Origin of the sequence: Brevundimonas sp. TSRC1-1 (assembly GCF_049898245.1) — a bacterium.
Taxonomy (GTDB): domain Bacteria; phylum Pseudomonadota; class Alphaproteobacteria; order Caulobacterales; family Caulobacteraceae; genus Brevundimonas; species Brevundimonas mediterranea_A.
Window position 1 is genome coordinate 553,249 of the sequence record NZ_JAFCXI010000001.1, and the last position, 449,684, is coordinate 1,002,932.

Consider the following 449,684-nt stretch of genomic DNA (forward strand, 5'->3'; position numbering starts at 1 on the left):
TCTCTCGACGCTGAGACTGCGCTAGGCATTGTCAGGGTGTTTGCCGATGTCATGGATGAGTATTACCGCGCTCGCCCAAAGCGCGAGATGTTCGTCGACACTTGGCAGCAGACGGAACGCATCCTGCGGACCTTCCATACCTCAGTGCCAGACTTCAAGCTAGGCGACGTTGCCTTGGAGATTGCAGCATCGGGCAAAGCTATCGCTTGGATGTGTAGCGCCATTGCTCGCGATGAGATGTGGGGCCACGGCTTTGCAGGTGATCGGCGGCGAGAGGACACACTGCACCTTCTGAACCCCGTGGAAGTCAGAGCCTTCACCAGCGCGCTGGTCGAACGCATATCAGCGATGGCTACCCCCGAGCTTCTTGACCTGCCCCGGTTTGGCACGGTCATGTACACGCTAAGGGACAGTCCGTGGCTGAAGGAGGTAGTGGACAAGGTAATCCAGCGGCTTGCAGGTCCGCGAACCTCGGATGCAACCTTCCTGAGTTTTCTCGAAGCGATGGCAGGCGTGGTCGTCTCGTCAGATCGCGGCGTGTACCGGACCATCTCTCAGAAGGCGATTGCGGGCATCATTGGTGATGAGCAGTTCGACCGCCGCTGGAGTCGTCTGGCGAAGAAGAGCTTGCATGAGGAGCTTGCGACCAAACGAGCGAGGATCATTGCGATGATGGCTGAAGCGAAGAACTGGTAATCCTGAGGCGGCGGCGTCAAGGTCGCCGTCCGATAGCGGGCGTTCTCAAGATCAGGTGTGAGTCAAAGTCGGTCTTACCTATCGCCGGCTCCGATCGCTTTCCCTGGCGTGCAAGCGGTCCGCATGAGGGTGGCGAGGTAGGCCCGGGATCATGTCTCGGGCGCGCTGATACGCGTGCTCTATGAGCCGGCCCTGGGCGGCCGGATCAGTGATCAGCCGACGCACCACGATGGCCGCTTCCTTCAGGTGCCTTTCGGCGGATATGGCGGATGGATCCGCCGAGCGATCGGGCCCCGTCGGCGGTTCTCTCACCTTGTCGCCCGCAGCCTGCCTGTCCCGGTCGCGCGGTTGGTAGCCCTTGACGTCGAGGCCCAAGGCTCGCCCCTGCACCCAGGCCTCCCGGCGAAAGGTCTCGTCGCCAGACACCCGGACCTGCATCCAACCGCGGTGTTGAGCCACCTTGAGCATATCGGCCACCGCGTCGGGATACGCCTGCCGGGTGACGAGTCGCTTGCCCTCGTCCCTGAACATCGGATCGGCGGCGCGATGATCGCGATAGAAGCGTTCAGGACGGCCCTGACGGTCGCGCTCGATCAGATATCGATCCAGGATCGAAGCCGGGATCTCGCCCTTGGTGGTGGAGCGACCATCGGTCCTCTTCTGAGGTGATGGCGAGACGGCGTTATCAGACGTGACCGAGCCGGCGGCTTGGGTGGGCGTCCTCATCGGTCGGCTCCGCGGGCGAGGTCTGGACGGGCGGCCGCGTCGATCATCCGGTCAAGCCAGTTCGCGACCTCCTGCTCGGACGCGCCCAGTTCAGGCGGGGGGCAACCTTCGGCCGCGAACCGGCGAACGATGGCGTCGTAGTCCATGTCGGATGTCTCCATGGCGGGGCGGGGGTCAACTTGGATCGTGCCGGCGCCCACAACGGCGGTTTCGCAGAGGCGTTTCTGGAGGGGCGCGGGTCTCTGTCGACGGGTGAACCGCTTGTCGCGGTAGAAGACGATTTTCTCCGCACGCGTCGGCGGAACGCTGGCCTTGAGAATGATCAAAGTCCCGGCCGGAAGCTGCATGAGTTCTTGCGGGAGCATCAGGGCGCGGCGCTGGTCTGAGGCCGTGGTGCTCCGTCGTCCCGACCCCAGACCTATCGGACGACTGCGACTTTTGGAGGTCACAGTCGTATATCCAAGCCGCTCGCTGAGCTCTTGGGCGACCTTCAGCTCTTTGGGTGCGAAGACGACTTCGACACCGCAGTTGGTCATGATCTCGTCGGCCCCTTCGGGACCGTAGAGCGCCCGGAGCTGAGACGGGCTCTGAATGACAGGGAGCAACCGGAACCCGTAGCCTGCGAGATAGGAGAAGGCGTGGGCCAGAACTGGCGCCCGACCAAGCCGGGCGAACTCGTCCAGAAGGACGAGGACCGGTTGATCACCTGTGGCGAAGAGGCGGCGGGAGTTGAGATCGACCAACAGTTGAAAGAGCAGGCTGTATAGCGGTGCGATCCGTAGCATGTTGTCTGGCGAGGCGCCGAGGTAGAGCGACAGGCGGCCCCGGCGAAGGTCGCGCAGATCGAAATCGCTTGCAGCCGTCGCCGCATCGACCGTCGGATTAAGCCACAGGCCCATTCGGCTGGTGATTGTCTGGCGGATTGAGGCGAAGGTGTTCTCACTCGAGCCGCAGAAGTCTGAGAGGGCGGAGATACAGCCCGCAGACAGGGGCGCGTCGGTCTGGCCCCGCGCCTTGATAATGTCCGGCAAGCGGGTGCGGGCATCGTTACGGGTCAGCTGGCGGAAGATCTCGCCGAGTGAGAACGGCAGATCAGGCGTTTCAGCAACATAGGCGCCGATCCCGATGAAGCCTGTTCGGGCCGCTTCGGACCAGAAGGGATCGGCATGGTCGTGGCCGGGAAAAAGCATCACGCTCATCCGCTGGAGTTCATCCAGGACGGAGATGGTATTCGTGCGGTCGATGTGGCCGAGAGGGTTGAAGCGCGTGGTGCGCCCGTCGAGCGCCAGCGGATCGAACAGCAGGACACGTTGGCCCGCTGCAGCCCTGAACCCCGCTGTCGCCTCATAGTTTTCGCGCTTGATATCCAAGACGACGACCGAACCGGGCCAGGTCAGCAGATTGGGGATGACGACGCCCACGCCCTTGCCCGTTCTGGTCGGTGCGTAGAGCATGACGTGGTCGGCACCGCCCGAGATGAGCAGGCCGGTTGCGGTGCGGCCGAGGAGAATACCCTCGCGGGCCCTTAGACTCGCCGCCGCCTGATCAGCGCTCGAGGCCCAGCGCGCTCCGCCGTGCAGGGGGCGCTTCCGGCTCAGCGCCACCGCGACACCTGTGATCCCGACAAGCAAGGCGCTGATCAGGGACCCGATACCAAGCCAGCGTTGGAGATCAGGGTCGTGGCGGTAGTACCAGAGCCAGGCCGGCACGCGGGTGAGGTCGATATCGGGCGACAGCCGGTTCAATCCAGCCAAGGCGATCAGGACGGCGCCGATCGATCCCAGCGCCGCGAGACAGGCCAGGCCTGCCAGCGCGAGGGCGAGCCTAGCCGCCGGGCTGGCGTTTTCGAACCGGGTCATGCCAGACCTCCGTCACCCCGAACCGGCCATCGGTCTTGCGCATCTGGACGACGATATCGACGAGCAGGAGCAGCAGGGCCCGAATGTCTTCCCGCGGCAGATCGCGGCCCCCCTCGGATTCTCGGACCAGCAGCGTCAGTTGCTCGAAGGCCAGGGACGCGCTGTCGGCGTGGACGGTCGTGATCGAGCCGGGGTGGCCGGAGTTGACGTTGCGAAGATAGAAGAAGGCCGTGCCGTCGCGCAGTTCCTGCAACAGGATGCGGTCGGGCCGCATCCTGAGGGCGCTTTCGAGCAGGGATTTGGCGGTGACCTGCGCGAGGCCCTGGCCTTCCTTGGAATAGGTCAGGTGGACGACGTTGCGGTGGGGCACGACCAGTTCGCGCGTGTCTTCGATCGTCAGCAGCCTCTCATGGTCGGGAATGGCCTCGACCAGACCTTTGGCGAAGGTGGTCTTGCCGGAGCCGGTGGCGCCCGAGACCAGGATGTTGCGCCGTGAGACCACGGCCAGTTTGAAGAAGGCTGACCAGTCTCCCGATCTTTTCAGGGCGAGGAGTTCGGCGTCGATCGGATCGGCAGACGCGTCATCCGCCGCGACGACCGCATCGAACAATCCCCCGGTCGCAAATGCGTCGAGACCGAACTGCCGGCGCGAGGGCTTACGGATGGTGAGGGACACCGTGCCGGCCGGGGCTGCAGGCGGAAGAACGATCTGGCATCGTTCGTCGCCGGGCAGGGTCGTCGAGCAGATCGGCCGGGCGTCGCTGACATCCTGTTTGGTGAAGGCGGCGGCGGCGACGGCAAGCGTCCTGAGCCAGGCCTCGGTGAGCAGCGGCTCTTCATGCCAGCGCCACCGGCCGCCCTGTTCGATCCCGACCTCGCCGGGGCGGTTGATCACCAGTTCGGTCACGTCGTCTGGTGCGAGCAGGGGTCGCAGCGGCGCGAGGTAGTGCTCCAGGACAGCGGTGTCGTCCATCACCTTGCGCTCAGCCGATAGACACCGGCGAAGTTCAGGTCCTGGGCCACGAAAATAGAGACCTCGGCGCCTTGGGGTTTGCGCAGGGTCGCGGGGATGTCGACCGAGTTCTGCAACGCGACGCCGGCCGCGTCCGACGGAAGGCGCGCGGTCTCGCGCACGGCGTCGTCCCGCCCGACGGCGGCGTAGAGACCGTCGTCCACCAGCGACAGCAGGAGGGCGCCGCCGAACCGGTCCCAGAAATGGGTGTCCACGCGGCCGTCGAAACCTGCGCGCCCGAGGGCGTCGGCGGCCGGAGACGCCAGGCCCACGGTGACGCCCGCAGGCGTGACGGCGCGGGTCCACAGGACGAAGAGCCGATTGCGGCCCTGCTGCAGACCGCCCTGGTATTCGCCGAGCACCCGGGTGCCGCGTTCCATCAACACTACGGTTCCGCTCTCGGAGTAGACGTCGCGTGGCAGGATGCAGCTGGCGAACCCCGGGGTCGCGCTGTCCATCGCCGTCTGGAGGATGCAGGGGATGGAGGCTCCCGCCGTCAGCAAGAGGTTGCGATCCCCCAACTGGCGGGCGCGCGCCTCACGGATAGGCGAGGTCTCGCGCAAGCCGTCGAGCGGCGTGACGCGCGCCTGGATCGGCGCAGGGGGCCCAGACGCAACGGCCGCAGCGGTCAGGATGCCGGTCGGTGCGACGCCGGAGCCTTGGCGGCTGTAGGCGAGGACCGGGGAACGCCTCGCCTCGTCGATCAGGGTCTGGCGCCGTTCGGCTGCCGAGGGGCCGTTCGATGCAGGGGAGGGCGAGGTCTCGAGCGCTGGCACCTGTTCGCCAGACGACGTCAGGACCGGTGCGTCGGGATCGAGAGGCTGATCCGTCAGCAGGGGCGGCTCGGTGTCGCGGCGTGCCGGTTCGAACGGAACGACCTGCCGGGCCGGTTCGGTCGCCGCTGCCTTCTGGTTACCCCCCTCGCCACGATCCCAAGTGGCGAAGAGGAAGACCGCGCAGCCGAGCCCCAGTGCGGCCAAGGTGACGACCTTGGACCCGCGGCCGCCGAAACGGCCGGCGATGGGGGATATGCCCCGGTCGGTCGTCGGCGGCAGACCCTGGCCTTCAGGACGGGGTTCCGCCGCGGCGTCGTCTTTCGGTTCAGGCGAGGCGGTCATGGTCGGACTCCTTGCGTCACGCTTCGATCCACCATCGGCGAGGCCGTCCCGGTCCCGGTGGCGACGCCGCGCGGGTCGTAGGCTTCGTTGAAGATGCACAGCACCGAAGCACCGCGGCGCAGCCGCAGGCCCGGGACGACCGCGTGGACGACCACGAACTCGCCGCGTACATCGAAGGGGACCAGGCTTTCCTCGCCCTCGGCGGACACAGCGAAGATCGAAGGAAGGGGCTGGTTAGCCGGGAACCTCAGCACGGTGAAGCGGCCGTTGTCGGTGACCTCGCTGGGCTGCAAGTCCGACGCGCCCTGGACGCTGTAGGCGAGGTTACGGGGGCCGGAGAGGGCCGCCTGATCGAGCGTCAGATCGATCACGCGGTCTTTGATCGCCTCGGCGGCGGCGTCCAGCGACGCCACGGTCGCGGCCTGGAGGTCGGCCGGGTAGCGGAACCGGATCTGGTAGGCGATGGAGGATCGATCGCGGGCGTCTCGCGCCGCCAGTTCGAACGCATAGTGACGCGCCGCGCCTCCACGTTCGGTCACCACAAGCAGATTGGTCGCCTGCAGGCGTTCGCGGGGTTTGAGGAAGAGGACGGAACCCTCGGCCGCGACCTCCCAGCTGACGCTGTCGCCGATCGCGACATGGCGGATGGCTTCGTCCGGACCGAACACGACCTGGGTGGCGGTGCGGAAGGCCCCGGAGATGCGGTAGACGGCGCCCGGGGCGTAGTCGACCTCGACCATCCGGGCGTCGCGCTCTTCGGCCCTGGCCGGTCCCGACGTCATCAGCGCAAGGCCGACGGCCAGGACGATCAACTGACTTCTCATCGGACCACCTCCGGATCGGCGCGGTACGAGGTCACCTGGAACCCGAGCGGATTGCGCAGGCGATCCGGCTCCGACATCGGCGCGCGCGTATAGGTGAAGGCGATGGTGGCGATCCAATCGCTTTCGACAATCTGCTGGGCCTGACGCACCGAGCGGTGGAAGCGCACATTGGCGACGCCTTCGTTGATGAAGCCAATGGCGCGGATCGCGATCACGGCCTCCGCCTCGGGTCCGTAGAGATTCTGGGGACTGGCCGGGTTGGAGCCGCGATAGAGGTCGGCCCAGCGGCGTTGCTCCGTCGCGCCCGACAGGATCGAGACCAGGGCAAAGCTTTCCTCGGCGGCGGGGTCGAGATAGCCCTCTCGGGCGCGGACGTACTGGCCGAGGAAGTACTTGCTGACGGCCTCGTCATAGGTGGCCGGGCCTTCGGCCGAGGACAGACCCCGCACCACATCGACCGCGCCGGTGGTCTGGTCGACCCGCACGACGAAGGGTTCGGTGGTCTTGAGCGGGGTCAGCACCGCCACCGCCGCGACGGCGACGACGGTGAGGCCGGCGGCCACAGCCGCCACGGTCCAGGCCAGCCGGCGCGAGCGTATGGCGGCGCTGAGCCGATCCTGATCCCATCGCCGCGCCTCTGCGAAATAGGCCTTCAGATCGGAGGAGGGGACGCCGGTCATGCGCAGCCTCCCGCGCCAGGATGGATGGACGAAGACGCGTCTGCCGCGGGCGTGAGCACGTTTGGCGCCGCCGGGGAGAGGAACGAGCCGTAAGGATTGGCGGGTCGACGATGGCGGCCGTCGCAGACCGGCGGATCGGCGGTCCGGAAGGTGGCGCAGGCGGACAGGGCCTGGACCGCCAAGGCGATCGACACGACGCGGGACGATGTTCGCAAAGAGGGCATTAGCGGGCTCCTGTGGGACGGATGGATCCGCCGCCGCGCGGCGGTTGACGGCTGGCCTCGAGAGGACCCCGCGCGACGGCGCTGGGGCTGGATCCCAGGGAAGCGGCGTTGGCGAAGTCGGCGAGCCCGGCGCTGGCGCCGCCGGCGATGCCGGCCGCGATCGCGGGCGTCTGCAGGAAGAAGATCGCGCCGAGCAAACAGAGGGCGATGAAGATCAGGCCGCCGACCATCGGGTCGCCGCCCTCGATCGCGCCCCACTGATCCCGGACCAGCGACAGGACGAGCTGGAAGATGGTGATGATCAGGGCGAACAGTACCAGGTAGTTCACCGCCTGGGACAGCCAGCCGAAGAAGAAGCGCCGCGTTGCGTCGAACAGGGCGCAGGCGATGAAGATGGGCCCGAGGGTGACCAGAAGGGCGAGCGCCAGTTTGGCGACGAGAACGACGCCGAAGCCGAGGGCGCAGGCCAGGGCGCCGACGATGAAGACGACCGCGGCGACGATGTAGGGGGACAGGTCGAAGGCCGAACCCTCGCTGCCGATCTTCTCTCCGAGATAGCCGGCGTAGGCGAGGAACTGGTCAAAGGCGGCGCCGACGTTCGGCGTCTCCGCGCCGCTGATGGCACGCGTCAGAAGGTTCGGCAGGTCGCGGAACAGCGGCTCGGTGACGAAGTCCGAATAGGCCGGGGTCGTGGCCAGCACATAGATGAACAGCAGTTTGATCGCGCGGATCGCGAAATCCATGACCGGTTCGCTGATGGCGCCCCGGAAGATCGCGAAGCCATAGAGGACGATGTAGAGAACCAGGGCGATGCGCAGCGGGCCTTCGACCTCGGCGATCACCGCGCCCAGCCGGTCCCCGAGGAAGGCGCTCAGCCTCTCGTCGAGGAAGGTGTAGGCCGGCTCGAAGACCTGAAGCGACATCGCGACCTCCTAAAAGCCTTGCCGGTAGGCGGCCATGCGGTCAGCGCGGCGAGCCTGGGCGAGCCGGGCATGCGCGGCGTCACAGCCTTGCCGGCGGGCGCCGCGTTCGCAGTCCTCGACAGTCGCCTCGAGGGCAGCGCGATCCAGGCGCGGCTCAGCTCTGTGAGCCTCTGGCTCGTTGCAACCCGCGAGCAGGCCCAGCAGGACCAGGGCGCCCTTCATTGAAAGGCCTGACGGTAGGCGTCCATACGGGCCGACCGTTCCGCGGCGATCCGCTCCCGTGCCCGCTGGTCCTCAAGACGGGCTTCGGCGGCCTGGGTCAGGGCCAGGCCCTGCAGCCGGACCTGTTCGTTCTGGATCAGGGCCTGTTCCGCCGCGAGCCGGGCGTTCAGGTCCATAACGGCCCGCGCGTTCGGCGCGGTGTCGAGCGCGCGACGCAGCGTCTCCAGGCCTTCGAGACGATCGGTCGCCGCCCGGTCGACAGTCTCGCCGATCGCCAGGTCACGGGCCGTCCGCGCGCCGGACCGCTCCAGGGCCTCGGCGGCGGCGGACGGCGCGTCAGGCGTATAGACGCGGGTCTCGCGGCGGATCGCGTCGGCCCGCTCCGCCAGTTCGCCGAGCGCCGACAGATTCCCGTCGGCCGCCGACCGGAGCGTCGCCATGTCCGGCAGCGGATTGCGGATCTCCGGCAGACCCAGCCGCTCGGCGATCGCATTGACGTCGGACAGGTCGTTGAGGCTGGCGAAGAGTTCCTCGCCCTGCTGGACCTGGGCCTTCAGGCTGTCGAGCTGTTCGATGGCAGTGCGCGCATCCTTGACCATCTGGGCAAAGGACGTGGGGTCGTAAACAACCTGCTGGGCGTGGGCCGGAACAGCGGTCATCGCGGCCAGCGCGACGGCGATCGAAAGGATGGAGCGTCTCATGTCAGTCTCCTCTGGGAATGGAAGGGGCCCCGCCAGTCGGCGTAGTCGTCCCCGGTCTCGGCTCTCAGCCGGTCAAGAAGGGCGACGGTTTCGGATCGTCCGGACAGGACGGCCAGCGCTTCGTCGAGGCCTTTGAGATCAAGCTCCACGACCACGCTGTCGTGACCCTGTTTGACCAGGAAGCGGTGAGACTCCGGCGTCAGCTCGTCCCGGATCAGCCGGAACTCCTCCTCGCTCAGGCCGAAGCCTTCGACGTAGTCGCGGGCCTGGCCGTGAGCGTTCGGCAGGAAGATCTTGGTCGCGCACTGTTCGAGGATGGTGTGGGCGATCGGCGAGCGCAGCGCGTCGGCCGGGGACTGGGTGCCGAACACCATCAGGGCGTTCTGCTTGCGCCAGGTCTTGAGGCCGTCCTGGGCCAGGTCGGTGAAGGCGGCGTCGCCCAGCACCTTCCAGAACTCGTCGATGTCGAGGACGAGCCGGCGCCCATCCACCCGCTGGGCGATCCGGTGAAAGAGGTAGAGCATCATCGGCGTGCGGACCTCGGGGTGGTCCAGCACATCGGTCATGTCGAAACCGGCGAAGCGGGCGTCGAGCGACAAGGCGTCGTCGTCGCCGTCCAGAGCCCAGCCAAGCGGCCCGCCCCGGACCCAGCGTTCCAGCCGCGCCCCCACGCCGCCCACGTCCGATTGACCGAGCAGGCTGCGCAGCGCTGAAAGGGAGCGTCGCTCGCGCGGGAGGGCCTCAAGCGCGGCGACCGCTTCGTCGATGGCGCGCGCTTCCGGGACCGACAGGGTCTCGTTCGGTCGGGCGACCAGGGTCCGCACGAGCCGGCTGAGGAAGGCGCGATTGGCGGGTGACGGCTCCAACGCCTTGAAGGGCGCGAACCCCGTGGGCACGCCGTTGCGCAGAGCCAGATAGGTGCCGCCGCAGGCCCGAACGAAGATCTCGGCGCCCCGGTCCTTGTCGATGAACAGCTGCTGGGCGTCGAACCGCTCCAGCTGCGCCAGCATGAAGTTCTGGACGACCGTCTTGCCCGACCCGGAGGGGCCGCAGATGAAGGTGTGGCCGAGATCGCCGACGTGGAAGTTGAAGTAGAAAGGGGATCCGGCTGTGGTGCGCAGCGTCGCCACCGCCGATCCCCAGTGATTGCCCTGTGGCTTTCCGACGGGATAGGCGTGGAAAGGCGCGAGAGCGGCGAAGTTGCGGGAGGTGATCGCGGCCGGACGCGTGCGCCGCGCGAAGCCGCCAGGGAACTGGGACCAGAAAGCGGCCTCGAGGCCGAGGTCCTCGCGGGCGACGACCAGGCCGGAGTCAGCCAGATGCGCTCGCGCCTTCGAAAGGTGGTCGGCCAGGGCGGCGGGCGTGTCGCCGTAGACCAGGACGGACGCCTGGTGTTCGCCGAGCACGAACCGGTTGCTGACCAGATCGTCCAGCGCGTCCGAAAGGCCGTCGATCTGGGAAGCGGCGCGGTCACGCGCGGAGACCATCTGGTTCTGCTTGCGCTCCATCACCGATCGCCCGGCCGCCTTGGACAGGAAGGCGAAGGACTGGGTCATGACGAACCCGAAGGGGGCGCTCAGCAGCGGGTTCCACAGTCCGGGCCGGGTTGAGGCCGGATATTCCTTGATGGCGAGAACGCCGGCGTAACGGCCTGCGTCGACGTCCCGAAGCTCCAGGCTTTCGCGTCCGAAGATGACCCTCACCGTATGAACCGCGGATCCGAGATGGCCGTAGACGATGGGGACGCGTCCCGGCCGGCCGGTGAGGACGAGCCGAACCAGCTCCATCGGTTCGGAGCACCAGATGTCTCCGTGTTGGTACAGGCCAAGGCGGCGCGGCGCATAGCGGCCGAGATACTGCTCAAGATCGCGCGCGGCGTCCTCGAGCCGCTTGATCTGTTCGGGGGCGACCTCCGTGTCCTGACGGCGGGCTGTCTGCAGGCGACGCATGAGCGCCGCAGCGCGATCGCCGGGATCACGGCCGGGATGGAGCACCACGCTGACAAAGAGTTCGTTGACGAACAGCCGCCGGCCTCCGAGCCGCGCTTCGTAGGCCTGGCTCAGATCGCGTGCGAAGTCGGAGCGGAACCCGCCCATGACCTCGGGCTGGACCTCGCGCCGGACGATGTGGTGCCAGACCGCCAACCGATCGTCAGCCAGGTTGCGCCAGGTCTGGTTGAGCTTGACGTGCCAGTCGTTCAGATCGCGCGGGTCGGCGGTCTCGAATGCCGCGCCCTGAAGTTGGAAGGCAACCATCAGCGCCCCGCTATCGAGCGTGACGATGTGGTCCGAGGCGTGGCGCGCATAGGGCAGGCCGGCCAGGGCGTCGCCCTCCCTGCGCAGGCGCGACGGCGAGAGACGGAGCTCAGCCACGGAGCAGCTCCCTTGCGCTGTAACGCCGGACCAGGGGGAGGGGTGTCGCCGAGCTGCCGCCCCACAGGGCGCCGTTGCGGGACCGGCCCTTGGTGTCGACGAAGACCAGCAGAAGCCTGAAGGCGTTGTGGTCCACCTTGCAGATCGCGCGAAAGACCAGATGCAGGGCCGGCGCGATCAGCAGATAGAGCAGGCTGCCGCCGACGAGAAAGGCCAGGCCCGAGATCATGACGTTGACGCCCATGGCCTCCATGGGCACGCCCAGGATCATCGCCGGCCGGGTGCAGGCTAGGAACAGGGGCTCTTCGATCAGTCGTTCCTCAGCCATGGTCCGCCCCGCTCAGGGCCAGGGCGGCTTTCGCCACGGCGAGACCGACCAGACCACCGCCCAGAGCCTGGGCGTAGCGTGCCGGCGAGATCAGCCGGACGCCGAGCATCAGCGTCAGCGCAAGCCCGCCGGCGATCCCCGCGACGATCAGACAGGCGTCGGCCCGGGCCATCAGGCGCCGCCCGTGATCAGGCCGACGATCTCGGCGGCGCCGAAGACCACGACGATGCCGAGAATGACGATGGCGGCGCGCCGCAGATCGAACAGGCCGAACATCCACAGGATGCCGACGATGACGACCGCCAGGATGGCCAACAGCCTGGCCGTGTTGCCGGTCAGCATGTCGACGACATTCTGCAGCAGGCCCTCGACATTGGCCTGGGCGAAGGCGGGCTGCACCGACATCAGGGTGGTCGCCAGGGCGATCGCTCCGACCGCGCATTGGCGGCGTCGAATGGGGGACAGGGTCACGGGTTGACGCTCCAGGTCTGGGTCTGTGAGGCGGGGGCGAAGAGGACGACGGCGCTGGCGGTGGCGTGCGCGAACACGTCCCAGGCGGCGGGTGGCGCGACGGGGTCTGGCGCCACCTGATCGGGGAGCGAGCCTGATGCGGCTTCGGTGAGCGGCGGCGCGGAGACGGCCAGGCCCAGGCGCGCCGCGGACGCTTCGACGCGCGCGACATAGCCGTTGCGAAAGCCGCGATCGGGATGACCGGTGTTGTATCGGGACAGGGCCACGCGCAGGGCCTGTTGGCGGTCAAAGGCCGTCGATGCATGATCGAAGCCGGCGCGCAGCACGGTCCCTGCCGCGGTCAGGTTGCGGCAGGGGTCGAAGGCGTCCTCTACACTCAGACGCAGCCATCCGAGATTGCCGGAGTTGATCTGAGCGAGACCGAGATCGATGTTGGCGCCCGAGGCGATCAGGCGGCGCGCGACCCGTGCCGCTTCCTCGCGGGTCCTGGGCTGACGCACGGCGGCGCCGCGATTGACGCCGATCGCCAGGGGATTGAAGCGGCTCTCCGTATGGGCGATCGCGGCCAGGGTCTGCGGCGAGACCCCGGGTGCGCACTGGGCGGAAAGGGCGAGGACGAGGGCGAGATCGAGCAAGGCAGGGCTCCGTTAAGAGCCGTCAGCAGACCCCATCGGCAGCGCCCAATCGATCCGTCAGGGCGCCACCGCAGACCTACGGGGCGAAGGTGCGCGGCTCGCTTTCGCGGCGGTCGTCTCCGACAAGCCGGGCTACGGCCTGGACGCGGGTTCTGACACCCAGCGTCCTGCAGGCGAGCAGGATATGGTCGTCGACCGTGCGGGAGGAGAGGCTGAGGCGACGTCCGATCTCGCGGGACGGTAGGCCTTGGGCGGCGAGGCGCAGACAGTCTGACTGCCGTTCAGACAGGCGGGCGGCGAGCGCGAGACGACCTCCACCGGACGATCTGGAAAGCGACTGGGTCATGGGACTCAAGCCAGACCCGGTTTCGAACTTGCGGCAATACCGCAAGGTTCACGCAGCGAACTTACGGTGTGAGACGAACCCCGGTCACTCGTCCTCGTCCTTCGAGGGCGTGACCAGCCGTCCGATCCGCTCATCGAGCCAGGCCTTGGCCGCGTCATCACGTCTCACGGCCTGCATCCCAAGGTCCTTCAGGGTGCGCGTGAAGGCGTTGATGATCGAGCGCGTGTCGAGTTCCATGATCGCATCGCCCACGTCCTCGTCGAACTCCTGTGTGACAACCCGCAGCGCGAGCATCGCCTTGTTGTCCGCGCAGCGAACGGCGAACTCGGGGGAGCCGAGCGCCATACAGTCGATGATGGCGTAGGGATCACTGTCCGTGGCCTCGGCGAACCGGTGGATCCGCTCGAGATTGATCTTTCCCTTCCCGGCCTCGAAGTGTTCGTAGGACCGCTTGGCCATGCCCATGGCGTCGGCGACCTCGGCCGGTTTCATCCGTCGATGCAGGCGGATCAACCGCAGGGCCGCAGCCAGGATTTCGTTTTGAGAGCGCGGACGATCGCTTTCCATATGCTCGGCTGCCTCGGGTTGTGGAGGTCAACGCGATTCTCGACGCCTTACTCCCGGTGGTTGAAAAATGCGGCAGTTGAGCATCAAATGAAAGACGGGAAGCTCACGGTGTCCCAAGTCTTGCGCAAGGTGCGCAAAGAACAGGCGGTTATCGTATGAAAACTGTTGGCCGGTTCTTGGCTGCTTATAATCTGTCGATGGAGTGGGTGGCGTCGGTGGTGAACGGACGAACCAATGGCCATGCGCCGCGGCTGGGGGGCCTGTGATGCGCGAGCGGGACCAGTTCGCCGTGGCCCGAACCGCCTTGGCAGGGTATGCCGCAGCCGGGCGGTTCGGTTGGGGGCATCCGCTCGTGGCCACCAGCCTGGCCACCGAACTCGGCCTCAGCCCGACGCCCGTCCGCGAGGCCCTCGCCCACCTCGCCGGTGAAGGGATAATCGAGCATCGACCGGGCCGAGGTTATTTCGCGCCTAGCCCAACGGCGGCTGATATTGCTGGGTTATACGAGCTTCACCGTCAGTTCCTTCTGTGGTCCGCGACGACCGATGTTCCGCAAGAGGTGGCGCCCATGGAGTCGCCGGTAGACGAGGTACTGCGGATCGAAGGCGTGTTTGATTGGCTTGCCGATAGAGGCGGTAACAGTGCGGTGCTCGACGCCTACCGCCGGATTCGTCTCCAACTCAGGCCGATCCGCCGGATCGAAGTTCTGCTGCAAGACACCGGTTTGGACAGCGTCCTGCGTCTTGAAAGTCTTCGGCGAGAGGGGCGGTGGGACGCTGTGGCGGAAAATCTCGACGAGTATCACGAACAAAGGATCGCCCTTTCGGCGTCTCTTGAGAAAGTGATGAGACAATCAGCTTGAAGTATATTCCAAATATAGTTTGAAAATACGATGTTTGAGGACCCTCTTGTTGTGACCGGACATTCCGTCTGGATGAAGGAGGTAAGTCATGCTGAAAACGTCAATGTCGAGCCTGTTCGCTCTGGGCTCCGCGCGGCGCGAAACCCGTGCATACGACGAGGGAACCCACATGGAGCTTATCGGCGGCGGGTTCTACACCCCGGCCGGTGTGGGACTGGAGGTCACTCAGTTGGGCTCAGCCCGGGAAGAAACCCGGGCAGTCGAGGACGGCAAGCGGGCCGAGCTCGTTCCTGAGCTTCGCTACACCACGGCGGAAGTCCGCCTCAGCTGAGCAGCCGGCGGAGCCGCCGGCGCCGCCAGTGGCTCCGTTTGCTCATGGAGAGACCCATGAAAACCGCCCTCTACCTCATCGTTTGCGGCTCTGTTCGCCGGATGACTCGCGCCTGTGATTTCGGGGACCGTATCGAACTGATCCCGCCCTATTTCTACACCACGCCGACCGGCTTTCGGGCACGGGTCCAGTGAGTGCGCACGGGCGTGCCTCGACGTTCAGTCGTGAGCGCGCCCAGCCTGCGCAGACAAAATGATCAGGGGAAATATCGCATGGAATCGTTCCTCAAGGACGGAGTGCATGCCGTCGTCGTGGGTGATGACCTCGCCCTAATCGACCTGGATGCGGACGCCTACCTTTGCCTTCCCGGCGGTGCGCTGAGCGTCCATGCCGAAAGCGGCGGCGCCCTGCGACTGAGCGGACCGGGCGAGGCGGCGGTCGCCGAGGCGCGGCTGACTGCGGATCGCGCTGGAGCCCCATCAAGGATTCCGCCGCCGTTGCCCGGCAAGACAGTCATCCACGACGCCCCGCCGAAGGTGTCGCTCGGTCAGATTCTGCAGGGCTGCGGCGCGGTTCTGGATGTTCGCCGCGCCCTGCGCGGAACGGGGCTTCGTCCGATCCTGGCGGTCGCTCCGGACCGTGACGATGCGGTGAGCGCGGAGGCGGTCGCGGACGCAGCCCGGGCCTTCTGGCGGATTGCGCCGTGGCTGCCCCAGGAGGGGGAATGCCTTGTGCGTTCGGCCATGCTGATGAGCTACCTACGTCGCGCCGGCCTTTCGGCGGACTGGGTCTTCGGTGTCCGCCTGTGGCCCTTCTCGGCGCACTGCTGGGTTCAGCTAGACGACTTCTGCCTCAACGACGATGTCGAGCGCCTCGCCGCCTACACCCCGATCTATTGTCGATGAGCGCCTCCACGCCCGATCTGCGAGGCTATGTCGTCATCGACAATGGCGGGGCGTCGACGGGGTGTGCGGCACTGGCTGGCCCGGTACGACAGCTCCTGACGGCCGGTTGGCGCAAGGCCCTCGAGGTCGACGGGTTGAGCGTCTATCTCGGGCCGCAGGCGCCGCTCAAGGTCACCCAGGTCCATCGTCGACATGTCTTGATCGGAGACTGGCGAGGAGACGGGGCGTTTCTTTCGACCTTGGTGGCGCTTCACCGCTCCGACGAAGGCCTGGCGCGCGCCGTGGTTTCGCACGGCTGGGGCCGTTACGTCTTCGTCTGGCGGGACGATGACGGCGATCTGCGACTGCTGCGCGATCCTAGCGGCGCGTTGGACTGTATTTGCTGGCGCTTCGGGTCAGCGCGCATCGCGACCAGCCAACCGCCTGAGGCGCTGAATTCGGTCTTACCTGAGGACCTGGCGATCGATTGGGCTGTGCTCGGCGAGATCGTCGGCGCGGTGAACCTGGCGTCGGATACGCTCGCCCTGACCGGACTCGAAGCCATATCCCCGGGCGGCCTGGCGCGGATCGGTCGGGCGGTTACCCAGACTGCGGTGTGGACGCCGGCTCGCTTCGCTTTAACCGCTGACGCTTGGGACGACCGACCGGAGGCCCTTGTCGAGGTGGTCGATAATTCTATTCAGGCGCTCGTGGCCGGTCACAACCGTATCGTCACCGAAATCTCCGGCGGCCTCGACTCGGCGATCGTCGCCGCCAGCCTCGTTGAATGCGGTGGCGGCCCGAGGTCCAGGTTCGTGAACTATTTCGATGACCAGCCCGAGGGTGATGAAAGGGTGTTCGCCCGCGCGGCCGCCCTTCGGTTGGGCGTGCCTCTGGAGGAAATCCACAAGCCGATCGCTTCCCTTACCCGGCGACAGTTTGATCCGCTGGGGCAGGGCGTCCGGCCGGCGCTCCACGGCATCGACATGGTTTATGACGCCGACATGGCCGGTCGGGCGCGGAAAGTCCGCGCCACGGGCTTGCTCACCGGCCAAGGGGGCGATGCCGTCTTCTTCCAGTCGCCTGACCCCTTGGTGGTGGCGGACCGGATTCGACGGCAGGGGTTGAGGGGAGTGGACCCGGCCTATATCGCGGCGGTGGCGCGCTGGACCCGTCACTCGGTCTGGACCATCGCCCGACACAGCCTGCTGCCCCCACCGCGGCCGCCCTCAAAGACGCGACGACACCGGTGGCTTGCCGAGTCGGAGGCCCTGCCGCCCGCCAAGGCCCGCCAGGTTCTGCAACTCGCCAACTGCCAGACCTACTGGGGCGACTGTCTGCGCGCCCGCTCGGCGACCTTGCTTCACCCCCTTCTGACCCAGCCGGTGATGGAACACTGCCTGGCCATCCCTACCGATCGCCTGACGTTGGGAGCGAGGGATCGCGGCCTCGCGCGGATCGCGTTCAAAGACAGGCTCCCGCCCTTGATCGCCGAACGGCGGGACAAGGGCGATCTCAGCCGCTTCTACGCCTTGGTCGTGCGTCTGAGCGTCAATGTCCTCAAGAATCTCCTCGTAGGCGGCCGGCTTGAGGAGAAGGGCCTGATCGACACCGGGGCGTATGATCAGGCCCTCGCGGACTCCCGCCTAATCTGGGATCCCGCCACCAATCGCTTCCTGATCGTGGCTGCGCTTGAGATCTGGGCGCGCAGCTGGGAAGCTCGGATCGAGCGGGTGAGGCGGGCCAAGATAGCGGTCGAGCCAGCCGAGAATACGTAGGTGAAGGTCGCGGACATTGGCCGGGCTGACGAACTCGTGGCTCTCTCCGAAATAGGTGACGAGCTCCGCCTCGCGGTTCAGCCGATAGAGAGCGCCAAAGATCGAGTCGAAGCGAGAGCCGTCGAAGTCGCTCTGGATGAGCAGGGTCGGGGTGTGGATACGGTCAACGGCGTACAGCGGACTCCGATCGATGTAGCGCTGCGGGTCCGTCCCCAGAGGGACACCGAGACCGCCCTGACCCCCCTCGAGCCAGCCGCTCTGGATGGAAATGCCCGCTTCTCCACTCAGGCTCGAATAGACCCGGGGTTCATAGGCTTCGCTGAGATCGCCGTAGCCGTTCGAAGCGATGATCGCCTTGAAAGCCTCGGTCTGCGTCGCCGCGCGAAGGGCGCCGTAGCCGCCGAAACTGTGCCCGATCAGGGCGGCGCGTTCAGCGTCACATCGGCCTGCCGCGCATGCCGCCTCAACGATCGCTGCGAGCTCCGGACCGAGCGCGCCCAGATCTGAGGATGGTGAGGCTCGCTCGGGCAAACTGGGCATGAGCACCGCGTAGCCTGCAGCGGACAGGATGGCCGGATTGACGTGCAGGTTCAGGGCGCCCGGTAGCAGCCGCGCAGGCGCGGCCGGGAAGACCCGGCCAGGGTAGGCGATCACCGCCACCGGGGGAGGTCTGGAGGTCGGGGCGGTGGGCAGAAGCAACCAACTGCGCAAGGGTTGACCCGTCGGTCCGATATGATCGACCGGGACAACAGTCCCCCAGTCGCGGTGGTCAAGATCGGCGTTCACAGTCGCCAGTTCGATCTCGTCCGCTTGGGTTCGCAGTCGGACTTGGGTCGCGCCGCCCGGGGATCGCCGGCGGGTCACCATGAAGGCGGTATCAGGGCTCGCGGCCGCTACGGTCTCGTCAGCGGGGAGCCGGCCGAAGCAGTGTGCCGAGCCGCTGGCGTGCCGCAGACACCCGTCAGGACCCATCAAGACGCCGCGGCCGAGGCGTTCCGCCGTGGGGTTCTGCGTCGCCCGTGCACCCAGATCGGACGATGTCCCGGCATCGACGAGACTGCCTTGGAGTCCGGCAGGTGTGCGACCGTCCCCGAAAGGGGTCAGACCGCTATTGCGGCTGATGAAGGTGGCGCCGCCGAAGCTCAAAAGGGCTTCTCCATCCTCGACTTGGGCCACGGTCCGGCGGCGTCCGCTACGGTCGGTTATCATCCACGCCTTCGATCCGTCCGCCAAGCGAACCTCGAAGACAGGGCGGTCGCCGTCCCAACTGGCCCGGGCGATCGGAATGGTCTGGCTGTCGCCATTGATCGCGGGCGAGGCGTCGCCCAGATCGACCGGCGTGGCAGGCCCGGCTCGACCCAAGAGCCAGAAACGCCCCGCCTCGAAGCGCCCGCCGACGGGGCGGGAAAAGGCGATCAATCGATCGGAACGCGGCGACCACGAAAGCAGGTGTGACGTGAAATCTTGATCGGGCAGGGGTTCGACCGTCGCCCCGGTTTCGAGATCGGCGAGAAGGATGCGGCGCACGCGTTTGGGCGTGCCGGTGAACAAGATCGTATCGAGGCCATATTGGATGTCGGGCCCGTCGAGCAGCGCGGCGGCCGAGCGGCCGTCGGGCGAGAGCGAGACGTCGATGATCGCGCCCTCGAGGAGGAGGGTCTCGCGGCCGGTCGCGAGATTGACCTGGAGAAGCTGGAGCGGCGTCCCCTTATCGCGGCTATCGCGCGCCGAACCACTCGGCGTGGAGATCGCCGACGGCGAATGTCCGCTTTCGGCGCGTCGCCAAAGGTCGCTCTGTTTTACGACCGATTGAGCATAGACGCCGAGCATATAGGGCAGCGCGCCGTTCCTGCGGGCGGCGACCAAAAGCTCCGTCTCGGAGCGCCAAACGACAGTCTCGCCAAAGCGCGCCAGTTCTGGGGAGAGATCGAGCCATCGCACGGATCCCGTCGCGAGCGTCATGACGCCCATGCTCCATCCCCCCTCCGATAGGCGATAGACGACCATCGAAGCACCGCTCGGCGAGAAGGGGCCCGAGGCGAACCCTGCGGAGTGACCTGGCTCCTCAATGGTGTGGCGACGGCCGCCGTCGGTTGCTGAGAACACCTCCAGCCGGCTCAGCAAGGTCTCGGTATACTGGTCGTATTTATAGGTGCTCGCGGTGTTCCACGGAGCCTGCCGCTCCACGACGACCCATCGGCTGTCCGGAGAAATGCGGATGTTGCCGACGCCCTCTTGGCTCAGCAGGTCGTCGATCGTGAAAGGATCAAGCGCTGGCGCAGACGCCGTCTGGCACAGAATTGGGCTCGCGGGGACCAGAATGGTCGCCGCGGCCATGAGGCCGATAAAGAGCTTCATCACCAGCTCCGGGTCAGCTGGATAGAGACAAGCCGGCCAACCACGCCGGTATTGGCGGCGTCGAAGGCGACGCCTTCAGGCGAGTCATAGAAGGGTGGATCGGTATCCAAGACGTTCTGGACATTCAGCGTCAGGGACGCGCCGTCGAAGATCCCATGCGTAGGTGCATAGCGGAACTGGACGTCCGCCGTCGTCCATGAGCCGATGGGGCGCCCGGTGGCGTCAGGGTAGCCATCCACGTAGTTGATGGCTGCGGAAGCCCCCCAGTCCGAATGGGTCCAGTTGGCGGATGCGCGCCCCCGGAAGTCCACCGGCAAGTTGGGACTATTGATGCCGGACTGAACGGGCGCGGTCGGGGTCGCCTGCGTATCGAACCGGTCCAGATAGGTCAGGTTGGCGTCGAGATCGAACGCGTGGTCGCCGATGTCGAAGGCGTAGCCGAGATTGGCGTCGATCCCTTTGAGCAGCACGCTGGACGTGTTCACAAACCGGGCATCGACGATGGCGCCATAGGCCTCGGCGGGGAACAGATCGGCAAGCGCTGTCGTCGGCAGATCCAGCAACGCCTGCATGTCGGCGCGGTCCTGCGCGTTGTTGATCGGATCGATGATGCGAACGAAGGCCGACAGGGCGGGATTGGCAAGGGCGGTGGTCAGGGCCGTGAAGGCGGGCTGACCGATCTGATTGTCGAAATCGATCCTGAACAAATTTAGGCCCACGCGAAGGCCGGGAAGGGCCGCTGGCCGATAGTCTCCGCCAAGCGTCCAGCTCTTGGCCTGCTCGGGCTCAAGGTCGGGATTGCCGCCGTAGAGAATTTCGGCCAGCACCTGTTGCGATCCGCGCGGGAGGAACGTTGGGCTCTGGTCCGCCGTCTCGTTCAACTCGCGCAGCGCCGGCGCGCGAAAGGACTCGCCGTAGTTGGCGCGCAGCACCAGTTCCGAATAGGGCTGCCACAGAACCCCGACCTTGGGGCTGGTCGTTTGACCGGCGTCGGAATAGTTCTCGAACCGTCCGGCAATCGATAGCTCAAGCCTCTCGAATCCAGCGCGGCGGTAGGCGGCACTGAAGAGGGGGATGCGGACTTCCGCGAAGGCGGATGCCACCTCCCGGTCGAAGGCGACGGGGACGCCGACCGACGGCGCTACGCCTGATGTGAAGCTTGTGTCCTGACGTTCGAAGGTCTCGCGGCGGAAGGCGACGCCCGCTGCCAGTTTGGCGTCCCCGGCAGGAAGGGTGAATAGGGACCCGTCCGCCAAGGCGTTGACGGACGAAACCGTCGTCTCCCCGACCCCGCGCGCCCAGCCGGAGCCGATGAAGGCCAAGGCTGCCGGCGAGCTGTTCGAGCCGTCGGCGAAGGGATTGAAGTAGCCATCGCGCGGTGCGCTGTAGTTGGTCGCCGGATTGTCAGCGATCGCGCCGAGCGCCTCGCGAAGGAAGGTGGAGTTCAGCTGATTGCTGCTCGAGTTTTCACCGTATTCGCGCGCGTAGGCGGCGTAAGTGTCCAGCCGCCAACTTCCTGCCAGATCGATCTTGGCCCCGATCGAACCGCCGAGGCTTTCGGCGCGGCCTTCGATCCTCGGATTGCCGAGATCGCGGCCGAAATTATAGGCGATGATGTGTGATGTCGCGCCTGTCGGAGACACAAAATAGGGGTTAGCTGCGGTCACGGTGAAGGTCGTTGGAAACCCTTGAGACACCGCCTCAAACTCGCGCAGGCCATAGCGAACATCGGCGTTGACCGAGACGCGGTCGCCTAGGTCCTGATTGAGGACCAGATAGGCGCTGTGTCGGTTTTGCTCCGGCAGGACGTTCAGGCCCTCGCGGTGATTGTAGAGATTGCCCTGACCGACGATGAAGTCACTCGGGCTCAGGCCTTCGCCATTCTGCCCACTGGGGATGGCGTAGGTGGGGACATAGCCGCCGGCTGCGGCGTCGAAGACGACGATGTTGCCGGGGTTGCTGAAGATGCGACGCCGGTCGGATCCTCCGAACCGCCGCAAGTCCGCGTCGTTCGCCCGGTCCCGCTCGGATGCCGCCAGGCGGCTGCGGTCATTGTATTCATAGGTGCCCAGGACCGAGCCTGACGACCACCGGCTCCCTACGGTGTGGGCAATCTGGAGCTCATCGCTCGCCCCATCCGAGGTGACGCCGTACCGGACCCGCGTCTCGGCACCGTCATAGTCCTCACGCAGGATGATGTTGACCACGCCGCCCACGGCATCCGCTCCGTACAGCGCTGACGCACCATCGAGCAGCACGTCGATGCGGGCCACGGCGCTGGTCGGTATTGTGGAGACATCGGCGAAGTCGCCCTTGTTTCCTGTGCCCGCCATTCGTCGGCCGTTGACCAGAACGAGAGTCGCATCGCTGCCCAAGCCGCGCAGATTGACGCCCGAGGCGTAAAAGCTGTTCGTACCCGTCCGGTCGCCGCCGTTGCTCATTGCGGCATCGTTACCGGTGCCGCCAAAATTCTGGGGCAGGGCGGCAAGCGCTTGGGCAACTGTTCCATGCCCCTGTCGGTCGATATCGCCCCGGGTCACGGTGATGACTGGCGACGGGCCGTCAGCGACGCCGCGGATCAAACTGCCAGTGACGATCACCTCGTCGATCTCAATCGCCTCATCTGCTGCCTCCGCCCGGACGGAAGGATCAAAGACGACCAGAGTGTTCGGGCTCGTGCGCCGCGCCCTCAGGCCCGTGCCCTGCAGTAGCGCGGTCAGCGCCTGATCGGTCCGCAGCGCGCCGCTGACGCCCGGAGACTGACGGCCGGCTACGAGGTCGGTGGAATAGAGGATTTGCTCGCCGCTCTGCGCCGCGAACAGCGGAAGAGTGGTTTCTAGCGGGCCGGCCGGGACGCGGAACTGGACGGCAGGGGATTGCGCCTGGGCGACGACAGGCATTGCCGCCGCGACAGCGAGTGCTCCGAAAGCAGACGAACAGAGACCGATACGCATAATAATCCCCCGAAATGGATATCCGCACAGACGCGGTTCGGGGAAGAGACGAAGGGGCGCGGCAAAACCCCTCAGCGCGCGCTCATAATTTTCGCGGGGGCGTCACGAATGACGATCTGACCGGAAGCCGTGCGGTCGGCGACGACCGGATAGAGCTCGGTCAGCGCGGACACGAAGCCCTCGACATCGCCCGTGTTGAAAGCGCCGCTGACAGCGATATCGGCGATGGCGGGCGCATCCAGGACGACCTTGGACGCGGTGTAGCGATTGACCTCGGCCACAGCGGCTTCGACGGTGTCGCCGGCGAAGATGAGGCGGCCGGATGTCCAGCTGGTCTCCGACGCCGCATCCACCGACCGGACGGCTGGACGAGGCGAGGCGGTGACAATCTGCTGGCCCGGGGCGAGGGACCACCGCGGCGTGGCTTGCCCCCGGTCTACGACATCGACCTTGCCTTCGACGAGCGTCACCTGCGCGCCGCCGCCCGCGCGGCGGACGTCAAACCGGGTTCCTACGGCGGTGACGTCGGTCGCGCCGGCGCGAACAACGAAGGGGCGGGCGGGATCGCCCTCCACATCGAAGAAGGCCTGGCCGCTCGCCAGCTCTACAGCACGGCGACGGCCGGTGAGCCTGACGGTGATGCGAGACTCGGTGTCCAGGGTAACCTTTGACCCATCGGCCAGGACGACGATCCGCCGTTCGCCCAGCCCGGTTTCATAGGACAGAGGACGGGCAGACCACATTGTCACGCCGACAACCACTGCGGCGACGGCCGCCACGGCGCCGATCGGTATAAGGCCTTTGGCGAGGCGGCCCTGCAGTTTGCGCGAGGCGTCGGCGCGTGCGCGGGCCCCTGCAGTCAAGGCGGCGATATCGGCGTCGCCCTTGAGGCTCCCGGCCGCCTCCCACATCGTTTCGATCCGGGCATAGGCTTCCGCGTTCGCAGGGGTGCGGCGCCATTGACTGAAAGCAGTGATGTCCGAAGCCGCCACCCGCTTCTGGTTGAGGGTGGCGAACCACGACGCGGCCTCGCGTCGTCTTACGTCCAGGTCATTATCGGCAGTCATCGTTCGTGCCTTAGACGTCCAGTTGGGCCATGCAGTGCTCAACAGCCTTGGCCATCCGCCGTTCAACCGTAGCCAGGCTGATCCCGTGGGCCAGAGCAATCTCCGGATATGTCATACCGTCAAACCGGCTCAAGACGAAGACGTCCCGATACAGCGGCGGCATGGTCAGGAGAACCTGCTTGAGGTGCAGCCGGTCGACAGGCGCGTCGACCGCTGTGACCCATATTGGAATCGCCCCCTGCATCGCCCGGTCCCGGAGGGCCATCCGACGCCGTTCATCGCGAACGAGGTTGAGGGCCACGCGAAGGAGCAGAGCCTTGGGGTGACGGATGTCTTCGATGAGATAGGGAGCTAGGCGAAGGTAGGTTTCCTGCACCACATCGGCGGCTTCATCGACGCCCACACGTCCGCGCAGGCGCTTTCCAAGCCACCCCGAATAGCGTCGGTAAAGCCCGTTCAGGCTCGCCGCAGCGTCCGGGTTCATCTCCTTCACATCGCTCACGGCGGCCTCCAGCCGGTTTTCAGGAGGCAGGAATCCGAGAGCGCGCCCGCCACGACCGGGCGCACACAGGGGTGCGCCGCGGTCACCAGCGGACGGACGCCGCGCGTCGAGGCGCGGTCGTAAAGATTGAGCTTCGCACAGGGGATTCCCGGCCCCTGTCGACGCAAGCGCCGACGGCCGACAATGAATCAAAGCGAGTCCCGGTGCAAGGCGGAGGGGTCGGGCGAGGAATCCTCTGCGAAGAGGCCCGCTACTTCAGGGCGAAACGCCGCCTCCGCCACTGACGGACCCCGGCTCAAGTTGCGCCCGTATCTGACGGCGCCCGACGCCGGACTGTGTAAGCGGTCGCCAAAGCAGGGGCAATCAGTCTCTGGCGTTGGCTTTGATCCTAAGGGGCGGCGGGTCCGACGTCGATTCTCCGCAACTTTCTTGCGGAGAATGCGCAACTCCCCTGTGTTGCTCGTGGCTGCTGGTCCGTTCAGCCTTCACCGGTCAATCGCGAGTGAAATCATGGCTCCGAACCTCCAACCGAATGTCGGCTCTCGAGTTTTCGCCTTGAGCCCGCGAGAGCTGGAGTGCCTGTTGTGGGTCAGTCGCGGCAAGAGTTCGGGAGATATCGGCGCCATCCTCGGATTGTCGCCGCGCACGGTCGACAGCTACCTTGAGAAGGTGTGCTCGAAGCTGCGCGTGCGCACCCGGATAGAGGCCGTCGCGGTCGCGGTGGGGGCCGGGGTTATCGAACCGGAGTGACATCGTTGGTCACACGCGATACGCGAGTTTTTCGCTGAGAATCGGATCATGATTGCGCGCCTGAACGGTGATCATGTCGCTTATGCCCGGAGACGTCGTCCAAGCTTTCGCCGGGGAGATCGCATCACGCGATGTGCGTCGCCTCGAATCCTATCTGTCGGAGCAGGTCGCGGCCCAGTTCGACATCGCGGGCGAACTCGTCGGACGTACAGCGCTTCTCGGCTTCTGGCGTCGGCTCTTCCAAAGCTATTCGCTGTTCGAACTTCACATTCTCAAGTCCGTCACCCAGGGCGAGCTGGTCATCGCCGAAAGCCTCTATCTGTTGGCCGCGAACCGTGGCCTCGTCATGAACGTCCGCGCCATCAATGTTTTCGAGGTTGAGAAGGGCGTGATCACTCGGTGGCGCGATCACGCCGATCTGGCCGAGGTGCCTCTGGCGGAGAAGGATCGATGGCGCCGCCTCAGCGTCGCCCGTTGGTGAGGAGGGGAGGGGGCGGGCCGGGAACTTCTGTGTGAAGCTCGACGTCTTCACCCGTGATCGCCGCCGACGCAGAACGTCCCCTGGCTCAAGATCAAAGGCTATCCGGTCAAGGCCCGCCGGGGCCCATCTTAGCCGGAGTAGGAACCAAGCCAAACCCTCAAGTGCGGTGCGCGCGCCAGAGCTTACGGGCGTGCGCCGACGCCGCTCGAACGCCGCCAGTTGTTCGGTCCACCCTCTTGCCGCGGAACGCAGGACGAGGCTTGACAGCCGGGGCGGTCGCGCCCGTTAGGGGTGCAGTGCGAAGTCAGGATCCGGGATGAACACGTCTGAACTTCGCGACGGCCTCGAAGCCCGACAGGTCTGGATCTATTTCGCCGCCGTGATCGTCGCGACGGCCATCGGGTTCCTGATACCGCGCACGGAAGTGCTGGAATCAGCGATCAATCCGGCGCTGGCCTTGATGCTGTTCGTCACCTTCCTGCAGGTGCCGGTCGCCGCCCTCGGCCGGGCGCTTCAGGAGTTGCGGTTCCTGGGCGCCTTGCTGGCGGTGAACTTCATCGCTGTGCCCCTGTTCGTCCTGGGCCTGATGCAGTTCCTGCCGGCCGATCCCCTGATCCGTCTCGGCGTGCTGATGGTGCTGCTCTGTCCCTGCATCGACTATGTCGTGACCTTCGCTCATCTGGGTCGTGCGGACGCCCGGTTGCTCCTAGCCTCGACACCGATGCTGCTGATCGCCCAGATGGTGCTCTTGCCCATCTATCTGCGTCTGTTCCTCGGCGCCGAGGCGGCGGCCTATGTGCAGCCAGGTCCGTTCATCCACGCCTTCGTCTGGCTGATCGCCATCCCGTTCGTTCTGGCGGCGCTGGTCCAGACCTGGGCGGCCCGCAGCAAAATGGGCGAGCGAGTCTCGTCTGGTCTCGGCCTGGCGCCGGTGCCGGCCACGGCCTTGGTGCTCTTCATCGTCGTCGCCGCGGTCATGCCGCAACTCGGACAGACCCTCGACCGGACCCTGAGTGTCGTGCCGGTCTATGTCGCCTTCTCCGTGCTGGCGCCGCTCATCGGATGGGCCGTCTCGAGGCTCGCACGGCTGACGCCGGAAGCCGGCCGCGCCGTCGCCTTTAGCGCTGGGACCCGCAACTCGCTCGTGGTCCTGCCGCTGGCCCTGGTCGTGCCCGGCGCCATCCCCCTGGTCCCGGCCATTATCGTCACCCAGACTCTGATCGAGCTCTTGGCGGAGTTGGTTTACATCCGTGGCATCCACAGGCTGGGACGTCGGTCAGCCTGATCAAAAGAAAGCGAGAGCTTGATCGCTTCCATAGTTCGACTAATTCGGAACTATGGAAACGGAAGCCTCGATTCTCGCTCTCGCCGCCTTGGCGCAGTCTACGCGGCTGGAGGCGTTTCGTCTCCTCGTGCGCCACGAACCCGGCGGTTTGCCGGCCGGTGAGATCTCGAACCATCTGGCCATCCCGGCCAATACACTGTCGTCCCATCTCGGCGTTCTGACCCGCGCGGGGCTGATCAGGTCGGAGCGGCGCAGCCGCTCGATCATTTACCGGGCCGACCTGGACCGGTTCCGCGAGCTGGTCCTGTTCCTGCTTAAGGACTGCTGCGAGGGGAGGGCGGACCTGTGTCAGCCCTTACTGGCCGAACTCGCACCCTGCCGCCCCTGAGGATCCCATGGACGTCGTCATCTATCACAACCCCGCCTGCGGGACGTCGCGCAACGCGCTTGAGCTGATCCGCCATGTCGGCATGGAGCCGCACGTCGTCGAGTATCTGAAGACCCCGCCGTCGCGGGCCATGATCGCCTGGCTGGCCGAACGCACCAGCGCGCCGCTGCGCGACCTGTTACGCGAAAAGGGCACGCCCTTCGCCGAGCTGGGCCTCGGGGACCCGGGCCTGACGGACGATCAACTGCTCGACGCGATCGAGGCCCATCCGATTCTTCTCAACCGCCCGATCGTCGTCAGTCCCATGGGCGTTCGACTCTGCCGGCCATCGGAGGCCGTGCTAGATCTTCTGCCCGCCGATGATCTCAAGCCCTTCACCAAGGAGGACGGCGAGGTCGTCATCGACGCCGCCGGCCAGCGGGTGAAGCGATGATCGATACCCCGGTGGCGGACGCCTCGCCGCGTCGCCTGTCCTTCCTCGACCGCTGGCTGACACTGTGGATCTTCGTGGCCATGGGTCTCGGCGTGGCTCTGGGGACGCTGGCGCCGGACCTGCCCGCCTGGGTCAATAGCTTCTCGATCGGCACGACCAACATCCCAATCGCCATCGGTCTCATCTTGATGATGTACCCGCCGCTGGCCAAGGTTCGGTACGAGGAACTGCCGCGTGTCTTCGCCGACAAGCGGGTGCTGGCCCTGTCCTTGTTCCAGAATTGGGTGTTGGGCCCGGTGCTGATGTTCGCGCTGGCGGTGATCTTCCTGCGCGATCAGCCGGAATACATGACCGGCGTCATCCTGATCGGCCTGGCGCGCTGCATCGCCATGGTGCTGGTGTGGAACCAGCTGGCGCGGGGCGACAACCAGTATGTCGCTGGCCTCGTCGCCTTTAACTCGATCTTCCAGATCCTTTTCTTCAGCCTCTACGCCTGGATCTTCCTCACCGTCCTGCCGCCCCTGTTCGGCCTGCAGGGCAGTGTGGTGGACGTCAGCGTCTGGACCATCGCCGGGGCGGTGCTCGTCTACCTTGGTCTTCCCTTCCTGACCGGCTTCCTGACCCGTCGCAGCCTGATCGCCCGCCGGGGCGCCGATTGGTACGAGCGGCGCTTTCTGCCGCGCATCGGACCGATCACCCTGATCGCCCTGCTGTTCACCATCGTGGTCATGTTCAGCCTCAAGGGCGGGGAGGTGGTGGCCCTGCCGCTGGACGCCCTGCGCATCGCCATTCCGCTGACGATCTACTTCCTTGTGATGTTCGTGGTCAGTTTCCTGATGGGCAAGCTGATCGAGACCGACTATCCGCGCACCACCGCCCTGGCCTTCACCGCGGCCTCGAACAATTTCGAACTGGCCATTGCCGTCGCCATCGCGGCCTTCGGCCTGACCTCGCCGGTCGCCTTCGCGGCCGTCATCGGCCCGTTGGTCGAGGTGCCAGTGCTGATCCTGCTGGTGTCAGTTGCGCTGTGGATGGGCCGACGCTGGTTCCCGGATACGGCTCCGCCGGCGGACGCGGCCTGATGGTCGTCCTGCATCTCTTGGACGCGGATGACGTCGGCCTGATCGCGGCCCTGCGCGGCGCGGGTCTGCCCGAGCCTGGCGCTGGTCGATACTTCGCCGCCCACGAACACGGCGGCATCGCCGGCTATGTCGGCCTAGAAGGGGAAGGGCAGGATCTCCTGCTGCGCTCCCTGGTCGTGCTCGCCGACCTGAAGGCCCAAGGGATCGGGAGCCGCATACTGACCGCCGTCGAGGCCATGGCGAGCGATCTGCGTAGCGAACGGCTTCACCTGCTCACCACGACGGCCGAGCTTTTCTTCGCCCGGCACGGCTTCGTCGTCGCCGATCGGGCGTCTGCACCGCCCGCGATCCGGCGAACCCGCGAGTTCGCGGACGTCTGCCCGGCGTCGGCCGCCTATCTGATCAAGGACCTCTGATGACCCTCGCCCGCTTGCGTTCGCTGCCGGATCCGGATCACCTGCCGGCTCTGGACGCGGCCTATCTGTCCGCCGACCCCGCCCGTGGATTGGGCCCGACCGACCCGGCGCCGCGGATCCTTCTCTTGTACGGCTCGCTGCGCGAGCGGTCGTATTCGCGGCTCTGCGTCGAGGAGGCGGCCCGTCTGCTGCAGCGGATGGGATGCGAGACCCGCATCTTCGACCCCTCCGACCTGCCCCTGCCGGGCGCGCCCGGCGACGACGACCACCCGGCGGTGCGCGAGTTGCGCGAGCACGCCTTCTGGTCGGAGGGCATGGTCTGGTGCAGTCCGGAACGGCATGGCCAGGTCTCCGGCCTGATGAAGCTGCAGATCGACCATCTGCCGCTCAGCCTGGGCGGCCTGCGCCCGACCCAGGGCCGCACCCTGGCGGTGATGCAGGTGTCGGGCGGGTCGCAGAGCTTCAACGCCGTCAACACTCTGCGCCTGCTGGGCCGCTGGATGCGGATGATCACCATCCCCAACCAGTCCAGCGTGGCCAAGGCCTTCCAGGAGTTCGACGAGGCCGGCCGGATGAAGCCCTCGGCCTACTATGAGCGGATTGTTGATGTGATGGAGGAATTGGTGCGTTTCACCATCCTCACCCGGCCGCACGCGGCCCAGCTGGTGGACCGCTATTCCGAGCGCAAGGCGGCCAGGATTCCCCTCGACGCCGCTTCCGATCTGTCGGGGATCGCCATCGCGCGCCAGGCGTGACCTCTCCTCGACAACGCGAACACGCCTCGCATTCCTCCCCCTTAATACGGACCTTGACCCCATGGCCGCGGCGGCCGCCGAGCATCGCGATGGTCGTAACTCGCCAGAAGTGGCGAAAGGCAGTCTCCGGTTGACGTCCTCATCCTAACGAACCTCCAGGCCCTTGCCGCGCTAAGCAAGGGGGACCAGGCGCGGGCCGTCCGGCCGAAAACAGTAATGCCCGAAGCGGAATAGGAGCAGACGTGCCTCGCAACGCAGCCGATTTCCTGTCGATTTACCAGCAAGGCTTCGTGAGGGTCGCTGCGTGCCGTCCCGTCTGCAGGATCGCGGATCCGGCGTTCAACCTGGAGCAGACCCTGAGGCTCGCCCGTGAGGGAGACGAGGCAGGGATCGCGCTGATGGTTTTCCCGGAGCTGGGCCTCTCGGGCTATTCGATCGACGACCTGTTGCTGCAGCGGGCGTTGCTCGACGAGGTCGAGCGGCAACTCGTGAACCTCGTGGCCGAAAGCCGCGATCTCCATCCGGTCGTTCTGGTCGGCGCGCCCCTCCGTCGTGAGGGACGGCTCTATAATTGTGCGGTGGCTATCCACCGGGGGCGGGTCCTTGGCGTGGTGCCAAAGGGCCATCTGCCCAACTACCGCGAGTTCTATGAAAAGCGATGGTTCGCCTCCGGGCGGGATGTGGAAGGCGAGATTACGATCGGGGGCGAGACCGCTCCATTCGGAATGGATCTGCTGTTCCAGGCCGACGATGTCGACGGCCTGATCTTTCATGTCGAAATTTGCGAGGATGTTTGGGCGCCCGCGCCGCCCAGCGACTTCGCCGCGCTCGCCGGCGCGCTGATTCTGACGAACCTGTCCGCAAGCAATATCGTTGTCGGAAAGGCGGACACGCGGCGAAGACTCTGCGAGCTGCAGTCCGGCCGCTGTTGGGCGGCCTACATCTACTCCGCGGCCGGCTATGGAGAATCGACGACCGACCTGGCCTGGGACGGACAGGCCTGCATCTACGAGCTGGGGGCGCAGCTCGCGGAGACGGAGCGCTTCAGCCTGGGGTCCCAGATGGCCGTCGCGGACATAGACGTGGAACGGCTGCAGCTGGAACGTATGCGGACCGGCACCTTTAACGAGGCCGCGATCGCCAACGGGATGCCCGACCGGCGCTTTCGCCGGGTGACCTTCCATCTTGATCCGCCAGTTCGCAACCTCGGCCTGCAACGACGCATCGACCGTTTTCCCTTTGTGCCCAACGATCCCTCCCGTCTCGACCAGGATTGCTACGAGGCGTTCAACATACAGGTGAGCGGGCTGGCCAAGAGGCTTGAGGCGACCGGAACAGCCAAGATCTGCATCGGCGTGTCCGGAGGCCTGGATTCAGCGCACGCCTTGATCGTCGCGGCCAAGGTCTTCGATCTGCTTGGGCGTCCACGCACGGACATTCTCGGGTTCACAATGCCCGGCTTCGGCACGAGCGCGAGGACCAAGTCTAACGCCTACGCCTTGATGAACGGGCTCGGCGTGACCGTCGAGGAAATCGACATCAAGCCGCTCGCCCAGCAGATGCTGCAGGACTTGCGCCATCCGTTCGCGAGGGGCGAACCTGTGTACGACACGACGTTCGAGAATGTGCAGGCCGGGCTCCGGACAGACCTCCTGTTCAGGGCCGCCAATCAGCGGAACGGCATGGTGCTCGGCACCGGCAACATGTCCGAGCTCGCGCTCGGCTGGTGCACCTACGGCGTCGGCGACCAGATGAGCCACTACAACGTCAACGGCTCCCTCCCGAAAACCCTCATTCAACACCTGGTCCGTTGGACAGCGGCGAACCGCCTGTTCGACCCCGCGGTGTCCGACGTCCTGCTCGACATCCTGGCGACAACGATTTCGCCGGAGCTCATCCCGCAGACGGCCGAGGGCGAGTCGCAGAGCACCGAAGGCAAGATCGGCCCCTACGAGCTCCACGACTTCTGGATCTACTATCTCACCCGGTTCGGGCTGCGGCCCTCCAAGATCGCCTTCCTGGCCTTGCACGCCTGGCAGGACGCCGCCGCCGGGAATTGGCCGCCGGGCTTTCCGGACGAGCAAAAGCGGGCCTACCCCATCGGGTCTATTCGCAGCTGGCTGGAGGTGTTCCTGCAGCGCTTTTTCGCCAATCAGTTCAAGCGCTCGGCCCTGCCGAACGGACCCAAGGTCACGACAGGCGGTTCTCTGTCGCCGCGGGGCGACTGGCGCATGCCCTCGGACGCTCATGGCCAGGTCTGGATCGACGAGCTGCATCGCAACGTGCCGGAGGTTCTTGATCCCGCAAGCGACGACATTCCAACGAAAGAGCCCGATGTGCTGCCCGCCGGAGGCAAACCCATCGTCCGATAAGACCGTCTCCCCGGCCTGCGGACTCCGGGGGCGGAGGGCGGTTTCAGAACCGGAAGCCGGCGCCTGCCCATGCGGCCCCCGGCGGGGCGGAAGTTCGCTGAAGGGCTGGCGGCCCTAGCCGATGTCCGCCGGCCGCGCGCCCTTCGGTGCCGCATGCCGGGAGAAGCCGACCACGAGGATAGCGATCGTCAGCAGCTGAACGGCGACGCCTTCGACCGTCGGGTAGAGGCCGAGGATCTCGATACGGGGGATCCAGGCCAGCGGATGGACGTCGAGCCAGCCCGCCTCCTGCAGCGCCGCCACCCCCTTCCCGACGAGGACAACCGACAGGATGGCCATAAGGATCGAGCTCAGGGAGAAGAACCGGCCGATCGGCAGGCGCTTGCTGTAGGCCAGCAGGGCCCAGGCAACCACGGCCAGGATGACCACCGCCGTCAGGGCGCCGGCCAGCATGCCGAGGTGGCCGCCCTGGCTCCAGATCGCCGCATAGAACAGGATGGTCTCGAACACCTCCCGGTAGACCACCACGAAGGACAGCAGGAATAGGAACCAGGCCGACCGTTTCGACAGCGCATGGGAGAGCTTGTCGCGGATATAGGTCTGCCAGGCGTCGGCGTGCGACTTACCGTGCATCCAGATGCCCACCGAGACGAGCACGACGGCGGCCAGAAGCGAACCGAACCCTTCGGTCAGTTCCCGGCTGGCGCCGCTGATGGAGATGAAGAAGGTCGCGGCCGCCCAGGTAGCCCCGCCGGCGACCAGCGCGGCGACCCAGCCGCCGTGGACGTAGCGCAGCACCTCGGGCCGTTCGGCCTTCCTGAGGAAGGCGATCATCGCCACCACGATGAGCAGGGCCTCTAGGCCTTCGCGCAGCAGGATGGTGAAGGCGCCGAGGAAGCTGGCGAGATTGTCCGCCTCCTGGGGCGCGAGGGCCCGCTCGGCCGTGTCCAGCAGGGCGTTCGCACGAGCGACCCGACCGGCGACCTCCTGGGCGGGCGCACCCCGGCTGATAGAGACGCGCAGCTCGGTCATGGCGGTCTCGACCCGGCGCAGCAGGGCGCTGTCCCGGGCGCCGAGGGCCGGCTCGATCGGCTCGACGCCGTCGAGGTAGGCGGACAGCGCCGCGTCGGTGGCGGCCTTGCGATCGCCCCGTCGATAGGCGGCCTCGCTCTCCGCCAGGCGCGTCCGCGCCAGGGTCAGCGTCGATCCGGCCGGGCGCGCCGCGGCCTCGGGATGACGTCGCAGATAGGCGGTCAGGGCCCGCGCCCGGGGTTCGCCGAGGCGGGTGGCCAGCTCGGCCGGCGTGGTCTGGGTGAGGGCGGCCAGGTCGGGAAAGGCCGCGCGGACCGCCGGATCGCCGTCCCACAGGCGCTTGCCCTCGGCGGCTTCGGCGTCGGTGAAGGCGAAGCGGCCGACATAGAAGGCCAGCGCCCAGCGGTCCTCGGCCGGCAGGTGCGAGAAGCTGGCCATCGCCGTGCCCTCCAGCCCCTGGTCGATCACCTGATACAGCCCGAAGACGCTGCGCTGGCGCGCGCGCTCCACGTCGGCGAAGGCGATCGCCGGCGGATCGAGCCCTTCGGCGCCGGGGCCGTCGGCGCGCCCGGTCACGCCGTGGCAGACCGCGCACTGCTCGGCGTAGAGGGCGGCGCCGCGGGCCAGGTCGGGCGGGAACGAGGGCGCCAGCGGGCTCGGATAGGCCGTCAGCACCGCGCCGGCCAGGGCCTTGGCCCGGGCGCCGACGACGGCCGGATCCGCCTTGTCCCGGATGGCCGCCTGCAGGCCCTCTGCGTCGCGCATCAGGGCGGCCTTGGCCGGGTTGGCCGGCAGGGCGTCCAGACGCGTCCGGATCTGGGTGCTGAACTCGATCATCTCGCCGTATTCGGCCGGATTGACGATCTCGCCGTCGGCCACTGCGCCGGCGTAGTCGACCGCCACATAATCCAGCAGCCGCCAGGCGACCTGGGCCTCCGAGGCGGACGGCGCCTGGGCGAGGGCCGGGGCGGCCAACCCTAGGGCGAACAGCAGGGTGAGCAGACGGAGCAGAGGACGCATGGGAGACCTAGTTGTGAGCGGCTCGCAATAGCATTCAAGCGACGCCGCTGTCGCGTCTAAACTGCGGACGCGCCCGGGCCCGCAGAGGCGGCCGCGATCGCGGCTGCCGTCGGGTCAGACTTCGTAACGCGCGGCCGTCAGAGGTGGATCGTGCGCTCGGCTACCGCCAGGCAGGCTTCGCGCAGGGCTTCCGGCAGGGTCGGATGGGCGTGGCTTGTCCGCGCCAGATCCTCGGCCGCCGCGCCGAACTGCATGGCGGCGACCGCTTCATGGATCAACCCGCCGGCCTCAGGGCCCAGGATGTGCACGCCGAGGATCTTGTCCGTCGCGGCGTCGGCCAGAACCTTGACCAGACCGTTCTTCTCCAGACGCGCCTTGGCCATGGCGTTGGCGGAGAAGGGGAAGCGCCCCACGCGGTAGGCCACGCCGGCCGCCTTGAGGTCGTCCTCGGTGCGGCCGACCGAAGCCAGTTCCGGCCAGGTATAGACGACCGCCGGAATCGTTCCGTAGTCCACATGGCCCGCGCCCCCCGCCAGGCGTTCGGCCAGGGCGATCCCTTCCTCCTCCGCCTTGTGGGCCAGCATGGCGCCGCCGATGACGTCGCCGATGGCGTAGACCCCGTCGGCGCTGGTCCGGAACCCTTCGTCCACCGGAATAAAGCCCCTGCGGTCGGGCGCAATGCCGACCGTTTCCAGATCGAGCCTGGCGGTTGCGGGCCGTCGGCCGATGGAGACCAGCACGACATCGGCCTTGATGGTTCCTCGCGCGCCATCGCCCATGGGCTCGACGTCGAGGACGACGTCGTCGCCCTCCATCCGCGATCCGACCACCTTATGCCCAAGGCAGAACTGGAAGCCCTGGGCCTCGAGCACCTTGTGCAGCGCCGCCGACATCTCCGAGTCGACGCCGGAGGCGATCCGGTCGAGCACCTCGATGACCGTGACCTCGCTGCCGAGCCGACGCCAGACCGACCCCAGCTCCAGTCCGACGTAGCCGCCGCCGATCACCGCCAGATGGCGCGGCGCCGCCGTCAGGCTCAGGGCGCCGGCGGAGGTGACGATTCGCCGCTCGTCGATGGGCAGGTCGGGCAAGGTCGCCGCTTCCGATCCGCTGGCGATGACCACCGCCTTGCTGGCCTGCACCTCGAAAGCGCCGTCCGCGGCGCGCACCTCCACCCGGTCGCGCGCCAGCAGCCGCCCGCGGCCCTGGAAGCGGGCGACCTTGTGCTTGCGCAGGAGGTAGGCGACCCCTTCGCCAAGCTCGGTCACCACCTTGCCCTTGTGCCGCATGACACCGTCAAGATCGGCCCGCACATTGTCTACCATGACGCCGAACGCTTCGAGATTGCGCGCCATCTCCAGCCGCTCGGTGGCCTGGAGCAGCGCCTTGGACGGAATGCACCCGATGTTCAGGCAGGTCCCCCCGAGCAGTTCGCGGTCGTCGATGACCGCCACCGACAGGCCGAGCTGGCTCGCCCGGATCGCACACGGGTATCCGCCCGGCCCGCCGCCGATGATCACCAGGTCGTAGGAGGTCGTCGAACGGCTCATGGCGTCAGCCTTTGCTGCGAGTGGATGGGAGAGAAGGGCCCCGGCCAGCCCGAGGAAGCGGCATCAGGCGCCCCCCTCATTGAGGGCCGCGTCGCGCGTCTCCATTCGGAACCCGCTTCCGGGGAGGGCCGGCAGGCGGCGGAAGTCGATCTCCAGATCCTGATCCGGCAGCCGGTAGTTCAGGTCGGCGAGCAGGCCGACGGCGCGCTCCATCAGCTCCACGACGATCCCTTCGCCAGGGCAACGGTGACCGGTCGCCGCATCCCCACCGCCCTGGGGGATGAGACCGAACGGATCTCCGGAGCCGTCGCTGAACCGCTCCGGCCGGAACGCCTCGGGATCAGTCCAGTGTGCGGGATCGTGATTGGAGCCATAGAGGTCGAGGACCACCTGACGGCCCTCCGGGAAGACCAGGTCGCGCCAGCGAAACGGCGCGCGCACACGCCCGATCACTGCCGGGAAGAACGGATAGAAGCGTCGGACTTCCTGGACGAAGGCGCGGCGACGTCCGGCGTCGGCGTCGGCCAGACGGGCCGCATCCGGGTGAGCCTGCATCGCGTGCGCCACAAACACGATGTAGACCGAGGTCGCGACAGTCGGCCGCAATACATTGGCCAGTTCGACCGCCGCCGTGTGGATCGGCAACGGTTCGCCGTCCGCGGCGCGGGTCCAGGCCCAGGCGTGGGCGGCCGTGTCCGGATCCGGCGACAGACGGCCGGCGCGAATGTCTTCAATGATCGAGCCCAGCCAGGCGTCGACGCGGCGACGCGCGTGCCTCGACCACAGATGCCGGGGGCCCCGCGATCCCGCCGCGTCGAACAGCGCCCTCAGGTGACGGACCCGTTTCGCCTCTTCGTGCGGCTCGAGCGGCACGCCGGCCCAGGCGCAGACGGCCCGCGTTAGCACCGGCTGCAAGGCGTCATACAGCACGATGTCGTCCTCGCCGGCCCATTCGACGGCCGCGCGCCGCCACTCCGCTTCGAACAGTTCGCCCAGTCGCGCGACACGGGCTGGCGACATCAGGGACATGAACACGCCCTTGCGGGCGCGGTGGGCCTCGCCGTCCAGCCCCTGGACGCCGCCCTCGCCGAGCAGCGTGCGGCGGACCGGCGCCGGCATGGCGCCCGCCCGCACGATGCGGGTCTCGTCATAGAAGATCCGCGCCGCCTCGCGGCCTCTCAGACAGGTCGTCTCCTTCAGCGCCAGGCGGGTCTCGACGACGTCGGCGCCGGCCTGCTCGAACAGGTGGGAAAGGCGCCGATAAGGGTCTGTCAGCAGGGCCAGGGTCTGGTCGCCGTGTCGCGAGGTCGGCCGATGCGTCATCGAAATCCTCCAGAAGGACGGGCGGTCCGCGACGGGAGCCGCCAATCGCCTCCAAACGTCGCGGTGGGCTAATGGCTCCGGGGTCTTTGCGCCTTCCGGATCTTCCACAGGGTCAAAGCGGCGCGGATGGATCGTGCAACGCCTCGATCACCTTGCAGGCGGAGACCCGGCCCCCGGCGCATTCCGTCGTCATCCGCGACAGTTCGCGCTGGAGGGCGCGGAGCCGGGCGATCTTCTGTTTCACATCGGCGAGATGACGTTCGGCCAGGGTGCTGGCCTCGGCGCAGGGCCGATCGGGGTGATCCGACAGATCAAGCAAGGAGCGGATCGAATCCAGATCGAAGCCCAGCTGGCGGGCATGCCGGATGAATGACAGGCGGCGCTCCGCCGCGTCGTCATACATGCGCCGGTCGCTGGCGGTGCGCGGCGGCGGCGGAAGCAAGCCGATTTCTTCATAGAAGCGGATGGTCGGAACCTTGACGCCCGTGGCGGCGGCCAGTTTGCCGATGGGGCGCAACCCGGACGAGGCGGGAGAGGGGAGGGGCATCGCGTCAGCTCGTAACGGCGGGTGAAAGGCATCTGGGGCGGGGAGGGATCATCGGCCCAGCCCCATCAGGACGACGGCGATGCCGAAGGCGGCAATCGTGGAGGCGCCGGTGAGCGCCATGCCGAAGGCCGGGGCCGCCGCGCCCTGCGCGTAACCCAGGGCGAAGAAACCCCGACCAACCAGATAAAGAGGGACCAACACCGGCAGCAGGATCATCTCCTCGCCGCGCAGCACGGTGGCGAGCACCAGGTGGGCGCTCACCGCCAGAACGGTCTGTTCAAGCGAGTTCTGTAGCACGGCGGCGGGTAGGGCGAGCCTGGCGCCGGGCGCCGCATCGGCGGACCCGGCCGGTCGGCGTCGGACCGGAACCGGATGCTGGCCACCACCCTCAAACACCCCGCGAGCCACAGGAAGACCGGGAGATTCGCCTGCAGGGCATAGGCCAGCCTATCGGCCGTCGCCATGTCGCGCGCCGCGCCGAGAAGGGGCGGGGAAAGCCGCAGCCAGGCGGAGGCCGCCGCTGAGGCGGTGATGAGAATCGCCGGCGCCGAGCGGACGGCGATCGCCCTCTGTTCGGCGGGAAGCCTCATCGCGCCGCCCGTCCCAGGGTCGAGGACGCCGCGCGGCTGTCCGAGCCCCGGACGGTGAGGAGGAGCAGCGCGACGCCGCAGACAATGGCCGCATCGGCGAGGTTGAAGGTCGGCCAGTGCGCCGCCCCCCAATGAAGATCGATAAAATCGGTGACCGCGCCAAAGCGTAGCCGGTCGACGAGGTTCCCGATCGCTCCACCGGCGATGAGGCCTGCGGCGGCCGCCGTCACGGCGCTGCGCGTGCGCCAGATCCACGCCAGCAGGGCGCCGATGATCAGGGAGGCCACGGCGCTCAGCGCCCAGCGGCCGACGGCGCCTGAGCCGGCGAACAGGCCGAAGGTGACGCCGGGGTTGAACCCGAGACGCAGCGCGAGAAACGGCGTGAGGTTGATCGGAGCGTCCAGCTGAGCGCGCGCCGCGGCCTTGGCGGCCTGATCCACGACGGCGATCAGCGCCGCGAGCGCGAAGGCGATCGTCTGCAGGCGGCCGGGAACGCGTCGCGTCGGGTGCATGGTGATCATGAAGCCTCCAATGGATTTCAACTGATTTTGGGCCCTCTAGTTACTAGAGGATCAAGCTGGTTTTATCTGACAGGCGTTTCTTTCATGGAAGCCATGCATTCTCGGCATGATCGTCTAGCCATTGGGAGATGCATGCTTCTCGCGAAAGGGTAATCCGATGACTGAACCCCCTCTCGTCCTGTGCACTTCCTCGCCCGGCTGCAGTTGCGGCGTGGCCTCCAGGTTCGACAGCGCCACCCCGCCTACCGGCGCATCATGATCGCGGTGATCGCCGTCAACTGCGCCGCCTTTATGGCCATAGCCAGCGGCGTGTCCCTGCAAGGCTCGGCGCCCCCTGGGCGCCAATGTGCTCAACTTCCTGGCCGACGCGCCACCTACGGCATCAGCCTGGCCGTGATCGGACGTTCGGTCGCCGTGCAGTCCGGGGCGGCCAATGGCCAAGGCGCCAGCCTCGTTGCGTTGGTGCTGTTATTCCTCAGCTACGCGATCTCGCGAGCCACCTCCGGGGCGCCGTCCCGTGGCATCACCGGACTGGGCCCTCTGGGCTTCTTCGCCAACGCCCTGGCCGGCTTACTGCTGGTAAGCCACTGCGCAGGCGACGCCAACGTCCGCTCGCTCTGGCTATGCGCGCGCAACGACCTTACCCAGAGCCTGGCGTCGCGGCGACCGGCGGAGCGGTCTGGCTGACCGGTTCACGATGGCCCGACCTGATAGCGGGAGCGCTACTCAGGTGAAGATTGCGCATTCTGCAATCTCGATCCACCTGCAGACGCAGCGAAAGAATCGGACGCGATCAGCGTGCGCTCGCTTAAAGATCGCTCGACGTTGCTGAATAGGTCGAGATGGCCGACGACGCGCCACTCTCGGCCTTGCATGTCGACTTTCCCTCTCCCTCACCGCGGATTGGTGGTCACTCGAAACAGTCGCAGCCCCCGAACACTGTAACAGATTGCTTGATCGCCCGAATGAAAGTATCCACCACGCGATGGCGTGGCCAATTGCGACATGGGCAAGACTGATACTGGCGGTGACCCTGGTCTCCGCCGTGTTTTTCGTCGCCCCGATCGCTGACGCCGCGACCTGCGTCCCGGAGACGGCATCGGCTCACGCCATGGTCGTTGAAGATGCGGGCGATGGCGACCAGGTCGACCTTGGCGCTGGGCACGGAGTCTGCACCCACGGCCACTGCCACCACAACGGAACTGCCCGTGCGGATGTCGCCGACCACATCGCGATGCAGATCCACGCGCGGCCTGTTCACGCCTTCCCCTCGAGTGATTTTCCGTCGTCGATCTCTCCCGACGGCCTGAAGCGCCCTCCCAGAGTCTGACCGGACGTCTGCGCCGCCGTGCGCGCGAACTCGTGTCAAATTTCTGGAAGATGAATCATGCCTCCCTCATATCGCAGGCCGCCGCGTTTCGCGGTCGGCTGCGCGTTGGCCGCATTCGCGGCCGTGCTGGCCAGTCCCGCTTGGGCTGACCCCGCGCCGTCCTTCGCCGAGCTGCTCGCCCAGCTGGGTCAAACCCCGGCCACCCTTGAAGCCGGCGCCCTGTCGGACGCCGCCGAAGCACGTGTCCGCCAGGCCCGTGCGAGGCCTAATCCGACGATCGCTCTCGACGCCGAGAACGCTTTCGGCACGGGGCCCTTCTCGGGCTACGCCAATGCCGAAACCACCTTGTCGATCAGCCAGGACCTCGAGCTGTGGGGACGTCGGACCGCGCGGGTCAATGTCGCCCGCGCGGAAGCCGGAACCGCGGCGCTGCAGCGGGATCTCGCCATCATCGACGCCGCCGGAAGGCTCGCTCAGGTCTATGCCGATGCGGAAGCCGCCCAAAGGCGGGCTGCTCTCGCGGAGGAAAGCCTCACCCTGACCATCGCCGATGCGAGGGCCGCCCTTGTTCTTGTCGAGGAAGGCCGTGAGCCGCTGCTGCGCGGCATCCAGGGGGAAAGCGAAGCGGCTGCGGCGCGTGCCTCTCGCGATGAAGCCGTCGCGGAGCGCGACGCGGCCTTCGCGCGGCTGACCGCAGTCGCCATGCTGGCGGCTCCGGTCACGACGATCGACACCAGCCTGCTGGACCTCGCACCTGCCGCGACCTTCGCTCCCCCGGCGGAGGCGCCGGCCGTTCGCGTCGCCGAGGCTCAGCGCGCGGCCGCCGAACGCAGGATCGATGTGGAGCGGATCCGCTCGCGCCCGGACATCAACGCCAGCGTTGGTGTCCGTCGCTACGAGATGGAAGACGCGACGGCGCTGACTTTCGGCGTCAGCATGCCGCTGCCCCTGTTCGACCGCAACCGCGGGAACATCGACGCGGCGCAGGCCGACTTCCGGGCTGCGGATGCGCGGCTCCTGGGCGCCCGCCAGGAGGCCCAGGCCGATCGCGCCGCAGCGCGGGCGCGCCTCGCCGCCTCCGTGAGCCGGGTCTCCGCCGCCGATGCAGGGGTGGCGTCTGCCGAGGAGGCCTACCGTCTGTCGCGGATCGGATCCGAAGCGGGGCGCATCTCTCAACTCGAGCTGCGGGTCACCCGTGCAGCCCTGATCTCTGCCCGAACTTCGGCCGTCGATGCGCGCCTTGCACGCGTCCAGGCCGAGATTGAACTTGCGCGCCAGGACGGCCGCGCCCCCTTCCAAGGAGCCCAATGATGCGCAAGCGCACATCCAACAAGACGTTGCTGATCGGCGGCGCCGCCGCCGTCGTTCTGCTTGGCGGAGGCGGGCTGTTCCTGCTCACGCGCGGGCCGGACGCCGCTCCAGCCGCCGCCGAGGGTGAGGCGGGTCACGCTGAAGAAGAGGGCGCTCATGCCGAGGGCGAAGCCGGCCACGAAGGCGAGGCCGAAGCGCCGGAAGGCTTCGTCGCTCTGAGCGCGGCCCAGGCCCAGGCCGCCAACCTGATCGTGGTCGGCGTCGGTCGGGGAGGGGGCGCCGAAACCCGGCTCTCCGGGCGGGTCGAGCCCATGGTCGACGCGCGCGCCGCTGTGGCGGCGTCCGTCGGCGGGCGGGTCGAGCGGGTTCTCGTAGCTCCGGGCCAGTCGGTCCGGATCGGTCAGCCCCTGGCGAGCGTCGTCAGCGGTGAAGCGGCGACGTTCCGCGCGGACGCAGACGCGGCGGCCGCCGAAACTGAAGTGGCGCGCCAGGCTTATCAACGCAACCGCAATCTGGCGGACCAGGGCGTTGTCGCCCGACAGGAGGTCGAGGCGTCCCGCGCGCAACTGCTCAGCGCCGAAGCCGGCGCCCGCGCGGCTCGCGCGCGGTCCAGCGCGGCGGGCTCGCCCAACGCTTCGGGCCGCCTCAGCGTCACCAGCCCCATCACCGGAGTCGTGACCAGCGTCCAGGTCGGACCGGGCGGCTTCGTCGCCCCTGGCGGCGTTGTCGCCGAGGTCACCAACCCGGCCAGGGTTGAGCTCGTCTTCAACGCGCCGCCTGCTTTGGCCGCCAATGTAAGGGCCGGGGCGCCTCTGCGGGTCAGCAGCCCCAGCGGCGACTTCGACGCCATCGTCACCGGCGTTGCCGCAGGCGCGGGCGGCGAAAGCGGCGCCACGGTCATTCGGGCCCGGCCGACGGGCTCTGTCCTCCCGCCGGCCGGTTCCGCCGTCACGGGGGCGATCGTGACGGGCGAGACGACCGGCGGTCTCACCGTGCCGACCGAGTCCGTCCAGACCGTCGACGGCAACACCGTCGTCTTCGTTCAGGTCCCGAACGGCTTCCAGGCCCGTCCGGTGCTCGCCGGTCGTCAGGCCGGGGGGCGGACTGAAATCCTGCGTGGCCTCACCGGGGCTGAACGGGTCGCCGGCACGAACGCCTTCCTCCTCAAAGCCGAGCTCGCCAAGGGCGAGGCCGAGCACGGTCACTAGGGGCGCACCGCATGTTCAAATTCATCATCGAACTCTCGGTCAAATTCCGATGGTTCGTGGTTCTCGCCACGGCGCTTGTCGCGGCCTACGGACTCCTCGAGCTGACACGGCTTCCCATCGACGCCGTGCCGGATATCACCAATCGCCAGGTCCAGGTGACCACGGTCGCTCCGGCGCTCGCGCCTGAACAGATCGAACGACAGGTCACCTACCCGATTGAAACCGCCATGGCCGGCATTCCCGGCCTGACCACGACCCGATCCCTCAGCCGAAACGGCTTCAGCCAGGTCACGGTCATCTTTACCGACCAGACCGACATCTATTTCGCGCGCCAGCAGGTCGCCGAACGGCTCGCGGGCGCCCGGGAGGCCATGCCTGACGGGGTGGAGCCGACCATGGCCCCGATCACCACGGGCCTCGGTGAAGTGCTGATGTGGACGATCGACTACAAGCCATTCAACAGTCAGAACCTCGCCAAGCCTGGCGAGCCGGGCTGGCAGGCGGGCGGAGCCTATCTGACGCCCGAAGGCGATCTGCTTTCGACCCCGCAGCAGCGCGCCACCTATCTGCGCACCGTGCAGGACTGGATCGTCGCGCCGCAAATGCGGACCGCCCCCGGTCTCGCCGGCGTCGACACCGTCGGCGGCTATGTGAAGGAGTATGCGGTCCGTCCGGACGCGGCGCGCCTTTCCGCCTACGGCCTGGGCATGGGCGACCTTATCCAGGCCCTCGATCGCGCCAACACTCAGGCCGGCGCAGGCTATATCCAGCGCGCTGGCGAAGCTCTGACGGTCCGCACCGACGCCTTGGCCTCCACCGTGGAAGATCTGGCTCAGGCGCCGGTCGTCAACCGGAACGGCCTGATCGTGCGGGTCGCCGATGTCGCCACGGTCGAGATCGGCCAGGCTCCGCGCCTGGGCGGCGCCAGCCGTGACGGCCACGAGGCCGTGCTCGGAACGGCGCTGATGATCGCGGGCGGCAACAGCCGCACCGTGGCCCAGGCGGCCGGGGAGCGACTCGATGAGGTTCGCAAGACTCTGCCCGCAGGGATCGAGGCGGTGACGGTCCTTGACCGTAGCGCCCTGGTCAACTCGACCATCTCGACCGTGGCCCGCAACCTCACCGAGGGCGCCCTTCTGGTCATCGTCGTGCTGTTCCTGCTGCTCGGAAACATTCGTGCGGCCAGCATCACGGCCTTGATGATCCCGATCAGCTTCCTGTTCGCCGTCATCGGCATGAATAGGTTTGGCATCAGTGGAAACCTGATGAGCTTGGGCGCGCTGGACTTCGGCCTTCTGGTCGATGGGGCGGTCATCGTCGTCGAAAGCACCCTGCTGATGCTATCGCAGCGGCGGATCGATCTGGGACGGGCCCTGACCCGTCGGGAACGCCTCGATGTCGCCGTGGCCGCAGCTCGCAAGATGGTCAAGCCGGCCGCCTTCGGTCAGCTGATTATCCTGCTGGTCTTCACGCCCCTGCTGATGCTTGAGGGGGTGGAGGGCAAGACCTTCGTCCCCATGGGGGCGACGGTGATGCTGGCCTTGGTCGGGGCCTTCATCTTCTCCTTCACCTTCGTTCCGGCCATGACGGCCCTGCTGGTGCGGGATCCCAAGAAGGTCGAGACCGACGAACACGGCCACGCCCACGAACACGAAACCTTCCTGCTCCGCCACGCGCGGCGTTGGATCCAGCCGGCCATCCGCGCCGCCGTCGATCGTCCGAAGATCGTCCTGATCTCGGCGCTCGGCGCGGTCGTCGTCGGTGGTCTGGCCTTTTCGTCCCTCGGGCGGGAGTTCATCCCTACCCTGGACGAAGGCGACATCGCCATGCAGGCGCTGCGTGTTCCCTCGGCGTCGCTGGAACAGTCGCTCGCCATGCAGATGGCGTTGGAACGGGTCATCACCGCCCAGCCGGAAGTCGAGACCATGTTCTCCAGGACCGGCACCGCCGAGGCGGCCGTCGACCCGATGCCGCCCAACATTTCGGACAGCGTCATCGTTCTGAAGGACCGCAAGGACTGGCCGGATTCAGGTCTCGAGAAGGAAGCCTTGCTCGAGCGGTTCGAAGAGCTCGCCAACCAACAGATCGGGAATAATTTCGAGTTCAGCCAACCCATCGAGCTCCGCTTCAACGAACTCATTTCCGGGGTCCGGACCGACCTCGCGGTCATGGTCTACGGCGATGACTTCGACACCATGCAGCGGGTCGCTGATGAGGTGGCCGGCGTACTGCGGCAGACCACCGGCTCCGCCGACGTTCGCGTCGAACAAGCGTCGGGCTTGCCGACGCTCACGGTCAGCGTCGATCGGTTCGCGGCGGCCAGCTACGGCCTGTCCGCAGCCGACGTTTCTGAAGCGGTCTCGGCCGCCATCGGCGGCGCGGAGGCCGGCCGGATTTTCGAGGGCGACCGTCGCTTCGACGTCGTCGTCCGTCTTCCGGACGATGCGCGCAACGATCCGGCGGCGCTCGCGGCCCTGCCGATCGTCTCTTCGACAGGCGTAACCGTGCCGCTGTCTTCGGTAGCCCGTATCCAAAGCGCCGAGGGGCCGAACCAGATCAGCCGCAACGACGGTAGCCGACGGATGGTGGTCCAGGCCAACGTTCGCGGCCGGGATCTGGGCGGCTTCGTCACCGACGCACAAACCAAGGTGGACCAAATCCAGCTCCCGCCGGGCGTCCGCCTGACCTGGGGCGGTCAGTTCGAGAACCTCAAACGGGCCGAACAACGGCTGGGCCTGGTTATTCCGATCGTCTTCGTCCTGATCGGTGTGCTGCTGTTTATGGCTCTGGGGTCGTTCTCCGAGGCTGGGCTGGTCTTCGCCTGCGTGCCCTTGGCCTTGATCGGCGGCGCCTTGGCGCTTCTCATGCGAGGGATGCCGTTCTCGGTGTCTGCGGCCGTTGGCTTCATCGCCGTCTCGGGTGTGGCGACCCTGAACGGACTTGTTTTGATGCAGGCCATTCGCGAGCGATTGCAGGCGGGGCTCGCGCCCCGGGACGCGGCGATCGAAGGGGCGTCCAGCCGATTGCGTGCGGTGTTGACGACAGCCTTGGTCGCCATTGTCGGCTTCATCCCGATGGCGCTCGCCCACGGCGCGGGGGCCGAGGTTCAGAAGCCTCTGGCGACGGTCGTCATCGGCGGCCTTCTGACCGCGACGGCCCTGACCCTGCTGGTCCTGCCGACCTTCGCGGCCAAGGCGGTGCGTCATCGCAAGGACGAGGGGGTTGAGGATTGATTGCTCGCACTCAGGATGACCGTCAGCAGCGACGCACGTTGCTGACGGTTCTCGCGCTCAACGCGGGCCTGGCATTAGCGCTCGGGATCGGCGGCTTGTCCGCCGATTCCAGCGCTCTGCTGGCCAATGCAGTGGACAACGCCTCGGACGCTGCTGTCTATCTGATCAGCTTTCTCGCGATCGGTCGGCCTGGTTCGTGGAAGCGGGGGGCGGCGCGCCTCTCGGGCGTCATGCTCCTTATCTTCGGCGCTGGCGTCCTTCTGGACGCGGGTCGTCGATTCCTCATCGGGACCGAACCGATCGGCCCGACCATGATGGGACTCTCGGTCGTCGCAGCGATCATCAACCTGATCTGCCTGCAGTTGATCCGCCGTCAGCACAGCGGCGACGTCAACATGAAGGCTGCCGAGACGTTCAGCTTTAACGACTTCGCCTCCAACGGGGGAATCCTCGTCGCCGGGGCCCTGGTGCTCTGGCTCGGCCAGGCGTGGCCGGACCTCGTCGTCGGCGTCCTCGTGGCCGCCATCGCGTTGAAGGGCGGCCTGGATATCCTGCGCGATGCGGCTAAGGATCGTCCGGCTGAGGGGGAGGGGCAATGATGCCGCTCGAGCCCTCCGACAGCGTCTCCAAGCCCGCAAGCCCCGCTTTGTCCGGCTCCTCGCCCCCTGATGACGCCTGTCGATCAGCGGTCGATATCCAATCCGTTCAACGATGGCGCAAGGCGGGCATTCTCGTCGGGGGCCTGCTTCTTGTCGTCTGCGCGGCGCTCGTCACATCCTGGCCCTTGCTCGAACATCCTGTCGAGCATCTGGGCCTGATCGCCATCATGGTTTGCATCATCGGTCGGGCTTGGTGTTCCCTTTACATCGGTGGCCGCAAGAAACAGGAGATCATATCCGCAGGACCGTATTCGGTCAGCCGCAATCCGCTGTACGTCTTCAGCTTCATCGGCGCGTTTGGCATCGGCGCCCAGTCCGGCAGCCTTAGCGTCGGTTTGGTCTTCGGATTAGCCTGCTGGGTGGTGTTTCGCATCGTGGTCGGCCGCGAAGAACGCTTCCTCTCCGACGCCTTTGGACACGACTACCAAGCTTACCGTGAGCGCACCCCTCGGTTCCTGCCCAAGCTCTCCCTATGGCGCGACGAGGCGGAAATCATGATCCGGCCGGTATTCTTCGTCCGCACGGTGCGCGACGGCTTCGTCTTTCTCCTAGCGCTTCCGCTTTTCGAAGCGATTGAGCAGCTCCAGCGGCTCGGGGGCTTTAATGCCGTCGTGCCCGTGCCCTGAGGTCGGGAGAACCGGGATGACCACCTGCGAGCGGATCGCGCTGGAACCCGCTGGCCCGGCGCGCCTTCGCCCGTGTCGCTATCCCGCCCCCTCGATCGCGGCGGTCGCCGCAAGCAGCCGCGATTCCCAACCCGCAACGGGACCCTATTTATGACCAGCACAACACTGCCGGACCATCTCCACACCAAGTCCGAGGAGCACGATCACGGTGGCGTTCTAGGCTCCAATACGGAGCTGATCTTCGCCCTGACAAGTGGCCTTGCTCTGGGCCTTGGATTCGCCCTCGAGAAACTCGCAACGGGCCTTCCCGCTTGGATTCCCCTCGCCCTCTTCCTGATCGCCTACATCTTCGGCGGCTTTTTTACGGTGCGAGAAGCGTTCGAGAACCTCCGCCAGAAGCGCTTCGAGATCGATACCTTGATGCTCGTCGCAGCCGCAGGTGCGGCGGCGCTCGGGGCCTGGGCCGAAGGCGCTCTCCTGCTGTTTCTGTTCAGCATCGGCCACGCGCTCGAACACTACGCCATGGGCCGCGCCAAACGCGCGATCGAGGCCCTGGCCGAGCTTGCCCCCCGGACAGCCCATGTGCGACGCGACGGGCAGGTCGTCGAATTGCCTGTCGAAGATTTGGTCGTCGGCGACACCGTGGTGGTGCGTCCAAACGAACGACTGCCCGCTGATGGCTTTGTCGTGGTCGGCACCACAAGCATCAACCAAGCCCCCGTGACCGGCGAAAGCATGCCTGTCGACAAGCAGCCCGTCGCGGACCCCGAGGCGGCGCGGGCGAGACCGGCCCAGGTCGGATCGCCGTCTCTCGTCTTCGCGGGCACCATCAATGGCTCAGGCGCCATCGAGATTGAGACGACCCGCACATCGAGCGACACCACCCTGGCCAAGGTGGTTCGGATGGTGAGTGAGGCCGAGACGCAGAAGTCGCCGACCCAGCGCTTCACGGACAGGTTCGAACGCATCTTCGTGCCTGTGGTGCTGGCGCTCGCCTTTGTCCTGCTGTTCGCCTGGGTCGTCGTCGATGAGCCGTTCCGCGACAGCTTCTATCGCGCCATGGCCGTGCTGGTCGCCGCGAGTCCTTGCGCGCTCGCCATCGCCACCCCGAGCGCCGTCCTCTCGGGCGTCGCCCGTGCGGCGCGCGCCGGTGTCCTGATCAAGGGCGGCGCGCCGTTGGAGAACCTCGGCTCGCTCAACGCCATCGCCTTCGACAAGACCGGCACCCTGACCGAGGGACGGCCGCGGATCACCGACGTCATGACGGTGCGCGGGACGAAGGAGGGCGATCTTCTGGCGGTCGCTGTGGCGGTCGAACGGCTCAGCGACCACCCGTTGGCGGAGGCCATCGCGCGCGACGGTGGCGCACGCTTGCGCGATACGATCATCCCGGCCGCGATCGACCTCAAGAGCCTGACGGGCAAGGGCGTGACCGCCCAGCTGCACGGCGAGACGATCTGGATAGGGAAGCCGGAGATGTTCGGCGTCGACGGCGTAGCGCCGCTCGGCGACGAAACAACCTCTGTCGTCGCTCAGTTGCGACTGCAGGGGCGAACCCTGATGGTGGTGCGACGCGGCACGCGCGATCTCGGTGTCATTGGGCTTCTTGATACGCCTCGCCCAGCAGCGCGGCCGACGCTGACCGCTCTTCGCGCCCTCGGCATCGGGCGAATGATCATGATCTCGGGCGATCACCAGAAGGCCGCACAGGCGATCGCCGGACAGGTCGGCCTGACAGAGGCTTGGGGCGACCTCATGCCCGAGGACAAGGTCGACGCCATCAAACGCCTTCGCGCTGACGGCAAGATTGCCATGGTCGGCGACGGGGTGAACGACGCCCCGGCCATGGCCACGGCGACCGTCGGTATCGCGATGGGCGCGGCTGGCTCCGATGTTGCGCTTGAGACCGCCGACGTCGCCTTGATGTCCGACGACCTGTCGCAGCTGCCCTTCACCGTCGGTCTCAGCCGACAGACGCGGCGCATCATTCTCCAGAATCTCTACGTCAGTCTCGGAATCGTCGCCTTCCTTGTGCCGGCGACGATCCTCGGCCTTGGCATCGGCCCTGCCGTGGCGCTCCACGAGGGGTCGACCCTGCTGGTGGTGTTCAACGCTCTGCGCCTGCTCGGCTACCGCGACCGAACGGCGCCCATCCTTCCCAGTGCAATCCCGGCCGCCCCCGTGGCCCCGCCGGCTCTCTCGAGGACATCGTCATGAAGCGTTTCGGATGGATTTCCGTCATCGCCGTCTTTCTCGCCCTGTCGGTCTTCGCCTTCGGGATGATCTCGCGGCAAACCCGCGAGGTCCCTGCGGCGCCGTCGGCGGCTGACTCTCGCCCGAGCGACACCGAGGCAAGCCACGCTGGCGAGACCACGGACAGCCCATCGACTCGCGCCTATCGCGAGGCCAGCGCGAAGATGCACCAGGCCATGAGCATCAACTACACGGGCGACGCCGACATCGACTTCCTGCGCGGAATGATCGCCCACCACGAGGGTGCGCTCGCAATGGCCAAGGTCGCCGTCGAGCATGGCGAAGCCCGCGACGTGCGTAATCTGGCCGATGAGATCATTGCGGCCCAGGAATCCGAAATTGTCCGGATGAGAATCCTTCTTGCGCGCCATGAGGACACGCCCGCGCCCAACGCAAGGCCCTGACGCATGGCCGGCAAACGCTTCACCGTGCGCGGCCGGAGCATTCGTTGGCGGGAAGGCCGCTATCGCCAACGAGGTAGGCGGCGGCTCCAGGCGCGCCCGCTGAAGCCACGGCCCGTGCTCGATACGCTCGTCGCCATCGGGGTCAGCCTGTTCGCAGGAGGCCTGGTCTTCTGCATGGCCCTTCTGCTGCTGGGCGCACACAAGGTGCCGCTGCATTTTGGTTACGGGGCCATTCTGGGCGGCGTGATCGGCTGCTCGTTTGTGTTTGGACCCCGCGATAGGCCCGGACTGATGGTCGTCGGAGGCTTGGTCGTCGTTTGGGTTTTGGGAACGGCCGTCCTCTACGCTTCGCGAGACCAGATCGTCCTGCGTCCACATGAGCACCGCAGCGCCGCCGCCAAGTCTGCGCCACGGAAGGCTGACTGAATGCCCGAAGCCGCGCTGACCGAGCCATCGCCTCGCCCCGTCCGGATCGCGCGCGGCGGCTGGCTGGACGCGCTGCGTTTTATCGTAGGGGCGCTGATCATCCTCTACCATTTCCGCGAGGCCGCGCCTGTGCCTCTCGGACAACTGCATCCAGTCTTCGAGCGCGGCTATCTGCTCACCGACTTCTTCATCATCGACTCCGGCTATGTCCTGGCCCGCATCTACGGTGATCGCCTCGCGTCCGGACAGGCCTCGCTGCGCGCCTATGCGCGCCAGCGCCTGCTGCGGGTCATTCCGGCCCACCTGGCGGTCAGCCTCGTCCTGGTGCTGCTCGTCGGCGGCGCCGCCCTGGCCGGGATCGCGCCCAGCAATCCGCGCTGGTTCGACTGGTCGCAACTGCCCGCGCAGGTGCTACTGGTCCAGGCCTATGGCGTGCCGGGCGGGCAGGGGTGGAACGCCCCGACCTGGACCCTCTCGGCCCTGATCGGCTGCTATCTCCTGCTGCCCTGGATCTGCCGCGCCCTGTGGCGCTGGCCGCCGGTCGCAATGGTGATCGGCGCGACGCTCCTCGTCGTCGCCGCCGATATCGCCGCCTCGCTGTGGCTCGGCGATCCGATCTACCGCCTGCCGATGCGCTACGGCATCCTGCGCGCCCTGCCGCTCTTCCTGCTCGGAGTCGCGGCGGCCTTCTACGGTTCGCGGGTCTGTGTCGCGCCGCACCGGGCCAGGGCGATCGGCCTCGCCGCCGCCTTCGCGCTCGTGGGGCTGCAGGCCTTCGGCGCCTTCAGCCTGGTGTCGCTCGGCCTGATGACCGTGATCATCTGGGCCGCCGGCGCCGTGCCGGTGCGCAGTCCTTCACGGCTGATCGAGCATCTGGCCCTAATGTCGTTCTCGATGTTCCTCACGAATGAGGTGAGCCGCATCGTCTGGTTCGGCCTGCTCGACGCCCTTGGACAGGAGGCGTGGTCGTCCGGCGTTCGCTGGGTCCTGTGGGCGATCGGCTTGGTCGGGGCGTTCGTGGCCGCCGCCGTGTTTCGCTACGGCTTCGACCGACCGGTCCAGACCTGGCTTAGTCCGTCCCGACGGGGGGGGGCGACCCGAATGTCGGCCGCCGCCACCAAACAGGCCATGGAATGGGCCGCGGGCCCCGGCGTCGCCGCGGCCGGGCGCCCGGGCCAGGCCGCCATCGACCCGCCCCGGGCTTGATCAGGGGCGCGGCTCAGTGCTTGTGGGCCCGGACCCCCGCGGCCGCCTCCGGCTCTGTCTGGGGGGCCGGATCCCGGGCCGCGCCGGGGCGCTGCGGGCGGCAGGCCGGACACAGACCCTGGCCTTCGAGCGTGATCCGTTCGATCTCGTAGCCCGCCGCTGTCGCGGCCGCGCCCAGCGACGCCATGCCGGACGAAGGAATCTGGCGACAGAAGCCGCAACAGTCGCACAGAAGAAAAACCGCAGGCGAACCGAGGCGTTTGGGATCGCAGGCCACATAGGCCTTAAGGCTGGAAAGACGATGAACCAGACCGCGGGTCTCGAGGAACTGCAGCGCCCGATAGACGGTCGCCGGCGTCGCGACGCGGGCCTCCCGGTGATACGTCGCCACGAGATCATAGGCCTTGGCCGGAGCGCCCGCGACGTGCAGGAGCTCCAGCACCCTGCGCCGGGGGCGCGTCAGCTTGTCCCCGGCGGCGGCGACGCTGGCGGCGGCTGCGTCCAGGGCGCGTTCCACCTGTGCGGCCGTCGGCGGCGCGGTCTCCCGGTCATGCGGACAAGGCGAGGTCATCAAGGGGCTGGGCTCGCCTCCGGGGTTCGTCGGACGGCGCCCTCCACTCCAACCGAACGGCGCGCTCATTTTTTAGCTTGCATCTACAGTCGCTGGAGGAGGTAGCCTTGCCCAATAGAGATCACAAGGAACAGACATGACGGCGCAAACTCTCGAAAGCCGATACCGGGTCACCGGGATGGATTGCGCCAGCTGCGGCCGCAAGATCGACACGGCGATCCGCAGGCTGCCGGGCGTCGAGGACGTCTCGGTGGCGGTGCAGACCGGCGTGCTCAAGATCCGGCATGGCGGAGACCTCGCCGACGAGGCGGTCCTGCAGCAACTGCGCAACCTCGGCTACAGCGGAGAAGCGGCCGCGCCGACGTCCGGAGCCGTCGCTGCGGCGGCGGGCCCACCTCCGGCGGCCGCCCGGGCCGGGGGCGCCCCGTGGTGGTGGACCGGCAAGGCCCGCCTCACCGCGCTCTGCGGCCTGGCGCTGTTGTCCGCCTATGGACTGGGCACGCTGTTCCCCTCCCTGGAACGATACGCCTTCCTCGCCGCCCTGGCCGTGGGGCTCATTCCGATCGCGTCGCGCGCTTTTTCGGCGGCGCGCCACGGCACGCCCTTCTCCATCGAAATGCTGATGACCATCGCCGCCGTCGGCGCCGTCTTCATCGGGGCCGCGGAAGAGGCCGCCGCCGTCGTTTTGCTGTTCCTCGTCGGCGAGATGCTCGAAGGGGTGGCGGCTGGTCGCGCGCGCAAGAGCATCCAGGGGCTCGCCACCCTCGTGCCCAAGACCGCCTTCGTCGAGGTGGACGGCGTGACCACGGAGGTCGCCGCCGAGACCGTGGCGGTGGGCGCGATCATCCTCGTCCGGCCCGGAGACCGCGTTCCGGCGGACGGCGAGATCATCGAGGGCGCGGGAGACCTCGACGAGGCCCCGGTGACGGGCGAGAGCGTGCCCAAGCGCAAGGTCGAGGGCGATCCTGTGTTCGCCGGCACGATCAACGGCGGCAGCGTCCTGCGAGTGCGCGTGACGGCCTCAGCCTCGGACAACACCATCGCCCGGGTGGTGCGTCTCGTCGAGGAGGCGCAGGAATCGAAATCGCCGACCGAACGGTTCATCGACCGCTTCTCGAAAATCTACACGCCGGGCGTGCTCGTGTTCGCCGCCCTCGTCGCGGTCACGCCGCCGCTGCTGTTCGGCGGGACGTGGAGCGAATGGGTCTACAAGGGCCTCGCCGTGCTGCTGATCGGCTGCCCCTGCGCCCTCGTCATCTCCACGCCGGCCGCCATCGCCGCCGGCCTGTCGGCGGGGGCCCGGCGCGGCCTGCTCATGAAGGGCGGGGCCGTGCTGGAGACGCTGGGCAAGATCACGGCGATCGCCTTCGACAAGACGGGGACCCTGACCGCCGGCAAGCCCGTCGTCACCGACGTCGTCGCCGGAACGCGGGATGCCTCCGCCCTGCTGACCCTAGCGGCCGCGCTGGAAACGGGATCGAGCCATCCGCTCGCCCTCGCCATCCTCGCCCGAGCTGAGGCGGACAAGATCACGGCGCCGCCGGCCTCGGCCACCCAGGCCATTCCGGGGGAGGGCGTGGAAGGCGAGGTCGGCGGCGAACGCATATTCCTCGGCTCGCCGCAGGCCGCGGCCCGACGCGCCCCGATCACGCCGGCCCAGGACGCGGCCATCGCCGCCCTGAACGCCGAGGGCAAGACGGTTTCCGTCCTTGTCGTCGGGGATGGCGTCGCCGGGTTCCTCGCCATGCGCGACGAGGCGCGGCCCGACGCAGTCCAGGGTCTGGCCGACCTGAAGGCGCGGGGCATCCGGACCATCATGCTGACGGGCGACAACCGCCGCACGGCGGAGGCGGTCGCCGCCGGCCTGGGCATCGAGCCCCGGGCCGAACTGCTGCCGCAGGACAAGCTAGTCATCGTCAAGGCGCTGCAGGCCGAGGGGCTGGTGGTCGCCAAGGTCGGGGACGGCATCAACGACGCCCCGGCCCTGGCCCAGGCGGATGTCGGCATCGCCATGGGCGGCGGCACCGACGTGGCCCTGGAGACGGCGGACGCCGCCGTCCTGCACGGCCGGGTCAGGGACATTCCCGACATGATCGCCTTGTCCCGCGGAGTGATGGGCAATATCGGGGAAAACATCACCATCGCCTTGGGCTTGAAGGCGGTGTTCCTGGTCACCACCGTGATCGGGGTGACGGGCCTGTGGCCCGCCATCCTCGCTGACACCGGAGCCACGGTCCTGGTCACCGCCAATGCCATGCGCCTGCTGCGCTGGACGCCGCGTCGTCAACCGTCGTGACTGCCGGCGGTGCGCCTTCTCAGGCCCCGTTGTGGCGACCGAACACGCGGGTCGAACCGTCGTTGAGGATCAGGACGGTCGCATAGGGTTCGCGCCCGGCGGCCTCCATGCCCGGCGAGCCCGCCGGCATGCCGGGCGCGCTTAGTGCGCGGGCGGCGGGGCGTTCGCCGAGCAGCCGCTCGACATCGCTCGACGGAACATGGCCCTCGATGGCGTAGGCGCCGACCACCGCTGTGTGGCACGAGGCGAGGCGGTCCGGAATGCCATGCCGGGCCCGGATCGGGGCGAGATCCTCGCGCTCGACGACCTCGACGATCCAGCCCGCCTGGCGCATGTGGGCGATCCAGCCGCCGCAGCAGCCGCACCATGGCGTCTTGTAGGCGATCATCCGTTTCGGGGGCGCGGCGAGGGCCGGGCCGGGCACGGCGACCAGGGGCAGGCCGAACACGAGGGTCCGGCGGGACAAGCGCGGGCGAGTTTGAACCAAAGTGAGCGCTCCTTGGGAGTCCAAATCCCACCATGGCGGGCGCGGGCCGGTTTGGCGACGGGCGCAGTTGTCGCGCCCTGACCTGACGTCGCCCAGGCGTGGAGCGCCGGCTAAGTCCGCCCATATCGCAGCGGAACCTCTGGTAGAAGGCCCGCACCCGCCCGGGCAGGACACAGCCCCCTGCTCGGCCGGCCCGGCCAAGCGAATCCGTTCGCCTGAGGCGCCCGGGGTCTCGCAACCATGCCTTCGCTGACGTATCGCGACCGTACGAGGCCGGTCACGCAAGCGCTGATCCCCGTGGAATGGTCATGGGCGACGGGATTGAGGAGCCGGCGGAAGCCGGAGGCGAAGCGTCCGCTGCGGCGAACCGTGGCGTCGAGAGCTAGCCCGCCGACGCTTGCGGGGCCCCGAAGGCGCCAAAAACTGCATGTGAGCGGCAACGGCCTCCGCCCGGCCGTATAAGGCGCAACACGGCGCGCGCGACCAACAGGCTGACTTTTCGCGCGGGCCCGCTCGCGAAGACGAGCCTTCGGCCCTCGAGGGCAGCGAGGACGAGGCCGGCCCGGCGCGCCCGGGCCGACGCATTACGTCCCTGGCTCAAGACCAGCGCCTCTCTGTTCCGGAGCCCGCCGACCCCACAATCTCGGTTGCGCCGCCGATTGTAGATGAACTCTCGCGGGCAAGTGCGGAGATCCAAATCGCAAGCGGTTCAGTGATCCGTGGTCGAATGCATGTGAGCTTGAGGTCGCCGGCCGGCCCCTGATGTCTGGTCCACCGCATTTCCACATGATCTCGGCTCGGCGAAGTACGGGTTTGACGAGGTCGGGAGGCGTCGCCGTTCGGAACATCGTCCCGGCGCCGGGGTTGGATCCAGATCACCCGAGGGAGCCTCCGATGCAAATCCAACCAATGATCAGCACCCACCCCGACGTACGCGGCAGCGTGAACGACAGCCTCATTCGCGCGATCGAAGCGGGCTACGGCTGCGCCGCCGTATGCCGCATCTGCGCTGACGCCTGCCTGGCCGAGGAGATGGTCAGGGACCTGACCCAGTGCATCCGGCTCGATCTCGACTGCGCCGATGTCTGTCTGGCTACGGCCGGGCTCGCCGTGCGGCGCGCCGGCAGCAACGAGGCCTTGATAAAGCGCATGCTCGAGACCTGCGCCGAGGCTTGCGCCGACTGCGCCATCGAGTGCGAGAAGCACGCCGAGATGCACGAGCATTGCCGTATCTGCGCCGAAGAATGCCGGCGTTGCGAAGATGCTTGCCGCGAGGCGGCCGCGTCGATCAGGCCTTCACGGCACTGAGGCTGACCGCTGTCATCGGCACAGGGTCGTAGCTTCGACGCTAGCTCGAGCCCAGCTCATCAATCACCGGGCACCTAACCCGCCCGCCTTCACTGCAGTCGGCCACAGCCTGCCTCAGCACTTTCCGTAGCCTCTGCAGATCCTCGATCTTGGCGTCCACGCTGGCGATGTGGTCTTGGGCCATGTCGCGGACTTCGCAGCACGCCTGAACGCCCGGCTCGCTCAGCGCGATCAGGCGCCGAATGGCGTCGATGCCGAAGCCCAGTTCGCGCGACCGGCGGATGAAGCGCAGGCGCTGGGCGTGTTCCGGCTCGTAGCTGCGGTGGCCGCCCTCGGTCCGGGCCGGCGCGGGCATCAACCCGATACGTTCGTAGTAGCGCACCGTTTCCAGGTTCACCCCGGCGCTGTCAGCGAGGCGCCCGATCGTCAAACTTCGTGCGGACATGGCTCTTGATCCTGTAGCGGCTACGGGTTGTAGCCTGTAGCAGAAATCGAACGGGAGGTCCCATGGCCATCGATTACGACCGGCCCCGCATGCCCGAGGTCGCCGTCAGCGCCTCGGCCGCCCTCGGCGGTGTCGCCTCGGTGTTCGCCTGGGCCGCGTGCTGTGTGTTGCCTCTGGCTCTGTCCGTGGCGGGCGTATCCTTCGCCGGCGCCGCGGTCATCGCGGGTGCGCGGAACTGGCTGACGCTTCTGGCCGCCGTCATCCTGGCCGCGGGCTGGCTGCTGCATTGGCGTCGCCTGCGGATGTGTCGGAAAGACGGGGCCTGCCGCCACCCTTCGCGGCTCGCCTTCTGGCTGCTGGTGATCGCCAGTCTGCTGATCGTCCTTTCCATGGCCTGGCAGCCGTACATCGAGCCGTGGGTCATGCCGCGACTGGCGGCCATGCGATGACCCCGGCCATCGTTCTGGATTCGACGCTGACCTGCCCGGATTGCGGTCATGTTGCGACGGAGACCATGCCCACCGACGCCTGCATCTGGTTTTACGATTGTCTCGGCTGCGGCATGAAGCTGAAGCCCCTACCCGGCGACTGCTGCGTGTTCTGCTCCTATGCCGACGTGCCGTGTCCGCCGATCCAGGTAGATGGCAAGGGGTGTTGCGGCTAGGCTACGGCGGCATTGCTGCATTCCCGGAGTTCGCCGTGACCGACCACGCCACGCCCAACCTACCGTCGCGGGATTTCGAAGTTACGTCCCAGTTCTACACTCGACTGGGCTTCGACCAGGACTGGCGCGACAAAGGCTGGATGATCCTGAAAAGGGGCGGTTTGACGCTGGAGTTCTTCCCGCATCCGGACGTGGATCCGCTGACCAGCAACTTCAGCTGCTGCCTGCGGCTGGACGACCTGGACGGGTTTTACGCAGAGTGCGTCGTTTCAGGATTGCCGAAAACCTGCTGGGGCCACCCTCGCCTGCACGCGCCGAAGCTTGAGGAGTCGGGACTGCGGATCGGCGCGCTCATCGACCCGGACGGAAACTTGATCCGCCTTATCCAGAACTGAGGCGTCCGGCGGCTCCCCCACGGGAAACCGCCGGAAACCATCGATGCGACGATCAGTTGTGGTCGGCGTGGCCCTGAGGCGCGGGCGTATCCGACGGCGCCGGGGCGGGCGGCGTCGGCTCGGGCGGGGCGGGCTCGGTCTTCATCTCGTCGCAGCAGCTCATGGCGGCGTCCGCGGCCATGTCCTTGCAGCACTCGCAACCTTCGGCGGCGAGGGCCGCGCCGGCGCTCAGGGTTAGGATCGCGCCGGCGGCGGCCAGCAGGTTGGAAACTTTCATCGTCGTTCTCCTAGTGAACCATAAAGCTGACCGAGCCGGACATCTTGTGGCCGTCCGGGCCCTCGGCGGTCCAGGCGGCAGTGTAGGTTCCTGGGGCCAGACGCGGAAGAGCCACGCCGACGGTCGCGGCGGCGGGCGCTGCGGGGACACTCACTTCGACCGGGGCCTGACCTTCGGCGGTGAGCGTGACCGTCTTGAGGACCATCGTATGCGGGAAGGTGACGCTGAAGCGTTCCGGCGAGCCCTGGGTCATCGCCCCGTTCGCGGGAGCCGTCGTGACTCCCGACTGGGTCGCGGCGGCCTGCGCCGGCATGCTGTGGCCGGCGTGCGGATCCTGGGCGGAGGCGGCGCCGGCGAAAGCCAGGGCCGCCGTGAGGGTGAGAATGCGGATCAAGGGGTGGTCTCCTTCGGTTAGAACCAGGCCTTGAGGCCGACGATGAACCGGATGTCCTCGGCCTCGCCGCCGCGGGCTTCGATGTAGCCGGCGGTGTCTCCGAGCGCGCGGCTCCACTCGACGCCGACATAGGGGGCGAACTCCTTGCGGAACTCGTAGCGCAGTCGCAGGCCCGCCTCGACCGAGGACACGCCCGAGCCAATCTCCAGTTCCGGAATGTCGCTGGCCGAAGCGTCGATTTCGAGGCGGGGCTGAAGGATCAGGCGCTGGGTGATGCGCAGGTCGTATTCGGCCTCGACGCGGGCGGTCAGGTCGCCGTCGGTCGACAGGAAGGCGGCGGCGTCGACTTCCCACCAATGGGGCGCCAGGCCCTGCAGGCCGAGGACCAGATGCGTCGTATCTTCGCCGTCGGGCCGGAAGTCCTGTCGCACGCCGGCCTGGAGGTCCCAGAAGGGCGTCACGGCGCGGCTGTAGAGAGCCTGGACTTCGGCGTCCTCGAGCGCGCCGTTGAAATCGCCTTCGCCCTCGGATTTCCACCAGAAGCGGTTGATGTCGCCGCCCGTCCAGCCCTGGACGTCCCAGAGGTAGGTCTCGCCGCCGTCGCCGAAGCCGGCTTCGAGGCGATCGAGAATGACGGCCGTGGTGCGGACGTCGCCGTTTTCGTGAATCAGGGTCCGGCGAGAGGCGGCCATGGCCTCGGCGCCGAAGACGAGATCGGCAGCGTGGACAGGGCCGGCCAGGGCGGCGGGCGGGAGCGGGTCCTCCGGAGGACGGCCGGGGTTGTCGGCGCTGGTCGCCACATTGGGCGGCCCCATGCTCATGGTCGACATGTCATGCCCGGCGTGAGGGTCGGTCTGCGCGGGTGACATGGCCGACATGTCGTGGCCCGCGTGTGGATCAGCCTGGCCGGGCGTCGCCGCCGGCATCTGGTGTCCCGCCTGCGGGTCTACGGGCGCGGGCTGCGCCGGCATCCGGTGGCCTGCATGCGGATCCGCGGCGGGCGGCGTCTGCGCGGGCGGCATGACGTGACCGGCGTGCGGATCCTGCGCCGGTCGGGCCGGCGCCGCGGTCGCCGGCATAGTGTGGCCCGTGTGAGTGTCCTGGGCCTGGGCGCTGAAGGCGCTGACGGCGAGCACCAGCGGGGCGAGGGCGACGGCGAGGCGGCTCATGACGCGGCTCCGTCCATGGGCCGCACCGTCACAACATTGAACATGCCGGCGTGCATGTGCATCAGCATGTGGCAGTGGAAGGCCCAGTCGCCGGGCGCGTCGGCGGTCAGATCGAAGGTCACCTTGCCGCCGGGCGCGACGTTGACCGTATGCTTGAGGGGCTGGTGACCGGTGGGTCCGCCGGTCACCAGTTCAAAGAAATGACCATGCAGATGGATCGGGTGGGCCATCATGGTGTCGTTGACCAGGGTCACCCGCACCCGCTCGTTGCGCTCGAAGCGGATCGGTTCGACCAGTTCGCTGAACTTTCGGCCGTCGAAGCCCCACATGAACCGCTCCATGTTGCCTGTCAGGTGGATCTCCATCGTCCGAGACGGGGGGCGCGGGTCCTTGTTCGGCTGGAGCGACACCAGGTCGGTGTAGACGAGGACGCGATGATCGACTGTAGTGAGACCGATCGGACGCTCACCCAGACGGTTGGCGGGATCCATGGCGATCGCATCGACGCCGACGCCCACCGCCATGTCGGGCGGAGCGTTCTCGGGATCGCGCATGTTCATGCCCGACATGGACATCCCGGCCATCTCGCCGGCCGCGGGCGCGTTCTGGGCCGGAGCCGCGTGGTCCATGCCGGCCATCGCGCCATGATCCATACCGGACATGTCGGCCATCGCGCCGTGATCCATTCCGCCCATGCCCATGTCGCGCATGGTGAGGTTCGGGACCTCTCGCAGGGGAGGGACCTCGGCGGTCATGCCCAGGCGCGGCGCCAGGGTCGCCCGGCCCATGCCGGACCGGTCGATGGCTTCGGAGACGATGGTGTAGGCGCGGTCCTCGGTCGGCTGGACGATGACGTCGTAGGTCTCGGCGACCGAAATCTGGAACTCGTCCGTCTCGACCGGGCGCACGTTCTCGCCGTCGGCCTGCACCACGGTCATCGGCAAGCCCGGGATGCGAACGTTGAAGATGGACATGGCCGACGCGTTGATGATGCGCAGCCGCACCCGCTCGCCGGGCCGGAACAGGCCGGTCCAGTTCTCCTGCGGTCCATGGCCGTTGATCAGATAGGTGTAGGTCGACCCGCTGACGTCGAGGATGTCGCGCGGGTCCATCCGCATCTGGCCCCACATGCGCCGTTCCTCCAGGCTCATGCGGTCGCTGCCGTCCATGAGCCCCGCCAGCGTGGTGCGCTGCTGGTTGAAGTAACCCGGGCTCTTCTTCAGCTTGGCCAGGATTTCGTGCGGATGCATGAAACTCCAGTCCGACAGGACCAGCACATGCTCGCGGTCGTAGGCGACCGGATCGGCGCCCGCCGGGTCGATCACGATTGGGCCGTAGTGACCCATCGCCTCCTGTAGGCCAGAGTGACTGTGATACCAGAAGGTGCCCGACTGCTTGATCGGGAACTCGTAGACGAAGGTCTCACGGGCCTTGATGCCGGGGAAGCTGATGCCAGGAACACCATCCATCTGGAACGGGACGAGCAGGCCGTGCCAGTGGATTGAGGTGTCCTCGTCCAGCGTATTGGTCACCGCTAGCCGGACGTTCTGGCCTTCTCTAAGGCGTAGCAGCGGCGCCGGCAGAACGCCGTTGATGGTCACCGCATGGCCGGTGCGGCCGCCCACGGTGAAGGGCGTGTGTCCGACGGTCAGGTCGATGTTCGGTCCCGTCAGCGTCGGAAGATCCGCCCGCAGTCCCGCCGATCCTGTTTGCGCCCAGGCGGGGAGCAGACCCTGCAGGCCCAGCAGCCCGCCGCCGGCGGCTGCGCCACGGAGAAGCGTTCGGCGATCGAGGCGGAGCGTGGACATAGGCGAGAAATTCCTTGGTCGGGCTATTCGGCCGTTCGTTCAGATACGCAGCCGGGCGGCGTATCCCTTGCGTCAGGACGCCACAGACGTCGCTATTGCGGCGTGTGCACCTTCCCATCATGGCAGGGTCAAGCGTCTCCGCCGGAAGCCTGGCCCAGAGCCGACGCCAAAGTCTTGCGTGCGCGGGCGACGCGGGTCTCGACCGCCTTGGGCGTGATGCCGAGGATCGAGCCGATCTCGGCGTGAGACCGTCCCTCGAGCGTGGCCAGCAGAAGCGGCCCCTTCAGAGCGTCGGGAAGGTCCCGCAAGGCGCGTTGCAGAGCTTCGGCCCTGCGCTGATCGTCCAGCCGAGTCTCGGGTGAGGGCGCATCGTCGCCGACCGCCGCCGCCTCGGGCGCCTCCAGGCCCATGACGCCGCGCACGACCCTCCGCACCGCGCGCCGCCGGCCCCAGTCTCGACATTTGTTGAGGGCGATGGAGCGAAGCCAGACGTCGAATGGCCGCGCCGGGTCATACCGCCGCAGGGCGAGCCAGGCGGACGCATAGCTTTCCTGAAGCACGTCATGCGCTTCGGACTCGTCGCCAACATAGCGGCGCACGAACCGGTAGAGATCGCCCTTTGTGGCGGCCATCAAGGCGGTGAAGGCGGCCCGGTCTCCGGTCGCCGCACGGGCCTCGATGCTCTGCTCGGCACCCACGCGCGCCGCTTAGCCGGCGTCGTCGTGCAGGGCCTCGACGACCGCGGCGTCGAACACCTCGGCCTGCGCCGGGGTCAGGACGGATCGCATCTCGAACACGTGGGTGATCGTCGCCTTCTGCAGATCGCCCATGGCGGCGTGGAAATGATCGACGGCGGCCTGGACCTGGGGCATGTCGCCGTCACTGGCGGCGATGGCGGCCGCCAGTTCGCGATTGGCCGCGCGGACTTCCGCTTCGAGCGCCGGCCGCTGAGCGGCGAACCGGGCTTCGACCACGTCGAGCCGTCGATCCTGCTCAGGGCTCAGGGTGAGTTTCTCATGGACGACGCTGTGCAGGCTTGGCGGCTGCCGCTCCCGCATGACCCAGATCGCGCTCGCCCAGGTCGCCGCGCCGCTCGCCAGCGCGGCCAGGATGGCCGTGATGACGATCGACTTCCAGGCGGTCCTCATCCCCGAACGTCCAGGCCGGAGAGAGGCGACAAGCCTGCCGAGACTGTGAAAATCCGCATCTCGGACGGCTCCGGCCGTGGAGCCATGAGCATCAGCCCTCCGTTCGCGACCCCGATCACCAGCGCGAGTGCAACGGCCGCGACCCGGACCTGACCCATGCGGGCGCGCTCCCTGTGTTCGCCGATCCGCACCCAGACCGCGTCTTCCATGCCGACCAGCCGGCCGGCGTCGCCCGGCCCGACCGCTGCGATCAGTTCATTCATGTCGTCAGTCATTGCGCACCTGCGTCACACCCCACCTGCCATACGCGCCGGCCTTTCGGTCCCCTCACGAGGGGACGAGCCGTCGCCCGCGTAGATAGCAGAGAACGACCGGGACGCGCCCTGTCGTCCGGGGAAAAGACGTGAGCGACAGAGCAGGGCCCACGCGGGTTCCATTCCCCGACATGCTCGATCCGCTCACGGGCGTGAGGTTCTTTCTCGCCCTCGGCGTCGTGCTGTTCCACTTCCAGCTCTACTGGACGCTCCCGGCGGAGAGCGCGGGCTTGCTGAACCGCGCGCGCCTGGGCGTGGATATCTTCTTCATCCTGTCGGGCTTCATCCTGACCCACGTCTACCTGCAGGGAGACCGGGCCCCGAACTACGGTCGATTCCTGGCGGCGCGCCTCGCCCGGATCTATCCGGCTCACCTGTTCATCCTCCTGGCCATGCTTGGGCTGGTGCTGATCGCGCCTGTGTTCGGCGTCGGGCTCGAGCCTGGCCGGTTCAATCCCGTCGACTTCGCGGGAACCCTTCTGCTGGTCCAGGCGTGGTTCCCGCGCGAGACCATGGCGCTCTGGAACGGACCGGCCTGGTCGCTGTCGGCGGAGTGGTTCGCCTATCTGGCCTTTCCCGCCTATGCCGCCCTTGCGCTCCGGCTGCGAGCCAGGCCGTGGGTCCTTATAGCCCTCGCCATGCTGTTGTTCGTCGCCCTCGACGCCTTCTACCGCACCTGGTTCGGCCGGATGCTGCCTCGGGCCGAGGACAGCCTCGGGATCCTGCGGATCGTTCCCGAATTCCTTTACGGCATTGGCCTCTACTATCTCGGTCAGCGCTGGACGCCTTCGCCGCGAATGTCCCTCATGGGCGCCCTGGTCGCCACGACCCTGCTGCTGACGCTCATGCAGATCGGCGCCGACGACCGAGTCATCGTGGCGGCGGCCGGTCCCTTCATCCTGTCGCTCGCCCTGTTGGCCAAGGCTCCGGTCCGGACCTTTCTGTCTCACCCCGTCCTTCTGTTCGCCGGCGAGGCCTCGTTCGCCCTCTATCTCGTCCACATTCCCATCCTGATGGTGTGGCGCAACGCGGCGCAGGCGTTCGCCGGCTGGGGCGCCGACTATGGAATGGGCCTGGTTGAACTGGCCGCCATGCTTGTGTTGACGCTCGCCGCCGCGGCCGCCATCCATGTCTTCGTCGAGCAGCCTGGCCGACGGTGGCTGCGGGCGCGGCTGGCGCCGCAGCGCGCAGACCCTGTCGAGGCGCAGCGATCCGTCCACAGCGATCAGGGAGAACCCTTTTGAATCCCGCCAATCTGAACCGTCGTCTGCTGATGGGCGCGGCCGTCTTCATCGGCATGGGCGGATCCGCCTGCGCCCAGACCCGTCCGTCCAGAAACCTCACGGTCTTCAAGACGCCGACCTGCGCCTGTTGCGACGCCTGGATCGCGCACATGCGCGAGGCGAGCTTCACCACTACCATCACGGTCCTTCCGAGCCTTCAATCGGTCCGGAGCAGCCGCGGCATGCCGGACGCGCTCGCCTCCTGTCACACCGGTCTGATCGATGGTTATCTGGTCGAGGGTCATGTGCCGGCCCAGGACGTCATTCGACTGCTGACCGAGAGACCGGCGGCGGTGGGTGTGGCGGTCCCGGGCATGCCGCTCGGTTCGCCCGGCATGGAGACGCCGCAGGGGCACAAGGAGCCCTACGACACCCTGCTGGTGCTTCGCTCGGGCGCGACCCGCGTGTTCGCCCGCCACAACCCGCCGGCCTGACGCAGATCGCGCTCAGCCCGTTCAGATCACCCACAATCCGGAGTTCGCCATGTCCCGCACCTCTCTCGCACTCACCTTGTCGCTCGCCGTGCTTTCGGCCACACCCGTCTTCGCTCAGGACCACGCCCACGGGCACGCCCAGGCCGCCGGCTCGGTCGCCGCGGAAGCGGCGGACGCGGCGGCGGCCGTCGACGCCTTTCACGTCGCCCTGAAGGCCGGCGACACGGCCGTCGCCCTGGCCCTGATGGCGCCGGATGTGATGATCTTCGAGGAGGGTGGCGCGGAGCGATCGCGCGACGAGTATGCGTCACATCACCTGGGCTCGGACGCCGCCTTCGCCGCCGCCTCTGAAGCGACGGTGACGCACAGATCGGGATGGGCCGACGGGGACATCGCCTGGATCACCAGCGAAGGCCGCACTACGGGCCAATCCAACGGCCGCGCGGTAGACCGCCTGACGACCGAAACCATGGTCCTCAAACGCCATGCCGACGGCTGGCGCATCCACCACATTCACTGGTCGTCGCGCGCGCACGGCTGACGCTCAGGCCCGCACCAGCGGGTCGCCGACCCTACGACGTCGGTGAGGAACATCGAGAAGACGCCCGCCCTCGCGGGCGGGCGTCCCCGATCAAACGATCAGCAGCAGGTGCAAGCTTCCGCGCAGGCTGCGATAGCGTCGCAGCAAGCGCATACGGCCTGCGCCACGGAGTCCGGCGCGGCCGCGAAGGCGGCTGAACCGGAAGCCAGCAGCACCAGGGCTGCGAGGGTGAGAGTGCGTTTCATGGTTTTGATCTCTGTTTGATTGAATGAGTTCGGTCTTCTTCAACAGGATCAGCGTCGCGGGGGCGGGTCGTCCGCCTCCGCGGTGAAATCGGCATGCCGCGCATCAAGGGATGGATAGAGGACAGACGCATAGACCCGTGCGGGGTGGGTTCACCGCCCTGGGGGACAAGGCCCTGGCAGATGGCCAGACACGTCTTATGGCACGAGATCCTGACGGTCTTCGGCTCGCACGGGACGCCGTCGCCGCTCATCGACATGGACGCCATATCCTGATCGACCGGAGCTTCGCAGGCGATCGAAGCGGTGGACACGAACAGCACGGCAAACGCCGCGAGCAGCGCGGTCGTCAGTCGGAGGAGGTCATGACGCAGGAACGGCATTGTCTGATCAACCTTCAACGGTCGGCGGAGCGACGATCTCATTTTGATCATCGCAATCGAGCCTACAGAGACGCCGGGGGCGGCAGGGTTCCCATGACCGCCACGACGCCAATCAGGGCGAGTCCCAGACCCGTTTCGATCAACAGGCTGCGCCGGAGCGCGCTCATGGCGGCGACGGAGGGTTGGCCCGTCTCCAGCGCATAGCCCAGTGTCGGCGTCAGCCGGAACCGGTTGCTCGCCGCCAGCGCAAGCATCAAACCGAAGAGGACGAGCTTGGCGACCAGAAGCTGGCCGTAGAGGTTGCCCGCGATCGACGCCACGCGCTCGGGACCGATCAGGAACCAGCTGTTCACGAGACCGGTCAGCACCAGCAACAGGACCGCGAGCGTTCCAAGGCCGGCGAAGCCATGCAGGGCGCGATGGATTGCAAAGTCGTCCGGACCGGCTCGGCGCAGAAGCAGGGCCGTCAACGCCGCCAGGGCGCCCAGCCACAAGGCCGCTGCCACCGCGTGAATGATGTTGGCGACAAGATGGATGGGCCCGCCCGGACCCTCGGTGGCCGCGCCGTGACCCGTCCATGCGAAGCTGGCGGCCACGATCAGACCCAAGGCGGCCGTCACGCTCCAGAGCGCGCGACCGGGTTTCAGGGCGACCAAGGCGACAAGCCCAAGCAAGGCGGCGGCGGCCCGCACGACCATCGCCATGCCCAGGGCTGTGCCGGTGACCATAAAGGACAGAGACGCGGGTTTCACGGCTTCGCTCAGCGACCCCGCCATGACGGCAGTCTGGGCCACCAGGGCGGCGAGCGAGCCGAGCGCGACGATGATCGCCGCGAGGCGCAATGTCGGTCGCGACCATTCCAGGTTCGGCGCGTGGGCGTATTTAAAGCTGTAGAGAAGGAACAGCGGCGCGCCGAGAAGGACGACGCCGCCGCCGTATTGAAGCCAACGAAGCGCGATGACCGCGACTTCCAGCACGGCGTCAGCGCACCGTGAAGGTGTAGGATCCCGTCATGCGGTGGCCGTCGCTCGAGGCGATACGCCAGTCGACACGGTAGGCGCCGGCGGCCAGCGGGCGAGCCAGCGCGCCCGTGAGGGTCCTGCCGTCCTCGGCGACCGAGGTGCGGATCGCGATCTTCTCCTCCGCCGCATTGACGACGTCGAAGCCGGAAAAGGCGGGAACGCTGCGTTCGCTGAAGGTCAGGGTCAGCGTCCGGGTCGCGGCCACGGTGGAGTTGGGCGCCGGGGTGGCGCTGACCAGGCGAGCGTGGGCCGCCGCCGGTCCGGCGGCGAAGGCCACGACCGCCGCGACGGCGATGAAGGGTGCGGGGTTGAAGTAACGCATACTCAGTCTCCAGACGTTTGGCCGGTCCCGGCCTTCTGCTTCTCTACGCGCCACACGACCGCGGCCCTCATGAAGAGGAAGCGGGGGGCGGCTGAGGCCTTCCCCCGCACGCCGGGGTCAGCGGCGACGCTTCTCGAGGAGCGCCTGCATCTGGGCGATCTCCTCCTGTTGACCACGCACGATGCCGTCGCACAGGGCGATGATCTCCGGATCGGTCAGGGAGGCTTGCTCGCACATCAACACAGCCCCGGAATGGTGCGGGATCATCGATCGCAGGAATTCGTCGTCGCCAACGAACGCCTGGGTGCGCATGCCGACGAAGCTGCCGACGAAGATCACGACGGCGACCGCTCCAATGACCAGGTTCGTTTTGCGCGACGGGTACATGGACCGCATGAAGACGAGCATGAGGACCGCCATCGGCGCGACCATCATCAGGGTCATGTAGACGTTGTTCAAATTGAGATAGAAGTGACCGAGCGTGGCGATCATCGTGTACATGACCAGGTACATGATGACGAAATCGAGCGCCAACTCGAGGTACAGGCTCCGATAAGGGCCGAGTCCACGAGCGTTGCCTTGCCCGCCGTGGTCCATCTGTTGATGAGACATCGTCCGTATCCTCTTCAGAAATTTCAGTTCGTCTTCGCCTGCCGCTGCGAAAGCCTGGAGACTGCGGACAGCGTCTGAATCAATCCGGCCCGTCACAGCCGGTTCCTCCCTTGGGTGGGTGGGCGGACTGGTGATTGCCTATCCTGGCTAAAGCCTCACCGCGCGCAGTCTCAGCGCATTGCCGATGACGCTGACCGAGGAGAGCGCCATTGCGAGCGCCGCAAGGGCAGGCGAGAGAAGCCAGCCGAAGACGGGATAAAGCAGGCCAGCCGCCACGGGGATGCCAAGGGCGTTGTAGCCGAAGGCGAAAACGAGGTTTTGGCGGATGTTGCCCATCACCGCGCGGGACAGACGCCGTGCGCGCACGATGCCTTGCAGATCTCCGCCCAGCAGGGTGACGCCGGCGCTTTCGATGGCGACGTCCGAACCCGCCCCCATGGCGACGCCGACATCGGCTGCGGCGAGGGCAGGGGCATCGTTGACGCCATCCCCCGCCATGGCGACGATCCGACCCTGCGAACGAAGCTGTTGAACCACAGACGCCTTGTCCTGCGGCAAAACCTCCGCCTGGACTTCGTCGATGCCGAGGCGCCGCGCGACCGCTTCGGCCGTCGTCCGGTTGTCCCCGGTCATCATCACCAGCCGCAGACCGGCCGCTTTCAGCGCGAGGATCGCAGCCGGCGTGGTGGCCTTGATGGGATCGGCGATGCCGATGACCCCGGCCGCCTTTCCGTCGATCGCCACGAATATGGCGGTGGCGCCGTCGTGGCGAAGGGCCTCCGCCTTCGGCTCCAGCGCGGAGACGTCGGTCGAAAGCTCGCCGAGAAAACGGGTGTTGCCCAGGGCGACCTGGCGGCCCTCAATCGTCCCGCGAACGCCGCGACCGACCGGGCTGTCGAAGTCCGCGGCCTCGGTAAGGGGGATGTCCCGGTCCTTGGCTGCCCGGACGATTGCGTCGGCCAACGGATGTTCGCTGCCCCGCTCGAGGCTGGCCGAAAGACGCAGGATGTCCGCTTCCACGAAGCCGAGGGCGGGCAGGATCGCCGTCACCGACGGACGGCCCTCCGTCAGGGTGCCGGTCTTGTCCAGAACGAGAGTGTCGACCTTCTCGAAGCGTTCGAGCGCCTCGGCGTTCTTGATCAGGACGCCGGCGTGGGCGCCACGTCCCACCCCGACCATGATCGAGATCGGCGTCGCCAGACCCAACGCACAGGGACAGGCGATGATGAGCACCGAAACGGCGGCGACCAGGGCGTAGGACAAACGGGGCTCGGGACCGACCAGGCCCCAGACGACGGCGGCGAGCAGGGCGATCGCGATCACCGTGGGAACGAACCATCCGGAGACCGTATCGGCCAGCCGCTGGATCGGGGCGCGACTGCGCTGGGCCTGGGCCACCATCTGGACGATCTGCGCCAGCAGGGTGTCGGCGCCCACCTTGTCGGCGCGCATGATGAAGGATCCGGTCTTGTTGAGCGCGCCGGCCACGACGCGGTCGCCGACATCCTTGGTCACCGGCATGGACTCGCCGGTCACCATGGATTCGTCGACAGCGACCCGACCCTCCAGGAGTTCGCCATCGACCGGGATCTTCTCTCCGGGCCTTACCCGCAGGCGGTCGCTGACGGCGATCTGGTCAAGCGAGACATCTTCATCGATGCCGTCCGCCCGGATTCGGCGCGCGGTCTTGGGCGTGAGGTCCAGCAGGGCGCGGATCGCGCCCGACGTCTGTTCGCGGGCGCGCAGTTCCAGAATCTGCCCGACGAGGACCAGCACGGTGATGACCGCCGCCGCCTCGAAATACACCGGCGCACTGCCGTCGGCCTTCAGGAAGGCGGGCGGGAACAGGGTTGGCGCGACGACGGCCACGACGCTGTAAAGCCATGCCACGCCGACCCCCATGGCGATCAGGGTGAACATATTCAGCCGCCGGGTGCGCAGCGATGTCCAGCCGCGCTCGAAGAAGGGCCAGCCGCACCAGAGAACCACGGGGGTCGCCAAAGCGAACTGGATCCAGTTCGACATCTGGCCCGGGATGAACATGTGGAGATTGGCCAGGTGTCCGCCCATTTCCAGGGCGAAGACCGGCAGGGTCAGGACCAGACCGACCCAAAAGCGTCTGGTGAAGTCGATCAGCTCGTGGTTGGGCGGGGCCTCCGCCGTGACCGTCTCCGGCTCAAGCGCCATGCCGCAGATCGGGCAGGAGCCTGGGCCTTCCTGCCGGATCTCGGGGTGCATCGGGCAGGTGTAGATGGCGCCGGGAACGGCCGGCTCGGCCTCCACGGGAGGGTTCAGGTAACGCATCGGATCGCCGATGAATTTGGTCCGGCACCCCGCCGAGCAGAAGAAATAGTCCTGACCGTCATGACTGGCTCGGTGAGCGGTGGCCGTCGGATCGACCGACATGCCGCAGACGGGATCCTTGACCGTTGCCGCGCCATCCGAGGCCTTCGCCCCGCAGCAGGCGTGACCCGAGGCATGATTGTGAGGATGCGTGGACATGTCGCTCTCTCCGGCTGACCGAAGAGCTAACATATACCCATGGGGGGGTATATCGCAAGATACCCGTCTGGGGTATATGGGGGTGCTCAGGAGGACAGGCCGCATGCAAACCGACACGAAACCCAAAGTCCTCAACAGGCTCAGCCGGATCGAAGGCCAGGTGCGGGGAATCTCCCGCATGGTTGAAGATGACCGGTATTGCGTCGACTTGCTGACCCAACTTCAGGCCGTTCGAGCCGCGCTCCATCGCGTGGAGACCGAAGTGCTACGGGATCACCTCGACCACTGCGTCATGGGCGCTATGACCGGCGACGATCCCGAGGATCGCAAGGCAAAGGCCGGCGAGCTGATCGAGCTCTTGGCGCGGGCCGGACGGTAGAGTTGGCGGAACGAATGGGCCCTCCTGGTCGCTAACGTCGGGATCCCAAGGAGCCGTCATGAAACGCATCAGCCTCGTCCTCGCCGCCTGCGCCTTGGCTACGGCCTGTTCCCCGCAAGCCGAAGAGCCCGCCGTAGCCGCGCCTGAGGCCCCCGCAGCGGCGGACGCCCATGGCGGAATGGAGGGCGGCATGGCTGCGCCTGCGCCCGGCGACTCCGTCGCCACCCAAGGCTACAAGGCCTCGATGAACACGATGATGGAGGCGATGCCCGCCTTCACCGGGGACGCGGACATCGACTTCATGAAGCAGATGCGAGGTCACCACGTCGCCGCCGTCTCGATGGCCCGTGTGGAGCTCGCGCAAGGCAAGGACGCCCAAGCGCGGAACCTGGCCCAGGAGGTGATCACGGCGCAGGAGCGCGAAATCACCCTGATCGACGCCTGGCTCGCCCAGAAGGGAGCGTCGGCGGCTCCCGCCGCCTGATCGCGAGATCAGCGCACCGCGTCCGGACCGACAGACGTGCGAAATCGGCCAACTGTCGACCTCGTGGCCAAAGTCCATGGTCTCGACGGAGAGTATAGCCCAGCGACCCTTAAACTCGGCTGTCGCTACTCTGCGATCTTTTAGGCGGCAGTCGTCAAAGATCAGGTCGTCACCGATGCCTGAACTGCCGCACCCGCAGACGAGCGGGCTTGAACATTTCCATTAGTTTGGAAATATGGAAACCGAAGTTTCGATTCTCGCTCTCGCCGCCTTGGCGCAATCGACGCGGCTGGAGGCGTTTCGCCTCCTCGTGCGTCACGAACCCGATGGTCTGCCGGCCGGTGACATCTCCAACCATCTGGTGATCCCGGCCAACACCCTGTCGTCCCATCTCGGCGTCCTGACGCGCGCGGGGTTGATCAGGTCGGAGCGGCGCAGCCGGTCGATCATCTACCGGGCCGACCTGGATCGGCTTCGCGACCTGGTCCTCTTCCTGCTCAAGGACTGCTGCGGGGGCAGGGCGGACCTGTGCGAACCCCTGCTGGCTGAACTCGCGCCCTGTTGCCCCTAAGGATCCCGTGGACATCGTCATCTATCACAACCCCGCCTGCGGGACGTCGCGCAACGCGCTCGAGCTGATCCGCCACGTCGGCATCGAGCCGCATGTCGTGCAGTATCTGAAGACCCCGCCGTCGCGGACCATGGTCGCTTGGCTGGCCGAACGGGCCGGCAAGCCGCTGCGCAATCTGTTGCGCGAGAAGGGCACGCCCTTCGCCGAACTGGGCCTAGGGGACCCGGGCCTGACGGACGATCAGTTGCTCGATGCGATCGAGGCCCATCCGATCCTGCTCAATCGCCCGATCGTCGTCAGTCCGCTCGGCGTCGGCCTGTGCCGACCGTCCGAGGCCGTTCTGGACCTCCTGCCCGCCGATGATCTCAAGCCCTTCACCAAGGAGGACGGCGAGGTCGTCATCGACGCCGCCGGCCAGCGGGTGAAGCGATGATCGACACCCGCGTGGAGGACGCTGCGCCGCGTCGCCTGTCCTTCCTCGACCGCTGGCTGACGCTGTGGATCTTCGTGGCCATGGGCCTGGGCGTGGCTATGGGGACGCTGGCGCCGGGCCTGCCGACCTGGGTCGACAGCCTCTCAATCGGCACGACCAATATCCCGATCGCCATCGGTCTGATCCTGATGATGTACCCGCCGCTGGCCAAGGTCCGGTACGAGGAACTGCCGCGCGTCTTCGCCGACAAGCGGGTCCTGGCCCTGTCCTTGTTCCAGAACTGGGTGCTGGGCCCGGTGCTGATGTTCGCCCTGGCGGTGATCTTCCTGCGTGATCAGCCGGAATACATGACCGGCGTCATCCTGATCGGGCTGGCGCGCTGTATCGCCATGGTCCTGGTCTGGAACCAGCTGGCGCGGGGCGACAACCAGTATGTCGCCGGCCTCGTAGCCTTCAACTCGATCTTCCAGATCCTGTTCTTCAACCTTTATGCCTGGATCTTCCTCACCGTCCTGCCGCCCTTGTTCGGCCTGCAGGGCAGCGTGGTGGACGTCAGCGTCTGGACCATCGCCGGCGCGGTGCTCGTCTACCTTGGCCTACCGTTCCTAGCCGGCTTCCTGACCCGACGCAGCCTGATCGCTCGCCGCGGCGCCGACTGGTACGAGCGGCGCTTCCTGCCGCGCATCGGGCCGATCACCCTGATCGCTCTGCTGTTCACCATCGTGGTCATGTTCAGCCTCAAGGGCGGGGAGGTGGTGGCTTTGCCGCTGGACGCCCTGCGCATCGCCATTCCCCTGACGATCTACTTCCTCGTCATGTTCGTGGTGAGCTTCCTCATGGGCAAGCTGATCGAAGCCGACTATCCGCGCACCACCGCCCTGGCCTTCACCGCGGCCTCGAACAATTTCGAACTGGCCATAGCGGTGGCCATCGCGGCCTTCGGCCTGACCTCGCCGGTCGCCTTCGCGGCCGTCATCGGCCCCCTTGTCGAGGTGCCGGTGTTGATCCTGCTCGTGTCGGTCGCGCTCTGGATGGGCCGACGCTGGTTCCCGGACACGGCCCCGCCGAAGGACGCCGGCTGATGGTCAGTCTGCATTTGGTCGACTCGACCGATGTCGATCTGATCGCGGCCCTGCGTGGCGAGAACCTGCCTGAGCCGGGCGCCGGGCGATACTTCAGCGCCGACCACTACGGCGCGGTCATCGGCTACGTCGGGCTGGAAGGGGAGCGGCGCGACCTGCTGCTGCGCTCCCTGGTCGTACTTGCCGACCAGAAGGCCCGCGGCCTGGGAAGTCGGGTGCTGGCCGCCGCCGAGACCACCGCCGGCGACCTGGGCGCTGCACGTCTGCACCTGCTCACCACGACGGCCGAGCGCTTCTTCACCGGGCGCGGCTTTGTAGCCGCCGATCGTGAGTCCGCGCCGCCCGCGATCCGGCAAACTCGCGAGTTCGCGGACCTCTGCCCGGCGTCTGCCGTCTATTTGACCAAGGACCTTTGAATGACGTTCACCCGTCTGCGTTCGCTGCCGGATCCGGATAACCTGCCGGCCCTGGACGCGGCCTATCTGTCCGCCGAGCCCGCCCGGGGATTGGGCTCGACCTACCCGGCGCCGCGGATTCTTCTCTTGTACGGATCGCTGCGCGAGCGGTCGTATTCGCGGCTCTGCGTCGAGGAAGCGGCCCGCCTACTGCAGCGCATGGGATGCGAGACCCGCATCTTCGACCCCTCCGACCTCCCCCTGCCGGGCGCGCCCGGCGACGACGACCACCCGGCGGTGCGCGAGTTGCGCGAACACGCCTTCTGGTCGGAGGGCATGGTCTGGTGCAGTCCGGAACGGCACGGCCAGGTCTCCGGGCTGATGAAGCTGCAGATCGATCACCTGCCATTGAGCCAGGGCGGCATGCGCCCGACGCAGGGCCGGACCCTCGCCGTCATGCAGGTGTCGGGCGGGTCGCAGAGCTTCAACGCCGTCAACACCCTGCGCCTTCTGGGCCGCTGGATGCGGATGATCACCATCCCCAACCAGTCGAGCGTGGCCAAGGCCTTCCAGGAGTTCGACGGGGCCGGCCGGATGAAGCCCTCGGCCTACTATGAGCGGATCGTCGACGTGATGGAGGAACTGGTGCGCTTCACCATTCTGGTCCGGCCCCACGCCGTCCAGCTCGTCGATCGGTATTCCGAACGAAAGGCGGAGGGCGTTCCGGTCGACGCCGCGTCCGATTTGTCATCCATCGCCATCGCGGCACAATGAGGTGCCGGGATCGGCGCAGTTAAGCTCGGTCATCGAACCCAAGCTCATGTCTGGTTCTCGGAACTTCGCCAATGACCGCTGTTGGCGCTTCGCCGACATGATTGGTCGATTAGGAGCCGCGAGGGCGACATGGATTCTTTCGAGCTGCTACGAATAGATGAGATGGACTCTGCAGCTCAGATTCGATTTAAATTACGCGTCGACTTGGCTGCCATGCCTCGAATGATCTCGAAAGATAGCGTCATCACTAAAATTTTATGACGCAATATTTCTTAGTGTTTTCAATAGCGTTATTGGGCGACGGTAGCCTAGTCGGCATGGGGTCGTCGTGCCAATAAAAAGAGCTTTGTAAACAACACTGTTGTTGTCATTAAGTAATCGAGTGGGAGTGAGGGGCGGTCATAAGGGGCGTCCCCTGACGAGATGATTGCGGAGTAATGAGCGGAGCATAGCTGCTTGGTTCACATGCCGCGCCCCGTAACCTCACGGTAGTGACGAAGCGACGGGATAGGGAGGCGTCTGTGGGCCGGGCGAAAGGTGATCACGACGTCATCCGCCGGCCTAGCCAGCGGCGCACCCGGCCCACGTACACAGACCACGCCGCGCCGAAGAGGGCCTCCAAGTGTCGTTCCTCGCGCCGGATGGCGAGACGGTCGGTGGCGAAGGCGGCGACGGGGGCGGCCACGAAGAACCAGGCGTTGTCGAACAGGCCCCCGAGGCCGAGCAGAAGCAGCCCGTTAGCGAGATAGATCGGGTTGCGGCTCCAGGCGAACGGTCCGGTCGTGACCAGAGCGGTCGCCGCCCGGTGCGGCAGGATGTTGGCGCGCCGCCGCCGCATCTCCAGCATGGCCCAGAGGTCCAGACCAAGGGCGAGCCCGACCAGGAGGCCGCCGGCGGCGAAGGCGCCGGGGAAGAGTGCGGGCGGAGTCCATAGACGCGCCGTGATGAGCGCGACAAGGACGGCGCCGCCCATGATGAGCGGCGGCCAGGGCCAGCGATTCGGCGCCTGCGGCCTCACCCGCCGGCCAGCTTGAGAACGCCGCGTAGCAGATAGGCGATCACGCCCAGGACACCCACGCCCAGCACCCAGAGGGCGACGAACCAAAGGCACTGCCGGAGCCCGTTTCTGGAGTCGCGACGCATCAGTGGTAACCGTCGTCGCCGACCTTGCCCCGGAACACCCAGTAGGCATAGGCGGTGTAGGCCAGGATGATCGGGATCAGGATCAGGGCGCCGACCAGCATGAACAGCTGGCTGGAGGCGGGGGCCGCGGCCTGCCAGAGGGTGATCTCGTCGGGCACGGCGTAGGGGAAGACGCTGACGCCCAGACCCGCGAAGGTGACGGCGAACAGGCCCAGCGACAGCAGGAAGGGCCAGACCTCGCGCTTCTGACGCATGGTCCAGAAGAAGGCGGCCGCGACGATCAGAACGAGCAACGGCACCTGGGCCGTCAGAAGCACGCCGGGCCAGTCGAACCAGCGCCGGGCGTATTCGCCGTCGAGGAAGGGGGTGGCCAGGCTGACCGCGCCGATCATCAGCAGGGTCGCCGGACCCAGTTTCCAAGCTTGGGCGCGGGCGTGGGTCTGGAGCGCGCCTTCCGTCTTCATGTTCAGCCAGGTGGCCCCCAGAAGGGCGTAGCCGACGACGACGGCGGCGCCGGTCAGCAGGCTGAAGGGGCTGAGCCAGTCCCACCAGCCGCCGCCATAGGCGCGGCCCGACACCTCGACCCCCTGCAGGATGGCCCCCAGGGTGACGCCCTGGGAGAAGGCGGCCAGCAGGGAGCCGCCGAAGAAGGCGACATCCCAGACGGGCTTGGCCCGCACCGTGCGCCAGCGGTATTCGAACGCCACGCCCCGGAAGACCAGGCCCAGCAGCATGGCGATGATCGGCGTATAGACCGCCGGCATCAACACGGCGTAGGCGAGGGGAAAGGCGGCGAACAGGCCGCCGCCGCCCAGGATCAGCCAGGTCTCGTTGCCGTCCCACACCGGGGCGATCGAGTTCATCGCCTTGTCGCGCTGATCGCCGGCCTTGAGCGTCGGGAACAGAATGCCGACGCCCAGGTCGAACCCGTCCATGACGATATAGGCGAAGACGGCGAAGGCCAGCAGGCCGGCCCAGACCAGGGTCAGATCAACGGTCATGATCGGTCTCCTCGCCGGTCGGGATGGGGCGGTCCGGGTCGATGGCGGGGGCGGGGGTGATGCCCGCCGTGCGGATCGGGGTTTCCGCCACGCCCGGCTCGTCCCGGTGCGGCGCATGGCTCATCAGACGCAGGATGTAGAAGACCCCGGCGCCGAAGACGGTGAAATAGACCACAGCGAAGGCGGCCAGGGAGGTTGCGACGGCAGGCGCGGCCAAGGGCGCGGCGCTGTCGGCGGTGCGCAACAGGCCGTAGACGGTCCAGGGCTGGCGGCCGACCTCGGTGGTGATCCAGCCCGCCAGCACGGCGACGAAGCCCATCGGCCCCATGATCAGGGCGAAGCGGTGCAGCCAGGGCGCATCGTAGAGGCGTTTGCGCAGGCGAGCATATAGCCCCCAGAGCCCCAGCAGCAGCATGGCCATGCCCAGGCCGACCATGACGCGGAAGGACCAGAAGACGATCTCCACCGGCGGCCAGTCGACGCGGGCGATGGTGTCAAGACCGGCCAGGGGCGCGTTCGGATCGTGCTTGAGGATCAGGGACGACAGCTTGGGGATCTCGACCGCGCCGTGGACGGTGGCCGCCTCGCGGTCAGGAATGCCGAACAGGATCAGCGGTGCCCCGTCCGGGTGGCTTTCGAAATGGCCTTCCATCGCCATGACCTTGGCGGGCTGATGCTCCAGGGTGTTCAACCCGTGCATGTCGCCGATGAAGATCTGGACCGGGGCGGCGACCAGGATCATGCCCATGGCCATGGCGAACATTTTGCGCGCCCCCTTGTTGGTCCGCTCCTTCATCAGGTGCCAGGCCCCGACCGCGCCGACCACCAGACCGGTGGTCAGATAGGCCGCCAGCAGCATGTGGGCGAGGCGATAGGGGAAGGAGGGATTGAAGACGATCTTGAACCAGTCGGCCGGTACGAACTGGCCGACCTCGTTGATGGCGTAGCCTTGCGGCGTCTGCATCCAGCTGTTGACCGACAGGATCCAGAAGGCCGAGGCGAAGGTGCCGATCGCGACCATCAGGGTGGCCAGGAAGTGCAGCTTCTTGCCGACGCGGTTCAGGCCGAAGAGCATGACGCCCAGGAAACCGGCCTCCAGGAAGAAGGCGCTGAGCACCTCATAGGCCATCAGGGGGCCGATGACCGGCCCGGCCTTGTCGGAGAAGACCGACCAGTTGGTGCCGAACTGGTAGGACATGACCAGACCCGAGACGACGCCCATGCCGAAGGCCACGGCGAAGATCTTCAGCCAGTATTTGAACAGGTTCAGATAGAGGTCTCGCCCCGTCTTCAGCCACAGGGCCTCCAACACGGCCAGATAGCTGGCGAGGCCGATCGAGAAGGCCGGAAAGACGATGTGGAAGGCGACGGTGAAGGCGAACTGCATCCGCGCCAGGATCAGGGCGTCAAGTTCCATGGTGTGGTCTCACCCGATCAGGCCGAGCGCGCCGGCGCTGCGGTAAAGCATATAGAAGGCGACGACGAAGATCAGCCCGGCGAACACCGTATTCAATAGGCCTTTTTGTCCCGACAGCGCTTTTGCGAGGCGCGCCCCCAACAGGCCACCCAGGACTCCGCCGCCAATGAAGACGGCTGCCAGCGGCCAGTCCACCCAGCCGTCCAGGGCGTAGTTGAAGGCCGTCGTCAGGCCGAAGGCCGTCACGCCGACCAGCGACGAGCCGACCGCATAGTAGATGGGCATGCGGGTCGAGACCATCAGGCCAGGGACGATCAGAAACCCGCCGCCGATGCCGAAGAAGCCGGACATGATCCCCGTCAGGGCGCCGGCTCCGACCAGCTTCGGCGCATTGCCCGGCGTCAGGACCACGTCGGGATCTCCGGTGGCCGAGCGGCCTTTCAGCATCAACACCCCGACCACCAACATCAAGACCGCGAACAGAGCCAGCAGCTTCTGACCGTCCACCGCCTTGCCCAGGCTGGAGCCGAGGAAGGCGCCGAAGACCCCGGCCAAGGCGAACAGGCCGGCGATCTTCCATTTCACCGTGCCGTGGCGCGCGTGGTTGAGCAGATTGGCGAAGGCGTTGGCGGCCACGGCGAAGGCGCTGGTGCCGATCGCCAGGTGCGGGTCCTTCACGCCGACCAGATAGACGATCAGCGGCACGGCCAGGATGGACCCGCCGCCGCCGACCAGGCCGAGGGTGAAGCCGACGAGCGAGCCGGCGCCGGCGCCGAGGCCGTATTGCAGCGGAGACAGGTCCATGATCAGGCTCAGGCGACGGCGGGACGAAATTGCGGTGCGGGCTCGACGTGCTCGGGACCCGCCATCCATTCTCGGCCCTTCAGCATGGCGGACCAGTAGATCTCCGGCAGCGCCTCGGACTTCAGCAGCCAGGCCAGGCGGGTCGGCTTGGTGCCGTCCAGAAGCCATTTCGGGAAGCTGGGCAGGAGCTTGCCGCCATAGCCGAACTCGGCCAGAACGATCTTGCCGCGCTCGACCGTGAGCGGACATGAGCCATAGCCGTCATAGACCGCCCGCATCGGCTGGCCGTCCAGCAGCGACAGGATGTTCTCGGCCACCACCGGCGCCTGTTTGCGGGCGGCCGCAGCGGTCTTGGCGTTGGGCGCCGAACAGGCGTCGCCCAGACCGAAGACGTTTTCGAACCGCTTGTGACGCAAGGTGGCGTCATCCACCTCGATCCAGCCGCTTTCGGCGGCCAGCGGACTTTCGCGAATGAAGTCCGGCGCGGTCTGCGGCGGGCAGACGTGCAGGAAGTCGAACTCGCGCCGCGTCTGGCGCACTTCGCCGTCCGCACCCGTCACGGCGAAGGTCGCGATCCGCGCCGGGCCGTCCACCGCGACAAGTTTCGACCCGAAGTTCAGGTCGATGCGATACTTGCGAACATATTCCATCAGCGCCGGGACGTAGTCCTTGACGCCGAACAGCACGGGTCCTGCGTTGTGGAATTCGATCTCGATGTCGTTTCGGCCGTTGTCGCGCCAGTGGTCGGCCGACAGATACATGGCCTTCTGCGGGGCGCCGGCGCATTTGATCGGCATGGGCGGCTGGGTGAAGATCGCCCGGCCGCTGTGCATGGCCTGCACCAGTTTCCAGGTGTAGGGCGCAGTCTCGTAGCCGTAGTTGGAGGTGACGTTGTTGCGCCCCAGGGTTTCGGCCAGGCCAGGGATGGCCGCCCAGTCCAGCTTCAGTCCCGGCGCCGCGACCAGCATCCGGTAGCCGATCCAGCGGCCGTCGGTCAGTTCGACGCGATCGTGGAGGGGGTCGAAGGCCGCGACCGCGCCCCGCACCCACTGGGCGCCTTGGGGGATCAGATCCTCGGTGCGGCGCTGGGTCCGCTCGGGCGTGAAGACGCCGGCGCCGACCATGGTCCAGCCGGGCTGATAGTAGTGATGTTCGGACGGCTCCACGATGCGAACATCGAGGCCTGGGCGGCGGCGCAGGAGGCTGGCGGCCGTGGCGATGCCGGCGGATCCGCCGCCGACGATCAGGACATCGCAGGACTCCAGGGGGGCGTACTGGGCGCTCATGACGCGGCTCCTTCAAGACGGGGACGCAGGGCGCCGAGGTCGTAGCCGGCGCTCTTGGCGCGGGCGATCAGATGATCGGGGCTCTCCGAGCCGGCGTTCGTGAGCGCCCACAGGGTGGTCGTGCGCGTGCCGGTGCGGCAGAAACCGAACACGGGCTGGGGCAGGTCAGCCAGAGCCTCGCGGAAGTCCGCCACGTCCTGGTCGGAGATGGCGCCGCCGACCACGGGAACGTGGGCGAAGGCGAGGCCGGCGGCCTTGGCGGCCTGGCGCAGAGCCTCGGCGCTGGGCTGGCCGGGCTCCTCGCCGTCGGGTCGGTTGGAGATCACCGACCGGAAACCCTGGGCCGCGATGGCGGGCAGGTCTTCCGGGGCGATCTGGGGCGAGGCGGATAGGGCCTCGTCCAAGGGGCGGATATCCATGGCTTTGTCTCCCTAGGGTCTTTTCTGGTTCAGGCGTTTCGGTCGAGCGTCAGGCGGAACAGCGCCATGCCGGCCACGAGGGCGCCGACGAAGACAAAGGCCTGCCAGGCGCCGGTCGTCAGGGCCGCCAGCGCCGGGCCGGGGCACAGGCCGACCAGCCCCCAGCCCAGGCCGAACAGGACGGCCCCGCCGACCAGAGGGGTGTCGATGGTGCGGCTCTCAGGCACATGGAAGGTCTCGGCCGTGACCGGCGTCTCCATGCGACGGCGGATCAGATAGGCGATGGCGGAGGGGATCAGCGCCCCGCCCATGACGAAGGCCAGCGAGGGGTCCCAGGCGCCCGTCACATCCAGGAAGGCCAGGAGGCGGGCCGGATTGATCATGTCGGACACCACCATGCCGGCGCCGAACAGCAGGCCGCACAGGACGGCGACGATCAGCCGGTTCATGCCAGGCCTCCCAACAGGTGGCGGGTGACGAAGACGGTCAGGGCCGCGACGGCCATGAAGACGCCGGTGGCGACGATGGAGCGGGGCGACAGGCGGGCCAGGCCGCAGACGCCGTGGCCGCTGGTGCAGCCCGAGCCCCAGCGGGTGCCGAAACCGACGATCAGGCCGCCGAGCATCAGCAGCCAGATGTCCGAGGTGATCTGCACCTCGGGCCTACGGATCAGCGCCGAGGCCAGGGCCGCGCCGCCCAGCAGGCCGGCGATGAAAAGCAGGCCCAGGGTGCGCGGCGCGCCTTTCGACAGGCCGGTCGCCGCGGCGGTCAGGCCGGAGATCCCGGCCACGCGCCCGTTCAGCAACAGATAGAGACCGGCGGACAGGCCGACCAGCAGGCCGCCGGCCAGCGGCCAGACGAAGGGGATGGGCTCAAGCATGGGGGGCTCGTCTCACAGCGCGTTCAGCGGGACCTTGAGGTAGCGCACCCCATTGTCCTCGGGCTCGGGCGGGCGGCCGCCGTTCATGTTCACCTGGACTGACGGCAGGATCAGTTTGGGCATGGGCAGGGTGGCGTCGCGCTGGGTGCGCATGGCCACGAACTCGTCCTCGCTGACGCCGTCGCGGATATGGATGTTGCCGGTGCGCTGGGCGCCGATGGTGGTCTCCCAGGCGAACTCGGTCCGGCCCGGCGGCGCCTTGTAGTCGTGGCACAGGAAGACCCGCGCCTCGTCCGGCAGGGAGGTCAGGCGATGGATCGAGCGATACAGGGTCCCGGCGTCGCCGCCGGGGAAGTCGCAGCGCGCCGTGCCGTAGTCGGGCATGAACATGGTGTCGCCGGGAAAGACAGCGTCGCCGATGACATAGGCCAGACAGGCCGGGGTATGGCCGGGCACATGCAGGACCGTGGCCTTCAGTCCGCCGATCTCGAACCGGTCGCCGTCGTTGAACAGATGGTCGAACTGGCTGCCGTCGCGGCGGAAGTCGGTCCCTTCGTTGAAGATCTTGCCGAACACCGCCTGGACGGTGAGGATCTCATGGCCGATGGCCAGCTGACCGCCGAGCTTTTCCTGGAGATAGGGGGCCGCCGACAGGTGATCGGCGTGGGCGTGGGTCTCCAACAGCCACTGGACCGTGAGACCTTCGGATTTCACGTAATCAATGAGGGCGTCCGCCGAGGCGTGGGCGGTGCGGCCGGACGCCGGATCGTAGTCGAGCACGCTGTCGATGATGGCGCAGACGTCGGAGCCGGGATCGCGCACGACATGGCTGACGGTGAAGGTGGCCTCGTCGAAGAATGACTTGACGACAGGGCGCTGGCGAGGATCGCCCAGCGCGGCGCGCACGATGTCGGCGGCGTGGTCGCGGGCGGGATCGGGGGTGGGCGAGGACATGGCGTGTCTCCGTTTCGGTGACTCAACACATATACCCATTCATAGTTCGTGCAAGTATGTATTTTAATGTGGCGGAAACGGTGGGAAGCGCTTAGCTTGGGGCCATGGAAACGACCGACGCCGCGCCGACCATCTATCCCGCCGCGATGCGCGCCCTGCGCATCAACGACACAGCGCCGGACTTCACCGCGCGCACGACCCAGGGCGAAAAGCGCCTGAGCGACTACCGTGGACGCTGGCTGGTGCTGTTCTCGCATCCGGCGGACTTCACGCCGGTCTGCACCAGCGAGTTCGTGGCGCTGGCAAGGCAGGCCGACGCCTTCGCGGCGATCGACTGCGATCTGATGGCCCTGTCGGTCGACAGCCTGTATTCGCACCTGGCCTGGCTGAAGGACATTTACCGCCGCTTCGGCGTGAAGGTGCCGTTCCCGATCATCGAGGATCCCTCCATGGCCATCGGCCACGCCTTCGGCATGGTGGACGCCGGCTCGAGCGACAGCGCGACGGTGCGCGCCACCTTCGTGATCGATCCCGAAGGCGTGGTGCGCGCCATCAGCTGGTACCCGATGAACATCGGCCGCTCGGTTGATGAGCTGCTGCGTCTCGTCACCGCCTTGCAGACTTCTGACCGTGAGGCGGCCTCCACGCCGGCGGGCTGGACGCCCGGCGACGCTCTCCTGGAGCCGGCCGCCACCACCCTGGACGCCGCCATCGCCGACGGTGACGGCGATGCGCCCTGGTACTACCGCGAGCGCCGCGCATGACCGACGATCAAGCGGCCGCCATGGAGCGGCTGAAGGAAAAGGCGCCGGAGGCCGCAGAACTGCTGCGCCAGTTGGCCAACGCCAACCGGCTGCTGATCCTGTGCCATATCGCCGAGGAGGAACGTTCGGTTGGCCAGCTCGAGGCGGACCTGGGCATCAAACAGCCGGCCTTGTCCCAGCAACTAGCGGAGCTGCGCCAGTACGGTCTGGTCAAGACGCGCCGTCAGTCGCGCTCAATCTTCTATTCGATCGCCGACGAGCGGGCCCAGGCGGTCATGGGCATGCTCTATGAGATCTTCTGCGGCGATGCGAAGGCGGTCGGCGCGCGCGTCGCCGCCCCGGCGCCCCGCCCATCGACGCCGGCTCGCGGCGACACGGCGCAATTCGCGCGCATCACCGCCGTCGCGCGTCGCTGACGGCCAACCCGCACAGGAGACTCTCGTGAAGGGCTTCATCGACAATATCGAACGTCTGACGGAAGAGAACACAGACTTTCGCCGTGTTCTCTACACCGGCCACAATCTGCAGCTCGTCCTCATGGCCATTCCGCCCGGTCAGGAGATCGGCGAAGAGGTCCACGACGACCGCGACCAGTTCTTCCGCATCGAGGCGGGCGAGGGCGAAATCTGGATCGATGGCGTTCGTCACGCCGTGAAGGCGGACGACGGGGTCATCGTCCCTCAGGGCGCCCGGCACAATGTGGTCAGCACGGGGTCCGAGCCGCTTCGGCTCTACACCCTCTATGGTCCGCCGGAGCATCTCGACGGGACGGTTCACGCCACGGTGGAAGAGGCCTCCGCCGACCACGAGCATTTCGACGGCCGCACGACCGAATAGCCGTCAGGGGCCGACGTCGTCCGCATCGGCGCGCCGGTCGTCGGGCCGCGGCAGGTGCAGGGCGATGCCCAACGCCTCCGCCAGACGGGTGTCGCGACGATAGATGTCATCGCGAAAGGCGACGCGGCCTTGGCCGTCCAGGAAGGCGGTCCAATACAGCAGGCGCACGTCGATCGGCCGACCGGTCGCCACCCGGACGGTCTGGCCGCTGTCCAGCGCGGCGTCGAAGCGGGCCAGCCTTTCGGGGTCGGGCGCCAGCAGAAGTCGGGCGAAGCCGACGGCGTCCTGCACCCGCACGCAGCCGTGGCTGAGATGGCGGAAGCTCTGGTCGAACGCACCCCGCGACGGGGTGTCGTGCAGGAAGATGGCGTAGCTGTCCTGAAGCTCGAACTTGACCTGGCCCAGGGCGGCGTTCGGGCCGGCGCGCTGAACCACCATGCCGTTCTGGATCGTCATGTTGTTCGCCCGCATATAGGCGGCGCCGCGCGGCAGGATCTCGCGCTGGGCGATGGAGGTCGGGACCGTCCAGGGCGGATTAGCGACGACCGAGGCGAAGGGCCGTTCGAGGCTGGGCGTCGCATTGTCCGCGTCTCCCGTCACGACCCGCATCGAATGCACGGGCCGATCATCCTTCCAGTAGACCATGATGGAGGCGGCGGTGTTCACCTCGATCCGTTCCGGGGCCACGTCCCGCTTCAGCCAACGGCGGCGTTCCAGATTGAGCGCGATCTGGCGAGCACGGGCCTCGGCCGAAATCGACAGCGCCCGCTGGGTCGCCGGGCCGATGCGGGCGTCCGCTTCCAGACCGTGGCGCACCTGGAACGCCCGAACGGCCTCTTGCAGAACGGAGCCGTAGTCACCGCCAGACGGGCCGACCATCGCGGCGGCGGCGTCGCTCAGATCGCCTTCCACCCGAAGGCGCGGCAGGAGGGCGGGAAGGCGGGGGTCGGACGCAAACGGTTCGATCGTTGCGCCCAGGGCGAAGGGCGGCCAACCGCCGCGGTCGGCGATGGCGCGATAGCGGAGGAAGCCGTCGCACAGGCCCTGATAGCCGCGGTCCTGGGGCGCGAGGCCCGCCATCGTCTCGGCCAACGTTCCGTCGTCGACCGCCGTCGCCAGCAGCGGCGGCGTAGCGACCTGGTTGCGACCCATCTCCCAAAGCGTCTCCACCGATGCTGGATCGACCCGGCCATGCGCGAGCGCCTCGGCCAGGGTCAGGATGGCCTGTGTCAGCTCGGCTTCGCCTAGGGCGAGGCCGTCGGGCGCTGATAGGCCGTGGCGGTCCGCCAGGGCCAAGGCGTCCATGGCTTGCCGGCGCGCTGGCCCCGCCCAGGCCGGGCGTCCGCCGCGGGCGGCGTAGAAGGCTGCGGTCAGGGCGGTGATGTTCAACGCGGCGGGCGCCGATACGGCTCGCGCGGTCGTCGAGAGCCAGAGCGGCGCCGCGGCCGCCGCGAGCAGGTGTCGGCGGTTCAGGGTGAAGGAGCGACGGTTGGCCATGCCGCCGACACCGCGGGGTTCACCTTAAGGCAGGCTTAAGGTTGGCCGGTCCGCCAACCCCAACGCGCGAAGATGGCGGCCCCCTCATCGGACTTCAGAAATTCAAGGAACGGCTGGGCGTCGGCGTCCTGGCGGCCGGTCTCGGTCACAACGGCGCCGGCGTCGCGGTAGATGCGATAGGGCTCTTCGACCTCGACCACATCAGCGAGGTCCGGATTGGCGACCTGCCAGATGCCCCAGATGATCCAGGCGTCCAGCGTCGGGTCGTCGATCCAGGCCTGTCGGGCCTCGGCGCTGTTGCGGGCGTAGACGACGATGTTGCGACGCAGCGCGCGCACCTTGGCGATGTCGCCGGTGCGACCGGCCATGTCCTCCCACAGGCCGTTCTGGCCCGCGCCGTTGACGACCAAGACACGGCGACCCGGCTGGAAGAGATCCTCCAGGCCGCCGATGCCGTTCGGATTTCCCGGCCGAACGAGGACGGAGGCGGTGCGCAGATAGAGCGGCTCGACCGCCTCGGCGCGGATGCGGCCCTCCAGAGCGCTGACGAAGTCGGTCATCATCGTCTCGGAGCCTGAGAAGATCAGGTCGCCGTCCGCCTTGGCCTGGCCCAGCCATTGGGGCGTGGGTCCGGCGACGACGGCCACGGCGCGACCGGTGCGCGCTTCATAGGCCTTCGCCGCTTCGCGCATGGCGGGGGCGGGGCCGCCCGGACCGTAGACATGAAGAGGATCGGCGGGCGTCTGGGCGTGGGTGGCCAGGGCCGTCGCGCTCAAAAGGGCGGCCAGGGCCAGGGTGGAAAGACGCATCAAGAGTTCTCCTGGGGCGGGGCGAAGTGATTGGCGGGGATCTTGAAATAGACCCGCCCATCTGGCGCGGGCGGCGGCAGCACCCCGCCGCGGATGTTCACCTGAAGCGCGTAGAGCATCAGGTTCGGCAAGGGCAGGGTGGCGTCCCGCCCGTCGCGAAGCCGCACGAAATCCGCCTCTCCGCGTCCGCCGCCGACATGGATGTTGTCCGCCTTCTGCTCTCTCACGGTGCTGAAGCAGGCGGGCTCGCGGCCATCGGGACCGTAGTCGTGGCCGACGAAGACGCCGGTCTCCTCGGGCAGGGCCAGGATGTCCTGGATGCTTCGGTAGAGGGCCTTGGAGTCGCCGCCCGGAAAGTCGGCGCGCGAGGTGCCGGCATAGGGCATCATCAGGGTGTCGTGGACGAAGGCGTTGCCGCCGATCACATAGGTGATGGACGCCAGGGTGTGGCCTGGGGAGAAGATGACCCGCCCCTGCAGGTCGCCGACAGCAAACGTATCACCCGCCTGGAAGAGACGGTCCCACTGGCGACCGTCGGTTGGGAAGTCGTCGTCCAGGCCGTAGATGTCCTTCCACAGCCTCTGGACGCCGATGACTTTTTCGCCGATCGCAGTGGGGGCCTCCAGCTTCTCGTTGAGGTAGGGCGCGGCGGAGAAGTGGTCGGCGTGGGGATGGGTGTCCAGCAGCCATTCGACGGTCAGGCCTTCCGCCTTGACGTAGTCCAGGATGGCGTCGGCGTTGCGGGTCGAGGTCGCCGCCGCCTTCTCGTCGAAATCCCAGACCGGATCGATGATCGCGCATTTGCGGCTGACCGGGTCGGAGACGACATATTGCCAACTGCCGGTCTTCTTGTCGTGGAGCGCCGCGATGCGCGCTCCGCCGTGGTCGATGATCTGCATGAAGGCTCCGTTTGGTTTGCGAAGAAAAGGGCCGGACCGCTTGCGCGGCCCGGCCAGCGTCCGATCAGGCGGCTTTCGGGGCGTCGGGGAGGTCGCGCGTCGAGAAATACCAGTCGGTGTAGACGTAACCCTCGGAGGCGCGGGCCTCAGCCGCCTCGGCGGTCTTGGGTGGGGGGACGATGGCCGGTTGGCCAGGGCGCCAGTTCTCAGGCGTCGCGACCCCGTTGGCGTCGGACGCCTGGAGCGCGGTGAGCAGCCGAACGAACTCTTCGATGCTGCGGCCATTGCTCATGGGATAGTAGACCATGGCGCGCAGCTTGCCTTCCGGATCGATCAGGAAGGTGGCGCGAACAGCCGAAGTGTCAGCCGCCCCGGGGTGGATCATCCCGTAGGCCTGGGCCACCTCCATCTTCAGATCCTCGATGATGGGGAAGGGGATTTCGACGCCGAACTTCTCCTTGATGTTCCGGGTCCAGGCCAGGTGCGAGAAGATGCTGTCGATCGAGAGCCCCAGGAGCTCGCAGTTCATCGCGGCGAATTCATCCGCGTGCTTGGCGAAGCCAATGAACTCGGTCGTGCAGACCGGGGTGAAGTCCGACGGGTGGGAGAAGAGGATCAGCCATTTGCCGCGGTAATCGGCCAGGCTGCGGTCCCCGTGCGTGGTGCGGGCGTGAAAGTCGGGGGCGGGTTCGTTGAGGCGGGGCAGTCCGGTCATGTCGATGTCTCCTTCAGACGCCCCATTGAACACTTACATACACACTTACACAAACTAATAGTTTTTATGGCCAGGGAAGGTTCCGTCTATGCCGAGCCGTCAGTTCACAACCAGGGCATATCCAGCCTGCTGGTGGTGGATGACTGTCATCAGGGCGGCGAGATCGACGCTCACGCCCGGTTCGAGGTCGGCTTGCATTATGCCGTTCCCCGCCATGGCCTGGCCGCACAGCCGAACCTGGACGCCGGCGGCGATGAGGCTGCGGATCAAGGCGCTGTTGGGGTTGGCGTCCCCCTTGCCGCTTGCGGCCCAGGCGGCGTCGGAGAGGACCGCAGGGGTGGCGGCGCCGTGCAGGACGACCACGATCTGACGATGGTCGGCGTCCACGCCGCCCGCCGCCAGCATATTCGCCAGCCGCGCGACGCGATCCAGTCCCTTCAACGGCCTGTCGTCCGGACCGCCCTGGGACACGTCGAAGATGACCCGATAGACGCGCGACGGATCCGGCTGTTCGCCGGCCTCGGGCAGGGGCTTGAAGCCGCCGAAGCCTGAAACAGCCTGAGCGAAGCTCGGGGAGGCCGCCAGGGAGGCGGCCAGGGACAGGGCGAGGAGGAGGGTTTTCATGGCGGGTTCCGGTGTGCGGGCGCTGGGGGTCAGGGACGGCGGGCGACGAGATCGATCAGGGCGGACCGGCCGCTGTGGCCGGCGCCTTCGGAGACGTCGCTGTCGTGACTTTTCAGATGCAGGATGTCGAAGTCGGCGAAGGCGTCGCGGAGCAGCGCCTCGGTGTAGAGGTTCTCGACCTGCCCCGGGCCGCCCGTACCATAGGCGATCTGTTCCGGCCGATAGCCCTGCAGCAGGATCAGGCCGCCGGACTTCACCGCCGCCTTCATACGCTCGAAGATTCGGTCGCGCTGGGGAGGCGGGGCGAACTGAATGAAGACGGCGACCACGACGTCGAACGCATCCTGCGGCCAGGCCCAGGTCTCGAGGTCCGCCAGCTGGGCGTCCAGCGCGACCCCGCGTCGCTCGGCCAGGGCGAGGGCCTTCTCGATCGCGCGTGGGGCGATGTCCGTGGTCGTGACAGTCAGGCCCTGTTCGGCGAGCCAAACGCCGTTTCGCCCCTCGCCGTCGGCGACCGCCAGAGCGGTCATGCCGGGCTGGAGCCGCGCGATCTGAGCGGCCAGGAAGGCGTTGGGCGTCTCGCCGAACAGATAGTCCTGGCGGTCATAGCGGCTATTCCAGAAGTCGCGGGCGGCGACGGAGTCCATAAGGTGTTCCTTCATATGATGAGGACGCTGGCAGGCAGATCGGTCTCGCCAGGCGTATGGTCGGCGAACCAGGATTCAAGCGCGCCCACAGTGTCGATGTCGAGCGTCCGGCGGTCTCGCCCGTAATGTTCGGGCACCCCCTGGGCGGTGACGAAGGCCACCGGATAGTCCGCCTCCGGCTCGACAGCGCGGTCCCCGACCAGCAGGCGATCAAGGCGCTGTCCCTTGGGATTCTCCAGCTTCACGAAGGCCGTCAAGCCCCGGCAGCGTTTGATGTAGCCGCCCATCTGCTCATACGGGTCGGCGGCGAAGGTGCGCTCAAGATTCTCTTCCAGCATCGCCTTCAACTCGGCTCCGGTCAGCGTCGTGCGCGAGATGGGCGGGTTCATCGGCGCCATATTGTAGAGGTCGCCCAGAGTGACCGGACCCGGCGGGACGGGCGCGCCGTAGCGCCAGCCGTTCGAGAAGGCGATGTCCACGCCCGCTCCCTGCGCCGCCGCCGCCAGCAGGACGTCGTCCATCGGCGCGCTGGCCATGGCGTAGCGGTGAAGGGGGATGGCCGTGCGGCCGATGACGCGCGCCAGACGCTCGCGCTCGGGAGCCAGGGCCGTCTCCACCAAGCCGGCGACTTGATCGTCTTCGGGGCCGGCGTCCACGGCTATGAGCCGATGGCGGCGCAGGGACACGCGGCCCTCTGCAATCTCCAGGTCCAGCCGGCCGATATAGGCGCCGTGGCAGCCGGACTGGATGATCAGGGTGTCGCCGATGCGGGCCGGCTCGTGCAGGCGGTTATGGGTATGGCCGCTCAGGATCACGTCGATGCCCGGCGTCGCGGCGGCCAACTTCAGATCCTGCGGAAAGCCCAGGTGCGACAGCAGGACGACCAGATCGACCTTTTCCGCGCGGAGCTGGTGCAACTGCTCGCGGGCTTCGGCCACCCCCATTTCAAACCGCACGCCTTCGGAGAAGTCGGGGGCATGGTTTTGTCGACGATGGGGCAGGCCAGGCCGATCACGCCGATCCTCAGACCGCCGCGCTCGAACACCCATCGCCCGTCGAACACCGGCGTGCCGTCGTCCTTGCGAAAGACATTGGCGGCCAGAACGGGATAATCGAGCCTTGAAGCCAACGCCTTGAACCCCGCGGGGCCATAGGCGAACTCCCAGTGCGCCGTCATGGCGTCGATCTTCAGGGCCTTCATAATCGGAACCAGCGCCTCGCCCCGGCTGGCGACGGCGACCCGCGTGCCATGGAAGGTGTCGCCGTTGTCCAGGGTCAGGCATGGACCTTCGGCGCGCGCCTCTTCGAAGAGGCGCGCGATGCGGGCGACCCCGCCCAGCCGTTCGAACCGCCAGCCGCCTTCGGTGCGCACCAGTTCGGGATGCGGCTCGAGATAGCCGTGCAGGTCGTTCAGCTGGAGCAGGGTCAGGGTGGTCATGGTCGGTCTCAGCGCAGCGGTTGTCCGGAGCGGATACGACCGATCACGGCTTCGAGTTGCGCCTGGGGCATGCCGCCGGGGATCAGATTGCCGTTGATGATAAAGGCGGGCGTGCCCTGGAGGGCCAGGGCCGCCGCTTCTCGGCCGTTTCGGTCGAGCACCGCGTCAATGTCTGCGCGGTGATCGGCCAGGTCCTGATTCAGGCGCGCCATGTCCACGCCGGCCGACTGGACCAGACGCGTGATGTCCGCCTGGTCGCCGATGCGCGACGGCGACAGCATGAAGGCGTTGTGAACGGCCTCGTACTTGCCTTGGTAGGCGGCGGCCAGGGCGGTCCGGGCGGCGGTCTCCGAGACGTCGCCGAAGATCGGCCAGTCCTTGTACAGGACGCGCACCTTGGGGTCCGCCTTCAGCAGGCCGTCGATCTCCGGCTGCATCTTCTTGCAGTAGGGGCAGTTGTAATCGACGAAGCCGATAATGGTCACATCGGCGTTTTCGGCGCCGATGAAGGGCGCGGCGGGATTCCGAAGCAGATCGTTGAAGCCGACCTGGGCGATGGCCGGCATGTCTTGTCCAGAGGCGGCGGAAGGGCTGGCGGGCGCCGCGCCGTTGTCGGCGTCGGCGGGGCCGCAGGCGGCGAGCGCCAGGACGGCGGCGAGGGCAGGGGCGAAGGTGCGGTTCATGGAAGCTCCGTGAGGCGAGGGGTCAGTGCAGACGCGCGATTTCGGTCGCGATCTGTTCGGGGGCGATTTCCCCCATGTGGGCCTTGGCCAGACGGCCGTCGGCGTGGAGGAATAGGGTCACCGGAATGCCGGCCGTGCCGTAGTGGCGCGGCACCGCCATGGCCTCGTCGAACAGCACATGGTCGAGGGCCAGCCCCTGGCTCTTCAGGAAGGCGCGAACGCCGGCCTCGCCCTCGCCCTGGTTGACGAAGAGGAAGCGCACATTCGGATGGGCTTTCTCGGCCTGGGCCAAAGCCGGCATCTCTCGTCGGCACGGCGGGCACCATGTGGCCCAGAGATTGATCACCGTGGGCCGGTCGCCCGGAGCGGAGAGGTTGATGGGCGGGGCGTCCATCGCGGCCAGCGTCAGGGCGGGCGGCGCCATGGGCTGCGTCGCCGAGGCCAACTGATGGGCGGTGGTCCAAACCAGGGCGCTGGCCAGCACAGGCGCAATGGCCCAGGCGCGTTCGCGCGTCGTGCGCAGCAGCAGGATCGTGGTCAGGATCACGACCGGCGCGACCCAGATCCAGCTGAACCCGCCCTGCCAGACCGCGAGCGCCCGCCACGGGTCGGCCCCGAAATACTCCCAGTGCGTCGCCACGTGACCGAGGCGGGCGGCCGTCAGACCGCCGAAGACCAGGACCGTGCTCCACAGATTGAAGCGCGGGCTGACCCGGCTGGCCAGCAGTCCGGCGCCGATCATGAAGACGAACACGCCGGCGATAATGGCGAACCGCTCTCCCGACAGGACGAGCGGGCCCAGGGTGATGGCGTTCATGCGGCGGCTCCGGCGCTCTGCAGGGCGGAGGCGACGTCTTGGGCCGACATCTCTCCGATCAGCCGGCTCCCCGGCGCTTCGGTCGCCGAGGGCGACAGGAAGATCATCGTCGGCGGCCCGACCACCCCGTGCCGCTCAAGAAGCGCGCGAGCCTCGGGGGTGCTGCGCGTGACGTCGACCTTGATCAGGTCGGTGTTCGAAAGGCCGGCGATCACGGCGGGGTCCTCGAACACCGTCCGCTCGATCACCTTGCAGCTGACGCACCAGTCGGCGGTGAAATAGACCAGGGCGGGACGTTCGCGGGCGCCGGCATCGGCGACGGCGCGGTCCAGCGCGGCCTGATCGAGCACGACCGCCGCGGTCTCCACCGGCGCGTCGGCTGTGACTCCGGCGGGACGCGCCAGGGGTTCGAGCGGGCGCCACGGGTCGTCCGCCCCGAGACTAAGTCCGACCAGCAGTAACAGGCCCCAGGTCGCGGCCGCCAGGCCGGCGACGCGGGCGACGCCGCTTCTCAGGTTTGGGCTGAGGGGCTGGAACAGGCCGAGGGCGGCAGCCAGACCGAGCGCCAGCGCCGCGCCGAGAACCAGCGTCGCCGTCGGCGGCAGGATGCGGCCGGCCAGCCACCAGGCCATACCCAGGAAGATGAAGCCGAACAGCATCTTGACCCGGCCCATCCACGGCCCAGCCTTGGGCAGGAAGCGCGCGCCGACCGTGCCGAACACGATCAAGGGCACCCCCTTGCCCAGGCCCAGGAAGAACAGGGCCGCCGCGCCCAGCCCAACGTCGCCGGTCTGGGCGATGTAGAGCAGGGCGCCCGCCAGGGGCGCGGTGACGCAAGGCCCCACGATGAGGGCCGAGACGAAGCCCAGACCTGCGGCTGAGGGCAGGGAGCGCCGCCCATCGCCGCCGTCGCGGGAGAGGCGGCTGGTCCAGGCCGAGGGCAGCTGCAGCTCGAAGCCGCCGAACATGGACGCGGCGAGGATGACGAAGACGACAGCCAGCGCGCCCACGGCCCAAACAGACTGGAGCGCCATCTGCAGGTTCTGTCCGGACCAGGCGGCCGCGACGCCCAGGAGGGCGAAGGCGATGGAAAGGCCCAGCACATAGGCGACCGAGAGCGTCAGGCCCCGGCGCGTACCGCGCCCGTCCACGCCGCGTCCGATGACGCCGGCCAGGATCGGATACATGGGAAAGACGCAGGGCGTGAAGGCCAGCAGCACGCCGAAACCGAAGAAGGCGAGGAGAACCCAGGTCGCCCCGCCCTGCAGCGCCAGACGATCGACGAAGCCCGGGTTGGCGTCCAGAGTGACCGCCGGCGATGATGCGACCGGAGAAGGCGCCGACGCGCCCTCCTCACTCGCAGGCGCGGGTAGAGCGTCCGGCGCCTGGATCGCCAGCATGGCGGCGGCCTGTGCGGTCTGCGCATCGGCCTCCCGCGCGGCCACGTCGGACTGCGGCCGGGTCGGCACGTCGATGGTGCGTGTCATCGGCGGGTAGCAGATCGAGTCCTCTAGGCAGCCCTGATAGGTGATGTTGACCGACGTCGGCTCGCCCGCCTGCGTCAACGTCTGCGCCGACAGGGTCGCGCGACCTGCATCATGCCAGACGTCGACGACGCCGAAGCCCGGATCGTCCTTGGTTTCGCCGGCGGCCAGTTCCAGCGGTAGAGACACCTTCCCGCCCGGCGTGCTGGCGACGGTGTGGTCACGATAGAGATAATGGCCAGGCGCGATGTCCCAGGCGAAGGCCAGATCGCCGTCGGCCTCGCGCGTCACCGTCAGAGCGAAGGCCTTGTCGGGCGAAAGCGGGGCCTGACCCAGAGCCGAACCCGGCAGGGCGAAGGACAGGATTGCGAGAGCGGCGGGCAGCAGTCGGCGGAAAAACCTCATGGCCATCTCGTCGGCAAGCGAGCTTAAGTCAGGCTTAAGCCGGAGCTTGCACGTCACACCGCATGAGATTGCTCGCCATAGAAGACGATCCCGTTCTCGCCGACGGTCTGCAGGTCGGGCTCAGCGCCTGCGGCTGGACGGTCGAAGTCGTCGGGCGGGTCGAGGACGCCCTCGCGGCGCTGGAAAGCTCGGCGTTCGATGCGGTCGTGCTGGACCTGGGTCTTCCTGACGGCGACGGCCTTTCGGTGCTGCGTTTCGTTCGAGAGCGCGACATGGATGTCGGCGTGGTGGTTTTGTCGGCGCGCGATGACAGTCGGGACCGCATTGTGGGTCTGGACGCCGGTGCGGACGATTATGTCGGCAAACCGTTCGATCTCGACGAGCTGGCCGCGCGATTGCGCGCGGTGCGGCGTCGCCTGCTCGGACGTTCGACCCCCGCCTTGCGCCACGGCGGGGTGACCATCGATCCCAAGTCGCGTCTGGCTTGGCGTGAAGAGGGGGACCTGCCCCTTTCAAGACGTGAGTTCGCTATCCTGGAGGCCCTGATGGAACGGCCCGCACAGGTCCTCTCGCGCAGTCAGCTGGAAGAACGCCTGTACGGCTGGCAGGAGGAGATCGGCTCCAACGCCGTGGAAGTGCACATCCACTATCTGCGGGCCAAGTTGGGAGCCGGCTTCATCCGCACCGTCCGCGGCGTGGGATACACCCTGCAATGAGCTCGATCCGCCTGCGTCTGTTCGTCACTCTCGCGCTCGTGACCGCCCTGGTCTGGGGCGGCGCGGTCGTCTGGGTCGAAATCCAGACCCGGGCCGAAGTGCAGCGGGTGCTGGACCGGCGCCTGATGGAGTCGGCCCGCATGGTTTCGTCCCTGATGCAGGCCGGCAGCGTGCGCCCGGCGATCCAGGCTCCGGACACCGGGGCCGCCGATGTCTACGACCGTCAGCTCTCCTGCCAGATCTGGTCGCTGGAAGGCGATCTGATCGGCCGTTCCCAAAGCGCGCCTGCCGAGCGGTTGTCGGAAGGGGGCGACGGATTTTCTGAGCGCACGATCCGGGGCGAGCGCTGGCGTGTCTATACGGTGCATGATCGTGACGCCGGCTTCCGGGTCATGGTTGGGGACAATCTGGCCGTTCGCGAACACCTGGTCGGCAATGTCGTCACCGCCTTGATCGGTCCGGCGGTCCTCGGTCTGCTGGCGCTGGGCGTGCTGATCTGGTGGTCGGTTGGGCGGGGGCTGGCCCCTATTCGACAAATGACCCGCAGCCTTGCGGTACGGGATGCGGAAGACCTGACGGCGTTGGACGTATCGCCGGACGCCCGCGAACTCCGTCCCTTCGCCCTGGCGCTGAACGACCTGATGTCACGCCTTGGCGCAGCGCGGCGTCGCGAGGCCGAGTTCACGGCCGCCGCCGCGCACGAGTTGCGTACGCCTCTGGCAGGCCTGCGTGTCCAGGCGCAGATTGCGGCGTCGTCTTCGGATCCTGCCGTTCGAAGCCGCGCGCTGGAGCAGATCCAGACTTCCGTCGATCGCACCGCCCGCCTCGTCACGGGGCTTCTCGCCCTGGCGCGCGAGGACGAGATGCCGGTTAGCGACGAGGATCGCCGCTGGGTGACGCTCCGAGCGCTGTTTGCAGGAGCGGAAGGCGATGGTCGGGTCTCGTTTGTCGATGGTGACGCCCTGCTCAACGTGGATCCAGATCGCTTCGGGGCAGCGGCCGCCAATCTTCTCGCCAACGCACAGGCGCACGCAGAGTCTTCAATCCTGATCAGCTACGACCCGACTTCCGGACGCTTGATCGTCGAGGACGACGGACCGGGCGTGGCCTTCTCGGATCTGCATCGTTTGGGACGGCGCTTTTTCCGCGCGTCGAATGCCCCTACCGGAGGGAGCGGTCTGGGCCTCTCTATCGTCCTCGCCACTGTGAAGGCCCATGGGGGACAGGTGCAGTTCTTGCGCTCACCAGGAGGCGGTCTTCGTGTTGAGGTGACAATTCCGGAGCAGGCGTCAGAGTCTTTGAACAACTCGGCCAAGCGAGACTGACGGTATCAACCGGCTTCAGTGGCGTCTGTTGTCGGTTTGATGATACGGTATAGTCCAGCTGCCTATTCGCTTGTCATAGCGGTGCTGGTTGGTCTTGAAGCAGAGTTGCCTGCCGATAGATGGCGACATCACTAGAATTTTATTACGTCGAATTTCACCAATGAATTCAAAAGCGCTGTCCAAGTGACGGTAGCTCGCACGGTATGGTGCGCGGATGAGAGAAAAGGCGCCGATAAATCAGCGCCTTCTGGTCTATTGAAGGATCGAGTGGGAGTGATGGGGCAGTCATACGGGGCGGCCTCTGGCGAGATGATTGCGGAGTAGTGATTGAAGCATAGCTGCTTGGTTCACATGCCGCGCCCCGTAGCCTCACGGTAGCGACTGGATAGGGTAGGTGTCTGTGGGGCGCGAAAGGGGCATGACGCGTCTCTTCGCGGGCGCTAGCCAACCTGGACACGCCAACCGTCCTAGACGTTTGTCGTTTGTCCGGTGGTGGCGAGTGCGCCTCTTATGAGGATACCATCCACCAGAAGCGTGTTCCCTTGGCCGAGGGGGGCTCAAAGTTCGCCGAGGTCGATGCCTGTCGCAACAGGACGCGCCAAGCTTAAGCCAGCCTTAGGGTGATCACGACGTCATCCGCCGTCCGAGCCAGCGGCGCACCCGGCCGGCATAGTCGGACCACGCTGCGCCGAAGAGGGCCGCCAGGTGTCGTTCCTCGCGCCGGATGGCGAGGCGGTCGGTGGCGAAGGCGGCGACGGGGGCGGCCACGAAGAACCAGGCGTTGTCGAACAGGCCGCCGAGGCCGAGCAGCAGCAGCCCGTTGGCGAGATAGATCGGGTTGCGGCTCCAGGCGAAAGGACCGGTCGTGACGAGGGCTGTCGCCGCCCGGTGCGGCAGGATGTTGGCGCGCCGCCGCCGCATCTCCAGCATGGCCCAGAGGTCCAGGCCAAGGGCGAGGGCGACCAGGAGGCCGCCGGCTGTAAAGGCGCCGGGAAACAGCGGCGGCGGCGTCCATAGGCGCGCCGCGAGGAACGCGACAAGGACGGCCCCGCCCATGATGAGCGGCGGCCAGGGCCAGCGGTTCGGCGTCTGCGGGCTCATCCGCCGGCCAGCTTCAGGACGCCGCGCAGCAGATAGGCGATCACGCCCAGGACGCCCACGCCCAGCACCCAGAGGGCGACGAACCACAGGCCCTGCCGGAGCCCGCTTGTCGGACCACGGCGCATCAGTGGTAACCGTCGTCGCCGACCTTGCCGCGGAACACCCAGTAGGCATAGGCGGTGTAGGCCAGGATGATCGGGATCAGGATCAGGGCGCCGACCAGCATGAACATCTGGCTGGAGGCCGGGGCGGCGGCCTGCCACAGGGTGATCTCGTCGGGCACCGCATAGGGGAAGATGCTGACGCCCAGGCCCGCAAAGGTGACGGCGAACAGGCCCAGGGACAGCAGGAAGGGCCAGACCTCGCGCTTCTGGCGCATGGTCCAGAAGAATGCGGCCGCCAGAATCACGACCAGCAACGGCACTTGGGCCGTCAGCAGGACGCCGGGCCAGTCGAACCAGCGACGCGCGTATTCGCCGTCGAGGAAGGGCGTGGCCAGGCTGACCGCGCCGATCATCAGCAGGGTCGCCGGACCCAGCTTCCAGGCCTGGGAACGGGCGTGGGACTGGAGCGCGCCTTCCGTCTTCATGTTCAGCCAGGTGGCGCCCAGCAGGGCGTAGCCGACGACGACGGCGGCGCCGGTCAGCAGGCTGAAGGGACTGAGCCAGTCCCACCACCCGCCGCCATAGGCCCGGCCGGAAACCTCGACCCCCTGCAGAATGGCCCCCAGGGTCACGCCCTGGGAGAAGGCGGCCAGCAGCGAGCCGCCGAAGAAGGCCACGTCCCAGACCGGCTTGGCGCGCACCGTGCGCCAGCGGTATTCGAAGGCGACGCCCCGGAAGACCAGGCCCAGCAGCATGGCGATGATCGGCGTATAGACCGCCGGCATCAGCACGGCGTAGGCCAGCGGAAAGGCGGCGAACAGGCCGCCGCCGCCCAGGATCAACCAGGTTTCGTTGCCGTCCCACACCGGGGCGATGGAGTTCATCGCCTTGTCGCGCTGATCGCCCGGCTTCAGCGTCGGGAACAGGATGCCCACGCCCAGGTCGAACCCGTCCATGACGATATAGGCGAAGACGGCGAAGGCCAGCAGACCGGCCCAGATCAGGGTCAGATCAATGTTCATGATCGGTCTCCTCGCCCGTGGGGATGGGACGGTCGGGGTCGATGGCGGGGGCGGGGGTGATGCCCGCCGTGCGGATCGGCGTTTCCGCCACGCCCGGCTCGCCCCGGTGCGGCGCATGGCTCATCAGGCGCAGGATGTAGAAGACCCCGGCGCCGAACACCGTGAAATAGACGACGGCGAAGGCGGCCAGGGAACTGGCGACCGCAGGGGCGTCCAGCGGCGCGGCGCTGTCGGCCGTGCGCAACAGGCCGTAGACCGTCCAGGGCTGACGCCCCACCTCTGTGGTGATCCAGCCCGCCAGCACGGCGACGAATCCCATCGGCCCCATGACCAGGGCGAACCGGTGGAGCCAGGGCGCGTCGTAGAGACGTCTGCGCAGGCGGGCATAAAGGCCCCACAGGCCCAGCAGCAGCATGGCCATGCCCAGGCCCACCATGACGCGGAAGGACCAGAAGACGATCTCCACCGGCGGCCAGTCGGCGCGATCGATGGTGTCCAGGCCGGCCAGGGGCGCGTTCGGGTCGTGCTTCAGGATCAGGGACGACAGCTTGGGAATCTCGACTGCGCCGCGGACGGTGGCGGCCTCGCGGTCAGGCAGACCGAACAGGATCAGGGGGGCGCCGTCCGGGTGGCTTTCGAAATGGCCTTCCATCGCCATGACCTTGGCGGGCTGGTGCTCCAGCGTGTTCAGCCCGTGCATGTCGCCGATGAAGATCTGGACCGGGGCGGCGACCAGGATCATGCCCGTGGCCATGGCGAACATCTTGCGCGCGCCCTTGTTGGTCCGCTCTTTCAGCAGGTGCCAGGCGCCGACCGCGCCGACCACCAGGCCAGTGGTCAGATAGGCCGCCAGCAGCATGTGGGCGAGGCGATAGGGGAAGGAGGGATTGAAGACGATCTTGAACCAGTCGGCCGGCACGAACTGGCCCACGTCGTTGATGGCGTAGCCCTGGGGCGTCTGCATCCAGCTGTTGACCGACAGGATCCAGAAGGCGGAGGCGAAGGTGCCGATGGCGACCATCAGGGTCGCCAGGAAGTGCAGCTTCTTGCCTACCCGCTTCAGGCCGAACAGCATGACGCCCAGGAATCCGGCCTCGAGGAAGAAGGCGCTGAGCACCTCATAGGCCATCAGGGGGCCGATGACGGGACCGGCCTTGTCGGAGAAGACCGACCAGTTGGTGCCGAACTGATAGGACATCACCAGGCCTGACACGACGCCCATGCCGAAGGCGACGGCGAAGATCTTCAGCCAGTAGTTGAACAGGTTCAGGTACAGGTCACGGCCGGTCTTCAACCAGAGCCCTTCCAGCACGGCCAGATAACTGGCCAGGCCGATGGAGAAGGCCGGGAAGACGATGTGGAAGGCGACCGTGAATGCGAACTGCATTCGGGCCAGAATGAGAGCGTCGAACTCCATGATCCTATCCTATAAAACCAGGCCGAGCGCGTCGATGCTTCGGTACAGCATGTATACGGCGACGACGAAGATCAGGATTGCGAACACGGTGTTCAGGACGCCCTTTTGTCCTGACAGACTCTTGGCCAGGCGCGCGCCCAGCAGGCCGCCCAGGACGCCGCCGCCGATGAAGATCGCCGCCAGGGGCCAGTCCACCCAGCCGTCCAGCGCATAGTTGAAGGCCGTGGTCAGGCCAAAGGCCGTCACGCCGACCAGCGAGGAGCCGACGGCGTAATAGATGGGCATACGGGTCGAGACCATCAGGCTGGGCACGATCAGAAACCCGCCGCCGATGCCGAAGAAGCCGGACATCACCCCGGTCAGGACGCCGGTTCCGATCAGCTTCGGCGCATTGCCCGGCGTCAGAACCACATCGGGGTCGCCGGCGGCCGAGCGGCCCCTCAGCATCAGCGCTCCGACTATCAGCATCAGGACGGCGAACAGGGCCAGCAGCTTCTGGCCGTCCACCGCCTTGCCCAGGGTCGAGCCCAGGACGGCGCCGAGGACGCCAGCCAGGGCGAACAGGCCGGCGATCTTCCACTTCACAGTGCCGTGTCGGGCGTGGTTCAGCAGGTTGGCGAAGGCGTTGGCGGCCACGGCGAAGGCGCTGGTGCCGATGGCGAGGTGGGGATCCTTGACCCCGACCAGATAGACGATCAGCGGCACGGCCAGGATGGACCCGCCCCCGCCGACCAGACCCAGGCTGAAACCGACCAGCGAACCCGCGCCGGCGCCGAGGCCGTATTGAAGAGGGGAAAGATCCATGGGGTCAGCGCGCGCTTTCCAGGCGTGGACGAAGCGCCGACAGGTCGTAACCGGCCGCCTGGGCGCGTTGGATCAGGCGGTCGGCTTCGTCGGCCGCGCGGGCGAGCGCCCACAGGGTGGTGGTGCGCGTGCCGGTGCGGCAAAAGCCGAACACAGGCTGGGGCAGGGCGTCGAGGGTCCGGCGGAAGGCCGCCACATCGGCGTCGGATATGGCGCCTCCGACCACGGGCACATGGGCGAACGCCAGGCCGACGGCCTCGGCGGCCTGGCGGAATTCGGCGGCGCTGGGCTGATCGGGGTCTTCGCCGTCGGGCCGGTTCGAGATCACGGATCGAAAGCCCTGGGCCGCGACGGCGGCCAGGTCCTGCAAGGCGATCTGGGGGGAGGCCGAAAGGGCGTCGTCCAGCGGGCGGATATCCATCGCTCGGTCTTCCTGCTTGCGGATCGGGTTCAGGTCTTGCGGCTCAGGCCGGCCGGCGCGCTGAAGGTTCACAGCGCGTTCAGCGGGACCTTGAGGTAGCGAACCCCGTTGGCCTCGGGCTCCGGCGGGCGGCCGCCATTCATATTGACCTGGACCGACGGCAGGATCAGCCGGGGCATGGGCAGGGTGGCGTCGCGTTGGGTGCGCATGGCCACGAACGCGTCCTCGGAGACGCCGTCGCGAATATGGATATTGCCGGTGCGCTGGGCGCCGATGGTGGTCTCCCAGGCGAATTCATCGCGGCCGGGCGGCGCCTTGTAGTCGTGGCATAGATAGACCCGCGCCTCATCCGGCAGGGCGGTCAGGCGATGGATCGAGCGATACAGGGTCCGGGCGTCGCCGCCGGGGAAGTCGCAGCGCGCCGTGCCATAGTCCGGCATGAACATGGTGTCGCCGGGAAAGACCGCATCGCCGATCACATAGGCCAGGCAGGCGGGCGTGTGGCCCGGCACATGCAGCGCCATGGCCTGCAGCCCGCCGATGCGGAACCGGTCGCCGTCATTGAACAACTGGTCGAATTGGCTGCCGTCGCGGCGGAATTCGGTTCCCTCGTTGAAGATCTTGCCGAATACGGCCTGCACAGTGAGAATCTCGTGGCCGATGGCGAGCCGGCCGCCCAGTTTTTCCTGCAGATAGGGTGCGGCCGACAGGTGGTCGGCGTGGGCGTGGGTCTCCAGCAGCCACTGCACCTGGAGATCTTCGGACTTCACGTAGTCAATCACGGCGTCGGCGGAGGCGTTCGAGGTTCGGCCGGAGGCCGGATCGTAGTCGAGCACGCTGTCGATGATGGCGCAGACCTTGGAGCCGGGGTCGCGCACCACATGGCTGACCGTAAAGGTCGCTTCGTCAAAAAAGGACTTCACAACAGGACGTTGCGTGGCGTCCGCCAGGGCGGCGCGCACGATTTCAGCGGCCTGTTCACGGATGGGGTCTTGGGGGTGCGAGGACATGGGGGCGTCTCCGTTGGGTGTTCATATATAGATATATTCATACTTGGCGCAAGTATGTAGTTCGGCATGGCGAAGCGGCCTGAAGGTCGGTAGATTCCGCCTCTTGGATTCGTCTTAGGCCGCCCATGTGAGCTCCTTTCGCGTCCGGGAAAGGGAGGGCCGGACCGCTGCCGCGGTCCGGCCGGCGTCCGATTAGGCGGCTTTCGGGGCGTCGGGGAGCTCGCGCGTCGAGAAGTACCAGTCGGTGTAGGTGTAGCCTTCGGAGGCGCGGGCCTCGGCCGCCGCGGCGGTCTTGGGCGGGGGCACGATGGCCGGCTGGCCCGGGCGCCAGTCTTCCGGGGTCGCCACGCCATTGGCGTCCGACGTCTGGATGGCGGTCAGCAGTCGGACGAACTCGTCGATGCTGCGGCCGTTGCTCATGGGGTAATAGACCATGGCGCGAAGCTTGCCTTCCGGATCGATCAGGAAGGTCGCGCGAACGGCTGAGGTGTCGGCTGCGCCCGGATGGATCATCCCATAGGCCTGGGCCACCTCCATCTTCAGATCCTCGATGATGGGGAAGGGGATTTCGACGCCGAACTTCTCCTTGATGTTCCGGGTCCAGGCCAGGTGCGAGAAGATGCTGTCGATCGAGAGCCCCAGGAGCTCGCAGTTCATCGCGGCGAATTCATCCGCGTGCTTGGCGAAGCCAATGAACTCGGTCGTGCAGACCGGGGTGAAGTCGGAGGGGTGGGAAAAGAGAATGAGCCATTTGCCGCGATAGTCGGCCAGGCAGCGATCCCCGTGGGTCGTGCGGGCGTGGAAGTCGGGGGCGGGTTCGTTGAGGCGGGGAAGTCCGGTCATGTGATGTCTCCTTCAGACATCCTGATCAACACTTATATACATACTTACACAAACTAATAGTTTTTATCCGCCTGAAAGGTTCAGCCTATGACCCCCGTCAATTGACGATCAGCGCATAACCCGCCTGTTGATGGTGAATCACCGTCATCAGGGCGGCGAGATCGACGGTCACGCCCGGCTCGAGTTCGGCTTCCGTGACGCCGTTGCCCGCCATGGCCTGGCCGCACAGGTGCACCTGAACGCCGGCGGCGAGGAGGGCGCGGATCAGGGCGCTGTTGGGATTGGCGGCGCCCTTGCCGCGCGCGGCCCAGGCGGCGTCGGACAGGACCGCAGTCGTGGCGGCGCCGTGCAGGACGACGACGATCTGACGATGGTCGGCGTCGACGCCGCCCGCCGCCAGCATGTTCGTCAGCCGCGCGACGCGATCCAGACCCTTCAGCGGCTTGTCGTCCGGGCCGCCCTGGGAGACGTCGAAGATGACGCGATAGACGCGCGACGGATCCGGCTGTTCGCCCGCCTCCGGCAGGGGCTTGAAGCCGCCGAAGCCTGAGACGGCCTGGGCGAAGCTTGGGGAGGCGGCCAGAGAGGCGGCCAGGGACAGGGCGATGAGGAGGGTTTTCATGGCTGGTTCCGATGCGCGGGCGCCAAGCGAGCCTGACGGTATCGTCCGGCTTCAGTGACGGCTGCCGTCAGTATGATGATACGGTAAGTCCACTTGGGCAGTCGACTGTCATGGCGTGCTGATCGGTCTTGAAGCAAAGCCGCCTGCCGATAGATGGCGACATCACTAGAATTATATTACTTCGAATTTCACAAATGAACTCAAACGCGCTGTTCAAGTGACGGTAACTCACGCGGTATGGTGCGTGGATTAGAGAAAAGGCGCTGATAAATCAGCGCCTTCTTGTCGAGTGAACGATCGAGTGGGAGTGAGGGGAGGAGGGTGTGCGAAGGCCGCCTTGGGCGAGGGGTTGGTTGATGACAGGGCGATTTGCCTGGGTGAACTGGTGCGCTCGACCCTTGGCTTTGCGGTAGAAGAATTGCGGTGCTGACGTTCGCTGTTGACTGAAGCCGTGTAGAAAGGGGCTGCGGCGTCGAGGGGAACTGGTGTCGAGGCGTGAAGCATGATCGCCTCTGGTCCGGATCGCTTCCATCAGCGGCTCAGTCTCCAGCACCGCCGTCACCCGCTGGTCTCGGGGCGACCGCGCCAAGCGAAATAGCCGCTGGCCGACAGGGCCAGGACCGCGCACATCACAAACCGGCCAGACCTGACGATGCCTATCGACCTACCCGAACTTCATAGGAGGTCGCTCCGAAGCCCCGAAAAACTAGCATGGGTGTCGACTGAAACGAGGGAGGATCGTCGTCTCCCTTCATCTCGGACTGAGCCGAGCGCTCTATGGCGCTTGCCCCTTCGCAGGACCGCCCGATTACGCAGCTGTTGCGCCATTCACCCGTCGCGAGGAGATGGCCCCCGTAGCGGCGGCCTTCGCGTCAAAGCGGTACATCGTGGCGGCGCGGCGGCGTGAAGCCATAGGTTCTGAACCGTGTATCAAGACGACCGTTGGCGATGGTGACCTCCAGATAGCCCTCCGGCGTGCCCAGGAAGCTACCGCGCCAGTCCGCCCCGGCGACCGCGCCGCTGGAGATGTAGCGCACCCCGGCGACCTCGACGGTCTCGTGTACGTGACCATGCCCCTGCAAGACCCCCAACACATTGTGGTTCTGGAACAGTCGCATCACCTCACGGCCGTTCATCACCCGAGTCCAGTCATAGGGCGAGGCCGCCCAGTCTTCGGGCTCGTAGCACTCCAGCGCGGTCACCAACGGGATGTGAGTCAGGACCACCACCGGATCCGAGGGCGACAGGATCGCGAACTCGCCGCGCAGCCATGCCAGCTGCTCGGCGTCGATGCGGCCCTCGTAGTTGCGGCCCTTGAAACCGATCGAGTCCAGGACAAGGAACCGCACGCCCTTGTGGCTGAAGCCGTAATAGGTCGGCCCGAACTGGTCGATGAAGTAGCGCTTGCCGTAGCCGGGCTCGGACGGGTCCACTCCGCTCTTCTCAAACAGCCCGAAACAGTCGTGGTTGCCCAGGACGTGACGAACCGGCTTATCCAGCAGACGTTCGGACTGGCGATAGAGCGCCATCTGGACGTCGGCGCGCGCGCGCCCTACTTCCATGGCGTCGAACACGTGGTCGCCGCCATGGACCACGAAATCGGCGTCGCTGGCCGCCACCTGGGCAAAGCAGCGATGCACGCCCTCGACCGCGCCGTCCTCGGGCTGGATGTGCGTGTCGCTGAGGAACACGAATTTGAAATCCACTGTCTTGGGCTGGGCGGAGGCTGCGGTGGCGGCGGTGGCGGCGCCGGCGGAAACGAGCGCTCCACAAATCAGGCTTCGGCGGTTCATGGCGGTCTCGATCATGGCCTTGCGCGAAAAAGCGCCGCCGCCGAGGAGCGTCCTCGGCGGCGGCTTGGTCAGGGATACGGACTAGAAACTGACCCGCACGGTGGCGAACACCTGGCGCGGGGCGCCTTGCTGCAGCGTCGTGTACGAGCCCGTGGGGTCGGCGTTGACGAAACCGCTGGTGCCGACTGAGGAATAGTAGCGCTTGTCAAACAGGTTGGTGACGTTCAGCAGCACTTCCACACTCGTCTGCGGGACGCGGTAGCCGGCCGCCAGATCGAACACGGTCGAACTCTTGACCGGCAAGTCGTTCAGGTAGGTGTAGAAGCGCTCGCCTTGATAGTGGGCCGTGACCTTCGACCAGACCGTACCGTTGTCGTAGGCCAATTCGGCGCCGCCGACGGTCTTCGGAGCGGCCACGACGCGTTTGCCCTTCGTCGCGATCGTCGCGCCGCCGAGCGGCGTGACGTCGTCGTCGTACTTGGCGTCGTTGTAGGCGAAGCTGCCGAACAGCGACCAGGCCGGCGCGAAGCGCCAGCTGATCGCCGTCTCCACGCCACGCGAGGTCACGCCGCCGACATTCTGCAGGACGTTCTGGTTGCCGACGATCGTGGCGCTGATCGAGGTGGCCAGCAGGCGGTTCTCGAAGGCGACGTCATAGGCGGTCACGGAGGCCAGCAGCCCATCCCGGGAATAGCGATAGCCGGCCTCCAGGGTGCGGGTCTTCTCGGGCTTCAGATCCCTGCGGATGTAGTCGAAGCCGGCCTGGGTGGTCGAGAAGGGGCCGCTGGATGCGGAGGCGACGAAAGCGGCCATATTGCGCGTGAAGCTGGCGAACATCTCATTGCGCTCGTCCAGGCGGTAGAGGATCCCGGCCGAGGGCAGGAAGTAGTCCCTGGCCTTGATCACGCCGTTGATCGGCGTGTTGCTGGTGATCGTCTCGGCTTCGTTGGTGACGTTCAGCGCCTTGAAGCCGGCGTTGACCTTCAGATTGTCGGTGACCGACCAGGTGTCGCCGACGTGGAACTGATAGGTCTTGGTGGTGAACTGATAGTCCCAGCGCGTGCGGAAGGGATTGTCGTAGAAGCGCTGGAAATTGGTCGGAGCAACGCCCTTGGTCAGGCCATAGAGATAGGCCGCCTGGTGAAAGTCGTTGTCCTCGTACCAGACGCCGGCATCCAGCTTGTGGTCGCCCAAGGTGTAGCTCAGGCGACTGATCAGGCCGGCGCGGTCGATATCGTACCGCAACGCTGAAACCGAGACCGGCGAGCCGCCATACGCCTCGGGTGTCGCGTCGTAGGGACTCGCATAGGTGCCGATGCCGTGATCGCGGTGGTAGTAGGCGGTCGTCGATCCCGACAGCGACGGCGTCAGGTCGTAGTCGAGCCGTTCATAGACCAGGGTGTCCTGCCGCACACCGCCGCCGTTGTAGTAGACGTCGTCGGCGTTGAGATACGGCGCGGGAACGGCGCCGCCGGTCTGCAGGGCGGTGGCCAGGGCTTCGGCCAGGGGGAAGTTGTCGCTGATGGTATCGACGTTCCAGCCCAGCCGGTTGACCAGGGCAAAGGACAAGTCCGCATAATCGTCCTCGCGGCGGTCGGCGTAGTCGAGGAAGGTGGTCGAGCGCACGGCTTCGCCCAGCGGCTGGACGAACTTCACATTGATCTGCTCGATGTTTTGCTCGCCAGCAGCCTTCCACTTCTTGGTGTCCTGGCGCGCATAGGCGGCGTAGAGGCTGCCGCCTCCAGGTAGTCTGCCGGTGTTGAGCCGCGTGAACCCACGCCAGGTGCCGCCGCTACCGTAGGTGCCGGCCATATCGACGCCGAACTCGCCGGTCGGGTCGATGGAGGTAAAATCGATCGTGCCGCCGATATTGTTGGTCGAGGCCGTTCCCAGGGCGCCGCCGCCCTGGGACAGCGAGGTGGCGCCGTTGTTCTCGGTCAGCAGCGCGCGGCCGATGCTCAGGCCGTTGTTGTTGCGATACTGCATGTTGCCAAGCGGCAGGCCGTCCAGAGTGTAGCCCATCTGGTCGGTGGTGAACGAGCGGATGGTCACCTGTTGGGCCCACTCATAGGCGCCGAACGGGTCGGACGATGTGAAGTTGACGCCCGGGAGCTTGTTCAGCGCCGCAAGAGGTGAAGTGCCCGGGGCCAACTTGTCCAGTTCGGCCTTCGAGAGCGTCTGCATCTGGCGCGTGCGGCCGCGGCCCAGGACCACGACGTCATCGACCACCGCGCTCTCGGTCTGCACGAGTTGGGTGGGAGCCTCGACGAGCAGGTAAGAGCCGCCCGGCGTCGTTCGTACGTCCAGCCCCGACCCGGCCAGCAGACGGCGCAGTGCGGCATCGGCGGTGAAGCGACCCTTGAGGGCCTCGGCGGTTTTGCCGCTGACCTGCTCGGGGCGGAAGACGACATTGACCTGGGTCTGACGGCCGACGGCGGTCAGCGAACGCTCGAGAGACTGGGCGGGCAGGTCGAAGGCGTACTGGGCCTGGGCCTGGGCCGCTCCGGCCACCATCATCACCGAGACGGCCGCGCTGGCGAAAGCGGCGTGTTTGAAAGGCATCTGGATCCCCTGAAAACTGAAGAGGGCCGGCGCGACCCTCACAAGGGAAACGAAGTGTTTGCGGCGATCCGACATAAAGATTTCATGACGTTGGCGTCGGGGGGAGGCGGCGGCCGGACCTATCGCTGCAGGTCCAGACCATCCTCCCGAGGCACGGCCCTGAGCCCGTGGAGCTGGGCCGCGGCGGCGGCGAACTCGGCGGCCTGGTTGGTGGCGAAGACGCCGGAAATCCGCAGGCCCGAGACATCGGCGTCGACCGTGACCTTGATGGGCCCATAGCGATTCATCTCGTTGGCGGCCTCAGCCAGGGTGGCGCTTTCGAAGATCACTTCACCTTGTTCCCAGGCCGTCACCATCTCGATCGAAGGCGTGTCGAGCTGGGGCTGAGCCTGCGGCGCCACCTGCAGTCGTTGGCCCGGGGTCAGGGTCGCCAACACCCGCTTGGCGCCACGTGCGTCCGCGCCAGCGCCAGAGATTTGCACCTTGCCGCGCACAAGGGTCACCGAAACTCGATCGCCCTGCCGCCGCACCACGAAGGCCGTGCCCAGAGCACGGATTTCCGTCGTCCCGGCCACGACGACGAACGGGTGGGCCGGATCGTGAGCGACGTCGAACGCCGCTTCCCCGCGATCCAGGCGGACCCGGCGCTCGGTCGCCGAATAGATCACCTTGGCGCGGCTGTCGGTGTTGAGTGTCAGGCGTGAGCCGTCCGCCAGGGTCATGGCGCGATGCTGCCCCTCTTCGGTGACATAGACCGACCCGCCCTTGATCACCATGATCCCGACCGCCGCCAGCACGCAGGCCGCCAGCCCCAGTCCGACCAGCGCGGGTCGGACCGCCGAGCGGCGAGGGGCGGAGCCTCGACTCGAGCGCGCAGGCGCTGAGTGCTGTGGCGACATCAACGCCGCCGCGCCGGGCAGGAACTCCCAGGTTTCGGTGACCTGCTGGAAGGCAAGCCGGTGCTCGGGATCCAGCGCCAGCCAGTCCTGTAGGGCCTGGCGGCTTTCCTCCACGCCGGTCTCGCGCTGGATGCGTGTCAACCAGACGGCGGCCTCCGCCCGAACGCGGTCGCGGCGCGATGCACTCGGTGTCACCATTGATCCATCCACTTCGTCAGCTCGACGGTCGCGCGCGCGACGTGCTTTTCCACCGCGGCGACGCTCATGCCTTCCTTCTCCGCGATCTGGGCGTAGCTGAGTCCCTCTATCCGGCGCGCCAATAGAAGTCTGCGTGTACGTTCGGGCAAGCGTTCCAATCCCTTGGCCGCGTGACGAAGCTTGGACCGCGCGCGGAGAATCTCGTCGGGAGCCGGCGTTTCATCAGCGATCAGCGGCGCGTCGTCGAGGTCGATGAAGGGTGCGGCCCGCCGGCGCCGCGCCGCGTCAATCGACAAGTTCACCGCAGCCACTACGACGCGACCTTCGGTGACGGGCGCCCCCTCGCGGCGCCCGAACGCCTCGACCCGCAAGAAGGCTTCCTGGACAAGATCGTCGGCGTCCTGCGCCATGACGCCGCGTCGGATGACCGCTCTGCGCGCTTTACGCAAAATTTGCTTCAACCCATTCATGGCCAGCCTGCGAATGCGCCCATCTCTGTAGACGAACGGGCGCGTCGAATCCGACATTTCGGTCCCAGTTTTATGACACTGACGTCCGAGGGTGGTGGCCCCTAGCGTCCATGGGGGCCTGCCGCCGCCACGGCGACCTGAACGTTCAGCCGCCTGGACAGTCGCGCGACGGTACGGGCGGGCCTGAAACGGGTCCCAAGTCGCTGCACATGCTGTGCTTCGGTCGGTTGCCTGGATCGTGCCTGGCGCCAATAGCGCGCGATAGTCGCGAAGAGTTGATTGTCGTAAAAAATTATTAAAATCAAAGGCGTGGGTGTTTGCCCTACGATCGGCGGCAGCATTCACAAATGCGTGAAAAAGACCTGAGATTATCAAATTTCTAGGCTTCACTTCGGTGATCGAGCGGAGTAGGCGATCCCGCAGCCCTACGGAGGGGGTGTCTCCGAACCAGGACGGTCACGGGAGCGAGGGGGGCGCTCATGAACCGCGGGTTGGCCACGCCGATCCCGGCGGCTGCGGCCATGGCGAACATCAGGCCCCGCCCCGGGCCGGCGGAGGCTTCGGGGGCGGCGGTCATCGGAACGTCTTTCTGCACCTCAACGATCCGCCCTTGTCGCCCGGATGGTCCGACCGGGTCTTGTACCGGCGTGTCATCAGACGCCGCCCGGCCTGCTGCGGTCTAGAGGTTGGTCCGGGCCAGTTCGATCACCTCGTCGCCCCGTCCGTTCATGATCGCCTTCAGCATGAACAGGCTGAAGCCCTTGGCCTGTTCCAGCTTAATCTTCGGCGGGATGACCAGTTCCTGGCCGGCTGTGACCACGTCGATCAGCACCGGGCCGGGATGGGCCAGGGCCTGGGCGACGACGTCCTCCAACTGGTCGGAGTCTTCTACGCGGAAGCCCTTGATCCCCATGGCCGTCGCCATGGCGGCGAAGTCGGGGTTCTTCAGATCCGTGCCGGTGTCCAGGAAGCCGCCGGCCTTCATCTCCATGGCCACGAACCCCAGTGAGCCGTTGTTGAAGACGATCACCTTCAGCGGCAGGTCCAGCTGCGACAGGCTGATGAAGTCGCCCATCATCATGGTGAAACCCCCGTCCCCCGACAGTGAGATCACCTGCCGCCCCGGCGCGGCCGCCTGGGCGCCTATGCCCTGAAGCATCGCATTGGCCATGGAGCCGTGGTTGAAGGATCCCAGCAGCCGCCGCCGCCCGTTCATCTTCAGGTACCGCGCCGCCCAGACGGTGGGGGTGCCGACGTCGGCGGTGAAGATCGCATCGTCGGACGCCAGCCGGCTGACGACCTCGGCCAGATATTGGGGATGGATGGGCCGGCCCTTCGCGGACGGCCGCGCCAGATCATCCAGGCCCGCGCGCGCCGACTGATAGTGTTTGCGTGCGGCCTCTAGGAAACGCGGCGACCGATCCGGCTTCAGCTGCGGCAACAGGGCGGCGACGGTTTCGGCGACGTCCCCGACCACGCCCTGGGCCAGATGGGCGCGCTTGCCCAGGCTGGACGGGTCATGGTCGATCTGGATGATCCTGGCGTCCGACGGATAAAAGTTGCGATAGGGGAAGTCGGTGCCCAGCATGACCAGGGCGTCGCAGTTCATCATGGCGTGATAGCCGGACGAGAAGCCGATCAGGCCGGTCATGCCCACGTCGAAGGGATTGTCCCATTCGACGTACTCCTTGCCGCGCAGGGCGTGAACCACCGGCGCCTGAAGCGCCTCGGCCAGGGCCAGCACCTGATCATGGGCGCCGGCGCAGCCGCTGCCCGCCAGGATGGCGACCTTCTCGGCCCCGTTCAGCAGTTCGGCGGCCCGGGCCACATCGGCGACGGCGGGGGTGATGCGCGGCTTGCCGGGCGGGGTCCAGTCGGGCGAGGCGCCTTCCGACGCCGGGGCCAGAGCCACATCGCCGGGCAGGACGATCACCGCTACCCCGCCCTTGCCGACGGCGGTGTTCAGGGCGCGCGCCAGGACGCCCGGCATCTGGGCCGGATTGGACACCAGTTCGCAGAAGTCGCTGCATTCGCGGAACAGCTCCTGCGGATGGGTCTCCTGGAAATAGCCCAGGCCGATTTCCGACGAGGGAATATGGGCGGCGATGGCCAGGACCGGCGTGCGGTTGCGGTGACAGTCGAACAGGCCGTTGATCAGATGCAGGTTTCCTGGCCCGCAACTGCCGGCGCAGACCGCCAGCTTACCGGTGATCGCGGCCTCGGCCCCGGCGGCGAAGGCTGCGGTTTCCTCATGGCGGACATGCATCCATTCGATCTGGTCGAAGCGTCGGAGGCTGTCGTTCAGCCCGTTCAGACTGTCGCCGGTAACACCCCAGATCCGGCTTACGCCGGCTGAAGCCAGGGTCTTGGCCAGCAAGTCGGCAACCGTCATCGACATGAACTTGTCCTTGTGAAGTTTGCGCTCAAGGTGAGGGAACGAACCCACCGCGTCTTGTCTGGAAATGCGTCAAAGCGTGGCCGGTTCGAAAGACGGCGAAGACGTCCGATCACACTTGGCGCCAGTGTCTTTCGGCTGGCCGCATTCTACGATCAGGCCTCAACGCCGTCGGCGTGGGCAAAGGCCGTCCAGTCGTCCCGGCGGCGCAGGTTGAAAAGACGCCCGGCCACGCCGCGACTCCTCGCGCGGCCCGTGACGCAAAGCCCAGGGCCTGAGGCCAGGCTCTCCACCGCGCCGATCCACGGGTTGCCAGCGGCGTCGCCCAATACCTGCGCAAACTGGCCAGCTGTTTCCGCCACCGACGCCAGCTATCGCGCGAGGCGAGAGTGAATCGCAGCGTTCGTTGTTGGCGGCAATCTCTTCGGCGAACCCATTCAACGGATCGGCGCTTCGGCGACATAACTACAGGGGTAAGGTCGACACCGAACGGCGGCGGGCCGGCCCATAGTCTCCGTGTCGCGCTTCCGGTCCGGAACTCCGGATCAAAGGAAGAAGCCCTGCTGCCGGGGGCTTTGGCCTCGATCACCACCGGAAGCGGTCTGGGGCGTTGACGGCGATCGTTCGTTGATCGGGGGGCCATGTTGAGCAATCCTCGGACTGGACGCTTGAAATCGCCGCAGCGCTTGGCGCGCCTCCTGGAGGCGGTGTAGCCGTTGGCGACCCAGCATCGGATACGCCCGTGACCGACCCATCCACGCTCATGAAACACTATGACGACCCCCAGGCGCGGCTGGCCGATCTGGTGGTGCACCTGACGGGTCTGGCGCTCGCTCTCGTCGGGGGCGGGATGCTGCTGGGTCTGGCGATCGGGTTCGGCCATGTGGGCCGCCTGGCGGCTTCGGCCATCTACGCAGGCGGGTTGTTGACGATGCTCGCGCTTTCGACGGCCTATAATTTCGCTCCCGCGCGGTTTCAGCCGGTGCTGCGGCGCTTCGACCATGCGGGGATATTCCTCATGATCGCGGGCTCCTACACGCCGTTCACCACCCAACATCTGACGGGGGCCTGGGCGTGGGGGATGACGGCGGCGGTGTGGGCCACGGCGCTGTTCGGCGCCCTGGCCAAGTTGCTGCTGCCGGGCCTGGGGCGCGGTTTCTGGATCGCGATCTACCTGGCCCTGGGATGGCTGATGGTGATCGCGGTGCAGCCGTTGATGGAGAGCCTCGGGATCGCGCCGCTGATCCTGCTGGCGGTCGGCGGTCTGCTGTATTCGATCGGGGTCGGCTTCTATGCGCGCAAGGCGCTCCGGTTCCGACGGGCCATCTGGCACGGCCACGTGGTGGCCGCCGCCGCCGTTCACTGGGTGGCGGTGCTGCTGGCCGTGATCGCCTGAGCGCAGCCCGGCCGTCGCGCGGGCTTGCATCAGCCCTGAGTTCGGACTGGAACTGGGGCGGGAAGCGTCCCAATCCGTCGTCATGATCTCGGCGACCTCGGCTTGGCCAAGAACGGTCTGGCGATGTTCCGCCGGGACGTGGGCGCCGCGCCGAACGCCCGGCTCGAACGTCTGCTGTGTGACTTTCGGAACAGCGATGACGGCTTCCGGTTACGGGTCCATCACCCCCAGGAGGACCCTCTCAATGTTCATTCACAACAAGCGACTGATGTACACGGTGCGTGTCGCCGAGCCGAACCCCGGCCTGGCGACGCTCATGCTCGAGCAATTCGGCGGTCCGCAGGGCGAGCTGGCGGCGGCGATGCGCTATTTCACGCAGGCGCTGGCTGAAGAGGACGCCGGCCGCAAGGACATGCTGCTCGACATCGCCACCGAGGAGCTTAGCCACCTGGAGGTGATCGGTTCGATCGTCGCCATGCTGAACCGCGGCGCCAAGGGGAAGATGGCCGAGGCGGCGCTGGAGGAGGCGGATCTGTACATGTCCCTGAACGATCGGGGCGAGAGCCACACGACCTCAATCCTGTACGGCGGCGCGCCGGCGCTGGTGAACTCGGCGGGCGTGCCGTGGACGGCGGCCTATATCGACTCGATCGGCGATCCGGCTTGCGACCTGCGGTCGAACATCGCCGCCGAGTCCCGCGCCAAGATCGTCTACGAGCGCCTGATCAACGTCACCGACGATCCGGGCGTCAAGGATGCGCTGATGTTCCTGATGACCCGCGAGGTCGCGCACCAGAAGTCATTCGAAAAGGCGCTCTACGCCATCGATCCCAACTTCCCCGCCGGCAAGATCGGCGGCGTGCCCGAGTTCAGCGACAAATACTATGACCTGTCGCAGGGCGAGGGGAATACACGCGGTCCCTGGAACGAGGGCGAGCAGTGGGAGTATGTCGAGGATCAGGAGAGCCAGATGGCTGTCGACGGCGGCGACGGTTCGGCTTCGGTCGTCCTCGAGTCCGCCGACGAGTCGTCCGTGAACGCCTTCGCGCTGCGAACCGCGTCGGATCCGGACGCGAACCCCGTCACCGGCGCCGACTTGGGCGCAGGACCAGGCGCGGGCAAGACCACCGTCCTCCTCGACTGATCCCCTCGAACCGCCGGGCGTCCATGCCGCATTATCATTTTCACATGTTGAATGGACGCCCATTCCGGGACCTCGACGGCGAGGATCTGGCGGGCGAGGTGCTGCGGGACGGCGAGATCGACGTCCGGGGCGCGGGTCCGTTCCGCATTCTCTGCACGGACACCGCCGGGGCTGTCGTCACCGGGCTGATCGCCGAAGCGATGTCGGCGAAGGCCGTGGCCCATATGCTGGCGAGATTGAACGTCGGGGCCGTGCAAGACCAGCCCTGGAAGGATGTCCAACTCCCAGGCCGGTCCTCCATGGCCGTCGAGGGCACGCCTCGGGAGCGCCGCACCCACACCCGACTGGGTGAAGCAGAAGCAGGTTTGGCGTGCCTCATGGGCCAACCCCGAGCGCGTGTTCTGCGACGCGCATCCCCATGTGAACGTCCCGCCGCCTCGCAACGTTTGGACCCCGGACACGTTACGCGGCGGTGGGGTGATTTTGTACGGTCTGATCGAAAAGCTGAGCCGCAGGGATGCTCTGACGCCTGAAGAAGCGGCGGCGCTTCGTGAGGTGCTGGGGCCATTGCAACGCGTCGCCGCCGGGACCGACATCGTCCGGGAGGGCGCGCGGCCGGAGCACAGCACTCTGCTCACCAGCGGCTTCACGGCTCGCTATTCGACACTCGCGGATGGCGGACGGCAGATCACCGAACTGAATGTCAGCGGCGACTTTGTCGATCTGCATAGCTTCATGATGAAGCAGATGGACCATGGCGTCGTCGCCCTGACGGAGTGCGTGATCGCCCCGGCGCCTCACACCGTTCTGCGTCGGCTTACCGAGGAGCATCCTCACCTTACCCGGCTGCTGTGGCTCGACACCGTGATCGACGCGGCGATCCATCGCCAGTGGATCGCGTCCATGGGCCGGCGGAGCGCCCTTGCGCACCTCGCGCACCTTGTGTGCGAACTCTACAAGCGGCTCGAGGTCGTGCGTCACGCCACCGATTGTAGGTTCGAACTACCCTTGTCGCAGGCCGTCCTGGCCGACGTGCTGGGCCTGTCCACGGTGCACGTGAACCGGCTGGTGGCCGATCTCCGCGCCAGGAACATCCTGACCTGGGGCCAGGGACGGATCGAAATTCTGGATTGGGACAGGCTCGCAGAACTGGCGGAGTTCGACCCCGCCTTCCTGCGGCTTCAGTGCGAGCCTGTCTGAGCGTCAGATCGCCGCGACCACCTCACGGCGTCGCGGCGATCTGACAGAGACTAGAGGTTCCCGGGGCGTCGTTCACCTATGTGAATGCGCCCCCCGAAATGGAGGCGCAGGAAAGAGCATGCCCCAAGAACAATCCTCCGCTTTTGCGCCCGACTGTTTGGCGGATGCGAGCGCGCCTGCGCGTCAACGGCCGGCCTCGGCCGCTTCGGGTCTGACGACCGAAACCCTGCGCCTGTGGCAGGCCTTCTCGCCCTTGCCGCCTGAGCGACGTCGTTGGGCGCTGTCGGTGGGCGTCGTCGAGGCCCGCCGCGCGGGCGACTTCCACCTCGGGGCGGGGGAGGTGGCGGTGATCGTTTCCGGCTGCCTGGCCACCGAGGCGGCGGGCTCGGACCTGTCGGCCGAAATCCTGGGACCGGGTCACGTGGTGGCGACCGGGACCGGCCGCTCCGTCGCCGGTCAGTGGATCACCGACGGGGAAATCTATCGGGTTGCTTTGGTCGATTGGCTCGATCGGGCGGGCGAGGCAGGGATGCTCCACCTGTTGGACGCAGAGGACCGCAGACGCGCCAGGCTGGAACGTCGCCTCGTCTGCGTCGGCCGACATCTCGCCAACGCTCGCGTCGCGGACCTTCTGCTGTCCATTCACCGCGCGGCCCCGCGCCAGGACATCCTGCTGTCGCAGGAGCGTATCGGCGACATGCTCGGGCTCCGTCGCTCCACGGTCAACGGCTCGTGCCGGGCGCTTGAGGGCGCCGGGGGAGCGCGCACCGGGCGGGGGAAGATCCGGATCCTGGATGCCAGCGGCCTGACGAAGACCGCCTGCGGATGTCACGCCGCCCCGTGAGGATCGGCGGGCGATCTCCTGCCTGGCCTCGGCTCAGGCGCGGAGCCAAGCTCCGCCATCCTGCCTGCTCGGCCAGGGCCGGGCGTTTTCGGCGGCGGTCTGGGCGAGGGCGTCTGTCATGGGAACTCCGGGGTTGGGTCCGGCTTCCGACCCCCGGCAGCCGCGCCTGTTCCTTCGCGGACACTGGGAACGAAGCTCCGGCCGGGTGGTTGACCAAACTCAGCTGACCGGAGCTAAACCCATGTCTTATAGTGAAGTTTCGACCGACGCCGATGTCGGGTCGACCGCATTCGTCGACAAGGATCGACGCGAGGGCGAATACGAGGCGTCCAGCCTCAGGGCCGTCCTGATCAATCGGCCTCGCGACGAATTATACGCCTACTGGCGCGATCTCACGAACCTGCCGACCTTCTCGGAGACCGTGAAGTCGGTCGAGGTGCTGGGAGACGGCCGCTCGCGCTGGATCGTCGCCGGCCCAGGCGACAAGGACGTCGAATTGACCAGCGAAATCACCGAGGACGTTCCCGGCGAACGCATCGCCTGGACTTCCAGCGAAGGCTCCGACGTCGACCACGAAGGCTGGGTGGCGTTCAGAGACAACGCCTTCGGGCGGGGCACGGAGGTGCGGGTCTTCATCAGCTACGAGCCGCCTGCGGGGATCGTCGGCAAGGTCGTCGCCAAGGTGATGCAGCGCGAACCCCGCATCCAGGCCCGACGCGAGCTTCGTCGCTTCAAGCAGCTGATGGAGACGGGCGAGATCTCGACCTCCAAGGCGCCTGACGCCGCGCCCCGCGCCTCTCGCCACTTCTGATTTTTCCGTCCCCATTCGATAAGGATACGCCCATGCGCGCGCTCACCTGGCACGGCAAACACAATGTTCAGGTCGACACCGTCCCTGACCCGCAGATCGTCAATCCTCGCGACGCCATCATCAAGATCACCGCCACCGCCATCTGCGGTTCGGACCTGCACCTGTACGACAGCATGATCCCCGGCATGTCCAACGGCGACATCCTGGGCCATGAGTTCATGGGCGAGGTGGTCGAGGTCGGCCGGGGCAACACCAGCCTGAAGAAGGGCGACCGCGTCGTCGTGCCCTTCGTCATCGCCTGCGGCCAGTGCTTCTTCTGCGAGAAGTCGATGCCGGCGGCGTGCGACAACTCCAACCCGGCCGACAAGGCGGACGCTACCGAGATCGCCTATGGGCAGTCGGTCGCCGGCCTGTTCGGCTATTCCCATCTGACCGGCGGCTTTGCGGGAGGGCAGGCGGAATATGCGCGCGTCCCCTATTCCGACTATGGTCCGATCAAGATCCCGGACGGCATCGAGGACGAGAAGGTCCTGTTCCTGTCGGACATCTTTCCGACGGGATGGATGGCCGCGGAGAACGCGCAGATCCAGCCCGGCGACACAGTGGCGATCTGGGGCTGCGGCCCGGTGGGGCTGTTCGCGGTCAAGAGCGCCATCCTGCAGGGCGCAGGTCGGGTCATCGCCATCGACCATCATCCCAACCGTCTGGCGCTGGCCAAGGCTAACGGCGCGGAGGTGCTGAACTATCACGAGGTCAAGGTGCGCGAAGCCCTGCTGGAGATGACTGCGGGTCTGGGGCCCGACAGCTGCATTGATGCGGTGGGCATGGAGAGCCACGGCTTCTCGCCCGACAATATCATCGATGCGGTCAAGCAAGAGACGCGGCTGGGCACGGACCGCCCCCATGTGCTGCGCGAAACCATCATGGCGGTCCGAAAGGGCGGCACCGTCTCGGTGCCGGGCGTCTATGGCGGCTTTGCCGACAAGTTCCCCGTCGGGGCCTTCATGGAGAAGGGGCTGACGCTCAAGACCGGCCAGACCCACGTCCAGCGCTACCTGCCGCAGCTGCTTCAGCTGATCCTGGAGGGGGGGATCGACACCACCGACCTGATCAGCCACCGCCTGCCTCTCGAACAGGCGGCGGAGGGCTACAAGAACTTCAAGGAAAACCAGAATGAATGGACCAAGGTGATCCTGAAGCCGCATTGACGGCTGCACCAGCCGGGCTGGCGAGAAGCGGTCTGATGATCGACCTCGACGGCCAGGTCCTGCCGCGTCACCGGTCGATACGTTCGACCGTGGCCCGGCGCCGGGAGGCGGATGTACGGGGGAAGTGAGCTCGCGGCCCCCGCCGTCTGAACCCGTCCCTTCAAGGGACGGGTTCAGACGGAACGCCCTTAACGCCCAGACTGCGACGCGGTCACAGTGCGCCGGCGTAGCGCTCGAACTCCTCCTTGTAACGGGCGGTCAGGCGGTCCTGATGTTCGCCCTTTTCCTTGAGGTGGATGAACCAGCCGTTCTCCTCCTCGAACATGTGCGTCAGCACCGCGCCCTCGATGTGGCCCCACTTGTCGAGCCAGGCGTCCGAGGAAGGGGCGATGTTCTCCAACTCCGCCATCTGCATCTTGGCGGTCGTCTGTTCGGAATAGGCGACGCCCGCCTGCACCTTGTGATCATTCTGGGCCATAGCCGGATAGAGGACGATCTCTTCGGCCAGGGAATGGCCGTTCAGCACCAGAGCCAGCCGGTCCATGGCGGCGCGGCGGTCAGCCGCAGAACGGACATTGCGGCCTTCGGCGAAGGCGGCGCGGATCTGGTCATGGTGATCCAGGGCCAGCGACAGCCAATCTCCCGGCGCCGCCGCCTCTCTGGCCTTCTGAGTGGCCTCTTGGCGTTTCTCTTCGTTAGGCTGGGGCGTTATGGCGGCCAGCGCCTTGTCGATGACGGACATGGGTCTCTTTCCTTTTCAATGAAACTTGATGACGGCCCGCTCCGCCCCCTGATCCGCCCTCAGGGAGGCCGTTCGTCCGCCGAACCAGAGACGTTCGACGGAGATGGCGCGCCAGCCTTCGGGCAGGACTACAGGGCGATCAGGCCAATGGGCGGGATCGCCCTTCGCATCGAGGCCGGTGAAGCCGAACAGCAGCCCCAGCAACATCCCGCCCAGGTTGGCGAAGAAGGGACCGGCCGCAGTCTCGCTGTCAGGGTGGTCGGGCCGGTATTCCAGGCACTGGTGGAATCGCCCCGCGTCGTAGGCCGCGTACCCCTCCTCGAACAGCTTCAGCGCCAGGGCGCGATCGCCGGTCCGGGCGGCCCAGACGCCATAGAGGGCGGGGAACATCGGCGCGCCGACATAATCGCGCCAGTGCGCCAGGTAGAAGTCGAGCGTCCGGCGTTCGACCGCTTCGTCGGTCCGGTACCCGCCTGGAAAGAGGCCCCCCAGCGGTGAGGGAGTCGCGCCCTTGGGTTCGTCGATGCGGAAGGCGTCATGCGCGGCGATGACCTTGTCGGACCGCACCGGCAGATAGAGGTTGTCCCTGACCTCGGCCCATGAGGCCGGGGGCGTGCGTCCTGTCGCTTCGGCGGCGGCGACGGCGCGACACAGCACGTCGTGCGACAACATCAGGCTGAAAGCGTCGTTGTCGGGCGGATCCGGCACTTCGGCGGGGCCCGTGGCGCGCTTCAGTTCATATCCGCGCGCGGTGCGCGTCAGGCGGCTGACGATCCAGTCGGCCACGCCTTCCAGCACAGGCCAGGCGTCGTCCCTCAAGAAGGCCTCGTCGCCCGTCGCGTCGGCGAACAGGGCGAAGGCCCGCGCCACATGCAGCGATCCGTGGTCTTCGTGCGCCGCCGCCGACCCGGCTCCCGGCGCCGCCTCCTGCCCCGTCAGAGGCGCGGCCTCCCAGGGAAACTGCACGCCCCGCCGGCCCGAGAGCCGCGCATTCGATTTCGCCGCCCTCAGGCCCCGGCTCCGGAAATCCAGCAGCGCCCGCGCCGCGTCCGGCTGAGACAGCATCACGGGCGGCACGCAGAAGGCGTCGATGTCCCACATCACGTGGCCGAAGTAATAATTGTAGTCGTGCCAGGTCGCGAGGCCGAAGATCGAAGTTGCGGACGGCGAGGCTGGATGCACCGAACTGTTCAGGTAGAAATAGGCCGCATCGATCAGCGCCTGGTGGTCTGGCGTCGCCCCATCGACAACAATGCGTCCCCGCCACAGTTCGCGCCACGCGTCTCGGTTTCGGGCTCTCAGGACGTCGAAACCCGTCTGGGCGCCCCGCGCAACCCGGCGGACCGCCTCTTCGTCGGGGCGTGCATGGATCAGCGAGGGGATGAGCGCGGCCATCTGTCTGAGGCTCGCGCCCCGCTTGCCGACCGTGCCGAGGTCGTAGGTGGTCTGCAATGGCCCGGTCGCGTCCCAGGCGGTGACGTCGGGGGAGGCCCCCGGCGTGGTCTCGGTCGCCAGGGCGACACCGCATGTGGACAGGTCCCCCTCGGTCGACCACAGCAGAGACCCGTCACAGGCCGGCTCAGGCTCGCCCGGCGTGTCGGTGCGGCGTCGGGCGACCCGTCCGCGCAGGTCCGTGGTCGCCACAACGGCGCGCAAACGCATGTGGCAGGGCACGTCCGGCCGCACATGGATTTCCTGCATCACCAGGGTCGGCGCGGTACGGCTGGCGAGAGTCAGAATTTCGACGGCCGCATCTACTCCGCCGAGCCGGACACGGCACCGGCTGGTGAGTTCACCCGTGGCGAAATCGTAGGCCTGGCGAAGGTCCGAGACCGCCCAGGGCTGATCGGACATCCAGACGCCATTGACGCAGAGATCGGCGGCGAGCGGGTAGGGGACGGGGGCGGCCGCTTCCACCCGGCGCTCCGGGTTTTCCCCGACCACCCCGTTGACCAGGGTCATGCCTGCCATGAGCGGCATTTCCCTGACCCGAAGCCCGATCAGCCCATTGGCGACGTAGGCCGGGAGGGCGCCGTCGCGGGGGCCGTCCTCGTCGGGCGGACTGATCGGCCGCCAGGCGTCCCTGTCAGCGCCAGGCATCGAGAACCTCCGCACATTCCGCCGCTTCGACCTGCTGGCCGTAGCGTTCGTGATAGAGGGCGATGAGTCGGTCGTGAGAGGCGTCCGAAGAGCTGCATAGGCCGTCCTTGACGACCACGACCCTGTAGCCAAGGTCGACCGCGCCCAACACCGCCGCCAGGACGCATACATCCGTCTCCGCGCCTGTGACGACGAGGGTGTCCACGCCGCTTCGCCGCAGCACCGGGTCGAGATCGGTTCCAAACCACGGCGAGTAGCCGTGTTTGTCGATCAGGCGTCCGGGAGGGACGAAGCGCTGAAGCGGCGTCGCCAGATCCACCAATTCGGGACCCAGGGCGTCGAGAGTCATCGACGACCATTTCTCCCAGTAGCCGCGCCAGGTGCCCCGGCCTTCGCCCGGGCGCGCGGCGGGGATGAAGCGGGTGAAGACGTTGCGTTCCGGCTTCGCTTCGCACAGCCGTTCGATGACGGGCAGCACGCGAGCTGCCCAGGGGGTGCGCCACTCCGTGTCCTCGACGAACATCCGCTGCATGTCGACGCAAAGATGAACCGCCGTGTCCGGGATGGGGTCGCGTAGGCCTTGAACCATGCTCAGGCCGCCGCGCCCCGGGTCTTGTCTTTGGCGCGGGCGTCCGCCGGCGCGGTCAGGCTCTGGTCTGAGTTAGGGGACGAAGGTTCGATCTCGCCCGGATCAGGGGCGGTCTGGGTATTGGCATGGTGTTCGATCCGCCCGCTCTCGATCTCGGCGCGGGAGAAGACTTCTTCCTGTCCGTCTTCCAGCAGCTGATCTTCGGGCCCGCCGAGACCGCCCTGCGCCAGGCCCGACGTCGACCGGGCGTTCATGTGATCGTCTCTGGCTGCGTCCGTGCCCCGGAAGTCGGGTTGGGAAAGTGAGAGATTTTCATGGGCATGGGCGGCTCCTGGAGCGGCGGGCGAACCGCTCATCTCAAGCGCATAGCGCCTCACATCGGCCGACCGTTCCCTATGTGCGGTGTTGGACACCCTCAGCGTCACGCATCGTCGTCGAGCGGGTCATGACCGGCAACGGCTCGGCCTACATCGCCAGGCTGTTCGCTGACGCCCTTGGCAGGTCGGCGCCGGCCACGGCCGAACCCGGCCTGCGCGCTTCCGCCATCAAACCTGGACCGACGACTAGAATCTGCGCCGACCACACCTGGGCGCCAGAGGCGTCCACGCCGTTGACGCGGGTGAATACCTCCCTGGATATGGCGACCTGGTCGCGGGTGGGTTGCGGAGCTCGAGCCGTCCGTGTCCGCGATCGACGTATAAACACCTTCATAGTTCTTGCAGGTATGTATTTCAGTATGGCGAAGCGGCCTGAAAGTCACTAGATTCCGCCCCATGGATTCGACTGAGACCGCCCCGCCACACAGCCCCAGCGCCCTCCGCGCCCTCCGTATCAATGATCCGGCTCCGGACTTCATCGCGCGCACGACCCAGGGCGAGAAACGGCTCAGCGACTATCGCGGGCGGTGGCTGGTGCTGTTCTCGCACCCGGCCGACTTCACGCCGGTCTGCACCAGCGAGTTCATCGCCCTGGCCAGGCGGGCGGACGCTTTCGAGGCTCTGGGCTGTGACCTGATGGCTCTGTCGGTGGACAGCCTCTATTCCCACCTGGCCTGGCTGAAGGACATCTATCGCCGCTTCGGCGTGAAGGTGGCCTTCCCCATCATCGAGGATCCGTCCATGGCCATCGGTCACGCCTTCGGCATGGTCGACGCCGGCTCCAGCGACAGCGCCACGGTGCGGGCGAGCTTCGTCATCGATCCGACCGGGATCGTGCGCGCCATCAGCTGGTATCCGATGAATATCGGCCGATCGGTCGATGAACTGCTGCGGCTGGTGACGGCGCTGCAGACCGCCGACCGTGAGCAGGCGTCGACGCCGGCCGGATGGTCGCCCGGCGAGCCCCTGCTGGAGCCGGCCGCCACCACTCTGGATGCGGCCCTGGCTGACGGCGACGGTGATGCGCCTTGGTATTATCGCGAGCGCCGCGCATGAGCGACGACCAGGCCGCGGCCATGGGGCGGCTGAAGGACAAGGCGCCCCAGGCCGCCGAACTGCTACGTCAGCTGGCCAATACAAATCGGCTGTTGATCCTCTGCCATATTGCTGCGGAGGAGCGATCCGTCGGACAGCTCGAGGCGGATCTGGGCATCAAGCAGCCGGCTCTGTCGCAGCAACTGGCGGAGTTGCGCCAGTACGGCTTGGTCAAGACCCGGCGCCAGTCGCGTTCGATCTACTATTCCATCGCCGACGAACGCGCCCAGGCGGTGATGGGCATGTTGTACGAAATCTTCTGCGGCGACGGACAGGCGGTCGGCGCGCGCCTTCTGCCCTCCGCCGGGGCTTCGGCGCCCTCGACCGAGGCGTCAGCCCCGCCCCGTGGGGACGCCGCCCGGTTCGCCCGCGTCACCCCGGCCCCCCGTCGATAAGGCGCGGGCGGAGGGGACTGGCGTCCTTTCGTCTAGTCGGGTGTCCGAGGGCGGGCGAAGCGGTCGCATACGATGTCGATGAGTTGGCGAACCGTGTCGTCGGCGAGGCTGTAATAGATGGTTGAGCGGTCGCGACGCGTCTTCACCAGCCCGCCCTCGCGCAGCCGTCTCAGATTCTGAGAGACGCCGGACTGGGACGGGCCGCACAGCCCCACAAGCTGCCCCACCGACAGTTCCTCCTGCGTCAGCCGGCAGAGCAGCAACAGGCGATGCTCATTGGCCAGCAGCTTCAACTCCGCAGCGGCCGCATGGGCGTGTCTGGCCAGATCCGCCATGGGGGCTTGGTGCGGCGTCATCGGGTCGCGGGTTTTCCGTCATCCCGCAGCACGACATAGATGGCCGGAATGACCAGGACGGTCAGCAGGGTCGAGGAGGCCAGACCGAACAGGAGCGAGATCGCCAGACCCTGGAAGATCGGATCGGTCAGGATCACCGCCGCCCCGATCATGGCCGCCAGGGCGGTCAGCAGGATCGGCTTGAACCGGATGGCGCCCGCCTCGATCAGGACGTCGCGCAAGGGTTTGTCGGGCGAGGCCGTGTGCCGGATGAAGTCCACAAGCAGGATGGAGTTGCGCACGATGATGCCGGCCAGGGCGATGAAGCCGATCATCGAGGTGGCCGTGAACGGCGCGCCGAACAGCATGTGGCCGATGACGATGCCGATCAGGGTCAGGGGGATGGGAGTCAGGATGACCAGGGGCAGTTTGAAGCTGTGGAACTGGGCCACGACCAGCACATAGATCCCCAGAAGGGCGACCATGAAGGCGGCGCCCATGTCGCGGAAGGTGACCCAGGTGATTTCCCACTCGCCGTCCCACAGCAGGGTGGGAACGGATTCATCCTCCGGCTGGCCATTGAGGCGGACGGCCGGCTTCTGCAGGCCCAGCGCGTCCCAGTCATGGGTCTCGATGGCGCGATTGACCGCCAGCATGCCGTAGATGGGGGCCTCGTATTCGCCGGCCAGTTCGGCGGTCACCATGTCGAGCGGTCGGCCGTCGCGACGGAAGACGGCGTGACTGCCCGCTTCGCGGCGGCCGTCAACGACCTCGCCCAGTTCGATCAGGCGCGGTCCCGTCGGCCCGGTCGTCACCGCCACCGGCGTCGTGGCCAGGGTGCGGCTCCAGCTGCGCGCCGATTGCGGCAGGGCGACGGTGATCGGCAGGGGCGAACGGCCGTCGCCGCGCGGCGCATAGCCGACCGTGGACCCGGCCAGAATCGCGCCGATGGAATCCTGCAGCTCGCGTTCGGACAGGCCGTAGTAGTCCAGACGATCCCGTACCGGGACCAGCCGCAGTCGCGGCCGTTCCTGGCCGAAACTGTTGTCGACATCGACGATATAGGGGACGGAGCGGAACAGTTTTTCGACTTCCAGCGCGGTCTTGCGCCGGGTTTCAGCGTCGGGGCCGTAAATCTCCGCCAGCAGGGTGGCCAGGACGGGCGGGCCGGGCGGCGTCTCGACCACCTTGATCGACGCGCCGGAGGGCAGGGGCAGGGCCTTCAGCTTGTCGCGCAGATCCAGCGCGACGGCGTGGCTGGAGCGGCTGCGCTCGTCCTTGGGCAGAAGGGAGATCATCAGATCGCCCATCTCAGGCCGGTCGCGCAGGAAATAGTGCCGCACCAGACCGTTGAAGTTGAACGGCGCCGAGGCCCCGGCATAGGCTTCCATGGCGTCCGCCTCGGGCAGGGTGCGAATCTGAGCCGCCGCCTCGTCCAGGGTACGGGAGGTGGCTTCCAGGCTGGTCCCTTCGGGCATGTCGACCACCACCTGGATCTCCGACTTGTTGTCGAAGGGCAGCAGTTTCACCGTGACCGCCTTGAAGTAGAACATCGAACAGGCGACCAGGGTGGCGAGGCCGACGCCGATCAGGAAGTTGCGGGCCGAGGACCGCTTGTCGATCACGCGATGCGCCACGCGGGCGTACAGCCGTCCCAGCTTGCCGCCTCCGTCTTCATGGGCGTGATCGTGCTGGCCATGGGCCAGGGTCTTTCGCGCAAACCGGATCATCAGCCACGGCGCGATCACCACCGCGACGAAGAAGGAGAAGATCATCGCCGCCGAGGCGTTGACCGGGATGGGCGCCATATAGGGACCCATCAGACCTGACACGAACAGCATGGGCAGCAGGGCCGCCACGACGGTCAGGGTCGCCACGACGGTGGGATTGCCGACCTCGGCCACCGCCTCGACGGCCGCCTCGGTTCGGCTGCGCCCGTCGCGCATCCCCCAGTGACGGGCGATGTTCTCGATCATGACGATGGCGTCGTCGACCAGGATGCCGATGGAGAAGATGAGGGCGAACAGGCTGACGCGGTTGATCGTGTAGCCCATCACATAGGAGGCGAAGAGGGTCAGCAGGATGGTGGTGGGAATGACCACGGCGGTGACGGCGGCCTCGCGCCAGCCGATGGCGAAGCCGATCAGCACGACGATCGACACCGTGGCCAGGGCCAGGTGGAACAGCAGCTCGTTCGCCTTTTCATTGGCTGTCTCGCCATAGTCGCGGCTGACGGCGACCTCGACGCCCTCAGGGATCAGCTTGCCTTCCAGGTTTTCGACGCGCTGACGCACGGCTTCGGACACCACGACCGCATTGGCGCCGGCGCGCTTGGCGATGGCGATGCTGACGGCGGGCGTGCTGGCCCACTGCCCGTCATGCCGGGCCCAGCGCCACACCCGGGCCTGGTCTTCTCGCGGCCCCTGGGCCACGTCCGCCACATCGCGCAGATAGACCGGCGCGCCGGTGACGGAGCGGACGGTCAGCAGGCCGATCTCCTGGGCCGAGGACAGGGTGCGGCCGGAGGTGACGGCCACGGCCTGGCCGTCCTCGCGGACATTGCCGACCGGGAAGCTGCGGTTGGCCTGAGACGCCGCCTCGATCACACGGCCCAGCGGCACGCCATACTGATTCAGCTTTGCGGGATCAGGAGCGATGCGGATCTCGTCGGGCCGACCGCCGGTGACGAACGTCAGGCCCACATTATCGACCTTGGCGATTTCGGTGCGCAGCTTGTGCGCCAGATCATAGAGGGCCTGATCGGTCCACTGGCCCGCCGCGCCCGGTTTCGGGGTCAGGGTCAGGACGATGGCCGGCACGTCGTCGATGCCGCGCACCGTCACCTTGGGATCGGGGACCCCCACCGGAATCCGGTCCCGGTTGGCGCGCAGCTTTTCCTCGATCCGGATGGCGGCGTCTTCGGGGTTGGACCCCACCAGGAAGCGCGCCGTCACCAGCACCCCATTGTCTTCGGCCTGGGTGTAGACGTGCTCGACCCCGTTCACGCTCTTGACGATGGTCTCGAGGGGAATCCCGATCAGTTCGACCGCATCGGGGGCCGCCAGGCCGGGCGCCGCCACCTGGATGTCGACCATGGGCACGCTGATCTGCGGCTCTTCCTCCCGCGGGATCGAGAACAGGGCCAGCAGGCCGACGGCGATGGCCGCCAGCAGGAACAGCGGCGTCAGCGGAGAGGTGATGGTGAAGCGCGTCAGGCGCCCGGACAGGCCCAGTTTCATCCTTGCGTCCTCGTCGCGACCAGCCTGTCGCCAGCCTTGACGCCGCTCAGGATTTCGACCGTTTCAGGGTCGTTCGTCGGCGCCGTCTGAACCGGGACGGCGCTGGGTTTCCGGTCAGGTGAAATCACTTCCACATAGTCCAGACCATAACGCGTCGTGACGAAACGCCGGGGTACGGTCAGGGCCTGGCGTTGGCCGATCTCGATCGAGGCCGCGACCCTGCGGCCGACCAGTTCGGTGGTCAGGCCCGGTACGGCCGCATCAATCTGAATCCGCCCGCCGACGATGGCGGGATAGACCTGCGTCACCTGTCCCTGGCGCGCTTCGACCGGCAGATCGTCCGCCGTCAGCAGGACGCGGGCGCCGGGCTTGACCCGGCCGGCGAGGGATTCGGGGAGTTCGAGACGAAGCACGGGGGGGCCTGCGGTGATCGTCGCGACCGACATTCCGGGGCTGACCACGGATCCGGCCGTGACCTCGACCTTCAAGACGCGGCCGGCGGCCGGCGCCAGGATCGCCCCCTGGCCGGCCATGCTGGCGCTGGCGCCGCGTTCGGCGCGAGCGGCGGCCGCCTGGGCGTCTGCGGCGCGCGACGCCGCGACGGCCTGATCCAGGCGCGCCTTGGCGTAGACATTGTGGTCATAAAGGTCCTGGATCCGTCCCAGGTCGGCGCGGGCGCGCGTCGCCTCCGCCTCGGCGGCGGCGACCTGGGCGCCATAGGCGCGAGTCTCGAAACCGATCCGGTCATCGACGACCCGTCCGATCTGCTGACCGCGGCTCACCATATCGCCCTCGCGCACCGACAGGACGACCAGGACGCCGGAGATGCGTGCCCGGGCTTGCGACTGGTCGCGGGTGGTGATTTCGCCCGCCACCGTCTTGGTGTCGGCGAGGAGGTTCGAGGCCAGGACGAGCTGTTCGCCGGCGGGCGCCGCCTTGGCGGTCGGCTCGCGCTTTTCATCCGCGCCGCCGCACGCTGACAGCGTCAGCGCGGCCGCAGCCATCAGGGTCCACATCTTCATCGCCGTCGTCCTTCCACCATCCCCGCCGATCAATCGCACGTCAGCCGCGCTCGACCGGAAGGCCCGCCGACTTCCAGGCCCCGAGTCCGCCCGCCAGGTGCGTATCGATCGCAGCCTGGGCCTTGGCGCAGCGTTCCAGCGCCATGCCCGACCGCTTTCCGCCCGCGCATTGAAGGACGACCGTCTTTCCGTCCGCCTGGGGGAGCCGGGCGGGGTCGAAGGACGAGAGCGGCAGGTTCACGGCGCCTGCGATATGCTCGGCGGCGAACTCGCCCGCTTCCCGCACATCGACCAGCAGGACCTGATCCTGGGCGAGCATGGTTTTCAGATCGGCCGGGCCGATCTCCCGATGGGCCTTGGGCTTTCCAAATCCGAACATTTTCGACCTCCATGGACCCGCCGAACGCGGTGTCATACTTTTATTATTGTGTATATCATGTAATCATTATATTCGGTCAAGCACATAAGGGCGATGGAAACGCCTTCTGGAGGGAAACATGGCCAAGCCCAAAATTGTGATCATCGGCGCCGGACTGGGCGGCACAATCGCCGCCTATGAGATAAGAGCGGCCGTCAAGGGGCGCGCCGAGGTGATGATGATCGCCGAGTCGGAGACTTATTCTTTCGTTCCATCAAACCCTTGGGTCGCTGTTCGCTGGCGGGAGCCGGAGGAGATTCAGGTTCATCTGCCGCCGATTTTCGCCCGCAAGAAGATCGGCTTCACGGCGGTGGGGGCGAAACGGCTTCACGCTGCAGAAAAAAGGGTCGAGCTGAACAACGGCGACAGTGTCGATTACGATTATCTCGTAATTGCGACAGGCCCCGATCTGGCCTTCGATGAAATCGAAGGGCTGGGGCCGGATGGCTACACGGTGTCAGTCTGCCAGACGTCGCACGCCTCGCACGCCGCCAACATGTTCGACGCCTATGTGGAGAACCCCGGCCCCATCGTCGTCGGCGCCGTCCAGGGCGCGTCCTGCTACGGCCCGGCCTATGAGTTCGCGCTGATCCTGGATACCGAGCTGCGACGGCGCAAGATCCGGGATCGGGCGCCGATGACCTTCGTCACCGCCGAGCCCTATATCGGCCACCTCGGCCTCGACGGCGTCGGGGACACCAAGTCCCTGATGGAAAGCAAGCTGCGCGAGCGGCACATCAAGTGGATCACCAATGCGCGCGTCGCCAAGGTCGAGCCGGGCCTGATGCACGTCGAGGAGATCGCCGAGGACGGCGCCGTCGCCAAGACCCATCAGCTGCCCTTCGGCTATTCGATGATGCTGCCGGCGTTCCGAGGCGTGCCCGCGATCCGCGACATCCCGGGCCTGACCAATCCGCGCGGCTTCATCCTGATCGACAAGCATCAGCGCAATCCCGCCTTCCCGGAGATTTTCGCTCTGGGCGTCTGTGTCGCCATCGCCCCGACCGGCCCGACACCTGTTCCCGTCGGGGTGCCCAAGACCGGTTTCATGATCGAAAGCATGGTCACCGCCGTCGCCGCCAATCTGGCCGCCCTGATCGCTGGCGAGACGCCCGAGGCCGAGGCGACCTGGAACGCCGTCTGTCTGGCGGACTTCGGGGATGGAGGGGTCGCCTTCGTGGCCCAGCCGCAGATCCCGCCGCGCAACGTCAACTGGGCCGCGAGCGGCAAATGGGTCCACCTGGCCAAGGTCGGCTTCGAGAAATATTTCCTGCGCAAGGTGCGCAGGGGCGAAAGCGAACCCTCCTACGAGCGGCTGGCGATGCACATCATGGGCATCCGCAAGCTTCGCATGTGACCCCCCTCCCTCTAAATCTGGAGCCTACCGATGAACCTTGATCGTGCTGTCGTGATCTTCGCCGGATGCGTCGTGCTGGCGGGCGTGGCCTTGTCCTACGCCGTCCATCCCTGGTGGATCGCCCTGACCGTCTTCGCAGGGCTGAACATGATCCAGTCCGGTTTCACCGGCTTCTGCCCGGCGGCCATGGTGTTCAAGGCGTTGGGTCTGCGTCCGGGGAACGCCTTCCGATGAGCCTGCGCCACGCTGCGCCCTGGGCCTTGGTCCTGTTCCTGGCCGCACCCGGTCTGGCGCAGGCGACGACGCTGGAGGAGGCCATCGCCGCCGCTATCGCCCATGCGCCCGAAATCGCCGAGGCCGACGCCGGCGCCGACGCCGCGAAAGGCCGGTTGCAGCAGGCGCGCTCAGCGCGAGCGCCTTCGCTGAGTCTCAGCGGGACGGTCGGTCAGGGCCGGCTTGATCCGAAGGCGTTCTTCGGTCTGGGCGCGGCGGACGTCACGCCTCGGGCGGCCCAGTTGACGCTCGAACAGCCCCTGTTCACCGGGGGACGCGCGGCGGCGGGGATCGCGCAAGCGCGCGCCGGCATGGCTGCAGCCGAGGCCGGCGGCGACGCCGTTCAGGGGCAGGTCGTCCTGGCGGTGGTTCAGGCCTATGGCGATATGCTCGCCGCCAGCGAAGTGTTGAGGCTGTATCGCGAGCTGGCGGGCCAGACGGTGGAAATCGAGCGACAGGCGCGCGAGCGCTTCCGGACCGGCGAAACCCCCAGCACCGACGTCGCCCAGGCCGCGTCGCGCGCCGCCGAGGCCCGCGCCGACCTGGCCCGCGCGGAGGGAATGCAGGTTTCCGCCCGCGCCCGTTACCGCAATCTGACCGGCCTGGAGCCGGTTGATCTGCAACCGATTCCACCCAATCCGCCTCTGCCCGGCTCACTCGACGATGCGATGGCGATCGCCATGGGCGGCAGCCCCGCCCTGCGTCAGGCGCGGGCCGATCTCGAGGCGGCCGAAGCCGCCGCCCGCGCCGCGCGCGGCGAACGCCTGCCGACCGTCAGCGCCTTCGTCGAGGCGGGTTCGGTTCGTGACCAGTTCTTTCCGGACTATCGCGCCGACAGCGCGACCGTGGGAATCCGCGGCCGCTGGACCCTGTTCAGCGGCGGCCTGACGTCCGGCAAGATCGCCGAGACCAGCGCCGATGTCCGCGCCGCCTCCGCCCGGCTGCGCGCCGCCCGCATGGGCCTGGAGGAACAGGTTCTCGCCGCCTGGCAGGACATTCACACCGCCGAACTGGTGGCCCAGGCGTCCGACGAACAAAGCGCGGCCGCGGTCCAGGCCCTGGCCAGCGTTCGACATGAAGTCCGCGTCGGACTGAAACCCCAGATCGACCTGCTGAACGCCGAGCGCGAAGCCACGGCCGCCGCCGCTGCCGCCACCCAGGCCAGGACCGCCCGGATCGTCGCCGCCTATCGCCTGAAGAGCCTGATCGGATCAGCTTTGGGTTAGGGGGCGACAGGGCTCCGACGAAGGTGGTCGTGGAGGCGTTTCGGCGGGCGGCGCGTCAGATCGCGAAGCCCGAGTTCTGCAAGACGGTTCATGCCAACTGCTTTTCCCGCTTCTGCGAACGTGTCTGCTGGACGAAGGGGGCGAGTGTTCCTATGATCCGCTCCGGCCGCAGGCTCTTTTTCTGCGGGAATTTCGCGTAGGTTTTGACGACGTGCTGAACAAGATTTTCGCCTGGTGGAACGGGGCCACGATCGGCACCCTCTTCACGATCGCCAAGCGCGGCCGTTTCGTCGGGACCGACGAGATCGGCAACAAATATTACGAGGCCAAGGACAACTCGAGCTACGACGGCCGCAAGCGCCGCTGGGTCGTGTACGAAGGCTATGCCGACGCGTCCAAGGTGCCGGCCGATTGGCACGGCTGGCTGCGCTACACCTTCGACCTGCCGCCCACCGAGGCGCCCCTCCCGCGCCGCGCGTGGGAGAAGGATCACCTGCCGAATTTCACCGGCACCCCGATGGCCTGGCGTCCGCAAGGCTCTTTGGCCGCCGAGGCCAAACGCCCCGCCGCGACCGGCGACTATCAGGCCTGGACGCCCGAGTGAGACCGAATCGGCTCCTGCTGGGCGGGGCGGCCGTCGTCGCGGCGCTCAGCGCCGGGGCGGTGACCGCCAGCGTCCTTCAGGACTCGCCGCGCGAGGCCCGTCCGGTCCAGGATCCCATCGGCGACATCCTGCGCACCACGCCGGCCCAACCCGCCAATGCGCCGACCGAGACCGCCCCGGCCGCCGCACCCGCGCCCCGGACGCCGGTGGCGGTGACGCCGCCGCCCTCCGTCGTTCTCGCCGAGGATGAGGCCGTCGCCGAAAAGGCCGAGGAAGAAGCCGCCTCCGAAAAGCCGGTGGTCGAAAAGGCCATCGAACAGCCGGCCACGCCCGCTCGCCGCCAGCGGCGCAAGTTCGCCGTCATCCAGGCTATCGACAAGACCACAGCCGAGACCATGAAGTTCGAGGTCGAAGTCGGCGGCCGTCCGGTCCGCTTCAACCGCAACCTGATCTTCAGCGTCCGCGCCTGCGAGGTCTCGACGCCTGACGAACTGACCGAAGACGCCATCGCCTACGTCGATGTCTCGCTGCAATCGCGCGGCGCCAACCAGCCGGCCGAACCGCGCCAGATCTACCGCGGCTGGATGTTCGCCTCGTCCCCGGCCGTCAGCGGGCTTCAGAACCCCAATTACGACGCCTGGGTGGTGGGCTGTAAGAACTGAGCGCGAGAGGCCGGAATGAACCGCCAGAGACCCCTCAAGAAGAGCGAGACGGTCGAGATCCGGCTGCCGCACGCGACGAAGACCGCCTTCATGGATAAGTGCCGCATTGAGGGCCGCACGGCCAGCGAGGCCATTCGCCGCTTCATCGACAGCGAATTGGACCGGTCGACGACCGCCCGGTCGTCGATCCGCATGGGCTGGCGTCAGTTGCTGGCGGCGGCGTTCGCCGGATTGGCCCTGGGCGCCGTCGCCGCGCCTTCGCTGGCTCAGTCCGTGACCCCGGATCGGGCGGCGTTCAACCGTCTGGATCGCGACCATGACGGGATGGTCAGCTTTGAGGAATTCCGCGCCCGCTAACGGATGGGCGTCAGGAACCGGCCCCATTGCAGGTTCAGCCAGGTCCACGGCTTGAACAGTCCGGCGCCGGGTTTCCATGAGGCCGCGACGATCTCGGCCCGGCCGACGATGTTCTCGGCCGGCAGCAGGCCGACGCCCAGATCAGCGGGCCAGCGGCTGTCCAGCGAGTTGTCGCGATTGTCGCCCATCATGAAATACTGACCCTCAGGCACGTGATAGACCGGGGTGTCGTCGCCCGGCTGGTCCGGGCCGCCGTCGTAGGTGACATAGGTCTTGCCGCTCGCCAGCGCCTCGCGCACCTCGAGTACACGCCGCTGGGGGGCGTCGTGGTCGCTGACCATCTGGAGCGGCGTCTGGCCGATCAGGCGCCCGTTGACGAAGACCTGACCCTTGCGGACCTCAACGGTGTCGCCGGGCAGGCCGATGACGCGCTTGATCCAGACCTGATCCGGGTCGTGCGGGCGCCGGAAGACCACGACGTCGCCCCGCTTCGGCTGGCGTCCCAGCACCCGGCCGTCGGGCAGCGGCGGATTGAACGGCAAGGACGCCCGGCTCCAGCCGTAGGCGTATTTGGACACGACGATATAGTCGCCGGTCACGAGCCCCGGCTCCATCGACGAGGATGGAATGGTGAAGGGCTGGAACAGCAGGATTCGGATCACCATCGCCAGGATCAGGGCGGCGGCGAGGGTGACGCCGATCTCTCTGACTTCGCGCCAGACGGGGGCAGAGGACGGGGCGGGTGCGGTGGTGGCTTGGGTCATGCCCTGTTAGGCCGCGAGCCTGCGGGGCGACGCCAGCTCAGGCTTGTCCGGACAGGACAGCAATCGTGTCCGGACAGGGATCAGGCGGGATGAAGCGCCCAGTCCACCGCTTCGGCTCCGGTCATCGGCACGATCAGAGCCGTCTCGTCCACCGCTACCTTCAGTGCGGGCTTCAGCCGCCTCAGATAGGCGGCCTGCGGCGTCTCCACCGCGCCGAATTGGCTGAGGTGCTCAGTCAGGAACTGGGCGTCCAGCAGGGTCCAGCCGCCTTTTCTCAGGCGCGCGACCAGATGGACCAGCGCCACCTTGGAGGCGTCGCGTTCGCGGCTGAACATGCTCTCGCCGAAGAAGGCGCCGCCCAGGGAGACGCCGTACAGGCCGCCGACCAGCCGCTCGTCCTTCCAGCATTCGACGGAATGGACGAAGCCCTGGGCGAACAGGGCGGCGTACAGCCGGCGGATCGGGGCGTTGATCCAGGTGTCCTCGCGCTCGGGCCCCTGGGCCGCCGCGCAGCCGTCCAGCACGGCCTCGAAGGCGGTGTCGACCCGCACCTCGAACGGTTCGTTGCGCACGGTGCGGCGCAGGCGGGTGGGGATGTGGAAGGCGTCCAGGGGTATGACGCCGCGCTGCTCAGGCTCGATGATGAAGACGCGCGGATCGTCGCGCGTCTCGGCCATCGGGAACACGCCCCGGGCGTAGCACCCCAGCAGGTCCTCGGGGCCGAAGCCGTCGAATGGCCCCTGGGCGCGGTAGTCCGGCTCGGTCATGGGGCGGGGCGGACCTGGTCGGCGGTGACGCGATTGGCGGGGACGCGTCCGGCCTCGATCTCGGCCAGACCCGACAGGGTGGTCACGGCGATGGCCGTCAGCGCTTCTTCGGTCAGGAAGGCCTGGTGGCCGGTGACCAGGACATTGGGGAAGGTCAGCAGGCGCTGGAACACGTCGTCCTGAATGATCTCGTTCGACAGGTCCTCGAAGAACAGATCGCCTTCCTGCTCATAGACGTCCAGGGCGACGCCGCCGACGCGGCGGCTCTTCAGCGCGTCGATCAGGGCCTGGGTGTCGATCAGGGCGCCCCGGCTGGTGTTGACGATCATCACCCGCGGTCGCGCCGCCGCCAGGGTGGGGCCATCGATCAGGTGGCGCGTCTCCGGCGTCAGCGGGCAGTGCAGGCTGATGATGTCGGACTGGCGCAGCAGGGTTTCGCGATCGACGTAGCGGACGCCGATCTGGGTCAGGGCCGGATCCTCGACCACATCGTGGGCCAGCACCTCGCAGCCGAAGCCCAGTTTCAACGCCCGCGCCACCAGGGCGCCGATCCGTCCCGTGCCGACGACCCCGGCCGCCCGCCCCGACAGGTTGCGGCCGATCAGGCCGTCCAGGGCGAAGTTGTTCTCGCGGACGCGGGCCGCGGCGCGGGGGATGTTGCGGTTCATCGCCAGCAACAGACCCAGGGTGAACTCGGCGACCGCCTCGGGCGAATAGGCCGGCACGCGGATGACGGTCAGGCCCAGGGTCTCGGCGGCGCGCAGATCGACGTTGTTGTAGCCGGCGCAGCGCAGGGCCACGGCGCGCACCCCGCCCTGCGCCAGTCGGGTCAGGGCGGCGGCGTCCAGCCGGTCGTTGACGAAGACGCAGACGGCGTCGAAGCCGTCGGCCAGCGGGGCGGTGGTCTCGTCCAGCCGCGCCTCGAACCAGGACAGGTCGTGGCCGAAGTCGGCGTTGGCCAGGTCGAGGAACCGGCGGTCATAGGCCTTGGTCGCAAAGACCGCGATACGCATGGGCCGGTTCCTCTGATTTCGCCGGGCGTCAGGCGTCGCCCTTCTGTCGGGCGGCCCACTTCTCCAGCCAGTGGATGTCGTAGTCGCCGGACAGGATGTCGGGCTCCTGCAACAGCTTCTGGAACAGGGGGATGGTGGTGTCGACGCCGCCGACCACGACCTCGTTCAGCGAGCGCTTCAGGCGCGCGATGGCCTCCTCGCGGTCGCGGCCGTGGACGATCAGCTTGCCGATCAGGCTGTCGTAATAGGGCGGGATCGAATAGCCGGCGTAGATGGCGCTATCCAGCCGCACGCCCAGGCCGCCGGGGGCGTGGAAGTCGGTGATCTTGCCCGGCGAGGGGGTGAAGGTCTCCGGGTTCTCGGCGTTGATCCGCACCTCGATGGCGTGGCCCTGGAACTCGATGTCCTCCTGGGTGAAGGACAGCGGCAGGCCGGCGGCGATGCGGACCTGTTCGCGGACCAGATCGACGCCGGTGATCATTTCCGTAACCGGATGCTCGACTTGCAGGCGGGTGTTCATCTCGATGAAGAAGAACTCGCCGTCCTCCCACAGGAATTCGATCGTGCCGACGCCCAGATAGCCGATGGCGGCGATGGCCTTGTTGACCGTTTCGCCGATCTGCTTGCGACCCTCGGCCGACAGGGCGGGCGAGGGGGCCTCCTCCAGCACCTTCTGGTGACGACGCTGCAGCGAGCAGTCGCGTTCGCCCAGGTGCACGACGTTGCCGTGGCTGTCGGCGATGACCTGGATCTCGATGTGGCGCGGCTTCTGGAGGTAGCGCTCCATATAGACGGCGCCGTTGCCGAAGGCGGCCTTGGCCTCGGACTGAGCGGTCTGAACGGCCTCGACCAGGTCGTCAGGCGTCAGGGCCACCTTCATGCCGCGTCCGCCGCCGCCGGCCGCCGCCTTGACGATCAGGGGGAAGCCGATGGACTTGGACGCCTCGATGGCGGCCTCGACCGTCTCGACCTCGCCCTTGGAGCCGGGGACCACGGGGATGCCGGCGTCCATGACGGTCTGTTTGGCGCTGATCTTGTCGCCCATGACCCGGATATGCTCGGGCTTGGGGCCGATGAAGGTCATGCCGTGAGCCTCGACGATCTCGGCGAAGCGGGCGTTTTCGGACAGGAAGCCGTAGCCGGGGTGGATCGCCTGGGCGCCGGTGATCTCGGCCGCCGCGATGATCGAGGGGATGTTCAGATATGACTTGGCCGCCGAGGCCGGGCCGATGCAGACGCTTTCGTCGGCCAGCCGCACCCACATGGCGCCGCGGTCGGCTTCCGAGTGTACGGCGACGGTGGAGATGCCCATCTCCTTGCACGCGCGGTGGATGCGCAGCGCGATCTCGCCGCGGTTGGCGATCAGGACCTTGGTGAACATCAGCGCGCCTTAGGCTTCCAGCAGGACGAGGGGCTCGCCGAACTCGACCGGCTGGGCGTCGCCGACCAGGATCTCGGCCACGACGCCGTCGCGCGGGGCCTGGATCGGGTTCATGGTCTTCATGGCTTCGACGATCAGCAGGGTCTGGCCCTTCTTGACCTTGTCGCCCGGCTGGACGAAGGGCGGCGCCTCGGGCGAGGCCTGCAGATAGGCGGTGCCGACCATCGGCGACTTCACCTCTTCACCGGCGCGGGCGACGATGGTCGCCGGGTCCGACGGCATGGAGACCGGAGCGGCGGCGGCTGCGGGCGCAGCGGCCGCCGCCGGGGCGGCGGCGTACTGGACCGGGGCGGCGTGCATGGTGATTTCGCGCGCGACGCGGATGCGCAGCTCGCCGCGCTCGACCTCGACCTCGGTCAGGTCGGTTTCGTTCAGGATCTCGGCCAACTGGCGAACCAGGGCGGCGTCGATCTCGGCGTGTTTCTTGTCATCGGCCATTGGGGTGCGCCTTTGTCTTTCGTCTTGGAATGCGAACGGGTCGGCCCTCAGGCGCGTTCCCGAACCTTGGTGAGAGCCGCCTGGACGGCCAGTTCATAGCCGACCGCGCCGAAACCGGCGATGACGCCGGTCGCCGCGGACGACACATAGGAGTGATGACGGAACGCTTCGCGCGCCGCCGGATTGGACAGATGAAGCTCGATCACCGGGATCGACAACGTCTTCAATGCGTCGTGCAGGGCGACCGACGTGTGGCCATAGGCCGCCGGGTTGATGATCAGGGCCTGCGCGCTCTCACGCGCCTCCTGGATCCAGTCGACCAGGACGCCTTCGTGGTTGGTCTGACGGAACACGATCCGGGCGTCGCCCGCGCCCTTCATGCAGCGCTGTTCGATGTCCGCGAGTGTGTCGCGACCATAGATTTCCGGCTCCCTCACCCCGAGAAGGTTGAGATTGGGGCCGTTCAGCACATAGATGACGGACGTGTCGGACATCGGTTCTCGAATCGAGGCTCCGGAATCGGGCGACCTCTGACGGTTCAGGGGCGGCCTTGTAGCTTAGGCGCGGCGCGGGTCAAAGCGCAGCGTGGAAACGGGTTGACCTAACGTCATGCGCGCGGGCGTCAACGGCTTTCCCGTCGCAGGGGGCGTGAAGAGCGGGGAAAAGGGGGAGGGCGGATGGTTTGCGGGGCGTGATTTTAAGCTCCCCCGGCCCAAGCGCCTTGCGACGAGGTTGAGAAGCCTGAGGCAGGTCTAGCCTTCACTTGAGACTTCTATCACGGGAATGCGGCTTCCCGCGTTGTCAGTCGCTTCGATTCTTTCAAACAGAGCCGCGCTCGCTATGAAGGAAAAGGGGAGTAGAATGAGACCGAAGCGGGCCAAGGTGAGCGCACGCTTGAGGCTTCGGCTGTAGTTGTCTGTCTTTTCGCCCACGATGATGCCGAACCATCTATGTGAGGATTGTGGGCTGTAGAGGTCCGGAACGACGCGGTAGTCGCCGTGTTTCAAGCGTTCCTTCGGAAGCAGCCTGGCTGCGACGTGCATTCCTCGCCAGTAGGCGAAGAACGCCAGAAGTGACGGCGATATAGCTAACGTGCTGAGGAGCCAAGACATGGCGGCGATCTGAGCATCGCCTTCCGGAGTCTGCAACACGTCGATTTACGAACCGGACTTCAGGTTCGGCTCCCGACATCACCCAGAGCCCAGGCGGTGTTCAAAAGGGTTTGCTGATCGCGCGCTCACCTTCGATATGCCCAGCCCCTTCTCCGTCACCCTCGGGCTTGACCCGAGGATCGGGTGCGGATCGGGCTTTGCGCCGGGATGGTCGCACAAGCGGCGGGCCGCTCGATCCTCGGGTCAAGCCCGAGGATGACGGGCGTGGTGAGCGAGGATGACTGTGCGTACGGGAATGCCCCATGCCCTTCACGCCAAAACGCGCTATGTCACCACCTCAATCGCCGGCGTGAAAAGCCCAGCCTTTCCACCCCGCGCATTTAAGGCATCGAGGCAGACGGTTTGCTTATTCAAGTCAACGGCGATCCACGCGAGGTCTATGCGACGACCGTGACGGAGCTGGTCGAAGAACTGGCGCTGGACCCTCGCAAGGTGGCGGTCGAGCGTAATCTGGAGATCGTGCCCCGGTCGCTCTACGCCGTCACCGCCCTGGCCGAGAGGGACCGGATCGAACTGGTCCAGTTCGTCGGCGGGGGGTGATCAGACCTTGAGGACGGGGCCGGGGTAGAAGGCGATCTGCCGGTCGGCCGTCAGCAGTCGCATGCCTTCGGCCATGGCCTGGGCGATAAGCAGCCGGTCGAACGGGTCGCGGTGGATCAGCGGCAATCCTGCCAGTTCCAGCGCGTGCAGGCTGGTCACCGGAATTTCCTCATAACCCGCGTCCAGCAACTGGCGGCGGAACACTAGGGCGTCCACGTTGAAGTCAGGTCGCTTCAGGCCATGCTTGACTACGACCTCCCAGATATTGACCGCGCTGAACACCAGTTGATTGTCGGGATCGGCCATCAAGGCTTCCGCCTTGGCGGGAAGTCGTTTGCGATCCTCCGACGCCCAGAGCAGCAGGTGGGTGTCGATCAACAGCCTCATTGGCCGTCGCCGCCCTCGTGAACGCCTTCGCCATAGAACATCGCCTCGATTTCGGCCTGTCCCATGGTGTCGAAGTCGTCGGGAATTTTCGTCTGGCCGCGCATGAAACCGAACCGACGCGAGGTGTCGATCGGCGTCTCTTCGATGGGGACCAGTTTGGCGATGGGCTTGCCCGCCTTGGCGATGGTGATGGTTTCACCCTTGGCCGCACGGTCCAGCAGGCGCGACAGGTGGGTCTTGGCCTCGTGGACGTTGACCGTTTCCATGCGTCGCTCCAGGTGAACTTAGTCCACTTAGTTTAGTCCATCGGGGGCCATCTCGCAACGCGGCGTGATCGATCCGCCCTTTCGCATCGGGCGCGACAGGACTAGGTCACCACCCATGACCGATACAGCTCCCGAAACCTGGTCCGTCGCCGGCCGCACCTTTACCTCGCGCCTGATCGTGGGCACCGGCAAATACGCCGACTACGCCCAGAACGCCGCCGCCGCCGAGGCGGCGGGGGCCGAGATCGTGACCGTGGCCGTGCGCCGGGTGAACCTGACCGATCCGAACCAGCCGATGCTGGTCGACTATGTGAAGCCCGACCGTTTCACCTTCCTGCCCAACACCGCCGGCTGTTTCACCGGCGAGGACGCGGTGCGGACCCTGCGCCTGGCGCGCGAGGCGGGGGGATGGAGCCTGGTCAAGCTGGAGGTGCTGTCCAACACCGCCCACCTGTATCCCGACATGATCGAGACGCTGCGGGCGCTGGACCTGCTGATCAAGGACGGGTTCGACGTCATGGTCTATTGCACCGACGACGTGGTCATGGCCAAGCGGCTGGAAGACGCCGGGGCCGCCGCCATCATGCCGGCCGCCGCCCCGATCGGCTCAGGCCTGGGTATCCAGAATGAGGTCAATGTGCGCCTGATCGTCGAACAGGCCAAGGTGCCGGTGCTGGTGGACGCCGGCGTGGGCACAGCCTCGGACGCGACCCGGGCGATGGAGCTGGGCTGCGACGCCGTGTTGATGAACACGGCCATCGCCGGGGCCAAGGATCCGATCCGCATGGCGCGGGCGATGAAGCATGCCGTGATCGCGGGGCGGGACGCCTATCTGGCGGGGCGGATGCCCAAGCGGATGTATGCGGATCCGTCGTCGCCGCTGGCGGGCCTGATTTAGGGAACTTCATAGACCCTCTCCCGCTTGCGGGAGAGGTGTCGCGTCGATCGGCGAAGCCGATCCAGCGACGGAGAGGGGAGTCTCGTCCAGAAGATGACTTCCCCCATCGTCAGGCGTGTCGCTACGCGCCACGACCTGACACTTCCCCCGCAAGCGGGGGAAAATCGCGGGCGCCAGACCCTACCAATCCAGCGCCGCCTCGCCCCTCAGGATCGCCTCGGCCTCGGGCGTGTGTTTGGCCCCCGAGCGATCATGCAGCACCAGGGGCGGAAGCAGGCGCAGGGGGGCCTTGCCGGTCTTGATCGCCTGGACCAGCACGCGTTTGGCAGGCTCGTCGGCGAAGGGCTGGACCGGGCGGATGGCGAAGGAGCCGGCCTTTTCGCCCAGCAGGGTCAGCAGGTCCGCCAGACGGTCGGCCCGGTGGATGATCACGATCCGGCCGCCCTCGCGCACCGCTTTCAGCAGCAGGCCGGTCCAGGCGGACAGGCCGTCGTCGGCCATCCAGGCGCCCTGTTTGCCGGGCGCCGGGGCGCGCAGGGCGCCGGGGTCGTCGAAGAAGGGCGGGTTCGACACGGCCCAGTCGAACGGGGGCAGGTCCAATGGACGGAACCCGTCGGCCACGTCGCCGTCGAGAATCCTGATTCGATCAGCAGATTGATTCAGGTCGGCGTTCTCGCGCGCGAGGCCAGCGGCGACCGAATCGCGCTCCAGCCCGGTCAGCGAAACTCCGGCATGACGGGCCGCGATCTGCATCAGCACGGCCCCGGCGCCGCAGCCCGCCTCGAACAGGCGGTCGCCAGAACGGGGAGCGACGGCGGCGGCCAACAAGGCTGCATCCATGCCCGCCCGATAGCCGCGTGCGGGCTGACGCAGGCGGACACGCCCGTCCAGAAGAGCGTTCTCGACGACATCCGGGGCGGCGGGAGCCATGTCCAAGCCTCAATCTCCTTGACCCTCCGTGGGCCTATCACCATTGTGCGCCGCATCGCGATCCGGCAAGCGGACGCGGTCGGAATTGCCTGACGCGGCCCAGGTCGCGCGACGTGTGAAAGAATATCCCTTGGACGCAGTCCTCGCCGCCTCTCCCCGTCCGAAGGGGGATGTGAACGCCCTCGTCCGGCTGGCCGGAACCGACATGGCCGAGGTGGATGCATTGATCATTGATCGGATGCAGTCGGATGTGCCGATCATTCCTAAACTGGCGGAACACCTGGTTTCGGCCGGGGGCAAGCGCCTGCGGCCCCTGCTGACCGTCGCCGCCGCCCGCGCCTCTGGCGCCGAGGGCGACATCCTGTCGCCGAAGAAGCTGGCCGCCGCGGTCGAGTTCATCCACACCGCCACCCTGTTGCACGACGACATCGTCGACGCCTCCGAACTACGGCGCGGCAAGGTCGCGGCCCACCTGATCTGGGGCGCGCCCACCAGTGTTCTGGTCGGCGACTTCCTGTTCGCCCGCGCCTTCGAACTGATGGTCGAGACCGATTCGATGCGGGCCCTGGGCATCCTGGCCCAGGCGTCGCGGGTGATCTCGGAAGGCGAGGTGCTGCAACTGACCCGCGCCCACGACCTGAACCTGGACCAGGCCACCTATCTGCAGATCATCTCGGCCAAGACCGCCGAACTGTTCGCCGCCGCCGCCGAGGCGGGGGCCGTGGGCGCCGGCGCCGATGCGGCCGCGACCGCCGCCCTGCGCGACTATGGCATGGCTCTGGGCATCGCCTTCCAGCTGGCCGACGACGCCCTGGACTATGGCGCGACCGCCGAGGCCCTGGGCAAGAACGCCGGCGACGACTTCAACGAGGGCAAGGCCACCCTGCCGCTGCTGCTGGCCGTGGCCCGCACCCGGGGCCGCGAGGACGATTTCTGGGAGCGGACCGTGACCAAGGGCGAGCGCACGCCCGAGGACTTCGCCCGCGCCCGCGAACTGGTGGTCGGTTCCGGCGCCATCGGCGCGACCCTGGATCTGGCCGGCGACTATGCCGATCAGGCCAAGGCCGCCCTGTCGGTCCTGCCGGCCTCGGACTGGCGCGCGGCCCTGGAAGACCTGGCCGATTTCGCCGTTTCGCGTGCCGCCTGAACCTGTGAATGAACCCGATCCGGCGGCGACGGTCGCGGCGAGCCTGGACGCCCAGGTTCGCGCCGCCGATCTGGACCGCTGGCTGTCCAGCCGCCTGGTCGCCGACGACCGCGCCCGCGCCGATCTGATCACGCTGTACGCCTTTGAGGCCGAGCTGATGTCCATCCCGACGCGCGTGACCCAGCCCCTGCTGGCCGAGATGCGCTACACTTGGTGGGCGGAACAGCTGGACGGGGTCTTCGCCGGTATCCCCCGCAAGGGCCATCCGGTGCTGGAGGCCCTGACCGACCTAGTCGCCCGCCACGCCCTGGACCGCGCCCCCTTCGACGCCCTGATCGAGGCCCATATCGGCCGGGTCCACGGCGAACCGCATGACCTGGACGCCTTCTACGTCGGCCCGATGCAGGCGGCGGTCCATGTCCTGGCCGGTCCGGGCCACGCCGACAAGGTGGTCGAGGCAGGGCGGGTGCGGGGGCTGGGGCAGGTCGGGCGGATCGACGAGGCGAAGGCCGCGCGGCCCAAGGCCAACGCCGCCTTGAAGGGCTTGCCGGCCGAGGGGTTCCCGGCCGTGGCCTCGGCCGCCCTGACGACGCCCGACGAGCCGGAACCGGTCAAGCGCCTGCGACTGATCTGGGCGACGGTGCGCGGACGGGTTTAGCCCGCGTCCCGCCAGGCCTTCAGGCTCTCCATCGCCCGGATGCTCTGCAGCCGCTTCTTGGCCCGGCCGCGTTCCTTCGGGTGGATGCGTTTGCCGTCTTCATCGACCTTGGGCGCCTCAAGCGGCGGCAGCAGGCCATAGTTGATGTTCATCGGCTGGAACTTGGACCCTTCCAGGTGCCCGCCGGTGATGTGTTCGACCAGGGCGCCCATGGCGGTCTCGGGCGGGGGCGCCGACAGGTCGCGGCCCAGCGCTTGTGCGGCGGCGAGGCGGCCGGTCAGCAGGCCCATGGCCGCGCTCTCGACATAGCCCTCGACCCCCGTGACCTGGCCGGCGAAGCGCAGACGGGGCATGGCCTTGAGCCGCAACTGCTTGTCCAGCAACTGGGGACTGTTCAGATAGGTGTTGCGGTGCAGGCCGCCCAGACGCGCGAACTGAGCGTTCTGCAGGCCAGGGATCATGCGGAAGACCTCGGCCTGGACGCCGTGCTTCAGCTTGGTCTGGAAGCCCACCATGTTGAACAGGGTGCCCAGGGCGTTGTCCTGGCGCAGCTGGACGATGGCGTAGGCCTTGACCAGCGGGTCGCGCGGGTTGGTCAGGCCTACGGGTTTCATCGGGCCGTGGCGCAGGGTCTCGCGGCCGCGTTCGGCCATGACCTCGATCGGCAGGCAGCCGTCGAAATAGGGGACGTGCTCCCAGTCCTTGAACTCGGCCTTGGGGCCGTTCAGCAGGGCGTCGATGAAGGCCTCGTACTGGGGCTTGTCCATCGGGCAGTTGACGTAGGCGGCGGCGTCGCCGCCCGGGCCTTCCTTGTCATAGCGCGACTGACGCCAGGCGATGTCGAAGTCGATCGAGTCAGCGTGGACGATCGGGGCGATGGCGTCGAAGAAGCTGAGGCTTTCCTCGCCCGTAGCCTTCAGAATGGCCTCGGCCAGGGCGGGCGAGGTCAGGGGGCCGGTGGCGACGATGACATTGTCCCAGTCCTCAGGCGGCAAGCCTGCGATCTCCTCGCGCACGATGGTGATCAGCGGATGGGCCGCCAGTTTCGCCGTCACGGCGGCGGAGAAGGCGTCGCGGTCCACGGCCAGGGCGCCGCCCGCCGGCACCTGGTTGACGTCGCCGCAGGCCATGATGATCGAGTCCAGCGCCCGCATCTCGGCGTGCAGCAGGCCGACGGCGTTGTATTCCCAATCGTCCGACCGGAAGGAGTTGGAGCAGACCAGTTCGGCCAGGCCGTCGGTCTGGTGAGCGTCGGTCTTTACGCCTGGGACGCCGCGCATCTCGTGCAGGATCACAGACACGCCGGCCTGGGCGATCTGCCAGGCGGCCTCCGAGCCGGCGAGGCCGCCGCCGATGACGTGAATAGGGGAGGGAGAGGGAGAAGCAGTCATCGCGGCCTTCTAGCGGTCGTCTGGCGTGATGTCATGATCCCCTGCTATGTCTGAGGCGGGGACATGGGGCGATGATCGTGACGAACGACAGGCGATTGCGGCTGGGCGAGGCGCTGAAGGCGTCGGTCGTCGGCCTGGTCAGGGCGTGGCGTTGGGCCTGGGGCGCCATGGCGGTCTGCGCCCTTGTGTGGGCCGTGCGACCCTTCATGGTCGGCGTCCTGGGCTGGGTTTGGGCGGCGGCGGCGCTGGTCGCCGGCCTCATCCTGATCGGCGCCCTGGCGCGCACGGCGATCAGCGACGACCGAAACGACGCGCGGCGGCTGGGCCTGGGGGCGACGGGTCTGCAACTGGGTTTGCCTGAACTGCGCTTGCTGGGCGCCGCCCTGCTGTGTGCGGTCTTCATGGCCATGATCCTGTCGGTCGTGGCCCTGGTGCTGCTGGCCGTGTTCGGCATGGCCGAGCTGAACGCCGAGGCGATCCGCCTGCGGGACTGGGCCGAGGTGGGTCCGATCTGGAAACTGGTCCTGCTGGCGGTCGTGACCCTGCTGGCCTTCTACGGCGTGCTGGTGATGGTCGTGCGCCTGTCGCTGTTCGTCCCGGCCACCCTGGGGCGCGGACACATGGTGTCCCTGAACAGCATGGGGATCGCCCAGGGCCGTTTCCGGCCTCTGCTGGGCGGACTGATCGTGGTCGGCCAGCCGAAGGTGGCGCTGTTGGTGCTGACGGGCGGGGGACTGCTGTCCGGCCCTATCGGCTGGATCGTGTGGGCGGTGGTTCTGTCCGCCGTAGAGGCACCTCTGACGGTGGCCTTCCTCGGCGCGGCCTATCGCCGGCTGGAATATTGGACGCCGCAAGGAGCGACGCATGACTGAAACCTTTTCCATCGGCGAGGCCATGGCGACGCCGGGTCGGGTCATCCGGCGGCATCCGCTGGCGGTCTTCGTCTGGGGTTTCGTGATGATGGCTTATAGCCTGGGGGGCGCGGCCCTGATGTTCGGCACCCTGGCCAACCTGCCGCTGGGCGAAGGCGCCGAGCCGCCGCCCGAGATGTTAGGGCAGATGATCGCGTTTCAAGGCGTGTCCATGCTGCTGAATGTCGGCCAGATGCTGTTGGCGGTGGTCATCTGGGCCGCGACCATGCGGGCGACGCTGATGATCGGACGGCTGGATCGGTATTTCTTCATGCGGATCGGGATAGATGAACTGCGTCTGGCGGTGGTAGCTTTGGCCTTGTTTCTGGGGCCATATATCGTCGTATTTTTGCTTGTTCTCTTTTGGGGCGGGTTAAGTGCTCTGTTGTTCTTGACGAATTATTTGGATCCCAAACCTCTATTGGAAACAGTTGAGGGGCTTTTGGCTGTTGTTTTGACAATCACCCTGATCGCGGCGGTCGCCGTGGCCATGGCGCGTTTGTCCCTGATCGCCCCGGCGACGATAATGCTGAAGCGGTTCGCCTTCGTCGAAGGCTGGACGCTGGGCAAGCGCCGGACCCTGCCGTTGCTGGGCCTGCTGGTCTGCGCCTGGATGGTCTATCTGGTCGTCTATTTCGTCCTGGCCTTTGTCGTGATCGTCGCCCTGTTCGCCAGCGGTGTTCTCGCGGACATCACGGCCCAGTCGCCTCCCGCCACCCTGGGCGAGCTGTTTCCATCGCCGCCGGTGTTGGCGACGGTGGCCGGGCTGATGCTCGTGCCCGGCGGCTTTGTTTATGGGGCGGTCATGACCCTGCTCAGCGCGCCCTTCGCCTCCGCCTGCCGTCAGCTTCTGGATGGGCCGTCCGGCGCCGTGTTCGCCGCAGCGACGTCGCCCACAGCCACCTCGGCGGGCGACGCGGCCGACACGATGGTCTAGGATCGCGCCAATCTGATCTGGAGTGCAGCATGAGCTTTTCCGCCACCGACGCGGCGTTCGAAGGATTTCGGGTGGTGCGTCGCCATCCGGTGACAGCCCTGATCTGGGGCCTGGCCTATCTGGTCCTGTATGTGGCGACCTTCGGTCTGGGCGCCGGCCAATGGGCCGCGATCATGGCCTCGGCCCAGACGCTGGAACAGTCGTCCAATCCGTCGCCTGAGGAGATGATGGCCCTGGGGCAGGCCTATATGGGCCTGCTCGTCTGGTTGGCGCCCCTGGGCCTGGTGATCGGGGCTGTGCTCAGCGCCGCCGTGGCGCGGTCGGTGCTGCGGCCCGCCGAGAACGCCTGGGGCTATCTGCGGTTGGGCATGGACGAGGTTCGGGTGTTTGCGGTCACGCTGGCGATCGGGGTGATCGTCGGGCTTTTGTGCGGGGTGCTTTCCGCCATTGTCGTGGCCGTGTTCGGACTCGGGGTCGCCTCGGGTCAGGCGGTCATGTATCTGCTCGCCTTGATCCTGGGCCTGGCCGCGGCGGCTCTCGTGATCTGGCTTTCGATCAAGCTCTGCCTGGCCGTGCCGATGACGATCGACCGGCGCAAGTTCACCCTGTTCGAGTCGTTCAAGGCCACCAACGGCCAGTTCTGGCCCCTGCTGGGCATGGCGATCATCGCCGTGATCATGAGCCTGATCGTCAGCATTCTTGGCACGATCATCAGCGCGGGCACGGATCTGGCGACCGGCGGCATCTCTGTTCTGGCGGGCATGGACGGCCTGTCCACCCTGGATGTCCTGGCGCGCGCCTGGCCCGCCATCCTGGTCTGGTCCGTGGTCAACGCCCTGATGTCCGCCCTGCAGCTGGCGGTGCTCTATGCGCCCTTCTCGGCGGCGTGGCAGGGTTTGCGGGACCGCTGACCCGACCCGCAAACCGGCGGTGAAGGCGTCAGGCCGACGCCTTCACCCGCTTCTTCTTCACAGGTTCGCCCACCGACCCGCCAAGCGCCGCGACCCGCGCCTTGCGGCGGGTCTCGTGCCGGTCCAGCACCTCCTTGAGGTATTTGCCGGTCCAGCTGGCGCTGTTGTCGGCCACCTGTTCCGGCGTGCCGACCGCGACGATCTCGCCGCCGCCGTCGCCGCCCTCGGGGCCGAAGTCGAGCAGATAGTCGGCGACCTTGATGACATCCAGATTGTGCTCGATCACCACGATGGTGTTGCCGGCCTCGACCAGTTCCTGAAGCACTTCCAGCAGTTTGCGCGTGTCCTCGAAATGCAGGCCGGTGGTCGGCTCGTCGAGGATGTAGAGGGTGCGGCCGGTGGCCCGTTTCGACAGTTCCTTGGACAGCTTGACCCGCTGGGCCTCGCCGCCGGACAGGGTGGTCGCCGGCTGGCCCACCTTGACATAGCCCAGGCCCACGCGCTCCAGCGTCAGCATCTTGTCGCGGATCGGCGGCACGGCCTTGAAGAAGGTCGCCGCCTCCTCGACCGTCATGTCCAGCACGTCCGAGATCGACTTGCCCTTGAACACGATCTCCAGGGTCTCGCGGTTGTAGCGTTTGCCCTTGCAGACGTCGCAGGTGACATAGACGTCGGGCAGGAAGTGCATCTCGATCTTGATGACGCCGTCGCCCTGGCAGGCCTCGCAGCGGCCGCCCTTGACGTTGAAGCTGAACCGGCCGGGGCCATAGCCGCGCGCCTTGGACTCCGGCAGACCGGCGTACCAGTCGCGGATGGGGCCGAAGGCCCCGGTGTAGGTCGCCGGGTTCGAGCGCGGGGTGCGGCCGATGGGCGACTGGTCGATGTCGATGACCTTGTCGAAATGCTCCAGCCCCTCGATCCGGTCGAAGGGGGCCGGGGCGTCCGACGCATTGTTCAGGCGCCGCGCGGCGGCCTTGTACAGGGTCTCGATGGTGAAGGTGGACTTGCCGCCGCCCGACACGCCCGTGATGCAGGTGAAGACGCCGACGGGGATTTCGCCGGTCACGCTCTTGAGGTTGTTGCCGCTGGCGCCGCTGATCTTCAGCATCCGCTTACGGTCGATGGGACGGCGGCCGTCGACGGGGATCTCGATCTCGCGCTCGCCGGTCAGATATTTGCCGGTCAGGGAGTTGGGATTGGCCATGACCTCGGCGGGCGTGCCCTCGGCGCAGACCGTGCCGCCGTGGACGCCGGCGGCGGGGCCCATGTCGATGACATAGTCGGCGGTCAGTATGGCTTCCTCGTCATGCTCAACGACGAGCACCGAGTTGCCCAGGTCGCGCAGCCCCTTCAGGCTTTCCAGCAGGCGGGTGTTGTCGCGCTGGTGCAGGCCGATGGACGGCTCGTCCAGCACATAGAGCACGCCGGTCAGGCCCGAGCCGATCTGCGACGCCAGACGGATGCGCTGGCTCTCGCCGCCCGACAGGGTGCCGGAGGATCGCGACAGCGACAGATAGTCGAGGCCGACGTTATTCAGGAATCGCAGCCGGTCGCCGATCTCCTTCAGGATGCGGCGGCCGATCTCCATCTGCTTGTCGCTGAGCGCCTCGGGCAGGGCCTGGACCCAGTCGTAGGCCTTCTTGATCGACAGGGTGGAGATGTCGGCGATATCCTCGCCCCCGACCTTGACCGCCAGGGCCTCGGGCTTCAGCCGCTTGCCGTGGCAGGCGTCGCACGGGGTCTCGGATTGATAGCGGGCCAGTTCCTCGCGCACCCAGGCGCTGTCGGTCTCGCGCCAGCGACGCTCCAGGTTCGGCAGCACGCCCTCGAACGGCTTGGAGACCTCATACTTGCGGGCGTTGTCGTCGTAGGTGAATTTGATCTTCTCGGCGCCGGTTCCATAAAGGATCGCCTTGTGCGCCTGGGCGGGAAGCTCGCGCCAGGCCACGTCCATCGAGAAGCCGTAGTGGCGGCTGAGCGACTGAAGCGTCTGGGTGTAGAGGGGCGAGGGGCCGCGCGCCCAGGGGGCGACGGCGCCCTTGTGCAGGCTCTTGTCGCGGTCCGGGATCACCAGATCGGCGTCGAAGGCCAGTTTGACCCCCAGGCCGTCGCAGACCGGGCAGGCGCCGAAGGGATTGTTGAACGAGAACAGCCGCGGCTCGATCTCGCTGATCGTGAAACCGGACACCGGACAGGCGAACCGTTCCGAGAACAGCAGGCTGCGCGGCGCGGTCTCGCCCTCGGCCGTGCTCGCCCATTCGGCGTTGGCGATGCCGTCGGCCAGACCCAGGGCGGTCTGCAGGCTGTCGGCGTAGCGGGCTTCCTGGTCAGGCTTGGTGACGATCCGGTCCACGACGATGTCGATGTCGTGCTTGAACTTCTTGTCCAGGGTGGGGGCTTCGTCGATCGGATAGAATTGGCCGTCGATCTTCAGCCGCTGGAAGCCCTGGCGCTGCCACTCGGCGATTTCCTTCTTGTATTCGCCCTTGCGGCCCCGGACGACGGGGGCCAGCAGCATGATCCGCTCGCCGTCCGGCAGGGCGACCAGCTTGTCGACCATCTGGCTGATGGTCTGGCTCTCGATCGGCAGGCCGGTGGCGGGGGAATAGGGGACGCCGACCCGCGCCCATAGCAGGCGCATATAGTCGTGGATCTCGGTGACCGTGCCGACGGTCGAGCGCGGGTTCTTGGACGTCGTCTTCTGTTCGATGGAGATGGCGGGGGACAGCCCCTCGATCAGGTCCACGTCCGGCTTGCCCATCAGTTCCAGGAACTGGCGCGCATAGGCCGACAGGCTCTCGACATAGCGGCGCTGGCCTTCGGCGTAGATGGTGTCGAACGCCAGGGACGACTTGCCCGAGCCTGACAGGCCGGTCATCACCACCAGCTGTTCGCGGGGAATGTCGAGGTCCACGCCCTTGAGATTATGCTCGCGGGCGCCGCGAACGCGGATGAAGTTGTGCTTTTCGGTCATGCTGTCCGGGAACGCGGGAAGGGCCGGGCGGGTCCGGCGCGACATCGCTATATGGGGATGAATCGCGCGATTGAAGCAAGAACAATGTGGGAACATTGCGGCGCCCTGTGGGCTGAGGTATCGTCGGCGCATGGCCGAGGGTTTCGGCATCCACCTGAATGAGGATCAGGCCCGCCGGCTTAAGGCGGCGGCCGAGGCGGCGGGGCTGGACCCGACGGCCTTTGCGATCCAGACGCTGGAAGGCGTGATTGGGGATATCGGCATCGCAGGCGTGAGCGAATATCCGGCCTCCTGGGTCTCGGAGGACGCGGAACGCTGGGCCGAGTATGAGCGGACGGGCGTGACCGTGCCGCTGGAGGATGCACTTCGCGATTTTCACGACAACTTGGCGCGGCGCCTGGCGGAGAAGCGTTGAAATATCGGGTTCGCTTGCTGCCGCCTGCGCGCAGCGATCTGATCCGCGTCTCCAACTTCCTCGCGGATGTCGCCCCCAGAGCTGCATTGAGGGCGGCTGACGTTTGGATGAAGCGCTTAGAACGCTCGAGCTGTTCCCAGAGCGCGCGCCCAAAACAGGGGCTGCATCAAGAGATCTGGTCGTTCCATTCGGACAGGCAGGCTATATCATCCGTTACCGTATTGAGCTGACGGATGTGGTTGTGCTGCGCATCTTCCACACCCGCGAACATCGCCCTTTCGGACCCTAATCCGGCGTCCACGCCTGCGTAGTCCGCACGAACCGTTCGCCCTTGGCCAGCATCACCCCGCTGGCGGTGGCGACGCCCAGTTCCAGGCTTTCGGCGATGCGGCGGGCGCGTTCGATGAAGTGGTCGGCGGCGACGGGCGGGCAAAGGTCGCGGGCCGTCTCGGCGAAAACCTCCAGCCAGCGATCGAAATGGCGGGCGTCTATGGGCAGGGGCAGGTGTTTCGGCATCGGCCGGCCCTGATAGACGCCGGTCGACAGGGCGACCGACGACCAGAACAACTTCATCTGGCCCAGATGCGGACCCCAGTCCGTGATGCGGTCGGCGAAGATCGGGCCGATCAGAAGATCGTCGCGGACGCGGGCGTAGAAGGTCTCGACCAGGGCGTCGATCATCGCCTCGTCTATGCCGGTCTCGTCGCGCAAACGCTGGACGGCGGCTTCGCGGCGGGCGCCGGCGCCGGCGGGGTCTTCGATGCGGAAACGGCTTTCCATGGAGCCGTCCTAGCGGTCTGGCGAGCAGATCGCCACTGGACCGACGGTCCACCCTGGAAGGGAGGGTTCACGCGGCCGTGTTCGCTTCAGGGGCGACGCGGACTTGCACATCGCACAAATACGACCCATCCTCTTGTCTCTGACGAGTTTTGAGCAGGAGGCTCGAAGATCATGATCATCGCACTGGCAACCGGTTCCGCCCTGTCCGCCATGCTGCTCGTGATCCTCCATGCCAACCAGCCCAAGCCGAAGCGCGTTCCCGTCCGCGCTCGCGACTCTCGACAAGGTCGCCGCTAGAACGCCCGCCGGCGTCACGCTTTTCGACAATCTGAGCCTGACGTTCGGGCCTGAGCGCACCGGCGTCGTCGGTCGCAACGGCGCGGGCAAGAGCACCCTGCTGCGCTTGATCTCGGGCGACCTGTCGCCGGCCGAGGGCGCGGTGACGCGCGTCGGGACGATCGGCGTGCTGGATCAGCGCCATGATCCTGCGCCGGGCGAGACGGTCGCCCAAATGCTGGGCGTCGGCGAAGCCCTGGCGGTGATCGAACGGGCGTTGGCCGGCGAGGGCGACGCAGAAGATCTCGCGAACGCGGACTGGACGCTCGAACTGCGGATCGCCGAGATTCTGGCCGAGGTCGGGCTGGCGGACCTGGCCATGGACCGGGCGACGATCAGTCTGAGCGGCGGCGAACAGACCCGACTGCGGCTCGCCGGCCTGCTGCTGGCGCGGCCGGACCTGATCCTGCTGGACGAGCCGACCAATCATCTGGATGTCGAGGCGCGGCGACTGATCGCCGAGGTGCTGGGCCGCTGGGACGGCGGGGCGGTGGTGGTGAGCCATGACCGCGATCTGCTGCGGCGCATGGACCGGATCGTCGAGGTCTCCGGTCTGGGCGTGACCGTATATGGCGGGAACTACGACCTCTTCGCCGAGCGCAAGGCGACCGAGCGGGCGGCTGCGGAACGCGATCTGGCGGGCGCCGAACGGACGGCCGCCCGGGTGGGGGCGGACGCCCAGCGCCGTGCGGAGATGAAGGCGCGGCGCGACGCAGCCGGACGGCGCAAGGGCGCCAAGGGCGACATGCCGAAGATCCTGATCGGCGCGAGGGCGGAGCGGGCCGAGAACAGCGGCGCCGGCGACCGGCTGCTGGCGGCGCGACAAGCCGCGGAGGCGGAGGCGGCCCTGGCGTCGGCGCGCGAGCGGGTTGAGCGCACCCGCGCCCTGTCGATCCCCATGCCATCGAGCGGCCTGGCGTCTGGCCGGACCTTGCTGGTGCTGGACGATGCGACCTGGGAGACGCCGCAGGGGCGCACTGTGGTGGGGCCGGTCAGCCTGCGGCTGACGGGGCCGGAACGGGTCGCGATCACAGGGCCGAACGGGGCCGGCAAGACGACCCTGCTGCGACTGATCCATGGGGCGCTGGAGCCGACGACCGGACGGGTGGAACGCCCGGGCCGAGCGGTGCTGCTGGACCAAGAGGCTACGATCCTGAAACCGGAGGAAACCCTGGTCGAAGCCTGGCGGCGGCTCAATCCTGAGGGCTCGGTCAACGACGCCCAGGCGGCGCTGGCGCGGTTCCTGTTCCGGAATGTAGCGGCGCATCGCGAAGTCGGCGCGCTGTCGGGCGGCGAGCGGCTACGGGCGGCCCTGGCCTGCGTCATGACAGGGGCCAAGCCGCCGCAACTGCTGATTCTGGACGAGCCGACCAATCACCTGGACCTCGATTCCGTCGCCGCCGTGGAAGTCGCGCTGCGGGCCTATGACGGCGCCCTGATCGTGGTCAGTCATGACGCCGACTTTCTGGACGCCATTGGGATCGAGCGGACGATAGCACTCTAGCCGATCCCGCCCGTCTGGCGCAGCCCCTCCCACAGGGCGATGCCTGCGGTGACCGACAGGTTCAGCGAACGTGCTTCAGGACGCAGCGGAATCACCACGCGGGCGTCGACGGCGGCGTGGACATAGTCGGGCGCGCCGGAGGTTTCCTTGCCGAACACAAGCGTGTCGTCGGGTTGAAAGACGAAATCGGACAGGGGCGTCGCGCCGCGGGTGGTGAACAGAATCAGTCGGCCGGCGGGGCGGTCGCGCTGAAACGCATCCCAGTCGGCGTGCCGGGTCATGTGTGACAAAGGACCATAGTCGAGCGCCGCTCGCTTCATGGCGCGGTCGTCGAAACGAAAGCCCGTAGGCTCCACGACGTGCAGTTCCACCCCGAAACAGGCCGACAGCCGGATGCAGGCGCCGACGTTCTGAGGAATGTCCGGTTGAAAAAGAGCGAGACGCATTCTAATCCCTAGATATACGCGGCCTGGGGGTTTGTCGCGGTCTGTCTGCGAACGTTTCGCAAGAAACGTCAGCGACTTGCGGCCTTAGGCCGCAAATACAGACCGAGGGGAATACTGGGTCTCGCTTTTAGGGTTCGTGCCGCAAAAGAGGAGCGCCAATACAGGCGGTCCCGGCGGTTTTCGAGAGGTGAAACGTGGCCGAGACGGGTGTGATTCCGGAAGGCGAGGGCGATCCGAATCGCCGCGACTTCATCCATATCGCAGCGGGCGCCGCTGCGGTCGGCGCCGGGGCGATGATCGCCTGGCCGCTGATCAACCAGATGAACCCCGCCGCTGACACCCTGGCCCTGGCTTCGATCGAGTTCGATCTGACCAAGGTGCAGGAAGGCCAACAGGTCGTGATCAAATGGCAGGGCAAGCCGGTCTTCGTGCGCTATCGTACTCCGGCCGAACTGCAGCGCGTCATCGCCGATGATCACGCCTCGGACCTGAAACAGCCACAGACGGACGCCGAGCGCACCAAGCCGGGGCATGAGAAATATCTGGTCGTGGTCGGATCCTGCACCCACCTGGGCTGCGTGCCGACCTTTGGCGCCGGCGACTACGGCGGCTGGTTCTGCCCCTGCCACGGTTCGCACTATGATGCGTCCGGGCGGATCAGGAAGGGGCCCGCGCCTCTGAACCTGGTGGTGCCCGACTATGAATTTGCGTCCGACACTCGCGTCAAGATCGGGTGAGGGCCAGGGGGAGGAAATGAGCGAACACGAATCCACCTACGTCCCTAAGACGGGCGTCGAGAAGTGGCTGGACACCCGGCTGCCGATCATCCGCTTCGGCGCAGACTACATGTCGCTGCCGACACCCAGAAACCTGAACTACTGGTGGACCTTCGGCGGCATCCTGGCCCTGTGCCTGATGACGCAGATCGTCACCGGCATTGTTCTGGCCATGCACTATACGCCGCACGTCGACCTGGCCTTCGCCTCGGTCGAGCGGATCATGCGCGACGTCAACGGCGGCTGGCTGATCCGCTATGTGCACGCCAACGGGGCGTCGATGTTCTTCATCGCCGTCTATCTGCACATGCTGCGGGGGCTGTACTACGGCTCGTACAAGGCGCCGCGCGAGATGATCTGGATCATCGGTTGCGTGATCTTCTTCCTGATGATCGCGACGGCCTTCCTGGGTTACGTCCTGCCCTGGGGCCAGATGTCCTTCTGGGGCGCCGAGGTGATCACCAATCTGATCGGGGCTATCCCGGTGATCGGCGAGCCGATCCTGATCTGGCTGCGCGGCGGACCGGCGATCGACAATGCGACGCTGAACCGCTTCTTCTCGCTGCACTATCTGCTGCCCTTCGCCATTCTGGGCTGCGTCGTCCTGCACCTGTGGGCGCTCCACTCGGCGGGTCAGAACAATCCGGTCGGCATCCTGATCCCCAAGGATCGGACGAAGAAGGACATGCTGCCCTTCCACCCCTATTTCACGCTGAAGGACGGGTTCGCGATCATCCTGTTCCTGCTGCTGTTCGCGATCTTCGTCTTCTATCAGCCGAACGCCCTGGGCCACGCCGACAACTATATCCCGGCCAATCCGCTGCAGACGCCGGCGCACATCGTGCCCGAGTGGTACATGCTGCCCTTCTACGCCATCCTGCGCGCCATCCCGGACAAGTTCGGCGGCGTGGTGGCCATGTTCAGCGCCATCGGCGTGCTGTTCGTCTTGCCTTGGCTGGATACGTCCAAGGTGCGGTCGATGCGGTATCGCCCGACCATGCGGACCTTCTTCTTCATCTTCCTGGTGGTCGGCGTGGGTCTGGGCTGGTGCGGCGGACAGCTTCCGGACGCGCCGGTCATTCCGGGGTTCGGCGGCGTGGTTCTGCTGGACGGCAACCTGAACTCCTACCTGTGGCTGACGCGGCTGTTCACGGCCTACTACTTCCTCTTCTTCCTGGTGATCCTGCCGTTCGTGGGCTTGAAGGAGACGCCGCTGCCGATCCCGGCGACCATTTCCGAGCCGGTCCTGACCGGTGCGGACGCGATGCCGGCTTTCGCCCCGGCCTCGCCCGAGAAGAAGGGGTGAGGGCCATGATGACCGTGAAAACCAACGCCTCGATGTCCAGGCTCATCGCCTCGGCGGCTGTAGCTTTCGGCCTGCTGGCCGCGGCCCCGGCCCTGGCTGCTGGCGGGGCCGCTCATCCGCGCTCGGGCGGGTTCAGCTTCGAAGGACCGTTCGGCGTCTATGACCAGGGCCAGCTTCAGCGCGGCTACAAGGTCTATCAGGAGGTTTGCGCCGCCTGCCACAGCATGAACCTGATGCACTATCGCAATCTGGGTGATCGCCACGGGCCGTTCTGGAATCCGAAATATCCGAACCCGAACGACAATCCGGTGGTCAAGGCCCTGGCCAAGGAGGTCCAGGTCCCGGACATCGACAGCGAGACCGGTGAACCGATCCAGCGCGACGCAACCCCGGCCGACAAGTTCCGCAGCCCTTATCCGAACGCCACGGCCGCCGCCGCAGGCAACGGCGGAGCGGCGCCGCCTGATCTGTCGGTGATGGCCAAGGCCCGCCACGACGGCGCCAACTATATCTACTCTCTGCTGTCGGGCTATCGCGCGGCGCCGGCGGGCCTGACCATCCGAGAGGGGCAGCACTACAACCCCTATATGGCCGGCGACCTGACGCCCTTCTGGACGGGGGACAAGCACCATGTGCCGGAGGGGGGCTTCATCGCCATGCCGCCGCCGCTTCGGAACGGCCAGGTGACCTATGACGACGGGTCGCCCCAGACGGTGGACCAGTACGCCAAGGATGTGGCCGCCTTCATTGCCTGGACGTCCGAACCGAAGATGGTCGAACGCAAACAGGCCGGCTTCGGTGTGATCATTTTCCTGCTGATCTTCGCCGGCCTCACCTACGCCAGCTATCGCCGCGTCTGGAAGGGCGTCGCCCACTAGGCGCAGGTTCAAATGACCTGATCATCAGCCCGCCGAAGTCCGCTTCGGCGGGCTTTTGTTTGCGACAAATGGCGCGTGACACGGAATCGACATGATGGATTTCGCCCCCTAGGGTCGGCGACTTCATTTCCGGCTGTGGGGCCTCGTGTTCATGCGTATCGTCTCTTCTTTCGCCGCCGTGCTGATGGCCGGCGTCACCCTGTCCGCCTGCGCCACCGCCGGAGCGGATCAGGCCGCGCCGTCCTTCGACGCCGCGCGGATTTCGGAGGATATCCGCGTCCTGTCGAGCGACGCCTATGAGGGACGCGGCATCGCCACCCCGGCTGAAGAGAAGGTCGTCCAGTATCTGAGCGCTCAATATGCGGCCGCCGGTTTCGAGCCGGGCGGTCCCAACGGCCAGTGGACCCAGGACGTCATCCTGAACCGTTTCGTCCAGTCCAACGTCCATGCCTCGCTGAAGCTGGGGGACTGGAGCCTGCCCATGACCCAGGGCCGCGAGGTGGCCATTTCCACCCGCCGTCCGGCCGAGCATGTCAGCCTCAAGGACGCGCCCCTGGTCTTCGTCGGCTACGGCATCAATGCGCCCGAGCGGAACTGGAACGACTTCAAGGACCAGGACTTGCGCGGCAAGATCCTGGTCGTCCTGGTCAATGACACCGATTTCGAGGAGCCGGCGCTGAACACCTTCGGCGGCAAGGCCATGACCTATTACGGCCGCTGGACCTACAAGTACGAGGAGGCCGCCAAGCACGGGGCGGCGGGCGTGCTGATCGTGCACGAGACGGCGCCGGCCTCTTACGGCTGGGCGACGGTCGCCAACTCCTGGGGCGTGCCGCAGTTCGACATCCTGCGTCCCAATGCGGCGGCCGAGCGGGTGCCGATGGAGGGCTGGATTCAGCGCGATGTGGCGGTGGACCTGTTCCGCCGCGCAGGACTGGATTTTGATGCGCTGAAGGTCCAGGCGCGCAGCCGCGACTTCCAGCCCGTCGCCATGACCGGCGCGTCCTTCTCGACCGAATTCGACGTGGCGACCAACCAGGTCACCAGCCACAATGTCATCGCGCGCCTGCCGGGCACGACCCATCCGGACGAGACGGTGCTGTACACCGCACACTGGGACCATATCGGCATGGGCGAGCCGGACGCGACGGGCGACCGGATCTTCAACGGCGCCGTCGACAACGCCTCGGGCACCGCCGGCCTGCTGGAACTGGCGCGGATGTACGGACGCGCCCCTCGCACCGAACGCTCTGTCGTTATGATCAGCTTCACCGGCGAGGAAAGCGGTCTGCTGGGTTCGGAATACTACGCCGTGAACCCGGTCTATCCGCTGCCCAGGACGGTGGGCGGGTTCAACATGGATTCGATGAACGTCTATGGCCGCGTCACGGGGCTGGGCGTCACCGGATACGGCCAGTCCGATTTCGATGAGCGGTTGGCCGTCGCGATCCAGTCACAGGGCCGTAGTTTGGTCCCGGATTACGAGAACGCGGCCGGCACCTATTATCGCTCGGACCACTTCCCCCTGGCCAAGCGCGGCGTGCCCATGGCCTACGCCGGCAGCCGGGGCGACTTCCGCGATGAACCGATCGCCGAACGCCAGGCCGCACGCGCTGAATATGGCGCCAAACGCTATCACCAGGCGGCGGACGAATGGTCGCCGGACTGGGACTACAGCGGCATGATCGAGGATCTGACGGTCTTCTATGATGTTGGTCGCGCCCTGGCGAACGGCAGGGACTGGCCGGAATGGAAGACCGGGTCCGAGTTCGGCCCCGTGCGGACCACGACGGCGTCCGAGCGTCGCTGATATCCGTGAAAACCGGGGGCCGGGACGCGAGCCCGGCCCCCTATCCATTCGTCTGTTCGAGCCGCCCGCATGATCCTTCGTCGTTCCCCCTTCATCGCCCTGGCGGCGCTGGTCCTGACCGCCTGCGCAGGCGCGTCCGTCAGCCCGCCGCCCGCCCGGCTGGACGCCTTCGCCACGGCCTCGGCGGCGACGCCGCAGTTCAGCGCCCAGCGTCTGTCCGGCCACGTCAAGTACCTGGCCTCCGACGAGTTGGAGGGCCGCTTCCCCGGCCTGATCGGCGAGCAACTGACTCTGGCCTATCTCCAGCGCCAGTATGAGGCCATGGGGCTGGAGCCGGGCGGACGGGGCGGATCCTGGCTGCAACCGGTCGATCTGGTGCGGTTCACGCCAGAGCGCGCGCCGACCGCCGCCTGGATCGGCGCCGACGGTGTGCGCCATGTCCTGACGTCAGGAACGGATATCACCCTGCGCGCCGGACCGGCCGATCCGTTGGTCAAGATCGAGGGCGCGCCCGTGGTCTTCGCCGGCTATGGCATCGTAGCGCCCGAGCGCGGGTGGGACGACTATGGCGACGCCGATCTGACGGGCAAGGTGGTGGTGATCCTGCGCGCTCAGCCCGACGCCCTGGGCGTCGATCCGAACTTCTACGGCTCGGGCACGCACAAGACCCAGGAGGCGCTGAAGCGCGGCGCGGTCGGGGTGATCAGTCTTCAGGACAACGACGGCCGCTGGCGTCGGGCCGTCGGCGGCGCGACCCGGCCGCAGATGACGGTCAAGGGCGCGAAGGATGCGCGGTTCACCGGATCCATCAGTCCGGCGACGGGGACCGCCATCGGTGGAGACGTTCTGACCGAGGCCCTGGCGCGCGCCAAGACCGGCGGCCTGGGCGGAGTTGTAGATTTGGGCGTGCGACTGGACGTCGATATCGCAGAGACGACCGAGGTCATCCATTCGAACAATCTGCTGGCCAGGATTCCCGGGACGACGCGGCCTGACGAATATGTCGTCTATTCCGCCCATTGGGACCACGTCGGCAAGGCCAGGGAACCGAACGCCGAGGGCGACGACATCTTCAACGGCGCCTGGGACAACGCCTCGGGCACGGCGGGCCTGATCGAGATGGCGCGCGCCTTCAAGGCCGGGCCGGCGCCGGAACGGACGGTGGTCTTCCTGCACGTCACGGCCGAGGAACAGGGACTGCTGGGCTCGGAAGCCTATGCCGCCGATCCGGTCTATCCGCTGGCGAAGACGGCGGCGGACATCAATATCGACATGCTGCCCTTCACCCCGGCGACGCGCGACGTCGCGGTGTTCGGCGTCGGCAAGTCGGAGCTGGAAGATATCCTGGGCCGGTTCGCCGCCGTGCAGGGCCGCACGGTGACCGGCGACGGCTATCCGCAGGAAGGTTTCTACTACCGCTCCGACCATTTCAACTTCGCCGCGGGCGGGGTGCCGGCCCTGATGCCGTGGAGCGGTCGTGACTTCGTAGAGGGCGGGCTGGAGGCTGGCACGCCGTACTACGAGGCCCAGATGGCGCGCTATTATCACAAGCTGACCGACGAATGGCGGGCCGACTACGACTTCACCGCGGCCGTCCAGAACCTGGATCTGCTGTACCGGCTGGGGCTGACGGTGGCTGACAGCGAGACCTGGCCGGCATGGAAGCCGAGCGCCGAGTTCAACGCCATCCGCGACGCCAGCGCCGATCAGCGGCGCTAGATACGAAAACGGCGGCCCGGAGGGGAGACCGGGCCGCCGTCGATCATCCGCTGGCTTGTACGTCAGCGTGCGGATGTCGCCTGGGTGATCAGGACGCGGGCCTGGGCGACGGCGTCCGCTTCGGTAGTTTCGCCGTCGGCCAGGGACTGGGCCAGGTCCATCAACGGCGCGCCGGTGACGGAGCCAGTTTGGGCCTCCTGCTGCAGATGGACGCCGTTTCCGGCGGCGATAGCGTCGTCCCAGGCCTGGCGCACGGCGGCCCAGAAGCCCTGGGTCTTGGCCCAATAGGCGTCGCCGGCCGCAGGGGAATAGCCGGTCGACCGGTCATAGGTGTTGATCACATCCTCCTGGACCACGGCGACCGGCTCGCCGCCCACCTTGCCCGACAATTTCACATTGTCCTGGATATGGACCCAGCCGTTCGGCGTCAGGATGTGGCGGTTGGTCCCCAGATAGCGGTCATAGACGGGGTTCCGCACCGCATCGCGCCGCGCCAGCGGCCGCCACGTCGGGTTGGACGTCCAGGCCGACAGGCCGTTGTCATAGGTCCAGCGACCGACGCCGCCGTATCGGGGCGAGTCGTCGGTCTGCCACACGGTCTGGGACCAGGCGCCCTGGCGCTGATCGGCCGGGACGGGCGTCAGCACCCACTGGTTCGGCCCGGCGTAGGTCAGCACCGTTTGAGGCTGATAGACCCAGTCCTGACGCCAGTGTTTGATGACGATGACCTGGCCCTCATGCTCCATGACCAGGATGTGTTGCAGACTGATCCGGTCGCCCTGGTCATAGACGACGCGGACGATCTCGCTGCCGCCCGACAGCTGCTCCTCCAGCGGGTCGTAGTCGGCCTGGAAGCTGACGTTCTCGCGCATGTCGAAATGGACGCGGTACTGGCCGGCCTGGGCCAGGATCGACTGGCGATCCCGTTCGAAGGCGCTGGCGGGGGTGGAAGCCGCAGTCGGGGCGACGGCTCCGGCTTCCAGCGCCTGGGCGGCGGGCGCAGCGGCGGTCAGCAGGGCGGCGGCGATCAGGATGGCGCGCATGGGACGGGGGCTCTTGATGTGGGGGATGTGCATGGTCGCTTACAGACGCAGGGTCAGGGACAGACCGAAGTTGCGGCCCGGCTGGGTGTAGGCGTCCTTGATGGACGAGGCGGCGGACAGGCCGCGCACGTCGCTCCACCAGCCGTATTTCTCGTCGAGAAGGTTGAAGGCGCCGGCCCGCAGTGTGGCGCGCTCGGTGACGTTCCAATAGGCGGTCACGTCGAGAAGGGTGAAGCTGTCGCCGGTGTAGCAGGCCGATCCGCACGACAGTTCATAGGTGGCGGCGTCCTTCCTCTCCGACCGGGTCACGACGGCCGAACCGCCCCAGACGCCCGAAGGCGCGGCATAGTTCAGGCCGCCGACCAGTTTGATCGGATCGACGCTGCTGAGCTGGGTCTTGTCACCGTCCGTTTCCTGCTCGCCGTCCGCAAAGGCGGCGGAGACGATCAGGCTGAGGCCATTGCTCCAGGCGATGTCGCCTCTGGCTTCCAGCCCCCAGATGTCGACATTGGTCAGGTTGACGTACTGATAGATCAGCGGATCGACGCCCGGCACGCCCGTGCCCGACGCCACCACCTGCTCGATGAAGTTGTCATAATGGGTGCTGAAGGCCGTGGTCTGGAGCCGCAGCTCGCCCCCGAAGGCCGCGATGTCGCGGAACCGCAGGCCGCCTTCGATACTGTCGCTGGTTTCGGGCTTGAGGTCCGGGTTGGGGATCGAGGTGTAGCCGTAGACGGGATTTTCGAAATAGTTGTTCACCTGCATCGGCGACGGGGCGCGGAAGCCCTCGGCGTAGTTGGCGAATAGGCCGAAGCGACGGTCGGCCCACCAGACGACGCCCAGCTTGGGCGAGATATGGTCTTCCGACTGGCCCGTGGCCGAGGCCGGAAACAGGGCGTCGACCTCCGGCGACAGGTCGTACCAGTCATAGCGCACGGCGGGGATGATGCTGAGCGCGCCGCCCAGCATCTCGATCTCGTCCTGAACGAACAGACCCGCCAACTGATAGTCGGTCTTGGGGAAGGCGCGGGTCGGGAAGGTTTCGCCGACGGGCGGGGTGATTCCGTCGCGGACGCCTTCCTGCGTGGTCATCGACCAGTCGCCGCCGACGGTGACACGGTGTTCCACCGCCTCGCCCGCGCCGAAGACGCGCGCCCCCTGGGCGGCCAGGCCGTAGACGGTGTTGTCGAAGGTGGTGTCGCGGACCCGGTCCACAGCGGGGCTTCGATCTTCATAGGTATACTGGCGGGTGGTCGCATCCTGCCAGTAGGCGCTGACCGAACCGCTCTCGAAGCCGGCGAAGTCCTGGAAGCGCCACTCGCCCTTCAGGCTGTCGCGCTGGGTTTCGTCGTGACCCGTGACGGCCAGGACCGTGGCCGATCGGGCGGTCAGGGCGTCGCCGTCCATTTCGGAATCGAGATGGTCATAGGTCAAGCGCAGCGAATGGCCGGGCGCCACGTCCCAGACCAGCTTGGCCAGGATGGCGTTGGAGGTGAAGTCCTGCGGATTGGGTTGGGTTCGGGCCGAGCCGACGCCGCCGACCTCGCCCTGGTTCTCCGTCTCCTGGTGATCGCGGCGGGTATAGGCCAGCAGGCCCGAAACCGACCCCGTGCGTCCGGCGACGGCAAGGCTCTCGGTCCAGCCTTCGTCCGCCGAACTATAGGCCGCCCGCGCCCGTGCGCCGAAATCCTGGCTGACCTTCAGGAAATCGGACGGGTCCTTGGTGGTGAAGGCGACGGCGCCGGCGACGCCGTCCGAACCATACAGGGCCGATGCGGGGCCGCGCAGGATCTCGACCGACTTGACCATGTCCAGGTCGTTATAGTCGCCGCGACCGACCGCCTGGGCGCCGAAGCTGAAGCCGCTGGGCAGGCGCACCCCGTCGTTGATGATCAGCACGCGGTCGCCGCCCATGCCGCGAATGGTGAAGCCCGAATTGCTGTCGCGACCGCCGCCTGACAGCGCCAGGTTGAAGCGGGCGGGGGAGGTCGGCACGCTGACGCCCGGTTCGAACCGAATCAGATCCTTGATGTCGGTGGCCAGCATGGTCTCGATCTGGTCGGCGCTGATGACGCTGACCGTGGCGGGCGTGCGTGACGCCAGACGCTCCGACCGCGTGCCGATCACGATGACCGGATCGACCTCGGTCGCCGGCGCGTCGGCCGCTTCGGCGCACGCGGGCTGGGCGATCAGGACCGAACCGAAGGCGGCTGCGGCGGTGGAGAGGAGGAGTAGGTTGCGCATAATGGCCCCGCTTGATGACAGGCGGAGGTGTTACTGCGAACGATTATCAGAATCAACCTCAATGAGGGCGCGGGTTTGAACCCCAGCCTTGGCCGTGGTGTTGTAGGCGGATGAAATATGCGTTGTTCCCGATGGTTGCGGCCATCGCCCTGCTGACCGCCTGTGGCGACAACGGGGTCAATCCTCCGGACGAGCCGGCGCGTCCGCTCAGGACGCCTGAGGCGATGCAACAGGTGGAGCCGCCGGGCCCGTCCTCTCTGGCCGGCCGCGGCCCGCGCAGCTTTGTGGGAATCTGGGCCGCCAACCCCGTCTGGTGCGCCCATCCGCAGGGCGAGCGGGCGCCCATCACCCTGACGCCGATGCGGTTCGAAGCCCCTGGCGTCGCCTGTGACATCGCTCGGATTGAAGAGACTGGTGCGGGCTATGTGGCCACCCTGGCCTGCGCCGCTCAGGGGCAGGCCAAGCGCGAGCGGGTTCATATGGCCGCCACCGGCGACGTGATGAACCTGACCTATGTCGACAGGGACATGAAAACGGTGAAACTGGCGCGCTGCCCCGGCTCGCCGCGCGCGCCGGATCCCGCCAATCCGTTGGAAAGCATGATGAAGAAGGAGCCGGAGACCCCCGCTTCGAAACCTAGTTGAACAGGAAGTTCATCACGTCGCCGTCCTTGACGACATAGGTCTTGCCTTCGGCACGCAGCTTTCCGGCTTCGCGCGCCTTGGCCTCGCCGCGCAGGGCGACGAAGTCGTCGAAGGCGATGGTTTCGGCGCGGATGAAGCCCTTTTCGAAGTCGGTGTGGATGACGCCGGCCGCCTGGGGCGCGGTGTCGCCGACGTTGATCGTCCAGGCGCGGGCTTCCTTGGGGCCGACCGTGAAATAGGTCTGAAGTCCCAGCAGCTTGTAGGCCTCGCGGATCAGGCGGTTCAGGCCGGGTTCTTCCAGACCCAGGGTCTCGAGGAACTCCTTCTGCTCCTCGTCGTCCAAGACGGCGATCTCGGATTCGATCTGGGCCGAGATGACGACCGAGTTGGCGTTGTCGGTGGCGGCGCGGGCGGCGACCTTGTCCGACAGCTCATTGCCCTTGTCGGCCGAGCCTTCCTCGACATTCGAGACATAGAGGGCGGGCAGGGCGGTCAGCAGTTGCAGCATGTGCCAGGCCTTGGCGTCCTCCTTGGACACTTCGGCGGTGCGGGCGGGTTTGCCGGCGTTCAGCTGGGTCAGGGCCAGATCGACCAGTTTCAGCGTCAGGCCGGACTCCTTGTCGCCGCCCTTGGCGCGCTTCTCCAGCTGGGGCCGGCGGCGCTCCAGGCTTTCCATGTCGGCCAGCATCAGCTCGGTCTCGATGATCTCCAGGTCGGCGATCGGATCGATGCGGTTCTCGACGTGGGTGATGTCGTCATCGACGAAGCAGCGGGCCACGAAGGCCACGGCGTCGCAGTCGCGGATATTGGCCAGGAACTGGTTGCCCAGGCCCTCGCCCTTGGACGCGCCGCGCACCAGACCGGCGACATCGACGAAGGTGATGCGGGCGGGGATGATCTCCTTGGATCCCGCGACCTCGGCCAGGGCGTTCAGGCGCGGCTCCGGCACGGCCACGTCGCCGGTGTTCGGCTCGATGGTGCAGAACGGATAGTTGGCCGCCTGGGCCGCCGCCGTCTTGGTCAGGGCGTTGAACAGGGTGGACTTGCCGACATTGGGCAGGCCGACGATCGCGACTTTAAGGGCCATGGGATTCCTCGTGAGGCGCGAGCCTTTAGCCGGTTCAAACCGGTTTGTCAGGCTCGCGCTTCAAAAGGCGTCAGTGCGCGCCGTGATCCATGCCCGCCATGGCCGGCTGGCGCACCGCCGCCTGAACCGTCACCTCGGGCGCCGAGGCGAACTTCAGGGTGATGGGCACGGTCTCGCCGGCGACCAGGGGGGCGGTCAGACCGATCAGCATCAGGTGATTGCCGCCGGGCGCCAGACCGACCGCCTGACCGGCCGGCAGCGGCAGGCCTTCGGTCAGTTGGGCCATCTTCATCATGCCGTTCTCGGTCTTCATCTCGTGGACCTGAAGCTCGCCGGCGCGCGGGCTGGAGCCGCCGGTCAGTCGGTCGTCGGTGGTCGCGGTCAGGGTGACGTAGCAGCCGCCGGCCTTGGCCCCGTTCGGCGACGGGCGGCACCAGGCGTCGGCGGCGGTCACGGCCGCCGTGGCTGTGGGCGCCTCCGGCGCCGTCTTGGCCTCTTGCGGCGGGTTGCAGGCCGCCAGTGCGAGGGCGACGGCGGCGAGGGATAGATAGGTCTTCATGGCGTCGTTCTTTCAGGAAACGGCGGGACGGCGCCGGATCATCGGCCGCACGGCTCGATCGAGCAATACGGCGAAGACCAGGCTCAGGCCCGTCAGGGGATAGAGGAGGGCGAGGGGCAGGACGATGCCCAGCACGGCGGCGCGGACGCGCGGTCCCGGCGGGGCGGGCGGGGCGCCCAGGCGAAGGCGCGACGGGTTCGGCGGACGGCGCTTCCACCACATGACCAGACCGCTGATCGCCAGCAGCCAGACGCCGATACAGCCCAGCAGCATGACGATCCGGTTCAGCTGGCCGAACTGGGTGCCCTGGTGGGTGTAGACGCCCCATTCGATCGCCTTGGCGCCCGCGCCGAACCGGTCGTAGCCGAGGTCGGCCAACAGGCGGCCCGAGGCGGCGTCGATATACAGGGAACGGCTGTCCTGGACCCGGCGGGCCTGGGTCGTGATCGTATAGGCCGTGCCCGAGGCGGCGGGAATGGAGACGGCGTAGGGGCGGGCCAGACCCGCGTCGTCGGCTGTCTTCAGCACCCGGCCCAGGGCGCCGTGGCCCGCATGATCGTGGGCCATGACCATGCCCTCCAGGGTCCAGCCGGCGCCGAGCGGCTGGTCATGATGCTCCGCCCTTTGCCAGGCCCCTGCGACGGGCGCCGGGGGGCGACCCAGGCCGCTGGACTTGACGACGTCCATGACCGTATCGCCCCAGAAGGCCGACCAGGGCATGCCGGTGACCGCCAGGAACAGAACGACCCCCCCGACATAGACGCCGGTCAGGGCGTGCAGGTCGCGCCAGAAGGGGCGTCGTCGTGTGTCGTTCGTCTGGGGCGAGAAGGTCGCAACGGCCCGTCCGCGCGGCCACCACAGATAGAGGCCCGTGGCGAACAGGATGATGGTCCAGCCCGCCACGATCTCCACCAGGATGTTGAACGGCCGACCCAGCAAGGTCAGGCTGTGGGTCTTCTTGACCAGTTCCATGAAGCCGCCGGCGGGTATGACGCCGGTGGCGCGGCCGGTGTGGGGATCGATGAAGACCGTCTTCTGCACCCCGTCGGGCCGATCCACCCGCAGGCGGACGGCCTGGTCCGCCCGGGCGGGCATGACCAGATTGGCGACCCGTCCGCCGCCGGCGGCCTGAGACGCCGACGCCAGCCAGCTTTCCGGGGGCGCTTGGGACTGCACCGCCGGCACGCGGATCATGTCGCGATAGAGGGCGGCGTCGATCTCGTCCTTGAACAGATAAAGGCCGCCGGTCAGGGCCAGCAGCATCAGCACGGGCATGACGAAGACACCGGCGTAGAAATGCCAGCGCCAGACGGCCCGGTAGGCGCCGGACAGATCGTCCGGCGCCGGGGTTGCGGCCTTGCGGGCCATCAGTAGCTCATCCTCACGCCGACATAGGCCGAGCGGCCTTCGCCCGGGAAGAAGACGGCGGTCGAGACGCTGGCCAGGCTGGCGTCGGTCACGGCGCTGAAGTTCGAGACATAGGCCTCGTCGAACAGGTTGCGTACGTCGGCGAAGACGGTCAGTCCGTCCCGCACGGTCCAGCCCATGTTCAGGTTCGCCACCGTATAGGCGGGCGACTTCAGCGTATTGGCGTAATCGACCCAGGAATCGGCCATCGACCATTCCACGCTGGGCGCCACGAACCAGCCGGCCGGGTGATCATACCGCAGCTCGGCCCGATACAGGTGCGGCGGCACGACCGGCAGGTCATTCTCGCCATAAACCTTGTCTCCGTCGAAGAAGAAGTCCGAGAAGGCGTAGGTCTGGCGCAGACGCCATTGGGGCGCGATCCGCCAGTCCAGCCCCGCTTCGATGCCTTGGTGAACCGTCGGGCCGGCATTGAAGGTGGCGGCGGGGATGCCTAGGGCGGCGTTGATGGCGAAGTTCAGCAGTTCGTGGTCCAGGTTGGCGCGGTAGGCGGTGACGTCCCAGGTCACCGGGCCGCGGCGACCGCGCGTGCCGACTTCCCAGGTCACGGCCTCCTGCGGGACCAGGGGCTGATAGCCGCCGGCGGTCGGCGACAGGGCCGAGAAGTTGGGCGGTTCGACCGAGCGGGTGACATTGGCGAAGGCCTGATCGCCTTCCTCGCTTTCCCACAACAGGCCGGCGCGGGGCGCGAACCAGTCGAAGCTCTTGTCGACGCTCAGGTCGATCGTGCCGGCGACGCCGGGGACCACATAGCTTTGATAGTCCCGCTCGGCGCGGCCCCAGGTTCCCCCGGCGACCAGGGCCAGGCGGTCGGTGACGAACAGCCGTCCCTCGCCGAAGACGTCCAGCCCCTTGCCGTTCTGGAAGCTGCGGGCGCGCAGACCGTTCTGCTGTCCGGCCAGGTTGGCCCACTGTTTGGCGTCCAGATCGCCCTGGCGGTACCAGGCGCCGTAGAAGGCGTCGGCGCGCAGGCCGGCGACCTGACCCTGCCAGTCTAACCGACCGAAGGCGCCATAGTTGCGGCTTTCCTGGTCGATGACCTGGAAGATGGGGTGGTCCAGATCCTTCCAGGTTCCATAGACGGCGCCCTCGAACACGGTGGATTGGTCCAGCCGCCAGTGCGTCTGCACCGTCGTGCGGATCGACTGCATATTGCGCTGATAATTCAGGCTGACATTGCCCAGGTTGGCCTTTTCCGGCTGGGTCAGGGCGTCCGACAGGCTGACGCTGCCGGGGATTTCCTGATGGATGTCGCCGCCCGAGACCAGCAGGCGCACCTCGCGGTCCTGGCCGAAGCTGCGGCCGATATTGGCGGACAGGTGCAGCGACTTGCCCTCGCTCTGCTGACGCCAGCCGTCTACGCTCTGGCCGGTGACGGCGGCGAAGCCGTCCCAGTCGCCGCGAACGCCCGCCACCTCGGCATGGGCGCGCACCGTGCCATAGGAGCCGCCGTCCAGACGCAGGCTCAGGTTAGAGGCCGCCGTCCGGCCCGTCGGCGTGACCAGATTGACCGCCCCGCCCAGCAGGGCGCCGCCGAAACGAAGCGCGTTGCCGCCCTTGTAGACCTCGGTATAGCGGGCGATCAGCGGGTCGATCAGCTGGAAGTCGCCGAAGCCGTCCGCCTCGTTGAAGGGGACGCCGTCCTGGGCCAGCAGGGTTCCGCGATTGTGGCTGGAGTTGCCTATGCCCGAGCCGCGGATCGACAGACGGATGTCGCCGCCCCACTTCTTCTGGGCATAGACGCCGGGGGCGTCGCGCAGAACGTCGGCCAGGTTGGGCGCGTAGCGATCAGCGTAGGATTCGGCCGAGACGACGGCGACCGCGCCCGGCGTGCGCGACAGGCGTGCCCGCGCCTCGGCGACAACGGCGGGGTCTTCGACGTTGCGGCGGGCGGTGACGATGACGCTGTCCAGCACGGTCGGCTCTGAAGGCGGCGTGGCGGGCTGCTGAGCGAAGGCTGGGCCGGCCAGGGCGGCGAGCAGCAGGGCGCAGGGCGCCGCAGTGGTCTTGAGAGACATGGTGATCCTGAAGTCAGAACGAGAAGGGCGCGCGGGCGAAGGGCCGGCGCGGGCTTTGGGTCTGGTTCAGGCGTGGGGTGGTGCGGTGGACGGCGGACGCGGCGGCGCGCGCGCCGGGGGCGGCGGGCTGACGCGGGCGGGCGAATAGACGACCGTCTCGACCGTGCGGATGACCGGCGCAGGTTCGGGCGCTGGAGGGGCGGGCAAGGCGGCCGCGAGAGGCACGACGCAGGCGGCGCACTTGGCCCCCAGATGCTTGTTGACCGGGCCGTCCATCCCGCCGGACTGGATGGTCTGGGGCCCTTCTGCAGAACAGATGACCAGAGGCTGTCCGTGTTGCGCCGCCGCCAGGGCCCCGAAGGGCAGCAGGGCGCCGAGCATGAGGGCGAACACCGCCGCCAGGAAGGCGAGCGACTTCGATGTCGACCAATGATCGGCGTCGGAACGGTTCACGCCTCGCCTCTACGGCGTTTCCGCCAGGCCGTACAGGCTACAGTTCGCCGCGCGCCGCCTGGCGGGGACTGAACTTGGGCGCAGGAGCCAGGCGCATGACCTCGCCCTGATAGCGCTCGTCGTCGCCGGCGGCGGCGAAGGGAAGGGCGTCGGCGCAGGCCTGGAGCAGGGCGTCCAGCCAGGGCTGTTCGGCCTTGTGGAAGTCGCCCAGGACATGGGGCATGACCATCTCCTTCTCGCCGGGATGGCCGATCCCCATGCGCGCGCGACGGAACTCGGGCCCCAGATGGCTGATCAGCGAGCGGACGCCGTTCTGGCCTGCGGCGCCGCCGCCGGTCTTCATGCGGAACCGGCCGGGGGCCAGGTCGATCTCGTCGTGGAAGACGATGATCTCGGACGGCTTGATCTTGTAGAAGCGTGCGGCCTCGCCCACGGCTCGCCCGCTCTCGTTCATATAGGTCTGGGGCTTCATCAGCAGGACCTTGACCGGTCCGTCCGCCGTATCGACCAGGCCCTCGCTGACGATCGACTGAAACTTGGCCCGCTCGGGCCCGAAGCGCCAGCGCCGCGCGATCTCATCGGCGGCCATGAAGCCGATGTTGTGGCGGTTCTTCTCGTATTTGGCGCCCGGATTGCCGAGCCCGGCGATGATGATCATGGCGTCCTCATGCCGCGTGCGTCGCCCAAAGAAAAGCCCCGCCGCGGCGAACCGGGCGGGGCCTGATCTTGTCGATGCGACGAAGGCTTAACCTTCGGTCTTCTCGGTCGGAGCGGCTTCGGCCTCGGCGGCTTCATCGGCGGCGGCCGACATGGCGGCGGACGAGACCTTGATGGTGGCGATCACGAAATCGCGGTCGGTGATGGTCGGCTCGACGCCCTTGGGCAGTTCGATGTCCGAGAAGCGGATGGTGTCGCCCATCTGCGACTTAATCAGGTCGACGACCAGTTCTTCCGGAATGCTGTCGGCCTTGACCATGATTTCGACCGCGTGGCGGACGACTTCCAGCGAACCGCCCTGACGGACGAACGGCGCGTCATCGGCGTTCTTGAAGTAAACCGGAACCTCGATCTTGATCGGGGCGTGTTGATCGACGCGCATCAGGTCGAAGTGCATCGGGCGGTCCGACACGGGGTCGAACTGGATGTCCTTGGCGATGACCGGCTGGGTCTCTTCGCCGTACTTCAGCGTGACCAGGTGGCCCAGCAGCTTGCCGGTGTAGAGCGACTTGCGGAAGTCCTTCTCGTTCACCGCCACGGCGACGGGGGCCTTGTCGCCGCCGTACAGGACGCCCGGCACGAAACCGGCGCGACGGGCAGCGCGTGCGCTGCCGGTGCCGACGCCATCGCGGACGTCCACGTTCAGAATGATCTCGGCCATCTGGCTCGCCTCAACAACAACGGAAACACCGCGCCAACCCTGGGCCCGCGCGGCGGGGGTCATGAACCCTCGAATTCAAGAGCGCGGGCTATTACACGCATCATGACGGATGTGCAACCGCCCTGACGGTAAATGGAACGGCAGGACGGTCTTGGCGGCGCTTTCGATCAGGCCGCCTTTGCGGCGTCTTTGAGCAGAGCGTCCGGATCGGCGACGATTGCAAGCAGTTCTGTCGTGTTGAAGGGCTTGGCCAGATGGTGATCGGCCCCGGCGGCCCGTCCGGCGGCGACGTGTTCGGGCATGGCGTTGGCCGTCAGCATGACGATGGGGGTTCGGCGGGCGCCTGCAGTCGCTTCGTGCAGGCGAATCTCCTGAGTCGCCGTCAGCCCGTCCATGATCGGCATCTGCATGTCCATCAGCACCAGATCGAAGTCGCCGGCGCGGAACGCCTCCAGCGCCTCCGCCCCGTTCTCCGCCATGGAGATCACCGAGGAGATCTGGCTCAGTATCAGTTCCAGGACGCGACGGTTTGTCGGGTGGTCGTCGGCCACCAGCACCCGGACGGGACGCCGATCGCCATCTATGGCGGGCGAAGCCTTCGCCTCCAACTGGACCGGCGCTTCGCAGGTGATCAGGGGGAGGGTCAGGATGAAGGCGGATCCGCCACCCGGTTCGCTTTCGCAATCCAGGTCGCCCCCCATCATTTCGGCCAGCTGACGGCAGATCGACAGGCCCAGTCCGGAGCCGCCGAATTGGCGGGTGATGCCGCCGTCGGCCTGTTCGAAACGGCTGAAAAGGCGCTCGCGGGTGGCGGCGTCGAAGCCAATTCCCGTGTCCTCGACCATGAAGCGCAGGGTGGGCGCGCCCTCCTTCTCCGGGCCACGCTGGACGGTCAGGCCGACGAAGCCCTGGCTGGTGAACTTGACCGAGTTCGAGATCAGATTGGTCAGGATCTGCTTCAGCCGCACCACGTCGCCGCGGATCCAGAGACCCGCGTCCACGTCGATATCAATGTGGAAGCCCAGGTGTTTCTCACGCGCGTTTTCGGCATAGAGTTGCGCGGCTTCGCGCACAGCTCTTTCCAGTTCGAAGGCGTCGTTGGTCAGTTCAAGCTTGCCTGATTCGACCCGCGCCAGATCCAGTATGTCGCTGAGCAAGGTCTGAAGCGTGCGTCCCGAGGCCTGCATCAGGTCCAGCATCTCATGCTGCTCCGCCGTGAGGTCGGTCTTGGATAGGGCCTGCGACAGACCGATCACGCCATTCAAAGGCGTGCGGATCTCGTGGCTCATGTTCGCAAGGAACTGGCTCTTGGCGACATTGGCCGCCTCGGCCGCGTCTCTCGCCTCTCTCAGGGCTTGGGCGTCGCGCTTCAGGGCCGTGATGTCGTTACAGACTGTGACCGTACCGCCCTCGGCGGTGCGTCGATCCTGAATTTGCAGCCACCGGTCGCCGGCCACCCGCTGCTCTATTGTCGAGGCGCCCTGGCGGCGCACACGGATGCGTTCGGTGATCCATTCGTCCTCGCGGCCAATGGCTTCGTCATATCGGCCTTCATTGATGCCGATCTGAAGGACTTCGCGAAAAGTAATTCCGACCCTGAGGAAGGGCGCAAGTTCCGGATTCACCTCAGCGTAGCGCGCATTCCACAGCAGCAGGCGGTCATCGGCGTCGTAGAAGCCCAGTCCGTCCGACATGGCCTCGACCGCTTCGCGGATATGACCCAGCGCGTTGGCCCGCGCCATATAGGCCATGAAAACCAGGGCGCTTCCGATACTGAGGATGGACAGGGCGATGAGGAACACCAGGGTTCGCATGGCGTCGGGCGAAAGGCCGGACTGCGAACTCAAGGTTGGGTCCGGCGTCACGGTTATGGCGGCCATGCCGACGAAATGCAGGAACAGGATGCACATAGAGGCGCCGAGGACCGTCGTCGCCAATCGTGTCAGTCCGCCACGCTTGTAGAAGAAGGCGGTGGTTCCACCGATCACCATGCCGCCGATGATGGACACGACCACGAGTTCGGGCCGCCAACTGAGATGCACGGGCGCCTGAAGCGCCGCCATCCCCAGATAATGCATGGCGGCCAAGCCCGAGACGGCGACGAGGGCGCCCATGACGCGGCGCCAGCGGTCGTCGCCGCTCAAGATGGTGAAGATGGCCACGCCTATCGCGGCCAGGATCACCAGCGTGGAGGCCAGGGTCATCGCCACATCGTAGGTTAGGGCGCCCACGCCGACATAGCCCTGCATGGCGATGAAATGGGTGGTCCAGATCGTGATCGAGCCGATCAATCCCGCCGAGATTGCGAGGCGGCGGCGGCGTGCTCCATCGGTGATGCGGGCGCGCTCCATGAAGCGGGAGGCTGAACCCATGCCGACGAGGCAGACGATGACCGCCAGCAGGCTCACCCGCCAGTCGTGATCACGTACGATGCAATAAAGTATCCGGTCCACGGCGTCCCCTTCAGCGCCATGCTGGACCAAACTCCTAAACAAACGGTGCGGCCACGCTTGGAAAAATCAATGTCGTCTGTCGGCGCGCCGTCACAGAATCCGTGCAAGGATTGGATTCCTTAGGCTGCTCACACGAGTCTGGCGCCGCATATGCCTTATGAATCCTCGCCTTCGCCGGTGGCGCCGATCTCGACCTCCCGTTTCTGGACGGTGGGCATCAGCATCGCAATCGCCCTGGTTGTGATGGTGGGGCTCGCCTTCATCCATCCCGAGATCGCGAATTGGCTGATCGGTGGAGCGGTGGTCGTCGCGGCTTCGGCCTGGATTCTGAACGTGCAGCCCCCTTCGGTCGCGACCTTGCCCGAAACATCAGGCGCCCCGATCGAACGGTCGGCGAATCCAAAGACTGCGGAGCTGCTGGACCGGGTGTTCGAAGCCCTGGACGACCCTGTGCTGATCATCAGCGGGGGCGAGCCCGACGACATTGCAGGCCGCCGGGTCGTCATGGCCAACAAGGCGGCGCGAGACCTGCTCCGCATCCAGAGTCAGGGCGCCTTGCTGGTTCAGGTGATCCGGGAGCCCGGCGTGCTGGAAGCCGTGGACGAGGCCCTGTTCGGCGGCGTCTCTCGAACCACGGACTACGCCACCGGAGGGCAGCGCGACCGGCGCTGGCGCGCCTGGACACGCCCCTTGGGCGACGGAGAAGGAAAAGGGCAGGGCTCTCTCGCCCTGGTCATTCTTCGTGACGAAACCGACGCGCGGCGCACCGAGATGATGCGCGTCGATTTTCTGGCCAACGCCAGCCATGAACTGCGCACGCCGCTGGCGTCCCTGAGCGGCTTCATCGAGACGCTCAAGGGACATGCGCGCGACGATGTCGCGGCCCGCGATCGCTTCCTGGACATCATGTCGGCCCAGGCGGATCGGATGGGGCGGCTGGTCGCGGACCTGTTGTCGCTCAGCCGGATCGAGCTGAATGAGCATATTCCGCCGTCCGGGCGAGTCGATCTGGATCGCGCGGCGTCCGACGTCGTCGACGCCGTCAGCGTGTTGACGCAAGAGAAGCAGATCAATGTCGTGGTCGATCAGGGCGAGGCGAGGGCCTCAATCAGCGGCGACAGGGACGAGATATTGCAGGTGGTGCAGAACCTGCTCGACAACGCCGTCAAATATTCGGCCAAGGGCGGAACGGTGGAAATTTCGGTGCGGTCCGATCTGTCGTTCGACGAGGCCTGGGCTTCGCGGATGCCCGGCGCGACGCGACTGCCCCTGGTGACGCCCGATCGGGCGGTCGGCGTCCTCTATGCGGCTGTCACGGTTCGCGATCACGGACCGGGCATGGCGCGGGAACATCTGCCGCGGCTGACGGAACGCTTCTATCGGGTCGAGGGCCAGAAGAGCGGCGAACGTCAGGGGACGGGACTGGGCCTGGCCATCGTCAAGCATATCATAAACCGCCACCAGGGCGGACTGGTGGTGGAGAGCGCCCCCGGGCTCGGGGCCGCGTTCACGGCCTGGTTCCCCATGGTGGTCGAGCGCCGTGACGTCCGGACGGCCGCCTGATGGCGCTGGAGGCCGCCGCTGTTACCGAACTGTCATCAACGTGTCTTATTCCGCTGACCATTCGCAGGCAGTAGTCGCGCCGCGTCGAAGCCGGATTCCCGGTCGCCATTCGATTCGCGCCTGCCCGCTTCGGACCCGGAATGATCTGGATTTATTTGCTGATCCTCACCGCGCTCAGCGCCGCCGCCTTTTTTGGCGGACGCGAGCTGGCGCGTCGTCGCGCCGTTGGCGCGCATCCCCACTCGCGTCCGGGGCAGCACGGCGCCTACGCGCTGATCTGGGTCGCTGCGCCCGCTCTGCTGGTTCTTATCCTTCTCAGCGTCTTCGCGGCGCCGCTGGAGCGTCAGTTGACCGCCGCCGGCACGCCCGATGTGGTGGCCGAGCTTGAGCATTTCCGCCGCGACGCCTTCTTCGCCGACGCCCACCGCGTCGGTCGGGGCGAGCCGGCCCTTCAGATCTGGGAACGGCCGCTGGCCGAACAGCTTCCGGTCGAAGCTCGCCGCATGGTGCGTATCGAACGCACCCTGCAATGGGGCGGCGGGGTCGCCGCTATCCTGGCCGCTATTCTCGGCGGCCTGTTCGCCCTGACCCAGATCAAGCCCCAGACCCGCGCGCGCAACCGGGTCGAAGGCTGGATTTACGGCGCCCTGTTCATCTGTTCCGCCATCGCCGTGCTGACGACCCTGGGCATCATCGCCTCGCTGGCCTTCGACTCCTTCCGCTTCTTCCAGAAGGTGCCGATCTTCGACTTCCTGTTCGGCACCCAATGGAGCCCGCAGATCGCCATCCGGGCCGACCAGGTGGGATCCACCGGCGCCTTCGGGGCCGTGCCCCTGTTCGTCGGCACCATGTTGATCATGTCGATCGCCATGTGTGTGGCGGCGCCGATCGGTCTGCTGTCCGCCATCTATCTTTCGGAATACGCCAGCCGAACCACACGGGCCGTCATCAAGCCGCTGCTCGAGATTCTCGCCGGCGTGCCGACCGTGGTCTATGGCTTCTTCGCCGCCCTGACGGTGGGACCCATCCTGCGGGTCTTCTTCAACGAGATCGGCCTGTTCCTGATGGGCGGACCGCTGGACGGACTGGGCCAGTATCTCGCTCTGGTTCAGAACCAGATGGCCCTGACGGCCGGCGCGGTGATGGGCATCATGTTGATCCCCTTCGTCTCGTCCCTGTCCGACGACATTCTGAACGCGGTGCCGCAGTCCCTGCGCGACGGCTCGTTCGCCATGGGGGCGACCAAGTCCGAGACGGTCAAGCGGGTTCTGTTGCCCGCCGCCCTGCCGGGCATCGCCGGCGCCCTGTTGCTGGCCGTGTCGCGCGCCATCGGCGAGACCATGATCGTCACCATGGCCGCCGGCCTCGCCGCCAACCTGACCTTCAATCCGCTGGATACGGTGACCACCGTCACGGTGCAGATCGTGACCCTGCTGACGGGCGACCAGGAGTTCAACAGCGCCAAGACCCTGTCGGCCTTCGGCCTGGGCCTGACCCTGTTCATGGTCACTCTGGTGCTGAACATCATCGCTCACCGGATCGTCCAGACCTATCGGGAACAATATGACTGACGCGACCCCCGATCAGATCGACGGCGCGGCCGCAAAAGGGCGGCTGGATCGTCTGCGCGCCGGCCTCAAGCGCCGTCACGCGAAAGAGACGCGGTTCAAGTGGTACGGCCGTCTGGCCATCGCGGCCGCCATGATCTTCCTGGCGATCCTGATGGTGCGTATCGTCGCCCAGGGCCACACCGCCTTCTACACCCACACCGTGACCGTGCCGGTCTATATGGACCCTGCGCGTGTGGACCGGGCCTATCCGCAAGGCTCGAACTTCGAACAGATGGCGGCCGAACAGCAGCTGAAGCGCTGGGGCATTCAGGACGACGCGGCGGGCGACGCCTCTCGCCAGATGAAGGCCCTGTTTTCGTCCGAGCTGAAGTTCGTCGCCGCCGACCTGGTCGCCAAGCGGTCGGACGTCATTGGCGAGACCGTGCCCTTGGCCGTGCCTCTGTCGGACGAGGCGGACCTGTATCTGAAGGGCGAAATCTCGAAGGAGACGCCGGAAGACCAGCGCCGTCTGACCGACCAGCAGCTCGCCTGGCTGGACCGGATGCAGGCCGAAGGCGTCGTCGGTTCGCACTTCAACACCGCCCTGTTCACCAACGGCGACTCGACCCAGCCGGAACTGGCGGGCGTGCTGGGCGCCGTGGTCGGTTCCGCGCTGATGCTGATGGTCACGGCCCTGATCGCCATTCCGTTGGGCGTCGGCGCCGCCGTCTGGCTGGAAGAGTTCGCGCCGAAGAACAAGCTGACCGACATCATCGAGGTCAATATCAACAACCTCGCGGCTGTGCCCTCGATCGTCTACGGCCTGCTGGGTCTGGCCCTGTTCATCAACTGGATGCATCTGCCGCGCGCCAGTCCGATCGTCGGTGGCCTGGTCCTGGCCCTGATGGCCCTGCCGACCCTGGTGATCGCCACCCGCTCGGCGCTGAAGGCCGTCCCGCCGTCCATTCGCGAGGCCGCCCTGGCCATGGGCGCCTCCAAGACCCAGACGGTGTTCAGCCACGTCCTGCCTCTGGCCATGCCCGGCGTGATGACCGGCGCCATCATCTCCATGGCGCACGCTCTGGGCGAGACCGCGCCGCTGCTTCTGATCGGCATGGTCAGCTTCGTTCCCGGCGTGCCGCATGCGATCGACCAGCCGGTCGGCGCCCTGCCTTCGCTGATCTACATCTGGGAGAACGCCTCCGAGCGGGCGTTCCACGAACGCACCGCTGCTGCGATCATCGTTCTTCTGGTCTTCATGATCATCATGAACACGGCGGCCATCATCCTGAGGCGGCGCTTCGAGCGTCGGTGGTAAGAGAATGAAATTCCGTATCTTCCGTTCTGCTGAAGACCAGACCGGCGCCGGCGCCGCCGATCCGACCGAGTCCGTTCGCATGGGCGGCCAAGTCTTGCCCGAAGCCACGTCCTCCAAAGCCGCCTCCGCCGTGGAAGCCCGCCTTGAAGACGCCACGCCTGTGAGCGGCCCGACCGTGGTCGCCACTCCGCCGACCGGTCCGATCAAGATCGCGGCGCGTGACGTCTCCGTCTTCTATGACGGCAAGCAGGCGCTTTACGACGTCTCGCTGGATATTCCGGATAAGACGGTCACGGCCCTGATCGGCCCTTCGGGCTGCGGCAAGTCGACCTTCCTGCGGACCATGAACCGCATGAACGACACGATTGCGGGCTGCAAGGTCACCGGCCGCATCGCGATGGACGACGAGGACATCAACGATCGGTCCATCGACCCGGTCCTGTTGCGCGCCCGTGTCGGCATGGTGTTCCAGCGCCCGAACCCCTTCCCGAAATCCATCTACGAAAACGTCGCCTACGGCCCCAAGATCCATGGGCTGGTCAGCGCCAAGTCCGAGATGGACGGCGTGGTCGAAAGCGCCCTGAAACGCGCCGGCCTGTGGGAAGAGGTCGCCGACCGCCTGCAGTCGTCGGCCATGGGGCTGTCGGGGGGGCAGCAGCAGCGTCTGGTCATCGCCCGCGCCATCGCGGTGAACCCCGAAGTCATCCTGATGGACGAGCCCTGCTCGGCCCTGGACCCCATCGCCACCGCGCGGATCGAGGAACTGATCGACGAACTGCGTGAGCGGTTCTGCATCGTCATCGTCACCCACTCGATGGCCCAGGCGGCACGGGTTTCGCAGCGCACCGCCTTCTTCCACATGGGTCGTCTGGTCGAGACCGGCGACACGGAAGACATCTTCCAGAATCCGCGTGAGCGGCGCACCCTGGACTACATCACGGGACGCTTCGGCTGATGAACCAGCACACGGTCAAGGCTTACGGCGACGAGCTGAACCAGATCACGGCCGAGGTCGCCCGCATGGGCGGCCTGGCCGAGGCCCAGGTCTCGGACGCCATCGATTCCGTCGCCCGGCGGGACGTGGCCTTGGCGCGCGCCGTCGTGGATCGCGACCTGAAGCTCGATGCCCTGCAACGGGATATCGAGCGGAAGGCCATCCGTCTGATCGCCCTGCGGCAGCCGGTCGCCAGCGACCTGCGTCGGACCCTGGGCGCCATGAAGATGGCGTCAGACCTGGAACGCACAGGCGACCTGGCCAAGAACATCGCCAAGCGGGCGCTGATCCTGGCGGAAGCCGAGCCGATGCAGCCCCTGACGCGTTCGATCGAGCGGATGGGCCGCCTGGTTTCGACCCGTCTGCGCGACGTTCTGGACGCCTACACCGCTTCCGAGCTCGATCGCGCCGTGGCCGTCTGGCAGACGGACGACGAGGTGGACGAGCATTACAACGCCCTGTTCCGCGAACTGCTGACCTACATGATGGGCGACCCGCGCACGATCGGCGCCTGCACCCATCTGTTGTTCATGGCCAAGAATCTGGAACGGATCGGCGACCACGCGACCAATATCGCCGAGACCGTTCACTACGAGATCACCGGCGACGACATGGTGGGCGAGCGACCGCGCGCCCTGCCGGGAGCGGAAGACGAGACCTCGACCCCCAACCTGACGACCAACTCGCACTAAGCCGAGACCGGAGACCCGAAGTGCAGCCCTATATCCTTGTGATGGAAGACGAGGACGCGCTGGCGACCCTGCTTCAGTACAATCTCGAGAAGGAAGGTTACGACGTCGCCGTCGCTTCCGACGGTGAAGAGGGCATGCTGCAGATCGATGAGCGTCAGCCCGATCTGGTCCTGCTGGACTGGATGCTGCCCAAGCTGTCCGGCATCGAGGTCTGCCGCCGTATTCGGGGCAAGGCCGAGACGCGCAACCTGCCGGTCATCATGCTGACCGCGCGGGGCGAGGAAAGCGATCGGGTTCGCGGCCTGGACACCGGGGCCGACGACTATCTGACCAAACCCTTCTCGATGGTCGAACTGATCGCCCGCATCCGCGCCGTGCTGCGCCGCATCCGGCCGGGCCTGGCCGACGATCGTCTGAACCACGGCGACATCATCATCGACCGCGTCTCGCACCGGGTGAAGCGCTCGGGCCAGGAAGTGCATCTGGGCCCGACCGAGTTCCGACTGCTGGATCATTTCATGCAGCACCCGGGCCGGGTGTTCAGCCGTGAGCAACTGCTGGACGCCGTCTGGGGCTCAGACGTCTATGTCGAGGCCCGCACGGTGGACGTCCATGTCGGCCGGCTGCGCAAGGCCCTGTCCATCGGCGATGACAGCGCGAACCCGATCCGCACCGTGCGCTCGGCGGGCTATTCGCTGGATCTGGAAGGCTAGATAAAAAAAGGGGCGGCCGGATCGGCCGCCCCTTTTCCATTCAGATCTGTTCGGCGACGATCTCGTCCGGCTCCAGGGCGTAGACGGTGGCGCAGTATTCGCAGGTGACGCGGATCTTGCCGTCGTCCTCGATCATGTCGGCGCGTTCGGCGGGGTCGAAAGAGGCCAGAACCGAGGCGATACGGTCCCTGGAGCAACGACAGACGGCCGTCAGCGCCCGTGCGCCCTCCAGCCGCACGCCGTCTTCGTGGAACAGGCGGAACAGCAGGGTCTCAGGCGAGATGGTCGGGTCGATCAGTTCGTCGTCGCCCAGGGTGCCGAACAGGGCGCGGGTGCGGTCCCAGACCTCTTCGGTGGAGCCTCGCGCCTCGTCGCCGGCGATGATCTGGATCATCGCCCCGCCGGCGCGCCACTGCGAACCCGCCTCGGTCAGGACCTCGCCGACGGCCAGGCGCACCTTGGTCGGAACCTGTTCGGACTGCTGGAAATAGTGTTCGGCGCAAAGCGACAGGCTTTCGCCCTCTATGGGCGTGATCCCCTGGGTGCGTTCGAAATCGGGGCCGCGATCCAGGGTCATGACGAAGACGCCCTGGCCCAGCAGGGTCTGGGCGCCGGGACGAGCGAAGCCCTGGGACGCCTCGGCCACCTCGGCCTCGTCATAGCGGCAGTAGCCGCGCAGCGTGCCGTCGGTGCCATAGTCGGCGACGACATAGCGCACCGGGCCGTCGCCCTGGGCCTGGACCATCAGGCGGCCGTCGAACTTCAGGCTGGAGCCGATCAGGGCGGCAAGCGCGCAGGCCTCGCCCAGCAGGGCGGCGACAGGCTCGGGATAGGCGTGGGCGGCCAGGATCTTGTCGATGGTCGCGCCCAGCCGGACCAGACGGCCGCGCACAGGCCAGCCCTCGATCTGGAAGGCGGCGGCCAGATCGTCGGAAACGGCGGATTGAGGCGCGTGATCGGTCACGGCAAGGTCCTTGAACGGCGTCATTTCGGGATCGCGGCTATTTAGGCGCCCTGAGCCGCCTTGATAAGGGGGACGATGATCGGGGACGAATTTGCGCGCCGGCGCGGCGGCCCGCAAACCCGCGCGCAGGCCTCGAAAAACCTGTAGAATCCGCCTCGACAAATCCGGAAAAACCTCGAGAAATTGTCGAGGTCTGGAAGCGAGGAACGGTCGATGAGCGCGAAACCTGTGCTGAAGCCCCTGGGCGAGCAGTCCATCGTCGTCACCGGCGCGACCTCGGGCGTGGGGCTGGCGACGGTGCGGCGGGCGGCGCGGGCCGGCGCCCGGGTGTTTCTGATCGCGCGGGGCGAACGGGACTTGCGGGCCTTGTGCGAGGAGTTGCAGGCCCAAGGGGCGCGCGTGGCCTGGGCCGTTGCCGACGTGGCCGATCCCGAGGCGTTGAAGGCGGCGGTCGAGAAATGCGTGCGGCTGTTCGGCGGCTTCGACACCTGGGTCAACAACGCCGGGGTCGGGATGTTCGGGTCGATCCGCGAGACGAGGCTGGAGGATCAGCGCCGCCTGTTCGAGACCAACTATTGGGGCGTGGTCAATGGGTCTCTGGCGGCGGCGGAGCATCTGCGGACGCGGCCGGGCGGCGGGGCGATCATCAATGTCGGCTCGATCCTGTCGGACCTGCCGCTGCCGGTGCAGGGCGTCTATGCGGCGTCCAAACATGCGGTGAAGGGGTTCACCAACGCCCTGCGGATCGAACTGTTGCGCGAACAGGCGCCCGTAACCGTCAGCCTGGTCAAGCCCGGCGCGATCGATACCCCCTACAGCCGTCACGCCCGCAACCTGACCGGCCAGGCGGTGCATAATCCCCAGCCGGTCTATGCGACCCATGTGGTCGCCGACACCATCCTGTATTGCGCCACCCATCCGATCCGCGAGATCACGGTCGGCGGGGGAGGGCGCGTCATCGCGTCTTTCTACTCAGCTTTGCCGGGGATTGCGGAACCTCTTCTGGCGCGGTTCGCTCCATCTTTGATGCGGGACCGCCGTTCCGCCTATCGGCCGTATGACGACGGGCTCTATGACCCGACCGAGGACGGCCTCGATGAAGAGGTTCACTATCCCATGGTCCGTAATTTCAGCGCCCTGGCCGAAGTCCGCAAACATCCGGGCGTCACCGCCGGCAGCCTCGTCGCCCTTGCGGCCGGCGCCGCCGTGGTCCTGTATCTGACCCAGCGCAGCGGACCGACGCGCTATCAGCGCATCAAGACCCGTATCGATCCGCGCGGATGGGTGGACACGGAAGATCTGCGCGACCGTTTCCACGACGCCGTCGACGCCTTCCGTCATCGGGCCGAAGACGCGGGCGAGCGGGCCGGAGACTTCTCCCGCGAGGCGCGCCATCGTGCAGCTGACGCGGCGCATGATGCGCGGGGCCGGGCGGACGAATGGTTCCGCTCCACTCGTAAAGGCTCCAGGAAGGCGCTGAAGAAGCATGGCAAGGCGGCCCGCCGTTATGCCGACGACGCCGGCGCCTATGCCCGTGATCATGCCCGTGAAGGCGGGGCCTTGCTGGCGGTGGCCACCATCGCCGCCGCTGTGGGCGCGGCCGTGCTGGAAAGCCGTCGCCCCGACAGCCACGTGCGCCGTATCGCGCGCTTCTGATATTTCTTGCCGTCCGCCGCGACGAATTTCGCGGCGGACGGCAAGGTTTAAGCGAAACTGAGCCTGTTCATCAGCAAGGCTCGGCTTTGCTGCGAGGGCGAAGGCGGCTAAGACCCCGCCCATGAGCGCGCGCCCCACACTGATCTTCGACTTCGATTCGACCCTGGTCGGGTTCGAGACCCTGGAAGCCCTGGCCGATATCGCCCTGGCGGGATCGCCCGAGGCGGATCAGCTCCGGGCTCAGATCGCAGATCTGACAGACAGGGCCATGTCCGGTGAAATCGCATTCGGCGAGGCGCTGCGCCGCCGTCTGGCCCTGCTGCCCCTGACCCGCGCCCATATCGCGACCCTGGCCGAGACGGCGCCGGATCACCTGACCGCCTCGGTGCGGCGCAACCTGAACTTCTTCCAGCAGCACAAGGGCAAGGTGGTCATCCTGTCCGGCGGCTTCCGCGAGGTGATCGCGCCGGTGGCCGAGATGCTGGGCGTCTCGCCTGACCGGGTGCTGTGTAACGACCTGGTCTATGACACCGACGACCGGGTGACGGGTGTCGATGACGCCAATCCCCTGTCCCAGGCCGACGGCAAGCCGGCCGTCATCCACGCCCTGAAGCTGTCGGGTCGGGTCGTCATGGTCGGCGACGGCTGGAACGACGCCGAGGTCAAGCTGGCCGGGGCCGCCGACGTCTTCTACGCCTTCACCGAGGTCGCGCGCCGTCCGTCGGTGGTCGAGGTCGCCGACGCCGAGGCCGCATCCCTGGACGAGGTGCTGCACGCCGAAGGCCTGGTCGGCCGCTGGTCCTTCCCGCGCAGCCGGATGAAGATGCTGCTGCTTGAGAACATCCACCCTGCCGCCGTCGAACGGCTGGAGGAGGCCGGTTATTCGGTGGAAACGGTGAAGGGCGCCCTGGATGAGGACGACCTGATCGCCGCCATCAAGGGCGTGCATGTCCTGGGCATCCGCTCCAAGACCACGGTCAGCCGTCGGGTGCTGGAAGAGGCTGATCGGCTGATGGCCGTCGCCGCCTTCTGCATCGGCACCAACCAGATCGATCTGGACGCCGCCTCCGATCACGGCGTGGCGGTGTTCAACGCCCCCTATTCGAACACCCGCTCGGTCGTGGAACTGGCCATCGGTCTGATGATCGTCCTGATGCGCGACGTGGTGGACAAGTCGGCCGCCATGCACGTGGGCCAGTGGAACAAGTCGGCGACGGGGTCGAAGGAACTGCGCGGCAAGACCCTGGGCATCGTCGGCTATGGCGCCATCGGCAGCCAGTTGTCGGTCCTGGCCGAGAACCTGGGCATGCGGGTGCTGTTCTACGACCTGTCGGAACGACTGGCTCTGGGCAATGCGCGACGGATGCGGTCGCTGGACGCCCTGCTGGCCGAGAGCGACGTCGTCACTCTGCACGTCGATGGGCGTCGCGAGAATTCCAACATCTTCGGCGCGGCCCAGTTCGCCCGGATGAAGGAGGGGGCGCTGTTCCTGAACCTGTCGCGGGGCCATGTGGTCGATGTCGGCGCCCTGGCCCAGGCCATGGGCTCGGGCCGGGTCGCGGGTGCGGCGGTGGACGTCTTCCCCGAGGAGCCGCGCACCAATTCGGACCCGTTCGAGAGCCCGCTGCAGGGGATGAAGAACATGATCCTGACCCCGCACATCGGCGGCTCGACCGAGGAGGCGCAGGAGGCCATCGCCGAGTTCGCGGCCGAGCGTCTGCTGGGCTATCTGAACCGGGGCGACACGACCTTCAGCGTCAATCTGCCGAACGTGCAACTGGCCGAGGTGTCGGGCGCGCACCGCATCCTGCACATCCACAAGAACCAGCCGGGCGTGTTGGCCGAGCTGAACCGGGCCTTGGCGGCGGCGGGGCTGAACATCCTGGGTCAGCATCTGAAGACCGATGAGCGCACCGGCTATGTCATCACCGACGTGGACCGGGACTATGATCCCGAGGCCCTGCGGACGTTGAAGACCGTGCCGGGGACGCTGAAGTTCCGCACCCTGCATTGACGGAACGACCCGTTATCTTCCGAAGACTGACGTAACGGCATCTTGCGCTCGCCGCAGAGTGGCGCATCCTCCCGAGTAACGGCCGCGATACACGACGGCTGTGGGAGGAAATAAATGTCACGCTATCTCACCGGCGGCGCCGTCGCCGCCCTGGTCGTCGCCGCCTGCGCCTTTGCGGGCTCGGCCTCGGCCCAGACCTACAACCGCCTGGTCGTGTTCGGCGACAGCCTGAGCGACAACGGCAATCTGTATCTGGCTTCGGGCGGGACGCAGCCGCCCAGCCCGCCCTACTACCAGGGACGATTCTCCACCGGTCCGGTCTTCACCGAACTGCTGGGCTTCAACGCCGTCAATTTCACCGGCTCCGTCAGCGGCAGCATCAACTACGCCTTCGGCGGCGCTCGCACCGACGCCTCGGCCGGCCCTCCGCCGGGCATGTTGACCCAGCTGGCCGCCTACACCAGCCGGGGCGGGACCTTCGGGTCCAATGACCTGGTCAGCGTCCTGGGCGGCGCCAACGACATCTTCCAGGGCCTGCCCGCCGCCGGCGCATCGGCAAGCCCGGTCGGCGCCATCACTCCGGTCGCGACGTCGGCCGCCGCCAACATCAACAGCCTGGTCAACAGCGTCGCCGGCGCGGGGGCGGGGACCATACTGGTTACCAACCTGCCCAAGCTCAGCCTGACGCCGCAGTTCCGGGGCACGACGGCCGCGCCCCTCGCCGACTATGCGGTGACGACCTTCAATACGGCCCTGCTGACGGGCTTGAACACAACGGCCGCCGCGCGGCCCGGCAGCAACATCATCCTGATGGACCTGTTCAAGATCGGCGACACACTGGCCGCCGATCCGGGTCAGTTCGGCATCACCAACGTGACCCAGGCCTGTTTCAACGGGGTGACGGTCTGTTCGAACCCGAACAGCTATTTCTACTTCGACGGGGTCCATCCCACCGCAGCCGGGCACCAGATCATCGCCCGTCTGGCGACCGACTACCTCTACTATGGCGACATCGGGTCCCAGGCGGCTCTGCAGGGCGAGACCACCTTCCGGCACCGCGAGGACGCCCTGGATGCAGCCAGCGAGGCCCTGTCGGGTCGTGAAGCCTGGGAGGCCGGCGTGGCGGTCACCGCCTCGGCCATGGTCGACAGCGTGGACACGGACGCGCGCCATTCGGTCACCGAGTCGTCCAGCGACGGCTGGGGCGGTCGGATCGCGCTTGAGGCGGGACCGTCGGCGAACTGGCGGTTCGGCATGGCCGGCACGGCGCGCAAGACCGATGTCGAGAGCCAGGCCCTGACCTTCAACGTCGAGAGTTTCGGCCTGGATCTGTATGGCGGCTGGCGCTCAGGCGACCTGTTCGTCAATGCGGCGGTCGGGGTGGCGCGCGACAATATCGACGACATCGAGCGCACCACCAGCCTGGCGCCCATCGTCCACACGGCCGAGACCCGCGCCTTCAGCACGGGCGCTCGGCTGCAGGGCGGGATGTGGTTCGACATGGGGGGAGTGGCCCTGTCGCCGCGTGCGGCCGTGACCTGGGCGACCAGCGACGTCGACGGCTATTGGGAGCAGGGCGTCGCCGCCCAGTACGAATATGAGGATCGCGAGATGAAGGCGATCAGCGGCGAGGTGGCGCTGCGGGCCGAGGCGGAGATGGGCGGGTTCGGCCTGTTCGCCGAGGGCGGTTATCGCGACGCCCTGGACGACAGTTCCGACCCGGTGCGCGTCGGCCTCTACAACAACCCGGCGCAGGTGCTGGAGCGGGAGGTCGAGGATCCGTTCGGCGGCCAGTTCCTGGCCTCGGCCGGGGTCGAAGGGTCGCTGGGGCCCGTCAAGGTGACGATCGCCTATCGCGGCCGGTACGGCGAACACGCCGACAGCCATATGGGCGGCGTTCAGTTGCGGCTGCCGCTATAAGAGGCAAGGCGGGGAAGGGGCCTCAGCGCCCCTTCTTGCGCACCCACATGGCGGCGTCGGCCTCGGTCAGCCAGATTTCGGGGTCGGTGTGGCCGTCCCAGGCGCGGACGCCGAACGAGCCGCCCAGCGCGGTCTGCTGGCCATTCCAGACGAAGCCCTCGGTCTTCAGCGCCTCGGCCAGCTGGCGCGCCTTGGCCCGGCCTTCATCGACGCCGGCGTTCAGCATCAGCAAAGCGAATTCGTCGCCGCCCAGGCGGCCTACGGCGTCCGATTCGCGCAGATGGCCCAGCAGCATCCGCGCCACCGCCACCAGGGCCGCGTCGCCCGCGGCGTGGCCCAGCCGGTCGTTGACCCCCTTGAATCCGTCCATATCCAGATAAAGCAGCACCGCCGGCACGCCGTGGCGCTGGCAATAGGCCATGGTCCGCTGCAGGGCGGCGACGAAGCCGCGGCGGTTCAGGGCCGGGGTCAGGACGTCGTGGTCGGCCGCCGCCTCGGCCGCAGCGGCGCGCTGTTTCCAGGCGTCCAGCTCGGCGCGCAGGCGCGCGATCTCGGCGGTCAGGTCGTGTTCGGCCACGTCGGTCACGGCGCAGGCTGGCTCCGGCGGCGCGACTCAACCGGACGCGCGATAAGCGGATGTTAGAGGCTGAACGGCCGAGATTGAAGGCGGGGCCGTAGCGAAACCCGCCGTAAACACGGCCTGTATCGGTTGCGGGCGTCCGCCGCGTGCTGTAACGGGCGGCCTTTCCGCGAGGGGCCTTGAAGATATGGCGACTTCCGCAACGCCGGTGGCGATCATCATGGGCAGTCGGTCCGACTGGCCGACGATGAAGCTGGCCGCCGACAAACTGGATCAGTTGGGCGTCGCCTGGACGGCCAAGGTCGTCAGCGCGCACCGCACCCCCCAACGCCTCGTCGAGTTTTCGACCGGCGCCAAGGCGGCCGGTTTCAAGGTCATCATCGCCGGGGCCGGGGGCGCCGCCCACCTGCCGGGCATGGCCGCTTCGATGACCGAACTGCCGGTGCTGGGCGTGCCGGTCCAGTCCAAGGCCCTGAAGGGCATGGATAGTCTGTTGTCCATCGTGCAGATGCCCGCCGGGGTTCCGGTCGCCACCCTGGCGATCGGCGAGGCGGGCGCGGCCAACGCCGGCATACTGGCCGCCCAGATCCTGGCCTTGTCGGACGAAGCCCTGGCGGCGCGTCTGGCCGCCTTCCGCGCCGCCCTGACGGATTCCGTCGCCGAAACCGTCGAGGACTGAGTGCCCACGCTTCCGCTCCCCCCCGGTTCGACCCTCGGCATTCTCGGCGGCGGCCAACTGGGCCGGATGCTGAGCCAGGCGGCTGCACGCCTGGGCTTCGACGTGGTCATCCTGGATCCGGAGCCCGACAGCCCGGCGGGCCGGGTCTCCACCGCCCAGATCGTCGCCGCCTATGACGACCCCGAGGCCCTGACGGCCCTGGGCCGGGCCGCCGACGTCGTGACCTTCGAGTTCGAGAACGTGCCCGCCGCCTCCATCGAACGGCTGGCCGAGGCCGGCGCCCTGGTCGCGCCCGGACCGACCGCCCTGCGCGTGTCGCAGGACCGGGTGGAGGAAAAGACCTTCCTGAACGCCGTCGGCGCCCCGACGGTCGAGTTCGCCGTAGTCGATACGCTGGACGATCTGGTCCTCGGCCTGACGACCCTGGGTCTGCCCGCCCTGCTGAAGACTCGCCGCGAAGGCTATGACGGCAAGGGCCAGGTCTGGATCCGCACTCTGGAGGAGGCCCCCGCCGCGCTGGAAAGCCTGGGCGGCCGCCCGGCCATTCTGGAGGCCAGGGCGAGCTTCGTGCGCGAACTGTCGGTGATCGCCGCCCGCGACTGGGACGGCCATATGGCGGTCTATCCGCTGGGCGAGAACCGGCATGAGGGCGGGGTGCTGCGCACCACCCTGGCGCCGGCCACGGTGGACGAGAAGACCCAGGTTCGCGCCCGCGCCATCGCCGAAGCCATCCTGGACGGGCTGGACTATGTCGGGGTCCTGGGGGTCGAACTTTTCGATATTCCGGTTCCGGGCGGCGACGACGTCCTGCTGGTCAACGAGATCGCGCCGCGCGTCCACAACACCGGCCACTGGACCCAGGACGGCTGCGTCTGCGACCAGTTCGAACAACATATCCGCGCGGTGGCCGGATGGCCTCTGGGGCCGACGGCGGCTCATGCCCGCGTCGAGATGAAGAACCTGCTGGGCGACGAGGTCGAGCAGTGGCGCGCCCTGGCCGGCAAGTCGGACGAACGCCTGCACCTGTACGGCAAGGCCGAGGCCCGTCCCGGCCGCAAGATGGCCCATGTGAACCGCGTGCTGGGCGCAGTCTGAACCAATGCGGGCGAAGCGCCGCAGCTAGGACGAAAGGTCCGGGCGGGGCCGCTTGCATTCCGGGCCTCGCGGGTCGATCTGGACGTGGTGATGTCTTCCCCTGCCATAGTGATCATCGGCGCCGGCGTGCTGGGCCTGAGTACGGCCTTCGAGCTGACGCGACGCGGCCATAGGGTGACGGTGGTCGACCCCGGCGGACCCAACGCCTCGCGGGTGGCGGCGGGCATGGTGGCGCCGGCCATGGAGGCGGCGATCGACGATGTCTCGCCGGACCGGGCGGCGCTTCTGCGTGCGGGACGCGATCTGTGGCCCGCCTTCGCCCAGGCGTCCGGCGTGGCCTTCGCGCGGCGTCCGGCCGAATGGCGCGGCGGAGACGTGGACGCCATGGCGGCGCGGCTGATGGCCCTGGGTTTCGAAGCCCGCCGCGACGGCGATCGGGTGATCACGGACGAGGATGGCCAGATCCAGCCGGAACAGGCGATGGCGGCCCTGCACGCCGCGCTCGGCGACGGGATCATCCAGGGCCGCGTGGTTCGGCTGACCGCCCAGTCCGACGGCTGGACCATCGAACTGGACGATCGGACGCTGACGGCCTCGGCGGTCGTGCTGGCGACAGGAGCCGGCGACGCGATTTCGGGTTCGCCGGAGGCGACGCGGACCTTGGTCGAGGACGTCCAGCCGATCCGGGGGCAGATCGGGGTGGCCAAGGCGGATCTGGCGTCCCATGCCTTGCGCGGGCCGGGGGCCTATGTGGCGCCTATGACCGGCGGAGCGGTCATAGGCGCGACGATGGAGCCGGGACGCCGCGACACCGTACCCGACGCGGCTGTGGGCGAACGCCTGCTTGAGGCGGCCTGGCGGGTGCTGGGGCGCTCGCCCGAACCGCTGGACATCGAATGGCGCGCCGGGGTGCGCGGGGCCTCGCCGGACGGGTTGCCGATGGCGGGCCCGGCGCCGGACGGCGCAGGTCTGTTTCTGGCCCTGGCGCCGCGTCGCAACGGCTGGCTGCTGGCGCCGATGGTCGGGGCCGTCGTGGCCGATGCGATCGAGGGGCGGGCGCCGTCGCCTGCGGCCCGCGCCCTCGATCCTCGACGGTTCTAGTCCGCCATCGCGAAACGGACGGTGAAGTTGACCGTCGCCCCGTCCACCGCGCGGCCGTCGACCGTGCGGGGGTTCATGCGGAAGTCCCGCGTCAGGCTCATGGCCGCCCGACCGAAGCCCTGGCCGTTCGGGGTTTCGCCAGCGACGCGGCAGGCGGTCAGGCCGCCGTCGATGCGCACGACGCAAGAGAGGCTCGCGGAGCCTGACAGGCCATTCTCGGCCGCGCGCGTCGGATAGGCCCGCGCCATCTGCGCCGCCGACGGACGGCTGGCCCAGGTCGGGTTGTTGATGACCGAGACGGCGCGGATCGGCGTTTCCGTCGTCGCCGTGCCGCCTTGGACGCCGGTCGGGGCCGTGCTGACGACCAGACCCGGGGTCGCGTCGACGACAGGGACGTCCGGCGCGGCGAAGGGCGAGGGCTCCGTCGTCGGGAAGACCACCGGCGGCTTGTGGGTCGGATTTTGCGGCGCGGGCGGCGCCTTAGCCTCGACCTTCGGCAGGGGTTTCGGACGCGGCAGGTCCAGGGTGACGATGGTCGGCGGCGGCGCCGGCGGAGCGACGTCGGGCGCCTTCAACTGGAACCGCTGGTTATAGAGCACCACGCCGGCGCCGACATGGGCCAGGACCGACAGGCCGATGGCCGCCCACATCCAGCGCGGCAGTGGTTTCTTGCGTTCCCCGAAGTCGATGGGGCTGACGGCGCCGGGACCCCCGGCGGCACGGATCATCATGACTGCACTCCCTCGTTCACCGCCCCCGCAGCGCCCGTAACAGAAAGTGAGCGCTCAGGTTGTGGCGGCTTTGCGGCGAAGATACGCGGTTCGACAAACGTCGATCATGGCTCGGCTGTTAACGCTGTCGTTAACGATTAACGGTTGATTAACCACGTTCGACGACCCTCCGCTTGTCATGGGCATCAGAGCGATTCCATCTTCCGGCGGGGTAGAGGCGGCCATCCAGCGCGCCTCGACCGCCGTGGGAGTCGATTACGACTTCCTGGTCAAGACGGCGCGGCGCGAGAGCGCCATGAACCCGTCGGCCAAGGCGCCCACCTCATCGGCGGCAGGCCTGTTCCAGTTCATTGAACAGACCTGGCTGGGGACGGTCAAACAGCATGGCGCCCAGCACGGCTACGGCCAGTACGCCGATCTGATCCACCGGGGGACCGACGGACGCTGGCGGGTGGAGGGATCGGCGCGAAATGTGGTGCTGGACCTGAGATTCGATCCGCACGCCGCCTCGGTCATGGCGGCGGAGCTGACGGCGTCCAACGCCGCCTATCTGCGCGGCCGCACCGGCAAGGAGCCCGGCGCCGGCGATCTGTACGCCGCCCATTTCCTGGGGCCGGCGGGCGCGGCCAGTCTGATGAACGCCCTGGACCGCAACCCGGGCGCCAGCGCCGTCGCCCTGTTCCCCGATGCGGCCCGGGCCAACCGCAGCATCTTCTACAAGAACGGGCGGGCGGCCACGGTTTCGGAGGTCCATGCCAATCTGCAACGCTCGGCGGGCGACGGCGCGCCGGCGGCCGGGGCGGGGGATACGCGGTTCCCAATGCCGGAATTGAGCGATCGCGATCAGGTTCTGGCGGCGCGGATGGATCGGCTGAAGCAGGATCAGGGCATCCTGGCCCTGCTTCTGGGCCAGGACGGATCGAGCGGAAGCGGCTTCGGCGGCGCCTTTTCGCCGAATGGCGGGGAATCGACCTGACCGCCGTCCGGTCTCTCCATAGTAAACCGACCGTTAAGCATGGCAGTCTCATGATATCGGACACGCCCGATTCCCTGACGAGCCGTCCATGACCGCCCACCGCGCCCGACTGACCGAAATGGACATCCAGCGCCTGGTGAAGGCGGCCGATGACGATGAACGCGCGGAGGCGGCGCACAAGCTGTGCCGCAATATGGATCGCGCCGATCTGGACGACCGGGACCGGCAGGCGGCGCAGAAGATCGTGCGGCTGCTGGCCAATGACGCGGCCGAACTGGTGCGTCGGGCCATGGCCGTGACGCTGAAGGCATCGGACCTGATCCCCAATGACATCGCCCGCCGGCTGGCGGCGGACGTGGACAGCATCGCCCTGCCGATCATCGGCGCTTCGCCGGCCTTCAGCGACGAAGACCTGATCGAGATCGTGCGCGGGGGCGCGGCCTTGCGTCAGGTCGCCGTCGCCGGTCGACCGCGCGTGTCGCGCGACGTGGCCCAGGCGCTGGCGGACGAAGGCTGTGAACAGGCGGTCAGAGCCCTGGCGGCCAATGATAACGCAGACCTGTCGGAACGCGCCCTGGGGGCGATCGTCGATCGTTTTCCGGACTCGGCCGAGGTGGTGACATCCGTCGCCTATCGCCAGGTGCTGCCGCTGCATATCACCGAGCGCCTGATCGAACTGGCCAGCGAGACGGTGCGCGAGCATCTGGTCTCGCGGCATGCGATGGCGCCCGAGACCGCCATTCGCCTGGCTCAGTACGCACGCGAGCGCGCCACGGTCGATCTGGTGGATCAGGCCGCGAGCAGCGCGGACCTGGGCGCCTTCATGGCGCAGTTGAATCTGCGCAAGGCCTTGAACGCCTCGCTGTTGCTGCGCGGCCTGGCGCGGGGACAGATGGCGATGTTCGAGCATGGTCTGGCCGAGTTGGCCAACACGCCGCATCACCGGGCCTGGCTGATGATCCATGATGCAGGACCTCTCGGGCTAAAGGCGATCTATGATCGGGCCGGCCTGCCGCCACGGCTGTTCCAGGCCTTCCGCGCGGGGGTCGACACCTGGCGCGCCCTGTCGGCCGAGGGGGTGGATACGGCGAGCGAGGTTTTCCGCCAGCGCATGTTGGAACGGTTCCTGACCCAGCGGCCGAACGTCCTCCGCGACGACCTGGCCTATCTGATGGAGCGGCTGGACCAGGCGCCCGTCCGTCCCGCAAGGATCGCCGCCACCGCCGCTTGAGTCCTGGGGCACAGCAAAGAAAAGGCCCGCCTGACGGCGGGCCTTTTCATTTTGGAGGGGGCTGAAGCTCAGCGCGCCTTGTGTTCGGCGACCTTGGCTTCCAGGGATTCGGCCAGGATGCGGCCGGTCGGGTTTTCGTCGGTCTTCACCTGGTCGCGAACCACGGCGCGGATGGCGTCGATATGGGCGTCGATAATGATCAGGGGCGCGTTCTGGCGGGCGCCGGCGTCGTCCAGCAGGCGGCAAAGCGAACCGGCGATACGAGTCACCAGCGGGTATTCATACGTCGTTCCCAGCCCCTTCAGGTCATGGGCGCGGAAGTACAGGGCCTCGGCGGTCTCCGCGTTCAAGCCCTGTTCACGGACGTCGGCCTGGGCCTTGTCCAGCTTGACGATCTCGTCGTTCAGCCACTGTCCGAACTGGGCGGACATGGCCTTCAGCGCTTCCTCCGCCCGTGCGATGGCGTCGGCGTTGATGCCGAAACCGCCGCCGACCTTCGTGCGAAGGGGGGGCGTGGGGCGAATGACGTGCGCCGGGTCGCTCATGGGAGACTCCATAGAAATTTCGGCGAAGCTTATCCGCGCGCCCTTAAGAAGGGGTATAGGGGGCGGTCGTCAGTTGGCGAACTGCTCGGCCATGACCCGCTCGTCGAACGATCGGCCTGCGTCAAACAGCATGGTCAGGGCGACGTCGCGGCGTTCACGCACCTCAACCCGCGCTACGCGCCGAACTTCGAAATTGTCGGCCGTGGCGGAGACCGGCCGCTTGTCCGGCTCCAGCACGTCGAACCGCACCTTGGCGCCGTGGGACAGCAGGGCGCCGCGCCAGCGACGGGGACGGAAGGCGCTGATCGGGGTCAGGGCCAGAATACGGGCGTCCAGAGGAATGATCGGGCCGTGGGCCGACAGATTATAGGCGGTGGACCCGGCCGGGGTCGCCACCAGGCAGCCGTCGCACGACAGCTCTTCCAGCCGCACCCTGTCGTCGACCGTGATCTTCAGCTTGGCGCTCTGGCGGGTCTGGCGAAGCAGGGAGACCTCGTTGATGGCCAGGCCGGTGTGGACCTCGCCGCTCTCGGTCCAGGCGTCCATCTGCAGCGGATGGATCACAGTGCGTTCAGCGGCGACCACGCGGGCGATCAGATCGTCCTCGTCATAGTCGTTCATCAGAAACCCGACCGAACCGCGGTTCATGCCGTACACCGGGGTGCGACGACGCAGGTTGGCGTGCAGGGTCTCCAGCATCTGCCCGTCGCCGCCCAGGGCGACGATGACGTCGGCCTCTTCTTCCGGAACGGCGCCATAGCGCGCGATCAGACCCTGGCGCGCCGCCTGGGCCTCGGGGCGGTCGCTGGCGGTGAAGGCCAGGGCGGGGACGGGCGGAGTCGGGTTCACGCGCGAACGTGAGCCTCAGCTTGGCGCCGAAGTCAAACTGTCGCGAATCTTTCCATCATCTGGCGGAAGGCGCGGGCTGCGGAATGACTGTTCATCGGCGTGGCGGACCAGCCGCCGTCGCCGGGCAGGCCGTCGGTCAGCTTGCGCAGTTCGGCCAGGACGGAGGCGAAAACCGCCTTGTCCAGGCCCACGGCGGTGCACGCCAGATAAAGGGGTTCTGCGGTCGACGAATGAATCGCGGCCCGGACCTGGGCGGGGCTGAACCCGCCCAGGTGGCCCAGAGCCCGTTCGAACAAGCCGTATCGCTGCTCGCGCAGGGCGCGGATGAGGATGCCGGGACGCAGTTGGCCGGCCGCCTGCAGCTTGTCGACCAGGCGACGCTCCATTTCCTGGCGTTCGCGATCCTCGGCGTTGCGGCCGTTCGGCAGGGGGCGCCAGACCGGGATGCGTGACGCCTTTGCGGATGCTTCCCGCACGGCGGCGTTCAACAGCCGGTCGTCGATCTGGAAACGTTCGCCGATCGACTGGCGCAGGGCCTGGCCGACCCATTGGTACAGTTCCTGCGCCAGGGACTCGCTGAGCCTGGGATGGCGCGCCAGGGGCGCGCGCAGTCCGGCGATACGGCGGGAATGTTCGACCAGGCGGTGCATGGCGGCCTCGCCGATCTCGGCGCTGCGGTTGGAGGCCAGGGCGGTCATGGTCACGGGATCCGCGCGGTCCAGAATGGCGTCCACGACGCCGCCCGACAGATTGGGGCGGCGGGCCACGGCGATCTGGTGCTCCAGCGTGGTCTCGACCAGGACGCGGATCAGGGCGGCGTCCTTCAGCAGGGGGCTGGCGGCGATGACCGGGGCGGCGATGTCGATTTCGTCCAGCGCCAGCATGTCGATCAGCGCCGGCGGGGCCCAGTCGGCGTGAGCCAGGCGTTCGGACAGCTGCCTGCGGATCTCGTGCTCGGCCTGGGCGGCCAGGGTCAGGAAGATCTCGCCGAGCGCGGTCGGCAGGGGCGTGGCCGGCGCGGCGCTTTCACACAGGGCGATGACGCCCATCAACAGGCGGTGACGATCGTCTGGAGCCTTGCTGCGGGCTAGATCGACAAGGTCCTGCGGCGACAGATCTCTGGCCGTTCTGGACGAGGTCCTCAGTTGGACGACAGCGGACACGGCGACTCCCGGACGCAGCAAACTCTCGCGATCATCATGGGGCTGCGGCGTGAAGACGCGGTTAACGGAATCTGAAACGTGACGGTTAACCCCCTGCGGACTGGGCCTGCAGCCGCTTGACGGATCGACGACGGAGGGAGACGCTGAAGCAAAGCCCAGCAGAGGCCCTGCCATACAGGAGGAAACCATGGCCGACGGCGCCCATCCCGCATTGAAATCCCGCGTGTCCGAGGCCGAATGGCAGGTGCGTGTGAATCTGGCCGCCCTTTATCGCCTCGTGGCGCTGAACGGGTGGGACGACATGATCTTCACCCACATCTCGGCCCGCGTGCCGGGCCCCGAGCATCATTTCCTGATCAATCCATACGGCTATTATTTCGACGAGATCACCGCCTCCTCGCTGGTGAAGGTCGATCTGGAGGGGAACGTGGTTCAGGAGACGACCGACTTCATCAATCCGGCCGGCTTCACCATCCATTCGGCGGTCCATGCGGCGCGCGAGGATGCGAAATTCGTCATCCACCTGCATACGGTCAACGGGGTTGGAGTGGCCGCCCAGCAACATGGATTGCTGCCTATCAGTCAGAACGCGTGTTTACTGCAGCATCAGGTTGCGTATCATGGGTATGAGGGACTGGCCCTGAATCTTGACGAACGCGAACGTCTGGTGGCCGACCTGGGGGACAAGTCACTGATGCTGCTGAGAAATCACGGCACTTTGGCGGTCGGGGAAACGGCGGCGCAGGCATGGATCGGGATATTCTTCCTCGAGAGGGCCTGCGCACAGCAGGTGGCCGCCCTGTCGGGCGGGCGCGAACACGTGCTGATCGCGCCGGATCAAGCCCAGTCCGAAACCAGGGAACAGGGGCGGGGCATCAGCTTCGTTTCGTCCCTGGCCTGGCCGGGCGCCCTGCGTCAGCTGGATCGGAAGTCGCCCGGCTACGACGCCTGAAGTCCGGCGGGGCGTTCGGCGCCCTGGCGGCCGTCGTCGGCCTGTGCGGAGGTCTTCTGGCCGAGGAGGCCTTCGCCGGGGCCTGGACCCAGCCCAGGGGCCGGGGACAGGCGATCGTCAAATACGAGGACATGCGCGCCGAAACGGGCTTCGATCCCTCAGGCGAAGAGCAGCCGCTGGGGGCCGACCGCACCGACACGACGCTGGGTCTGTTCGCCGAATACGGGCTGACAGATCGTCTGACCCTTCAACTGAAGGCCGATTGGCAGCAGGGGGAAGACGCCTTCGTCGACTATGAAGGGCGCGGGCCGGTCGAGATCGGGGCGACCTGGCAGGTCTGGCGCGACGATCACAATGCCGTCAGTCTCTATGGCGGATACGCTCAAGCCGGCGAGGGGCGCAACGCAGGCTACGCCTCACCGGGCGTCGGCGAATACGACTGGGAGGCGCGGGTTTCAGCGGGTCGGTCGTTCGGCGAGGCCGGGGCCCGGTGGGGTATGGATCAGTCCTTCGTCGAACTGCAGGTCGCCCGCCGGCTGCGCGACGGTCTGCCCGATGAAACCCGTGTGGACGCTACGCTGGGCGGGCGTATCGGGGGGCAGTGGCTGGTGATGGGCCAGGCTTTCGGCGGCGCGGCGGACGGCGGCGCACGTTGGTTGTCGCTCGAGGCGTCCGTGGTGCGCGACATGGGGGGCTGGAGCATCCAGGCCGGTTGGCGCCAGACGGTCGCGGGTCGGGAGACGGCCATCGCCCATGGACCGGTTGTGGCGATCTGGCGCAGGTTTTGAATGTAATCCCGGCGACGGAAATCAGCGTAGGCGACGTTACCAATAGGTAATGTTGCGCATGGCGGAGAGAAGCCGCTAAGCGTGCGCGTCCTCTGAATTGAAAGACCGTTGCGTGATAAAACGCCACTTCTTCCTGATCGCCGCAGCGGTTCTGCTGGGGCTGATGGTGCTTGCCGCTGTGCTGAAAGTCGCTTTCGCAGATGATGATGCGGGCGGCCCGCCAGGCGGGGGACGGCGCGGAGGCCAGCAGGTGTCCGAAGCCACGGTGTCCCAGCGGTCGTTCTCGGATCAGATTCGCGTCCTGGGCGTGGCGCGGGGACAGAGATCGGTCAACATCACCTCGTCCACCACGGAGCTGATCACCCGCGTCCTGTTCACCGACGGTCAGACGGTGTCGGCGGGCGCGCCCCTGGTCGAACTGCAGGCCCGTGAAGAGGATGCGGACATCATCGAGGCCCGCGCCAACGTCGCTCAGGCCCAACGCGAGTATGACCGCTACAAGGCCCTGGCGGATCGGGGGGTCGCCCCTCAGGTGCTGCTTGAACAGGCTGAGACGGCGCTGGAGACGGCGCGCGCCTCGTTGCAGGCGGCGCAGGCGCGTCGCGGCGACCGGGTCATTCGCGCGCCCTTCGCCGGGACCCTGGGCCTGACCACGGTGACGCCGGGCACGCTGATCAATCCGGGCGCCGTCATCGCGACCCTGGACGACACATCGACCATCCGCGTCGACTTCCCTCTGCCTGAGCGGTATCTGGATGTGCTGAAAGCCGGAGCGCCGATCACGGCGACGGCCGACGCCTATGGCGAAACGCCGTTCCAGGGGCGGATCGCCCTGATCGACACGCGCGTGAACGAGACCACCCGCGCCGCCACGGCCCGCGCCGAGTTTCCCAATCCCGGCGGTCGTATCCGCCCCGGCATGCTGCTGCGCGTCGTGGTCCAGCAGGGGCAGCGCCAGGCGCCGGCCGCGCCCGAATCCGCCGTCCAGTACGAAGGGGCGGGCGCCTTCGTCTATCGCATCGCCGCCGGGGCCGAGGGCACGACCGCTCAGCGGGTCGAGATCGTGGCCGGCGCCGTCGAGAACGGCTTCGTCGAGATCCTTTCGGGCGTGGACGTCGGGGACCGGATCGTCGGTTCGGGCCTGAACCGGATTCAGCCGGGGGCGCCCGTCAGCGTTCCCCGCGCCCAAGGCCAGCGGGCCGCCGCCCGATGATGCTTTCCGATGTCTCGGTCCGGCGTCCGGTCTTCGCGGCGGTCGCCGCCATCGTCCTGTGCGTGATCGGGGCCGCCGCCTTCTTCTTCCTGCCCGTGCGCGAACTGCCGGACGTCGATCCGCCCATCGTCTCGGTCAACACCAGCTACGCCGGCGCCTCGGCCGAGGTGATCGAAAGCCGGATCACCGAGCCGATCGAGCAGCAGATCGCCGGCATCCAGGGCGTGGAACGCATCAATTCGACCAGCCGAGACGGCCGGTCGAACGTGAACATCGAGTTCTCGCTGGACCGCAATATCGACGACGCCGCCAATGACGTGCGCGACCGGGTCAGCCGCGTCGTGGGCCGCCTGCCGGATCAGGCCGACCCGCCGGAAGTGGCCAAGGCGGATTCCGACAGCCAGCCCATCATCATCGTCTTCCTGCGTTCGACGACGATGAACCGGCTGCAGCTGACCGACTACGCCGATCGCTATCTGGTGGATCGGATGGCGACGGTGCCGGGGGTGGCCCAGGTCAACATCTATGGCGAGCAACGCTATTCGATGCGCATCTGGCTGGATTCCGCCGCCATGGCCGCGCGCGGTCTGACGGTCAACGACGTCGAGACGGCCCTGACCAGCCAGAACGTCGAACTGCCGGCCGGCTCGCTGGAATCGACCGACAAGGACTACACCGTCCGGGTGGCCCGCACCTACGCCCGGCCTGACGATTTCCGCCAACTGCCCATCGGCACGCGGGGGTCCGCCTCCGCCTCGGCCGCCGTGGCGACCGGCGCGGGCAGCGGCTCTTCCGCCATCATCCAGGGTCAGCCGACCTATGTGACCCGCCTGGGCGACATCGCCCGGGTCGAGGAGGCGCCCGAGGAGCCGCGTCGTCTGTTCCGCGGCAACAGCATGGACCAGATCGGTCTGGCGGTGACCCGCCAGGCCCAGTCGAACGACCTGGCCATCTCGGACGGCGTCCACAAGATGATCGACGAGATCCGGCCCAGCCTGCCGCCGGGCGTGACGCTGGAGATCGGGTCGGACAACTCCGTCTTCACCTCACACGCCATCGACGAGGTCTGGATCACCATCGGCATCTCCATGGCCCTGGTGGCCCTGGTCAACTTCATCTTCCTGGGCAGCCTGCGCGCCGCCCTGATCCCGTCCATCGTGGCGCCCATCTGTCTGCTGGCGACCTTCATCGTCCTGGCGCCCCTGGGCTTCTCGCTGAACCTGCTGACCCTGCTGGCCCTGGTTCTGGCCATCGGCCTGGTCGTCGATGACGCCATCGTGGTGGTCGAGAACATCCAGCGTCGTCTGGACCATGGCGAGCCGCCGCTGGTCGCGGCCGAGCGGGGCGCGCGCCAGGTCTTCTTCGCCGTCGTGGCCACGACCATCGTCCTGTTGTCGGTGTTCGCGCCCCTGCTGTTCCTGCCGGGCTATGTCGGACGGCTGTTCGTCGAGCTTGCAGCCGCCATCGCGGCGGCGGTGGCCTTCTCGGCCTTCCTGGCGCTGAGCCTGTCGCCGATGCTGGCGTCCAAGATCCTGAAGCCGGCGCATGGCGGCGGCTGGGTCGCGCGCCGGGTCGATTGGGGCATGGACCGACTGAAGACCTCCTATGGCCGGTCGCTGGACATGCTGCTGGGCAAGCGGATCGCCGTCATCGGCGTCGGCGCCCTGATCGTCCTGGTGGCGGCCGGAGCCGGGGGCATCTTCCTGGTCCTGCCCAATGAGCTGGTGCCGGATGAAGATCGAGGCCGGGTCTCGGTGCGTGTCGCCGGACCGGAGGGCGCAGGCTTCGACTATACCCGCAAGATCATGATGGGGCTGGAACCCCTGCTGGCCGAATACAAGAACAGCGGCGAGGCGGATTCCTATCTGGTGTCGGCGCCCGGCTTCGGCGGCGGCAGTTTCAACACGGGCAATGGCGTCCTGGTCCTGTCCGACTGGTCCAAGCGTGACCGCACCGCCGCCGAGATCGCCCAGGAGCTGAACGGCAAGCTGCGCGGCCAAACAGACGCCCAGGTCAACGCCTCGACCCCCGGCGCCTTCCAGCGGGGGGGCGGCAACTCCAACTCGGTCGAACTGATCGCCACCGGGACCGACTACCAGCAGATCTACAACTGGCTTCAGCCCCTGCTGGCGGCGGCCCAGGCCAACCCCGGTTTCTCGCGTCCGCGCCTGAATTACGAACCCAATTCGCCGCGTCTGCTGGTCGATGTCGATCCGCAGAAGGCCGCGGCGCTGGGCGTCTCGTCCCAGTCCATCGGACGGACGCTGGAGACCATGTTCGGGTCGCGCACCGCCACCACCTATATCAAGGGCGGCCAGGAGTATGACGTCATCCTGCAGACCGACCGGGACAACCGCCGCGAAGTGGCGGATCTGGAAGCGCTTTATGTCGCGACCGGCGCGGGCCAGCTGGTGCCTCTGTCGGCGGTGGTGACGACCAAGACCTCGGGCGACACGCCGGATCGCCGGCGTCTGGATCGCCAGCGGGCCATCTCGCTTCAGGCCGATCTGAACCCCGGCATGACCATCGACGATGCGATCCAGTTCCTCAGCGCCGAGGCGGCCAAACAGCCGACGGGCGGGGTGATCACCCAGTGGGGCGGCGCCGCACGCGATCAGCAGGAGGCGGGCGGCGCGGTGCTGGCGGCCTTCGGCCTGGCGCTGTTGCTGGTCTTCCTGGTGCTGGCGGCCCAGTTCGAGAGCTGGATCACCCCGGCGGTCATCATGCTGACGGTGCCGCTGGCGGCGGCGGGCGGCCTGTTCGGCCTGCTGATGGCGGGGTCCAGCCTGAACATCTACAGCCAGATCGGCCTGATCATCCTGATCGGGGTGGCGGCCAAGAACGGCATCCTGATCGTCGAATTCGCCAACCAGCTGCGCGACCAGGGCCGGTCGATCCGCGAGGCGATCATCGAGTCGGCGTCGCTTCGCCTGCGGCCGATCATCATGACCTCCATCGCCACCGCCTTCGGCGCCCTGCCGCTGGTGCTGTGGCAGGGCGCGGGCGCCGGCAGCCGTCAGACCATCGGCGTGGTGATCTTCACCGGCGCCATCTTCGCCACCGTCCTGACCCTGTTCGTCGTGCCGGTGATCTATGGCGTGCTGGCGCGCTTCACCAAGTCGCCGGAATGGACCGCCCGCAAGATCGCGGAGTGGGAGGCCCAGGAAATGCGCGAGGGCGGACCCAAACCCATCGAAGAGGGCTGAAGGATCAGGAGGCGGGCGCCGCCGGGCTCTGGGGCTTGTAGCCCGTCTCCACCTTCAGGAAGGCGATGACGTCGCGGCGGTCCGTTGCATCGGGCAGACCGGGATAGTTCATCTTGTTGCCCGGCAGGAAGGTCTTCGGATTCTGCAGCCAGTGGTCCAGCTTTTCGGCGTCCCAGGTGAATTCCGCCGTGCGCATGACGTTGGAATAGTTGAAACGCGGGCGATCCCCCGCCTTGCGCCCGAACACGCCGTGCAGGTTCGGTCCCGCCAGATCCGGCCCGTCCTGCCCGATGGTGTGGCACGAGCGGCAGCGGGCGAAGACGCGACGACCATTGGCCAGGTCTCCGGCGTTATACGGTGCGGGCAGGGCGGCCAGAAGACTGGCCTTTTCGGCATCCGTGGCGACGCGCGCCGGCTTGGCGGCCGGCCGGCCCTCGTCGCCCGTCTTGCTGGGCCGATCGCCCGGGCCGCAGGCGGCAAGCGCCAGAATCAAGGGAACGGCGAGGGGGGTGAGACGGCTCATCAAGGGCTCCAGTTTTTGCGCGACATAGGGAAAACTCCGGACGCGGCAATTGGTCAAGCTGTCCTGCTGGACGGATGGGGCGCGCACCTGATAATCAGTGTCAAAGAAACGCGGAGTCGCCGGGGGGCGGCGTCCGCCCGTGCGAGTCTAGATTTGACCGATACCATAAAGCTGAGCCAGGCCCGCCGCGGCGATCAGGGCGTGATCACCCAGGTGGGCGCCCATTGTCACCACCAGGGCGAGGCGGTTGAACTGGAACGCCGCCTGCTTGAACTGGGCTTCGTCGAGGGCGCGCACGTCGAACTGCTGCACGAAGGCCTGTTCGGTCGCGATCCCATCGCGATCAAGGTGGATGACATGCGCGTGGCCCTGCGCCGCCACGAGGCCGCCAGTCTGACGATCAGGCTGGACGCCGCCTGATGGACATGGCCCTGAAGACCGCCCGCGTCGCCCTGGTCGGCAATCCCAACAGCGGCAAGACGGCCCTGTTCAACGCCCTGACCGGCGCCCACCAGAAGGTCGCCAACTACGCCGGGGTCACCGTGGAGCGGAAGGAGGGGCTGATCCGCGCCGCCTCCGGCCGGACCATGTCGGTGCTGGACCTGCCCGGCACCTATTCGCTGCGCGCCCGCAGTCCCGACGAGGAAGTCACCCGCGACGCGGTCCTGGGCCGCCTGGCCGGTGAAACCCCGCCGGATGTGGTGGTCTGCGTGGCCGACGCCACCAACCTGCGCCTGATCCTGCGCCTGGTCCTGGAGCTGAAGGCCGTCGGCCGACCCATGGTCCTGGCCTTGAACATGTACGACATCGCCCAGCGTCAGGGGCTGCGGATCGATCTGGAAAAACTGGGCGCCGAACTGGGCGTGCCGATCATCACCACGGTCGCGACGCGCAAGCGCGGCATCGACGATCTGATCGCCGCCGTCGAGACCCAGGTCGATGTCGCCGCCGCCAGCGAGAACCAGTGGCGCAGTCCCGACGCGACCGAGCTGCGCACCGCCGCCCGCGAGGCGGAACGGATCATGAAGGCCTGCGTGCGTCCGCCCGAGCGGCCGGACACTCTCACAGGGCTGATCGACAGCGTCCTGCTGCATCCGCTGGGCGGCATGATCATTCTGATGATCATCCTGTTCGCCATGTTCCAGGCCGTGTTCAGCTGGGCCGCGCCCCTGATGGACGGGATCGAGGGGATCGTCGGATGGCTGGGCGCCGGCGTGGCCGCGCTCATTCCCGACGGCCTGCTGCAAAGTCTGATTGTCGACGGGATCATCTCGGGGGTCGGCAGCGTGCTGGTCTTCCTGCCGCAGATCCTGATCCTGTTCCTGTTCATCATCGCCCTGGAAGACTTCGGCTATATGGCGCGCGCCGCCTTCCTGATGGACAAGATCATGGGCGGGGCGGGGCTGCACGGCCGGGCCTTCATCCCGCTGTTGTCCAGCTTCGCCTGCGCCATTCCCGGCATCATGGCGGCGCGGGTGATCGATTCGAAGCGTGACCGCCTGACCACCATACTGGTGGCGCCGCTGATGACCTGTTCGGCGCGGATTCCGGTCTATACCCTGATCATTGCGGCCTTCATTCCCAACGAGACCGTCTGGGGCTTCGTCAATCTGCAAGGCCTGGTGATGTTCGGCCTCTACGCCGCGGGCATCGTCAGCGCCCTGCTGGTGTCGCTGGTGATCCGCAAGGTCTTCTGGCGCGGGGCGGTCGAGCCCTTCATGATGGAGCTGCCCACCTACAAGGTTCCGGATTTCAAGAGCGTCGTCTTCAACCTTTGGATTCGCGCCAAGATCTTCGTCAACCGCGCCGGCCGGATCATCCTGCCGCTGGTGATCATCCTGTGGGTTCTGGCGACCTTCCCCTATCCGCCCGAGAACGCGACCATGCCGGACATCGACTATTCGTTCGCCGGCATGATCGGGCGGGCGCTGGAGCCGATCTTCGCGCCCATCGGCTTCAACTGGCAGATGGTCGTGGCCCTGATCCCCGGCATGGCGGCGCGCGAGGTGGCGGTGGCGGCCCTAGGCACGACCTACGCCATCGCCGACGCCGAGAATGCGACCGGGCTTCTGGCCTCGACCCTGTCGTCGCAATGGTCGCTGGCGACGGCCCTGTCCTTCCTGGCCTGGTACATCTTCGCGCCCCAGTGCGTGGCGACCCTGGGCGTGGTGAAGCGCGAGACCAATTCGCTGAAATGGACCTGGATCATGATCGGCTACATGTTCGGTCTGGCCTATCTGGCGTCCTTCGTGACCTATCATGTGGCGGTGGCGCTCGGGGGCGGCTAAGCGGGGGCGGTTCCTAACCGACTGGATCCCGAGATGAGCCCTGCCGTCGCCGCCGTCGTCCTGGGCCTGCTGGGCCTGATCATCGGCAGCTTCCTGGCGGCGGTCAGCGTGCGCCTTCCGCGTGACGAGGATATCGTGGCCGCGCGGTCGCGCTGCATGGGCTGTGACCAGACCCTGCGGCCGTGGGAACTGGTTCCCCTGTTCAGCTGGCTTGTACTGCGTGGGCGGTGCGCGCGGTGCGACGCGGCCATCTCGCCGCGCTATCCGCTGATCGAGCTGGGGGCCGCCGGGATCGGCGTCTGGGCGGGCTTCAGCGGGTCGTCGTGGCTGATGGTCGCCGCGACCGCCGTCCTGGGCTGGCAACTGCTGTTGATCGCCATTATCGACGCCGAGAATTTCTGGCTGCCCGATGTCCTGACCTGGCCGTTGGCGGCCACAGGCCTGATCGCCGCGGCCCTGATCGACCGGGATTCGGTCCTGACGCACCTGATCGGGGCGGCGGTCGGCTTTGGCGGTCTTTGGCTGGTCGGCTGGCTGTACAAGGCGGTCCGCAAGCGCGACGGCCTGGGCGGCGGCGACCCCTTCCTGTTCGCGGGCGCGGGCGCCTGGATCGGTTGGTTGGGCCTGCCCAGCGTGCTGCTGTGGGCCTCGGCCGTCGGTCTCAGCCTGGTGTTCGGCATGCTGGTGGTGCGCCGTTCGGTCAGCGCAACGCAGAAACTGCCGTTCGGCGTCTTCCTGGCCGTCGGGATCTGGCTGACCTGGCTGTACGGGCCGCTCGGATTCTAGCGCCCGGTCGTCAGCTTGACGATGATGATGGCCGCCGTGTCCAGAATGGCTTCAGGCGTATCGGCGCGGCGCAGCAGGTCGAAGCTGGCGGCGGTCGATTCGGCGATGGAGGCGATCTGGTACGAGGCCAGGCGCGGGCTGTAATCCTTGGGATGCAAGCCTGCGGCATGGGCCTGGGCGACGCGGCGTTCGATCGCCAGGTGCAGGCGGCGCAGGCGACGCACCCGGCTCTCGACGAAGGCGGCCTCGCCGTTGTCGGCCAGCATGTGCTCGACCCGCAGCACCTGACCGTGATCGCGCCAGATGGCCATGACGTCCAGTATGAAGGCCCGGCCGATGGCGAAGGCCTTGTCGCCCGGCCAATCCGCCTGGAAATGGGCGGCCAGGCCCTGGAAATCCGTCGCCGCCGCCTCGCACAGGGCCAGGACCGGCTCTTCGACCGTCTTGAAATAGGTGTAGAAGTTGGACGGGGACACCCCGGCGGCCGAGGCGAGGTCCGCCACGCGGATTTCGCCATAGTGCCGCTCGTTCAGCAGGGCGCGGGTCGCGTCGAGGATCGCCTGGCGCGTGCGCCCGCCCCGCGCGCCGATCTTGTGCCCCAGCTTGTTGGTGGTGTCGGCCATGTCCTCGATGGTCGGAAACTGAACGGGGTCGTGCGCGGAGATATGATCCGCGAGATTCGCTCAGATAAGAAGGAAGAACGTCGTTCTAAGACAGTTCAGGGTATTTGAACCTCGCCGGAAAGACCAGCGCAGACGGCGATCCCGTCGCATTTCAGTCGGGACGGATGACCATGCAGGTCACGCGCCGTTCCGACAGGGCGTCGCACGCGGCCTTGGCGGTGTCTTCGGTCAGGCCTGTGAAGCGTGAACGGTACCAGTCGCCGGCCGTCTGAACATTACGTTCGGCGCTGGCGAACTGGGCGCGGAAACGGCGATTGACCTCGGCCAGCCAGTCGGTCGCGACCTTCTCGTCACGGAAGGCGCCGACCTGCACCGCCCAGCGGCCGGACGGGCGAGCGGCGGCGCGAGCCGGTTCGCGGGCGGGCGGCGGCGCGGCGCGGCGCGGCGTGGTCGAGGGCGCGACGGCGGCCCCGGACGGCGCGCCGTTCAGGGCGGCGGTGACATTGGCGGGCGCGCGACGGGTCGGGACGGTCGGCTGGGCTTGAGCCTGGGCCTGGGCGGCGGCGCGCTGACTGGCGGCGGCGCTGCGTTCCGATGGCGAGGGCGTGATCCGCGTCGGCAGAGCGGCGGGCGCCGGAGCCGCCGTGTAGGCGACGGCGCTCGACTCGGCCCCGATGCCGTCTTCGTCATTGCCGATGGAGGCATAGGCGACGGGCGCGCTGGGCGACAGGGACTCGCCGCCGACGCCGAAGCCGCGCTGTTCGAAGAAGGCCTGGGCGATCTGGATGTTTTCGCCCTGGCTGCGACGACGCTCGACCTCGAAGCCGGTGTCCATCAGTTCGGCGACGTGGGCGTTGCGGCTGGCGCTGGAGCGGCCGCCCAGGACGACGGTGATCAGCCGACGGCCGTCGCGCACCGCCGAGGCGGCCAGATTATAGCCCGAGGCGTTGGTGTAGCCGGTCTTCATGCCGTCATAACCGTTTCCGGTCGGCAGTAGGCCGTTGGTGTTGCGATAGCTGCGACCGTTGTAGGCCCAGTCGTGCAGGCCGAAGTATTTATAATACTGTGGGAAATCGCGCATGATGGCGCGAGCCAGGATCGCCTGGTCGCGGGCCGAGGTCGTCTGGCGGGCGTCGGGCAGGCCGTTGGCGGTGAAATAGCGCGTCTGGGTCATGCCCAGCTGTTGCGCCTTCGCGGTCATCAGGGTGGCGAAGCGCGATTCCGAGCCGCCGATATGCTCGGCGATGGCCACGGCCATGTCGTTGGCCGAACGCACCGCAGTGGCCCGCATGGCGTCGTCCAGGGTGATGGTCTGGCCTGCGCCCAGCCCGAGTTTCGACGGGGGTTGCGCCGCCGCTTGCGGCGAGACCGTGAGGACGTCGTCGGCATGGACCTTGCCCTGAGACAGGGCTTCGAACGTCAGGTACAGCGTCATCATCTTGGTCAGGGACGCCGGATATCGGCGGCTGTCGGCGTGGCGCGAGAACAGCACCTCGCCCGACGCGGCGTCGATGACGATGGCGGCGTAGCGGCTGTTTTCCTGCGACTGGGCCTCGATAGGCCTGACGTTCGCCCCAAGGACGAGCGAAAGCGCGAGAACGGCGAAAAGGCCACGACGGAGAAAGGCGATCATGGGCGGTTACGACCCTCGGTGAGCAGGGTGCGACAGGCCCCCCGGCCGACGCGATTAAAGGACTAGCATAGGAACTTGGGGTTTCATGGTGGTTAACCGGCCGTCAACGCGAATTTGAAGTGTCGAACCAGATTATCGCCGTTCATATGCTGCGTTGCACAAAAATCTTGAATCGCCTTCGCACTTGCAGCATAACGGTCGCGGGCCAGTTCATCCGACGCCCCGATTTCGCCGTGCCTATTTCCCCCTCTTCCTTCCTCTGGAGACACGATCATGGCTGACAGCGCCGAAACCGTGAAGAAGACCGTCGAACAAACCGCCGCCAAGGCGAAGGCCCAGGCCGCCGAGTTCCAGGCCGCCGGCGCCAACGCCTTCCGTGAAGGCATCGAGAAGTCGGTGGCTTCGCTGGGCGAACTGAACGCTCACAGCAAGAAGAACCTCGACGCCATGGTCGAGTCGGCCACGGTCGCCCAGAAGGGCGCCGAAGCCCTGTCGCAACAGGCGCTCGGCTTCGCCAAGTCCGCCTGGGAAGACGGCGTCGCCGCCAGCAAGGAACTGTCGACCGCCCGTTCGGTGCAGGAGTTCTTCGAGCTTCAGACCAACTGGGCCAAGAAGTCCATGGAACGCTACATGTCTGAAATGACCCGGACGAACGAGATCGTCACCGCCACGGTCAAGGACAGCCTCAAGCCGATCAACGAGCGCGTCACCGCCTCGGTCGAGACCTTCCAGGCCGCCCGCTGATTTCGCGGCGATCCTGAACGGATTCGAAAGGCCCCGGGGTTCGCCCCGGGGTTTTTTTCGTTCTGGGACCGGGGTTTGCGCTTCACGAAACCTGTGACTGGACGCCGCTTCAATTCAGGCCATCATTCCCTATCTGATAGAGAAGACGACTCCCCGATTACGGAACACGAATGCCCATACAAAGGCCCGGTGAAAACGGGGGAGGCGCAGGCGCCGCCACCGTCACCGAAACAAAGCCGAAGCTTCAGAAGCCCTCGCTCTATCGAGTGCTGATCCTGAACGACGATTATTCGCCGATGGAATTCGTCGTCTATGTGCTGGAGCGGTTCTTCCAGAAGAGCCGGGAAGAAGCCACCCGCATCATGCTGCATGTGCATCAGCATGGCGTGGGCGTTTGCGGCGTCTTCACCTACGAGGTCGCCGAGACCAAGGTCGCGCAGGTCATCGAGACCGCGCGCCGCCACCAGCACCCTCTGCAATGCACGATGGAAAAGGACTGAGAGGAGCCTCCCTATGCCTTCATTTTCCCGTCCTCTCGAAGAAACCCTGCATCGCGCAGTCGGCTACGCCAATGCGCGCAGGCACGAGTATGCGACGCTCGAGCACCTGCTGCTCGCGCTGATCGACGATCCCGACGCGACTGCGGTCATGAGCGCCTGCAATGTCGATCTGACCGCGCTCAAGGCCGCGCTGACGCTCTATGTCGATAATGATCTCGCCGCCCTCGCCACGTCCGACGGGGAGGAAGCCAAGCCGACCGCCGGTTTCCAGCGCGTGATCCAGCGCGCCGTGATTCACGTCCAGTCGTCCGGGCGCGAGGAAGTGTCCGGCGCAAACGTGCTGGTCGCCATCTTCTCCGAGCGCGAGAGCCACGCCGCCTATTTCCTGCAGGAGCAGGACATGACGCGGTATGACGCGGTCAACTTCATCGCTCACGGCATCGCCAAGAAGGCGGGCGCCAGCGAGACCCGCCCGGCCAAGGGCTCTTCACCCGAAGAGGCGGAGGACCAGTCGGCCGTCAAATCCGGCGGCGAGGCGCTGCAGGCCTATTGCGTCGACCTCAACGAGAAGTCGCGCCAGGGCAAGGTCGATCCGTTGATCGGTCGCCAGGCCGAGGTCGAACGCTCGATCCAGATCCTGTGCCGCCGCACCAAGAACAACCCGCTGCTGGTCGGCGACCCCGGCGTCGGCAAGACCGCCATCGCCGAAGGCCTGGCCCGCAAGATCGTCAACGGCGAGGTGCCCGACGTCCTCAAGGACGCCACCATCTACAGCCTCGACATGGGCGCCCTGCTGGCCGGCACCCGTTATCGCGGCGACTTCGAGGAGCGCCTGAAGCAGGTGGTCAAGGAGTTGGAAAGCCACGACAACGCCGTGCTCTTCATCGACGAGATCCATACGGTGATCGGCGCCGGCGCGACCTCGGGCGGGGCCATGGACGCGTCCAACCTGCTGAAGCCGGCCCTGGCCTCGGGGTCGCTGCGCTGTATGGGGTCGACGACCTACAAGGAATATCGCCAGCACTTCGAGAAGGACCGCGCCCTGGTGCGTCGCTTCCAGAAGATCGACGTCAACGAGCCGACGGTCGAGGACACGGTGAAGATCCTGAAGGGTCTGAAGACCTATTACGAGCAGCACCACAAGGTCCGCTACACCGACAGCGCCATCCGCACCGCGGTGGATCTGTCGGCCCGCTACATGACCGACCGCAAGCTGCCGGACAAGGCGATCGACGTGATCGATGAGGCCGGGGCGTCGCAGATGCTGGTGGTCGAATCCAAGCGCAAGAAGGTCATCGGTCAAAAGGAGATCGAGGCCGTCATCGCCAAGATGGCCCGGATCCCGGCCAAGTCGGTGTCCAAATCCGACACCGAAAGCCTGCGCGAACTGGAGGTCGATCTGAAACGGGCCGTCTTCGGTCAGGAACAGGCCATCGAACAGGTGTCGGCGGCGATGAAGCTGGCGCGGGCGGGTCTGCGCGACCCGAACAAGCCGATCGGCAGCTTCCTGTTCAGCGGTCCGACCGGCGTCGGCAAGACCGAGGTGGCCAAACAGCTGGCTTCGACCCTGGGCATCGAGATGCAGAGGTTCGACATGTCGGAGTACATGGAGCGCCATACGGTCAGCCGTCTGATCGGGGCGCCTCCCGGTTATGTCGGCCATGACCAGGGCGGTCTGCTGACCGACGCCGTCGATCAGCATCCGCATTCGGTGGTGCTGCTGGACGAGATCGAGAAGGCGCACCCGGATGTCTACAACATCCTGCTGCAGGTGATGGACAACGGCATGTTGACCGATGCGGTCGGCAAGAAGGTCGATTTCAGGAACGTCATCCTGATCATGACCACCAACGCCGGCGCCGCCGACAACGCCCGCGCCTCCATCGGCTTTGGCCGGGGCAAGGTCGAGGGCGAGGACGACAAGGCCATCCAGCGTCTGTTCGCGCCGGAGTTCAGGAACCGCCTGGACGCCATCGTGGCCTTCAAGCCGCTGCAGGCCGACACGATCCGCTCGGTGGTGACCAAGTTCATCCTTCAGCTGGAAGCCCAGCTGGCGGACCGGAACATCACCATCGAACTGACCGACGAGGCGGCCGACTGGCTGGCCAAGAACGGCTTCGACGAGCTGTATGGCGCGCGTCCGCTGGCGCGGGTCATCCAGGACTCGATCAAGAAGCCGCTGGCCGACGACATCCTGTTCGGGCGTCTGACGCGCGGCGGGCACGTCAAGGTCCAGCTGAAGGACGGCAAGATCGACTTCGACATCAAGAGCGCCGGCGGCGTGGCGGTGAAGTCGGAGGAAGAAGAGACGGCCTGATCGGGCCTGATCGACGACGAATGGGAGGCCCGGGCGGAGACGCCCGGGCCTTTTTTCATGCGCGGAGCGCACGGCGGCGGCATACTGGGCCGATGGGGCAGGTTGAACAGATTGAAGAGGCGGGGGCTTTGCTCGCCCAGGCGGAGGGGCGGCTGGCGGATGGGGATCTGCACGGCGCCTTTGCTGCCTACAAGGCGTGCCTGAAGGCGGCGCCCAATTTTGCGCCCGGACTTGCGGGCATGGGTCTGTTCCTGGCCGAGCACGGCGATCCCGGAACGGCGGCCCAACTGTTGAGCCAGGCGATGGCGGAGGGGGATGCGGCGGTGCGGTTGCGGGTCGCGCCGGCGTTCGCGCGCCTGCTGGAAGGGCTAAAGCCCAGCGCCTGGGATCCGGCGCTGGACCGCGATCTGCTCGTTTGTCTGTGCTCGCCCACCGTAGATCCGCAGACCCTGGCGCGCGTCACGGCGGAGACCCTGTTGTTGAAACAGGCCCGGTTCGACGGAACGGCGGCGACGCTGGAGGCCATGGGGCGCGACCCCTTGTGGCTAGCCTTCCTGTCGCGGTGCGTGAACGTCAGCGCCGCCATGGAGATGCGTCTGGACGCCGTGCGGACGGCGGTGGTCGAGGCGGCCGGCGCATTTGAATCTCCTGTCGGAGACCTGGTCGCCGCCCTGGGGATTAGCGGCTTCGCATCCGAATATGTTGCACCGGTACAGGCAACTGATGGCGCGGTCGCCCTGCTGTTCCGGTCGCCCACCCTGTCAGAAGCGACGGCCTTGGGCGAGGGCGAACTCAAGGCGCAACTGATCCGCCGCGCCATCGACGAGCCCGCGCGGGAGCGTACTCTGGCCCAGTCCGTGCCAGCCTTGACGCCCGACGGCGCAGACGCCGTGTCCGATGCGGTCAAGGATCAGTACGAGGCCAACCCCTATCCGCGCTGGTCAGCGCCTCCCGCGCCAACGCCGCGAAGACTCTCAGATGCGATCGCGGCCCTGCCGGGGCTTGACGGCAAGGCTTTCGGAGGCCGCGCGGAGACAGTGCTGGTCGCGGGGGGCGGCACAGGGTTCGAGCCCATCGACATGGCGCGGATGGACCCTTCGCTGGCGATCACCGCCATGGACCTGAGCCGCGCCAGCCTGGCCCACGGCATGCGGGTGGCGGAAGACCTCGGGCTGACGGGGGTTCAGTTCGTCCAGGGCGACATACTGGCCTTGGACCAGGTTCAGGCGCGGTTCGATGTCGTCACCAGCACCGGGGTGATCCACCATATTGCGCGGCCCGAGGACGGGCTGGCGCGGCTGGCGGGCGTCTTGCGGCCCGGTGGCGTGGTGCGGCTGGGCCTCTACAGCGAGCGGGCGCGGGCGGTGGTGCGGGCGGCACATCAGCTGATCCGGGCGCGGGGCTGGACGCCGGTCGAGGCGGACATCCGGGCGTTCCGCGCCCATGTTCTGGCTCTGCCGGATGGGGAGCCCTTGGCCGCGCTGAAGGAGAGCGCCGACTTCTACAGCCTCAGCGGCTGTCGCGACCTGGTCTTCCATGTGCAGGAACACCGCTATACGCCGCCAGAACTGGGCAGGCTGATCGCTGGGGCAGGGCTGCGGTTGGTGGGTTTCGAAGCTTCACCTGAGGCGAGGGCGGCCTTCAACTCGGCGTTTGGGGCGGCCGACCCTCTGGATCTGAGCTTGTGGGACACGCTCGAGGCGCGACGCCCCACTCTTTTCCACGGCATGTACCAGGTCTGGGCCCAGGCAGGCGGCGCGCATTGACAAACCATAACCTTGAAGTTATCGGTTAACTCATCACCGTCGCATTATGGGTTTCATGTCTGCCTCGCACGAACTGCTTTTCACGACCTTGGCTGATCCGACCAGACGCGGACTTTTCGAAAGCCTGTGTCGTGAGGGAGAGCAGACGGTGCACGCGCTTACTGCACAGTCCGGCGTTTCCCAACCTGCAGTCTCAAAACATCTCGGCGTCCTCAAGCAGGCAGGCCTGGTGCGCGATCGTCGCCAAGGACGAGAAACCCATTACAGCGCGCGCGCCGACGCCCTTGCGCCGCTGAACGACTGGACAGGGAGAATGACCGACTTCTGGCGAGGTCGGTTCGACGAGCTCGACAATCTACTCCAGAGGATGGACCAATGACCGAGGTTGCAACCCAAATTCGCTCTGTCGTCATCGAGAGGGAGTTTCCCTATCCGCCGGAGAAGATCTGGCGCGCACTGACGCAGCCCCACCTGATCGCAGAGTGGCTGATGAAGAACGATTTTCAGGCCGAGCTCGGCCACGCCTTCGAGTTTCGCGGAGATTGGGGGGCGGTATCCTGCAAGGTTCTGGAAATCGAACCGAACAGAACCCTGACCTACAGCTGGTCCGCCCATGGCCTTGAAAGCGTGGTGACCTGGACGCTTGCGCCTTCGGCTACGGGCGCGAGTTTGCGAATGGAGCATTCGGGCTTTCAGGACGGCCAAGACCAATTTTATCAGGGCGCAAAAACGGGTTGGGCGCATTTTCTCGCCTCGCTCGATCCGGTGCTGGCGAGATTGGACTGAGTCCCGACGCCGGGGCGGCAAATCCGCGCAGAGGGCAGGACTCAGCCATTTCCTTTGAATGGCGAAAGCTCGTCGGTCATCTCACGCCTCTGCGCCTCCACCGCCGGGCCTTCGCGTCGGAGATAGTCGGCCACCGGGCCGCGCAGCGCGGGGTCGGCGATGAAGTGGGCGGAATAGACGGGGGAGGGCAGATAGCCGCGCGCGATCTTGTGCTCACCCTGTGCGCCGGCCTCGACGCGGGACAGGCCGCGCGCAATGGCGAACTCGATGGCCTGATAATAGCAGAGCTCGAAATGCAGGAAGGGCACGTCTTCCAGCGTGCCCCACTGGCGGCCGTACAGGGCGTCGCGGCCGATGAAGTTCAGGGCGCCGGCGATGGGCGTTCCATCGCGGAAGGCCATGACGAGGGCGATGCGTTCCGCCATCGTCTGGCCGACCCGGGCGAAGAAGTCCCGCGTCAGATAGGGTCGGCCCCATTTGCGGTCGCCCGTGTCCAGGTAGAAGGCGAAGAAGGCGTCCCAGTGGGCCTCGGTGATCTCGGCGCCGGTCAGGATGCGGATGTCGAGATCGGCCTGGGCGTCGCGGCGTTCGCGGCGGATCGTCTTGCGCCGGTTGGCCGACAGGGCGGCCAGGAAATCGTCGAAGGTCTGATAGCCGTCGTTGCGCCAGATGAACTGGATGTCCTGGCGCGGCAGCAGGCCCGACTGAGCCATGTCCGTCCATTCGGTCTCGGTCGGAAAGTTGACGTGCAGGGACGAGACCCCCGTCCGCTCGACCAGGGTCAGGGCGCCCTGGAGCAGGGCCTGGCGCACGGTGGCGGCGTCAGTGTCTGGGTGATTGAGGAAGCGCGGCCCGGTCGCCGGGGTGAAAGGCACGGCCCCCAGAAGCTTGGGATAGTAGCGGCCGCCGGCGCGCTCATAGGCGTCGGCCCAGCTGTGGTCGAAGACGTATTCGCCCTGGCTGTGGCCCTTCAGATAGAGGGGCATGACGCCGAGGACGGCGTTGTCCTCGTCACGCAGGGCTAGGTGGCGCGCCGCCCAGCCTTCCGGCGGGGCCGCGCTGCCGGAGGCCTCGCAGGCGTGCAGAAAGTCGTAGGAGACGAAGGGATCGCCGGTGGGACGCGCGCAGGCGTCCCAGGCCTCGCGGCCGATGTCGGCGATCCCCTCGTGGACCGTGAGGGTGAAGGTCAACGGATCTCCACGATGGCGTCGACCTCGACGGCGAATCCGAGAGGCAACTTGTAGACGCCCACGGCCGAGCGGGCGTGGCGGCCGGCGTCGCCGAACACCTCGACCATCAGGTCCGAGCAGCCGTTGATGACGGCGGGAATGGCCTCGAAATCCGGACCGGCCTGGACGAAGCCGCCCAGTTTCACGATCCGCACCACCCGGTTCAGGTCGCCGTCGCAGGCGGCCTTGATCTGGGCCAGCAGGTTGATCCCGCACAGGCGGGCGGCGGCGTTGGCCTGGTCCGGCGTCACGTCCACGCCGACCGTGCCCTTGACCCCGCCCGAGGCGTCGTTCGACAGCTGGCCCGACACATGGACCACGGCGCCCGTCTGGACAAAGGGCACATAGTTGGCCACCGCCTTGGCGGGTTCCGGCAGGGTGATGCCGAGTTCGGCGATGCGGGCTTCGATGCTCATGGGGGCTCCTTGATCTGGTTGGCGGTTTAGCGCGGCGCAAGGGCGGCGTCACCGGTCGCGTGGCTTTAAAGCTTCGCCAACCGGGCCGTGTCATGGTGTGGCCCATGGATCTGCACCTGACTCCCGACGTCTCCGCCTTCCAGGCCGTTCTGGCGCGGCTGTCGCCCGAGGATCGGGCGCGCGTGGACGCGGCTCTGGAGCCGGCGGCGGTCAGAGCCGCCGAGGCTGCGCCCCACTGGGATTTCGAAATGCCGGCCAAGGCGGTGGACGCTCTGCTGGGGCCGGGCGTGTCGGACGACGTGCGACGCGGCCTGGTCGCGGCCTGGGCCCTGGGTCTGCCGGACCGGGTGAAGGCCATGGCCCTGCCGGCCGAGGTCCTGACGCTCTACCCTTATTGGATCGACCAGCTCGCCGCCTTTCTGAGCAAGGCCGAGGGGGATTACGACTTCGATCACTGGTCCAAAGACGTGCGCTTTTCCCTGGCGCTCAGCGTGCCCGGCGCCAAGAGCCAGGTGATCGACCTCAGTTCGCCGGTCGGTCCGGGACAGATCGTCAAACATGTGCGCGAGGGCTGGGGCTTCGGCCCGCTGTTCCGCTATCTGGCGGCGGGGGCGAAACGCGAGCCCTGGCTGGAGGTCCATACCGAGAGCCGCTGGCTGCGCGGCTTCAACGAGGACGGCTGGAACGAAGCCTGGGCCACGGCGGCGGAAATCTGCCGGACGCGGCCGGAGCTGGCGGGGATGATCGGCTCCAGTTGGTTCTATGATCCGCCCCTGACCGAGATCAGCCCGCGCCTGGCGCACCTGCGGCTCAACCCGCTGAAGGGCGGCGCCTTCATGGTTCACCAGGGGCCGGGCGAGATCCATACGGAGCGGGCCGGAACGGCCTCGGCGTCGCGTAAGGCCTTGATCGACAGCGGTGAATACACCGCGCGGTCATGGCTGATGGTCTGGCCGAGGAAGGAGCTGATCGCCTGGGCGGACCACAGGAAGATGGAAGAGGCCGCTTCTCATCAAGCGTAGGCGCAAGTGACGGCGGTGGCTAATAGGCCGCCATCGCCCACGCCGCCGCGACCGGCTGTATGTCCAGATCGGCGGCCTTGGCCAGGCGGATCAACCGGTCGATGTCCTCGGGTTTGCAGCCGTAGGGGGTGGGAGCGTCGCTGACGTCATGGCCGTAGGCGATCAGCCAGCCCCTAGACGCCGCCGTGTCTGCGACCATCTGTTCCAGATCATAGCCGGGCAGGCGGCGGCTCTCCAGCCCGACGGCCTGCAACAGATTGCGGTCCACGCGGCCGGCGTTGATCCCGTCGCGCACGCCGCGGCCGCAAAGGAAGCGGCGGTCGATCACCGGCTTGGCCCCAAGGGCGCAGTCGCCGAACGGATAGGCGAAGCTGAGCATCTGATAGTCGTCCAGACGTTCCGACACCCAGGCGGCGTTGCGGGCCAGGCTGGCGTCCAGTTCGGCGGGCGACAGGGTCAGGGTCGAGACGTGTTCATAGGTATGGCAGCCGACCTCGTGCCCGGCTTCGTGCAGGGCCTGGAGGTGTTCGGTCTCGAACTGCGGCAGGTCCAGATTGCGACCGCCCGACAGGCCGCCGCAGACATAATAGGTGGCCTTGACGCCATGCTCGGCCAGGATCGGTCCGGCCTCGAGCCAGGCCGAGGCGGGGATGTCGTCGAACGACAGGCTGAGGACGCCGCGCGCGGGCTGGATCATCTCCGCGCGGACGTCGAGGTAACGGCCGGCGCGGCGGCGCATCTTGTCGATGAAGGCGTTCATCCCGCCCTTATGGCCGAAAGGGGCTTAAGGCCGGGTTTCAGACGACGACGGGCTGGGCCGTCAGGCCGCGCACGCCGAAGACGCGGCGATAGCGTTCGATCTCGGCCGGATCGCCGACGGCCTTTTCCGGATTGTCCGACAATTTGACGGCCGGTCGGCCGCCGGCCTCGACCACCTTGCAGACCAGGGAGATCGGCTCCAGTTCCGGCGCGAAGGCGGGTGAGCAGTCGCGGAAGTCGTTGGTTAGATTGGTGCCCCAGCCGAAGCTGAGACGGGCGCGGCCATGGAAATGGGCGTGGGCGGCCTCGATGCCGTCGATGTCCATCCCGTCCGAGAAGATCAGCAGCTTCTCCTTCGGATCGCGGCCGTGGGCGCGCCACCAGTCGATCAGCCGTTCGCCCGCGGCGATGGGCGGGGCTGAATCGGGACGGAAGCCGGTCCAGTCGGCGACCCAGTCGGGCGCCTGGTCCAGAAAGGCCTCGGTGCCGAAGGCGTCGGGCAGGACGACCAGCAGATTGCCGCCATAGTGGCGCCGCCATTCGTCCAGCACCGCATAGGGGGTCCGGGCCAGGGCCGCGTCGTCGGGCGCCAGGGCGGCCAGGACCATCGGCAGTTCGTGGCCGTTCGTGCCGATGGCTTCCAGGTCGTTCTCCATGGCGTGAAGCACATTGGAGGTGCCGATGAAGGCCTGGCCCAGCCCCTCCTTGAGCGCCTGTATGCACCAGCGCTGCCACAGGAAACCGTGGCGACGGCGGGTGCCGAAGTCGGACAGGGCCAGATCGGGCAAGCGCCGCAACCGTTCGACCTTCGACCAGAGCCGGGTCTTGGCGCGGGAGTAGAGGACGTCCATCTCGAACCGGCCCAGCCGCCGCAGACCAACGCGGCAGCGCAGTTCGTTCAGGATCGCCAGGGCCGGAATCTCCCACAGCGTCACCTCGGCCCAGGCGCCCGCGAAGGTCAGGACATACTGGCCGTCCTGAACCGACAGGTCGTAGTCGGGCAGGCGATAGTCGGTCAGCCAGCCGATGAAGTCGGGCGAGAAGATCTGCTTCACGCCATAGAAGCTGTTGCCCGCCAGCCAGACCAGTTCCTTGTTGGTGAAGCCCAGGGTGCGGGCGTGGTCCAGCTGTTCGCGCAGGGCGCCGATGTCGATCTCGTCGGCCAGGCGGACGGACCGGGTGCGGTTTATGACCTGGAAGACGACCGGCGTGTCGCGATGCTCGCGCCAGATCATCTGCAGCATCAGCAGCTTGTAGAAGTCGGTGTCCAGCAGGCTGCGGACGATGGGGTCCAGGCGGAAGCCGTGGTCGTAGGCGCGTTTGGCGAGATCCATGCCGCTTCCTACGGCTTCAACGCCCGCCCCGCCACCACGGCGTCCTTGCCGAATTTTTCGCGCAGGGCGTCGATGGCGCGTTCGGTTTTCAGGGCGCGGGTCTCGGGGGTCTGGAACAGGCCGGCGGGGGCGTCGTCGGCGTCCTGGATGTCGGCCATGCCGATGCCGATCAGCCGATAGGGCGGACCCAGTTCCGGCTTCAGCAGGTCGCGGCCGGCGGCGAACAGGGCGCGGGCGGTCTGGATCGGGTCGGCCAGGCTGACACGGCGGGTGATGATCTTGAAATCGCTGCGCCGCAGTTTCAGCACCAGAACGCGGCTGGCGACGCCGTCGCGCCGGGCCTTGGACGCCAGTTTCTCGCACAGGGGCCAGAGCTCGGCCTCCAGCGCCTCCTGAGAGCTCAGGTCTTCGTTGAAGGTCGTTTCGGCGCTCATGCCTTTGCGGTCGCGCTCGGGGTTCACGGCGCGGGCGTCGCGGGCGTGGGCCAGATCATGCAGGCGCAGGCCCGATTCGCCGTAGCGCTTGACCAGGTCGCGCAGGTCCGCCTTCGCCAGGTCGCCGATGGTGGCGAAGCCGTCGCTGCGCAGCGCCTTGCCGAACACCGGGCCGACGCCGGGCAGGGCTGTGACGGGGCGCGGCGCCAGAAGAGCCTGGGCGTTGGCGGCGCCGACGACGGAGAAGCCCCGCGGCTTGTCCATCTCCGACGCCATCTTCGCCAGGAAGCGGTTGGGGGCCAGGCCGATGGAGACCGTCAGGCCGGTTTCTTCCTCGATCTGTTTCTGGAAGCGAATCAGCTGGAAGGCGGGCGGACCGCCGTTCAGCCGCTCGGTCCCCGAAAGGTCCACCCAGGCCTCGTCCAGCGACAGCGGCTGGATCAGGGGCGTCAGCCGGCCCAGGGCGCCGAGGATGCGTTCCGATTCGAAGACATATTTGGCGAAGTTCGGCTTGATCACCACGGCCTCTGGACAGGCCTTCAGCGCCTTGAACATCGGCATGGCGCTGCCGACGCCGTACTGGCGCGCGACATAGCAGGCGGTGGACACCACGCCGCGCTTGCCCCCGCCGACGATGACCGGCTTGTCGCGCAGTTCGGGCCGATCGCGCTTCTCCACCGAGGCGTAGAAGGCGTCGCAGTCCATGTGGGCGATGGACAGCTGGTCCAGTTCCGGATCGGCGACGATGCGACGGGAGCCGCACGACGGGCAGCGTCGGTCCGGCGGTCCGGCGGGGTCGGCGCCGGTCCACAGGCAGTCGCGGCAGACGGCCTTCATGGCCACGCTTAAGGTCTCCGTAACCTTGGCTTCACCCCAACTTAAGACTGGGCGCCCACTATTCCACCGCACGAGGCGCCCCCTTGTGAGGGGCCCCGCAGGTCAGGTGATGATGTCCAAGAAAGTCCTCATCGTCGAGGATAACGAGCTGAACATGAAGCTTTTTCATGATCTGCTCGATTCCCAGGGCTACGAGACCCTGCAGACCCGTGAGGGACTGCAGGCTCTGGCTCTCGCGCGCGCGCATCATCCGGACCTGATCCTGATGGATATTCAGCTGCCTGAAATCTCCGGTCTCGAAGTCACCAAATGGCTGAAGGACGACGAGGAGCTGAACCATATCCCGGTGATCGCCGTTACGGCCTTCGCCATGAAGGGCGACGAGGAACGCATCCGCCAGGGCGGGTGCGAGGCCTATATCTCCAAGCCGATCTCCGTCATGCATTTCCTCGAAACGATCCGGCAGCATCTGGGATGAGCGCACGGATTCTGGTGGTCGACGACGTGGACGTGAACGTCCGTCTGCTCGAGGCCAAGCTCACCATCGAATATTACGACGTTCTGACCTGCAACGACGGGGCGACCGCGCTGGATCTGGCGACGGAGCATCAGCCGGACATGATCCTGCTGGATGTGATGATGCCCGGCATGGACGGGTTCGAGACCTGTCGGCGGCTGAAGGCGCGGGCGGAGACGCGGCACATACCGGTGGTGCTGGTGACGGCGCTGGATGGACGCGAGGATCGAATCCGAGGGCTTGAGGCGGGGGCCGACGACTTCCTGACCAAGCCCATCGACGACGTGGTCCTGTTCGCGCGCGTCAAGTCGCTGACGCGGCTGAAACAGGTGATGGACGAACTGCGCGAGCGCGAGGAAAGCAGCCGGCGCATGGGCGTGGACGGCGAGGGGGCCGCGCGGTTGCGCAGCGAGGGCGGCCGGGTCCTGATCATCGACGACGATGCGAGCCAGGCCCAGACGATCGCCGCCGAACTGGGACGCGAGCACCGCGTCTCCATAGAGTCCGATCCGGAGGCCGCCTTGGCGACCGCCAAGGGGCCGCTGGACCTGATCATCGTCAATGTCTCCGCCGAAAGCTTCGACGGGCTGCGGGTCGTGGCCCTGGCCAGGTCGGGCGATGCGCGTCGCGCTCCGATCCTGGCCATTGTCGAGCCGAAGGAACGGCCGCGCATGGTCAAGGCGCTGGAACTGGGCGCCACCGACATCCTGCCGCGCCCGATCGATCCCGAGGAGCTTTCGGCGCGTGCGCGAACCCAGATCCGCCGCAAACGCTACACCGATTTCCTGCGTCAGAAGCTGGACAGCAGCCTGGAGATGGCCGTCACCGACGCCCTGACCGGTCTGCATAACCGTCGCTACATGACCGGGCAGTTGCAGGCCCTGGTCGGGCGGGCCGCGCATGGGGGCGCGACGGTGGCGGTGCTGGTGCTGGACATCGACCACTTCAAATCCGTCAACGACGGCTTCGGTCATGACGCCGGCGACGAGGTTCTGGCCGAGTTCGCCGTGCGACTGGCCACCAATGTCCGCGCCGTGGACGTGCCGTGCCGGATGGGCGGCGAAGAATTCGTGGTGGTCATGCCGGGCGCCAGTCTGGAAGACGCGCGGATCGTTGCGGAACGGATTCGCCGGGACATCGCCTCCGCGCCCTTCCGGGTCATGGGCGGCAAGGAACTGCTGACCATCACCATCTCGATCGGGGTCGCCGCCACGACCGGCGCCGGCGATACGCCCGAAGCCCTGCTGAAACGCGCCGACGAAGGGGTGTACGAGGCCAAGGCGGGCGGCCGGAACAAGGTCATCGCCAAGGCGGCCTGACGTCGCTTGTCTCCGTTGTCAGACGATGTCGAGAAGAACGACAAGCAACTGAAAACGCCCGGCGGTTGACCCGCCGGGCGTTTCATTTTCAGTCTCAGATCAAGGCGCCCTCGGAGCGTGCGAGGGTCGCCGGGCCTTGAGCCCTTACTTGATCTTGCCTTCCTTGAAGTCGACGTGCTTGCGCACGACCGGGTCGTACTTCTTGACGACCATTTTTTCGGTCATGGTGCGGGCGTTCTTCTTGGTGACGTAGAAGAAGCCGGTGTCGGCCGTGGAGTTCAGGCGGATCTTGATGGAAGCCGGTTTGGCCATCGGAATTACCTCTGCGACGGCGAAAGCCGCTTAAAATAAGAGGCGCGGAACATACTCAGCCGCGCCCCAAAGTCAACGGGCGCGATGCCACGTTGATGCGGCGCGGCGCATATATAATGTCGTCGCATGAAAATCGCATCCTTCATCGCCGCTCTGGCCGTTGTTTCCGCGCCTTTCGCAGGCGCTGCGAACGCCTTTTCCACGCCGGAGCAGGACGCCTTCCTGGCGCGGCTCACCGCCCTGTGCGGCCAGAGATTCGAAGGACGGGTCGTCACGACCGACGCGGCCGACGCCGCCTTCACCAGCCAACGGTTGATCATGCATGTCCGCGACTGTTCGGCGGACGAGGTGCGTATTCCATTCGCCGTGGGCGAGGATCGGTCGCGGACCTGGGTGGTGACAAAGACGGACACGGGCCTGCGGCTGAAACACGATCACCGGCACGAGGACGGCGCGGCCGACGTGCTGCACTGGTACGGTGGAGATACGACGGAGGCGGGCACGGCCGAGCGGCAGGCCTTCCCGGTGGACGCCGAGTCCATCGCCCTGTTCAACGCCAACAACGCCTTGGTCTCGACCACCAATGTCTGGGCGATGGAGGTCCATCCGGATCGGATGTTCGCCTATGAGCTGCGGCGTCCGAACCGTCATTTTCGGGTGGAGTTCGACCTGACGAAGCCGGTCGCCGATTAGGTCAGACGGCGCGCCAGGGCTGGAGCGGCCGCACGGTGGCGCAAGCTGGACCGCCGTCGCGGGCGCGGCCGGGCAGAACGGCTTCCAGCACGCGCCCGTCGCGCGCCAGGGCCAGAAGGTCGGCGGGGATGTCGTGGACGTCGATCTTGGCGCGACGGCTCCATTCGCCGTGCTGTCCGGCCGATGTGCCGATGGCGATATAGACGAAGCGTCGCGACGGTCCTTCGCGTCGCACGAAGGGGCCGGTCAGCCGCCCGTCGTCGGACAGGGTGACGGGGGCGTCGAAACTGATCGAACCATCGTCAGCGATGCGGGGATCGACCGGCGCGTTGGCCTTATCCTGCAGGCTGTAGGCGACGCCCGCGACCGGGTCGGCGGTGGTCAGGCGCAGGGTGATGGCGCTGGGCATGGTCAGTCCCTGTGATCGACGACGTGGCGGCCGCGCACCATGCGGACGAAGGGCAGGGGCCGGTCAGGATTGGCGCGGTCCTGGGCCAGGCGCTCGGCCAGTTCACCCAGCACGAACCGGGTGATGGCGGGCAGGTCCAGGGCGCGGGCGTCTTCCAGCGGGAGCCAGGCGATCTCGTCCAGTTCGCCGGACCCTGCGGTCGGCTCGGGCGTCAGCAGGGCCTCGGCCGACGCCATGAAGAAACGGGCGTCGAACCGGCGCGTCCGGCCGGGCGGTGTGATGGCGCGGGCGATGTAGGACAGGGCCGCCAGATCGGGCAGAGCGCCCGCCTGTCGATACTCGCGCCACGGTCCGGCGACGCTGGCGGAGGGCGCGGCGCGCCCCAGGATCAAGCCGGTCTCCTCGAACGTCTCGCGCACCGCCGTCAGGGCCAGGGCGCGCGCGCGGCGGGCGGGAACCTCGGCCTCCAGCCTGCGGGCGACGTCGGACGTCAGATCGCCCGTTGCGGCGGCGGTGAAATCCGCCCGGTCAATCCGTCCGCCGGGAAACACCCACTTCGACGCCATGAAGACATGCCCTGGCGCCCGTCTTCCCATCAGCACCTCGGGCCGCGACCCGCCCCGCGTCAGGATCAGGGTCGCCGCGTCCTTGGGCCGCTGGGCGCCGCCGATGCGCGGGGCGTCGGCGAGGTCTTGGGCGGCGTCGAAGGGGTGATCCTTCATTCCGCTCATTCCGGGGTCATTTCCGCTTGCCCTTCCTGACGCCCTTCAGTCCGCCCGCCGGCTTGGAGCCGTTGCGAGGCTTGGGACCGCCCGGCCGACCCTTGCCACGCATGGGCGGGCCGTCGCCGCCGCGTCCGCGAATGCCGTAGCGGGGGGCGGGGGCGTTGGGGTCGCGGGGTTCGGGCTCGCTGAGCATTTCAAACACCAGGCCGCCGGTGACGGGGGTGGCCTCCATCAGCTTGACCTCGACCTTTCGGCCCAGGGTGAACCGCTTGCCGGTGCGTTCGCCGACCAGGGCGTGGGCGCGGTCGTCGTGGGCGAAATATTCGCTGCCCAGGGTCGAAACCGGAACCAGGCCGTCGGCGCCCGTCTCGTCTAGCCGGATGAACAGGCCGAAGCGGGTGACGCCGGTGATCCGACCGGTGAAGGTCGCGCCGACCCGGTCTTCCAGGAAGGCGGCGATATAGCGGTCCATGGCGTCGCGTTCGGCGGCCATCGACCGGCGCTCGGTCATGGTCACGCCCTCGGCTATGGCGGGCAGTTCGGCGATCTCGCGATCCGTCAGCCCGTCCTTGCCGAAACCCAGCGCCCGGATCAGGCCGCGGTGGACGATCAGGTCGGAATAGCGCCGGATCGGCGAGGTGAAGTGGGCGTAGCGATCCAGGTTCAGGCCGAAGTGGCCGACGTTGTCGGGCGAATAGATGGCCTGCATCTGGGTGCGCAGAACCACTTCGTTGACCACATCGGCGTATTCGCCGTCGCGCGTCTCGTCCAGCAGCTTGTTGAACCGTTTGGTCGTGCCCGGTTCGCCCTTGTTCCACGGCTTGCCGATGGTCGAGAGGAAGTCGGCCAGGTTGAAGATCTTCTCCTGGCTGGGCGCGTCGTGGACGCGGTAGATCAGGGGCGTCTTCTTCTGCTCCAACGTCTCGGCGGCGCAGACGTTGGCCTGGATCATCATCTCCTCGATCAGCCGGTGCGCCTCCAGCGACGCGCGCTTCTCGATTGAGGCGATGCCGCCGCCCCCTTTTTCGTCGGCGGGCGCCATGCGGATGCGGCGTTCGGCCGATTCGATCTGCAGCGGGCTGCGCTTCAGCCGGCCCTTCAGCATGGCGTGATAGGCGTTCCACAGCGGATAGAGGATGGCCTCCATGATCGGGCCGGTGGCGTCGTCCGGTTGCCCGTCGATGGCCGCCTGGGCCTGTTCGTAGGACAGTTTGGCGTGCGACCGCATCAGGCCGCGCACGAACTTGTGGCCGGTCTTTCGGCCGTCCTTGTCGAACACCATCCGCACCGCCAGACAGGCGCGGTTCTCGCCCTCCTTCAGGCTGCACAGGCCGTTCGACAGCACTTCGGGCAGCATCGGCTCGACGCGGTCGGGGAAATAGGTCGAGTTGCCCTTGTCCCGCGCCTCGCGGTCCAGATGGGTTCCGGGACGGACATAGGCGGCGACGTCGGCGATAGCGACCCAGACGATCCAGCCGTTCGGGTTCTTCGGATCCTCGTCGCGGGCGGCGTAGACGGCGTCGTCATGGTCACGCGCATCGGCGGGGTCGATGGTGATGAAGGGGACCTCGCGCAGGTCCTCGCGGCCCTTCAGCGTCGGCAGGGCCTGATCCTCGGCCTCACGCTCGACGGCCTCGGAGAAGCCGGTCGGGACGCCATGGGCGTAGATGGCGATCAGCGAGGCGGCGCGGGGGTCGTCCTCCTTGCCGATATGTTCCAGGATCTTGCCTCGCTTCGGACCGAACCGCTGCTCGCCCTTTTCGATGGCGGCCAGGACCAGGTCGCCGTCGCGCAAATCGCCGGACTGGGCCTGGGGCACCAGCAGCACGTCCTTGGAGCGGCGGTCGACCGGCTCGACGCGGGTCTCGCGCGCCGACTTGCGGATGACGCCCAGGACGCGGTTGGTCCCCACGTCCAGCTTCTTGATTAGCCGGGCCTCCCAGCCGTCGCCGCCGCGCTGGAACTTGACCAGTAGCCGGTCGCCCAGTCCGGGCGCGGGGCCGGGCTTGCCCTTGTCGGGCATCAGTATGGCGCGGGGCGCGTCGGCGCTGGCCTCGACCAGACGGACGTAAAGTTCGCCGTCGCCGTCCCGTTCGATCACGTCGGCGACGCCGACAGGGGGCAGGGCGCCGGCTTCGGAGAAGCCCTTGCGGCCGCGCTTGCCCAGTTTTCCTTCTTCTTCGAGTTCGCGGATCATTTCGCGCAGGGCGCGGCGGTCGCCGCCCTTCAGGCCGAAGTGGCGCGCGATATCGGTTTTCTCGGCCGATCCGGCCTCGCGCAGGAAGGCGAGGAGGGTGTCTTTGTCGGGAAGGCCGGCGGGCGGCCTCTTGGATGAATTGGTCATTGCGTCTTTCGTAGCGCGGAACCGCGCCCTTGGGTCAAATCTTGCGTGAGTTGACCATGTGAATGTGAGGCCTCAGCCTCGCTGCGTCCTGAACCGGAGTCTTCGATGTCCCTGAACGCCCCCGCCCTGAGCGCGACCGTGAAGTCGCCGCTGGATCTGATCGGCAAGACGCCGATGGTGGAGGTGACGAAGATCGACACTGGCAAGTGCCGGCTGCTGCTGAAACTGGAGTCCCAGAACCCCGGCGGTTCGATCAAGGATCGGATTGCAGTCGAGATGCTGGATGCGGCTGAGAAGGAAGGCTGGTTGAAGGAAGGGGGCACGATCGTCGAGGCGACGGCGGGCAATACGGGCCTGGCGCTGACCCTGGTCGGGCGGGCGCGGGGATATAAGGTGCTGCTGGTCATCCCGGACAAGATGTCGAAGGAAAAGATCCAGCATCTGCGGGCCATGGGCGCCGATGTTCGCCTGACCCGTTCGGACGTTCCGCACGGGCACCCGGAGTATTACACCGACATGGCCGAGCGTTTGGCCCAGGCCATCCCCGGCGCCTATTACGTCAACCAGTTCGCCAACCACTCGAACGCCGACGCCCATGTGAAGACGACCGGGCCGGAGATCTGGGAGCAGACGGGCGGCGACATGGACGCCTTCGTCGCCGGCATCGGCTCGGGCGGGACGATCACCGGCGTGGCGCGCTATCTGAAGAGCGTGGGCTCCAGGGCCCAGATCGTCCTGGCCGATCCGGTGGGATCAACCCTGGCCGGCATCGTCAATGAGGGCGTGCCGGGGCCGGACGGCAGCTATACGGTCGAGGGCATCGGTCAGAACTTCGTGCCCGACACAGCGGACATGAGCCTGATCGACAAGGCCTATTCGATCCCGGACGCGGAGGCGATCGCCACGGCGCGCGAGCTTCTGCTGAAGGAAGGCATCCTGGCGGGGTCGTCCTCGGGGACGCTGATCGCCACGGCCCTGCGCTGGTGCCGCGAGCAGACCGAAGCCAAGACCTGCGTCACCTTCGTCTGCGACACCGGGGCCAAGTATCTGTCCAAGGTCTACAACGACGCCTGGCTGGCGGATCAGGGTCTGGGCGAGCGCGAGCTGCACGGCGACCTGTCGGACCTGATCAACCGCAAATACGAGAAGGGCGACGTGGTCGTCGCCGGTCCGGGCGACTCCCTGGACACCGCCTTCAAGCGGATGAAGGGCGCCGACGTGTCTCAGCTGCCGATCATTGAGGACGGCCGCCTGGTCGGCATCCTGGATGAGAGCGACCTGATCCACGTGATGAACACCGACGAGATCACCCGCAAGGAGCGGTTCGCCAAGCCGGTGGCCTCGGCCATGACGCGCGACTTGGACACGCTTCAGGTCAAGGAGCCGCTGGACGCCCTGATCCCCGTCTTCGACCGCGACCGGGTGGCCATCGTGCTGGACGGCGAGCGTTTCGTGGGTCTGATCACCCGCACCGACCTGATCAACCACCTCAGCCTGAACCGGTAATCCCATGGCCGATACAAAAAACAGCCAGGGTTTCTCGACCCGCGCCATCCATGCCGGGCAGCATCCCGACCCGACCACGGGCGCGGTAATGACGCCGATCTACGCCACCTCGACCTATGCCCAGGAAAGCCCGGGCGTGAACAAGGGCTATGAGTATGCGCGGGGCAAGAACCCGACGCGCGAGGCGTTCGAGGCCTGTATCGCGGACCTGGAGGGCGGGACGCATGGGTTCGGCTTCGGCTCGGGCATGGCGGCGACCTCGACGGCGCTGGAGCTGCTGGACGCGGGCGATCATATCGTGACCGGCGACGACCTTTACGGCGGCTCGTGGCGGCTGTTCGAGCGGGTGCGGCGGCGGACCATGGGGCTGGACTTCGCCTATGTGGATCTGAGCGACATCGCGGCGGTTGAGGCGGCGATCACGCCCAAGACGAAGATGCTGTGGGTCGAGACCCCGACCAATCCCTTGATGAAGCTGGCCGACATCGCGGCCCTGTCGAAGGTGGCCAAGGCGCACGGCCTACTGCTGATCGTGGACAATACCTTCGCCACCCCCTTCTGCCAGCAGCCGCTGAGCCTGGGGGCGGATGTGGTCATGCACTCGGCGACCAAATACCTGAACGGCCATTCGGACATCATCGGCGGGGTGCTGGTGACGGCCGATCCGGAGCTGGCGACGCGGATCAAGTTCCTGCAGAACTCGGTCGGCGGGATCATGGGGCCGTTCGACGCCTTCCTGGCCAACCGGGGGCTGAAGACCCTGGCGCTGCGGATGAAGGCGCACTGCGAGAACGCCCTGACCGTGGCGCGGTGGCTGGAGACGCGCGCGGGCGTGGCCAAGGTCATCTATCCCGGCCTGATCGCCCATCCGCAGCACGAACTGGCCGCGCGCCAGATGCACGGGGGCTTCGGCGGCATGGTGACGGTGGTGCTGGAAGGCGACCTGGAGCGGACCAAGCGGGTGCTGGAACGGGTGCAGGTCTTTACGCTGGCGGAGTCGCTGGGCGGGGTCGAGAGCCTGGTGAACCACCCGGCCATCATGACCCACGCCAGCGTGCCCAAGGACATCCGCGAGAAGGGCGGCGTCACCGACAGCCTGATCCGGCTGTCGGTCGGGGTCGAGAACGTCGAGGACCTGATCGCGGATCTGGATCAGGCCCTGGGGTGATCTCAGCTGGAGGGAAGGGCGGTCTGGTGGCCGGTGACGGGCGGCAGCTTCTTCTTGGGGGCGGCGCGCTTGACCGGGGCCTTGGCGGCCTTGGGCAGGGCCGCGCGGCGCGCGACTTCGGCGTCGATGACGGGCAGGATGTCGCTGGCGGCCATGACCTGGGTCGAGGCGCCGTGTTCGACCAGACGGGCGGCGTTGGCGCGCAGAGTCACCAGATCGGCGTCGGTCATCGAGGGGATCATGTCGGCGAGCGGGGTCATGCGGGCGTCCTGTACGGAATAGGCGTCAGGGCCGGCGCGCGAGGCGCCAGCCCTTCAGCTGATTGAAGGCGATCTCGACCACGACCGGATCACCCAGCCCGGAGACGCCCTGAGGCGAACCGAGCGTGGGCAGGACCGTTACGACGTGGCCGTTGTCCAGGCGGACCTTGCGGCCGCCCAGAGGCAGGAGCTTGGTCACCTCGCCGTCGAAGGCGATGGTGTTCCGAAGCGTGTCCTACTCAGCCGCCGTAAGGCGACCGGCGGATTCCTTGCCGGAGCGCGAGTCGCGCTCGATCTCGTAGGAGATCTTCTGGCCTTCGTTCAGCGAGCCGACGCTCGAGGTTTCGACAGCCGAGGCGTGGACGAAGACGTCCTTGCCGCCGTCATCGGGAGCGATAAAGCCGTAGCCTTTGGTGGGGTTGTACCATTTAACAGTGCCGGTAGCCATTTGGAGACCTCCGTCTGGCGTTGACCGCAGGGAGGGATCCCTGGTCGGCCTGTCGGGTCTGAATGGGATCGGCGTTTGGACCTCGGTGCGTGATGCAAAGGGAGCAGCGGCGTTACGCAGAGAGATCGACCCTCCCCATATGGGCGGCCTTGGCCCGGGGCGCAAGGGCAGGGCGTCAGAAGGCGTAGGCGAGCCGGGCGACGACGGCGTCCTCGTACTGCTCGTCCAACGCGGCGGCGTCGGTGTCGTAGTAGCGCAGGTCGAGGGCGAGGGCGTCGGTCAGGGCGTAGGTCACGCCCGCGTTCCAGCCGGTGTAGTCGGGGCCGCCGTCCTGTTCGCGTCGGCCGATGGCGGCCGAGCCGTCGAGGCGGGGCGAGAACGACCAGCCCAGTTCGGCCTCGACCCAGACGTAGGAACGGGTCAGGCCGGGGGCGTCGGGGGCGTACTGGACCAGCAGGGCCGCCTGGGCGGGACCGACGGCGCGGCTGACCTCGGCGCTCAGCTCCATGCCGTCGGCGTCATAGCCGGGATCGACATCCAGGCGGCGCTTGTAGGCGACGTTGAGGTCGAAGGCGTAGCCGAAGGCCTCGGGCCGGTAGCCGACGATCCAGTCGGTCTCGATGTTCGAGCCGCCCGCCTGGATGGTCTGGAAGCCGGGGGAGACATAGATCCGGCCGTCGTCGCTCTCCCAGGCGGCGTAGGCGGAGACATAGGCGTCGTTGCCCGACTTGGAGGCGGCCTTGGAGCGGTTGTCCGTCCCCGCCTCGACCTCGAAGCCCCAGACGCCGCGGCCGGGAGACGTCTGGGCCTGGGCGGGGACGACGGCGGTCAGGACCAGCAGGGAACCCAGCAGGGCGGAGGGAACGAGCGAGGGGATTCGGATCATGCGGGCTCCAACGCGCGGGATGCGCGAAGGAGCCTTACAGGTTTGCGGTCCTGGCTGAAAACTGTTCCGTGGCCTGAGCGAACTCTTGTCGCAGGCGGCCGACCAGTTCGGCGGTCGGCAGGACGTCGTGGATGGCGCCCGCGCCCTGACCGGCGGACCAGACCGTCTTCCAGGCCTTGGCCTCGTCGCCCATGTCCAGCTTGTGCTCGGGCAGGTGTTTGGGGTCGATCCCGTTCTCGATCAGCGACTTGGACATGAAGTTGGCCGGGATGCCGGACACGGCCGGGGTGTGGATGATGTCGGTCGAGCCGCTGTCGATGATCATCTGCTTGTAGGCGTCTGCCGCCATGGCCTCGGTCGTGTTGATGAACCGGGTGCCCATATAGGCGAAGTCGGCGCCCAGCATCAGGGCCGCCGCCACGTCCTGACCGGTCGAAATCGCGCCGGACAGGATGATGGTCCCGTCGAAGAAGCTGCGCACCTCGTTGACCAGGGCGAAGGGGTTGATGATCCCGGCGTGGCCGCCGGCGCCGTTGGCGACCAGGATCAGGCCGTCGACGCCCGCCTCGGCCGCCTTGCGCGCATGGCGGATGTTGGCGATGTCGTGGAAGACCACGCCGCCGTAGCCGTGGACCGCATCCACCACGTCGCGCACGGCGCCCAGCGAGGTGATGATCAGCGGCACCTTCTCCTCGACCGACACCGTCATGTCGGCCATCAGCCGGGGGTTGGTCGGGTGGACGATGTGGTTGACGCCGAAGGCGGCGGCCCCGGGCTTCAGCCGGCCCTTGATCTCGTGAATCCAGTCGCGATAGCCCTCGGCCGTGCGCTGGTTCAGCGACGGGAAGGTGCCGATGATCCCGGCGTTGCAGGCCTCGACCACCAGATCCGGGCCGGAGACCAGGAACATGGGCGCCGAGATGATCGGCAGGGTCAGGCCTTTTTGAAGCGAAGCGGGAATGGCCACGGGCGTCTCCTGGGTTTCGTTTCGCTACGCTTAGCGGGCTGTCGCGGGGGAAGGCAATCGGGGAGAATTCGGGCGACGGGATTTCAGACTCGCCGACGAAAAAACAGAGTCTGAATCGTATGAATCGTCTGAAATCGGCGGCGAAGCTGGACGGTGAAAACACAGTCCAATGAGTCCAATGAGTCCAGTTTCGGCCCTCCCATCCGATGGGGGTGATTATAGCCGGATTTCAAGGCATGGCGGGTTGAGCAGGGTTTTTTGACGTCAGAGCGTTGAAAGGCTGAGGAAAAATCTGCGGAACTAGGGGCGTTGAACGCCACAAGCCTCGTGCGCGGCGCGCCCCCTCCACCACCGCGCGAAGAGGCGCGGCGGTCCCCCTCCCCCAATGGGGGAGGATTTCGGTCGTCGGCTTCGTAGTCCTCCCCCGTCTGGGGGAGGGGGCCCGCGTCTTCGCGGTGGAGGGGGCCGGACGCGGATGGGGTCTGGAATGGGGCGGTTCGCCCGGAAGGATTTTCTTACGCGCCGCAAACGCCTAAATGCGCGGCATGACCCACTACACCGACAACCTCAGCCAGCTCGGCGCCCAGACCGCCGCCCCGACCAGCCCCGAGACGGCCGTGCTGGAGCGGGTGCCGAACCCGCATGCGGATACGCTGTATCTGGCCCGGTTCACGGCGCCCGAGTTCACCAGCCTGTGCCCGGTGACGGGCCAGCCGGACTTCGCCCATATCGTTATCGACTATGCGCCGGGCGACTGGCTGGTCGAGTCCAAGAGCCTGAAACTGTACCTGACCAGCTTCCGCAACCACGGCGCCTTCCACGAGGACTGCACCGTCGCCATCGGCCGGCGGCTGGCGGACCTGCTGGCGCCGAAATGGCTGAGGATCGGGGGGTACTGGTATCCGCGCGGCGGGATTCCGATCGACGTCTTCTGGCAGACGGGGGTGGCGCCGGAGGGGCTGTGGCTGCCGGATCAGGGCGTGCCGACGTATCGCGGGCGGGGGTAGGGGGCTCCATTTTCCTTTCGTCATTCCGGGCGAAGCGCAGCGTAGGCCCGAACCCAGCGGTTCGCGAGAGCGCGAACTGGATACGGACTCGCTGCGCCAGCATTGTGCGGCGGACCCACTTTGCCTCCGGCGCCGCGGGGGTCCTCCGATCTGCGCCGCTACGCGGCTTGTTGGAGGATGACGAAAGGATGTCAGGCGGTGCGGGCCAGTGAGGTCGTCGCGCGGGGCCAGGCGACCGGGGCCAGGGCCTCGACCGCCGGCTTGGCCAGCAGATAGCCCTGCATCAGGGTGACGCCCAGGTCGCGCAGGACGTCGTGTTCGGCCAGGGTCTCGATCCCTTCGCACACCGGCTCGACGCCCAGGTCGCGCAGCATGTTCAGGGTGTTGCGCACGATGGTGCGCTTGACCGGGTCGGTGTCGATGTTGCGGATCAGGGCCATGTCCAGCTTGACGATGTCCGGCTGGAACAGGGCCAGCAGGCCCAAGCCCGCATAGCCCGCGCCGAAGTCGTCGATGGCGGTCTTGAACCCCATGGCGCGATAGGAGCGCAGGATGTTCAGGATGTGATCGGCGTCCATCGCCTCGCTCTCGGTGAACTCGAAGATGATCCGGTTCACCGGGAAGCCGGTGCGCATCGCCGCCGCAAGCGTGGTGCGGATACAGGCGCGCGGCTCATAGACCGCATTGGGCAGGAAATTGATCGACAGATTGGCGCCCTCGGCGGCCATGTCGATCTCCGCCGCCAGTTCGATGGCGGTGGTGCGGCACAACTGGTCGAAGGCGTAGCGGTTGGCGGCCGAGATCTGGGCCAGGACCTGGCCGGCGCCGGCGCCGTCCTTGCCCCGCACCAGGGCCTCATAGGCGAAGACGGTCTGGGTCGAGACATCGACGATCGGCTGGAACGCCATGGTGATCGGCAGGTCGAAACCCGTTCCGTCTTTGCAACCCGCACAGGACATCAGCCGGCTCGTCTCCAAGTTAGGCGGCCGATGTTAGACGCAAGGGATTAAAGATCCCCACTGCTCCGCCTAGGGCAGGCGCGTGACCCTGGCGGCCATGTCCGGGCGGGGGCGTTCCAGCGCGGGTTCGGTCAGGGTTCCGATGTGGATGAAGCCGGCGACGGCTTCGCCCTCGGTCAGGCCGAACAGGGCCACAGCCTGGGGGTCGTAGCTGTACCAGTCGGTGATCCAGCTGGACGAATAGCCGAAGGCGCCGGCCGCGTGTTCCAGGTTCATGCAGACGGCGCCGGCCGACAGCTGTTGCTCCCAGACCGGCTTGGCGGCGGGGACGGGCGTCGAGACGACCAGGATGGTGAGGGGGGCGGCGGTCAGCTTGGCCAGGACCGCCTGGTCCTTGGCCGGCTTGTCGCGGGTCTCGGCCAGGACGGCCAGTTGTTCGGCGATCCGGGCGCGGCTGAGCGGGCCCAGGACCACGAACCGCCAGGGGAAGAGCTTGCCGTGATCGGGGGTGCGGGCCCCCAGGGTCAGGATCTGGTCCAGCTCGGCCTCGGTCGGGCCGGGAGCGGTCAGGGCCTGGGCCGGGGCGGAGCGGCGCGTGGCCAGCCGGTCGCGCAGGTCCTGTGAGGGGACCGGGGCGGGCAGGGGGGCGTTCAGGGGGATCAGGGGCAGCTCGGTCATGCGGTCTAGCTAGGCTTTCGTCCCCGCCTTCGCCATAGGTGAGCCATGAGCAATTCCGACGAACCGAAATGGGCCGAGGGACTGGTCAGGCCGCCGGCGTGGCGCAGCGACGGAACCGAGGTTCTGTTCGACAGCCCGTGGCTGAGCCTGACCCGGCATCCGGCGACGGCGCCGACGGGGCATGCGGCCGACTACGCCGTCGTGCGGTTCAAGAACGTCGGGACCGGCGTGCTGCCGGTGCATGACGACGGGACGGTGGTGCTGGTGGGCCAGCAGCGGTTCGCCCTGGCCAACTATTCCTGGGAAATGCCCGAGGGCGGGGCGCCCCTGGACGAGGATCCGTTCGACGGGGTCCGGCGCGAACTGGCCGAGGAGGCGGGGCTGGAGGCCGCGCACTGGGCGCCGGCCCTGACGGTCGAGATGTCCAACTCCATCACCGACGAGATCGGCAAGACCTGGATCGCCTGGGGCCTGAGCCCTGCGCCGGTCGCGCCGGACCCGACGGAGATCATCGCCGTGGTCCGGGTGCCCTTCCTGGATCTGCTCGACGAGATCGGGCGCGGGACGGTGCGCGACAGTCTGACGGTGGCGACGGCGTACAAGGCCTATCATATGGCGCAGAATGGAGCCCTGCCTCCGGCGCTGGCGCAGGCCATGCTGGGGCGGGTATGATGTCGCCGAAGGAGCCCGGCATGGCCAAGCTTGAAGTCGTTGCGGAAACCGACAGCGTGTGGCGCCAGCTGCGCGCCTCGGCCGAGGCCGCCGCGCGCGAGGAGCCCCAGCTGGGCTCGCAGATGAATGCGGTCATCCTGTCGCACGACGACCTGGCCGGCGCGCTCAGCTTCCAGATCGCGCGCAAGCTGGCCGACGGGGAAATGAGCGCCATGTCGGTGCGCGAGGTCTGCCTGTCGGCCTTCGTCGCCGATCCGGCCATGGTCGCGGCGGCGGAAGCCGATCTGCAGGCGGTGGCCGAGCGCGACCCGGCGATCCGCAACCTGTTGCAGCCCTTCCTGTATTTCAAAGGCTTCCAGGCGCTGCAGGGGTGGCGCGTGGCCCATTGGCTGTGGGGGCAGGGGCGCGAGACCCTGGCCTTCCACTTTCAGAGCCGGATCTCCGAACTGTTCCAGCTGGACATCCATCCGGCCGCGCGGCTGGGCAAGGGGCTGTTCCTCGACCACGGCACCGGCATCGTCATCGGCGAGACGGCGGTGGTCGGCGACGACGTGTCGATGCTGCACAATGTCACCCTGGGGGGCACGGGCGCCGAGCGCGGCGACCGCCATCCCAAGATCGGCAAGGGGGTGCTGCTGGGCGCCGGGGCCAAGGTGCTGGGCAATATCCATGTCGGCGACTACGCCAAGGTGGCCTCGGGCTCGGTGGTGCTGAAGGATGTGCCGTCGGGCTGCACCGTGGCCGGGGTGCCGGCGCGGCTGGTCAACTGCCCCACCGGGGCCGAGCCGGCGCGGACCATGGACCATACGCTGGCGGACGTGGTGTACGACTTCGTGATCTGACGGGTTTCCCTCAACGCCCGACTTCTCTAGGGTCCGCCGCCAACCCAAGACCATGAGGCCCCCCGTGAAAGACACCGACCTGAAGCGCATCGAGGCCCACCTCAAGCGCACCTTCAACACCGGCGGCATCATCGTGAAGGCCCGTCCCAAGCAGAACGACTCGGCCGAAGTCTATGTCGGCGACGAGTTCATCGGCATCGTCTTCGAGGACGAGGACGAGGAAGGCTCGTTCATGTTCGAAATGGCGATCCTGGCGGAAGACCTGCCGGACTAGGGGTTTGATCCCCTCCTGGAATCGCCCTGCGTCAAGTTGCGCGGGGCGATCCTGAGAACGTTCTCAAAAATGGCTTGACGGTTGGTGGCGTCCCGTCCCTAATCCGCGCCGAAGGGCGGCGGATCGATCGCTCGGGAGCAGACGCGCAGGGTGAAGGGTCGGAATGTCGCCATTCCGTCGCGCCTGTCCGCCTGTCTTCCGATCCGTCAGACGCACGCCTCCTGGTTCATCCTGCGAGGAAATCCGATGCGCACGACTGTGTCCCTGATGGTTCTGGCCCTGGCCATGAGCGGCGGCGCCCCCGCCCTGGCCCAGACGGCCGCGGTTCCCGAGGCGGCGCGGGCCCATCCCGCCCTCTGGCCCCAGGCCGCGACCCCGGCCGCGATCAGCGATGCGCGCACCGAGGCCTTCGTCACCGAACTGATGGCGAAGATGACGCTGGAGGAGAAGGTCGGCCAACTGATCCAGGCCGACATCGGCTCGATCACGCCGGACGACCTGAAGACCTATCCGCTGGGCTCGATCCTGGCGGGCGGCAGCTCGGGTCCGTGGGGCGACGACAAGGCGACGGCGCAGAAATGGCTGGACCTGGCCCGCGCCTTCCGCGCCGCCAACGAGGCGCGCGGGGGGACGGTGATCCCGCTGATCTACGGCATCGACGCGGTGCACGGGCACAACAATGTCCCCGGGGCGACCATCTTCCCGCACAACATCGGCCTGGGCGCCGCGCGTGATCCCGACCTGATCCGGCGGATCGGGGCGGCGACGGCGCTTGAGGTTGCGGTGACGGGGGCGGAATGGACCTTCGGCCCGACCCTGGCCGTGCCGCGCGACGACCGCTGGGGCCGGTCCTATGAGGGATACGCCGAGGACCCGGAGGTCCAGCGGTCCTACGCCGGGCCGATGACCCTGGGGCTTCAAGGCGAGCTGCAGCCGGGGCGGCCGCTGGCGCCCGGCCATATCGCCGGATCGGCCAAGCATTTCCTGGCCGACGGCGGCACCTTCGAGGGCGAGGACCAGGGCGATTTCCGGGGCACGGAGCAGGAGCTGATCGACGTGCACCTGGGCGGCTATGTCCAGGCCATCGATGCGGGCGTGCTGTCGATCATGGCCAGTTTCTCGGGCTGGAACGGCTACAAGCACTCGGGCAATCCGACCCTGCTGACCGACGTGCTGCGCGGGCCGCTGGGGTTCAAGGGGTTCGTGGTGTCCGACTGGAACGCCCATGGGCAACTGCCGGGCTGCACCAATGAGAGCTGCGCCCTGGCGGTCAATGCGGGCATCGACATGCTGATGGCGCCCGACAGTTGGAAGCCGCTGTACGCCTCGACCCTGGCTCAGGCCAGGTCGGGCGAGATCCCCGCGGCGCGGGTGGACGAAGCGGTGCGCCGCATCCTGATCGCCAAGGTCAAGACCGGCCTGTTCGAGCCGACACGGCCGATGGAGGGCCGGTTCGAGGAACTGGCCTCTCCGGCGCACCGCGCCCTGGCGCGCGAGGCGGTGCGCAAGTCGCTGGTGCTGGTGAAGAACGACGGCGTCCTGCCGGTCCGGGCCAGTGCGCGTGTCCTGGTGGCGGGGACGGCGGCCGACGACATCGGCCAGGCCTCGGGCGGCTGGACCCTGAGCTGGCAGGGGACGGGCAATTCCAACGCCGACTTCCCCCAGGGCCAGTCGATCTGGGGCGGGATCGAGGAGGCCGTCAAGGCCGGGGGCGGGAGCGCGACCCTGAGCGCAGACGGGAGCTTCACCCAGAAACCGGACGTGGCCATCGTCGTCTTCGGCGAGACCCCCTATGCCGAGTTCCAGGGCGACGTGGACAATCTGGACTATGTGCCCAGCACGCCGCTGGAGACGCTGAAGCGGCTTAAGGCGGCAGGGATTCCAACCGTGTCGGTCTTCCTGTCGGGGCGGCCGATGTGGACCAATCCGGAGATCAACGCCTCGGACGCCTTCGTAGCCGCCTGGCTGCCGGGGACCGAGGGCGGCGGGGTCGCCGACATTCTGGTGGGCGGCGCCGACGGCAAGCCGCGCAACGACTTCCACGGCAAGCTGTCCTTCAGCTGGCCCAAGGATGCGACGGGGACGCCGCTGAACCACGGCCAGCCGGGCTATGATCCCCAGTTCGCCTATGGCTATGGCCTCAGCTACGCCGCGCCGGCGACGGTCGGGATGCTGTCGGAGGAGAGCGGGGTCTCGGCCCAGGCGACCAATCTGGACCGCTATTTCGTCGACGGCCGGTTCGTCTCGCCGTGGAGCCTGCTGCTGAACGACGCCGGGGGACAGACCCGGCCCGGCACGGCCAAGACTGCGTCCAGCCCGCGCGCCGGCGTGGCCTCGCGCCCGGTTGACGACCTGGGCCAGGAAAGCGGCCAGCAGTTCGCCTTTGCGGGAACGGGAGCGGCCAGTGTCGAGATCTGGGGCACGCCCGTCGATCTGACGCGTCAGGCCAATGGGGCCGTGGCCCTGGGCTTCCGCTACCGGGTGGACGCTGCGCCGAGCGCGCCGGTGGCCTTCAAGCTGGGCGGCGGAGCCATCGACCTGACCGGCCTGCTGCGTTCGGCCCCGGTGGGCCAGTGGCGCGAGGCCCGCATCCCCCTGACCTGTTTCCGCACCGACGGCGGGGACCTGTCGAAGGTCGAGGTGCCGTTCCACATGGCGACCAGCGGGACGCTGACGGTGTCGGTGTCCGAGATCAAGCTGGACTCCAGCCAGACCGAGACGCGCTGCCCGGCATAAGGGGCTATGAACACCCTAAGCGGAAGCGCTGAGCTTCCGTTTAGGGTGGGAAGCAGACGCTAGCGAACTTCCCATCGAGCAAAGGCGTAGTAGCTATCGCCAGCCGGGGGAAAACTACCATCGGTGCCCTGCGCGGTCGCCCTGAGCTGAACGCGTGTTGCCCATGCGCCGAACGAAGAACCCGGTTCCGACTCGGCGACAAGACTGCACGCCGTCGTCACGCCACCTTCACCGAGGTCGCATTTCAACAGCGCCCATCCCTTGCCGATCCCATCGATGGGCATCGTCGTCATTAGGCTTTGCGGCACTTGCCTCCGGAGCTCGGCAGGGCACCAAAGCCGAGATCCTGTCGTTAGGTCACGCTCGGATAGTTCACAGACGGCAGGTTCAGGCCGCGCTGCGGTAGGCGGTGCCGATTGATAAACAGCGAACAACATCGTGGCGATGATCATCAGCTCTCCTAGGTTCAATCCGCCAACGTCCGCAATGGGTCGAACTGTGACCTGGGGTGCGGTCCGGAAAGCGGACAGGGGTTCGCCAGGCCTGTATTCGTCGAGGAAGGCCCCCCGAGCGCCTCCGCTCGCGACCGGAAGGCTTGCGTTCAGGCCGGCGTTTGCAGCGGGTCGAGCGGGAAGGCGACTTCGACGATCAGCCCGTCAGTCGCCCACTGGCGGGTCAGGGCGCCGCCCAGCTGACGAACCACGCTGGCCTTCAGGGAGGATCCGAAGCCTTCTCGGGTCGGCGGAACAACCGTCGGGCCGCCGGTTTCGCGCCACTGGAGCGTCACCTGACCCTCCTTCAGCGTCCAGGTCACCGAGACACGGCCGCCGCCATTGCTGCAGGCCCCGTATTTGTTGGCGTTGGTCGCCAGTTCGTGGAGCAGCATGCTGAGGGGCTGGACCTGGTGCGGCGAAAGCCCGATCTCGGGGCCGTGGGTGTCCACGGTGTCCTTGGGGCAAAGGGCTTCCAGCTCTTCCCTGACCACATCCTCCAGCCGCCCGCCTTCCCAATGCCGACTGGCCAGTGAGGTCTGCGCGCGCGCGAGGGCGCCGATCCGCCCGGCGAGGACGTCCTTGTAGGTCGCGACATCGTCGGCGCGGGTCAGTCGCGTGAGCGACTGGACGATCGAGAGAACATTGCGCGCCCTGTGATCGACCTCGTTCATCAGCAGCTGGCGGGCCTCCTCGTTGCGCTTCTCCTCACTGATGTCGCGCGCTTCGATGACGGTGCCGACGACCTTCGCCTCGCTGTCGTAGATCGGGCTGGCCGTGAAGGCGACAGGGTAGAAGGAGCCGTCCTTATGAACAAAGACCTCCTCGCCCTGCGTCCCGGCCTGTTCCGGAAAGGCGCGGTCGATGGCGCACTCCGAGAGGGGAAAGGGCGAGCCGTCGGGATAGGTGTGATGAATCACGTCGTGGAGGGGGCGTCCGGTCGTTTCTGCGAAAGCAAAGCCCGTGAGTTTCTCCGCCGCCCTGTTCATGAATACACAGTGCTGTCGTTCATCCATGAGGAAGACGGCCATGGTCGTGTTGCTCAATATGACATCAAGTCGGGTGGCTGTTTCTCGCAGCGCGGCCTCAACACGTCGATAATCCGTCGTATCCTTGATGGCGGCATAGAAGACCGCGTCATCGCCGTCGTCAAAGAGTTGAAGCTTGACGGACACATTGTATGTGCTGCCGTCCTTGCGTTGGTGGAGGGTGTCGAAGTCAAGTCTGTCGACCTCGCCAGATTGGAGGGGTTTGATCATTCTCAGGAAATCGGCACGACTGATGTTCGGCTTCAGATCCCAAGGTGTCAGCCGTGAGAGTTCTTCGGAATTATAGCCGAGATTGTCGCGGGCGCCCCTGTTGACGAGTCGAAAGTAGAAGTCGGGCTCGCCGAATATATAGACTTCGCTCGCAGCTTCTTCGACGATGCGCCCAAGGCGCTCGCTGGTCACACCGATAGATTTATTCATGACCAAATCTGCTTCCGACGGGCGCATGACCGTAGATAGTCGCTCGACCCGTGGCAATGGGCTGATGCGACCAGCAATAGCCAAGCTTTCGCTTGAAGCCGGTGATCAGGAGGGATGAGGTAAACTCTTCTGCGAGAACCGATATTTCCGAACGACGGCGACCCGCCGCCTCACCCCGCCTCGGCGACGAAGGCCAGGGTGTCTTTCCCGTCCTAAACCGAGAGGGGACGCGGTCACTCGCTGCGTTCCAGCCCGGCGATAGCCTCAGAGATGTCGTCGGCCTTTTTCTTCAGCACCGCCTGAGCGTCGTAGAGGGCGCGGTTGTAGAAGAAGGGCCCGATCTCGGAACTGAGAAAGTCGATCAGCATCTGGGCCTGAAGGTCGCGCAGTTCGACGTCCAGTTCGTCCCGAAAATAGGGTCGCAGCTTCGCCGCTATCGCGGCGGTTTCCTCCCGACTGAAGTTGATCGGCTTCATCACGCCACCTCGGCGAGCGCCTCTTCCGCCGCGACCCAGGCCACCTCGGCGGCGTCCAGGTCGGCTTGCGTCTTTGCGCGGGCGCGGGTCAGGCCTTCCAGGGCCTTGGGGTTGTTGACGGCGGCGTTGGCCATGTCGTCGTCGATGCGGGCGATCTCGGCGGTCAGGCGGGCCATGGTCTCCTCCGCCTTCTTGACCGCATGACGCAGGGTCGAGGGGGAGGGGCCGGATTTGCGGTCGTTCTTCTTGCCCTTGTTGTTCTGGGCGGCCGGCGCGGCGGCGGCCTCTTCCTTCTTGATCTGGCTGGGCTTGGCGATGGCCTGTTTGGCGCGGTCCAGAACGAACCTGGCGTAGTCGTCCATGTCGCCGTCGAAGGGTTTCACCGTGCCGTCGGCGGCCAGCCACAGCCGGTCGGCCACCATCTCCATCAGCGAACGGTCGTGGGTGATCAGGATGACGGCGCCGGAATAGTCGTTCAGGGCGTCCAGCAGGGCGCGGCGGCTGTCGATATCCAGGTGGTTGGTCGGTTCGTCGAGGATCAGGACGTGGGGCGCATCCATCGCCACCATGTTCAGCAGCAGGCGGGCGCGCTCGCCGCCCGACAGGCTGTCGACCGTGGTTTCCTGCTTTTCGTAGCCCAGGCCGAACTGGGCCAGTTTGGAGCGGCGGGCGCTTTCGGGGGCGTCCGGCATGGCGCGGCGGATGATCTCCAGCGGCGTGTCGGTCGGGTCCATCGCCTCGATCTGGTGCTGGTGGAACCAGCCCACGCGCATCTTGCGGTCGCGGTGCAGTTCGCCCTCGGACACGTCCAGGGCGCCGGCGATCATCTTGGCGAAGGTGGACTTGCCGGCGCCGTTGACGCCCAGCAGACCGATACGGTCGTCCAGGTCCATCCGCAGGTTCAGATTGCGCAGGATCGGCTTGCCGACGTCATAGCCGACATTGGCTCGCTCCAGCCGGATCAGGGGCGGGGCCAGGGGGCGGGGCGGCGAGGGCAGGGTGAAGGGGGCGACCCGTTCCTCGATGGTGGTGGCCACCGGCTGCATCTTCTCCAGCCGCTTCATCCGCGACTGGGCCTGGGCGGCCTTGGAGGCCTTGGCCTTGAACCGGTCGACGAAGGCCTGGAGGTGGGCGCGTTCGGCGTCCTGCTTGGCCTTGGCCGACAGTTGCAGCCGGGCTTTCTCGGCGCGGGCCTTTTCGAAGGCGTCGTAGTTGCCGGTGTAGAGGGTCAGGGTGTGGTTCGCGAGGTGCAGGATATGGGTGCAGACCTCGTTCAGCATCTCGCGGTCGTGGGAGATGATCAGGGCCGTGTGCGGGTATTTCTTCAGCCGCGCCTCAAGCCACAGGGCGCCTTCCAGGTCGAGGTAGTTGGTCGGTTCGTCGAGCAGCAGCATGTCCGGCTCGGCGAACAGGGCGGCGGCCAGGGCGACGCGCATCCGCCAGCCGCCCGAGAACTCGGACATGGGCCGGGCCTGGTTCTCCTGGTCGAAGCCCAGGCCGACCAGGATTTCGGCGGCGCGCGCCGGGGCGGCGTCGGCGTCGATCTCGATCAGGCGCGACCAGATCTCGCCCATCTCTTCGGGGGGCGCCGTCTCCAGCCGGCCCAGCAGGGTGTGGCGTTCGACGTCGGCCTCAAGGATGGTGTCGATGACGCTGACGGGGGTGGCCGGGTGCTCCTGGTCGACCGAGCCGATGCGGGCGGTCTTGGGTAGGCTGATCTCGTCGCCGTTAGCGTTCAACTCGCCCAGGATCAGCTTGAACAGGGTGGACTTGCCGATGCCGTTGCGGCCCACCAGGCCGACCTTGGCGCCCGGCGGCAGGCTGACGGAGGCGTCCACGAGGAATTTGCGGCCCCAGGCGTTGAAGGTCAGGTCGGTGATCTGGAGCATGGGAGGCGCAATGGACTTTCTGACCGGTCATCTCTATATGACCAGTCATGACGTATGATCTTGTAAGCGGCGAGGTCGTCATAACGGCCACGGAGTTCAAGGCCAAGTGCCTGGACCTGCTGGATCGCGTGAACTCGGGCGAGATCCGCCGGGTTCGGGTGACGAAGCGCGGCAAGGAGGTGGCGGTTCTGGCGTCGCCGACCAGGGACGGCGAGGCACCCTGGAACCCCATGAGCATGTTCGGCGCGATGAAGGGATCGATTGTCATCGATCCTAGCATCGACCTGGACAAGCCGATCTACGAACAGGTTTTCGGCACAACGGTTGAAGCCGACATGGGGTTGGATGAGATTGATCGCGGCCTTGAAAGTCAAGAGGCGTGAGTGACGGGGTATTGCTGGACACCCACGCCCTGATCTGGATCGTCGAGGGGGTCGCACTTCGGCCGGCGGCTGTCGAAATGATAAGTGCGGCGGCTGTGCAGGGCGAACTGTTTGTCTCGGCCGCGTCGGCTTGGGAAATGGGCTATCTGGCCAGCAAGCCAGAGTTGGTCAAGATTTTACGACGCGATGTCCGCACCTGGTTCTGGGAAGCCGTCAATACGGCTCATGCGCGCATCAAAGACCTGGCGCCGGACATCCTCTTGGATGTCGCGCATCTTCCGCCGCCTCTTCATCGAGATCCCGCCGATCGGATGTTGATCGCCACAGCGCGGGCTCATGACTTGACTTTGATCACCCGCGACCGCGCCATCCTCGACTACGCCGCCGCCGGTCACGTCCGCGCCATCGCCTGCTGATAAGACGGGCTTGGCGCGGGGGCGGGGCGTCGCTATAAGCCCGCGACCTTATTCTCCCTAACAAGAAGTCAATTCCCATGACCGAACGCACCTTCTCGATCATCAAGCCCGACGCGACCCGCCGCAACCTGACCGGCGCGATCAACGCCGTGATCGAAGGCGCCGGCCTGCGCATCGTGGCCCAGCGTCGCGTCAAGCTGTCGACCGACCAGGCCAAGAAGTTTTACGAAGTCCACGCCGAGCGTCCGTTCTACGGCGAGCTGGTCGAGCAGATGACCGCCGAGCCGGTGGTCGTCCAGGTGCTGGAAGGCGAGAACGCCGTCGCCGCCTATCGTGAAATCATGGGCGCCACCAACCCGGAACAGGCCGCCGAAGGTACGATCCGCAAGCTGTTCGCCCTGTCGATCGGCGAGAATTCGGTCCACGGTTCGGACAGCCAGGACAACGCCAAGATCGAGATCGCCCAGTTCTTCACCGACGACCAGATCGTCGGCTAAGGCGCTCAAGCCGCGAGGGACCGCGTCCCGAGCGTAGCGCAAAGTCAGCGCTCAAGTCGCGTTCCGCGGTTCGCAACAGCGACTGAGACATTAAGGCCCGCGTCCGGAACCGGACGCGGGCCTTTTCGTTGGGTCAGTCTCGTCTCAGTCCCCCCGGAGTAGCCTTTATGAAAACCCTGCTGAAACTGACCCCCGTCATCGGCGCCGTGGCCCTGCTGGCCGCCTGCGGCCAGACCATGGAACAACGCGCCGCCACCGGCGCCCTGGGCGGCGCTGTCGCCGGCCAGGTGGTCGGCGGCAACACCGGCTCGACCGTCGCGGGCGCTGCGATCGGCGCCGTCGCCGGCGCGGCGACCACGCCGAAGTAAGAGCTTCAGCCCCGCGCTGAAAAGAGAAGGCCCGGAGCGATGCTCCGGGCCTTTTTCGTTCGGGCTGCGTGACCGCTTACCAGATGCGGGCGCGGGCCTCGGGGGCGATGTAGGCCTTCTGGTCCGGCGAGACGCCGAAGGCGGCGTACCAGGCGTCAATGTTGCGCGGCGAGGTGGCGGCGCGGACCGAACCCGGCGAGTGGGGATCGGTGGTCAGCTGTTCCTTCAGCGCCGCCTCGCGCGACTTCTCGCGCCAGACCTGGGCCCAGCCCAGGAAGACGCGCTGATCGCCCGACAGGCCGTCGATCACCGGGGCCGGCTGGCCGTTCAGCGACTTGTGGTAGGCGTCGAGCGCCAGCAGCAGGCCGCCCAGGTCGGCGATGTTCTCACCCATGGTCAGGTCGCCGTTGACGTGAACGCCGGGCAGGGGCTCCAGCGCGTTGTAGATGTCGCCCAGAACCTTGGCGCGCGCCTCGAAACGGGCGGCGTCTTCCGGCGTCCACCAGTCGCGCAGCACGCCGTCGCCGTCGGACTTGCGGCCCTGGTCGTCGAAGCCGTGGGTGATCTCGTGGCCGATGACCGCGCCGATGCCGCCGTAGTTGACGGCCGGGTCGGCTTTCGGATCGAAGAAGGGCGCCTGGAGGATGGCGGCCGGGAAGACGATCTCGTTGCGCGGCGGGTTGTAATAGGCGTTCACCGTCTGGGGCGTCATGCCCCATTCCAGCGGATCGACGGGCTTGCCGATCTTGCCGCGCTGATAGGCCCACTCGAAGGCGCTGGAGCGTTCGACATTGCCGTACAGGTCGCCGGCGGTCAGTTCGAGACCGTCATACGACCGCCACCTGTCCGGATAGCCGATCTTCACCCCGAACTTGGACATCTTGTAGAGGGCCTGTTCGCGGGTCGCCTCGCTCATCCAGTCCAGGGTCTTGAGCCGTTCGGTCATGGCCGCGCGGATGTTGTCGACCAGGGTCTCCATCTGGGCCTTGGACGAGGCCGGGAAGTGCAGGCGGACATATTCCTGGGCCAGGACTTCGCCCAGCTGGCCGTCGACCAGGGCCACGCCGCGGTTCCAGCGGGGACGGTTCTCGGGCTGGCCGCGCAGGGTCTTGCCGCGGAAGTCGAAGCGGGCGTCGACGAAGGCCTTGGACAGATAGGGGCTGGCCTGATCGACGATCTGGGTCGCTTCCCACGCCTTCAGGGTCTCGATCGGGGTGTCGGCGAAGACCTGGGCGATGCCCGGGAAGGCCGTGTTCTCCATCAGCACCAGAGTGTCGAGGTTCCCGACCTGGGCGCCGTCGAGGAAGGCGGTCCAGTCGAAGCCGGGGGCCAGGGTCGCCAGATCGGCGACCTTGGACGGGTTGTAGAGCTTGTCGATCTGGCGACGCTCGACCGTGGTCCAGTGTTTCTCGGCGACCTTGGTCTCGAAGGCCAGGATGTCGGCGGCGCTCTGGGCCGGATTGGTCCAGCCGATGGCGGTGAGCGTCTGGGTCAGATAGGCCAGATAGGCCTCGCGTTGGGCGGCGAAGTCCGGCTTCAGATAATAGTCGCGGTCGGGCAGGCCGAGCCCGCCCTGGGCCAGATAGGCCGAGTTGATGTTCGGGTTCTGCAGGTCCTCGAACACGGCGACGCCGAACAGCGAGCCGCCGAAGCCTGAATGGCTGGCGCCCATCAGGCGCGCCATGGCGGCGTGGTCGGTCACGGCCTTCACGGCGGCGAGGTCGGCGGCCATGGGCGCGGCGCCCAGCTGTTCGACGCGGGCCTCATCCATGAAGCTGGCGTAGAGGGCGCCGACCTTCTGGGCGTTGGCGTTGACCGGATTGGCGGCGCTGGCCTCGATGATCGACTTCAGCTGGGACTGGGCGTTCTCATAGAGGACGTCGAAGGGACCGAACCGGGCCTTGTCGGCGGGGATCTCGGTGGTGCGGAGATAGGTTCCGTTGGCGTATTCGTTGAAGTCGTCGCCCGGCTTGACGCTGGTGTCGCGGCCGGCGAGGTCAAAGCCCCAGGCGCCGAAGGGGGCTGGGGCGCCGTGCGCGCCGTGCGAGTGGTCCTGGGCCGAGGCGCCGCCGGTCAGGGCGACGACGATACAGGCCGAGCAGGCGGCCATAAGGCGAATACGATTCATGAAGGATAGGGTCCCGATTTTTGTCGGCCGCACCTTTGCGCCGGTGCGGCGGCCTGTCGCATGAAGTTTTCGTAATCCGGCGAGAGGCGGTTCCCGGTGGATGCGGTCAGCGGCTCACGCCTGAACCTCATCGCCTTCCCTGGAAGTCGTCCATCGAATGATAGACGCCCAGCCAGCGCCCGCCGATCAGGTCGAACCATCGTACCGGCAGAAGACCGCGGACCAGGGGCAAAAGGTTCACAATCCACGGCAGTCGCAGAACGATCCTGTCCGTCTTGATCGCCGCGACGATCCGATCGACGACCTTGTCGGGTCTGAGGATGGGGATGACGGGCGAACGCACGCCCTGGAACATGCCGGTGTCGATGTAATAGGGCATGACGGTCGTGACCTTCACGCCGGTCGCCTCTTGCTCCATTTCGATGCGCAGGGAATCGGACCAGCCGATCACGGCCCATTTGCTGGCGCAGTAGACCGACATTTTGGGGTTGGAAACCAGGCCGGCTGCGGAGGCGATGTTGACGATATGGCCGCCGCCGCGGGCGATCATGCCGGGCAGGACGGCGTGCGCCACATACATCGGCGCCAGCGCGTTCACATCCATGGTTCGCGCGATGTCGTCGGGGCTGTGGGCGACGAAGGGCCGACCGGTCACCACGCCGGCGTTGTTCACCAGCATGTCCACCTTGATCCCGGCCTCGTTCATCTCTTGAACCGTGGCGCGGATACGTTCGGGATCGGCCAGATCGACCAGATAGGTCGACACGGCGACGCCGCCCCCGGCCAAGTCGTGAGCCAGTCGCTCCATGGCCTCCACCTGGATATCCCAGAGAACCAGATGCGCGGCGCCCTCAGCGACGAACCTCCGCGCCATCAGCGCGCCGATCCCGGACGCCCCGCCGGTGATCAGAACCGTCTTGCCGCCAATCCTGCTCATGAGAGTCCATCCGTGTCCGCAGTACTCAAGAACTGGAGTATTTGCTCTCATTTGACAAGACTGGTAGTCGAGGAAGCCCTTCGCTCCGTCGTCGCCGAATGAGGCCGGGCGAAGTCCAAGTCACAGGGAGACCCATGGCCGCCAACCCGACGGATGCTCAGGACGGTCCCGGGCCCACCGGAAGCGGGCCTGTGCGGCGGCCGCCGGTCCAGGATCGCGGCCGTCGGCGGGTTGAGCAGATCCTCGACGCCGCCGCCGAAGTGATCGGCGAAATGGGCGTGGACAACGCCACGACCAATATGATCGCTGCGCGGGCCAGCACGTCGGTCGGGGTGCTCTATCGCTTCTTCCCCCACAAGCGCGCGATCATCGAGATGCTGGCGATGCGCTATGTGCACGAGACGGAACAGATTCTGAGCCGTCAGGAGCAGGCGGGCATTGCGGTTTGGCCCCTGCGTCAGGCGGTCGAATGGGTCCTGCATGCGCTGACGGACTTTCATCAGGCCCATCCCGCCTATCAACACGTCTATCGGGCCGTGCGCGGCTCCAGCAGTCCGGAAAGCACCGCATTGCTCGATCACACCCGGGTCGTCGTCGATCGCTTGCTGGCGCTCCGCGCACGGCATGTCCTGCCCCAGGACCGCGAATGGCACGCCACCACAGTGGTCGAGGCGGCGCATGCCCTGGTGGTTCAGGCCTGCGCCCTGACGCCTGACAAACGCGTGCGGCTTATCGAGGAAACCGCCCTGATGCTGACCCGGTACCTGACGCCGGATTATGCGCCTTCGGACCGGGCCTGACGGCGCGGCATGGAGAGGTTCAGGCCCGCGCCAAACCCTTGCAGAAGCTCGTCAGCACCTGCGGATACAATCCATGTTCCCCCGTCTTCACCCGCTCGGCCAGGGCGGCGGGCGTGTCGTCGCCCAGGACCGGCACGCGGGCCTGGCCTAGGATCGGACCTTCGTCCACGCCTTCGGTGACCAGATGAACGGTGCAGCCGGCCTCGGCGTCGCCGGCGGCGATGGCGCGGGCGTGGGTGTCGAGGCCGGGATAGAGGGGCAGGAGGCTGGGGTGGATGTTCAGCATCCGGCCCTCCCATGCGCGCACCAGCCACGGCGTCAGGATCCGCATATAGCCGGCCAGGGCGACCACCTCGACGCCGGCCGCGCGCAGGGCCTCGTCAACCGCCCGCTCATGGGCCTCGCGGTCCTTGCCGAACGGCTTGTGGGGGATGGAGACGGTCGCGACGCCCTTGGCCGAGGCGATGGCCAGACCGCCCGCGTCTTCGATGTTGGACAGGACCAGGGCGACCTCATAGCCGCTGTCGGCGGCCTGACCGGCGTCGATCAGGGCGGCCATGTTGGAGCCGGTCCCGGAGATCAGGACGGCGACGCGGACGGGAGAAACGGCTCGGGACGACATGGCCGCCCCCATGGCGGGGCGGGCGACGCTTGGCAAGGATCAAACGCGATCCGCTCTTGTTGTCCGCCGTGTTCGGACGTTACCGTGTAACGCCGCCCATCCGACGAGGGGTCCTGAGGGGCGGCGGGTACAGGGGATTATCGTATGAAGAGACTGATCTGCCTCGCGGCCATGGCCGCGATGCTGGGCGCGCCCGCAGCGTCCTTCGCTCAGGAGAGCGGCTCGAACAGCGGCGCCAGCGGCGGCGGCGCGATGCGCTCGGCGACCGACCGGTTCCGCAACGCCAACGCCGACGCCATCGAAAAGGACTGGGCGCGCGCGCCGGTTAAGGAGGCCGAGGTCACGACGGCCCATTCGGTCAACGCCCATGGCAAGACCCTGCGGTATCACGCGACGGCGGGGACGCTGACGATCCGCGACGACGCGGGCATGCCGACGGCCAGCCTGTTCTATACCGCCTATACGCTGGACGGTCAGCCGGTGGGGACGCGGCCGGTGACCTATCTGTACAACGGCGGGCCGGGCTCGCCGACGGTGTGGCTGCACATGGGCTCGTTCGGGCCGATGCGGGTCCAGACCGACGAGCCGACGGTGGTGCGGCCCGCGCCCTTCGCCTTTGGTCCCAACGATATGACCCTGCTGGACCAGACGGATCTGGTCTTCATCGACATGGTGGGGGCGGGCTTCTCGCGGCCGCTGGGCGAGACGGCGGGTTCGGCCTTCTGGGGCGTGGATCAGGACGCCGACGCCTTCGCCCGCGCCATCATGCGCTACACGACCAAGTTCAGCCGCTGGTCCAGCCCGAAATACATCATCGGCGAATCCTACGGCACCCTGCGCACCGGCGCCGTGGCCTTCCAGCTGGAAGACCGGGGCATGTCGCTGAATGGGGTGGTGCTGCTGTCCTCGATCATGAACTACGGTGTGCGTCAGCCGGGCTATCCGCAGAATTTCGTCACCCTGCTGCCGACCTATGCGGCGACGGCCTGGTATCACCGCAAGCTGGCCCATCCGGCGGCGACGGTGGAGGAACAGGTGCAGCGGGCGCGTGACTTCGCGCTTGGGCCCTACGCCTCGGCCCTGGCCAAGGGGCATATGATCTCGGACGCTGAGCGCGCCGACATCGTGCGCCAGATGAGCGAGCTGACGGGCCTGTCGCCCAATTTTATCGACAACGCCAATCTGCGGGTCGAGCTGAGCAGCTTCCGCAAGGAACTGCTGCGTGACCGGCGCCAGACCATCGGGCGACTGGACACCCGCTATCTGGGTCTGGACGACGACGCCTCTGGGGATTCGCCCGAGGACGATCCCTCCAGCTCGGCCGTGACGGGGGCCTATTTCGGCATCTTCCGCGACTATGTGGCCAATGAGCTGAAGTACGACACCGACGTCGAATACCGGATGTCGGCGCGGGGCCTGCCGGGCTTCAACTGGAACTGGAACCACCGTCCGCCGGTCGGCGGGCCGCAGACGACGCCGAATACGGCGGTCGATCTGGCCACGGCGATGCGGCGCAATCCGTATCTGAAGGTGATGGCGCTGAACGGCTATTACGACGCCGCCACCCCCTTCTTCTCGACCGAGTTCGACCTGGCCCAGATGATGCTGGAGCCCAGCCTGAGGCCGAACCTGGAGTTCACCTATTATGAGGGCGGGCACATGATGTACCTGAGCCACGACGCCCTGGTGAAACTGCACGCCGACCTGTCGCGTTTCTACAGCGAAACGGCGAACGGCGGGGCGCGCTGATACGCAAGAGGGCCGGAGGCGTCGCCGCCTCCGGCCCTTGTTTCATGCGAAACCGGCGCGTCGAAGGATCAGGCCGCTTCCAGCTGTCCGCAGACGAAGGCGACCTCGCCCGCGTTGAGCAGGGCGGCCAGCACCGGCTCGGCGTTTTCGGGCGAGACGATCAGGATGAAGCCGACGCCGCAGTTGAAGGTGCGGCGCATCTCGTGGTCGCTGATGCCGCCGGTTTCGGCCAGCCACTGGAAGACGTGGGGCATGGGCCAGCTGTTCCAGTCGAACGAAGCCTTCAGCCCCTCGGCGATGCAGCGGGGCGGGTTCTCGATCAGGCCGCCGCCGGTGATGTGGGCCGCGCCCTTGACCAGGCCCGCCTTCATCAGCGGCAGGACCGGCTTCACATAGATGCGGGTCGGCTCCATCAGGGCCTGGGCCAGGGAGCGATCCTTGGCGAAGGGGGCGTCGTCGCCCCAGGCCAGACCGGACTTCTTGACCACCTTGCGGACCAGGGAATAGCCGTTCGAGTGCGGACCCGTGGAGCCCAGGCCGATGATGATGTCGCCGGCCGCCTGGCGTTCCAGATAGGGCAGGGCGTGGCCGCGCTCGACCGCGCCCAGGCTGAACCCGGCCAGGTCATAGTCGCCGTCGGTGTACATGCCCGGCATTTCGGCGGTCTCGCCGCCGACCAGGGCGCAACCGGCCTGGCGGCAGCCCTCGGCGATGCCGGCCACCACGCGGCGGGCGGCGTCGATCTCAAGCCGGCCGGTGGCGTAATAGTCGAGGAACAGCAGCGGCTCGGCGCCCTGGGCCAAGAGGTCGTTGACGCACATGGCGACCAGGTCGATTCCGACGCCGTCATGACGGCCGGTTTCGATGGCGATCTTCAGCTTGGTGCCCACGCCGTCGGTGGTGGTGACGATCAGCGGATCTTCAAATCCGGCGGCCTTCAGGTCGAACAGGGCGCCGAAACCGCCCAGCGACGGCTCCGAACCGGGGCGCGCCGTGGACCTGGCCAGGGGCTTGATGTGTTCGACCAGCATCTCGCCTGCGTCGATGTCCACACCGGCGTCGGCGTAGGTCAGGCCGTTTTCGAGAGGCTTTTGGGTGTCGCTCATGGGTCTCAGGCCTGGAATCGGGGCGGAAATGCAGCGCGGCTCTTGCCACAGGTGGGTTGCGGGGGGCTATAGCATCGGAATGACGCCGATCACCACCAATGAGGCGCTGGCCGATTTTTGCGCCCGCCTCGCCACCGCCCCGTTCATCACGGTCGACACCGAGTTCATGCGGGAAACGACCTACTGGCCCAGGCTGTGCCTGATCCAGGCCGCGTCCGCCGATCACGCCGGGATCATTGATCCGATGGCGGAGGGCCTGGACCTTGAGCCCTTCCTGGACCTGTTGCGCGATCCCAACATCATCAAGGTCTTCCACGCCTGCCGACAGGACGTCGAAATCTTCGTGCGTCTGGGCGCCATGCCCAGGCCGATGTTCGACACCCAGGTCGCAGCCATGGCGGCCGGGTTCGGCGAACAGGTCGCCTATGATTCGCTGGTGCGGCAGATGCTGCGCGTCGAACTGGACAAGGGCAGCCGCTTCACCGACTGGGCGCGACGCCCGCTGTCGGACAGCCAGCTGGTCTATGCGCTGGGCGACGTGACCCATCTGGCGGCCCTGTATCCCAAGCTGCGCGACCGGCTGAAGAAGGAAGGCCGGCTGGACTGGGTGATGTCGGAGATGGAGAGCCTGATCGATCCGGCCCTTTACGACACCAATCCCGAGAACGCCTGGAAGCGGCTGAAGCCCAAGAAATTCTCGGCCAAATACCTGGCGGCCTTCAAGGCCGTGGCCGTCTGGCGCGAGCGCGCCGCCCAGGAGCGCGACCAGCCGCGCGGCCGAATCCTGAAGGACGAGGGCATCGACGAGGTCGCGCAACAGACCCCCACCGACCCCGAGGCCTTCAACCGTCTGCGTTCGGTGCCCAAGGGCTTCGGCGGGTCGCGCCTGGGCCTGGAGCTGGCCGAGGAGCTGAAGCGCGTCCTGGCCGACCCCGAATCCCATGCGCCCGAGATGGAGCGGCCGGCCCATCGCCAGCCTGCGCCGCCGTCGGTGGTGGAGCTGCTGAAGGTGCTGCTGAAGGCCAAGAGCGACAACGCCGGGGTGGCGTCCAAACTGATCGCCACCGTGTCCGATCTGGAAAAGATCGCCGTCACCGACGACGCCGATGTGGATGCGTTGAAGGGCTGGCGCCGCCAGATCTTCGGCGAGGACGCGCTGAAGCTGAAGCGCGGCGAGATCGCCCTGGTGCTGAGCGGATCGCGGGTCGAGGTCGTCGAGATCGAGGGCTAGGCGCCGGCCGGCGGCTCCCACAGTTCGATGGGATTGCCCTCGGGGTCGTGGATGCGGGCGAAGCGTCCGACCTCGGGGCTGGCGTCCCAGTCTTCCTTGGTGATGACCTCCACGCCGGAGGCTTTAAGCGAAGCGATCAGAGCGTCCAGGCCTTCGACGCGCAGGTTCAGCATCCAGCGCCGGTCCTGGGCGAAATAGTCGCTCGTTTCCTTGAACGGCGAGAAGACGGTCGGCCCGGCCTGCTGATCCCACAGGAACTGACCCTCTGGGGCGCCGACGCCCAGGTGCTTCAGATACCAGGCCGAAAGCGCCTGTGGATCCCGAGCGCGGAAGAAGAAGCCACCGATTCCGGTTACAGGCATGAGTGTTCCTCTCGTTCGACGAGAGGCTGAACCCTGTTCGGTGATCTGTCTAGATTTTCAGACCCAGTCCCATCGCCTCGGCCAGGGCCTTGGCGCGCTTCTTCGTCTGTTCGCCCAGCAGGACGTCGGCGTAGCCTTCAGTGGCTGTCAGCTTCAGTTCGGTCTTGCCGACCGTGGCGGTGGCGTTGGCGAGCAGTTGCGACGACCGGCCCGACAGATCGCAGGCCAGGCGGATGGCCAGGCCCAGCGCGCGGGCGCGCTTGGCGGCGTCCTCGTTCAACAGGCGGCTGATGATGTCCGGCTGGGGCGTGGCCGGACCGCCGCCGTAGCGGGCGTTCATGGCGCAGGCGAGGAAGGCGCGCTCCGCATGGCTGACGCCCGCCACGGGCGCGCGCAGAACCTGGTCGAAGACCAGTTCCAGACGGTGGTCCGGATGCAGGCGGGCGCCCAGGTCCGACAGGCGGCAGGCGGCGGCGGACAGGACGCCGTCGCGCGCGGCGCCGAAGGCCGACGGCAGGGCCGAGACGACGTCGGAAATCCAGCCGTTCAGGGCGCCGGGCAGGGCGGGGTCGATCCCCTGCCGTCCGCCCAGGGCCGCGCACCCGGCCAGCAGCGGATCGGCCGCCTGGGTCGCCTCGTCCAGGGTTTCGAACAACAGGCCTTCGCGCACCCCCCAGGCGGACATCTCGATCCGCTTCAGGTTCAGGTGCTTGATCAGACCTTCCAGCACCAGGCCGGCGTAGGGCAGGGTTTCGGCCCGCTTCTTGGACACGCTGGGCAGTTTCGCCAGGCTGGCGGCCGACTGTTGCGCGACCAGACGCGCGGTCTCCAGCGCCTCGTCCGCCGTGATCTCGTACTGGTGCACGACCTTCAGCGGATAGGATTTCAGCGCCATATGGACCTGGGCCAGGGTGCGCCAGGCGCCGCCGACGGCGTAGAGGCGGTCGGTCTGGAACTGGGCCGCGACGGGTTTCAGCCTCTGGTCGATGCGGGCCTTGATCCGGTCGGCGTCGAATTCCTTGCCCTCGGCTAGGGCGAAGGGCCCCAGCGGCAGGGTCAGCCCCTGTTCGACGCTGCGCGCCGCGCCAGGGGCGCCGTCCAGACGAGTCAGCTCCAGACTGGCGCCGCCCATATCGGCCGAGACGCCTTGCGCGTCGGGTGCGCCGGCCAGCACGCCCATGGCGGCGTACTTCGCCTCTTCCTCGCCGGACAGGACACGGATCTGCAAGCCCGTCTCGGCGGCGACGCGCTGGCAGAACTCAGGGCCGTCCCTGGCTTCGCGCACGGCCGCGGTGGCGGCGATCAGGGTGGCGTCGGGGCGAACCCCCTCCAGCACGGCGGCGAAACGGCGCAGGGCCGTCATGGCCATGACCACCCCCTCGGGCGACAGCTTGCCGGTGGTCGGCAGGTCGCGGCCCAGACCGGCCAGGACCTTTTCGTTGAACACGGTCCAGATCGCCCGACCTTCCAGCCGGTAGAGAACCAGACGGACCGAGTTGGACCCGATGTCGATGGCCGCGACGTCGCGGCCGGTAAGCGCCAGATCCGGCATCAGCGGCCGGGACGCTCGTAGCTGAGAACGGACGGCAGGGTCTTCACCTTGCGTCCACGGCCCGACAGGCTGGGATTGGTCATGAAATATTTGTGGGCCGAGAAGGGCCGCTCCGGATCGGCGGGGATGAGGCGGGTATAGCGCCCTTCGGCGTCCAGCACCCAGCTTTGTGCATCGTCCTTCAGATTGGCGACCATGATCTGGTCCAGCACCTGGTCGTGGACGGTGGCGTTGCGGATCGGGGTCATCAGCTCGACCCGGCGGTCCAGGTTGCGCGTCATCCAGTCGGCGGACGAGATGAAGACCTTGGCCTTGTCGTGCGGCAGGTCCTTGCCGTTGGCGAAACAGACGATGCGGCTGTGCTCCAGGAAGCGGCCGACGATGGACTTGACGCGGATGTTCTCGGACAGGCCCGTGACGCCCGGCCGCAGGCAGCAGATGCCACGCACGACCAGATCGATGCGCACGCCCCACTGGCTGGCCCGGTACAGGGCGTCGATGATCTCGGGGTCGACGAGCGAGTTCAGCTTGACCCAGATGGCGGCGGGCTTGCCCATGGCGGCGGCCGACATCTCCTTGCCGATCAGTTCGATCAGGGTGGACTTCATGTTCAGCGGCGAGACCACCAGGGCTTCAAGCTCGTCCGGGGTGGCGTAGCCGGTGATGTAGTTGAACACCCGGCTGGCGTCGCGGCCCAGGACCGGGTCGCACGAGAACAGGGACAGGTCGGTGTAAATTCTGGCCGTCACCGGGTGATAGTTGCCGGTGCCGAAGTGGCAGTAGGTGCGCAGGGCCTCGCCCTCGCGGCGCACCACGACGCTGAGCTTGGCGTGGGTCTTGTATTCGACGAAGCCGAAGACGACGTGGACCCCCGCCCGTTCCATCGCCCGGGCCCAGCGCAGATTGGCCTCTTCGTCGAACCGGGCCTTCAGCTCGACCAGGGCGGTGACGTTCTTGCCGTTCTCGGCCGCCTCGATCAGGGCGGCGACGATGGGGCTGTCCTTGGAGGTGCGATACAGGGTCTGTTTGATGGCGATGACGTTCGGGTCACGCGCCGCCTGACGCAGGAACTGCACCACCACGTCGAAGCTTTCGAACGGGTGGTGGATCAGCATGTCCTTCTCGCGAATGGCGGCGAAGATGTCGCCGCCATTGTCGCGGACCCGCTCGGGATAGCGCGGCTCATAGCCCTTGAACTTCAGGTCGGGGTGGCCGCCGGGGATCAGATCCGACAGCTGGGCCAGGCCCAGCATGCCGTCGACCAGCACCACGTCCTGGGGCGTCGCCTCCAGTTCGCCGACGATGAAGTCGCGCAGGTCGGTCGGCATCGAGGCCTCGATCTTGATGCGCACGACCGAGCCCAGGCGACGCTGTTTCAGCGCCTCCTCGAACTCGAGCACCAGGTCCTCGGCCTCTTCCTCGATCTCGATATCGCTGTCGCGGATCAGGCGCAGAAGGCCCTTCTCCAGGATGTCACAGCCGGGGAACAGGTGGTCGATGAACAGCAGCAGCACGTTTTCAAGCGTGATGAACCGCTTGCGACCGGGCGCCGAGCGGCCGTCGGTCGGCAGTTCCCAGAAGCGCCGCACCTGGGTCGGCACGGGCACCAGGGCGTAGAAGGTCTTGGCCTCGCCCTTGCGTTTCAGCTTCAGCGCCAGGGAGAAGCCGAGGTTGGGCAGGAAGGGGAAGGGATGGGCCGGGTCAATAGCCAGGGGCGTCAGGACGGCGAAGAGCTGGTTCAGGAACTCGGGCTCCAACCGCTCCTTCTCGGTCTTGGTCAGGCGGTTGCGGTCGACCACCTCGATGCCGACGGTCGCCAGTTCCTTCTTCAGCTGGCGCCAGCGCACCTGCTGTTCGGCCATCAGGTCGCCGGCCGAGATATTGATCCGCTCGAGCTGTTCGGCCGGGGTCAGGCCGTCGGCCGAAAGCACCCGCACCCGCTCGCGCAACTGGCCCTTCAGGCCGGCGACGCGGGTCATGAAGAACTCGTCGAGATTGTTGGCCGAGATCGACACGAACCGCAGGCGTTCCAGCAGCGGGTGGTTCGGATTGGCGGCCTCTTCCAGCACACGTTCGTTGAAGGCCAGCCAGGAGATTTCACGGTTGAAGAACCGCGTGGGCGAGGCGATCAGTTCCTCGTTCAGGGCAAGCTGGGGGGCGCGGGAAGCGGGGACTTCCTCGCCCAGGGTGGCGTCGTGGATCGCGGCGTCGGTCATGGCCCGGTTCTCGCGCGCGACTGTGACGGCCGCAAGCGGCCATCGACATTTTCATGGGCGGCCATTCGCCCCGGCCCTCAGTCGGTCTCGACCTCGACGGCGGCGCTCATTTCGTCCAGCACCTGCCGGGCCAGGGCTCGGGTGACGGGGCGGTGCAAGGCGTCCAGACGTTCGACCGCAGTCGCCGCAGTGTCGGCGGACCGGTCCAGCCGCCGCACCAGATAGGCGATCACCTCGTCGGTCGGGGCGATGCTGCGCTCGGCGAACCGGGCGCGCAGAATGGCGGACAGGACCCGGTCGTCCGGCGCCTCGACGGCGACAGTGCGGACCGCATCCAGGCGAGAGCGCAGATCGGGCAGGGCGACAGACCAGTTCCGCGGCGCCGCGCGCGACACCAACAGCAGGGCGCCGCCGCCCGTATGGGCCAGATTGATCAGGTGAAACAGGCTCTCGTCGTCCGCATCGCGCGCGCGATCCAGCAGGACCGGCCGCCCTTCCAGCTCCAGCGGATCGACCAGGGCCGCCTCGACGCCGTTCAGCGGCACGGCCCCGACCCGTTCGGCCCAGTCGGCGGCCAGCCGGCTCTTGCCCGAACCCGCCGGTCCGTAAAGGGCCAGGACCGAACCGGCGCCGTCCGGCCAGCGCGACAATACGCGGACGGCCTCGGCGTTGCTGTCCGACGACACAAAGGCCTCGCCCGCAAGCGGGCGTTCCAGCGGCAGACGCAGCTGTTCGGCGTTCGGTCGGATCATGGCGCTCTGCGCGGGCATGAGCCTGTCATAGCAGAGGCGGAGACGAACTGCGCAGGCGCATCCTGTTGGTACAGGGGAGCGAAGGCCCGCCCTGTGGACGGAATCAGGCGAATTCGGTCAGGGCGGGGTTGAACTTGCCTGCCTTGAACTCGGTGATCCTGTAGTCGGCTAGGCCGTGGACCTGGAAAGGATCGTCCTTCAGCAGGGTCTCGAGCTCTTCTTTCGTGCCCCCGCTGCGGACAACGAGTATGCCGCCGGTGCGCGGAACCATGGGGCCGGCGGCGATGATCAGGCCGCTGGCGACATGGATGTCCAGCCATTCGCGATGCTCGACCGTCTTCGCCTCGATGGCTTCGATGGGCTGGGTATAGGTGATGGTGACGATGAACATGGGCAGCCTTGCGCGGTGACTGGAACCGCTATCGCGCGGCGCGGCGGGGTTTGCAACGGCTGAAACCTTGACTTTCGGGGGGGATAATGCGCCCTACGCCGCTTCGATTTCAGGCGCCTGAGGCGTCAGATTCCACCGCAGAATTCCAGACGGTCCATTCATGCACGCCTATCGCTCTCACACCTGCGGCGCCCTGCGCGCCTCCGACGCCGGTTCCGCCGTTCGCCTGTCCGGCTGGGTGCATCGGAAGCGCGATCACGGCGGCCTGCTGTTCATCGATCTGCGCGATCACTACGGTTTGACGCAGTTGGTGCTGCACCCGGAGACGCCGGGCTTCGCGGCGGTCGAACGCCTGCGCGCCGAGAGCGTGATCAAGATCGACGGCGAAGTCGTCGCCCGCGACGCTTCGGTGGTGAACCCGAACCTGCCGACCGGCGAGGTCGAAGTCCGCGTCCAGGGCGTCGAGGTCCTGTCGGAAGCCGCCGAACTGCCGATGCCGGTCTTTGGCGATCAGGAGTATCCGGAAGACATCCGCCTGGCCAACCGCTTCCTGGATCTGCGCCGCGAGCGGCTGCACAAGAACATCGTGCTGCGCTCGAAGGTCATCTCCTCGATCCGTCAGCGCATGGTCGGCCAGGGCTTCCTGGAGTACCAGACGCCGATCCTGACCGCCTCGTCGCCGGAAGGCGCGCGCGACTTCCTGGTGCCGTCGCGTCTGCACCCCGGCAAGTTCTACGCGCTGCCGCAGGCGCCGCAGCAGTTCAAGCAGCTGCTGATGGTCTCGGGCTTCGACCGCTATTTCCAGATCGCCCCCTGCTTCCGCGATGAGGACCTGCGCGCCGACCGATCGCTGGAATTCTACCAGCTCGACGTCGAGATGAGCTTCGTGACCCAGGAAGACGTCTTCGCCGCCATCGAGCCGCTGATGCACGGCGTGTTCGAAGAGTTCGGCGAGGGCAAGCCGGTCTCGCCCATCGACGGCGTCCACACCTTCACCAACGACTTCGGCGAAACGTTCGAACACAAGGGCTTCGAGCGCCTGACCTACGCCCAGTCGATGGCCTGGTATGGTTCGGACAAGCCGGACCTGCGCAACCCGATCAAGATGCAGGTGGTGTCCGACCACTTCCGCGACGGCGGTTTCGGCCTGTTCGCCAAGATCCTGGGCGCAGACGAGAAGAACGCCGTCTGGGCCATCCCGGCGCCGACCGGCGGATCGCGCGCCTTCTGCGACCGCATGAACTCGTGGGCGCAGGGCGAGGGCCAGCCGGGGCTGGGCTATATCTTCTGGTCGGAGGACCAGGGCGCCTGGGGCGGCCCCATCGCCAAGAACCTGGGCCAGGAGCCGACCGAGGCCCTGATGAAGTCCTTGGGCCTGGGCCAGGGCGACGCCGCCTTCTTCGTCGCCGGCCTGCCGTCGGTCTTCGCCAAGTTCGCCGGCCTGGCCCGCACCCGCGTGGGCACGGAGCTGAAGCTGATCGACGAGAACCAGTTCAAATTCTGCTGGATCGTCGACTTCCCCATGTTCGAATGGTCGGAAGAAGAGAAGAAGGTCGACTTCAGCCACAACCCCTTCTCGATGCCGCAGGGCGGGCTGGAGGCCCTGGAGACCCAGGATCCGCTGACCATCCGCGCCTTCCAGTACGACATCGTCTGCAACGGCTATGAGCTGTGCTCGGGCGCGATCCGAAACCATAAGGCCGAGATCATGCTGAAGGCGTTCCAGATCGCCGGCTACGACGCCTCGGTGGTTGAGGAGCAGTTCGGCGGCATGCTGAACGCCTTCCGCTACGGCGCGCCGCCGCACGGCGGCCTGGCCCCCGGCATCGACCGCATCGTCATGCTGCTGGCCGGCGAAACCGCCATTCGCGAGGTCATCGCCTTCCCGCTGAACCAGCAGGGCGAGGATCTGCTGATGAACGCCCCGACCGAGGCGGAGGAGCGCCAGCTGAAGGACGTCCACATCCGCACGGCCGTGCCGATCAAGGTCTGATCGGCCACGCCGGATCGCCGAAACGAAGAAGGGGACGCTGCGGCGTCCCCTTTTTGCTGTTCAGTGTTCGGCGGACACGAAGTGGCGCACGGCCGGGGGAGCCGGCGGTGCAGGCGGGGTGCGGATCACCCGGATGGTTCCGCGACAGGCCTGGGGCGTCAGACGACCGGGCAGGCGGGTGGCGCCGTCGCCGCAGGCCTCGCTGACCTGATCCTGGGTCAGGTTGCGCGCGCCGGACAGGTCGGCGCCGCGAATGTCTGTGCGGCGCAGCGAGGCGTCGTTGAAGTCGGCGCGGGTGAAGGTCGCCCCGGTCAGACGGGCGCCGTCCAGGCTGGCGTCACGGAAGGAGGCGTTCGAGAAGTCGCCGCCGGACAGGTTGGAGGCGTTGATCTCGGCGTCGGAGAAGTTTGCGCCGATGGCGTGGACATTGGCCAGGGTGGCGCCGAACAGTTCGCTGTTCGAGAAATTCGCGCCCGCCAGGGTCGCGCCGTTGAAATTCACGCCGTGCAGTTCGGCCCCCGACAGGTCGGCCCGCGACAGGTTGGCGCGCACGAAGGATGAGCCCTGGGCCTCGGCTCCCGTCAGGACGGCGCCGGTGAAATTGGTCGAGGTGAAGTTGGCCCCGACGATCTCGACCCCCGTCAGATTGGCGCGGCTGAAGTCGCTGCCGGTAAAGTTGGAGCCGACCATTTCCGCGCCGCGCAGATTGGCGCCGACCAGGGTGGCGTTCATGAAGCTGGCGCCGGTGAAGGTGGCGCCCGACAGGTTTCGGCCCGACAGTTCGCAGCGATTGCACGAACCGCCCAGGGACACCGACCGGGCCACGTCGCGATCCTGGACCGTCATCTCGATCCCGGCGAAGGCGGGGGTGGCGAGCATCAGGCCCGCCGCCCCGATCAGCGCGGATTTCAATCGGATGGGGGTTGGGCGGGCGATCTGTTTCACGCAGTCTGAATGCCCCGAAACACCGGCCATACCTACTTAAATCGAGGTAATTTCGTTAAATCCCGGCAAGACGGATGGCCGTCAGCAGGCGGGAATACGTAGGTTTCCGGACAGAATGGTCGAGCCGTCGCCGCAGGCGCGGTTCAGCTGACCCTGGGTCAATCCGGCGGCGCGCGAGAGGTCGGCGCCGGACAGGTTGGTCCCGATCAGCTTTGCGCCCGCGAAGTTCGCGCCTTGCAGATAGGCGCCGACGAAGCTGGCGTTGGTCAGGTCTGCGCCCGAGAAGTTGGAGCTGGAGAAGACCCCGCCGTAGGCCTCGACGTCGCGCATGTCGGCGTTGGAGAAACGGGTGCGGTTCATCACGCTGAGGCTGAGGTCCGCCTGGCGCAGGCGCGCGCCGGACAGGTTCAGGCCGCGCGCCTCAAGACCGGAGAAATCACCCTGGAACAGGTTGCAGCCGGCGCAGGATGCGCCGCGTTTCACGCTGGCGATCTGGCTGGCGTTCTGCGCCAGAACAGGGGGGGCGGCGGTCGCAAATACGGCGACGGCGATGGACAGGGCAGTCAGGCGGGACATGGGGTCGCTCCAGCGAAAACGTCGCGTGGCGGCACTCTAGAGCCCAGCCGTTAACTTAGCCCTGATCGCCGCCGTGAACCGCCCGGGCGTCGCCGCAGGTATCGCAGACCCAGACGCCGCCGCGATTCTGCAGGCTGAAGTCGCCGCAGGACGGGCAGGCGACGGCCTCGGTGTTGGCGACGACCTTCGGTTCAGGCTCGGCCTTCTTGCCGAAGGGCAGGACCACGAGATTGTCGGGCGCGGAACCGCGGGCGAAGCCCTTCGAGATGAAACGGGCGGCGGGGACGGCCTCTCCCCCCTCCGCCTTGCCGTGACCCAGACCGTCGGCGTTCAACTCGTCGGGGCCGGCGTTGGCCAGTTCGTGGCGGTCCAGATAGGAGACGCCCAGCTCGCGGAAGATGTAGTCCAGGATCGAGGTGGCCGAGCGGATCGAGTCATTGCCCGTGACCCGTCCGGCGGGCTCGAAGCGGGTGAAGACGAAGGCGTCGACGAACTCGTCCAGCGGCACGCCGTATTGAAGCCCGATCGAGATGGCGATGGCGAAATTGTTCATCAGGCTTCGGAAGGCGGCGCCTTCCTTGTGCATGTCGATGAAGATCTCGCCCAGTTCCCCGTCATCGTATTCGCCGGTGTGGATATAGACCTTGTGCCCGCCGACGGCCGCCTTCTGGATATAGCCCTTGCGGCGGTCGGGCAGTTTGCGGCGGGCGCGCTCGCGTTCGACCACCCGTTCGACGACGCGCTCCTGCGGCGCAGGGGCGGGAGCGGGGCGGGGCGTTTCGAGGCGCGGGCTCGCATCGGTTTTCGGCAGGGTCAGCAGGGGGCCGGGGGGCGGCGACGCGCGACGCAGCCGCACCGCGCGGCGGCCCTCGGCGGCGGCCTGGGCCAGACGACGGGCGGCCTGGGCGGCGGTGGCGCGCCAGTCCAGAAGGTCCACGGCCGTGTCTGGCGCGTCGCTGAACGGTTCGACAGCGCGGCGCAGGTCGGCCTCGACGCCTGCGGGATCGGCCAGCAGGGCGGCGACGGCGGCAGGCCCCTCGGCCCAATCCGTCAGATCGCCGTGGCCGAAGACCCAGCGCGCCGCCGCGAACTCGGCCTCCTCGGGCACGCCCAGCAGGTTCAGCAACGGGCCGTCGCCGTCTTCCAGCCCCAGGACGTCGCGGATGAAGCCGGGGTCCAGCACCGGGGCGGTGAAGACGGCGTCGAAGCCGTCGGCCCCGGCCAGGGCCTGTTCGACGGCGGCCAGTTCGATGTCGGTGAAGCCGAAGGCGCGCAGGGCGGCGTGATCGACGCCCGGCGCCTCGACCAGGGTGCGACGGCCGAACAGCCGGCGCTCGGCCGCCTGGACGTCGCCGCCCGCGCGGGCCAGGGCGGCGGCCAGGGGCGGGGCCAGGCGACGGCCGATCTGGCCGTCGGCGGTCTGGAAGACATCGATGACCGAAGGGGCGCCGAGGCCCAGTCGAAGCCGGGCCTCGGCGTCGTCCACGAACAGGCCGACGGTTGCATGACGCCGGGGCGCGCCCAGCTTGCCGATCCGCTTCAGGGCGACGGCGGCGAGAGGATCCGGATTGGACTTCAGGCGGGCGCGGCGGGTGCGGTCAGCGTCGGCGACCTGGCTCTTCAGGCCGTCCCATTCGGCGCAGGGGCCGCGCAACTGGGCCAGTTCCACCGAGGTCTGAGCCGCCACCACCGCTGTCAGGCCCGCCAGGGCCTCGGCCCGGGCGGCCAGGTCGCCGCCGGCCGGGATCAGGGCGGCCGAAAGGCCCTCCAGTCCCAGGGAAATGGCGACGCTCGCGGCCTGAAGATCCAGGGCCACGGTCCACAGACGCACCAGATCCGGCAGGCGGTCGAAGGTCCCGCCGTCCAGGGCGGCGACGGCGGACAGGTCCAGCAGGGCGCGACCGATCGCGCCCTCGGCCAGGGCTTCGGCGTCGCGGGGAGAGAAGATCGCGATCAGGCCGCCGTCCAGAGCCGATTCGGCGGCCAGAAGGGCCTCGGGCGCGCCGGCGGCGATCTGGGTGCGGTCGGCCAAGGCGATCAGGGGCGGGGTTTCGTGGAAGGGGCGCAGGGCCAGGGCCGGACGTTCGCCATCGACGGCGCGCAGGATGTCGGCGTCGGTGGCGCCGCGACGCCGCGCGGTGGCGGCGGCGCGACCCAGGGCGGGGTTGCGCGACGGATCGGCGCAGTGGCCGTCCGGTCCCTCGCAACGGTCCACGGCGTCGGCGACGGCGCACAGGGCGTCGGCCAGGGCCTCGGCCGACTGCAGCGCCAGTCGGGCGGTCATGCGGTCGGCGCGGTGTTCGGCCAGATGGGCCGGCGCGGCGGGATCGGACAGGTCGAGAATGTCGGCGGAGCCTGCGCCGGCCTCGGGCGCGCCCACAGGCGAGGCCAGGCCCAGTTGAATGGTGGCCGCCAGTTCGGCGGCGAAGACATAGGCCTCGGCCCGATCGGTGAAGACGCCCTCGGCCAGGCCCCGGCCGGCCAGGCGTTCGGCCCAGGCGTCGACGGCGCCGTTCAGCCAGCCGCCGGTCGGGGACAGGTCGGGGACCAGGGATTCGCTCCAGTCCAGCCAGGATTCGATCCGGGCGTCCGACCATGCGGCCGGCGCCGTGATCTCCTGGACTGTGGCGGCGCGCTCGACAGCGCGGGTCTCCATCGTGACCCGGCGGGCCAGATCCACGAAGCCGGATTGAAAGCGCATGGGCCGCATCTCCCGGTAAGCCTGCCACCAGATTACGGCGATCCATCAAGGCGCGCCACTATATGTAGTAGTTATCAACCGCTGAATCCATTTGACGGTCATTCAGCGCCCTTGGGGCGGACGCCGGCTCGATCCGGTGGTCATCAGGCGAGGCGCGGGCGCCGGCGGGCCAGAAATCGACACAAAGCGACATTGCGCCGCTTGCGGCCGACATTGCTCCTGTGTCATGTAACCGATTACATCAGGTTATCGACAGACCTTCGACAAGAAGGCTGGCGCGATGACGCTCAGAGGGAAACACTTGGATATCGCCGCCTCATCAGCCGTGAACGGACGTGCGCCCGCCGCCAAGGCCGCCACGATCCGCGACGTCGCCGAACGGGCCAAGGTGTCCGTGGCCTCGGTGTCGCGCGTGCTGAACGGGTCGGACGCCATCACCGAAACCACGCGCCAGCGGGTGCTGGATGCGGTCGCGCATCTTCACTACGTCCCCCATGTCGGGGCGCGCAGCCTGTCCACCAGCCGGACGGACACCATCGGGGTCATCCTGCCGGACCTGTACGGCGAGTTCTTCTCCGAACTGATCCGCGGCATGGACCTGGCCGCGCGGGCGCACGGCAAGCACCTGATCGTCTCCAGCTCCCACGGCGACACCGAAGAGACCATGGCGGCGCTGCGGTCGATGCGGGGCCGGGTCGACGGCATGATCGTGCTGTCGCCCCATGTGCGGGCCGCCAATCTGGCCGCCGACGTGGCGGGCCGGACTCCGGTGCTGGTCATGAACGGCGGTCTGGACGAGGGCGGCCGGCCGGCGATCGCTGTGGACAACCACGGGGGCGCCGTGGCGGCGGTCGAACATCTGATCGCCACCGGTCGTCGCCGCATCGCCCATATCCGGGGCGCCGCCGGCAACCTGGAAGCCGATATCCGCGCCGAAGGCTACGCCAGCGCCCTGGTCGGCCAGGATCCGATCATCGTCGAGGGCGACTTTACCCAGGCCGCCGGGCATCGCGCCGCCACCCGGCTGATGGCGCTGGACCAGCGCCCGGACGCGGTGTTCGCGGCCAATGACATGATGGCCCTGGGCGCCCTGCTGGCCTTCCAGGAGGCGGGCGTGCGCTGCCCCGAGGACGTGGCGGTGGTCGGCTTCGACGACGTGCCGCTGGCCGCCCTGGTCCGGCCGACGCTGACCACGCTCAGAGTGAATATTGCGGAAATGGGTCGCCGGGGCGTCGAACGCCTCATCGGCCTGGTCCAGGCCGGCGCGAACGCCGAGGCGGACACCGCTTGTGAAATCGTTCGACCGGCCCTGGTCGTTCGTCAATCCACCGCGGCGGCCGCAACCGCCGGGTCAAACCCCGATCAGACAGCGGCGTCGCTGTCGTGAATCGGACCCATCAGGAGGGGACATCAGGATGATCAAGTTCAATACGCGTAGCGCGGCCCTGGCCGCCGTATCCGCCTTCGCCATCACCGCAGGCTTCGCCGGCGCGGCGACGGCGCAGGTCGCGACCTCGACCATTCGAGGCAGCGTCACCGACGGCGCTCAGGCCGAGCCTGGCGTCACCGTCGTCGCGCGTGACGTCAACTCGGGCTTCACCAACCGCACCACGGCCAACGCCCAGGGCGGCTATACTCTTTCCGGCCTTCGTCCCGGCACCTATGAGGTGACGGTGACCACTGCGGACGGTGATACCGCCACCGACACCGTCTCCATCGGCGTCGGTCAGGTCGGCAACCTGGATCTGGTCGTCGCGGACGCGTCGGGTGCGACCAATGTGGGCGAGATCGTCGTTGTGGGCCGCCGTCTGGTGGAAGTCCGCACGCCGGAGAGCGCCACCAACGTCACGACGCAGCAACTTCAGACGCTGCCCCAGTTGAACCGCAACTTCCTGAACTTCACTGCCCTGGCCCCGGGCGTTCGGGTCGGGACAAACCAGAAGGAAAGCCAGATCACGGCTGGCGGTCAGCGGGCGGAAGCGGTCAACGCCTTCATCGACGGGGCCAGCCTGAAGTCCAACATCATCGCCGGCGGCATCGTCGGTCAGGATGACAGTCGCGGGAACCCCTTCCCGTTGGCGGCGGTCCAAGAATTCCGCGTCGTCAGCCAGAATTTCAAGGCTGAATACGAGCAGGCCTCCTCGGCGATCATCACAGCGGTGACCCGCTCGGGCACCAATGAATTCCATGGGGAAATCTTCGGCACCTACCGTGATCAAAGCATGGTCACCCAGGATGTGTTTGCCGAACGTCGAGGCGAAGAAAAGGCCGACCTGAACGTCAAACAATATGGCGCAGCCTTGGGCGGCCCGATCATTCAGGATCGCCTGCACTTCTTCGGCAGCTATGAGCACAAGGAAGAAAACGAGGCGGCCGTGGTGAACCTGGGTCGTCAGGATCCAAAGTATCAGGCACAGTTCGCTAACTACCTCGGCACCTTTGCGACGCCGTTCGAAGAAGATCTGTATTTCGGCAAGCTCAGCTTCCAGCCTGCGGAAGGTCATCTGATCGATCTGAGCGTCACCTATCGTGACGAAGGCGAAGTCGCCAGTGTCGGCGGGGCCAACTCTTTTGATCGTGCGACCGGTCTGCAGCAGACGACCAAGAGCGCCAACCTGCGTTATCAGTGGCAGGGGCAGGGCTTCCTGAACGAGGTCGCCGTCGATTACAGGAATTACCACTACAACCCGACAGCGGCCAATTTCGACACGCCGGGGGCCAGCTATCGGGTATTCGATCGCGGCTATGATCCCTTCGGCGGGGATACCATCCTGAACATCGGCGGCGCCAACACCCGCCAGGACATCACGGACGAGTCGGTGACCTTCCGTAACGACCTGACCCTCAACGAGGTCGAGTTCAAGGGCTTCCACACCATCAAGATGGGCGTGAAGTTCTCGAGCCAAGACTATCACGTCGAGAAGGAGTTCGGCCGCAATCCCGAGTTCTTTTATGATGTGGACGGGATCGGCAGCGGCGACGCCTCGGTGCCCTATCGGGTTCAACTGGGTAATGCTTTCCCGACCGTCGACCTGACGAACAAGGTCTATGGCGTCTATATCCAGGACGACTGGCGGATCACCGACAAGCTGGAGCTGAACCTCGGCATCCGCTGGGACTATGAGGACAACGCCAGCAACCCGGACTATGTCACGCCTCAGTCCGCCGTGGACGGCCTGAACCAGTGGATCGCTTCCACCGACGGCGGCAAGCCGGCCGGCTATGCACCCAGCTGGTTCAACATTGGCGACTACATCTCGACCGGCGACAATCGCGATCCTTACGCCAAGGCCTTCCAGCCGCGGATCGGTTTCTCCTACGACGTCTTCGGCGATCGCGGCACCGTGATCTTCGGCGGCGCCGGGCGCTATTATGATCGGGTGAATTTCAACTTCGCCTTCGACGAGATCGCCAAGCCGTTCGACAACTCCAAGAACGCCTTCTTCACGACGACGCCCGGGGCGGTTCAGGACGGCAGTTCTGCCAATCCCTTCCTGTGGAACGCGTCCTACATGACGACGTCCGGTCTGGATGCGCTTCTGGCGACCATTCCCGCCAAGGGCGAAGCCTTCCTGCTGAAGAACGATTACGAGCCGCCGCGCACCGACCAGTTCAATCTGGGCGTCCGCCAGCGGGTCGGCGACTGGCAGACCGAGTTCACCCTGGCCTATGGCAAGACCGAAAACGAGTTCACCTGGCAGTATCTGAACCGCTGCCGCGAACCCAACTACGGCAACGACGGCGACGGCTTCGGCGACAACGGCGGTTGGTGCGGACCGGGCGGCAGCAATCCGTATCGCAGCTATCTGGTCTCGGACCACAACAAGGAACGCGAGTTCACGGCCCTCTACGTCAAGCTGGACAAGCCCTACACGCGTGATTCAGGCTGGGGTGTGAACATTGCCTATACCCTGTCTGACGCACAGCAGAACGGCGGCAACGATAACTTCTGCTTCGACTGCTTCTCGGTAGAGGCTTCTCCGATGCGCAATTCGGCGAACAACGAGCGTCATCGGATCGTGGCCAACGGCATTCTGGACCTGCCGCTGGACTTCCAGCTCTCGGGCATCCTGACCCTGGGTTCGGGCACGCCGTTCGAAGTCTATGACGGCACGGGTTCGAACTTCTACTACCGACCCTACGGTGCTTATCCGGAGAAGGAGAACTTCTTCATCCCGAACGCCTTCGCCTATCGCAATCTGGATCTTCGTCTGACGAAGAAGATTGATATGGCAGGGGCCGGCGAGCTGCAGGTCTATGTTGATGCGATCAACGTGTTCAACTTCAAGAACTACAGCGGCTTCAACGGCGATGCTGGCACGCCCAACTTCGGCAACCCCAGCAGCGTGCAGTATCCGACGCGGTCGTTCCAGATCGGCGCCCGCTACGCCTTCTAACTCCCTCTGAGCCTGGGCCGCCTTCCGCTTGCGCGGGAGGCGGCCTTCTTCTTGATACAGACCCAGTGAGCGTGCCCATGAACCGCCGAAACTTCCTGATGCGAACCACGGCCGGGGCTGCGGCTCTGGCGGTCGGCGGCATGGTCGCAGACCAGGCTGTGGCGCAGCAGGCGGTCACGGGCGCGGTCAACGGCACGCAGCGGCGCCCCTTGCGGCTGGACCGCGAGATCAGCGAGCTTCAGGAACGCACCTTCCGCTGGTTCGAGAAGGTCACGGATCGGCGCACCGGTCTGACTCCCGATCGCTGGCCCACGCCGTCCTTCTGCTCCATCGCCGCGGTCGGTTTCGCCCTGACCTGCTGGCCCATCGGCGTCGAGCGGCGCTGGATGAGCCGGGACGAGGCGCGCGAACGCACCCTGATCACCGTCCGCTATTTCCACAGCCTGCCCCAGGGGCCGGAGCCGACCGGCACGGCGGGGCACAAGGGCTTCTTCTATCATTTCCTGGAGATGGAGACCGGGCTTCGCTACCGGACCAACGAGCTGTCGACCGTCGATACGGCCCTGCTGATCGCCGGCATGTTGTTCGCCGCCCGCTATTTCGACGGCGACCACCCGGACGAGGTCGAGATCCGCAGTCGGGTCCAGGCCCTGTACGAGCGGATCGAATGGGACTGGGCCGTCGTGCGCGACAACCGGATCACCATGGGCTGGCATCCGGAGAGCGGCTTCATCCCGTCCGACTGGCATGTCTATAACGAGGGGATGCTGCTGCTGCTCCTGGCCATCGGCAGCCCGACCCATCCGGTCTCGGTCAACGTCTGGCATGAGTGGGCCGCCAGCTATGACCAGAGCTGGACCGACCGCTGGGGCAGCTGGCACCTGAATTTCGCGCCGATCTTCGGCCACCAGTACAGCCATATGTACGTCGACTTCCGCGGCATCCAGGACGCCTGGATGCGGGGCCAGACGGCCCAGATGGGCGAGTATCTGGACTATTTCGAAAACAGCCGCCGCGCCGTCTACGCCCAGCAGAAATACGGCCACGACAATCCGGGCCAGTGGGCCGGCTATTCGTCCGAGACCTGGGGTCTGACGGCCTGCGACGGGCCGGGCGATTTCAAACAGACGATCAACGGGGTCGAGCGCGAGTTCTTCAGCTATTCGGCGCGGGGCCCCGGCGAGCGCGACGACGGCACCATCGCGCCCACGGCGGCGGCCAGCTCCATCGCCTTCGCGCCCGAGATCGTCGTGCCCTGCATCAAGGCGATGAAGAGCCGGTTCGGCGCGGGGATCTATACTGAGTGGGGCTTCCTCGACAGCTTCAACCCGACCCTGACCCAGCGCGACGGGCCCTTGCAGCACGGCAAGATCATTGACGGCGTGGGCTGGGTCGCCGACGACTATCTGGGCATCGACCAGGGCCCCATCGTCGGCATGACCGAGAACCATCGCTCCGACTTCATCTGGCGCTACATGCGCGGCGAGCCGCACATCCGTAAGGCCCTGGAGACAGCGGGCTTCACCGGCGGCTGGCTGAACGCATGACCTCTGGCCCGCACAGGCGGGGCGCCCTGGCGCTGCTGGCGGGCGGGGCGGCGGCGGCCTGCACGCCGCGCCGTGACGGCGAGACGGTGCTGCGCTTCTGGGCCATGGGCAATGAGGGCGGGACGGTCGGGGAACTGATGCCCGAGTTCGAGCGGCGCAACTCCGGCGTCCGGGTCGAGGTCCAGCCCCTGCCGTGGACCGCGGCCCACGAGAAACTGCTGACCGCCTACGCCGGCGCCTCGCTGCCGGACGTCAGCCAGATCGGCAACACCTGGGTGTCGGAACTGACCGCCATCGGCGCCCTGTCGCCGACTCCGCCGGCCGCCGCCGACCTGCTGACCGATCAGTTCGAGGCGGTGCTGGAGACCAACGAGGTGGCCGGCCGGGCCATGACCACGCCCTGGTACGTCGATACGCGTCTGTTGTTTTATCGCACCGACCTTCTGGCCCGCGCCGGTTTCGACGCGCCGCCGCAGGACTGGGCCGAGTGGAAGCGGGCCATGCACGGGATCAAGCGCGTGGCGGGCGGCGACAACTACGCCATCCTGCTGCCGCTGAACGAGTTCGAGCAACTTCTCACTTTCGGATTGCAGACCGAAGAGCCGCTGCTGCGCGACCGCAATACGCGAGGCAACTTCTCCAACCCCGGCTTCGTCGCGGCCCTGGCCTTCTATCGCAGCCTGTTCGCCGAGGGCCTGGCGCCCCTGGCTTCGGCGGCGCAGATCTCGAACGTCTGGACCGAGTTCGCGCGCGGCTATTTCAGCTTCTATTTCTCCGGCCCGTGGAGCGTCGGCGACTTCCGATCGCGCCTGCCGGCGTCGTTCCAGCCGAACTGGGCCACGGCCGGCGTGCCGGGACCGAGCGGTCTGGGCGCCTCGGCGCCGGGTGGATCCAGCCTGGCGGTGTTCCAGTCGTCGCCGCATCAGGAGGCGGCCTGGGCCCTGGTGCGCTATCTGTCCGAACCGGCGGTCCAGGCCCGGTTCAACACCATCGTCGGCGACCTGCCGGCGCGAAAGAGCGCCTGGGACATCGCCCAGGTGGAGCGCGACCCCATGCTGGCGCCCTTCCGGGGCCAGCTGGAACGCGCCAAGGCCGTGCCCAAGGTTCCGGAATGGGAACGGATCGTGACAGAGATGCAGATCGTCGCCGAACGGATGGTGCGCGGCGAATATACGCCCGAGACTGCGGCGGCGGAGATCGACCGTCGGGCGGACCGACTGCTGGAGAAGCGCCGCTGGATGATGGAACAGGGCAGGGCCGTATGACCGTCGCCGATCCCGCAATATCTGCCGTCCGACGTTCACGTGGCCTCGCAGCCCGCGAACGCGCCGCCTGGGCTTTCGTCGCCCCGGCGATGATCGCCATCGGCCTGTTCTTCGCCCTCCCGGTGATCGCGGCCCTGCTGCTCAGCCTGACCGACTTCGACATCTACGCCCTGGCGAACCTCGACAATCTGCGCTTCGTCGGTCTGCAGAACTACGAGCGGCTGATGACCAATCCGCTGTTCTGGGGGGCGATGAAGAACACCCTGACCTTCGCGGTCCTGGGCGTGCCCCTGTCCATCGCGGCCTCGCTGGCGGCGGCGGTGATCCTGAACGCACGGGTGGTGAAGTGGCGGCCGATCTGGCGGGTCATGTTCTTCGCCCCCTATGTCACCACCCTGGTCGCCACTGCGGTGGTCTGGCGCTATCTGCTGCACACCCGCTACGGCGTGATCAACTGGGGGCTTGAGAGCATCGGCCTGCCGGCCGTCGACTGGCTGGGTCAGCCCTCGACCTCCATCCCCGCCATCCTGATGTTCGTGGTCTGGAAGATCTTCGGCTATAATATGCTGATCTTCCTGGCGGTGCTTCAGACCGTGCCGGACGACCTGTACGAGGCCGCCCGCATCGACGGCGCCGGGCCGTGGAAACAGTTCCGCCATGTCACCCTGCCGGCCATCGCGCCGACGATGCTGCTGGTCTCGATCATCTCGGTCGCCAGCTTCTTCCAGCTCTTCGCCGAACCCTATGTGATGACGCAAGGCGGCCCGGCCCAGAGCACGGTGACGGTGCTGTATTTCATGTACGAGGAAGGCTTCAAATGGTGGAACCTGGGCTCCGCCAGCGCGGTCGCCTTCGTCCTGTTCCTGTGCATCCTGGCCATCACCCTGGTGCAGCTGGCCGTGGCCAAGCGGGTGGGGGCGTATCAGTGAAAATCCGCTCGATCTTGCTCAACCTCGCCGTCGCGCTCATCGCGCTCATCGTCCTGTTCCCGCTGGTCTGGATGGCGTCGGTCAGCTTCATGCCGACCGGCGAGGCGGCGACCTTCCCACCGCCGCTGGTCCCGTCGCGCTGGACCCTGGAGCATTATCAGGACCTGTTCCTGAACCAGGGCATGGGCCGCTATCTGTGGAACAGTTTCGCCTTGGCCACCCTGGCGACGATCCTGGCGCTCAGCTTCACCGTCCCGGCCGGCTACGCCTTCGCCAAGCTGAAATTCGCCGGGCGCGAGCGGCTGTTCCAGCTGCTGGTCGCCGCCCTGGTGGTGCCGGCCCAGATCGGCACCCTGCCGCTGTTCCTGATGCTGAAGGGGATGGGGCTGGTGAACACCTACGCCGGCGCCCTGGTGCCCTGGCTGGCCTCGATCTTCGGCCTGTTCCTGGTGCGCCAGTATGCGCTGAGCATTCCCGACGAAATGCTGGAGGCGGCCCGCATCGACGGCGCGAGCGAAGGCCAGATCTTCCGCCGCATCGTCCTGCCGACGCTGCAGCCGATCATCGTCACCCTGGGCCTGTTCGTCTTCCTGGGCAGCTGGAACGACTTCCTGTGGCCGCTGATCATCCTGACGGACCAGGCGAACTACACCCTGCCGGTCGCCCTGGCGGCCCTGTCGCGCGAACATGTGCAGGATGTCGAACTGATGATGGCCGGCGCTGTCGTCACAGTCGCGCCCGTCCTGATCCTCTTCCTCGCCCTGCAACGCTACTACATCCGCGGCATGCTCGCGGGCAGCGTGAAGGGGTGATCCTTGTAGCCCTCCACCGCCGTCATCCTAGGCCTTGTGCCTAGGATCCATAGACTCCGTCGAGGACGGGACGCACGCCTTCGACACCGGGCGTATGGATCCTCGGGACAAGCCCGAGGATGACGGGGAGAGGGAAAACTGGAGTAATCCGAATGCGTATCCTGACCTCCATCCTCGCACTTAGCGCCGCCCTCATGGCCGCCCCCGCCGTCGCCCAGGACACGCGCGTTCTCGACAGCATGGACGACGCGTCGCGTTGGCAGGCCAGCGCCTCCACCGACGTCCACGCCGCCGTCTCCGCCGTCGCCGGGCATGACGGCCGCGCCGTCCGGCTCGACTACGACTTCGACGGCAAGGCCGGCTATGCGGTGCTCAGCAGGCCCCTGCCGTTCGACCTGCCCGACAATTACGAGATCAGCCTCTGGGTGCGCGGCGCCGGGCCGGTCAACACCTTTGAGGTCAAGCTGACCGACGCCTCGGCCGAGAACGTCTGGTGGAAACAGACCGCGCGCTACGACTTCCCCGACGGCTGGACGAAGGTCGTCATCAAGCGCCGCCAGGTGTCCAAGGCCTGGGGCCCCAGCCCGGAGACGGTGCTGCGCCGCGCCGAGCGGGTCGAGTTTGTCGTCGTCGCGGCCGATGGCGGCAAGGGCGCCGTCGAGATCGACCAACTAAGCCTTCGCGCCCTGCCGGTCGATCCCGCCGTGCCGCCCCAGCCGGTCGCCGCCGACGAACGGGCGGAGACGACCGCCGCCAACGCCGTCGATCTGGACCCGAAGACGGCCTGGACCCCGCCGGTAGGCGAACCGTCGGTCTTGACCCTGGACCTCGGTTACGAGCGCGAGTTCGGCGGCCTGACCCTGCGCTGGGGCGAGCGGGGGGCGGCGGCGGACTATCGGATTTCCGCCTCGACGGACGGACGGGACTGGCGCGAGCTGGCGATGGTTACGGGCGGGAACGGCGGCGTCGACTGGCTGCGTACGCCCGAGGCGACGGCGCGCTGGCTGCGGCTGGAGCCGCTGAAGCCGGTCCCCGCCTCTGACGTGGTCGGCTCGTCCGGCGCCGGACAGCGGCTGGGGGCAGGGCAGGCGACGACCTATGCGCTGACTGAGATCGAGGTCGAACCCCTGGCCTTCGGCGAGGACGCCACGGCCTTCGTCGAGGCGGTGGCCAAGGAGAACCGTCGCGGTCTCTATCCGCGCGGCTTCTTCGGCGAACAGCCCTACTGGACCCTGGTCGGCGTCGACGGCGGCGGCGAGAGCGGTCTGATCGGCGAGGACGGCGCCATCGAACTGCGCCGCGCTGGCCCCAGCATCGAACCCTTCGTCGTCGATAACGGGCGGCTGATCACCTGGGCCGACGTCAATGTCGAACAGGGGCTGAAGGACGGCGACCTGCCCATTCCCTCGGTGACCTGGACCGCCGACGACTGGACGCTGAAGATCACCAGCTTCGCCGACGGCGCGCCGGACCAGGCGCGTCTGTGGGGCCGCTATGACCTGACCAACACCTCCAACCGGCCGCGCAACCTGACCCTGGCCCTGACGGCGCGGCCGTTCCAGGTCAATGGACCCGTGCAGTTCCTGGCCATTCCGGGCGGCGTGGCGCCGGTGGAGCGGATCGCCTGGGACGGCGCGAGCCTGACGCTGAACGACGACGTCCGGGTCCACGCCCTGACTGCGCCGGACGCCGTCGCGGCCTCGAGCTTCGATGCAGGGGCAGATCCTCAATCATTGATTCTACCGTCGGCGCGACGGCCCGCCGGCGAACCGGTCATGGTCTCCGACCCCACGGACCTGCCGGCCGGCGCCCTGCTGTATGAGGTGATGCTCCAGCCCGGCGAGACACGCACCTTCGGCTTCTTGTCGCCGCTGGCGGGCGAGACGCCGCAGGCGGGGCAGGGCGTCGCCGCGCTGGATCAGGCCGAGCGGGCGCTGGCGGCGGAATGGCGCGAGAAGCTGGACCGGGTGGACCTGACCCTGCCGCCCGCCGCCCAGCGGATCGAGGACGCGTTGAAGTCGTCCCTGGCCCATATGCTGATGTCGCGTCAGGGGCCGATCCTCCAGCCCGGCACCCGCAGCTACAACCGCTCCTGGATCCGCGACGGGGCCATGATGGCCGAGGGGCTGAACCGGCTGGGCATGGCCGAGCACTCCGCCGACTATCTGCGCTGGTACGCCCCCTACGTCTTTGAAAACGGCAAGGTCCCCTGCTGCGTCGATGCGCGCGGCGCCGATCCGGTGCCCGAGAACGACAGCCACGGCGAGTTCGTCTTCCTGGCCGCCGAGACCTATCGCTACACCGGCGACGAGGCCCTGCTGCGCCAGGTCTGGCCCCAGGTGCAGAAGGCCATCGCCTATATGGACGAGTTGCGCGCCTCCACCCGCACCGCCGCCTTCCAGACGCCGGATCAGCGCCATCTGTACGGCCTCTTGCCGCCGACGATCAGCCACGAGGGCTATTCGGACAAGGCGGCCTATTCCTACTGGGACGATTTCTGGGGCCTGCTGGGCTACAAGGACGCGGTCTTCATCGCCGAGACCCTGGGCGACGCAGACGCCGCCGCCCGCTACGCCGCCGCCCGCGATCAGTTCGCCGCCGACATCCGCGCCTCCATCGCCGCGACGGCCGAACACCACGACATCGACTGGATCGCCGGGGCCGCCGACCGCGGCGATTTCGACGCCACCTCGACCACCATCGCCCTGTCGCCGTCGGGCGAGCAGGATAATCTCCCGCCCGAACTGACGGCGCGAACCTTCGACCGCTATTGGGAAAACTTCCAGAGCCGCCTGACCAATCGCACCGGGTGGAAGGACTACACCCCCTACGAATGGCGGCTGGTCGGCGCCTATGTTCGGCTGGGCCAGAAGGACCGCGCCCTGGCGGTGCTGGACTTCCTGATGGCCGACCGCCGGCCCGAGGCCTGGAACGGCTGGGCCGAGGTGGTGGGGCGCGACAAGCGCGAGCCCCGCTTCATCGGCGACATGCCCCACGCCTGGATCAGCTCCGACTATATCCGCTCGGCCCTGGACCTGTTCGCCTACGAACGGGACCGCGATCACGCCCTGGTGCTGGCGGCGGGCGTGCCGGAGGCCTGGCTGGATACGGCCGAGGGCGTGGGGGTGAAGGGCCTGCGCACCGCCTATGGCCCCCTGACCTACGCCTATCGCAAACAGGGGGCGGCCTATGTCCTGACCCTGGGAGAAGGGGCGACCCCGCCGGGCGGCTATGTGCTGCAATGGCCGGCGGGGGAGGGGCGGCCCGAGCGGGTCCGCATCGACGGGCGGGCCGCGCAGTGGACCGGCGACGAGCTGGCGATCCCCGTGGGCGCGCGGCGGGTGGAGATGCGCTGAGTATCCACCTCCCTGCGCGCGAAGGCGCGCGGGGAGGACAGGCGGGAGCGTCAGCGGACGCCAGGAGGGGGCGACTCGGTGTCAGAAGCTGGCGCGGTCATCCCCACCGACCGAGTCGCCCCCGCCTGATCGCTACGCGATCTGTCCTCCCCGTTCGCCTTCGCGAACGGGGAGGTGAGGTCAGCTCTCAGCCTTGGCCTTCTTCGCCGGCGCCTTCTTGGCCGCCGGTTTCTTCGCAGCCGCAGCCTTCTTCGGCGCGGCCGCCTTCTTGGCCGCCGGGGCCTTCTTCTTCGGCGCCGCCCCGGCCTTGGCGGCCAGCAGGGGCAGGGCGTCTTCCAGGGTCAGGTCTTCGGGCGCCGTGCCCTTGGGCAGGGTGGCGTTGATCTTGCCCGATTTGACGTAGGGGCCGAAGCGGCCGGCCATGACGTGGATCGGCTCGCCCGTTTCCGGGTGGGCGCCCAGGTCCTTCAGCGGGGCGGTGGCCGCGCCGCGACCGGGCCGTCCGGCGCGCTTCTCGGCCAACAGGGCGACGGCGCGGTTCAGGCCGACCTCGAACACCTCGTCGATGTCCGAGACGTTCGCATAGGTGCCGGCGTGCAGGACGAAGGGTCCGTAACGGCCAAGGCCCGCGGTGATCATCTTGCCGTCCTCGGGGTGAACCCCGACCTCGCGCGGCAGGGCCAGCAGGCGCAGCGCCTGGTCCAGCGTCAGCGACGCCGGCGACCAGCCCTTGGGCAGGGACGAGCGTTTGGGCTTGTCGCCCTCGGGCGGGGTGATTTCGACATAGGGGCCGAAACGGCCGATCTTCAGCTGCACCGGCTGGCCCGTTTCCGGGTCGATCCCAAGTTCGCGGTCGCCGCTTTCCGCCGACCCGTCTTCAGCCGACGGGCTGGCGACGGGGCGGGTGTATTTGCAGTCCGGGTAGCGTTCGCAGCCGATGAAGGCGCCGAACCGGCTGGTCTTCAGGCTGAGCTGGCCCTGGTGGCACAGGGGGCATTCGCGCGGGTCGGACCCGTCTTCCTTGGCCGGGAAGATGTGGGCGCCCAGCGACTCGTTCAGCGCGTCCAGAATGGCCGTGGTGCGCAGTTCGCCGGCGGCCTGGGTCGCGGCGTGGAAGTCCGACCAGAACTCACGCAACAGCACCTTCCAGTCCAGTTGACCGGCCGACACCTCGTCCAGACGCGTCTCCAGGGCGGCGGTGAAGTCGTATTCGACCCATTTCCGGAAGAATTGCTCCAGGAAGGCCGTGACCAGCCGCCCCTTGTCCTCGGGATAGAAGCGGTTCTTGTCCACCCGCACATATTCGCGGTCGCGCAAGGTCGACAGGGTCGAGGCGTAGGTCGAGGGGCGGCCGATGCCCAGCTCTTCCAGCTTCTTGACCAAGGTGGCTTCCGAATAGCGCGGGGGCGGTTCGGTGAAATGCTGATCGGTGCGGATGGCGTCGACCTTGGCCTTGGCGCCTTCCTTCAGCGCGGGCAGGCGGCTGGTGTCGTCGCCCTCGTCCTCTTCGGCGCCCTTCTGCTTCTCGTCGCGGCCTTCTTCATAGACGGCCAGGAAGCCGTCGAAGGTCACCACCTGGCCGGTGGCGCGCAGGCCGGTCAGGCCGTCCGAGGTTTCGATCTCCACCGTGGTGCGGTCCATCCGGGCCGCCTCCATCTGTGAGGCGACCATCCGCTTCCAGATCAGCTCGTACAGACGCTGAAGATCGGATTCGAGGCGCAGAGAATCGGGATGACGGGCGATGTTGGTCGGCCGGATCGCTTCGTGCGCTTCCTGAGCATTCTTAGCCTTGGTCTTGTAATAGCGCGCTTCCTGCGGAACGAAGGCCGGGCCGAATTCCTTGGCGATGACCTCTCGCGCCTGGGCTATGCCCTCGGGCGTGGTCTGGACGCCGTCGGTCCGCATATAGGTGATCAGGCCGCCGGTCTCGTCGACGCCTTCATACAGTTTCTGCGCCGCCTGCATGGTGCGCTGGGCCGAAAAGCCCAGCTTGCGCGAGGCTTCCTGTTGCAGGGTCGAGGTGGTGAAGGGTGGGGCCGGGTTGCGGCGGACGGGCTTCTTCTCGACCGAGTTGATGGTGAAGTCGCCGGCGTCGATGGCCGCACGGGCGGCGGCGGCGGTCGCCTCGTCCTTGATGTCCAGTCGCTGGACCCGCTTGCCCTCATGCTTGACCAGGCGGGCGGTGAAGGGTGGGCTGTCGGCGTTCAGGTCGGCCTCGATGGACCAGTATTCCTGCGCCTTGAACTTCTCGATCTCCATCTCGCGATCGACGACGATGCGCAGGGCGACGGATTGAACCCGGCCGGCCGAGCGCGCGCCCGGCAGCTTGCGCCACAGGACCGGCGACAGGGTGAAGCCGACCAGATAGTCCAGCGCCCGGCGGGCCAGATAGGCCTCGACCAGCTCCATGTCGATCTGGCGCGGATTGGCCATGGCCTCGAGGACGGCGGATTTGGTGATGGCGTTGAAGGTGACGCGCTCGACGTGCGTGTCCTTCAGCGCCTTCTTCTTGTTCAGCACCTCCAGCACGTGCCAGCTGATGGCTTCCCCTTCGCGGTCGGGGTCGGTCGCCAGGATGACGCGGTCGGCGCGCTTGGCGGCCTCGGCGATTTCGGACAGCCGCTTGGCGCCCTTGGCGTCGGCCTCCCAGTGCATGGAGAAGTCGTCGTCGGGCAGGACCGATCCATCCTTCGACGGCAGGTCGCGGACGTGGCCGTAGGACGCCAGAACCTCATAGCCGGAGCCGAGGTATTTATTGATGGTCTTGGCCTTTGCGGGGCTCTCGACGATAACGAGGTTCATGCGTGTTCGGTCTCGGGAAGGGGCGCGAACGTGGTTGGAGCGGAGCCATGTGTCAATGCACCGGCCGCCGGACGCCCGTAAACTTGCGGAATATCGGGTGACTATCACGGATCGAAGACGAATCCGGAAGAGACTTCACTATATGGACGCGAGACCGCCCGGCAGCAGCTCCGCACGGCCCGCCAGGCTCAGTTCCAGCAGGGCGGCGGCGACCTGGCCCATGGGGGCGTTCAGGGCGCGGGCGATCTCGTCGCGCGGCGTCGGGGTCGGGGACAGCAGGGCGGCGACCCGGTCCAGGAAGGCGTCGTCCACCTCGCCATAGTCCATGGGTTCCGACGGCGGCGCGCGCAGGGTGCGCAGGGTGTTGAAGGCGCGCTCGATATCCTCGATCCCCTCGCACAGGATCGCCCCCTGACGCAGCAGTTCGTTCGGACCCTTGGCGCGCGGGTCCAGCGGCGAGCCGGGCACGGCGAAGACGTCGCGCCCCTGTTCCGCCGCCAGCCGGGCGGTGATCAGCGAGCCGGACCTGATCTCGGCCTCGACCACCACGACGCCGCGCGACAGGCCGGAGATGATGCGGTTGCGCCGGGGGAAGTCTCTCGCCTGGGCGCGGGCGCCGACGGGGCTTTCGGACACCACGCAGCCCTGATCGATCAGCCGGGCGTAGAGGTCGACGTGCTCGGGCGGATAGACGTCGTCCACCCCGCCGCCCAGGACCGCGACGGTCCCCGTCGCCAGAGCGCCTTCGTGGGCCGCGGCGTCGATGCCGCGCGCCATGCCCGAGACGACGACATGGCCGGCCTGACCCAGTTGCAGCGCCAGCCCACGCGCGATCCGCTGTCCGCCGGCCGAGGCGATGCGGGCGCCGACGATGGCGACGCAGGGCGCGTTCATCAGTTCGACCCGACCCCGGGTCCACAGGATCGGCGGGGGCGGATCCAGCGCCGCCAGCATCTCGGGATAGTCGGCGTCGCCCAGCACCAGCAGGCGGGCGCCGACCCGCTCACCATCGGCCAGTTCGCGCTCGATCTTGGCGACGGGCGGGGGAATGGAGGCCGCGCCGGACTTGCGGACCAGATCGGGCAGGACCTCCAGCACGCGAACGGCCGAGCCGTAGCGGCCCAGCAACTGGGAAAAGGCGACGGGACCGATGCGGTCGGTGCGGGCGAGCCGCAGCCGGGCGAACCGTTCGTCCGCCGCCAGGCTCACGCCTTCTTGGCCCCGATACGCGGTTCCTCGCCCTTCAGCAGCCGGGCGATGTTCTCGTGGTGGCGGACCCAGATCAGCACGGCCGCGAAGACGGTCAGGCACAGGATCGGCATAGCCACCGGCAGGCCGACGGCGGCGAGCGGCAGCAGGGCCAGCAGGGGCGCGGTCGCCGACGAGATCAGGGCCGCCAGCGACGAATAGCGGAAGACGAAGGCGCTGATCAGCCAGACCGCTCCGGCCATCAGGCCCAGGGGCCAGGCGGCGGCCAGCAGCAGACCATAGAAGGTGGCCACGCCCTTGCCGCCCTTGAACTTCAGCCAGACGGGAAACAGGTGGCCCAGGAAGGCCGCGCCGCCGGCGATGGCGCCCGCCACCTCGCTGTCGAACAGGGCACGGGCGATCAGCAGGGCGACGGCGCCCTTGCCGGCGTCCAGCAGCAGGGTGGCCAGGGCCAGGTCCTTGCGCCCGGTCCGCAGCACATTGGTCGCGCCGATATTGCCGGAGCCGATGTTGCGCACGTCGCCGGCGCCGGCGGCGCGGGTGATCACCACGCCGAACGGAATCGAGCCGAGCAGATAGCCGCCCAGCGCAACCAGCGCCAAGGTCCCGATCGCGGGGCCTGCCAGATCCTGCACGTTGATTCTCTCCCCGGGAAATGCTGTGGCAAAATGCGTCGGCGCGCCTTGCGGAGCAAGGGCGATCCGACCTCTTGACCCGATGAATGACGCAGGGTCAGGTCCGCCCGCCTTGCCGGAGTGCGCCATGACCCGAATCCCCGCCGCCGCCGCCCTGATTCTGCTGCTGTCCACCTCGGCTTGCGTCGGCGCCGCGCCGGCCAGCCCGCCGCCGATGGGCGGACCGGCCATGGCCGTCTATTTCGACTGCGTGAGGGACGGCGGCGTGGCCATCTCGGCGCACCGGGCGGTCTCGGCCATGGACCAGCCCGAGAATTCCATCGCGGCCATCCTGGCCACAGGCCGCGCCATTCCGGGGGCCATCCTCGAACTGGACGCTGTCCTGACCAGGGATGGCCGTCTGGTCCTGATGCACGACGAGACGATGGACCGGACCACGAACGGACAAGGCCGCGTCGCCGATCTGACCCTGGCCCAGGTCAAGGCCGCGCGGCTCAAGGCCTCGAACGGCGCCCTGACCGCCGCCGCACCCCCGACCCTGGCCGAGGCGCTGGACGCCGCGGGGCGTGTGGGCGCCATCGCCAGTCTGGATCTGAAGCCGGCGGACGGCGCAACCACGGTCGATCTGGCGCGGGCCGTGATCGACCAGGTGCGCCGCTCGGGCGCGCAGAACCGGGTCATACTGATCACCTATAGTGACGCCGACGCCCGCGCCGTCGCGGCCCTGGCGCCGGAGATGATGATCTCGGCCGGTCTGGACGGCGTCGAGGATCTGGACGGGCTGAACCCGGCCCAGATCCTGGCCTGGACCGGCACGCGCGAGGAACGCCCCGCCCTGTGGTCGGCCCTGCGTCAGGCGGGGGTCGAGGTCCAGTTCGGCACCCTGGGCGCCGAGGGCCGTCGCCGCGACGACCGTTACGCCGCCGACGGCGACGTCTCCGAATATCGCGACCTGGTCCGCCAGGGCGTCACCGTGATCGCCACCGACACGCCCCTGGCGGTCCAGTCGGTGCTGGGCGCCGAGGTGGCCAAGGCCGCGACCTGCCGCCGCCCGCGCTGACGCGACGATTTGCGCTGAATCAAGGGCCTGGCGGCGCAGTTAGGGCAGGAGGAAGATCAGGAGTTCAGCATGCGCGATGATCTGATGTTCGACGTGGCCGTGGTCGGGGCCGGACCGGCGGGCCTGGCCTTCACCCGGTCCCTGGCCGGAGCGGGGCTGACGGTTGCTCTGATCGAGGGACAGGCCGAGGCGGCCTTGCGCGACCCGGCCTTCGACGGGCGCGAGATCGCCCTGACCCACAACTCCATCCGTCTGTTGAAGAGCCTGGACGCCTGGGACCAGGTGCCGGCGGAAGAGATTTCGGACCTGCGCGAGGCGCGGGTGCTGGACGGCGGCTCGCCCTTCGCCCTGACCTTCGACGCCGGCGGCGCCGACCGGCTGGGCGTCCTGATCCCCAATCACCTGATCCGCCGCGCCCTGTTCGAGGTCGTGGAGGGCCAGCCGGGCGTGACCCTGATGGCCGGGCGGCGGGTGGCCAGTTGCGCCGTCCAGGGCGCCGCCCCGCGCGGGCGGGTCGTACTGGACGACGGGACGGCGATCCGGGCGAAGCTGATCGTGGCGGCGGATTCGCGTTTTTCGGGCGTGCGCGACCAGCTGGGCGTCGGGGTCGAGATGAACCGGCTGGGCCGGTCGATGATGGTCTGCCGGATGCGGCACGACCAGGCGCACCGCCATGTCGCCACCGAATGGTTCGACCATCGCCAGACCGTGGCCCTGCTGCCGGTCGCGGACATCGAGGAGCGGGTCTCCTCCGTCGTCCTGACCCTGGCCGCCCCCGCCATCGCCGACCTGATGCGCCTGTCGCCCGAAGCCTTTTCAGTCGAGATGGAGCGGCGGCTGAAGGGGCGGCTGACCGGGTTGGAACTGATCGACACGCGTCACGCCTATCCTCTGGCCACGACCTGGAGCCGCCGGTTCGCGGGCGAGGGTTTCGCCCTGATCGGCGACGCCGCCGTGGGCATGCACCCGGTCACGGCCCACGGCTTCAACCTGGGTCTGCGCGGACAGGATACGCTGGCCAAGGTGGTGAGATCGGCGCGCGGCGGGGACATCGGCTCGGAACGCCTGTTGGCCCGTTATGAACGCGACCACCGCCTCGCCAGCTGGCCCCTGTACCAGGGCACCAACGCCCTGGTCCGCCTGTTCACCGAGGAGACGCCCCCGGCCCGTCTGGCGCGGGGCGCGGCGCTGCGCGCCGGGCAGGCGACGGCGCCGTTCAAACGGGTGGTGAAGCGGATGCTGACGGCGTGATCGATCCTTTTTCCTTCTCCCGTGGGGAGAAGGTGGCCCGCAGGGCCGGATGAGGGACCGGCGGTGGGCCAACTCGCACCACCTGACCCCTCACCCTTTCGCGCCAGGACGATCGCTACGCTCTCGTGCGCTCAAGCCCTCTCCCAGCGGGAGAGGGAAGGGTGGGTCAGAAAACCTTCCGCCCCGCCACCCAGGTCCCGATCACCTTGCCCTGCAGCCGCCGCCCGTCGAACGGCGAGTTCTTCGACTTCGACCGCAGCCTGTCCGCATCGACAATGATCGGCGCGCCGGGGTCGAACAGGACCAGGTCGGCGGGCGCGCCTTCGGCCAGCACCCCGGCGTCGAGGCCCAGCAGGGCCGCCGGTCCCTGGGTCAGGGGCCGCAGCACGTCCAGCAGGTCCAGACCGTCCTCGTGGTGCAGGGTCAGGGCGGCGGGCAGCAGGGTCTCCAGACCCACGGCGCCGGGCGCGGCCTCGGCGAAGGGGCGGCGCTTGTCCTCGGCGGGGGCAGGGGCGTGGGCCGAGGTGATGACGTCGATCAGCCCCTCGCGCACCGCCTCGATCAGGGCCTGGCGATCGGTCTCCGACCGCAGCGGCGGGTCCAGCCGGTAGAAGGTGCGATAGTCGCCGATATCCACCTCGTTGAAGCACAGGTGGTTGATCGAGACGCTGACGGCGACCTCCAGCCCCTTGGCGCGGGCCCGCGCCAGGGTCTCCAGCGCGCCTTCGGTCGAGATCTGATCGACCAGGAACCGGGCGCCGGTCTGTTCGACCAGGGCCAGGTCGCGCTCCAGCCCGATGCGCTCGGCGATGGCCGGGCTGCCGGACAGGCCCAGCCGCGTGGCCAGTTCGCCGGATGCGGCGACGGCGCCTTCCGTCAGCCAGGGGTCGGACGGGCGGCAGGCGATCAGGGCGTTGAAGGCGGCGGCGTAGCTCATCACCCGCTGCAGGGTGCGGCTGTTGACGATGACCTTGTCGCCGTCGGTGAAATACAGGGCGCCGGCTTCGTCCATCAGGCCGATCTCGGCCATCCGCTGGCCGTCCAGGGCCTTGGTCGCCGCGCCGGCCGCACGGACATTGACCAGATTCAGGGCCGCGCCGCGCCGCTGGATGAAGTCGACCATGGCCGGGTCGTCGACGGCGGGATCGGTGTCGGGCTGAACCACGATCGTGGTCACGCCCCCGGCTGCGGCGGCAAGGCTGGCGGACTTCAGCGTCTCTTTCGGTTCAGCGCCGGGTTCGCCGGTCTTGACCCGGATGTCGATCAGGCCGGGCGCGAGGCACTGGCCGTCGGCGTCGATCACCTGATCGGCGTCGATCTGAGCCGCACCGTGAACGACGCGCACGATGCGGCCATTCTCGATCAGCACGCCGCCTGGGCCGTCATAGTCCGTGGCCGGGTCCAACAGGCGGGCGTTGAGGATGGCGACGGTGGTCATCACTTGTCCCCCCAACGGGCCGACAGGGAGGCCAGCACGGCCATGCGGGCGGCGACGCCCATCTCGACCTGATCCTGGATCAGGGAGACGTCCAGGTCGTCGGCCACGTCGGAATCGATCTCGACGCCCCGGTTCATGGGGCCTGGGTGCATGACCCTGGCGCCCGGCTTGGCCCAGGCCAGCTTCTCGCGGTCCAGGCCCCAGAAGCGGAAATATTCGCGGGTCGAGGGCACCAGGGCGCCGGCCATCCGCTCCAGCTGCAGCCGCAGCATCATCACCACGTCGCAGCCGGCCAGCCCCTCGCGCATGTCGTGGAACACCCCGCAGCCCCAGCGGTCGGCGTCGCCGGGCACCAGGGTCGGCGGGCCGATCAGGCGCACCCGCGCCCCCATCATCTGCAACATCGCCACGTTCGACCGCGCCACCCGGCTGTGGGTGATGTCGCCGCAGATGGCGACCGTCAGGCTGGTCACATCGCCGAAAGCCCGCCGCATCGACAGCAGGTCCAGCAGAGCCTGGGTCGGGTGTTCGTGGCGGCCGTCTCCGGCGTTGACGACGGCGCACCCGACCTTCTGGCTCAGCAGTTCCGCTGCGCCCGAGGCCGAGTGGCGGATGACCAGAATGTCCGGCTTCATCGCATTCAGCGTCACCGCCGTATCGATCAGGGTCTCGCCCTTCTTCACCGAGGACGAGCCGACCGGCATGGTCACCACATCGGCGCCCAGCCGCTTGGCGGCGATCTCGAACGAGGAACTGGTGCGGGTGGAGTTCTCGAAGAACAGGTTCACCACCGTGCGCCCGTGCAGCAGGTCCAGGGCCTTGGACGACTGGCGATTGAAGTCGACGAAGGCGTCGCCGAGATCCAGCAACTGCGGCGTGACGAAGGGGTTCAGGTCCGAGGCGGCCAGGAAGTGGGCCTTGGGGAACGGAACCAGCCGTTCGCGAATGGTCTGGTCGGTGACGTCGTGGGGCTGGGTCATCGAGACGCGCCTATAGGCGGGAGTCGGCGCAAACGCCAGTGTGGAGCGCCAGTCAGCGCCCCAAATCAGGCGAAGTGGAACAGGGCCAGAAGCACCGGAATCACCACGGCGCTGCCGACGGTGGTCAGGGCGATGACCCCCGCGATCAGGGGCGCATCCCCGCCCATCTGGCGCGCCAGGATGTAGGAGGCGGCCGATCCCGGCGCGGCCCCGCAGATCAGGGCGATCCCCTGGGCCAGACTGTCGCCGCCCAGCGCCCAGGCGATGAACCACATCAGCGGCGGCATGACCCCCAGCTTGACCAGGGTCACGGCGGCGATGGTTCCCTGACGGCGCTTGACCTCGGCGAACGACAGACCGGCCCCGGCGACGATCAGGCCCAGCGGCAGGGCGGCGGCGCCCAGCAGGTCCATCGCGTCCGACAGGCCGGGGATCAGCGGCACACGCAGCAGGTTCAGCGCCAAGCCGATCAGACAGGCCAGCAGGATCGGATTGGCGATCATCGACTTGGCCAGGCCCAGCGCCGAAGGCTCGCGCCGCAGCGAACCCCATTTCGCCAGCACGGCGACGCAGGCGATGTTGGTCACCGGAATGATGAAGGCGATGGCGACCGCGGCCATGGCCGTGCCTTCCGACCCATAGACCGACTGGATCACCGGCACGAAAACGAAGCTGTTCCAGCGGATCACCCCCTGAAAGACGCTGGTGTAGGCCGGGCCGTCCAGGGTGATCAGCGGCTTGGCCGCCAGGGTCGCCGCCGCCACGATCAGGGTCGCCCCCACCGCCGCCGCGCCCGCGACCGTCGCCCCGCCGCCCGACAGGTCCGCGTGCCAGATCGCGGGGATGAGGAAGCTGGGATAGAAGATGTTGATCGACAGCTTCTCGATCGGCCGCCACGCCTCGTCGGGCAGGAAGCCGGATTTTCGCAGCCCATAACCCAGGGCGATCATCAGAAAGACCGGCAGGACGCCGGCGATCAGCCCCGTCAAACCCAGGTCGCCTGATCCCGCACCCGATCCAGCGCCCCCTGCAGAATCCAGGCGGCGGCGGTGCGGTCCACGACCTGCGCCCGGCGCTTGCGGTTCAGGTCCAGGTCCTCGATCAGGAACCGCTCGACCGCGCTGGTGGACAGCCGCTCGTCCCAGAAGGCGATGTTGACCGGCCGCAGCCGTTCCAGATTGCGGGCGAAGGCGCGGCACGACTGGGCGCGCGGCCCCTCGGTCCCGTCCATGTTGGCGGGCAGGCCGATCACCAGGGCCGAGACCTTGCGATGCGCCATCAGCTTGAACAGCTGTTCGGCTTCCAGCGTGAACTTGGACTTGCGGATCAGCTCCAGCGGCGAGGCGATCAGGCGCGTGGCGTCCGACACAGCCACCCCAATGGTCTTCTCGCCCAGATCCAGCCCCATCCACGGCGTGTCGGGCGGGCAGGCGGCGGGCAGGTCAAGGAGGTCGAGAACGGGCACGGCTGCGCGGTAGGCGCAGCGCTCCGATGTGTCAAAGCCTAAGGCGCCTTACAGCCCTCATAGGCCTCGTCGTAGCTGCGACCGAAACAGGCCAGCATATTGTCCAGAACGTTGAGATTCATGGGCCATTTCACCTCGACGCCATATTGTTCGCGAAAGGATGCGACGGTCTCCGCCCAATCGTCCGGCGGCGGCGTTGCGGCTAAACGATCGCGGGCGGCCTGGAGCGCCTCTCGATCGTTGTCCAGGAAAGCCACTGTGCCGAGCGCATAATCCTGGAAGCCGTCGCTGGTGATCGCTGGATTGACCCCGGCCAGCAGGAGTCTTTTGGCGCGCAGGCGCTGGTCCAGCGAAGCCCTGAGCTGTCCCTCGTGCCAATAGTTTATGTGAAGTTCGCCGGGGGTCAGCTCCCCCCAATGCGCGGTCCGGAAGGCCGCCAGCAGGTCCGCCGCCGCCTCCCGACAGTCCGGCGTATCGGAGAGGGAGCGCCAGCCGCCCTCGAGATCCTGATCGAAAGCTTCCGGCGAAAGGGCCAGCATCGCGCCCCTATCGTAGGCGCAGGGATCGGACGTAGGGGCAGACTGCAAAAGGAGAGCGGCGATTGCGGCCAGCAGCATGGCGTCATCCTTGGCGTACGAAGGCTATGGCGAAGATTGTTATTGTGCCGGCAGGTGGCTCGCAAGGCGGGCGGTCGTCACGCGCGAAACGCCCGCTGATCGTCACGACCGACCGCGCTGAAATGGTATTTCCGGTCTTTGAATTTTTCGTCGCCCGCTCCACACTGCGTCTGCGCAAGGGTTTGAGGCTGATTTCGCGCCCCCAACCCGTCGGTCTCCCAGGCCGGGTTATAGTCCCGGGCCGTAAACGCGGGAGGCGCGCTGTGAAGTGAATTTGGCAGGTTTGGCGCGTTTGGCAGCTTGTCACCCTGTTTTTGCGCCAAGGCGCCCGGCGCCGCCATGGTTGAAGGCGAACCCGGCTCGTTCTTGTGAATCCCCGCCTGTGCCGCTAATCCGACCCCCTAGACCCCATTATCGACGTGCATTGGAGGGCCGCATGGCCATCGACGCTGCGACGGTGCGCAAGGTTGCGCATCTCGCCCGCATCAAGACCCCCGAGGATCGGCTGGAGCCGCTGGCCCAGGAGCTGAACGGCATCCTGCAGTGGATCGAACAGCTGAACGAGGTCGATGTCGACGGCGTCGAGCCCATGACCTCGAACGTCGCCCAGCCCCTGCGCCTGCGCGAAGACGTGGTCACCGACGGCGGCAAGATCGACGCCGTCCTGTCCAACGCCCCGAAGTCGGCCGACGGCTTCTTCGTCGTGCCCAAGGTGGTCGAATAGTCATGAGCGACCTGACCAAACTGACCCTGAAGGGCGCCGTCGACGGCCTGAAGGCCAAGGATTTCTCCTCGGCCGAGATCACCCAGGCCTTCCTGACCTCCATCGAGGCCGCCAATCCGACCCTGAACGCCTATGTCGAGGTGACGGCGGACAAGGCCATGGACATGGCCCGCGCCTCCGACGCCCGCATCGCCTCGGGCGAGGGCGGGGCGCTGGAAGGCGCGCCGCTGGGCATCAAGGACCTGTTCTGCACCGAGGGGGTCCAGACCACGGCCGGCTCCAACATGCTGCGCGGCTTCGTCCCGCCCTATGAATCGACCGTCACCGCCAATCTGTGGCGCGACGGGGCGGTCATGCTGGGCAAGCTGAACATGGACGAGTTCGCCATGGGCTCATCGAACGAGACCTCGGCCTTCGGTCCGGTCAAGAACCCGTGGAAATCGACCGGCTCGAACGCCGATCTGACGCCGGGCGGATCTTCGGGCGGTTCGGCCTCGGCCGTCGCCGCCGACCTGTGCCTGGCCGCGACCGCGTCCGACACGGGCGGCTCGATCCGCCAGCCCGCCGCCTTCACCGGCACGGTCGGGATCAAGCCCACCTATGGCCGCGCCAGCCGCTTCGGCATGGTGGCCTTCGCGTCTTCGCTGGACCAGGCCGGCCCGATCACCAAGACGGTCGAGGACGCGGCCCTGCTGCTGCAATCCATGTGCTCGTTCGACGCCAAGGATTCCACCAGCCTCGACGTCCCGACCCCCGACTGGACCGCTTCGGTCGGCAAGTCGGTCAAGGGGCTGCGCATCGGCGTGCCGCGCGAATATGTCGTGGACGGCATGCCCGCCGAGATCCAGGCCCTGTGGGACCAGGGCGTGGCCTGGCTGAAGGACGCGGGCTGTGAGATCGTCGAGATCAGCCTGCCGCACACGAAGTATGCCCTGCCGACCTATTATATCGTCGCCCCGGCCGAGGCCTCGTCGAACCTGGCCCGTTACGACGGCATGCGGTTCGGGCACCGGGCGGATCAGTTCAGCTCGCTGGACGACCTCTACGCCACCTCGCGCGCCGAGGGCTTCGGCAAGGAGGTCCAGCGTCGCCTGACCATCGGCGCCTATGTGCTGTCGGCCGGCTTCTACGACGCCTACTATGTCCGCGCCCTGAAGGTCCGTCGCCGCATCGCCGAGGACTTCGACAATGTCTGGGGCCAGGTCGACGCCATCCTGACCCCATCGACGCCATCGGCCGCCTTCGCCATCGGCGACAAGCAGATCGACCCCCTGACCATGTATCTGAACGACGTCTTCACGGTCACGACCAACCTGGCCGGCCTGCCGGGCCTCTCGGTCCCTGCCGGCGTCGATTCCGGCGGCCTCCCCCTGGGCCTACAGGTTATCGGCAAGGCCCTGGACGAAGCCACGGTCTTCCAGGTCGGCGCAGCGCTGGAACGGGCCGCGGGCTTCACGGCCAAGCCCGGGAAGTGGTGGTGAGTTGAATGGAGGGCCGGCGTGATCGCCGGCCCTCCCTCTTCATCAGGCCGCCGGAAGCGCCTTCAGATCGGCGTCGATCGCCGCGATCTTCTCGTCGGTGATGTGGCCCTGGGAGTAGGGCGCGACCTGGCGAAGGGTCATGCCCTTGAACTGGCCATAGGCGGGATGCTTGTCCATGCCGGGCAGGTGTTTCTCCACCACGGCCTTGGTCGCGGGATCGGCCAGCAGGGCCTCGATCGGGCTTTCGATGGTCGGATGCTGGGCATGATGTTCGTCATGCGCGTGGTCAGAGGCGTGTTCGGGGGCCGGAGCCGGCGCAGTCTGGGCCGAGGCGGCGCCGACCAGAAGCAGGGAGGCCGCAGCAGCGGCGAACAGGGTCTTGGTCATCGGATTCTCCATTGAGGCGACCGATGTTGAGCGCGATTTCGCGACACCCTCAAGACAGCCTCTTTCTCGCCGCCGCCGACGGCGCTAGGACGAACCCATGACCGACACTGTTCCGAACTCGAAAACCATCAAGGGCCGCACCGGCGATTGGGAAATCGTCATGGGGCTGGAGATCCACGCCCAGGTGGCCTCCAAGGCCAAGCTCTTCTCCGGCGCCGCCGTCGGCTTCGGCGCGGGGCCGAACGAACAGGTCTCGCTGGTGGACGCCGGCTTCCCCGGCATGCTGCCGACCCTGAACAAACACTGCGTCGAACAGGCGGTGAAGACCGGCCTGGGCCTGCGCGCGCAGATCAACAAGCGCAGCCAGTTCGACCGGAAGAACTACTTCTATCCCGACTTGCCGACCGGCTATCAGATCAGCCAGCTCTATTATCCGATCGTCGGCGAAGGCGTGGTCGAGGTGGAGGCCGAGGACGGCAGCTTCTTCAACGTCGGCATCGAGCGGCTGCACCTTGAACAGGATGCGGGCAAGCTGATCCACGACCTGTCGCCGACCGAGAGCTATGTCGACCTGAACCGGGCCGGCACGGCCCTGATGGAGATCGTCTCGCGCCCCGACCTGCGCACGCCGGAAGAGGCGGTCGCCTATGTGAAGAAGATCCGGACCATCCTGATCTATCTGGGCACCTGCGACGGCGACATGGAGAAGGGCAATCTGCGCGCCGACGTGAACGTGTCCGTCTGCCGCGCCGGCAACTACGAGAAGTTCAAGGCCAGCGGCGATTTCAGCTTCCTGGGCACGCGCTGCGAGATCAAGAACGTCAACTCGTTCCGCTTCATCTCCCAGGCGATCCAGTACGAGGCGCGCCGCCAGATCGAGATCCTTGAGGACGGCGGTTCGATCACTCAGGAGACCCGCCTGTTCGACCCGACCAAGGGCGAGACGCGTTCGATGCGGTCCAAGGAAGAGGCGCAGGACTATCGCTATTTCCCTGATCCCGACCTGCTGCCGCTGGACCTGGAAGAGGCCTGGATCGCCGAGATCAAGGCGTCCCTGCCTGAGCTGCCGGACGAGAAGCGCAAGCGGCTGATGAGCGAATATGGCCTGTCGCAGTACGACGCCATCGTCCTGATCTCGGAACAGGCCAAGGCGGACTATTTCGAGGCCGCCGCGAAGGGGCGCGACGCCAAGCTGGTGTCCAACTGGGTCACCAACGAGGTCTCGGCGCGTCTGGCCGCCGACGGCAAGGACTTCAGCGAGAACCCCCTGCCGGCCGCCCATGTGGCCCAGCTGGTCGAGCTGATCGAGACGAACGTCATCTCGTCCAAGATCGCCAAGGAGGTCTTCGATCACGTCTGGAACGGCGAGGGCTCGCCGGCCGAGGTGGTCGAGAAGCACGGCCTGAAACAGGTCACCGACACCGGCGCCATCGAGAAGGCTATCGACGACATCATCGCCGCCAACCCGGACAAGGCGGCCGCCGTCGCCGAGAAGCCTCAGGCCCTGGGCTGGTTCGTCGGTCAGGTCATGAAGGCCACCGGCGGCAAGGCCAATCCGGCCGCGGTCAACGACATCCTGAAGGCCAAGCTGGGTCTTTGATTTTTGGGGGCTGCGGCCCCCAAACCCCCGGCTGGTCGCTAACGCTCGCGGCGCGGCCGCTCTCTGCTTGAGCGACCCATTCTAGTAAGAAGGCCCGGAGAGCGATCTCCGGGCCTTCTTCGTCGAGACTACCAACGCCAGGCGTCTCGGATCACGTCGATGATGTAGCCGTCGCGTTCGTCGATCAGATAGATCGTATTGTCGACCAGGACCCAACGCGCCCCCTCCGGCGGATAGCCGAGACCATAGGTGCGCCAGTCGTCCAGTCGATACCGCCAGAAGGTGTCCGGCAGATAATCGCCGGCCGACCAGTCGCGGCCCCAATAGGAGCGGGGCACGCTGTAGTAGCCCCAGCCCGGCGCGAAATAGAACCCCATGCGGACGCCGCTGTAGCCATGGAAGCGACGGTCGTCCCGCCACCAGTCGGACCGGTGGTTGCGATAGAAGTCGCGCCGCCACTGATCGCTGCTGAAGCGACGGCGGAATTCGTCGTGCCGGTCGCGGTTCTGGTTCCAGCCAGAGCCGGGCCGGTGGGGCTGGCCGGGCCGCGTGTGACCATTGTCGGGCCGATCCGGCCGGTTCCAGCCGCCGTCCGGGCGATGGGGCCGCCCGCCGCTGTCGCCCGGCCGATCCGGTCGGCCGCCGCTTGACGGGCGGTCAGGGCGAGATCCGCCGGTCTGGGGGCGGTCGGGGCGAGTCCAGCCGCCCTCGGGACGGTCGGGACGAGGCGGCCGACCGGGGTTGGCGCCTTCCGGGCGGCCGGGCCTGACGTCGGGACGATCCGGCCGTGCGCCGCCGTAATTCGGACGATCGGGCCTGTCTTCGCCTGTCTGCGGGCGGTCCGGACGCGCCGGCCGTGTCTCACCGAAACTGGGGCGCTCCGGACGGGGCCGCTCGGGACGCGCAGGGGCTTCCGGCCGGGACTGTAAAGGACGGTTCGGCGCGGGACGCTCTCCCCGCGTGATCTGCGGCCTCTGGGGGCGGTCGGCGTCGCGTTGTTCGCGATCGACCTGACGGTCCTGGGCCAGGGCCTGGATCGGTGTGGCCAGCGGGGCGCCCAGGGCGGCGACGGCGGTGAAAGCCATCAGGAGGCGTTTCATGGTCTTTTCATTCCTGCACGCTGGTTTTCCAGCGGCTTAAGGTGATGATCGCGCTTGGTCGATGAACCCCGGCTGAATGCCGTTCGGGGGACGCCCCAGACAAAAGCCCCGCGAGATTTCCTCGCGGGGCTTGTCGGCTCAACAGCTTGGCGTCCTCAATAGACGTTGGACAGGACGCTGGCGATCAGGCCCGTGGCGACCGCGACCATCAGAATGTCGCTGCCGGCGTGGACGTAGCGATAGCCGCGAGGCGCTTCGCGAAGACCATAGAAATACGGGTCGCGGACATAATAGGTCCGGTACTGCGGCGGCAGATAGCCGCCCGTCCGCCAGCGATAGCCGTAGTAACGGGGCTCGACCCGGTAATAGCCGTAGCTGGGCGCGTACCAATATCCCGAGCGCGGGCCGTTGTAGCCCCGGAAGTCCGACCGGCCGCGCCACCAGTTGCGATTGTTGCGGTCCCAGCGGTCATCGCGGCGTTCGTGGCGGAAGTCGCGACGGTCGTCCCACCGGTCATGACGATAATCCTGCCGATTGTCGTAGCGGCCCTGACGCCAGTCACGACGGTCGTCGCGGCGTTCCGAGCGGTAGTCTCGCCGGTCGTCGCGGCGGTCTTGGCGATATTCCCGACGATCGTCGCCGCTCTGCGCCTCGGCCAGCAGGGGAACGGCCGTGGTGGACAGGGCGATAGCGACAACAGCGGCCTTGGTGAGGCGGTTCATCTGCGTGCTCCATTCTGGGCCGCCGACGGAAACGACGAACTGGCCCGTTAATGAAGTGAAGGTCGGATTTCGCGCCTGAACGCGTCCTGAATGACCGTGTCAGGATCGAAATGTGGATTGCGGCTGCGTGTCGCGGCCCCCAGATGCGAGGCACGCCACAGGAAAGACCGCCGCAATGACCGCTCCGATCCAGCTCTGGTACTGGCCCACGCCGAATGGATGGAAGGTGTCCATCGCGCTGGAGGAGATGGGGCTGGCCTATGAGGTCCAGCCGGTGAACATCGGAACGGGTGAACAGTTCGAGCCTGGGTTCCAGGCCATCAGTCCGAACGGCCGCATGCCCGCCATCGTCGATCCGGAGGGGCCGGGCGGCCAACCGATCTCGATCTTCGAATCCGGCGCAATCCTGCAGTATCTCGGCGACAAATCCGGCCGCTTCTATCCGACCGAGGCGCGAGCGCGCGTCGAGGTGAACCAGTGGCTGTTCTGGCAGGTCGGAGGCCTGGGGCCAATGGCGGGCCAGACCCATCATTTCCGCCAGTATGCGCCCGCGATGATCCGCGACCAGCGCCAGATCGCCTATGGGGTGCAGCGCTATACGAACGAGACGCACCGTCTGTATGGCGTCATGGATCGACGCCTGAAGGACCGCGACTATCTGGCGGGCGACTATTCCATCGCCGACATGGCCGCCTGGCCATGGATATTGCCGACGCTGCAGGGGCAGATTCTGGCGGACTTTCCGCATCTGGCGGCCTGGATGGATCGGGTCGGGTCGAGGCCCGCGGTCAAGACCGGGCGTGCTCTGCTGGAAGATCGGCGTGGAAACGCCGGCGCGGCGGGCAAGGACGCCGAGGCGGCGCGCAGGGTCCTGTTCGGTCAGCGGGCCACCAAGACGTAAACAAGCCCCTTCCAAATCGTATCGGAACGCTGAACGCTTTTCGCAGTATTCATTCCTGCTTTACTTAAAAGTTTGGCGGCGCCTTGCGCCGTTAACTTTAACTTCAAACCGGCGGTATTTGATGCGGTATCAGAGGCGGGCCCAGAACGGCGCCCGTTCAGGAGATACGGTAATGAACGCGCAAGAAATGGCGCACGACCTGCAGGCCGACGTGGAAGTCGTGTCCTTGCCGCTGCCGACCGTCGACATGTCGGGCGACGACCTGTTCAAGCTGGGCATGATGTATTCGGCCGGCTCGGGCGGTTGTCCGATGGACCGGGTCTCGGCCCACATGATCTTCAACCTGGCCGCCATGAAGGGTTCGATCGAGGCGCGCGTCTATCGCCGCGAGATGAGCCAGGAGATGGAGCGCGAAGAGATCGCCGAGGCCCAGAAGGCCGCCCGTCGCTATATCGACGCCGGCGTGGTGCGGCTGGCCGCCTGAGACTTCAGAAGGTGGCGTAGCCGTTGCCGTTCGATCCATTGATCGAATAGCTGAAGCCGATGGGCAAGGCGGCGCGCACCTGGGTGAAGAAGGCGGCGAGTTCGCCCAGGGTCGACCGCGGCACGAAAATGATGTCGCCCCGACGCAGGGCCACGACCTCGCCGCGACGCGGGCGCAGGTCGACCACCCGCATCATGCGCGATCCGCCGGGACCACGCCGGATCAGGGCCGCGCGCTCGGGCTTGCCCGACGGCAGGAAGCCGCCCGCCTGGACCACGGCCTGATAGGCGTCCAGATCGCCGGTCATCTCGATCACGCCCGGGGTCCGCACCTCGCCGTCGATCCAGACGCGGATCGGCCCTGCCTGGCGCAACGTCACCTCCACGACCGGCCGCACCAGTTGCGAGGCGTAGGCCGAAGACACCTCGCGCTCCAACTCCGGCAAGGTCCGATCCGCCGCCATGACCTGGCCGACCAGGGGCAGGGCGACCCGACCGTCGGGTCCGACCTTCAGGGTGCGGGTCAATTCAGATGCGGTGGGCAGGGCCACCTCGATCTCGTCCCCCGGATAGAGCAGATAGTCCGGCTCTTCGTCCGTCCAGTCGGCGAAAGGGATGTTGGGGAAGTCGCCGCGTCCCGCCGCTTGGACCCGCTGCACGTCGCCCTTCGGGCGCGGCATCCGGGCGGCGTTGCCGCCGCAGGCCGCTAGGGCGGCGCAGCCCGATCCGAGGGCCAGCAGGAATAGTCGGCGATCTGGCGTCATGGAATCGATCTGGTCCGACGAAAGGAGCGTTGGGTCGCAGACTCGCCGCTTATGGGTAACCGATGGTTAACGCCGGTGGGCGAAAGGTGGATTCGCAAGAGACTTTCCAGGATTCGGCCCGCCTATGCGCTCGACGGCATATGTCACGACCCGACCGCGCTACGGCGTGCTGGACGTCGTCGGCCTGCTGTTCCGCGAACTGCTGCTGATGATCATCGTCTTCCTGGTGATCTTCGCCCTGGGCGCCGCCGCCGCCTTCACCCTGAAGAAGAATTACACGGCCCAGGGCGCGGTCTTCGCCGGCGTGGGTCAGGAATATGTCTATCAGCCGCGCGTCGGCACGGCCGAGCGGGGCCAGGCTCCGCAGGGCGACGAGGTCGCCAATTCCGAGGCTGCGATCCTAAGCTCGGGGCAGGTGCGCCAGCGCGTGGTCGAGGCGCTGGGGCCGGCGGCGATCCTGGGCAAGACGCCGACGGGATCACGGGACCGGGCAGAGGCGGCGGCGCGCAAGCTGATCGGCGCCAGTCTGAGCGTCGGCACCGCGCCGGGCAGCGCGGTCATCCGTCTGAGCTACGAGGCCGACGACCCGGAGCGCGCGGCGCGCGTGCTGAACACCGTGATCGAGCAATATCTGGCCTATCGCCGCGAGGTCTTCCAGGACAAGACCCCCGCCATCGCCACCCAGAGACTGGCGTTCGAAGGCGATTTGAGCGCGGCGGATCAGGCCTATGAGCAGTTCCTGACCAGCAACGACATCGGCGACTTCACCGCCGCCAAGACTACGCTGGCGGCCGTCTATCAGACGGTCTTCACCGACAGGCTGTCGACCCAGAGCCAGCTGAACCAGACCAGCCAGAGGCTGAACACCCTGGTGGCGCAGCAGGCGGCGACCCCGGCGGAGGTGGCGCTTCAGCAGGACCTGAACATCTCGGCCCAGGATCAGGTGCTGCAGCTGCGGACCGAGCGGGAGCAGCTGCTGTCGCGCTATCAGCCGGACGCCCAGCCTGTGAGGGACATCGAGGCGCGGATCGCCCAGCTGCAGGCCTATGTGGGCACAGGTACGGCGGTGGGGGCCAAGGAGGTCCGCACCGGGCCGAACCCTGTCTGGACCGAGTTGGAGACCAACCGGATCAACACCCAGGCCGACCGCGACGCCCTTGCGGCGAGGCTCTCGGCGCTGGATCGTCAGTTGACGGACATTCGGTCGCGGCAGGCGCGGCTGACGGCGCTGGAGTCCGAAAACGCGACCCTGGCCGGCAATCGCGAAGTCCTGACCGCCAATATTCGCGAGTTCCAGCAGCGCGAGAGCCAGAGCCGGGCGGACAACGCCCTGGTCGCCGCCGGCGCCGACAATGTCACCGTGATCGAACGCGCCCAGCCCCCCTCGACCGGCAAGAGCCTGAAGGCGCCGGCCCTGGCGGCGGTCTTCCTGTTCGCCGCCTTCACCGCCCTGTGCATCGGCCTGCTGCGGATCTTCTCGCGGCGCGGCTTTGCAACGCCGGACTCGGTGCGGCGGACGCTGGATATGCCGGTCCTGGCCGTGGCTCCGGCGAAGGCGCACTAGCCTCATGCCCGTGTTAGGCTGAGCCGATGGAGCGCGTGGCGATTCGATGGTCGATCTGACGTCCGAAATGGCGGGCCTGTGGGCGGCGCTGGGTCCGGCGCCGGCGCACCGCGCCCGCGTGATCCAGTTCGCCGCCGCCACGACCGGAGAAGGCGTCTCGACCGTGGCGCGGGAGTTCGCGCGCCTGGCCGCTGTCCGCGCGCGCAAGCCGGTCTGGCTGGTGGACGGAGATCTGGCCCAGCAGGGGCAGCTCGAAGCCATCGCCGCCGAACCGGACCGGTTCGGCCAACTGGGCAAGCCGGCCCAGGCCTCGCCCGACGGCTCCAGCTTCTTCGCCGTCACGCCGGCGCCGACGGGACGGGACGGCAAGCCGATCCCGCCCGCGCGCCTGCTGACTGCGCGACCCTGCCTGGGCGGCCGGTTGTGGATCACGCGCTTCCACATGGAGGCCCTGCGCTCTGGCCACCGGGTCGAGGCGATCGGCGAGGCCGGTTATTGGGACGCCCTGCGGCCGCATGCCGACACCATCGTCATCGACAGCCCGGCCGCCGACCGCAACGACATGGCGATCATCCTGGCGCCCTTCGTGGACATGACGGTTCTGGTGGTCGCCGCCGGCGGCGCGACCGCGAGCGGACCGGTGATCCTGCGCGACGAGATCGAGGCTGTCGGCGGCCGTATCGCCGGGGTGGTCATGAACCGCTCGACCTACAAGCCGCCGAAGTTCCTGAGCCGGCTGGCGGGCTGAAGTCCCGGTGCCGACGTGAGACGCACCCAAGATCGTCGAGACCTATACGCGATTGAGATAGGCCTTGGCTTCGTCCGATAGATCGACGCGGACGGCAGGGGGGCGGCCAAACGTTTCGTTCACCGAGCGCGTCCAGGCGTTGACGGCGGCCTTGTCGGCCATGTTCATCTTGTGGAATGCGTCGCTTATCTCGATCAGCATGCTCAAAGCGGCGCTGGCCTTGCCTGTAGGATGGCCGTCCAGTCCCAGTTCACCGCTCGCTTGTGCAGCTTCGATGCGGTCGGCCAGCTTGAGGCGCGCCTCCATGGTTGCTTGCCAATCTTCGGGCGATTGACCTTTGTAGGCGGCGAAGGCGATCTTATCGTCCTCGGACAGTGCTTTGTAAAAACCAAGCTGCAACTCGAATGTATCGGAGCTGCTGTGTGATTGAGATACGCGTGCAGACAGTTGCGAATGAAGCTGCATGCTTAGTTCGTTGCCGCGCTTTTGGAAGCTTGAAGCTGTAAAGCCTGCCGTGAAGTAATCTTGCGTGGCCTTGTTGCTCGACGGAATATCATAACGTCGCTGCTGGATGTCATCCATAATCGCAGCCTTTCGTCTCGAACTCACTGCGCCGGAGTCGTCGTTTAGTTCGTCGATGATCGCCTTGAGGCCCGGATCCACCGTGCCCTTGCCGGCCGATGCCTGGGGCCCAACCGTCACGCTAGAGATCAAAGTCATCGCTGTCTCCACCGTGGAAGGTTCACGAACAAGCAGGTTGGTCAGACTAAAACCCTAAGTTGATCCACTTTTGTTAAGACGACATGACCGAAGGCAACTGCGTGTCGCACCGAAAGAAAGCCGCCCACCGGTCGGCTTGCAGACGACGCCTCGGTCGTCAGGCCCCCGTCCGCCGCACCATCGCCGCGCCGTAGAGTTTCGGTTCGAAGCAGCTGGTCCAGAAGACCTTTCCCAGGCCGCGCGACATCCGGTCCAGGGTTTCGGCGCGGGCAGGGCGGCGCAGCAGGGTGAGGGCGAGGGAGGCGAGGCCCCAGACGGCGGTCTGGGCGGCGCCGATCAGCATCCAGCGGGCGAGGCCGGGCCAGTCGTGGCGGGCGGCGGCCATCTGGCTGGGGCTTTGGCCATAGGCGAAGGCGCGCATCAGGGCGTAGTTCAGGGTGGCGCGGTCGGGGGGCGCGAACTCGTCCACCCAGGCGTCGGCGGCCCAGCCGAACCGGCCGCCGCGCGCTTGCAGGGCGGTGAACAGGCGGTCGTCCTCGCCTCCCGTCTGGTCCATGGCGGCGTCGAAGGGGGCGGGGCCGGGCAGGGCCGTGGCGCGGACCATCAGACTGTTGCCGCAGCCGTGGATCTGGTCGGTCAGGCCGGTCTGGGGCGGGCCGTCGCGGCCGAAGAACCGCTCCAGATAGGGGGTGGTCCATCCCGTGCCCTCGGGGACGCGGCCCCGGATCGGGCCGAACAGGACATCGGCGCCGGTCTGGGACTGGGCCTGCAACAGGGCGGCCAACCAGCCGGGGGAGGCGGCCTCGTCGTCATCCAGGAAGGCGATCAGGCGGGCGTCGGCAGCGGCCAGGCCGATGTTCCGGGCCGTGGCGACGCCGGGGACGGGGGCGTGGGCATAGGTCAGGGGAACCGGCGCCTCAGGCCGCAGGCGGTCGATCACGGCGGCGGCCGAACCCTCGGGGTCATTGTCGGCGACGACCACGGCGGCGATCCGGTCCAGCGACCCGACCTGGGCGAAGACCGAGCGCAGGGCGCGTTCCAGCATGGCCGGGCGACGCAGGGTGGGAATGAGGACGGCGACGTCCCGCATCAGATCGCGTCCGCATACACGGCCGCGCGGTACAGACGCAGGGCGAAGGCGCGGGTGCGGGTCGGCAACAGGGGCGACAGGGCGGCGCCCCGGGCCAGGCGACGGATCAGGGGCAGGGACGGCAGGCGTTTCAGGGCGCGGGCGGCCTTGTAGCTGGGGTAGGTCTGGACGATGGCGGGGTGCAGGGCGACGACGCGGGCGAAGTTGGCGGCGCCCTGGTCGAACTTGCGCGCCAGGTCCGGCACCGTGTCCAGGCCCATGTGGGTGGCCGGATTGTCGATGTGGACCACCGGGAACCGGCGGGCGACCCGCATGGCCCATTCGACATCCTCCCACCCCCAGCCGGTGAAGCCGGGGTCGAAGGATTCGACGGCGAAGACGTCGCGCCGGACCAGCAGGTTCGAGGTGTAGACGTATTTCTCGGGCGTCCTGGCGCGCTGGGCGGCGCGGACGCATTCGCTGGCGCCGGACAGGGCGCGGTGGACGGCGAAGCGGCGGTCGCGTGGCGCCTGTTTCAGCGAGAAACCGCCGAAGGCCACGGCGGGGTCGTCGCGCGCAATCAGATCGACCCAGGTCTGGAGAAAGCGGGGGCTGTCCGGCTTCATGTCGCTGTCGAGGAACAGCCAGGAGCCGGCGCGGGCGGCGATGGTCAGGCGATTGCGCCCGCGCGCCCGGCCTTCATTGGCGGACAGGGTGACGAGGCGGGCGGGCAGGGCCAGGGCGTCCAGCGCCGCCTTCAGCCGGGCGGTCAGGGCGGCGTCGCCCGTGCCGTCGTCCAGCAGGATCAGCTCGACCCGGCCGGCCAGGGCGGGGCCTTCTGTATCCAGCCGGCGCAGCAGGGGCTCGGGATCGTCGCGCAGGAAGGGGATCAGGACCGACAGTTCGGGCCGGGCGGCGGCCCAGCCGGGGTTGTCGTGGATATCGGCGCGGGAGCCGCTCATGCCGGGGCTCCCCGTCGCGTCTGGATCAGTCGGTACAGCACGTCGCGCACCCCGGCGGCGTTGAGCGTCAGCGCCAGGGCCGCATAGACCAGTCCGCCCACGCTCGCGTCCAGCATCAGTTCGACGAAACCGCGCAGCGGTGGAAGGCGCCAGACCACCAGGGCCATGCCGGTCGAGGCCAGGCCGCACCGGATCAGGGCCTCCCACGGAATGGGCAGGGCGATGGCGCGGCGGCTGATCAGCAGACAGGCGACCAGGCCTATGGCGAAGCTGAGGGCCGTGGCGACAGCGGCGCCCAGCACGCCGAGCCGGGGGATCAGGATCAGGTTCAGCAGGATGTTGGCCAGCGCCGGAACAGCCATGGTGACCAGCAGCAGGCCGGTCTTCTTGCCCAGGGTGAAGCCGAAGCCGAAATAATAGGCGATCAGGCCCGACATGAAGGCCGAGGCCGCGATCCAGGGCGTGACCAGGGCGGCGGCGACGCGCAGGTCGGGGCCGATCATCAATTCGGCCAGGGGGCGGGCCACAAGGGCCAGGCCGACGGCGGCGGGCAGGCCGATCAGGATCAGGGTCGAACCCTGTTCCAGGGCCGTGTGACGCAGCGCCTCTCGGCCGCCGCGCTCCAGGGCCATCACCATGGCCGGGGCCCCGGCCGCGCCCAGCCAGATGAACATCACGTCCAGGGTGCGGTTCGCCAGGCTGTAGCTGGCGTGATAGGCGCCCACCGCCGCCGCATCCATGAAGCCGGCCAACAGGAAGCGGTCGGTCGAGGCCAGGACCAGGGCCAGGGTCAGCGACGCCGCGATCGGATAGCCATAGGCGGCGTAGGCCTTCAGCCGCGCGCGATCCACGGTTCCCCCGGCCGACTGGCGCAGTTCGCCCGGCAGGATGAAGGGCAGGGCGAACAGCGGAGCGATCATCAGCCCCAGCATGGGCGAGGCCGCGCCGGCCCCGGCCAGGGCGAACCCGGCCCCGACCAGAAAGCCCAGGACGGCGACAAACATATCGACCGAGGCGGCCTTGGACACCTCGCCGGCCGCGCGATACCGCTCCTGCGCCAGCTTGGCCAGGTTGCGGATCGGCGCCCCGGCCAGGCCGAAGCCGACCGCCAGCTTGAAAGCCGGGGTCAGGGGCAGGAGCCAGACCACGAGAGCCGCGACGGGCACGAAGACGGCGATGACGGCGAAGGAGGTGCGGTACAGGCTGGCGAAATGGGCCGCCAGGCCCTCCGGCGTGCGCTCGGCCGCCCAGAAGCGGGCCATGGACGCCTCCAGCCAGCTGAAGCTGACCGTATGGGCCAGGCTGGTGACGGAGAATGCCAGGGCGTAGTGGCCGAAATCCTCGGGGCTGAGCAGGCGGGTGAAGACGACGATGGTCAGGAAGCCGACCACGCCCTGGACGATCTGGGCCGGCAGATAGCCCCAGACGCCGCGCCAGAACATGCGCTTCTCGCTCACCGCACGGCCGCCCGGTCGCCCAGCAGGACGGGGATGGTGATCAGGATGATCCACAGGTCCAGCCAGAAGGACTGGCGCTGGATATAGTCGATGTCCAGCTCGACGCGGCGGCGCACCTCGGCCTCGCTGTCCACCGGTCCGCGCGACCCGCAGACGGCGGCCCAGCCGGTCATGCCGGGCTTGATACGGTGACGGTGGGCGTATTCGGCGACCAGAAGCGCGGATTCGGTCTCGCCGGTCCTCATGCCGATGGCGTGAGGGCGCGGGCCGACCAGGGACATCTCGCCCCTCAGCACGTTGAACAGCTGGGGCAGTTCATCCAGGCTGGAGGCGCGGATGAAGCGGCCGACGCGGGTGACGCGGTCGTCGTCGGCGACGACCTGGCGGCTGGCGGTCGCATCGGCGTCGCAGTGACGCATCGAGCGGAATTTCCACACCACGATGGTCTCCTGGTTGAAGCCATGGCGACGCTGACGGAAGAAGACCGGGCCGGGGCTGTCCAGCCGCACAGCCAGGGCGATCACCGCCATGACCGGGGCGAAGGCGACCAGGGCCAGGGCGCCGATCACCACATCCTGCACCCGTTTGACGAAGGCGCGGCGGTCGGCGTCGGGAGCGGACCCGATCTCGGCCAGGGACGGACCGGCCAGACGATTCAGCGCCGCCTCACGACTGGCGTCGGAATCGAACAGGACGGTCAGGGGATTGGGCAGGGTCTCCAGACGGCGCGTCAGATCCCGCACCCGCGCGCCCGCATCGGCGTCGATCGCCAGAACGATCCGGTCGACATAGGGCAGCATCCGATGGGTCAGCAGGGCGTTGGCCCCGCCCAGCACCGGTACCCCGGCCAGACGGTCAGGCGAGCGGGCCAGGCGGTCGTCGAACACGCCCAGCACGTTCAGGTCGCGCCGTTCCAGCGCCCGCCGGATCAGGGCCTCGGCGTTCCGGGTCGCCCCGACGATGACGATATTGGGCGACAGCAGGCCCTGCCGTCGCCAACGCGCCGCCAGCACCCGCCATAAGCCGTGCAGGGCGACCAGACAGACCGTCGCCGCAAGGCCCCAGGGCAGGACCGGCCCCAGGCCGTGCCCGTCCAGGCCCAGACCCACCAGCAGCGCCGCCCCGATCGCCAGGGCGACGATCCCGACCACCCCGACCAGATGGAGCAGGGGCGTCGGCTCTGCCCCGAATCGATAAAGGCCCAGGCTTCGCAGCAGAGCCAGGGCGACGACGACGCCGGTCGCCAGGGGCAGGACGGCGCCGACGGTCAGGGTCTTCACATCGAGAGACCCCAGCGACCACAGGGCCACAACGGCCAAATCGACCACAGCCAGAACGTCAGCGGCGCGGAAATAATAGGCGGCCAGCCGCACGGTCGAGCGCTGGCGTGCGTTGCGCCACACCTCCGGTCGGAACGGACCCCGCTCGGCATGCGGCGGGAGGCTGGCGGCGGCGCAGCCGTTCGCACTCGCTGCGGTCGGCGCGGCAAGGGGACGGGCGCAGTCGGGCATGTCGATCCGGAGTTTCCGCACGGCCGCCACCCTGCATGCGCCGCCTCTATGTCGCGTTAACAACAGGTCTTTGGTTCGAACCGGATTGCACGACGCATCATGCTCGGCTATCGAGCCCTTCGCTGGAGACGTGGCCGAGTGGCTGAAGGCAACGGTTTGCTAAATCGTCGTACCCTGTAAGGGGTACCGAGGGTTCGAATCCCTCCGTCTCCGCCATACCCCTAAAAAATCAATATTTTCAATGGCATAATGCGGACGGCGGGCCGTTTGTGTGACGCTTTGTGTGACACGCTCAGTTGATTTCTATCGTTCCGCCGTCGCTATCAAACGCCAGGTGCAGCGAAGAACCTGAAGCGAGCCGTGGAGATATGCACGCCGCTCTCCAAAAGCGCGACGTGCGCGCAACGCAAGATTGCCACAGGCAAGAACCGTGTTAGGTCTAAGCGTTGCTGACCGTTTGCGGTGGGCTGGCGGGGAGAACTCTTTTGCGAGTGTCGCGATATTTCAAGTTGGGGCGGACGCAGCCCACGTTGGATTTTGTGGACGTCGACTACAGCGGCGACACCGGGCTATTTATCAGTCCAAAGGCCTTGGCTGGACTTCCGTCTGATTGGGGAGACGCTTGCGTCTCGCTTGTGCAGAGTTTTTTCGGAACCGTGCTGAGCCACATCAAAGCTGGCCGCCACGGAGAAGCCGAACGGCTTTTGAAGGCTCTGCGGGAACCTAACGAAACCCACCTTGGCCTGTCGGTGGGGAAGTCGAAAGGACGAGCTTTGGGGGACAGCTCCGCGCACGATGTGTGGAGAGCGCTGAGTAACAGCCAGGCAGCGACAAGTGGCCTCATCCGGGACTTGGAAGACACTGTCCTCCTCATTCCGGGGATTGGTGTCGATGTCATATCCGACATGACGACCAACATTATTCGTGGTCCGCTGATCGAGTACACGCAGCAGATGGCCGCGCATTACAAGATCAAGCTAAGCCCTGGCATCCCCTCGGGTCCGCAGTGGAACCCGACGAAAAAGGACTGGTATGAGGACTTCGTCGATCTACCGATGACACCGGAGGGTAAGCTCCTCCTAGTCCCAAAAGCGATTGTGCGCCGCCACCTCGCCTACAGCCTGACCGAGTACTACAGGTTCCACGTCCTCACTCACCTTCAAGATGTGGAACTCCGGGCGAACTCGCAACTTGTCCAAATCACGAAAAAAACGAAGGAGCGCTACGTTACAAAGAAGGATGTTGAAGAGAAATACGGCAGATCGAAGAAAATGGTGTCGGACGTGACGATCCAGAATCCTTCGTTGCTGGAAGAATATAAGCGTAAGGCCAATGATCGACCTTATCTGCCACTTGATCATAGCGACATTGCCGCCACCGAGGGGACTGCAAAACCTGATTGGGATGAGTTGCTAAAAGCGGTTTTAGCTATACCTACAGGCCAAGCGGACGCCAAGGGTTATGAGACAGCTATCGAGGCGCTTTTTACCGCCTTGTTCTACCCAGACTTAACGAACCCGGTAGCTCAATCTCGCATTCATGATGGTCGGAAGATCATTGATATCGACTACACGAACATGGCGAAGGGCGGATTTTTCAGTTGGTTGGCTAAGCACTATCCTTCCGGTCGTATATTCGTTGAGTGCAAGAACTACGGCGGAAAGGTAGCAAATCCCGAAATGGATCAACTTTCACGACGGTTCTCGCCAAGCCGAGGGCAAGTAGGACTATTGGTTTGCCGATCATTTTCCGACAAAGCCCGGTTTGCGGCGGGATGTCGCGACACGGCAAAGGATGGGGGCGGCTACATCATCGCGTTGGATGACGACGACCTGAAAGCACTAGTTCACGACAGGAAGACAAATGAAGAGTTCCAAGCTTGGACGCTCTTAAATAAGCGCTTCCGGGCTTTGACGGATTGATAGAGATACACTCCGATCCATCAAAGTCCTCGCTCCCTGTGATCTGCATAACCGCCCCGGATCGATAGGACAGCAGGACCGCCCTGCATGAAAGTCAGATAGCCGCGCTCAGGATGGCATAGGAACAGAAGGCTTAGCTCGCCTTCCCGGATTGTCTCGATGATCGAGGACTGCTCCATGATCTCGCATGCTTCGTCGAGATCGATCAGTTCGGCGTGATGGTCTTGCATATGTGTCCCCCGACACTGTGGCTCCGACGAATCGGAAGCGTTGTTGAGGGAGAGATATCTAGACCGGGATATTTGACTGTGCGGATGGTCAATCCGATTTGTGGATGATTATTTTCGTCTGGAATGGTGATGTCTTTTGTCTGGAAGGCATGACTTTAAATCCGGCTTGGAGCGTCCCCCTGGCCGGATTTCGATGCTGACGTGCTGCGGGGCCTCTTTCGTTTCTAGGCGGGCGTAGCGGGCTTGGTCGTAGGGGCCGAAGACTGACTTCCTGCTCCCCAGCCTCCGGGCCGGTGTGGTGACCTCCGGAGGGCTGTGCGTGTGATCGTGTAGTGTTGTTGGCGTTTGATCGTGGCGTCTTGTTCTCTTGGCGTCGTGGTGGCTGTCAGGTGATGTTTAGGATCGTTCCCCAATCGTAGGTCATGCCGGTTCGGGCGTAACCCTTGCCGCTGTAGGTCGCCGCGCCGCCCGAGTGGATGGGCTGCAAATCGAAGGTCGGCTCCCAAGCTGGGTTGCGACAGACGGCCTTGGGCGCGCGACGACAGGACGGATATCGCCGGAGGAATGGTGACGTGATCTCCGGCTTATCGTCCTGGCCCCAATAGGTCCGGAGGATCGCGCGAAGATGTTCTTCCTCGTTCCCCTTGAGGCTGATCCATCCGTGGATGTGAGGGTAGGGTGCGCCGGTTCGCGTTGTCGGCTCGTAGAACGCGACGAACAGAGGGAGATCATCCGGTCTCGGGTCTTTGCGACGTGGAAGGCCGCACAGCTCGCGCCCAATCCGGCGAGCGATGCGCGCAAGGTCGAGGCGAAAGCTGGTGTCCGGATCAAAGTGGCGTTCGGGATAGCAGCCAGCCGTCAGGGTGATGAAATGGGTCGCACCCATGTCTTCAGCCCACTCGGCTATCGCTTCGCCCGTTTTGCGCAATGCGCCGGCCATCAGTGGACGGTCGCGGCCACCGTGTTGTCGGTGGCGTGGACGCTGGCGGAATCCAGCGCAGCGGCAACGTCCCGAGCGACCATGAGGGCCATCGGGAAGTCGGTGTCGTTGACGATGAGGTGGATGCGACGGCCAGCGGGCTTGAGCCGGATGGTGTGGCCGTGTTCGGCGGTCACGATCTTGAACGTCGAGATAGACCGGCCTTCAAGCGACTCGGTGATGGCGTCAGCCAAGGCGACGGCCTCTTTGCCGGTGAGAACGGCGGCGTCGATGAACGGATTGTAGAGGAGGACGGCGTTTCCGACCTTCGCGAAGGTCGGCTTGATGACGAAGGGCGGCGGGGCAGGGCTCCAAGCCGTTTCTTCTTGATAAACCGTCAGTTCGGCCCGGAGCAGTCGGTAGAGCAGCAAGCCCTTCGGCTCTCCGCGCATCATCGACAGGAAGTCCAGCATCCGGGCGCTGGCATCGTTGACCCGCACGTGGCGGGAGGTTTGGGTGGGGGCGGTAGGCAGGGCCTCATCAGTTGCGATCATTCCCCATTTTACGCCATCAACTTGGACGAGTCGAGTCCATTGTTAACGCCGGGATGCCGGTTGCTACATTGATAGAAAGATAGCTCTGTCTCGAAAATAGAGACTGAGCGTCGGTAAATGTCTCGAAGGTCGAAGTGACGATATCCTGTCCCGATTACCGGGACAGGACTCGATCAGAGAGGGTGTCTCGGGCATTTTTATCTTGACACGACCCCCTTTCCCCGCGAGTATCTGAATGAGCGAAGCGAGTGAAGATACGAGCCATATAGATTCTTCAAAGACTCTATATTCTATATAGATTCAAAGATTCTATAAAACTTCGTGGGAGCGGGGTAGCGTGTCAAGAACCGCTCCCGGCGCTCGAACGTAGCCTTCTCAAAACAAATGATCCCGGCGTTGCTTCAATGATCGTCAGGAAGCCCGGTTTCTGGGCCATGGAGGTGGGTCAAAGGCCGATCTGGAGCAGCGGTTGCTTAGCGCGCTCGAATCGGCTCTACGGCCTCCATCTGGAGGCGTGGGAGCAGTGACGCATGACGACGCCTCAAATCACCGAAGAACGCCTTCGCAACTATCTGGACGGCAATCAGCCTGCCCGCGAACGCCTCTGCATCGCCATCCTAAATATGGATCGACGCTTCTCTGACGTTCGTCCTAGGCACCCGAAGGGCGGCCCCGATGGGGGCCGCGACATTGAAGCGAAATATCGGGATACCGAGCTGACATACGGTGCGGCGGGCTTTGTAAATGGGGCCAACGATTCCGAAGCGCAGATCAAGCAGATCAAAGCCAAGTTCAAGGCCGACCTTAAGGCCGCTTTGCGTGAAGAGGTTAAGCCTACCGCGTTCGTTTTCTTCACCAACGTCGCTCTGACGGCGGGCGAGAAGGCGGCACTGGTGAAGGCAGCGACAAAGGCCGGGGTCACAGAATGCGATATCTTCGACCGGGAGCGGCTTAGGGTTGCTCTGGACGGCACGGACGGCTTGGGCGCTCGCGTCCAGTATCTCGACATTCCCATGTCGTCCGCAGAGCAAGCCAGCTTTTTTGCCCGCTGGGGCGACGACATTCAGTCGCTCGTTGCGTCACGTTTTCAGAGTGTGGAAAGCACTCTTTCGCGGCTGCTATTCCTTCAAGAAGCTAGGGCGACTCTTAAGACGATATCCGTCAGGTTCATTCTCGACCGAACTTACACTGGAAAAGAGATTGGGCACTTCCGGGCCTTCGTCAGCTTCTTCTTCCCGAAGATGCGCCATGGCCTGACGGAGGCGCTATTTGGCTCGACAGACAAGAGCCGCAGATTCAGTGCCCATCCCTACAGAGGTCGGCCAGAGCCGAGCGGGATCGCGCACGGCGTGTCAGATATGCGTTGGGAGTCCCGGCTCAAGATCAAGGGTGATCCCGAGGACGATGACGCCGAGGCGGACTACGTGAAATACGTTCCGCATGGGTCCGGAAGCGGCATTGGTGCGAAGGAGGTCAAACAGATAGTCGTTTCCTATCACCACACGGACACCTTCGATTTTCAGTTCCTGCCCCGATTGAGCTTGGAGGACATTCAAGGCGCTTGGGTGATGCCGAACCTCAATGCCACACTAGCAGAGAAGCTAGATGCGATTGAGATTTGGGCGGATGGCTATGTGCTCATGTCCCTCGAACGGAGTGATTTCAGTCTTGATCGCTCTCCGACAGAGTTTCCGGTGCCGGGGCATTTTTCGGACCAAGAGCTGGCTGATCCTTGGGTTCGCATTCGACCTTCCGGCTTCAGCTCCAATCTGACCATCGACTTCACGAGGCAAACCCCAAAGAGGGCCTATGTGACGAAGGAAATGGGGGGGCCGATCAAACGCTAAAGGGGAGCGCCATTCTGATCCGGAGTGGGGGGATCGCCGCCGCCATCGATCCTCAAAAGGAGGTGACGGGTCGATCTATACAGTCTATCCGATCATTCGACTAAGTCAACTGTCGCGCAATACCTTTTCACTGTTGCCGGTGATAGTTTGAAGTGACGGGCGGTGTCTTGAATGCTGGCCTTGTTGCTCTTGCGCCATTTGACCACAGAAGCCGCGTCAGCGGCCTTCGGGCGTCCGAGGCTATCCTTGCCCCGGTGCGTCTTCCCCGTGGCCTGTAGCGCCTTCCTAGCGGCATTCCGGCCCGCTTCGGTCCGTTCGGCTATGCGGTGACGCTCCATGTCTGCGACTTGGGCGAGGACGGCGAGTATCAGCTCGCCAACACCGCGACCGATGGGGCCTAGACCTCGCACGTCCACGGTTACGCCAGCTTCGATCAGGCGGCGCACTGTGGCCTGAACGTCCAAGGCGTCACGGCCTAGGCGGTCAACGGCATACACATACACGGTGTCCCCGGATCGCACCTTCGTCAGCAGCTCCGCAAAGCCGGGACGGGAGGCGGCGAGCATGGCCCCGCTCACCCCCACGTCGCTGAACTCTTGATCGAATGGACCGGGCATGGCGGCGCGTTGCGCTTCGATACTCTGGTCGCCGGTCGAGACCCGGAAGTAGGCTATGCGGTGCATGGCTGGCTCAGAAGATAGGGTGTCTATGCCCCTAGCTCATAACCCCGGCTCATAACCTCGTCAACGTATGTTTTGCGCTATGGCGCAGAACTTACAAGTTTTGAGCTAACGATCACGCTGGGGTAGGCGTTGACTACAATCAGTTTCGTCCCTACCTCTGCTATATCAATGGTTAATGGAGGGCGGCTGATGGCTAACTTTGAACCCGTTTCGATCACCGGCATGAACGTCAACGCTTCCCATGCGTCAGGCCAGGGCGCATTGAAGAATATCGTGCTGACCCTCTCGGGACGCCCCCCCTACGGCTGGAACGACATGTTCAACGGACTTTGGGCGCGCCACTTCTACATGATGAAGCGAAGGGCCGAGGTTGCGGGCGGTCAAATGACCGTAACGTGCATGGAAGACGAGCTTGAGGGTGGCCTTCTGGAAGAGTTGAAAAAGGTTGTGAGCGAAGCAAACCAACACTTCGTCGCGGCTCAACAGGAAGCTGAAAACAAGCGGCAACAGGAGGCGGCTCGTGGTTTGGAAGAACGTCAGAAGCTTGAAGGTCTAGCCAATAGGTTGAAGTTCGACTGAGGCGCGTGGGCTTAGGTCCTAAGCTGTTTGATAAGTCGCATTGATCGCGTCGGCGAAAGGATCGCCGCCTTTCGATCCACCCTTCGTCACATCCCGGCTCTTCGCCGCCATCCCCAGCTTAATCAGCACCGCGCCTAGAGCCTGTGTATTGCGCCGGTAGTTCTCTTCGTCGAACTTCTCCCCGGCAATCAGGCAGGCGGTGTCGCGGTCGCATAGGAAGGCCAGGGTCGCAGCCTGTCGGATCATGACTGCCTCCGAAGGTTTTGGCTGGCGGGCGAGCTGATCCATCAAGTCGCCTGCGATCACACGGAATGACCGGGCTGCGACGGTGCGGCCATCCACCTTCTGTCCTGCGATTTCTAGGTTGAAGACGGCGGATAGGTCCGACGTTTCGATATGTCTATTTGTCTGGTTCATCGTGTCGCCCTCCTTTCCGGGCGGGTGTTCTGAGGGTCATGGCATCGGGTGGTCGGCGAAGAGCGGCGGGGAAGGGGGGAGCCGGTCCCAAAAGGATTGGAGCGGCTGACCGCCCCCGCATCATTCGTCAGCATCGGACGGCCTTCTGACCACGACCCGGCAACGACAGTTCACTTCTAAGGGCGGGTGCATGACCGGCCCCAATGGCGTCTGGAAAGCCTGTCCTACGTCTATGCCGTTCGGGTTCATCGCCATGACCATCCGGTGATCATGGCGGACCCGCTCATCACCTCTGGTTTTCCAGTAGCGACGTGCATCCCGTGGAATGGTTCGGTTCGCTTTCCCCTGCTTGAAGGCCAGGTATTCCCCCACATGCATAGTTCGTGTCGCCTCTTGCCGGGCGATGATCGATTGCCTGTAGTTGATCAGGGCGCGGTCGTGTCGCCGTTGAAGGTCTGTTGTGCCTTCTTCTGTCAAACCCTTGGCGAAAGCGCTTCGCAGAGCTGATCGTTGGGCGGCATTGAGGTGTTTCATGTGACGCTGGACGATGAGCTTGGCGGTCGCGGGGGTGACGTATGTCTTCCCATCCTGAACGCTGCGATCTTTCGCGGTCAGGGCTTCGTGCAGGGCGCGGGCGAAGTGTGCTGCTGATCTGGCTTGATCCGGAGCGAGGGCGATTGACCGAATGATCAGTGTGGCCTTTGCGCGGGCCGTCATGTCGCTCTTCTGAAGCTCGCGATGCGCCGTCGTGATGGCTTCGTATGAATGGCGGGCCATCGGTTGAAGGATGTTGCGTTCGATATCCTCCCGGAGCTTGGCGATATCGGCGCTTGGGTTCACGCGGGACTTGTGGCGGCTCGCGAAGGCTTTCATTGCGATCACGATGCTGCCTAGCAGCGCGTAGAAAAGCCCGCTGCTGAATGCCACGGCGAGGCCGGAGTGGACCCCTGCGTCGATATTCATCGCGCTGGCTATGGCCTCTTCGTCGCCAGCTTCAATGGCGGCGATCAGAGCGTCTATATCGACGGCATCCATGGCCCCGCCGTAGGCTTTCACCAGAGCTTCTAGGAACTCCGCTTCGAAGATCGCGGCTTGGTGGTCGAAATGGTCGAGGGCGATCATGGACGCACAGTCGTCCAGCACGATCCGGCGTTCAGGAAAGGCGTGATGATTTGGCGAACGTGGCGGGGCAGTTCGTCGAGAGACGGCGCGCGGAAAATCCCGCTCGTTTCACCGATGGCGTAGCTGACCATCAGTTCCGGGGAGAGGGCCATGTCTGCGCGCTTGGACAGATGGGCGGCGAGCAAGGCGGTGGCGCGCTGGATCTCCATAGGGATGCCGATCACCGCCGCGCCTGTATCGATGTGGACGGCGACGCGAGGGAATGCCTGCGCTTGATCCGGAGAGGCTTTGCGCCCCTTCCACGGTTGAGCAGACATGACGGTGCTGGCGTCGATCAGAGCGGCCTTGTCATCGGCGCGGTCGGGAAGACGTTCGGGGTCGTCGAAAATAGCCTGCTTGTCGGTGGCGGCGCGGGCCGTCCACTCGCGCCCATGAAGGCTTGTCGCGAGAATGGTGTCGGCGGCCTCAAGAGTGATCAGGCTGTCGTTGGAGGATAGGTCGGCGTCGTAATAATCCATGTTCGGGGTTCCAGAGTCAGCAAAGGCGGACCAGGGCTGCAATCCCGGCCTGCCTGCGTTGTTGGCGTCTCGCGTGTTGGGCGCGGTCGCCGTGTGGGGAAGCCCCCTCGTGCCTTTGCTGAGTTACGAGGGGGCTTCCGTCGTCACCGGGGAGAGAAAGGAGACCCGGTGACGTTTGGGGTGCGGGTCAGACGTTCGTCAGACCCTTGAGGCGGGCTGCGCATCGACCGGACTTCAGGACGATGCCGCTGTAATGCTCGATGCGGGTTCGGAAGGCGGGCTTGTCGTCCACCTCGCCAAGGTCGCGGACGCTGATCGGAGCCGTCTGAATCCCGTGCAGCGCGTCCAAATCAAAGCGGACGGCATAGGCCGATGTCGTCTTGTTGTTGGTGCCGTGCGTCTCGTCGCCGGACAGGATTTCATTGCCCTGGGTATCCAGCTCGATCGGTAGCAGCGGGACGCCGTTATGCGCGAGAACGGGACGACCGAAGTTCGGGATCATGATGGATTCGGGCGTCGTGCCGCCAGAGGCGCGCAGCGCGGCCCGATATGCTCGGATCACCGATTTACGGGCGAAGATGGCGGATGGCTGGCCTTGAACGGCGTCAACCAGCTCGTCGAACATGGCGAGCGTGATCGCACCGCCATTGGTGCCGGCGCTGATAATCTGGTTGCCGGTCAGGCGCTTCTTGATGCCGTCGAACTCTTTCGGGTTCGTGGCGGTGTCGCCATCGAAGAACGTCTGAAGCCACTTCAGCGACAGGGCCTTGGCTTTCATGGCGTCGTGGATGGCGCGGGTGTCGTTGTCGCCGGTCTGTTGAGCGATTTGCGCAACGTCAAAGTCGCTATCGCCGCCGATGATCGTCAGGCGTTCGGTTTGCGGGTTAATGACGCCCGTGCTTTCCGAATATCCTTCGTTGTATCCACGGAACTCAACGCCGGGAAGAGTATCCTCAACGTTGTAGGTGTATGCGTTGCCCGCCACGTTGGCGAATGGCATGAGCGCAATGACGGGGTTTTCTCGGGCGAAGACTTCGACGACGCCGGATTGCAGGGGGTTCGGGTTGAGTTTACTCCACTCGGTCTGTGTCAGCATTTAAATATCGACTTGGAATCCTTTCTGCTGGCGCGGCCAGCGGTGGGTGTGGGTGGGAAAGAGCGGTTCAGGCGTTGCCGTAGCCGCGAGCCATCCGGGCATGTGCCGGGAGGGCGGAGAGGTCTTCGGGGCCGGGTGTGGTCGGCGGGCGGGTGGTGTCCGTCACTGGCACGGCGGGAACCTTCGCGGCCTTCAGTGCAGCGGTGACATGGGCGAAGAGCCGGTTGAACTTCGTCCCATCAGTGGGAAGGGCGGCGCGATCAGCCTCGGGGATCAGGGCCGTCAGATTGGTGATCATGCCGTCGATGTCTTCTTCGGCGCGCATGGCTGCGGTCTCGTCGCGAAGCGACTTGAGGTCGTCTTTCAGGCGGGCCAGGTCTTCCGTGAGGTCGATAGGCTGCGTCGTGGTAGTGTCAGTCATCGGGCGTCCTTTCAGAGCGCGAGCAGTAGCTCCTGTGTTTCTTGTTTCCGGGTCATGAGGGCGCGGTATGCGTCTTCACGGGTGGTGTAGCCGTCAGGGTTCAGCGTCATGAGAGCATCGACCGGCGACGAAATGCCGAGTTCGGCGCGCTCTTTTAGGTTCGCGAGAACCTCGGATTCAGTGAGATTGTCCTGAAGCTCGGTGAAGTCGGCGCGGACGCTGGCAGTCTCCGGGATCGTGCCTGGGCGATGCGTGTTGATCACCCGCTTGATCACCTCGAATAGGCGGCGCTCGTATCCCCGCCATAGGGCGATGTCATCGAGTCGGGCTTCCTTCAGGTCGATACGCTGCGCTTCCCGAGCCGAACCGGACTCGGCGGTCTTCGAAAGGTCCAGTACATCGGCGGTGCAATCGTTGGTCGCCGCCGTGGACCGCATCAGGAACTCCAAGGCCTCTAGGATGTCCGGGATGGGCGTATTGGGCGCGGCGTAGGAGAACTCGCCGTCCTTGGGGAGCAGGATCACCTTGTCGGGGCCGGTGGCGATGGGATCGCCAATCGGAAGGCCCTTGGCGACCGCCTGCCCGTGGCTCTGAAGTTCAACAGCGCGCCACAGGTTCGTCAAACCGACGTTCAGCGCCTTTTGCGCTCCCATGAGGTCGTCGCCGCCCGGAAGGAAGAAGTCGGCATCGGGGAGGCGGTCGAACAGCGGGACGAAGGGCAGAATGCCGTAAGGGTTCACGCCATTAGCGTTGCCGGGGACCGGGACGGGGTGACCGTTGAAGTTCCTCCGCTGATAGGTGGAAGCCGACCAATCAGCATAGGTCGTCTTGGCGGGGTCGCTCGCGGAATGGGTGACGACGATCCGGGATGGATGCTCGGGATCGATCCATTCAGCGTCGAGGATGTTCGGGGTGTGGACGCGAACCTGAAGGCCTCGGTCTTCGGTCCATACGACCTGTAGCGCGGTTGTCTTGTGGAGTTTCGTCAGCTTCGACGCGCGTTTCATCACGGCGTCGATGTTGGCTTCCTGATAGAGGGCGGCGGCTGCGGCCTGATCCCATCCATCGAACGTGCGAACCGGGGGCGTCTGATAGGCCGTGGCGCGACGGCTCACGATCTTCTTGACGATGTTGACGTTGAAGACCCGGAAGGACTCCGGGTTTGCGAAGCGACGCCGGATCAGAGCCAGAGTTGTTTCGTCCTGTTTGTCGTCGAAAAACGCCAAGGCTTCGGCTGCGCGAAGTTTTCGCGTCTCCGATTTCCGAACCAAATCTAGGAATGACTTCCTTTCATCGCTAAAGCCCAACATGTTACTAGTATAGCACTACCTGTTGCTTCTATGCAACAGGCAATCAGCGAGCAATCGTGTGACTTCCGACGTTTTTTAGCTTGTCGATGATGAAGGTTTCGACAGGGAGGTTATTCCGGGGGCTTCGCGCGGCGTATTGGTCGAACAGGTCGAACGCCCGCCGCATGGACCGACAGGACTTGGCGCACGTCGGGATAGCCGCGCCGCCGTTCAGCGCGCACATGTGGCGCGTGGGGCCGGTGTCAGTGCAACGGACGCCGGGCAGTTCATAGGGGTTCAGGGTGATCTCCCGCGTGGCGAACATCGCCCATGCCAGCGAATACACCGCGTCATCATGCTTCCCTCGCGGGTGGCCGAACTTGGGAATGGCCTCGTTGCCGACCGTCTCCTTGCCGTCGTCCACGACTTCAAATGTTCGCAGCTCGTCGATCAAGCGGGTGAAGCGAGGATCAATGTGAAGGCGACCTTCAGACGCGGCGTTCGCGAGCAGCGTGAAGGCCTGATACTGCGCCTTCCGGCTCGGGGTGATCAGTTCGGTCCCGTCCGCGAACGGCTCCGCTTGCGCCCAATCATATACGTCCTGTGCGCCGTAGGTTTCGAGGCCGCACCGGGTCATTCCCCAATCGCGATGATAGCGTTTCAGGTTAGCCTTGATGCCAGCGAGCCGGGAGAACATCACCGAGTCCGAGTCCAGAACGAAATAGTGTTCTTCGTCGTCCTGGACGGTCATGACGATGGCGGTCGTGATGGTAGAGTCGCCGTGCTTCGACCCGCCGAACGCCCGGTCCAGCCCGCCGCTGACGACATAGCTGGCCCCAGCCGCGATAGCCTTGGGATCGGGGAGGTAGCTGACCTCTGTGCATTTCGAGAGCGTTTCGCTGTCGATCAGCAGACCAGACGCATCGCCCCATCGGTTCAGGTGCATGAGGTTGAAGGTCTGCGGGAGCATCCGCCTGGACGCCGCGCGTAGCTTCACCGGGTCGATCCACGATGGCCCATTGGCACAGGCGTCGTCGAGGTCAGTGTAGCTGATATGGCTGAAGAACAGGCTGGGATCGTCGCCAGCGACGTGCGCTTGATAGAGGTCGTAAAGCGGCGAGGACATCGGCCCGACCGTGGAGTCGATCAGCATCATCGATCCTTCGCTGTCGATCAGCGAGCCGGTCAGGACTTCAAGGACAGCGGACCCCTTTGAGGCGTGAAGTTCGCTGAGTTGGGCAGCCGTTAGCTTCTTGCCCCACAGTGCGGACGGGTTGGAGCTATAGGCTTGGATCACGGACGAGGTTGCAGGGAAGCGGATCGAGTCCGCGCCGACCTCAACCGTTCCGGCGCTGGCAAGGGCCTTCAGCATCGGCGTGTGGTCAAACGCCTCTCGCAAGGTCTTGAAGGCGGTATCGACAACCTGTTTTTCCGAGTTCGCGACGATGGCGATGGCCTCGGTGCGTTTCGTCAGGAAGCGCCACAGGATGATCATGACGCTGGTGGCGGTCTTTCCATGTCGCCGGGGCCACGAGAACACGACGGTCGAATGATCGCCGTCCAATGCTTGGATGATCTCGGCTCGCTCACGCGGGCCGGGGACGAAGGGGATGAAGCCGCCCTTCGAAGATCGGACGACGGGCTTTACGTCGTCGAGGAAGTTGAAGAAGCCGTTAGAACCGTTTTGCCACCGGGCTACCAAAGCAGATAAAGACATGTGATAATAATATCACATCAACAGCGAGTAGTCACCATGGTTTTAGGTGGGTTAGGTCTAGTCCTTCGAACGAAATATCCTTGATGGAGTCGTAAGTGTTCTTGATGTCCATCCGCCCAAGATAGTGATCATCCATTCCGGTCTGCGCATGGCCGAGGATTTGATTTTGGTATTGGGCTGGAACCTGATGGGTAGCCATCTGCGTCTTCCATGTATGCCGGAAGCTGTAGAGGGTTGGCTTCGGGCGTCGTGCTGTGATCTTCGGGATGAGCCTGTCGTTCAGATTTCTAATCCATGACGCTGACGAGTAGAGCTTCCGGCCATTCGCCGGGAGTTTCCATGCGGGGAACAGGCGCGCGTCACCAGCCGCCCGGCGCTCATCCACATAGCGAAGAAAGCCAAGGCTGATCAGTTCCGGGTGGATTGGGATGTCTCGCCGCGCGTTTTCCGTTTTATGCGACACGACGAAATCTCGCACGTCGTCAGGATCTTTCGGATCGTATTCGGTCAGTATGGAAATGTAGGGATGCCTCGCATTCCCCTTGATGTCGCTGACAGCGAGTTGAGCGATCTCGCTAGGCCGAGCGCCGGTGAAGAGCATCAGCAGCGGAGCCCATCGGCGGTGATCGTCGAAGACATAGTTGCCGGGAATGTTAGGTCGACTCTCTGACAGGCACCCCGTGAAAATGGGAAGACGGAAGAAGGCGTTCAGCTCTTCCACCTTGAATGGATTTCGTGTCCGTCGTCCCTCAGCCTTAGTCGCGCCCCGGATTTTAATGCCGGTGCAGGGGTTGAGAGGGACCGCCTCAAGTTCGCAAGCGTGGCCGAAGGCCCACCGAAGCACCGAGAAATAGTTGTCGCGGACCGTGTTGGGGGAGACTGTTGCGTAAGGAGTCTCGCGGGCCTGATTGGCGGCGATGGCGTCTTTCAGGCCCATATCTTTGAAGCGCATTGTCATGCGATTGGGCATGTGATGGAGGTCGTTCACAAAGCGACGCACCACGCCCTTGTCGATCTTGTGGATAGGGACGGGACCAAGATAATCCTGGAACAGGTCGGCGGCGACCTTAACCTTGTGTTCCCAGTCGTTGCCGTTCGGATTCTGACGCATGGCCTCGTCAGCCAGCTTCTTGAAGGTCCAATGCGCTTCGCGCCGCATTTGTGCGTCACCGGATTGGCTGGTCGAGAGCGACATGAATGCGGGCGGAGAGGTCTTCCCGGCGGATAGATCGACGCGCGATCTGGTAAGGCTAAGCTCCGTCTCAAAAAGCGCTTTTGCTATTTTCCGTATCGCTGCTGGATCGCTCTCACATCCGAGACGCTTGGCTGTAGCTTGGGCGCTGACCTCAATGACCGGCGAAAGCTCCCGCCAGAGCCGTTCACGCACGGCATCGGCACTGTTGGGATCGTTAAGTGCGCCGACCTCCTGCGCGGCCAGCTCATCCATCATGTCGCGGTGATCGGAAGCGTCTTCGAGCCGTTCGGACTGAAGAGAGATCATGCCGCGTTCGTAGCGGCCACGGGCTATGTGCGTGAGTAGGGAGGGCGTGAGGACTGCGCCCTCATCGCTTGTGACTACCGGCGCATGATGCGGCTCAAACAGGTCGTCGAGATTCAGCTCTTGGATGCGGCGTCGTGCGTCCTTCAGCGTTCGAACGCCCAGTGACACCTGAAATACGTCGCGGCCTTTGAATGCGGGCTTAGACTGTAGGTCAGTGGGGACGCGACGGCGGTAGTTATAGACGCCGTTTCGAACGATGAGGTGGGATGGAATGCCTGTCATGTCGTGCCGGGTGTGTGACAAAAAGTGTCACAGCGCAAGCCATATAGATCAGCAAAAGCAATAGTTTCGATGATTCAATGGCTGGCATGTCACACAGCAGAGAATCCCTCCGTCTCCGCCATTTTTTCCCGTAAGTGGCCATGGCGGCCCGAATCCCGGTCTGCGCCCACGAAACGCCGCAGGGACGGCGGTCGCCGCTGATCATCTACAAGGCCTGCCTGGATCTGGACGTCTAGCCCTGTCGCGGGTGGTCAAGGTCGATGATGGCCGAAGGGCGCAACGCCGGCTGTTTCACCGTGGGGGGGCGCCGCCTCGGGCAATATGGTCGGCTAGAGCGAGCAGGCGCTGACGGCGCTGGAGCCGGAGGCGCATGCCCGGATGCTGGCGGCGGTGTCCGAGCGGCTCTATGCGGCCGGCGTCGATCTGGTCATCGATGCGGTCGCGGATCTGGTTCAGGCGCTGGAAGCCAAGGCGGCCCGGCGCGCGGCCTAGGCGGAGCGTGCGGCGAGGGCCGTCAGCTTGTCCCTGTAGGTGGCGAGCGGGGCGATGACGGCCCCTTCGGTCTTGCCCATCTCGTCGTAGCGGCGCAGGCGGATGGCCGTATCGAAATGGGGATGGGTGCGGAAGACGGCGGCCTCGTCTTCGTTCATGGGGCCGCCCTGGAGATGCAGGCTCTGGAGGGAGGCGGGGCTGAGGGCCGCCGCATAGCCGGGCTCGGCGGTCGCCAGATAACGTTTGGCCTCGACGTGCAGCCGAACCGGTTCCGAAACCTCGGGCGCGAAGGCTTGGGCCAGCCAGGCGGCGCCGATCCGTTCGTGCACGGCGTCGATGCCGCGATCGGCGGCGTCTTGTCCGTGTTTCTGCAGAAGATGGCCGATGTCATGCAGCAGGGCGGCGGCGACGAGAGCGTCCGTTTCCCCGGCGTCGCGGGCGTGGTGCGCCGTCTGAAGGGCGTGATCCAGCTGGGTCACGGCCTCGCCGTAGTGGTCGCCGCCCATCCGCTCGAACAGGTCGAAGATGGCGGCGACGAAGTCGTCAGGTGAAGCAGGGCGGGGCATGGGCGCTCAATACGTGTTTTCTGGTCTATACCAAAAAAGCCATGATGTGGGTAGGCGGGGGTGATCGAGCGGCCGCCGCCGGATCATCCCCCGCCAGCCTCTTCAGCGCGGAGTCAGGCGGTTCGGGTCGATGAACTGGCGCGGAAGGCCGGGGCCCTCGAAATAGGCGCCCAGCCAGGCGCCGCCGCCGCCGTTGAACCATTCGACGCGAATGGCGTGCTTGCCGGGTTCGAGGCGGATCGTGCCGGCGGCGGTGATCACGCCGTGATCGCCGTCATTGTCCACGACCGTCTTGCCGTCGATATAGAGTTTGCTGCCGTCGTCCGAGGCGGTCGAGAAGCCGTATTCGCCGGCGGTGTCGATCTGGATCTGGCCTTCGAACACCACGGCGACCGCGTCCTCGCGCGGCAGGGTCAGGCCGTCGATCGTGATCTCGTGCACCCTGCCGGATGCGACCGGCGTCAGGCGGGAGAAGTCGGGCAGCCGCACCGGGGCTTCGGGCAGCAGATAGACGCTGTAGGTCACGCCCCGGCTCGCGGCGATGCGCGGGTCCAGAACGCGGAAATAGCCGACCGACGGGACGCTGGCCGGTTTTCCATCGACGAACAGGCCGGCCCGAACAATGGTGTTGCGCGTGATCTCGACCGGGCCGGCGTAGACGGGGGAGGCGGGTGTCGGCGTCGAGTTGTCCAGCGTATAGCGCACCTCGCCCACGGCGTTCGGGTTTTGCAGGCTCATGCGCGCCGGGCCGTCGATGAACAGGCCGCCGGGCGGGGTGTTGCCCGCGCCGGCCGGCAGGATGGCCGGAGAGGCGTAGAAGCTGCTGGTGCGATAGACTTGGACCGGCATGGCCTCGCCCTGAAGGATCGGCCGGACCGGGCGGCCCAGCCAGGCGTAGGGAACATCGGCGCCCAGCAGCCAGGCGACCGTCGCGCCGGTGTCGAAGGTGTTGATGGGCAGATCCAGTTCGACGCCGGGCTTTACGCCCTCGCCATAGGCGATCCAGGGGATTTCCAGCTCGGCCAGGCTTTCGCCGCCATGGCCCTTGCCGACGCCGCCGTGGTCGGAGGTGATCAGGATGACCGTATCCTCGGCGATGCCGGCCTCGACCGTCGCCTGGCGGATGCGGCCGATCAGGGCGTCGGCCTTGGTGACCGCTTCATAATAGTGGGGCGTGCCGTGGCCGTCGGCGTGTCCGGCGTGATCGACGTGGTCCAGGTGGATGAAGAGGAAGTCGGGACGCCGGGCCTTGATATAGTTGACGGCCAGGTCGGTGGTCCTGTCCTCGTCCGCGCCATGGGCGTCGTAGTCGACGAAACGGTGGTCGTAGAGACGGCCGAAGCCGTCCCAGTTGTAGATGGAGCCGATCTCCAGCCCCGGGTTCTGATCGGTCAGGACCTGGAAGATCGAGGGGAAGAAACCGCCGGAGCCGGTGACCGAGGTGGGGAAGTTGAACTCGCCCACCTGCCAGTCGTTGCTGGTGACGCCGTGTTGCTCGGGGCCGGCGCCGGTGATGATTGAGGCCCAGTTTGCGCCGCTGGTGGTCGGCAGGACGCCGCGGGCGTGCAGGCTCCAGCTGCCCTTGGCCATCATGTCGTCCAGGACTGGGGTGTCGGCCTTGTTGACGCCGTCGGGGCTGAGGCCGTCGACGCCGATGATGATCACATGGCCGGCGCGGCGGGGCTCGGCGTGGGCAGGCGCCGCGGCGACGAGGGCGGCCGCCAGAAGGGGCAGGCAGAGGAGGGGCGTGCGCATGGAAGGACTCCTGAAGACATGGCGGGGCCAGGCCGGGGAGGGTCGCCGTTATTTTCCCGACCGTCGTCCGCGCCGCATTTGCGATGAGGGCGTCACTGGTCCGTACCAGACGGAAGGCCGATGGTTGGCGAAGCTTTCGTGAATTGGCGGCCTTAAAGAGCGCGCTTAGTGATAATCGTCTGGCGTCGGAAAAACGGCTCGATCAGTCAGGGGCCTGTATGACGAACGACCCGTCGCGCTTTTTCGTTCGACCAGTCGCTGACCGAGATATTGAAGAGCGCCTATGGGCTGTCGGTCTCGGGCCACGTGGTCAGCATGCAGCCGTGAGCCCTGACCGGCCATGAGGGCGAGGTTCTGGGGGCGAAGTCCGGTCTGCCGGGTCTGGCGGTGCGGCGCGCCAGCTATGACGCCCAGGGGCGGGTGGTGGAGTCCGACCGCGAGCACTGGCGCCACGACGCCGTGCGGATCAGGGTGGACACGCGGGTGCGTTGACTAGGTCGGATCGGCGACATGCAGCCGGGTGTCCCACTGGGCTGCGACTCTGGAAACGCCGCCGGGCGGGGGCAGGTCGGTCACCAGGTCCTGGACGTCGCGGAAAGACGCGACCTGGATGAAGCCGGACTTGGCGAACTTCGTATGGTCGGCCAGCACGACGATGCGGCGCGCCTGTTCCAGCAGGCTCTGTTTGAACGAGGCCTCGTCGGCGTCGAAGTCGAGGAAGCCCCGGTCCGCGTCCACGGCGCCCATCGACAAGATGGTCAGGTCGGGGGCGAAGCGGCGGCAGAAGGACTTGGCTTCCGGGCCGAAGGCGGCGTTGTGGACCGGATTGACCTGGCCGCCCGCCAGCAGCAGGCGCTGGCCGGGATTGCCCAGAACCTCGTGCGCGATCTCGACGCTGTTGGTGACGATGGTGAGATTGCGCACCGAGGCCAGGGCGCGAGCCAGCCAGTGGCAGGTGGTGCCGGAATCGAGCAGCAGGGTCATGCCTTCGGTAACTAGGCCGGCGGCCTTCTGGGCGATCTTCTGCTTGGACTCGGCGTTTTCGCGCAGGCGGATGCGATAGGGCGCCTCGATCAGATTATTGGTCGAGGACAGTCCGCCGTGCACCTTTTGCACAACGCCGCTGCGCTCCAGTTGGCGGGCGTCGCGGCGGATAGTTTCTTCGGAGACCTGAAACCGCTCAGCGAGTTCGGACACGGTCCAGAAGACCTTCTCCTCCATCAGCTGAAGGATCTCCGCCAGGCGGGCGCCTTGGCTGAGATGTTTCGAGTCTTTGAGGAGGGGGGCGCTCATGATCGATCCCCTTACCAACGCCAAATCCCACACACAACCACATAAGTCGCGTTAAGCCTCTCATATGAATGGCGTTCTGGCGGGGCCAGGTTTTCGTTCCGCATGCGGCTTAAAATCCAGCGAGTTGGCGTGTTTCCTGACTTCTGGGCTGATTGGCTTAGGTTTTTTGGCTGAGGGATCTCCAGGGCGCCGTTTTGGCGTTCCCACACATAACCACATAATTCAACATAATTCCCTCAAACCGTCACATGACTGAAACGCCCGCGACCTAATGAGGCCGGACTTGGCGGCGGCGGTCAGATTGGCCGTGCGTCGGACCGAGCCGCTTGGTTCACACCAGTTTGTCGGGGGACACGATTATGTCGAAGCAATATCCCGTTCGGGGCATGGGCCCGAACCTCAAGAAGGTGCTGTTGGCGACGGTGTCGGCGGCGGTCGCCGGCGCCAGCGCATCCGCAGCCTTCGCCCAGGAGGCGGCGACCGCCGAGGTCGACGAGATCGTCGTCACCGGCTTCCGCAAGTCGCTGAGCGACGCGCGGGCGATCAAGCAGGATTCGGTCATCCAGGTCGACGCCATTGTGGCCGAGGACATGGCCAAGTTCCCGGATCTCAATCTGGCGGAATCGCTGCAGCGCCTGCCCGGCGTGCAGATCAACCGTGAGGCCGGCGAGGGCCGTCGGATCTCGCTGCGGGGCCTCGGTCCGGACTTCGCCCGGGTGCAGCTGAACGGCATGGAAGTGCTGGGCAACGTCGACTCGGCGCAAGACAGCCGCGGCCAGCGGTCGCGTGACCGCGCGTTCGATTTCAATATCTTCGCTTCGGAACTGTTCTCGCGGGTCGAGGTCGAGAAGACCTTTGAAGCCGCGCAGAAAGAGGGCGGCATGGCCGGCACCGTCGGCCTGTTCACCGGCAAGCCCTTTGACTACGGCACAGGCGCCGACGGCGCCCTGTCGCTGAAGGTCGGCACCAACGAATATACCGAAGACACCCAGCCGCGCATCGCCGCCCTGTTCACCCAGAACTGGGACAATGTGTTCGGCGTCTCCTTATCGGCCGCCTACAGCAAACGCGAGACGACGGAGCAGGGCCACAACACGTATAACCGTTCCAACCCCAGCGCCGCGACGATGCGGAGCCTCGTGACCAAGGGATTGAACATCTCCGGCCTGTCCGCCGCCCAACAGGCCAAGCTCCTGTCCGGAGATCTGTATTTCGCCGACGGCAATCGTATCTCGTCGTGGAACGCCGAGCAGGAACGGCTGGGCCTGACGGCGGCGGTCCAGTGGCGTCCGATGGATGGCATGGAACTGACGCTCGATGTGCTGCACGGCGAGTTCACGACGCGCCGTAACGAGTATCATCTGGCGACGCGGCCTCTGGCTTCGACCGGTTCGGTGGCCTTCGACACGGCCGCCGGCGGCGTCTGGCCGTCGATCTTCCAGTCGGCCTCGGTCATCAACGGCCTGACCTGGGACAGCGACAACTACGTGACCATGACCGACGTCACGGGCGCCACCTTCGGCAGCGAGCATCGCCGGTCGCTGAACGAGAACAAGTTCAATCAGGTCGCGCTGACCGGTGAATGGGAAATGTCCGACCGTCTGAAGTTCGACGGTCACGTGGGTTGGGAAAAATCGACCTATGACACGCCGTACGACGACAAGCTGTACATGCGCGCCAAGGGCAATCTGATCGCCAACTATGGCGAGAACGGCCAGTCCGCCTCGTTCGAATATCCGAACTGGGACCCGACCAATCCGGCCAACTATGCGATGGATTCGTTCTACTATCGCGCCTTCAACAATGAATCGGAGCTGCACGAGGGCGAGCTTAACGCGCGGTACGAACTGAACGACACCTGGACGCTGCGCGCCGGCGTCGCCTATCACAAGTTCCGCCAGCAGGGCGAAGACCTGTTCTATGACGACAACGTCAACGGCACGCGGTCCAAGATGCGCGGCACGGCGGTCGGCGACGTCACCTCAGTCTTCACCAACGCCTTTGGATCTTGGCTGGTCGGCGACTATGACAAGGCCTTCGCCAAGTACAACGAGTACCACCGTCTGGAGCAGAACAAGGACGGCACCGGCGGCGCCTTGCAGGACATCGAGAACGTCTATGAGACGACCGAGGAAACCCTGTCCGGCTTCGTTCAGGGCGACTGGGACAGCGAACTGTTCGGGCGTCGCTTCCGGGGCAATATCGGCCTGCGCGGCTACAGCACCGACACCCACAGCACCGGCTGGATCCAGGGCGACAACTATGCCTATCTGGGCACGACCGACGTGGAAGGCAGCTACGAGGGCGTGTTGCCGGCCATGAACTCGGTCCTGGAAGTGACGCCGGAACTGCTGGTGCGCTTCTCCGCGACCCAGAACCTGAACCGTCCGGGCCTCGGCTCGATGGCGGCCGAGGGCAGCGCCTTCCAGGACAGCTCGGGCAAGATTACTGCTTCGCGCGGCAATCCAAATCTGGAGCCCTACAAGGACAACACCCTGGACTTCGCCGTCGAATACTACTTCGGCGACGTCGGCCTGATGTCGGCTAGCTTGTTCCATAAGGACATCAAGAACTTCATCGAGACGGTGAGGTTTACTGACGTGCCATTCAGCGAAACGGGGGTGCCTTACAGCACCATCCCCGGCGCGACCGCGAGCACTATCGTCAATGAGTTCTCGATGCCGGTGAACAAGGAAGGCCGGGTGGAACTGACAGGCCTGGAACTGGCGGCGCAGAGCCAACTGTCGTTCCTGCCTGCGCCGTTCGACAATCTGGGTGTTGTGGCGAACTACACCTACATCGACATGCCGGACGATCTGACGGGGATTTCCAAGACAAGCTACAACGCCACGGTCTATTACGAGACCGACCGTTGGGGTGCGCGCGCCTCGCTGAACTATCGCGACAAGTGGTACACCGGCTACAATACTGCCGTCATGAGCGCCAGCACGCGCGGGTTCGAAGGCGGCACCTATGTCGACGCCGCAGCCTTCTTCAACATCACCGAGTCGTTGCAGCTGACGTTCGACGCGGTCAACCTGACGAACGAAAAGGACACCCAGTTCTGGGGTCAGAACGAGTATCTGTACAATCAGAACCAGAGCGGAACGACCTATACGGCCGGCCTGACCTACAAGTTCTGATCCGACGCTTAGACTAGGCTGGGCGCCCCGCCCCCTTCGGGGGGAGGGGCGCCCTTTTCTGGATGTCCAGAAGCATGATCGTTTCCCACCATCACCGGTTCATCTTCGCCGCCGTGCCCAAAACCGGCACCCATGCCGTGCGCCGCGCCCTGCGCGAGCAGATGGGGAAGGAGGACCTGGAACAGGTGGGGTTGTTCATCGACAAGCGCTTCCCCTGGGAAGATCTGGCGGCGATCCGCCACGGCCACCTGTCCCTGCGGCAGATTCGACCCTATGTCGGCGAAGAGGCGTTCGCCGACTATTTCAAGTTCGCCTTTGTGCGCAATCCGTTCGACCGGTTCGTCTCCTACTGCGCCTTCATGCTGCGCGACGGCGACGTCTTCCAGCGCCGCCCGCGCGACGTGATGCGCCACTTCCTGTTTCAGCAGCCGCCGGAACAGCACATCCTGTTCCAGCCTCAGGCGTCGCTGCTGGCGGACGAGGACGGCAAGACCCTGCTGACCGATCAGTTCGGGCGGGTGGAGGAGATGCAGGCCTCTTACGATAGTCTTTGCGCCCGTATCGGCATCGCCGCGCGTCCGCTGGACCGGGTGAACGCCAGCACCCACGGCGACTATCGGCTCTATTACGACAAACAGCTGATCGACGGCGTCGCCGCCCGCTATGCTCAGGATATCGAACTGTTCGGCTACAGCTTCGAAGGGCTGAGGTGATCGCCATGACCGTCGCGCCCGCCGCCAATCCGCGAAAGACCGCGACGATCCGCAGGCTGGGGCCGGTCGATATCGCCGCCCTGCATGCCGCCGTGCTGGAGATTCCGGAAGCCGTCTGGGACGCGGAAAACCAGAGCAAGCCGAACAAGTTCGAGGTGCTGGACCAGACCCGGCACATCGTGTTCCGGTTCGTCGACAGTCCGCGCGACTGGCGAGGTTCGCACGATCGCCCGCTCTGGGGGGCGTGGCGCGCGCTGCTGGAGCCGGTGCTGGCCCAGGCGGTTCAGGCCTATGGTTATGGGCGGGGAGTCTTTCCGCGCGTGATGCTGGCCCGGATGCCGGCGGGCGGCGTGATCCATCCGCATATCGACGCCAATCCGGCCGCCAAATGGCCGCACAAGATCCATGTGCCGATCACGACCAACCCGGAGGTCGTCTCCTTCTTCGGCGGGCAGGAGCACCGGTTCCCGGTCGGTGAGGCGGTGGAGGTCAATAATCTGGGACCGCACTGGGTGCGAAACGGCGGCGCCACCGACCGAATTCATCTGATTTTCGAATACTATGACGCGGACCAGCCGGATCCGGACTGGCTGGCGCCGCTGCTGGCGGTCGGCGCGCCGCGATGACGGCGGCTGCTGAGGTCGACGGCGGCGCGACGCAGCGCAATGACCTGTTACGTCAGGCCAGGGATCTGCGCGTCGCGCGTCGCGCGCCCGAGGCGCTGGCGGTGCTGGAACAGTTGCAGGCCTTGTATCCAGGGTTCAGCCGGGGGCTTCAGGAACGCGGCCATTGTCATGTCGTGATGGGCGATGCGGCGGCGGCGCTTGAGGCGTTGCGGGAGGCGGTCCGGCTGAACCCCAGCCTGCCGGCCAGCTGGGACATGCTGGAGCAGTTGCACCGGATGCGAGGCGAGACCGGGCCTGCGGACGGGGCGGCGCAGAGGCTGGCGATGCTGAGGCGTCTGCCGCCGGAGATCGTGGCGGCGGACAGTCTGTTGGCCGACGGCGATCTGGCGGAAGCCGAGACGGTCGTCCGTGATGTGCTGTACCGCCAGGGGCCGTCGGCGGGGGCCTTGCGTCTGCTGGCGCGTATCCGCGAGGCCTCCGGCGCCTCGGACGAGGCGCAGGCCCTGCTGGAGGGCGTGCTGGAAACCGCGCCGGATTATGACGCCGCGCGCTTCGACTACGCCATGATGCTGTTGCAGCGGCAGAAGCCGCAGGCGGCGCGGCGCGAAGCGGAACGACTGCTGCAGCGCGAACCAGAGCGACGAGAGCATCTGAAACTGTTCGCCGCCGCCTGCGTGGCCTTGGGCGACTATGAGCCGGTGATCGAGATTTATCGGCGGCTGCTGGACGGGGCACCCGTGGTCGGCGCCGAGACGGCGGAGCTGAGGCTGTGGCGTGCGAACGCCCTGAAGGTCACGGGTCGGCTGGAGGAGGCGGTGGCCGACTATCGCGCCGCCCTGGCCGCGCGGCCCGACTATGGCGTCGCCTGGTTCAGTCTGGCCAATCTGAAGCTCCACAGCTTCTCGGACGCTGATGTCGAGCGGTTGCAGGCCGCGGCGGCGCGGACGGACTTGCAGGATATGGACCGGGTCTATCTGGCCTTCGCCCTGGGCAAGGCGCTGGAGGATCGGGCGGATTATGCCGGTTCGTGGCGTTGGTACGCCCAAGGGAACGAGGTCCGGCGTTCGCTGGGCCGGTACAGGCCCGAGGTCGCCGAGGCCTGCGCCGCGCGCACCACCCAGGCGTTTACGGCCGAGGTGTTCAACGACCGCGCCGACTGCGGGGCGCCGGACGCCGATCCCATCTTCGTTCTGGGCTTGCCGCGTTCTGGATCGACGCTGATCGAGCAGATCCTGGCTTCGCATTCACAGGTCGAGGGGACGCAGGAGCTGACGGAGATCGGTCGCTACGCCGGCGAACTGTTCGGGCGTGATCCCGACTGCGGCCTGCCGGTTCGGCCGGAGGCTGTGCTTCAGATGTCGGCGGCGGAGGCTCGTGCGCTGGGGGAAAGGTTCCTGGCCGAGACGAGGACCTATCGCCGGGAAGGTCGGCCCTTCTTTATCGACAAGATGCCGAATAATTTCTGGTACATCGGCCTGATCCATCTGATCCTGCCGAAGGCGAAGATCATCGATGTGCGGCGAGAGCCCATGGCCTGTTGCTTCAGCAATCTGAAACAGCTGTTCGGCACGACCAATCAGGAATTCACCTACGATATCGACGCTATCGCCCGCTACTACCGCAGCTACCTGGACCTGATGCGGCATTGGGACGAGGTGCTGCCGGGACGGGTGCTTCGGGTGCAGTACGAGGATATGGTCGAGGATCTCGAGGGCGGGGTGCGGCGGATGCTGGAGCATTGCGGGCTGGCGTTCGAACCGGCCTGTCTGGACTTCCATCAGACCCGGCGTAGCGTGCGCACGCCCAGTTCAGAACAGGTGCGGCGACCGATCAGCCGCGACGGCCTGGCGCAGTGGCGCAACTACGAACCCTGGCTCGCGCCGCTTCAGGCCGCGCTGGGCGACGCCTTGATCCGTTACAGGGACTGACCCCATGCGATTGTCGCAGCGCTTCTATCAGCTTCCGGTCCTGTTCGATGTCGAGCGTCTGCAGGCCGAGGTTGCGGCCCTGCCGGACGAGGCGTGGGGGCCGCATCCGGATCGCGTGCATGGCAACAGCGCGGCGCGTCTGATCAGCGCCGGCGGAGCGGAAACGGATTCGGTCCATGGACAGATGTCGCCAACCCCCTGGCTGGAGCAGATGCCCTATCTGCGTCAGGTCCTGTCGGGTTTCGGCGTGGTGTGGAGCCGGTCGCGGCTGATGCGACTGGCGGCCGGCGCAGGCGTGCCGGAGCACGCCGACATCAATTATCACTGGCATACGCGGGTCAGGCTGCACATCCCGGTCTTCACCCGGCCCCAGGTGCGGTTCCACTGCGACGGCGAGGCCGTGCACATGGGGGCGGGAGAGGCCTGGATCTTCGACAACTGGCGGCGTCACCATGTAGAGAACGGGTCCGACGCCGAGCGGATTCATCTGGTCGCCGACACCACGGGCACGGCCGGCTTCTGGCAGTTCGCCTGCGGCAAGACGCCGCCGCGCGATCAGTGGCGGACGGTGGGTTGGGACCCGACCGCACCGTCGCAACTGCTGACCGAGGCTGACCAGAGGTTCGCTGTCATGCCGGCGGCGGAGGTTCAATGGTTGGTGGACGATCTGAGCCAGGAGCTGACGCCCGCGGCAGACGGCGCTGAAGCCCGGGCGCGCGCCGAGCGGTTCCGGGCGGTGGTGGCGGGCTTTGTCCAGGACTGGCGGCAGCTGTGCGCCCTGCACGGGGTGTCCGGCCGGGGGCGGTCCGACTTCATGCGTCTGGCGGGAGCCGTGCATCAGGCGGTCAGGCCGCTGGCGGAGGGGCTGGTGATGCGGACCAATGGCGCCGGGGCCCTGCTGGTGCTGGAGAAGCGGGTGCTGCAGCACCTGGTGGCCGAGGATCGTCCGGCCGGCGGTTGAGGGCGAACTTGCCGCCTGCGGGGAGGCGACCTAGGCTGGCCGGGTGTCGCCGCAAGGCGGCGTCTTCGGAGCCTTCGCATGTCTGACGCCTCGCTGATCCTGTCCCGGCGCGATCTGGATTTCATTCTGTACGAATGGCTGGAGGTCGAGCGGCTGACGCAGCGGGCGCGGTTTGGGGATCATGACCGGGTGTCGTTCGACGGGGTGCTGGATACCTGCGCCCAGCTTGCGGCGGACTGGTTCGCGCCGCACAATCGCAAGGCCGATCAGAACGAGCCGACGTTCGACGGCGAGCGGGTGACGATGATCCCCGAGGTGGCCGAGGCCCTGGCGGCGTTCCGCGAGGCCGGGCTGTTTTCGGCGTCCCAGGACTATGATCTGGGCGGGCTGCAACTGCCCAATGTGATCGAGCGCGCCGGTTTCGCCTGGTTCCAGGCCGCCAATGTCGGCACGGCCGCCTATCCGTTCCTGACGATTGGGGCGGCCAATCTGCTGAAGACCCACGGCACGGCCGCGCAGGTCGACGCCTATGTGCGGCCGATGCTGGAGGGACGGTTCTTCGGCACCATGTGCCTGTCGGAGCCCCAGGCAGGCTCGTCGCTGGGCGACATCCGCACCCGCGCGGTTCCGCAAGGAGACGGCAGCTATCGGCTGTTCGGATCGAAGATGTGGATCTCGGGCGGGGATCACGACCTGTCGGAGACCATCGTCCATATGGTGCTGGCGCGGATGGAGGGGGCGGCGGCGGGGGTGAAGGGGATCTCGCTGTTCGTGGTTCCCAAGCATCTGCTGGACGAGAGCGGCGCGCCGGGCGAGCGCAACGATGTGGTCCTGGCCGGGCTGAACCACAAGATGGGCTATCGCGGCACGACCAACACCCTGCTGAACTTCGGTGAAGGCCGGCATGCGCCGGGCGGGCAGGGGGGCGCGGTCGGCTGGCTGGTCGGGGCGCCGCATCAGGGGCTGGCCGCCATGTTCCACATGATGAACGAGGCGCGGATCGGGGTTGGGGCGGGGGCGGCGGCCCTGGGATACACCGGCTATCTGCACGCCCTGGACTATGCGCGCGGGCGGCCGCAGGGACGGCCCCTGTCGGCCAAGGACCCCGCCAGTCCGCCCGTGCCGATCATCCAGCACGCGGACGTGCGCCGCATGCTGCTGGCGCAGAAGGCCTACGCCGAAGGGGCGCTGGGGCTGAACCTGTATTGCGCGCGGCTGACCGACGACCAGACGACGGCCGAGGACGCGGCCGAGCGGGACCGCGCCGGACGGCTGCTGGACATGCTGACGCCCATCGCCAAGAGCTGGCCGTCGCAATGGTGCCTGGAGGGCAACAGCCTGGCGATCCAGGTGCTGGGCGGCTACGGCTATACCCGCGACTATCCGGTCGAGCAGTTCTATCGCGACAACCGGCTGAACCCGATCCACGAGGGCACGCACGGGATTCAGGGGCTCGATCTGCTGGGCCGCAAGGCGATCATGGACGGCGGCTCGGGGCTGAAACTGCTGGGCGAGACGGTGATGGCCACCGTGGCGCGGGCGTCGGCCGATCCTGAGCTGAATCCCTATGGCGAGGCCCTGGCCCAGGCCATGGAGCGGATCGGCGCGGCGACAGCGACGGTCTGGCAGGACGGCGACCCGGAGCGGGCCCTGGCCAACGCCTCGACCTATTTGGAGGCCGTGGGTCATGCCGTGCTGGCCTGGATTTGGCTGGAGCAGGCGCTGGCGGCGGCGGGCAAGACCGGCGACTTCTACGACGGCAAGCGCCAGGCCGCGCGCTACTTCTTCCGCTGGGAACTGCCCAAGATCGGGCCGATGCTGGACCTGCTGGTCAGCAAGGACGACACGACGCTGGCGATGCAGGACCGGTGGTTCTGATCAGGCGGCGGGTTGAGCGTCAGTCGCGGATGAAGTGGGGCACGAAGCGCGAGGTGTTGCGGGTGATGCGCCCCTGATCCTCGCGCAGGCTGATGCCGGCCGGTTCTTCGCCGACGACCCAGGAGCCGACGATGACATAGTTGTCGTCGAAACGCGGCGGATTGTGCAGGGCCTGACGGATGTAGCGGCCCTCGCCGTAACCGCCGTCCACCACCTCGGCGGCGCTGAGGCCCTGATCGATCAGTTCGACATTGTCGCCTTCGCGCGAGAACAGGGGCTTGCGGACATAGGAGCTTCCCAAGGCCGTCTCCCTCGGATCGCCCTCGAAATAGGATTCCAGTAGATTGGGGTGGCCGGGGTGGCGTTCCCACAGCAGGGGCAGGATGGCCTTGTTGGACAACAGGCTCTTCCACGCCGGTTCCAGCACCGTGACCTCGGCGGTCGGCAGGGGGGCGGCGTAGTCGTCGCGCAGCATCTGTTCCCACGGATAGAGCTTGAACATCGCCTGGATGATCCAGTTCTCGTGGTCCACGAACCGGCCCTCTTCGTTCAGGCCGATCTGATCGATAGCGACGAACTGGGGGTCAAGCCCGGCCTGGCGCGCGAGATCCTCGAGGAAGCGCACGGTCTGGCGATCCTCGACGAAGTCGGCGTCCGAGCTGAAGTGGAGAAAGCCGCCGTCCGGGAAGATGGCGCGAAACCGGTCGACCAGCTTCTCGTGCAGGCTGTTGAACTGGTCGGCGTCTGCGGGCAGGACGCCGGCGGCGATCTGGTCCTCCAGCCACAGCCATTGGAACACCGCCGTCTCATAGATGCTGGTCGGGGTGTCGGCGTTGTATTCGTAGAGCTTTGCCGGACCCGCGCCGTCATAGGCGAAGTCGAACCGGCCATAGAGGGACGGCTCCTGCCGTTTCCAGCTGTCGGCGACATAGTCCCGCATCGGCTCGGGAATATCGAGCTGTTCCATCAGGCGCTCCGACTGGACCGCCTCATTGACGAGGTCCAGGCAGAGGCCGTGCAGTTCGGCGGTCGGCGCCTCGATCCCGTCCTCGATCTCGGCCAGCGAGAAGGCGTAGGCCGCCGTCTCGTCCCAATAGGGTTTGCCGTCGGTATGGCGCCAGGTGAAGCCGAGTTCCTCGGCCTTGGCGTCCCAGTCGGTTCGGGGTTCGAGGCGCAGACGCTCCATGGTTCAGGCCGGGTCCTTGTCGGGGGTCGCCACGCCTGGAGTAGATTGGCCGATGCGCGGCGTGACCACGGTCACGTCCGGCTGGCTGAGGCGGGCCAGAACGTCGTCGGCCGAAGAATGACCGGGCAGGATGCCGGCCTCGCGCAGCTTGGCGTCCAGGTCGGCGCCGGTGCGGCGGTCTTCCAGGGCCTGGCTGGCGTTCAGCTTTTCTTCCTGGATGGCCTGGCGCTGCTTGATGCGTTGCAGGCTGTCGGCCGCCGAGCCGATGCGCGACTGGGCGCCGGCCGAGTTCAGGGCGACCGAGGTCTGGGCGCGCTGGACGGAGTCGTTGACCTTGACGATGTCGATCTCGCGACGAAGCGTCTCGATCTTCTGGTCGGTCGAGGCGATGGCGGTGCGCAGGCGCGTCTCGGCCGTCTTCATGTCCTCGATCAGCGGGCCGCGGCTGGTGATCTCGACCTCCAGCTCGGCGATACGGCCGGCGACCTCGCGGGCCAGGTCGGTCTTGCCCTGACCCAGGGCCGAGCGGGCCGAGCTTTCGTATTTGGCGATCTGGTCGCGGAAGCTGGCCATTTCGTTTTCGGCCATCCGGCGGCGCGCCACCAGGCCTGCGAGGTCGTCGCGCGCCTTGCCTTGGGCGTTGTCCGCGTCGCGGATTTCCTGGTCGAGGATCTTCAGGGCGTTGGCGTCGACGACGCCCTGGGCGGCGTCATGGGCCGAGCCGCGGAACAGGGCGGAGAGTTTTCTGAGCATGGACATGGTCGGGGTCTCCGGATCAGGCGGCGTCGGCGCCGAAGGTTTCACGCAGTTCGGTGGCGTCGATCGCGTTCTCGGCCAGGGTGCGCAGTTCGATGAGGATGGTCTGCAGGGTGGTCTTGCACGACAGTTCGCCCATCAGCTCATACACGTCTTCGCCGCCGACGTTGGTGATGGCGAAGTTGGACAGGGGCACCACGCGCTGGGCCTTCAGCAGGAATTCGTTGAAGGCGTGGCGGTCGGCCTGTTCGGCGACGGGCCACAGCAGGACCGAGCAAACGATCTGGGCGCCGCCGACGCTGAGATAGACCGGCAAGTCGCCGTATTCGTGCATGGTCGCCAACAGGACGGGCTCGGCGCCCTCCAGCACGCGCAGGGTCATCTCGCCCTCGCGCAGCAGGGGGGATTCATCGAGCGCCGCCTTGATGGCGGGCACGGTCCAGGGGGTTTCGATCACGGCGTCCATGTGGTGGTCGTCTCCAGGGGGGATGGAATGAGAAGTGGGGCGGCGCGAGCGGCCGGCAAGGCTCTGAGCAGCAAGCCGGGGGCCGCGGGTGGAATCGGTGATGATGGCGCGGACGGCGGCCTTCACGTCGTCGCGAGCGGATTCAGGCACCCAGAGCTCCAGCTTGACCAGTCCCGCCTCGCGACGCGCCTGTCGCCACGCACGGATGCGGTCATTGGCGGCGGACGAGGGCGGGGCGGTTGCAGGCATGTTTCATGAAACGCGTAACATGAACGCTTGACGTCCGGCAAGATGTGTTGGATTTTCGAGCCATGAACCGCATCATTCGGTCGCATCCTCGCTGTTCGCTCGCCGTCGGCGCGCTTCGGGCCTAGATAGTCGCCCATGTTCAAGAAGCTCTTTGGATCATCGAACAAGGTCGAGCCGGCCTCCAGGCTGGCGACCGTGCGAAACATCACAGTGGGCCGCACCGTGTCGCTGGACCCGCTGGCCTGGCGCCGGTTGGGCGATGAGACCCATTTCGTGCTGGATCGGGATGTGCTGGACATCTCGGCCCAGGGCCTGGTCAGTCTGGACAGCGGCCAGTTCGTCCACCGCTTCTACACCGACGATCACGTCATGCTTCAGGCCATGAGCGACGACGAGGCGGGCGCCGAAAGCTATGATTTCAGCCTGTTCATCCCCTGGACCTCGGCCTATCCGCCGGGCGAGCGGGAACGCCGGATCTGGCGCGACCGTCTGTCGGCGCCGGTCTTTCACGGTGCGGCGGAGGAACTGCCGGACTATCCGCGCTTTTGGTTCGCCGAGAGCGACGCCGTTCAGCCGCCGGTCACTCTATGGGAGACCATCTGGGACGACCGGGCGGCGACCACGCCCTACGCCAAGATCTTCCAGACCTGCATGCTGTACGCGCGAGAACTGGCGGACGGCCGCGAACTGATGATCGCCCTGGAGCAACAGCCCGAGGGCGGCGAGACCACCCACGAAATCATGATCGGCATTCCATTGGAAATGGCCGAGTTCCGCGCTTGACCGCGCGATCCGAAAGGGAAGACTGAATGTTCGACTGGTTCATTTTTCAGCAGGGCGCGATCGCCTTCCTGATCGCCTTCGCCGTCGCCGGCGCCTTCACCCTGGCCTTCAAGCTGGTTTACCAGTGGGTCACGCCCTATCACGAGCATACGCTGATCCGTGAGGGCAACACCGCCGCCGCCATTGCGCTGGGCGGGGCCCTGATCGGCTATGTCCTGCCCCTGGCCTCGGCCCTGTCGCACACCGTCAGCCTGATGGAGTTCGCGGCCTGGGCCCTGTTGGCCGGCGTGATCCAGATCGTGGTCTTCGTCGCCATCAGCCGCATGGCCTTCCGCAATCTGGTGGCCCGGATCGAGGCGGGCGAAATCGCCGCGGCCGTCTATCTGGCCTCCATCTCCATCTGCGTCGGGCTGCTGAACGCCGCCTGCATGACGTCGTGACCGCCATGACCGATCCCAAGGACCTGCCCAAGACGGAAACCATGCGCCGGCTGAAACGGTCGCGCATCCTGCATGTCAGCAGTCTGATGGCGACCGCCAGTTTCTCGCTGGCCGCCTGCAGTTCGCCTCAGGTCCGGGCGCCCGAGCCCGAGCCGGAGCCCGCCCTGGCCTACGCCAGTCTGGACGAATGCCGCGCCGCCAACGACATCCCTGACGACCAGTGCGACGCCGCCCTGGCCAAGGCCCAGGAAGAAGCCGCCAAGACCGCGCCGCGCTATGCGACGCGCGAAGAATGCGAAGGCCAGTGGGGACCGTCGCAATGCCAGCCCAACAATCAGGGCGGCAACGGCTCCTTCTTCACGCCTCTGCTGGCGGGGTTCGTGGTCGGCCAGTTGTTGAACGGCGGCGGTTATCGCGGCGGCGGCCCGCTGTATCGCGACCGCGAGAACCGCTACTCGAACGGTTACGGCGGCGGGTACACCTACCGCGACTATCGGACCGGTCGCACCGTCGCCAACGCCCGCGAACATGGCGATGTGGCGCGTCAGGCGCCGGCCCGGGTTCAGAGCCGCACGGCCGTCGTGTCGCGCGGCGGCTTCGGCGGCGGCGGCCGGGGCTACGGCGGCTAAACGTTTCAGGCGGAACAGTCAGGCTGACAACGGCTCGTCAGGCGTCCTTCAGGGCGTCCGGCGGGCCGTTTTGCTGTCCGGAAGCGGCGAACGCGACAGCGCCGTGAAGTTTGAATGAAAAGCCCTGTCACACATTGAGGGGCTGCGAGGCCCGGTCGTTGAAGCGCCTAGAACTCACTGGGGGCTACCTGAAATGAAGAACCGAATCCTGGGCACCACGGCTTTCGCCCTGGTCGCCGCGTCGCCGTTCGCCGCCCTGGCGCAATCGGCCGATCAAGCCGTCGTCACCGCGCCGAGCGCGGCTGAAGCGACCGAGATCGACGAGATCATCGTCACCGGCTCGTATCGCCGCAGCCTCGAAGAGGCGGTGGACATCAAGCGCAAGACGGTCGGCTTCTCGGACTCCATCGTCGCGACCGACGTCGCCAACTTCCCCGAGCAGAACCTGGCCGAGGCGCTGCAGCGCATCCCCGGCGTGACAATCGAACGCAACAAGGGCCTGGGCCAGCGCGTCAACGTGCGCGGCCTGCCCAGCGAGTTCACCTTCGTCAGCATCAACGGCCTGGCGACGGCCTCGGGCAGCGGCGGCCGCGACGTCGAGTTCGACATCTTCGCTTCGGAAATCATCCAGCAGGTGACGGTCCAGAAGTCGCCGCGCGCCGCCGATGAAGAGGGCGGCATCGCCGGTTCGGTCAATATCTCGACCGCCCGTCCGTTCGACTACGCCGGCCGCCGGGTCGTCGGTTCTGTCGAGGGCGCCTATAATTCGATCTCGGAAAAGACCGATCCGAAACTGTCCTTCCTGGCCAGCGACACCTGGGGCGACCTCGGGGCCTTGGTGTCCTTCTCGACCGCGCGTCGGACCAACCGGACCGACTCTAACTCGGGCATCAACTTCCGCCCGATGACCCGTTTCCTCGCCAACTCGACGGGTGCCCGGGGCGCCCAGGCGATGGCTGTGCTGGCGCGCGACGCCGGCGTCGTCGTTCAGAACCGCGCCAATACGGCCGAGACGGACCGCATCATCTTCCAGGACAAGGTCGGCGACCGCGCCTATCTGAACACCCAGGACCAATGGGGCGGCGCCCTGTCGCTGCAATACCGTCCGTCATCGAACTTCAGCCTGGCCTTCGACGCCCTGATCGGCCGGTACGAAACCACCGAAGACGAATATGACGCGGCGGCCTATTCGGCCTCCAGCCGCTCGACGCTGGAAACCATCCACGAGTACGACAAGACCACCCTGGCTGACTCCGGCCTGATCGTGCTGCGCGACGTATCCTATACCCTTACCCAGCATGAGATGCTCAGCAAGGAGCGGATCAACGAGACGGACTATCGGCAGTTCGGGACGGAACTGAACTGGAGCGGCGACAGCTGGAAGCTGCATGCTCTGGCCGGCTATTCCGGCGCCGAGAAGACGCTGGACTACGCCAACCTGAAGCACACGGTCTATGCGCCGTCGCGGACGCGCTGGACGGCCCAGGGCGGTGAGACGATCAAGAGCGCCAACCCGGCGTCGATCGACATGTACAACTCGCCGTCCAGCTATCTGTTCGAAGGCTACGAGACGTCGCTGGAGCAGATCAGCGACGACAAATACGCCGCCCAGATCGACTTCACCAAAGACCTGAATCTGGACTTCTTCCCGGCCCTGACCAGCGTCCAGGTCGGCGCCCGCTATACCGACAAGTCGAAGGAGCGCCAGTACGGCTCCCTGAACATCCAGGGCACCGGCGCCGGCAAGGTCGACTACCTCGGACGCCCGATGTCGCAGAGCGAACTGACGGCGATCAGCGATCTGGTCCCCGGCGGCGCCTACAGCGTCCGTGATCTGACCTGGAGCCAGGTGTCCAACGACTACGCCCGCCGGACCTTCCGCTACGACGGCTTCTACACGCCGTTCAACGTGGGCGACTATTACGAGGTGTCGGAAGAGGTCGTGTCGCTGTACGCCATGGCCGACCTGAACTTCGATCTGGGGCCCGTGCCGGTCGCCGTCAACGGCGGCGCTCGCTACGTCGACACCTCGATCACTTCGTCGGGTTACCACCAGATCCAGAACCCGAACGGTTCGACCGGTTATACGCCCGAGCCGGTGTCGAGCGACGGCAGCTATGACAAGGTTCTGCCCAGCGTCAACATCACGGCCGATCTGACGGACAGCCTGATCTTCCGCGCCGCCGCGTCGGAAACCCTGATCCGTCCGGCCCTGACCGACCTGGCGTACAAGCGCACGGCCAGCTGGAACTCGTTCCGCTTCACCGACGGCAACCCCAATCTGAAGCCGACCTACGCCAAGCAATGGGAAGTGGGCCTGGAACAGTATCTGGGTGACGGCGGTCTTCTGGCCGTGTCCTACTTCTGGAAAGAGATCGAGGGCGTCGTTCGCCAGGCCCTGACGGGCACGGTGCCGAACGTGACCAAGTACAACGCCAACGGCTCGATCGACGGCGTCTACACCTTCGACGTCTATCAGCCCATCAACGAGCCGGGTTCGTATGAAGTCAGCGGCGTCGAACTGGTCGCCGTCGTGCCGTTCGGCCAGTTCTATGCGCCGCTGGAAGGCTTCGGCATCAACGCCAACTACACGGTGTTGGACAGCTCGCTGACGTCCACGACAAAACTGGGCATCAGCATGCCGCCCGTCGGTCTGGCCGACAACACCTACAACTTCACCCTCTACTACGATAACTCGAAGTTCCAGGCGCGCGCGTCCTACAACTTCAAGGACAAGTACGTCGAAGGGATCGGCTACGAAATGTATCCGATCTGGCGCGAAGGCTATGGTCAGATCGACCTGTCGGCCAGCTACAATGTGACCGACAGCCTCCAGATCAACCTGGAGGGCATCAACGTCACCGACGAGGCGACGAAGGGCTATACGATGGATCCGTCCTTCCCCACCATGTACGAACTGTCGGGTCGCCGTATCAACCTTGGCCTGCGGATGGAGTTCTGATCCATTTCCGGAACGCCGAACCATGGTGAGGGCTGCGGACGGCCGACGTCGTCTGCAGAACTTCCAGCCGGCCGCTCATGCGGCCGGCTGAGGCGCCGGCTCGCTTCGGAGCCGTGACCATGGCAGCAGTTCAGACCATCACTTCTGATCCCCTAGAGGTTGGCCTGGCGCGACGTCCCCTCCGCAAGAGGGGACGTCTTTGCGCGTTTGCCCAGCGGGAAGACGGCGACCATGTCGGTTGAGCGTCTTGTCGTCGAGCTGCGCCGCGACCTGATCGGCTATCTGCAACGCAAGGGGCAGACGATCGAGGACGCCGAGGACGTGGTGCAGGAGGCCTTTGTTCGGTTTCATCGCGCCGGCCACGATCTGTCAGGCGCCGACGCCCGACCCCTGTTGTTCGTGATCGCCCGCAATCTGCAGACGGACCGCTGGAAATCGGCCGGCCGCAAGGGCGTGCGCGGAACCGACGACATCCACGCCCTGGACGCCGGCCCGCGGGCCGTGGCCAGCGACGCCCCCGCCGCGGACCAGCATCTGATCGGCCGGGAAAACCTGGCCGCCGCCGCCCGGATCATTCGCGCCCTGCCGCCGCGAACGCGCGACGCCTTCCTGCTCAACCGGTTCGAGGGGCAGACCTACAGCCAGATCGCCAAACGCCTGGGTGTCTCGGTCAGCATGGTCGAGAAACACATCGGCGAAGCCCTCCGTCAGCTGAAGATTTCGCGAGAGGGTTGAGGTGTCGTACCCCTGTGTCGTTGTGAATATTGAAGGCGTCGGCGCCTTATCCCCCTGCCGCGTCCAGGAGCGTTTCGTTCGCGCATGATCCAGCGCCTGACATCCCTGTTCGATCGTCGGCCGCGAACCGCCGAAGACTGGCTGGCCCGCATGCGTCGGCCGACCGTCCCCGCGCGCGATCAGGCGGCCTTCCTCGATTGGTTGGAGAAAGACGACAACCTGTCAGCCTACGAGACCGCGAAGGCGCGTCTGGCGGGCCTCGCGCCTCTGGCCGGCGCCTTCGAGGGCGATCTGGCGCGGCTGCGGGGGCGCAAACCCGCGAACACTGGCCGACGAATCCTGATCGGCGGCCTGGCGACCTCGGCCGTCGCGGCCATCGCCGTCCTGATGATCCTGCCCGGCCTGGGACCCCAGAGCGCCGACAAGGGGGCGGTGGTCTACGCCAGCGCGCCCGGCGAAATCACCGATCTCGCCTTGGAGGACGGCTCTCGCGTCACCCTGGACGCCGATTCGCAAATCCGGGTGCGGTTCGAGGATGACGCCCGGCGCGTCGTCCTGTTGCGGGGCGCGGCCTATTTCGATGTCGTCCACAATCCTGCCCGCCCGTTCCAGGTCGCTGTTGCGGATCGGAATGTCATCGTCACAGGCACGCGGTTCACCACCACCTTGCGGCGGAACCGGGCGGAGGTCTCCTTGCTGGAAGGGCGTGTCGCCATCGGCCGCCATGACGTCGGCAAGAGGCGTTCGCTTGATCACGCGGTGATGCTGGCGCCCGGCCAGAAGGCCGTCTTCACCCCCGGCCTGGACCGCGTCCATCTGAGCCGTCCGGACGTCGAGTCCGCCACGGCCTGGCGCGAACGGCGCTTGATCTTCCATGACGCGCCGCTGTCCGACGTGATCGCCGAGGCTGCCCGTTATGCCGACCGGCCGATGGTCATCGCCGATCCCGCCCTGGCGAAGACGCGGGTGACGGTGGTGTTGCCCTTGACCGGACAGGTCGGACTGATCGACCGCATGGACGATCTGTTGCCGATTTCTATTGAACGGACCTCGGACGGTCGCGCCCTGATACGAGCAGACTAGGTCAGTGCAGGCTGGGGCCATCGCAGTGCTGTCACGCGGTCGCGCTAAGGATCGACGCTGAACTTCGTCCCATTGTCCTAAGGCCTGCTCCGCTTGAAGCCGTTCGCACCATCGACGCCGCTCGGTGCGCGACGTGTCGTTGTCGCGGGGGCGGTTTTGTCTGTGCTGGTCAGCGGGGGATGGACCGGGCGCGCCCAAGCGCAGGACGGGACACTGACGTTCGATATTCCGGCCCAGGACGCCCGCCGTGCGCTGGTGGATCTTTGTGTGGCGGCGGGATGTGAACTGGCTTTTGTCGCCTCGCCGGTCGAAGCGCGGCTCAGCCGTCCCGTTCGGGGCCGCATGACCTGGCGCGCGGCGGTCAGCCGGATGCTGGACGGCGCAGGCCTTCAATACCGCTTCATCGGCGCCCGTGGCGTTCGGGTCTGGGCGGCGCCCGCGGCGCCGGACCGGCCGCAGCTCGCGGCCCCGACCGAGTTGGAAGAGATTGCCGTCGTCGGCCAGCTGTCGGAACAGATCGAGGAATCCCTGCGCCGCAAGCGCAAGGCCGACGTCATCTCCGACAGCGCCTCTTCGACCCGGATCGGCGAACTGCCGGCCGCCAATCTGGCCGAGGCCCTCCAGCGCGTCCCTGGCGTCGCCATCGAGCGCGAGGTGGGGGAGGGGCAGTTTGTCAGCGTCCGAGGCCTGGGCCCCCTGTTCCAGTCGGTGACCCTGAACGGCGCGCCGGTGGCCTTCAACGAGAACATCCGCAACTCGACCCAGAGCGGCCGCCAGTTCCGCTTTCGCGCCCTGTCGGCGGACCTGCTGGCCGGCGCGCAACTGACCAAGTCCGCGACGCCGGATCTGATCGAGGGCGGAATCGGCTCCAACATCAATATCGAGACGGTCGGGGGGCTGGATGGCGATTCGTTCCTGAGCCTGCGGGTCGGCGGCGCGGCCGAGGCGCGACTGCGGGACCCCCGTCTCGACCTGTCCGTGGCCGGGCGGCTGGTTTCGGACGACGGCGACTGGGGGCTGGTCGGCGGCCTGTCGCAAGAGGGACGTTCGGTTCTCTACGACCGTTTCCAGATTCAGCGCTATCTGCCGGTGGCCCTGGACGGTGAACAGGTCGTGGCGCCCAGCGACGTCCGCACGACCGTCGAACAGGAGGACCGCCTGCGCCGGAGCCTGTTCCTGGGGGGAGAATGGCGGGCGTCGCCGTCCGTCCATCTGCGGTTCGACAGCCTGGTCTCGACCTTTGACAACGCCATCCGCGAAGACCGGATCGTCTATGGGCTCGGCAAGCTGCTGGAGGCGGACGATGCACAGGCGACGATCACCGACGGGGTGGTTTCGGCCGGCGCCGTCCAGTCCGGCACGATCGACAACAACACCGAGTTCTCGGACCAGGCGCATCTGAACATCGTGGTCTCGGGAATGGCCCGGGTGATGCTGGGGGCGTGGAAGTTTCAGCCGCGGGTCAGCCTGTCGCGCGCACGATCGAAACTGGATACGCCGCTTGAACGCCTCTCTTTTCGCGCGCGCCTTTCGCCGTCCTACAGCTTCGACGTGGGCGACGCCGTCTCCGTTCGAAAGGCGGCCCTGCTGCGGACCGACTTCGATCTTGACGACCCTTCCGCCCTGAAATGGAAAAAGCTGGGCGTGCGCGCCATCGAATCCGTCGATGACGACGCCACGGCCCTGATCGACATCGGCCGGGCTGCAGATGTCCGGATCGGCGGGCTGAGCCTGTTTGACTTTCGTTTCGGCGGCCAGGTCAGCGACCGGTCTCGCGACTATCAGCGCCGGGACCGCGAAGCCGTGCTTGGACCGGGAAAGACGCTGAGCCCGGACTTCTTCAGTTCGCGCATTCAGAACGGCGTCTTCGATCAGGTTATCGACGAACATCCAGGATCTTGGGTCGTCGCGGACTTCGCACCCTTCCAGACCGCCTTCATCCTCCCGGGTGAAAGCGACAGCATCGTGGTCTCGCCGGGCGACCTGAAGCCCACCGGCGCCGACCTGCAGAATTCGTACAAGGTGGGCGAACGGGTCGGCGCCGTCTACGGGCGGATCGATTTTGAAGGCGAAGCGGGATCGGCGCCCTTCTTCGGCAATCTGGGCCTTCGCCTGGTGGCGACCCGGACGGCCGTGGACGGCGCGCTGCTGACGGCGGATGACAAGGGCGTGGCGGCGATCCGGGGCGTATCTCATACGGGGTCGGATATCCGTCTGCTTCCCAGCCTGAACATCGCCTTCGACCTTGATCAGGGGCGCCGGCTGCGACTGGCGGCGTCCCGCACCATGACCCGGCCGTCCCTGGCCGATCTGCGGCTGGCGACGGCGCCGGCCAGTTCTCTGGTCTCGTCCATCTACGAGCGCGGACAGGCCGAGATCGACGATCCTTCGCCAGGTTCGCTGTTCGTCGGGGTGGGCGGCAACCCGGATCTCAGTCCCTACATGTCGACCAATCTCGACGCCTCCTACGAATGGACCTTTCCTCAGGGCGCGCTCAGCGTCGCGGTCTTCCACAAGACCATCGACGACTTCATCGGACTGGTGGCCGCGCCGGAGATGCTGGTGTTCGAGACCCGGGCCGGTCCCCTGGTGCGCGCCGAGGTGCTGATGTCGCGGCCGGCCAATCTGGGGCGGGCGGTCAGCCGGGGGCTGGAGGTCGGGCTCCATCGGCGGCTGCCTTCCGGATTCGGCCTTTGGGCCAGCGGGACCTGGACGGACGGCCATGGGCCGGAGGGGTACAGCCTGGCGGGGGTGTCGCGTCTGGCCTATTCGATCAACCCCTTCTTCGAGCGGGGGCCGGTCGCCATCGGCCTGTCCTGGTCCTGGCGGTCCGCCTTCCGATCCGAGGCGGACATGCAGGGGGGAGGGGTGTCGGACTTCACCGTGGCCGACGCCGGCTATCTGGACGCCCAGGCCTCCTTCGACATCGGATCGGGCGGTGAACTGGTGATCGCCGCCTCGAACCTGACCGACACGACCGACCTCGCCTATGAGCACGACACGCGACGCCTGCTGCAACTCGGCCGCGTCGGTCCCAGCGTCACCGCCAGCCTGCGCTGGTCGCTATAGCCCCCGCACCGCGCGGCCCAGGCCCTTCCTGTTCCAAACCCAAGGAGTTCCCCATGTTCACCCTGATGGCCGCCCTGTTGGCCGGATCCGCCCTCAACGCCGTCCAGCCGGCCTGTGATCTGAGCGCGTCGGACGTTCGGGCGGCGGGCGGGGACGCCTGTGCTGTGGCCTGGATGGATCGGCGTCTGGGGATGAACGATCTGACGGCCGTGGGGACCCATAACAGCTACAAGCTGCCGATCCCGGCCGCCGAGCTGCAGGCCATGATCGCCGTCAATCCCGCCGCCGTGGCCCTGGACTATTCGCACCGGCCCCTGGCCGAACAACTGGACGCCGGCGCGCGCCAGATCGAGATCGACGTGCTGAACGATCCGCAGGGCGGGCGCTACGCCCATCCCCTGTCCGCCCTGGGCCGGCCGGGGCAGGGGGCGCTGACCAGCGCCGCCTTCGCTGAAGCCATGGCCCGACCCGGCTTCAAGACCCTGCATATGCCGGACGTCGATTTCCGCAGCACCTGCCTGACTTTCGTGGCCTGTCTGACCGAGATCCGCGACTGGTCGCACGCCCATCCCGATCACGCCCCGGTCCTGATCATGCTGAACGCCAAGACGGGCGCGGCCTCCATGCCGGGCGGGGTGACGCCCCTGGATTTCGACGCCGCCGCCTGGGACGCCCTGGACGCCGAGGTCCGCTCGGTCTTCGACGCCGACCGGCTGATCACGCCGGACGGTGTCCAGGGCGATCATCCCACCCTGCGTGACGCGGTTCTGGCCGGCGGCTGGCCGACCTTGGGAGCCGCGCGGGGCAAGGTCTTCTTCGCCCTGGACGAAGGCCCGGAAAAGGTCGCCAGCTATCGTGGCGCGCGCCGCTCGCTGGAAGGCCGCGTCTTCTTCGTCAACACCGACGAGACCTCGCCGGCCGCCGCCTATCTGACGCTCAATGACCCCGTGGCCGAGCAGGCGCGCATCCAGGCCGCCGTTCGCGCCGGCTTCATCGTCCGCACCCGCGCCGATGCGGATACGGCCGAGGCCCGCTCCGGCGACGTCGCGCGCCGCAGCGCCGCCTTCGCCAGCGGGGCGCAATATGTGTCGACGGACTATCTGTGGGCCGATCCGCGCTTCCCGGGCTATGAGGTGCGGCTGACGGGGGCGGACGCCGCCGCCTGCAACCGGCTGCGGACCGAGACGCGCTGCGACGGTCTGGCGATCGAGCCGACCGGCGCCGCCGTCCCGCGCGGTTATCTGGCCAAGCCGGACCGGCCGGACCTGACCGCCGTCCTGGCGCCTCCGCCCGCGCCGGGTTCGCCCCGCGACATCGCCAACCGGGGCGTCTTCCTGCAGACCCGCAGTCTGGAGGGCACGCCGCGCTGGGTGCTGGCCACCCACGACGTCACCGGGGACGCCTATGATCATTTCGCCGAGGCCTTGGGCGTGCGCCTGACGCGCGAAACCGCGCCGGTCCTGACGGCGTTGCTGGACCGGGCGGGCGACGACCGGTCTGTGGTCGGCGACGCCAAGACTCACTGGGCCACCAAACGCCCCTATATCGGCACGGACCAGCCGATCTGCGAAGCCAAGAGCGACCATCTGGCCGGCAATCCCGACTATCCGTCCGGTCACTCGGCCCATGGGATGCATGTGGCGATGATCCTGGCCGAACTGGCGCCCCAGCGCGCCGACGCCCTCTATGCGCGCGGCCGCGAGTTCGCCGAGAGCCGCTACATCTGCGGATCCCACAGCTACAGCGCCGTCGAGGCCGGCATCCAGTCGGGCATGGTCATCTATGGCGCCGAACAACGCTCCGACGTCTTCCGCCGCGACATGGAAGCCGCCCGGGCCGAGGTCCAGGCCGCGCTGGCGGCCCAATAAGGCAAGGGCGCTCCGTCGCGGCGCGATCGCGGCGGAGCCCTGCAGCCTTCAGGCTGAGGAACACGGGGGCGTGGCCCGATCCGGGCCCTGCTGATTCAATTCGAAAGGTTGATTTCGCCGGCCCCGTTTTGGGCGCCAAGGCGAATGGCGGAGGGTGTCCGCTTCTGAGACTAAATAATTAAGGAAAAACAATATAATATGAACGTCTCTTCAATTTTCCCCACGTCTGTACCCACGTTTCGGATCGCGCCCTAGATGAGTTTCTAATCAGCCTCGTTCAGGCTGATTGTCGGGTCGTGACTCTTCCCTGACCTTCCTAGCGTTCGGAAGGTCGTTAACAGTCCTAGGCCGCAATATCCGCTCTTGTTAGGCTGACACTTGCGATGTCGCCGACACCGGGCCCGCCCGCTCGGTGACCAAGAGTTCGGCCGCCATGAAGTCCACGAAGGCGCGGACTTTGGGCGTCGGATGACGGCTTGACGGCCAGACGATGCGCAATTTGCCTGTGCTCCTCATGAATGAGGCGAGCACGGGTACGAGGGCGCCCGTCGACAGTTGGCGCCTGACCGTGAACAGCGGAACGCATGTCAGACCCTGTCCCTGCTCGGCCAGATAAATCAGCGGCTCCAACGTGCTCGCGCTGAGTGTCGAGGGAAGGTCATTCCCGACAAAGGTCTCGCCGCGATAAAGCGGCCAGCGTTCGAACTTACCCGTTGAGGGAAACCGATGCTGAAGACAGGCATGTCCGCTCAGGTCCTCCGGCGTTTCGGGCCGCCCAAAGCGTTCGAAGTAACCCGGAGAGCCTACGACACGATGCTCGAATGCGCCGAGCATGCGGGTCATCAGTCTGGAATCCGAGACCTCGCCGGTTCGCACGACCGCGTCGAACCCCTCCTCGATCACGTCGACGATCCGATCGGTGAAATCGAGTTCGAGCATGATTTCGGGATAGGTCCGCATGAACGCGGAAAGCGTCGGCATCAGCAACATCCCCGCCAACGGAAGACTGACGCGCAGTCGCCCGCGCGGCGTGTCCTGTAAGAGGGACATGTCTCTCGTCGCCGCATCAACTTCGGCGAATATTCTGCGGCAGCGTTCGAGTAACAGCCCGCCCTCCGCAGTCAGGGCGAGGCTTCTCGTGCTCCGGTTGAACAGCCGTGCGCCCAGTCTTTCCTCGAGCCGTGCGATGGCCTTGCCGACGGCCGATGGCGAAACGCCAAGCCGCTGCGCTGCGCCGACGAAGCTGCCTGCCTCGGCGGCGTGCATGAAGACATTGAGAGCGCGGAGACTATCCATTGCGGACATCCATATCCTGAAAGTCCGGATTTGCAGCCGGTTTTTCATGTGGCCGCCCCGGTCTACCTGAACGGCGCGGTCGACCTTGGCCGCTCCTTGCTGAGACGTCCGATGTCCTTCCCCGCCCATTTCACCCCTGGCCCCGTCCCAACCGTCTTCATCGTGAACGTCATTCATGCTCATCCGGGCCGTCAGGATGAAGCCTTCGCGATCATTCAAGACGTCGTCCGCTACGTCGCGGAGCGTAAGCCCGGTTTCCTCTGGAGCAATCTGGCCAAGAGCACCGATGGTCTGACGGTCGTGAACATCGAGGCCATTGCGGACGAAGGTAATGTCGGGGAGTTCTTCGCCGATCCGGTCTTCGTCGAGAAGTTCAAGCGACTGGACGCTGTTTCGACGAGCGAGTTCCACACCTATCGCGTCACCGACCTGGTGCTGCCCGGCGCGGTTGCCGCCTGAGATGACTCCGATCCGTGCCCCGTCCGACGACCGCCTTCCGGTTCTCGGCCTCCTTGGCCTGGCCGCCGCCGGTTTCCTCACCATCCTCACCGAGGCTTTGCCGGCGGGGCTCCTGTTCCAGATGAGCGCCGATCTGGCCGTGTCCGAGGCCATGGTGGGCCAGTTGATCACCGCCTATGCCTTCGGCTCGCTCATTGCCGCCATCCCCCTCACTGCCGCAACACGCGGCTGGCGACGGCGACCGCTTCTGATGACGGCCGTCGGCGGGTTTCTTCTGGTCAACATCATCACGGCGGTGTCGACCAGCTATGTCTTGACCCTGTGCGCCCGCTTCGTCGCCGGGGCTTTCGCAGGCCTCGTCTGGACCTTGCTGGCCGGGTACGCCAGTCGCATGGCGCCCGAGCATCTCAAGGGCCGCGCCATCGCCTTGGCCATGATCGGAACGCCGTTTGCGCTGACGATCGGCATCCCCGCCGGGACACTGATTGGCGGCATCATCGGCTGGCGACCGGTCTTCATTATGATGAGCGGCCTGAGCATCCTGCTGGTCGCGTGGATCGCCTGGTGCGTTCCTGATTTCGAGGGTGAAACTGGCGGTGATCGGGCGTCTCTGGCCTCGGTGTTGGGGCGACCGGGGCTGAAACCGGTGCTGGCGGCCACCCTCGGCTTCGTGCTCGCCCACAACATCCTTTACACCTACATAGCCCCCCTTCTGGATCGCGCCGGGATGGGAGGCCGCGTGGATGCGACGCTTCTCCTGTTCGGGGTCGCAGCCATCGGCAGTATCTGGATGGTCGCCGTCGGCATCGACAGGCGGCTCAGAACACTGACGCTCGCCAGCGTCGGGCTTTTCCTCGTCGCGGCGCTGATGCTTGGGGCCTTCGGACAGGTCAGTTGGATCGTGCTGCTTGCGGTCGTGATCTGGGGCCTGGGGTTCGGCGGCGCTGCATCCCTGTTTCAGACCGCGTCGGCGCGGATTGCCGGCGAGGCGGCGGACGTGGCCCAGTCGATGGTCGTGACAGCCTGGAACCTCGCCATCGCTGGCGGCGGCCTGCTCGGCGGACTGATGCTCCTCGGCGGCGGGGCGGGGCTCCTTCCCTGGAGCTGCGTCCTCCTGCTTGCGGCGATCGGTCTGATGGTGTGGAAAAGCCGCCTCGGGTTCGCTTGACCATCGAAGTGGAAGAGGGGCGCCCGTGATGGTCGCTCGCCCCTGACTTTAATAGGCTCTACCCAGAACCCGTTCGGGCACAGTCAGATCGATATGCGATGTCGGCTTCCCGCTGCGCATTAAACTTCTGCTGTTGGCGCATCTGCGACATTGGAAAATGATTGGGCATGACTTCTAGCGGACGCTTGGAGCGTCTGTTTTGCGTGAGTCGTCCGAGGGGCGGCGATCGCTGCGTGCCTTGATGGTCATGGCTCAGCTTCCTCGTGAAGGGCGGTCGGGTGCGGCTGGTCAGAAGTGGCGAGCGTGACCATCATGCATGCGCCTTGCGGGTTTCGGCGACGGCGATTTGAACAGGGCTCTAAGGACCCACGGACACACCGAACCGGGAGAGGTCCGGAACGCCTTTCTTGAACGCAATGGCGACATCGCCCTCATACGCGAGGATCAGCGCTGATCCGTCTTGCGCTTCTCCAGCCGCTCCGCCCTGCGCCAAGGCCAGCACCCCTCGATCTCGGTTTCCAACGAGAAGCTCAGGAAGGTTCGGATCAAAACCACGAGACCGAGCAATCCGACGGTCTCCAGCGTCAGCGGCGCCGTGATCGTGCTGATGATGTCCGCGCCGACCAGAAGCTCCAGACCCAGTAAAATGCCCCGCCCGAGGTTTGCACGGTAGTTTGTATAGGCCTCGCGCCAGTTCCGATCCTGAGCGCCCCTGACCAGAAAGAAAAGGGTCGCAAGCCCGGCGCCACCGACAATGATGGCTGCGCCCAGCAACTCCAGCAGAACAGCGAACGGTTGGATGAAGGCGTGCACACCGCTCAGCATGGTTTGGGCCTCAGTCTAATCGCCTCTGTGGACTGGGAAACTCGTAACGTGCGAGATGCGCAAAGGATCGAATCCATCCGCCGACGATGCAGACGCTCTAAGGTATCGGCGGCTTCCTGTAAGCCAGCGACTGGTCACACTTGGGCGCTCAGTCTCGGCATCCGGCTTGAGCATGTCGAGATGGGCCATGTGTCAAACGGCATTGCCCCCAAACGCGTCAATGATCGGGCAGGGGCCGCTGTCCCTGGCCGTACAGGCTCCGGCGCGCGACGCCGACGATCCGGTCCAAGATGGCGTCGGCGACCATCGGGTTGTCGATGTAGGCGCGCCGCTCCTTGAACGGCAGTTGCCCGGCCAATAGGATGGATGAACTGCGGGTGCTGCGTCGACAATCTCCAGCAGAACCTGCTTCCCGCGCTCGGTCATCGGCGCGCTAGGCCGAAATCGTCGAGGATCAGGAGGTCGAATTTATCCAGCTCGTGCGGGCTTTGCCGATGGCGCCGTCTTGATGCGCGAGGGCGAGAGATCCTCCAGCAACTGGTTGATGCCTCGACTCCGCTGCCACGACGCCGGTCCGCGACCAGGCGACGGCGCTCGATTGGAAAGCTCTGTCGCCGGGTCGCTCTCGCTTCAAATGAACGCCAGGAAAGAAAAGCCTTCAGCGGCTGGCCCTGAGCCTTCAGTTCTATTGGCCCGCATCTTCAGCTCAGTGGCGCTATGCACCGGTGCAATCGTTCGCGGCGATGGCGTCCCCAAGGGGCCCGAACGATGCGCTTCCAGATAGTTCATCGCTAACGAAGCGCCCCCGCGAGCCTCAGCAGCATCCCGGTGACTACCTGAGGATCAAGCGGGGCCGTCGCTGGATGAACCAGACCACGAAACTGCAGGCCAGTCGCGTTGTAAGCTAGCCTGAGAGCGGCCTCATGCTTGAGGTTGATACGTCCAGATGATTCCGGATGCGTAAGCGACAGACTGTGGCGCCTTCTCAACCGGCCGTCGCTGGACGGAGCGGCTGAGCTTGAGATAGTCTGTCACTGCTGACGGCGAGGTGAAGCAATGGCTACAGCTTGGATCGGCCGGGCTGTCGTCGTGGCTTTGGCTGGATTGGCGTCGAACGCTTTGGCGGCGGTCGCCCAGGTTCAGCTCGCGCCCGCAGAGACGACGCAGACGGGCGCCCCTATAGGTCTGACCTATGCTGCTGCTCAGGACCGTGTGCGGTTCGGTTCCAGTCTCGGGCGCGCCGCCGGCTATGGGATGCAGGCCGCGCAGGCGCAGGCCGATGTGGCGGCTGGATTGAATCGCCCGACGGTATCCCTCGACGCCCAGCTGATCCGATACCGCAAGACATTCGATCTGTCTCTGGGCGACGCGCTGGACCGCGCACAGGCCGAGCTCGGCGCCGCCATTCCCGGGCTCATTGCAGACCTGCCTGGTGTGCCGGGCGACGTATTGCAGGGCGTCGGGCAGCGACTGGAAGCCGCTCTTCCGGAAATCTTCGCCGCCTTGCCGCAGGATGTCCGGCTCCAGGTTGACGACACTACATTTCGACCCACGGTGACCGCGCTTCAGCCGCTCTACACCGGCGGCGCGATTCCGGCCCTGCGACGGGCGGCGGCGGCCAATGTCGATCTGGCGCAGGCCAGACAGCAGGAGGCGGTCAGTCTGGAAGACGTCAATCTGGCGCGCGCCTATTTTGGCCAGGTGCTCGCAGCGGAAGCACTGAAGATCGCCCATGAGACCCGGGACGGCTTCGACCTGCATCTGCGTAACGCCCGACTTCTGGAAGCCGAAGGCATGCTCAGCCATTCCCAGACCCTCCAGATCGAAGTCGCTCGCGACGCGGCTCAGCGGCAGGTGAACAGGGCCGAGCTGGAGCTTGACAACGCCGTGGCGTCCCTCGCACGGGTCGTCGACGCCGACGCCGGAGTTGTTCCGACCACGCCCCTGTTCGTAAACCGCGACCCCGTCGGTCCGGCCGGCGTGTTTCTGGACCAGGCGAGCCAGGCGAACGCCCGTCTTGCGCAGGCCCAGGCCGGGCGCGATCTCGCCGAAGCGGGCGCCGATCTGGCGGCGTCACGGATGAAGCCGTCCGTCTATGCATTCGGGACCTACAACCTGAATCCAGACGACGCTCTGCCGACCGAGCCGGACTGGGCGGTCGGAATAGGCGCGCGCTACACCCTGATTTCGACTGTGGATCGACGGCGTATGCTGGGCGCCGCCCGCGCCCAGGCCTCGGCCGCTGCGGAGGTGGAACGGCAGGCCCGAGACGACGCACGATTGCTGGTCACGCGAGCGTACAACCAGGCGGAACTGGCGCGCCGTCAGTTTCTGAGCATGGACAGCAGCCTGGAGGCCGCCAGCGAAAATCTGAGAGTTCAGGAGGTTGGTTTTCAGGAGGGCGAGGCCACGGCCTCCTCGGTGGTCGATGCCCGCAACCTTCTTGGAACTGCTCGTTTGCAACGCGCAGCAGCGGCTTACGAATATGATCTCAGCCTGGCCGCCCTGTTGGCGGCGGCGGGAAGCGATCTGACCCTGAACGACTACCTGCAACGCGAAGACCGGATCAGCGCGCCATGAGTGAGACGCCGCCTTTGGCAGAGAACCTGACAGACGGCGCGCCGGCCATCGCACCCGGTCGCACGTCTTCACGTCGGCGGATACTGCCTGTGATCGTGGGTGTCGGCCTCGTCCTGCTGATCGGCTTCATCATCGTGGGCCTCTTTCTCGCGGCCCGTCCCGCGAAAGACCAGGTTCAAGGCATGGTCGAGGCGGAGACCGTCACCGTCGCGACCAAGGTGCCCAGCCGCGTAGAGCGTTTCCTGGCCGCAGAGGGCGATCAGGTGAAGGCTGGTCAGGAGTTGGCCCTGATGAGCAGTCCAGAAATCGCGGCCAAGGACGCCCAGGCGCGCGCCTTGCTTCAATCGACAGAGGCCATCCAATCGATGAGCCGCGAAGGCGCGCGTGGCGAAGATGTGAAGACGGTTGAGTCGATCTGGCGCGCCGCCCAGGCGACGGCCCGCTTGGCGGACCAGACCGCGCATCGAGCGGAGAACCTGTTTGCCGAAGGCGTAATCTCCGCCCAGCGTCGTGACGAGGCCGTCGCCGCCCGGGCCGCCACGGCCTCGCAGAGCGAGGCGGCCCGCCAGCAGTATCTGAAGACTTTGGCTGGAACCCGGCCACAGGAAAAATCTGTGGCCGACGCCAACGTCCAGGGCGCTCGGGCCGCCGTCGCCGAGGTCGAAAGCCTGCAGGGCGAGACACGATTGCTCGCTCCACACAACGGCGAGGTGGCGGAGCGTTTCGCCAATGTCGGAGAGTTGGTGCTCACGGGCGTGCCAGTCTTCACGATTGTGGACATCGGCGATCCCTGGGTCGCATTCAGCGTGCGCGAGGATCAGTTCCGCGATCTGAAGATCGGCGTGATCGTGCATGGCGACGTGCCTGCACTCGGTGTCACCAACGCCGCCTTCCGGATCACCGCCATCAATCCTCAGGGCGAGTTCGCCACGTGGCGCTCCACCCGGCAGTCAAGCGGCTATGACGTGCGCAGCTTTCAGGTCAAAGCCAAGCCCGTTCGAGTGGTCAACGGCTTGAGGCCTGGCATGAGCGTTCTGTTCGATTGGTCCGCACGGTGAAGCGCGCGACGGCCGTCTTCGTATCGGCCGTTCAGGACGAAGCGCGTCTCTTGATGACCCGACCGTGGGACGCGTTCGTCGCTTTTGGTCTGCCGCTGATCCTGCTGACGGTGATCGCAGCAATGCTGGCCCCTGGCGTGATCCGTCAGGCTCCGGTCGCCGTGGTCGATCAGGACAACTCAGCCTTCAGCCGTGCTGCAATCCGTAACATGGAGGCGAGCCCTAGTGTGCGTGTGGTCCACGCTCCGGCGACGATGCAAGAGGCCATGACCTTGATGCGGCGGGGTGAGATTTACAGCGTCGCCCATTTTCCGGCGGGTTTTTCTGACGGCGCGTTCCGTCGCCCGGAACAGGTGACAGTCTCCTTCAATGGCGCCTTCCAGACCGTCGGCGCCCTGTCCGCATTGGGGCAGAGTACGGCCATTGCGTCAGCGGCGGGCCCGCAACTGCAGGAGCGGGCACGCCAGAGCGGAGTGCCTGAGACCGCACTGCAGCCGCCCGCCGTCCAGGTGTCGATCGTCGGCAATCCCCAACTTAGCTTCGAGCTGTTCCTCGGCGGACTGTTGGCGCCTGGCGTCCTTCATCTGCTGGCCGCCTGTTCAGCGGTGCTGGCGGTCGGTCGGCTGATGCAGGGCGGTTCCTTCAAAACCTTCAGGTCCCAAACGGGCGGCTGCACGACGACAGCCCTGATGGGACGTCTGACGCCGCACTTCGTGATCTTCAGCCTGTGGGGACTGTGCTGGATCGCCTGGCTGAGCGGCGTGCGGGGCTGGGGTGTGGCCGGTTCTCTCCCCTTGCTGACGCTTGGCGTGCTCGCCCTGATGGCGGTGAGCGTCGTCTTGTCCGCTTTGCTGGTTACGGCGCTCGGAGACGTGGACACGGCGTTCTCGGCCACCGCCATCTATTCCGGCGCGGCCATCGCCTTTTCAAACGGCACTCTGCCGCTGGATCACGGGCCACGCTTCGCCCGGATCTGGAGCGATATTCTGCCCTATTCTCACTATCTGCGACTGCAGACGGGCCAGTTGGTCACGGGTGCGGCTACGGATGCGGCGTGGCGAGACTTGATGATCCTAGGCGGCGTCGCTGTGATCGGTCTGATCCTGTCAGCGCTTCTCATCCGGCTGCGCTCGCGTTTCGCCCCCAAGCCGGAAACGCTCAGCTTCTCACTTCCCCAGCAGGGCGTCACCGCCGCCTTCATCGCAACTTTCCGCAATCTGCCGCACGCACGGCCCGTCAACAGCCTGCTGATCCTGGCTGTCGTATTCTACGCCTTCTACTATCCCGCCGCCTACGCCGGGCAGGCGGCGGCAGGTCTGCCCGTCGCCGTGGTGACCCCGACGCAAAGCGCATTGACGCGCGCCCTTGTCGAAGACCTGAACGCCTCACGCGAGGTCGAGGTCGCCGCCGTCATCCCGTCCTCCGCTGAGGGCTTTGAACTGATGCGGCGCGGCGTGATCGATGGCGTCGTCGTCCTGCCCCAGCGGTTCGAACCCGATCTGGTGAGAGGGGCGCCGACGGGCTTGGCGATCTGGCTGAACGGCGGCTATCTGGTTCGTGTCACAGCTGTCGGCAAGGCCGTCGCCGCAGCGGCGGCGCATGTCGCCGACGCGCAGTTGGAAGGCCTTCCTGACATCGCCCGCGCAGTCCGGTTGGCGCCGACCCTGAAGCAGGACTCCCTGTTCAATCCAACCGAGGGCTATGGCGGCTACGCCGTGCCGGCGGTCAGTCTGATCATCCTGCAACAGACGCTTTTGATGGGCGCCGGCGTGGTCGCAGCGGTTCGTCGAGAAACGGGCGCGCCTCCTCTGAGACGCAGCGTGCGCCTGGGTCTATGGCTGGCGCTGATAGCAATCGGGACCGCGTCCAGCCTGTTCTATTTCGGCTTTGTCTTCTGGCTTCAGGACTACCCGCGCGCAGGGAACCTGATCGGCGTCTTGCTGCTGGCGCCAATTTTTTCAGCAGGAGTTTCCGCCTTGGGTCTGCTCCTGGGCGGTCTGTTTGACCGACATGAGCGCGTCTTGCAGGTGCTGGTCGGCACGTCCGCGCCCCTGTTCTTCCTGTCCGGCGCCGCCTGGCCGCACTTCATGATGCCGAAGATGCTCGTCTGGCTCGCTCATCTTTCACCGTCCACCGCTGCGGTTCAGGCCTTCGTTCGCTTGAACGCCATGGGGGCCAGCCTTGGCGAAGTCGCGGCTTCGGCGGCCATTCTGACAGGCCTCGCCGCCGTCTATGGCGGCTTGTGGCTCATGCGCGGCTCTCTCCGCGTCGATCTCAGCCGATAGAGCTTGGGGGACCAGGAGATAGGTTCGCGTGGGAAGCATCCACAAGACCGATCGAAAGGCTCTCAAAATTCCGATGTCGTGTTCGGGGCGCGACGTGAAAGACCGCTATTGGCGCAAAAGGGCGGTTCGGAATGACCGCTTTGCTCGATTCACCCTCGCCGAAGCCGTCACGGTCTTTCGCGAGGTCGCGATTCCGCCCGGTCACTCCCAACCGCCGCCGAGCGCCAGGAACAGGTCGATCTGGCGGTCGATGAGGGTGGTTCGGGCTTTTGAAAGACTGGCCTGGGCGTCGGCGTGACTGGCTGAGCGTTCAGCACATCCAGGAAGGGCGTGCGGCCGAACTCTTGGAGAGTTTCGGCACCACCGACGGCCACGGCCGGGTCGCCGATTTGACCCTAGCCCAGATCAAGGCCCTGCGGCTCAGAGCCGGGGCGGGCGGACCCGATGCGCCCCCGACCGACGCGGCGCCGCCGACCTTTGCGGAAGCCATGCTGGCGGCGCGCGGCGGGGTCCTTGTCAATGTCGACGCCAAGGGAGAGGTCAATCTCCAAGCGGTGCAGGAGCTTGAACGCCTGGGTCTGGTCGATCACGCCCTGTTCAAAAGCGCCGCCCCGCCGGAGGACCGGGCGCTTCGCCAGGTGCTGGACGGCCGCGATCTATTGTTCATGCCGATCCTGCGCGAGGTCGATGGAACCTCCCTGGTCACCACGCCCGACCGCTATGGGTCAATACTCTGGAGCCGCGCCACGCCGCCGGCCATGTGGACGCCGACGCCCTGATCGCGCCCCGACGCCCATTGGGGTCGACTGATCGACCTGGGCGCCAATGTCATCCAGACCGACGAGCCCGGACGGCTCATCGACTACCTCAACGCGAGCGGTCGTCGCTGAACGACGGCTGACGGGGGCGGCCGGGGCTCGAGGTCAAAGGAAGAAGCTCTGCTGCAGGGACAGGATGGCGGCGCCGAGCGATACGGCGTCGCCGGGGGCTTCGGCCTCGATCACCACCGGAAGCGGTCTGGGGCGTTGACGGCGATCGGTTCCCGCGATGACGATGCGGTCGGCCAGGGCCCTGGCCAACGGCGGAGGGATACGCCCGCCCAGCACGATCACCTCGCAATCCGCCACGGCGGAGATGGCCGTAGCCACGACGGAGAAGGCTGGTCCCGCCTCGTCGAGCCAAAGCGCTGCCCCGCGCCAGTTCATGTCGAACGCCTCGATCATGGCCGACACGGATCCAAGGGGTTCATCATGATCGCTGACGAGGGTGCGGAGCCGCTCCAGATTGGGATGAGGGATTCCCATCGCCTGCCATACGGCGGCGTATTCCCCCGCATTGCCGAAGGTTCCCCGGTGCGGTCGGCCGTTAAGCACCAGGCCGCCGCCGAATCCGTTGGTCACCTGCAGATAGGCGAAGGAGGCATGGCGTCGTCCTGCGCCGAGGTAGGCTTCTCCGACGCTGGCGACGTTGCCGTCGTTATCGACGCTGACCCTGACCCCAAGGGTGTCCTCCAGGACGGCCGCGATATCGACCAGGGCCCAGTCGTCGAGCAGGGCCGGCGGATTCATCAACGGCCCATCGCCGACGAAGAAGGCGGAAACCCCGACCCCTGCGGCGAAGATCCTGGCCGGATCGACGCGCGTCTCGACCAGCATCTCCTGACGATAGGCCGCCAACTGGGCCAGGACACGCGGCCGCGTCATGTCCGGCATGGCCCGGTTGCCTCGCCATAGCAGGCGACCGGCGAAATCGATCAGGTCCATCGACAGGGCGTCGCCGAGCAGGGACACGCCAAGGCCGAAGGCATAGTCCGGATTCAGGGTCAGGGCGGCGCTGGGATGTCCTCTTCCGTTCGCGGCCGCGGGGCCGAGCCGGATCAGGCCTTCGGCCGCGAGGCCTGTGACCAGGCGCGAAACCTGGGGCTGGGTCAGATCCATGGCGCGCGTGATTTCGGCTTGAGTCGCCCGGCCGCGCCTGTGGATCAGACCCAGCAGGCGACGTTCGCTGTCGGTCGGGACATGAAAGGTGTGCGGCGTCGGGATGTTCAAGACTCGGCCTCGCTTGTTCTCTTTCGTCATAGCCATGCCCTCGGCCGTTGTCGTCAAAAATTCATGCGTTACGCATTGAATGCATGACGCATAAATATCTACAAGACGGTCCAGGCGCCGGGGTGCGGCGCAAAGGGGAACCTGGACATGATCCGTATTTCGCGCGCACGCCGCTCCATCCTGCTCGCCACCTCAGCCATGCTGATCGCCACACCGGCCCTGGCCCAGCAAGGCCCGGCCAGCGAAGAGCCGACCCTGCTCGACGAAGTCGTCGTGCAGGGCGTCAGGGCCAGTCTCGAAGCGGCGCTTGAAACCAAGAAGACGGCGGAAGGCGTGGTCGATTCCATCGTCGCCGAGGACATCGGGCAGTTTCCGCAGTCGAACCTCGCGGAGGCGCTGCAGCGGGTCTCGGGCGTCCAGATCCGACGCGATTTCGCCGGCGGCGTCGGCAATGAGATCAGTGTGCGTGGAATGCCGCCCGAGTTCACCCAGGTGCTGATCAACGGCCAATCGGCGCCGTCCAACGCCGAAAGCCGGGTGTTCAACTTCAACGTCCTGCCGGCCGAACTCTTCCGCCGCGTCGATGTGTACAAGTCGATCACCGCAGACGTTGACGAGGGCGGCATCGGCGGCACGGTGTCTCTGGAAACCATCCGCCCCAGGGACTTTGGCGACAAGCGGATGATCGCCTCGCTGGAGGGGGTCTACAACGAGATCACAGGCGACGCCTCGCCGCGCGCGACCCTGGTCTACGGCCGCGCCGGTGACAGAGGCGGCGTCGTGGTCGGGGCCAGCTATTCGGAGTTCTCGGCCGCCTCCCAGTCCTATGACGCGGTGCGCTGGACACGACGGAATTTCGACACCAACGGCGATCGGGTGAACGACTTCACCAATGTCTTCCTGATGGATCTCCCGCGCTATGTGCAGGAGCAGCAGACCGTGGAACGATTGTCCCTGACCGCGACCGGCCAGTATCGCCTGGCCGACAATGTCGAGGTCATCGTGGACGGCCTCTATATCCGCACCGACCAGCTTCAGGATCGCCTCACGCCGATCTGGGATTTCGCCGGGGCGAAAGTGTTGAACAGCCTGGTCGTCGAGGATGGCGTCGTGGTCGCCGCCGACTACGACAACGTCCGCTATCGCAGTGAAAACAATACCGACGACCGAACCACCGACCTCTACAAGATCGGTTTGAGGGGCGACATCGACTTCGGCCCGTGGCGCTTCGAGCCTTATGTGACGACCTCGCGGACGGAATTCGCCGGGGAGGCCTATCGGTTTTTCGCTGATCGTCGCGGCCGCGCCTCCTATGACATCCGCCAGGACGACGACTATTTCACCATCGTCACACCCTATGACATCGCCGATCCGACGTTGTTCACCACCAGCGAAGCGCGCCGCAACACCACCTCGGTGGTGGACGACGAACTGGCCTATGGGTTCGATCTTCGCCGTCAGTTCGGCGATCTGAAGGTCAAGTCGGGTTTCAAGCTGCGGGATCGGTCCAAGGAACGTATCCGCTTCTCGCGCACCCTCAGCGGCCTGACCGACCCCTTCGCGCCGGTCTCCAGCCTGTTCAGCGGGTTCCTCGAAGACGAGGATCGCGCCACGGGGCCCTCGTCCTGGGCGACCTATGACTTCGACAAGGCGATTTCTCTCTATGGACCCCGGCTGGATCTGGAGACGTCCGAAGAACGGAACAACTTCTACAAGGTCGATGAGCGGACCTACAGCGGCTATGTTCGCGCGACCCTGGATCGCGGGCCGTGGTTGCTGGACGCCGGAGTCCGGGCGCAGAAGACCGAAGTGACCTCTTTCGGCGAAGAACGACTTCGCCCCGCCAACCTCTATACGGAGCGGACGGTCGAGAGCGACTATTCCGACATTCTGCCCAGCGCCAGCCTCCGTTATCGCCTGACGCCGACGGTCTATCTCCGCGCGGCGGCCGCCAGGGTTCTTACGCGCCCCGGCCTGGCCAGCCTGGCCGCCTATCGCGAGATCAATGAGTCCAACCTGACGATCTCGGCTCAGAACCCGGACCTCGATCCGACCCGGGCGAACCAGTATGACCTCGCCGCCGAATGGTATTTCGACGAGGGCGCGATCCTGTCGCTCGGGTATTTCTACAAGGATGTGACCGGCTTCATCGCCAATGAGACGACCACGGTCGATTTCAACGGCGCATCCTATCGTCTGACCCGTCCGGTCAACCTCGATGACGCCACCCTCTCAGGGTTCGAGTTCAACTATCAGCAGGCCTTCGACTTCCTGCCGGCGCCGTTCAACGGCCTGGGCGTGGCGGTGAACTACACCTACACCGACACTTCCTACGAACAGGTCCTGGCCGGCGGTGGATCGGTCACCTACGGTCTGCCGAACAACTCCAAGGACAGCTACAATCTCGTCGTCTACTACGAGAATGAGCGGTTCAGCCTGCGCGCCGCCCAGAACTTCCGCGGCGTCTTCCTGCGCGAAGTGCCGAACGAACAGGATGGACTGAAATATCGTGACGACTATGCGCCCGTCGATGTCGCGGTTCGCTACAAGCTGAACGATCAGGTTTCTCTGACGCTTGATGTGCAAAATATCCTCAACGCTGTGCAAGAGGAATATGTGTTCGAGCGTCGCCTGACCGACGGGACGTTTACGACCGGCAGAACCGTGCAGTTCGGTCTGCGTGGCAAGTTCTGATCTTCTGATCCCGGCGGAGTGCGATCATGACCCTGAAATCCCTATTCGTCACGGCGGCCGTATCGGTTCTTGCCGGCCTTCCCGCGGCGAGCTGGGCCCAGGCCGGCCGGCTGGCGATGTTGCGTCACGAGTTTGCGCCCAGCTCCGCCGCCGATCGGCCCGTCCTGGTCGTGGCCCATCGGGGCTGCTGGACTGAAACAGCGGAGAACTCGCTGGCGGCGATCGAGGCCTGCATCGCCCTGGGCGTCGATGTCGTTGAGCTGGACGCCCGGCGAACCGCCGACGGCGCGCTGGTCCTGATGCACGACGCCACGGTGGATCGGATGACCAATGGTCACGGTCGGGTCGAGGATCTGACCCTGGCCCAGATCTCGGCCCTGCGCCTGAGAGCCGGCTCCGGCGGGCCGGCTGCGCCTTTGATCGAAGCGGCTCCGCCGACCTTCGAGGCGGCGATGCGGGCGGCCAAGGGGCGTATTCTGGTCAACCTGGACGCCAAGGCGGACGTTTACGACGACGCCTTCGCCGTCCTGGAACGCACCGGGACGATCGACCAGGTCATCATGAAACGCCGGGTCGCGGCGGGTGATCCGGCTTTGAACGGTCAGCCGCCGTTCGACCGCGTCCTGGCCATGCCCATCGTCGATCAGGCCGCCGGATCGGCGGATGCGTTGCTGGCTGGCCAGATCGGCCCCGGCGCCGCCGCCGTGGAGACGATCTTCACGGACCTGAACTACCTCGCCGCCGTACGACGCGATACGGCCGCAGACGGAACGCGCATCTGGGTCAACACCCTCCGGCCCGAACACGCGGCCGGTCTTCAGGACCAGGGGGCAAGGCTTGACCCCGCCGGCGTGTGGGGCAGGCTGATCGCCATGGGGGTCACGATCATCCAGACCGACGAACCGGCGGCCCTGATCGCCTATGTGGAGGAAATGGGGCGCCGACCGGCTGTCAAGCCGATGGCGCACGACTAATCCTTCGCCTCCGTATCATCTGCGCGTCGCAATCCAGGTCTGCGATCCCCAGAGGCGCACGTTGCCGGTCATCGCCCTTCGGTACACACCACGGTTGGGGCCATGGGCGCTGCCTCCCTGCCGATATCAAGGGATCGTCTGCTTCGTAGCGCCGCCCGGCTGTTGCTCCCTCCGGCGCGCATAAGGGTCGAAATCTCCGCGTCTTAATCCCTCTGTATAGGAGGCGGTCAGGATTAAACGGGAGGAATGACCATCGCTTTGGGCAGATCAGACGGCTGGCAGGCGACGGCGGTCTATGGCTTCGCTCATCTGGGCAAGAGCCTGTTCTGGTATGGCTCTGAGCTTCTGTTCGCCTTCTACCTGACCGAACTGGTCGGCCTGCCCGCCTCGCACATGGGGATGGTGCTTGCCCTGGGCTTGCTGGTCAGCGCGGGCATCGACCTCGTGGTGGGCGGACGATTCGCCAGCAGACTGTCGGACGCCGGCCGCGCGGCCCGCCTCCAGTTCGTGGGCTCGATCTGCTGCGCGGCGGCCTTCACCGGTGTGTTCCTCGGCTTCTGGGTTCCCGAGGGCGCCCGGTTCGCCTATGCCATCGGGGCCGGACTGGTCTTCAGACTGGCCTATGCGGTCTATGACCTGCCCCAGAACGCCCTGATGGCCTTGGCGACCGACGACGCCGCCGGTCGCGACCGCGTCGCCGCCACCCGCATCTGGTTCAGCGGCGCGGCGACCCTGCTGGTGGCGCTCTCGGTCGGTCCTCTGATCGCGCGACGTGGCGTCGAAGGGGCGACGCTCTATTTGGCCCTGGCGCTGGCCGTAGCTGTTCCCGCCATCGCGAGCGCGAGCCTTCTGGCGCATACCTTGGCCCAAAGCCCCAAGGGTCCGCCGCCAGCGCCGATCCCGGTCCCCGGCGGGCCCGGCCGACCGCTACGGCTGTTCTGGCTTCTCCTCTGTCTTATGGTCGTCACGTCTCTGGCGACGCCGGCCTTTTCAAAGGTCGAGCCCTTCTTCGCCGCTTACGCACTGCGTTCGCCAACCTGGGGCGGCATGATCGTGACGGCCATGGCCCTGGGCATCATCCTGGGTCAGCCGGTCTGGAGGATCTTGTGCGGGCGTTTCTCCCGGATCACCACGCTTGTGGCGGCAGCGACGCTCCAGGTGGTCGCCCTGTCGGCCTTCTGGCTGCTGCCGATGTCGTACCCGCTCGCATTGGCGGGCGCGGCCTTCGTGTTCGGGCTTGGCAACGGCGGCGTTGGGATGGTCCAGTGGGCGGGCTTCAGCGAGGTCGTCGCAACGGCTGGAAAAGGGCGGGAAGGTTTGGCCTATGCGGTGTTCACGGCCGTCTCCAAAGCCTCCCTGGGTCTGGGAAGTCTGGGCCTCGGCGTTGTTCTGAGCGGGTTTGACTACCGTGGCGGTGACAACAGGGGGCTCGTGGCGTTGATGACCACGATTCCGGCGGTCGGGGCCGTCTTATGCCTAGTGATCGCAGCCTTTTGGTCATGGGCCGACCGACGCAGTCAGATCAAGGCCTGACACAGATGCGCCCAACTCTCGAGCCTGCCTTGATTCTTCGTCACTCCATAGATCGCTGATATGTAACAGGAGCCGCCGCATCTGATGACGGGCATAGCGATCCGGCTCGCGCGGCTTGTCATGCCGCATGAGCCTTCTATCGCGACCCTTTCTGAAGAATGTCGGCTGCGTTTTGCATGACCTTATTCAAGGCTGCCGTCAGCGGATCGCGGGCGCCTAGCCCAGTGTTTTAGAGGAGGTCGCGGCGGTACGGATGAGGGCCATCGGGTCGAGAGCTGGAACGGGTAAGGCCACCGCCTCAACCGGATCAATAGACAGACCTTCCAACGCTGATGTTCGATGCGGCTAGCCTCCTCAGCAGTTGATCGAGAAGGCAGAGTGCAAAATGAAGCAGTGGAACACCGTGGCGCGGGGCGTCGCGTTTGCAATTGGCAGTGTGCTGCCCCTTGGGATGACCGCCTGCGCGCCACCGCCCCAGCCCGCCACCCTCGCTCAAGCGCCGGTCGCCAGTCGATCAGACGTTCCGGATCAGGCCGCCGAAGCGGCCATCGCGGAGCTCATAGCCAAGCCGCCAGCGACGGCATCCAGGTCCGCCGCCGTCAGGACCTCGACCGGAAAGAACGACGTTTGATCGCGTTGAGTTTCGATCTGCACTTCAACCCCCTTTGGAGTGATTGAGCCCCGTCAGGGGCACCGGGGCCGATAGATCCCGGTGACGGCGAGTTGAGCGGGCCATCAATCTGGAGTATATATCAAAACACGCCAGAATCGTTCAATTTAATCACTGTTCGTCGAGACGACGGGGCGGCTGCTCACGCCGAAAGACGATGATCCCGTCATAGGCCGTCGCCCAGTCGAAGAGGACCGGCTTATGGTCGTCAAAGGCGCTGCCGACGATGGCACCCTGAACGTCCAACCAATTTGTGTTCCTGAAGGCGATCTCCTGATCCGCAGCTTCGACAAGGACGCGTTGCTCCAGCGAGCCTGCCGCAGCTTCTGCGATGTCGCGCGGCGTCCTAACCGTGTATCGGAACATCCCGCCCGCAGCGGTGAATCCTAATGCATATGCGCTGCTTTCGAACCGTTCGGCGGCGAGAGCGCCCAGGTTCGATCGGGTCTCATACGGTGATCCGTCGGGCAACGCCTTCGCGACGTGGCTGTTCCCCGCCCATACGATCACCTTGCGCTTGTTCCCGTCGCTGTCGCGAGCTGCCTCAACGAGATTCTCGAGCATCGAGGCGTCGCGTCCCGCCAATCGCTCAAGGCCGGGCTGGAAATCGCGCGCCAGCGTCCGGCGAAAATTTGCGATGATCCGGCGTGTGGCGTCGCGATCGTCTGGGCGGGCTACGCCAGCCGCTTCGATCTCTTCGAGACATCTGGAGAGGGCTGTGCGCGTTTCTTCGGTGTACGGCGTTTCGCGCGTGTAACCCGACCAAATCCGCTGCTTAAGGCTGCCAGCGCATTCGATTTGGCGGTCAGGCCCGAGAACGGACGCCAGTTCCGCAGGCATAGCCTCCAAGGAGTAGAAACTTCCACGACTGCCGAGTTGATCGTCCAGGCCGACCAGCAGCAGACGCCCCGAGGCCGTCCGTGTGCGAAGATCATCGATCAGGGGCTGGATTTCTGCGTTTTGGTTCCAGATACCGCCGATGGCGGAGGCGACCATGTCTCGCGTTATCGGTTCACCGCGCCGAACCGAGCGTTCGATGGCGATGAAATCGTAAGCGCCGCTTTCGAAGGCCACCACGCCGAAGCCGCATCGGTCAATCAGTGCGCCGACAAGATCGGCCTTGAAGGCTGCAGTCTTGCCGTCGCCATGAAAGCCGTTTTCGCCGAGCATGGCGATTTGGCGGTCGCAAAGCGCAGCGACGGTTTGGTCAAGAACCTGTGCATCCGTTTTGTGATCGACCTGTGAGGTCGATAGTGCCTTGCTCTCTGCGCCGTGGAGGATCACAGCCAAGCCGAGGCCCCAGATCGCCGCAACTTTCACGATTTAATGCTCCCGCAACTAAGGGGTATCGTATGCGCATCCTTCTGCGCGTGTCTAGGCCATTGGCCACCAACGCACTCTGCTTGACGGTATGGCGAAACTACAAACTCTTCGGGCAGATCGACTTTGATGTCCTCGACGTCGCCGCCGAACAGTTGGGCCTCGCCGAGGCGACACAAAACTTCGTCGAAGACCCCGCTTATGCGGTCACGGTTTACGGCCACCTTCGCGCTGGCAACCCGAGCCCGTGTTCGCCGCCCTGCGTGGCTTCAAGGGCGAGAAGCGGCCCTCCGGGGAGGGAAGGGCGCTGATCCAGCGTTCGGCCTCTTCGCGTAGAACCAGGGTGCGCTTGCCGAGCTTGCGGATGCGCAAGCGGCCGTACTTCACCTCTTCATAAAAGGTGGTGCGGCCAATGGCGTGCATCTCGCAGAACTGTCGGACGGAGAAGGCGGTGGGTCGGTTGTCGCGGTCCATGACGGGCTCCATACGCAGGCATCGTCCTTTATCCGATCATCGATAGGCCCGCGCGTCCCCCCCGTAGGCGTTCGGTGTCAGGTTTGGGGCGTCTGCGTCGCCGTCGTGGGCGTGTAGCTGGCGCAGAACCGACCCTAGGCCTTCATGAGGCGCCTGCGCTTTTCGAGCAGGTCGCCCTGGCGATAGGCGGCCTCGACCTTGCTGGCGATGGTGTGGGCCAGCGCCATCTCGACCACCTCGCCGGGGGGGTGTCGGTCGTCTCCGCCGCCCAATCTCGGAACGTGCTGCGAAACCCGTGCGTGGTCAGGTCGGCGCGGTCCATGCGCTTGAGCACCTTGAGCATCGTCATATTGCTCAGAGGGCCGTCCTTCCTGCCTTCGCCGGGGAAGATCCAGTCGGAGGTCCTGGCCGCCGCCGCAGACTTGAGAATAGCCAGGGCGGGCTCAGCCAAGACCACCTTGTGGGCCTTGCCCGCCTTCATGCGCTCCGCGGGGACTGTCCAGACCTCGGCCTCAAGATCGATCTCTTCCCAACGCGCGTCCAGGACTTCGCTCGTGCGGGCGGCGGTCAGGATGGTGAACTCCAGGGCGCGGGCGCCTGTGCCAGACTGCTTGGACAGCAGGACCATGAACGGGGGCAGTTCAGCCCGGTCGATGGCGGCGTGGTGCGCGACCTTGCGCACCTTGCTCTTGGCGGGGAGGAGCAGTTCGAGGTGTCCGCGCCAGCGTGCGGGGTTTTCGCCCGAGCGCTGGCCGCGGACGGTGGACCAATCCAGGACGGCCTCTATGCGTCCGCGAACACGGCTGGCGGTTTCGGCCTTGTCGATTCAGATCGGTTCGAGAACCCGCAGAATGTCATTCGCGTCGATTGAGGCGACCGGCCGCGAGCCGATGATCGGCTCGGCATAGGTCTTCAGGGTGGAGGTCCATTGGGCGGCGTGCTTGTCGTTGCGCCACCCGGCCCTATTGAGGCGGATATATTCGCTCACGGCCTGGGAGAAGGTCACGGCGCTGGCCCGCTCCCGACGGGCGGCGTCCTGTTCGGCCTTGCGCGCCTCAATAGGATCCACGCCCTTCAAACGGAGCTTTCGAAGCTCCAGGGCCATGTCTCGCGCCTCGGCCAGACCGACCGTATGCGCCGGGCCCAGGCCCATCTGGCGCTCGCGGCCATTGGCGGAATAGCGGAAAATCCACGACCGGGCGTCGCCTTTGCCGACTTGGAGATATAGGCCTCCGCCGTCAGCATGGAGCCCCGGCTCCTTGATTCTGCTGGCTTTCAGAGCGCTCAAACGATGCAAGGCACGCATGGTTTCTACCCACGTTCCTACCCACGTTTGTGCAGCAAAACATGGCGAACCGGGCGGTCAACGCCGGACGGGTCGAACTCGCGAAGTGTTGTTTTTGTTGGGTTTTCGGACGTTCAGGAACTTTGGCGAACGCCTCTGAACAGGCGAATGGCGGAGAGGGTGGGATTCGAACCCACGGTACCCTTCCAGGCACGCCGCATTTCGAGTGCGGTACATTCGACCACTCTGCCACCTCTCCGCGGTGCATAGTCGCTTGGTCGAGCGAGCGGCTTCTCTAATGGCAGGCGCGCCGCATCGCAAGCGGTCTGTGAAAGAAATCGGACGCTATCTTTGCGCGGGCAGGGACAGGCCCGGCGCGGCGCCCGTCTGGGGGTCGACGCCCTTGAATCGAAACAGTTCGGCGGGGCGTCCGCCGGTGGTCGAGGACAATTGTCCGGTGGGTTCGACCAGGCCTGTGCGTTCGACGCCGCGCCGGAAATTCTGCTTGTGCAGCGTCAGGCCCGAGACGGCCTCGGCGGCGGCCTGGAGTTCCGACAGGGTGAAGAGGCCGGGCGTCAGGTCGAACAGGACCGGGCGGTATTTCAGCTTGCTACGCAGCCGGCCGAGACCTGTCGCCAGGATGCGCCGGTGGTCCGATCCCATGGGCGCGCCGGGCAGCAGGGCGGAGGCCTCGGGCGGCGTCTGGCGCGCGTCGCGCCAGGCCTCGGCGACCAGTCGCGCCTCGTACAGGAGCTCATAGCGTTCCAGCACCCGTTCCTCGTTCCAACGGTGGTCGGGCGTCAGGGCGAACAGGGCGCGGGCGCGGGCCGTGCGGCGGTCGTCGGCGCCCGACCAACGGGTCAGTCCCTCGACCAGGGCGGCGTGCAGGGCGGGGTTGTCGGCGCGACGATCCTCCCACGGGAAGAAGTCGAATACGGCGTCCCAGTGCGCGTCATGGGTCTGGCCCTGGGCGGCGTCCGGGGTCAGGGCCAGATAGCCGACCGAGACCTCGCGCCTCTGGTCTGGAGTGGGGGTGGCGCGGGGCGTGGCGCGACCGGCGTCGCCGAAGGTGTAGAGCTGTTCGACGAAGCCCAGGCGGAAGCCCGTCTGGTCGGTCACGAAGTCGCGCAGAGCCCGTTCGAACGTGCGGTCGCGCACGGGATCGAACGGGCCGAAGGGCAGGGCGCGGGCGCCGTCCTCGGCCTGGGTCGTCAGGACCACGGCCCGGCGGTCCTTCAGCGCCATGACGACGACCGACAGGCCGATGCGCACGCCCTGATCCGCCGGTCCCGCCATGCCTATTCCGTATGCCAGGCGTCGTCGGCGGGCAGGAGGCCGACCGCCTTGGCCAGGACCTGATAGCGTTCCAGATAACGGGCCTGGGCGATGGAGGCCGGCTGGGGTTCGATGACCAGGCTGTAGCCCGGCGGGGGCGAGCCGAAGATGCCCAGGGATTCCTTTTCGTTGAATCCGGCCAACTGCGTCGCCTCGAAAAAGGCGCAGGCCTTGTCGGCCTTCTTGATCAGGGTCTTGATGGTCTGTGGCGTCTTGGGCGGCAGGCCGTAGCGGACGTGAATGGCCGCCTCGAGCCGGGCCTCGAAATCCTTGTAGCCTTCGCCCAGGGCCGCCTTGAACGGCGAGATCATGTCGCCGATGACGTATTCCGAGGCGTCGTGCAGAAGGGCGGCCAGGCGCCATTTCGGGTCCAGGCCCGGCTTGATGTGGGCGGCGATCTCCTCGACCACGACACTGTGCTGGGCGACCGAGAAGGCGTGTTCGCCGATCGTCTGACCGTTCCAGCGCGCGACGCGGGCCAGGCCGTGGGCGATGTCCTCGATCTCGATGTCGAAGGGCGAGGGATCGAGCAGGTCCAGGCGTCGGCCCGACAGCATGCGCTGCCAGGCGCGGACTTCGGTCTTCTTCTTGGGGCGCTCGGCCAAATCGTCGATCCTGATGGCTTGTGGGCTGGTCAGGTGACGCAAAGCGGCGCGGGGATCAAGGCGGCAAGGGCGAATCGGATCGATCAGCGCCGCATCCAGCGTGGAAAACCGTCAGTTCCCGACGTTCAGCGCGACCAGATCCTTGGCGGATTCGAACACCCGGTCGTTGGTGGCCTTGGACCGCACAGTGGCGATGACCAGGGGGCCGCCGACCGGACCGCGCGCCACGAACCCCACCTGACGCCAGGCGCCGGCTTCGACATTGTCGTCGGCGAGCAGGAAGGTCATGCGGGTGGCGTCACCGGGCGCCTGGGTGCGGACCTGGGTGGTTTCGCCGTTGGACTGGACGCTGACGTTGCTGGTCTCCGTCCGCACGCCCTGGCCGTCCTTGGACTGGATGTTGATGCCGGCGATACGGACGGAGGCGTTGTCGCCCTGGGTCTCTATGTGGATGCCGGGCAGGCTGACGGTGGCGTCTTCGCCTTTGGTCCTGATGTTGACGCCCGGCGCCTCGACCGAGGTCTTGTCTTCGCCCGTCTGACGCTCGCGGGCGTCGATCCGCACCGCCGCCTGCGGCATTTCATCGGACAGGCGGCGTTCGTAGTCCCGCAGCACCTGATCGGCCGAACGACCGTCCAGCTTGACCAGATAGAGAACCACCTCGGACCCGCGCGGCCCGCCATAGGTGCAGGATCCCCCGCCGGGGCTGGCCGATCCCTTGCGGGTCAGGACGTTCAGGGCGTCCGGGCATTGCAGGCCATCCACCACCTTCAGCACGCCCAAGGGCGTGTCGTCCGGCGAGGTGGTCGTTGTGGTGGTGATGCGGACCGCGTTTTCGCCGTCGCAGGCCGCCAGGCCGGCGCTCAGGCTTGCGGCCATCAGGCCGGCGGTCAGAAGACGATACGGGGCGGTAACGCTCATGTTTGCTATTGTGGGCGCTGGGCGGCGTCGATCCAGTGAAATCGCGGTAATGCCGATCAACCGCCCGATCAACCGCCTGGGCGGCCGCCGTCGCGCCGACCCAGGAAGGCCAGCCGTTCGAACAGGTGGATGTCCTGTTCGTTCTTCAACAGGGCGCCGTGCAGGGGCGGGATCAGCTTGTTCGGCGTCTTTTCCCTCAGGGTCTCGGCGTCGATATCCTCGACCAGCAGCAGCTTCAGCCAGTCCAGCAGTTCCGAGGTGGACGGCTTCTTCTTCAGACCCGGCGTGTCGCGGATCTCGTAGAAGGTCTTGAGGGCTTCAGCGACCAGGCGGGGCTTGATGCCGGGGAAGTGGACATCGACGATGGCCGACAGGGTCTCGGCGTCAGGGAAGCGGATGTAGTGGAAGAAGCAGCGGCGCAGGAAGGCGTCCGGCAGCTCCTTCTCGTTGTTTGAGGTGATGATGACGATGGGGCGGATTTCGGCCCGGATCGTCTCGTCGATCTCCTGGACATAGAATTCCATCCGGTCGAGCTCCTGCAGGAGGTCGTTGGGGAATTCGATATCGGCCTTGTCGATCTCGTCGATCAGCAGCACGGGGCGGGCCGGGGTGGTGAAGGCCTCCCACAGCTTGCCCTTCTTCAGGTAGTTGCGGACGTCGTGAACCCGCTCATCGCCCAGCTGGCTGTCGCGCAGGCGGCTGACGGCGTCGTATTCATACAGGCCGTTGTGCGCCTTGGTCGTCGATTTGACGTGCCAGGTGATCAGGGGCGCGTCGAAGGCCTTGGCGATCTCATAGGCCAGAACGGTCTTGCCCGTCCCGGGTTCGCCCTTGATCAGCAGAGGCCGTTCCAGCGCCACGGCGGCGTTGACCGCGACCTTGAGGTCGGCGGTGGCGATGTAGCGATCGGTGCCTTCGAACCGGCCCATGAAAAACCCGCTCCGTGAATGTCACGAAGCGGGTTAGCGGATCGGATCGGGTATGAACAGCGATCAGGTGATGTGTTTGGCCGACACCGGGTCGCTGGCGGGGAAGGTCTCTTCGACGCCTTCGTCCACCAGAGCCTCTTCGCGGCTTTCGGCCTCCTGCACCTTGTCCTTCAGCTGATCCGTCTTGCCTTCCTCGGCGACGATTCGTTTCGCATAGGGAGTATCGGTGGATGCGTCGGCCTTGGCGTGGGGATCGTTCATGTCGTCTCCTTAAGGGATTGGCGGCTCAGGGGGCCGGATCAGGGGTTTGATCGGGCGCGTAGCCCAGTTGTTCGATGTCGTCGTCGTCGAGACGTTTGGATTCCCAGTGGGCGGCGCTGGCCTGGGCCCCGCGCTCGTTTTCCATCAGGCCGGAATAGACCAGCTCGACCTCATCGTCCGCGCGCAGATTGTTGCTGTCCGCGTCAGACTGGCTCAGGGTTTCGCCATCCACGCCCAGCAGGGCGTCGGCTTCGCGCTCGATCCCGTCGAGAGCGAGTTGATCGTCGATGTCGAGATCGTCCTCGTCGAACTCATCCTCGTCGGCGTCGCCGTCCGCCTGGGTGACGTCCAGCACCTGTTCGGCCTCGTCCAGCAGGATGTCGCCTTCGCCCTCGTCGTCGACATGGGTTTCGTCGAAGACCTCCGACTGCTCCTGGTCGTCCTGGTAATCGTTGTCCGGCATGTGCGCCTCCTCTGCGAAGAGGAAACGTCAGCCGTGGTTAGGTGTTCCAGCGTACGGGGGGACAAGAGATGGTTAACCCTCTCGCGTTAAGGTTCGACTCATCAGGTGCGGTCCAAGATTGACCGGTTCCGACCTATTGGGGAGTTCGGTCGTCCATGGCGTTGAAGCTGTCGTTGAAACCCGGCGAGCGGTTCGTGTTGAACGGCGCGGTGGTCCAGAACGGCGACCGTCGCGGGGTGCTGATTCTTCAGAACCGCGCCAGCGTGCTGCGCGAGAAGGACATCATGCAGGCGGAGGAGGTCACCACCCCCGCCCGCCGGATCTATTTCCCGATCATGATGATGTATCTGGAAGAGGCCTCTGCAGCGAAATTCTACGACGAATTGGCGCTGCGGATCTCCGAGTTCATGGGCGCGACCAAGAACCCCGCCATTCTCGCCGAATGCGTCTCCGCCTCGCGTCACGTTCTGGCGCGCGAATACTACAAGGCCCTGATGGCGGCCCGTAAGATTGTCGAATACGAAGAAAAGGTTCTGAATGTCGCTTCAAGCTTACAAAGCGGCGACGTCGCGGGCTGAGACGCCGCGCGACCTGGAGTACCGGCTCTTCGGCCAGGTCACGCGCGCGCTGGTGCATGCCTCGACGGTCGATGAACGGGATCTGGCCACGCGTATCGACGCGCTGGACTGGAACCGGCGTCTGTGGTCGACCCTGGCTTCGGACTGCGGCGATCCCGCCAATGTGCTGCCGGCGTCCCTGCGCGCGCAGATCATTTCCCTGAGCCTGTTCGTCAATCGCCACTCCTCCGCTGTCATGCGCGGCGAAGAGACGTTCCAGGACCTGATCGAGATCAACCGCATGATGATGCAGGGGCTGGCGCCGGGAGCGCAGCAGGCGGCCTGAGCGCGCCCTTCTTCGCGAAATCGCGAAGCCTGTTGCTGCAAGCTGTTGAACCGACCTACCTTTCAGATCCCTGTTGAACAGTCGAAAGGAGGTGATCCAGTGTCTCATTGTCATCAATCGCGTGCGGTGGCCGCGACCCTGGTCCTCGGAGAGGTCCGGGCCTGACCTTTTGGTTGGCGCTAACGCCCGTCGGGCTGTTTGGCGCTGTTCAGGCTGAGTGTTGCGGTCCGGCCGTTCGCGGTCAGACAATGAAGGGCCGTCGCGGCGACGCGGCGGCCCTTTTGTCTGACTTCAGTGAAAAATCTGGGCGAACCAGCCGGCCGCGTGGTGGGCGACTTCGAAGACCGTGCGCCAGATCAGGAACAGATACAGGGCGCAGCCGCCGGTCGCGAGTGCGCCCAGCAGGATGGCGATCCCGTCCCTCTGCATCATGCCCAGGGCGAAGAAGACCAAAGCGATGCCGGGCAGGGCGTCGCCGAACGGGATGGGCAGGGCCATGATCAGCGCCAGGATCACGCAGATCAGACCCGTGACCGTGTCGGCGACCTCGCCGGTCAGGAACGGGATGCGCGGTCGGGTCAGGTTCTCGACGTAACGAACCGTCTTCATGATTCGCGACACCCCCGCGCGATAGGCCGCACGGCTGATGGAGGTGCGGAGCGCCCAGCGTGGGAGCCAGATCGAACTGCGCTGGAAGGCAAGCTCCAGCGACATCAGTATGATGGGAACCGCGAACACCGCCTTGCCGCCTGGCGGCCAAGGCAGCAGGGCCAGCATCGAGAGAATCAGGATCATCGCCCCGAAGCCGCGCTCGCCGAAGGCCGCGACCAACTCCTCGAGCTTCAGCTTGGGATCGTCGCCTTCGCCTAGCTCCTCGATCACGTCCGAGAAGAGCCGCAGGTCGTCGTTCGGAGGCGGTTGGGCGGGCATCAGGCGCGGCTCGGGAAAGGGGTTCGCGCCATCTAGGCGCACAGAGGTTTCACCGCCACTTACCGAACGGCAACAAAGCCGAATAATCGCACTGGGGGCGCCTATTTCTTCGCCGCGTGCTCGGGCTTGCCCTTCCGTTTGGTGTGGGCGAAGTCCTCGAGCTGTTTCTCGGTCATGGACTCCACCATCGATTTCGAAGCGCCCTTGAGTTCGGACTTCGGCATGTCGCCGCGTTTGGCCGACAGGGCGGCGCCGGCGGCCTTCTGCTGGGCTGCGGATTTTGCGGGCATGGGATGTCTCCTTCCGCCCGGAAGAAGCCGTCAGCCGCCCAGCAGTTCCCGACCGATCAGGAAGCGACGGATTTCGTTGGTGCCGGCGCCGATGTCATACAGCTTGGCGTCGCGGACCAGGCGTTCGACCGGCCATTCCTTGGTGTAGCCCGCGCCGCCCAGGGCCTGGACAGCTTCAAGCGTGACCTTCACCGCATTTTCGGAAGCCAGCAGAATGGCGCCCGCCGCATCGTAGCGGGTGGTCAGGCCTGCGTCGCAGGCGCGGGCGACCGAATAGACGTAGGCGCGGGCGCTGTTCAGGGCGACGTACATGTCCGCCACCTTGCCCTGCATCAGCTGGAATGATCCGATCGGTCGGCCGAACTGCTGGCGGTCGCGGACATAGGGCAGGACGACGTCCAGGGCGGCCTGCATGATGCCCAGCGGGCCGGCGGCGAGGACCGCGCGCTCATAGTCCAGGCCGCTCATCAGAACGCCGGCGCCGCCCCCCACCGGTCCCATGATGTTCTCCTCGGGCACCTCGCAGTCCTCGAACACCAGTTCTGCGGTGTCCGAGCCGCGCATGCCCATCTTGTCCAGCTTCTTGGAGACGCTGAAGCCCTTCATGCCCTTCTCGATCAGGAAGGCGGTGCAGCCCTTTGATCCGGCGTCGGGATCGCTCTTGGCGTAAACGACCAGGGTGTCGGCGTGGGGGGCGTTGGTGATCCAGAACTTGGTTCCGTTCAGGACATAGCGGTCGCCCTTTCGATCGGCCCGCGTCCGCATCGACATCACGTCCGAGCCGGATCCGGCCTCGGACATGGCGAGCGCGCCGACATGTTCACCGCTGATGAGTTTGGGCAGATATTTCCGCTTCTGCTCGGGCGTGCCCCAGCGGCGGATCTGGTTGACGCACAGGTTGGAGTGGGCGCCGTAGCTCAGGCCGATGGAGGCCGAGGCGCGGGACACCTCTTCCATCGCCACGACATGTTCCAGATAGCCCAGGCCCAGGCCGCCGTAGTCTTCTTCGACCGTGATCCCGTGCAGGCCAAGTTCGCCCATCTCGGGCCAGAGCTCGCGCCTGAAGGTGTTTGTCGCGTCGATCTCGGCCGCCAGGGGGGCCAAGCGATCTGCCGCCCAGCGGGCGGTCGTCTCGCGAATCGCGTCGGCGTTTTCGCCGAGGCTGAATTCCATGGATTGCGGCGCGAAGGGAATGCTCATGCGCAAAGGGGTAGCATCGCGCATCCTCTTTCGCAAAACAGTCTTAGGCGCGGTCGGCGCGGCCCCAGCGTTTGTAAAGATTGTAGCCCGACACCCCGACGCAGGCGAGGGCGATGACGGCCAGCACCCAGCCGATCAGGAGCGTTTCGTCGCTCGAACGGGAGGATTGCCGGAAGGCGGCCATGGCGGCGCCGAACGACAGCATGCCGATGCCGCCCATCACCAGAAAGGTCGCCGTTTCGCTCCAACCGGCCTGCTGAGCGGTGGGCGCGACCGGAGCATAGTCGGCCTGGATCTCTTCATCGATCGCGGAACTCTCTTCCGCCCCGAACAGAGGCGTCTGGTCAGGATCGACCGCCTCGCGGCTCTCGGGCCATGCCTGGCGGGCGTTCGACGATTCCTGTGGCGAGACAGGATCAGCCGTCAGTTCAAGCGGGATCGGATCCTGCGGCGGCGCGGCGGCGGCGAACACCGGGACTTCGACCGCCTGCTCGGCGATCATTTGCGGCTGTTCAAACGTCTCAGGCGCGTCTTCTGAAGTCGCAGGTTCTACAGCCGGTTCAGGCGTTGAAACCTCCTCGCCGGCGACCGCTGTTTCGCCTGGCGAGGGGTCGGGCAGGGCCGCGGGCGGGGTGAATGAAGTCTCGACCGCACGGTCTTCCGTCGCCTCGACCTCGACGTCTTGCGCAGCGAGGTCATTGGCGGCGGCGGCGGTCGCCTCCGGCTTCGCGTTCACGCGTCCCGCTCCAAAGCCGAGCAGCGGGCCGTGGGCGCGCACGGCGTAGGGGGAGTAGAAGGCGGCGACGCCGGCCGTCTTGTCGATCTGAGGTGCGGGCGGCGAAGGGCGCGGCTCCGGTTCTTTCGCCGGTTCGGCTTCTTCGGCGACGTCTGTCTCGATCAGGACGTCCGGGGTCGATTCCTCTTCGACCGGCGCGACTTCAAGCGCCGGAGGCGTCTCGTCGGCAGCGACGGGAAGCAGACCGTCCTGGTCTTCGCCCAGCAGAACCGCGACGGCGGCCGCTCTCGTTAGGGTCGCCGAAGGCAAGGCCGGGAAGGGCGCGACATCCGTGTTTTCGAACGTGCCCCCCTCAACCGGCGTCTCCGGTTCGACGGTGCGTTCCACGAGGGTGGCGGCCACCGGCGGCAGGGGCGCGGCGAGAAGGTCGGCCAGCGAAACCGGCGCGTCGGGATTGGCGACGAACAGGGCGCGTTCGGCGGCGCGGCGGCGCGGCGGCGTGACGATCTCGGTGTCGTCCGACCAGCCGCCAAGGGCCTCGGCGGCTTCCTCAGGCGCGCCCGCGTTCAATCGGGCCAGAACGTCGGACGTCGTGAAACGATCAACCCCCACCGAGAAGGCGAAACTGGCGAGGGCGTCGAACTGATGCTGGTTCAGCGGCGCCTGGACGGAGCCGATGGCGCGAACCACCGGGATCAGGTCGTACTGCAACAGCAGTTCGGCGTCGCTCTCGGACACGCTCAGCCCTTCGCGGGCGGAACGGGTATGGCCATAGCCGATCGTCCAGCGGCCGTCGGCGCGCTGAACGGCTCGAGGGCGGAAACCCTCGAAGCTCTTGATCAGAATGACCCCTTCGCGAGAGATCTTGGTCGGTTTCGGCGTGTCAGACACAGGTGTTGCCCCAAAGCGAGACGGCGGCGCGGCCCAGGGCCACGTCTCAGCAAACATGGGGCCAGGCTTCTACAGCAAAACCATGGTGGCCAGACCGAGGAAAATCAGGAATCCGAAGAAGTCGGTCGTGGCCGTGACGAACACCGCCGACGAGACGGCGGGGTCGAACTTCAGCTTTGACAGGGTCAAAGGCGTGAGCACGCCGATACAGGCGGCCACCAGCAGGTTCAGGATCATGGCCGCCCCGATGACCAGACCGATCCGCCAGTCCTCGTCGCGGAACCAGAATCCCGCCGCGACCCCGATCAGGGGGGCCAGAACCAGCCCGTTGGCGACGCCGACCGCCAGCTCGCGCAGGAAGGTCCGCATGGCGTTGGCCGAGTTCAGTTCGCGGGTCGCCAGGGCGCGGACGGTGACGGTCAGGGCCTGGGTCCCGGCGTTGCCGCCGATGGCCGAGACGATGGGCATCAGCACGGCCAGGGCGACGATCTGCTGGATGGTGCCTTCGAACAGACCGATGACGCTGGCGCCCAGGGCGGCCGTCGCCAGGTTGATCGCCAGCCAGGGCACGCGACCGCGCACGATCTCGGACACGGACGAGCCGCGGTCCTCGTCGGCGACACCGGCCAGGCGCAGGATGTCCTCGCGGTTTTCTTCCTGAATGATGTTGACGATGTCATCGACGGTGATCTGGCCCACCAGCCGCCCGGCCGCGTCCACGACCGGGGCAGAAATCAGGTGGTATTTCTCGAAGATATAGGCGACCTCTTCCTGGTCCTGATCGACGGCGATCTCGTTGATCGGCTCCATCAGGTCGGCCAGGGCCGCGCTGCGCGGAGCGCGCAGCAGGCCGCTGATCGGCACGCCGCCGACCGGGCGGTTCAGCGGATCGACCACATAGATGTCGAAGAACAGCTCCGGCAGATCGTCGCCCTGTTTGCGGATGTGGTCGATGGTGTCGCCCACGCTCCAGAATTGGGGCGCGGCCATCACCTCGCGCTGCATCAGGCGGCCGGCGGACTCCTCATCATAGCCCAGGCTGCTCTCGATCGCGGCGCGGTCGACGTCCGGCATGGCCGCCAGAACGCGTTCGCGCTGGTCGTCCTCAAGGTCCTCGACCACGGCGGCGGCGTCGTCGGAATCCAGTTCCTGCAGGGCCTCGGCCAGGGTGCCGTGCGGCACCCGCTCCAGCACCTCTTCCCGAATCCCGTCATCCAGTTCGGGCAGGGTCTCGGCCAGCAGCTCCGGCGGCAGCCACAGCACCACGACGGCGCGGTGTTCCGACGTCAGAAAGCCCATCAGGTCGGCGACGTCGGCGGGGTGCAGATCCTCAAGCAGCGAGCGCAGCCGCATGCCGTCGCCGTCGTCGGCGGCGTCCACGACTTTCTCGACGAATTGAGGGGTGAGGACATAGTCCTCGTCCAGGGCGGCGTGGTCTTCGTTATCAGGCGCTTCGGCTGGAGCGAAGGCGGAGTCCGTGGTGTTCACGTGGTCGCCTCCCTTGGTATGTCCAGCCGTAGTTAGCCGATGAATCGCCCTGTTTAGCCAGATGGTGCGGTCGAGAAGACTCGAACTTCCACGGGTTGCCCCACAGCGACCTCAACGCTGCGCGTCTACCAATTCCGCCACGACCGCTCGCATCGGAGCGGCGGCGAATAGACGAAGCCGCCGGAAAAGGAAAGGCTCTCTTTTCAGCCGTGTCGCGCTTTGTGCGTTTCAGCTTGTGGATACGTCAGGCCGAACCGGCCATGAAGTCGTAGAGGTCGGCCGATCGGGTCACGGTGATGGCGATCCGGTCGTCGCGAATCTCGATCTCGCCGCGCGCGACCGGGTGATTGTTCGCCAGGATCCAGACCTCGTCGCCTTCGGAGGCGTCCAGCGGAATCACCGCGCCCCGACCCATGCGCAGCAATTGCGACATCGGCAGCACCATACGGCCCAGCACCACTGAGATTTCGACGTCGACGGCGTTGATCTGGGACACGGGCGCTCTCGTTCACTATGAGGTCGTCCCTTGCGGAAACGCCTCAAGCTGCACATTGAAGCCTTATGCTTGCCGAGCCGTTAAGTCCTGAACTTCAGAAGCTGCGTCGCGACGACGACCGCCCCGTCGAATGGGCGGTGGCGACCCGCCCCGTCGATTACGCCGCCGCCGAAGCCTTCATGGAGGCGCGTGTCGCCGCCATTGCGGCGGGGGAGGCGGGCGAGATGGTCTGGCTGCTGGAACATCCGCCCCTCTATACCGCCGGGGTGTCGGCGCGGGACGAGGACCTGCTCGACGCCGGCCGCTTCCCGGTTCACCGGACGGGGCGGGGCGGGCAGTTCACCTATCATGGGCCGGGCCAGCGGGTGGCCTATGTCATGCTGGACCTGAACCGGCGCGGCCGCGACGTGCGCGCCTTCGTCAGGGGGCTTGAGCAATGGCTGATCGGCGGCCTGGCCCAGTTCGGCGTGACGGCCGACGTGCGCGAAGGTCGGGTCGGGGTCTGGGTCGAGCGCAAGGGCGCGGGCTGGAGCCGTGAGGACAAGATCGCCGCCATCGGCGTCAAGGTGCGCAAATGGGTCAGCTTCCACGGCGTCAGCCTGAACGTGGAGCCGGATCTGGATCATTTCGGCGGCATCGTGCCCTGCGGCATCCAGGAGCACGGGGTCACCAGCCTGGTCGATCTGGGCGTTCTGGCCACCATGGACGAGGCGGACGCGGCGCTGAAGACCAGTTTTCATCATCTTTTCGGCGCGACCGTCGAAACGGCTTCCCCCCTCTGACCTGCGCCGCTTCGCCGCAATCGGTATGACATTTGGGCGAAAGAACGGCGGCGGGGGTTGGCAAGCGTGGGAGGCATAAGGTTTAACGACGGCGCCAGCTTATCGCCCAAGCCCAGGAGCCTCCATGAACCGCCTGATCGCCGCCGCCTCGGCCGCCGTCGTGTCCCTGACACTGGCCGCCGGCGCCGCCTCCGCCCAGGATTTCCGCGCCCTCGCGCAGCAGGACCTGCAGACGGTCCATGACGTCCTGGCCGCCAACCACCCCGCCGCCGTCGTGCCCGGCGCGCCGGGCGAGGCCTTCCGGGCTTGGATCGACACCGGCCTGGCCGACGCCCAGAGCAAGGCGGGCCGCGTCAACAGCGGCGACAGCCACGCCTATCTGCTGCGCTATTACGCCAACGGTTTCCGCGATTCGAACATCGCGACCCGCCCCACCTACGAAGGTCTGGGTCCCTATTTCGCCATCGGCTGGCCGGGTCTGACGACGGCCTGGCGCAACGGCGAATATGTGGTCTCCTATGTGAAGCCCGGCGTACGCAGCCTTCCGCCGGTCGGCTCGACCCTGGTGAAATGCGGCGACAAGACTGCGGCGCAATTGGCTGACGAACGTCTGGACCGTTGGGAAGGCGATCTGACGACCGAGGCCGGCCGCGTCCGCACGGCGCCCTATCTGCTGTGGAACCGCAACAATCCGCTGACCAGCGGCGTGCCGTCGCTCTGCACCTTCAAGGTCGGCCGTCGGGAGCGTGAGTTCCAGATGCAGCCCCAACCCGTCGAGGCCGGAGCGCTGGAAACCGCCTATCGCGCCACCGTCTATATGCCCCCGGCCAATCCCCTGGCGATCGAGACGGTCAACGGTCGTCCCTGGGTCCATGTCCATAGTCTGGCCGACGAAGCGGGCTGGGACGCCTTCTATGCTGCGGTCGAAGGCCAGTTGGCCGCCCTCCGCGGGCCTCAGGGCTTTGTCATCGACCTGCGGGGCGCCAATGGCGCGTCGCTGAACGCCACGGGCCGGGGCTATGGCCTGGCCAACCGGATCTGGACGCCCGAGTTCACCGTCAGCCGCCAGCCCGAAGCCGGCTCCATCACCTATCGCGCCACCCCGGCCAACCGTCAGTGGTTCGTCGACACCCTGAACCGCATGCAGGCCGATCCGCGCTTCGTGCAGGAATCGGGCGCAGTCATCGAACAGACCCAGGCCATCGTCGCCGCCTTCGACTCGGCCCTGGCCGCCGGTCAGGCGACCTTCACCCTGCCGGGCCGCCCGTCGGTTCCGGACGCCGGCACGGCCAATCCGGTCGCCGGTCCGGTCATCGTTCTTGTGGACGGCGGCTGCACCAGCGGCTGCCTGGACACGCTGGACCTGCTGACCCGTCTGCCGAACGTGCGCCTGGCCGGATCGGTGACGGCCGAGGACTCGATCTTCATCGAGCCGACCGTCCTGCGCCTGCCGTCCAACTATGCGGACCTCAGCTATGGTCACAAGGCCTGGATGACCCGCCAGCGCGGCAATGACATGCCCTTCACCCCGGCCCAGGGCCTGGCCTACACCGGCGATCCGACCGACGAGGCCGCTGTCCGCGCCTGGGTGGGAACCCTGTTCCAGTAAAATCGTCCGGATCGAACGGACTGCGGGGGCGGGCAGGGGTGGAACCTCGGCCCGCCCCTTCTTATTTGGAGGTCATGACCGATCTCGCCCCCCCGTCCGACCGCCTGCGCTCGCCCTCCGGCTATGACCTGACCCCGCCGGACGACACCGAACGCGCCCGGCTGGAAGCCGACCTGAACCCCGAGGAGAAGCGCGTCCTGCTGTCGCACGGCACCGAGGCGCCCTTCTGCGGCACCCTGCTGGGCGAGAAGCGGGCCGGGGTCTTCTGCTGCCGCGAATGCGGCCTGCCCCTGTTCCGCAGCCGCACCAAGTTCGAGAGCGGCACCGGCTGGCCCAGCTTCACCGAGCCGGTCGATCCGGCCCATGTCCATGAAATCCGCGACACCAGCTACGGCATGGTCCGCATCGAGACCCAGTGCGCCCGCTGCGGCAGCCACCAGGGCCACGTCTTCCCTGACGGCCCGCCGCCGACCGGCAACCGCTACTGCATCAACTCGGTGGCCCTGAGCTTCGTGGCCGAGGGCGAACCCCTGCCGGATCCGTTGCACCGCGGCGACGGTGACGCCTGACCTTGGCCGCATTCGCTGTGCTAGGATGATTTCGAACGGAGGCGGCGCATGCTGATCGCAGGACTCTTGGCGGGTATGGCTCTGACGATGCCGGGCGCGATGTCGGGCGGCGATCCCGACGGCGTGGTCACGACCGCGCCCTCGAACGCCCCGACCCTGGCCCAAGCCATGGCCGCCGCGCCCGAGGCCGCCGTCGCCGCCCCCACGGCCCAGGACGCCGCGCCCCACGGCCTGACCACTGAACAGCAGATCCAGCACTGGATCGACAGCCGCACCCCCGGCGCCAGCTTCGACGAAGCCCCCGCGCCCGGCCCTCAGGACGACCGCCAGATGCACGGCATGGTCGAGGCGGGCATCGGCACGGGCGGCTATCGCAGCTATGGCGCGGCGGTGTCCCTGCCGGTCGGCGAGAACGGCCGTCTGGACCTGGCCTATCGCGAGGGCCGCAACCAGCCCTGGGGTTACGGCTACGGCGGCGGATACGGCCTGCGCGGGCCGGGCTTCTATTCTCCCTACGGCGGCTGGTCCGGCCGCGGCTACGGCGCCGATTCGACCAGCAAGTCGCTGTCGATGGGGTTCAGCTGGAGCAAGGACAAGGACGCCGATGAGCGCGATTCGTGGCGGCGTGGGCTGTCGGCCTACGACTGACGCGGCTATCGCATGGCCAATTTTAGGCTGGTCGTTGAGGCCGCCAATCGATCTGTTGCGGACACTCGCCTACGGTGAGACCATCGAATTATGGCGCTGGCGCTAAACGAACTTGAAGGACGTTTGAAATCTGCGTGGTCGGTGGAGACAGCGACCACATGGACGCGCGATAACCCAGCTCTTGGCCAGTGCAGTGTTACGGCGCTGGTGGTCAACGACTTGCTTGGCGGTCGCATCCTTAAGACCAGAGTGGGACCGAACTATCACTTCTATAATCTGATAGACGACACACGCATCGACCTGACCAGCAGTCAGTTTGGAGGGCAGATCGCTTACGAGGATCTTCCCGCGAGCCGCGACGATGCGTTCGGCGACACCACCTTCAAACAGTATCAGGCGCTGCGGCGAGCCCTCTTCCTGGAGACGCACTCAGCAGGTTGCTGTTCCTTTCCCACCCCTGGCTGAAGTCCTTGACGTCCGCCCGAAGTCGCTAAACCGACACCTCCGTCGGATCGCCCGTCTTGCGAACGAAAGCCCATCCCACCGTCGTCGCGGCGAAGAAGGCCAGGGCGATGCTTAGGAAGGTCCAGCCCGACATCACGACCGCCCAGCCGCAGAAGCCCAGTCCGCCCAGGGCGGCCAGGCGCGCGGGCCAGCGGTCGCTGAACCGGAACAGGGCGGCGCAACACAGGCCGTAGACGACCAGGAACAGCACGGTGGTCGCGCCGATCAGCAGGCTGAACTGGCCGGCCAGGCGCGGCTGGGCGCTGATCAGGACCATCAGGGTCATCAGGCCGCCGTGGATCAGCGGATTGGCGGGCGGGGTCAGGGCGCCCCGGCCGAAGACGCGGGGCAGGAAGCCCTGGCGGGCCCCGGCGCGGGCGGTCTCGCCGGTCAGCATCATCCAGCCGCCCAGGGTGCCCAGGGTCTTGGCGATGGCGCAGACGGCGACGAAGCCCGCCGCGCCGCCGCCGATCACCCGTGCGGCCACATCGGCGAAGGGGCTGCTGGATTTCGCCAGTTCAGCCGCAGGAATCACCCCGAAGATCGCCGCGCTGACCGCGATATAGATGACCGCCGCCAGGCCGACCCCGGCGAAGGTGGCGCGGCCGACGTCGCGCTCGGGATTCTTAAGCCGCTGGGCCACGACCCCGGCGCTCTCGAAGCCGAGGAAGGCCCAGAAGATCAGGGCCATCGAGGCGGGCACGCTGGCCGCCAGCCCCGCGCCGTCCGGCGACCAGGAGGCGGCGAAAATCTGGGGATCGAAGGCCAGGGCGCCGGCGACGGCGGCTATGGCCAGGGGAATCAGGCCGATTCCCAGCGACAGACCGCCGAAACGCGCCACGGCGCGCGGTCCGGCCATATAGAGGAAGGTGGTCAGCCACAGCAGGGCGATATTGCAGATCGCGCTGGGCCAGCGTTCCGCCAGCACCGGGAAGAAATGCGCAAGATAACCGGTGGCGGCCACGGCGATGGCGACATTGCCCAACCAGTTGCCGACCCAGTAGCCGATCGAGGCCTGATAGCCGAAGAATCGGCCCAGTCCCTGTTCGGCATAGCCCGACAGGCCGTCGGCGGCGGGCAGCCGGCGCCCCAGGCCCGCGAAGACTCCGGCCAGCAGCAGGGCGCCGATTGCGGCCACGACCCAGCCGACCATGCTGGAACTGCCGACCGACGCCAGGGAGGCGGGCAGCAGATAGACCCCCGAGCCGATCATGTTTCCGGTGACGAGCAGGGCGGCCAGCGCCCAGCCCAGCTTGCGCGGTTCCGTCTTCCGCGTGTCGGTCATGCCGGTCTTCTCCTGATCGCGCATAACAAAAAGGCCCGGCTTGCGCCGGGCCTTTTCAGTCTCAGATGGTGCCGCCGGGGGGAATCGAACCCACGACCTCAGCCTTACCAAGGATGCGCTCTACCACTGAGCTACGGCGGCCCCGACTGAGGAAGCGGCCGTATAGCCAAACCCTTCCGGGGAGGGAAGCGGCTTTTTGACGATCTGAAAGAAAGTTTGGACACGGCTCCTGATCGCGGCATGATCCGGACATGACTCGTCCCCCGCCTGACGCCGACACGCCGCCCGCCGCCGCTGCGGCCTCGCCCCCCGAGATTTCGGCGCCGTCGGAGGTCGAACGGGCCAAGGCGGACCGGGCCATCCGCCTGGCTTCGGCCCTGCGCGCCAACCTGAAGCGTCGCAAGGCGCCGGCCCGCACGCCCGCCCCGCCAAAAGACAGCAACTGAAAGTCATCGGCCCGCGCCCGTTCCGCCCTTTGGCAAGCGCGCGCCGGCTTGCTAGAGAACCCTCCCCCCGAGGCGTTTACTTCGGGCGCGCTTAAGGACGTCATGGACAGCATCGCCATTCAGGGCGGCGCCCAGCTTTTCGGGGATATTCCCGTTAGCGGCGCCAAGAATTCCGCCATCAAGCTGATGGCCGCCTCGATCCTGACGGATCAGCCCTTGCTGCTGACCAATATGCCGCGTCTGGCGGACACCCGGTTCCTAGGGCAACTGCTGCGCCAGTTCGGCATCGAGGTGACTGAGCGGGACGGGGCGGACGGGCAGGAGAGTCTGTTCCACGCCAAGGCCCTGACTTCGACCTTCGCCCCCTATGATCTGGTGCGGCAGATGCGGGCCTCGTTCAACGTGCTGGGGCCGCTGCTGGCCCGCACGGGCGAGGCCAAGGTGTCGCTGCCCGGCGGCTGCACCATCGGCGCCCGTCCGGTGGATCTGCACCTCCAGGCCCTGACCGCGCTCGGCGCCGAGATCGAGCTGGATGAAGGCTATGTCACCGCCAAGGCTCCGTCGGGGCTGAAGGGCGCGGAGATCGAGTTTCCCTTCGTCTCGGTCGGCGCGACCGAACACGCCCTGCTGGCCGCGGTGCTGGCCCAGGGCACGACCGTGCTGCGCCGCGCCGCGCGCGAGCCCGAGATCGGCGATCTGGCCCGCTGCCTGACCGCCATGGGGGCGAAGATCGAGGGGATCGACACCGACGTCCTGACCATCACCGGCGTCTCGTCGCTGAACGGAACGACCTGGTCGGTGATTCCCGACCGAATCGAAATGGGCTCCTACGCCGTCGCCGCCGCCATGGCGGGGGGCGAGGTGCGTCTGACCAAGGCGCGGGCCGAACTGATCGGCGCCCTGACCGACAAGATGATCGAGGCGGGCGTCGACGTGTCGCCCACCGCTGACGGCGTGTTGATCAAGCGCGATCCGAAGATCCGGTTGCGGGCGGTCGATATCGAAACCGCCATCTATCCCGGCTTCGCCACCGACCTGCAGGCCCAGTTCATGGCCCTCATGACCACGGCCGACGGCGTCAGCACCGTGCGCGAGACCATTTTCGAGAACCGGTTCATGCATGTGCCGGAACTGGCGCGGCTGGGGGCCGAGATCTCGGTTCACGCCGGCGAGGCCCAGGTCAAGGGGGTCGAGGGGCTGCACGGGGCCCAGGTGATGGCCACCGACCTGCGGGCCTCCATGTGCCTGGTCATCGCCGGCCTGGTCGCCGAGGGCGAGACGACGGTCGGCCGGGTTTATCATCTGGATCGCGGGTTCGAGCGTTTGGAGGAGAAGCTGGGCGCATGCGGGGCGGATATCCGACGGATTAAAGGAACAGGTGATGAGCACTGAGATCGACGGCGTCGTCACGGAAGCCAAGGCGCCGGTAGAACCGCTGCGCCTGCTGGCCGAGGACGCCGACGATCTGCAGATCATCTCCGCCGCGCTTCAGGACGCCATCCTGCGGCCGGTCGACATCGTCTGGGAAAAGGGCGCCCGCACCCTGACCATCGCCTTCAGCCGCTTCTGCTGGGAGTGCGGCGGGACGCGGGTGATGTGCGCCATGCAGTTCGGGGACGTGCTGGCGGTCAAGAGCCGGCGCCTGTCGCGCAGCCCCGACGCCTCGCTGGAACTGCTGGCCCTGGATTTCATGCCGACCGAGGCGCCGGGCGGACGGGTGATCCTGATGTTCGCCGGCGGCGGCGATCTGAGGATCGACGTCGAATGCCTGGACGCCGTGGTGACCGACATCTCCGAGCGCTGGCCGGCGCGGATCGCCCCGACGCATTTGGATGCGGTCCCTCTGAACGCGCCTGAAAACGATGAAGGGAGCGCGGCATGAGCGGCGTCCACAAGCTGGTCTCGGTTGAGCTAGACACGGTCACGCTTCCCGCCGCCACCGCCGAGATCGAGCACGAACGCCGCGTCGCCATCTTCGACCTGGTCGAGAAGAACAGTTTCGAACCCGTCGGCGCGCCTGACGATGCAGAGGGGGGCGGACGATATCGGCTGAAACTGTCGCTGCAGGACAACCGGTTGGTGTTCGATATCGACGGCGGAGGCTTCACCCGCACCTACGCCATCAGCCTGACGCCCCTGAAGGGGGTGCTGAGGGACTATCTCATGATCTGCGACAGCTATTACGAGGCCCTGCGCGGCTCGTCGGCCAGCCAGATCGAATCGGTCGACATGGGCCGGCGCGGTCTGCACAACGAGGGGGCCGAACAGCTGAAGACGCGGCTGGATGGCAAGATCATCGTCGATCACGAGACGGCGCGACGGCTGTTTACGCTCTTGTGCGCCCTCTACCGTCGCGGCTGACCTCGACTATCTCTGCATTTTCGGGCATTAGGCCCCTCCATTCCGCCCCTCGCGCCCGCCCGGCGTGGGGTCGAACGCATATTCAACGGGCGTGAGAGGCCGCATGGCTAAGGAAGAACTGCTCGAGTTTCCCGGCACCGTCAGCGAATTGCTGCCGAACGCCACCTTTCGCGTGACGCTCGAGAACGACCACGAGATCATCGCCCACACGGCGGGCAAGATGCGCAAGAACCGCATCCGCGTGCTGGCCGGCGACAAGGTTCTGGTGGAAATGACCCCCTACGACCTGACCAAGGGTCGCATCACCTATCGCTTCAAGTAAGGGACGGCTCGTATGAGCCGGCCTGAGCTGGTGCTGGCCTCGGCCAGCCCGCGCCGCATCGAACTGCTGGCGCAGGTCGGGATCACGCCCGACCATATCGATCCCGCCGACATCGACGAGACGCCGCTGAAGGGCGAGACGCCGCCGCGCCTCGCCGAACGTCTGGCCACGTCCAAGGCCCAGGTGGTCGCGGCGCGACGGCCCGACGCGGTGGTCATCGCTGCCGACACGGTGGTCGCCGTGGGACGACGTTTTCTGGAAAAGGCGGCGGACGAGGCTGAGGCGACGCGGTTCCTGAAGCTGCTGTCCGGCCGCAATCACCGGGTCTTCACCGGCGTGGCCGTCGTGCGCGAGGGCAAGCTGTCGTCGCGGGTCAATGAGACCCGCGTCAGCTTCAAGCCCCTGTCGGACCACGAGATCGCCGCCTATGTCGCCACCGGCGACTGGCGCGGCAAGGCCGGCGGCTATGGCATCCAGGGCCCGGCCGGGGCCTTCATTCAACGAATCGTCGGCAGCCATCCCGCCGTCATGGGCCTGCCTCTCTATGAGGCGGTGCAGTTGCTGCATGGCGTCGGCTGGCGGGCATGAGCGGCGAGATCGAGGTCTTCCTCGATGAAGCGCCGGGCGAGACCCGCGGCGCCGTCCTGCGTGACGGCCGCTATACTCATCTGCTGATCCATCGTGACGGCGATCTGCCCCAGCATCGCCTGGGCGCACGGTCCGTCGGCCGGGTGACCGAGATCAATCCCGGCCTGCGCGGCGCCTTCGTCGATCTGGGCGCCGGCGCGCCGGCCTTTCTGCCCTTCCATCGCAATGAACGTCTGACCCAGGGCGAACGGCTGGAGGCGACGGTCGTCGCCGAGCCGCGCGCCGGCAAGGGCGCGGTCCTGCGCCGCCTTGGGCCGGGGGAGGGGGCGCCCCGCCTGCTGGAGGCCGCGCCCAGCATCGCCGCCCAGCTGCGGGACCTCGCCGGAGGCGGGGGCTTGACCACGGGCCTCGCCGCCATCGACGCGGTGACGGAGGCGGAGGAAGAGGCTCTGGCGTCCCGCCATGTCTTCAACTCCCACGGCGTCGACCTCGCCATCGAACGCACCCGCGCCCTGATCGCCGTCGACATTGATCATACGGCGGGGACGGGGCGTGATCCGAAACAGGCGCGGGCGGCGGCGAATCGCCTGGGGCTGAACCAGGCCGCGCGGCTGATCAGCCTGCGGAACTGGGGCGGGCTGATCGTCGTCGACCTGGTCGGCGATGCGGAGGACGCGGCCGCCGGGGACAAGGCGGCCCGCGCGGCCTTCTCCCACGAACCCCAGGCCGTGTTCGGCCCGATCAGCCGGTTCGGATTGTTGCAGATGTCGCTGCCCTGGCGGCGGACCCCTATAGAAGAGATCCTGTTCGAGGCTGGCCGCCGGCCGTCGGTCCAGACCGAAGTCCTGGCCCTGGCCCGGGCGCTGCGCCGACGACTGTTGTCCGACACCCGGTCTGCGCGCGTCGTCGCGCGCTGTGCGCCGGACGAGGCCGCGCTTCTTGGCCCCCTGGCCGCCCGGATGGGGCCGCGCGCCTCGGTGCGGGCCGACGCCGATGTGCGGCGCGGGTGTGGACGTATCGAAGGACCTGATCGATGAGCACCTGCCCGATCTGCCGCAAGGCCGACGCCGATCCCAAGTACAGGCCGTTCTGCTCGCGCCGCTGTTCGGAAGTGGATCTGCAGCGCTGGTTCACGGGCGGCTACGCCATCCCGGCCGCCCTGGACGAGGGCGCCGAAGATGATGGCGAAAAGGACTGAAACGACGCTGGACAGGCGGAAACGGCTCGCCTATAGACCCGCCTCTCGCGACGCCGCGTCGGCGCCTGGATAGCTCAGCTGGTAGAGCAGCGGATTGAAAATCCGCGTGTCGGTGGTTCGAACCCGCCTCCAGGCACCATCTTTCGTCGGCGCGCCGACCTTCCCTGAAATGACCAAGCCTAAGCGTCCCGTTCCATGGAACGACGTCATCTGAAACGATGCTGATCGACTGCTTTGGGGGCGGATGATCTGAGAAACGCTCTCAGAGGAGTAAAAAACTCCTCCGGATTATGGCTTTCGAACAAGCTTGCGCTAATCGCGGCGAAATCATCACAAAAGTGTCGCTTTTCGGCCTGCTGGCGGTCGAAAGGAGCAAGACTTGCTCGAACTTCGCCCGGCGGGTGAAATCCGGCTGTTCTCCCTTGACGCTCCGGTAAGGGTTCGCCAAAGGGGGTAGGACGTCCTCCCACAAAGGCGTCAGACGGATTCTTAGGAGACGTGTTCTCCGGCGGTTCGAATACGGGGGCGGTGCGGGAAACCGGATGCGTCTCCATCAAAGAATTCAGCGCCTGGATGATCCCGATGGGACGCGGGGCGTTGAAGGAAACATTTTCAGGTTGGGGGGCGGCTCTTTGACACGGCCGCACCTTTGGTTCCACGAGTCAGACCAAGCAGGAACTGGCGAATTATGCTGAACAGCAAAAAGACGAACATCCTTCTCGCCATGGCCGGCGCCGCCGTGCTGATGGCGAGCTCGCCGGTCCTGGCCCAGGCCCCGGCCGAGCCGACCCCGGCCGCTGCACCCGCAGCAGCCCCGACGGCGATGGCTCCGGCCGCCGACGCGGCCAACCCGCAAACCATGAACGAGTCCGTCGGCGGCGGACACGGCGCCGGCATCACCCCGATCTCCATGTTCATGGAAGCGACCGTCATCGTTAAGGTCGTCATGATCGGCCTGCTGCTGGCCTCGATCCTGTCCTGGACCCTGCTGCTCATCAAACTGTTCGAGTTTGGCGCGCTGAACCGCAAGACCGACAACTTCCTCGAAAACTTCCGCGGCGCCCGCACCATCGCGGACATGCGCGCCGTCTCGACGCAAGAAGAGTTCGACGGCAACCCGCTGGCCGACATGGCCGCTGCGGCGACCGAAGAAGTCGAAATGTCGCGTCAGGCCGGTCTCTCGGTCACCGGCGATCACCTCGACTCGGCCCTGGGCCGCGCCCAGGCCGCCGTCGCCGCCGTTCAATCCGGTCTGGCCCTGCGCCTGTCGGGCGGCCAGCAGTTCCTGGCTTCGGTCGGCTCGATCGGTCCGTTCGTCGGTCTGTTCGGCACCGTTTACGGCATCATGAACTCCTTCATCGGCATCGCGGAATCCAACACGACCAACCTGGCCGTCGTTGCTCCGGGTATCGCCGAGGCCCTGCTGGCCACCGGTATCGGCCTGTTCGCCGCTATCCCGGCCGTTGTCTTCTATAACTACTTCAACACGCGCATCGCCGCCTACGGCACCCGCGCCGATGGCTTCGCCGCCGAGCTGCTGAACGGCATCTCGCGTCAGCTCGACAAGGGGGCGTAAGACGGATGGCCGCCAAGATTAAATCGGGCGGCGGCGGCAACAAGGTCGAGGCCAACAGCGATATCAACGTCACGCCTTTCGTTGACATCATGTTGGTCCTCCTCATCATCTTCATGGTCGCGGCTCCGCTCGCTTCCGTGTCGGTGCCGGTCGAGTTGCCAATCGCCGTCGCTAAGGCGGCTCCGAACCCGCCCAAGCCGGTCTATATTTCGATCCAGAACGACGGCGACGTCTTTGTGGGCGACTTCCCGACCAGCGTCGGCTCTCTGGGCGAAGATCTGCTGAAGCAGATCGGATCCCGGAACCCGGCCGATGAGCGGATCTTCATTCGGGGCGACCAAAACACCCGCTATGGTGATTTCATGCAGGTCATGAACGCTTTGCAGGATAACGGCTTCTACAGCGTTGCACTGGTCGGCGAAGACCAGGCGACGAGCTAGAGTGCGGAGATAGAATGACAGACGTCGCATATCATCGCAGTCGTTACGACGTACCCAAGAAGAAGGGCTTCATGGGGGTTTCCTACCCCGTCCTGATCGTCTGCCTTCTGATCGTCACCCTCCTGTTCGCCCTGCTGATCTTCTTCCTTCAGCAGTCGAAGTTCAAACTCAAGGAGTTCAACTACGTCGACGAGTCCGTCGAGGTCGAGTTGGTCGAGCCGGTTCCGCCGCCTCCGCCCCCTCCGCCCCCGCCGCCTCCGCCGACGGATACGCCGCCTCCGCCCAAGCTTCAGGTGCGGGTGCCGGCTCCGGTTCCGAACGTGACTCCTCCTCCGCCGGTGAACATCACGCCGACGAAGAAGGAAGACCGGGTCGAGTACACGGGGCCGCCCGTGAACATTCCTGGACCGCCGCCGCCTCCGGCTCCGCCGGCTCCGCCGCGTCCGTCCACGATCACGAACGTGCAGTGGTCGCGTCAGCCGCGTCCGACCGCCGACGACTTCCCGGCTCGCGCTTTGGAACGGGAAATCAGCGGATCGGCAACGGTCGAGTGCACCGCTCGGTCTAACGGCTCTCCGGCGAACTGCCGCGTGGTGTCGGAAGAGCCTGCGGGTATGGGCTTCGGTCGCGCCGCTGTTCGCGTGGTTCAGCGTGGACAACTGTCCCCGCGTACCGTCGATGGCGCGGCCCAGGACGCCACCTTCCGCGTCCGGGTGCCCTTCACCCTCGGGTAAGGCGCTCCGTCGAAGAAAACAGACGCCTCGGAGAGTGATCTCCGGGGCGTTTTTCTTTTATGCCGCGCGGTGACGAAATCTGATGAAGCCGCTTGATCCCCTGCCGCAGTCCCGGTAGAGAACGCGCCTCGCGACGCGCGGGCCGCCTTAGCTCAGTTGGTTAGAGCGCCGGTTTGTGGAACCGGAGGTCCTCAGTTCAAGCCTGAGAGGCGGTACCATCGCGCAGCGCGGCCGGGCTTGCGGCCCGCCGCTGCAGTGACCATCTCCTGATGGTCGGCGTCTTTGAACGCTGATCCCCCACATCGACAGGAGAGCGCAGATGAAGACGCGCAAGTTGGGCCTGAACGGTCCTGAGGTTTCGGCCATAGGCCTGGGCTGCATGGGCATGAGCGCCTTCTACGGCGGCGCGGACGAGAGCCAGTCCATATCCGTCATCCACCGCGCCCTCGACCTGGGCGTCACCCTGTTCGACACGGCCGAGATGTACGGCCCGCACACCAATGAGATGCTGGTCGGCAAGGCGCTGAAGGACCGGCGCGATCAGGCCTTCATCGCCACCAAGTTCGGCATCAACTACAACGCCGACCGCTCCAAGCTTCTGGTCGACGGCAGCCCGGCCAATGTCCGCCGCGCCATCGAGGGCAGTCTTCAGCGTCTCGGCGTCGATCACGTCGATCTGTATTATCTGCACCGGGTCGATCCCGACACGCCGATCGAGGAGACGGTCGGCGCCATGGCCGAACTGGTCAAGGAGGGCAAGGTCCGCTTCCTGGGCCTGTCCGAGGCCGCGCCGGACACCCTGCGCAAGGCCCATGCGACCCATCCGATCACCGCCCTGCAAACCGAGTATTCGCTGTGGACGCGGGACCCGGAAGACGAACTGTTCGCGGTCGTGCGGGAACTGGGCATCGGCTTCGTGCCCTACAGCCCGTTGGGCCGGGGCTTCCTGTCCGGCGACATCAAGTCCATCGACGATCTGGAGGCGGACGACTTCCGCCGCACCAATCCGCGCTTCATGGGCGATAATTTCCAGAAGAACCTGGATCTGGTCGAGGCGGTGAAGACCATCGCCGCCGACAAGGGCGTGACCGCCGCCCAACTGGCCCTGGCCTGGGTCCTGGCCCAGGGCGAGGATCTGGTTCCGATCCCCGGCACCCGCCGCATCGCTACTCTGGAACAGAACGCCGCCGCGACGGACATCGTCCTGACGCCGGAAGATCTGGCGCGCATCGATGCAGTCTTCCCCAAGGGCGCGGCCGTGGGCCACCGCTACGCCGAGGCGGCGCGTGTGGCCCTGAACCGCTAGGGGCGCAGGCCGCCCGAGGCCGATCCGTCAAGCCTGACGGCAGGCATGAAAAGGCCCGGCCGGAGCGATCCGGCCGGGCCTTCGTCTGTCTGGGGCGGGCCTACTGGATGCGCGTCCAGGTCTGGGTCTTGCACAGGGGGGCGACGACACAGCCGCGCAGGTTCAGGCTGTTGTCATTGGTCATGGTGATGGTGCCGCGATAGGTGCGGCCGTCGGTCGGGTTATAGACCGAGCCGTTGCGCCATTCGGTCGGGCCGCCGGTGAAGCCGGTCAGCATCGGCAGGTTCCGCAGGGTGCGGCTACGCAGGGCGGTGTCGCGATTATGCTCGTCCCGGACGTCGGCGTCCGCCCGGATATGGTTCGACGTCACCAGGGTTCCACACAGGGCCTGGCCGCAACGGGCGATCCGCACCTGGCCGCCGTTGGTCGGGGTCTGCCACAGGCCGGTCGGATCCGCGGCCAGGGCGGGAGAGGCGAGCGCAGCCGCCAGGGCGGCGGCGGCCAGCATGATCTTGGTCTTCATGGTCGTTCCCTTTTCTCGGGCCGGTTCGGCGGCCCGTTGATATGCAGGGTGATCCGGGTTTCGGTTCAAAACAAGGCTGAACTGATCCCCTATCGCCAATGAAAACCGGACCTTAGGGAAGCTTTCGCGGCGTTCAGCCGGGTCGCCTTGACCTTGTGGCGCGGCAAGCGTCTGATCTGGCGAAACAAGCCTTGGGAGACACCATGGGCGATCGGCCAGGAAACGATCACGGAAGCCTGATCAAACAGGCGCTCGACAACGGCGCCGAGCCGGCGCGTTCGGCCCTGGCCGCATCCTGGCGTCGGTCCATGTCGCTGTACGGCCTGGATCCCGAGGACGGCGGCCGTCCCCAGACCCTGACCGAGGCGCAACTGCATGAGGCGCGCCAGGCCATGGAGCCGATGACGCGGGCGGCGCAAGGGGTGCTGGATCGGCTGTTCCTGGCCGTCGGCGACACTGGCTGCTGCATCCTGCTGACCAATGCCGACGGGGTGCCGCTGGAGCGCCGGGGCGCGGCGGCGGATGACGACATCTTTCGCCGCTGGGGGCTGTGGCCCGGCGCCATATGGTCCGAGGCGGTCGAGGGCACCAACGGCATCGGCACGGCCCTGGCGGAACACCGGCCCCTGACCATCCATCGGGACCAGCATTTCCATACCCGCAACACGGCCCTGAGCTGCACCAGCCATCCGATCCACGATCATCTGGGACGCCTCGCCGGTCTGCTGGACGTCTCGTCCTGCCGGGCCGATGCGACCGCGGGCGTGCTGGGCCTGATCGCGGCGGCCGTGGCGGATGCGGCGCGGGCCATCGAGGCCCAGACCTTTCGTCAGGCCTTCTCCCAGGCGCGGATCGTCCTGGCCGGGGATCCGGTCGAGCGGAATACGGCGGCCCTGCTGGCGGTCGATCGGGACGACCTGGTGATCGGCGCCACCCGCGCGGCCCGCCTGGCCCTGTCCATCACCGATGAGCGGATCGCGGCCCAACTGGCGGCGTCCGAGGTCCTGGGGGCGGGCTGTGTCGAGACGGAGCTGCTGGAGGCCGAGCGCGGGGCGGTGCGTCGCGCCCTGGCGCGCAGCGGGGGCAATGTCTCGGCCGCCGCGCGGGCCCTGGGGATCAGCCGTGCGACCCTGCACCGCAAGCTGCACCGGCTGGGGCTTTCGCGCGAACCTCACTGAGCCGACTGTCGCAGGCGTGCGACAGGTTTGCGCTGCACCATGAACGGCCCGTCTGGCGGATCGGCCGGGGCAGGCAGAGCTTCCCGTCCCAACGACGTCGGCAATCGACGCCCGAGGGAACGTTAGGAGTGTTTCATGACCAAACCCGAATTCGCGCGCGCCGCGACCCCCAAGTTCAAGACGCGCTATGATAATTTCATCGGCGGCCAGTGGGTCCCGCCGGTCAACGGCCGCTATTTCGAGAACACCTCCCCGGTGAACGGCCGCGTCCTGTGCGAAGTCGCACGCTCGGACGCGGCCGACGTCGAACTGGCCCTGGACGCCGCCCATGCGGCCAAGGACGCCTGGGGCAAGACCAGCGTCGCTCAGCGCGCCGTCATCCTGAACAAGATCGCGGACCGGATCGAAGCCAATCTCCAGGCCGTGGCCGAGGCCGAGACCTGGGACAACGGCAAGCCGGTGCGCGAGACCCTGGCCGCCGACATTCCCCTTGCCATCGACCATTTCCGCTATTTCGCCGGCTGTATCCGCGCGCAGGAAGGCGGGATTTCGGAGCTGGATCACGACACGGTCGCCTATCATTTCCATGAGCCGCTGGGCGTGGTCGGCCAGATCATCCCGTGGAACTTCCCCATTCTGATGGCGACCTGGAAAATCGCCCCGGCCCTGGCGGCGGGCAATTGCATCGTGATGAAGCCGGCGGAACAGACCCCGGCCTCGATCCTGCTGCTGATCGAACTGATCCAGGATCTGCTGCCGGCCGGCGTGCTGAACATCGTGTCGGGCACGGGCGCAGAGGTGGGCGAGCCCCTGGCGACCAATCCGCGGATCGCCAAGATCGCCTTCACCGGCTCGACCGCCGTGGGTCAGAAGATCATGGAGTATGCGACCAAGAACATCATTCCGGTGACGCTGGAACTGGGCGGCAAGTCGCCGAACATCTTCTTCAAGGACGTGATGGACGCCGACGACGCCTTCCTGGACAAGGCGCTGGAAGGCTTCGCCATGTTCGCCCTGAACCAGGGCGAGGTCTGCACCTGCCCGAGCCGGGCCCTGATCCATGAAGACATCTATGAGGCCTTCATCGCCAAGGCCATCGCCCGGGTCGAGGCCATCGTCCAGGGCGACCCGCTGGACCCGGCCACCATGGTCGGCGCCCAGGCGTCGGAACAGCAGCTGAAGAAGATTCTCAGCTATCTGCAGATCGGCAAGGACGAGGGGGCCGAGGTGCTGACGGGCGGCGAACAGTCGCTGCTGCCGGACGACCTGTCGGGCGGCTATTACGTCAAGCCGACCGTGTTCAAGGGCACCAACGACATGCGGGTCTTCCAGGAGGAGATCTTCGGTCCCGTCCTGGCCGTGACCACCTTCAAGACCTTCGAAGAGGCGATGGAGATCGCCAACGACACCGAATACGGCCTGGGCGCCGGGGTTTGGTCGCGCGACATGAACACCGCCTATCGCGCGGGTCGTACCATCCAGGCCGGTCGGGTCTGGACCAACTGCTATCATCAGTACCCGGCGCATGCGGCCTTTGGCGGCTACAAGAAGTCCGGCATCGGGCGAGAGAACCACCGGATGATGCTGGACCACTATCAGCAGACCAAGAACCTGCTGGTCAGCTACAGCCCCGACAAACTGGGCTTCTTCTGATCTGCATCAAGGATGGCCGGTTCCGGATCGGCCATTCTCCGATCGCTCTCTGATCCGTCTGTCCGGAGAGCTAACTCCCAGGCGGGCGGGCCGGTGTCCTGCTTCTGGTCCGCCCGTTCCCCCAAATCGATGAGGATGTTCCATGTCCAGAACCATGAAGGCCGCCGTCGTGCGCGCATTCGGCCAGCCGCTGACCATCGAGGAGGTGGCGGTCCCCGAGCCGGGTCCGGGCCAGATCCAGGTCAAGATCGAGGCCTCTGGCGTCTGTCACACCGATCTGCACGCCGCCGAGGGCGACTGGCCGGTCAAGCCGAACCCGCCCTTCATTCCGGGCCACGAGGGCGTCGGCTATGTCTCGGCTGTGGGGGCCGGGGTCACTCTGGTCAAGGAGGGCGACCGGGTCGGGGTGCCGTGGCTCTACTCGGCCTGCGGCCACTGCAAACACTGCCTGGGCGGCTGGGAGACCCTGTGTCATGACCAGCAGAACACCGGATATTCGGTCAACGGCGGGTTTGCGGAATACGCCATCGCCGACCCCAACTACGTCGGCCACCTGCCGGCCAATGTCAGCTTCACCGACATCGCCCCGATCCTGTGCGCCGGGGTGACGGTCTACAAGGGGCTGAAGATGACCGACACCAAGCCGGGCGACTGGGTGGTGATCTCGGGCATCGGCGGCCTGGGCCATGTGGCGGTTCAGTACGCCAAGGCCATGGGGCTGAACGTCGCCGCCGTGGACGTGGACGACGCCAAGCTGGACCTGGCGCGGCGGCTGGGCGCGACCGTGACGGTCAACGCCAAGACGTCCAACGACCCCGCCGCCGACATCAAGGCCCAGACCGACGGCGGCGCCCAGGGCGTGCTGGTTACGGCCGTCTCGCCCAAGGCCTTCGAACAGGCGGTCAACATGACCTCGCGCGGCGCGACCGTGGCCCTGAACGGCCTGCCGCCCGGCGACTTCCCCCTGTCGATCTTCGACATGGTGCTGAATGGGACCACGGTGCGCGGCTCCATCGTCGGCACCCGTCTGGACCTTCAGGAGGCGCTTCAGTTCGCCGCCGACGAGAAGGTCAAGGCCACGGTCTCGGTCGAACCGCTGGAGAACATCAACAGCATCTTCCAGCGGATGCGCGACGGCCAGATCGAAGGCCGGATCGTCATGACGATCTGAGATAGACGCGGTCCACTCCAAAAAATGGAGTCTATTTCGTCTATTTCGTCTAATTCCGACGTTCAGGGCCGGTGCGTCGGGGCTGTCCGATCGCGATGTCAAAGACCTGGGCGGGATCATAAGCCCGTCTGCGAACGTGACGGATCAGGGGCTTGAATCAATTTCAAGCCCCTGATCCAGCGACGGTTTTGTTGCGGAATTAGGAGGGCTGGGCCGTCCCAGCCCTCGCATCAGGCGGGCGACCGCGCGGTTCGCCCCGCCTTCTGCGGCTTCACCCCCAGCAACAGGCCCAGCCATCCGATCCGGCGCGCGACCTCGTAGGCGAGGAGGCAGCCCAGGGCGGTGATGAGGATCAGCAGACCGGCCTCCACGCCCAGCGGAAGTTGGAGCGTGGCCAGATTATAGGCCGCCACGACCGTCACCGTCTGGTGCACGATATAGAAGGGGAAGACCCCTGCCGAGAGATAGCGCAGAGCCGGAGCGTCCCGGTTCAGCCATCGTGCGCTGAAGCCTAGGATGGCGGCGATGAAGCCCGCCTGATCCAGCGCATAGGCGATCCGCATCGCCTGTCTGAGCGGCTCGGACGGATTGACGTCGCCGCGATAGACCCAGGCATAGGTCGCCCAGGCCGCCCAGCTGCACAGGGCGATGATCAGGGCCGGCCAACGCAGCCGCATCAGGGTCTGACGCGCCGCCTCGGACCGGGCGATCAGATAGCCGAACAGGAAGGCGCCGAAGCTGAGGGCGTGGTTGTACCAGTCGTCGGTCAGGGCATGGGTGATCTCGAACCGGGGCGCCAGGAACCAGCGGATCAGGATCAGATACAGGACCGGCCAGACCACCAGCCCCCATCCCCGAAATACTCGATCCCCCACCGCCTGAAGCGCGCGCCGGACGGCCGGAAAGGCGATCATCACCGTCAGCAACAGACTGTAGGGCAGCAGATAGGCGATGAACCACAGGTGGTTCCACGTCGGCGTGGTCAGGCAACCGTCGGCGTCGCACCAGTGGCCGGTCGAGGTGACGTACCGCACCCAGAAGTCCTTGAGCACCGGTCCATGCGCGGGGTCGGCTATGCCCAGGCCCTTGGCCGCTTCGAGGATTTCGTAATAGCTCTGGGGCGGCACAATGACGAACATGCCGAACAACAGCGGCGGCAAGAGGCGCAGGATGCGCGATCCGGCCAGCGCCCATCCGCTTTGCCCGCGCGCGGCGAACCCGTCCGCCAGAAACCGGGTCGCACAGCCCGAAACCAGGAACAGCAGGGTCAGCCGCCAGGGGTTCGTCAGCAGCATGATCGGCTCAAGCGCCTCGACCGGACGTGGGCTGTTCACATGGTAGTCCCAAGGCACGTAGAACATGCCGACGTGATAGAGGATCAGCAGCATGAAGGCGCCGACACGGATCCAGTCCAGATCATATCGTCGGCCCGGCATCGCGGACGATGACACGAGCGGGGGCGGAACAGACATGCGAGAACTCCATGGCGAATGATGCAGGCCCCGTCCTCGCGGAACGACGGACGGGTCAGCAATCGCCCGGGGCTGTGCGGTCGCCTGGCGGGGACGGCGCCGGGGGCGTCGGGACGAACGGCGCGCGTATCGTGACGAGCGGATGGGCGCGTATCGCGCGACGGCTGAACGGTCGTGACCTGTGGCGCTGCGCCCTGGCGGTGCTGGCCTTTTCGCTGATCAACACGCCGGTCAACATCCTGACCGCTCAGGCGGACAATCCGGATGTAGCCGCCTGGAAACCCATGGTCTGGGAAGTGTCGAGCACCCTCACCCTGATGGCGGTGATCTGGATTCCCTGGCTGGCCGCCAGTCTGGCGCCGCCGGACGAGGCGGCGGGCGAGGGATGGCGGCCCAAGGCGCGGTTCGCCGCGATCCATCTGGCGGCGCTACTGACCTATTCGGCCCTGCACGTCAGTGACTTCGTGGCGCTGAGGAAGCTGGGCTATGTCGTCATGGACGCGGGCGTCTATCAGTTCGGCGACCGGTTCCCCTATGAGCTGCGCAAGGACCTGGTGACCTATGTCCTGCTGGTCGGGGGCTTCCTGCTGACCGCCTATCTGCGGCGGCGGCGGGACGAACCGGTTCGGCCGGTCAGTTTCGACATCCGAGACGGGGCCCGCATCATCCGCGCGCCTCTGGGCGATATCCTGGCCGTCAGTTCGGCAGGAAACTATGTCGAGTTCCTGCTGGCGGACGGGCGGCGTCCGCTGATGCGCGCGACCCTGGCGGCGGTGGAGGCCGAACTGTCGCGGTTCGGCTTTGTGCGCGTCCATCGCTCGTGGCTGGTCAATTCAGAGCGCGTCACCGGCCTGCAACCCGACGGCTCCGGCGACTGGACCGTGGAACTGGGGGCGGTCAATGCGCCCCTGTCACGCCGCTATCCCACCGCCCTGGCGACGCTGCGCGGCTAGCCGATCAGGGCCAGCCATTCGTCCTCGGTCAGGACCTGGACGCCGTGTTTCTCGGCGTCCTTCAGCTTGGTGCCGGCGCCGGGGCCGGCGACGAGGTAGTCGGTCTTTTTGGAGACGGAGCCCGAGACCTTGGCGCCCAGGCTTTCGGCGCGGGCCTTGGCTTCGTCGCGGGTGAAGCGTTCCAGGGCGCCGGTGAAGACCACGGTCTTGCCGGCGACCGGCGTGTCGGATTTGGGCCGTTCGGCGTCGAGGATCTGGGTCAGCTCGGCTTCGAGCGCGGCGACGACCTGAAGATTGTGCGGCTCGTGGAAGAAGTGGGCCAGGGCCAGGGCGGCGACGGGGCCGACGCCGGTGACGCCGGCGATCTGGTTCAGGATTTCGGACGGGCCTTCCTCGCGCGCCACGCGGGCCAGTTCGACCAGGCCGGACCAGTCCTGAACCATCGTCGCCAGCGAGCGGCGGGCGGGGGCGGCCATGCCGGGGAAGGCCTGGCTGATCTTCATGTCCATCGTCGCCTCGGGCCAGGGATCGGCGGCGGGGGGCGTCGCCTCGGCCATCAGGGTCAGGACGCGGGGCGATATGGCGTGGGCGCCGGCCAGGGCGGTCCAGGCGTCAGAGGGCACGCCCGAGGCGGCCTGGAGGCAGGCGGACTTCAGCGCGGACCAGGTCTCGAAGGCGCGGGCCAGGACGATGGAGGTCTGTTCGCCGATGTCGCGTATGCCCAGGCCGAACAGGAACCGGTCCAGCGTGATGATGCGGCGGGCGTCGATGCCGGCGACCAGGTTGCGGATGCTGGTCTCGCCATAGCCGTCTTCGCGTTCCAGTTCCTTCAGCCGCGCCTCGTCGCGCGCCAGGCGGAAGATGTCGGCCGGTTCCTTGATCCAGCCGCGCGCATTGAAGGCGGCCAGCTGTTTCTCGCCGAGGCCCTCGATGTCGAAGGCGCGGCGGCCGACGAAGTGCTTCAGCCGTTCGACGATCTGGGCGTCGCAGATCAGGCCGCCGGTGCAGCGGCGCTTGACCTCGTCGCCTTCGCGCACCGCCTCCGAGCCGCAGACCGGACATTTGTCGGGGAAGACATAGGGGACGGCGTCGGCGGGACGCAGGTCGGGGACGACGCCCAGGATCTGGGGGATGACGTCGCCGGCGCGTTGCAGGCGGACGGTGTCGCCGATGCGGACGTCCAGACGTTCGATCTCGTCTTCATTATGAAGGGTGGCGTTCCGGACCACGACCCCGCCGACGGTGACGGGGTGGAGCCGGGCCACGGGGGTCAGGGAGCCGGTGCGGCCGACCTGGATGTCGATGTCTTCCAGCACCGTGGTCGCCTGTTGCGCCGGGAATTTGTGGGCGATGGCCCAGCGGGGGCTGCGGGCCACGAAGCCCAGGCGGCGCTGCCAGTCGATGCGGTCGACCTTGTAGACCACGCCGTCGATGTCATAGCCCAGGGTCGCACGGTCGCGTTCCAGCTCGCGATAGACGGCGATCAGGCCTTCCGCGCCCTCGACCCGACGCGAGCGGGCGTTGACCGGGAAGCCCCAGGCCTTGAGCTTCTGCAGGGCCTCCCACTGGGTCTCGGCGAAGTCGCTGGAGTGTTCGCCCCAGGCGTAGGCGAAGAAGTTCAGCGGGCGTTTGGCGGTGATCCGAGCGTCCTTCTGGCGCAGGGAGCCGGCGGCGAAGTTTCGGGGGTTGGCGTAGGTGCGGCGGCCCTCGGCCTCGGCGGCGGCGTTGAAGGCGGCGAAGGCGGCGTTTGGGGCGTAGACCTCGCCCCGGATCTCGATCCGGTCGGGCCAGTCGTCGCCGGCTAAAGTCTGTTTCACATCGGCGATGGTGTTCAGATTGGCGGTGACGTCCTCGCCGGTGCGCCCGTCGCCGCGGGTGGCGCCGAGGGTCAGGCGGCCGTCCACATAGAGGAGGTTGGCCGACAGGCCGTCGATCTTGGGCTCGGCGACAAAGGCGATGGGTTCGTCGGCGGGCAGTTTCAGGAAACGGGCGATCCGGGCGACGAAGTCGCGCACCTCGCCCTCGTCGAAGGCGTTGTCCAGCGACAGCATGGGCACGCCGTGGCGGACCTCGGCGAACTGGCTGGAGACGGCGGCGCCGACCTTGTGCGACGGGGAGTCCGGGCGGACCAGGTCGGGGAAGGCGGTCTCGATCGCCAGGTTCCGGGCGCGCAGGGCGTCGTAGTCGGCGTCGGAAATCTCGGGCGTCGCCTCATTATAGAGGGCGTCGTGGCGGGCCATTTCGGCGGCCAGCCAGGCCAACTCCTCCGCCGCGGTTTCGGCGGTCAGGTCTTCGACGGGCGGGAAGGGGGGAATCGCGCTGGACATGTCGGGGCCTCATTACCACGGGCTGACGCCGGGCGATCCGCACGCTAGGCTGAATCGTCATCTACGGAGTTCTCAATGCCGCCTGCCGCCGCCCGATCCCTCCTGCTCGGCGGATGCGCCGCCCTTGTGCTAGCCGGATGCGTCCAACCCGTCAGTCCGCCTCCGCCCAGGCCCGCCGTGCCTGCCGCCCAATACGCCCAACTGCTGGACGACGTGCGGATTCTGTCGGCTGACGATATGGAGGGACGGGGAACCGGCACGCCGGGCGGGGAGCGGGCGCGGGCCTATGTGGTGGCGCGGCTCGAGGCGCTGGGCGTCGCGCCCGCGCCGTTCGGGCGGCTGCAGCCGTTCGAGGGGACGGGGCCTTCGCCGCAGGGGCCGGCTGCCTATCGCGGGGCCAATGTGCTGGGCCTGATCCCCGGAACCCGGGTCGGCGACCGCTACATCGTGGTCAGCGCCCATTATGATCATGTCGGCATGCACGACGGCCAGATCTACAACGGCGCCGACGACAACGCCTCGGGGGTCGCCACGATGCTGGAGCTGGCCAAACGGCTGAAGGCCCAGGCGCCGGAGCACAGCGTGCTGCTGGTCGCCTTCGACGGGGAGGAGCGGGGGCTGCTGGGCGCGCGCGAGTTCGTCAAGGCGCCGCCCGTGCCCCTGTCGTCCATTGCCCTGAATCTGAACTTCGACATGACGGCGCGGGCCGAGACCGACGGGCATCTGTGGGTCACGGGCACATACCAGCACCCGAACCTGCGCCCGATCCTGGAGCCCCTGCCGGCGGTCGGCCCGGTCAGTTTCGCCTTCGGCAAGGACACGCCGCAGGACGAGGGGGAGAACAATTGGGTCTCGGCGTCGGACCAGGGCGCCTTCCACGACAAGGGCGTGCCCTTCCTCTATATGGGCATCGACTATCACCCCGATTATCACCGCCCAACCGATGACTTCGAGCGGATCAGGCCTGAGGTCTTCACTGCGGCGACCGAACTGGCCATCGCCGGCTTCCGCGCCCTGGACCGGTCGCTGGATCGGTGATGCGGCGTCTTTTGGTTCCAGCCCTGGTCTGTCTGGCGGCGCTTGCGGCTTGTGAGCGGCGCGAGGCCGGCCCGGCGTCCACGGCGACGACGCCCGCCGCCACGGCGTCCTTCCGGCATCGGCTCGAAGGCGACATCTCGGGCGACTATCGGCCGGTGTCCGCACCGACTCAGGGTTGGCGGGTCGAGAGCCTGTTCATTGGCCAGGCCTCGGCCCTGGAGGCGTGGGAAGCGGCGCAGAGGGGCGCCGCACCCTTGATCTTGACGCTGTCGGGGCCGGACGGCGCGGTGCAGATCACGCCGCGCGCCTATGACCTGACCGACGAGCGCCTGCATTTCGTCGGCGTCATGCCCGATGGGCGACAACTCGTTCTGGACGCCCGCATCGATCCCGGCGCACTGGCCACCGCACGCCGCAATCTGGGCGACCGCACCCCGGTGATCACCGGCGCCATGACGGTGAAGGGCCACAGGATCCCGTTCAACCTGGGCTGGTGGAACGGCGACTGATCGGGCGAAGCTCGGCGTCTGCGCCTCTGCAACCACCGACAGCAGACGTATTCGATGTGGCGTATTGATCGGAGGACAGATCAATCGTCGCAAAACAGATTCTATTTCTCCGCAAAACCTCCGCCGAACCTTCATGCTGAGGCGCATGCGCCGTCACACAGCATCCCTAATGACTGGAGCCGGGCAGGAGGGACGATCACGTCATCGCGGCCGGGCATGAGCTCGGTCGTCCCCTGTCATAGCTCTTTGACCAGACACGGTGGACTGACGATGACCGGCCTTCAGCTCAAGACCCTTCTCGTGACGGCGGCCAGCGCCCTCGCGCTCGCCGCCTGCGGCTCCGCCGAGGTGGCTTCGCCTGGCGAGGGCGATTTCGGCAACGGCGGCGGCGGCACGCCGACCACCCCGACGACGCCGACGCCCGGCACCCCCGCCGCCGACTGCCCGACCGGCCTGACCAATGTCGGCACCATCGCCAACGGCACTCTGCGCGTCTGCCAACTGCCGACCCAGGTTCTGGGCAACCTGACCCTGTCGGTTCGCGCAGGCACCATCTACGCGATCAGCGGCCGCACCGAAGTCGGCACCGACCGTGGCGTCGATCCGGCCTCGACTACGGGCACGCAGGGCATCCTGACGATCGATCCGGGCGTGCGGGTGTTCGCCTCCAACGGGGGCGACTATCTTCTGGTCAATCGCGGTTCGCAGATCTTTGCCGAAGGCACCGCCACCAACCCGATCGTTTTCACCAGCCGCCAGAACGTCGAGGGCACGACCACGCCGACCTCGCAAGGTCAGTGGGGCGGCATCGTTCTCGCGGGCCGCGCGCCTGCGGCTAACTGCCAACTGACCGCGCCGGTCACCTGCACCGGTCAGATCGAGGGCACCAACGCCTTCTTCGGCGGCAACACCCCGGCCGATAACTCTGGCCGCCTGCGCTACATCCAGATCAAATACTCCGGCTTCGAAATCGCGACCGGCAATGAGCTTCAGGCCCTGACCCTGGCCGGCGTCGGCTCGGGCACGACTCTGGACCACATCCAGTCGTACAACAGCTCGGACGACGGCATCGAAATCTTCGGCGGCAACGCCAATCTGAAGCATATCGTCATCAACGGCGCCGACGACGACGGCCTGGACACCGACACCGGCTGGCGCGGCGGCGCCCAGTTCGGCATCGTGACCCAGCGCGCCCCGAACTCGACCAGCCGTTCGGCCGGCTTCGAGTTCTCGTCCGCCCCGACCTCGACGCCTTACGCCTCGCGTTATCTGTCGCAGCCGAAGATCGCCAACTGGACCCTGGTCGGCCGTAACTCGCCGACCGACGCCCACACGGTCATGCACTTCGACACCGGCACCAACCCGAATCTGATCAATATCGTCGCCACCTCGACCACGGGCTCGGTCGCCGGCTGCTTCGACATCGCCGACGGCGACACCCAAACCAGCTTCGACAGCGGTTCGACGCCGTCGCTGCGTTCGATCTTCATGTCCTGCTCTGTTTCGTATCGTCCGGCCAACGTCGCCCGCTCGACGGCGGTCTTCACCAACGCCCGCAACACCAATGTGACGGCGCTGGGGACCTCGACCCTGACCGCTCCGGCCTCGGGCACGACCATCACCAACCAGAACCTGGCGTTCATCAACGGCGCCAATGAAAACGCCGTGACGGCGGTTGATCCGAAGACCCTCTACGGCTTCTTCGACAGCGTGACCTACATCGGCGCGGTGCGGAACGCTCAGGACACCTGGTGGCAGGGTTGGACCTGCGGCCTGACCTCCGGCTCGACCTGCTGACGATGACAGTTCCGGCGGCGACCATGAGGTCGCCGCCGGTTCTTCGCGTTTCCTGACCCCTTCAAGGCGCAGACCATGAATAGACTTACTCTGACCCTGAGCGGGGTCCTTCTCGCCACCAGTGCGCTGATCGCACCCGGCCTGGCGTTCGCCCAGACGGCCCCGACGACTTCCCCGACCGCGCAGACCCCGGCCGAACAGGTCGAGGAACAGGCGACCGAAGTCGGCGAGATCGTCGTCCTGGGCCGTTATATTCCCGAACCCAACCGCGAGAGCTCCGAAGTCGCGGCCTTCCTGACGTCCGAGGACCTGGAGCGCACCGGCGACAGCAACGCCGCCGCCGCCCTGACCCGCGTGACCGGCCTGTCGATCGTCGAGGGCCGGTTCATCTACGTCCGCGGACTGGGCGAGCGTTATTCTTCGGCCCTGCTGAACGGTTCGCCCCTGCCCAGCCCCGAGCCGCTGCAGCGCGTCGTGCCCCTGGACCTGTTCCCCTCCAGCATCCTGGACGGCGTGACGGTTCAGAAGACCTATTCGCCGAACTTCCCCGGCGAGTTCGGCGGCGGCGTGATCGATCTGCACACCATCGACGCCCCGAACGAACCCTTCTTCAACATGAAGCTGTCGCTGGGCGGAAACACCGAATCCACCGGCAAGGAAAACCTGATCTATTACGGGTCGCGCACCGACTTCACCGGTTTTGACGACGACACCCGCGAAGTGCCCGGCGCCATCGCCATCGCCTTCGACCAGGGCAAGCAGATCAACAGCGCCAACTTCACCGCCGACCAACTCCAGACCATGGGGCAGTCGCTGGTCAATGCGCCGCTGCGCCTGCTGCAACGCGAAAAGACGCCGATCGACGGTGGTGTGGAACTGGCGGGCGGCTTCTCGCAGGACACGGGTTTCGGCACCCTGGGCCTGATCGCCGTCGCCGGATACGACAACAGCTGGCGCGCCCGTGGCGGCGTCCAGGAAGAGGGCCAGTTCCAGGGCGAAGTCCTGGTGCCGGTTTCAACCTATGACGTCGACTCGAACCAGAACGACATTCGCCTGAACTTCCTCGGCGGTCTGTCGCTGTCGAACGCCGACCACGAGGTCAAGTGGACCAACCTGTACGTCCGCAACACGACCAAGGAAGCCCGCTCGGTGGCCGGTCCGGACTTCGACGCCGGCGGCAGCGTCATCCGCAACGACTATACGGAATGGTTCGTGCGCCAGCTTTGGAGCAGCCAGCTGGCCGGCGAACATCAGTTCATGGATGGCGCGCTGGAGATCGACTGGCGCGCGGCCTATGCCAAGACGTCGCGGGACGCGCCCTATGAGTCGCGCTTCCAGTACGGCGTCAATGCGAACGGCGACTACATTCACAACGTTCAGGGCAATCTGATCTCGTTCAGCGAACTGGACGATGATATCGTCTCCGGCGGCGTGGACGTGGCCTACACCCTGCCGCTGTCCTCGGCGCGCGAAGCCGTCATCAGCGCGGGCGTCGCCACCCTCGACAACAACCGCGAAGCCAGCCGCCACGATCTGCAGTTCGAAGCCGTCAACGGCCTGACCGATAGCCAGCGCCTGTCGCGCATCGACTATCTGTTCTCGGACTACAATATCAATCCGACGACGCTGCAGCTGCGTGAAATCGCCGGCAGCAACGGCGCCAGCGCCTATGACGCCGAGCTGAAGGTCAACGCCGCCTACGCCATGGTCGATGCGGAAATCATCCCGCTGGTCCGCACCACGGTCGGCGTCCGCTTCGAAGACGGTCAGCAGAGCGTCACGCCGCGCGACGTGTTCGGCGGAACCTCGACCTACGAGCCCACCGAGATCGAAGAACAGTATTGGCTGCCTTCGCTGACCGCGACCTGGAACTTCGCCGAGGATCAGCAACTGCGCTTCGGCGTGTCGCAGACGATCGGCCGTCCGCAGTTCCGCGAACTGGCGCCCCAGGCCTATACCGATCCGGAAAGCGACCGCATCTTCATCGGCAACCCCTATCTGGTGGACACCGAACTGCTGAACCTGGACGCGCGGTACGAATGGTACTTCGCCCGCCAGCAGTTCATCACCGCCGGCGTCTTCTACAAGGACATGGACAAGCCGGTTGAATCCGTCATCGTCGAAGTGGGCAACCAGCGCCAGCAGTCGTATCTGAACGCGCCCAAGGCGACCATCATGGGCGCCGAGGTCGAGGTGAAGAAGTATTTCGAGTTCCCCGACCAGACCATGAGCTTCATCGCCAACAAGCGTTGGCTGGTGCAGGCCAACTACACCTACTCGGACTCCGAGGTTAAGGTGGGCGAGGGCGACACCGTCCTGACCCTGGGTGGGGCAGGTGCGCCGGAACAGGCGTCCTTCTTCATTCAGGACGGCAGCCGTCTGCAAGGCCAGTCGGACCATGTCGCCAACCTGCAACTGGGTTGGGAAGACGATACGGCCCGCTCGCAGGCGACGATCATCGTCAACTATGTCAGCGACCGGATCACCGCCCGCGGCGCTGGCACCGGCGCGAGCCGCGAGCCTGACTTCATCCAGGAGCCCGGCGTGTTCCTGGACTTCGTCTATCGCAAGGACTTCACCGTCATGGCCCGCGACATGGGCTTCGCCCTGGAACTGCGGAACCTGCTGGGAACCGAGTTCGACGAATACCAGGAACGGGGCAACAAGATCCGGGTCAACAACTACGACCTGGGCCAGAGCGCCTCGGTCAGCCTGACCGCCCGCTTCTGATCTTTGGAACAAGTGACGCGTTGCGACCGGGAGGCCTCGGCCTTCCGGTCGTTTTCGTTACTGAATGATCCGTATGGATCGCATCTGTCACCAGATGTTCTTCGTGTCTTCACACTTCGGTGCGGCCCGCATACGGACGATTAGTCTAGATCGCGGGATGGCCGTCGGGGTCAGAACAGGCATGGCGTCGTGATCGCGGCTATCCGTAGTTTTAACGTCTCTTCGGTGACCGACCGTATGCGTCGTCTGCCGCTGCGTCGCATCGTCGAGGTCGTACTGATCCTGCTGCTGCTGGTTCAGACGGGGCGGCTTGTCTGGCTGTTCGCAGGGCCTCAGCCGAAGCCCGAACCGGCCGGCGCCACGGCCCCGGCGGGGCCGGTGGACATGAGCATTCTGTCGCGGTTCGACGCCTTCTTCCGCACAGGCGGGCAGGGCGCCCTGGCCGGCGCCTCGGGCGCGGACGCCAGCCAGATGCGGCTGTTCGGCGTGCGCGCGGGCGGTGTCGGCGGCGGATCGGCCATCATCGGTCTTGCGGACGGGCGTCAACTGTCCGTCGGCGTCGGCGAGGAAGTCGAACCCGGCCTGGTCTTGCAGGCGGTGGGGGCGGATTTCGTCACCCTGGCGCGGGGCCAGTCCCTGAGCCGTCTGGAATTCGCCGACACCCCCGCCGGGGCCGCCGCGCCCCCACCGCCGCCGTCGACGCCTCAGGTGGTGGCTCCGCCGGCCGCCGCGCCCGCCTCGTCTCAGGGCGCGGTCGTCGATCCTCAAAGGCTGATGGCCCAGGCCGCGCTGCGGCCCCGAATCCAGGGTCTGGGCGTCAACGGTTTCACCGTCTTGTCAGCCGGCAATGCGTCCGAGCTGCGCAGCGCGGGACTTCAGTCCGGCGACGTCATCCTGTCCGTCAATGGCGTGGCGCTGAACAGCCCCCAGGCCATCGGCGCCCTGCGCGGCCAGCTGGCCAGCGCCCCGTCCGCCGACATCCAATATGAGCGCGCGGGCGAGACGCGCACCACCACCATAAGGACGCGTCCATGACCGCCTCTCTGCGCAATCGCCTGAAGCGTTCCGGCGTCGGCGCCCTCGCCGCCGTCCTGGCCCTGCAGGCCCCCCTGGCCGCCGCGCCCGTCATGGCCCAGGAGGCGCGCCAGACCCTGAACGTCCAGGGCGCCGACATCCGCGCCTTCATTCAGGACGTGGCCCGCACCACCGGCCGCACCTTCATCGTCGATCCGGCCGTGACCGGGACGGTGACGGTGACCAGCGATCGGCCGCTGGGCCGCGCCCAGATGTTCGAGGTCTTCCTGTCCACCCTGCGGGCCAACGGCCTGGTGGTCACCCCGACCCAGTCGGGCGCCTATCGGATCAGCCCGGCCCAGGGCGCGGCCCAGGGGCCGTCGACGGTCGGGGCCGAACGTTTCTCGACCGAGGTCTTCCAGCTGCGCAACATCGACGCAGCCTCGGCCGCAGAGACGATCCGGCCGCTGGTCGGGGCCCAGGGCCAGGTCCTGGCCAATCCTGGCGCCAACAGCGTGGTTGTCGCCGATTTCGCCGACAATCTGGCCCGTATCCGCTCCCTGATCGGCCGGATCGACGTGGACCGGTCCAGCTATGAGGTGGTGGCGCTGGAAAACGCCTCGGCGCGCGAGATCGCCGGGGTGTTGCAGCAGGTGATGGCGGCGCCGAGCGGCGGCGGGCAGGGGATGGTCACCGTCACGGCGGTGGAAAGCTCGAACTCCATCGTCCTGCGCGGCGACGGCCAGGCCCTTGCCCGCGTGCGCGGCCTGATCCATGACCTGGACGGCCGCTCGCGCGCCAGCCAGGACGTGAACGTCGTCTTCCTGGAACACGCCAACGCCGAGCAGCTTCTGCCGGTGCTGCAGCAGGTGGTGGGCCAGCCGGTCACGGCCTCGACGGGCGCGAGCCAGGGCTTGCGCACCGCCCCGACCGGATCGACGAACGGCGCGTCGAGCGGCCTGTCGCGCGCCGCCTCCAGTCTGGGCGGAGCGGACACGGACCGCGGCGCCATCGGCTCGTCCACCGTCACCGCCACCGGCCAGCGCGCCACCATCGCCCGCTTCCCCGGCGCCAACGCCCTGGTCATCGCCGGGCCGGCCGACATGCAGCGGACCCTGGCCGACGTCATCCGGCGGCTGGACGTGCGCCGCCAGCAGGTGCTGATCGAGGCCATCGTGGTCGAACTGAGCGACAACGCGGTGCGCGAGCTGGGCGTCCAGTGGCTGTACGGCGGCGAGAACGGCGTCGGTCTGACCAACTACACCGCTAACGCCACGCCGCTGGTGAACATGGCCGGCGGCGCCTATGCCGGGCAGCTGGACAAGGACGATCCGCTGCGGGAACAGCTGCAGACCCTGGCCCTGAACAGTCTGGTGGGCGCCAACGGCTTTATCGGCGGCGCCGGGGTCGAGGTCGGCGACGGCCTGTTCGGCTTCATCATCAATGCGGCCAAGACCGACAAGGGCTCCAACCTGCTCCAAACCCCGTCGATCATGACGCTGGACAACGAAGAGGCCACCTTCCTGGTCGGGCAGGAGGTGCCGATCACGACCGGCCAGACCCTGCTGGACGGCAATTCCAACCCCTTCACCACGACCGACCGCAAGGACATCGGCGTGCGGCTGACGGTCAAGCCGCAGATCAACGCCGGCGGCTCCATCACCCTGACGCTGCGCCAGGAGGTGTCGGCGATCAACGGCGGGCTGACCCGTGGCGCGACAGACCTGGTGCTGGACAAGCGCGAGCTGCAGACGACCCTGGTGGTCGATGACGGCGACATCGCGGTCGCCGGCGGCCTGCTGGACCAGAACGACATCATCTCGACCGACAAGATCCCCGGCCTGGGCGACCTGCCGGGCGTCGGCGCCCTGTTCCGGTCGAACAGCCGTCAGCGCGGGCGGACCAATCTGATGGTCTTCCTGCGTCCCACCATCGTCCGCACCCGCGAGGAGGCTCAAGGGCTGGCCGCCGATCGCTGGGGCTATATGCGCGACCAGCAGCAGGCGGTGCAGCCGGATCGCGAGCCCAGCCTGGACGCCCTGGTGCGGGACTATATGCGGACCCAGGCGCCGGCCGCCCCGGCGACGGGCCAGCCGATGGTGATCGCCCCGACTGGCGTGACTGCCCCCGTCGCCCCGGTCGAGGCCGCGCCCCTGCCGCCGACCGGAAACTGATCCCATGATCACCCTGGTCAGCCCCAGCCTGCCCTATGGATTCGCCAAACGACACGGCGTCCTGCTGCTGGACGCAGGCGAGGTGGCGCGGGTGGGTCTGCGCGAGGGGGCGGATCCCAAGGCCCTGATCGAGGCGCGGCGCGTCCTGGGGCGCCCCCTCGCGGTCGAGGCCCTGAGCCAGGCGGCCTTCGACCGCCAACTGTCCGAGGTCTATGCCGGCGACCATCTGGCGGCGACCGACGGCGACGATCTGGACATGCCGGCCGGGCTGGACAGTCTGATCGACGACATCCCGGCGGCGGCCGATCTGCTGGATACGGCCGACGACGCGCCGGTGATCCGGCTGATCAACGGGATCATCGCCGAGGCGGTGCGGACGGGCGCGTCCGACATCCACCTGGAGACCTATGAGAGCGCGCTGCTGGTGCGGATGCGGATCGACGGGGTGCTGCGCGAGGCCCTGAGCCTGAACCCGCGCATCGCGCCGCTTCTGGTGTCGCGGATCAAGGTGATGGCGCGGCTCGACATCGCCGAGAAGCGTGTGCCACAGGACGGGCGCATTCCGCTGGCTCTGGGCGGCAAGACGCTGGACGTGCGGGTCTCGACCCTGCCGTCGCGCGGCGGCGAGCGGGTGGTGATGCGGATCCTGGACAAGGATCAGGCGGGCCTGACCCTGGACCGTCTGGGCATGGCTCCCGCCGCCCTGGCCGCCTTCCGCGCCGCCCTGGCCGAGCCCAACGGCATCATCCTGGTCACCGGGCCGACGGGCTCGGGAAAGACCACCAGCCTGTACGCCGGCCTGGCCCTGCTGAACGACCAGACGCGCAACATCCTGACGGTCGAAGACCCGGTCGAATACGCCATCGACGGCGTCGGCCAGACCCAGGTCAACACCAAGGTCGGCATGACCTTCGCGGCGGGCCTGCGCGCCATCCTGCGCCAGGACCCGGACGTGGTGATGGTGGGCGAGATCCGCGACGTGGAGACGGCGGGGGTCGCGGTCCAGGCCGCCCTGACCGGCCACCTTGTGCTGTCCACCGTCCACACCAATGACGCGGCGGGGGCGGTGACGCGGCTGCGCGACATGGGGGTGGAGCCCTTCCTGCTGGCCTCGACCCTGAGGCTGATCGTGGCCCAGCGGCTGGTGCGGCGGCTGTGCGACCACTGCCGCACGCCAGAGATCGCCGACAAGAAGACGGCGAAACTGGTCGGCGCCAAGGCCGGGGTGCAGGTCTGGCGTCCGCACGGCTGCGCCCATTGCGGCAATACCGGCTATGTCGGCCGGGTCGGCCTGTACGAGGTGCTGAAGATCGACGACCGCGTGCGCCGGCTGATTGCAGCCGAGGCGGACGAGGACGCCGTGGTCGCCGCCGCCTTCGCCGGGGGCGGAACCCTGACGGAACGCGCCCGCGCCCTGGTGCTGGACGGCGTGACCTCGGTCGAGGAGGCGGTCCGAGTCGCCCGTCAGGAGACGGCGTCCGATCCGGCGGAGGCGGCCTGATGGCGGCCTTCGACTATGTGGCCGTCGATGCGGCGGGGCGGACGGTGTCCGGCGCCGTCACCGCCTCGGACGAGGCGGCGGCGCGCGGCTGGCTGACCAAGCGCCGGCTGATGCCGCTGGAGCTGACGCCGGCCCGTATCGCGGCGCGTGCCGAGCGGACGAACGGCTCCGGCCGGGGCGACCGCCTAAACGCCAAGACCTTGGCCCTGACGACGCGCCAGCTGGCGACGCTGATTTCGGTCTCGCCGATCGAAGAGGCCCTGCGCACCCTGGCGCTTCAGGCCGATCGGCCGGTGGTGCGGCGGGTGCTGGAAGGGGTTCATGCAGGCGTGATGGAGGGGCGGCGCCTGTCGGACGCCATGGCCTTGCAGGGCCAGGCCTTTCCGCCGCTCTACAGGGCCATGGTCTCGGCCGGGGAACAGTCGGGCGCGCTTCAGCCGATCCTGGAACGTCTGGCCGACGGGCTGGAGCGGGATCAGCAGGTGCGCGGCAAGGTGATCACCGCCGTGGTCTATCCCAGCGTCCTGGCCGTGGTCGCTCTGGGCGTGATCGCCATTCTGCTGACCTTCGTCGTGCCCAAGGTGGTCGATCAGTTCGAGAGCATGAACCAGACCCTGCCGCTGCTGACGCGGCTGGTGATCGGCGTGTCGGATCTGATGCGGAACTGGGGCTGGCTGTTCCTGCTGCTGCTGGCCGGGCTGATCGTCGCGGGCGTGGTCGCGCGACGCCGACCCGAAATCCGCCTTCGGATCGACCAGACGATGCTGAGGCTGCCGGTCATCGGCCGTCTGACGCGGGACCTGCATGGGGCCAGGATGGCGCGCACCCTGTCGACCATGATCGCCGCGGGCCTGCCGGTGCTGGAGGGCCTGACCATCACCGCCCGCACCGTGTCCAACATGGCCCTGCGTCAGGCCACGGAATCCATGGGCGAGGCGGTGCGCGAGGGCGGGGGGCTGTCGGCCTCCATGCGCCGCGCTGACGTCTTCCCCCCGCTGCTGGTCTATATGACCGCCTCGGGCGAGAGCAGCGGACGGCTGGAGCCGATGCTGGAACGCGCCGCCGACTATCTGGAACGCGAGTTCGCCACCTTCACCGCCGTGATGCTGAGCCTGCTGGAGCCGGCCATCATCGTGGTCATGGGCGGGGTGGTCGCGATGATCGTCCTGTCGATCCTGCTGCCCATACTTCAGATCAACACCCTGGCGATGGGGTGAGGAGAGTTTAGTGATGACGTCAGAAAATCAGAACAAGCGTAAGAAGCGTCAGGGTTTCACCCTGGTCGAACTGATGGTGGTCATCGTCATTATCGGCCTGCTGGCGACCGTGGTGGCGCTGAATGTCCTGCCCAGCCAGGACCGGGCCATGGTCGGCAAGGCCAAGGCGGACATCTCGGTTCTGGAGCAGGCGATCGAGACCTATCGCCTGGACAATCTGAACTTCCCCACCGACCAGCAGGGGCTCGAGGCCCTGGTGTCCGCGCCGGCCGGCCTGGCCCAGCCGGAACGCTATCGCCAGGGCGGCTATGTGCGTCGCCTGCCGGAAGATCCGTGGGGCAACCCCTACCGCTATCGTCGCCAGAGCGCGCACGGCCAGCAGTTCGACGTCTTCTCCTTGGGAGCGGACGGCAAGGAAGGGGGCGAGGGCAATGACGCGGACCTCGGCAACTGGCAGGGCTAGGCTTCAGCGTCGCCGTTCTGGATTCACCCTGGTCGAGCTGATGGTCACGGTGGCCGTCATCGGATTGGCGGCCGGGGCGGTCGCCCTGTCCTTGCCCGATCCCCGCCCCGCCGTGGGTCTGGAGGCGGAGCAGTTCGCCGCCCGGCTGTCGCGCGCCCGCGAGGAGGCGATCCTGACCAATCGGCCGGTGGCGGCGGATGCGGACACCGCCGGCTACGCCTTTTCCAGTTTCGACGGCGCCGTCTGGACGCCGCTGAACGGCGTCTTCATCGCCCGCACCTGGGGCGAGGGCGTCGCGGCGCCGGCGGACCCTGTGCGCATCGTCTTCGATCCCACCGGCGTGGCTGACCCCGCCCGGGTCCGCCTGACCCGCGACAACCAGTCCCGCACCGTCACGGTCGACGGCGCGGGCGAGGTGTCGATCCATGATTGATTCCGCCTCAGCAGCGCGTGGTCGTCCGGCTGGCGGCAGGGCTCGACAAGCCCGCGCCGGGTTTACGCTGATCGAAATGCTGGTGGCCCTGGCGGTGTTCGCCCTGGCGGCCATGGCCCTGTTGAACCTGTCCGGCGAGAGCACCCGTTCCGCCGTGCGCGTCGAGGCGCGCACCCTGGGCGGTCTGGTGGCCGAGAATGTCGCGGCCGACGCCATGATCGCGCCCAGCCTGCCGGTGGGCGAAGTCAGCGGCGAAACCCAGATGGCCGGCCGCGTCTGGCGCTGGCGTCGCGTCGTCACCGGGACCGAAGTCCCGGGCATGGGCCGGATTGACGTGCGGGTCTTCACCGACGAGGGTCAGGTGGCGGACCGCGTCCTGTTCCGGGCGGCCGGGGCATGAGGGCGCAGCGCACGAAGTCACGGGAGGGGCGGGCGGGGTTCACCCTGGTCGAGGTCCTGGTCTCGCTGGCCATCTTCGCCCTGCTGGCCGGGGCCGGCGCCCTGGTGCTGAGCCAGACCATCGACGCCAAATTCGCCATCCGCGCCGAGACCGACCGCATCGGCGATCTGCAACGGACGCGCGCCCTGCTGAAGGCCGATCTGGCCCAGGCGTCGCCGCGTCGCACACGCGGCCCGACCGGCCGGCCCCTGCCGCGCGCCCTGATGGGTCAGGAGACGCCCGGCGATCCCATTCTGGTCCTGGTTCGCAACGGGTGGTCCAATCCGGGCGCGGCGCCGCGCCCGTCGCTGCAAAGGGTCGAATACCGGGTGGTCGAGGGGCGGCTGGAGCGGCGCGTCTCTCCCTATCTGGACGGCGCCCGCGCGGGGCCGCCCCAGGTGTTGTACCGCGGCGTCAAGGATGCGACCGTCACCTTCATCCAGAACGGGTCCGAGGCGCCGGCCTTCATCTCGACCAGCGACCGGCCGCTGCCGGACGCGGTGCGGATCGTCATGACCCTGGACGGTTTCGGCCGCCTGGATCAACTGTTCCTGGTCGCCGCCGCATGAGACGGCTGCGGGGATCGCGCGAGGGCATGGCCCTGCTGACCGTGCTGCTTCTGGTGGCGGTGATGGCGGTCGTGGCGGTCGCCATTCTGGACGATGTGCGCTTCTCGGTGCGCCGCACCACCAACGCCGAGACCCAGGCCCAGGCCCAGTGGTACGCCGCCGGCGCCGAAAGCCTGGCGCGACGCCAGATCGCCGACCTGGTCAAGATCGATCCCGCCCGCACCCCGCTGGAGCCGCGCTGGAACGGCCGGGTGCTGGAGTTTCCGGTGGAGGAGGGCGCGATCCGCGCCGTCGTCACGGACGGCCAGGCCTGTTTCAACCTGAACAGCCTGGTCTTCGGCCAGAACGAGGACCTGTTTCCCCGCCCCGAAGCCACGACCCAGTTCGTCGCCCTGGGCGCCGCCCTCGGCCTGTCGCGCGCCCGGATGGCCGCTGCGGCCGCCGCCCTGACCGACTGGATGGACAATGACGCCGAGGCTTCACCCGGCGGGGCCGAGGATGCCCGTTACGCCGGCCTGTCCACGCCGTATCGCACCGGCGGCGTCATCCTGGCGGACGTCAGCGAGATGCGGGCGGTCGCCAATATGGACGACGCCCTGTATCGGCGGCTGCGCCCCTATGTCTGCGCCCTGCCGGCGACCACCCAGACGACGCTGAACATCAACACCCTGAGCCCGGCCGAGGCGCCCCTTCTGGTCATGCTGACGCGCGGCGCCCTGGGGCTTCAGGGCGCGCGCGCCGCCATCGCCGCCCGCCCGGCGCTGGGCTGGTCCAGCGTCGACGCCTTCTGGAGCCAGCCGGCGCTCAAGGGCTTCACGCCCGATGATGAGACGCGCGGGCAAGTCTCGCTGTCGACGCGCTATTTCGATCTTCGGGTCGATATCGACTATGGCGGCGCCCACGCCGTCCGCACCGCCCTGATTCACGCCGCGCCGGACGGCGGCGTGCGTACTGTCATTCGCCGCTGGACCCCTGAAGAATGAGCCAGACCCGTATCGTCATCATCCCCCCGGCGGCCTCGATGCCGGCGCCCTTCCTGACGTTCGACGCCGGGGGACGCGTGCTGCAACGCGGCTCGCTGCTGCTGGAAGACTCGGCCGCGACGCTCGATGTCCGCACGGTGGCCGTCGCTCCCGGCGCCGATGTCCTGGTGCGTTGGCTGGACCTGCCGGTCGGCGGGACGGCCCAGGTGCGGGCGGCGGCGCGCTGGGCGTTGAAGGACGATCTGGCCGGCGATCCCGAGCGCACGGTCGTGGCCCTGGGGCCGGTCGCGGGCGAGGGGCCGCGTCTGGTCGCCGCCGTGGGCGCGGGTCTGCTGGAGGCGTGGATCGACTATCTCGCCGCTCTGGGCGTGACCCCTGTCGCCATAGTGCCCGACTGTCTGATCCTGCCGGCGCCGGCCGACGACGCTCTGAGCGCCGCCGTCTTCGGGACCGACATGGGGCTGCGCGGCGCGCATTTCGCGGCCACGGTCCAGTCCGATCTGGTCGAGGCGGTGGCGGGCGGGCGCCCCCTGATCCGCATGGACGATCCCGAGACGCTGGAGCGGCTGCTGGCGGCCGCAGCGGCGGCGCCGGCCGTCGATCTGTTGTCGGGCCTGGAGCGCAAACGCGAGGTTCGGGCGGGCGGCTGGCGGCTGGCGGCCGGTTTGGCGGCGGCTCTGGTGGTGTCGCCCCTGATCCTGACCCTGGCCGCCGGGGCGCGCGATCAGGTCGCCGCCGACCGGGCCGAACGCCGGACCCTTGCCCTGATAACCGAAACCCTGCCCGACGCCGCCCGCGCCAGCGATCCGATGGAGGCGGCGCGTCGCCAGATCGCCGTGGCCCCGCCGCCCGGCGGCCTGGCCTCCGTCAGCGCGGCCCTGTTCGCCGCGGTGGAACAGGTCGAGGGCGCGGAACTGGACAGTCTGAGCGCCGATCCCGGCCAGGGGGTGCGTGCGACCGTCAGCTATCCGGCCTTTTCGGATCTGGAGACCTTGCGGACCGCCCTGGCCGCCTCGGGCCTGGCCATGTCCGACGCCTCGACCGTCGAGGACGGCGGGCGGGTGGTCAGTGAAATCATCGTGGGAGGCGCCGCATGAACGGCCTGATGTCTCAAGCCGCCGCCTGGTGGGACGGCCGCACCCTGCGCGAGCAGCGGATGCTGACGGTGATGGGCTTGGCGATCGCCGCCGTTCTGGTCTGGCTGCTGATCGTTCGTCCGGCCTGGGCCTGGCGGGCCGATGCGGCCGAGGCGCGAGCCGTGGCCGAGGCCGATCTGGCCCTGGTTCAGACGGCGACGGGTCGTATGGTGCGGACCGACGCCGCGAGCAGCGACGTCGATGTCGCGGCGGTGGTCGCCGAGGTCGGTTCGATCACCGGGGTGACGCCGGTCATGGGCATGTCGCCGGACGGCGGCCTGGGCTTCAGCCTGACCAATGTCTCCAGCGCGGCGGCCTTCGGCTGGCTGGCGGCCCTGCATGACCGCAAGGTCGAGGCCACGACGCTGAACGTCGTCGAAAACGCCGATGCGACGATCAGCGTCGAGGGCGCGCTGGCGCCCTCGACCTGAAGCCGGATCAGGGCCGGGCGGCGCGCAGGGTCTGGAGTTCGCGCTGGGCCTGGATGAAATCCGCCTGGAAGTCAGGGTCGGCCTTCAGGCTGGCCACCAGGGCGGCGCCGACGATCCGCCCCGCCTCGACGTCGCTGGGGTAGTGGACGCCGCAGATGACCCGGCTGTCGCCATAGGCCAGGCCGCGCGCCAGGATTTCGTCGGCCTTGTCCGGCGCCATTTCCGACAGGACCAGGGCCCAGGCCCAGCCCAGGGCGGCGTGGCCTGACGGATAGGAGCCGCTGGCCGTCAGCCAGGGCTGGGGCGCGATACAGGTGGCCGCCGGTTCTGCGACGAAGGGCCGGGGGCGGCGGACGCCCTTCTTGACCGGGGTCTGGATCGTTTCCAGGTCGCCCAGCATCCGGCCCAGCAGACGGGTCAGGGTCGGCACGCGCTCGGGGTCGAAGGTCACGCCCAGGGCCGGAGCGAAGACACGCGGGGCCGAGGGGGTCTCGATCTCATTGTCCGCCTGGGCCATGGCCCAGCGCGCACCGCCCTCCAGAGCGCGGGTCGAACGATAGGTCTCGATATCGGCCTGTTCACGCAGGGATCCGGCGGCGGGCGGCGGCGGCAGGAACCGGGCGGCGTTCGGCGCCGCGTCTGCGGACAGATAACCGTGGGGATGATCCTGGAAACCGGTCCAGAACACCGGCGCCGTGTCCGGTGTCGCGGCGCAGCCGCTCAGGGCCAGACACAGGACCGCCAGGCCGCGACCGGCCGAGGAAAGAAGGGGCATTTAGACTACGCTTATCAGACTGTGGGGAAATCAGGCGGCGACGGCGCCGGGACGGCCGTCCTCGACCACCCAGCTGTTCAGGGTCGAGACCGCCGCATGGGGATCGCGCACGTCCGAGATGGCGCGATAACGGGTGTTCATCCGGTCGCGGTCCATGTCGATGGACATATAGCCCCGCACCCGGCTGTCGAAGAATTTGATCTGCGGGTTGTTCGGCATGTTCGCCATCAGGGCGTCATAGGGCGGGCCGGACGACGAGATCGAGGTGCCGACGAATTCGGTCGCCACCGTCGCGGATGACGGATCGGCGCTGACCCGCTTGACGTCATTGGTCCAGAACGAGTGGTAGTCGCCGCTCAGCACCACCGGATTGCGGGGCTTCAGCGTCGCCAGGGCGTCGGTCATCCGGTCGCGGGCGACGGGATAGCCGTCCCAGGTGTCGGTCCAGTAGCGGGTCTCGGCGTCGCCGTTTCCGAACCTCAGCCCCGCCATCACCAGATCCTGGCCCAGGATGTTCCAGCGCGCCTGCGACCGGGCCAGGCCGTCGTACAGCCAGCGTTCCTGTTCGAAGCCCAGGAAGGTGCGGGCCGGGTCCAGCCGGTCGGGGCAGGCGGCGTCGGTGACCACCTGGCCCTTGCCGCCGTTGACGCCGTCGGCGCAGGCCTGTTTCGAGCGGTACTGCCGGCCGTCCAGCATGAAGAACTGGGCCAGCCGGCCATAGCGGACGCCGCGATAGATCGGCATCTGCAGCCGGGCGTCCAGCCGCGTGCGGCGAATGGGCATGGCCTCGTAGAAGGCCTTGTAGCCGGCGGCGCGCCGCAGCAGGAAATCATTGGGCATGACGCCGGGCGTCTTGGACCAGACGCCGGAATAGTCGTCCTGAATCTCGTGGTCGTCCCACACCGCCAGACAGGGGGCGACGGCGTGCAGCCGTTGCAGGTCCGCGTCCGTCCGGTGCAGGGCGTACCGGTTGCGATAACCCGCCAGGGTCGTCGCCTCTTCCAGTCCGTAGGGCCGCACCACATTGGCCGCCTGGGCGCCCGTGCGGGTGTATTCGTAGATATAGTCGCCCAGGAACAGGGTCAGGTCCGGCGCCTCGTCGGCCATATGGCCATAGGCGCTGAAATAGCCCGACTCCCAGTTCGAGCAGGAGGCGACGGCCAGACGCAGGCGATCGACGTCGGCGTTCGGGGCGGGGGCGGTGCGGGTGCGGCCGACGGGGCTCTGCTGACCCTGGGCGGTGAACCTGTACCAATAGGGGCGGTCGGGGCGCAGGCCCTCGACCTCGATATGCAGGCTGTGGGCGTCGGTGCGATCCGCCACGGCCTCGCCCGAGGCGACGATGCGGTTGAAGGCCTCGTCCGCCGCCACGTCCCAACGCACGGCGACCGGGCCGCCCATGCCGCCCAGGCCGTCCGGCGCCACCGGATCGACCGCCAGCCGCGTCCACAGGACGAAACCATCGGGGGCCGGATCGCCGCTGGCGACGCCCAGCGGGAAGACATAGGCCCCGCCCGCCTGGGCCTGAGCCTGCCCGAACCGCAGCACCAGGGGCGCGGCGACGAAGCCGCCGAGCAGAAGACGTCGGTTCATAGGGGGGGAGAACGGGCTCACCAGATCAGACCCCTATCGCGCCGCCGACAGGGCGGTCGCCTCGGCGCCGAACCGGCTGCGGAAATCCTCCAGCGGGATCGTAAATTCATCCTGCGCCAGAAATTCAGCATCGCTCAGCTGAGGTTGCTCGTTCGGCTTGTACCATTCGGCGTACCGGGGCGTCTCGGAGGCGTAGCGACCATAGTGGGTCGAATAGGTGCGGACCCGCACGGTCGGAACCGGGCCGCCCATATCGAACGTCATCAACCGCATCCAGCCGTCGCCGAGCGCCACCGCCTTGTCGGGCGACAGGCCGGTGTCGATCACGGACTGCTTGCGGTCCTGATAGTCGGACAGGAGCTGGTAGACGGCGCCGCCTGTGCGATTGCGATCCGTACGGAACGACTGGCCGTTGTGGTGGCCGCTCAGCACCATGAAGATCTGCGGATTGCGGTCGATCAGCTTGTCCCACACGCCTTGTGCGCTGTTGTCGAAGGGATCCAGGGCGTGGATGTCGACGACCGGATGGGCGCGGCGTTCCCCGGTCTTGTCCAGAAAGTCATGGGTGGTGATCAGGGTGGGCAGGCCGGCATGGGCGTGGATCACGGTTTCGGCCCACTTCAGGCTCATGTCAGACGGGGCCATCTGCAAGCCGATGTGCAGGAAGCGATAGCCGCCCGCCTCGAAAATCTGGGCGCTGTCGGCGTCGCCGTCGTGCGAGGCGATGTACCACGGCCGGTTCGCAAAGAAGGGCGAGGCGGGGCCGAACGCCTCGGTGAAGGCCGTCAGCCCGCCGATGTGGATCATGCCCAGGCGGCGCAGATCGCCCTCGGGGGCTGTCATATCCCGGGGCCAGGACTGCTCCCACCACTGGGCGTCGTAGTCGTGATTTCCGGGCACGACGGAAAAGGGCAGAACGCCGTCCAGCAGGCGATAGGCCTCGACGGCGGCGGGGATCTCGATCTCCCGCACACGCCGGCTCCAGTCCTCCATACTTGATCCGGCCGGCAGCGGTCGGGCGCTGAATCCACGTCCGGCGTGGTCGGGGTCCACGTCGATCGTCGGATGCTGCCAGACATCGCCCACAGCCGTCGCGAAGACGATGTCCCCGCCGCGCGAGACAGCATTGTCGGCGATGAAGCGCATCTGCTGCATCAACTGATCGCGGGCGTCGAACGGAAAGCCGGCGACCTTCTGATGGGTGTGGTCGGTGTAGTTCTGCGTGTCCGGGATCACCGCGATGGTGAAGCGGCCGTCGGTGTCAGGCTGGGCCAGCGCGGGGAGGGCGAAGGCTGACAAGGCCAGGATTAAAACGCGCAGTCTCGACAGCTTCGACATGGTTATCCCGTTCTCAAAATGACGATCGCCCCGACCGATGGCTCGGTCGGGGCTGTGTCGCTCGTCAGTAGCTGTAGCTCAGGCGGACGCCCCACGTACGGCCGGGGTTGGGCGACATGGTCGGGCGGGCCGAGCCGTTGAAGCCGTTGCGCGTCTCGTCATAGTGCTCGCTGAACAGGTTCTTGCCCCACAGGCTGACGCGCCAGTCGGCGGTCTGGGGGCCGACGGTGACGCTGCCGTTCCACAGCATGTAGCCGGCCAGGACCGAGGCCGAAGACGCGTTGTAGATCTCGTCACGCTGGTAGTAGTTCGTCTCGGCCCGCAGGTTCCAGCCCGCCATGGTCCAGTCGTAGGCGACCGAACCGCTGTAGGTGAACTTCGGGAACTGCAGGGGTTCGCCCGAACGGTCCGTCGAGATGATGACGTCCCAGGGACCGTTCGCCGGGTTGGCCGCCGCCGTGGCCGCATCGTTGATGGCGAAGAACTCGCTGTATTCGCCTTCCTTGTAACCATAGGCCTGGGTGATCGTCAGGCCTTCGAACGGAGTCCACGCCAGCTCGATCTCACCCCCATAGATTTCCGACTTGGGCACATTGGTGATCTTGCCCAGGCGGCCCGACAGGCGGTCGTATTCGATGCCTTGAATCTGCTGGTCGGTATAATCGTAGAAGAAGAGCGCGCCGTTGGCCCGCAGACGGTTGTGGAACCAGTCCGACTTCACGCCAACCTCATAGGCCAGCACGATCTCGGGGCGGAAGGGGGTGGCCGAGGTGGCGTTATAGGTGGTGAAACCGCCCGATTTCACGCCGCGCGCAACGCTGGCGTACAGAAGGGCGCTGTCGGTCAGATCATACTCCAGACCGACCCGGCCGCTGACTTCCGACATCTCGTTGCTGTAGGCCAGCGTCGCCCGCGGCAGGGCCGGCGCCACGGTGGTGCCCGAAGTCCTCAGGGAGCGTTCTTCGGACTCGTAGCGAAGCCCGGCGATCAGCCGGAAGCGGTCGGTGAAGGCGAAACTGTTGTGCGTGAAAATGCCCGCCGCCTGCACGTCCTGGCCATAGGGCGTGTTGATCAGACCGGCCAGGTTTCTGAACTGGGTGTAGAAGCCGCCGTCGATATGTTCGTCGGTCGCATGGACGCCGACCAGCCAGTTCCATCGACCCTCGCCCGTCGAAGCCAGTCGCACTTCTTGCGAAAGGACGTCCAACTGGTTGTAGAAGTAGACGTCGGACTCCTGGTATCGAGTGCCGTCCCAGTCATTGTACTCTGATCGGTCGAAGGTCTGGTAAGCCGTCAGCGAAGTCAGCGCCGCCCAGCCCAGATCGGCCTTGACCCGAAGGTTTATATCGAACCCTGCGTTGTCGCGGCCCGGCTTGTCGCCGACGCTGCGGCCCGAGACGGCGGCCATGGCCGGCGACAGTTGCCAGCCCGTTATACGCCAGGCGGTGTCAGTCGGGATGACCGGGCCCAAGGCCGCATTGCCCGGCGCGTAGGGGCCGCGCAGGCGCAGGCCGAGGCCGTCGGATTTGTCGACCATATAGGTCGCGGTCAGATTGGCCGTGGCCTGCGGGCCGAGGTCCCAGGTCAGCCGCCCGCGGATGGCGCTCTTGTCCCGGTCCCCCAGCACCTCGCCGGTGTCGCGGTTGAACTGCCAGGCCCCGCCCTGTTCGGTGACGGCGGCCAGACGGCCCAGCAGGCCCGGCGCGATCTGGCCCGACACATAGCCCTCGACCATGTAGCGGTCGTAGTTGCCGATTTCAGCCGTCATTCCGGCGCGGAAATCAACCGTGGGCGCATTGGTGATGATGTTGACCGCGCCAGCCGTGCTGTTGCTGCCGTACAGGGTTCCCTGCGGTCCGCGCAGGATCTCCATCCGGGCGATGTCGAACATCGCGCCCTGGGTCGTCACAGTATAGGGGTGGGCGACCTCGTCGACATAGATGCCCGCCGATGAAGTGTTGTTCGCCGAATATTGGGTGGCGCCGATGCCGCGGATACGGAACTGCGGCTGGCCGCCGCCGAACTGGCTGTCGACCTCGACGTTGGGGACGATGTTCTCGATCTCGTTGACGACCGAGACGCCCTTTTCCTTCAGTTCTTCGCCGCCCAGCACGTTCAGGGCGATGCCTACGTCCTGGCTGGCCTGTTCGCGGCGTTGGGCGGTGACGACGACGTCCTGGACGGTGGTGGCCTCAGTGTCCGGGATCGACTGGGCGGCGGCGGGCAGGGCCGCAGCCAGGGCGAGTGCGGCGCTCGAGACGCCGAGGAGCAGACGATGCATTGCACGATCCATTGCGGGCGGCGCGCGCAGGCACCCCCTGCCGCACGGGCCGATCTGTTGATGATGCTGTCGAACAACTGTTCGGTTCGGCGATTTGACGGGAGCGGCCCCTGGCGATGGGGAGGAAGGCTGGAGCCGCTGGCGTCCCACTGAAAAACAACTGTTCGACAACGGTTCGGCATTAGGCGCGGCCTGCTAAGCTTTTATGACGCTTGTAGGAAGACTTTCTGTCAGGGAGCGCCTTGGCAACCTGAAGCTGGAAGTAACGCCCGTTCTATGGCTCTTGCTGCGCCACAAGCTGGGTCGCGGCGGTCTTGAGCGTTGCGCCCGACAGCGGAATCCCCGTCGCCGAGGCGACCAGGGCCTGGCCCTTGATCCAGAGCGCGAACCGGGTGGCGGCCAGTCGGGTCAGGTCGAAACGCGCCGGCCAGACCCCGGCGCTGTTGTAGAAGGTGCCGCCGCCCTCTGGTCCGCGCAGCACCATGGCGAGGTCCTGAAGCGGCGGATCTCGGCGGGCCTCCAGGCAGATGCTGGCGATCAGGCGGGCGTATCGGGTGTAGAAGCCCTCGGCCTGAGGATCGATCGAGACAGTTGGCGTCATGAGCCTTTCCCAGGTCTCGAGCGTGGCCACGGAAGGGTCCATGTCGGGGCGCCGCCTCGCCAGATAATGGGGCAGGTCGCGGAACACGCTGTGCCACACCGCATCCACGACGAAGCGACGCATGTCCGGCCAATGATAGGCGATGGTGGATGTGGAGGTGCCGGCCACTAGGCTGACCGAGCGATTGCTCACGCCGGCCACGCCGCCTGCCAGGATCTGGTCCGCCGCGATGTCGAGCAGTTTGAGCCGCATCGAATCGACCTCCAGTCCCGCAGCCGGCGCCTGGGGCAGAACCAGGTGTTCGCGATACCAGAAGGCGGCCGGGGCGGGGCCGTCCTCTCGGCCCAGGACTCGGTCGACCAGGGCGCCCAGGCCCTCGGCGCTGATGACCTCATAGTCGGTGCGGCCCAGAAGGGCGCCGGCGTAGAATTGTTCGGTGACGAGACAGGCGGTCAGGGGCGCGGCGAAATCGGCGGCGCCGGGGACGGTCGCCAGATAGGTCCACCAGGCCGCCTCGCGCATCGCCTCCCAGCGTCGCATCAGGTCATGGCGCGCCTCGCCCAGGTCCGTGTCCAGCAGCAGGGCCTCCCAGACCCGAACAAAGCCGGCTTCGGCTGCGGCGCGGAGCCTCAGATAGCGCAGGACAAGGGCGAGCAGGGTGTCGCGGCTCGCCGGCAGACCAGCCACGGCGCCGAAGAAGCGCTGATGAAAAACGGCGTCCGCCTCCAGCGCATGTTCACCGACCGCCAGGACCAGGCCGGACTTGGCGCCGAACAGGTTGACGATGACGGTCGTGCTCTTGCCGACGGCCTGGGCCAGGTCGCGCAGGGTCAGTTTGCGGAAACCCTGAGCGATCACCAGGTCGATGGCCGCCTCGATGATCCGCTGCGCGTCGGTCGATCTGGGTGAGGCTTGTCGCTGAAGCATAGGCGTCAATGGTCTGGCGAAGCCGCGATGTCGAGACCCTATGGAGGTCGTCAGACCCTCAGCCCAGGGTCAAGGTCCGCAGGCGCAGAAGCCGGTCTCCGGCCGTGATGAACAGGCTCCGGCCGTCTTCGCCGAAGGTGCAGTTCGCCGCAGCCCCGCCGGTGTCGATACGGCCCAGGCTGCGCCCCTCGGGCGTCAGCACATGTACTCCGCCGGGACCGGTGGCGAACAGATGGCCCGCGCGATCGACGGCCATACCATCCGGCAGGCCAGGATTGGACGGCCCGACCTGATCGGAGAAGTCCATCAGCACGCGCGGCTTCATCGCCGGCCCGGTTCGCCTCAGATCATAGGCCAGCAATAACGGGCGTTCGGGATCGGAGACCGCCACATAGAGGGTCCGCTGATCCGGCGACAGGCCGATCCCGTTGGGGAAGCTGAGACTGTCGTCCAACAGGGTCACGACGCCGTCGGGGTCGAGCCGATAGACGCCGTTGTACGCCGTCTCCTTCAGCGGCGACCGGTCCATGTCCTTCAGTCCATAGGGCGGATCGGTGAAGAAGATCGCGCCGTTGGAGGTCTGGACCAGGTCATTGGGCGAACTGAAGCGGGCGTCGCCATAGCGGGTCGCCAGCAGGGTCTTGGCGCGGGTGGCCAGATCGACGCGCGCAATGGCGCGGGCGCCATGATCGGCCATCAGGATCGAACCGCGGGGGCCGGCGATCAGACCGTTCGACCCTGGCTCTCGAAAGACAGACGCGTCCGGCCCGTCATAGCCCGACGGCTCCATGAAGACCGAGACGCCGTCCTTCTCGGACCAGCGATGAATCCGGTTCTCGGGCACGTCGCTGAACAGCAGATAGCCGCCGTCAGCGATCCATACCGGGCCTTCGGACCAGGTGAAGCCCGACGCGAGCGTCTCCAGCCGGGCGTCCGGGGCGATCAGGCGGTCCAGCGCCGGATCGTGACGGATCACGCGGGCGGCGGAGGCGGAGGCGGGGGCGCGGGCGGTGGCGCAACCGGCGCCGACGAGGCTTCCCGCGAGGCTTCCAGCGAGAACGAGACGACGAGAGAGGGTCAGGGCGAAACTCCGGGACAAGGGGAAGGGTTGGTGTGGTTTCAGGGCGAGACGGCGCGGCGCGCAGGCTTCATGATCATCGGGCTTGTTTCAATCTGAACGGCCGACGCGTTGTGGGCGGAGCGCAAGTACTGGAGTTTTTTCTGTCACGACAAGCCATCATCCTGTCGCATCATCGAAGCGATGGCTGTCGGCGTCTTCCATATCGGCGGCAAACGTCGGCGAGGCTGTCAGGCGGCTTGACGACTCGGGTCGGACCAAGGCTAGCTTTCGCCATGGCAAAAGTCGCGATCAAGACGCCCCAAGGCGATAACCTCAATCCCGTAGACCTGCACGTGGGCCGGCGTGTCGCCGAACGCCGCCAGGCGTTGCGCTACAGTCAGGCTCAACTGGCCCAGGCGGCCGGGGTCACCTTCCAGCAGATCCAGAAGTACGAGCGCGGGAGCAATCGGATCGCCGCCTCGCGTCTGTGGGAGATTGCGGAATTCCTGAACGTGGATCTGAACTACTTCTTTGAGGGTCTGGGTTTGCCCGATGGACCCGAGGCGCGCATGGGCGGCGCACCCACGAAACAGACGGCCGAGATCGCCCGGCGGGCGCCCGAGCTGTCAGTGCGAAACCAGAAGCTCGTTCTGGACCTGATCCAGCAACTGGCCCGGGTTTCTGCAGAGACCGGCGCGGAAATCGATGTCTAGACTTCGGCTCGCTGTCCGTTGCGGACGGCGAGCCCTTTCGCGGATCGGACGCTAGGCGATGGGGCGACTGACGCGGCGCGAGATCGAATGCGTGCAACTGGCCGGCCTGAGACTGTCAAATCAGGAGATTGCAGACGTGCTGGGCATCACGCCCAGCACCGTGGCGAACTATCTGCAAAGCGCCAACGCCAAACTCGGCACCAGTCACCGGAGGGCGGCGGCCCAGGCGCTGGGCATTCAATACCCAGGCGCCGGAATGACCGATGCCGAACTGGCCGAGCGGCTGCCAGAAAGACTGCGTCCGGCCGTCTCGCCGGGCGTGGGGAACCCGATCGATGACCGGCCCTGGGCGGCGCGCTTCTGGCGACCGCCTCCGGCGAACCGGTTCATCCGTCTGGGCGTCATCGTCGGCGCGACGGCGCTCTGGCTGCTCGTACTGGGCGGTCTGACGTCTTTGGTGATGGCGATCTTCTCGACGCTCGACGCATGGCGGCCCTCTTAGCCGGGATCCTCGCCATGAATCACAAGACCGACTTCGCCAACTTAATCGCCAGACGACTTCAGACCGCTGAACAGGCGCTCGATCAGGCGCTCGCCGAAATCAGCCTTCTGACCCACGACATGACGCGCCACCGCGCCGGCGCCCGGTTCGCCGCCCAGGCGGGCCACCAGGCCCTGGTCGACGTCCAGGCGGCGGCCGGGGCGCTTGTCGAGGGGCGGTCCCGGCTCGTGGCCAGTCACGATCGACTGGCGCGCATCGCCCGCACGCTCGGCATAATCGTCACAGCCGGCGGACCGCTGGAGGGCAAGGATCAGCCCGCCGGCGGAGCGACGGCGCTGGCGCTGGACGCCTGATGCTCCAGGCGGGGCTGCTGATCATCAGTCTGGTCGCCCTGGCCGCCCCTGTCGTCTGGGGCGGTCGCGCCGACCGCTGGGCCGCCGTGCTGCTGCTGGCGGACATGGTGCTCAGCCCATTGGCGCAGCATCTGATGCTCGGCGATGTCCGCTGGGGCGTCGCTCTGGTGGATCTCGCCTGCGCGATCGGCCTGATCGGCCTGGCGTTGCGGGCGGACCGCTGGTGGCTTCTGTTCGCCGCTGGTCTTCAGGTCGCCGTCGTCCTGACCCATTTCGCCGCCCTGGGCCCCGCCTTCATCTATAACTGGACGGCCGTCACGGTCAGGCTTGCGACCTGGATCGCCTTGCTGATCGTGCTTCTGGCCGGTGCCTATGAAGCTCATCTGGTGCGCCGGTATCGATTGCTGCCTGGCGCGCCGGCCTAACTCACTCTTGTTGATTTCGCCGTCGCCAGGGGCTGACGGCGAGGAGATTCCACCATGGCCGAGAGCCACATGCCGACCTTCGCCGACCTGTTCGCCGAATGGGACATCCTTCGCCGGTTCGACGGCTTCCTGCCCGATGAATTTGCATCCTACGAAGCCTGCTGCGCGGCCGAGCGCGATTTTGAGATGCGGCTTGAGCGATGCGAGAGCCAGTTGCTCGCCTGCACGCCCACGTCCGAACGGGAAGCCGCCTGGCTGCTCGAGGTGATCAATACAGGCGAGGGGCTCACGCCCCAGACGTTCGCCACATTGAACCGCATCCAGGCGTGGATGATGTCGCGCGGCATGACGGCGGAGGGGATGGCTTCGACATCGCCGCGTCCCTCACAGATACGGTATGCCGCGTCCGCCGCAGACAGGGAGGCCGCCCCCAGGCCTTGAACCGTCGCGCACCGTCGAAGCCGAGGCTTGGTTCCCGGCGCGGGCAGAGCCTGCGTTGGGGCGCCAGGCCAGGCTTGACGGCGCCCGTCATTCGCGGATGCGAAGTCAAACCGACATCAAGGTGTCGAATTTCCGTTACGCGCCGCTTCTATGTCGGCCCCTTCGGTAAGGGGCCGCCCAGTGAGTCACGAGCACGAAGTGGGGCAGGCGCTTGTGACGCACAATCGTGCGCTTCTCGCCTATGTGCGACGGAGACTGGCGTCGAGCGCCGATGCGGAAGACGTCGCGCAGGAGGCTATTCTGCGTGTGCTTTCCCGTGCGCGGGTGGCGCTGATCACGGATCCGCTGTCCTACGCGATGCGGGCCGCCCGCAATATTCTGATCGATCGCGCGCGCCGATCGGAAACCACGCCTTTTGACGATTTCGGCGAGACGGACCACCAAGCGGACGGCGCGGCGTCTCCCTTGGAAGCGCTGGACATGAACCAACGGCTGCGTCTGTGTCAGAAAGCCCTGGACGCCATGCCCGCCGTGCGCCGCGAGGTGTTCGTGAGACGCCGCGCCGGCGAGGAATCCTATGAACATATCGCCGGCGAATTGAACATGTCGGTCGAGGCGGTTCAGAAACACTATAGTCGCGCCGCTCAGACGCTTCGCAAGACGGCGGAGGGGCGTCATGTCGACTGAAACCTTTGACGCTCGTGACGACCGGGCGGCGGCCCTTTGGGCGGATGAAAAGCAGGGAGACGGCTGGACCCCGGCGCGGCATGCCGCGCTGAACGCCTGGCTGGCGGGGCGGCCCGATCGACAGCGCCTGCTGGAGCAGCATGAGGCTCTGATCGCCGATCCGGCCGTCCTGTGGGCGGCGCGGCGAGCCGCTCACCGGACGGCGAAGCCGGGCCTGTTCGCCTCGACGCCGGCCTGGGTGAAGATCTGGGCGCCGGCGGGCCTGGCCGCCTGTGTCGCCTGCGCGGCCCTGTTCGTCGCGACCTCTTCCCTTCGGGGAGAGATGATCGTCGGTCGTCGCGGGGTTCCGCAAGCCGTGGCCCTGGCGGATGGCTCGGCGGTCCGGCTGAATGGCGCAAGCAAGGTGCGTGTCCTGCTGGGCGACACGGAACGGAGACTGCGACTGGACGGCGAAGGCTTCTTCGAAGTCGCTCATGACGCTGGCCGCCCCTTTACGGTGGAAGCCGAAGGGGTGCGGATCACCGCCGTCGGCACTCGGTTCAACGTGGACTCTCTCGAGACCCCTGACGGCCCGATGGTCGAGGTCGTGGTGTTCGAAGGCGCCGTCGACGTGACGCCGACCAAGGGGCGCGTCGTGAGAATCCGGGCCGGGGAGCGTGGTCGGGTGCTGAAGGCCGGTGTTCAACGCGCCAGCCTGCGACAACCCGAGGCCAAGACCGACCTTCCATCCTGGACCAGGGGGTGGCTGGAACTGGATGAGACGACCCTGACCAGCGTGATCGGCGATCTGAAACGGACCACCGGGGTGGAGGTCTCACTCTCTGATCCGAAACTGGGCCGTGCGCTCGTGAGCGGTCGTTTCTCCTATGAGAATCCCGAGAACGCCCTGGCCGCGATCGCCCGGCTTCATGGGCTCAGGCTGACCCGAAAAGACGCCGGCCACTATCTGCTGTCTGAAGCTTAGGTGACGGATAGGGCAAGTTTTCAAGACGGGTGTCAGGACCGCGATGTTCGTCGTCTTCCCCAATAGCGGCCAGGTTCGGCCGCGGGGGATCTATCACATGCGTATTTACAAGACCGGCCTCCTTGCGGCGGCCGCCGTCGCCGTCCTGACATCCGCCGCCGCTCCGGCCCAGGCCTGGCAGGCCGCCAGCAGCGCCGAGGCGCGCGCCGCCATCAACATCCCGGCGCAGGATCTGGGACGTGCGATCCAGACCCTGTCACGTCAGACCGGCCTGCAGATCGTCTTCGACCCTGAACTGACGCGGGGTCTGCGGGCTCAGGCCGTTTCCGGCTCCATGACTCCCCGTGAGGCGCTTCGCCGGATGATCGCGGGCTCCGGCGTCGAGGCGCGCGAGGTTCGCGGCGTTCTGACCCTGGTGCGCCAGACGGCCGAGGCGTCCATGCCCACCCCGGATGCGACGGTGCTGGAGGAGGTCCTGGTGGTCGGCTACGCCGCCGGTATGCGGCGCTCGCTGGACGCCAAGCGCGACGCCGACTTCATCTCCGACGTCATCAGCGCCGACGACATGGGCGACCTGCCGGCCAACAATGTGGCCGAGTCCCTGTCGCGCCTGCCGGGCGTCAACGCCGTGCGCAACCACACCACGGGCGAGGGCGACCGGATCACGATCCGCGGCCTGTCGACCGAGCTGAACAACTACACCATGAACGGCGTCCGCATCGGCGGCACCGGTTCCCCGGACGACAGCTTCTATCGCGGCGTGCGGCTCAGCTTTCTGCCGCCGGAAGGCATCGACTCCATCACGGTGGTCAAGAGCCTGACGCCGGACCGCGACGGCGACGCCCTGGGCGGCTCCATCGACATCCGCACCCCTACCGCCTTCGACCACAAGCCGACCTACGGCGTCCTGTCGGCCTCGGCCGGTCTGCTGGACAAGTTCGACGACAAGACCTCGGGCGAAGTTTCCGGCTCCTTCGGCCGCCAGTTCAACGACCACTGGGGCGTGTTCGTCACCGCCAGCTGGTCACGGCGCAAGTCCCAGTTCGAACAGAACGGCGTCGATGGCGATAACCAGCCTCCCGTCTGGTACGAAGACAGCGAAAGCCTGGGTTGGGACACCGATACCTTCGTGCTGCGCGGCATGGACCTGGCGTTCGGCGAGACCGAGGTCGAGCGCAAGGGGCTGAACGCCAGCCTCGACTACCGCGGCGATCACCACGACTTCCACTTTCGCGGTCAGTTCAATGAATATACCCAGGACGAGTTCGACAACCGGCTGAACTTCCGCAATGACACGTCGAAGAACTCCACGCGACTGACCCAGGTGGACAAGACCGCCACCGGTCTGGCCAGCCCGGATGACGCCATCATAGGTTCAGGCGCCAAGGGCAATATCTATTCCTACACCACCGCCCAGATCGTGGACCGAGACGGCGACGGCGTCATCACCGATGCGGACCGATCGACCAGGTCCTACTACACGCTGAACGGCGCCTCGGGGACCTGGGATCCGCAGGGCTTCCGCCTGCGTCGCTTCTGGGAAGGCTCGCGCGAAACCGGTTCGCTGATGTCGCTGAACCTGGGCGGCGTCAGCCGTTACGGCGACTTCAAGCTCGACTACGATCTGTCCTACGCCAAGTCCGAGGACAATATCGACGACAGCTACGACATGGAGTTCCGTAGCGACAAATACGGCTGGCTGGGCAACAAAGGCGTCGATATCGTCAACTTCGGCGACAGCCGCTTCCCCAAATGGGTGCTGAACGACGCCGGCATGGCGGCGGTGCAGGACCCGGCGCAATACAAGTATGCGGGCCTGTCCGGTGAGGTCGGCGGGGCGCAGGAGGATCTGTGGCAGGGCCAGTTCAACGCCGAATGGCGGCCCGTTTCGCCCTGGCTGGACTCGGTAAAGGGCGGCGCGAAATTCTATTCCTCCAAACGCGCGACCTATAGCGGCGAGTTCCTTGATCTGGACGCGGAGGGGACCCTGGCGGACTTCTCGGCCTTCTACGGCAAGGAGGTCACCGACCTGTTCGACGGCGAATATACGGGCCTCTATCGTCTGGGCGTGATCATCGACAATCAGGCCATGTTGGCCGAGCTTCAGCGGGCGATGAACGGCGACAGCAGCTTCTTCGAAGGCTTCGCCACCGATCCCTCCAGCGCCAAGCTCAGCGGAGAAGACAGTTTCGAGTTCAAGGAAGACATTCTCGCCGGCTATCTGATGGCCACGGCCCGCTTCGGCGACGCCCAGATCATCGGCGGCCTGCGGGTCGAGAGCACCCGCAACGACATCTCGGCCTATGTGCTGGACGAGGTGCAGGGTGAGCGATTCACCACGGACAAGAGCGACTTCGTCAATGTCCTGCCGTCGATCCACCTGAACTATGCGCTGAATCGCAACACCAAGGTGCGGGCGGCGATCTGGACCAGCTTCGCCCGTCCCGACATCGCGCGCATGACCTCGGCCCGGGAATACAGCTACGACATCGATCCGGACGGCGACGGCGAGGAGAACCCCACCTCGGATTGGGTGCTGATCGGCATCGAACAGGGCAACCCGGATCTGAAGCCGATGAAGGCGATCAACTACGATCTGTCGATCGAGCGCTACAACGGCGACACCGGCGCCTATTCGCTGGGCCTGTTCTACAAGGATATCGAGAACTTCCTGTTCCGCTCGGCCTCCAGCAACATCCGCGACGGCACGGCGGGGGCGAACATCGGGCCGGACGGCGTCACCATCTCCATGCCCAACAACGGCAAATGGGCCGAGGTTTACGGCGTCGAGATGAGCGCCCAGCAGATCTTCTACTGGTTGCCGGGGGCCCTGTCGGGCCTGGGCGCAAGCGTGAACCTGACGCTGCAGCATTCGGAAGCCGAGACCGGGATTTCCTGGCACCCGGCGGGCTACACCCTGCCGCTGATGGAGACGCCCGAGGCCATCGCCAATGTACAGTTGTTCTGGCAGTACAGCGGATGGGAAGCCTATGCCGCCTACAGCTACCAGTCGGAATTCCTGGAGGGAATTCAGGACTTCGGCAATAATCCCTACGAACAGGACTATGAGTTCGTGGACCTGAACGTGCGGCGCAAGCTATGGGGCGGCGCCACCGCCTCGCTGCAGGTGCAGAACCTCTTCGACAACCACACCTACTGGTACACGGCCGGTTCGAGCACGGCCTCCAGCCGGGCCTATATCAAGAACGGGCGGTCGATCTCGCTCGGCCTGACCTACGTCTTCTGAGGGTGACGAAAATGATGTTTGTTCGCACCCTCATGCTCGGGGCCGCTGTCGCGGCCCTGGGCGTCTCCACCGGCGCCCAGGCCCAGGCACTGGCCCAGACGCAGCGTCCGGATCGCCCCGAACCAGCGCCGGTCCAGGCGTCCGAACGCCCGATAGCGCCGGCGACGGTCCAGCCGGAGCGGATCATTCTGAACCTGACCGCCGATCCGGCGCATCAGATGGCCGTCACCTGGCGCACCGCGCCGGGCCTGGACGGGCAGGTGGAGTTCGCCGAGGCCCAGGACGGGCCGGACTTCATCGCCTCCGCCGTTCGCGTGGCCGCGACCACCGACGACGCGGTCCTGGCGGTGCGCGAGGCGGCGGACTTCCGCGCCGCCTATCATTCGGCCGTAATGAAGGGGCTGAAGCCGGCGACCGTCTATGTCTACCGGGTCGGTTCGGGCGGGGCCTGGTCCGAGTGGCTGCAGTTCAAGACGGCGGCCGCGACGCCCGAGCCCTTCACCTTCCTGTATTTTGGGGACATGCAGAACAATATCCTCAGCGAGGCGTCCCGCACCCTGAGGATGGGGTTCCGCAAGGCCGGTGACGCGGCCTTCGTCATCCACGCCGGCGACCTGATCAACCGGCACGACAGCGACAACGAGTGGGGCGAATGGTTCGCCTCGGGCGGATTCCTGTACGCCCAGACGCCGCAGATGCCGACGCCGGGCAATCACGAATACGGCCGCGGCCCGATCCTGAACTCCCAATGGCGCCGGCAGTTCACCCTGCCGGAGACCGGGCCGGCGGGCGCCGAACGTCTGAAGGAAACCGCCTGGACCGTCGATTATCAGGGTCTGCGCCTGATCTCGATCGACGCCCCGCTGTTCCATGGCGACGAGGCCATGCGGGCCGAAATGGTGCGATGGCTGGATCAGGTCCTGGCCGACAATCCGAACCGCTGGACAGTGCTGTTCCTGCACTTCCCGCTGTTCTCGATCGACCCCGACCGGGACAACAGCCGCGTCCGCGATGCGCTGAAGCCGCTGATCGACAAGTACGGAGTGGACCTGGTGCTTCAGGCCCACGACCACGGCTATGCGCGCGGCGCCATAGGCGAGGGGGCCATGACCAACGCCGGCCCTGGCCACAGGTCGGACCAGGGCTCGACCTATGTGGTCTCGGTCGCCGGGCCGAAGATGTATCCGATGGCGGATCTGACCTGGGCCGACCGGACGGCCGCGCGGACCCAGACCTTCCAGACGCTGAATGTGTCGCAAGACGCGGTGGTCTATCGCGCCTTCACCGCGACAGGCCGCGAACTGGACGCCTTCCGCCTGACGAAGGGCGAGGACGGGATCGCCAGGGTGGAAACGCTGGAGGGGGAAGAGCGGGGGGACTGATCCGCCCTTTTTTTTTCTGAAGCGCCGGAGGCTGGCGTTTTCCGGCCCGAGTCAGGGTGACGGGCTGGCCAACTTATGGTCCGGACCGCCTGCATGCGTTTGGCGGCGCCGGCCACATAGGCGGCGCGTCGTCGGATATCCTCCGCAGTCGAGGCGTCCGACGAGCGCCGTCAGAGCCGCAGAGTCTTGATATTGGTCAAGGCCGCCTCCCGGATATCTGCTGATCTGCCCAGCGATCACTAGGAGACGGCCATGACGCTCAGCACCGAGGACGTGATTCACGCGTTTGAAGAAAGTGTTCACATCGAGCTCACCCGCAACTTTGGCCGCTTCGAGGGCGACGCCATCGACGCCTTCCTTGCGCGCCAGACCGGCGCGTCGAGCCTGGCTTGAGGAGTACGGCTATGACCCTGCGCAGCGTTATGTTCCACCTTGATGACGGCGACGCGCCGCTGCGCTTCGCGCCGCCGCTTCTGCAGTTCGCCCGGGACTACCAGGTGCGCGATCTCGTCGCCGCCGCCCCTGGGCGGCTGCCCGATCCCTTCGTCGCCGCAGCCTTTCCCCTCGCACAGGCGCAGGCGCGAGAGCGTGAGATGTACGACCTGATCGAGTCGCTCCAACAGGCCCTGTGCGAGGCGGCCGACGGGTTCGCGCTCGACTTCCGCAGCGCCGGGGTTCTCGATGTGACGGCCTACCTGCTCGACCAGGCGGCGCGTTGCGACCTGATCGTGACGCGTCAGCACCGTGCGCTGGACACCGATCTGGGTCAGGCGGATCTGAGCCGTCTGGTCCTTCAGGCAGGCCGACCGGTGCTGGCCGTGCCGAGGTCCGCCGAGACCCTGCGGTTCAGACGGGTCCTGATCGGCTACAAGCGCTCGCGCGAAGCGCGCCTCGCTCTATCCGCCGGACTGCCGCTGATGTCGCGCGCCGACCGTATCCTGGTGGCGGCGCTGGGGGAGGGGACGACCGCACCCCAACTGGCGGACGCCGTCGACTTCCTCAAGGGGCACGGATTGCCGGCGGAGGGCTGGCAGAATACAGACATAGCGGACGCCGATGCGGCGGAAGGCTTGCTGCAGATCGCCGAAGACGACGACAGCGATCTTATCGTAGCGGGCGCCTATAGTCGCGGCCGACTGAGGGAAGTCGTCCTGGGCGGCGTCACCCACGCGCTGTTGCAGCAGACCGGACGCGCCTGCCTGCTCATCCACTGAGCGGCGCCGTCTCCGGGACGGCCGCCCTGTGACCAGGACTCCGGTCCTTCCCCGTGAAGTCGCCGGCCAGACGGGCCAGCACGGCCCACCCGCCGCCCAGGACTGCGACCGCGACTGCGGCGGCCAGAAGCGCAGGGCCGGGCGGCTGGAGGGCGAACATCCGGGCGAGGGGCGGCACGGCGAAGATGAGGCTCATCGCCCCCGACATGAGCAGGACGATGACCCAGTAGGCGCGTCTCTGGCGCGCGAAGATGCGCGCAGAGGCGGCGGAATCGACCAGGCCGAGCATCAGATTGCCCCCGATCAGGGCCAGGAAGGCGGCGCCCCGCGCCTCGGCCTCGGTCGCCCAGGACAGACCCCAGACATACAGGCCGAGGACCAGGACGAGGACGCCCGCGCCCTGGGCCAGGGCGGCGATCACCTGCCTCGGTCCGAACAGCGGCGATCCCGCCGGACGGGGGGGACGGCGCATGGCGTTCGGCTCGGAGGGTTCCGCCTCGAACACCAGGGCGCAGATCGGATCGACCGCAAGCTCGAGCAGAACGACATGGAGGGGAAACAGCAGCGGCGGCAGGCCCAGAAGGACCGGCGCGAGCGCGAGGCCGGCGATGGGGAGGTGGATGGCCGTGACATAGGTCAGGGCCCTTTGCAGGTTCGCGAAGATGCGGCGTCCGAGCCGCACTCCGCCGATGATGGAGGCGAACCGGTCGTCCAGCAGGACGATGTCCGCCGCCTCGCGCGCGACATCCGTGCCCCGCTGTCCCATGGCGATGCCGATATGGGCCGCCTCCAGAGCGGGGGCGTCGTTGACGCCGTCTCCGGTCATGGCGACCACGCCGCCCACCGCCTTGAAGGCCTGGACCAGCCGCAGCTTCTGGTCGGGCGTGACCCGGGCGAAGATGCGAACGTCCCTGACGCGGCTCGGAAGGGCCTCCTGCGACAAGGCGGCGACGTCCTGGCCGGTCATGACGCCGGCGGTCTCGTCCAGACCGGCCTCGCGGGCGATGGCCAGAGCCGTGGCCGGATGGTCGCCGGTGATCATGGCGACGGCGATCCCGGCTTCGCGCGCGTCCCGCAGCGCTGCAGCCGCGTCGGGGCGCAGCGGATCGACAAAGCCCAGCAGGCCTTCGTAGATGAAGACGGCCTCCCAGGGATCGTCAGGAAAAGACTCCGAGGTCCGGCAGGCGGCGACGGCGAGCACGCGCAGGCCCTCGCCGGCGAGGCGGTCCACCGCGCGAAGCTGCGCGGCGGCCTGGTCCGGGGTCAGGCGGCACAGCCGGAACACGGCTTCCGGCGCGCCCTTGGCGGCCGCGAACGCGCCCTCCGGTCGGGACCAGAGCTGCACGACCACAGGCTTCTCCGGACGCAGCGGCCAACTCCTGACCGGATCGGACTCCGGCGCCGCGCTGAGGCGCAGCACCGCCCGATCCATGGGGTCGATCGACCGGCGCGCCGAGGCCAGGGCGGCGGTTCTCAGCACGGCGGCGCCGGAGGCGGGCAGGCCGTCGGCGATCGCATGGTCGACGCCGTCGACCGTCAGCCGGACCAGCTCCATGCGGTTCTCGGTCAGGGTTCCGGTCTTGTCGACGCACAGCAGGGTGACGCCGCCGAGCGCCTCAACGGCGGCGGCGCGGCGCACGAGGACATTGTGACGCGCCAGCCTCCAGGCGCCGAGGGCCATGAAGACGGTGAGGATCATCGGGAATTCCTCGGGGATCAGCGCGATGGCGAAGGTCATCCCCGCCAGGATCGCTTCCATCCAGTCGCCGCGCGTCAGGCCGTAGGCCGCAGTGATCAGGGCGCAGAAGACCAGGGCGGCCAGGCCCAGAAGACGCACGAGCCGCCCGGACGACCGTTGCAGGGGCGTGGGCTCGTCGTCCATCTCGGCCAAGGCGCCGCCGATCCGCCCCAGCGCCGTGCGAGGTCCGGTCAGGATCACTTCGGCGACCGCGTGCCCTCGCACGATCAGGGTTCCCGCGAACAGGCGCGCATCGTCGCCCGCGCCGCCGGGCGTCTTCAGCACTGTGGCGGATTCCCCCGTCAGGGCGGATTCGTCCACGCCCAGCATGTCGCCCCCGAGGAGGCGGCAATCTGCCGGGAGTCTTTCACCCTCTCCGACGAGGACGAGGTCGCCGGGCACGAGTTCCTGGGTCGGAATGCGGCGTTCGCGACCGTCCCGGATGACGCGCGCGGACGGCTGGGCGAGGGTCCGCAGCGCCGCCAGGGCGCGCTCGCCGCGAAGGTCCTGCACGACCACAAGGGCGAGGGTCACCAACACGCCGCCGATCAGGAAGAGGCCCTCGCCCTGATCGCCGATCACCAGATAGAGAAGCGCCGCCGCGGCCACGAGAAGCAGCATCGGCTCGCGCGCCGCGTCGTAGACGCTGGCCCGTATCGTTCGGTTTTCAGGTTGCTGAAGGCTGTTCGGCCCGCCGCTCTCGAGACGGCGGCGCGCTTCGGCCTCCTCGAGGCCGCGCCTGTCTCGCGGGGACGCCACGACATCCCAGGCGTCGGCGAAGTCTGGCGGCATGCGTCCGGGCGAGCCTAGTGCGCGAGGAGCAGGCACAGGTCGCTCCGATCCAGAAGCGATCGGGTCACGCCTCCGAGAACCCACTCCCTCAAACGGGAATGACCGTAGGCGCCGGCGACCAGAAGGCCGCAACCTGTCTCCCTGGCGTGGTCCAGCAACCGGTTCCCTGCCGCAGCGTCTTCGGTGGACAGGATCTCGATATCGACCTCGATCCCGTGACGCGCGAGAAAGGTCGCGACCTCGACGAGCGCGGCCTGGGCGTCGCCGCGATCCTCCCCGGCGCAGACCTGGGCCAGACAAACGGCCGACGCCTGCTTGAGCAGGGGAACGGCGCCGGCGACCGCCCGCCGGGACTCTCGCGTGTCCTTCCAGGCCACCAGGGCCGGCCGGCCGAGCGCCGGACCCGCACTGGAAGGGACGATCAGGACCGGGCGTCCGGCGCTCATGACGATATCGACGGGATTCGACCGGCCATAGGGCGGCCTGGGGATGCGGCCCGGCATGACGATCAGGTCCGCGAGGCGGGCGTGCTCGATCAGAACGTAGGCGGGCCATCCGATCCGGCCGCGCCAATCGACGGCGAGACCCTCGGTCAAGGCGCGAAACCGTCTTTCGGCCGTCAGGAGCTCCGCCTCGGCGGTCGCCTCGTAGTCGCTGAGCAAGACCGTGAGCGCGGCGCCGCCGGTGAAGGGGTCGTCGCCGATCAGCGGCGGAACGGCCACGGTGCACACGCCAGTCAGAGTGGCCGAGAACCGCGCGGCAAGTTCAACGGCCTGGCGGACGGCGGCGTCGCCCGCCTCTCCGGACTCCACGGCGACGATCAGGCTGGCGTAGGTCATGGCGTTCTCCTTGGACAGGAGGATGACGCCTTGCGGGGCGGGGGCCTTGATCAGGGTCAAGCGGCCGATTGACATTGATCAAGGTGGAGGCCGGAGGGCGCGCCCAGGGTGTCAGTCATCAGGGAGAAGCGGAACATGAGCCTGAAGCGCTTGGTGGCGATCACGGACGGGCGCGCTGGCGACGGCGAGACCTTGGCCTTCGCGGCGGCCTTGGCTGCCCAGCACGAGGGGAGTGTGGAGGTTCTGCCGGTCTATCCGGACATGGCCGTGGACATGGTGACGCTGGGATTGACCCTCGGCTCCACCCTGTCGCAGGAGGCGATCGACGAATTGGCCCGGGCGCAGCTCGAACTGCAGCGCCGCATCGAGGCGACGGCCGCCCGTGCCGCAGCCGACCATGACGTGGTCTTCGGCGCCGGCGACGGCGCCCCCCGGATGGCGGTGCTGGAGCGCGGGCTGCGGCCGGCCCTGGCGCTGACGCGCATTCTGGCCCTGTGCGACCTGGTCGTCATGGGACAGGCCTATGCGGCCGGCGCGGGGCGCGACGCACTCGCACAAATCCTGCTCGACCTGCGCGCGCCGGTCCTGGTCGGCCGTGGCGATCCAGCCAGGCTGGACGGCCCGGCCGCCATCGCCTGGGACGGCAGCCCGCAGGCGGGGCGGGCCGTCCGCGCCGCCCTGCCGCTTCTGGCCATGGCGTCGGGGATCCATATCCTGCAGTGCGTGTCCGGCCTCGACAGGTCCACAGCTGACCCGGATGTCGATCGGCTCAACGCCTATCTGAAGGCCCATGGCGTCGGCGAAGGGGTCGCGGTTCTGGTGGAGGGTGAGGAGGGGCCGGCCCTGGTCGGCGCCGCGCGCTCGCGCCGTTCGGGCCTGCTGGTCGCGGGCGCCTACGGCCATTCGCGGCTGCGCGAGACTATGTTCGGCGGCGCCACGCGGGCCTTCCTGAAGGACGCGGACGGGCCGAGCCTGGTCCTGGCGCACTGACGACGTGATGGATAGATTCTGCGCGTGAGCCTCACCCTGACTTTCCACGGCGCGGCGGAATGCGTGACCGGCTCCTGCATGCGGCTGGACACCGACCATGGCCGGTTCTTGGTGGATTGTGGCATGTTCCAGGGGCCGAAGACGCTGAAGACGTTGAACTACGAAGCCTTTCCCTTTGACCCGGCTTCGATCGACGGCGTCTTTCTGACCCATGCACACATCGACCATTCCGGCCTGCTGCCCAAGCTGGTTCGGGCCGGCTATCGCGGGCCGATCTACGCCACCCGCGCGACGCGCGATCTGTGCGAGGTGATGCTGGCCGACTCCGCCGAGATTCAGGAAGGCGAGGTCGAGCATCTGAACCGACGCAAGCTGCGTCGCGGCGAAAAGCCGGTCGAGCCGATCTATTCGACCGTCGACGTGGATCCCGCGCTGCGCCTGTTCCAGACGGTGAAGTTCGGCGAACGGTTCGCGGCGGGGCCGGGCATGGAGGCGACCTGGTGGCCGGCCGGGCATCTGCTCGGCGCGGCGTCGATCGAACTGGCGATCGCGGCAGGCGGGGAGACCGTCCGCCTGCTGTTCTCAGGCGACCTGGGCTCGGGGCGCCAGCCCTTCCTGCCCGCACCCGACGGCCCCCGCGACGTGGACCATGTGATCCTGGAGAGCACCTATGGCGACCGCGACCGCGAGGATCTCGACCTGGAGGGACGCCGCGCAGGGCTGGCCGAGGAATTGCGGGCGGCCAAGGCGGCCGGGGGGCCGCTGCTGATGCCGACCTTCGCGGTCGGACGGGCGCAGGAGCTGATCCTCGACCTCCTCGCCGTCATGGACGCCGACCCCGCGCTCGCCGGGGAAATCTACCTGGACTCGCCGCTGGCCATTGAGGCGACCGACGTCTTCCTGCGGCGGGGCTGGAATCCGGACGCCGGCTCCAATCCGTTCGAGGCGTTGCGTCATGCGACGCGCCTGCATCATCTGCAGCGGCCGCAGGAGAGCGACGGCCTGGAGCGCATACGGGGCTGGCACGTGATCCTGGCCGGCAGCGGAATGTGCGACGCCGGCCGGATCCGTCGCCATCTGAAGCGGCTGCTGTGGCGACGGGAGACGACGGTGCTGATCACCGGCTTCCAGGCGGCGGGAACGCTTGGCCGCCTGCTGCTGGAGGGCCGGCCGATCCTCCGCATCCAGGGCGAGGACATCCGGGTCGGGGCGCGGATTCGCACCCTTGACGCCTATTCCGGCCACGCCGACGCGACGGATCTCGTGAACTGGCTGAAGGCGCGCGGACAGGTGGGAGGAAGCGTCCTGCTCGACCACGGCGAACCCGTAGCGCTGGAGGCCCTGCGCGCAAGGCTGGCCGACGGAGGATGGAGAACGGCCGTCCCGGCCATGGACGACGCCTTCGTCCTGACGAAGACCTCGGCCGAGCGCCTCGTCGGGGGGCGGCCGCGCCTGGCGCCGGGACAGGCGGCGCGGCTCGATTGGCACAACGATCGGGCCGACTTCCTGGTGCGCCTGAACGAGGTTTTGCAGGCGCAGCCGGACGACGGCGCGCGGACGGCGCTGTTGCAACGGCTTGGTCGTCTGCTGTGACCGACGGCGCTTGACCGAAATCAAGGCGGCCGTCCGGCAGGCGTCGATGCTGCGACGAAAGGAGGAGGACGTCATGAGCACCGGGCTTCCCGTCTTCGACACGACGGTCCAGGAGACGAATGAATGGCTGCGCGCCGTCGAGACGCGGTTGCCGCCGTGCAGTCGGGTCGAGGCCTACGGGGCCACGCGCGCCGTGCTGCAGGGGTTGCGCGACCGGCTGCCGCTGGCGCTGGTTCTTGGCCTGTCGGCGCAGCTGCCGATGCTGATGCGAGGTTTCGTCCTGGAAGGCTGGCGTCCTGAGGAGGCCGGCGGCCCGCGGGATCTCAAGACCTTCCTCGACGACGTCGAAGGCCGGCTGCCGCCCGGGTTTCCGCGCGAGACGACTGCGGCCGCGCAGGCCGTGTTCGCGGTCGCCGCCGAGCGGCTCGATCCGGGCGAGGTCGACAAGATCATTCGACATTCGCCGGGTGCGCTACGCACGCTATGGCCGGTCGAAGCCGGGGGGAGGTGAGGTCGTCATGCGCAAGGGACTGCTCTTCGTGCTGGCCGACGGCGGGCGCGCCCGGTTCGTGGAACGGGACGTCGAGACCGGCGCCTTCGTCACCCTGGAGGCCATCGACAATGCGGCCTCGCTCCGTCGTCTGCGCCGCGAACTCCGCGCCAGCCCGCCGGCCCGAACCTTCAACAGCGTGGGACGGCTGCGGCACGCCGTCGGACGGGAGGATTATTTGCGCCCCGCCAAGGAGGCCTTCGTCGCCGCCGTCGCGAGCCGCGCTGTGGAACTGGTGCGACGGCGCGGGCTTCAGGGCGTGGTCTTGGCTGCGCCTCCGCAACTGATCGGGCCGCTGCGACGCCGGTTCCGCGACGGCCGCGTCGCGCTTGTGGCGCGCACGATCGGCAAGGACCTGACCCGGGAACCGGACCATGCGCTCGACACCTGGTTCGAGCGTCTCGGCCGGGGGCGGCTGCTGGGGCCGCTGACGGGATATTCGAGCTGATTTGACGCTTATCAAGACGCGTCGGCGGCGCATCGGGAATTGTCGTGGCGTTCAAGCCATTCAAGGAGATTTTCTCATGGCCTCCCACCCGACATCGCCTTCCGTTCCCGCCAGGTCGGCCGTTCCTGGTCCCCTGGGGCCGATCCAGCGGGAATTCGACCGACTGTTCGACCGCTTCGCCGGCTGGAACATCGGCTCCGACCTCGCCGTCTCGCCGCGCATGGACGTCACGGAGACCAAGGACGGCCTCGAGCTGAGCATCGAGCTTCCAGGCCTGACCCAGGCGGAGGTCAAGGTCGCCGTCGAGGACGAGGTGCTCACCGTCAGCGGCGAGAAGAAGGCGGAGAAGACCGTCGAGGAGAAGGACTATCGCCTGTCCGAGCGCAGCTACGGCGCCTTCTCGCGCTCGATCGTCCTGCCGCGCAGCGTCGACGCCGACAAGATCACTGCGGTGATGAAGGACGGCGTGCTGAAGATTTCCGCGCCCAAGGACGGCCAGGCGACGACACGGACCGTCGCCATCCAGGCGTCGCATTAGGCCGTCGCGACCGGGAGGGCGTCATGGACGCGCGTGACGCCATTCGAGGCCGCCGGGCGGTCCGTCTTTACCGCGACGTCCCTCTCGGTCGCGATCTCATCCAGGGGGTGGTCGAGGACGCCGCCTGGGCGCCCAGCGGCATGAACCAGCAGCCCTGGCGCTTCTTCGTCATCGAGGGGCGCGAACGGCTCGCCCGGTATTCTGCGAGCCTATGGAGGGGGCTTCAGAGCATCTTGATATCGGTCAAGGTCATCGTCGGCCAAACGACCATGATCCCCCCGATGAAAGGAGTTTTCCATGTCCCATGAACGGTCTGAAACCCATAATCCCCACGATGCCGCCGCCCGTCTGCATGATGCGGTTGATGAGCGAACGGCGGCCTTGCGGAAGTCCGCCAAGCGCTGGCGAAAGGCGGGGCGCAGGGAAATGCGGCGCCTGAGACGCGAGGTCGAGGCGGGCGCGGAGCATCTGGGCGATCAGGCGCGCGCGCGGCCGGTGACGAGCGGCGCGATTTTCGCTGGTCTGACCGCCTTCGCCGCCCTTGCTGGGTGGGCCGCCTGGCGCAGCCGACGTCCGGACGCCTGAGGCGCGCTCGCCCCTGAACACGGCGCCGCCTCGGACAAGAGCCAAGCTGACAATTGGAGAAACAGCCCATGATCCGCGTTCATCTTGTCGCCCTGGTGTTGATCAATCTCGCAGCGGCGGCTGCCGCTCAGGAGCCGACGGTCGAGCGGACGGTCCAGCGGGACGCGGCTGATCGGGGCGGCTGGGTGGCGCGGCGGACCTGCGCCAGTTGCCACGCCGTGGCGCGGACCGGAACCAGTCCGATGGAGACGGCCCCGCCCTTTCGCGACATCGTGCGACGACGGTCCCTGTCGGAGCTTGAGAACCGCTTCGTCGACGGTGCGATCGCCGACCATCCGCCGATGCCGGACTATGTGTTCCGGGCGCGCGAGATCGACGACCTGATCGCCTATCTGGAATCGCTCCAGGCGGAGGAGCGCACGCCGTGACCGAGCGTCATCCCGCGCCGCCCGAGGTGGTTCGCCTCGCGGTCCGCCTCCTTGACAGCCAGAGGCTGGCGACGGTCGCGGTCAACGGCGCCGACGGCTACCCCTGGGCGGCGACGGTCGGCTATGTGAACGAAGGCCTGACCCTCTATTTCGTCTCTGCGCGCGACAGTCTTCGGACCGAGCGTCTGGCGGCGGACGATCGGACGGCGGCGGTGGTGCGGTCCGGCGCCGACTCTTCGGACGCCCTGGGCGTCGCCATGACCGGGCGCGCCGCAGAGGTTCTCGACCCCGAGCTCGTCGCGCACGTCAACGACCTGGTTGCGAAGCGCAGACGCGATCAGCATGCCTTCGGCGCCGCCTCCAACGCCGTGGCGCTTTTCCGTTTCTCGCCGGAAAGCCTGAGTCTCGTGACGGTGAGCGACGGCCGCAGCGCGCCCCGTCGTTTCCGGCTGGATACTGTTTAGCCAGGCTTCACACAGGGAGGACCAGTCGGACCCACGTTCCGGAACCGCTTGTCTCATAGGCGAACTGGCCTTCCAACTGACGACACAGGCTGCGCACCAGCGACAGGCCGAACCCTTCCGGCAGCCGACCGTCGGCCGCGCCTTCTCCGTCGTCCGTCACGGTCAGCATCAGGCTTTCTCCGGCGGGAGCCAGCAGGACGGAAACCCGGCCGGAGCGTCGCGCCAGGCCATGCTCCAGGGCGTTGCCGACCAATTCGGCGGTCACCGCCGCGAGAGCCGAGGCGCGCTGGGCGTCCATCGTGGAGGGGTGGACGTCGATGCGGATCTCGGCGTCCCGATCCAACGCGTCGAGTTCCGCCACGTCCCTGCAGACGTCGCCGAGCAGATCGTCGAGGCGGACGGTCCCGCCGTTGTCCTGCAGGCGCTGGTGTAGACGCACGACGGTCTGGACCCGGCGACTTGCTTCCAGGAGGACGCCGGCGGCTTCCGGCCGCGCCGAACGCCCTTCGAGGCGCAGGAGGCTGACGACAGACTGCAGGCTGTTCCCGATCTGGTGATGAGCCGCGCGAACAGCGTCGCGCGCGTCCTGACTTTGCAGCGGCATGGCGATCTCCTTGTGGTTGTCGGCCAAGCTACCCTTCGCCGGCAGGTCGGCTTTTGATCCAGGTCATGCGCGGACGAGGCGCGCCCTGAAATCCGCCGGACTAGGGCCGGACCACGTCGGCGAGCCAGGCGAACAGACCATCATGAAGCCGGGTCTTGTCGAAGATCGGGACGCCTGCGGCCCGCGCGCGGTTCTCCAGGTCCGTGGGCGGGTGAGTCGTGATCAGGGCGGCAGGCCCCGCTACCCCTTGCTGACGGAGCAAGGACAGAAGCTCGAGCCCCTGAACATCGGGAAGATTCTGGTCAAGGATCAGGGCGGCGGCGGATTCGACATCCTGAGCCAGCGCATGGGCGGCGTTGACGGCCAGGACGACGGTGAAATTCCTGGTTTCGAGGGCGAAGGCGAGCGCGGCGCGGACAGCGGGGTCGTCTTCAACGAGCAGAACGACCGGTGGTGGAGATAGAGACATGGACGGCTTCAAAGTGAAGCCTTTGGTTAACGCGTCTGGCGTCCAACCGCATTGATCTGGCGCAAGTCAGAGGCCGGCGGCCAGGGCGATCCGCATCAGCTCCGCCATGTTGTGCGCGCCGGTCTTGCTCATCAAATTGGCGCGATAAATCTCGACGGTCCGCGGGCTGATGTCCAGTTCGAAGGCGATCACCTTGTTCAGCTTGCCCTCCACGACTCCGGCCAGGACGTCCCGTTCGCGGGGCGACAGCGAAGACAGCCGGGCCTCGGCCTCGCGCCGGGCGGCGTCCGGCTGCGGCCGCTCGGCGAGGGCCGACCTGACGGCGTCGACCAGGTGTGCGTCGCTGAAGGGCTTCTCCAGGAAGTCGTGCACGCCGGCCTTCATCGCCTGGACCGCCAAGGGTACGTCGCCGTGTCCGGTGATCACCACCACGGGCGTCTGATCGCCCTCGTCGCGGAGCCGTTTCACGAGTTCGAGACCCGTCATTTCCGGCATGCGGATGTCCGTCACGATGCAGGCGCCCCGGTCCTCGACATCGGCCAGGAAGGCGGTCGCTGATGCATGAAACTGCGCGTCGAGCCCGTGGGCCTCAAGAAGAAAGGCCAGCCCCTGGCGAACGCCGTCATCATCGTCGATGACATGGATTCGGTCACTCATCTGCGGTCTCCTGGTCCGCTGTCGGCAAGGTGAAGATGAATCGGGCTCCGCCTTCCGGCGGATTCTCGGCCCAGATGCGGCCGCCGTGCGCCACGATGATCCCCCGGCAGATCGACAGGCCGATTCCCATGCCGTCCGGCTTGGTCGTCACAAAGGGCTGAAACAGCCGTTCAAGAACAGTCTCCGGAACGCCCGGCCCTGTGTCGGAGACGGTGAAGCGGACCATATCGCCGTCGTCCTCCGCCACGGCGATATGGAGCGCTCTTTTCGGCGCATCCCCCATGGCGTCGATCGCGTTGCGGATCAGGTTTAGGGCGACCTGCTGGACCTGCACCTTGTCGACGATGACGGGGCCGGTGTTCCGGTCAAAGGCGAGATCGACCCGCATCCCCTGGTCCTTGGCGCCCACGAGGGCGAGGGCGCTCGCCTCCTCCATGAGTTTCACGGGGTCCGCCAGAACATGCTCGGTCTCGCCCTTGGCGACGAACTCCCGCAGGCGCTTGATGATGTCGCCGGCCCGCAAGGCCTGATCTCCGGCGGCGGACAGGGCGTTCCGCACCTTGTCCAGATCCGGCTG

440 protein-coding genes, 6 tRNA genes and 4 pseudogenes (2 of these 450 only partly in view) are annotated in these 449,684 nt (G+C 66.8%); 226 read left to right on the forward strand and 224 right to left on the reverse strand.

Features of this window, described 5'->3' with window-relative positions:
* On the forward strand, positions 1-696 hold the 3' portion of the coding sequence (locus ACP7CK_RS02765) for a hypothetical protein (RefSeq protein WP_426025060.1). Its footprint begins 288 nt before the window's first position; the window shows 696 of its 984 coding nt (coding positions 289-984); the start codon falls outside the window, past its left edge; its stop codon occupies positions 694-696.
* 78 nt (positions 697-774) lie between these two features.
* Here ACP7CK_RS02765 and ACP7CK_RS02770 read toward each other — a convergent pair whose 3' ends face one another.
* From ACP7CK_RS02770 to ACP7CK_RS02840, 15 genes are all read right to left on the reverse strand, one after another.
* Positions 775-1,422 (reverse strand): LPD7 domain-containing protein, encoded by a 648-nt coding sequence (locus ACP7CK_RS02770; protein ID WP_426025061.1) that lies wholly within the window; start codon positions 1,420-1,422, stop codon positions 775-777.
* Positions 1,419-3,281, reverse strand: coding sequence for a type IV secretory system conjugative DNA transfer family protein (locus ACP7CK_RS02775; RefSeq protein WP_426025062.1), 1,863 nt, complete (start codon positions 3,279-3,281; stop codon positions 1,419-1,421). The genes ACP7CK_RS02770 and ACP7CK_RS02775 overlap by 4 nt, the downstream gene beginning before the upstream one ends.
* A complete protein-coding gene (gene virB11 / locus ACP7CK_RS02780) occupies positions 3,247-4,254 on the reverse strand; it encodes a P-type DNA transfer ATPase VirB11 (RefSeq protein ID WP_219354454.1) in 1,008 nt (335 codons plus the stop codon). Before virB11 ends, ACP7CK_RS02775 begins: the two co-directional genes overlap by 35 nt.
* Complete coding sequence (gene virB10 / locus ACP7CK_RS02785; protein WP_219354453.1) at positions 4,254-5,411, reverse strand: type IV secretion system protein VirB10; 1,158 nt, start codon at positions 5,409-5,411, stop codon at positions 4,254-4,256. Before virB10 ends, virB11 begins: the two co-directional genes overlap by 1 nt.
* Positions 5,408-6,235 carry a TrbG/VirB9 family P-type conjugative transfer protein gene (locus ACP7CK_RS02790; RefSeq protein WP_219354452.1) on the reverse strand — a complete coding sequence of 276 codons (828 nt, stop codon included), beginning with the start codon at positions 6,233-6,235 and terminating at the stop codon, positions 5,408-5,410. Before ACP7CK_RS02790 ends, virB10 begins: the two co-directional genes overlap by 4 nt.
* Complete coding sequence (locus ACP7CK_RS02795) at positions 6,232-6,915, reverse strand: virB8 family protein (RefSeq protein WP_219354451.1); 684 nt, start codon at positions 6,913-6,915, stop codon at positions 6,232-6,234. The genes ACP7CK_RS02790 and ACP7CK_RS02795 overlap by 4 nt, the downstream gene beginning before the upstream one ends.
* A gap of 223 nt (positions 6,916-7,138) precedes the next feature.
* Complete coding sequence (locus tag ACP7CK_RS02800; protein WP_244999707.1) at positions 7,139-8,062, reverse strand: type IV secretion system protein; 924 nt, start codon at positions 8,060-8,062, stop codon at positions 7,139-7,141.
* Positions 8,063-8,280: 218 nt separating this feature from the next.
* Complete coding sequence (locus ACP7CK_RS02805; RefSeq protein ID WP_219354450.1) at positions 8,281-8,985, reverse strand: type IV secretion system protein; 705 nt, start codon at positions 8,983-8,985, stop codon at positions 8,281-8,283.
* The gene (locus tag ACP7CK_RS02810) at positions 8,982-11,357 is read right to left on the reverse strand and encodes a VirB4 family type IV secretion/conjugal transfer ATPase (RefSeq protein ID WP_219354449.1); all 2,376 of its coding nucleotides are present in this window, start codon (positions 11,355-11,357) and stop codon (positions 8,982-8,984) included. The genes ACP7CK_RS02805 and ACP7CK_RS02810 overlap by 4 nt, the downstream gene beginning before the upstream one ends.
* The gene (locus ACP7CK_RS02815; RefSeq protein WP_114816371.1) at positions 11,350-11,685 is read right to left on the reverse strand and encodes a type IV secretion system protein VirB3; all 336 of its coding nucleotides are present in this window, start codon (positions 11,683-11,685) and stop codon (positions 11,350-11,352) included. The genes ACP7CK_RS02810 and ACP7CK_RS02815 overlap by 8 nt, the downstream gene beginning before the upstream one ends.
* Positions 11,678-11,857: a hypothetical protein gene (locus ACP7CK_RS02820; protein ID WP_114816370.1), complete on the reverse strand. Its 180-nt coding sequence runs from the start codon at positions 11,855-11,857 to the stop codon at positions 11,678-11,680. The genes ACP7CK_RS02815 and ACP7CK_RS02820 overlap by 8 nt, the downstream gene beginning before the upstream one ends.
* A complete protein-coding gene (locus ACP7CK_RS02825; protein WP_114816369.1) occupies positions 11,857-12,156 on the reverse strand; it encodes a TrbC/VirB2 family protein in 300 nt (99 codons plus the stop codon). Before ACP7CK_RS02825 ends, ACP7CK_RS02820 begins: the two co-directional genes overlap by 1 nt.
* A complete protein-coding gene (locus ACP7CK_RS02830; protein ID WP_219354448.1) occupies positions 12,153-12,791 on the reverse strand; it encodes a lytic transglycosylase domain-containing protein in 639 nt (212 codons plus the stop codon). Before ACP7CK_RS02830 ends, ACP7CK_RS02825 begins: the two co-directional genes overlap by 4 nt.
* A gap of 76 nt (positions 12,792-12,867) precedes the next feature.
* Positions 12,868-13,137: a helix-turn-helix domain-containing protein gene (locus tag ACP7CK_RS02835; protein ID WP_219354447.1), complete on the reverse strand. Its 270-nt coding sequence runs from the start codon at positions 13,135-13,137 to the stop codon at positions 12,868-12,870.
* 84 nt (positions 13,138-13,221) lie between these two features.
* Complete coding sequence (locus ACP7CK_RS02840) at positions 13,222-13,704, reverse strand: helix-turn-helix domain-containing protein (protein WP_114816366.1); 483 nt, start codon at positions 13,702-13,704, stop codon at positions 13,222-13,224.
* A 265-nt stretch (positions 13,705-13,969) separates the two neighbouring features.
* Between ACP7CK_RS02840 and ACP7CK_RS02845 the strand changes: the two genes are divergently transcribed.
* The 5 genes from ACP7CK_RS02845 to ACP7CK_RS02865 all read left to right on the forward strand — a co-directional run bounded on the left by ACP7CK_RS02845 (position 13,970) and on the right by ACP7CK_RS02865 (position 17,559).
* Positions 13,970-14,566 carry a GntR family transcriptional regulator gene (locus ACP7CK_RS02845; RefSeq protein WP_426025063.1) on the forward strand — a complete coding sequence of 199 codons (597 nt, stop codon included), beginning with the start codon at positions 13,970-13,972 and terminating at the stop codon, positions 14,564-14,566.
* An 88-nt stretch (positions 14,567-14,654) separates the two neighbouring features.
* Entirely contained in the window at positions 14,655-14,897 is a 243-nt protein-coding gene (locus tag ACP7CK_RS02850) for a hypothetical protein (RefSeq protein ID WP_219354444.1), read from the forward strand.
* 56 nt (positions 14,898-14,953) lie between these two features.
* A complete protein-coding gene (locus ACP7CK_RS02855) occupies positions 14,954-15,091 on the forward strand; it encodes a hypothetical protein (protein ID WP_219354443.1) in 138 nt (45 codons plus the stop codon).
* A gap of 30 nt (positions 15,092-15,121) precedes the next feature.
* Positions 15,122-15,802, forward strand: a complete 681-nt coding sequence (locus tag ACP7CK_RS02860; protein ID WP_426025064.1) for a lasso peptide biosynthesis B2 protein — start codon at positions 15,122-15,124, stop codon at positions 15,800-15,802.
* Entirely contained in the window at positions 15,799-17,559 is a 1,761-nt protein-coding gene (locus tag ACP7CK_RS02865) for an asparagine synthase-related protein (RefSeq protein ID WP_426025065.1), read from the forward strand. Before ACP7CK_RS02860 ends, ACP7CK_RS02865 begins: the two co-directional genes overlap by 4 nt.
* A 24-nt stretch (positions 17,560-17,583) precedes the next feature.
* On the opposite strand, the pseudogene ACP7CK_RS02870 reads toward ACP7CK_RS02865, so the two are convergent.
* The 4 genes and pseudogenes from ACP7CK_RS02870 to ACP7CK_RS02885 all read right to left on the reverse strand — a co-directional run.
* Positions 17,584-19,917, reverse strand: a pseudogene (locus ACP7CK_RS02870) (S9 family peptidase); the annotation flags it as partial.
* Positions 19,917-22,871 (reverse strand): TonB-dependent receptor, encoded by a 2,955-nt coding sequence (locus ACP7CK_RS02875; RefSeq protein WP_426025066.1) that lies wholly within the window; start codon positions 22,869-22,871, stop codon positions 19,917-19,919. The pseudogene ACP7CK_RS02870 and the gene ACP7CK_RS02875, both read right to left, overlap by 1 nt.
* A 71-nt stretch (positions 22,872-22,942) precedes the next feature.
* Entirely contained in the window at positions 22,943-23,938 is a 996-nt protein-coding gene (locus ACP7CK_RS02880; protein WP_008262673.1) for a FecR family protein, read from the reverse strand.
* A gap of 10 nt (positions 23,939-23,948) precedes the next feature.
* Entirely contained in the window at positions 23,949-24,440 is a 492-nt protein-coding gene (locus ACP7CK_RS02885) for an RNA polymerase sigma factor (RefSeq protein ID WP_008261235.1), read from the reverse strand.
* Between the two features lie 510 nt (positions 24,441-24,950).
* On the opposite strand from ACP7CK_RS02885, the gene ACP7CK_RS02890 reads away from it, so the two are divergent.
* From ACP7CK_RS02890 to ACP7CK_RS02930, 9 genes are all read left to right on the forward strand, one after another.
* The gene (locus tag ACP7CK_RS02890; protein WP_083793413.1) at positions 24,951-25,190 is read left to right on the forward strand and encodes a helix-turn-helix domain-containing protein; all 240 of its coding nucleotides are present in this window, start codon (positions 24,951-24,953) and stop codon (positions 25,188-25,190) included.
* 73 nt (positions 25,191-25,263) lie between these two features.
* Complete coding sequence (locus tag ACP7CK_RS02895; RefSeq protein WP_232216215.1) at positions 25,264-25,671, forward strand: nuclear transport factor 2 family protein; 408 nt, start codon at positions 25,264-25,266, stop codon at positions 25,669-25,671.
* A 316-nt stretch (positions 25,672-25,987) separates the two neighbouring features.
* Positions 25,988-26,956: an arsenic resistance protein gene (locus ACP7CK_RS02900; RefSeq protein ID WP_008260487.1), complete on the forward strand. Its 969-nt coding sequence runs from the start codon at positions 25,988-25,990 to the stop codon at positions 26,954-26,956.
* Between the two features lie 52 nt (positions 26,957-27,008).
* Positions 27,009-27,344, forward strand: a complete 336-nt coding sequence (locus tag ACP7CK_RS02905) for an ArsR/SmtB family transcription factor (RefSeq protein ID WP_008264065.1) — start codon at positions 27,009-27,011, stop codon at positions 27,342-27,344.
* A gap of 7 nt (positions 27,345-27,351) precedes the next feature.
* Positions 27,352-27,777 (forward strand): arsenate reductase (glutaredoxin), encoded by a 426-nt coding sequence (gene arsC / locus ACP7CK_RS02910; RefSeq protein ID WP_008260675.1) that lies wholly within the window; start codon positions 27,352-27,354, stop codon positions 27,775-27,777.
* Positions 27,774-28,859: an ACR3 family arsenite efflux transporter gene (gene arsB / locus ACP7CK_RS02915; RefSeq protein WP_008264093.1), complete on the forward strand. Its 1,086-nt coding sequence runs from the start codon at positions 27,774-27,776 to the stop codon at positions 28,857-28,859. The genes arsC (ACP7CK_RS02910) and arsB (ACP7CK_RS02915) overlap by 4 nt, the downstream gene beginning before the upstream one ends.
* Positions 28,859-29,275: a GNAT family N-acetyltransferase gene (locus tag ACP7CK_RS02920; protein WP_008264023.1), complete on the forward strand. Its 417-nt coding sequence runs from the start codon at positions 28,859-28,861 to the stop codon at positions 29,273-29,275. The genes arsB (ACP7CK_RS02915) and ACP7CK_RS02920 overlap by 1 nt, the downstream gene beginning before the upstream one ends.
* Complete coding sequence (gene arsH / locus ACP7CK_RS02925) at positions 29,275-30,030, forward strand: arsenical resistance protein ArsH (protein WP_008259815.1); 756 nt, start codon at positions 29,275-29,277, stop codon at positions 30,028-30,030. The genes ACP7CK_RS02920 and arsH (ACP7CK_RS02925) overlap by 1 nt, the downstream gene beginning before the upstream one ends.
* A 242-nt stretch (positions 30,031-30,272) precedes the next feature.
* A complete protein-coding gene (locus ACP7CK_RS02930; protein ID WP_040349344.1) occupies positions 30,273-32,402 on the forward strand; it encodes an NAD(+) synthase in 2,130 nt (709 codons plus the stop codon).
* A 114-nt stretch (positions 32,403-32,516) separates the two neighbouring features.
* On the opposite strand, the gene ACP7CK_RS02935 is transcribed toward ACP7CK_RS02930, so the two are convergent.
* From ACP7CK_RS02935 to lspA, 6 genes are all read right to left on the reverse strand, one after another.
* Complete coding sequence (locus ACP7CK_RS02935) at positions 32,517-34,454, reverse strand: cytochrome c/FTR1 family iron permease (protein ID WP_153923204.1); 1,938 nt, start codon at positions 34,452-34,454, stop codon at positions 32,517-32,519.
* A gap of 137 nt (positions 34,455-34,591) precedes the next feature.
* Entirely contained in the window at positions 34,592-36,004 is a 1,413-nt protein-coding gene (lpdA, locus tag ACP7CK_RS02940; RefSeq protein ID WP_008259848.1) for a dihydrolipoyl dehydrogenase, read from the reverse strand.
* 63 nt (positions 36,005-36,067) lie between these two features.
* A complete protein-coding gene (locus ACP7CK_RS02945) occupies positions 36,068-37,327 on the reverse strand; it encodes a cytochrome P450 (RefSeq protein WP_008261169.1) in 1,260 nt (419 codons plus the stop codon).
* A 112-nt stretch (positions 37,328-37,439) separates the two neighbouring features.
* Positions 37,440-37,874 (reverse strand): MerR family transcriptional regulator, encoded by a 435-nt coding sequence (locus ACP7CK_RS02950; RefSeq protein ID WP_040349346.1) that lies wholly within the window; start codon positions 37,872-37,874, stop codon positions 37,440-37,442.
* Positions 37,875-37,922: 48 nt separating this feature from the next.
* Positions 37,923-38,270 carry an MAPEG family protein gene (locus ACP7CK_RS02955; protein WP_153923203.1) on the reverse strand — a complete coding sequence of 116 codons (348 nt, stop codon included), beginning with the start codon at positions 38,268-38,270 and terminating at the stop codon, positions 37,923-37,925.
* A gap of 190 nt (positions 38,271-38,460) precedes the next feature.
* A complete protein-coding gene (gene lspA, locus ACP7CK_RS02960) occupies positions 38,461-38,985 on the reverse strand; it encodes a signal peptidase II (RefSeq protein ID WP_008258720.1) in 525 nt (174 codons plus the stop codon).
* Positions 38,986-39,240: 255 nt separating this feature from the next.
* Here lspA and ACP7CK_RS02965 point away from each other — a divergent pair, with 255 nt between their 5' ends.
* Positions 39,241-39,672, forward strand: coding sequence for a hypothetical protein (locus tag ACP7CK_RS02965; RefSeq protein WP_008262257.1), 432 nt, complete (start codon positions 39,241-39,243; stop codon positions 39,670-39,672).
* A gap of 223 nt (positions 39,673-39,895) precedes the next feature.
* Here ACP7CK_RS02965 and ACP7CK_RS02970 read toward each other — a convergent pair whose 3' ends face one another.
* Positions 39,896-40,231, reverse strand: coding sequence for a hypothetical protein (locus ACP7CK_RS02970; protein WP_156796407.1), 336 nt, complete (start codon positions 40,229-40,231; stop codon positions 39,896-39,898).
* Between the two features lie 189 nt (positions 40,232-40,420).
* On the opposite strand from ACP7CK_RS02970, the gene ACP7CK_RS02975 reads away from it, so the two are divergent.
* From ACP7CK_RS02975 to ACP7CK_RS03015, 9 genes are all read left to right on the forward strand, one after another.
* Entirely contained in the window at positions 40,421-41,626 is a 1,206-nt protein-coding gene (locus tag ACP7CK_RS02975) for a TolC family protein (RefSeq protein ID WP_244304272.1), read from the forward strand.
* Positions 41,626-42,834, forward strand: coding sequence for an efflux RND transporter periplasmic adaptor subunit (locus ACP7CK_RS02980; RefSeq protein ID WP_040349349.1), 1,209 nt, complete (start codon positions 41,626-41,628; stop codon positions 42,832-42,834). Before ACP7CK_RS02975 ends, ACP7CK_RS02980 begins: the two co-directional genes overlap by 1 nt.
* Before the next feature lie 11 nt (positions 42,835-42,845).
* Positions 42,846-46,067, forward strand: a complete 3,222-nt coding sequence (locus ACP7CK_RS02985) for an efflux RND transporter permease subunit (RefSeq protein WP_008263211.1) — start codon at positions 42,846-42,848, stop codon at positions 46,065-46,067.
* Positions 46,068-46,105: 38 nt separating this feature from the next.
* Positions 46,106-46,666 carry a cation transporter gene (locus ACP7CK_RS02990; RefSeq protein WP_426025067.1) on the forward strand — a complete coding sequence of 187 codons (561 nt, stop codon included), beginning with the start codon at positions 46,106-46,108 and terminating at the stop codon, positions 46,664-46,666.
* A complete protein-coding gene (locus tag ACP7CK_RS02995; protein WP_008264189.1) occupies positions 46,663-47,352 on the forward strand; it encodes a methyltransferase family protein in 690 nt (229 codons plus the stop codon). The genes ACP7CK_RS02990 and ACP7CK_RS02995 overlap by 4 nt, the downstream gene beginning before the upstream one ends.
* 150 nt (positions 47,353-47,502) lie before the next feature.
* Positions 47,503-49,569, forward strand: a complete 2,067-nt coding sequence (locus ACP7CK_RS03000; RefSeq protein ID WP_088582519.1) for a heavy metal translocating P-type ATPase — start codon at positions 47,503-47,505, stop codon at positions 49,567-49,569.
* On the forward strand, positions 49,566-50,009 hold the full coding sequence (copM, locus tag ACP7CK_RS03005; RefSeq protein ID WP_088582518.1) for a CopM family metallochaperone: 444 nt from the start codon (positions 49,566-49,568) through the stop codon (positions 50,007-50,009). The genes ACP7CK_RS03000 and copM overlap by 4 nt, the downstream gene beginning before the upstream one ends.
* A gap of 3 nt (positions 50,010-50,012) precedes the next feature.
* Positions 50,013-50,435 carry a hypothetical protein gene (locus tag ACP7CK_RS03010; protein WP_112863181.1) on the forward strand — a complete coding sequence of 141 codons (423 nt, stop codon included), beginning with the start codon at positions 50,013-50,015 and terminating at the stop codon, positions 50,433-50,435.
* Positions 50,436-51,641 carry an acyltransferase family protein gene (locus tag ACP7CK_RS03015; RefSeq protein WP_219354435.1) on the forward strand — a complete coding sequence of 402 codons (1,206 nt, stop codon included), beginning with the start codon at positions 50,436-50,438 and terminating at the stop codon, positions 51,639-51,641.
* 13 nt (positions 51,642-51,654) lie between these two features.
* On the opposite strand, the gene ACP7CK_RS03020 is transcribed toward ACP7CK_RS03015, so the two are convergent.
* Positions 51,655-52,212: a Fur family transcriptional regulator gene (locus ACP7CK_RS03020; protein WP_219355245.1), complete on the reverse strand. Its 558-nt coding sequence runs from the start codon at positions 52,210-52,212 to the stop codon at positions 51,655-51,657.
* Positions 52,213-52,348: 136 nt separating this feature from the next.
* Between ACP7CK_RS03020 and ACP7CK_RS03025 the strand changes: the two genes are divergently transcribed.
* Positions 52,349-54,508 carry a heavy metal translocating P-type ATPase gene (locus tag ACP7CK_RS03025; RefSeq protein ID WP_426017646.1) on the forward strand — a complete coding sequence of 720 codons (2,160 nt, stop codon included), beginning with the start codon at positions 52,349-52,351 and terminating at the stop codon, positions 54,506-54,508.
* A 19-nt stretch (positions 54,509-54,527) separates the two neighbouring features.
* Here ACP7CK_RS03025 and ACP7CK_RS03030 read toward each other — a convergent pair whose 3' ends face one another.
* On the reverse strand, positions 54,528-54,956 hold the full coding sequence (locus ACP7CK_RS03030) for a DUF411 domain-containing protein (RefSeq protein ID WP_008263799.1): 429 nt from the start codon (positions 54,954-54,956) through the stop codon (positions 54,528-54,530).
* Positions 54,957-55,904: 948 nt separating this feature from the next.
* Here ACP7CK_RS03030 and ACP7CK_RS03035 point away from each other — a divergent pair.
* Complete coding sequence (locus tag ACP7CK_RS03035; RefSeq protein WP_008261099.1) at positions 55,905-56,303, forward strand: four-helix bundle copper-binding protein; 399 nt, start codon at positions 55,905-55,907, stop codon at positions 56,301-56,303.
* 40 nt (positions 56,304-56,343) lie between these two features.
* Here the strand turns inward: ACP7CK_RS03035 and ACP7CK_RS03040 are convergent, their stop codons facing one another.
* On the reverse strand, positions 56,344-56,748 hold the full coding sequence (locus ACP7CK_RS03040) for a MerR family transcriptional regulator (protein WP_040349355.1): 405 nt from the start codon (positions 56,746-56,748) through the stop codon (positions 56,344-56,346).
* A gap of 62 nt (positions 56,749-56,810) precedes the next feature.
* Here ACP7CK_RS03040 and ACP7CK_RS03045 point away from each other — a divergent pair, with 62 nt between their 5' ends.
* The 3 genes from ACP7CK_RS03045 to ACP7CK_RS03055 are packed head-to-tail and all read left to right on the forward strand — an operon-like array spanning position 56,811 to position 57,807.
* Positions 56,811-57,197: an MFS transporter permease gene (locus ACP7CK_RS03045; RefSeq protein ID WP_114818252.1), complete on the forward strand. Its 387-nt coding sequence runs from the start codon at positions 56,811-56,813 to the stop codon at positions 57,195-57,197.
* Complete coding sequence (locus ACP7CK_RS03050; protein ID WP_114818253.1) at positions 57,194-57,412, forward strand: GDCCVxC domain-containing (seleno)protein; 219 nt, start codon at positions 57,194-57,196, stop codon at positions 57,410-57,412. The genes ACP7CK_RS03045 and ACP7CK_RS03050 overlap by 4 nt, the downstream gene beginning before the upstream one ends.
* 35 nt (positions 57,413-57,447) lie before the next feature.
* The gene (locus tag ACP7CK_RS03055; protein ID WP_426025068.1) at positions 57,448-57,807 is read left to right on the forward strand and encodes a bleomycin resistance protein; all 360 of its coding nucleotides are present in this window, start codon (positions 57,448-57,450) and stop codon (positions 57,805-57,807) included.
* Positions 57,808-57,859: 52 nt separating this feature from the next.
* On the opposite strand, the gene ACP7CK_RS03060 is transcribed toward ACP7CK_RS03055, so the two are convergent.
* From ACP7CK_RS03060 to ACP7CK_RS03090, 7 genes are all read right to left on the reverse strand, one after another.
* Positions 57,860-58,084 carry a hypothetical protein gene (locus tag ACP7CK_RS03060; RefSeq protein WP_008262058.1) on the reverse strand — a complete coding sequence of 75 codons (225 nt, stop codon included), beginning with the start codon at positions 58,082-58,084 and terminating at the stop codon, positions 57,860-57,862.
* Positions 58,085-58,094: 10 nt separating this feature from the next.
* Positions 58,095-58,478, reverse strand: a complete 384-nt coding sequence (locus ACP7CK_RS03065; protein ID WP_008261639.1) for a copper resistance CopC family protein — start codon at positions 58,476-58,478, stop codon at positions 58,095-58,097.
* A gap of 17 nt (positions 58,479-58,495) precedes the next feature.
* Complete coding sequence (locus ACP7CK_RS03070; RefSeq protein ID WP_040349356.1) at positions 58,496-59,647, reverse strand: copper resistance protein B; 1,152 nt, start codon at positions 59,645-59,647, stop codon at positions 58,496-58,498.
* Complete coding sequence (locus ACP7CK_RS03075; protein ID WP_426025069.1) at positions 59,644-61,455, reverse strand: copper resistance system multicopper oxidase; 1,812 nt, start codon at positions 61,453-61,455, stop codon at positions 59,644-59,646. The genes ACP7CK_RS03070 and ACP7CK_RS03075 overlap by 4 nt, the downstream gene beginning before the upstream one ends.
* A 128-nt stretch (positions 61,456-61,583) precedes the next feature.
* Complete coding sequence (locus tag ACP7CK_RS03080) at positions 61,584-62,153, reverse strand: RNA polymerase sigma factor (protein WP_426025070.1); 570 nt, start codon at positions 62,151-62,153, stop codon at positions 61,584-61,586.
* A 9-nt stretch (positions 62,154-62,162) separates the two neighbouring features.
* Positions 62,163-62,603, reverse strand: coding sequence for a Spy/CpxP family protein refolding chaperone (locus ACP7CK_RS03085; RefSeq protein WP_426025071.1), 441 nt, complete (start codon positions 62,601-62,603; stop codon positions 62,163-62,165).
* Positions 62,600-62,866: a hypothetical protein gene (locus ACP7CK_RS03090; protein WP_426025072.1), complete on the reverse strand. Its 267-nt coding sequence runs from the start codon at positions 62,864-62,866 to the stop codon at positions 62,600-62,602. The genes ACP7CK_RS03085 and ACP7CK_RS03090 overlap by 4 nt, the downstream gene beginning before the upstream one ends.
* Before the next feature lie 140 nt (positions 62,867-63,006).
* Here ACP7CK_RS03090 and ACP7CK_RS03095 point away from each other — a divergent pair, with 140 nt between their 5' ends.
* The 3 genes from ACP7CK_RS03095 to ACP7CK_RS03105 are packed head-to-tail and all read left to right on the forward strand — an operon-like array spanning position 63,007 to position 65,175.
* Positions 63,007-64,161 (forward strand): acyltransferase family protein, encoded by a 1,155-nt coding sequence (locus ACP7CK_RS03095; RefSeq protein ID WP_426025073.1) that lies wholly within the window; start codon positions 63,007-63,009, stop codon positions 64,159-64,161.
* Positions 64,158-64,634 (forward strand): DUF411 domain-containing protein, encoded by a 477-nt coding sequence (locus tag ACP7CK_RS03100; protein WP_426025074.1) that lies wholly within the window; start codon positions 64,158-64,160, stop codon positions 64,632-64,634. The genes ACP7CK_RS03095 and ACP7CK_RS03100 overlap by 4 nt, the downstream gene beginning before the upstream one ends.
* A gap of 49 nt (positions 64,635-64,683) precedes the next feature.
* Positions 64,684-65,175 carry a YybH family protein gene (locus ACP7CK_RS03105; protein WP_426025075.1) on the forward strand — a complete coding sequence of 164 codons (492 nt, stop codon included), beginning with the start codon at positions 64,684-64,686 and terminating at the stop codon, positions 65,173-65,175.
* Positions 65,176-65,862: 687 nt separating this feature from the next.
* Here ACP7CK_RS03105 and copD read toward each other — a convergent pair.
* From copD to ACP7CK_RS03125, 4 genes are all read right to left on the reverse strand, one after another.
* On the reverse strand, positions 65,863-66,777 hold the full coding sequence (gene copD, locus ACP7CK_RS03110) for a copper homeostasis membrane protein CopD (protein ID WP_426025076.1): 915 nt from the start codon (positions 66,775-66,777) through the stop codon (positions 65,863-65,865).
* 4 nt (positions 66,778-66,781) lie between these two features.
* Complete coding sequence (copC, locus tag ACP7CK_RS03115; protein ID WP_292049220.1) at positions 66,782-67,144, reverse strand: copper homeostasis periplasmic binding protein CopC; 363 nt, start codon at positions 67,142-67,144, stop codon at positions 66,782-66,784.
* 117 nt (positions 67,145-67,261) lie between these two features.
* Positions 67,262-67,756, reverse strand: coding sequence for a DUF305 domain-containing protein (locus ACP7CK_RS03120; RefSeq protein ID WP_230974793.1), 495 nt, complete (start codon positions 67,754-67,756; stop codon positions 67,262-67,264).
* Between the two features lie 147 nt (positions 67,757-67,903).
* Positions 67,904-70,258 carry a heavy metal translocating P-type ATPase gene (locus tag ACP7CK_RS03125; protein ID WP_426025077.1) on the reverse strand — a complete coding sequence of 785 codons (2,355 nt, stop codon included), beginning with the start codon at positions 70,256-70,258 and terminating at the stop codon, positions 67,904-67,906.
* A 103-nt stretch (positions 70,259-70,361) separates the two neighbouring features.
* On the opposite strand from ACP7CK_RS03125, the gene ACP7CK_RS03130 reads away from it, so the two are divergent.
* From ACP7CK_RS03130 to arsH (ACP7CK_RS03160), 7 genes are all read left to right on the forward strand, one after another.
* Positions 70,362-70,637 (forward strand): metal-sensitive transcriptional regulator, encoded by a 276-nt coding sequence (locus tag ACP7CK_RS03130; RefSeq protein ID WP_040349360.1) that lies wholly within the window; start codon positions 70,362-70,364, stop codon positions 70,635-70,637.
* 58 nt (positions 70,638-70,695) lie between these two features.
* Positions 70,696-71,121 (forward strand): DUF305 domain-containing protein, encoded by a 426-nt coding sequence (locus tag ACP7CK_RS03135; protein WP_135196042.1) that lies wholly within the window; start codon positions 70,696-70,698, stop codon positions 71,119-71,121.
* Between the two features lie 235 nt (positions 71,122-71,356).
* A complete protein-coding gene (locus ACP7CK_RS03140) occupies positions 71,357-71,692 on the forward strand; it encodes an ArsR/SmtB family transcription factor (RefSeq protein ID WP_135196041.1) in 336 nt (111 codons plus the stop codon).
* A gap of 7 nt (positions 71,693-71,699) precedes the next feature.
* Positions 71,700-72,125 (forward strand): arsenate reductase (glutaredoxin), encoded by a 426-nt coding sequence (gene arsC, locus ACP7CK_RS03145; RefSeq protein ID WP_135196040.1) that lies wholly within the window; start codon positions 71,700-71,702, stop codon positions 72,123-72,125.
* Positions 72,122-73,207: an ACR3 family arsenite efflux transporter gene (gene arsB / locus ACP7CK_RS03150; RefSeq protein ID WP_165117337.1), complete on the forward strand. Its 1,086-nt coding sequence runs from the start codon at positions 72,122-72,124 to the stop codon at positions 73,205-73,207. Before arsC (ACP7CK_RS03145) ends, arsB (ACP7CK_RS03150) begins: the two co-directional genes overlap by 4 nt.
* Positions 73,207-73,623, forward strand: coding sequence for a GNAT family N-acetyltransferase (locus ACP7CK_RS03155; protein ID WP_135196038.1), 417 nt, complete (start codon positions 73,207-73,209; stop codon positions 73,621-73,623). Before arsB (ACP7CK_RS03150) ends, ACP7CK_RS03155 begins: the two co-directional genes overlap by 1 nt.
* Entirely contained in the window at positions 73,624-74,376 is a 753-nt protein-coding gene (gene arsH / locus ACP7CK_RS03160; protein WP_426025078.1) for an arsenical resistance protein ArsH, read from the forward strand.
* Positions 74,377-74,917: 541 nt separating this feature from the next.
* On the opposite strand, the gene ACP7CK_RS03165 is transcribed toward arsH (ACP7CK_RS03160), so the two are convergent.
* Genes ACP7CK_RS03165 through ACP7CK_RS03210 form a run of 10 tightly spaced genes read right to left on the reverse strand, consistent with a single transcriptional unit; the run spans position 74,918 to position 82,280 of the window.
* Positions 74,918-75,349, reverse strand: a complete 432-nt coding sequence (locus ACP7CK_RS03165; RefSeq protein ID WP_426025079.1) for a methyltransferase family protein — start codon at positions 75,347-75,349, stop codon at positions 74,918-74,920.
* A 41-nt stretch (positions 75,350-75,390) separates the two neighbouring features.
* Positions 75,391-75,519 (reverse strand): hypothetical protein, encoded by a 129-nt coding sequence (locus ACP7CK_RS03170; protein WP_426025080.1) that lies wholly within the window; start codon positions 75,517-75,519, stop codon positions 75,391-75,393.
* Positions 75,519-76,520 (reverse strand): cytochrome d ubiquinol oxidase subunit II, encoded by a 1,002-nt coding sequence (gene cydB / locus ACP7CK_RS03175; RefSeq protein WP_304937127.1) that lies wholly within the window; start codon positions 76,518-76,520, stop codon positions 75,519-75,521. Before cydB (ACP7CK_RS03175) ends, ACP7CK_RS03170 begins: the two co-directional genes overlap by 1 nt.
* A complete protein-coding gene (locus ACP7CK_RS03180) occupies positions 76,510-77,937 on the reverse strand; it encodes a cytochrome ubiquinol oxidase subunit I (RefSeq protein WP_426025081.1) in 1,428 nt (475 codons plus the stop codon). Before ACP7CK_RS03180 ends, cydB (ACP7CK_RS03175) begins: the two co-directional genes overlap by 11 nt.
* Before the next feature lie 9 nt (positions 77,938-77,946).
* Positions 77,947-78,741, reverse strand: coding sequence for a sulfite exporter TauE/SafE family protein (locus tag ACP7CK_RS03185; RefSeq protein ID WP_426025082.1), 795 nt, complete (start codon positions 78,739-78,741; stop codon positions 77,947-77,949).
* 8 nt (positions 78,742-78,749) lie between these two features.
* Positions 78,750-80,027 carry an FAD-dependent oxidoreductase gene (locus ACP7CK_RS03190; protein ID WP_426025083.1) on the reverse strand — a complete coding sequence of 426 codons (1,278 nt, stop codon included), beginning with the start codon at positions 80,025-80,027 and terminating at the stop codon, positions 78,750-78,752.
* The gene (locus ACP7CK_RS03195; RefSeq protein WP_426025084.1) at positions 80,024-80,446 is read right to left on the reverse strand and encodes a TIGR01244 family sulfur transferase; all 423 of its coding nucleotides are present in this window, start codon (positions 80,444-80,446) and stop codon (positions 80,024-80,026) included. The genes ACP7CK_RS03190 and ACP7CK_RS03195 overlap by 4 nt, the downstream gene beginning before the upstream one ends.
* Before the next feature lie 29 nt (positions 80,447-80,475).
* A complete protein-coding gene (locus ACP7CK_RS03200) occupies positions 80,476-80,895 on the reverse strand; it encodes a DUF6691 family protein (RefSeq protein ID WP_426025085.1) in 420 nt (139 codons plus the stop codon).
* The gene (locus ACP7CK_RS03205; RefSeq protein ID WP_426025086.1) at positions 80,892-81,326 is read right to left on the reverse strand and encodes a YeeE/YedE family protein; all 435 of its coding nucleotides are present in this window, start codon (positions 81,324-81,326) and stop codon (positions 80,892-80,894) included. The genes ACP7CK_RS03200 and ACP7CK_RS03205 overlap by 4 nt, the downstream gene beginning before the upstream one ends.
* Positions 81,327-81,338: 12 nt before the next feature.
* Positions 81,339-82,280, reverse strand: coding sequence for an MBL fold metallo-hydrolase (locus tag ACP7CK_RS03210; RefSeq protein ID WP_426025087.1), 942 nt, complete (start codon positions 82,278-82,280; stop codon positions 81,339-81,341).
* Positions 82,281-82,384: 104 nt separating this feature from the next.
* Between ACP7CK_RS03210 and ACP7CK_RS03215 the strand changes: the two genes are divergently transcribed.
* Genes ACP7CK_RS03215 through ACP7CK_RS03225 form a run of 3 tightly spaced genes read left to right on the forward strand, consistent with a single transcriptional unit; the run spans position 82,385 to position 83,881 of the window.
* The gene (locus ACP7CK_RS03215; protein ID WP_426025088.1) at positions 82,385-83,044 is read left to right on the forward strand and encodes a peroxiredoxin; all 660 of its coding nucleotides are present in this window, start codon (positions 82,385-82,387) and stop codon (positions 83,042-83,044) included.
* The gene (locus tag ACP7CK_RS03220) at positions 83,041-83,460 is read left to right on the forward strand and encodes an ArsR/SmtB family transcription factor (RefSeq protein WP_008259045.1); all 420 of its coding nucleotides are present in this window, start codon (positions 83,041-83,043) and stop codon (positions 83,458-83,460) included. Before ACP7CK_RS03215 ends, ACP7CK_RS03220 begins: the two co-directional genes overlap by 4 nt.
* 25 nt (positions 83,461-83,485) lie before the next feature.
* Positions 83,486-83,881 carry a cupin domain-containing protein gene (locus ACP7CK_RS03225; RefSeq protein ID WP_219354426.1) on the forward strand — a complete coding sequence of 132 codons (396 nt, stop codon included), beginning with the start codon at positions 83,486-83,488 and terminating at the stop codon, positions 83,879-83,881.
* A 3-nt stretch (positions 83,882-83,884) separates the two neighbouring features.
* Here the strand turns inward: ACP7CK_RS03225 and ACP7CK_RS03230 are convergent, their stop codons facing one another.
* From ACP7CK_RS03230 to dsbD, 11 genes are all read right to left on the reverse strand, one after another.
* Entirely contained in the window at positions 83,885-85,378 is a 1,494-nt protein-coding gene (locus ACP7CK_RS03230; protein ID WP_426025089.1) for a L,D-transpeptidase family protein, read from the reverse strand.
* 35 nt (positions 85,379-85,413) lie between these two features.
* A complete protein-coding gene (locus ACP7CK_RS03235) occupies positions 85,414-86,187 on the reverse strand; it encodes a substrate-binding domain-containing protein (protein WP_426025090.1) in 774 nt (257 codons plus the stop codon).
* A complete protein-coding gene (locus ACP7CK_RS03240) occupies positions 86,187-87,086 on the reverse strand; it encodes an MBL fold metallo-hydrolase (RefSeq protein ID WP_426025091.1) in 900 nt (299 codons plus the stop codon). Before ACP7CK_RS03240 ends, ACP7CK_RS03235 begins: the two co-directional genes overlap by 1 nt.
* Before the next feature lie 64 nt (positions 87,087-87,150).
* On the reverse strand, positions 87,151-87,801 hold the full coding sequence (locus ACP7CK_RS03245) for a peroxiredoxin (RefSeq protein ID WP_119412811.1): 651 nt from the start codon (positions 87,799-87,801) through the stop codon (positions 87,151-87,153).
* A gap of 99 nt (positions 87,802-87,900) precedes the next feature.
* On the reverse strand, positions 87,901-88,425 hold the full coding sequence (locus tag ACP7CK_RS03250) for a DsrE family protein (protein ID WP_426025092.1): 525 nt from the start codon (positions 88,423-88,425) through the stop codon (positions 87,901-87,903).
* A gap of 29 nt (positions 88,426-88,454) precedes the next feature.
* On the reverse strand, positions 88,455-89,072 hold the full coding sequence (locus ACP7CK_RS03255; protein WP_426025093.1) for an SAM-dependent methyltransferase: 618 nt from the start codon (positions 89,070-89,072) through the stop codon (positions 88,455-88,457).
* A gap of 11 nt (positions 89,073-89,083) precedes the next feature.
* Positions 89,084-90,010, reverse strand: a complete 927-nt coding sequence (locus ACP7CK_RS03260) for a bifunctional metallophosphatase/5'-nucleotidase (protein ID WP_426025094.1) — start codon at positions 90,008-90,010, stop codon at positions 89,084-89,086.
* Complete coding sequence (locus ACP7CK_RS03265) at positions 89,917-90,510, reverse strand: hypothetical protein (protein ID WP_426025095.1); 594 nt, start codon at positions 90,508-90,510, stop codon at positions 89,917-89,919. The genes ACP7CK_RS03260 and ACP7CK_RS03265 overlap by 94 nt, the downstream gene beginning before the upstream one ends.
* An 8-nt stretch (positions 90,511-90,518) precedes the next feature.
* Positions 90,519-91,193 carry a DsbA family protein gene (locus ACP7CK_RS03270; protein WP_426025096.1) on the reverse strand — a complete coding sequence of 225 codons (675 nt, stop codon included), beginning with the start codon at positions 91,191-91,193 and terminating at the stop codon, positions 90,519-90,521.
* A gap of 22 nt (positions 91,194-91,215) precedes the next feature.
* Positions 91,216-92,010 carry a prolipoprotein diacylglyceryl transferase family protein gene (locus ACP7CK_RS03275; RefSeq protein WP_426025097.1) on the reverse strand — a complete coding sequence of 265 codons (795 nt, stop codon included), beginning with the start codon at positions 92,008-92,010 and terminating at the stop codon, positions 91,216-91,218.
* Positions 92,007-93,899, reverse strand: a complete 1,893-nt coding sequence (dsbD, locus tag ACP7CK_RS03280) for a protein-disulfide reductase DsbD (RefSeq protein WP_426025098.1) — start codon at positions 93,897-93,899, stop codon at positions 92,007-92,009. The genes ACP7CK_RS03275 and dsbD overlap by 4 nt, the downstream gene beginning before the upstream one ends.
* A 62-nt stretch (positions 93,900-93,961) precedes the next feature.
* Here dsbD and ACP7CK_RS03285 point away from each other — a divergent pair, with 62 nt between their 5' ends.
* Positions 93,962-94,615 (forward strand): response regulator, encoded by a 654-nt coding sequence (locus tag ACP7CK_RS03285; RefSeq protein WP_008264155.1) that lies wholly within the window; start codon positions 93,962-93,964, stop codon positions 94,613-94,615.
* Positions 94,612-95,940, forward strand: coding sequence for an ATP-binding protein (locus tag ACP7CK_RS03290; protein WP_426025099.1), 1,329 nt, complete (start codon positions 94,612-94,614; stop codon positions 95,938-95,940). The genes ACP7CK_RS03285 and ACP7CK_RS03290 overlap by 4 nt, the downstream gene beginning before the upstream one ends.
* Positions 95,941-96,564: 624 nt before the next feature.
* Here ACP7CK_RS03290 and ACP7CK_RS03295 read toward each other — a convergent pair.
* The 15 genes and pseudogenes from ACP7CK_RS03295 to poxB all read right to left on the reverse strand — a co-directional run bounded on the left by ACP7CK_RS03295 (position 96,565) and on the right by poxB (position 111,604).
* Positions 96,565-97,041 (reverse strand): methyltransferase family protein, encoded by a 477-nt coding sequence (locus tag ACP7CK_RS03295; protein WP_426025100.1) that lies wholly within the window; start codon positions 97,039-97,041, stop codon positions 96,565-96,567.
* Positions 97,038-97,166, reverse strand: a complete 129-nt coding sequence (locus ACP7CK_RS03300; RefSeq protein ID WP_426025101.1) for a hypothetical protein — start codon at positions 97,164-97,166, stop codon at positions 97,038-97,040. Before ACP7CK_RS03300 ends, ACP7CK_RS03295 begins: the two co-directional genes overlap by 4 nt.
* On the reverse strand, positions 97,166-98,167 hold the full coding sequence (gene cydB, locus ACP7CK_RS03305; protein WP_426025102.1) for a cytochrome d ubiquinol oxidase subunit II: 1,002 nt from the start codon (positions 98,165-98,167) through the stop codon (positions 97,166-97,168). Before cydB (ACP7CK_RS03305) ends, ACP7CK_RS03300 begins: the two co-directional genes overlap by 1 nt.
* Positions 98,157-99,584, reverse strand: coding sequence for a cytochrome ubiquinol oxidase subunit I (locus ACP7CK_RS03310; protein WP_426025103.1), 1,428 nt, complete (start codon positions 99,582-99,584; stop codon positions 98,157-98,159). Before ACP7CK_RS03310 ends, cydB (ACP7CK_RS03305) begins: the two co-directional genes overlap by 11 nt.
* A gap of 9 nt (positions 99,585-99,593) precedes the next feature.
* A complete protein-coding gene (locus ACP7CK_RS03315; RefSeq protein ID WP_426025104.1) occupies positions 99,594-100,388 on the reverse strand; it encodes a sulfite exporter TauE/SafE family protein in 795 nt (264 codons plus the stop codon).
* A gap of 4 nt (positions 100,389-100,392) precedes the next feature.
* Positions 100,393-100,881 (reverse strand): TIGR01244 family sulfur transferase, encoded by a 489-nt coding sequence (locus tag ACP7CK_RS03320; protein WP_426025105.1) that lies wholly within the window; start codon positions 100,879-100,881, stop codon positions 100,393-100,395.
* Positions 100,878-101,819: an MBL fold metallo-hydrolase gene (locus ACP7CK_RS03325; protein WP_426025106.1), complete on the reverse strand. Its 942-nt coding sequence runs from the start codon at positions 101,817-101,819 to the stop codon at positions 100,878-100,880. The genes ACP7CK_RS03320 and ACP7CK_RS03325 overlap by 4 nt, the downstream gene beginning before the upstream one ends.
* 192 nt (positions 101,820-102,011) lie before the next feature.
* Positions 102,012-102,662, reverse strand: a complete 651-nt coding sequence (locus ACP7CK_RS03330; RefSeq protein WP_426025107.1) for a peroxiredoxin — start codon at positions 102,660-102,662, stop codon at positions 102,012-102,014.
* A gap of 97 nt (positions 102,663-102,759) precedes the next feature.
* The gene (locus ACP7CK_RS03335) at positions 102,760-103,284 is read right to left on the reverse strand and encodes a DsrE family protein (protein WP_426025108.1); all 525 of its coding nucleotides are present in this window, start codon (positions 103,282-103,284) and stop codon (positions 102,760-102,762) included.
* Positions 103,285-103,851: 567 nt separating this feature from the next.
* Positions 103,852-103,966 (reverse strand): annotated as a pseudogene (locus ACP7CK_RS03340) (IS3 family transposase); the annotation flags it as partial.
* A 190-nt stretch (positions 103,967-104,156) separates the two neighbouring features.
* Positions 104,157-105,092, reverse strand: a complete 936-nt coding sequence (locus ACP7CK_RS03345) for a metallophosphoesterase family protein (protein ID WP_426025109.1) — start codon at positions 105,090-105,092, stop codon at positions 104,157-104,159.
* Positions 105,093-105,158: 66 nt separating this feature from the next.
* The gene (locus ACP7CK_RS03350) at positions 105,159-107,639 is read right to left on the reverse strand and encodes a TonB-dependent receptor domain-containing protein (protein WP_426025110.1); all 2,481 of its coding nucleotides are present in this window, start codon (positions 107,637-107,639) and stop codon (positions 105,159-105,161) included.
* 119 nt (positions 107,640-107,758) lie between these two features.
* A complete protein-coding gene (locus ACP7CK_RS03355; RefSeq protein ID WP_035305158.1) occupies positions 107,759-108,736 on the reverse strand; it encodes a FecR family protein in 978 nt (325 codons plus the stop codon).
* Complete coding sequence (locus tag ACP7CK_RS03360; RefSeq protein ID WP_231492412.1) at positions 108,730-109,263, reverse strand: RNA polymerase sigma factor; 534 nt, start codon at positions 109,261-109,263, stop codon at positions 108,730-108,732. The genes ACP7CK_RS03355 and ACP7CK_RS03360 overlap by 7 nt, the downstream gene beginning before the upstream one ends.
* A 622-nt stretch (positions 109,264-109,885) precedes the next feature.
* Entirely contained in the window at positions 109,886-111,604 is a 1,719-nt protein-coding gene (poxB, locus tag ACP7CK_RS03365; RefSeq protein WP_040350006.1) for a ubiquinone-dependent pyruvate dehydrogenase, read from the reverse strand.
* 760 nt (positions 111,605-112,364) lie between these two features.
* On the opposite strand from poxB, the gene trhA reads away from it, so the two are divergent.
* From trhA to ACP7CK_RS03395, 6 genes are all read left to right on the forward strand, one after another.
* Positions 112,365-112,997 carry a PAQR family membrane homeostasis protein TrhA gene (gene trhA / locus ACP7CK_RS03370; RefSeq protein ID WP_052004630.1) on the forward strand — a complete coding sequence of 211 codons (633 nt, stop codon included), beginning with the start codon at positions 112,365-112,367 and terminating at the stop codon, positions 112,995-112,997.
* Positions 112,998-113,241: 244 nt separating this feature from the next.
* On the forward strand, positions 113,242-114,141 hold the full coding sequence (locus tag ACP7CK_RS03375) for a manganese catalase family protein (RefSeq protein WP_426025111.1): 900 nt from the start codon (positions 113,242-113,244) through the stop codon (positions 114,139-114,141).
* A gap of 348 nt (positions 114,142-114,489) precedes the next feature.
* Positions 114,490-115,341 (forward strand): Crp/Fnr family transcriptional regulator, encoded by an 852-nt coding sequence (locus ACP7CK_RS03380; protein ID WP_426025112.1) that lies wholly within the window; start codon positions 114,490-114,492, stop codon positions 115,339-115,341.
* 118 nt (positions 115,342-115,459) lie between these two features.
* Positions 115,460-116,185: a Crp/Fnr family transcriptional regulator gene (locus ACP7CK_RS03385; RefSeq protein WP_426025113.1), complete on the forward strand. Its 726-nt coding sequence runs from the start codon at positions 115,460-115,462 to the stop codon at positions 116,183-116,185.
* A gap of 241 nt (positions 116,186-116,426) precedes the next feature.
* A complete protein-coding gene (locus ACP7CK_RS03390) occupies positions 116,427-116,996 on the forward strand; it encodes an SRPBCC family protein (protein ID WP_008263669.1) in 570 nt (189 codons plus the stop codon).
* A 32-nt stretch (positions 116,997-117,028) separates the two neighbouring features.
* The gene (locus tag ACP7CK_RS03395) at positions 117,029-118,204 is read left to right on the forward strand and encodes a zinc-dependent alcohol dehydrogenase (protein WP_035305121.1); all 1,176 of its coding nucleotides are present in this window, start codon (positions 117,029-117,031) and stop codon (positions 118,202-118,204) included.
* Positions 118,205-118,415: 211 nt separating this feature from the next.
* On the opposite strand, the gene ACP7CK_RS03400 is transcribed toward ACP7CK_RS03395, so the two are convergent.
* Genes ACP7CK_RS03400 through ACP7CK_RS03415 form a run of 4 tightly spaced genes read right to left on the reverse strand, consistent with a single transcriptional unit; the run spans position 118,416 to position 121,889 of the window.
* Positions 118,416-118,946 (reverse strand): hemerythrin domain-containing protein, encoded by a 531-nt coding sequence (locus tag ACP7CK_RS03400; protein ID WP_426025114.1) that lies wholly within the window; start codon positions 118,944-118,946, stop codon positions 118,416-118,418.
* Between the two features lie 15 nt (positions 118,947-118,961).
* A complete protein-coding gene (locus ACP7CK_RS03405) occupies positions 118,962-121,046 on the reverse strand; it encodes a glycoside hydrolase family 65 protein (RefSeq protein ID WP_426025115.1) in 2,085 nt (694 codons plus the stop codon).
* Positions 121,033-121,635, reverse strand: coding sequence for a cysteine hydrolase family protein (locus tag ACP7CK_RS03410; protein ID WP_154725216.1), 603 nt, complete (start codon positions 121,633-121,635; stop codon positions 121,033-121,035). The genes ACP7CK_RS03405 and ACP7CK_RS03410 overlap by 14 nt, the downstream gene beginning before the upstream one ends.
* Positions 121,636-121,637: 2 nt before the next feature.
* Positions 121,638-121,889, reverse strand: coding sequence for a hypothetical protein (locus tag ACP7CK_RS03415; RefSeq protein WP_426025116.1), 252 nt, complete (start codon positions 121,887-121,889; stop codon positions 121,638-121,640).
* Between the two features lie 519 nt (positions 121,890-122,408).
* Between ACP7CK_RS03415 and ACP7CK_RS03420 the strand changes: the two genes are divergently transcribed.
* Together ACP7CK_RS03420 and ACP7CK_RS03425 are read left to right on the forward strand one after the other, a co-directional pair.
* Positions 122,409-123,068, forward strand: coding sequence for a peroxiredoxin (locus ACP7CK_RS03420; protein ID WP_035305117.1), 660 nt, complete (start codon positions 122,409-122,411; stop codon positions 123,066-123,068).
* Entirely contained in the window at positions 123,065-123,502 is a 438-nt protein-coding gene (locus tag ACP7CK_RS03425) for an ArsR/SmtB family transcription factor (protein ID WP_035305115.1), read from the forward strand. The genes ACP7CK_RS03420 and ACP7CK_RS03425 overlap by 4 nt, the downstream gene beginning before the upstream one ends.
* 32 nt (positions 123,503-123,534) lie before the next feature.
* Here ACP7CK_RS03425 and ACP7CK_RS03430 read toward each other — a convergent pair whose 3' ends face one another.
* The 4 genes from ACP7CK_RS03430 to ACP7CK_RS03445 are packed head-to-tail and all read right to left on the reverse strand — an operon-like array spanning position 123,535 to position 128,477.
* Complete coding sequence (locus ACP7CK_RS03430) at positions 123,535-123,858, reverse strand: ArsR/SmtB family transcription factor (protein ID WP_040349377.1); 324 nt, start codon at positions 123,856-123,858, stop codon at positions 123,535-123,537.
* Positions 123,855-127,076 (reverse strand): efflux RND transporter permease subunit, encoded by a 3,222-nt coding sequence (locus ACP7CK_RS03435; protein ID WP_426025117.1) that lies wholly within the window; start codon positions 127,074-127,076, stop codon positions 123,855-123,857. The genes ACP7CK_RS03430 and ACP7CK_RS03435 overlap by 4 nt, the downstream gene beginning before the upstream one ends.
* Positions 127,073-128,098, reverse strand: a complete 1,026-nt coding sequence (locus ACP7CK_RS03440; RefSeq protein ID WP_292147327.1) for an efflux RND transporter periplasmic adaptor subunit — start codon at positions 128,096-128,098, stop codon at positions 127,073-127,075. The genes ACP7CK_RS03435 and ACP7CK_RS03440 overlap by 4 nt, the downstream gene beginning before the upstream one ends.
* 40 nt (positions 128,099-128,138) lie before the next feature.
* A complete protein-coding gene (locus ACP7CK_RS03445) occupies positions 128,139-128,477 on the reverse strand; it encodes a rhodanese-like domain-containing protein (protein ID WP_008261203.1) in 339 nt (112 codons plus the stop codon).
* Positions 128,478-128,595: 118 nt separating this feature from the next.
* Here ACP7CK_RS03445 and ACP7CK_RS03450 point away from each other — a divergent pair, with 118 nt between their 5' ends.
* From ACP7CK_RS03450 to ACP7CK_RS03475, 6 genes are all read left to right on the forward strand, one after another.
* Complete coding sequence (locus tag ACP7CK_RS03450; RefSeq protein WP_426025118.1) at positions 128,596-129,873, forward strand: NAD(P)/FAD-dependent oxidoreductase; 1,278 nt, start codon at positions 128,596-128,598, stop codon at positions 129,871-129,873.
* 30 nt (positions 129,874-129,903) lie between these two features.
* The gene (locus tag ACP7CK_RS03455) at positions 129,904-130,107 is read left to right on the forward strand and encodes a YgaP family membrane protein (protein ID WP_008259227.1); all 204 of its coding nucleotides are present in this window, start codon (positions 129,904-129,906) and stop codon (positions 130,105-130,107) included.
* Positions 130,104-131,372, forward strand: a complete 1,269-nt coding sequence (locus ACP7CK_RS03460) for a TolC family protein (RefSeq protein ID WP_292147324.1) — start codon at positions 130,104-130,106, stop codon at positions 131,370-131,372. The genes ACP7CK_RS03455 and ACP7CK_RS03460 overlap by 4 nt, the downstream gene beginning before the upstream one ends.
* 211 nt (positions 131,373-131,583) lie before the next feature.
* Positions 131,584-131,976, forward strand: coding sequence for an NADH:ubiquinone oxidoreductase subunit NDUFA12 (locus ACP7CK_RS03465; protein ID WP_035305092.1), 393 nt, complete (start codon positions 131,584-131,586; stop codon positions 131,974-131,976).
* Positions 131,973-132,638 (forward strand): DUF2155 domain-containing protein, encoded by a 666-nt coding sequence (locus tag ACP7CK_RS03470; protein WP_426025119.1) that lies wholly within the window; start codon positions 131,973-131,975, stop codon positions 132,636-132,638. Before ACP7CK_RS03465 ends, ACP7CK_RS03470 begins: the two co-directional genes overlap by 4 nt.
* Positions 132,639-132,653: 15 nt before the next feature.
* A complete protein-coding gene (locus ACP7CK_RS03475) occupies positions 132,654-132,995 on the forward strand; it encodes an EF-hand domain-containing protein (RefSeq protein ID WP_426025120.1) in 342 nt (113 codons plus the stop codon).
* On the opposite strand, the gene lepB is transcribed toward ACP7CK_RS03475, so the two are convergent.
* From lepB to ACP7CK_RS03510, 7 genes are all read right to left on the reverse strand, one after another.
* The gene (lepB, locus tag ACP7CK_RS03480) at positions 132,992-133,759 is read right to left on the reverse strand and encodes a signal peptidase I (protein WP_426025121.1); all 768 of its coding nucleotides are present in this window, start codon (positions 133,757-133,759) and stop codon (positions 132,992-132,994) included. The two genes, ACP7CK_RS03475 and lepB, sit on opposite strands and share 4 nt — an antisense overlap.
* Before the next feature lie 80 nt (positions 133,760-133,839).
* A complete protein-coding gene (aat, locus tag ACP7CK_RS03485; protein WP_426025122.1) occupies positions 133,840-134,526 on the reverse strand; it encodes a leucyl/phenylalanyl-tRNA--protein transferase in 687 nt (228 codons plus the stop codon).
* A complete protein-coding gene (locus ACP7CK_RS03490) occupies positions 134,523-135,539 on the reverse strand; it encodes a 2-hydroxyacid dehydrogenase (protein WP_426025123.1) in 1,017 nt (338 codons plus the stop codon). Before ACP7CK_RS03490 ends, aat begins: the two co-directional genes overlap by 4 nt.
* Before the next feature lie 28 nt (positions 135,540-135,567).
* Positions 135,568-136,920, reverse strand: a complete 1,353-nt coding sequence (gene accC / locus ACP7CK_RS03495) for an acetyl-CoA carboxylase biotin carboxylase subunit (RefSeq protein WP_426025124.1) — start codon at positions 136,918-136,920, stop codon at positions 135,568-135,570.
* Between the two features lie 9 nt (positions 136,921-136,929).
* Entirely contained in the window at positions 136,930-137,418 is a 489-nt protein-coding gene (gene accB, locus ACP7CK_RS03500; RefSeq protein WP_426025125.1) for an acetyl-CoA carboxylase biotin carboxyl carrier protein, read from the reverse strand.
* A 47-nt stretch (positions 137,419-137,465) separates the two neighbouring features.
* Entirely contained in the window at positions 137,466-137,912 is a 447-nt protein-coding gene (aroQ, locus tag ACP7CK_RS03505) for a type II 3-dehydroquinate dehydratase (RefSeq protein WP_426025126.1), read from the reverse strand.
* A 258-nt stretch (positions 137,913-138,170) separates the two neighbouring features.
* Entirely contained in the window at positions 138,171-138,569 is a 399-nt protein-coding gene (locus ACP7CK_RS03510; protein ID WP_426025127.1) for a hypothetical protein, read from the reverse strand.
* Positions 138,570-138,932: 363 nt separating this feature from the next.
* Between ACP7CK_RS03510 and thiS the strand changes: the two genes are divergently transcribed.
* Positions 138,933-139,130 carry a sulfur carrier protein ThiS gene (gene thiS, locus ACP7CK_RS03515; protein ID WP_426025128.1) on the forward strand — a complete coding sequence of 66 codons (198 nt, stop codon included), beginning with the start codon at positions 138,933-138,935 and terminating at the stop codon, positions 139,128-139,130.
* Here thiS and ACP7CK_RS03520 read toward each other — a convergent pair whose 3' ends face one another.
* Together ACP7CK_RS03520 and ACP7CK_RS03525 are read right to left on the reverse strand one after the other, a co-directional pair.
* On the reverse strand, positions 139,131-139,508 hold the full coding sequence (locus ACP7CK_RS03520) for a type II toxin-antitoxin system VapC family toxin (protein WP_231492408.1): 378 nt from the start codon (positions 139,506-139,508) through the stop codon (positions 139,131-139,133).
* 5 nt (positions 139,509-139,513) lie between these two features.
* Positions 139,514-139,783: a type II toxin-antitoxin system Phd/YefM family antitoxin gene (locus ACP7CK_RS03525; RefSeq protein WP_292147312.1), complete on the reverse strand. Its 270-nt coding sequence runs from the start codon at positions 139,781-139,783 to the stop codon at positions 139,514-139,516.
* Positions 139,784-139,898: 115 nt separating this feature from the next.
* Here ACP7CK_RS03525 and ACP7CK_RS03530 point away from each other — a divergent pair, with 115 nt between their 5' ends.
* On the forward strand, positions 139,899-140,681 hold the full coding sequence (locus tag ACP7CK_RS03530; protein WP_035305070.1) for a HisA/HisF-related TIM barrel protein: 783 nt from the start codon (positions 139,899-139,901) through the stop codon (positions 140,679-140,681).
* A 180-nt stretch (positions 140,682-140,861) separates the two neighbouring features.
* On the opposite strand, the gene ACP7CK_RS03535 is transcribed toward ACP7CK_RS03530, so the two are convergent.
* Positions 140,862-141,611: a tRNA1(Val) (adenine(37)-N6)-methyltransferase gene (locus tag ACP7CK_RS03535; RefSeq protein ID WP_372704750.1), complete on the reverse strand. Its 750-nt coding sequence runs from the start codon at positions 141,609-141,611 to the stop codon at positions 140,862-140,864.
* Between the two features lie 130 nt (positions 141,612-141,741).
* Here ACP7CK_RS03535 and ACP7CK_RS03540 point away from each other — a divergent pair, with 130 nt between their 5' ends.
* Together ACP7CK_RS03540 and ACP7CK_RS03545 are read left to right on the forward strand one after the other, a co-directional pair.
* Entirely contained in the window at positions 141,742-142,758 is a 1,017-nt protein-coding gene (locus ACP7CK_RS03540) for a polyprenyl synthetase family protein (protein ID WP_154725207.1), read from the forward strand.
* Between the two features lie 4 nt (positions 142,759-142,762).
* A complete protein-coding gene (locus ACP7CK_RS03545) occupies positions 142,763-143,416 on the forward strand; it encodes a squalene/phytoene synthase family protein (protein WP_426025129.1) in 654 nt (217 codons plus the stop codon).
* On the opposite strand, the gene trmFO is transcribed toward ACP7CK_RS03545, so the two are convergent.
* Positions 143,413-144,807: a methylenetetrahydrofolate--tRNA-(uracil(54)-C(5))-methyltransferase (FADH(2)-oxidizing) TrmFO gene (trmFO, locus tag ACP7CK_RS03550; protein WP_426025130.1), complete on the reverse strand. Its 1,395-nt coding sequence runs from the start codon at positions 144,805-144,807 to the stop codon at positions 143,413-143,415. The two genes, ACP7CK_RS03545 and trmFO, sit on opposite strands and share 4 nt — an antisense overlap.
* 71 nt (positions 144,808-144,878) lie before the next feature.
* On the opposite strand from trmFO, the gene ACP7CK_RS03555 reads away from it, so the two are divergent.
* From ACP7CK_RS03555 to ACP7CK_RS03565, 3 genes are read left to right on the forward strand one after another with little or no spacing between them, the layout of a single operon-like run.
* Complete coding sequence (locus ACP7CK_RS03555; protein ID WP_426025131.1) at positions 144,879-145,679, forward strand: hypothetical protein; 801 nt, start codon at positions 144,879-144,881, stop codon at positions 145,677-145,679.
* Positions 145,672-146,655, forward strand: coding sequence for a hypothetical protein (locus tag ACP7CK_RS03560; RefSeq protein ID WP_426025132.1), 984 nt, complete (start codon positions 145,672-145,674; stop codon positions 146,653-146,655). Before ACP7CK_RS03555 ends, ACP7CK_RS03560 begins: the two co-directional genes overlap by 8 nt.
* A 29-nt stretch (positions 146,656-146,684) precedes the next feature.
* The gene (locus tag ACP7CK_RS03565) at positions 146,685-147,566 is read left to right on the forward strand and encodes a hypothetical protein (RefSeq protein ID WP_426025133.1); all 882 of its coding nucleotides are present in this window, start codon (positions 146,685-146,687) and stop codon (positions 147,564-147,566) included.
* 28 nt (positions 147,567-147,594) lie between these two features.
* On the opposite strand, the gene uvrA is transcribed toward ACP7CK_RS03565, so the two are convergent.
* The gene (uvrA, locus tag ACP7CK_RS03570; RefSeq protein ID WP_426025134.1) at positions 147,595-150,540 is read right to left on the reverse strand and encodes an excinuclease ABC subunit UvrA; all 2,946 of its coding nucleotides are present in this window, start codon (positions 150,538-150,540) and stop codon (positions 147,595-147,597) included.
* 130 nt (positions 150,541-150,670) lie between these two features.
* Between uvrA and ACP7CK_RS03575 the strand changes: the two genes are divergently transcribed.
* On the forward strand, positions 150,671-150,955 hold the full coding sequence (locus ACP7CK_RS03575) for a hypothetical protein (RefSeq protein ID WP_426025135.1): 285 nt from the start codon (positions 150,671-150,673) through the stop codon (positions 150,953-150,955).
* 103 nt (positions 150,956-151,058) lie between these two features.
* Positions 151,059-151,244 carry a type II toxin-antitoxin system RelE/ParE family toxin gene (locus ACP7CK_RS03580; protein WP_426025136.1) on the forward strand — a complete coding sequence of 62 codons (186 nt, stop codon included), beginning with the start codon at positions 151,059-151,061 and terminating at the stop codon, positions 151,242-151,244.
* On the opposite strand, the gene ACP7CK_RS03585 is transcribed toward ACP7CK_RS03580, so the two are convergent.
* Positions 151,241-151,735 (reverse strand): group III truncated hemoglobin, encoded by a 495-nt coding sequence (locus tag ACP7CK_RS03585; RefSeq protein WP_426025137.1) that lies wholly within the window; start codon positions 151,733-151,735, stop codon positions 151,241-151,243. The two genes, ACP7CK_RS03580 and ACP7CK_RS03585, sit on opposite strands and share 4 nt — an antisense overlap.
* Positions 151,736-151,964: 229 nt before the next feature.
* On the opposite strand from ACP7CK_RS03585, the gene ACP7CK_RS03590 reads away from it, so the two are divergent.
* On the forward strand, positions 151,965-153,575 hold the full coding sequence (locus ACP7CK_RS03590; RefSeq protein ID WP_426025138.1) for an ABC-F family ATP-binding cassette domain-containing protein: 1,611 nt from the start codon (positions 151,965-151,967) through the stop codon (positions 153,573-153,575).
* Here the strand turns inward: ACP7CK_RS03590 and ACP7CK_RS03595 are convergent.
* Positions 153,572-154,021: a tRNA (cytidine(34)-2'-O)-methyltransferase gene (locus ACP7CK_RS03595; protein ID WP_426025139.1), complete on the reverse strand. Its 450-nt coding sequence runs from the start codon at positions 154,019-154,021 to the stop codon at positions 153,572-153,574. The two genes, ACP7CK_RS03590 and ACP7CK_RS03595, sit on opposite strands and share 4 nt — an antisense overlap.
* A 194-nt stretch (positions 154,022-154,215) precedes the next feature.
* Between ACP7CK_RS03595 and petA the strand changes: the two genes are divergently transcribed.
* The 5 genes from petA to ACP7CK_RS03620 all read left to right on the forward strand — a co-directional run bounded on the left by petA (position 154,216) and on the right by ACP7CK_RS03620 (position 160,510).
* On the forward strand, positions 154,216-154,758 hold the full coding sequence (petA, locus tag ACP7CK_RS03600) for a ubiquinol-cytochrome c reductase iron-sulfur subunit (RefSeq protein WP_008260246.1): 543 nt from the start codon (positions 154,216-154,218) through the stop codon (positions 154,756-154,758).
* A 16-nt stretch (positions 154,759-154,774) separates the two neighbouring features.
* Positions 154,775-156,103: a cytochrome b gene (locus ACP7CK_RS03605; protein ID WP_426025140.1), complete on the forward strand. Its 1,329-nt coding sequence runs from the start codon at positions 154,775-154,777 to the stop codon at positions 156,101-156,103.
* Between the two features lie 5 nt (positions 156,104-156,108).
* Complete coding sequence (locus ACP7CK_RS03610) at positions 156,109-156,981, forward strand: cytochrome c1 (protein WP_008261999.1); 873 nt, start codon at positions 156,109-156,111, stop codon at positions 156,979-156,981.
* A 151-nt stretch (positions 156,982-157,132) separates the two neighbouring features.
* The gene (locus ACP7CK_RS03615; protein ID WP_426025141.1) at positions 157,133-158,791 is read left to right on the forward strand and encodes a M28 family metallopeptidase; all 1,659 of its coding nucleotides are present in this window, start codon (positions 157,133-157,135) and stop codon (positions 158,789-158,791) included.
* A gap of 69 nt (positions 158,792-158,860) precedes the next feature.
* Complete coding sequence (locus tag ACP7CK_RS03620) at positions 158,861-160,510, forward strand: M28 family peptidase (RefSeq protein WP_426025142.1); 1,650 nt, start codon at positions 158,861-158,863, stop codon at positions 160,508-160,510.
* A gap of 62 nt (positions 160,511-160,572) precedes the next feature.
* On the opposite strand, the gene ACP7CK_RS03625 is transcribed toward ACP7CK_RS03620, so the two are convergent.
* Positions 160,573-161,586 (reverse strand): DUF6607 family protein, encoded by a 1,014-nt coding sequence (locus ACP7CK_RS03625; RefSeq protein ID WP_426025143.1) that lies wholly within the window; start codon positions 161,584-161,586, stop codon positions 160,573-160,575.
* A 6-nt stretch (positions 161,587-161,592) separates the two neighbouring features.
* Complete coding sequence (locus ACP7CK_RS03630) at positions 161,593-163,797, reverse strand: TonB-dependent hemoglobin/transferrin/lactoferrin family receptor (protein WP_426025144.1); 2,205 nt, start codon at positions 163,795-163,797, stop codon at positions 161,593-161,595.
* 110 nt (positions 163,798-163,907) lie between these two features.
* Here ACP7CK_RS03630 and ACP7CK_RS03635 point away from each other — a divergent pair, with 110 nt between their 5' ends.
* On the forward strand, positions 163,908-164,441 hold the full coding sequence (locus ACP7CK_RS03635; protein WP_426025145.1) for a hypothetical protein: 534 nt from the start codon (positions 163,908-163,910) through the stop codon (positions 164,439-164,441).
* Here the strand turns inward: ACP7CK_RS03635 and ychF are convergent.
* The 8 genes from ychF to ACP7CK_RS03675 all read right to left on the reverse strand — a co-directional run bounded on the left by ychF (position 164,434) and on the right by ACP7CK_RS03675 (position 173,817).
* Positions 164,434-165,528 (reverse strand): redox-regulated ATPase YchF, encoded by a 1,095-nt coding sequence (gene ychF / locus ACP7CK_RS03640; RefSeq protein ID WP_426025146.1) that lies wholly within the window; start codon positions 165,526-165,528, stop codon positions 164,434-164,436. The two genes, ACP7CK_RS03635 and ychF, sit on opposite strands and share 8 nt — an antisense overlap.
* A 70-nt stretch (positions 165,529-165,598) precedes the next feature.
* Complete coding sequence (locus ACP7CK_RS03645) at positions 165,599-166,087, reverse strand: copper chaperone PCu(A)C (protein WP_426025147.1); 489 nt, start codon at positions 166,085-166,087, stop codon at positions 165,599-165,601.
* Between the two features lie 12 nt (positions 166,088-166,099).
* Positions 166,100-167,455: a PepSY-associated TM helix domain-containing protein gene (locus ACP7CK_RS03650; protein WP_426025148.1), complete on the reverse strand. Its 1,356-nt coding sequence runs from the start codon at positions 167,453-167,455 to the stop codon at positions 166,100-166,102.
* Positions 167,455-169,533: a TonB-dependent receptor family protein gene (locus ACP7CK_RS03655; RefSeq protein ID WP_426025149.1), complete on the reverse strand. Its 2,079-nt coding sequence runs from the start codon at positions 169,531-169,533 to the stop codon at positions 167,455-167,457. Before ACP7CK_RS03655 ends, ACP7CK_RS03650 begins: the two co-directional genes overlap by 1 nt.
* Before the next feature lie 66 nt (positions 169,534-169,599).
* Entirely contained in the window at positions 169,600-169,986 is a 387-nt protein-coding gene (locus tag ACP7CK_RS03660) for a DUF2946 family protein (RefSeq protein WP_426025150.1), read from the reverse strand.
* Between the two features lie 37 nt (positions 169,987-170,023).
* The gene (gene pth / locus ACP7CK_RS03665; protein ID WP_292148191.1) at positions 170,024-170,644 is read right to left on the reverse strand and encodes an aminoacyl-tRNA hydrolase; all 621 of its coding nucleotides are present in this window, start codon (positions 170,642-170,644) and stop codon (positions 170,024-170,026) included.
* Positions 170,645-170,731: 87 nt separating this feature from the next.
* On the reverse strand, positions 170,732-171,364 hold the full coding sequence (locus ACP7CK_RS03670; protein ID WP_035307605.1) for a 50S ribosomal protein L25/general stress protein Ctc: 633 nt from the start codon (positions 171,362-171,364) through the stop codon (positions 170,732-170,734).
* Between the two features lie 167 nt (positions 171,365-171,531).
* Positions 171,532-173,817, reverse strand: a complete 2,286-nt coding sequence (locus tag ACP7CK_RS03675; protein ID WP_426025151.1) for an ATP-binding protein — start codon at positions 173,815-173,817, stop codon at positions 171,532-171,534.
* Positions 173,818-173,967: 150 nt separating this feature from the next.
* Here ACP7CK_RS03675 and ACP7CK_RS03680 point away from each other — a divergent pair, with 150 nt between their 5' ends.
* The 6 genes from ACP7CK_RS03680 to phoB all read left to right on the forward strand — a co-directional run bounded on the left by ACP7CK_RS03680 (position 173,968) and on the right by phoB (position 180,647).
* Positions 173,968-175,380 carry a sensor histidine kinase gene (locus ACP7CK_RS03680; protein ID WP_426025152.1) on the forward strand — a complete coding sequence of 471 codons (1,413 nt, stop codon included), beginning with the start codon at positions 173,968-173,970 and terminating at the stop codon, positions 175,378-175,380.
* A gap of 140 nt (positions 175,381-175,520) precedes the next feature.
* Entirely contained in the window at positions 175,521-176,951 is a 1,431-nt protein-coding gene (gene pstC, locus ACP7CK_RS03685; protein WP_154725192.1) for a phosphate ABC transporter permease subunit PstC, read from the forward strand.
* A complete protein-coding gene (gene pstA, locus ACP7CK_RS03690; protein ID WP_008262606.1) occupies positions 176,944-178,248 on the forward strand; it encodes a phosphate ABC transporter permease PstA in 1,305 nt (434 codons plus the stop codon). The genes pstC and pstA overlap by 8 nt, the downstream gene beginning before the upstream one ends.
* Before the next feature lie 4 nt (positions 178,249-178,252).
* The gene (gene pstB / locus ACP7CK_RS03695; RefSeq protein ID WP_183195750.1) at positions 178,253-179,203 is read left to right on the forward strand and encodes a phosphate ABC transporter ATP-binding protein PstB; all 951 of its coding nucleotides are present in this window, start codon (positions 178,253-178,255) and stop codon (positions 179,201-179,203) included.
* Positions 179,203-179,934, forward strand: coding sequence for a phosphate signaling complex protein PhoU (gene phoU, locus ACP7CK_RS03700; RefSeq protein ID WP_008262987.1), 732 nt, complete (start codon positions 179,203-179,205; stop codon positions 179,932-179,934). Before pstB ends, phoU begins: the two co-directional genes overlap by 1 nt.
* Positions 179,935-179,954: 20 nt before the next feature.
* Positions 179,955-180,647 (forward strand): phosphate regulon transcriptional regulator PhoB, encoded by a 693-nt coding sequence (gene phoB, locus ACP7CK_RS03705; RefSeq protein ID WP_035307610.1) that lies wholly within the window; start codon positions 179,955-179,957, stop codon positions 180,645-180,647.
* A 40-nt stretch (positions 180,648-180,687) separates the two neighbouring features.
* Here phoB and ACP7CK_RS03710 read toward each other — a convergent pair whose 3' ends face one another.
* Complete coding sequence (locus tag ACP7CK_RS03710) at positions 180,688-181,611, reverse strand: Hsp33 family molecular chaperone (protein ID WP_426025153.1); 924 nt, start codon at positions 181,609-181,611, stop codon at positions 180,688-180,690.
* A 213-nt stretch (positions 181,612-181,824) separates the two neighbouring features.
* Between ACP7CK_RS03710 and ACP7CK_RS03715 the strand changes: the two genes are divergently transcribed.
* The 3 genes from ACP7CK_RS03715 to ACP7CK_RS03725 all read left to right on the forward strand — a co-directional run bounded on the left by ACP7CK_RS03715 (position 181,825) and on the right by ACP7CK_RS03725 (position 187,201).
* Complete coding sequence (locus ACP7CK_RS03715; protein ID WP_292148198.1) at positions 181,825-183,267, forward strand: SDR family oxidoreductase; 1,443 nt, start codon at positions 181,825-181,827, stop codon at positions 183,265-183,267.
* A 121-nt stretch (positions 183,268-183,388) separates the two neighbouring features.
* Positions 183,389-185,281, forward strand: a complete 1,893-nt coding sequence (gene serA, locus ACP7CK_RS03720) for a phosphoglycerate dehydrogenase (RefSeq protein ID WP_426025154.1) — start codon at positions 183,389-183,391, stop codon at positions 185,279-185,281.
* Between the two features lie 114 nt (positions 185,282-185,395).
* Positions 185,396-187,201: an autotransporter domain-containing protein gene (locus tag ACP7CK_RS03725; RefSeq protein WP_426025155.1), complete on the forward strand. Its 1,806-nt coding sequence runs from the start codon at positions 185,396-185,398 to the stop codon at positions 187,199-187,201.
* A 22-nt stretch (positions 187,202-187,223) separates the two neighbouring features.
* Here ACP7CK_RS03725 and ACP7CK_RS03730 read toward each other — a convergent pair whose 3' ends face one another.
* Positions 187,224-187,787 carry a GGDEF domain-containing protein gene (locus ACP7CK_RS03730; protein ID WP_426025156.1) on the reverse strand — a complete coding sequence of 188 codons (564 nt, stop codon included), beginning with the start codon at positions 187,785-187,787 and terminating at the stop codon, positions 187,224-187,226.
* A 181-nt stretch (positions 187,788-187,968) separates the two neighbouring features.
* On the opposite strand from ACP7CK_RS03730, the gene purE reads away from it, so the two are divergent.
* From purE to ACP7CK_RS03745, 3 genes are all read left to right on the forward strand, one after another.
* Entirely contained in the window at positions 187,969-188,460 is a 492-nt protein-coding gene (purE, locus tag ACP7CK_RS03735; protein ID WP_008263824.1) for a 5-(carboxyamino)imidazole ribonucleotide mutase, read from the forward strand.
* Positions 188,461-189,555 (forward strand): 5-(carboxyamino)imidazole ribonucleotide synthase, encoded by a 1,095-nt coding sequence (locus tag ACP7CK_RS03740; protein ID WP_426025157.1) that lies wholly within the window; start codon positions 188,461-188,463, stop codon positions 189,553-189,555.
* Between the two features lie 90 nt (positions 189,556-189,645).
* Positions 189,646-190,656 (forward strand): NAD(P)/FAD-dependent oxidoreductase, encoded by a 1,011-nt coding sequence (locus ACP7CK_RS03745; protein ID WP_426025158.1) that lies wholly within the window; start codon positions 189,646-189,648, stop codon positions 190,654-190,656.
* Here the strand turns inward: ACP7CK_RS03745 and ACP7CK_RS03750 are convergent.
* Positions 190,653-191,387 (reverse strand): TonB family protein, encoded by a 735-nt coding sequence (locus tag ACP7CK_RS03750; protein WP_040349396.1) that lies wholly within the window; start codon positions 191,385-191,387, stop codon positions 190,653-190,655. The genes ACP7CK_RS03745 and ACP7CK_RS03750 overlap by 4 nt on opposite strands.
* A gap of 178 nt (positions 191,388-191,565) precedes the next feature.
* On the opposite strand from ACP7CK_RS03750, the gene ACP7CK_RS03755 reads away from it, so the two are divergent.
* Positions 191,566-192,363, forward strand: a complete 798-nt coding sequence (locus ACP7CK_RS03755; protein ID WP_008258820.1) for a transglycosylase SLT domain-containing protein — start codon at positions 191,566-191,568, stop codon at positions 192,361-192,363.
* A gap of 88 nt (positions 192,364-192,451) precedes the next feature.
* Entirely contained in the window at positions 192,452-193,594 is a 1,143-nt protein-coding gene (locus ACP7CK_RS03760; protein WP_183195740.1) for a DUF2336 domain-containing protein, read from the forward strand.
* Between the two features lie 68 nt (positions 193,595-193,662).
* Here the strand turns inward: ACP7CK_RS03760 and ACP7CK_RS03765 are convergent, their stop codons facing one another.
* The 3 genes from ACP7CK_RS03765 to ACP7CK_RS03775 form a co-directional block, all read right to left on the reverse strand.
* Positions 193,663-194,139 carry a hypothetical protein gene (locus ACP7CK_RS03765; protein WP_008264077.1) on the reverse strand — a complete coding sequence of 159 codons (477 nt, stop codon included), beginning with the start codon at positions 194,137-194,139 and terminating at the stop codon, positions 193,663-193,665.
* 69 nt (positions 194,140-194,208) lie between these two features.
* Complete coding sequence (locus ACP7CK_RS03770) at positions 194,209-194,988, reverse strand: NAD kinase (RefSeq protein ID WP_154725186.1); 780 nt, start codon at positions 194,986-194,988, stop codon at positions 194,209-194,211.
* A 32-nt stretch (positions 194,989-195,020) separates the two neighbouring features.
* Positions 195,021-196,151, reverse strand: a complete 1,131-nt coding sequence (locus ACP7CK_RS03775; RefSeq protein WP_050771607.1) for a DUF2336 domain-containing protein — start codon at positions 196,149-196,151, stop codon at positions 195,021-195,023.
* A 187-nt stretch (positions 196,152-196,338) separates the two neighbouring features.
* On the opposite strand from ACP7CK_RS03775, the gene ACP7CK_RS03780 reads away from it, so the two are divergent.
* The 4 genes from ACP7CK_RS03780 (at position 196,339) to ACP7CK_RS03795 (ending at position 202,310) form a co-directional block, all read left to right on the forward strand.
* Complete coding sequence (locus tag ACP7CK_RS03780; protein WP_008264051.1) at positions 196,339-197,103, forward strand: class II aldolase/adducin family protein; 765 nt, start codon at positions 196,339-196,341, stop codon at positions 197,101-197,103.
* A gap of 131 nt (positions 197,104-197,234) precedes the next feature.
* Positions 197,235-197,891 carry a hypothetical protein gene (locus tag ACP7CK_RS03785; protein ID WP_426025159.1) on the forward strand — a complete coding sequence of 219 codons (657 nt, stop codon included), beginning with the start codon at positions 197,235-197,237 and terminating at the stop codon, positions 197,889-197,891.
* 112 nt (positions 197,892-198,003) lie between these two features.
* Complete coding sequence (locus ACP7CK_RS03790) at positions 198,004-199,104, forward strand: efflux RND transporter periplasmic adaptor subunit (RefSeq protein WP_426025160.1); 1,101 nt, start codon at positions 198,004-198,006, stop codon at positions 199,102-199,104.
* Positions 199,104-202,310: an efflux RND transporter permease subunit gene (locus ACP7CK_RS03795; RefSeq protein ID WP_040349991.1), complete on the forward strand. Its 3,207-nt coding sequence runs from the start codon at positions 199,104-199,106 to the stop codon at positions 202,308-202,310. The genes ACP7CK_RS03790 and ACP7CK_RS03795 overlap by 1 nt, the downstream gene beginning before the upstream one ends.
* A gap of 4 nt (positions 202,311-202,314) precedes the next feature.
* Here ACP7CK_RS03795 and ACP7CK_RS03800 read toward each other — a convergent pair whose 3' ends face one another.
* Positions 202,315-202,833 (reverse strand): c-type cytochrome, encoded by a 519-nt coding sequence (locus ACP7CK_RS03800; RefSeq protein WP_035310842.1) that lies wholly within the window; start codon positions 202,831-202,833, stop codon positions 202,315-202,317.
* A gap of 153 nt (positions 202,834-202,986) precedes the next feature.
* Between ACP7CK_RS03800 and ACP7CK_RS03805 the strand changes: the two genes are divergently transcribed.
* The 3 genes from ACP7CK_RS03805 to ACP7CK_RS03815 are packed head-to-tail and all read left to right on the forward strand — an operon-like array spanning position 202,987 to position 205,907.
* Positions 202,987-203,253, forward strand: coding sequence for a FeoA family protein (locus ACP7CK_RS03805; RefSeq protein WP_008258842.1), 267 nt, complete (start codon positions 202,987-202,989; stop codon positions 203,251-203,253).
* Positions 203,253-205,121 carry a ferrous iron transporter B gene (gene feoB / locus ACP7CK_RS03810; protein ID WP_426025161.1) on the forward strand — a complete coding sequence of 623 codons (1,869 nt, stop codon included), beginning with the start codon at positions 203,253-203,255 and terminating at the stop codon, positions 205,119-205,121. The genes ACP7CK_RS03805 and feoB overlap by 1 nt, the downstream gene beginning before the upstream one ends.
* 33 nt (positions 205,122-205,154) lie before the next feature.
* Positions 205,155-205,907: a prepilin peptidase gene (locus ACP7CK_RS03815; protein WP_008259076.1), complete on the forward strand. Its 753-nt coding sequence runs from the start codon at positions 205,155-205,157 to the stop codon at positions 205,905-205,907.
* Here the strand turns inward: ACP7CK_RS03815 and ACP7CK_RS03820 are convergent.
* On the reverse strand, positions 205,904-206,530 hold the full coding sequence (locus tag ACP7CK_RS03820; RefSeq protein WP_035310838.1) for a TetR/AcrR family transcriptional regulator: 627 nt from the start codon (positions 206,528-206,530) through the stop codon (positions 205,904-205,906). The genes ACP7CK_RS03815 and ACP7CK_RS03820 overlap by 4 nt on opposite strands.
* Positions 206,531-206,681: 151 nt before the next feature.
* The gene (locus ACP7CK_RS03825; RefSeq protein WP_154725182.1) at positions 206,682-208,163 is read right to left on the reverse strand and encodes a D-alanyl-D-alanine carboxypeptidase; all 1,482 of its coding nucleotides are present in this window, start codon (positions 208,161-208,163) and stop codon (positions 206,682-206,684) included.
* Between the two features lie 273 nt (positions 208,164-208,436).
* Between ACP7CK_RS03825 and ACP7CK_RS03830 the strand changes: the two genes are divergently transcribed.
* From ACP7CK_RS03830 to ACP7CK_RS03855, 6 genes are all read left to right on the forward strand, one after another.
* Entirely contained in the window at positions 208,437-208,907 is a 471-nt protein-coding gene (locus tag ACP7CK_RS03830) for a phasin family protein (protein ID WP_008261352.1), read from the forward strand.
* Positions 208,908-209,077: 170 nt separating this feature from the next.
* A complete protein-coding gene (gene clpS / locus ACP7CK_RS03835) occupies positions 209,078-209,407 on the forward strand; it encodes an ATP-dependent Clp protease adapter ClpS (protein WP_035309618.1) in 330 nt (109 codons plus the stop codon).
* Between the two features lie 13 nt (positions 209,408-209,420).
* On the forward strand, positions 209,421-211,724 hold the full coding sequence (gene clpA / locus ACP7CK_RS03840) for an ATP-dependent Clp protease ATP-binding subunit ClpA (RefSeq protein WP_008264041.1): 2,304 nt from the start codon (positions 209,421-209,423) through the stop codon (positions 211,722-211,724).
* Between the two features lie 92 nt (positions 211,725-211,816).
* The gene (locus tag ACP7CK_RS03845) at positions 211,817-213,490 is read left to right on the forward strand and encodes a class I SAM-dependent methyltransferase (protein WP_426025162.1); all 1,674 of its coding nucleotides are present in this window, start codon (positions 211,817-211,819) and stop codon (positions 213,488-213,490) included.
* A gap of 55 nt (positions 213,491-213,545) precedes the next feature.
* A complete protein-coding gene (locus tag ACP7CK_RS03850) occupies positions 213,546-213,869 on the forward strand; it encodes an ArsR/SmtB family transcription factor (protein ID WP_040349992.1) in 324 nt (107 codons plus the stop codon).
* The gene (locus ACP7CK_RS03855) at positions 213,866-214,276 is read left to right on the forward strand and encodes an SRPBCC family protein (RefSeq protein ID WP_008261182.1); all 411 of its coding nucleotides are present in this window, start codon (positions 213,866-213,868) and stop codon (positions 214,274-214,276) included. Before ACP7CK_RS03850 ends, ACP7CK_RS03855 begins: the two co-directional genes overlap by 4 nt.
* A gap of 41 nt (positions 214,277-214,317) precedes the next feature.
* Here the strand turns inward: ACP7CK_RS03855 and ACP7CK_RS03860 are convergent, their stop codons facing one another.
* Positions 214,318-215,466 carry a GNAT family N-acetyltransferase gene (locus ACP7CK_RS03860; RefSeq protein WP_426025163.1) on the reverse strand — a complete coding sequence of 383 codons (1,149 nt, stop codon included), beginning with the start codon at positions 215,464-215,466 and terminating at the stop codon, positions 214,318-214,320.
* Positions 215,463-215,921: a RidA family protein gene (locus ACP7CK_RS03865; protein WP_154725178.1), complete on the reverse strand. Its 459-nt coding sequence runs from the start codon at positions 215,919-215,921 to the stop codon at positions 215,463-215,465. Before ACP7CK_RS03865 ends, ACP7CK_RS03860 begins: the two co-directional genes overlap by 4 nt.
* Positions 215,922-216,025: 104 nt before the next feature.
* On the opposite strand from ACP7CK_RS03865, the gene ACP7CK_RS03870 reads away from it, so the two are divergent.
* Positions 216,026-216,943: a hypothetical protein gene (locus tag ACP7CK_RS03870; RefSeq protein ID WP_426025164.1), complete on the forward strand. Its 918-nt coding sequence runs from the start codon at positions 216,026-216,028 to the stop codon at positions 216,941-216,943.
* A gap of 19 nt (positions 216,944-216,962) precedes the next feature.
* Here the strand turns inward: ACP7CK_RS03870 and ACP7CK_RS03875 are convergent, their stop codons facing one another.
* Genes ACP7CK_RS03875 through ACP7CK_RS03885 form a run of 3 tightly spaced genes read right to left on the reverse strand, consistent with a single transcriptional unit; the run spans position 216,963 to position 220,307 of the window.
* Positions 216,963-217,703 carry a polysaccharide deacetylase family protein gene (locus ACP7CK_RS03875; protein WP_426025165.1) on the reverse strand — a complete coding sequence of 247 codons (741 nt, stop codon included), beginning with the start codon at positions 217,701-217,703 and terminating at the stop codon, positions 216,963-216,965.
* A gap of 37 nt (positions 217,704-217,740) precedes the next feature.
* Positions 217,741-219,036 (reverse strand): nicotinate phosphoribosyltransferase, encoded by a 1,296-nt coding sequence (locus ACP7CK_RS03880; RefSeq protein WP_372704711.1) that lies wholly within the window; start codon positions 219,034-219,036, stop codon positions 217,741-217,743.
* Between the two features lie 8 nt (positions 219,037-219,044).
* The gene (locus tag ACP7CK_RS03885; protein WP_426025427.1) at positions 219,045-220,307 is read right to left on the reverse strand and encodes a DNA polymerase IV; all 1,263 of its coding nucleotides are present in this window, start codon (positions 220,305-220,307) and stop codon (positions 219,045-219,047) included.
* Between the two features lie 112 nt (positions 220,308-220,419).
* Between ACP7CK_RS03885 and ACP7CK_RS03890 the strand changes: the two genes are divergently transcribed.
* Complete coding sequence (locus ACP7CK_RS03890; protein WP_164952723.1) at positions 220,420-220,785, forward strand: response regulator; 366 nt, start codon at positions 220,420-220,422, stop codon at positions 220,783-220,785.
* Positions 220,782-222,143, forward strand: a complete 1,362-nt coding sequence (locus ACP7CK_RS03895; protein ID WP_426025166.1) for a PleD family two-component system response regulator — start codon at positions 220,782-220,784, stop codon at positions 222,141-222,143. Before ACP7CK_RS03890 ends, ACP7CK_RS03895 begins: the two co-directional genes overlap by 4 nt.
* Before the next feature lie 144 nt (positions 222,144-222,287).
* On the opposite strand, the gene rpmG is transcribed toward ACP7CK_RS03895, so the two are convergent.
* Positions 222,288-222,455 (reverse strand): 50S ribosomal protein L33, encoded by a 168-nt coding sequence (rpmG, locus tag ACP7CK_RS03900; protein ID WP_008262536.1) that lies wholly within the window; start codon positions 222,453-222,455, stop codon positions 222,288-222,290.
* A gap of 126 nt (positions 222,456-222,581) precedes the next feature.
* Between rpmG and ACP7CK_RS03905 the strand changes: the two genes are divergently transcribed.
* Entirely contained in the window at positions 222,582-223,148 is a 567-nt protein-coding gene (locus ACP7CK_RS03905) for a hypothetical protein (protein ID WP_426025167.1), read from the forward strand.
* 1 nt (position 223,149) lies between these two features.
* Here ACP7CK_RS03905 and ACP7CK_RS03910 read toward each other — a convergent pair whose 3' ends face one another.
* From ACP7CK_RS03910 to rnr, 3 genes are read right to left on the reverse strand one after another with little or no spacing between them, the layout of a single operon-like run.
* Positions 223,150-223,557 carry a DUF5990 family protein gene (locus tag ACP7CK_RS03910; RefSeq protein WP_426025168.1) on the reverse strand — a complete coding sequence of 136 codons (408 nt, stop codon included), beginning with the start codon at positions 223,555-223,557 and terminating at the stop codon, positions 223,150-223,152.
* Between the two features lie 2 nt (positions 223,558-223,559).
* The gene (locus ACP7CK_RS03915; RefSeq protein ID WP_426025169.1) at positions 223,560-224,279 is read right to left on the reverse strand and encodes an NUDIX hydrolase; all 720 of its coding nucleotides are present in this window, start codon (positions 224,277-224,279) and stop codon (positions 223,560-223,562) included.
* A 16-nt stretch (positions 224,280-224,295) separates the two neighbouring features.
* Positions 224,296-226,626, reverse strand: coding sequence for a ribonuclease R (rnr, locus tag ACP7CK_RS03920; RefSeq protein WP_426025170.1), 2,331 nt, complete (start codon positions 226,624-226,626; stop codon positions 224,296-224,298).
* 105 nt (positions 226,627-226,731) lie between these two features.
* Here rnr and ACP7CK_RS03925 point away from each other — a divergent pair, with 105 nt between their 5' ends.
* Together ACP7CK_RS03925 and ACP7CK_RS03930 are read left to right on the forward strand one after the other, a co-directional pair.
* Complete coding sequence (locus tag ACP7CK_RS03925; protein ID WP_426025171.1) at positions 226,732-228,132, forward strand: pyridoxal-phosphate dependent enzyme; 1,401 nt, start codon at positions 226,732-226,734, stop codon at positions 228,130-228,132.
* Between the two features lie 4 nt (positions 228,133-228,136).
* Entirely contained in the window at positions 228,137-229,300 is a 1,164-nt protein-coding gene (locus tag ACP7CK_RS03930) for a cystathionine gamma-synthase (RefSeq protein ID WP_426025172.1), read from the forward strand.
* Between the two features lie 2 nt (positions 229,301-229,302).
* Here the strand turns inward: ACP7CK_RS03930 and ACP7CK_RS03935 are convergent, their stop codons facing one another.
* The 5 genes from ACP7CK_RS03935 to ACP7CK_RS03955 all read right to left on the reverse strand — a co-directional run bounded on the left by ACP7CK_RS03935 (position 229,303) and on the right by ACP7CK_RS03955 (position 231,861).
* Positions 229,303-229,560 (reverse strand): hypothetical protein, encoded by a 258-nt coding sequence (locus tag ACP7CK_RS03935; protein ID WP_008260096.1) that lies wholly within the window; start codon positions 229,558-229,560, stop codon positions 229,303-229,305.
* A 25-nt stretch (positions 229,561-229,585) separates the two neighbouring features.
* Entirely contained in the window at positions 229,586-229,759 is a 174-nt protein-coding gene (locus ACP7CK_RS03940; RefSeq protein WP_155988153.1) for a hypothetical protein, read from the reverse strand.
* 36 nt (positions 229,760-229,795) lie between these two features.
* On the reverse strand, positions 229,796-230,008 hold the full coding sequence (locus ACP7CK_RS03945) for a cold-shock protein (RefSeq protein ID WP_008260450.1): 213 nt from the start codon (positions 230,006-230,008) through the stop codon (positions 229,796-229,798).
* Between the two features lie 175 nt (positions 230,009-230,183).
* Positions 230,184-230,894 carry a TorF family putative porin gene (locus ACP7CK_RS03950; protein ID WP_426025173.1) on the reverse strand — a complete coding sequence of 237 codons (711 nt, stop codon included), beginning with the start codon at positions 230,892-230,894 and terminating at the stop codon, positions 230,184-230,186.
* A 34-nt stretch (positions 230,895-230,928) separates the two neighbouring features.
* Positions 230,929-231,861: an NAD(P)H-dependent flavin oxidoreductase gene (locus ACP7CK_RS03955; RefSeq protein ID WP_426025174.1), complete on the reverse strand. Its 933-nt coding sequence runs from the start codon at positions 231,859-231,861 to the stop codon at positions 230,929-230,931.
* Between the two features lie 545 nt (positions 231,862-232,406).
* Here ACP7CK_RS03955 and queF point away from each other — a divergent pair.
* Complete coding sequence (queF, locus tag ACP7CK_RS03960) at positions 232,407-232,868, forward strand: preQ(1) synthase (protein ID WP_040349994.1); 462 nt, start codon at positions 232,407-232,409, stop codon at positions 232,866-232,868.
* A 191-nt stretch (positions 232,869-233,059) separates the two neighbouring features.
* Here queF and ACP7CK_RS03965 read toward each other — a convergent pair whose 3' ends face one another.
* On the reverse strand, positions 233,060-233,827 hold the full coding sequence (locus ACP7CK_RS03965; RefSeq protein ID WP_426025175.1) for an EAL domain-containing protein: 768 nt from the start codon (positions 233,825-233,827) through the stop codon (positions 233,060-233,062).
* Positions 233,828-233,896: 69 nt separating this feature from the next.
* On the reverse strand, positions 233,897-234,505 hold the full coding sequence (locus ACP7CK_RS03970; RefSeq protein ID WP_372704704.1) for a nitroreductase family protein: 609 nt from the start codon (positions 234,503-234,505) through the stop codon (positions 233,897-233,899).
* A 45-nt stretch (positions 234,506-234,550) separates the two neighbouring features.
* On the opposite strand from ACP7CK_RS03970, the gene ACP7CK_RS03975 reads away from it, so the two are divergent.
* The 4 genes from ACP7CK_RS03975 (at position 234,551) to ACP7CK_RS03990 (ending at position 239,029) form a co-directional block, all read left to right on the forward strand.
* Complete coding sequence (locus tag ACP7CK_RS03975) at positions 234,551-235,177, forward strand: NUDIX domain-containing protein (protein WP_426025176.1); 627 nt, start codon at positions 234,551-234,553, stop codon at positions 235,175-235,177.
* Between the two features lie 20 nt (positions 235,178-235,197).
* Positions 235,198-236,019 (forward strand): serine O-acetyltransferase, encoded by an 822-nt coding sequence (cysE, locus tag ACP7CK_RS03980; RefSeq protein ID WP_035307878.1) that lies wholly within the window; start codon positions 235,198-235,200, stop codon positions 236,017-236,019.
* A 52-nt stretch (positions 236,020-236,071) separates the two neighbouring features.
* Positions 236,072-236,293 (forward strand): DUF3126 family protein, encoded by a 222-nt coding sequence (locus ACP7CK_RS03985; RefSeq protein ID WP_035307881.1) that lies wholly within the window; start codon positions 236,072-236,074, stop codon positions 236,291-236,293.
* 246 nt (positions 236,294-236,539) lie between these two features.
* Complete coding sequence (locus ACP7CK_RS03990) at positions 236,540-239,029, forward strand: glycoside hydrolase family 3 protein (protein WP_426025177.1); 2,490 nt, start codon at positions 236,540-236,542, stop codon at positions 239,027-239,029.
* A gap of 59 nt (positions 239,030-239,088) precedes the next feature.
* Here ACP7CK_RS03990 and ACP7CK_RS03995 read toward each other — a convergent pair whose 3' ends face one another.
* The 4 genes from ACP7CK_RS03995 to ACP7CK_RS04010 all read right to left on the reverse strand — a co-directional run bounded on the left by ACP7CK_RS03995 (position 239,089) and on the right by ACP7CK_RS04010 (position 243,354).
* Entirely contained in the window at positions 239,089-239,481 is a 393-nt protein-coding gene (locus ACP7CK_RS03995; protein WP_292149577.1) for a hypothetical protein, read from the reverse strand.
* 149 nt (positions 239,482-239,630) lie between these two features.
* Positions 239,631-240,989 carry a PAS domain S-box protein gene (locus ACP7CK_RS04000; RefSeq protein WP_426025178.1) on the reverse strand — a complete coding sequence of 453 codons (1,359 nt, stop codon included), beginning with the start codon at positions 240,987-240,989 and terminating at the stop codon, positions 239,631-239,633.
* A gap of 233 nt (positions 240,990-241,222) precedes the next feature.
* Complete coding sequence (locus ACP7CK_RS04005; RefSeq protein WP_035307885.1) at positions 241,223-241,465, reverse strand: DUF2164 domain-containing protein; 243 nt, start codon at positions 241,463-241,465, stop codon at positions 241,223-241,225.
* Entirely contained in the window at positions 241,465-243,354 is a 1,890-nt protein-coding gene (locus ACP7CK_RS04010) for an ABC-F family ATP-binding cassette domain-containing protein (protein ID WP_372704702.1), read from the reverse strand. Before ACP7CK_RS04010 ends, ACP7CK_RS04005 begins: the two co-directional genes overlap by 1 nt.
* A 47-nt stretch (positions 243,355-243,401) precedes the next feature.
* Here ACP7CK_RS04010 and ACP7CK_RS04015 point away from each other — a divergent pair, with 47 nt between their 5' ends.
* From ACP7CK_RS04015 to ACP7CK_RS04030, 4 genes are all read left to right on the forward strand, one after another.
* Positions 243,402-243,737, forward strand: a complete 336-nt coding sequence (locus ACP7CK_RS04015; RefSeq protein ID WP_426025179.1) for a type II toxin-antitoxin system Phd/YefM family antitoxin — start codon at positions 243,402-243,404, stop codon at positions 243,735-243,737.
* An 11-nt stretch (positions 243,738-243,748) separates the two neighbouring features.
* Positions 243,749-244,153: a type II toxin-antitoxin system VapC family toxin gene (locus ACP7CK_RS04020; protein ID WP_426025180.1), complete on the forward strand. Its 405-nt coding sequence runs from the start codon at positions 243,749-243,751 to the stop codon at positions 244,151-244,153.
* Positions 244,154-244,230: 77 nt separating this feature from the next.
* On the forward strand, positions 244,231-244,650 hold the full coding sequence (ndk, locus tag ACP7CK_RS04025; protein WP_008262562.1) for a nucleoside-diphosphate kinase: 420 nt from the start codon (positions 244,231-244,233) through the stop codon (positions 244,648-244,650).
* Positions 244,651-244,817: 167 nt separating this feature from the next.
* Complete coding sequence (locus ACP7CK_RS04030) at positions 244,818-245,018, forward strand: hypothetical protein (RefSeq protein ID WP_008260739.1); 201 nt, start codon at positions 244,818-244,820, stop codon at positions 245,016-245,018.
* A 76-nt stretch (positions 245,019-245,094) separates the two neighbouring features.
* Here the strand turns inward: ACP7CK_RS04030 and ACP7CK_RS04035 are convergent, their stop codons facing one another.
* Together ACP7CK_RS04035 and ACP7CK_RS04040 are read right to left on the reverse strand one after the other, a co-directional pair.
* On the reverse strand, positions 245,095-247,146 hold the full coding sequence (locus tag ACP7CK_RS04035) for a M13 family metallopeptidase (protein ID WP_426025181.1): 2,052 nt from the start codon (positions 247,144-247,146) through the stop codon (positions 245,095-245,097).
* 127 nt (positions 247,147-247,273) lie between these two features.
* Entirely contained in the window at positions 247,274-248,083 is an 810-nt protein-coding gene (locus tag ACP7CK_RS04040; protein ID WP_426025182.1) for an SDR family oxidoreductase, read from the reverse strand.
* A gap of 134 nt (positions 248,084-248,217) precedes the next feature.
* Here ACP7CK_RS04040 and ACP7CK_RS04045 point away from each other — a divergent pair, with 134 nt between their 5' ends.
* Positions 248,218-248,883, forward strand: a complete 666-nt coding sequence (locus tag ACP7CK_RS04045; protein WP_426025183.1) for a TetR/AcrR family transcriptional regulator — start codon at positions 248,218-248,220, stop codon at positions 248,881-248,883.
* Between the two features lie 19 nt (positions 248,884-248,902).
* Here the strand turns inward: ACP7CK_RS04045 and purN are convergent, their stop codons facing one another.
* On the reverse strand, positions 248,903-249,505 hold the full coding sequence (gene purN / locus ACP7CK_RS04050; RefSeq protein ID WP_426025184.1) for a phosphoribosylglycinamide formyltransferase: 603 nt from the start codon (positions 249,503-249,505) through the stop codon (positions 248,903-248,905).
* Positions 249,506-249,649: 144 nt separating this feature from the next.
* Between purN and ACP7CK_RS04055 the strand changes: the two genes are divergently transcribed.
* On the forward strand, positions 249,650-251,254 hold the full coding sequence (locus ACP7CK_RS04055; protein ID WP_426025185.1) for a S10 family peptidase: 1,605 nt from the start codon (positions 249,650-249,652) through the stop codon (positions 251,252-251,254).
* A 68-nt stretch (positions 251,255-251,322) separates the two neighbouring features.
* Here the strand turns inward: ACP7CK_RS04055 and purM are convergent, their stop codons facing one another.
* Complete coding sequence (purM, locus tag ACP7CK_RS04060; protein ID WP_426025186.1) at positions 251,323-252,360, reverse strand: phosphoribosylformylglycinamidine cyclo-ligase; 1,038 nt, start codon at positions 252,358-252,360, stop codon at positions 251,323-251,325.
* Positions 252,361-252,439: 79 nt separating this feature from the next.
* Between purM and rnd the strand changes: the two genes are divergently transcribed.
* Complete coding sequence (rnd, locus tag ACP7CK_RS04065) at positions 252,440-253,591, forward strand: ribonuclease D (RefSeq protein WP_426025187.1); 1,152 nt, start codon at positions 252,440-252,442, stop codon at positions 253,589-253,591.
* On the opposite strand, the gene ACP7CK_RS04070 is transcribed toward rnd, so the two are convergent.
* The 5 genes from ACP7CK_RS04070 to ACP7CK_RS04090 all read right to left on the reverse strand — a co-directional run bounded on the left by ACP7CK_RS04070 (position 253,588) and on the right by ACP7CK_RS04090 (position 258,864).
* Positions 253,588-253,953: a VOC family protein gene (locus ACP7CK_RS04070; protein WP_426025188.1), complete on the reverse strand. Its 366-nt coding sequence runs from the start codon at positions 253,951-253,953 to the stop codon at positions 253,588-253,590. The genes rnd and ACP7CK_RS04070 overlap by 4 nt on opposite strands.
* Positions 253,954-254,002: 49 nt before the next feature.
* Positions 254,003-255,505, reverse strand: coding sequence for a Ppx/GppA family phosphatase (locus ACP7CK_RS04075; RefSeq protein WP_426025189.1), 1,503 nt, complete (start codon positions 255,503-255,505; stop codon positions 254,003-254,005).
* The gene (locus tag ACP7CK_RS04080; protein ID WP_426025190.1) at positions 255,505-257,721 is read right to left on the reverse strand and encodes an RNA degradosome polyphosphate kinase; all 2,217 of its coding nucleotides are present in this window, start codon (positions 257,719-257,721) and stop codon (positions 255,505-255,507) included. The genes ACP7CK_RS04075 and ACP7CK_RS04080 overlap by 1 nt, the downstream gene beginning before the upstream one ends.
* 77 nt (positions 257,722-257,798) lie before the next feature.
* Positions 257,799-258,491: a DnaA ATPase domain-containing protein gene (locus tag ACP7CK_RS04085; protein ID WP_050771611.1), complete on the reverse strand. Its 693-nt coding sequence runs from the start codon at positions 258,489-258,491 to the stop codon at positions 257,799-257,801.
* 85 nt (positions 258,492-258,576) lie between these two features.
* A complete protein-coding gene (locus ACP7CK_RS04090) occupies positions 258,577-258,864 on the reverse strand; it encodes a YciI family protein (protein ID WP_154726267.1) in 288 nt (95 codons plus the stop codon).
* Positions 258,865-259,024: 160 nt separating this feature from the next.
* Between ACP7CK_RS04090 and aspS the strand changes: the two genes are divergently transcribed.
* Entirely contained in the window at positions 259,025-260,857 is a 1,833-nt protein-coding gene (gene aspS, locus ACP7CK_RS04095; protein WP_426025191.1) for an aspartate--tRNA ligase, read from the forward strand.
* Between the two features lie 60 nt (positions 260,858-260,917).
* On the opposite strand, the gene ACP7CK_RS04100 is transcribed toward aspS, so the two are convergent.
* The 3 genes from ACP7CK_RS04100 to ACP7CK_RS04110 form a co-directional block, all read right to left on the reverse strand.
* Positions 260,918-261,736 carry a pentapeptide repeat-containing protein gene (locus tag ACP7CK_RS04100; RefSeq protein WP_154726275.1) on the reverse strand — a complete coding sequence of 273 codons (819 nt, stop codon included), beginning with the start codon at positions 261,734-261,736 and terminating at the stop codon, positions 260,918-260,920.
* Positions 261,737-261,883: 147 nt separating this feature from the next.
* Positions 261,884-262,378 (reverse strand): pentapeptide repeat-containing protein, encoded by a 495-nt coding sequence (locus ACP7CK_RS04105; RefSeq protein WP_426025192.1) that lies wholly within the window; start codon positions 262,376-262,378, stop codon positions 261,884-261,886.
* Between the two features lie 55 nt (positions 262,379-262,433).
* Positions 262,434-265,079 carry a TSCPD domain-containing protein gene (locus ACP7CK_RS04110; protein ID WP_426025193.1) on the reverse strand — a complete coding sequence of 882 codons (2,646 nt, stop codon included), beginning with the start codon at positions 265,077-265,079 and terminating at the stop codon, positions 262,434-262,436.
* A gap of 301 nt (positions 265,080-265,380) precedes the next feature.
* Here ACP7CK_RS04110 and ACP7CK_RS04115 point away from each other — a divergent pair, with 301 nt between their 5' ends.
* The 7 genes from ACP7CK_RS04115 (at position 265,381) to ACP7CK_RS04145 (ending at position 277,385) form a co-directional block, all read left to right on the forward strand.
* The gene (locus tag ACP7CK_RS04115) at positions 265,381-266,466 is read left to right on the forward strand and encodes a LacI family DNA-binding transcriptional regulator (RefSeq protein ID WP_426025194.1); all 1,086 of its coding nucleotides are present in this window, start codon (positions 265,381-265,383) and stop codon (positions 266,464-266,466) included.
* A 28-nt stretch (positions 266,467-266,494) separates the two neighbouring features.
* Positions 266,495-269,476, forward strand: a complete 2,982-nt coding sequence (locus tag ACP7CK_RS04120) for a TonB-dependent receptor (protein ID WP_426025195.1) — start codon at positions 266,495-266,497, stop codon at positions 269,474-269,476.
* Between the two features lie 77 nt (positions 269,477-269,553).
* On the forward strand, positions 269,554-271,023 hold the full coding sequence (locus ACP7CK_RS04125; protein WP_426025196.1) for a glucoamylase family protein: 1,470 nt from the start codon (positions 269,554-269,556) through the stop codon (positions 271,021-271,023).
* Positions 271,020-272,288: a sugar ABC transporter substrate-binding protein gene (locus ACP7CK_RS04130; protein WP_426025197.1), complete on the forward strand. Its 1,269-nt coding sequence runs from the start codon at positions 271,020-271,022 to the stop codon at positions 272,286-272,288. The genes ACP7CK_RS04125 and ACP7CK_RS04130 overlap by 4 nt, the downstream gene beginning before the upstream one ends.
* A complete protein-coding gene (locus ACP7CK_RS04135; RefSeq protein ID WP_426025198.1) occupies positions 272,285-273,217 on the forward strand; it encodes a carbohydrate ABC transporter permease in 933 nt (310 codons plus the stop codon). The genes ACP7CK_RS04130 and ACP7CK_RS04135 overlap by 4 nt, the downstream gene beginning before the upstream one ends.
* Positions 273,214-274,029, forward strand: coding sequence for a carbohydrate ABC transporter permease (locus ACP7CK_RS04140; protein WP_426025199.1), 816 nt, complete (start codon positions 273,214-273,216; stop codon positions 274,027-274,029). Before ACP7CK_RS04135 ends, ACP7CK_RS04140 begins: the two co-directional genes overlap by 4 nt.
* A 152-nt stretch (positions 274,030-274,181) precedes the next feature.
* Positions 274,182-277,385: a discoidin domain-containing protein gene (locus ACP7CK_RS04145; RefSeq protein ID WP_426025200.1), complete on the forward strand. Its 3,204-nt coding sequence runs from the start codon at positions 274,182-274,184 to the stop codon at positions 277,383-277,385.
* A 180-nt stretch (positions 277,386-277,565) separates the two neighbouring features.
* On the opposite strand, the gene topA is transcribed toward ACP7CK_RS04145, so the two are convergent.
* The 3 genes from topA to plsY all read right to left on the reverse strand — a co-directional run bounded on the left by topA (position 277,566) and on the right by plsY (position 282,031).
* Complete coding sequence (topA, locus tag ACP7CK_RS04150) at positions 277,566-280,187, reverse strand: type I DNA topoisomerase (protein WP_426025201.1); 2,622 nt, start codon at positions 280,185-280,187, stop codon at positions 277,566-277,568.
* Positions 280,188-280,325: 138 nt separating this feature from the next.
* Entirely contained in the window at positions 280,326-281,396 is a 1,071-nt protein-coding gene (dprA, locus tag ACP7CK_RS04155; protein ID WP_426025202.1) for a DNA-processing protein DprA, read from the reverse strand.
* A complete protein-coding gene (gene plsY, locus ACP7CK_RS04160) occupies positions 281,393-282,031 on the reverse strand; it encodes a glycerol-3-phosphate 1-O-acyltransferase PlsY (protein ID WP_426025203.1) in 639 nt (212 codons plus the stop codon). Before plsY ends, dprA begins: the two co-directional genes overlap by 4 nt.
* A gap of 127 nt (positions 282,032-282,158) precedes the next feature.
* On the opposite strand from plsY, the gene ACP7CK_RS04165 reads away from it, so the two are divergent.
* Positions 282,159-283,091 (forward strand): glycerophosphodiester phosphodiesterase family protein, encoded by a 933-nt coding sequence (locus ACP7CK_RS04165; protein ID WP_426025204.1) that lies wholly within the window; start codon positions 282,159-282,161, stop codon positions 283,089-283,091.
* Between the two features lie 69 nt (positions 283,092-283,160).
* Positions 283,161-284,342 carry a 5-demethoxyubiquinol-8 5-hydroxylase UbiM gene (gene ubiM / locus ACP7CK_RS04170; RefSeq protein ID WP_426025205.1) on the forward strand — a complete coding sequence of 394 codons (1,182 nt, stop codon included), beginning with the start codon at positions 283,161-283,163 and terminating at the stop codon, positions 284,340-284,342.
* A gap of 166 nt (positions 284,343-284,508) precedes the next feature.
* Here ubiM and pyrC read toward each other — a convergent pair whose 3' ends face one another.
* The 5 genes from pyrC to ACP7CK_RS04195 all read right to left on the reverse strand — a co-directional run bounded on the left by pyrC (position 284,509) and on the right by ACP7CK_RS04195 (position 288,842).
* The gene (gene pyrC / locus ACP7CK_RS04175; protein ID WP_426025206.1) at positions 284,509-285,780 is read right to left on the reverse strand and encodes a dihydroorotase; all 1,272 of its coding nucleotides are present in this window, start codon (positions 285,778-285,780) and stop codon (positions 284,509-284,511) included.
* Positions 285,780-286,760 (reverse strand): aspartate carbamoyltransferase catalytic subunit, encoded by a 981-nt coding sequence (locus ACP7CK_RS04180; protein WP_426025207.1) that lies wholly within the window; start codon positions 286,758-286,760, stop codon positions 285,780-285,782. The genes pyrC and ACP7CK_RS04180 overlap by 1 nt, the downstream gene beginning before the upstream one ends.
* A gap of 65 nt (positions 286,761-286,825) precedes the next feature.
* A complete protein-coding gene (locus ACP7CK_RS04185; RefSeq protein WP_426025208.1) occupies positions 286,826-287,749 on the reverse strand; it encodes an AEC family transporter in 924 nt (307 codons plus the stop codon).
* On the reverse strand, positions 287,746-288,225 hold the full coding sequence (gene ruvX, locus ACP7CK_RS04190) for a Holliday junction resolvase RuvX (protein WP_183195670.1): 480 nt from the start codon (positions 288,223-288,225) through the stop codon (positions 287,746-287,748). The genes ACP7CK_RS04185 and ruvX overlap by 4 nt, the downstream gene beginning before the upstream one ends.
* A 38-nt stretch (positions 288,226-288,263) precedes the next feature.
* Entirely contained in the window at positions 288,264-288,842 is a 579-nt protein-coding gene (locus ACP7CK_RS04195) for a hypothetical protein (RefSeq protein WP_426025209.1), read from the reverse strand.
* Between the two features lie 436 nt (positions 288,843-289,278).
* Between ACP7CK_RS04195 and gatC the strand changes: the two genes are divergently transcribed.
* Positions 289,279-289,566 carry an Asp-tRNA(Asn)/Glu-tRNA(Gln) amidotransferase subunit GatC gene (gene gatC / locus ACP7CK_RS04200; RefSeq protein ID WP_008261275.1) on the forward strand — a complete coding sequence of 96 codons (288 nt, stop codon included), beginning with the start codon at positions 289,279-289,281 and terminating at the stop codon, positions 289,564-289,566.
* A 2-nt stretch (positions 289,567-289,568) separates the two neighbouring features.
* On the forward strand, positions 289,569-291,047 hold the full coding sequence (gatA, locus tag ACP7CK_RS04205) for an Asp-tRNA(Asn)/Glu-tRNA(Gln) amidotransferase subunit GatA (RefSeq protein WP_426025210.1): 1,479 nt from the start codon (positions 289,569-289,571) through the stop codon (positions 291,045-291,047).
* A gap of 42 nt (positions 291,048-291,089) precedes the next feature.
* Here gatA and ACP7CK_RS04210 read toward each other — a convergent pair whose 3' ends face one another.
* Entirely contained in the window at positions 291,090-291,434 is a 345-nt protein-coding gene (locus ACP7CK_RS04210) for a hypothetical protein (RefSeq protein WP_426025211.1), read from the reverse strand.
* Between the two features lie 97 nt (positions 291,435-291,531).
* On the opposite strand from ACP7CK_RS04210, the gene gatB reads away from it, so the two are divergent.
* Positions 291,532-293,034, forward strand: a complete 1,503-nt coding sequence (gene gatB / locus ACP7CK_RS04215; RefSeq protein WP_426025212.1) for an Asp-tRNA(Asn)/Glu-tRNA(Gln) amidotransferase subunit GatB — start codon at positions 291,532-291,534, stop codon at positions 293,032-293,034.
* A 128-nt stretch (positions 293,035-293,162) separates the two neighbouring features.
* Here the strand turns inward: gatB and ACP7CK_RS04220 are convergent, their stop codons facing one another.
* Positions 293,163-294,134, reverse strand: a complete 972-nt coding sequence (locus ACP7CK_RS04220) for an RcnB family protein (RefSeq protein WP_426025213.1) — start codon at positions 294,132-294,134, stop codon at positions 293,163-293,165.
* Between the two features lie 155 nt (positions 294,135-294,289).
* On the reverse strand, positions 294,290-294,856 hold the full coding sequence (locus tag ACP7CK_RS04225) for an RcnB family protein (protein ID WP_426025214.1): 567 nt from the start codon (positions 294,854-294,856) through the stop codon (positions 294,290-294,292).
* A gap of 175 nt (positions 294,857-295,031) precedes the next feature.
* On the opposite strand from ACP7CK_RS04225, the gene ACP7CK_RS04230 reads away from it, so the two are divergent.
* The gene (locus ACP7CK_RS04230; protein ID WP_426025215.1) at positions 295,032-295,757 is read left to right on the forward strand and encodes a glutathione S-transferase N-terminal domain-containing protein; all 726 of its coding nucleotides are present in this window, start codon (positions 295,032-295,034) and stop codon (positions 295,755-295,757) included.
* Between the two features lie 172 nt (positions 295,758-295,929).
* The gene (locus ACP7CK_RS04235; protein ID WP_008262819.1) at positions 295,930-296,241 is read left to right on the forward strand and encodes a hypothetical protein; all 312 of its coding nucleotides are present in this window, start codon (positions 295,930-295,932) and stop codon (positions 296,239-296,241) included.
* Positions 296,242-296,245: 4 nt separating this feature from the next.
* Here the strand turns inward: ACP7CK_RS04235 and ACP7CK_RS04240 are convergent, their stop codons facing one another.
* Positions 296,246-297,004, reverse strand: coding sequence for a polysaccharide biosynthesis/export family protein (locus ACP7CK_RS04240; RefSeq protein WP_008259496.1), 759 nt, complete (start codon positions 297,002-297,004; stop codon positions 296,246-296,248).
* Positions 297,005-297,128: 124 nt separating this feature from the next.
* On the opposite strand from ACP7CK_RS04240, the gene ACP7CK_RS04245 reads away from it, so the two are divergent.
* Both ACP7CK_RS04245 and ACP7CK_RS04250 read left to right on the forward strand, forming a co-directional pair.
* Positions 297,129-298,568 (forward strand): GumC family protein, encoded by a 1,440-nt coding sequence (locus tag ACP7CK_RS04245; RefSeq protein WP_426025216.1) that lies wholly within the window; start codon positions 297,129-297,131, stop codon positions 298,566-298,568.
* Positions 298,569-298,614: 46 nt separating this feature from the next.
* Positions 298,615-299,316: a hypothetical protein gene (locus ACP7CK_RS04250; protein ID WP_008261560.1), complete on the forward strand. Its 702-nt coding sequence runs from the start codon at positions 298,615-298,617 to the stop codon at positions 299,314-299,316.
* Between the two features lie 42 nt (positions 299,317-299,358).
* Here the strand turns inward: ACP7CK_RS04250 and ACP7CK_RS04255 are convergent, their stop codons facing one another.
* The 5 genes from ACP7CK_RS04255 to ACP7CK_RS04275 form a co-directional block, all read right to left on the reverse strand.
* Positions 299,359-300,036 carry a hypothetical protein gene (locus ACP7CK_RS04255; protein WP_426025217.1) on the reverse strand — a complete coding sequence of 226 codons (678 nt, stop codon included), beginning with the start codon at positions 300,034-300,036 and terminating at the stop codon, positions 299,359-299,361.
* A 157-nt stretch (positions 300,037-300,193) separates the two neighbouring features.
* On the reverse strand, positions 300,194-301,126 hold the full coding sequence (locus ACP7CK_RS04260; RefSeq protein ID WP_426025218.1) for a glycosyltransferase family 2 protein: 933 nt from the start codon (positions 301,124-301,126) through the stop codon (positions 300,194-300,196).
* The gene (locus ACP7CK_RS04265; protein ID WP_426025219.1) at positions 301,126-302,067 is read right to left on the reverse strand and encodes a glycosyltransferase; all 942 of its coding nucleotides are present in this window, start codon (positions 302,065-302,067) and stop codon (positions 301,126-301,128) included. The genes ACP7CK_RS04260 and ACP7CK_RS04265 overlap by 1 nt, the downstream gene beginning before the upstream one ends.
* Positions 302,064-303,524 carry a polysaccharide biosynthesis C-terminal domain-containing protein gene (locus tag ACP7CK_RS04270; protein WP_426025220.1) on the reverse strand — a complete coding sequence of 487 codons (1,461 nt, stop codon included), beginning with the start codon at positions 303,522-303,524 and terminating at the stop codon, positions 302,064-302,066. Before ACP7CK_RS04270 ends, ACP7CK_RS04265 begins: the two co-directional genes overlap by 4 nt.
* Positions 303,521-305,056: an exopolysaccharide biosynthesis polyprenyl glycosylphosphotransferase gene (locus ACP7CK_RS04275; RefSeq protein WP_426025221.1), complete on the reverse strand. Its 1,536-nt coding sequence runs from the start codon at positions 305,054-305,056 to the stop codon at positions 303,521-303,523. The genes ACP7CK_RS04270 and ACP7CK_RS04275 overlap by 4 nt, the downstream gene beginning before the upstream one ends.
* A gap of 103 nt (positions 305,057-305,159) precedes the next feature.
* Between ACP7CK_RS04275 and ACP7CK_RS04280 the strand changes: the two genes are divergently transcribed.
* Together ACP7CK_RS04280 and ACP7CK_RS04285 are read left to right on the forward strand one after the other, a co-directional pair.
* Positions 305,160-305,251, forward strand: a tRNA-Ser gene (locus ACP7CK_RS04280).
* Positions 305,252-305,565: 314 nt separating this feature from the next.
* On the forward strand, positions 305,566-306,957 hold the full coding sequence (locus ACP7CK_RS04285) for a hypothetical protein (RefSeq protein ID WP_426025222.1): 1,392 nt from the start codon (positions 305,566-305,568) through the stop codon (positions 306,955-306,957).
* A 20-nt stretch (positions 306,958-306,977) separates the two neighbouring features.
* On the opposite strand, the gene ACP7CK_RS04290 is transcribed toward ACP7CK_RS04285, so the two are convergent.
* From ACP7CK_RS04290 to ACP7CK_RS04300, 3 genes are all read right to left on the reverse strand, one after another.
* Positions 306,978-307,187, reverse strand: a complete 210-nt coding sequence (locus ACP7CK_RS04290; protein WP_426025223.1) for a hypothetical protein — start codon at positions 307,185-307,187, stop codon at positions 306,978-306,980.
* 385 nt (positions 307,188-307,572) lie between these two features.
* The gene (locus tag ACP7CK_RS04295; protein WP_426025224.1) at positions 307,573-308,127 is read right to left on the reverse strand and encodes a hypothetical protein; all 555 of its coding nucleotides are present in this window, start codon (positions 308,125-308,127) and stop codon (positions 307,573-307,575) included.
* Positions 308,127-308,660, reverse strand: coding sequence for a hypothetical protein (locus ACP7CK_RS04300; protein ID WP_409715104.1), 534 nt, complete (start codon positions 308,658-308,660; stop codon positions 308,127-308,129). Before ACP7CK_RS04300 ends, ACP7CK_RS04295 begins: the two co-directional genes overlap by 1 nt.
* Positions 308,661-309,190: 530 nt before the next feature.
* On the opposite strand from ACP7CK_RS04300, the gene ACP7CK_RS04305 reads away from it, so the two are divergent.
* Positions 309,191-310,507 (forward strand): hypothetical protein, encoded by a 1,317-nt coding sequence (locus tag ACP7CK_RS04305; protein WP_426025225.1) that lies wholly within the window; start codon positions 309,191-309,193, stop codon positions 310,505-310,507.
* A 92-nt stretch (positions 310,508-310,599) separates the two neighbouring features.
* Here ACP7CK_RS04305 and ACP7CK_RS04310 read toward each other — a convergent pair whose 3' ends face one another.
* The gene (locus ACP7CK_RS04310; RefSeq protein WP_409715110.1) at positions 310,600-311,190 is read right to left on the reverse strand and encodes a recombinase family protein; all 591 of its coding nucleotides are present in this window, start codon (positions 311,188-311,190) and stop codon (positions 310,600-310,602) included.
* Between the two features lie 189 nt (positions 311,191-311,379).
* Between ACP7CK_RS04310 and ACP7CK_RS04315 the strand changes: the two genes are divergently transcribed.
* Positions 311,380-311,769 carry a hypothetical protein gene (locus ACP7CK_RS04315; protein WP_426025226.1) on the forward strand — a complete coding sequence of 130 codons (390 nt, stop codon included), beginning with the start codon at positions 311,380-311,382 and terminating at the stop codon, positions 311,767-311,769.
* Between the two features lie 18 nt (positions 311,770-311,787).
* Here ACP7CK_RS04315 and ACP7CK_RS04320 read toward each other — a convergent pair whose 3' ends face one another.
* The 10 genes from ACP7CK_RS04320 to ACP7CK_RS04365 form a co-directional block, all read right to left on the reverse strand.
* Positions 311,788-312,186 (reverse strand): hypothetical protein, encoded by a 399-nt coding sequence (locus tag ACP7CK_RS04320; protein WP_426025227.1) that lies wholly within the window; start codon positions 312,184-312,186, stop codon positions 311,788-311,790.
* 120 nt (positions 312,187-312,306) lie between these two features.
* Positions 312,307-313,308 (reverse strand): phage minor head protein, encoded by a 1,002-nt coding sequence (locus tag ACP7CK_RS04325; protein WP_426025228.1) that lies wholly within the window; start codon positions 313,306-313,308, stop codon positions 312,307-312,309.
* Positions 313,305-313,826, reverse strand: coding sequence for a DnaT-like ssDNA-binding protein (locus tag ACP7CK_RS04330; RefSeq protein WP_426025229.1), 522 nt, complete (start codon positions 313,824-313,826; stop codon positions 313,305-313,307). Before ACP7CK_RS04330 ends, ACP7CK_RS04325 begins: the two co-directional genes overlap by 4 nt.
* Before the next feature lie 187 nt (positions 313,827-314,013).
* The gene (locus ACP7CK_RS04335; protein WP_426025230.1) at positions 314,014-314,922 is read right to left on the reverse strand and encodes a major capsid protein; all 909 of its coding nucleotides are present in this window, start codon (positions 314,920-314,922) and stop codon (positions 314,014-314,016) included.
* A 67-nt stretch (positions 314,923-314,989) separates the two neighbouring features.
* On the reverse strand, positions 314,990-315,343 hold the full coding sequence (locus ACP7CK_RS04340; protein WP_426025231.1) for a hypothetical protein: 354 nt from the start codon (positions 315,341-315,343) through the stop codon (positions 314,990-314,992).
* An 11-nt stretch (positions 315,344-315,354) separates the two neighbouring features.
* Positions 315,355-316,569, reverse strand: a complete 1,215-nt coding sequence (locus ACP7CK_RS04345) for a hypothetical protein (RefSeq protein ID WP_426025232.1) — start codon at positions 316,567-316,569, stop codon at positions 315,355-315,357.
* A gap of 127 nt (positions 316,570-316,696) precedes the next feature.
* Positions 316,697-318,349 (reverse strand): terminase large subunit domain-containing protein, encoded by a 1,653-nt coding sequence (locus ACP7CK_RS04350; protein ID WP_426025233.1) that lies wholly within the window; start codon positions 318,347-318,349, stop codon positions 316,697-316,699.
* Positions 318,350-318,380: 31 nt separating this feature from the next.
* Positions 318,381-320,132: a DUF6538 domain-containing protein gene (locus ACP7CK_RS04355; RefSeq protein WP_426025234.1), complete on the reverse strand. Its 1,752-nt coding sequence runs from the start codon at positions 320,130-320,132 to the stop codon at positions 318,381-318,383.
* A gap of 488 nt (positions 320,133-320,620) precedes the next feature.
* Positions 320,621-321,190, reverse strand: a complete 570-nt coding sequence (locus tag ACP7CK_RS04360) for a phosphonate degradation HD-domain oxygenase (protein ID WP_426025235.1) — start codon at positions 321,188-321,190, stop codon at positions 320,621-320,623.
* Between the two features lie 102 nt (positions 321,191-321,292).
* A complete protein-coding gene (locus ACP7CK_RS04365) occupies positions 321,293-322,945 on the reverse strand; it encodes an alkaline phosphatase family protein (RefSeq protein ID WP_426025236.1) in 1,653 nt (550 codons plus the stop codon).
* A gap of 330 nt (positions 322,946-323,275) precedes the next feature.
* On the opposite strand from ACP7CK_RS04365, the gene ACP7CK_RS04370 reads away from it, so the two are divergent.
* A complete protein-coding gene (locus tag ACP7CK_RS04370) occupies positions 323,276-323,437 on the forward strand; it encodes a UTRA domain-containing protein (protein ID WP_268865012.1) in 162 nt (53 codons plus the stop codon).
* On the opposite strand, the gene ACP7CK_RS04375 is transcribed toward ACP7CK_RS04370, so the two are convergent.
* Positions 323,438-324,238, reverse strand: a complete 801-nt coding sequence (locus tag ACP7CK_RS04375) for a DeoR/GlpR family DNA-binding transcription regulator (RefSeq protein ID WP_008260967.1) — start codon at positions 324,236-324,238, stop codon at positions 323,438-323,440.
* 359 nt (positions 324,239-324,597) lie between these two features.
* On the opposite strand from ACP7CK_RS04375, the gene ACP7CK_RS04380 reads away from it, so the two are divergent.
* The 6 genes from ACP7CK_RS04380 (at position 324,598) to ACP7CK_RS04405 (ending at position 333,487) form a co-directional block, all read left to right on the forward strand.
* Positions 324,598-327,381 (forward strand): TonB-dependent receptor, encoded by a 2,784-nt coding sequence (locus ACP7CK_RS04380; RefSeq protein WP_426025237.1) that lies wholly within the window; start codon positions 324,598-324,600, stop codon positions 327,379-327,381.
* Positions 327,382-327,455: 74 nt separating this feature from the next.
* Positions 327,456-328,094, forward strand: a complete 639-nt coding sequence (locus tag ACP7CK_RS04385) for a sulfotransferase family 2 domain-containing protein (RefSeq protein ID WP_008261627.1) — start codon at positions 327,456-327,458, stop codon at positions 328,092-328,094.
* Between the two features lie 5 nt (positions 328,095-328,099).
* A complete protein-coding gene (locus ACP7CK_RS04390; protein WP_426025238.1) occupies positions 328,100-328,720 on the forward strand; it encodes an aspartyl/asparaginyl beta-hydroxylase domain-containing protein in 621 nt (206 codons plus the stop codon).
* Positions 328,717-330,648, forward strand: a complete 1,932-nt coding sequence (locus ACP7CK_RS04395; RefSeq protein WP_426025239.1) for a tetratricopeptide repeat-containing sulfotransferase family protein — start codon at positions 328,717-328,719, stop codon at positions 330,646-330,648. The genes ACP7CK_RS04390 and ACP7CK_RS04395 overlap by 4 nt, the downstream gene beginning before the upstream one ends.
* 4 nt (positions 330,649-330,652) lie before the next feature.
* Complete coding sequence (locus ACP7CK_RS04400) at positions 330,653-331,609, forward strand: aspartyl/asparaginyl beta-hydroxylase domain-containing protein (protein WP_426025240.1); 957 nt, start codon at positions 330,653-330,655, stop codon at positions 331,607-331,609.
* Between the two features lie 78 nt (positions 331,610-331,687).
* Positions 331,688-333,487 carry an acyl-CoA dehydrogenase gene (locus ACP7CK_RS04405; protein ID WP_426025241.1) on the forward strand — a complete coding sequence of 600 codons (1,800 nt, stop codon included), beginning with the start codon at positions 331,688-331,690 and terminating at the stop codon, positions 333,485-333,487.
* Between the two features lie 19 nt (positions 333,488-333,506).
* Here the strand turns inward: ACP7CK_RS04405 and ACP7CK_RS04410 are convergent, their stop codons facing one another.
* From ACP7CK_RS04410 to ACP7CK_RS04420, 3 genes are read right to left on the reverse strand one after another with little or no spacing between them, the layout of a single operon-like run.
* A complete protein-coding gene (locus ACP7CK_RS04410; protein WP_426025242.1) occupies positions 333,507-334,673 on the reverse strand; it encodes a glutathionylspermidine synthase family protein in 1,167 nt (388 codons plus the stop codon).
* Between the two features lie 3 nt (positions 334,674-334,676).
* Entirely contained in the window at positions 334,677-335,432 is a 756-nt protein-coding gene (locus ACP7CK_RS04415; RefSeq protein ID WP_008262538.1) for a PspA/IM30 family protein, read from the reverse strand.
* 16 nt (positions 335,433-335,448) lie between these two features.
* Entirely contained in the window at positions 335,449-336,144 is a 696-nt protein-coding gene (locus ACP7CK_RS04420) for a YjfI family protein (protein WP_008259979.1), read from the reverse strand.
* 135 nt (positions 336,145-336,279) lie between these two features.
* Between ACP7CK_RS04420 and ACP7CK_RS04425 the strand changes: the two genes are divergently transcribed.
* The 8 genes from ACP7CK_RS04425 (at position 336,280) to ACP7CK_RS04460 (ending at position 347,713) form a co-directional block, all read left to right on the forward strand.
* Positions 336,280-336,927 carry a YjfK family protein gene (locus ACP7CK_RS04425; RefSeq protein ID WP_008259030.1) on the forward strand — a complete coding sequence of 216 codons (648 nt, stop codon included), beginning with the start codon at positions 336,280-336,282 and terminating at the stop codon, positions 336,925-336,927.
* A 26-nt stretch (positions 336,928-336,953) separates the two neighbouring features.
* A complete protein-coding gene (locus tag ACP7CK_RS04430) occupies positions 336,954-337,367 on the forward strand; it encodes a DUF350 domain-containing protein (RefSeq protein ID WP_008261051.1) in 414 nt (137 codons plus the stop codon).
* 5 nt (positions 337,368-337,372) lie between these two features.
* A complete protein-coding gene (locus tag ACP7CK_RS04435) occupies positions 337,373-337,996 on the forward strand; it encodes a DUF1190 domain-containing protein (RefSeq protein WP_426025243.1) in 624 nt (207 codons plus the stop codon).
* 193 nt (positions 337,997-338,189) lie between these two features.
* On the forward strand, positions 338,190-340,958 hold the full coding sequence (locus ACP7CK_RS04440; protein WP_426025244.1) for a TonB-dependent receptor: 2,769 nt from the start codon (positions 338,190-338,192) through the stop codon (positions 340,956-340,958).
* A gap of 231 nt (positions 340,959-341,189) precedes the next feature.
* Positions 341,190-341,693, forward strand: coding sequence for an RNA polymerase sigma factor (locus ACP7CK_RS04445; protein ID WP_426025245.1), 504 nt, complete (start codon positions 341,190-341,192; stop codon positions 341,691-341,693).
* An 84-nt stretch (positions 341,694-341,777) separates the two neighbouring features.
* Positions 341,778-342,776 (forward strand): FecR family protein, encoded by a 999-nt coding sequence (locus tag ACP7CK_RS04450; RefSeq protein ID WP_426025246.1) that lies wholly within the window; start codon positions 341,778-341,780, stop codon positions 342,774-342,776.
* A gap of 162 nt (positions 342,777-342,938) precedes the next feature.
* Positions 342,939-345,845, forward strand: a complete 2,907-nt coding sequence (locus ACP7CK_RS04455) for a TonB-dependent receptor (RefSeq protein WP_426025428.1) — start codon at positions 342,939-342,941, stop codon at positions 345,843-345,845.
* 53 nt (positions 345,846-345,898) lie between these two features.
* On the forward strand, positions 345,899-347,713 hold the full coding sequence (locus ACP7CK_RS04460; protein ID WP_426025247.1) for a Ca2+-dependent phosphoinositide-specific phospholipase C: 1,815 nt from the start codon (positions 345,899-345,901) through the stop codon (positions 347,711-347,713).
* Positions 347,714-348,079: 366 nt separating this feature from the next.
* On the opposite strand, the gene ACP7CK_RS04465 is transcribed toward ACP7CK_RS04460, so the two are convergent.
* Entirely contained in the window at positions 348,080-349,057 is a 978-nt protein-coding gene (locus tag ACP7CK_RS04465; RefSeq protein ID WP_426025248.1) for a LysR family transcriptional regulator, read from the reverse strand.
* Between ACP7CK_RS04465 and ACP7CK_RS04470 the strand changes: the two genes are divergently transcribed.
* Both ACP7CK_RS04470 and ACP7CK_RS04475 read left to right on the forward strand, forming a co-directional pair.
* Positions 349,058-349,468: an antibiotic biosynthesis monooxygenase gene (locus ACP7CK_RS04470; RefSeq protein ID WP_426025249.1), complete on the forward strand. Its 411-nt coding sequence runs from the start codon at positions 349,058-349,060 to the stop codon at positions 349,466-349,468.
* Between the two features lies 1 nt (position 349,469).
* Positions 349,470-350,636: an MFS transporter gene (locus ACP7CK_RS04475; RefSeq protein ID WP_426025250.1), complete on the forward strand. Its 1,167-nt coding sequence runs from the start codon at positions 349,470-349,472 to the stop codon at positions 350,634-350,636.
* Between the two features lie 444 nt (positions 350,637-351,080).
* Here the strand turns inward: ACP7CK_RS04475 and ACP7CK_RS04480 are convergent, their stop codons facing one another.
* Positions 351,081-351,461 (reverse strand): DUF1622 domain-containing protein, encoded by a 381-nt coding sequence (locus ACP7CK_RS04480; protein ID WP_426025251.1) that lies wholly within the window; start codon positions 351,459-351,461, stop codon positions 351,081-351,083.
* A gap of 217 nt (positions 351,462-351,678) precedes the next feature.
* Positions 351,679-351,819, reverse strand: a complete 141-nt coding sequence (locus tag ACP7CK_RS04485; RefSeq protein WP_426025252.1) for a hypothetical protein — start codon at positions 351,817-351,819, stop codon at positions 351,679-351,681.
* A gap of 761 nt (positions 351,820-352,580) precedes the next feature.
* Here ACP7CK_RS04485 and ACP7CK_RS04490 point away from each other — a divergent pair.
* The 5 genes and pseudogenes from ACP7CK_RS04490 to ACP7CK_RS04510 all read left to right on the forward strand — a co-directional run.
* Entirely contained in the window at positions 352,581-354,041 is a 1,461-nt protein-coding gene (locus ACP7CK_RS04490) for a TolC family protein (RefSeq protein ID WP_426025253.1), read from the forward strand.
* On the forward strand, positions 354,038-355,099 hold the full coding sequence (locus tag ACP7CK_RS04495; RefSeq protein WP_426025254.1) for an HlyD family secretion protein: 1,062 nt from the start codon (positions 354,038-354,040) through the stop codon (positions 355,097-355,099). The genes ACP7CK_RS04490 and ACP7CK_RS04495 overlap by 4 nt, the downstream gene beginning before the upstream one ends.
* Before the next feature lie 53 nt (positions 355,100-355,152).
* Positions 355,153-357,384 carry an ABC transporter permease gene (locus ACP7CK_RS04500; RefSeq protein ID WP_426025255.1) on the forward strand — a complete coding sequence of 744 codons (2,232 nt, stop codon included), beginning with the start codon at positions 355,153-355,155 and terminating at the stop codon, positions 357,382-357,384.
* Between the two features lie 269 nt (positions 357,385-357,653).
* Entirely contained in the window at positions 357,654-358,163 is a 510-nt protein-coding gene (locus ACP7CK_RS04505; RefSeq protein ID WP_426025256.1) for a hypothetical protein, read from the forward strand.
* A 15-nt stretch (positions 358,164-358,178) separates the two neighbouring features.
* Positions 358,179-358,274: pseudogene (locus ACP7CK_RS04510) on the forward strand (hypothetical protein); the annotation flags it as partial.
* A 33-nt stretch (positions 358,275-358,307) separates the two neighbouring features.
* Here ACP7CK_RS04510 and ACP7CK_RS04515 read toward each other — a convergent pair.
* Positions 358,308-359,432 carry an ROK family transcriptional regulator gene (locus ACP7CK_RS04515; protein ID WP_426025257.1) on the reverse strand — a complete coding sequence of 375 codons (1,125 nt, stop codon included), beginning with the start codon at positions 359,430-359,432 and terminating at the stop codon, positions 358,308-358,310.
* Between the two features lie 147 nt (positions 359,433-359,579).
* Between ACP7CK_RS04515 and ACP7CK_RS04520 the strand changes: the two genes are divergently transcribed.
* The 3 genes from ACP7CK_RS04520 to ACP7CK_RS04530 all read left to right on the forward strand — a co-directional run bounded on the left by ACP7CK_RS04520 (position 359,580) and on the right by ACP7CK_RS04530 (position 364,633).
* The gene (locus ACP7CK_RS04520) at positions 359,580-362,126 is read left to right on the forward strand and encodes a TonB-dependent receptor (protein ID WP_426025258.1); all 2,547 of its coding nucleotides are present in this window, start codon (positions 359,580-359,582) and stop codon (positions 362,124-362,126) included.
* A gap of 26 nt (positions 362,127-362,152) precedes the next feature.
* Positions 362,153-363,100 carry a glycerophosphodiester phosphodiesterase family protein gene (locus ACP7CK_RS04525; RefSeq protein ID WP_372704768.1) on the forward strand — a complete coding sequence of 316 codons (948 nt, stop codon included), beginning with the start codon at positions 362,153-362,155 and terminating at the stop codon, positions 363,098-363,100.
* Positions 363,101-363,346: 246 nt separating this feature from the next.
* A complete protein-coding gene (locus ACP7CK_RS04530; RefSeq protein WP_426025259.1) occupies positions 363,347-364,633 on the forward strand; it encodes an MFS transporter in 1,287 nt (428 codons plus the stop codon).
* A gap of 528 nt (positions 364,634-365,161) precedes the next feature.
* On the opposite strand, the gene ACP7CK_RS04535 is transcribed toward ACP7CK_RS04530, so the two are convergent.
* From ACP7CK_RS04535 to ACP7CK_RS04590, 12 genes and pseudogenes are all read right to left on the reverse strand, one after another.
* Complete coding sequence (locus tag ACP7CK_RS04535; protein WP_426025260.1) at positions 365,162-365,287, reverse strand: hypothetical protein; 126 nt, start codon at positions 365,285-365,287, stop codon at positions 365,162-365,164.
* A 127-nt stretch (positions 365,288-365,414) separates the two neighbouring features.
* Entirely contained in the window at positions 365,415-366,587 is a 1,173-nt protein-coding gene (locus ACP7CK_RS04540) for an erythromycin esterase family protein (protein ID WP_426025429.1), read from the reverse strand.
* 243 nt (positions 366,588-366,830) lie between these two features.
* Positions 366,831-367,097: a hypothetical protein gene (locus tag ACP7CK_RS04545; RefSeq protein ID WP_426025261.1), complete on the reverse strand. Its 267-nt coding sequence runs from the start codon at positions 367,095-367,097 to the stop codon at positions 366,831-366,833.
* 142 nt (positions 367,098-367,239) lie between these two features.
* Positions 367,240-367,779, reverse strand: a complete 540-nt coding sequence (locus tag ACP7CK_RS04550) for a tyrosine-type recombinase/integrase (protein WP_426025430.1) — start codon at positions 367,777-367,779, stop codon at positions 367,240-367,242.
* A 90-nt stretch (positions 367,780-367,869) separates the two neighbouring features.
* Positions 367,870-368,403 (reverse strand): annotated as a pseudogene (locus tag ACP7CK_RS04555) (tyrosine-type recombinase/integrase); the annotation flags it as partial.
* A 148-nt stretch (positions 368,404-368,551) separates the two neighbouring features.
* Positions 368,552-368,641, reverse strand: a tRNA-Ser gene (locus tag ACP7CK_RS04560).
* An 86-nt stretch (positions 368,642-368,727) separates the two neighbouring features.
* Positions 368,728-369,678 carry an NUDIX hydrolase gene (locus tag ACP7CK_RS04565; RefSeq protein ID WP_426025262.1) on the reverse strand — a complete coding sequence of 317 codons (951 nt, stop codon included), beginning with the start codon at positions 369,676-369,678 and terminating at the stop codon, positions 368,728-368,730.
* A gap of 2 nt (positions 369,679-369,680) precedes the next feature.
* Entirely contained in the window at positions 369,681-370,274 is a 594-nt protein-coding gene (locus ACP7CK_RS04570; protein WP_292148061.1) for an HD family hydrolase, read from the reverse strand.
* 159 nt (positions 370,275-370,433) lie between these two features.
* Entirely contained in the window at positions 370,434-371,243 is an 810-nt protein-coding gene (locus ACP7CK_RS04575; protein ID WP_008264116.1) for a hypothetical protein, read from the reverse strand.
* 68 nt (positions 371,244-371,311) lie between these two features.
* Positions 371,312-372,172, reverse strand: coding sequence for an AAA family ATPase (locus tag ACP7CK_RS04580; RefSeq protein WP_426025263.1), 861 nt, complete (start codon positions 372,170-372,172; stop codon positions 371,312-371,314).
* Positions 372,173-372,235: 63 nt separating this feature from the next.
* A complete protein-coding gene (locus ACP7CK_RS04585) occupies positions 372,236-372,433 on the reverse strand; it encodes a hypothetical protein (protein ID WP_008264396.1) in 198 nt (65 codons plus the stop codon).
* A gap of 25 nt (positions 372,434-372,458) precedes the next feature.
* On the reverse strand, positions 372,459-372,896 hold the full coding sequence (locus ACP7CK_RS04590; protein ID WP_426025264.1) for a hypothetical protein: 438 nt from the start codon (positions 372,894-372,896) through the stop codon (positions 372,459-372,461).
* Positions 372,897-373,051: 155 nt separating this feature from the next.
* On the opposite strand from ACP7CK_RS04590, the gene flbT reads away from it, so the two are divergent.
* On the forward strand, positions 373,052-373,474 hold the full coding sequence (gene flbT / locus ACP7CK_RS04595) for a flagellar biosynthesis repressor FlbT (protein WP_035305521.1): 423 nt from the start codon (positions 373,052-373,054) through the stop codon (positions 373,472-373,474).
* Positions 373,434-373,799 carry a flagellar biosynthesis regulator FlaF gene (gene flaF, locus ACP7CK_RS04600; RefSeq protein WP_154725614.1) on the forward strand — a complete coding sequence of 122 codons (366 nt, stop codon included), beginning with the start codon at positions 373,434-373,436 and terminating at the stop codon, positions 373,797-373,799. Before flbT ends, flaF begins: the two co-directional genes overlap by 41 nt.
* Positions 373,800-374,090: 291 nt before the next feature.
* Here the strand turns inward: flaF and ACP7CK_RS04605 are convergent, their stop codons facing one another.
* From ACP7CK_RS04605 to ACP7CK_RS04635, 7 genes are all read right to left on the reverse strand, one after another.
* Complete coding sequence (locus ACP7CK_RS04605; RefSeq protein WP_008260023.1) at positions 374,091-374,729, reverse strand: exopolysaccharide biosynthesis protein; 639 nt, start codon at positions 374,727-374,729, stop codon at positions 374,091-374,093.
* 101 nt (positions 374,730-374,830) lie between these two features.
* Positions 374,831-375,019 (reverse strand): DUF3008 family protein, encoded by a 189-nt coding sequence (locus ACP7CK_RS04610; RefSeq protein ID WP_426025265.1) that lies wholly within the window; start codon positions 375,017-375,019, stop codon positions 374,831-374,833.
* A gap of 30 nt (positions 375,020-375,049) precedes the next feature.
* On the reverse strand, positions 375,050-376,219 hold the full coding sequence (locus ACP7CK_RS04615) for an isovaleryl-CoA dehydrogenase (RefSeq protein ID WP_035305527.1): 1,170 nt from the start codon (positions 376,217-376,219) through the stop codon (positions 375,050-375,052).
* 43 nt (positions 376,220-376,262) lie between these two features.
* A complete protein-coding gene (locus ACP7CK_RS04620; protein ID WP_426025266.1) occupies positions 376,263-377,846 on the reverse strand; it encodes a glycoside hydrolase family protein in 1,584 nt (527 codons plus the stop codon).
* A 69-nt stretch (positions 377,847-377,915) separates the two neighbouring features.
* The gene (mgtE, locus tag ACP7CK_RS04625; RefSeq protein ID WP_426025267.1) at positions 377,916-379,334 is read right to left on the reverse strand and encodes a magnesium transporter; all 1,419 of its coding nucleotides are present in this window, start codon (positions 379,332-379,334) and stop codon (positions 377,916-377,918) included.
* A gap of 62 nt (positions 379,335-379,396) precedes the next feature.
* A tRNA-Leu gene (locus ACP7CK_RS04630) sits at positions 379,397-379,481 on the reverse strand.
* Between the two features lie 97 nt (positions 379,482-379,578).
* Positions 379,579-379,830, reverse strand: a complete 252-nt coding sequence (locus tag ACP7CK_RS04635) for a FliM/FliN family flagellar motor switch protein (protein ID WP_008260376.1) — start codon at positions 379,828-379,830, stop codon at positions 379,579-379,581.
* A 65-nt stretch (positions 379,831-379,895) separates the two neighbouring features.
* On the opposite strand from ACP7CK_RS04635, the gene lipB reads away from it, so the two are divergent.
* From lipB to ACP7CK_RS04660, 5 genes are all read left to right on the forward strand, one after another.
* Complete coding sequence (gene lipB / locus ACP7CK_RS04640; protein WP_008260521.1) at positions 379,896-380,612, forward strand: lipoyl(octanoyl) transferase LipB; 717 nt, start codon at positions 379,896-379,898, stop codon at positions 380,610-380,612.
* A 124-nt stretch (positions 380,613-380,736) separates the two neighbouring features.
* Positions 380,737-382,221 carry a hypothetical protein gene (locus ACP7CK_RS04645; RefSeq protein WP_426025268.1) on the forward strand — a complete coding sequence of 495 codons (1,485 nt, stop codon included), beginning with the start codon at positions 380,737-380,739 and terminating at the stop codon, positions 382,219-382,221.
* Between the two features lie 74 nt (positions 382,222-382,295).
* Positions 382,296-382,790, forward strand: coding sequence for a peptide-methionine (R)-S-oxide reductase MsrB (msrB, locus tag ACP7CK_RS04650; RefSeq protein ID WP_035309738.1), 495 nt, complete (start codon positions 382,296-382,298; stop codon positions 382,788-382,790).
* Positions 382,791-382,838: 48 nt separating this feature from the next.
* The gene (locus tag ACP7CK_RS04655) at positions 382,839-383,438 is read left to right on the forward strand and encodes a hypothetical protein (protein ID WP_230307542.1); all 600 of its coding nucleotides are present in this window, start codon (positions 382,839-382,841) and stop codon (positions 383,436-383,438) included.
* Positions 383,439-383,528: 90 nt separating this feature from the next.
* Positions 383,529-383,903 (forward strand): YunG family protein, encoded by a 375-nt coding sequence (locus ACP7CK_RS04660; RefSeq protein WP_426025269.1) that lies wholly within the window; start codon positions 383,529-383,531, stop codon positions 383,901-383,903.
* Positions 383,904-383,928: 25 nt separating this feature from the next.
* Here the strand turns inward: ACP7CK_RS04660 and ACP7CK_RS04665 are convergent, their stop codons facing one another.
* Entirely contained in the window at positions 383,929-385,227 is a 1,299-nt protein-coding gene (locus ACP7CK_RS04665; protein ID WP_426025270.1) for an amino acid permease, read from the reverse strand.
* Between the two features lie 66 nt (positions 385,228-385,293).
* Positions 385,294-385,368 (reverse strand) — tRNA-Thr (locus tag ACP7CK_RS04670).
* Positions 385,369-385,478: 110 nt separating this feature from the next.
* Between ACP7CK_RS04670 and ACP7CK_RS04675 the strand changes: the two genes are divergently transcribed.
* From ACP7CK_RS04675 to ACP7CK_RS04740, 14 genes are all read left to right on the forward strand, one after another.
* Positions 385,479-385,673, forward strand: a complete 195-nt coding sequence (locus ACP7CK_RS04675) for a hypothetical protein (RefSeq protein WP_154725606.1) — start codon at positions 385,479-385,481, stop codon at positions 385,671-385,673.
* Between the two features lie 102 nt (positions 385,674-385,775).
* Complete coding sequence (gene murA, locus ACP7CK_RS04680; RefSeq protein ID WP_426025271.1) at positions 385,776-387,065, forward strand: UDP-N-acetylglucosamine 1-carboxyvinyltransferase; 1,290 nt, start codon at positions 385,776-385,778, stop codon at positions 387,063-387,065.
* The gene (locus tag ACP7CK_RS04685; protein WP_040349425.1) at positions 387,055-387,555 is read left to right on the forward strand and encodes a DUF2948 family protein; all 501 of its coding nucleotides are present in this window, start codon (positions 387,055-387,057) and stop codon (positions 387,553-387,555) included. Before murA ends, ACP7CK_RS04685 begins: the two co-directional genes overlap by 11 nt.
* Positions 387,552-388,034, forward strand: coding sequence for a UPF0262 family protein (locus ACP7CK_RS04690; RefSeq protein ID WP_008260730.1), 483 nt, complete (start codon positions 387,552-387,554; stop codon positions 388,032-388,034). The genes ACP7CK_RS04685 and ACP7CK_RS04690 overlap by 4 nt, the downstream gene beginning before the upstream one ends.
* Before the next feature lie 103 nt (positions 388,035-388,137).
* Positions 388,138-388,356: a translation initiation factor IF-1 gene (gene infA, locus ACP7CK_RS04695; RefSeq protein ID WP_008261544.1), complete on the forward strand. Its 219-nt coding sequence runs from the start codon at positions 388,138-388,140 to the stop codon at positions 388,354-388,356.
* 12 nt (positions 388,357-388,368) lie between these two features.
* Positions 388,369-388,944: a Maf family protein gene (locus ACP7CK_RS04700; protein WP_426025272.1), complete on the forward strand. Its 576-nt coding sequence runs from the start codon at positions 388,369-388,371 to the stop codon at positions 388,942-388,944.
* Complete coding sequence (locus ACP7CK_RS04705; protein WP_008260569.1) at positions 388,941-389,981, forward strand: ribonuclease E/G; 1,041 nt, start codon at positions 388,941-388,943, stop codon at positions 389,979-389,981. The genes ACP7CK_RS04700 and ACP7CK_RS04705 overlap by 4 nt, the downstream gene beginning before the upstream one ends.
* Positions 389,978-390,142, forward strand: a complete 165-nt coding sequence (locus tag ACP7CK_RS04710) for a DNA gyrase inhibitor YacG (RefSeq protein WP_292148058.1) — start codon at positions 389,978-389,980, stop codon at positions 390,140-390,142. The genes ACP7CK_RS04705 and ACP7CK_RS04710 overlap by 4 nt, the downstream gene beginning before the upstream one ends.
* A gap of 63 nt (positions 390,143-390,205) precedes the next feature.
* Positions 390,206-390,281 (forward strand) — tRNA-Phe (locus ACP7CK_RS04715).
* Between the two features lie 549 nt (positions 390,282-390,830).
* A complete protein-coding gene (locus tag ACP7CK_RS04720) occupies positions 390,831-391,718 on the forward strand; it encodes a MotA/TolQ/ExbB proton channel family protein (RefSeq protein ID WP_008258688.1) in 888 nt (295 codons plus the stop codon).
* Positions 391,719-391,723: 5 nt separating this feature from the next.
* Positions 391,724-392,158 carry a biopolymer transporter ExbD gene (locus tag ACP7CK_RS04725; protein WP_008259452.1) on the forward strand — a complete coding sequence of 145 codons (435 nt, stop codon included), beginning with the start codon at positions 391,724-391,726 and terminating at the stop codon, positions 392,156-392,158.
* A 14-nt stretch (positions 392,159-392,172) separates the two neighbouring features.
* Positions 392,173-392,892: an energy transducer TonB gene (locus ACP7CK_RS04730; protein ID WP_183195616.1), complete on the forward strand. Its 720-nt coding sequence runs from the start codon at positions 392,173-392,175 to the stop codon at positions 392,890-392,892.
* Between the two features lie 141 nt (positions 392,893-393,033).
* Positions 393,034-393,110: transfer RNA gene (locus ACP7CK_RS04735), tRNA-His, on the forward strand.
* A gap of 101 nt (positions 393,111-393,211) precedes the next feature.
* Complete coding sequence (locus ACP7CK_RS04740; protein WP_426025273.1) at positions 393,212-394,198, forward strand: aldo/keto reductase; 987 nt, start codon at positions 393,212-393,214, stop codon at positions 394,196-394,198.
* A gap of 100 nt (positions 394,199-394,298) precedes the next feature.
* On the opposite strand, the gene ACP7CK_RS04745 is transcribed toward ACP7CK_RS04740, so the two are convergent.
* Positions 394,299-394,721, reverse strand: a complete 423-nt coding sequence (locus tag ACP7CK_RS04745; RefSeq protein ID WP_426025274.1) for a DUF2147 domain-containing protein — start codon at positions 394,719-394,721, stop codon at positions 394,299-394,301.
* 203 nt (positions 394,722-394,924) lie between these two features.
* Here ACP7CK_RS04745 and ACP7CK_RS04750 point away from each other — a divergent pair, with 203 nt between their 5' ends.
* The 3 genes from ACP7CK_RS04750 (at position 394,925) to adhP (ending at position 398,723) form a co-directional block, all read left to right on the forward strand.
* The gene (locus ACP7CK_RS04750) at positions 394,925-395,899 is read left to right on the forward strand and encodes a GAF domain-containing protein (RefSeq protein ID WP_035310113.1); all 975 of its coding nucleotides are present in this window, start codon (positions 394,925-394,927) and stop codon (positions 395,897-395,899) included.
* A 135-nt stretch (positions 395,900-396,034) separates the two neighbouring features.
* Complete coding sequence (gene exaC, locus ACP7CK_RS04755) at positions 396,035-397,552, forward strand: acetaldehyde dehydrogenase ExaC (RefSeq protein ID WP_008261774.1); 1,518 nt, start codon at positions 396,035-396,037, stop codon at positions 397,550-397,552.
* Positions 397,553-397,694: 142 nt separating this feature from the next.
* Complete coding sequence (gene adhP, locus ACP7CK_RS04760) at positions 397,695-398,723, forward strand: alcohol dehydrogenase AdhP (RefSeq protein WP_008261496.1); 1,029 nt, start codon at positions 397,695-397,697, stop codon at positions 398,721-398,723.
* A 230-nt stretch (positions 398,724-398,953) separates the two neighbouring features.
* Here the strand turns inward: adhP and ACP7CK_RS04765 are convergent, their stop codons facing one another.
* Positions 398,954-400,195 carry an acyltransferase family protein gene (locus tag ACP7CK_RS04765; RefSeq protein WP_426025275.1) on the reverse strand — a complete coding sequence of 414 codons (1,242 nt, stop codon included), beginning with the start codon at positions 400,193-400,195 and terminating at the stop codon, positions 398,954-398,956.
* Between the two features lie 131 nt (positions 400,196-400,326).
* Here ACP7CK_RS04765 and ACP7CK_RS04770 point away from each other — a divergent pair, with 131 nt between their 5' ends.
* Entirely contained in the window at positions 400,327-401,148 is an 822-nt protein-coding gene (locus ACP7CK_RS04770) for a LytTR family DNA-binding domain-containing protein (RefSeq protein WP_426025276.1), read from the forward strand.
* On the opposite strand, the gene ligA is transcribed toward ACP7CK_RS04770, so the two are convergent.
* Positions 401,145-403,475: an NAD-dependent DNA ligase LigA gene (gene ligA, locus ACP7CK_RS04775; RefSeq protein ID WP_426025277.1), complete on the reverse strand. Its 2,331-nt coding sequence runs from the start codon at positions 403,473-403,475 to the stop codon at positions 401,145-401,147. The genes ACP7CK_RS04770 and ligA overlap by 4 nt on opposite strands.
* A 177-nt stretch (positions 403,476-403,652) precedes the next feature.
* Between ligA and ACP7CK_RS04780 the strand changes: the two genes are divergently transcribed.
* The 15 genes from ACP7CK_RS04780 (at position 403,653) to gspM (ending at position 419,909) form a co-directional block, all read left to right on the forward strand.
* Positions 403,653-404,513, forward strand: a complete 861-nt coding sequence (locus ACP7CK_RS04780) for a M20/M25/M40 family metallo-hydrolase (RefSeq protein WP_426025278.1) — start codon at positions 403,653-403,655, stop codon at positions 404,511-404,513.
* The gene (locus ACP7CK_RS04785) at positions 404,513-405,022 is read left to right on the forward strand and encodes a hypothetical protein (protein WP_292149969.1); all 510 of its coding nucleotides are present in this window, start codon (positions 404,513-404,515) and stop codon (positions 405,020-405,022) included. The genes ACP7CK_RS04780 and ACP7CK_RS04785 overlap by 1 nt, the downstream gene beginning before the upstream one ends.
* A gap of 270 nt (positions 405,023-405,292) precedes the next feature.
* A complete protein-coding gene (locus tag ACP7CK_RS04790; RefSeq protein ID WP_292149966.1) occupies positions 405,293-406,819 on the forward strand; it encodes a hypothetical protein in 1,527 nt (508 codons plus the stop codon).
* 75 nt (positions 406,820-406,894) lie between these two features.
* Positions 406,895-409,549, forward strand: a complete 2,655-nt coding sequence (locus tag ACP7CK_RS04795) for a TonB-dependent receptor domain-containing protein (RefSeq protein ID WP_426025279.1) — start codon at positions 406,895-406,897, stop codon at positions 409,547-409,549.
* A gap of 237 nt (positions 409,550-409,786) precedes the next feature.
* Positions 409,787-410,584, forward strand: coding sequence for a type II secretion system protein N (locus tag ACP7CK_RS04800; RefSeq protein ID WP_426025280.1), 798 nt, complete (start codon positions 409,787-409,789; stop codon positions 410,582-410,584).
* On the forward strand, positions 410,581-412,737 hold the full coding sequence (gene gspD / locus ACP7CK_RS04805; RefSeq protein WP_372704642.1) for a type II secretion system secretin GspD: 2,157 nt from the start codon (positions 410,581-410,583) through the stop codon (positions 412,735-412,737). Before ACP7CK_RS04800 ends, gspD begins: the two co-directional genes overlap by 4 nt.
* Positions 412,738-412,741: 4 nt before the next feature.
* A complete protein-coding gene (gene gspE / locus ACP7CK_RS04810) occupies positions 412,742-414,238 on the forward strand; it encodes a type II secretion system ATPase GspE (protein WP_426025281.1) in 1,497 nt (498 codons plus the stop codon).
* Positions 414,238-415,455, forward strand: coding sequence for a type II secretion system inner membrane protein GspF (gene gspF / locus ACP7CK_RS04815; protein ID WP_426025282.1), 1,218 nt, complete (start codon positions 414,238-414,240; stop codon positions 415,453-415,455). The genes gspE and gspF overlap by 1 nt, the downstream gene beginning before the upstream one ends.
* Before the next feature lie 13 nt (positions 415,456-415,468).
* A complete protein-coding gene (gene gspG, locus ACP7CK_RS04820) occupies positions 415,469-415,918 on the forward strand; it encodes a type II secretion system major pseudopilin GspG (protein ID WP_008263479.1) in 450 nt (149 codons plus the stop codon).
* On the forward strand, positions 415,887-416,351 hold the full coding sequence (locus tag ACP7CK_RS04825) for a GspH/FimT family pseudopilin (protein WP_081836253.1): 465 nt from the start codon (positions 415,887-415,889) through the stop codon (positions 416,349-416,351). The genes gspG and ACP7CK_RS04825 overlap by 32 nt, the downstream gene beginning before the upstream one ends.
* Positions 416,344-416,751 carry a type II secretion system minor pseudopilin GspI gene (gene gspI, locus ACP7CK_RS04830; RefSeq protein ID WP_426025283.1) on the forward strand — a complete coding sequence of 136 codons (408 nt, stop codon included), beginning with the start codon at positions 416,344-416,346 and terminating at the stop codon, positions 416,749-416,751. Before ACP7CK_RS04825 ends, gspI begins: the two co-directional genes overlap by 8 nt.
* Entirely contained in the window at positions 416,748-417,359 is a 612-nt protein-coding gene (gene gspJ, locus ACP7CK_RS04835) for a type II secretion system minor pseudopilin GspJ (protein ID WP_426025284.1), read from the forward strand. The genes gspI and gspJ overlap by 4 nt, the downstream gene beginning before the upstream one ends.
* Positions 417,356-418,342, forward strand: coding sequence for a type II secretion system minor pseudopilin GspK (gene gspK / locus ACP7CK_RS04840; RefSeq protein ID WP_426025285.1), 987 nt, complete (start codon positions 417,356-417,358; stop codon positions 418,340-418,342). The genes gspJ and gspK overlap by 4 nt, the downstream gene beginning before the upstream one ends.
* A complete protein-coding gene (gspL, locus tag ACP7CK_RS04845; protein ID WP_292150545.1) occupies positions 418,339-419,439 on the forward strand; it encodes a type II secretion system protein GspL in 1,101 nt (366 codons plus the stop codon). Before gspK ends, gspL begins: the two co-directional genes overlap by 4 nt.
* Positions 419,436-419,909 carry a type II secretion system protein GspM gene (gspM, locus tag ACP7CK_RS04850; protein WP_426025286.1) on the forward strand — a complete coding sequence of 158 codons (474 nt, stop codon included), beginning with the start codon at positions 419,436-419,438 and terminating at the stop codon, positions 419,907-419,909. The genes gspL and gspM overlap by 4 nt, the downstream gene beginning before the upstream one ends.
* Before the next feature lie 7 nt (positions 419,910-419,916).
* On the opposite strand, the gene ACP7CK_RS04855 is transcribed toward gspM, so the two are convergent.
* From ACP7CK_RS04855 to ACP7CK_RS04880, 6 genes are all read right to left on the reverse strand, one after another.
* Positions 419,917-420,684 (reverse strand): acid phosphatase, encoded by a 768-nt coding sequence (locus tag ACP7CK_RS04855; protein WP_008260297.1) that lies wholly within the window; start codon positions 420,682-420,684, stop codon positions 419,917-419,919.
* Between the two features lie 30 nt (positions 420,685-420,714).
* On the reverse strand, positions 420,715-422,277 hold the full coding sequence (locus tag ACP7CK_RS04860; RefSeq protein ID WP_426025287.1) for an alkaline phosphatase D family protein: 1,563 nt from the start codon (positions 422,275-422,277) through the stop codon (positions 420,715-420,717).
* Between the two features lie 33 nt (positions 422,278-422,310).
* Complete coding sequence (locus ACP7CK_RS04865) at positions 422,311-423,615, reverse strand: serine/threonine protein phosphatase (RefSeq protein ID WP_426025288.1); 1,305 nt, start codon at positions 423,613-423,615, stop codon at positions 422,311-422,313.
* Between the two features lie 64 nt (positions 423,616-423,679).
* Positions 423,680-425,896, reverse strand: a complete 2,217-nt coding sequence (locus tag ACP7CK_RS04870; protein WP_426025289.1) for a TonB-dependent receptor — start codon at positions 425,894-425,896, stop codon at positions 423,680-423,682.
* A gap of 274 nt (positions 425,897-426,170) precedes the next feature.
* Positions 426,171-427,424 (reverse strand): TetR/AcrR family transcriptional regulator, encoded by a 1,254-nt coding sequence (locus ACP7CK_RS04875; protein WP_426025290.1) that lies wholly within the window; start codon positions 427,422-427,424, stop codon positions 426,171-426,173.
* A gap of 58 nt (positions 427,425-427,482) precedes the next feature.
* A complete protein-coding gene (locus ACP7CK_RS04880) occupies positions 427,483-428,523 on the reverse strand; it encodes an SMP-30/gluconolactonase/LRE family protein (RefSeq protein ID WP_426025291.1) in 1,041 nt (346 codons plus the stop codon).
* Positions 428,524-428,777: 254 nt separating this feature from the next.
* On the opposite strand from ACP7CK_RS04880, the gene ACP7CK_RS04885 reads away from it, so the two are divergent.
* The 11 genes from ACP7CK_RS04885 to ACP7CK_RS04935 all read left to right on the forward strand — a co-directional run bounded on the left by ACP7CK_RS04885 (position 428,778) and on the right by ACP7CK_RS04935 (position 438,412).
* Positions 428,778-429,197 carry a helix-turn-helix domain-containing protein gene (locus ACP7CK_RS04885; protein WP_008261975.1) on the forward strand — a complete coding sequence of 140 codons (420 nt, stop codon included), beginning with the start codon at positions 428,778-428,780 and terminating at the stop codon, positions 429,195-429,197.
* A gap of 58 nt (positions 429,198-429,255) precedes the next feature.
* Positions 429,256-429,699: a response regulator transcription factor gene (locus tag ACP7CK_RS04890; RefSeq protein WP_292147505.1), complete on the forward strand. Its 444-nt coding sequence runs from the start codon at positions 429,256-429,258 to the stop codon at positions 429,697-429,699.
* Between the two features lie 14 nt (positions 429,700-429,713).
* Positions 429,714-430,052: a hypothetical protein gene (locus ACP7CK_RS04895; protein ID WP_008260189.1), complete on the forward strand. Its 339-nt coding sequence runs from the start codon at positions 429,714-429,716 to the stop codon at positions 430,050-430,052.
* Positions 430,052-430,477: a hypothetical protein gene (locus ACP7CK_RS04900; protein ID WP_008264033.1), complete on the forward strand. Its 426-nt coding sequence runs from the start codon at positions 430,052-430,054 to the stop codon at positions 430,475-430,477. The genes ACP7CK_RS04895 and ACP7CK_RS04900 overlap by 1 nt, the downstream gene beginning before the upstream one ends.
* A 69-nt stretch (positions 430,478-430,546) precedes the next feature.
* Complete coding sequence (locus ACP7CK_RS04905; protein ID WP_154726041.1) at positions 430,547-430,918, forward strand: hypothetical protein; 372 nt, start codon at positions 430,547-430,549, stop codon at positions 430,916-430,918.
* Between the two features lie 180 nt (positions 430,919-431,098).
* Entirely contained in the window at positions 431,099-431,605 is a 507-nt protein-coding gene (locus ACP7CK_RS04910) for an RNA polymerase sigma factor (RefSeq protein ID WP_164952572.1), read from the forward strand.
* Entirely contained in the window at positions 431,595-432,569 is a 975-nt protein-coding gene (locus tag ACP7CK_RS04915) for a FecR family protein (RefSeq protein ID WP_426025292.1), read from the forward strand. The genes ACP7CK_RS04910 and ACP7CK_RS04915 overlap by 11 nt, the downstream gene beginning before the upstream one ends.
* A 97-nt stretch (positions 432,570-432,666) precedes the next feature.
* Entirely contained in the window at positions 432,667-435,816 is a 3,150-nt protein-coding gene (locus ACP7CK_RS04920; RefSeq protein ID WP_426025293.1) for a TonB-dependent receptor, read from the forward strand.
* 11 nt (positions 435,817-435,827) lie between these two features.
* Complete coding sequence (locus ACP7CK_RS04925; protein ID WP_426025294.1) at positions 435,828-437,198, forward strand: fibronectin type III domain-containing protein; 1,371 nt, start codon at positions 435,828-435,830, stop codon at positions 437,196-437,198.
* A 252-nt stretch (positions 437,199-437,450) separates the two neighbouring features.
* On the forward strand, positions 437,451-437,591 hold the full coding sequence (locus ACP7CK_RS04930) for a hypothetical protein (protein ID WP_426025295.1): 141 nt from the start codon (positions 437,451-437,453) through the stop codon (positions 437,589-437,591).
* Positions 437,592-437,602: 11 nt separating this feature from the next.
* A complete protein-coding gene (locus tag ACP7CK_RS04935; RefSeq protein WP_426025296.1) occupies positions 437,603-438,412 on the forward strand; it encodes a universal stress protein in 810 nt (269 codons plus the stop codon).
* Here ACP7CK_RS04935 and ACP7CK_RS04940 read toward each other — a convergent pair.
* A complete protein-coding gene (locus ACP7CK_RS04940) occupies positions 438,402-440,942 on the reverse strand; it encodes a cation-translocating P-type ATPase (RefSeq protein WP_426025297.1) in 2,541 nt (846 codons plus the stop codon). The two genes, ACP7CK_RS04935 and ACP7CK_RS04940, sit on opposite strands and share 11 nt — an antisense overlap.
* A gap of 14 nt (positions 440,943-440,956) precedes the next feature.
* Complete coding sequence (locus ACP7CK_RS04945) at positions 440,957-441,841, reverse strand: universal stress protein (RefSeq protein ID WP_426025298.1); 885 nt, start codon at positions 441,839-441,841, stop codon at positions 440,957-440,959.
* 75 nt (positions 441,842-441,916) lie between these two features.
* Between ACP7CK_RS04945 and ACP7CK_RS04950 the strand changes: the two genes are divergently transcribed.
* The 9 genes from ACP7CK_RS04950 (at position 441,917) to ACP7CK_RS04990 (ending at position 447,377) form a co-directional block, all read left to right on the forward strand.
* On the forward strand, positions 441,917-442,771 hold the full coding sequence (locus ACP7CK_RS04950) for a universal stress protein (protein WP_426025299.1): 855 nt from the start codon (positions 441,917-441,919) through the stop codon (positions 442,769-442,771).
* A 24-nt stretch (positions 442,772-442,795) separates the two neighbouring features.
* On the forward strand, positions 442,796-444,364 hold the full coding sequence (locus ACP7CK_RS04955; protein ID WP_292147523.1) for an MBL fold metallo-hydrolase: 1,569 nt from the start codon (positions 442,796-442,798) through the stop codon (positions 444,362-444,364).
* Positions 444,365-444,374: 10 nt separating this feature from the next.
* On the forward strand, positions 444,375-444,875 hold the full coding sequence (locus ACP7CK_RS04960; RefSeq protein ID WP_292147524.1) for a DUF2267 domain-containing protein: 501 nt from the start codon (positions 444,375-444,377) through the stop codon (positions 444,873-444,875).
* A gap of 7 nt (positions 444,876-444,882) precedes the next feature.
* Positions 444,883-445,362 (forward strand): host attachment protein, encoded by a 480-nt coding sequence (locus tag ACP7CK_RS04965; RefSeq protein ID WP_426025300.1) that lies wholly within the window; start codon positions 444,883-444,885, stop codon positions 445,360-445,362.
* Between the two features lie 76 nt (positions 445,363-445,438).
* Entirely contained in the window at positions 445,439-445,900 is a 462-nt protein-coding gene (locus tag ACP7CK_RS04970) for an Hsp20/alpha crystallin family protein (protein WP_426025301.1), read from the forward strand.
* A 23-nt stretch (positions 445,901-445,923) separates the two neighbouring features.
* Positions 445,924-446,208 carry a nitroreductase family protein gene (locus ACP7CK_RS04975; protein WP_426025302.1) on the forward strand — a complete coding sequence of 95 codons (285 nt, stop codon included), beginning with the start codon at positions 445,924-445,926 and terminating at the stop codon, positions 446,206-446,208.
* The gene (locus tag ACP7CK_RS04980) at positions 446,198-446,485 is read left to right on the forward strand and encodes a hypothetical protein (RefSeq protein WP_035306595.1); all 288 of its coding nucleotides are present in this window, start codon (positions 446,198-446,200) and stop codon (positions 446,483-446,485) included. The genes ACP7CK_RS04975 and ACP7CK_RS04980 overlap by 11 nt, the downstream gene beginning before the upstream one ends.
* Positions 446,486-446,553: 68 nt before the next feature.
* Positions 446,554-446,913 carry a c-type cytochrome gene (locus ACP7CK_RS04985; protein ID WP_426025303.1) on the forward strand — a complete coding sequence of 120 codons (360 nt, stop codon included), beginning with the start codon at positions 446,554-446,556 and terminating at the stop codon, positions 446,911-446,913.
* Complete coding sequence (locus ACP7CK_RS04990; protein ID WP_372704616.1) at positions 446,910-447,377, forward strand: pyridoxamine 5'-phosphate oxidase family protein; 468 nt, start codon at positions 446,910-446,912, stop codon at positions 447,375-447,377. The genes ACP7CK_RS04985 and ACP7CK_RS04990 overlap by 4 nt, the downstream gene beginning before the upstream one ends.
* A gap of 7 nt (positions 447,378-447,384) precedes the next feature.
* Here ACP7CK_RS04990 and ACP7CK_RS04995 read toward each other — a convergent pair whose 3' ends face one another.
* From ACP7CK_RS04995 to ACP7CK_RS05010, 4 genes are all read right to left on the reverse strand, one after another.
* Complete coding sequence (locus ACP7CK_RS04995) at positions 447,385-448,008, reverse strand: sensor histidine kinase (RefSeq protein WP_372704615.1); 624 nt, start codon at positions 448,006-448,008, stop codon at positions 447,385-447,387.
* Between the two features lie 73 nt (positions 448,009-448,081).
* Entirely contained in the window at positions 448,082-448,450 is a 369-nt protein-coding gene (locus ACP7CK_RS05000) for a response regulator (protein ID WP_081836113.1), read from the reverse strand.
* A 66-nt stretch (positions 448,451-448,516) separates the two neighbouring features.
* Entirely contained in the window at positions 448,517-449,107 is a 591-nt protein-coding gene (gene fixJ, locus ACP7CK_RS05005; RefSeq protein WP_035306590.1) for a response regulator FixJ, read from the reverse strand.
* Positions 449,100-449,684: the 3' end of a PAS domain S-box protein gene (locus ACP7CK_RS05010; protein ID WP_426025304.1), read on the reverse strand. Its footprint extends 888 nt past the window's final position; 585 of the gene's 1,473 nt are visible here — the last part of the coding sequence; the start codon falls outside the window, past its right edge; its stop codon occupies positions 449,100-449,102. Before ACP7CK_RS05010 ends, fixJ begins: the two co-directional genes overlap by 8 nt.

Coding starts and splice junctions, on each gene's coding strand:
- ACP7CK_RS03680 (WP_426025152.1), top strand. CDS start 173,968: ATGCCTTATGAATCCTCGCCTTCGCCGGTGGCGCCGATCTCGACCTCC.
- ACP7CK_RS03195 (WP_426025084.1), bottom strand. CDS start 80,446: ATGGATATCCGCCCCTTGGACGAGGCCCTATCCGCCTCGCCCCAGATC.
- ACP7CK_RS04660 (WP_426025269.1), top strand. CDS start 383,529: ATGGCGCTGGCGCTAAACGAACTTGAAGGACGTTTGAAATCTGCGTGG.
- ACP7CK_RS04100 (WP_154726275.1), bottom strand. CDS start 261,736: ATGCTCGCCACCCCCGCCTTCGCCGGGATCGAGATGACGGTCCAGGAT.
- ACP7CK_RS03140 (WP_135196041.1), top strand. CDS start 71,357: ATGGAAACCGAAGTTTCGATTCTCGCTCTCGCCGCCTTGGCGCAATCG.
- ACP7CK_RS03885 (WP_426025427.1), bottom strand. CDS start 220,307: ATGAAGGCCGTCTGCCGCGACTGCCTGTGGACCGGCGCCGACCCCGCC.
- ACP7CK_RS04245 (WP_426025216.1), top strand. CDS start 297,129: ATGCGCTCGACGGCATATGTCACGACCCGACCGCGCTACGGCGTGCTG.
- rpmG (WP_008262536.1), bottom strand. CDS start 222,455: ATGGCCAAACCGGCTTCCATCAAGATCCGCCTGAACTCCACGGCCGAC.
- ACP7CK_RS04800 (WP_426025280.1), top strand. CDS start 409,787: ATGCGTCGTCTGCCGCTGCGTCGCATCGTCGAGGTCGTACTGATCCTG.
- ACP7CK_RS04330 (WP_426025229.1), bottom strand. CDS start 313,826: ATGGATTATTACGACGCCGACCTATCCTCCAACGACAGCCTGATCACT.
- ACP7CK_RS03415 (WP_426025116.1), bottom strand. CDS start 121,889: ATGAACGCCCGGTCGACGTCGGGCCTGGCGCAGGGCGGTCTCGGCGGG.
- ACP7CK_RS04795 (WP_426025279.1), top strand. CDS start 406,895: ATGAATAGACTTACTCTGACCCTGAGCGGGGTCCTTCTCGCCACCAGT.
- ACP7CK_RS04110 (WP_426025193.1), bottom strand. CDS start 265,079: ATGCGCTTTCAATCCGGCTTCGTGGATCTGGCCCGCCGGGTCACGATG.
- poxB (WP_040350006.1), bottom strand. CDS start 111,604: ATGTCGATGACGGTTGCCGACTTGCTGGCCAAGACCCTGGCTTCAGCC.
- lspA (WP_008258720.1), bottom strand. CDS start 38,985: ATGATCACCATGCACCCGACGCGACGCGTTCCCGGCCGCCTGCAGACG.
- ACP7CK_RS04195 (WP_426025209.1), bottom strand. CDS start 288,842: ATGCTGCTGGCCGCAATCGCCGCTCTCCTTTTGCAGTCTGCCCCTACG.
- ACP7CK_RS04725 (WP_008259452.1), top strand. CDS start 391,724: ATGGCCGCCAAGATTAAATCGGGCGGCGGCGGCAACAAGGTCGAGGCC.
- ACP7CK_RS04920 (WP_426025293.1), top strand. CDS start 432,667: ATGCGTATTTACAAGACCGGCCTCCTTGCGGCGGCCGCCGTCGCCGTC.
- ACP7CK_RS03025 (WP_426017646.1), top strand. CDS start 52,349: ATGACGGCGCAAACTCTCGAAAGCCGATACCGGGTCACCGGGATGGAT.
- ACP7CK_RS02805 (WP_219354450.1), bottom strand. CDS start 8,985: ATGAGACGCTCCATCCTTTCGATCGCCGTCGCGCTGGCCGCGATGACC.
- ACP7CK_RS03135 (WP_135196042.1), top strand. CDS start 70,696: ATGAAACGCATCAGCCTCGTCCTCGCCGCCTGCGCCTTGGCTACGGCC.
- ACP7CK_RS02845 (WP_426025063.1), top strand. CDS start 13,970: ATGCGCGAGCGGGACCAGTTCGCCGTGGCCCGAACCGCCTTGGCAGGG.
- ACP7CK_RS04250 (WP_008261560.1), top strand. CDS start 298,615: ATGGTCGATCTGACGTCCGAAATGGCGGGCCTGTGGGCGGCGCTGGGT.
- accC (WP_426025124.1), bottom strand. CDS start 136,920: ATGTTCACCAAGGTCCTGATCGCCAACCGCGGCGAGATCGCGCTGCGC.
- ACP7CK_RS04930 (WP_426025295.1), top strand. CDS start 437,451: ATGACGCTCAGCACCGAGGACGTGATTCACGCGTTTGAAGAAAGTGTT.
- ACP7CK_RS03985 (WP_035307881.1), top strand. CDS start 236,072: ATGAGGCCCCCCGTGAAAGACACCGACCTGAAGCGCATCGAGGCCCAC.
- ACP7CK_RS04305 (WP_426025225.1), top strand. CDS start 309,191: ATGACGACGCCTCAAATCACCGAAGAACGCCTTCGCAACTATCTGGAC.
- ACP7CK_RS03165 (WP_426025079.1), bottom strand. CDS start 75,349: ATGGGCGGCGCCGTCCTTGTCGCGCTCATCACGGCGCGTCTATGGACT.
- ACP7CK_RS04785 (WP_292149969.1), top strand. CDS start 404,513: ATGCGGCGTCTTTTGGTTCCAGCCCTGGTCTGTCTGGCGGCGCTTGCG.
- ACP7CK_RS03405 (WP_426025115.1), bottom strand. CDS start 121,046: ATGCCTGGCGCTGACAGGGACGCCTGGCGGCCGATCAGTCCGCCCGAC.
- ACP7CK_RS04690 (WP_008260730.1), top strand. CDS start 387,552: ATGAGCGGCGTCCACAAGCTGGTCTCGGTTGAGCTAGACACGGTCACG.
- ACP7CK_RS04230 (WP_426025215.1), top strand. CDS start 295,032: ATGACCGCTCCGATCCAGCTCTGGTACTGGCCCACGCCGAATGGATGG.
- ACP7CK_RS03270 (WP_426025096.1), bottom strand. CDS start 91,193: ATGAACCGCACCTTCGCCCCTGCCCTCGCCGCCGTCCTGGCGCTCGCC.
- ACP7CK_RS03375 (WP_426025111.1), top strand. CDS start 113,242: ATGTTCATTCACAACAAGCGACTGATGTACACGGTGCGTGTCGCCGAG.
- ACP7CK_RS03760 (WP_183195740.1), top strand. CDS start 192,452: ATGACCGCCCACCGCGCCCGACTGACCGAAATGGACATCCAGCGCCTG.
- ACP7CK_RS04740 (WP_426025273.1), top strand. CDS start 393,212: ATGAAGACGCGCAAGTTGGGCCTGAACGGTCCTGAGGTTTCGGCCATA.
- ACP7CK_RS04000 (WP_426025178.1), bottom strand. CDS start 240,989: ATGAATAAATCTATCGGTGTGACCAGCGAGCGCCTTGGGCGCATCGTC.
- gatC (WP_008261275.1), top strand. CDS start 289,279: ATGGCCATCGACGCTGCGACGGTGCGCAAGGTTGCGCATCTCGCCCGC.
- ACP7CK_RS04885 (WP_008261975.1), top strand. CDS start 428,778: ATGGCAAAAGTCGCGATCAAGACGCCCCAAGGCGATAACCTCAATCCC.
- ACP7CK_RS03745 (WP_426025158.1), top strand. CDS start 189,646: ATGTCTTCCCCTGCCATAGTGATCATCGGCGCCGGCGTGCTGGGCCTG.
- ACP7CK_RS04745 (WP_426025274.1), bottom strand. CDS start 394,721: ATGAAGACCAAGATCATGCTGGCCGCCGCCGCCCTGGCGGCTGCGCTC.
- ACP7CK_RS02980 (WP_040349349.1), top strand. CDS start 41,626: ATGCGCAAGCGCACATCCAACAAGACGTTGCTGATCGGCGGCGCCGCC.
- ACP7CK_RS02985 (WP_008263211.1), top strand. CDS start 42,846: ATGTTCAAATTCATCATCGAACTCTCGGTCAAATTCCGATGGTTCGTG.
- ACP7CK_RS03970 (WP_372704704.1), bottom strand. CDS start 234,505: ATGACCGAGCTGCCCCTGATCCCCCTGAACGCCCCCCTGCCCGCCCCG.
- ACP7CK_RS03610 (WP_008261999.1), top strand. CDS start 156,109: ATGATGACCGTGAAAACCAACGCCTCGATGTCCAGGCTCATCGCCTCG.
- ACP7CK_RS03275 (WP_426025097.1), bottom strand. CDS start 92,010: ATGAACGCCATCACCCTGGGCCCGCTCGTCCTGTCGGGAGAGCGGTTC.
- ACP7CK_RS04450 (WP_426025246.1), top strand. CDS start 341,778: ATGATCCAGCGCCTGACATCCCTGTTCGATCGTCGGCCGCGAACCGCC.
- ACP7CK_RS03300 (WP_426025101.1), bottom strand. CDS start 97,166: ATGCGCCGTGGTCCGACAAGCGGGCTCCGGCAGGGCCTGTGGTTCGTC.
- ACP7CK_RS03725 (WP_426025155.1), top strand. CDS start 185,396: ATGTCACGCTATCTCACCGGCGGCGCCGTCGCCGCCCTGGTCGTCGCC.
- ACP7CK_RS02855 (WP_219354443.1), top strand. CDS start 14,954: ATGAAAACCGCCCTCTACCTCATCGTTTGCGGCTCTGTTCGCCGGATG.
- ACP7CK_RS03475 (WP_426025120.1), top strand. CDS start 132,654: ATGAACCGCCAGAGACCCCTCAAGAAGAGCGAGACGGTCGAGATCCGG.
- ACP7CK_RS03650 (WP_426025148.1), bottom strand. CDS start 167,455: ATGGCCCGCAAGGCCGCAACCCCGGCGCCGGACGATCTGTCCGGCGCC.
- ACP7CK_RS04575 (WP_008264116.1), bottom strand. CDS start 371,243: ATGAGCGTTACCGCCCCGTATCGTCTTCTGACCGCCGGCCTGATGGCC.
- ACP7CK_RS04710 (WP_292148058.1), top strand. CDS start 389,978: ATGAGCACCTGCCCGATCTGCCGCAAGGCCGACGCCGATCCCAAGTAC.
- ACP7CK_RS04750 (WP_035310113.1), top strand. CDS start 394,925: ATGGGCGATCGGCCAGGAAACGATCACGGAAGCCTGATCAAACAGGCG.
- ACP7CK_RS04105 (WP_426025192.1), bottom strand. CDS start 262,378: ATGTCCCGCCTGACTGCCCTGTCCATCGCCGTCGCCGTATTTGCGACC.
- ACP7CK_RS04240 (WP_008259496.1), bottom strand. CDS start 297,004: ATGACGCCAGATCGCCGACTATTCCTGCTGGCCCTCGGATCGGGCTGC.
- ACP7CK_RS03555 (WP_426025131.1), top strand. CDS start 144,879: ATGATCGTGACGAACGACAGGCGATTGCGGCTGGGCGAGGCGCTGAAG.
- ACP7CK_RS05000 (WP_081836113.1), bottom strand. CDS start 448,450: ATGTCTCTATCTCCACCACCGGTCGTTCTGCTCGTTGAAGACGACCCC.
- ACP7CK_RS03865 (WP_154725178.1), bottom strand. CDS start 215,921: ATGAGCATCGAAGCCCGCATCGCCGAACTCGGCATCACCCTGCCGGAA.
- ACP7CK_RS04970 (WP_426025301.1), top strand. CDS start 445,439: ATGGCCTCCCACCCGACATCGCCTTCCGTTCCCGCCAGGTCGGCCGTT.
- rnd (WP_426025187.1), top strand. CDS start 252,440: ATGACGCCGATCACCACCAATGAGGCGCTGGCCGATTTTTGCGCCCGC.
- ACP7CK_RS04965 (WP_426025300.1), top strand. CDS start 444,883: ATGCGCAAGGGACTGCTCTTCGTGCTGGCCGACGGCGGGCGCGCCCGG.
- ACP7CK_RS03085 (WP_426025071.1), bottom strand. CDS start 62,603: ATGAGGACCGCCTGGAAGTCGATCGTCATCACGGCCATCCTGGCCGCG.
- ACP7CK_RS02875 (WP_426025066.1), bottom strand. CDS start 22,871: ATGCGTATCGGTCTCTGTTCGTCTGCTTTCGGAGCACTCGCTGTCGCG.
- ACP7CK_RS03825 (WP_154725182.1), bottom strand. CDS start 208,163: ATGATCGCCTTTCTCCGTCGTGGCCTTTTCGCCGTTCTCGCGCTTTCG.
- ACP7CK_RS04120 (WP_426025195.1), top strand. CDS start 266,495: ATGATCAAGTTCAATACGCGTAGCGCGGCCCTGGCCGCCGTATCCGCC.
- ACP7CK_RS03330 (WP_426025107.1), bottom strand. CDS start 102,662: ATGACCGGACTTCCCCGCCTCAACGAACCCGCCCCCGACTTCCACGCC.
- ACP7CK_RS03395 (WP_035305121.1), top strand. CDS start 117,029: ATGCGCGCGCTCACCTGGCACGGCAAACACAATGTTCAGGTCGACACC.
- gspI (WP_426025283.1), top strand. CDS start 416,344: ATGATTGATTCCGCCTCAGCAGCGCGTGGTCGTCCGGCTGGCGGCAGG.
- ACP7CK_RS04465 (WP_426025248.1), bottom strand. CDS start 349,057: ATGAAAAACCGGCTGCAAATCCGGACTTTCAGGATATGGATGTCCGCA.
- ACP7CK_RS03015 (WP_219354435.1), top strand. CDS start 50,436: ATGCCCGAAGCCGCGCTGACCGAGCCATCGCCTCGCCCCGTCCGGATC.
- ACP7CK_RS04130 (WP_426025197.1), top strand. CDS start 271,020: ATGACCTCTGGCCCGCACAGGCGGGGCGCCCTGGCGCTGCTGGCGGGC.
- cydB (WP_426025102.1), bottom strand. CDS start 98,167: ATGAACATTGATCTGACCCTGATCTGGGCCGGTCTGCTGGCCTTCGCC.
- ACP7CK_RS03425 (WP_035305115.1), top strand. CDS start 123,065: ATGAGCGACGACCAGGCCGCGGCCATGGGGCGGCTGAAGGACAAGGCG.
- aspS (WP_426025191.1), top strand. CDS start 259,025: ATGCACGCCTATCGCTCTCACACCTGCGGCGCCCTGCGCGCCTCCGAC.
- ACP7CK_RS03535 (WP_372704750.1), bottom strand. CDS start 141,611: ATGGCTCCCGCCGCCCCGGATGTCGTCGAGAACGCTCTTCTGGACGGG.
- ACP7CK_RS04925 (WP_426025294.1), top strand. CDS start 435,828: ATGATGTTTGTTCGCACCCTCATGCTCGGGGCCGCTGTCGCGGCCCTG.
- ACP7CK_RS02820 (WP_114816370.1), bottom strand. CDS start 11,857: ATGGCCCGGGCCGACGCCTGTCTGATCGTCGCGGGGATCGCCGGCGGG.
- lepB (WP_426025121.1), bottom strand. CDS start 133,759: ATGACCCAAGCCACCACCGCACCCGCCCCGTCCTCTGCCCCCGTCTGG.
- ACP7CK_RS04675 (WP_154725606.1), top strand. CDS start 385,479: ATGACTCGTCCCCCGCCTGACGCCGACACGCCGCCCGCCGCCGCTGCG.
- ACP7CK_RS03185 (WP_426025082.1), bottom strand. CDS start 78,741: ATGGACCTGTCTCCGCTGCAATACGGCCTCGGCGCCGGCGCCGGCTCG.
- ACP7CK_RS02950 (WP_040349346.1), bottom strand. CDS start 37,874: ATGCCCCTCCCCTCTCCCGCCTCGTCCGGGTTGCGCCCCATCGGCAAA.
- ACP7CK_RS04395 (WP_426025239.1), top strand. CDS start 328,717: ATGACGGCGGCTGCTGAGGTCGACGGCGGCGCGACGCAGCGCAATGAC.
- ACP7CK_RS02920 (WP_008264023.1), top strand. CDS start 28,859: ATGGTCGTCCTGCATCTCTTGGACGCGGATGACGTCGGCCTGATCGCG.
- ACP7CK_RS03765 (WP_008264077.1), bottom strand. CDS start 194,139: ATGAGCGACCCGGCGCACGTCATTCGCCCCACGCCCCCCCTTCGCACG.
- ACP7CK_RS03315 (WP_426025104.1), bottom strand. CDS start 100,388: ATGGATCTTTCCCCTCTTCAATACGGCCTCGGCGCCGGCGCGGGTTCG.
- ACP7CK_RS04475 (WP_426025250.1), top strand. CDS start 349,470: ATGACTCCGATCCGTGCCCCGTCCGACGACCGCCTTCCGGTTCTCGGC.
- ACP7CK_RS04950 (WP_426025299.1), top strand. CDS start 441,917: ATGAGCCTGAAGCGCTTGGTGGCGATCACGGACGGGCGCGCTGGCGAC.
- pstB (WP_183195750.1), top strand. CDS start 178,253: ATGAAATTCCGTATCTTCCGTTCTGCTGAAGACCAGACCGGCGCCGGC.
- ACP7CK_RS03750 (WP_040349396.1), bottom strand. CDS start 191,387: ATGATGATCCGTGCCGCCGGGGGTCCCGGCGCCGTCAGCCCCATCGAC.
- ACP7CK_RS02790 (WP_219354452.1), bottom strand. CDS start 6,235: ATGAGAAGTCAGTTGATCGTCCTGGCCGTCGGCCTTGCGCTGATGACG.
- ACP7CK_RS03975 (WP_426025176.1), top strand. CDS start 234,551: ATGAGCAATTCCGACGAACCGAAATGGGCCGAGGGACTGGTCAGGCCG.
- ACP7CK_RS04290 (WP_426025223.1), bottom strand. CDS start 307,187: ATGCAAGACCATCACGCCGAACTGATCGATCTCGACGAAGCATGCGAG.
- ACP7CK_RS03930 (WP_426025172.1), top strand. CDS start 228,137: ATGGCCGATACAAAAAACAGCCAGGGTTTCTCGACCCGCGCCATCCAT.
- ACP7CK_RS04135 (WP_426025198.1), top strand. CDS start 272,285: ATGACCGTCGCCGATCCCGCAATATCTGCCGTCCGACGTTCACGTGGC.
- ACP7CK_RS03445 (WP_008261203.1), bottom strand. CDS start 128,477: ATGTTCGGATTTGGAAAGCCCAAGGCCCATCGGGAGATCGGCCCGGCC.
- ACP7CK_RS03845 (WP_426025162.1), top strand. CDS start 211,817: ATGGGGCAGGTTGAACAGATTGAAGAGGCGGGGGCTTTGCTCGCCCAG.
- virB10 (WP_219354453.1), bottom strand. CDS start 5,411: ATGACCGCCTCGCCTGAACCGAAAGACGACGCCGCGGCGGAACCCCGT.
- ACP7CK_RS03245 (WP_119412811.1), bottom strand. CDS start 87,801: ATGACCGGACTGCCCCGCCTCAACGAACCCGCCCCCGACTTTCACGCC.
- pth (WP_292148191.1), bottom strand. CDS start 170,644: ATGATCATCATCGCCGGGCTCGGCAATCCGGGCGCCAAATACGAGAAG.
- ACP7CK_RS03105 (WP_426025075.1), top strand. CDS start 64,684: ATGTCCCGCACCTCTCTCGCACTCACCTTGTCGCTCGCCGTGCTTTCG.
- ACP7CK_RS03935 (WP_008260096.1), bottom strand. CDS start 229,560: ATGACCCCGCTCGCCGACATGATCCCCTCGATGACCGACGCCGATCTG.
- ACP7CK_RS04315 (WP_426025226.1), top strand. CDS start 311,380: ATGGCTAACTTTGAACCCGTTTCGATCACCGGCATGAACGTCAACGCT.
- ACP7CK_RS03820 (WP_035310838.1), bottom strand. CDS start 206,530: ATGGCCGACACCACCAACAAGCTGGGGCACAAGATCGGCGCGCGGGGC.
- ligA (WP_426025277.1), bottom strand. CDS start 403,475: ATGTCCAGCGCGATTCCCCCCTTCCCGCCCGTCGAAGACCTGACCGCC.
- ACP7CK_RS04940 (WP_426025297.1), bottom strand. CDS start 440,942: ATGCCGCCAGACTTCGCCGACGCCTGGGATGTCGTGGCGTCCCCGCGA.
- ACP7CK_RS02770 (WP_426025061.1), bottom strand. CDS start 1,422: ATGAGGACGCCCACCCAAGCCGCCGGCTCGGTCACGTCTGATAACGCC.
- ACP7CK_RS02800 (WP_244999707.1), bottom strand. CDS start 8,062: ATGTCGCTTCAGGTCTTCGAGCCGGCCTACACCTTCCTCGACGAGAGG.
- ACP7CK_RS03060 (WP_008262058.1), bottom strand. CDS start 58,084: ATGAAAGTTTCCAACCTGCTGGCCGCCGCCGGCGCGATCCTAACCCTG.
- ACP7CK_RS03615 (WP_426025141.1), top strand. CDS start 157,133: ATGCGTATCGTCTCTTCTTTCGCCGCCGTGCTGATGGCCGGCGTCACC.
- pstA (WP_008262606.1), top strand. CDS start 176,944: ATGACTGACGCGACCCCCGATCAGATCGACGGCGCGGCCGCAAAAGGG.
- ACP7CK_RS04980 (WP_035306595.1), top strand. CDS start 446,198: ATGTCCCATGAACGGTCTGAAACCCATAATCCCCACGATGCCGCCGCC.
- ACP7CK_RS03890 (WP_164952723.1), top strand. CDS start 220,420: ATGTCCAAGAAAGTCCTCATCGTCGAGGATAACGAGCTGAACATGAAG.
- ACP7CK_RS04085 (WP_050771611.1), bottom strand. CDS start 258,491: ATGCCCGCGCAGAGCGCCATGATCCGACCGAACGCCGAACAGCTGCGT.
- ACP7CK_RS04905 (WP_154726041.1), top strand. CDS start 430,547: ATGCCGACCTTCGCCGACCTGTTCGCCGAATGGGACATCCTTCGCCGG.
- ACP7CK_RS04605 (WP_008260023.1), bottom strand. CDS start 374,729: ATGCCCGCCCAACCGCCTCCGAACGACGACCTGCGGCTCTTCTCGGAC.
- ACP7CK_RS03070 (WP_040349356.1), bottom strand. CDS start 59,647: ATGAGCCGCCTCGCCGTCGCCCTCGCCCCGCTGGTGCTCGCCGTCAGC.
- ACP7CK_RS02865 (WP_426025065.1), top strand. CDS start 15,799: ATGAGCGCCTCCACGCCCGATCTGCGAGGCTATGTCGTCATCGACAAT.
- ACP7CK_RS04360 (WP_426025235.1), bottom strand. CDS start 321,190: ATGCCCCGCCCTGCTTCACCTGACGACTTCGTCGCCGCCATCTTCGAC.
- ACP7CK_RS03090 (WP_426025072.1), bottom strand. CDS start 62,866: ATGAATGAACTGATCGCAGCGGTCGGGCCGGGCGACGCCGGCCGGCTG.
- clpS (WP_035309618.1), top strand. CDS start 209,078: ATGCCCATACAAAGGCCCGGTGAAAACGGGGGAGGCGCAGGCGCCGCC.
- ACP7CK_RS04875 (WP_426025290.1), bottom strand. CDS start 427,424: ATGCTTCAGCGACAAGCCTCACCCAGATCGACCGACGCGCAGCGGATC.
- ACP7CK_RS03040 (WP_040349355.1), bottom strand. CDS start 56,748: ATGTCCGCACGAAGTTTGACGATCGGGCGCCTCGCTGACAGCGCCGGG.
- ACP7CK_RS03450 (WP_426025118.1), top strand. CDS start 128,596: ATGGCCAAGCCCAAAATTGTGATCATCGGCGCCGGACTGGGCGGCACA.
- ACP7CK_RS03995 (WP_292149577.1), bottom strand. CDS start 239,481: ATGATCATCGCCACGATGTTGTTCGCTGTTTATCAATCGGCACCGCCT.
- cysE (WP_035307878.1), top strand. CDS start 235,198: ATGGCCAAGCTTGAAGTCGTTGCGGAAACCGACAGCGTGTGGCGCCAG.
- ACP7CK_RS03875 (WP_426025165.1), bottom strand. CDS start 217,703: ATGAACGCCTTCATCGACAAGATGCGCCGCCGCGCCGGCCGTTACCTC.
- ACP7CK_RS03130 (WP_040349360.1), top strand. CDS start 70,362: ATGCAAACCGACACGAAACCCAAAGTCCTCAACAGGCTCAGCCGGATC.
- ACP7CK_RS03255 (WP_426025093.1), bottom strand. CDS start 89,072: ATGGACTCCGTCGCCGCCCGCGACTTCTGGAATAGCCGCTATGACCGC.
- queF (WP_040349994.1), top strand. CDS start 232,407: ATGACCCACTACACCGACAACCTCAGCCAGCTCGGCGCCCAGACCGCC.
- ACP7CK_RS04615 (WP_035305527.1), bottom strand. CDS start 376,219: ATGAGCATTCCCTTCGCGCCGCAATCCATGGAATTCAGCCTCGGCGAA.
- ACP7CK_RS03620 (WP_426025142.1), top strand. CDS start 158,861: ATGATCCTTCGTCGTTCCCCCTTCATCGCCCTGGCGGCGCTGGTCCTG.
- clpA (WP_008264041.1), top strand. CDS start 209,421: ATGCCTTCATTTTCCCGTCCTCTCGAAGAAACCCTGCATCGCGCAGTC.
- ACP7CK_RS04545 (WP_426025261.1), bottom strand. CDS start 367,097: ATGGACCGCGACAACCGACCCACCGCCTTCTCCGTCCGACAGTTCTGC.
- ACP7CK_RS04445 (WP_426025245.1), top strand. CDS start 341,190: ATGTCGGTTGAGCGTCTTGTCGTCGAGCTGCGCCGCGACCTGATCGGC.
- ACP7CK_RS04220 (WP_426025213.1), bottom strand. CDS start 294,134: ATGAAACGCCTCCTGATGGCTTTCACCGCCGTCGCCGCCCTGGGCGCC.
- ACP7CK_RS02995 (WP_008264189.1), top strand. CDS start 46,663: ATGATGCCGCTCGAGCCCTCCGACAGCGTCTCCAAGCCCGCAAGCCCC.
- ACP7CK_RS04590 (WP_426025264.1), bottom strand. CDS start 372,896: ATGCCGGACAACGATTACCAGGACGACCAGGAGCAGTCGGAGGTCTTC.
- ACP7CK_RS04210 (WP_426025211.1), bottom strand. CDS start 291,434: ATGACCAAGACCCTGTTCGCCGCTGCTGCGGCCTCCCTGCTTCTGGTC.
- ACP7CK_RS02850 (WP_219354444.1), top strand. CDS start 14,655: ATGCTGAAAACGTCAATGTCGAGCCTGTTCGCTCTGGGCTCCGCGCGG.
- pyrC (WP_426025206.1), bottom strand. CDS start 285,780: ATGACCACCGTCGCCATCCTCAACGCCCGCCTGTTGGACCCGGCCACG.
- ACP7CK_RS03910 (WP_426025168.1), bottom strand. CDS start 223,557: ATGCCCAGCGCCATCACCCTGCGCCTGACCACCGCCGACCCGGTCGCG.
- ACP7CK_RS04915 (WP_426025292.1), top strand. CDS start 431,595: ATGTCGACTGAAACCTTTGACGCTCGTGACGACCGGGCGGCGGCCCTT.
- ACP7CK_RS04525 (WP_372704768.1), top strand. CDS start 362,153: ATGACCCTGAAATCCCTATTCGTCACGGCGGCCGTATCGGTTCTTGCC.
- ACP7CK_RS04890 (WP_292147505.1), top strand. CDS start 429,256: ATGGGGCGACTGACGCGGCGCGAGATCGAATGCGTGCAACTGGCCGGC.
- aroQ (WP_426025126.1), bottom strand. CDS start 137,912: ATGTCCGACACGTCCGTCATCTATGTGCTGAACGGCCCCAATCTCAAC.
- ACP7CK_RS03575 (WP_426025135.1), top strand. CDS start 150,671: ATGGCCGAGGGTTTCGGCATCCACCTGAATGAGGATCAGGCCCGCCGG.
- ACP7CK_RS03250 (WP_426025092.1), bottom strand. CDS start 88,425: ATGAAAACCCTCCTCCTCGCCCTGTCCCTGGCCGCCTCCCTGGCGGCC.
- virB11 (WP_219354454.1), bottom strand. CDS start 4,254: ATGGACGACACCGCTGTCCTGGAGCACTACCTCGCGCCGCTGCGACCC.
- ACP7CK_RS04145 (WP_426025200.1), top strand. CDS start 274,182: ATGCGTATCCTGACCTCCATCCTCGCACTTAGCGCCGCCCTCATGGCC.
- ACP7CK_RS03490 (WP_426025123.1), bottom strand. CDS start 135,539: ATGCGTATCGCGGTCTTTGCGACCAAGGCCTATGACCGCCGGTTCCTC.
- ACP7CK_RS03800 (WP_035310842.1), bottom strand. CDS start 202,833: ATGAGCCGTCTCACCCCCCTCGCCGTTCCCTTGATTCTGGCGCTTGCC.
- ACP7CK_RS03360 (WP_231492412.1), bottom strand. CDS start 109,263: ATGTCGGATTCGACGCGCCCGTTCGTCTACAGAGATGGGCGCATTCGC.
- ACP7CK_RS04070 (WP_426025188.1), bottom strand. CDS start 253,953: ATGCCTGTAACCGGAATCGGTGGCTTCTTCTTCCGCGCTCGGGATCCA.
- ACP7CK_RS04260 (WP_426025218.1), bottom strand. CDS start 301,126: ATGCGGGACGTCGCCGTCCTCATTCCCACCCTGCGTCGCCCGGCCATG.
- ACP7CK_RS03200 (WP_426025085.1), bottom strand. CDS start 80,895: ATGAACCGGCTGATCGTCGCCGTCCTGTGCGGCCTGCTGTTCGGCGCC.
- ACP7CK_RS03345 (WP_426025109.1), bottom strand. CDS start 105,092: ATGATCGAGACCGCCATGAACCGCCGAAGCCTGATTTGTGGAGCGCTC.
- aat (WP_426025122.1), bottom strand. CDS start 134,526: ATGACCGAGCCGGACTACCGCGCCCAGGGGCCATTCGACGGCTTCGGC.
- ACP7CK_RS04730 (WP_183195616.1), top strand. CDS start 392,173: ATGACAGACGTCGCATATCATCGCAGTCGTTACGACGTACCCAAGAAG.
- ACP7CK_RS04090 (WP_154726267.1), bottom strand. CDS start 258,864: ATGTTCATCGTCACCATCACCTATACCCAGCCCATCGAAGCCATCGAG.
- ACP7CK_RS03235 (WP_426025090.1), bottom strand. CDS start 86,187: ATGCGTCTTTCCACCCTGGCCCTGGCCGCCCTTTTGAGCGCGACGGCC.
- ACP7CK_RS03430 (WP_040349377.1), bottom strand. CDS start 123,858: ATGACGCCGCACCAAGCCCCCATGGCGGATCTGGCCAGACACGCCCAT.
- ACP7CK_RS02895 (WP_232216215.1), top strand. CDS start 25,264: ATGTCGCTTATGCCCGGAGACGTCGTCCAAGCTTTCGCCGGGGAGATC.
- ACP7CK_RS03240 (WP_426025091.1), bottom strand. CDS start 87,086: ATGCAGATCATCGACCACGGCGGAGCGCGCATCGCGGCGCTCCACGAC.
- ACP7CK_RS03020 (WP_219355245.1), bottom strand. CDS start 52,212: ATGACCTCGCCTTGTCCGCATGACCGGGAGACCGCGCCGCCGACGGCC.
- ACP7CK_RS03950 (WP_426025173.1), bottom strand. CDS start 230,894: ATGATCCGAATCCCCTCGCTCGTTCCCTCCGCCCTGCTGGGTTCCCTG.
- ACP7CK_RS03045 (WP_114818252.1), top strand. CDS start 56,811: ATGGCCATCGATTACGACCGGCCCCGCATGCCCGAGGTCGCCGTCAGC.
- ACP7CK_RS04790 (WP_292149966.1), top strand. CDS start 405,293: ATGACCGGCCTTCAGCTCAAGACCCTTCTCGTGACGGCGGCCAGCGCC.
- flaF (WP_154725614.1), top strand. CDS start 373,434: ATGTCGCTTCAAGCTTACAAAGCGGCGACGTCGCGGGCTGAGACGCCG.
- ACP7CK_RS03990 (WP_426025177.1), top strand. CDS start 236,540: ATGCGCACGACTGTGTCCCTGATGGTTCTGGCCCTGGCCATGAGCGGC.
- ACP7CK_RS04055 (WP_426025185.1), top strand. CDS start 249,650: ATGAAGAGACTGATCTGCCTCGCGGCCATGGCCGCGATGCTGGGCGCG.
- ACP7CK_RS03895 (WP_426025166.1), top strand. CDS start 220,782: ATGAGCGCACGGATTCTGGTGGTCGACGACGTGGACGTGAACGTCCGT.
- ACP7CK_RS02835 (WP_219354447.1), bottom strand. CDS start 13,137: ATGACCCAGTCGCTTTCCAGATCGTCCGGTGGAGGTCGTCTCGCGCTC.
- ACP7CK_RS03525 (WP_292147312.1), bottom strand. CDS start 139,783: ATGGAAACGGTCAACGTCCACGAGGCCAAGACCCACCTGTCGCGCCTG.
- ACP7CK_RS04265 (WP_426025219.1), bottom strand. CDS start 302,067: ATGAGCGGCTCCCGCGCCGATATCCACGACAACCCCGGCTGGGCCGCC.
- ACP7CK_RS04255 (WP_426025217.1), bottom strand. CDS start 300,036: ATGACTTTGATCTCTAGCGTGACGGTTGGGCCCCAGGCATCGGCCGGC.
- ACP7CK_RS04075 (WP_426025189.1), bottom strand. CDS start 255,505: ATGCCGGATCTGGCGCTTACCGGCCGCGACGTCGCGGCCATCGACATC.
- ACP7CK_RS04300 (WP_409715104.1), bottom strand. CDS start 308,660: ATGATCGCAACTGATGAGGCCCTGCCTACCGCCCCCACCCAAACCTCC.
- ACP7CK_RS04425 (WP_008259030.1), top strand. CDS start 336,280: ATGTTCAAGAAGCTCTTTGGATCATCGAACAAGGTCGAGCCGGCCTCC.
- cydB (WP_304937127.1), bottom strand. CDS start 76,520: ATGACCGTTGATCTGACCCTGGTCTGGGCCGGCCTGCTGGCCTTCGCC.
- purM (WP_426025186.1), bottom strand. CDS start 252,360: ATGAGCGACACCCAAAAGCCTCTCGAAAACGGCCTGACCTACGCCGAC.
- gspM (WP_426025286.1), top strand. CDS start 419,436: ATGAACGGCCTGATGTCTCAAGCCGCCGCCTGGTGGGACGGCCGCACC.
- ACP7CK_RS04440 (WP_426025244.1), top strand. CDS start 338,190: ATGAAGAACCGAATCCTGGGCACCACGGCTTTCGCCCTGGTCGCCGCG.
- ACP7CK_RS04495 (WP_426025254.1), top strand. CDS start 354,038: ATGAGTGAGACGCCGCCTTTGGCAGAGAACCTGACAGACGGCGCGCCG.
- ACP7CK_RS03290 (WP_426025099.1), top strand. CDS start 94,612: ATGAGCTCGATCCGCCTGCGTCTGTTCGTCACTCTCGCGCTCGTGACC.
- ACP7CK_RS03355 (WP_035305158.1), bottom strand. CDS start 108,736: ATGGTGACACCGAGTGCATCGCGCCGCGACCGCGTTCGGGCGGAGGCC.
- accB (WP_426025125.1), bottom strand. CDS start 137,418: ATGGCCGATGACAAGAAACACGCCGAGATCGACGCCGCCCTGGTTCGC.
- ACP7CK_RS03310 (WP_426025103.1), bottom strand. CDS start 99,584: ATGGAGTTCGACGCTCTCATTCTGGCCCGAATGCAGTTCGCATTCACG.
- ACP7CK_RS03670 (WP_035307605.1), bottom strand. CDS start 171,364: ATGGCCGAGATCATTCTGAACGTGGACGTCCGCGATGGCGTCGGCACC.
- ACP7CK_RS04295 (WP_426025224.1), bottom strand. CDS start 308,127: ATGGCCGGCGCATTGCGCAAAACGGGCGAAGCGATAGCCGAGTGGGCT.
- ACP7CK_RS04860 (WP_426025287.1), bottom strand. CDS start 422,277: ATGAACCGACGTCTTCTGCTCGGCGGCTTCGTCGCCGCGCCCCTGGTG.
- ACP7CK_RS04410 (WP_426025242.1), bottom strand. CDS start 334,673: ATGGAGCGTCTGCGCCTCGAACCCCGAACCGACTGGGACGCCAAGGCC.
- ACP7CK_RS04460 (WP_426025247.1), top strand. CDS start 345,899: ATGTTCACCCTGATGGCCGCCCTGTTGGCCGGATCCGCCCTCAACGCC.
- adhP (WP_008261496.1), top strand. CDS start 397,695: ATGTCCAGAACCATGAAGGCCGCCGTCGTGCGCGCATTCGGCCAGCCG.
- ACP7CK_RS03455 (WP_008259227.1), top strand. CDS start 129,904: ATGAACCTTGATCGTGCTGTCGTGATCTTCGCCGGATGCGTCGTGCTG.
- ACP7CK_RS04015 (WP_426025179.1), top strand. CDS start 243,402: ATGACGTATGATCTTGTAAGCGGCGAGGTCGTCATAACGGCCACGGAG.
- ACP7CK_RS04665 (WP_426025270.1), bottom strand. CDS start 385,227: ATGACCGACACGCGGAAGACGGAACCGCGCAAGCTGGGCTGGGCGCTG.
- ACP7CK_RS04435 (WP_426025243.1), top strand. CDS start 337,373: ATGACCGATCCCAAGGACCTGCCCAAGACGGAAACCATGCGCCGGCTG.
- ACP7CK_RS03335 (WP_426025108.1), bottom strand. CDS start 103,284: ATGAAAACCCTCCTCATCGCCCTGTCCCTGGCCGCCTCTCTGGCCGCC.
- ACP7CK_RS03560 (WP_426025132.1), top strand. CDS start 145,672: ATGACTGAAACCTTTTCCATCGGCGAGGCCATGGCGACGCCGGGTCGG.
- gspD (WP_372704642.1), top strand. CDS start 410,581: ATGACCGCCTCTCTGCGCAATCGCCTGAAGCGTTCCGGCGTCGGCGCC.
- ACP7CK_RS04180 (WP_426025207.1), bottom strand. CDS start 286,760: ATGACCCAGCCCCACGACGTCACCGACCAGACCATTCGCGAACGGCTG.
- ACP7CK_RS04975 (WP_426025302.1), top strand. CDS start 445,924: ATGGACGCGCGTGACGCCATTCGAGGCCGCCGGGCGGTCCGTCTTTAC.
- ACP7CK_RS03715 (WP_292148198.1), top strand. CDS start 181,825: ATGAGCGCGAAACCTGTGCTGAAGCCCCTGGGCGAGCAGTCCATCGTC.
- ACP7CK_RS03905 (WP_426025167.1), top strand. CDS start 222,582: ATGAAAATCGCATCCTTCATCGCCGCTCTGGCCGTTGTTTCCGCGCCT.
- ACP7CK_RS03265 (WP_426025095.1), bottom strand. CDS start 90,510: ATGACCACCCTGACCCTGCTCCAGCTGAACGACCTGCACGGCTATCTC.
- ACP7CK_RS04855 (WP_008260297.1), bottom strand. CDS start 420,684: ATGCCCCTTCTTTCCTCGGCCGGTCGCGGCCTGGCGGTCCTGTGTCTG.
- ACP7CK_RS04165 (WP_426025204.1), top strand. CDS start 282,159: ATGACCCGAATCCCCGCCGCCGCCGCCCTGATTCTGCTGCTGTCCACC.
- ACP7CK_RS04335 (WP_426025230.1), bottom strand. CDS start 314,922: ATGCTGACACAGACCGAGTGGAGTAAACTCAACCCGAACCCCCTGCAA.
- ACP7CK_RS04645 (WP_426025268.1), top strand. CDS start 380,737: ATGAACCGCCTGATCGCCGCCGCCTCGGCCGCCGTCGTGTCCCTGACA.
- ACP7CK_RS03880 (WP_372704711.1), bottom strand. CDS start 219,036: ATGGATCTCGCCAAACGCGCCTACGACCACGGCTTCCGCCTGGACCCC.
- ACP7CK_RS04900 (WP_008264033.1), top strand. CDS start 430,052: ATGCTCCAGGCGGGGCTGCTGATCATCAGTCTGGTCGCCCTGGCCGCC.
- ACP7CK_RS04405 (WP_426025241.1), top strand. CDS start 331,688: ATGTCTGACGCCTCGCTGATCCTGTCCCGGCGCGATCTGGATTTCATT.
- ACP7CK_RS04610 (WP_426025265.1), bottom strand. CDS start 375,019: ATGCCCGCAAAATCCGCAGCCCAGCAGAAGGCCGCCGGCGCCGCCCTG.
- exaC (WP_008261774.1), top strand. CDS start 396,035: ATGACCAAACCCGAATTCGCGCGCGCCGCGACCCCCAAGTTCAAGACG.
- ACP7CK_RS04325 (WP_426025228.1), bottom strand. CDS start 313,308: ATGATCGCCCTCGACCATTTCGACCACCAAGCCGCGATCTTCGAAGCG.
- purN (WP_426025184.1), bottom strand. CDS start 249,505: ATGTCGTCCCGAGCCGTTTCTCCCGTCCGCGTCGCCGTCCTGATCTCC.
- ACP7CK_RS03010 (WP_112863181.1), top strand. CDS start 50,013: ATGGCCGGCAAACGCTTCACCGTGCGCGGCCGGAGCATTCGTTGGCGG.
- ACP7CK_RS03350 (WP_426025110.1), bottom strand. CDS start 107,639: ATGCCTTTCAAACACGCCGCTTTCGCCAGCGCGGCCGTCTCGGTGATG.
- ACP7CK_RS04705 (WP_008260569.1), top strand. CDS start 388,941: ATGAGCGGCGAGATCGAGGTCTTCCTCGATGAAGCGCCGGGCGAGACC.
- ACP7CK_RS03410 (WP_154725216.1), bottom strand. CDS start 121,635: ATGGTTCAAGGCCTACGCGACCCCATCCCGGACACGGCGGTTCATCTT.
- ACP7CK_RS04420 (WP_008259979.1), bottom strand. CDS start 336,144: ATGCCTGCAACCGCCCCGCCCTCGTCCGCCGCCAATGACCGCATCCGT.
- ACP7CK_RS03170 (WP_426025080.1), bottom strand. CDS start 75,519: ATGCGTCGCGACTCCAGAAACGGGCTCCGGCAGTGCCTTTGGTTCGTC.
- gatA (WP_426025210.1), top strand. CDS start 289,569: ATGAGCGACCTGACCAAACTGACCCTGAAGGGCGCCGTCGACGGCCTG.
- ACP7CK_RS04685 (WP_040349425.1), top strand. CDS start 387,055: ATGAGCACTGAGATCGACGGCGTCGTCACGGAAGCCAAGGCGCCGGTA.
- ACP7CK_RS04235 (WP_008262819.1), top strand. CDS start 295,930: ATGAACGCGCAAGAAATGGCGCACGACCTGCAGGCCGACGTGGAAGTC.
- ACP7CK_RS04430 (WP_008261051.1), top strand. CDS start 336,954: ATGTTCGACTGGTTCATTTTTCAGCAGGGCGCGATCGCCTTCCTGATC.
- ACP7CK_RS03050 (WP_114818253.1), top strand. CDS start 57,194: ATGACCCCGGCCATCGTTCTGGATTCGACGCTGACCTGCCCGGATTGC.
- ACP7CK_RS03435 (WP_426025117.1), bottom strand. CDS start 127,076: ATGAAACTGGGCCTGTCCGGGCGCCTGACGCGCTTCACCATCACCTCT.
- arsB (WP_165117337.1), top strand. CDS start 72,122: ATGATCGACACCCGCGTGGAGGACGCTGCGCCGCGTCGCCTGTCCTTC.
- ACP7CK_RS02890 (WP_083793413.1), top strand. CDS start 24,951: ATGGCTCCGAACCTCCAACCGAATGTCGGCTCTCGAGTTTTCGCCTTG.
- gspE (WP_426025281.1), top strand. CDS start 412,742: ATGATCACCCTGGTCAGCCCCAGCCTGCCCTATGGATTCGCCAAACGA.
- ACP7CK_RS04500 (WP_426025255.1), top strand. CDS start 355,153: ATGACCCGACCGTGGGACGCGTTCGTCGCTTTTGGTCTGCCGCTGATC.
- ACP7CK_RS04570 (WP_292148061.1), bottom strand. CDS start 370,274: ATGCTGTCGGGCCGACGCCTGGACCTGCTCGATCCCTCGCCCTTCGAC.
- ychF (WP_426025146.1), bottom strand. CDS start 165,528: ATGGCCCTTAAAGTCGCGATCGTCGGCCTGCCCAATGTCGGCAAGTCC.
- ACP7CK_RS02815 (WP_114816371.1), bottom strand. CDS start 11,685: ATGGCTGAGGAACGACTGATCGAAGAGCCCCTGTTCCTAGCCTGCACC.
- gspF (WP_426025282.1), top strand. CDS start 414,238: ATGGCGGCCTTCGACTATGTGGCCGTCGATGCGGCGGGGCGGACGGTG.
- ACP7CK_RS03190 (WP_426025083.1), bottom strand. CDS start 80,027: ATGAGCGCCCAGTACGCCCCCCTGGAGTCCTGCGATGTCCTGATCGTC.
- ACP7CK_RS04125 (WP_426025196.1), top strand. CDS start 269,554: ATGAACCGCCGAAACTTCCTGATGCGAACCACGGCCGGGGCTGCGGCT.
- ACP7CK_RS04530 (WP_426025259.1), top strand. CDS start 363,347: ATGACCATCGCTTTGGGCAGATCAGACGGCTGGCAGGCGACGGCGGTC.
- ACP7CK_RS04080 (WP_426025190.1), bottom strand. CDS start 257,721: ATGACCGACGCCGCGATCCACGACGCCACCCTGGGCGAGGAAGTCCCC.
- ACP7CK_RS03325 (WP_426025106.1), bottom strand. CDS start 101,819: ATGTCCTCGCACCCCCAAGACCCCATCCGTGAACAGGCCGCTGAAATC.
- ubiM (WP_426025205.1), top strand. CDS start 283,161: ATGCGCGATGATCTGATGTTCGACGTGGCCGTGGTCGGGGCCGGACCG.
- ACP7CK_RS03850 (WP_040349992.1), top strand. CDS start 213,546: ATGTCTGCCTCGCACGAACTGCTTTTCACGACCTTGGCTGATCCGACC.
- ACP7CK_RS02965 (WP_008262257.1), top strand. CDS start 39,241: ATGATCGCGGTGATCGCCGTCAACTGCGCCGCCTTTATGGCCATAGCC.
- ACP7CK_RS03565 (WP_426025133.1), top strand. CDS start 146,685: ATGAGCTTTTCCGCCACCGACGCGGCGTTCGAAGGATTTCGGGTGGTG.
- ACP7CK_RS04700 (WP_426025272.1), top strand. CDS start 388,369: ATGAGCCGGCCTGAGCTGGTGCTGGCCTCGGCCAGCCCGCGCCGCATC.
- rnr (WP_426025170.1), bottom strand. CDS start 226,626: ATGACCAATTCATCCAAGAGGCCGCCCGCCGGCCTTCCCGACAAAGAC.
- ACP7CK_RS03755 (WP_008258820.1), top strand. CDS start 191,566: ATGGGCATCAGAGCGATTCCATCTTCCGGCGGGGTAGAGGCGGCCATC.
- ACP7CK_RS04985 (WP_426025303.1), top strand. CDS start 446,554: ATGATCCGCGTTCATCTTGTCGCCCTGGTGTTGATCAATCTCGCAGCG.
- ACP7CK_RS03295 (WP_426025100.1), bottom strand. CDS start 97,041: ATGAGCCCGCAGACGCCGAACCGCTGGCCCTGGCCGCCGCTCATCATG.
- ACP7CK_RS03155 (WP_135196038.1), top strand. CDS start 73,207: ATGGTCAGTCTGCATTTGGTCGACTCGACCGATGTCGATCTGATCGCG.
- ACP7CK_RS03795 (WP_040349991.1), top strand. CDS start 199,104: ATGCTTTCCGATGTCTCGGTCCGGCGTCCGGTCTTCGCGGCGGTCGCC.
- gatB (WP_426025212.1), top strand. CDS start 291,532: ATGACCGACACTGTTCCGAACTCGAAAACCATCAAGGGCCGCACCGGC.
- pstC (WP_154725192.1), top strand. CDS start 175,521: ATGATCTGGATTTATTTGCTGATCCTCACCGCGCTCAGCGCCGCCGCC.
- ACP7CK_RS02840 (WP_114816366.1), bottom strand. CDS start 13,704: ATGGAAAGCGATCGTCCGCGCTCTCAAAACGAAATCCTGGCTGCGGCC.
- ACP7CK_RS03035 (WP_008261099.1), top strand. CDS start 55,905: ATGATCAGCACCCACCCCGACGTACGCGGCAGCGTGAACGACAGCCTC.
- ACP7CK_RS03635 (WP_426025145.1), top strand. CDS start 163,908: ATGAAATATGCGTTGTTCCCGATGGTTGCGGCCATCGCCCTGCTGACC.
- ACP7CK_RS03965 (WP_426025175.1), bottom strand. CDS start 233,827: ATGTCCTGTGCGGGTTGCAAAGACGGAACGGGTTTCGACCTGCCGATC.
- ACP7CK_RS04375 (WP_008260967.1), bottom strand. CDS start 324,238: ATGAGCGCCCCCCTCCTCAAAGACTCGAAACATCTCAGCCAAGGCGCC.
- topA (WP_426025201.1), bottom strand. CDS start 280,187: ATGAACCTCGTTATCGTCGAGAGCCCCGCAAAGGCCAAGACCATCAAT.
- ACP7CK_RS03440 (WP_292147327.1), bottom strand. CDS start 128,098: ATGAAGATGTGGACCCTGATGGCTGCGGCCGCGCTGACGCTGTCAGCG.
- ACP7CK_RS03125 (WP_426025077.1), bottom strand. CDS start 70,258: ATGTCCACGCATCCTCACAATCATGCCTCGGGTCACGCCTGCTGCGGG.
- ACP7CK_RS04030 (WP_008260739.1), top strand. CDS start 244,818: ATGAAAACCCTGCTGAAACTGACCCCCGTCATCGGCGCCGTGGCCCTG.
- uvrA (WP_426025134.1), bottom strand. CDS start 150,540: ATGACCGAAAAGCACAACTTCATCCGCGTTCGCGGCGCCCGCGAGCAT.
- ACP7CK_RS03830 (WP_008261352.1), top strand. CDS start 208,437: ATGGCTGACAGCGCCGAAACCGTGAAGAAGACCGTCGAACAAACCGCC.
- ACP7CK_RS02905 (WP_008264065.1), top strand. CDS start 27,009: ATGGAAACGGAAGCCTCGATTCTCGCTCTCGCCGCCTTGGCGCAGTCT.
- ndk (WP_008262562.1), top strand. CDS start 244,231: ATGACCGAACGCACCTTCTCGATCATCAAGCCCGACGCGACCCGCCGC.
- ACP7CK_RS04045 (WP_426025183.1), top strand. CDS start 248,218: ATGGCCGCCAACCCGACGGATGCTCAGGACGGTCCCGGGCCCACCGGA.
- ACP7CK_RS03205 (WP_426025086.1), bottom strand. CDS start 81,326: ATGCTTGAGCCCATCCCCTTCGTCTGGCCGCTGGCCGGCGGCCTGCTG.
- ACP7CK_RS04380 (WP_426025237.1), top strand. CDS start 324,598: ATGTCGAAGCAATATCCCGTTCGGGGCATGGGCCCGAACCTCAAGAAG.
- ACP7CK_RS04765 (WP_426025275.1), bottom strand. CDS start 400,195: ATGTCTGTTCCGCCCCCGCTCGTGTCATCGTCCGCGATGCCGGGCCGA.
- ACP7CK_RS03120 (WP_230974793.1), bottom strand. CDS start 67,756: ATGTCTCATCAACAGATGGACCACGGCGGGCAAGGCAACGCTCGTGGA.
- ACP7CK_RS03420 (WP_035305117.1), top strand. CDS start 122,409: ATGGATTCGACTGAGACCGCCCCGCCACACAGCCCCAGCGCCCTCCGC.
- ACP7CK_RS04870 (WP_426025289.1), bottom strand. CDS start 425,896: ATGCATCGTCTGCTCCTCGGCGTCTCGAGCGCCGCACTCGCCCTGGCT.
- gspL (WP_292150545.1), top strand. CDS start 418,339: ATGAGCCAGACCCGTATCGTCATCATCCCCCCGGCGGCCTCGATGCCG.
- lpdA (WP_008259848.1), bottom strand. CDS start 36,004: ATGAGCCGTTCGACGACCTCCTACGACCTGGTGATCATCGGCGGCGGG.
- ACP7CK_RS03815 (WP_008259076.1), top strand. CDS start 205,155: ATGAGCCCTGCCGTCGCCGCCGTCGTCCTGGGCCTGCTGGGCCTGATC.
- ACP7CK_RS03390 (WP_008263669.1), top strand. CDS start 116,427: ATGTCTTATAGTGAAGTTTCGACCGACGCCGATGTCGGGTCGACCGCA.
- ACP7CK_RS03530 (WP_035305070.1), top strand. CDS start 139,899: ATGACCGATACAGCTCCCGAAACCTGGTCCGTCGCCGGCCGCACCTTT.
- feoB (WP_426025161.1), top strand. CDS start 203,253: ATGGACATGGCCCTGAAGACCGCCCGCGTCGCCCTGGTCGGCAATCCC.
- dsbD (WP_426025098.1), bottom strand. CDS start 93,899: ATGAGGTTTTTCCGCCGACTGCTGCCCGCCGCTCTCGCAATCCTGTCC.
- murA (WP_426025271.1), top strand. CDS start 385,776: ATGGACAGCATCGCCATTCAGGGCGGCGCCCAGCTTTTCGGGGATATT.
- ACP7CK_RS03780 (WP_008264051.1), top strand. CDS start 196,339: ATGGCCGACGGCGCCCATCCCGCATTGAAATCCCGCGTGTCCGAGGCC.
- ACP7CK_RS04350 (WP_426025233.1), bottom strand. CDS start 318,349: ATGTCTTTATCTGCTTTGGTAGCCCGGTGGCAAAACGGTTCTAACGGC.
- ACP7CK_RS03915 (WP_426025169.1), bottom strand. CDS start 224,279: ATGAAGGATCACCCCTTCGACGCCGCCCAAGACCTCGCCGACGCCCCG.
- ACP7CK_RS04390 (WP_426025238.1), top strand. CDS start 328,100: ATGACCGTCGCGCCCGCCGCCAATCCGCGAAAGACCGCGACGATCCGC.
- ACP7CK_RS03585 (WP_426025137.1), bottom strand. CDS start 151,735: ATGGAAAGCCGTTTCCGCATCGAAGACCCCGCCGGCGCCGGCGCCCGC.
- ACP7CK_RS02880 (WP_008262673.1), bottom strand. CDS start 23,938: ATGACTGCCGATAATGACCTGGACGTAAGACGACGCGAGGCCGCGTCG.
- trmFO (WP_426025130.1), bottom strand. CDS start 144,807: ATGACTGCTTCTCCCTCTCCCTCCCCTATTCACGTCATCGGCGGCGGC.
- ACP7CK_RS02795 (WP_219354451.1), bottom strand. CDS start 6,915: ATGACCGGCGTCCCCTCCTCCGATCTGAAGGCCTATTTCGCAGAGGCG.
- ACP7CK_RS04310 (WP_409715110.1), bottom strand. CDS start 311,190: ATGCACCGCATAGCCTACTTCCGGGTCTCGACCGGCGACCAGAGTATC.
- ACP7CK_RS04040 (WP_426025182.1), bottom strand. CDS start 248,083: ATGAGCAGGATTGGCGGCAAGACGGTTCTGATCACCGGCGGGGCGTCC.
- ACP7CK_RS04825 (WP_081836253.1), top strand. CDS start 415,887: ATGACGCGGACCTCGGCAACTGGCAGGGCTAGGCTTCAGCGTCGCCGT.
- ACP7CK_RS03945 (WP_008260450.1), bottom strand. CDS start 230,008: ATGGCTACCGGCACTGTTAAATGGTACAACCCCACCAAAGGCTACGGC.
- ACP7CK_RS03285 (WP_008264155.1), top strand. CDS start 93,962: ATGAGATTGCTCGCCATAGAAGACGATCCCGTTCTCGCCGACGGTCTG.
- ACP7CK_RS04355 (WP_426025234.1), bottom strand. CDS start 320,132: ATGACAGGCATTCCATCCCACCTCATCGTTCGAAACGGCGTCTATAAC.
- ACP7CK_RS03180 (WP_426025081.1), bottom strand. CDS start 77,937: ATGGAACTTGACGCCCTGATCCTGGCGCGGATGCAGTTCGCCTTCACC.
- ACP7CK_RS04720 (WP_008258688.1), top strand. CDS start 390,831: ATGCTGAACAGCAAAAAGACGAACATCCTTCTCGCCATGGCCGGCGCC.
- ACP7CK_RS03630 (WP_426025144.1), bottom strand. CDS start 163,797: ATGCGCAACCTACTCCTCCTCTCCACCGCCGCAGCCGCCTTCGGTTCG.
- ACP7CK_RS04580 (WP_426025263.1), bottom strand. CDS start 372,172: ATGGGCCGGTTCGAAGGCACCGATCGCTACATCGCCACCGCCGACCTC.
- gspG (WP_008263479.1), top strand. CDS start 415,469: ATGACGTCAGAAAATCAGAACAAGCGTAAGAAGCGTCAGGGTTTCACC.
- ACP7CK_RS04585 (WP_008264396.1), bottom strand. CDS start 372,433: ATGAACGATCCCCACGCCAAGGCCGACGCATCCACCGATACTCCCTAT.
- ACP7CK_RS03400 (WP_426025114.1), bottom strand. CDS start 118,946: ATGTCCGTCATCGACAAGGCGCTGGCCGCCATAACGCCCCAGCCTAAC.
- phoU (WP_008262987.1), top strand. CDS start 179,203: ATGAACCAGCACACGGTCAAGGCTTACGGCGACGAGCTGAACCAGATC.
- ACP7CK_RS03230 (WP_426025089.1), bottom strand. CDS start 85,378: ATGGCCAACCGTCGCTCCTTCACCCTGAACCGCCGACACCTGCTCGCG.
- copC (WP_292049220.1), bottom strand. CDS start 67,144: ATGCGTTACTTCAACCCCGCACCCTTCATCGCCGTCGCGGCGGTCGTG.
- ACP7CK_RS04480 (WP_426025251.1), bottom strand. CDS start 351,461: ATGCTGAGCGGTGTGCACGCCTTCATCCAACCGTTCGCTGTTCTGCTG.
- ACP7CK_RS04415 (WP_008262538.1), bottom strand. CDS start 335,432: ATGTCCATGCTCAGAAAACTCTCCGCCCTGTTCCGCGGCTCGGCCCAT.
- ACP7CK_RS03215 (WP_426025088.1), top strand. CDS start 82,385: ATGGAAACGACCGACGCCGCGCCGACCATCTATCCCGCCGCGATGCGC.
- ACP7CK_RS04865 (WP_426025288.1), bottom strand. CDS start 423,615: ATGTCGAAGCTGTCGAGACTGCGCGTTTTAATCCTGGCCTTGTCAGCC.
- ACP7CK_RS02945 (WP_008261169.1), bottom strand. CDS start 37,327: ATGACGCATCGGCCGACCTCGCGACACGGCGACCAGACCCTGGCCCTG.
- ACP7CK_RS02935 (WP_153923204.1), bottom strand. CDS start 34,454: ATGCGTCCTCTGCTCCGTCTGCTCACCCTGCTGTTCGCCCTAGGGTTG.
- arsH (WP_008259815.1), top strand. CDS start 29,275: ATGACCCTCGCCCGCTTGCGTTCGCTGCCGGATCCGGATCACCTGCCG.
- msrB (WP_035309738.1), top strand. CDS start 382,296: ATGACCGATCTCGCCCCCCCGTCCGACCGCCTGCGCTCGCCCTCCGGC.
- ACP7CK_RS03075 (WP_426025069.1), bottom strand. CDS start 61,455: ATGTCCACGCTCCGCCTCGATCGCCGAACGCTTCTCCGTGGCGCAGCC.
- ACP7CK_RS03870 (WP_426025164.1), top strand. CDS start 216,026: ATGGATCTGCACCTGACTCCCGACGTCTCCGCCTTCCAGGCCGTTCTG.
- ACP7CK_RS04320 (WP_426025227.1), bottom strand. CDS start 312,186: ATGAACCAGACAAATAGACATATCGAAACGTCGGACCTATCCGCCGTC.
- ACP7CK_RS04935 (WP_426025296.1), top strand. CDS start 437,603: ATGACCCTGCGCAGCGTTATGTTCCACCTTGATGACGGCGACGCGCCG.
- ACP7CK_RS03460 (WP_292147324.1), top strand. CDS start 130,104: ATGAGCCTGCGCCACGCTGCGCCCTGGGCCTTGGTCCTGTTCCTGGCC.
- ACP7CK_RS02775 (WP_426025062.1), bottom strand. CDS start 3,281: ATGACCCGGTTCGAAAACGCCAGCCCGGCGGCTAGGCTCGCCCTCGCG.
- ACP7CK_RS04655 (WP_230307542.1), top strand. CDS start 382,839: ATGCTGATCGCAGGACTCTTGGCGGGTATGGCTCTGACGATGCCGGGC.
- serA (WP_426025154.1), top strand. CDS start 183,389: ATGAGCGCGCGCCCCACACTGATCTTCGACTTCGATTCGACCCTGGTC.
- ACP7CK_RS03855 (WP_008261182.1), top strand. CDS start 213,866: ATGACCGAGGTTGCAACCCAAATTCGCTCTGTCGTCATCGAGAGGGAG.
- arsC (WP_008260675.1), top strand. CDS start 27,352: ATGGACGTCGTCATCTATCACAACCCCGCCTGCGGGACGTCGCGCAAC.
- lipB (WP_008260521.1), top strand. CDS start 379,896: ATGCTTGCCGAGCCGTTAAGTCCTGAACTTCAGAAGCTGCGTCGCGAC.
- ACP7CK_RS04365 (WP_426025236.1), bottom strand. CDS start 322,945: ATGCGCACGCCCCTCCTCTGCCTGCCCCTTCTGGCGGCCGCCCTCGTC.
- ACP7CK_RS03220 (WP_008259045.1), top strand. CDS start 83,041: ATGACCGACGATCAAGCGGCCGCCATGGAGCGGCTGAAGGAAAAGGCG.
- ACP7CK_RS03590 (WP_426025138.1), top strand. CDS start 151,965: ATGCCAACCAGCCCAAGCCGAAGCGCGTTCCCGTCCGCGCTCGCGACT.
- ACP7CK_RS04005 (WP_035307885.1), bottom strand. CDS start 241,465: ATGAAGCCGATCAACTTCAGTCGGGAGGAAACCGCCGCGATAGCGGCG.
- gspJ (WP_426025284.1), top strand. CDS start 416,748: ATGAGGGCGCAGCGCACGAAGTCACGGGAGGGGCGGGCGGGGTTCACC.
- ACP7CK_RS03595 (WP_426025139.1), bottom strand. CDS start 154,021: ATGCGTCTCGCTCTTTTTCAACCGGACATTCCTCAGAACGTCGGCGCC.
- gspK (WP_426025285.1), top strand. CDS start 417,356: ATGAGACGGCTGCGGGGATCGCGCGAGGGCATGGCCCTGCTGACCGTG.
- ACP7CK_RS04565 (WP_426025262.1), bottom strand. CDS start 369,678: ATGGCGGGACCGGCGGATCAGGGCGTGCGCATCGGCCTGTCGGTCGTC.
- ACP7CK_RS03000 (WP_088582519.1), top strand. CDS start 47,503: ATGACCAGCACAACACTGCCGGACCATCTCCACACCAAGTCCGAGGAG.
- fixJ (WP_035306590.1), bottom strand. CDS start 449,107: ATGAGTGACCGAATCCATGTCATCGACGATGATGACGGCGTTCGCCAG.
- ACP7CK_RS03385 (WP_426025113.1), top strand. CDS start 115,460: ATGCCCCAAGAACAATCCTCCGCTTTTGCGCCCGACTGTTTGGCGGAT.
- ACP7CK_RS03925 (WP_426025171.1), top strand. CDS start 226,732: ATGTCCCTGAACGCCCCCGCCCTGAGCGCGACCGTGAAGTCGCCGCTG.
- purE (WP_008263824.1), top strand. CDS start 187,969: ATGGCGACTTCCGCAACGCCGGTGGCGATCATCATGGGCAGTCGGTCC.
- ACP7CK_RS03645 (WP_426025147.1), bottom strand. CDS start 166,087: ATGAAGACCTATCTATCCCTCGCCGCCGTCGCCCTCGCACTGGCGGCC.
- flbT (WP_035305521.1), top strand. CDS start 373,052: ATGGCGTTGAAGCTGTCGTTGAAACCCGGCGAGCGGTTCGTGTTGAAC.
- copM (WP_088582518.1), top strand. CDS start 49,566: ATGAAGCGTTTCGGATGGATTTCCGTCATCGCCGTCTTTCTCGCCCTG.
- arsH (WP_426025078.1), top strand. CDS start 73,624: ATGACGTTCACCCGTCTGCGTTCGCTGCCGGATCCGGATAACCTGCCG.
- trhA (WP_052004630.1), top strand. CDS start 112,365: ATGAAACACTATGACGACCCCCAGGCGCGGCTGGCCGATCTGGTGGTG.
- ACP7CK_RS03655 (WP_426025149.1), bottom strand. CDS start 169,533: ATGTCTCTCAAGACCACTGCGGCGCCCTGCGCCCTGCTGCTCGCCGCC.
- ACP7CK_RS03605 (WP_426025140.1), top strand. CDS start 154,775: ATGAGCGAACACGAATCCACCTACGTCCCTAAGACGGGCGTCGAGAAG.
- ACP7CK_RS04010 (WP_372704702.1), bottom strand. CDS start 243,354: ATGCTCCAGATCACCGACCTGACCTTCAACGCCTGGGGCCGCAAATTC.
- ACP7CK_RS04035 (WP_426025181.1), bottom strand. CDS start 247,146: ATGAATCGTATTCGCCTTATGGCCGCCTGCTCGGCCTGTATCGTCGTC.
- infA (WP_008261544.1), top strand. CDS start 388,138: ATGGCTAAGGAAGAACTGCTCGAGTTTCCCGGCACCGTCAGCGAATTG.
- ACP7CK_RS02900 (WP_008260487.1), top strand. CDS start 25,988: ATGAACACGTCTGAACTTCGCGACGGCCTCGAAGCCCGACAGGTCTGG.
- ACP7CK_RS03625 (WP_426025143.1), bottom strand. CDS start 161,586: ATGCACATCCCCCACATCAAGAGCCCCCGTCCCATGCGCGCCATCCTG.
- ACP7CK_RS03210 (WP_426025087.1), bottom strand. CDS start 82,280: ATGTCCTCGCCCACCCCCGATCCCGCCCGCGACCACGCCGCCGACATC.
- ACP7CK_RS04225 (WP_426025214.1), bottom strand. CDS start 294,856: ATGAACCGCCTCACCAAGGCCGCTGTTGTCGCTATCGCCCTGTCCACC.
- ACP7CK_RS03785 (WP_426025159.1), top strand. CDS start 197,235: ATGCGCGCCGAAACGGGCTTCGATCCCTCAGGCGAAGAGCAGCCGCTG.
- ACP7CK_RS04400 (WP_426025240.1), top strand. CDS start 330,653: ATGCGATTGTCGCAGCGCTTCTATCAGCTTCCGGTCCTGTTCGATGTC.
- ACP7CK_RS04895 (WP_008260189.1), top strand. CDS start 429,714: ATGAATCACAAGACCGACTTCGCCAACTTAATCGCCAGACGACTTCAG.
- ACP7CK_RS04340 (WP_426025231.1), bottom strand. CDS start 315,343: ATGACTGACACTACCACGACGCAGCCTATCGACCTCACGGAAGACCTG.
- ACP7CK_RS04520 (WP_426025258.1), top strand. CDS start 359,580: ATGATCCGTATTTCGCGCGCACGCCGCTCCATCCTGCTCGCCACCTCA.
- arsB (WP_008264093.1), top strand. CDS start 27,774: ATGATCGATACCCCGGTGGCGGACGCCTCGCCGCGTCGCCTGTCCTTC.
- ACP7CK_RS04385 (WP_008261627.1), top strand. CDS start 327,456: ATGATCGTTTCCCACCATCACCGGTTCATCTTCGCCGCCGTGCCCAAA.